The 458376-nt window shown below is 58.9% G+C and carries 402 protein-coding genes, 1 tRNA gene, 6 pseudogenes and 1 riboswitch; of the genes and pseudogenes, 209 read left to right on the top strand and 200 right to left on the bottom strand.

What is annotated here, in order from left to right:
- The 4 genes from IB265_RS15830 to IB265_RS15815 form a co-directional block, all read right to left on the bottom strand.
- On the bottom strand, nt 1-896 hold an 896-nt coding region (locus IB265_RS15830; protein ID WP_192494909.1), incomplete at its 3' end, for an amidohydrolase family protein.
- Nucleotides 897-1443: 547 nt separating this feature from the next.
- Nucleotides 1444-2322 (bottom strand): AraC family transcriptional regulator, encoded by an 879-nt coding sequence (locus tag IB265_RS15825; RefSeq protein ID WP_246805952.1) that lies wholly within the window; start codon nt 2320-2322, stop codon nt 1444-1446.
- Nucleotides 2323-2385: 63 nt separating this feature from the next.
- Nucleotides 2386-3171 (bottom strand): AraC family transcriptional regulator, encoded by a 786-nt coding sequence (locus tag IB265_RS15820; RefSeq protein ID WP_156414605.1) that lies wholly within the window; start codon nt 3169-3171, stop codon nt 2386-2388.
- A gap of 139 nt (nt 3172-3310) precedes the next feature.
- Nucleotides 3311-4204, bottom strand: a complete 894-nt coding sequence (locus tag IB265_RS15815; protein WP_112996901.1) for a LysR family transcriptional regulator — start codon at nt 4202-4204, stop codon at nt 3311-3313.
- A gap of 99 nt (nt 4205-4303) precedes the next feature.
- Here IB265_RS15815 and IB265_RS15810 point away from each other — a divergent pair, with 99 nt between their 5' ends.
- Both IB265_RS15810 and IB265_RS15805 read left to right on the top strand, forming a co-directional pair.
- On the top strand, nt 4304-4765 hold the full coding sequence (locus IB265_RS15810) for a cupin domain-containing protein (protein WP_057249264.1): 462 nt from the start codon (nt 4304-4306) through the stop codon (nt 4763-4765).
- A 101-nt stretch (nt 4766-4866) separates the two neighbouring features.
- Nucleotides 4867-5682, top strand: a complete 816-nt coding sequence (locus IB265_RS15805) for an arylamine N-acetyltransferase (protein ID WP_244495564.1) — start codon at nt 4867-4869, stop codon at nt 5680-5682.
- 108 nt (nt 5683-5790) lie between these two features.
- On the opposite strand, the gene alkB is transcribed toward IB265_RS15805, so the two are convergent.
- The 5 genes and pseudogenes from alkB to IB265_RS15780 form a co-directional block, all read right to left on the bottom strand.
- The gene (gene alkB, locus IB265_RS15800) at nt 5791-6441 is read right to left on the bottom strand and encodes a DNA oxidative demethylase AlkB (protein WP_192494908.1); all 651 of its coding nucleotides are present in this window, start codon (nt 6439-6441) and stop codon (nt 5791-5793) included.
- Between the two features lie 8 nt (nt 6442-6449).
- Nucleotides 6450-7070 (bottom strand): hypothetical protein, encoded by a 621-nt coding sequence (locus tag IB265_RS15795; RefSeq protein WP_192494907.1) that lies wholly within the window; start codon nt 7068-7070, stop codon nt 6450-6452.
- Between the two features lie 22 nt (nt 7071-7092).
- A complete protein-coding gene (locus IB265_RS15790) occupies nt 7093-7590 on the bottom strand; it encodes a DNA-3-methyladenine glycosylase (RefSeq protein ID WP_192494917.1) in 498 nt (165 codons plus the stop codon).
- Between the two features lie 210 nt (nt 7591-7800).
- A pseudogene (gene ada, locus IB265_RS15785) lies at nt 7801-8890 on the bottom strand (bifunctional DNA-binding transcriptional regulator/O6-methylguanine-DNA methyltransferase Ada).
- Nucleotides 8891-9147: 257 nt separating this feature from the next.
- On the bottom strand, nt 9148-9597 hold the full coding sequence (locus IB265_RS15780) for an ester cyclase (RefSeq protein ID WP_192494906.1): 450 nt from the start codon (nt 9595-9597) through the stop codon (nt 9148-9150).
- A 53-nt stretch (nt 9598-9650) separates the two neighbouring features.
- Here IB265_RS15780 and IB265_RS36510 point away from each other — a divergent pair, with 53 nt between their 5' ends.
- A complete protein-coding gene (locus tag IB265_RS36510; RefSeq protein ID WP_210334506.1) occupies nt 9651-9830 on the top strand; it encodes a hypothetical protein in 180 nt (59 codons plus the stop codon).
- 4 nt (nt 9831-9834) lie between these two features.
- On the opposite strand, the gene IB265_RS15775 is transcribed toward IB265_RS36510, so the two are convergent.
- Nucleotides 9835-10329, bottom strand: a complete 495-nt coding sequence (locus IB265_RS15775) for a DUF6428 family protein (protein ID WP_192494905.1) — start codon at nt 10327-10329, stop codon at nt 9835-9837.
- A 43-nt stretch (nt 10330-10372) separates the two neighbouring features.
- Here IB265_RS15775 and IB265_RS15770 point away from each other — a divergent pair, with 43 nt between their 5' ends.
- Nucleotides 10373-10714: a helix-turn-helix transcriptional regulator gene (locus IB265_RS15770; protein WP_192494904.1), complete on the top strand. Its 342-nt coding sequence runs from the start codon at nt 10373-10375 to the stop codon at nt 10712-10714.
- A gap of 19 nt (nt 10715-10733) precedes the next feature.
- Nucleotides 10734-11936, top strand: a complete 1203-nt coding sequence (gene arsK / locus IB265_RS15765; protein ID WP_192494903.1) for an arsenite efflux MFS transporter ArsK — start codon at nt 10734-10736, stop codon at nt 11934-11936.
- On the opposite strand, the gene arsH is transcribed toward arsK, so the two are convergent.
- The 16 genes from arsH to IB265_RS15685 all read right to left on the bottom strand — a co-directional run bounded on the left by arsH (nt 11937) and on the right by IB265_RS15685 (nt 26071).
- On the bottom strand, nt 11937-12665 hold the full coding sequence (gene arsH / locus IB265_RS15760) for an arsenical resistance protein ArsH (RefSeq protein ID WP_309140357.1): 729 nt from the start codon (nt 12663-12665) through the stop codon (nt 11937-11939).
- Nucleotides 12640-13062 (bottom strand): arsenate reductase (glutaredoxin), encoded by a 423-nt coding sequence (arsC, locus tag IB265_RS15755; RefSeq protein WP_112948620.1) that lies wholly within the window; start codon nt 13060-13062, stop codon nt 12640-12642. The genes arsH and arsC overlap by 26 nt, the downstream gene beginning before the upstream one ends.
- Nucleotides 13063-13064: 2 nt before the next feature.
- Complete coding sequence (gene arsB, locus IB265_RS15750; protein ID WP_192494901.1) at nt 13065-14123, bottom strand: ACR3 family arsenite efflux transporter; 1059 nt, start codon at nt 14121-14123, stop codon at nt 13065-13067.
- Nucleotides 14110-14649 (bottom strand): arsenate reductase ArsC, encoded by a 540-nt coding sequence (locus IB265_RS15745; protein ID WP_192494900.1) that lies wholly within the window; start codon nt 14647-14649, stop codon nt 14110-14112. Before IB265_RS15745 ends, arsB begins: the two co-directional genes overlap by 14 nt.
- Nucleotides 14650-14664: 15 nt before the next feature.
- On the bottom strand, nt 14665-15105 hold the full coding sequence (arsN2, locus tag IB265_RS15740) for an arsenic resistance N-acetyltransferase ArsN2 (protein ID WP_057249247.1): 441 nt from the start codon (nt 15103-15105) through the stop codon (nt 14665-14667).
- A complete protein-coding gene (locus tag IB265_RS15735) occupies nt 15102-15455 on the bottom strand; it encodes a helix-turn-helix transcriptional regulator (RefSeq protein WP_110881662.1) in 354 nt (117 codons plus the stop codon). Before IB265_RS15735 ends, arsN2 begins: the two co-directional genes overlap by 4 nt.
- 203 nt (nt 15456-15658) lie before the next feature.
- Entirely contained in the window at nt 15659-16501 is an 843-nt protein-coding gene (gene nadE, locus IB265_RS15730) for an ammonia-dependent NAD(+) synthetase (RefSeq protein WP_192494899.1), read from the bottom strand.
- Between the two features lie 250 nt (nt 16502-16751).
- The gene (locus IB265_RS15725) at nt 16752-17642 is read right to left on the bottom strand and encodes an intradiol ring-cleavage dioxygenase (protein ID WP_192494898.1); all 891 of its coding nucleotides are present in this window, start codon (nt 17640-17642) and stop codon (nt 16752-16754) included.
- A 3-nt stretch (nt 17643-17645) separates the two neighbouring features.
- Nucleotides 17646-19400, bottom strand: coding sequence for an FAD-dependent monooxygenase (locus IB265_RS15720; RefSeq protein ID WP_192494897.1), 1755 nt, complete (start codon nt 19398-19400; stop codon nt 17646-17648).
- Entirely contained in the window at nt 19393-20478 is a 1086-nt protein-coding gene (locus tag IB265_RS15715) for a branched-chain amino acid ABC transporter permease (RefSeq protein WP_192494896.1), read from the bottom strand. Before IB265_RS15715 ends, IB265_RS15720 begins: the two co-directional genes overlap by 8 nt.
- Before the next feature lie 10 nt (nt 20479-20488).
- Nucleotides 20489-21352 carry a branched-chain amino acid ABC transporter permease gene (locus IB265_RS15710; protein WP_057249241.1) on the bottom strand — a complete coding sequence of 288 codons (864 nt, stop codon included), beginning with the start codon at nt 21350-21352 and terminating at the stop codon, nt 20489-20491.
- Nucleotides 21339-22061: an ABC transporter ATP-binding protein gene (locus IB265_RS15705; RefSeq protein ID WP_192494895.1), complete on the bottom strand. Its 723-nt coding sequence runs from the start codon at nt 22059-22061 to the stop codon at nt 21339-21341. The genes IB265_RS15710 and IB265_RS15705 overlap by 14 nt, the downstream gene beginning before the upstream one ends.
- Nucleotides 22058-22777 (bottom strand): ABC transporter ATP-binding protein, encoded by a 720-nt coding sequence (locus tag IB265_RS15700; RefSeq protein ID WP_192494894.1) that lies wholly within the window; start codon nt 22775-22777, stop codon nt 22058-22060. The genes IB265_RS15705 and IB265_RS15700 overlap by 4 nt, the downstream gene beginning before the upstream one ends.
- Before the next feature lie 40 nt (nt 22778-22817).
- On the bottom strand, nt 22818-24098 hold the full coding sequence (locus IB265_RS15695; RefSeq protein ID WP_192494893.1) for an ABC transporter substrate-binding protein: 1281 nt from the start codon (nt 24096-24098) through the stop codon (nt 22818-22820).
- A 39-nt stretch (nt 24099-24137) separates the two neighbouring features.
- The gene (locus IB265_RS15690; protein ID WP_192494892.1) at nt 24138-25199 is read right to left on the bottom strand and encodes a maleylacetate reductase; all 1062 of its coding nucleotides are present in this window, start codon (nt 25197-25199) and stop codon (nt 24138-24140) included.
- The gene (locus tag IB265_RS15685; RefSeq protein WP_375293068.1) at nt 25196-26071 is read right to left on the bottom strand and encodes a dioxygenase; all 876 of its coding nucleotides are present in this window, start codon (nt 26069-26071) and stop codon (nt 25196-25198) included. Before IB265_RS15685 ends, IB265_RS15690 begins: the two co-directional genes overlap by 4 nt.
- Nucleotides 26072-26160: 89 nt before the next feature.
- Here IB265_RS15685 and IB265_RS15680 point away from each other — a divergent pair, with 89 nt between their 5' ends.
- The 4 genes from IB265_RS15680 (at nt 26161) to IB265_RS15665 (ending at nt 31995) form a co-directional block, all read left to right on the top strand.
- Nucleotides 26161-27111 carry a LysR family transcriptional regulator gene (locus IB265_RS15680; RefSeq protein ID WP_058322548.1) on the top strand — a complete coding sequence of 317 codons (951 nt, stop codon included), beginning with the start codon at nt 26161-26163 and terminating at the stop codon, nt 27109-27111.
- Between the two features lie 489 nt (nt 27112-27600).
- Nucleotides 27601-28695, top strand: a complete 1095-nt coding sequence (locus tag IB265_RS15675; protein ID WP_192494890.1) for an HlyD family secretion protein — start codon at nt 27601-27603, stop codon at nt 28693-28695.
- The gene (locus tag IB265_RS15670) at nt 28695-31034 is read left to right on the top strand and encodes an ABC transporter permease (RefSeq protein ID WP_192494889.1); all 2340 of its coding nucleotides are present in this window, start codon (nt 28695-28697) and stop codon (nt 31032-31034) included. Before IB265_RS15675 ends, IB265_RS15670 begins: the two co-directional genes overlap by 1 nt.
- Entirely contained in the window at nt 31024-31995 is a 972-nt protein-coding gene (locus tag IB265_RS15665; RefSeq protein ID WP_192494888.1) for an HlyD family secretion protein, read from the top strand. The genes IB265_RS15670 and IB265_RS15665 overlap by 11 nt, the downstream gene beginning before the upstream one ends.
- A gap of 283 nt (nt 31996-32278) precedes the next feature.
- Here IB265_RS15665 and IB265_RS15660 read toward each other — a convergent pair whose 3' ends face one another.
- Nucleotides 32279-32719: an alpha/beta hydrolase gene (locus tag IB265_RS15660; protein ID WP_246805951.1), complete on the bottom strand. Its 441-nt coding sequence runs from the start codon at nt 32717-32719 to the stop codon at nt 32279-32281.
- A gap of 122 nt (nt 32720-32841) precedes the next feature.
- On the bottom strand, nt 32842-33039 hold the full coding sequence (locus tag IB265_RS15655; protein WP_058322545.1) for a heavy-metal-associated domain-containing protein: 198 nt from the start codon (nt 33037-33039) through the stop codon (nt 32842-32844).
- Between the two features lie 422 nt (nt 33040-33461).
- Between IB265_RS15655 and IB265_RS15650 the strand changes: the two genes are divergently transcribed.
- Entirely contained in the window at nt 33462-34754 is a 1293-nt protein-coding gene (locus IB265_RS15650) for an NCS2 family permease (protein WP_057249228.1), read from the top strand.
- A 161-nt stretch (nt 34755-34915) separates the two neighbouring features.
- On the opposite strand, the gene IB265_RS15645 is transcribed toward IB265_RS15650, so the two are convergent.
- Complete coding sequence (locus IB265_RS15645; RefSeq protein ID WP_192494887.1) at nt 34916-35236, bottom strand: 2Fe-2S iron-sulfur cluster-binding protein; 321 nt, start codon at nt 35234-35236, stop codon at nt 34916-34918.
- A gap of 40 nt (nt 35237-35276) precedes the next feature.
- Complete coding sequence (locus IB265_RS15640; protein ID WP_192494886.1) at nt 35277-36530, bottom strand: cytochrome P450; 1254 nt, start codon at nt 36528-36530, stop codon at nt 35277-35279.
- 111 nt (nt 36531-36641) lie between these two features.
- Here IB265_RS15640 and IB265_RS15635 point away from each other — a divergent pair, with 111 nt between their 5' ends.
- Complete coding sequence (locus IB265_RS15635; protein WP_192494885.1) at nt 36642-37490, top strand: AraC family transcriptional regulator; 849 nt, start codon at nt 36642-36644, stop codon at nt 37488-37490.
- A 98-nt stretch (nt 37491-37588) separates the two neighbouring features.
- Here the strand turns inward: IB265_RS15635 and IB265_RS15630 are convergent, their stop codons facing one another.
- From IB265_RS15630 to puuE, 3 genes are all read right to left on the bottom strand, one after another.
- A complete protein-coding gene (locus IB265_RS15630; RefSeq protein WP_057249225.1) occupies nt 37589-38074 on the bottom strand; it encodes an ureidoglycolate lyase in 486 nt (161 codons plus the stop codon).
- A gap of 107 nt (nt 38075-38181) precedes the next feature.
- Nucleotides 38182-39201, bottom strand: a complete 1020-nt coding sequence (gene alc, locus IB265_RS15625) for an allantoicase (RefSeq protein ID WP_192494884.1) — start codon at nt 39199-39201, stop codon at nt 38182-38184.
- Nucleotides 39202-39211: 10 nt separating this feature from the next.
- A complete protein-coding gene (puuE, locus tag IB265_RS15620; RefSeq protein WP_192494883.1) occupies nt 39212-40627 on the bottom strand; it encodes an allantoinase PuuE in 1416 nt (471 codons plus the stop codon).
- Nucleotides 40628-40799: 172 nt separating this feature from the next.
- Between puuE and uraH the strand changes: the two genes are divergently transcribed.
- From uraH to xdhC, 4 genes are read left to right on the top strand one after another with little or no spacing between them, the layout of a single operon-like run.
- On the top strand, nt 40800-41171 hold the full coding sequence (uraH, locus tag IB265_RS15615; RefSeq protein ID WP_192494882.1) for a hydroxyisourate hydrolase: 372 nt from the start codon (nt 40800-40802) through the stop codon (nt 41169-41171).
- 3 nt (nt 41172-41174) lie between these two features.
- A complete protein-coding gene (xdhA, locus tag IB265_RS15610; protein WP_192494881.1) occupies nt 41175-42653 on the top strand; it encodes a xanthine dehydrogenase small subunit in 1479 nt (492 codons plus the stop codon).
- Nucleotides 42654-42664: 11 nt separating this feature from the next.
- Nucleotides 42665-45004: a xanthine dehydrogenase molybdopterin binding subunit gene (xdhB, locus tag IB265_RS15605; RefSeq protein WP_192494880.1), complete on the top strand. Its 2340-nt coding sequence runs from the start codon at nt 42665-42667 to the stop codon at nt 45002-45004.
- A gap of 18 nt (nt 45005-45022) precedes the next feature.
- Nucleotides 45023-45889 (top strand): xanthine dehydrogenase accessory protein XdhC, encoded by an 867-nt coding sequence (xdhC, locus tag IB265_RS15600; protein ID WP_057249279.1) that lies wholly within the window; start codon nt 45023-45025, stop codon nt 45887-45889.
- Nucleotides 45890-45893: 4 nt separating this feature from the next.
- Here the strand turns inward: xdhC and IB265_RS15595 are convergent, their stop codons facing one another.
- On the bottom strand, nt 45894-46700 hold the full coding sequence (locus IB265_RS15595; protein ID WP_112996918.1) for an NAD(P)H-dependent oxidoreductase: 807 nt from the start codon (nt 46698-46700) through the stop codon (nt 45894-45896).
- 94 nt (nt 46701-46794) lie between these two features.
- Between IB265_RS15595 and IB265_RS15590 the strand changes: the two genes are divergently transcribed.
- A complete protein-coding gene (locus IB265_RS15590; RefSeq protein WP_057249218.1) occupies nt 46795-47721 on the top strand; it encodes a LysR family transcriptional regulator in 927 nt (308 codons plus the stop codon).
- A gap of 105 nt (nt 47722-47826) precedes the next feature.
- On the opposite strand, the gene IB265_RS15585 is transcribed toward IB265_RS15590, so the two are convergent.
- Nucleotides 47827-48741, bottom strand: a complete 915-nt coding sequence (locus tag IB265_RS15585; protein ID WP_192494879.1) for a LysR family transcriptional regulator — start codon at nt 48739-48741, stop codon at nt 47827-47829.
- A 147-nt stretch (nt 48742-48888) separates the two neighbouring features.
- Between IB265_RS15585 and IB265_RS15580 the strand changes: the two genes are divergently transcribed.
- Nucleotides 48889-50127, top strand: coding sequence for a urate hydroxylase PuuD (locus IB265_RS15580; RefSeq protein ID WP_058322534.1), 1239 nt, complete (start codon nt 48889-48891; stop codon nt 50125-50127).
- A complete protein-coding gene (gene guaD, locus IB265_RS15575; RefSeq protein WP_057249215.1) occupies nt 50124-51476 on the top strand; it encodes a guanine deaminase in 1353 nt (450 codons plus the stop codon). The genes IB265_RS15580 and guaD overlap by 4 nt, the downstream gene beginning before the upstream one ends.
- A 101-nt stretch (nt 51477-51577) precedes the next feature.
- Here the strand turns inward: guaD and IB265_RS15570 are convergent, their stop codons facing one another.
- Nucleotides 51578-52399 (bottom strand): IclR family transcriptional regulator, encoded by an 822-nt coding sequence (locus IB265_RS15570; protein WP_057249214.1) that lies wholly within the window; start codon nt 52397-52399, stop codon nt 51578-51580.
- Between the two features lie 170 nt (nt 52400-52569).
- Between IB265_RS15570 and gcl the strand changes: the two genes are divergently transcribed.
- From gcl to IB265_RS15550, 4 genes are all read left to right on the top strand, one after another.
- Complete coding sequence (gene gcl / locus IB265_RS15565; protein ID WP_057249213.1) at nt 52570-54357, top strand: glyoxylate carboligase; 1788 nt, start codon at nt 52570-52572, stop codon at nt 54355-54357.
- Nucleotides 54358-54422: 65 nt separating this feature from the next.
- Nucleotides 54423-55238 (top strand): hydroxypyruvate isomerase, encoded by an 816-nt coding sequence (hyi, locus tag IB265_RS15560; RefSeq protein ID WP_113132683.1) that lies wholly within the window; start codon nt 54423-54425, stop codon nt 55236-55238.
- Between the two features lie 5 nt (nt 55239-55243).
- Nucleotides 55244-56128 (top strand): 2-hydroxy-3-oxopropionate reductase, encoded by an 885-nt coding sequence (gene glxR / locus IB265_RS15555; protein WP_057249211.1) that lies wholly within the window; start codon nt 55244-55246, stop codon nt 56126-56128.
- Between the two features lie 229 nt (nt 56129-56357).
- Nucleotides 56358-57626 carry a glycerate kinase gene (locus tag IB265_RS15550; RefSeq protein WP_113132682.1) on the top strand — a complete coding sequence of 423 codons (1269 nt, stop codon included), beginning with the start codon at nt 56358-56360 and terminating at the stop codon, nt 57624-57626.
- 32 nt (nt 57627-57658) lie between these two features.
- Here the strand turns inward: IB265_RS15550 and hpaH are convergent, their stop codons facing one another.
- The 11 genes from hpaH to IB265_RS15495 all read right to left on the bottom strand — a co-directional run bounded on the left by hpaH (nt 57659) and on the right by IB265_RS15495 (nt 74103).
- Complete coding sequence (gene hpaH / locus IB265_RS15545) at nt 57659-58462, bottom strand: 2-oxo-hept-4-ene-1,7-dioate hydratase (RefSeq protein ID WP_057249209.1); 804 nt, start codon at nt 58460-58462, stop codon at nt 57659-57661.
- A gap of 75 nt (nt 58463-58537) precedes the next feature.
- Complete coding sequence (locus IB265_RS15540; protein ID WP_244495562.1) at nt 58538-58675, bottom strand: hypothetical protein; 138 nt, start codon at nt 58673-58675, stop codon at nt 58538-58540.
- 53 nt (nt 58676-58728) lie between these two features.
- Nucleotides 58729-60810: a penicillin-binding protein 1C gene (gene pbpC / locus IB265_RS15535; protein WP_192494878.1), complete on the bottom strand. Its 2082-nt coding sequence runs from the start codon at nt 60808-60810 to the stop codon at nt 58729-58731.
- A gap of 8 nt (nt 60811-60818) precedes the next feature.
- The gene (locus IB265_RS15530; protein WP_210334503.1) at nt 60819-66275 is read right to left on the bottom strand and encodes an alpha-2-macroglobulin family protein; all 5457 of its coding nucleotides are present in this window, start codon (nt 66273-66275) and stop codon (nt 60819-60821) included.
- A 212-nt stretch (nt 66276-66487) separates the two neighbouring features.
- Entirely contained in the window at nt 66488-67153 is a 666-nt protein-coding gene (locus IB265_RS15525) for a GntR family transcriptional regulator (RefSeq protein ID WP_192494877.1), read from the bottom strand.
- A 259-nt stretch (nt 67154-67412) separates the two neighbouring features.
- On the bottom strand, nt 67413-68969 hold the full coding sequence (locus tag IB265_RS15520) for a TniQ family protein (protein WP_192371037.1): 1557 nt from the start codon (nt 68967-68969) through the stop codon (nt 67413-67415).
- Nucleotides 68966-70060 (bottom strand): ATP-binding protein, encoded by a 1095-nt coding sequence (locus tag IB265_RS15515; RefSeq protein ID WP_192494876.1) that lies wholly within the window; start codon nt 70058-70060, stop codon nt 68966-68968. Before IB265_RS15515 ends, IB265_RS15520 begins: the two co-directional genes overlap by 4 nt.
- Before the next feature lie 2 nt (nt 70061-70062).
- Nucleotides 70063-72270 (bottom strand): Mu transposase C-terminal domain-containing protein, encoded by a 2208-nt coding sequence (locus IB265_RS15510; protein ID WP_192371039.1) that lies wholly within the window; start codon nt 72268-72270, stop codon nt 70063-70065.
- 65 nt (nt 72271-72335) lie between these two features.
- Entirely contained in the window at nt 72336-72599 is a 264-nt protein-coding gene (locus tag IB265_RS15505) for a hypothetical protein (protein ID WP_192371040.1), read from the bottom strand.
- A 41-nt stretch (nt 72600-72640) separates the two neighbouring features.
- Complete coding sequence (locus IB265_RS15500; protein WP_192371041.1) at nt 72641-73222, bottom strand: hypothetical protein; 582 nt, start codon at nt 73220-73222, stop codon at nt 72641-72643.
- Between the two features lie 56 nt (nt 73223-73278).
- A complete protein-coding gene (locus tag IB265_RS15495) occupies nt 73279-74103 on the bottom strand; it encodes a hypothetical protein (RefSeq protein WP_192371042.1) in 825 nt (274 codons plus the stop codon).
- A 1216-nt stretch (nt 74104-75319) separates the two neighbouring features.
- Between IB265_RS15495 and IB265_RS15490 the strand changes: the two genes are divergently transcribed.
- A complete protein-coding gene (locus IB265_RS15490; protein WP_192371043.1) occupies nt 75320-75994 on the top strand; it encodes a hypothetical protein in 675 nt (224 codons plus the stop codon).
- A 12-nt stretch (nt 75995-76006) separates the two neighbouring features.
- Here the strand turns inward: IB265_RS15490 and IB265_RS15485 are convergent, their stop codons facing one another.
- Nucleotides 76007-76480 carry a hypothetical protein gene (locus IB265_RS15485; RefSeq protein WP_192371044.1) on the bottom strand — a complete coding sequence of 158 codons (474 nt, stop codon included), beginning with the start codon at nt 76478-76480 and terminating at the stop codon, nt 76007-76009.
- Nucleotides 76481-76504: 24 nt separating this feature from the next.
- Between IB265_RS15485 and IB265_RS15480 the strand changes: the two genes are divergently transcribed.
- From IB265_RS15480 to IB265_RS15470, 3 genes are all read left to right on the top strand, one after another.
- Nucleotides 76505-76771 (top strand): hypothetical protein, encoded by a 267-nt coding sequence (locus IB265_RS15480; protein WP_192371045.1) that lies wholly within the window; start codon nt 76505-76507, stop codon nt 76769-76771.
- A 644-nt stretch (nt 76772-77415) separates the two neighbouring features.
- Nucleotides 77416-78150 (top strand): hypothetical protein, encoded by a 735-nt coding sequence (locus IB265_RS15475; RefSeq protein WP_192371046.1) that lies wholly within the window; start codon nt 77416-77418, stop codon nt 78148-78150.
- 199 nt (nt 78151-78349) lie between these two features.
- Nucleotides 78350-78757 carry a hypothetical protein gene (locus IB265_RS15470; RefSeq protein ID WP_192371047.1) on the top strand — a complete coding sequence of 136 codons (408 nt, stop codon included), beginning with the start codon at nt 78350-78352 and terminating at the stop codon, nt 78755-78757.
- 709 nt (nt 78758-79466) lie between these two features.
- Here IB265_RS15470 and IB265_RS15465 read toward each other — a convergent pair.
- The 9 genes from IB265_RS15465 to IB265_RS15425 all read right to left on the bottom strand — a co-directional run bounded on the left by IB265_RS15465 (nt 79467) and on the right by IB265_RS15425 (nt 88214).
- Complete coding sequence (locus IB265_RS15465; RefSeq protein ID WP_192371048.1) at nt 79467-79718, bottom strand: hypothetical protein; 252 nt, start codon at nt 79716-79718, stop codon at nt 79467-79469.
- 78 nt (nt 79719-79796) lie between these two features.
- Nucleotides 79797-80324, bottom strand: coding sequence for a hypothetical protein (locus IB265_RS15460; protein ID WP_192371049.1), 528 nt, complete (start codon nt 80322-80324; stop codon nt 79797-79799).
- Between the two features lie 694 nt (nt 80325-81018).
- A complete protein-coding gene (locus IB265_RS15455; RefSeq protein WP_192371050.1) occupies nt 81019-81564 on the bottom strand; it encodes a papain-like cysteine protease family protein in 546 nt (181 codons plus the stop codon).
- Nucleotides 81565-81656: 92 nt separating this feature from the next.
- The gene (locus tag IB265_RS15450; RefSeq protein ID WP_192371051.1) at nt 81657-82607 is read right to left on the bottom strand and encodes a hypothetical protein; all 951 of its coding nucleotides are present in this window, start codon (nt 82605-82607) and stop codon (nt 81657-81659) included.
- 26 nt (nt 82608-82633) lie between these two features.
- The gene (locus IB265_RS15445; protein ID WP_192371052.1) at nt 82634-84424 is read right to left on the bottom strand and encodes a hypothetical protein; all 1791 of its coding nucleotides are present in this window, start codon (nt 84422-84424) and stop codon (nt 82634-82636) included.
- Nucleotides 84425-84527: 103 nt separating this feature from the next.
- Complete coding sequence (locus IB265_RS15440; RefSeq protein ID WP_192371053.1) at nt 84528-85100, bottom strand: hypothetical protein; 573 nt, start codon at nt 85098-85100, stop codon at nt 84528-84530.
- A 957-nt stretch (nt 85101-86057) separates the two neighbouring features.
- Nucleotides 86058-86459 carry a hypothetical protein gene (locus tag IB265_RS15435; protein ID WP_192371054.1) on the bottom strand — a complete coding sequence of 134 codons (402 nt, stop codon included), beginning with the start codon at nt 86457-86459 and terminating at the stop codon, nt 86058-86060.
- 398 nt (nt 86460-86857) lie between these two features.
- Complete coding sequence (locus IB265_RS15430; protein ID WP_192371055.1) at nt 86858-87661, bottom strand: hypothetical protein; 804 nt, start codon at nt 87659-87661, stop codon at nt 86858-86860.
- 112 nt (nt 87662-87773) lie between these two features.
- A complete protein-coding gene (locus IB265_RS15425) occupies nt 87774-88214 on the bottom strand; it encodes a hypothetical protein (RefSeq protein WP_192371056.1) in 441 nt (146 codons plus the stop codon).
- A gap of 271 nt (nt 88215-88485) precedes the next feature.
- Here IB265_RS15425 and IB265_RS15420 point away from each other — a divergent pair, with 271 nt between their 5' ends.
- The 6 genes from IB265_RS15420 (at nt 88486) to IB265_RS15395 (ending at nt 97257) form a co-directional block, all read left to right on the top strand.
- The gene (locus IB265_RS15420; RefSeq protein ID WP_192371057.1) at nt 88486-89316 is read left to right on the top strand and encodes a hypothetical protein; all 831 of its coding nucleotides are present in this window, start codon (nt 88486-88488) and stop codon (nt 89314-89316) included.
- Between the two features lie 210 nt (nt 89317-89526).
- A complete protein-coding gene (locus tag IB265_RS15415; protein WP_192371058.1) occupies nt 89527-89931 on the top strand; it encodes a hypothetical protein in 405 nt (134 codons plus the stop codon).
- 433 nt (nt 89932-90364) lie between these two features.
- Nucleotides 90365-91801, top strand: coding sequence for a methyl-accepting chemotaxis protein (locus IB265_RS15410; protein ID WP_246805968.1), 1437 nt, complete (start codon nt 90365-90367; stop codon nt 91799-91801).
- Nucleotides 91802-91857: 56 nt separating this feature from the next.
- Nucleotides 91858-92727 (top strand): OmpA family protein, encoded by an 870-nt coding sequence (locus IB265_RS15405; protein WP_246805950.1) that lies wholly within the window; start codon nt 91858-91860, stop codon nt 92725-92727.
- A gap of 1 nt (nt 92728) precedes the next feature.
- Nucleotides 92729-94042, top strand: a complete 1314-nt coding sequence (locus tag IB265_RS15400; RefSeq protein WP_192371061.1) for an EH signature domain-containing protein — start codon at nt 92729-92731, stop codon at nt 94040-94042.
- Nucleotides 94039-97257: a DEAD/DEAH box helicase gene (locus IB265_RS15395; RefSeq protein WP_192371062.1), complete on the top strand. Its 3219-nt coding sequence runs from the start codon at nt 94039-94041 to the stop codon at nt 97255-97257. Before IB265_RS15400 ends, IB265_RS15395 begins: the two co-directional genes overlap by 4 nt.
- 487 nt (nt 97258-97744) lie before the next feature.
- On the opposite strand, the gene IB265_RS15390 is transcribed toward IB265_RS15395, so the two are convergent.
- From IB265_RS15390 to IB265_RS15380, 3 genes are all read right to left on the bottom strand, one after another.
- On the bottom strand, nt 97745-98185 hold the full coding sequence (locus IB265_RS15390) for a DsrE family protein (protein ID WP_192371063.1): 441 nt from the start codon (nt 98183-98185) through the stop codon (nt 97745-97747).
- A gap of 117 nt (nt 98186-98302) precedes the next feature.
- Nucleotides 98303-99145, bottom strand: coding sequence for an NAD(P)-dependent oxidoreductase (locus IB265_RS15385; RefSeq protein WP_192371064.1), 843 nt, complete (start codon nt 99143-99145; stop codon nt 98303-98305).
- Nucleotides 99142-100065 (bottom strand): SDR family NAD(P)-dependent oxidoreductase, encoded by a 924-nt coding sequence (locus IB265_RS15380; RefSeq protein WP_192371065.1) that lies wholly within the window; start codon nt 100063-100065, stop codon nt 99142-99144. The genes IB265_RS15385 and IB265_RS15380 overlap by 4 nt, the downstream gene beginning before the upstream one ends.
- Nucleotides 100066-100166: 101 nt before the next feature.
- Between IB265_RS15380 and IB265_RS15375 the strand changes: the two genes are divergently transcribed.
- On the top strand, nt 100167-101075 hold the full coding sequence (locus IB265_RS15375; protein ID WP_309140351.1) for a LysR family transcriptional regulator: 909 nt from the start codon (nt 100167-100169) through the stop codon (nt 101073-101075).
- A 38-nt stretch (nt 101076-101113) separates the two neighbouring features.
- Here IB265_RS15375 and IB265_RS15370 read toward each other — a convergent pair whose 3' ends face one another.
- From IB265_RS15370 to IB265_RS15355, 4 genes are read right to left on the bottom strand one after another with little or no spacing between them, the layout of a single operon-like run.
- Nucleotides 101114-102106, bottom strand: a complete 993-nt coding sequence (locus IB265_RS15370; protein ID WP_246805949.1) for an NAD(P)-dependent alcohol dehydrogenase — start codon at nt 102104-102106, stop codon at nt 101114-101116.
- A 4-nt stretch (nt 102107-102110) separates the two neighbouring features.
- Complete coding sequence (locus IB265_RS15365; RefSeq protein ID WP_192371068.1) at nt 102111-103145, bottom strand: zinc-binding dehydrogenase; 1035 nt, start codon at nt 103143-103145, stop codon at nt 102111-102113.
- Nucleotides 103138-104229 (bottom strand): Gfo/Idh/MocA family protein, encoded by a 1092-nt coding sequence (locus IB265_RS15360; protein WP_192371069.1) that lies wholly within the window; start codon nt 104227-104229, stop codon nt 103138-103140. Before IB265_RS15360 ends, IB265_RS15365 begins: the two co-directional genes overlap by 8 nt.
- Nucleotides 104226-104678: a nuclear transport factor 2 family protein gene (locus tag IB265_RS15355; RefSeq protein WP_192371070.1), complete on the bottom strand. Its 453-nt coding sequence runs from the start codon at nt 104676-104678 to the stop codon at nt 104226-104228. Before IB265_RS15355 ends, IB265_RS15360 begins: the two co-directional genes overlap by 4 nt.
- 103 nt (nt 104679-104781) lie before the next feature.
- Between IB265_RS15355 and IB265_RS15350 the strand changes: the two genes are divergently transcribed.
- Entirely contained in the window at nt 104782-105747 is a 966-nt protein-coding gene (locus IB265_RS15350) for an AraC family transcriptional regulator (protein ID WP_192371071.1), read from the top strand.
- Here the strand turns inward: IB265_RS15350 and IB265_RS15345 are convergent.
- The 3 genes from IB265_RS15345 to IB265_RS15335 are packed head-to-tail and all read right to left on the bottom strand — an operon-like array spanning nt 105719 to nt 108791.
- Nucleotides 105719-106099 (bottom strand): response regulator transcription factor, encoded by a 381-nt coding sequence (locus IB265_RS15345; protein WP_192371072.1) that lies wholly within the window; start codon nt 106097-106099, stop codon nt 105719-105721. The two genes, IB265_RS15350 and IB265_RS15345, sit on opposite strands and share 29 nt — an antisense overlap.
- Before the next feature lie 3 nt (nt 106100-106102).
- Nucleotides 106103-106738 carry a response regulator transcription factor gene (locus tag IB265_RS15340; protein ID WP_192371073.1) on the bottom strand — a complete coding sequence of 212 codons (636 nt, stop codon included), beginning with the start codon at nt 106736-106738 and terminating at the stop codon, nt 106103-106105.
- A 4-nt stretch (nt 106739-106742) separates the two neighbouring features.
- Nucleotides 106743-108791 carry a PAS domain-containing protein gene (locus tag IB265_RS15335; protein ID WP_192494915.1) on the bottom strand — a complete coding sequence of 683 codons (2049 nt, stop codon included), beginning with the start codon at nt 108789-108791 and terminating at the stop codon, nt 106743-106745.
- 506 nt (nt 108792-109297) lie between these two features.
- Between IB265_RS15335 and IB265_RS15330 the strand changes: the two genes are divergently transcribed.
- The 3 genes from IB265_RS15330 (at nt 109298) to IB265_RS15320 (ending at nt 111533) form a co-directional block, all read left to right on the top strand.
- Nucleotides 109298-110122, top strand: coding sequence for an alpha/beta fold hydrolase (locus IB265_RS15330; RefSeq protein ID WP_192494875.1), 825 nt, complete (start codon nt 109298-109300; stop codon nt 110120-110122).
- Nucleotides 110123-110204: 82 nt separating this feature from the next.
- Nucleotides 110205-111179 (top strand): MBL fold metallo-hydrolase, encoded by a 975-nt coding sequence (locus tag IB265_RS15325; protein ID WP_375293067.1) that lies wholly within the window; start codon nt 110205-110207, stop codon nt 111177-111179.
- A gap of 9 nt (nt 111180-111188) precedes the next feature.
- The gene (locus IB265_RS15320) at nt 111189-111533 is read left to right on the top strand and encodes a carboxymuconolactone decarboxylase family protein (protein ID WP_192494874.1); all 345 of its coding nucleotides are present in this window, start codon (nt 111189-111191) and stop codon (nt 111531-111533) included.
- Between the two features lie 756 nt (nt 111534-112289).
- On the opposite strand, the gene IB265_RS15315 is transcribed toward IB265_RS15320, so the two are convergent.
- Nucleotides 112290-113006 (bottom strand): hypothetical protein, encoded by a 717-nt coding sequence (locus IB265_RS15315; protein ID WP_192494873.1) that lies wholly within the window; start codon nt 113004-113006, stop codon nt 112290-112292.
- Nucleotides 113007-113255: 249 nt separating this feature from the next.
- Between IB265_RS15315 and IB265_RS15310 the strand changes: the two genes are divergently transcribed.
- The 3 genes from IB265_RS15310 to IB265_RS15300 are packed head-to-tail and all read left to right on the top strand — an operon-like array spanning nt 113256 to nt 115036.
- A complete protein-coding gene (locus IB265_RS15310; protein WP_192494872.1) occupies nt 113256-114245 on the top strand; it encodes a zinc-dependent alcohol dehydrogenase family protein in 990 nt (329 codons plus the stop codon).
- A 49-nt stretch (nt 114246-114294) separates the two neighbouring features.
- Nucleotides 114295-114603: a 4-oxalocrotonate tautomerase family protein gene (locus tag IB265_RS15305; protein WP_192371075.1), complete on the top strand. Its 309-nt coding sequence runs from the start codon at nt 114295-114297 to the stop codon at nt 114601-114603.
- Between the two features lie 46 nt (nt 114604-114649).
- On the top strand, nt 114650-115036 hold the full coding sequence (locus IB265_RS15300; protein ID WP_192371076.1) for a DUF983 domain-containing protein: 387 nt from the start codon (nt 114650-114652) through the stop codon (nt 115034-115036).
- Nucleotides 115037-115239: 203 nt separating this feature from the next.
- On the opposite strand, the gene IB265_RS15295 is transcribed toward IB265_RS15300, so the two are convergent.
- A complete protein-coding gene (locus IB265_RS15295) occupies nt 115240-116229 on the bottom strand; it encodes a zinc-dependent alcohol dehydrogenase family protein (RefSeq protein ID WP_192371077.1) in 990 nt (329 codons plus the stop codon).
- Nucleotides 116230-116336: 107 nt separating this feature from the next.
- On the opposite strand from IB265_RS15295, the gene IB265_RS15290 reads away from it, so the two are divergent.
- Entirely contained in the window at nt 116337-117206 is an 870-nt protein-coding gene (locus IB265_RS15290) for a LysR family transcriptional regulator (RefSeq protein ID WP_192371290.1), read from the top strand.
- A gap of 675 nt (nt 117207-117881) precedes the next feature.
- Here the strand turns inward: IB265_RS15290 and IB265_RS15285 are convergent.
- The 4 genes from IB265_RS15285 to IB265_RS15270 form a co-directional block, all read right to left on the bottom strand.
- Nucleotides 117882-118949, bottom strand: coding sequence for an ABC transporter ATP-binding protein (locus tag IB265_RS15285; protein WP_192371291.1), 1068 nt, complete (start codon nt 118947-118949; stop codon nt 117882-117884).
- A gap of 607 nt (nt 118950-119556) precedes the next feature.
- The gene (locus IB265_RS15280; protein WP_192371078.1) at nt 119557-120270 is read right to left on the bottom strand and encodes an NYN domain-containing protein; all 714 of its coding nucleotides are present in this window, start codon (nt 120268-120270) and stop codon (nt 119557-119559) included.
- A 407-nt stretch (nt 120271-120677) separates the two neighbouring features.
- Nucleotides 120678-120753 (bottom strand) — tRNA-Ile (locus IB265_RS15275).
- A gap of 149 nt (nt 120754-120902) precedes the next feature.
- Nucleotides 120903-121397 (bottom strand): thermonuclease family protein, encoded by a 495-nt coding sequence (locus tag IB265_RS15270; RefSeq protein WP_371813606.1) that lies wholly within the window; start codon nt 121395-121397, stop codon nt 120903-120905.
- Nucleotides 121398-121534: 137 nt separating this feature from the next.
- Here IB265_RS15270 and IB265_RS15265 point away from each other — a divergent pair, with 137 nt between their 5' ends.
- Nucleotides 121535-121801, top strand: coding sequence for a BBE domain-containing protein (locus IB265_RS15265; protein WP_192371080.1), 267 nt, complete (start codon nt 121535-121537; stop codon nt 121799-121801).
- A 4-nt stretch (nt 121802-121805) separates the two neighbouring features.
- On the opposite strand, the gene IB265_RS15260 is transcribed toward IB265_RS15265, so the two are convergent.
- The 3 genes from IB265_RS15260 to IB265_RS15250 form a co-directional block, all read right to left on the bottom strand.
- Nucleotides 121806-122084, bottom strand: a complete 279-nt coding sequence (locus IB265_RS15260; RefSeq protein WP_192371081.1) for an HU family DNA-binding protein — start codon at nt 122082-122084, stop codon at nt 121806-121808.
- Between the two features lie 362 nt (nt 122085-122446).
- Nucleotides 122447-123376 carry an MBL fold metallo-hydrolase gene (locus IB265_RS15255; RefSeq protein WP_192371082.1) on the bottom strand — a complete coding sequence of 310 codons (930 nt, stop codon included), beginning with the start codon at nt 123374-123376 and terminating at the stop codon, nt 122447-122449.
- 159 nt (nt 123377-123535) lie between these two features.
- A complete protein-coding gene (locus tag IB265_RS15250) occupies nt 123536-124480 on the bottom strand; it encodes a LysR family transcriptional regulator (protein WP_192371083.1) in 945 nt (314 codons plus the stop codon).
- Between the two features lie 217 nt (nt 124481-124697).
- Between IB265_RS15250 and IB265_RS15245 the strand changes: the two genes are divergently transcribed.
- The 6 genes from IB265_RS15245 (at nt 124698) to IB265_RS15220 (ending at nt 130678) form a co-directional block, all read left to right on the top strand.
- On the top strand, nt 124698-125288 hold the full coding sequence (locus IB265_RS15245) for a flavin reductase family protein (RefSeq protein WP_192371084.1): 591 nt from the start codon (nt 124698-124700) through the stop codon (nt 125286-125288).
- The gene (locus IB265_RS15240) at nt 125288-125719 is read left to right on the top strand and encodes a nuclear transport factor 2 family protein (protein ID WP_246805965.1); all 432 of its coding nucleotides are present in this window, start codon (nt 125288-125290) and stop codon (nt 125717-125719) included. The genes IB265_RS15245 and IB265_RS15240 overlap by 1 nt, the downstream gene beginning before the upstream one ends.
- A complete protein-coding gene (locus tag IB265_RS15235; RefSeq protein WP_192371086.1) occupies nt 125716-127317 on the top strand; it encodes a 4-hydroxyphenylacetate 3-hydroxylase N-terminal domain-containing protein in 1602 nt (533 codons plus the stop codon). The genes IB265_RS15240 and IB265_RS15235 overlap by 4 nt, the downstream gene beginning before the upstream one ends.
- A 70-nt stretch (nt 127318-127387) precedes the next feature.
- Nucleotides 127388-128452, top strand: coding sequence for a maleylacetate reductase (locus IB265_RS15230; RefSeq protein WP_192371087.1), 1065 nt, complete (start codon nt 127388-127390; stop codon nt 128450-128452).
- A 24-nt stretch (nt 128453-128476) separates the two neighbouring features.
- Complete coding sequence (locus tag IB265_RS15225; RefSeq protein ID WP_192371292.1) at nt 128477-129388, top strand: intradiol ring-cleavage dioxygenase; 912 nt, start codon at nt 128477-128479, stop codon at nt 129386-129388.
- Nucleotides 129389-129772: 384 nt separating this feature from the next.
- The gene (locus IB265_RS15220; protein ID WP_192371088.1) at nt 129773-130678 is read left to right on the top strand and encodes an MBL fold metallo-hydrolase; all 906 of its coding nucleotides are present in this window, start codon (nt 129773-129775) and stop codon (nt 130676-130678) included.
- An 87-nt stretch (nt 130679-130765) separates the two neighbouring features.
- Here IB265_RS15220 and wrbA read toward each other — a convergent pair whose 3' ends face one another.
- Complete coding sequence (gene wrbA, locus IB265_RS15215) at nt 130766-131386, bottom strand: NAD(P)H:quinone oxidoreductase (protein ID WP_192371089.1); 621 nt, start codon at nt 131384-131386, stop codon at nt 130766-130768.
- A 360-nt stretch (nt 131387-131746) separates the two neighbouring features.
- On the opposite strand from wrbA, the gene IB265_RS15210 reads away from it, so the two are divergent.
- From IB265_RS15210 to IB265_RS15170, 9 genes are all read left to right on the top strand, one after another.
- On the top strand, nt 131747-132856 hold the full coding sequence (locus IB265_RS15210; protein ID WP_192371090.1) for a VOC family protein: 1110 nt from the start codon (nt 131747-131749) through the stop codon (nt 132854-132856).
- Nucleotides 132857-132897: 41 nt separating this feature from the next.
- Nucleotides 132898-134016, top strand: coding sequence for an iron-containing alcohol dehydrogenase (locus IB265_RS15205; protein WP_192371091.1), 1119 nt, complete (start codon nt 132898-132900; stop codon nt 134014-134016).
- A complete protein-coding gene (locus tag IB265_RS15200) occupies nt 134017-135417 on the top strand; it encodes an amidase (protein WP_192371092.1) in 1401 nt (466 codons plus the stop codon).
- Between the two features lie 12 nt (nt 135418-135429).
- Nucleotides 135430-135858: a CBS domain-containing protein gene (locus IB265_RS15195; RefSeq protein ID WP_192371093.1), complete on the top strand. Its 429-nt coding sequence runs from the start codon at nt 135430-135432 to the stop codon at nt 135856-135858.
- A 97-nt stretch (nt 135859-135955) separates the two neighbouring features.
- Nucleotides 135956-136576, top strand: a complete 621-nt coding sequence (locus IB265_RS15190; protein WP_192371094.1) for a glutathione S-transferase family protein — start codon at nt 135956-135958, stop codon at nt 136574-136576.
- A 483-nt stretch (nt 136577-137059) separates the two neighbouring features.
- Nucleotides 137060-137773, top strand: a complete 714-nt coding sequence (locus IB265_RS15185) for a nitroreductase (RefSeq protein ID WP_192371095.1) — start codon at nt 137060-137062, stop codon at nt 137771-137773.
- Nucleotides 137774-137877: 104 nt separating this feature from the next.
- Nucleotides 137878-138801, top strand: a complete 924-nt coding sequence (locus IB265_RS15180) for a LysR substrate-binding domain-containing protein (RefSeq protein ID WP_309140348.1) — start codon at nt 137878-137880, stop codon at nt 138799-138801.
- Between the two features lie 414 nt (nt 138802-139215).
- Nucleotides 139216-140055 (top strand): tryptophan 2,3-dioxygenase family protein, encoded by an 840-nt coding sequence (locus tag IB265_RS15175; RefSeq protein WP_192371096.1) that lies wholly within the window; start codon nt 139216-139218, stop codon nt 140053-140055.
- Nucleotides 140056-140151: 96 nt separating this feature from the next.
- Nucleotides 140152-141180, top strand: a complete 1029-nt coding sequence (locus tag IB265_RS15170) for a glutathione S-transferase family protein (protein ID WP_192371097.1) — start codon at nt 140152-140154, stop codon at nt 141178-141180.
- Between the two features lie 509 nt (nt 141181-141689).
- Here the strand turns inward: IB265_RS15170 and IB265_RS15165 are convergent.
- From IB265_RS15165 to IB265_RS15140, 6 genes and pseudogenes are all read right to left on the bottom strand, one after another.
- Nucleotides 141690-142598 carry an MBL fold metallo-hydrolase gene (locus IB265_RS15165; protein ID WP_192371098.1) on the bottom strand — a complete coding sequence of 303 codons (909 nt, stop codon included), beginning with the start codon at nt 142596-142598 and terminating at the stop codon, nt 141690-141692.
- An 845-nt stretch (nt 142599-143443) separates the two neighbouring features.
- Nucleotides 143444-144887 (bottom strand): annotated as a pseudogene (locus IB265_RS15160) (catalase).
- Between the two features lie 188 nt (nt 144888-145075).
- Nucleotides 145076-145726: a hypothetical protein gene (locus IB265_RS15155; protein ID WP_192371099.1), complete on the bottom strand. Its 651-nt coding sequence runs from the start codon at nt 145724-145726 to the stop codon at nt 145076-145078.
- 240 nt (nt 145727-145966) lie between these two features.
- Nucleotides 145967-146497 carry a helix-turn-helix domain-containing protein gene (locus IB265_RS15150; protein ID WP_192371100.1) on the bottom strand — a complete coding sequence of 177 codons (531 nt, stop codon included), beginning with the start codon at nt 146495-146497 and terminating at the stop codon, nt 145967-145969.
- Nucleotides 146498-146910: 413 nt separating this feature from the next.
- The gene (locus tag IB265_RS15145; RefSeq protein WP_192371101.1) at nt 146911-147465 is read right to left on the bottom strand and encodes a DoxX family protein; all 555 of its coding nucleotides are present in this window, start codon (nt 147463-147465) and stop codon (nt 146911-146913) included.
- A gap of 127 nt (nt 147466-147592) precedes the next feature.
- Nucleotides 147593-148249: an isochorismatase family protein gene (locus IB265_RS15140; RefSeq protein ID WP_192371102.1), complete on the bottom strand. Its 657-nt coding sequence runs from the start codon at nt 148247-148249 to the stop codon at nt 147593-147595.
- A 413-nt stretch (nt 148250-148662) separates the two neighbouring features.
- Here IB265_RS15140 and IB265_RS15135 point away from each other — a divergent pair, with 413 nt between their 5' ends.
- The 4 genes and pseudogenes from IB265_RS15135 to IB265_RS15125 all read left to right on the top strand — a co-directional run bounded on the left by IB265_RS15135 (nt 148663) and on the right by IB265_RS15125 (nt 153369).
- Nucleotides 148663-151686 carry a PAS domain-containing protein gene (locus IB265_RS15135; RefSeq protein WP_192371103.1) on the top strand — a complete coding sequence of 1008 codons (3024 nt, stop codon included), beginning with the start codon at nt 148663-148665 and terminating at the stop codon, nt 151684-151686.
- Nucleotides 151683-152315: pseudogene (locus tag IB265_RS36755) on the top strand (response regulator transcription factor); the annotation flags it as partial. The gene IB265_RS15135 and the pseudogene IB265_RS36755, both read left to right, overlap by 4 nt.
- Before the next feature lie 33 nt (nt 152316-152348).
- Nucleotides 152349-152705 (top strand): response regulator, encoded by a 357-nt coding sequence (locus IB265_RS36750; RefSeq protein ID WP_309140355.1) that lies wholly within the window; start codon nt 152349-152351, stop codon nt 152703-152705.
- Nucleotides 152695-153369: a response regulator transcription factor gene (locus IB265_RS15125; RefSeq protein WP_192371105.1), complete on the top strand. Its 675-nt coding sequence runs from the start codon at nt 152695-152697 to the stop codon at nt 153367-153369. The genes IB265_RS36750 and IB265_RS15125 overlap by 11 nt, the downstream gene beginning before the upstream one ends.
- Before the next feature lie 331 nt (nt 153370-153700).
- Here IB265_RS15125 and IB265_RS15120 read toward each other — a convergent pair whose 3' ends face one another.
- The 10 genes from IB265_RS15120 to IB265_RS15075 form a co-directional block, all read right to left on the bottom strand.
- The gene (locus IB265_RS15120; protein WP_192371106.1) at nt 153701-154933 is read right to left on the bottom strand and encodes an AGE family epimerase/isomerase; all 1233 of its coding nucleotides are present in this window, start codon (nt 154931-154933) and stop codon (nt 153701-153703) included.
- Nucleotides 154934-155121: 188 nt separating this feature from the next.
- Nucleotides 155122-156393, bottom strand: a complete 1272-nt coding sequence (locus tag IB265_RS15115; protein ID WP_192371107.1) for a glycerate kinase — start codon at nt 156391-156393, stop codon at nt 155122-155124.
- Nucleotides 156393-157667 carry a neutral trehalase gene (locus IB265_RS15110; RefSeq protein ID WP_192371108.1) on the bottom strand — a complete coding sequence of 425 codons (1275 nt, stop codon included), beginning with the start codon at nt 157665-157667 and terminating at the stop codon, nt 156393-156395. The genes IB265_RS15115 and IB265_RS15110 overlap by 1 nt, the downstream gene beginning before the upstream one ends.
- A gap of 26 nt (nt 157668-157693) precedes the next feature.
- Entirely contained in the window at nt 157694-158752 is a 1059-nt protein-coding gene (locus IB265_RS15105; protein WP_192371109.1) for an ABC transporter ATP-binding protein, read from the bottom strand.
- A gap of 11 nt (nt 158753-158763) precedes the next feature.
- Entirely contained in the window at nt 158764-159594 is an 831-nt protein-coding gene (locus IB265_RS15100; protein ID WP_192371110.1) for a carbohydrate ABC transporter permease, read from the bottom strand.
- Entirely contained in the window at nt 159591-160442 is an 852-nt protein-coding gene (locus IB265_RS15095; RefSeq protein WP_192494871.1) for a carbohydrate ABC transporter permease, read from the bottom strand. Before IB265_RS15095 ends, IB265_RS15100 begins: the two co-directional genes overlap by 4 nt.
- Before the next feature lie 69 nt (nt 160443-160511).
- The gene (locus tag IB265_RS15090; protein WP_192371112.1) at nt 160512-161789 is read right to left on the bottom strand and encodes an ABC transporter substrate-binding protein; all 1278 of its coding nucleotides are present in this window, start codon (nt 161787-161789) and stop codon (nt 160512-160514) included.
- A 58-nt stretch (nt 161790-161847) separates the two neighbouring features.
- On the bottom strand, nt 161848-162846 hold the full coding sequence (locus IB265_RS15085; protein ID WP_192371113.1) for a LacI family DNA-binding transcriptional regulator: 999 nt from the start codon (nt 162844-162846) through the stop codon (nt 161848-161850).
- Nucleotides 162847-163337: 491 nt separating this feature from the next.
- Complete coding sequence (hmpA, locus tag IB265_RS15080) at nt 163338-164552, bottom strand: NO-inducible flavohemoprotein (protein WP_192371114.1); 1215 nt, start codon at nt 164550-164552, stop codon at nt 163338-163340.
- Complete coding sequence (locus IB265_RS15075) at nt 164545-165243, bottom strand: DUF1971 domain-containing protein (RefSeq protein ID WP_192371115.1); 699 nt, start codon at nt 165241-165243, stop codon at nt 164545-164547. The genes hmpA and IB265_RS15075 overlap by 8 nt, the downstream gene beginning before the upstream one ends.
- Before the next feature lie 66 nt (nt 165244-165309).
- Here IB265_RS15075 and IB265_RS15070 point away from each other — a divergent pair, with 66 nt between their 5' ends.
- The 5 genes from IB265_RS15070 (at nt 165310) to IB265_RS15050 (ending at nt 170089) form a co-directional block, all read left to right on the top strand.
- Nucleotides 165310-165801 (top strand): Rrf2 family transcriptional regulator, encoded by a 492-nt coding sequence (locus IB265_RS15070; protein ID WP_309140347.1) that lies wholly within the window; start codon nt 165310-165312, stop codon nt 165799-165801.
- Between the two features lie 277 nt (nt 165802-166078).
- Nucleotides 166079-166510 carry a hypothetical protein gene (locus IB265_RS15065; protein ID WP_192371117.1) on the top strand — a complete coding sequence of 144 codons (432 nt, stop codon included), beginning with the start codon at nt 166079-166081 and terminating at the stop codon, nt 166508-166510.
- Between the two features lie 681 nt (nt 166511-167191).
- A complete protein-coding gene (locus IB265_RS15060; protein WP_309140346.1) occupies nt 167192-167791 on the top strand; it encodes a response regulator in 600 nt (199 codons plus the stop codon).
- A 518-nt stretch (nt 167792-168309) separates the two neighbouring features.
- Nucleotides 168310-169281, top strand: coding sequence for an alpha/beta fold hydrolase (locus IB265_RS15055; protein WP_192371119.1), 972 nt, complete (start codon nt 168310-168312; stop codon nt 169279-169281).
- A 328-nt stretch (nt 169282-169609) separates the two neighbouring features.
- The gene (locus tag IB265_RS15050) at nt 169610-170089 is read left to right on the top strand and encodes a carboxymuconolactone decarboxylase family protein (protein WP_192371120.1); all 480 of its coding nucleotides are present in this window, start codon (nt 169610-169612) and stop codon (nt 170087-170089) included.
- A 484-nt stretch (nt 170090-170573) separates the two neighbouring features.
- On the opposite strand, the gene IB265_RS15045 is transcribed toward IB265_RS15050, so the two are convergent.
- The gene (locus tag IB265_RS15045) at nt 170574-170738 is read right to left on the bottom strand and encodes a hypothetical protein (protein ID WP_192494870.1); all 165 of its coding nucleotides are present in this window, start codon (nt 170736-170738) and stop codon (nt 170574-170576) included.
- Nucleotides 170739-171151: 413 nt separating this feature from the next.
- Here IB265_RS15045 and IB265_RS15040 point away from each other — a divergent pair, with 413 nt between their 5' ends.
- The 4 genes from IB265_RS15040 (at nt 171152) to IB265_RS15025 (ending at nt 176634) form a co-directional block, all read left to right on the top strand.
- Nucleotides 171152-171490, top strand: a complete 339-nt coding sequence (locus IB265_RS15040) for a nuclear transport factor 2 family protein (protein WP_192371122.1) — start codon at nt 171152-171154, stop codon at nt 171488-171490.
- Nucleotides 171491-171654: 164 nt separating this feature from the next.
- Complete coding sequence (locus IB265_RS15035) at nt 171655-172314, top strand: response regulator transcription factor (RefSeq protein ID WP_192371123.1); 660 nt, start codon at nt 171655-171657, stop codon at nt 172312-172314.
- A 202-nt stretch (nt 172315-172516) separates the two neighbouring features.
- Complete coding sequence (locus IB265_RS15030; RefSeq protein WP_192371124.1) at nt 172517-175336, top strand: winged helix-turn-helix domain-containing protein; 2820 nt, start codon at nt 172517-172519, stop codon at nt 175334-175336.
- A 26-nt stretch (nt 175337-175362) separates the two neighbouring features.
- The gene (locus IB265_RS15025; protein WP_192371125.1) at nt 175363-176634 is read left to right on the top strand and encodes an MFS transporter; all 1272 of its coding nucleotides are present in this window, start codon (nt 175363-175365) and stop codon (nt 176632-176634) included.
- A 230-nt stretch (nt 176635-176864) separates the two neighbouring features.
- Here IB265_RS15025 and IB265_RS15020 read toward each other — a convergent pair whose 3' ends face one another.
- The 5 genes from IB265_RS15020 to IB265_RS15000 all read right to left on the bottom strand — a co-directional run bounded on the left by IB265_RS15020 (nt 176865) and on the right by IB265_RS15000 (nt 181452).
- On the bottom strand, nt 176865-177767 hold the full coding sequence (locus IB265_RS15020; RefSeq protein ID WP_192371294.1) for a Pnap_2097 family protein: 903 nt from the start codon (nt 177765-177767) through the stop codon (nt 176865-176867).
- A 71-nt stretch (nt 177768-177838) separates the two neighbouring features.
- Nucleotides 177839-178807: a sll0787 family AIR synthase-like protein gene (locus tag IB265_RS15015; RefSeq protein ID WP_192371126.1), complete on the bottom strand. Its 969-nt coding sequence runs from the start codon at nt 178805-178807 to the stop codon at nt 177839-177841.
- A gap of 2 nt (nt 178808-178809) precedes the next feature.
- Complete coding sequence (locus tag IB265_RS15010) at nt 178810-179352, bottom strand: MSMEG_0567/Sll0786 family nitrogen starvation N-acetyltransferase (RefSeq protein ID WP_192371127.1); 543 nt, start codon at nt 179350-179352, stop codon at nt 178810-178812.
- Nucleotides 179349-180449: an MSMEG_0568 family radical SAM protein gene (locus tag IB265_RS15005; RefSeq protein ID WP_192371128.1), complete on the bottom strand. Its 1101-nt coding sequence runs from the start codon at nt 180447-180449 to the stop codon at nt 179349-179351. The genes IB265_RS15010 and IB265_RS15005 overlap by 4 nt, the downstream gene beginning before the upstream one ends.
- Nucleotides 180439-181452, bottom strand: a complete 1014-nt coding sequence (locus IB265_RS15000; RefSeq protein WP_192371129.1) for a Nit6803 family nitrilase — start codon at nt 181450-181452, stop codon at nt 180439-180441. The genes IB265_RS15005 and IB265_RS15000 overlap by 11 nt, the downstream gene beginning before the upstream one ends.
- A 680-nt stretch (nt 181453-182132) precedes the next feature.
- Here IB265_RS15000 and IB265_RS14995 point away from each other — a divergent pair.
- From IB265_RS14995 to IB265_RS14970, 6 genes are all read left to right on the top strand, one after another.
- A complete protein-coding gene (locus IB265_RS14995; RefSeq protein ID WP_192371130.1) occupies nt 182133-183524 on the top strand; it encodes a PLP-dependent aminotransferase family protein in 1392 nt (463 codons plus the stop codon).
- Between the two features lie 881 nt (nt 183525-184405).
- Nucleotides 184406-185221: a phosphosulfolactate synthase gene (locus IB265_RS14990; RefSeq protein ID WP_192371131.1), complete on the top strand. Its 816-nt coding sequence runs from the start codon at nt 184406-184408 to the stop codon at nt 185219-185221.
- Nucleotides 185190-186122: a hypothetical protein gene (locus IB265_RS14985; protein ID WP_192494869.1), complete on the top strand. Its 933-nt coding sequence runs from the start codon at nt 185190-185192 to the stop codon at nt 186120-186122. The genes IB265_RS14990 and IB265_RS14985 overlap by 32 nt, the downstream gene beginning before the upstream one ends.
- Complete coding sequence (locus tag IB265_RS14980) at nt 186119-187450, top strand: adenylosuccinate lyase family protein (RefSeq protein WP_210334501.1); 1332 nt, start codon at nt 186119-186121, stop codon at nt 187448-187450. Before IB265_RS14985 ends, IB265_RS14980 begins: the two co-directional genes overlap by 4 nt.
- Entirely contained in the window at nt 187447-188457 is a 1011-nt protein-coding gene (locus IB265_RS37770) for a pyridoxal-phosphate dependent enzyme (RefSeq protein WP_192371134.1), read from the top strand. The genes IB265_RS14980 and IB265_RS37770 overlap by 4 nt, the downstream gene beginning before the upstream one ends.
- An 82-nt stretch (nt 188458-188539) precedes the next feature.
- Nucleotides 188540-189991, top strand: a complete 1452-nt coding sequence (locus tag IB265_RS14970) for an argininosuccinate lyase (protein WP_210334500.1) — start codon at nt 188540-188542, stop codon at nt 189989-189991.
- A gap of 57 nt (nt 189992-190048) precedes the next feature.
- On the opposite strand, the gene IB265_RS14965 is transcribed toward IB265_RS14970, so the two are convergent.
- Nucleotides 190049-190693, bottom strand: a complete 645-nt coding sequence (locus IB265_RS14965; protein ID WP_192371135.1) for a cupin domain-containing protein — start codon at nt 190691-190693, stop codon at nt 190049-190051.
- Between the two features lie 174 nt (nt 190694-190867).
- The gene (locus IB265_RS14960; protein WP_192371136.1) at nt 190868-191551 is read right to left on the bottom strand and encodes a hypothetical protein; all 684 of its coding nucleotides are present in this window, start codon (nt 191549-191551) and stop codon (nt 190868-190870) included.
- A 365-nt stretch (nt 191552-191916) separates the two neighbouring features.
- On the opposite strand from IB265_RS14960, the gene IB265_RS14955 reads away from it, so the two are divergent.
- The 7 genes from IB265_RS14955 to IB265_RS14925 all read left to right on the top strand — a co-directional run bounded on the left by IB265_RS14955 (nt 191917) and on the right by IB265_RS14925 (nt 199709).
- Nucleotides 191917-193506 carry a protein FdrA gene (locus tag IB265_RS14955; RefSeq protein ID WP_192371137.1) on the top strand — a complete coding sequence of 530 codons (1590 nt, stop codon included), beginning with the start codon at nt 191917-191919 and terminating at the stop codon, nt 193504-193506.
- A 17-nt stretch (nt 193507-193523) separates the two neighbouring features.
- Nucleotides 193524-194699: an MSMEG_0565 family glycosyltransferase gene (locus tag IB265_RS14950; RefSeq protein WP_192494868.1), complete on the top strand. Its 1176-nt coding sequence runs from the start codon at nt 193524-193526 to the stop codon at nt 194697-194699.
- A 343-nt stretch (nt 194700-195042) separates the two neighbouring features.
- Nucleotides 195043-196374 (top strand): FAD-dependent oxidoreductase, encoded by a 1332-nt coding sequence (locus IB265_RS37575; protein WP_192371139.1) that lies wholly within the window; start codon nt 195043-195045, stop codon nt 196372-196374.
- A gap of 1 nt (nt 196375) precedes the next feature.
- A complete protein-coding gene (locus IB265_RS14940; protein WP_192371140.1) occupies nt 196376-196654 on the top strand; it encodes a hypothetical protein in 279 nt (92 codons plus the stop codon).
- Nucleotides 196655-196719: 65 nt separating this feature from the next.
- Nucleotides 196720-197208: an MSMEG_0572/Sll0783 family nitrogen starvation response protein gene (locus IB265_RS14935; protein ID WP_192371141.1), complete on the top strand. Its 489-nt coding sequence runs from the start codon at nt 196720-196722 to the stop codon at nt 197206-197208.
- Nucleotides 197209-197406: 198 nt separating this feature from the next.
- The gene (locus IB265_RS14930) at nt 197407-198834 is read left to right on the top strand and encodes a DUF1116 domain-containing protein (RefSeq protein ID WP_192371142.1); all 1428 of its coding nucleotides are present in this window, start codon (nt 197407-197409) and stop codon (nt 198832-198834) included.
- 332 nt (nt 198835-199166) lie between these two features.
- Nucleotides 199167-199709, top strand: coding sequence for a DUF2877 domain-containing protein (locus IB265_RS14925; protein ID WP_192371143.1), 543 nt, complete (start codon nt 199167-199169; stop codon nt 199707-199709).
- A gap of 754 nt (nt 199710-200463) precedes the next feature.
- Here IB265_RS14925 and IB265_RS14920 read toward each other — a convergent pair.
- The 13 genes from IB265_RS14920 to IB265_RS14860 all read right to left on the bottom strand — a co-directional run bounded on the left by IB265_RS14920 (nt 200464) and on the right by IB265_RS14860 (nt 214133).
- Nucleotides 200464-200799 (bottom strand): hypothetical protein, encoded by a 336-nt coding sequence (locus IB265_RS14920; RefSeq protein ID WP_192371144.1) that lies wholly within the window; start codon nt 200797-200799, stop codon nt 200464-200466.
- 794 nt (nt 200800-201593) lie between these two features.
- Complete coding sequence (cysE, locus tag IB265_RS14915) at nt 201594-202481, bottom strand: serine O-acetyltransferase (RefSeq protein ID WP_192371145.1); 888 nt, start codon at nt 202479-202481, stop codon at nt 201594-201596.
- A 403-nt stretch (nt 202482-202884) separates the two neighbouring features.
- Nucleotides 202885-203610, bottom strand: coding sequence for an HAD-IA family hydrolase (locus tag IB265_RS14910; protein WP_210334499.1), 726 nt, complete (start codon nt 203608-203610; stop codon nt 202885-202887).
- Nucleotides 203585-204319, bottom strand: coding sequence for an HAD-IA family hydrolase (locus IB265_RS14905; protein WP_192371146.1), 735 nt, complete (start codon nt 204317-204319; stop codon nt 203585-203587). The genes IB265_RS14910 and IB265_RS14905 overlap by 26 nt, the downstream gene beginning before the upstream one ends.
- Before the next feature lie 4 nt (nt 204320-204323).
- The gene (gene rpe, locus IB265_RS14900; protein WP_192371147.1) at nt 204324-205019 is read right to left on the bottom strand and encodes a ribulose-phosphate 3-epimerase; all 696 of its coding nucleotides are present in this window, start codon (nt 205017-205019) and stop codon (nt 204324-204326) included.
- Nucleotides 205016-205951: a CbbX protein gene (cbbX, locus tag IB265_RS14895; protein ID WP_192371148.1), complete on the bottom strand. Its 936-nt coding sequence runs from the start codon at nt 205949-205951 to the stop codon at nt 205016-205018. The genes rpe and cbbX overlap by 4 nt, the downstream gene beginning before the upstream one ends.
- Before the next feature lie 29 nt (nt 205952-205980).
- Entirely contained in the window at nt 205981-206370 is a 390-nt protein-coding gene (locus IB265_RS14890; protein ID WP_192371149.1) for a ribulose bisphosphate carboxylase small subunit, read from the bottom strand.
- Between the two features lie 15 nt (nt 206371-206385).
- Nucleotides 206386-207849, bottom strand: coding sequence for a form I ribulose bisphosphate carboxylase large subunit (locus IB265_RS14885; protein WP_192371150.1), 1464 nt, complete (start codon nt 207847-207849; stop codon nt 206386-206388).
- Nucleotides 207850-207871: 22 nt separating this feature from the next.
- On the bottom strand, nt 207872-208951 hold the full coding sequence (gene fba, locus IB265_RS14880) for a class II fructose-bisphosphate aldolase (protein ID WP_192371151.1): 1080 nt from the start codon (nt 208949-208951) through the stop codon (nt 207872-207874).
- On the bottom strand, nt 208939-210186 hold the full coding sequence (locus IB265_RS14875) for a phosphoglycerate kinase (RefSeq protein ID WP_192371152.1): 1248 nt from the start codon (nt 210184-210186) through the stop codon (nt 208939-208941). Before IB265_RS14875 ends, fba begins: the two co-directional genes overlap by 13 nt.
- Nucleotides 210170-212197, bottom strand: coding sequence for a transketolase (gene tkt / locus IB265_RS14870; protein ID WP_192371153.1), 2028 nt, complete (start codon nt 212195-212197; stop codon nt 210170-210172). Before tkt ends, IB265_RS14875 begins: the two co-directional genes overlap by 17 nt.
- Before the next feature lie 13 nt (nt 212198-212210).
- Entirely contained in the window at nt 212211-213083 is an 873-nt protein-coding gene (locus tag IB265_RS14865) for a phosphoribulokinase (RefSeq protein WP_192371154.1), read from the bottom strand.
- A 9-nt stretch (nt 213084-213092) separates the two neighbouring features.
- Nucleotides 213093-214133, bottom strand: coding sequence for a class 1 fructose-bisphosphatase (locus tag IB265_RS14860; protein ID WP_192371155.1), 1041 nt, complete (start codon nt 214131-214133; stop codon nt 213093-213095).
- 109 nt (nt 214134-214242) lie between these two features.
- Between IB265_RS14860 and IB265_RS14855 the strand changes: the two genes are divergently transcribed.
- The gene (locus IB265_RS14855; protein ID WP_192371156.1) at nt 214243-215190 is read left to right on the top strand and encodes a LysR family transcriptional regulator; all 948 of its coding nucleotides are present in this window, start codon (nt 214243-214245) and stop codon (nt 215188-215190) included.
- A gap of 499 nt (nt 215191-215689) precedes the next feature.
- Here IB265_RS14855 and IB265_RS14850 read toward each other — a convergent pair whose 3' ends face one another.
- Entirely contained in the window at nt 215690-216490 is an 801-nt protein-coding gene (locus tag IB265_RS14850) for an isochorismatase family cysteine hydrolase (protein WP_309140342.1), read from the bottom strand.
- A gap of 314 nt (nt 216491-216804) precedes the next feature.
- Between IB265_RS14850 and IB265_RS14845 the strand changes: the two genes are divergently transcribed.
- Nucleotides 216805-223029: a PAS domain S-box protein gene (locus IB265_RS14845; protein ID WP_309140341.1), complete on the top strand. Its 6225-nt coding sequence runs from the start codon at nt 216805-216807 to the stop codon at nt 223027-223029.
- Between the two features lie 173 nt (nt 223030-223202).
- Nucleotides 223203-223832 (top strand): TetR/AcrR family transcriptional regulator, encoded by a 630-nt coding sequence (locus tag IB265_RS14840; RefSeq protein WP_246805948.1) that lies wholly within the window; start codon nt 223203-223205, stop codon nt 223830-223832.
- A 32-nt stretch (nt 223833-223864) separates the two neighbouring features.
- Here the strand turns inward: IB265_RS14840 and IB265_RS37765 are convergent, their stop codons facing one another.
- The 5 genes from IB265_RS37765 to IB265_RS14815 form a co-directional block, all read right to left on the bottom strand.
- Nucleotides 223865-224182 (bottom strand): helix-turn-helix domain-containing protein, encoded by a 318-nt coding sequence (locus IB265_RS37765; RefSeq protein WP_375293069.1) that lies wholly within the window; start codon nt 224180-224182, stop codon nt 223865-223867.
- Nucleotides 224183-224454: 272 nt separating this feature from the next.
- Nucleotides 224455-225453 carry an ABC transporter permease gene (locus tag IB265_RS14830; protein ID WP_246805947.1) on the bottom strand — a complete coding sequence of 333 codons (999 nt, stop codon included), beginning with the start codon at nt 225451-225453 and terminating at the stop codon, nt 224455-224457.
- A 3-nt stretch (nt 225454-225456) separates the two neighbouring features.
- Complete coding sequence (locus IB265_RS14825) at nt 225457-226314, bottom strand: ABC transporter permease (protein WP_309140340.1); 858 nt, start codon at nt 226312-226314, stop codon at nt 225457-225459.
- Complete coding sequence (locus IB265_RS14820; protein WP_192494866.1) at nt 226311-228056, bottom strand: ABC transporter ATP-binding protein; 1746 nt, start codon at nt 228054-228056, stop codon at nt 226311-226313. The genes IB265_RS14825 and IB265_RS14820 overlap by 4 nt, the downstream gene beginning before the upstream one ends.
- Nucleotides 228057-228084: 28 nt before the next feature.
- Complete coding sequence (locus IB265_RS14815; RefSeq protein ID WP_192371159.1) at nt 228085-229623, bottom strand: ABC transporter substrate-binding protein; 1539 nt, start codon at nt 229621-229623, stop codon at nt 228085-228087.
- A gap of 387 nt (nt 229624-230010) precedes the next feature.
- On the opposite strand from IB265_RS14815, the gene IB265_RS14810 reads away from it, so the two are divergent.
- Both IB265_RS14810 and IB265_RS14805 read left to right on the top strand, forming a co-directional pair.
- Nucleotides 230011-230661, top strand: coding sequence for a response regulator transcription factor (locus IB265_RS14810; protein WP_192371160.1), 651 nt, complete (start codon nt 230011-230013; stop codon nt 230659-230661).
- 62 nt (nt 230662-230723) lie between these two features.
- Nucleotides 230724-233342: a PAS domain-containing protein gene (locus IB265_RS14805; RefSeq protein ID WP_192371161.1), complete on the top strand. Its 2619-nt coding sequence runs from the start codon at nt 230724-230726 to the stop codon at nt 233340-233342.
- A gap of 857 nt (nt 233343-234199) precedes the next feature.
- On the opposite strand, the gene IB265_RS14800 is transcribed toward IB265_RS14805, so the two are convergent.
- The 6 genes from IB265_RS14800 to IB265_RS14775 all read right to left on the bottom strand — a co-directional run bounded on the left by IB265_RS14800 (nt 234200) and on the right by IB265_RS14775 (nt 240530).
- Nucleotides 234200-234835 carry a response regulator transcription factor gene (locus IB265_RS14800; protein ID WP_192371162.1) on the bottom strand — a complete coding sequence of 212 codons (636 nt, stop codon included), beginning with the start codon at nt 234833-234835 and terminating at the stop codon, nt 234200-234202.
- A gap of 312 nt (nt 234836-235147) precedes the next feature.
- Entirely contained in the window at nt 235148-235561 is a 414-nt protein-coding gene (locus tag IB265_RS14795; RefSeq protein WP_192371163.1) for a cupin domain-containing protein, read from the bottom strand.
- A 386-nt stretch (nt 235562-235947) separates the two neighbouring features.
- Nucleotides 235948-237156, bottom strand: a complete 1209-nt coding sequence (locus IB265_RS14790; protein WP_192371164.1) for an NAD(P)/FAD-dependent oxidoreductase — start codon at nt 237154-237156, stop codon at nt 235948-235950.
- Between the two features lie 108 nt (nt 237157-237264).
- Nucleotides 237265-238488, bottom strand: a complete 1224-nt coding sequence (gene hemA, locus IB265_RS14785) for a 5-aminolevulinate synthase (protein WP_192371165.1) — start codon at nt 238486-238488, stop codon at nt 237265-237267.
- A gap of 258 nt (nt 238489-238746) precedes the next feature.
- A complete protein-coding gene (dapA, locus tag IB265_RS14780; RefSeq protein ID WP_192371166.1) occupies nt 238747-239709 on the bottom strand; it encodes a 4-hydroxy-tetrahydrodipicolinate synthase in 963 nt (320 codons plus the stop codon).
- Nucleotides 239710-239864: 155 nt separating this feature from the next.
- A complete protein-coding gene (locus IB265_RS14775) occupies nt 239865-240530 on the bottom strand; it encodes a 2-dehydro-3-deoxy-6-phosphogalactonate aldolase (protein WP_192371167.1) in 666 nt (221 codons plus the stop codon).
- Between the two features lie 211 nt (nt 240531-240741).
- Between IB265_RS14775 and ccoN the strand changes: the two genes are divergently transcribed.
- The 12 genes from ccoN (at nt 240742) to IB265_RS14715 (ending at nt 251902) form a co-directional block, all read left to right on the top strand.
- Entirely contained in the window at nt 240742-242184 is a 1443-nt protein-coding gene (gene ccoN, locus IB265_RS14770; RefSeq protein ID WP_192371168.1) for a cytochrome-c oxidase, cbb3-type subunit I, read from the top strand.
- Nucleotides 242185-242281: 97 nt separating this feature from the next.
- Nucleotides 242282-243022 (top strand): cytochrome-c oxidase, cbb3-type subunit II, encoded by a 741-nt coding sequence (ccoO, locus tag IB265_RS14765; protein WP_192371169.1) that lies wholly within the window; start codon nt 242282-242284, stop codon nt 243020-243022.
- Between the two features lie 3 nt (nt 243023-243025).
- Nucleotides 243026-243184, top strand: coding sequence for a cbb3-type cytochrome c oxidase subunit 3 (locus IB265_RS37350; RefSeq protein WP_192371170.1), 159 nt, complete (start codon nt 243026-243028; stop codon nt 243182-243184).
- Entirely contained in the window at nt 243181-244050 is an 870-nt protein-coding gene (ccoP, locus tag IB265_RS14755) for a cytochrome-c oxidase, cbb3-type subunit III (protein WP_192371171.1), read from the top strand. The genes IB265_RS37350 and ccoP overlap by 4 nt, the downstream gene beginning before the upstream one ends.
- A complete protein-coding gene (gene ccoG, locus IB265_RS14750; protein ID WP_192371172.1) occupies nt 244050-245495 on the top strand; it encodes a cytochrome c oxidase accessory protein CcoG in 1446 nt (481 codons plus the stop codon). The genes ccoP and ccoG overlap by 1 nt, the downstream gene beginning before the upstream one ends.
- A complete protein-coding gene (locus IB265_RS14745; protein ID WP_192371173.1) occupies nt 245492-245989 on the top strand; it encodes a FixH family protein in 498 nt (165 codons plus the stop codon). Before ccoG ends, IB265_RS14745 begins: the two co-directional genes overlap by 4 nt.
- Nucleotides 245986-248190: a cation-translocating P-type ATPase gene (locus tag IB265_RS14740; RefSeq protein WP_192371174.1), complete on the top strand. Its 2205-nt coding sequence runs from the start codon at nt 245986-245988 to the stop codon at nt 248188-248190. Before IB265_RS14745 ends, IB265_RS14740 begins: the two co-directional genes overlap by 4 nt.
- Before the next feature lies 1 nt (nt 248191).
- Entirely contained in the window at nt 248192-248356 is a 165-nt protein-coding gene (ccoS, locus tag IB265_RS14735; protein ID WP_192371175.1) for a cbb3-type cytochrome oxidase assembly protein CcoS, read from the top strand.
- Nucleotides 248346-248753 carry a hypothetical protein gene (locus tag IB265_RS14730; RefSeq protein WP_192371176.1) on the top strand — a complete coding sequence of 136 codons (408 nt, stop codon included), beginning with the start codon at nt 248346-248348 and terminating at the stop codon, nt 248751-248753. Before ccoS ends, IB265_RS14730 begins: the two co-directional genes overlap by 11 nt.
- Nucleotides 248754-248854: 101 nt before the next feature.
- Entirely contained in the window at nt 248855-249514 is a 660-nt protein-coding gene (gene deoC, locus IB265_RS14725) for a deoxyribose-phosphate aldolase (protein ID WP_192371177.1), read from the top strand.
- A gap of 13 nt (nt 249515-249527) precedes the next feature.
- Nucleotides 249528-250697: a phosphoserine transaminase gene (locus IB265_RS14720; RefSeq protein ID WP_192371178.1), complete on the top strand. Its 1170-nt coding sequence runs from the start codon at nt 249528-249530 to the stop codon at nt 250695-250697.
- Nucleotides 250694-251902, top strand: a complete 1209-nt coding sequence (locus IB265_RS14715) for an aspartate aminotransferase family protein (protein ID WP_246805946.1) — start codon at nt 250694-250696, stop codon at nt 251900-251902. The genes IB265_RS14720 and IB265_RS14715 overlap by 4 nt, the downstream gene beginning before the upstream one ends.
- A gap of 116 nt (nt 251903-252018) precedes the next feature.
- On the opposite strand, the gene IB265_RS14710 is transcribed toward IB265_RS14715, so the two are convergent.
- Entirely contained in the window at nt 252019-252897 is an 879-nt protein-coding gene (locus IB265_RS14710; protein WP_192371179.1) for a methylenetetrahydrofolate reductase, read from the bottom strand.
- A 382-nt stretch (nt 252898-253279) separates the two neighbouring features.
- On the opposite strand from IB265_RS14710, the gene IB265_RS14705 reads away from it, so the two are divergent.
- Nucleotides 253280-254623, top strand: a complete 1344-nt coding sequence (locus IB265_RS14705) for a PLP-dependent aminotransferase family protein (protein ID WP_210334497.1) — start codon at nt 253280-253282, stop codon at nt 254621-254623.
- Nucleotides 254624-254865: 242 nt separating this feature from the next.
- On the opposite strand, the gene IB265_RS14700 is transcribed toward IB265_RS14705, so the two are convergent.
- Together IB265_RS14700 and IB265_RS14695 are read right to left on the bottom strand one after the other, a co-directional pair.
- Nucleotides 254866-255354 carry a DUF934 domain-containing protein gene (locus tag IB265_RS14700; protein ID WP_192371181.1) on the bottom strand — a complete coding sequence of 163 codons (489 nt, stop codon included), beginning with the start codon at nt 255352-255354 and terminating at the stop codon, nt 254866-254868.
- Nucleotides 255341-257350, bottom strand: a complete 2010-nt coding sequence (locus tag IB265_RS14695; RefSeq protein WP_192371182.1) for a DUF2849 domain-containing protein — start codon at nt 257348-257350, stop codon at nt 255341-255343. Before IB265_RS14695 ends, IB265_RS14700 begins: the two co-directional genes overlap by 14 nt.
- Nucleotides 257351-257856: 506 nt before the next feature.
- On the opposite strand from IB265_RS14695, the gene IB265_RS14690 reads away from it, so the two are divergent.
- The 5 genes from IB265_RS14690 (at nt 257857) to IB265_RS14670 (ending at nt 264248) form a co-directional block, all read left to right on the top strand.
- Nucleotides 257857-259272 (top strand): cytochrome ubiquinol oxidase subunit I, encoded by a 1416-nt coding sequence (locus IB265_RS14690; protein WP_192371183.1) that lies wholly within the window; start codon nt 257857-257859, stop codon nt 259270-259272.
- Nucleotides 259273-259283: 11 nt separating this feature from the next.
- Nucleotides 259284-260291, top strand: coding sequence for a cytochrome d ubiquinol oxidase subunit II (cydB, locus tag IB265_RS14685; protein WP_192371184.1), 1008 nt, complete (start codon nt 259284-259286; stop codon nt 260289-260291).
- Nucleotides 260291-260431, top strand: coding sequence for a DUF2474 family protein (locus tag IB265_RS37345; RefSeq protein WP_192371185.1), 141 nt, complete (start codon nt 260291-260293; stop codon nt 260429-260431). The genes cydB and IB265_RS37345 overlap by 1 nt, the downstream gene beginning before the upstream one ends.
- Nucleotides 260432-260524: 93 nt before the next feature.
- Entirely contained in the window at nt 260525-262828 is a 2304-nt protein-coding gene (locus IB265_RS14675; RefSeq protein ID WP_192371186.1) for an NADP-dependent malic enzyme, read from the top strand.
- A 169-nt stretch (nt 262829-262997) separates the two neighbouring features.
- Complete coding sequence (locus IB265_RS14670) at nt 262998-264248, top strand: TCR/Tet family MFS transporter (RefSeq protein ID WP_192371187.1); 1251 nt, start codon at nt 262998-263000, stop codon at nt 264246-264248.
- A gap of 217 nt (nt 264249-264465) precedes the next feature.
- On the opposite strand, the gene IB265_RS14665 is transcribed toward IB265_RS14670, so the two are convergent.
- The 4 genes from IB265_RS14665 to IB265_RS14650 form a co-directional block, all read right to left on the bottom strand.
- Nucleotides 264466-265194 (bottom strand): sensor histidine kinase KdpD, encoded by a 729-nt coding sequence (locus tag IB265_RS14665; RefSeq protein ID WP_192371188.1) that lies wholly within the window; start codon nt 265192-265194, stop codon nt 264466-264468.
- 408 nt (nt 265195-265602) lie between these two features.
- Nucleotides 265603-265956, bottom strand: a complete 354-nt coding sequence (locus IB265_RS14660; protein WP_192371189.1) for a hypothetical protein — start codon at nt 265954-265956, stop codon at nt 265603-265605.
- A 249-nt stretch (nt 265957-266205) separates the two neighbouring features.
- Complete coding sequence (locus IB265_RS14655) at nt 266206-267828, bottom strand: MFS transporter (RefSeq protein ID WP_192494865.1); 1623 nt, start codon at nt 267826-267828, stop codon at nt 266206-266208.
- Entirely contained in the window at nt 267825-268859 is a 1035-nt protein-coding gene (locus IB265_RS14650) for an HlyD family secretion protein (protein WP_192371191.1), read from the bottom strand. The genes IB265_RS14655 and IB265_RS14650 overlap by 4 nt, the downstream gene beginning before the upstream one ends.
- 287 nt (nt 268860-269146) lie before the next feature.
- Here IB265_RS14650 and IB265_RS14645 point away from each other — a divergent pair, with 287 nt between their 5' ends.
- The gene (locus tag IB265_RS14645; protein ID WP_192371192.1) at nt 269147-270433 is read left to right on the top strand and encodes a dicarboxylate/amino acid:cation symporter; all 1287 of its coding nucleotides are present in this window, start codon (nt 269147-269149) and stop codon (nt 270431-270433) included.
- A 388-nt stretch (nt 270434-270821) separates the two neighbouring features.
- On the opposite strand, the gene IB265_RS14640 is transcribed toward IB265_RS14645, so the two are convergent.
- Nucleotides 270822-271682 (bottom strand): LysR family transcriptional regulator, encoded by an 861-nt coding sequence (locus IB265_RS14640; RefSeq protein ID WP_192371193.1) that lies wholly within the window; start codon nt 271680-271682, stop codon nt 270822-270824.
- A 318-nt stretch (nt 271683-272000) separates the two neighbouring features.
- Nucleotides 272001-272195: riboswitch (cobalamin riboswitch) on the top strand.
- 185 nt (nt 272196-272380) lie between these two features.
- Between IB265_RS14640 and IB265_RS14635 the strand changes: the two genes are divergently transcribed.
- Nucleotides 272381-274276 (top strand): TonB-dependent siderophore receptor, encoded by a 1896-nt coding sequence (locus tag IB265_RS14635; RefSeq protein ID WP_192494864.1) that lies wholly within the window; start codon nt 272381-272383, stop codon nt 274274-274276.
- A gap of 70 nt (nt 274277-274346) precedes the next feature.
- Here the strand turns inward: IB265_RS14635 and IB265_RS36730 are convergent, their stop codons facing one another.
- Nucleotides 274347-275969, bottom strand: coding sequence for a hypothetical protein (locus tag IB265_RS36730; protein ID WP_246805945.1), 1623 nt, complete (start codon nt 275967-275969; stop codon nt 274347-274349).
- Between the two features lie 69 nt (nt 275970-276038).
- Here IB265_RS36730 and IB265_RS36505 point away from each other — a divergent pair, with 69 nt between their 5' ends.
- Nucleotides 276039-276311 (top strand): hypothetical protein, encoded by a 273-nt coding sequence (locus IB265_RS36505; RefSeq protein WP_210334514.1) that lies wholly within the window; start codon nt 276039-276041, stop codon nt 276309-276311.
- A gap of 422 nt (nt 276312-276733) precedes the next feature.
- On the opposite strand, the pseudogene IB265_RS36725 reads toward IB265_RS36505, so the two are convergent.
- The 3 genes and pseudogenes from IB265_RS36725 to IB265_RS14620 form a co-directional block, all read right to left on the bottom strand.
- Nucleotides 276734-276991 (bottom strand): annotated as a pseudogene (locus tag IB265_RS36725) (type I restriction enzyme HsdR N-terminal domain-containing protein); the annotation flags it as partial.
- Nucleotides 276992-277199: 208 nt separating this feature from the next.
- Nucleotides 277200-278231, bottom strand: coding sequence for a DEAD/DEAH box helicase (locus tag IB265_RS36720; protein ID WP_246805944.1), 1032 nt, complete (start codon nt 278229-278231; stop codon nt 277200-277202).
- Between the two features lie 56 nt (nt 278232-278287).
- Nucleotides 278288-280564, bottom strand: a complete 2277-nt coding sequence (locus tag IB265_RS14620) for a TM0106 family RecB-like putative nuclease (RefSeq protein ID WP_246805943.1) — start codon at nt 280562-280564, stop codon at nt 278288-278290.
- A 637-nt stretch (nt 280565-281201) separates the two neighbouring features.
- Between IB265_RS14620 and IB265_RS14615 the strand changes: the two genes are divergently transcribed.
- From IB265_RS14615 to IB265_RS37760, 6 genes are all read left to right on the top strand, one after another.
- Nucleotides 281202-282644 (top strand): N-6 DNA methylase, encoded by a 1443-nt coding sequence (locus IB265_RS14615; RefSeq protein WP_246805942.1) that lies wholly within the window; start codon nt 281202-281204, stop codon nt 282642-282644.
- The gene (locus tag IB265_RS14610) at nt 282641-285400 is read left to right on the top strand and encodes a hypothetical protein (protein ID WP_192371196.1); all 2760 of its coding nucleotides are present in this window, start codon (nt 282641-282643) and stop codon (nt 285398-285400) included. Before IB265_RS14615 ends, IB265_RS14610 begins: the two co-directional genes overlap by 4 nt.
- Nucleotides 285397-289716, top strand: coding sequence for a DEAD/DEAH box helicase family protein (locus IB265_RS14605; RefSeq protein WP_192494863.1), 4320 nt, complete (start codon nt 285397-285399; stop codon nt 289714-289716). The genes IB265_RS14610 and IB265_RS14605 overlap by 4 nt, the downstream gene beginning before the upstream one ends.
- 1 nt (nt 289717) lies before the next feature.
- Complete coding sequence (locus IB265_RS14600; protein WP_210334496.1) at nt 289718-291934, top strand: hypothetical protein; 2217 nt, start codon at nt 289718-289720, stop codon at nt 291932-291934.
- A complete protein-coding gene (locus IB265_RS14595) occupies nt 291931-292488 on the top strand; it encodes a phospholipase D-like domain-containing protein (protein WP_309140336.1) in 558 nt (185 codons plus the stop codon). Before IB265_RS14600 ends, IB265_RS14595 begins: the two co-directional genes overlap by 4 nt.
- A 254-nt stretch (nt 292489-292742) precedes the next feature.
- Entirely contained in the window at nt 292743-293828 is a 1086-nt protein-coding gene (locus IB265_RS37760) for an MFS transporter (protein WP_375293066.1), read from the top strand.
- A 378-nt stretch (nt 293829-294206) separates the two neighbouring features.
- On the opposite strand, the gene IB265_RS14585 is transcribed toward IB265_RS37760, so the two are convergent.
- From IB265_RS14585 to IB265_RS14575, 3 genes are all read right to left on the bottom strand, one after another.
- On the bottom strand, nt 294207-295637 hold the full coding sequence (locus IB265_RS14585) for an aldehyde dehydrogenase family protein (RefSeq protein WP_192371199.1): 1431 nt from the start codon (nt 295635-295637) through the stop codon (nt 294207-294209).
- A 58-nt stretch (nt 295638-295695) separates the two neighbouring features.
- Nucleotides 295696-296154, bottom strand: a complete 459-nt coding sequence (locus IB265_RS14580; RefSeq protein ID WP_192371200.1) for an NUDIX hydrolase — start codon at nt 296152-296154, stop codon at nt 295696-295698.
- A gap of 232 nt (nt 296155-296386) precedes the next feature.
- Nucleotides 296387-297571 carry an adenylate/guanylate cyclase domain-containing protein gene (locus IB265_RS14575; RefSeq protein ID WP_192371201.1) on the bottom strand — a complete coding sequence of 395 codons (1185 nt, stop codon included), beginning with the start codon at nt 297569-297571 and terminating at the stop codon, nt 296387-296389.
- Between the two features lie 883 nt (nt 297572-298454).
- Between IB265_RS14575 and IB265_RS14570 the strand changes: the two genes are divergently transcribed.
- The 3 genes from IB265_RS14570 to IB265_RS14560 all read left to right on the top strand — a co-directional run bounded on the left by IB265_RS14570 (nt 298455) and on the right by IB265_RS14560 (nt 301096).
- Nucleotides 298455-299663, top strand: a complete 1209-nt coding sequence (locus IB265_RS14570) for a trypsin-like peptidase domain-containing protein (protein WP_192371202.1) — start codon at nt 298455-298457, stop codon at nt 299661-299663.
- 33 nt (nt 299664-299696) lie between these two features.
- Entirely contained in the window at nt 299697-300425 is a 729-nt protein-coding gene (locus IB265_RS14565; protein WP_192371203.1) for a hypothetical protein, read from the top strand.
- Between the two features lie 311 nt (nt 300426-300736).
- Nucleotides 300737-301096 carry a hypothetical protein gene (locus IB265_RS14560; protein WP_192371204.1) on the top strand — a complete coding sequence of 120 codons (360 nt, stop codon included), beginning with the start codon at nt 300737-300739 and terminating at the stop codon, nt 301094-301096.
- An 89-nt stretch (nt 301097-301185) separates the two neighbouring features.
- Here the strand turns inward: IB265_RS14560 and IB265_RS14555 are convergent, their stop codons facing one another.
- Nucleotides 301186-301809: a hypothetical protein gene (locus tag IB265_RS14555; protein WP_192371205.1), complete on the bottom strand. Its 624-nt coding sequence runs from the start codon at nt 301807-301809 to the stop codon at nt 301186-301188.
- Between the two features lie 200 nt (nt 301810-302009).
- Here IB265_RS14555 and IB265_RS14550 point away from each other — a divergent pair, with 200 nt between their 5' ends.
- Nucleotides 302010-302408 (top strand): SyrB-like regulator, encoded by a 399-nt coding sequence (locus IB265_RS14550; protein WP_192371206.1) that lies wholly within the window; start codon nt 302010-302012, stop codon nt 302406-302408.
- 171 nt (nt 302409-302579) lie between these two features.
- On the opposite strand, the gene IB265_RS14545 is transcribed toward IB265_RS14550, so the two are convergent.
- On the bottom strand, nt 302580-303113 hold the full coding sequence (locus IB265_RS14545; protein WP_192371207.1) for a PIN domain-containing protein: 534 nt from the start codon (nt 303111-303113) through the stop codon (nt 302580-302582).
- Between the two features lie 501 nt (nt 303114-303614).
- Here IB265_RS14545 and IB265_RS14540 point away from each other — a divergent pair.
- From IB265_RS14540 to cynR, 4 genes are all read left to right on the top strand, one after another.
- On the top strand, nt 303615-304001 hold the full coding sequence (locus IB265_RS14540; protein WP_192371208.1) for a hypothetical protein: 387 nt from the start codon (nt 303615-303617) through the stop codon (nt 303999-304001).
- 42 nt (nt 304002-304043) lie between these two features.
- A complete protein-coding gene (locus IB265_RS14535; protein WP_192494861.1) occupies nt 304044-305948 on the top strand; it encodes an AAA family ATPase in 1905 nt (634 codons plus the stop codon).
- Nucleotides 305945-306709: a metallophosphoesterase gene (locus tag IB265_RS14530; RefSeq protein WP_192371210.1), complete on the top strand. Its 765-nt coding sequence runs from the start codon at nt 305945-305947 to the stop codon at nt 306707-306709. The genes IB265_RS14535 and IB265_RS14530 overlap by 4 nt, the downstream gene beginning before the upstream one ends.
- 987 nt (nt 306710-307696) lie before the next feature.
- Nucleotides 307697-308584, top strand: coding sequence for a transcriptional regulator CynR (cynR, locus tag IB265_RS14525; RefSeq protein WP_192371211.1), 888 nt, complete (start codon nt 307697-307699; stop codon nt 308582-308584).
- A 461-nt stretch (nt 308585-309045) separates the two neighbouring features.
- Here cynR and cynS read toward each other — a convergent pair whose 3' ends face one another.
- Both cynS and IB265_RS14515 read right to left on the bottom strand, forming a co-directional pair.
- A complete protein-coding gene (gene cynS / locus IB265_RS14520; protein WP_246805941.1) occupies nt 309046-309477 on the bottom strand; it encodes a cyanase in 432 nt (143 codons plus the stop codon).
- 60 nt (nt 309478-309537) lie between these two features.
- Nucleotides 309538-310197, bottom strand: a complete 660-nt coding sequence (locus tag IB265_RS14515) for a carbonic anhydrase (RefSeq protein ID WP_192371213.1) — start codon at nt 310195-310197, stop codon at nt 309538-309540.
- Nucleotides 310198-310666: 469 nt separating this feature from the next.
- Here IB265_RS14515 and IB265_RS37755 point away from each other — a divergent pair, with 469 nt between their 5' ends.
- Nucleotides 310667-310783 (top strand): hypothetical protein, encoded by a 117-nt coding sequence (locus IB265_RS37755; RefSeq protein ID WP_192371214.1) that lies wholly within the window; start codon nt 310667-310669, stop codon nt 310781-310783.
- Nucleotides 310784-310884: 101 nt separating this feature from the next.
- Here IB265_RS37755 and IB265_RS14505 read toward each other — a convergent pair whose 3' ends face one another.
- Both IB265_RS14505 and IB265_RS14500 read right to left on the bottom strand, forming a co-directional pair.
- The gene (locus IB265_RS14505) at nt 310885-311286 is read right to left on the bottom strand and encodes a cupin domain-containing protein (protein WP_192371215.1); all 402 of its coding nucleotides are present in this window, start codon (nt 311284-311286) and stop codon (nt 310885-310887) included.
- A gap of 83 nt (nt 311287-311369) precedes the next feature.
- Nucleotides 311370-311720 carry a hypothetical protein gene (locus tag IB265_RS14500; RefSeq protein WP_192371216.1) on the bottom strand — a complete coding sequence of 117 codons (351 nt, stop codon included), beginning with the start codon at nt 311718-311720 and terminating at the stop codon, nt 311370-311372.
- A gap of 414 nt (nt 311721-312134) precedes the next feature.
- Between IB265_RS14500 and IB265_RS36500 the strand changes: the two genes are divergently transcribed.
- From IB265_RS36500 to IB265_RS14450, 10 genes are all read left to right on the top strand, one after another.
- Nucleotides 312135-314009 (top strand): amidohydrolase family protein, encoded by a 1875-nt coding sequence (locus IB265_RS36500; RefSeq protein ID WP_210334495.1) that lies wholly within the window; start codon nt 312135-312137, stop codon nt 314007-314009.
- Between the two features lie 58 nt (nt 314010-314067).
- Entirely contained in the window at nt 314068-317079 is a 3012-nt protein-coding gene (locus IB265_RS14490; protein ID WP_192371306.1) for an FAD-binding and (Fe-S)-binding domain-containing protein, read from the top strand.
- Nucleotides 317080-317257: 178 nt separating this feature from the next.
- Nucleotides 317258-318169 (top strand): GlxA family transcriptional regulator, encoded by a 912-nt coding sequence (locus tag IB265_RS14485; protein WP_210334494.1) that lies wholly within the window; start codon nt 317258-317260, stop codon nt 318167-318169.
- Between the two features lie 153 nt (nt 318170-318322).
- A complete protein-coding gene (locus tag IB265_RS14480; RefSeq protein WP_192371217.1) occupies nt 318323-318976 on the top strand; it encodes an ABC transporter permease in 654 nt (217 codons plus the stop codon).
- Nucleotides 318976-320079, top strand: coding sequence for an ABC transporter ATP-binding protein (locus tag IB265_RS14475; RefSeq protein ID WP_192371218.1), 1104 nt, complete (start codon nt 318976-318978; stop codon nt 320077-320079). Before IB265_RS14480 ends, IB265_RS14475 begins: the two co-directional genes overlap by 1 nt.
- Nucleotides 320076-320813, top strand: a complete 738-nt coding sequence (locus IB265_RS14470) for an ABC transporter permease (RefSeq protein ID WP_192371219.1) — start codon at nt 320076-320078, stop codon at nt 320811-320813. Before IB265_RS14475 ends, IB265_RS14470 begins: the two co-directional genes overlap by 4 nt.
- 31 nt (nt 320814-320844) lie before the next feature.
- Nucleotides 320845-321735: a glycine betaine ABC transporter substrate-binding protein gene (locus IB265_RS14465; RefSeq protein WP_192371220.1), complete on the top strand. Its 891-nt coding sequence runs from the start codon at nt 320845-320847 to the stop codon at nt 321733-321735.
- A gap of 64 nt (nt 321736-321799) precedes the next feature.
- Nucleotides 321800-322657, top strand: coding sequence for a nitrilase-related carbon-nitrogen hydrolase (locus tag IB265_RS14460; protein ID WP_192371221.1), 858 nt, complete (start codon nt 321800-321802; stop codon nt 322655-322657).
- A 406-nt stretch (nt 322658-323063) separates the two neighbouring features.
- Nucleotides 323064-324326, top strand: a complete 1263-nt coding sequence (locus IB265_RS14455) for a DNA repair exonuclease (RefSeq protein WP_192371222.1) — start codon at nt 323064-323066, stop codon at nt 324324-324326.
- The gene (locus tag IB265_RS14450) at nt 324326-327826 is read left to right on the top strand and encodes an AAA family ATPase (protein WP_192371223.1); all 3501 of its coding nucleotides are present in this window, start codon (nt 324326-324328) and stop codon (nt 327824-327826) included. The genes IB265_RS14455 and IB265_RS14450 overlap by 1 nt, the downstream gene beginning before the upstream one ends.
- Before the next feature lie 207 nt (nt 327827-328033).
- Here the strand turns inward: IB265_RS14450 and IB265_RS14445 are convergent, their stop codons facing one another.
- The 8 genes from IB265_RS14445 to IB265_RS36705 form a co-directional block, all read right to left on the bottom strand.
- Nucleotides 328034-329965: a UvrD-helicase domain-containing protein gene (locus IB265_RS14445; protein ID WP_309140353.1), complete on the bottom strand. Its 1932-nt coding sequence runs from the start codon at nt 329963-329965 to the stop codon at nt 328034-328036.
- Between the two features lie 230 nt (nt 329966-330195).
- Nucleotides 330196-330465 (bottom strand): hypothetical protein, encoded by a 270-nt coding sequence (locus IB265_RS14440; RefSeq protein WP_192371225.1) that lies wholly within the window; start codon nt 330463-330465, stop codon nt 330196-330198.
- A gap of 20 nt (nt 330466-330485) precedes the next feature.
- Nucleotides 330486-330788: a DUF982 domain-containing protein gene (locus tag IB265_RS14435; RefSeq protein WP_192371226.1), complete on the bottom strand. Its 303-nt coding sequence runs from the start codon at nt 330786-330788 to the stop codon at nt 330486-330488.
- A gap of 110 nt (nt 330789-330898) precedes the next feature.
- Nucleotides 330899-331825, bottom strand: a complete 927-nt coding sequence (locus IB265_RS14430) for a DUF3616 domain-containing protein (RefSeq protein ID WP_192371227.1) — start codon at nt 331823-331825, stop codon at nt 330899-330901.
- 67 nt (nt 331826-331892) lie between these two features.
- The gene (locus IB265_RS14425) at nt 331893-332645 is read right to left on the bottom strand and encodes a murein L,D-transpeptidase catalytic domain-containing protein (protein WP_192494859.1); all 753 of its coding nucleotides are present in this window, start codon (nt 332643-332645) and stop codon (nt 331893-331895) included.
- A gap of 37 nt (nt 332646-332682) precedes the next feature.
- The gene (locus IB265_RS14420) at nt 332683-333630 is read right to left on the bottom strand and encodes a chitosanase (RefSeq protein ID WP_192371230.1); all 948 of its coding nucleotides are present in this window, start codon (nt 333628-333630) and stop codon (nt 332683-332685) included.
- Nucleotides 333631-333676: 46 nt separating this feature from the next.
- On the bottom strand, nt 333677-335251 hold the full coding sequence (locus IB265_RS37570; protein WP_309140333.1) for a caspase family protein: 1575 nt from the start codon (nt 335249-335251) through the stop codon (nt 333677-333679).
- On the bottom strand, nt 335248-335583 hold the full coding sequence (locus IB265_RS36705) for a hypothetical protein (RefSeq protein WP_192494858.1): 336 nt from the start codon (nt 335581-335583) through the stop codon (nt 335248-335250). The genes IB265_RS37570 and IB265_RS36705 overlap by 4 nt, the downstream gene beginning before the upstream one ends.
- An 82-nt stretch (nt 335584-335665) precedes the next feature.
- On the opposite strand from IB265_RS36705, the gene IB265_RS37750 reads away from it, so the two are divergent.
- Both IB265_RS37750 and IB265_RS14400 read left to right on the top strand, forming a co-directional pair.
- The gene (locus IB265_RS37750; protein WP_375293065.1) at nt 335666-336304 is read left to right on the top strand and encodes a hypothetical protein; all 639 of its coding nucleotides are present in this window, start codon (nt 335666-335668) and stop codon (nt 336302-336304) included.
- The gene (locus tag IB265_RS14400; protein WP_192371232.1) at nt 336204-336611 is read left to right on the top strand and encodes a hypothetical protein; all 408 of its coding nucleotides are present in this window, start codon (nt 336204-336206) and stop codon (nt 336609-336611) included. The genes IB265_RS37750 and IB265_RS14400 overlap by 101 nt, the downstream gene beginning before the upstream one ends.
- 287 nt (nt 336612-336898) lie before the next feature.
- On the opposite strand, the gene IB265_RS14395 is transcribed toward IB265_RS14400, so the two are convergent.
- Nucleotides 336899-337291 (bottom strand): helix-turn-helix domain-containing protein, encoded by a 393-nt coding sequence (locus tag IB265_RS14395; protein ID WP_192371233.1) that lies wholly within the window; start codon nt 337289-337291, stop codon nt 336899-336901.
- A gap of 1737 nt (nt 337292-339028) precedes the next feature.
- Here IB265_RS14395 and IB265_RS14390 point away from each other — a divergent pair.
- The 10 genes from IB265_RS14390 to IB265_RS37745 all read left to right on the top strand — a co-directional run bounded on the left by IB265_RS14390 (nt 339029) and on the right by IB265_RS37745 (nt 349023).
- Entirely contained in the window at nt 339029-339292 is a 264-nt protein-coding gene (locus tag IB265_RS14390) for a hypothetical protein (protein ID WP_192494857.1), read from the top strand.
- A 14-nt stretch (nt 339293-339306) separates the two neighbouring features.
- Nucleotides 339307-339681, top strand: a complete 375-nt coding sequence (locus IB265_RS14385; protein WP_192371235.1) for a helix-turn-helix domain-containing protein — start codon at nt 339307-339309, stop codon at nt 339679-339681.
- 1274 nt (nt 339682-340955) lie between these two features.
- Nucleotides 340956-341471, top strand: coding sequence for a hypothetical protein (locus IB265_RS14380; RefSeq protein WP_192371236.1), 516 nt, complete (start codon nt 340956-340958; stop codon nt 341469-341471).
- A gap of 32 nt (nt 341472-341503) precedes the next feature.
- Nucleotides 341504-343231 (top strand): hypothetical protein, encoded by a 1728-nt coding sequence (locus IB265_RS14375; RefSeq protein ID WP_192371237.1) that lies wholly within the window; start codon nt 341504-341506, stop codon nt 343229-343231.
- A gap of 551 nt (nt 343232-343782) precedes the next feature.
- Nucleotides 343783-343971 (top strand): hypothetical protein, encoded by a 189-nt coding sequence (locus tag IB265_RS14370; protein WP_192371238.1) that lies wholly within the window; start codon nt 343783-343785, stop codon nt 343969-343971.
- A gap of 179 nt (nt 343972-344150) precedes the next feature.
- The gene (locus IB265_RS14365) at nt 344151-344723 is read left to right on the top strand and encodes a flavin reductase family protein (RefSeq protein ID WP_192494856.1); all 573 of its coding nucleotides are present in this window, start codon (nt 344151-344153) and stop codon (nt 344721-344723) included.
- Nucleotides 344724-344755: 32 nt separating this feature from the next.
- Nucleotides 344756-346330: a 4-hydroxyphenylacetate 3-hydroxylase N-terminal domain-containing protein gene (locus tag IB265_RS14360; RefSeq protein WP_192371240.1), complete on the top strand. Its 1575-nt coding sequence runs from the start codon at nt 344756-344758 to the stop codon at nt 346328-346330.
- Between the two features lie 60 nt (nt 346331-346390).
- Complete coding sequence (locus IB265_RS14355) at nt 346391-347266, top strand: dioxygenase (protein ID WP_192371241.1); 876 nt, start codon at nt 346391-346393, stop codon at nt 347264-347266.
- 79 nt (nt 347267-347345) lie between these two features.
- A complete protein-coding gene (locus tag IB265_RS14350) occupies nt 347346-347921 on the top strand; it encodes an NADPH-dependent FMN reductase (protein WP_210334493.1) in 576 nt (191 codons plus the stop codon).
- Nucleotides 347922-348123: 202 nt separating this feature from the next.
- Nucleotides 348124-349023, top strand: coding sequence for a hypothetical protein (locus tag IB265_RS37745; RefSeq protein WP_246812739.1), 900 nt, complete (start codon nt 348124-348126; stop codon nt 349021-349023).
- Between the two features lie 291 nt (nt 349024-349314).
- Here the strand turns inward: IB265_RS37745 and IB265_RS14340 are convergent, their stop codons facing one another.
- Complete coding sequence (locus IB265_RS14340; RefSeq protein WP_192371244.1) at nt 349315-350370, bottom strand: LysR family transcriptional regulator; 1056 nt, start codon at nt 350368-350370, stop codon at nt 349315-349317.
- Here IB265_RS14340 and IB265_RS14335 point away from each other — a divergent pair.
- Nucleotides 350363-351421, top strand: a complete 1059-nt coding sequence (locus tag IB265_RS14335; RefSeq protein ID WP_192371245.1) for a maleylacetate reductase — start codon at nt 350363-350365, stop codon at nt 351419-351421. The two genes, IB265_RS14340 and IB265_RS14335, sit on opposite strands and share 8 nt — an antisense overlap.
- Before the next feature lie 145 nt (nt 351422-351566).
- Nucleotides 351567-352060, top strand: a pseudogene (locus tag IB265_RS14330) (ABC transporter permease subunit); the annotation flags it as partial.
- Between the two features lie 158 nt (nt 352061-352218).
- Here the strand turns inward: IB265_RS14330 and IB265_RS14325 are convergent.
- The 6 genes from IB265_RS14325 to IB265_RS14300 all read right to left on the bottom strand — a co-directional run bounded on the left by IB265_RS14325 (nt 352219) and on the right by IB265_RS14300 (nt 358166).
- Nucleotides 352219-352452: a hypothetical protein gene (locus tag IB265_RS14325; protein ID WP_192494855.1), complete on the bottom strand. Its 234-nt coding sequence runs from the start codon at nt 352450-352452 to the stop codon at nt 352219-352221.
- A gap of 444 nt (nt 352453-352896) precedes the next feature.
- Nucleotides 352897-353658, bottom strand: coding sequence for an amino acid ABC transporter ATP-binding protein (locus tag IB265_RS14320; RefSeq protein ID WP_192371247.1), 762 nt, complete (start codon nt 353656-353658; stop codon nt 352897-352899).
- Entirely contained in the window at nt 353658-354686 is a 1029-nt protein-coding gene (locus IB265_RS14315; RefSeq protein WP_246805938.1) for an amino acid ABC transporter permease, read from the bottom strand. Before IB265_RS14315 ends, IB265_RS14320 begins: the two co-directional genes overlap by 1 nt.
- A gap of 77 nt (nt 354687-354763) precedes the next feature.
- Nucleotides 354764-355885: an amino acid ABC transporter permease gene (locus IB265_RS14310; RefSeq protein WP_192371249.1), complete on the bottom strand. Its 1122-nt coding sequence runs from the start codon at nt 355883-355885 to the stop codon at nt 354764-354766.
- A 14-nt stretch (nt 355886-355899) separates the two neighbouring features.
- On the bottom strand, nt 355900-356925 hold the full coding sequence (locus IB265_RS14305; protein WP_192371250.1) for an amino acid ABC transporter substrate-binding protein: 1026 nt from the start codon (nt 356923-356925) through the stop codon (nt 355900-355902).
- Between the two features lie 44 nt (nt 356926-356969).
- Nucleotides 356970-358166, bottom strand: a complete 1197-nt coding sequence (locus IB265_RS14300) for a PLP-dependent aspartate aminotransferase family protein (protein WP_192371308.1) — start codon at nt 358164-358166, stop codon at nt 356970-356972.
- Nucleotides 358167-358275: 109 nt separating this feature from the next.
- Here IB265_RS14300 and IB265_RS14295 point away from each other — a divergent pair, with 109 nt between their 5' ends.
- Entirely contained in the window at nt 358276-359163 is an 888-nt protein-coding gene (locus IB265_RS14295; protein ID WP_192371251.1) for a LysR substrate-binding domain-containing protein, read from the top strand.
- A 111-nt stretch (nt 359164-359274) separates the two neighbouring features.
- Here IB265_RS14295 and IB265_RS14290 read toward each other — a convergent pair whose 3' ends face one another.
- A complete protein-coding gene (locus tag IB265_RS14290) occupies nt 359275-360543 on the bottom strand; it encodes an RDD family protein (RefSeq protein ID WP_192371252.1) in 1269 nt (422 codons plus the stop codon).
- Between the two features lie 412 nt (nt 360544-360955).
- On the opposite strand from IB265_RS14290, the gene IB265_RS14285 reads away from it, so the two are divergent.
- Entirely contained in the window at nt 360956-361987 is a 1032-nt protein-coding gene (locus tag IB265_RS14285; protein ID WP_192371253.1) for a hypothetical protein, read from the top strand.
- Here IB265_RS14285 and IB265_RS14280 read toward each other — a convergent pair.
- Nucleotides 361984-362340, bottom strand: a complete 357-nt coding sequence (locus IB265_RS14280) for a helix-turn-helix domain-containing protein (RefSeq protein ID WP_256436650.1) — start codon at nt 362338-362340, stop codon at nt 361984-361986. The genes IB265_RS14285 and IB265_RS14280 overlap by 4 nt on opposite strands.
- A 438-nt stretch (nt 362341-362778) precedes the next feature.
- Here IB265_RS14280 and IB265_RS14275 point away from each other — a divergent pair, with 438 nt between their 5' ends.
- Entirely contained in the window at nt 362779-363078 is a 300-nt protein-coding gene (locus IB265_RS14275) for a hypothetical protein (protein WP_192371255.1), read from the top strand.
- Between the two features lie 168 nt (nt 363079-363246).
- Here the strand turns inward: IB265_RS14275 and IB265_RS14270 are convergent, their stop codons facing one another.
- The gene (locus IB265_RS14270) at nt 363247-365025 is read right to left on the bottom strand and encodes a retron Ec67 family RNA-directed DNA polymerase/endonuclease (protein WP_192494853.1); all 1779 of its coding nucleotides are present in this window, start codon (nt 365023-365025) and stop codon (nt 363247-363249) included.
- A 413-nt stretch (nt 365026-365438) separates the two neighbouring features.
- Here IB265_RS14270 and IB265_RS14265 point away from each other — a divergent pair, with 413 nt between their 5' ends.
- The gene (locus IB265_RS14265; protein ID WP_192371257.1) at nt 365439-365966 is read left to right on the top strand and encodes a hypothetical protein; all 528 of its coding nucleotides are present in this window, start codon (nt 365439-365441) and stop codon (nt 365964-365966) included.
- A gap of 321 nt (nt 365967-366287) precedes the next feature.
- Here the strand turns inward: IB265_RS14265 and IB265_RS36490 are convergent, their stop codons facing one another.
- On the bottom strand, nt 366288-366524 hold the full coding sequence (locus IB265_RS36490) for a hypothetical protein (protein ID WP_210334491.1): 237 nt from the start codon (nt 366522-366524) through the stop codon (nt 366288-366290).
- Nucleotides 366525-367192: 668 nt separating this feature from the next.
- On the opposite strand from IB265_RS36490, the gene IB265_RS14260 reads away from it, so the two are divergent.
- Genes IB265_RS14260 through IB265_RS14240 form a run of 5 tightly spaced genes read left to right on the top strand, consistent with a single transcriptional unit; the run spans nt 367193 to nt 373638 of the window.
- Nucleotides 367193-367954: an ImuA family protein gene (locus IB265_RS14260; RefSeq protein WP_192371258.1), complete on the top strand. Its 762-nt coding sequence runs from the start codon at nt 367193-367195 to the stop codon at nt 367952-367954.
- On the top strand, nt 367872-369386 hold the full coding sequence (locus tag IB265_RS14255; RefSeq protein ID WP_192371259.1) for a DNA polymerase Y family protein: 1515 nt from the start codon (nt 367872-367874) through the stop codon (nt 369384-369386). Before IB265_RS14260 ends, IB265_RS14255 begins: the two co-directional genes overlap by 83 nt.
- Nucleotides 369383-372643 (top strand): error-prone DNA polymerase, encoded by a 3261-nt coding sequence (locus IB265_RS14250; RefSeq protein WP_192371260.1) that lies wholly within the window; start codon nt 369383-369385, stop codon nt 372641-372643. The genes IB265_RS14255 and IB265_RS14250 overlap by 4 nt, the downstream gene beginning before the upstream one ends.
- 16 nt (nt 372644-372659) lie before the next feature.
- The gene (gene xth, locus IB265_RS14245) at nt 372660-373442 is read left to right on the top strand and encodes an exodeoxyribonuclease III (protein WP_192371261.1); all 783 of its coding nucleotides are present in this window, start codon (nt 372660-372662) and stop codon (nt 373440-373442) included.
- Nucleotides 373420-373638, top strand: coding sequence for a hypothetical protein (locus IB265_RS14240; protein WP_192371262.1), 219 nt, complete (start codon nt 373420-373422; stop codon nt 373636-373638). Before xth ends, IB265_RS14240 begins: the two co-directional genes overlap by 23 nt.
- A gap of 58 nt (nt 373639-373696) precedes the next feature.
- Here IB265_RS14240 and IB265_RS14235 read toward each other — a convergent pair whose 3' ends face one another.
- Nucleotides 373697-373888, bottom strand: coding sequence for a hypothetical protein (locus IB265_RS14235; protein WP_192494852.1), 192 nt, complete (start codon nt 373886-373888; stop codon nt 373697-373699).
- 387 nt (nt 373889-374275) lie between these two features.
- Between IB265_RS14235 and IB265_RS14230 the strand changes: the two genes are divergently transcribed.
- A complete protein-coding gene (locus IB265_RS14230; protein ID WP_192494851.1) occupies nt 374276-374911 on the top strand; it encodes a DUF3987 domain-containing protein in 636 nt (211 codons plus the stop codon).
- Between the two features lie 253 nt (nt 374912-375164).
- On the opposite strand, the gene IB265_RS14225 is transcribed toward IB265_RS14230, so the two are convergent.
- From IB265_RS14225 to IB265_RS14210, 4 genes are all read right to left on the bottom strand, one after another.
- Nucleotides 375165-375539: a hypothetical protein gene (locus IB265_RS14225; protein ID WP_192494850.1), complete on the bottom strand. Its 375-nt coding sequence runs from the start codon at nt 375537-375539 to the stop codon at nt 375165-375167.
- Nucleotides 375540-375544: 5 nt separating this feature from the next.
- A complete protein-coding gene (locus IB265_RS14220) occupies nt 375545-375766 on the bottom strand; it encodes a hypothetical protein (protein ID WP_192371266.1) in 222 nt (73 codons plus the stop codon).
- 277 nt (nt 375767-376043) lie between these two features.
- Nucleotides 376044-376481, bottom strand: coding sequence for a hypothetical protein (locus IB265_RS14215; RefSeq protein ID WP_192494849.1), 438 nt, complete (start codon nt 376479-376481; stop codon nt 376044-376046).
- Nucleotides 376478-377182: a DUF433 domain-containing protein gene (locus IB265_RS14210; RefSeq protein WP_192371268.1), complete on the bottom strand. Its 705-nt coding sequence runs from the start codon at nt 377180-377182 to the stop codon at nt 376478-376480. Before IB265_RS14210 ends, IB265_RS14215 begins: the two co-directional genes overlap by 4 nt.
- Nucleotides 377183-377437: 255 nt before the next feature.
- On the opposite strand from IB265_RS14210, the gene IB265_RS14205 reads away from it, so the two are divergent.
- Genes IB265_RS14205 through IB265_RS14190 form a run of 4 tightly spaced genes read left to right on the top strand, consistent with a single transcriptional unit; the run spans nt 377438 to nt 379691 of the window.
- On the top strand, nt 377438-378595 hold the full coding sequence (locus IB265_RS14205) for a phage major capsid protein (RefSeq protein WP_192494848.1): 1158 nt from the start codon (nt 377438-377440) through the stop codon (nt 378593-378595).
- On the top strand, nt 378589-378939 hold the full coding sequence (locus tag IB265_RS14200; protein ID WP_192371270.1) for a hypothetical protein: 351 nt from the start codon (nt 378589-378591) through the stop codon (nt 378937-378939). Before IB265_RS14205 ends, IB265_RS14200 begins: the two co-directional genes overlap by 7 nt.
- Complete coding sequence (locus IB265_RS14195; RefSeq protein WP_192371271.1) at nt 378936-379172, top strand: hypothetical protein; 237 nt, start codon at nt 378936-378938, stop codon at nt 379170-379172. Before IB265_RS14200 ends, IB265_RS14195 begins: the two co-directional genes overlap by 4 nt.
- A gap of 6 nt (nt 379173-379178) precedes the next feature.
- The gene (locus IB265_RS14190; RefSeq protein ID WP_192371272.1) at nt 379179-379691 is read left to right on the top strand and encodes a phage tail length tape measure family protein; all 513 of its coding nucleotides are present in this window, start codon (nt 379179-379181) and stop codon (nt 379689-379691) included.
- A gap of 701 nt (nt 379692-380392) precedes the next feature.
- Here IB265_RS14190 and IB265_RS14185 read toward each other — a convergent pair.
- Nucleotides 380393-381202 (bottom strand): Ku protein, encoded by an 810-nt coding sequence (locus IB265_RS14185; protein ID WP_192371273.1) that lies wholly within the window; start codon nt 381200-381202, stop codon nt 380393-380395.
- A gap of 11 nt (nt 381203-381213) precedes the next feature.
- Nucleotides 381214-382116, bottom strand: coding sequence for a Ku protein (locus IB265_RS14180; protein WP_192494847.1), 903 nt, complete (start codon nt 382114-382116; stop codon nt 381214-381216).
- Nucleotides 382117-382398: 282 nt separating this feature from the next.
- Here IB265_RS14180 and IB265_RS14175 point away from each other — a divergent pair, with 282 nt between their 5' ends.
- The gene (locus IB265_RS14175) at nt 382399-383904 is read left to right on the top strand and encodes an amidase (protein WP_192371275.1); all 1506 of its coding nucleotides are present in this window, start codon (nt 382399-382401) and stop codon (nt 383902-383904) included.
- Between the two features lie 520 nt (nt 383905-384424).
- Here IB265_RS14175 and IB265_RS14170 read toward each other — a convergent pair.
- From IB265_RS14170 to IB265_RS14150, 5 genes are all read right to left on the bottom strand, one after another.
- Nucleotides 384425-385138 carry a hypothetical protein gene (locus IB265_RS14170; RefSeq protein WP_192494846.1) on the bottom strand — a complete coding sequence of 238 codons (714 nt, stop codon included), beginning with the start codon at nt 385136-385138 and terminating at the stop codon, nt 384425-384427.
- Nucleotides 385135-386049: a hypothetical protein gene (locus IB265_RS14165; protein ID WP_192371277.1), complete on the bottom strand. Its 915-nt coding sequence runs from the start codon at nt 386047-386049 to the stop codon at nt 385135-385137. The genes IB265_RS14170 and IB265_RS14165 overlap by 4 nt, the downstream gene beginning before the upstream one ends.
- A gap of 154 nt (nt 386050-386203) precedes the next feature.
- On the bottom strand, nt 386204-386701 hold the full coding sequence (locus tag IB265_RS14160; protein WP_192371278.1) for a hypothetical protein: 498 nt from the start codon (nt 386699-386701) through the stop codon (nt 386204-386206).
- Nucleotides 386702-386781: 80 nt separating this feature from the next.
- Entirely contained in the window at nt 386782-387558 is a 777-nt protein-coding gene (locus IB265_RS14155) for a metallophosphoesterase (RefSeq protein WP_192371279.1), read from the bottom strand.
- 85 nt (nt 387559-387643) lie between these two features.
- A complete protein-coding gene (locus IB265_RS14150; protein WP_192371280.1) occupies nt 387644-388348 on the bottom strand; it encodes a hypothetical protein in 705 nt (234 codons plus the stop codon).
- A gap of 222 nt (nt 388349-388570) precedes the next feature.
- Between IB265_RS14150 and IB265_RS14145 the strand changes: the two genes are divergently transcribed.
- On the top strand, nt 388571-389452 hold the full coding sequence (locus tag IB265_RS14145) for a hypothetical protein (RefSeq protein ID WP_192371281.1): 882 nt from the start codon (nt 388571-388573) through the stop codon (nt 389450-389452).
- An 821-nt stretch (nt 389453-390273) separates the two neighbouring features.
- Nucleotides 390274-391980, top strand: coding sequence for a hypothetical protein (locus IB265_RS14140; RefSeq protein WP_246805936.1), 1707 nt, complete (start codon nt 390274-390276; stop codon nt 391978-391980).
- Between the two features lie 15 nt (nt 391981-391995).
- Here IB265_RS14140 and IB265_RS14135 read toward each other — a convergent pair whose 3' ends face one another.
- The 5 genes from IB265_RS14135 to IB265_RS14120 form a co-directional block, all read right to left on the bottom strand.
- Entirely contained in the window at nt 391996-393546 is a 1551-nt protein-coding gene (locus IB265_RS14135) for an E2 ligase fold family C protein (RefSeq protein WP_192371282.1), read from the bottom strand.
- A 3-nt stretch (nt 393547-393549) separates the two neighbouring features.
- Entirely contained in the window at nt 393550-394038 is a 489-nt protein-coding gene (locus tag IB265_RS14130; protein ID WP_309140331.1) for a Mov34/MPN/PAD-1 family protein, read from the bottom strand.
- The gene (locus IB265_RS36695) at nt 394035-394658 is read right to left on the bottom strand and encodes a putative metal-binding protein (protein ID WP_246805935.1); all 624 of its coding nucleotides are present in this window, start codon (nt 394656-394658) and stop codon (nt 394035-394037) included. Before IB265_RS36695 ends, IB265_RS14130 begins: the two co-directional genes overlap by 4 nt.
- Complete coding sequence (locus tag IB265_RS14125) at nt 394655-394960, bottom strand: DUF2604 domain-containing protein (RefSeq protein ID WP_192371284.1); 306 nt, start codon at nt 394958-394960, stop codon at nt 394655-394657. Before IB265_RS14125 ends, IB265_RS36695 begins: the two co-directional genes overlap by 4 nt.
- Before the next feature lie 1595 nt (nt 394961-396555).
- Nucleotides 396556-396927, bottom strand: a complete 372-nt coding sequence (locus IB265_RS14120) for a hypothetical protein (protein ID WP_192371285.1) — start codon at nt 396925-396927, stop codon at nt 396556-396558.
- 431 nt (nt 396928-397358) lie between these two features.
- Here IB265_RS14120 and IB265_RS14115 point away from each other — a divergent pair, with 431 nt between their 5' ends.
- From IB265_RS14115 to IB265_RS14090, 6 genes are all read left to right on the top strand, one after another.
- Nucleotides 397359-397892 (top strand): maturase, encoded by a 534-nt coding sequence (locus IB265_RS14115; RefSeq protein ID WP_375293064.1) that lies wholly within the window; start codon nt 397359-397361, stop codon nt 397890-397892.
- A gap of 89 nt (nt 397893-397981) precedes the next feature.
- The gene (gene istA / locus IB265_RS14110) at nt 397982-399244 is read left to right on the top strand and encodes an IS21 family transposase (RefSeq protein WP_192494845.1); all 1263 of its coding nucleotides are present in this window, start codon (nt 397982-397984) and stop codon (nt 399242-399244) included.
- Entirely contained in the window at nt 399241-400122 is an 882-nt protein-coding gene (istB, locus tag IB265_RS14105; RefSeq protein WP_112995001.1) for an IS21-like element helper ATPase IstB, read from the top strand. The genes istA and istB overlap by 4 nt, the downstream gene beginning before the upstream one ends.
- Nucleotides 400123-400186: 64 nt before the next feature.
- Nucleotides 400187-401179 carry a reverse transcriptase domain-containing protein gene (locus IB265_RS14100; protein ID WP_246805934.1) on the top strand — a complete coding sequence of 331 codons (993 nt, stop codon included), beginning with the start codon at nt 400187-400189 and terminating at the stop codon, nt 401177-401179.
- A 487-nt stretch (nt 401180-401666) separates the two neighbouring features.
- The gene (locus tag IB265_RS14095; protein WP_192372770.1) at nt 401667-402074 is read left to right on the top strand and encodes a hypothetical protein; all 408 of its coding nucleotides are present in this window, start codon (nt 401667-401669) and stop codon (nt 402072-402074) included.
- Nucleotides 402075-402411: 337 nt separating this feature from the next.
- A complete protein-coding gene (locus tag IB265_RS14090) occupies nt 402412-402618 on the top strand; it encodes a hypothetical protein (protein ID WP_192372772.1) in 207 nt (68 codons plus the stop codon).
- Between the two features lie 69 nt (nt 402619-402687).
- Here IB265_RS14090 and IB265_RS14085 read toward each other — a convergent pair whose 3' ends face one another.
- Entirely contained in the window at nt 402688-403608 is a 921-nt protein-coding gene (locus IB265_RS14085; RefSeq protein WP_192494844.1) for a hypothetical protein, read from the bottom strand.
- A 504-nt stretch (nt 403609-404112) separates the two neighbouring features.
- Between IB265_RS14085 and IB265_RS14080 the strand changes: the two genes are divergently transcribed.
- The gene (locus IB265_RS14080; protein WP_192372776.1) at nt 404113-404538 is read left to right on the top strand and encodes a hypothetical protein; all 426 of its coding nucleotides are present in this window, start codon (nt 404113-404115) and stop codon (nt 404536-404538) included.
- A 297-nt stretch (nt 404539-404835) separates the two neighbouring features.
- Here the strand turns inward: IB265_RS14080 and IB265_RS14075 are convergent, their stop codons facing one another.
- Complete coding sequence (locus IB265_RS14075; protein WP_192372778.1) at nt 404836-405504, bottom strand: NUDIX hydrolase; 669 nt, start codon at nt 405502-405504, stop codon at nt 404836-404838.
- A 601-nt stretch (nt 405505-406105) separates the two neighbouring features.
- Here IB265_RS14075 and IB265_RS14070 point away from each other — a divergent pair.
- The gene (locus IB265_RS14070) at nt 406106-407137 is read left to right on the top strand and encodes a proline racemase family protein (protein WP_192494843.1); all 1032 of its coding nucleotides are present in this window, start codon (nt 406106-406108) and stop codon (nt 407135-407137) included.
- Nucleotides 407138-407193: 56 nt separating this feature from the next.
- On the opposite strand, the gene IB265_RS14065 is transcribed toward IB265_RS14070, so the two are convergent.
- The gene (locus IB265_RS14065) at nt 407194-407814 is read right to left on the bottom strand and encodes a helix-turn-helix domain-containing protein (protein WP_192494842.1); all 621 of its coding nucleotides are present in this window, start codon (nt 407812-407814) and stop codon (nt 407194-407196) included.
- Nucleotides 407815-408042: 228 nt separating this feature from the next.
- On the opposite strand from IB265_RS14065, the gene IB265_RS14060 reads away from it, so the two are divergent.
- The 15 genes from IB265_RS14060 (at nt 408043) to IB265_RS13990 (ending at nt 426146) form a co-directional block, all read left to right on the top strand.
- A complete protein-coding gene (locus tag IB265_RS14060; RefSeq protein ID WP_192494841.1) occupies nt 408043-409620 on the top strand; it encodes an ABC transporter substrate-binding protein in 1578 nt (525 codons plus the stop codon).
- A gap of 63 nt (nt 409621-409683) precedes the next feature.
- A complete protein-coding gene (locus IB265_RS14055) occupies nt 409684-410625 on the top strand; it encodes an ABC transporter permease (RefSeq protein ID WP_192494840.1) in 942 nt (313 codons plus the stop codon).
- Nucleotides 410622-411491 (top strand): ABC transporter permease, encoded by an 870-nt coding sequence (locus IB265_RS14050; protein WP_192494839.1) that lies wholly within the window; start codon nt 410622-410624, stop codon nt 411489-411491. The genes IB265_RS14055 and IB265_RS14050 overlap by 4 nt, the downstream gene beginning before the upstream one ends.
- 1 nt (nt 411492) lies before the next feature.
- A complete protein-coding gene (locus IB265_RS14045; protein WP_192494838.1) occupies nt 411493-412506 on the top strand; it encodes an ABC transporter ATP-binding protein in 1014 nt (337 codons plus the stop codon).
- Complete coding sequence (locus IB265_RS14040; RefSeq protein WP_192494837.1) at nt 412503-413519, top strand: ABC transporter ATP-binding protein; 1017 nt, start codon at nt 412503-412505, stop codon at nt 413517-413519. The genes IB265_RS14045 and IB265_RS14040 overlap by 4 nt, the downstream gene beginning before the upstream one ends.
- Before the next feature lie 25 nt (nt 413520-413544).
- Nucleotides 413545-415347 (top strand): aminopeptidase P family protein, encoded by a 1803-nt coding sequence (locus IB265_RS14035; RefSeq protein WP_057249199.1) that lies wholly within the window; start codon nt 413545-413547, stop codon nt 415345-415347.
- 244 nt (nt 415348-415591) lie between these two features.
- Entirely contained in the window at nt 415592-416323 is a 732-nt protein-coding gene (locus IB265_RS14030; RefSeq protein ID WP_057249198.1) for a DeoR family transcriptional regulator, read from the top strand.
- Between the two features lie 178 nt (nt 416324-416501).
- A complete protein-coding gene (gene deoC / locus IB265_RS14025; RefSeq protein ID WP_112996928.1) occupies nt 416502-417515 on the top strand; it encodes a deoxyribose-phosphate aldolase in 1014 nt (337 codons plus the stop codon).
- A 5-nt stretch (nt 417516-417520) separates the two neighbouring features.
- Entirely contained in the window at nt 417521-419905 is a 2385-nt protein-coding gene (locus IB265_RS14020) for an aldehyde dehydrogenase family protein (protein ID WP_113132674.1), read from the top strand.
- Nucleotides 419906-420040: 135 nt separating this feature from the next.
- Complete coding sequence (locus IB265_RS14015) at nt 420041-420493, top strand: RbsD/FucU family protein (protein ID WP_057249195.1); 453 nt, start codon at nt 420041-420043, stop codon at nt 420491-420493.
- 105 nt (nt 420494-420598) lie between these two features.
- Nucleotides 420599-421531 (top strand): ribokinase, encoded by a 933-nt coding sequence (rbsK, locus tag IB265_RS14010; protein WP_112996930.1) that lies wholly within the window; start codon nt 420599-420601, stop codon nt 421529-421531.
- Nucleotides 421528-422403: a carbohydrate ABC transporter permease gene (locus IB265_RS14005; protein WP_057249193.1), complete on the top strand. Its 876-nt coding sequence runs from the start codon at nt 421528-421530 to the stop codon at nt 422401-422403. The genes rbsK and IB265_RS14005 overlap by 4 nt, the downstream gene beginning before the upstream one ends.
- Complete coding sequence (locus tag IB265_RS14000; protein WP_057249192.1) at nt 422400-423428, top strand: carbohydrate ABC transporter permease; 1029 nt, start codon at nt 422400-422402, stop codon at nt 423426-423428. Before IB265_RS14005 ends, IB265_RS14000 begins: the two co-directional genes overlap by 4 nt.
- Before the next feature lie 41 nt (nt 423429-423469).
- Nucleotides 423470-424924 (top strand): ABC transporter substrate-binding protein, encoded by a 1455-nt coding sequence (locus tag IB265_RS13995; RefSeq protein WP_112996932.1) that lies wholly within the window; start codon nt 423470-423472, stop codon nt 424922-424924.
- A 130-nt stretch (nt 424925-425054) separates the two neighbouring features.
- Nucleotides 425055-426146 (top strand): ABC transporter ATP-binding protein, encoded by a 1092-nt coding sequence (locus IB265_RS13990; RefSeq protein WP_192494836.1) that lies wholly within the window; start codon nt 425055-425057, stop codon nt 426144-426146.
- 44 nt (nt 426147-426190) lie between these two features.
- Here IB265_RS13990 and IB265_RS13985 read toward each other — a convergent pair whose 3' ends face one another.
- The 5 genes from IB265_RS13985 to IB265_RS13965 all read right to left on the bottom strand — a co-directional run bounded on the left by IB265_RS13985 (nt 426191) and on the right by IB265_RS13965 (nt 430254).
- Nucleotides 426191-426697, bottom strand: a complete 507-nt coding sequence (locus IB265_RS13985; protein ID WP_057249190.1) for a GAF domain-containing protein — start codon at nt 426695-426697, stop codon at nt 426191-426193.
- Nucleotides 426698-426773: 76 nt separating this feature from the next.
- Nucleotides 426774-427514: an ABC transporter ATP-binding protein gene (locus IB265_RS13980; RefSeq protein ID WP_057249276.1), complete on the bottom strand. Its 741-nt coding sequence runs from the start codon at nt 427512-427514 to the stop codon at nt 426774-426776.
- Nucleotides 427511-428344 (bottom strand): ABC transporter ATP-binding protein, encoded by an 834-nt coding sequence (locus IB265_RS13975; RefSeq protein WP_057249189.1) that lies wholly within the window; start codon nt 428342-428344, stop codon nt 427511-427513. Before IB265_RS13975 ends, IB265_RS13980 begins: the two co-directional genes overlap by 4 nt.
- On the bottom strand, nt 428344-429249 hold the full coding sequence (locus IB265_RS13970; protein ID WP_057249188.1) for an ABC transporter permease: 906 nt from the start codon (nt 429247-429249) through the stop codon (nt 428344-428346). The genes IB265_RS13975 and IB265_RS13970 overlap by 1 nt, the downstream gene beginning before the upstream one ends.
- Before the next feature lie 12 nt (nt 429250-429261).
- Nucleotides 429262-430254 (bottom strand): ABC transporter permease, encoded by a 993-nt coding sequence (locus IB265_RS13965; protein ID WP_210334511.1) that lies wholly within the window; start codon nt 430252-430254, stop codon nt 429262-429264.
- Between the two features lie 196 nt (nt 430255-430450).
- Between IB265_RS13965 and IB265_RS13960 the strand changes: the two genes are divergently transcribed.
- From IB265_RS13960 to IB265_RS13950, 3 genes are all read left to right on the top strand, one after another.
- On the top strand, nt 430451-431131 hold the full coding sequence (locus IB265_RS13960; protein WP_057249186.1) for a helix-turn-helix domain-containing protein: 681 nt from the start codon (nt 430451-430453) through the stop codon (nt 431129-431131).
- A 10-nt stretch (nt 431132-431141) separates the two neighbouring features.
- Nucleotides 431142-432731 carry an ABC transporter substrate-binding protein gene (locus tag IB265_RS13955; RefSeq protein ID WP_192494835.1) on the top strand — a complete coding sequence of 530 codons (1590 nt, stop codon included), beginning with the start codon at nt 431142-431144 and terminating at the stop codon, nt 432729-432731.
- Nucleotides 432732-432859: 128 nt separating this feature from the next.
- Nucleotides 432860-433288, top strand: coding sequence for an OsmC family protein (locus tag IB265_RS13950; RefSeq protein ID WP_057249185.1), 429 nt, complete (start codon nt 432860-432862; stop codon nt 433286-433288).
- An 83-nt stretch (nt 433289-433371) separates the two neighbouring features.
- Here IB265_RS13950 and IB265_RS13945 read toward each other — a convergent pair whose 3' ends face one another.
- From IB265_RS13945 to IB265_RS13930, 4 genes are all read right to left on the bottom strand, one after another.
- Nucleotides 433372-434667 (bottom strand): MFS transporter, encoded by a 1296-nt coding sequence (locus IB265_RS13945; protein ID WP_192494834.1) that lies wholly within the window; start codon nt 434665-434667, stop codon nt 433372-433374.
- A 125-nt stretch (nt 434668-434792) separates the two neighbouring features.
- Complete coding sequence (locus IB265_RS13940) at nt 434793-435188, bottom strand: MarR family winged helix-turn-helix transcriptional regulator (protein WP_057249273.1); 396 nt, start codon at nt 435186-435188, stop codon at nt 434793-434795.
- Nucleotides 435189-435287: 99 nt separating this feature from the next.
- Nucleotides 435288-435809: a hypothetical protein gene (locus tag IB265_RS13935; protein WP_057249184.1), complete on the bottom strand. Its 522-nt coding sequence runs from the start codon at nt 435807-435809 to the stop codon at nt 435288-435290.
- A 54-nt stretch (nt 435810-435863) separates the two neighbouring features.
- A complete protein-coding gene (locus IB265_RS13930) occupies nt 435864-436289 on the bottom strand; it encodes an Lrp/AsnC family transcriptional regulator (protein ID WP_057249183.1) in 426 nt (141 codons plus the stop codon).
- A gap of 92 nt (nt 436290-436381) precedes the next feature.
- Between IB265_RS13930 and IB265_RS13925 the strand changes: the two genes are divergently transcribed.
- The 8 genes from IB265_RS13925 (at nt 436382) to IB265_RS13890 (ending at nt 443641) form a co-directional block, all read left to right on the top strand.
- Nucleotides 436382-437464: an ornithine cyclodeaminase gene (locus IB265_RS13925; protein WP_057249182.1), complete on the top strand. Its 1083-nt coding sequence runs from the start codon at nt 436382-436384 to the stop codon at nt 437462-437464.
- A gap of 1 nt (nt 437465) precedes the next feature.
- On the top strand, nt 437466-438437 hold the full coding sequence (ctlX, locus tag IB265_RS13920; protein ID WP_057249181.1) for a citrulline utilization hydrolase CtlX: 972 nt from the start codon (nt 437466-437468) through the stop codon (nt 438435-438437).
- Nucleotides 438438-438468: 31 nt separating this feature from the next.
- Complete coding sequence (locus tag IB265_RS13915; protein ID WP_057249180.1) at nt 438469-439272, top strand: dimethylarginine dimethylaminohydrolase family protein; 804 nt, start codon at nt 438469-438471, stop codon at nt 439270-439272.
- 29 nt (nt 439273-439301) lie between these two features.
- Entirely contained in the window at nt 439302-440102 is an 801-nt protein-coding gene (locus tag IB265_RS13910; protein ID WP_057249179.1) for a transporter substrate-binding domain-containing protein, read from the top strand.
- 160 nt (nt 440103-440262) lie between these two features.
- Nucleotides 440263-440976, top strand: coding sequence for an ABC transporter permease (locus tag IB265_RS13905; RefSeq protein WP_057249178.1), 714 nt, complete (start codon nt 440263-440265; stop codon nt 440974-440976).
- Nucleotides 440976-441677, top strand: coding sequence for an ABC transporter permease (locus tag IB265_RS13900; protein WP_057249177.1), 702 nt, complete (start codon nt 440976-440978; stop codon nt 441675-441677). The genes IB265_RS13905 and IB265_RS13900 overlap by 1 nt, the downstream gene beginning before the upstream one ends.
- A 37-nt stretch (nt 441678-441714) precedes the next feature.
- Nucleotides 441715-442479 (top strand): ABC transporter ATP-binding protein, encoded by a 765-nt coding sequence (locus IB265_RS13895; protein ID WP_057249176.1) that lies wholly within the window; start codon nt 441715-441717, stop codon nt 442477-442479.
- A 10-nt stretch (nt 442480-442489) separates the two neighbouring features.
- A complete protein-coding gene (locus tag IB265_RS13890; RefSeq protein WP_057249175.1) occupies nt 442490-443641 on the top strand; it encodes a M20 aminoacylase family protein in 1152 nt (383 codons plus the stop codon).
- A gap of 26 nt (nt 443642-443667) precedes the next feature.
- Here IB265_RS13890 and IB265_RS13885 read toward each other — a convergent pair whose 3' ends face one another.
- On the bottom strand, nt 443668-445044 hold the full coding sequence (locus tag IB265_RS13885; protein WP_057249174.1) for an FAD-containing oxidoreductase: 1377 nt from the start codon (nt 445042-445044) through the stop codon (nt 443668-443670).
- Nucleotides 445041-445508 carry a hypothetical protein gene (locus tag IB265_RS13880; RefSeq protein ID WP_057249173.1) on the bottom strand — a complete coding sequence of 156 codons (468 nt, stop codon included), beginning with the start codon at nt 445506-445508 and terminating at the stop codon, nt 445041-445043. The genes IB265_RS13885 and IB265_RS13880 overlap by 4 nt, the downstream gene beginning before the upstream one ends.
- Nucleotides 445509-445843: 335 nt before the next feature.
- On the opposite strand from IB265_RS13880, the gene IB265_RS13875 reads away from it, so the two are divergent.
- The 10 genes and pseudogenes from IB265_RS13875 (at nt 445844) to IB265_RS13830 (ending at nt 456230) form a co-directional block, all read left to right on the top strand.
- Nucleotides 445844-446755, top strand: a complete 912-nt coding sequence (locus IB265_RS13875; protein ID WP_057249172.1) for an ABC transporter substrate-binding protein — start codon at nt 445844-445846, stop codon at nt 446753-446755.
- A 97-nt stretch (nt 446756-446852) separates the two neighbouring features.
- On the top strand, nt 446853-448022 hold the full coding sequence (locus IB265_RS13870) for an ABC transporter permease (protein ID WP_113132669.1): 1170 nt from the start codon (nt 446853-446855) through the stop codon (nt 448020-448022).
- Nucleotides 448019-448957, top strand: coding sequence for an ABC transporter ATP-binding protein (locus IB265_RS13865; RefSeq protein ID WP_192494833.1), 939 nt, complete (start codon nt 448019-448021; stop codon nt 448955-448957). The genes IB265_RS13870 and IB265_RS13865 overlap by 4 nt, the downstream gene beginning before the upstream one ends.
- The gene (locus IB265_RS13860) at nt 448957-449694 is read left to right on the top strand and encodes an ABC transporter permease (protein ID WP_192494832.1); all 738 of its coding nucleotides are present in this window, start codon (nt 448957-448959) and stop codon (nt 449692-449694) included. Before IB265_RS13865 ends, IB265_RS13860 begins: the two co-directional genes overlap by 1 nt.
- A 78-nt stretch (nt 449695-449772) precedes the next feature.
- A pseudogene (locus tag IB265_RS13855) lies at nt 449773-450644 on the top strand (pirin family protein).
- Between the two features lie 181 nt (nt 450645-450825).
- Complete coding sequence (locus IB265_RS13850; protein ID WP_112996952.1) at nt 450826-451983, top strand: Gfo/Idh/MocA family protein; 1158 nt, start codon at nt 450826-450828, stop codon at nt 451981-451983.
- 12 nt (nt 451984-451995) lie between these two features.
- Nucleotides 451996-452880 carry a carbohydrate ABC transporter permease gene (locus tag IB265_RS13845; protein WP_112996953.1) on the top strand — a complete coding sequence of 295 codons (885 nt, stop codon included), beginning with the start codon at nt 451996-451998 and terminating at the stop codon, nt 452878-452880.
- Entirely contained in the window at nt 452877-453734 is an 858-nt protein-coding gene (locus tag IB265_RS13840; protein WP_112996954.1) for a carbohydrate ABC transporter permease, read from the top strand. The genes IB265_RS13845 and IB265_RS13840 overlap by 4 nt, the downstream gene beginning before the upstream one ends.
- A 37-nt stretch (nt 453735-453771) precedes the next feature.
- Nucleotides 453772-455001 carry an ABC transporter substrate-binding protein gene (locus IB265_RS13835; RefSeq protein WP_057249165.1) on the top strand — a complete coding sequence of 410 codons (1230 nt, stop codon included), beginning with the start codon at nt 453772-453774 and terminating at the stop codon, nt 454999-455001.
- Between the two features lie 95 nt (nt 455002-455096).
- Nucleotides 455097-456230 (top strand): ABC transporter ATP-binding protein, encoded by a 1134-nt coding sequence (locus tag IB265_RS13830; protein WP_112996955.1) that lies wholly within the window; start codon nt 455097-455099, stop codon nt 456228-456230.
- A 106-nt stretch (nt 456231-456336) separates the two neighbouring features.
- Here the strand turns inward: IB265_RS13830 and IB265_RS13825 are convergent, their stop codons facing one another.
- The gene (locus IB265_RS13825) at nt 456337-457818 is read right to left on the bottom strand and encodes a M81 family metallopeptidase (RefSeq protein ID WP_192494830.1); all 1482 of its coding nucleotides are present in this window, start codon (nt 457816-457818) and stop codon (nt 456337-456339) included.
- Nucleotides 457819-457844: 26 nt separating this feature from the next.
- Entirely contained in the window at nt 457845-458336 is a 492-nt protein-coding gene (locus IB265_RS13820) for a hypothetical protein (protein ID WP_113132695.1), read from the bottom strand.
- Between the last annotated feature and the right edge of the window lie 40 nt (nt 458337-458376).

Below are 458376 nucleotides of genomic sequence, written 5' to 3'. Positions count from 1 at the left end.
GGCTTCTGGGTGAAGAGATTGTAGGCCAGGCGAACGGTCAGCTGATCGTCGTCCGACAGCTTCTGGATGACGGCATAGTCGTCCGGATAGTTCTGGAAGCCGCCGCCGGCGTCGATGACGCTGGTGACGCCGAGCCGGTTGAGCTCGCGCATGAAGTGGCGGGTGGAGTTGACCTGGTAGTCGAAGGGCAGTTTCGGTCCCTTGGCCAAGGTCGAATAGAGGATGCCGGCATTGGGCTTGGCCAGGAGCAGCCCGGTCGGGTTGCCGTTGGCATCACGGGTGATCTCGCCGCCCGGCGGGTTGGGCGTGTCCTTGCCATAGCCGACCGCCCTGAGGGCGGCGCCGTTCAAGAGCGCCCGGTCATAGAGATGCAGCAGGAACACCGGCGTATCCGGGGCGACCGCATTGATCTCGTCGATCGTCGGCAGCCGCTTTTCGGCAAACTGGTGTTCGGTAAAGCCGCCGACGACCCGCACCCATTGCGGCGCCGGGGTGATCGCCACCTGGCGCTTCAGCATCGCCATCGCATCGGCGAGCGACCGCACGCCGTCCCAGCGCAGTTCCATGTTGAAGTTGAGGCCGCCGCGCACGACGTGGGTATGGTTGTCGTTGAGGCCCGGCAGCACGCGTTTGCCCTTGAGGTCGATCACCCGGGTGCCCGGGCCGGCCAGCGCCATGATCGTCCGGTCGTCGCCGACGGCCAGGAACTTTCCGTCCTTGATGGCAACCGCGCTTGCCGTCGGGTTGCTGCGGTCGAGCGTGGTGACAAGGCCGTTGTGCAGGATCAGGTCGGGCGTCATCGAGGTGTCTCCAGTCTGTTGGGCGTGTGTCGCGGTTGCCCTGCCCAAGGCTAGGGCGGCGGCGGTTGCACCGAGAAAATTGCGCCGTGTAGGCATTATACGGGTTTCCTATCTATGGAGTTGCTGCCCGGCGTCCAATACCTGCGCTTGACGTGGTCGCGGAGCCCAGAAGGAAAATGGCAGGATCGACATGCCGCCGCGCAGCAGATGACGGCGCCAATGTCAGGGGAAAGGAGCGGGTAAAAACCTGCGAAGGGGGGCGCCAAGCTGCCGGCAAGGTCACTCGATCAACGAACTGGCTGTCGAGTGGGCGGACGGCGCTAAGATAGGTGAGATCAGAAGGCTGCGGGACGGCGGCGTGGCTGCCAGGATCATCGGCTTCTCCCAGATCAGTTGCCGGTTGCGGGGCTGTTTCTCCAATATTGCGTTTATTCCACTGCAGTTTCTTGTCGGGAATGTCTGCCTTTTGAAGATTCTCACGTTTAAGCAGCGAAATCTAACTCTGTGGACGTCCGGACGTTTTTCCCTGAACTTATCGCCGGTTGCGCCGCCAAGGTTGAGCCGGGGGCGGAGGCTTGTTCGTCGTGTTTATCTTACAAGGCGTCCGTTCCATGCAGCCAACGGTCGCTCCCGTTTGGCCGATTCAGGTGCGCCGGTCACGCCGGAAACGAGCGGGCGTGATGCCCGCTATCAGGGAAAAGCTTCTGGTCAGATGGCTTTGGTCGGCGAAGCCACAGCGAATGGCGATTTCGGCGATTGGCATATCCTGGAGCAGCAATTCCTTGGCGCGGGCGATGCGGTATTCGGTGAGCCAGCGTAGTGGTGTGCGGCCGAAGCTCGCCTTGAAGGCTTGTATAAAGTAGCTCCGAGACAGCTCGCAGCTTTTTGCGAGCTCCATCATCGATAGGTTTCCGTCGAGCTGCGCGGCCAGGTACTCCAGCGCGCGCTTTTCCTGCCAGGGAGCCAGCGTGCCCTTGCGCTCGCCCGGAAAATACAGCCCGCCGTATTTCTGCACGAGATGTGTCATGATGGCGAGCGTGACTTGATCGATGAATAGCCGACTGGCCTGTTTTGGCCGCTCCAGCGCGGGCAGCAGCGCGTGGGCGAGGCCGAGAATGACGGTGTCGACTGTACCAGGAGGGCATTCGAAGCCCATGAGGTCGGGCCGCCCGATTTCGGTGGCGAAGTCGCGCACATGCCGAAAGGGAATCCGGAAGCGCACGTTGTCGAAGGGCGATAGATGATGGCAGCGCCATTCCTCGCGCAGGTCCGTGATGGCAAGCGCCCCCTCGGGGTGGCCGCCTTCGAAAATCAGCGACTTACCACGCCAAAGCCGATGTAACCGAAAGTCGCGCAATTGCGTGATAATGCTAAAGGCGTCCTCGCGCACGTTGGCCGGGCTTGGTGCCAAGTCTTCCCGATCGGACTTCAATCGCATTATGGAGATGGGAGACGCATCGACGATCGATCGGCGTATGGCGTCCGGCTCCTGGGTCTTTTCTGGGGCGGACTCCCTGTACATCGTGCACTCCCAACTAACTGGCGAACGAAAGATTGCCCAACTCTCTTCGTTGAAGCAATTGGACTAATGGAGGCCTCGTCGCCGCCAAACTGAAGGCGTAACGCCAGTTTCACTGACAAATACCCTCTCAAAATGTCCGAGGTCGTCGAAATCGCACGCATGCGCAATGTCCTCCAGCGAGAGGGCATGGTCGGCAAGGTGTGATTTCGCCCTGCCGATCTGCGCGGCGATTGGCCGTAGCGTGGTTCCGGGTTCTTCCCGCATAAGAGCCCCTTGCGCCTTGCCAACGCTTTCCTCGATCGGCTCGCCATACCGGTGCAGGAGGTGGGCGCAGATGGCGACCGCTACGGGTCGCAGAGGCGCCGGCGCCGTTCCGGTGCCGGCAAAAAATGCAAGCAGCGCGGTACCGAGATTGCGAAGCACTGAATCCGGTTCGCCGCGACGGCAGATCAGGCGTCGTCGCCCGATTTCCGGCGATAGTTCCGCAGTCTCGTTGAAAAGGGCCTTGGGCAGCACAAAGGCGAGCGAGCGCAGCCGACTGTTGAGGCGAATGCCCGCCCCGTCCGCGAGATCCACGAGGCAGATCGTACCGCGCGCGAAGTGGCGAACCTCAGTACAGGAGCCATCCGCCCGAATGTCGGCGTGTTCGGCGTCCTCCAGGTAGAGCATGAGGAAATAGGACTGGGAGGCAGGGAGCCGAACGTCGTTTGCCTCATCGGCCCTGGGTTCGCGGCAAATGCTGGTCACGGAAAAGGTCGCGGCGCGGATTGGAACAGTGCTCAAGCATGGGGCCTCTGGCGTCCCGAAGCAGACGCCTACGCATGCCATGTCTTTGCTATCGAAGTTCAACGACAATCCCTGGGCGATATCTGAGGAATGACCTTGTAAATGCAGGTTCTGCCCCTCGACTGTATTCCAGGCTGTGCCAAGGTGCAACGCGAAGACCCATCGAACTCGCGTTCAACGGGAATTGTCGAGATCACCTCTTCTACGTCCGCAGTTTGCCTGCCAGGAACGAGACGAAGCGTCGGACCTTGACCGCGATATGGCGGTTGGCCGGATAGACCGCCTGCAGCTGTAACGTACTGATATGCCAATCGGGGAGAAGCTGTACCAACCGGCCCTGCCTGAGGTCTTCGCCAACGATAAAGTCGGGCAGGAGGACGATACCGACTCCCAGCAAGGCGGCGTCACGAAGACCAAGGCTGTGATTTAGTTCCAGCCGCGGCACGATCGGAATGCGGAACTCCTCATCGTTCCTCCTGAACGGCCAGATCCGCCCCCACCGCAATTCGGCGAAGTGGAGGCAGAAGTGGTTTGCCAGGTCGTGCGGCGTCTTCGGTGCGCCGTGTTCGGCCAGATAGGCGGGTGACGCGGAAATCACGAGGGACGATGTCGCCAGCTGCCGAGTGATGAGATTGATGTCGACTTCGAGGCGCCCTCGAATTGCAAGGTCGAAGCCATCCTCGACCAGGTTTACGGCCCGATGCGACAGGTCCAGTTCGATGGACACGGCCGGGTTGAGCTTCAGGAACTCCGAAACTGCCGGCACGATCACCAGATGCCCGAGATCGGGCGGCGCCGACACCCGCAATCGTCCGACGGCTTCCTTCTGGAACGAGGTCGCCGTCCGCTCCGCCTCCCTTATCTGCGGAAGGATACCCGAAAGGGCTTCGCGGTAAGCGGCGCCCGCCTCGGTAAGAACGACCTTGCGTGTCGATCTCTGAAAGAGGCGGATGCCGAGGCGATCCTCGAGCTGCCTGACCTGGGCTCCCACCGTCGCGCGCGACATGCCCAGTTCGTCCGCAGCCTTGGTAAAGCTGAGATGGGTGGAAACCGTCAGAAAGGCGGCAATCCCGTCAAGCGGATCGAGCGATTTCATGAGCGCGATTATCCGTTCAATGATGTCAAGTCATCGCTCTTATCATGAGACGAAGCACAAAGTAATCGATGGGTGTCCTCAAGCAGAAGGAGACCCGACATGAAGACATTCACTTACGCGGCGGTATCACCGCCGGGACATGGAATGCCGGCAGCGGCGTTCGGCAAACACGTGATACGGATGATGGCCGACAATACAGGCGGTGCGCTGGGCATGCTCGAGGCCATCGTGCCGCCCGGGGAGGGCCCGCCGCTTCATGTGCACGAGCGCGAGGATGAGTTCTTCCGTGTCCTGTCCGGTTGCTTCGGTTTCTGGTGTGGTAGCGATTATGTCGAGCTCGCCGAGGGAGGCTGCATCGCGCTGCCGCGCGGCGTGCCGCATCGCTTCCGGAACATCGGGGAGACGGAAGGCTGCCTCATGGTCGTCGTGACGCCGGGCGGGTTCGAGAACTTCTTTCCGATCATCGACCTCTGCAAGCCCGAAACGCCCGAGGAGATCGCCTCCATCGCAGCGGATTTCGGCCTGACTTTCCTGCCTGAAGGCAGGCGCAAGGTCGCCTGATCCGGCGGCAGACCGCCCCAAACACAGTGCCGAGAAAACTCGACAACGGTCCATCGAAAGGAGACCGAAGGATGACACACGCGCCTTCACACGAAATCGGAATGAGCCTGACCGCCGGCCAGTTGGACGCCTATCTCGCAAGGATCCGGGTCGACCGGCCAATTTCTCTCGACCTTCAAGGCCTGTCGAAACTTCACCGCGCTCACCTCATGACCTTCACCTGGGAGGCGCTGGATGCCTTCATGGGATGGCCGTGCTCGATCTCCCCGGCATCCGCCTTCGCGAAGATGGTGGAGGGCAGGCGCGGCGGCTGGTGTTACGAGATGAACGGTCTCTTCGGCGCAGCACTTGACGCGCTCGGTTTCCGGGTAACCCGTCTTTGCGGCGCCGTCGACCGCAAAAAACTGGGCAATATCGCCATCGGCAATCATCTGACCCTGCGGGTTAATCTCGACCGCCCCTATCTTGCCGAGGTCGGCGTGGCCGACGCCATCGTCGAACCCGTGCCGATTGCTGTCGGACCGTTCAGCCAGCGCGGTTTCGATTTTTCGATCATGCCGGCGGAGGACGGCTGGTTGCGCTTCAACAACCATGTACACGGCATCGCACACAGCTTCGATTTCCGTGCCGATTACAGCTGCGAGGCCGCCATGGCCGCCACGCATTCGTGGCTGATGCGGGACCCCGGGTCGCCATTCACAAACGCGCTTGCAGTGCTGCGTCATACCGCGGACGGTTATGTCGCCCTACAGAATGATCGCTTGCGCACGGTCACGCCGGGCAGCGTTCGCGAACATCGCATCACAAGCGCGGACCATCTCGCGGACACGTTTGAGACCGTTTTCGACCTTGAGATTCCCAGGCCCGAGCGGATCTGGGACAAGGTCCAGGCGATTGGCCGCGACAAGGCGGCCTAAAGGCGCGGCAACCCGGCCGACGCCGCTGCTGCTGCAATATGTTGCCGGCGACTTCAACTGCCTTCACCAGGAACTCCGATTGTTGTCATCAAACTGAAGAAAGATGAGCTATAGCGCTGCCCGGAAAGTGAGATTGATGCGCATCCGTCCGACAGTCTCATGGACGCCATCCTTCAATTCGGCCACGCCGTGATAGAAGAGCCGCGACGGGCCGCCCCAGACCGCCACGTCGCCATGCCGCAGCGCATACTTCTTCACAGGATCATTCCGCTTCAGGCCTCCGAACTGGAAAGTCGCCGGCAGGCCGAGCGAGACCGACACGATCGGATTGGCGAAGTCGCGTTCGTTTCTGTCCTGGTGCAGCGAGAGGCGGGCGCCCGGCTGGTAGCGGTTGATCAGGCAGGCGTCAGGGCGGAAGTCCGGATAGCCCGCCCGTGTCGCCGCCTCCACAGCCAGATCGAGGAAGCATTCCGGCATGGCCGGCCAGGGACGGCCTGTTTCCGGATCGTTGCGATCGTATCGATAGCCGGTGCGATCCGTGACCCAGCCGGCCGTGCCGCAATTCGTCATCGCCACCGACATGGTGAAGCCGCCCGGTGTGACCATATGTCGGAATGGCGACTTGCTGGTGATGTGGCCGAGCGCGGCGAGCAGATCCTTTTCAAAGGGAAGTGCTACGCCGCGAAGCAGCATGGCACCCTCCGCCATGATCTCGGTTGCGGGATCGGCAGGGGCAAGCATATCAAACAGATCGGGCATCTTCGGGCCTATTGCGTGTTGATCGACGCGTGAAAGACGGGCGAGTAGCCCGCAAGGAGCGCCATGACCGTCGATGGTGGTGTCAGGAGCCAATCGGCGTCGTTGAGGATTTCGGGCCTGTCGTAGCCGTCATTGGTCCAGCGATGCGCCCGGCCGGCGCGCAGCGTGTAAGCCTCATCCTTGGCCACGACGACCGCGCCGTCGGGCAGGTCGGTCACCGGAAGGGCGATCGGATGCAAGCGCTTGCGGCCGCGATCGAGGCGCTCGGCATGCAGGACGGAATCCATATGCGTAGCCGAAGGAGGCGCCTCTTTCTTCGCCGACGCCCAGCAGGCCCGGAAGCGTTCCGCGGCTTCGCGCCGGCAGAGGAAGCAGGGACGATGGCCGGCGGCGAACGCCACGGCCTCGTCGAGGAAAAACAGCTCCGTCCAGCTCCGGCGCGCCATCACGTCCCGGCGCCAACCCTTGAATTCGCAGGCGCAGACGAGCCAGGTCTTTGTTGCCCAGCGCCTGGCCAGCAATGTCTTCGTTGCCGGATCGTGGATGATGCCGCGATTGCCGGTAAACAGCCCGCGCTGAGTAACGGCGACGATATCACCGAAGGGCGTGACGCGGTTTTGAAGGGGCATGATGTACTTTCCGGAGCCGTATTTACTTCAATGCGTTTCCGCGCTCACGCGGGATGCGCCACAGATACCAGGCCGCGACCGTGCGATGGGGCGACCAGGCCTTCGAGAGCTCGCGCAACTGTTTCGGTTTCGGTTGTTCGGGCAGCGATTTGAGGACGCGGTAGCCTTCGCGGACACCGAAGTCGTCGACGGGCAGGATATCCATCCGCTCCAGAGAATACATCAGCAGCATCTCGACCGTCCAACGGCCGATTCCCTTGATGCCGACCATGCGGTCGATCACCGCCTCGTCCTCCATCGTGGCGGCGATGTCGCGGGTGGGGATCAGGCCATCCGAGGTTCCCTGGGCGATCGCCTTGATGGTGGCGATCTTGCTGGCTGAGAAGCCGCAGGTCCGAAGCTGGTTGAACTCGGCCTCGATGAGGTCTTCCGGACTTGGAAAATCGCGGTCATCGAAGAGCCCCTTGAGGCGTCCAATGATGGCATCGCCAGCTTTGGCCGTCAGCTGCTGGTAGGCAATCGCGCGAACGAGCGCCTCGTATGGTTCGCGGGCGGCCTTGGGATCGTGCCGGCACGGTCGTCGTCATGGCTGGAGAGGAAGGCGACAGATTCATCGTAGCGAGAGGGTAAATTCATAAGGACGCCTTGCATTCGTCGGCGACCGCGAAGCGCGGCCGGTTCCAGATGGTCAGGATGTGGCCGCGGCGGAGCGGCGGTTGCGGCCGTGACGTCATGCGGTCTGAGACGCTTCCCGATCGAGCAGCGCGCGCTTGCGGTCGACACCCCAGGCATAACCGGAGAGCGCGCCGTCGTTGCGAACGACACGATGGCAGGGAATGGCGACCGCGATATTGTTTGCGGCGCATGCTCCGGCGACCGCGCGCGTGGCGCTCGGCGAGCCGATACGTCGGGCGATTTCCGAATAGGACACACGCGCGCCGACAGGGATCTCCTGCAGGGCCTGCCATACCCGGCGCTGGAACGCCGTGCCGCGGACGTCGAGCGGCAGATCGAGGCCGACGCTGGGGTTTTCGACGAAGCCACAAACGCGGGCGATCAGAGCCTCGTATTCGCGGTCCATGCCGATCAGGCATGCCTTCGGAAAACGATCCTGAAGATCGCGAACCAGCTCGTCCGGATCGTCGCCGAGCAGAATCGAGGCGACGCCCTTGGTGCTGGACGCCACGAGGATTGCGCCGAGATAGGATTGGCCGACCGCAAACTTGATCTCCTCGTTGGCGCCACCCGCACGGTACTGTGTCGGCGTCATGCCGAGCATACCGGTCGACTTTTCGTAGAAGCGGCCGCTGGAATTGAAGCCGGCGTCATACATCGCCTCGGTGACGCTCGTGCCGGTTTCGAGGCCCGCTCGCACTTTCTTCGCGCGGTGGCCGGTGGCATAGGCCTTCGGGCAGCCCCGTCGACGTCTTGAACATTCGATGGAAATAGCTCGGACTGCGGTCGACAATAGCCGCCAACTCTTCCAGCGACGGTTCCTCCTCGCTCTCTTCGATGATGCGGCAGGCCTTGGCAATTAGCGCGGCATTCTCGCATTCGAGCGAAGGGCCATCGGGGTTGCAACGTCGGCACGGACGAAAACCGGTTGCCCGTGCGCTTTCGAGCGTATCGTGCAGCGCGACGTTCTTCGGATTTGCCGCGCGTGACGGGCAGGAGGGCCGGCAATAGATGCCGGTCGTCGAAACGGCATACCAAAACTGACCGTCGGCAGACTTGTCGCGCGCTACGATCCGCGCCCAGCGGGGGTCGTCCCCCACGAAAGGTGGTGAGGTGTGAAGGGTTGGTGCGGGCCGGATGTTCATGTCCATGATCTTCTACTCGAATTTGTTCTGGCTCGATCGTGCCTCCGATCCGCGCTTGTCACACTCCGATCCTTGCTCTCGAATCGAACAAAACCCACCCGAAACTTGCGCGGGCGATCGATAGGGCGTCGGGCTTCAGGCGCACCCTCTGGTGCAGATATGAAAAGAAAATGAGGCTCGCACAGGGAGCTGTGCGAGCCTCATTTCTCTTGGCCAAGATGCGCAGCTCAAGCCAACTGACGCTATGTGGTTTTCGATCAGGCCTTCTGGATCAGCCCGAGCTGCATCATTGCGGTCAGGCCGTCGTCGAGACCATGCTCTTCGACGATCATGCCGTCGACCAGCTTCAGCACGGTCTTGCCGGTAAAGTGCATCTTGCGGCCGGTCGCCGCCGGTACGCCGCCGAGCAGGAAGTCGTCGAAAGCCGGACCCGTGTGGGTGCCGCCGCCTTCCCACTGGCCGACCACATAGTCGCCCTCGGCAATCAGATCGGCCGTGCCCCAGAAGTTGAGATCGGGGAACGCGGCGCGGAAGTCGGTCATGAACGCCTTGATGTCTTCGCGGCCGCGGCGCGGTTCGTGCAGGGAATATTGCAGGAGCATATCGGGCGCCGCGATCTCATCGATAACAGCAAGATTGACGTCCTTGCCCCAGAATTCGGTGAACCAGCGAACGACGACGGCCTTGTTGTCTTCTTCTTTGCTCATGGAAATATCCTCTTTTCAAAATCGGGCGACCATCGAAACCGCTCGATGACCTGATGAAGGGGATATTTGAGCTTGCCGGGCGCCAAACTCCGGTTCTTATCTTCGAATTGGAAACGGCACGCGAGGTGAGCGCTGGCGGTTACCGCATGGGGGAATCGGCCGTGCAGGTGATGGCCGGCGCCTCCATCAAGAGCAGAGATTGGATCATCCGACCCTTCGCGAATATGCCTTGATCCACTAGGCGCAGCACCGCTTTTCATTGGACGCGTGTTCAGCCAGCCACCGGTCTCGAGGCTTGCAGCTCGCGGGGCGGGGTGTCAACGTAACGTGGAGAGCACCGTCTTCCGCGACAGGATCGTTTGCGCAGAACAACTGCATCGGGCGGACTCCATCGCTCACTTCGAAGGTCAGCTTGGCGGAACCGTCAAGACGGACGTGCTCGGAAACCTTGCGGACAATGGCCGAAAATTTGCCGGCCGTCATATGGGTCCGCTCGCCCTCTTCGATGTCCCACAACTGCACGAAGATTTCAGACCAGGCCTCCGGGTTAGCGCCGCAATCAAGCGCGGAGAACTGGCCAGCCTTGACCTCCGTCACATGGTAGCCGGGCTTTACGGGCTTTCCGTCGCAGGCGAACACCAGTGGGAGGTCTGCGGCGTCAGCGATCCTTTCAAGCAACTCTCCGAGCGAGATGTCAGTTTTGTTGGAATGGCTATTGTCGATCCTGCTCATTTGCGTCTATCCTCGATTTCAATGGTTCAAGGATTATTGAAATATGGATGATCGTCAAGCCCTCGCGTCCTTTGCGGCACTTTCCCAGGAGACCCGGCTCGCCATCGTAAGAACGCTGGTCGTCGCCGGCCCTGAGGGCCTGGCCGCAGGCGCGATTGCGGAGCGCATGGGCGTTTCTCCATCGAACGTCTCGTTTCACCTCAAGGAACTCGAACGCTCCGGCCTCATCTCCCAGCGCCGCGAGTCGCGTTCGATCGTCTACAGCGCAAGTTATGACACGCTGGCTGACCTGGTGACGTTCCTGATGGAGGACTGCTGCGCAGGACATCCCGAAATCCGCGGCTCGGTCGAGCGATCCGCTCGTTGCTGCCCAAGAGAAGCGTAGAGCGCCGAGGAATACGTCATTGCATACGAACAAGGTTCCTGCGGGCATCGTCTCCGCTCTCGGTGTCACGCAGATTATTGGCTACGGCACTCTCTATTATGCCTTCAGCATCCTGGCGCCAGGAATGGCCAAGGACCTGGGCATCAGCCTGGAACGGGTCTTCGCCGTCTTCTCGGTCTCCCTGTTCATTGGAGGTCTTTCCGCTCCGTTCATCGGCAGACATATGGACAAGGTCGGCGCGGCGACGGTGATGACGGTTGGTTCGACCCTTGCGGCGTTCACCCTGGCGCTTTGCGCGTGGTCGCCGTCCGTAGCGCTCTTTGCCCTTGCAATCATCCTGCTGGAGGTGTCCTCCGGCATGGTCCAGTACCAGGCAGCCTTCGCGACGCTGGTCGAGAGCGAACCCCGTTCAGCCTCCCGCAGCATCACCTATCTCACACTGATCGGCGGCTTTGCTTCGACCATCTTCTGGCCGATCGCCGCGACACTGATCAGGTACCTGTCCTGGCGGGAAATCTATCTGGTGTTCGCGGCGCTCAATCTTCTCATCTGCATGCCACTTCACTACTGGATCATGCGTGCCGGAAGGGTCGGTTCCAAACTGGATGAGACAAGAACCCGCGAAGTCCTCGTCGGCGCACTTCAGCCGCAAGCGCGCCGCCGCGGGATGTTGCTGGTCTCCATTGCCTTCTCGCTTTCGGGGTTCACTCTCGCGGCAATACTCGCCCACATGGTGCCGATGCTGGGCGCGATCGGACTCGGCAGTGCGGCGGTCGTGATCGGATCGCTGTTCGGCCCGGCACAGGTCATGAGCCGCCTGATCAACATGGCCTTCGGAAAGTGCCTGTCGCCGCCCGCGCTTGCGATCGTCTCTGCGGCGCTCATGGTCCTCGGTGCGGTATTACTCGGGGTGTCGGGTGATTGGTTGCCAGGCGCGGTGGCTTTCGCCGTCTGTCTTGGCCTTGGGTCCGGAATCAACAGCATCGCTCAGGGGAGCCTGCCACTCTATCTGTTCGGGTCCGCGGGCTACGGAGCGATTACAGGAAAGATGGCTGCGGCCAGACTGGCGGTGGGTGCCGCCGCCCCCTTCGCGTTCGCCACGGCGATGGAGAATCTCGGTATCGCCGCGGCGCTGTTCGTCAATGCCATGCTTGGTACGCTCGGGATTGCTGCATTCGTCGCATTGGCTGTCTCTACGCGCAGCCCCACGAAGGCTGAGTGACTAAATCGACCTCAACGACACCCGTTTTTCAAGTTCGGCAGCGTTTTCCTTCCGCTCGCTGTAGCGGTCGGTCAGGTAGGCGGAGGCGTCCCTCGTCAGCAGCGTGAACTTGACCAGTTCCTCGCACACGTCCACGACGCGGTCGTAGTAGGAGGACGGCTTCATCCGGCCGTCGGCGTCAAACCGCTGGTAGGCCTTGGCGACGGACGACTGGTTCGGGATCGTGATCATCCGCATCCAACGGCCGAGCACGCGCATCTGGTTCAGAGCGTTGAAGGACTGGCTGCCACCAGAGACTTCCATGATCGCCAGTGTCTTTCCCTGCGTCGGTCGAATTGATCCGAGCGACAGGGGAATCCAGTCGATCTGGGCCTTCATGATGCCCGTCATCGCGCCATGGCGCTCGGGGCTGACCCAGACCTGGCCTTCCGACCATTGCGACAGCTCGCGCAGTTCCTGCACTTTCGGATGGCTGGCCGGAGCCGCGTCGGGAAGCGGTAACCCTCTTGGATCGAACATGCGCACCTCGCACCCCAAACGCTCGAGAAGTCGTCTGGCTTCGTGCGCGAGCAGCCGGCTGTACGATACCTCCCTGAGCGAGCCGTAGAGGATCAGGATGCGCGGCTTGTGCATCGAAAAGGCGGGACGCAACGCGTCGAGGTCAGGCTGGCGAAGATGCGGCGACTGCAATGCGGGAAAGGTCTCAGACAATGCGCTTTCCCTCCTGATCGAGGACCTGTTCGCCGTCTTCCTTGAAGAAGGCTCCCTTGAAGGCATCCGGCAGGATGTCGAGAACGACCTCGGAGGGGCGCGCGAGCCTTGTGCCGAGCGGCGAGACGACGAACGGCCGGTTAATGAGGATCGGGTCCTTGAGCATGGCATCGAGCAACTGGTCGTCCGTCAGCTTCGGATCGTCGAGACCCAGCTCGACGTAAGGCGTACCTTTCTCGCGGATCGCCTGCCGGACGGTCAGCCCGGCGTCGGAGATCATCCTTGCCAGTTCCTCGCGCGAAGGCGGAGACTGGAGATAATCGATGACCGTCGGTTCGATCCCGGCTGCGCGGATCATCTCCAGTGTGTTGCGGGACGTGCCGCAGGCCGGGTTATGATAGATGGTGACGTCCATTGTCATGTCCTTTCGGTAATGGTGTTCCGGGAGACGGCGGGTGCTGCCTCGTACCAGCCCTTGGTGCGGTTCACGGCCCAGACGACCGTGAGCATCACGGGAACCTCGATGAGCACGCCGACGACCGTCGCCAGCGCTGCGCCGGACTGGAAGCCGAACAGGCTGATTGCGGCCGCAACCGCGAGTTCGAAGAAATTGCTGGCCCCGATCAGTGCCGAAGGTCCGGCGACGCAATGGCGCTCGCCCGAGATCCGGTTCAAGACGTAGGCCAGCCCCGAGTTGAAATAGACCTGGATGAGGATGGGGACGGCCAGCAGGGCGATGATCGTCGGCTGCGCGATGATCTGCTCGCCCTGGAAGCCGAAGAGGAGGACGAGCGTTGCCAGCAGCGCGACAAGCGAAAGCGGCTGCAGCTTCGCCAGCATGACGTCCAGCGCCCTGGTCGTGCCGTCAGCGGTCAGACGGCCTCTCAGGACCTGCGCGATGATGACCGGGACCACGATATAGAGCACGACCGATAGAACGAGCGTGTCCCACGGTACGGTGATGGCCGACAGCCCGAGCAGGAGACCGACGATCGGCGCGAAGGCGACAACCATGATCGCATCGTTGAGCGCGACCTGGGAAAGCGTGAACAGCGGCTCGCCGCGCGTCAGATTGCTCCAGACGAACACCATCGCGGTACAGGGCGCGGCCGCAAGGATGATCAGACCTGCGATGTAGGAGTCGATCTGGTCGGCGGGCAGATAGGGACGGAACAGCCATCCGATAAACAGCCATCCCAGCAGCGCCATGGAGAACGGCTTTACCGCCCAGTTGATGAACAGGGTCACGCCGATTCCGCGCCAATAGGTGCTCACCTGCGCCAGCGAGCGGAAGTCGATCTTGATGAGCATCGGGATGATCATCAGCCAGATCAGGATGGCGACGGGCAAATTCACCTTGGCGATCTCCGCCGCGCCAATGGCCTGGAAAACACCGGGCATCAGATGGCCGAGGGCGACGCCGACGACGATGCAGAGAAAGACCCAGATGGTCAGGTAGCGTTCAAACGTCGACATTGGCGGACTTTCCCTGGCTTGCCGCCGAACCTTCCATCGCGCCGATCTGGCCGAGCTTCGTTTCGAGCGCCAGGTGATCGAAGGATGCCAGCGGGAGGCTGACGAACACCATGATCCGGTTCTTCAGGAAGCGGGCGGCTTGCGCGAAGGCGCGCTGGATTTCGACCTCCGTGCCAACAACGGCGGCCGGGTCTTTTACACCCCAATGCGCGGTCATCGGATGTCCGATCCATACCGGACAGGCTTCGCCGTGTGCGCTGTCGCAGACGGTGAAGATAAAGTCCATTTCGGGCGCACCAGGCTCGGCAAAGACGTCCCAACTCTTGGAGGAGAAGCCAGTCGCCGGATAACCAAGTGCTTGCAGTTCCTTCAGCGCATGCGGATTGATCTCGCCTTTGGGCTGGCTGCCCGCGGAGAATGCCCTGAACCGTCCGCCGCCCTCTTTGTTGAGGATGGATTCGGCGAGAATGGAACGTGCGGAATTGCCCGTGCACAGGAAAAGCACGTTGTAGGTCTTGTCGGTCATGGTCGTTGTCCGTGGTTAGGTCGGAGGATTGCTGAGTTTCATGATCGTGGCCGATGCCGGGCAAATGCCCGAAAGCTGACGGGTTGCGAGAACGGCGGGCGGCGCATCGGCTCGCTCGACCGCAACGAAACCGAGGCTTTCGAAGAACGGCGCGGCGGTCGTCGTAGCCAGGAAGACTGCCGAGCTTTCTTTGACGGCTTTCAGGGTTTCCCTGGCCAGCGATTTGCCGAATGACTTGCCACGATGCTCGGGCAAGATGACCATTGACCTGAGGAGGACCGCATCGCCGCACGTCTCAATGCCAGCGTAGCCAATTGTGCCGCCATCGGAGGAAACCGCCCTGAAGAACGAGCGTCCCGGCTCTCCGAGGTCCTCGATCGGAAGACCGGAGGCCGATAGCGCCAGCTTCAGTCCGGGATCGCTTCCCGGGATTGGCTCTAGTCTGATGTCGCTCATGACAGCTTCACCTCGGGTCCGCAGCAGGGCGTAAGTTCGGCGATCAGCGGCGCACAGAGTTCGGTCGAGCCGCCACAGCAGTCTTTCAACAGGAAGAGGGTCAGGTTTCGCAGGCCGTGCAGGTCGGCTCGATAGATGATCGAGCGGCTCTGCCGTTCGCTTGTCACGAGGCCCGCGCGCGACAGCGTTGCGAGGTGCGCCGACATGGTATTCTGCGGGACGTCGAGAAGGCGGGCAAGTTCGCCGGCAGGCACGCCATCCGGTTCGTGTCGGACGAGAAGCCGGAATGTCTCGAGCCTGGTAGACTGGGCCAGTGCGGCAAGCGCCGCTATTGCGGTGATATTATCCATTAATCCAGAATAATAGATATATTGGATATGTCAATTGCTGCCAACGTTCCTCCTCTCCACTATTGGCGCGAAGCCGGAGCAGCCCCGAATGCATAATCCACCCGGCAACAGCGCTCACAGCTGTGATGATACCTTCTCGCTGGTGTCGCTTGTCTGCGCGGGCCTCACACCGGAATGGACCAGGATTTGCCGAACCGCAGATATCATGCAGTCGTGGCGTGCAAGACCTGGTGATGGTCCGTGGGAACGACGGGAAGGGCGCGCTTATGTGCGCTGGCGCGATAGGTTGAGAGTATGCGTTCAGCCGCAGCCGGCTCGACAGTTCTGCCTTCGAGAAAGTCGTCGATCTGGTCGTATGTCACGCCGTAAGCATCCTCGTCCGGCCGCAGAGGCGCGTCCGATTCAAGGTCAGCGGTGGGAGTTTTCCAGACGAGCTGTTCCGGCGCCCCGAGTTTCGAGGCGACGGCGCGGACGCGGCGCTTGTTCAGACCGGCGAGAGGGAGAATGTCCGCTGCGCCATCACCGAACTTCGTGTAGAAGCCCATGAGCGCCTCCGCAGCGTGGTCCGTGCCGATGACGAGACCCGACGATGCCCCGGCGATCGCATATTGGGCGACCATCCTCTGCCGTGCCTTCACGTTCCCGAGGATGAAATGATGACGTGGGGCCGGGTCAACGCCGCCGGCAAGGATTGCGTCCATGAGGCTATCGGCCGCCGGTTTTATATCCACGGTGATGACACGGTCCGGGCGGATCGCAGCGACGGCTGCGGCCGCATCGTGTTCGTCCGCCTGCACACCGTAGGGAAGCCGGACGGCAATGAACGTCGCCGAATGGCCGCTTTCGCGTAACTCCTGAACGGCGCGCTGGGCGAGAAGCCCGGCCGTCAGGGAATCGACCCCGCCGCTGATCCCGAGCACGTAGGCGCGCTGTCCGCCTTGCACGAGATATGCCTTCAGGAATTCAATCCGCGTGCGGATTTCGCTCAGCGCATCGAACTCCGATCGAACGCCAAGCGCCTGAATGATGGCAAGTTGCTCTTTCACTGAATGTCTCCTGCTGCCTTCGCCTCGTCGCTCCTGGCGGTCCGTCCCTTCGGGGTGACCGCACCAGATATTTCATCTGAGGATCCGAAGGAGGCAAGGGAATAACCTTCCTGCCTCCTCCTTCTTCCACGTCGAAGGCACGCGCGCCAGCAATGCTGGACGTGATCCTGCAGCAGAATGGCGAGCCTGCGGCCTGAGCGACGATTGCTTTTTTGGCGTGCCGCTGCCAGGCAATGACCTCTGAACCGGGTCAGTTGGCGCCCTTTGACCGCGCCAGCACGAAGTCGTGGTTCACTTCCCAGAAGCGACCCGAAAACCCGTAATCCGCGGCGCGGCCCGGGTCCTCAACGCACCGGAACGTCGCAAGCAGGCTTTGCTTCACGCCGAACACCGCATCCGAATGGATATACGGATCATCCGGATCGAAGATGTGGGTGATGAGCGTCTCGTACCCGTCGGCCTTGATGATGTAGTGGAGATGGGCCGGGCGGTTGGGGTGACGCCCGAGATGGTCCAGCATCCGGCCGACCGGACCGTCGTTCGGGATCGGGTAGTATTTCGGCTTTACCGCCCGGAACCAATATCCGCCGTCTGGCCCGGTGCGGAAGACGCCGCGCAAGTTGAACTCCGGCTGGATGCCCTTCTGCTGAACGTCATAGAAACCTTCGTCATTGGCCTGCCAGACATCGATCACGGCGTCAGCAATGGGCCTGCCCTCGGTATCGAGGATGCGACCGCCGACCACCATGTCCTCGCCCTTCTGGTCGAGACAGATGTTTGCGCCCATCTCGAGCTCCGGCGCGTCCTGGACATGAAACGGGCCCAGCACGGTGCTTTCGGAGGCACCCGACGGCTTGCGATTGTTGATTGCGTCGACCAGCATCGAGACGCCGAGCGTGTCGGACAAAAGGATGAACTCTTGCCGCCATTCGTTACACATCTGTCCGGTGCGTGTGAGGAAGAGGATCGCCTCCATCCACTCCTCCTGCGTCGGCTCGATTTCCCTCACCGCTTCGTGCAGCTTGCGCGTCACGACGTCCATGATCTGTTTCAGTCGTTCGTCCTTGGCATTTTTGTTGCGGCCCGTGACGACCTCAATCGAGTTTTCTTCGGTGAAGAAGCCTTTCTCATGCGCTTCCATGGATCACCTCCCAAGCACTGATGTCATGACCCGACGAAGGTCTGCAACGGGATCTGCCGACTGCGCCTCCGAGCGCCAGCAGACGTGATGGTCAGGACGCACGAGAACGATGCCGCTGTCACGCACTTCGCTCAGCCCGGCCCAGTCGCCGGTGAAATCATCCCAATGCTGCCGCGCGCCGATGGCGTGGGCCGCTATATCGACACCAAGCTCATGGCCGACAACCTTCGCCGCTTCGATCCAACCCTGTCCGCCGATCCCGGTCAGGACGGTGAACCGGCCGTGGCCGGAGAGATCGAGCGTCGAGGCCTTCTTCCCATCGCCAGAGAAAACCCATGCATGCGGCAGTCGGGCCCCCGGCCAGGTGGTCTGCTGGAAATGCAGTTCCGGGTCCTTGGCAAAGGCCGGTTCGGGTTGACCGTCGGTGACGATCGCGTCCGAACGATAGCGCTGGTTCATCTCGACGCCGTGGGCGTCGAACTCGTAGACCTTGGCGGCGATCGCCTTGCGGATGGCGGCGCGCTGTTCTTCCGCCGCCGGCGTATCGCGGCAGCGCCCATCCATGTTCTGCTGCATCTTCACCGGATCGATGGAATCGAGCAGGCCGAGCGCCTTGAAGATCGGGCCGAACTCTTCAATCGACTTGTTGGCGCGGGTGACGATCTGCTTGGCGACCGGCGCTCGCTCCGTTGTGTAGGTATCAAGCAGCTTTTCGCTCGCTTGGCCCTTCAGCACAAAGGCGAGTTTCCAGGCAAGGTTGAAGGCATCCTGGATCGATGTGTTGGAGCCGAGCCCGTTCGATGGCGGATGGCGGTGCGTGGCGTCGCCCATGCAGAAGACGCGTCCGTTCGACATCGTCGTCGCATACATGTTGTTGACCGTCCAGGTCGAGACCTGCTTGACCGTCACGTCCAGATCCTGCACGCCGACCAGGTCGCGCACCACCTTCTTCGCATGGGCTTCGTCAACGGCCGGTGCCGGCTGGTTGATGTCGTATCCCCAGACGATCAGCCATTCGTTCCAGGGGCGGACCATGCGCACGAGGCCCATGCCGATACCGCCGACGTCGGCCCCCGGCTGCAGCACCCAGTAGAGTACCGAAGGACGATGGGCGACATAACGCGACAGGTCGGCCTCAAACAGGATGTTCATTGAGCCGGCAACGCCCATCCGGCCCTCGAAGGTGAGCCCGGCATGCTCCGCGACCTTCGAATTGCCGCCGTCAGCACCGATCAGATACTTCGAGCGAACGGTGATTTCCTTGCCGGTCAACCGGTCGAGACACGTCGTGGTAACGCCTTCGCCGTCCTGCACATGGCTGACATATTCCGTCGACATCCGCGCCTGGGTACCGCGCGAGCAAGCCGTCTTGAACAGGAGCGGCTCCATGAAAGTCTGGGGCAGATCGTTCATCTGGCTCGGCGAGGATAGCTGGTGTTCGGCGCGCGAGGCCGGGTGCTTGCCCCAGCTTTTCATGCGCCCGATCTCTTCGCCCGCAAGCGAGGTACAAAAGACGTTCTCGCCCATCAGGTCCTGTTCGGCGGCGAACATATAGACCTCGTCTTCCACGTCCCGGCCGAGATCGCGCAGGACCTCCATCGTGCGCTGGTTTGTAATATGCGCGCGTGGCGTGTTCGCCAGCCAGCGATAGCGGTTGATCACCATGTTTTCGATGCCGTAGCTCGAAAGCAGGGCGGCCGTGGCGGAACCGGCTGGCCCCGTGCCGATGATGAGTACGTCGGTTGTGATATCAGCCATTTGGTCCTCCCTTTGGCATGTGTGCGAGTGGTCCGCCGATCAATTTGCGACGGACCGGAAAGAGCTGGATACCGGTGCGATCGGAGAACAGGCCCCAGAGACCGCGCGGCGAAAAGAGCATGACGAGGATGCCGATGAGGCCAAGGACCAGCAGGTACCAGGAGCCAAAATCGGCGAAGAGCTTTTGCAGCAGGAAGAAAAGCACCACGCCGACGATCGGCCCTTCGATGGTGCCGATCCCGCCGATCACCACGATGAAGATGACATAGGCCGTCCAGTCGGTGACGGAGAAAGCCGCGTCCGGCGAAATACGCGCTTTCTGCACGTAGATCAGCGCACCGGCCAGTCCAGTGACGTAGGCCGTCGCTACGTAGACCAGAGCCTTCATGCGGCGGGCGTCGACGCCGACGGCACGGGCGGCCTGCTCGTTGTCGCGCACGGCCGCAAGACCGAGCCCCTGCTTGCTTCGCAGCAGGCGGTAGATGAAGCCGATCGTCGCGAGCGCCAGCAGGAGCGCGATCCAATAGGTGAGGGCATCGCTGGCTGCGGCGGCCTTCATGCGGAAGAGGTCGCGCACGATATCGACGCCTGCCATGTCCTTCGTCGCCTCGCGCGGCAGCGACGTGCCGGTACCCCCGCCGAGCGCCTTCCACTGTGCCAGTAGCAGCCGCACCACCTCGGCCACCACCCAGGTGCCGATGGCGAAATAGGGCCCCTGCAGCCGGAAGGTGAAAAAGGCAGTCGGAATGGAGAGAAGCGCCGAAAGAGCGCCGGCAATCAGGATCGCAACGATGGGATCGATACCCGCCAGAATGACCGCACCGAACATCGTATAGGCGCCGAAGCCAACGAAAATCTGCTGGCCGACCGAGATCAGCCCGGCATAACCGGCAAGCAGGTTCCAGTTCTGTGCCAGCACCAGCATGGTCAGGATGAAGAAGAGATCCTGCACGACGCCGCGGGACACGATGAGGGGAGCTGCAATCGCAAGCGCGAGGCCGGCGACTGCCGCCAAAGCTGCCAGCGATGAGGTTCCGCTCCGGGTTTCGACCTTGAAGGACGGAATGGCGATGGACATCGGCTTGACCTCAATCGACGGCGCGGGGGAAAAGCCCGCGTGGCTTGATGACGAGAACGGTGAGGAAGGCGAGATGTCCGGCAAGGATCTGCCATTCCGGATTGACGGCCGCCCCAAGCGTCTGCGCAACGCCGAGGATGACCCCGCCGGCAAGCGTTCCCCAGAGCGAGCCGAGGCCGCCGATGATCACGGCTTCGAAGGCGTAGATCAGGCGGGACGGTCCCGATGTCGGATCGAAGTTGGCGCGCGTGCCAAGATAGAGGGCGGCGATCGTCACCACGACCATGGCAAGCCCGGTTGCCATGGCGAAGACGCGTTGCGGGCGAATACCCATCAGCCCGGCCGTCACGATGTCGTCGGAGGTTGCCCGGAAGGCGCGCCCGAGCGCCGTTCGATAGATCAGCTGGTTGAGGCCGAAGATCACGGCGAGCGCCGACAGGAAGGTCATCAACGGCATCAGGCCGATGTTGAGCGAGCCGACGCCGATCGAAGCACTTTCCAGCGCCCCGATGGACACGCGGCGGCTGTCGGCGGAAAACGCTTCGAGCAGGCCATTCTGGAGGACGATGGAGATGCCGAACGTGACGAGCAGCGGCGGCAACACGTCCTTGCCGAGCGTGCGATTGAGCACGAAGTATTGCAGGCCCCAACCTGTCAGGAACATCAGTGGCGCGGCAATGAGCGCTGCCAGGAATGGATTGAGGCCGAGCGCCGAGGTCAGCAAAAGGATCAGGAATGCGGCAAGCACGATCAGGTCGCCATGGGCGAGATTGACGAGCCGCATGATGCCGAAGACCAGGCTCAGGCCGGCGGCAAACAGGGCGTAGAGCCCGCCGAGCAGAACGCCCTGCACGATCGTGTCAATGAAGCTCATGGCGCGGCGCTCCGAAATAGGCCTGGTGGATCTGTTCGCGGGTCAGCACCTCCGGACGCCCCGAAAGCGTCACCCGCCCTTCCATCAGGCAATAGACCTGGGTTGCGACCTTCAGTGCCTGGGCGATGTCTTGCTCGACGATGACCATCGAGGCGCCCGTTGCGCGGATACGCGGGAAAGCCGCATAGATGTCGCGAACGACGACCGGTGCCAGGCCGAGGCTGATCTCGTCGCAGAGCAGCACATCCGGGTTGGACATCAGCGCCCGGCCGATCGCCACCATCTGCTGCTGGCCGCCGGAAAGGGCCGTCGCCGGGTTGTTTCGACGCTCGCGCAGGATCGGGAAGAGCTCATAGACGCTCTCGAGCGTCCATGGTCCCTGTCCCTTGCGGCCATAGGCGCCGATCAACAGGTTCTCCTCGACGGTCAGCGACGGGAACAGCCGGCGGCCTTCCGGTACCATGGCGATGCCGCGGGCAAGCACGTCGGGTGCTGCCAGCGCGCCGATCGGTTCATCGCGATAGACGACCATGCCCGGCTCGCTTGTGAGCACGCCGGAGATCGCGCGCATCAGGCTGGTCTTGCCCGCGCCATTGGCGCCGATGATCGCAACGGTTTCCCCCTTGGCAACGGCGATATCGACACCGAAAAGGGCCTGGAAGTCGCCGTAGAAGGCCTTGAGCCCTCTGGTTTCAAGCCTAGCCGTCATAGCTCGATCCCCAGATAGATCTCCTGGACGGCACGCGACGCCATGAGCTCGTCGGGTTTTCCAATACCGATCACCTTGCCGAAGTTGAGAACCAGAAGCCGTTCGACCACCGAGGTCAGCGCATGAAGCACATGTTCGATCCAGATGACGGCAACGCCCTTCTGCTGGATGGCGCTGATGGTCGCGACCAGCTGGTGGCATTCGGCTTCCGTCAGGCCGCCGGCGATCTCGTCCAGCAGCAGCAGCCGGGGTTCGGTGGCAAGCGCCCTTGCCAGTTCCAGCCGCTTGCGCTGCAGAAGGGTAAGGCCGCCGGCCAGGACATTCGCCTTTTCGAAAAGGCCCGTGTCCACCAGGATTTCGGCGCAGCGGTCACAGGCTTCCGCCTCGCGCCGCCGCGTGCCAAAACTGCCCGCGACGAGCAGGTTCTCAAAGACTGTCAGCTTTTCGAAGGGCTGCGGGATCTGGAAGGTCCGCCCCATGCCCGAAAGACAGCGCGCCATCGGCGGCGTTCGGGTGACATCCACGCCGCCGAAGCGGACCGTGCCGCTGTCGGCGGCGATGTTGCCGGTAATCAGATTGAACAGCGTCGACTTGCCGGCGCCGTTTGGCCCGATGATGCCCAGCGCCTCACCCTCGCCGACCGAAAAGCTGACCTCGTCGGCGACGGTCAGCGCGCCGAAGCGCTTCGAGACCCGCTCGAGCTCTAACAGAGACATGCCTGACCCTCCTCGGTCACAGTCCCACGCCATCAGGCGCTTAAACGATCGCTTCCATTTTTCCACCGGCGGGAATGTTCGGCGCCGTCTTGTTGTCGGTAATGACGAGGTCATAACCGCCGGCGTCCTTCAGCCGCCATTGACCGCCGACGAGCGGCGTCTTGGCGACGTTGCGGGCAGCAAACGGCGGCAATCCCTTGCCGTCCCATGCAACCGGACCGACGAGCGTATCGAGTTTTGTGGCGGCGATTGCCAGGGCCACCGCATCGCCGTCCGTCGGGTCGTCGGCCCGCGTAACGGCGTCGACGGCCAATTCGAAGAGGGCGTGGGCAAAGCCGATCGGCTGGGTCCAGGGCCGGCCGGTCGCCTTGGTGAAGGCATCGGCCACTTGGGCGGATGTCTCGCCGGTCAGCGATGAGGCGAAGGGGTGGCTCGGCGACCACCAGACTTCGGACGAGAGATTGTGGCCTGCCTTGCCCAGCGCTTCGACCGCGTGCGGGAACAGCAATGCCTTCCCGATCGAGGCGACCTTCGGCACGAAACCCTGCTGCTTTGCCTGGTTCCAGAAGGTCGTGAAGTCAGGAGGGATGACCACGCCGGTAACGATCTCGCATCCAGCCGATTTGAACGCATTGATCTGGGCAGAGAAATCGTCCGTCATGTTCTGGTAACGGCCGGGGTCGGTGAGCCCGTAGCCAAGCTTTTCGAGGACCGGCGGGAAACCCACGGTCCCGTCGCCCCAGGCATTGCCGTCACCGTCATTGGGGAAGAGGCCGCCGACTTTGTGGTTCGTCTCGACCTGGGCCCACATATTGGTGAAGACGGCGATCACATCCTCGAGGCCCCAGAAGAAGTGATAGGCATAGTCGAACGGTTTCCACGAAGCGGGATCGCTTGGGTTACCCTGTTGGCCGATGAACCAGGGCTGCCACGGCGCAACCGTCGAAATGCAGGGCATCTGTTCGGCTTCGCAGGTGGTTGCAACAGGGTTCGTGGTTTCGGGTGTCGAGGCAACCAGAACCAGATTGACCTCGTCATCGACGATCAACTGCTTGGCGACTTCCGCCGCCCGGTTCGGGTTCGACTGGCTGTCCTTGACCACAACCTCGAAGTTCTGGCCCTTTGCCCTGGTCGCCGCCAGAAACGCGTCGATCACGAATTTGTCGGCCTCGCCGAAGGCGGCGAGCGGCCCGGTTTGGGGGCTCACATAACCAAGCTTGATCGCCGTGTCCTTGGCAATCGCCGGCATCGCAAGTCCGGATGAAAAGGCGACTGCGCCACCTGCGGCTGTCGTCTTCAGAAAATCGCGTCTCGTCAGCATGGTTCCTCCTCCCAATGCCCTTCCTCCCGAAGGGTGTCGTCAGTTCGTCGGCCGGTTGCCCTCCCAGGCATCCTGCAGCAGCGCCCGAATGGACTGCCGATCGATCGGGCGCGGGTTCCAATAGGGGTTTTCGGTCGCAATCGCGGCGGTCCGATCGAGATCGGCCTCGGTAAGGCCGAGGTCCTTCAAGGCGAGCGGCGCACCGAGCGACTTTGCGAAATCCCACAAGCCGCCGCCAACCGAACCGCCGAAGGTCCGGGCCACGGGCTCAAGCAGGTCAGGCACGGCCGCGGCGTTATAGGCGGCCGTATGCGGCAGCATGATCGCGTGGGTTTCCGCGTGCGGTGTGTCGAAGGTGCCGCCGAGCGTGTGGCAAATCTTGTGATGCAGCGCCATGCCGACCGCGCCGAGCACGGTGCCCGAGAGCCAGGCGCCGTAAAGCGCTTCGGCCCGCGCCTCGCGATCGCGCGGCGTCCCGATGATCGTCGGCAGGCTCGTCTTGAAGGCTGACAAGCCCTCTTTCGCCATCAGCGAAGAGATCGGGTTACGATCCTGCGCATAGAGCGCTTCGACCGCATGGGCCATGGCGTTGAGCGCGCTGGTGACGCTCATGCCGACCGGCAGGCCGAGAGTCAGCTCGGGATCGTAAATCACCACCTCCGGCAGGATCGAAGGATGCCTGACGGTCGTCTTTCGGCCGCCTTCTGTCTGTCCGAGGATCGGTGTTACTTCCGAACCGGCGTAGGTGGTCGGGATAACGACTTGAGGCAGATCGGTGCGATAGGCGATCGCCTTGCCGAGCCCGGTGGTGGATCCGCCGCCAAGGGAGACGACACAGTCGGCGCCGCTTTGGTTGACCGCTTCCATCGCCTTTGCCGTGACCTCGACTGGCGTATGCATCACGGCCCCGGCAAAAACGCCTGCGGCAAGTGGCCCGAGCCGCTCCGCCAATGCTTCCGCGTCTGCCCGTTGCTGCGGTGTTGAGAGCACCAAAGCTCGGCTGCGCCCAAGCTTTTCGACCCAGGCTCCGGCCTCGCGGCTCCTGCCTTCGCCAAAGACGATGTGCGCCGCACTGCCCTGGTAGGTGAAATTGTTCCTCACGACCCAGATCCTTCCCTTGCCCTCGCCATCAGGAACTTGAAGTCCAGCCGCCAGCCGGGCTTGCCGCCGATGTCGGAGCATTTGTATTCGTGCACCAGTTCCGGCTTGACGCCGAAGATCGCGTCCTCGTCGATATGGGGATCGCTGCCGTCGTAGATATGCGTCGTAATCGTCTGGAATCCTGGAGCAGTGACGATGAAATGTAGATGGGCTGGGCGCCGGAGCGAACAACCCGCCTGGCCAAGGAGCTTGCCCACCGGCCCGTCTTCCGGGACGCTGTAGCCGGCGGGGCGCACCGTCAGGTAGTCGAACCGCCCTTCGCGATCGGTCTTGAAGACGCCGCGCAAATTAAACTCCGGTTGCAGGTCCGGTTGCTGGTTCTCGTAGAAACCTGCGGCGTTCGCCTGCCAGGTCGTGACCTCCGCGCCCTCGATCGGGTGGCCGTCGAGATCGAGCAATTGCCCGAAGACCGCCAGCCGCTCGCCGACGCCATCGAGCGAGATGTTGCTGCCGGATATGCGTTTCGGCGTGTCGGCGCGAAAGAACGGCCCACGGACCGTATTGGGTGTCGCCTGTTTCGGGCGACGGGAGTTGATCTCATCGACCAGCGCCGAAGCGCCAAGCAGGTCGAACAGCAGACCCCACTCCTGCCGCCGCTCGTCCGTGGTGTGACCAACCTCGGTCAGAAACTCGATCATTTTGCGCCAGTCGGCTGCGCTGGGACGCAATTCCCTGATGAGCCCGTGAAGGTGGGTGACGACCGTGCGCAGCACCAGCGGCAGCGAGCCGTCGTCGGCTTTCGATATTCGCTGTGCGAAAGCCTCGGTGAAGGCTGCTTCATTGGGATTCGAAACCGTCGCGCCCCGCATCACACTCCTCCAGACACTTGGCTGAAATGAAAGCTAACACGGGCATCTGGCGCGATTGATGATTTTACTCTGAGTTAATATAATCAATTGTTATGAAGATAGACGAACGCCATCTTGTTCAGCTCGCTGCGGTCGTGAAAGCCGGCGGTGTCACCGAAGGGGCAGCGCTGCTCGGACTGTCGCAGCCGGCGATCTCGCGCACCATTGCCATGCTCGAAAAGCGCCTGGGCGAACCGCTTTTCGTCAAAGGGCGGCGGCCGCTGCAACCGACGCCGCTCGGGCGCGCGCTCGCCGATCATGGCCAGGTCATGCTGTCGGCCTCACGCAAGGCGTCCGATACGATCGAGAGCTTTCGCCTCGGCAAAAGCGGTCTGGTGCGCGTGGGCGGCACGCCATTTTTCATGGACGCCTTGATCGCGCCGATGATCGCAGACTTCCAGGCACAAAACCCTGACGTCAGGATTGACCAGAGCTACGGCTACATGGCCGACCTGCGCGCTGCCCTGAAGGGTGATCAGATCGATCTTGCCATCTGCCCGCTCGATATTCTTGAGGAGGGATCGGGCTTGGCGTTCCAGAAGGTGCTTCCCGGCCGAAACGTCGTCGCCTGCCGGGTCACGCATCCGCTTCTGTTGAAGAGACGGCCGCAGCCGTCGCAGCTTCTCGAATATCCCTGGGTGGCGCCGCCGCCGGGAAGCCCGCTGCTTGCGGATCTTCATAGCCTGCTGCTCTCCTTCGGGGCGACCGAGATCAAGATACGCTACACAGGCGGCTCGCTGATGAGCCTCGTCAACTATCTGAAGGGTATCGACGCCTTGACTGTGCTTCCGCACAGTGTCGTCTTTGCGCTACGCAACGAAAAATCGATCACGGCACTTCCGGTTTCCGTCCCGCACCCGGAACGTGCTCTTGGGCTTCTGAGGCGCGCGACCTCGGCGCATACCCCGGCCATCGAAAAATTCTCGCAACATATCCGCCACAGCTTCGAGCAACTTCAGCACCTCATCCATCGACATGAACAGGCCGTGGTTTGGGGTGTTTAGCCGGATATCTGCCCATGCCAACTCGCAACCGCATTCCGGATCTGTGACGGGACGACCTCGATCGCGACCACGGCGTAGGTTCGTTCGCGCGAATTCAAGTTCAATCCGTGGATCGAATGCAGGTCGGTATCCGCTCGATGCCGCGGGAGTCGTGAAACCGCTTAGGAGTTCAAGAAAGAGAGTTCCGGCGAGTCCGACGCGGCAGAAATCAGCGCCTTCTTCATTTCTGCCGTGCAAGCACGTGATCGGCGCTTCACCGGTTTTTCCTGTTGACGTCTCCGACATCACGCGGGCACCATTTGCTCCTCGGGCGAAGGTCTCGGCGGCCAGTTTGTTCAAGACGCGGGCCAGATCGGACGAAGCACGGCTTTGCCCTGCTTGGAGCTGTGGGCAAGCCGAAGTGGAGACGGTGCAGTGGTAGATACGTCACGCAGCGCAGGCAACGGTGTTTCAGAAACTGACCGCAGTTCCGATGGCGCGGCAAGCGCGATGGAAAAGACGACGGACCGAAACGAGGCGGTGGACCCGAACGTCCAGCTTCGTGGGCCCGACGATCCAGAAAATGTTCCTTCCGACGCGACCGAAGCGGGCCTGCGCGGGAAGCCGCCGATCGCTGCCGCGCTCATCGTCGCGGTGTTCACGCTGGCGATCGTCGGATTGTCCCTCTGGTACCTCGTCCAGCCACAGCCGCTGCTGGTCCAGGGAGAGGCGGACGCGACCCGCATCGATATCGCCGCCCGTGTGGACGGGCGCATCGGCGAGCGACCGGTCTCACGCGGCGAGGATATCAAGGCTGGACAGACGCTCGCCTCGATCAGCAATCCCGAGCTGCTGATGAAGCTGCGGGAGGCCGAGGCCGCTCGCGCCGTCGCGGTGGCCGACCTCAATCGGATCGAAGTCGGCACAAGGGCAGAGGTGGTGGCGGAACGCAAGGCTGCGGTCGCCGCCAGCGAGGCAAGCCTGACTCTGGCACAGCAGACCTATGATCGCACGCTGCAGTTGACCCAGGGCGAACACGCGTCGGTCCAGAACCTCGACCAGGCAACGGCAAATCTCGATGTCGCCAAACGGTCGAGCGAGCAGGCCAAACTCGCCTACGACGAGGCCGTGGCCGGTTACACGCCAGAGGAGCGCGGTGTCGCGAAGGCGGCCGTGGCGAAGGCGGAGGCCGCAATCGCGACCTTGAAAGCACAGGTCGCGGAGTTGACAGTGACCGCGCCTATCGCCGGGCAGGTCTATCAGATTGCCACCGAATCGGGGGAGTATGTCTCGCCTGGCGTGCCTATGCTCTCGCTCGTCGATCTTTCCGATATCTGGGTACGCTTCGACCTTCGAGAGGATCTCGTGAAGGGCCTGAAGGTGGGTGACCATTTCCAGGTGAAAATTCCAGCTCTCGGTGACAGCCCCGTGGAAGTCGAGGTCCGCACGATTGCGACGCGCGGCGAATATGCGGGCTGGCGCGCAACGCGGGCGACCGGTGACTTCGACCTCAGGACCTTCGAAGTTCGGGCCTATCCGGTCGAAAAGATCGCCACGCTGAGGCCGGGCATGAGCGCCTATGCCGACTGGGCGGACGCACGGTGATGACGGCCGCTCAGCCTCGCGGGCTCGTTGCGGTTGCCGCCCGGGAAGTCCTGTGGATGTGGCGGGACAAGGTGGCCCTGCTTCTGGTGGTGGGCATCCCGCTTCTGGCTTTCTCGCTGCTTGCCGCAACTTTCGGAAATGCGGTCATCCGCAATCTTCACGTCGACGTGGTCGATCAGGATCGGTCGAGAACCTCGATGACCTTCGTGCAGGCAATCAGCGCCGCTCCCGGGGTCAATGTCGACAGGCGGTCCTTTGATCTTAGCGGCGCCATGCACGCGGTGCGGTCGGGTGAGGCGATCGCTGCCGTCTATATCCCCAAGGATCTCGAGCGTGACATCATGGCCGGGCGGCGGCCGCAGATCGTGGTGTTCTTCAACAAACAGTATTTCACACCCGGGAACGTCGCTTCGACCTCCCTGCAGTCGGCGGTTTCGGCGGCGATCGCCGACCTGCCGCGCGGCGCGGCAAGCCCGGGTTTCAGGCCGGGCCCGCTCGTCGTCGAGCAATATGTCCTGACCAATCCGGCCCTGAACTATGCGCAGTTTCTGCTTCGCGCCATATTGCCGACGGTGCTTCATGTCGTTGTCGCGATCGCGGGCGGTTATGCTGTCGGGTCGGAATTCGGATCGCGCAGCATGAGCGAATGGCTTGCCACGGCCGGAGGCAGCAGCCTCACGGCTCTCGTCGGCAAGTTGCTGCCGTATTTGGCGATCTTCCTGCTGATGATGGCCGTGGTGCTCGGCATCATTCACGGCCTCTACGAGATCCCGTTCCGCGGCAATCCGGTCCTGGTCGCGGCCGCAGCATCCCTTCTCATCATAGCCTATCTCTCGGTCGGCGCTCTCTTTCAACTGCTCGTCAGAAACCTCGCTTCCGGCCTCAGCCTGACCGGTATCTTTTGCTCCCCCGCTTTCGGTTATGCCGGCGTGGGCTTCCCGATCCTGGCGATGAATACCTTCGCCCAAAGCTGGGGGATGCTGCTGCCGCTGCGTTGGTACATTCAGGTTCTGTTCGACCAGGCGGCCCGCGGTGTACCTGAGCAGGACTCGATTACGCCCTTCATGGCACTTGGCGCTCTCGCAGCACTCTATTTCCTGCTCTCATGGCTTCGGTTGCGCGCGATCGCGAATAAACCTGTCCCCACCGCGGAGGAGGCTGTCGAACCACGGCGATCAGGCAGGATCAGTGTCGCCCGCGCGCTCGCGGACGAATATGGCCGCGTCCTGCGAGACCGCGGCGCTTTCGGCCTCATCGTTCTGGGCCCGATCATCTACGGTCTGTTTTACCCCCAGCCCTATGTCGGGCAACTCATCCGGAACATTCCGATCGCTGTCGTCGACGACGACCACTCGGACATCAGCCTCACGATCGTCCAGGCCCTGGATGGACACGAAGCGGTCGAAGTTGCAGCCCGCCCAACGACCCTTGCCGAAGCGCAGATGGCCCTCGCCCGGCGGCAGGTGTTCGGTATCCTGAGCATTCCTGCCGGTACCGAGCGCGAGGTCATGAAGGGGGCCACGGCGCGTCTGCCCGCCTTTGTCGATTCCACATACTTCCTGCTTTACAGTCGGACGCTTCAGGGCATCCAGGAGTCTGTGGGTTCGGTTCGCTCCGACCTCTCCACGCAAAGCGCGCGCGCCGAAGGAAGCCGCTATCGGGCAGCTTTGTCCGTCAGTTCGCCGGTCGAGATTCTCAACCAGCCGCTGTTCAATCCGACGGGTGGCTACGGCAGTTATGTCGTGCCGGCTGCCTTCGTCCTGATCTTGCAGCAGACCTTGCTGATGGGCACGGCGACGATTGGCGGGGTAGCGTTCGAACGCGGCGGGCATGAGGCGCGGCGAAGCCGTAGCGCCGTAAAATCGGTTCTCGGCCAGGCGCTTGCGCATCTTCTGCTGGCATTGCCAGCCTACGTATTCTTTCTCGTCGTCCTGCCGAGAGTCTACGGATTTTCCGCCACGAACCGGGTGCTGGACCTTTTCGTTCTCGCTGTTCCCTTTGTTCTCTCGGTCAGCTTCCTGGGTCAGTTTGCAGGGAGCTGGTTCAAGCGCCGAGAGACCGCCGTCCTGCTGTTCATAGCGATCAGCCTGCCGCTGTTCTTCCTTGTGGGCGTCGCCTGGCCACCGGAGGCGATCCCGCCGGGGTTGCGGGCCGCGAGCTACGCCCTTCCAAGCACGTCCGGGATTGATGCGCTGGTTCGAGCAAACCAGATGGGGGCCGCCTTCGGCGACGTCTTCAAGGACTGGGCGCGGCTCTGGATTCTGGCATTCATCTATGCCGCCCTGGCCATGATCTCCGCTCGGTTCGTCACTTCACGGAGGGGCGTCAATGAACGCTAGATCCTTGCGCCTACCGATCATTACCGCGGCCGCATTGGCCCTCTCGGCATCCGCCGCGTCGTTTGCAGCGGCGGCGGACAGGGAGGCTATCGCCGGCATGGTCAGGCGAACGGAAATCCGCATCGCTCCCGAGACATCCGGCCGCCTCGCCAGCGTTGCCGTAAAACCCGGACAGAAGGTGCGCAAAGGCGACATAATCGCGGTGTTGGACAATCCAGATCTGTCAGCGCTTGTCGGAGAGGCGAGGGCGGCGGCCGCGAGCGCGAAGGCGGAGCGCGACCGGATCTATTCCGGCGTCAGGCGCGAACAGGTTGATATTGCAGTGGAGGCCGTGCGCACGGCCGAGGCAAACCTGGTCCTTGCGCAACAGGAGAACGACCGGGCGACCGCACTTGCGGCCAAAAACTTCGCAAGTCGGCAAACGGCCGACGAAGCCGCTGCCTTTCTCGCCAAGGGCGAGGCAGATCTGGAGGTAAAACGCGCCCAGGCAGAGGCAGCGAATACGGGTCCTACTGTTGAAGAGAGGGCACTCGCAGATGCCAGGGTCGCACTTGCCGAGGCGACGGTGGCCAGTATTCAAGCCAAGCTCGACAAGACAAGGCTCGTTGCGCCAGCCGATGGCACGATCAACATCCGCGTCGCCGAACTTGGGGAGATCATCGGGCCGGGAAAACCTGTCGTAACGATGGACGTCGACGACCGGTCGTGGTTTGCCTTCACCGTGCGTGAGGATGATCTCCGCGGCATGACGGTCGGCACCCCCGTAACGCTTTCGACGCCGAACGGGCTGTCCGTCCCCGCACATGTGACGGAACTTCGGCCGTTGGGCGAGTTCGCGACATGGCGAGCGGCGCGGGCTGTCGGAGACCATGACCTCAATAGCTTCCGTGTTCGCTTGGAGGCAGATATGCCCACGAGCGATCTCGAGCCTGGCATGACCGTGGTGCTCGCTCGCCCCTAGAGTTCGGCGGCTACGCGGGTGCCGTTGGATCGGAAAGGCTCCTTGGACCTGCCGAGACAGGCTTGAGAGCCGGGGACAATGGACGCTGGACGTTGCAGACAACTTTGCGGGGACCGGCGACTTGCCTTCGGGTCGATGCCCGCAGGCAAGGAAAGCAGCAAAAGTGCCGTCTGCACCTTTGCCCATCTGAAGGCGGTACTCTGCGGTTTTCGCTGTCGAACGAACGCGCGGCCCTCGAACGGCGCCGCGTTCGAGGGCTGGATTTGTTTCTCCTGCGATGAGGTCAATCGACGCCGTTGGCCGCGTCCTCGATGATCTTGGCGACGGCTGCGGGCTTGGAAACGCAGATGGCATGGCTGCCTGCCTCGTCGACGGTTGTCGCGCCGGCGCGCTTGGCCATCATGCGCTGGGCGCCGACCGGGATCATGTGGTCCTCGGTGGCGACGAGATACCAGCTCGGCTTTTCCTTCCAGGCGGGCCTGCTCACCTCGCCCTGAAGCGCCTCGACGCCCCAGGGAACCTGGCTGTCGGCCATGAAGGCGGCGAGACCGGGCTCGACGTCTGCGGCAAAGGCGGGAGCGAACTTCTGCTTGTCGAGGAAGAGGAAACCGTCCTGTGGCGGCAGGATCGGCGGAACGGGTGCGCCTTCCGGCGGGTTGGCGATGAGCTTGGCGATCGATTCGCCCTGGTCGGGTGCAAACGCGGTGATGTAGACGACTATCAAGCCGGGTCCGCACCAAAGCGCTTCGCGCAGCGTCTATTCGGATCCATCCGGTCGGGGCCGTGGATGGTCCACGACCCATGACTGATGCCTCAAGGAAGGTCGTTTCCTGCGCGGTCCATCGCCTAGAGCGCACGGCTTTCGTAGCCGGCGGCCCTCAAGGCGTCGGCGATCGGGCCAGCAGCAGCGGCGGTTTCGACGCTGACTTCCCGGTTGCCGAGATCGACCTTGATCGTCGCCTGCGGATCGACGCTTAGGATTGCCTTCTGCACGGCGCCGGCGCAGTGGCCGCAGGTCATGTTGTCGATCTTGTAGGTCTGCATGCTTGTCTCCTTCGTTTCGGTGTGAGAGAAACATGGGGTTTCCCACCGTTGGAAGGTCAAGACGGCCTTTCAACATATTTTTTCGAGGGTTGTCCGTGCCCTTCGGATGGTGGTGAACACGCGAAAGACGCCGTTTCGGCGCCGCCAAATGCTCCGAAAAATTTGAAAGTCTTTCATTGCCGATCCCGGGAATGGACGGCTAGCGGTGCGGCTCCGGAAGTCGCACAATCCCAAGGCTGTGCAAAAGGCATTCGCGTCGTCCGAAAGAGGGCGGACGATCGCCAGCCGGCACGAAGCCTTAAGCGAAGCGATCGCTCCGGAACGTCCGGGCGTTCGAAATGCACTGGTCGGGAACTGGAGGAGACGGTTTCCCGGTCACTGTCGTTCGGCTGCGTCGTGGTGACGCCGCCAAGGGAGGAAAGATGTTTGAACGACTATTCAAGCTGAAAGAGCATCAGACGACGGCGCGCACCGAGGTGATCGCCGGTATCACGACATTCCTGACGATGTCCTACATCATCTTCGTCAACCCCGACATCCTGTCGAGCACGGGCATGGATAGGGATGCCGTCTTCGTCGCAACCTGTATCGCCGCCGCACTCGGCTCCGCCGTCATGGCGCTCGTCGCCAACTGGCCGATCGGCATGGCGCCCGGCATGGGCCTCAACGCCTTCTTCGCCTTCACCGTCGTCGCTGCCCTCGGCTTCACCTGGCAACAGGCGCTGGGCGCGGTCTTCATCTCGGGTGTGATCTTCCTGATCCTCACCGTAACCGGGGTGCGAAGCTGGCTGATTGCGGGCATTCCGCATTCGCTGAGAAGCGCGATTGCCACCGGTATCGGCCTCTTCCTCGGCATCATCGCCTTGAAGAACGCCGGTATCGTCGTCGACAATCCGGCAACGCTCGTCGGCCTCGGCGATCTCAAACAGACCGGTCCGCTTCTCGCCATCCTCGGCTTCTTCGTGATAGCCGTGCTCGATGCGCTGAAGGTTCGCGGCTCGATCCTGATCGGCATCCTGGTCGTCACGGTTCTGTCGATGATCCTTGGCGTCAGTGAGTTCAAGGGCATCGTCTCGGCGCCGCCGAGCATTGCTCCGACCTTCCTGCAGCTCGACATCATGGGCGCTCTGCATGGCGGCCTGCTGCACGTCATCCTCGTCTTCGTGCTCGTGGAAGTCTTCGACGCCACCGGCACGCTGATCGGTGTCGCCAAGCGCGCCAAGCTGGTCGAAGAGGGCAAGCCGAACCGTCTCGGCCGCGCGCTTCTCGCCGACAGCACCGCGATCGTCGCCGGCTCGCTGATCGGCACCAGCAGCACCACCGCCTATGTCGAAAGCGCCTCGGGCGTTCAGGCCGGCGGCCGCACGGGTCTGACCGCGCTTACCGTCTGCGTGCTGTTCCTGGCAGCGCTGTTCTTCTCGCCGCTGGCAGCGGCCGTCCCGTCCTATGCGACGGCTCCGGCTCTGCTCTATGTCGCCGGCCTGATGATGCGCGAACTGACCGAAGTCGACTGGGACGACCTGACGGAAGCGGCACCGGCTGCGCTCACCGCGCTTGCCATGCCCTTCACCTATTCGATCGCCAACGGCCTCGCCTTCGGCTTCGTGAGCTACGTCGTGTTGAAGGTCTGCACCGGAAAGTGGAGCGTCATCCACCCGGCCACCCAGATCGTCGCCGCCCTGTTCATCGTGCGCTTCGCGTTCTTCGCCGAGTAACGAAATTTGGCCGGGCCATCGTCGCCTCGGCCAATCAGAACTTCCCCGTAAGTGCTGGCCGGAGCAACGAAAATGTTGCCCCGGCCTTTTTCTGCCTGGTCTGGTTTTTTAGGGTTCGCAAATCCGGACGGAAAACCGTTTCACACTTTTCCTGGACCTGCTCAGTATTGCCCGGCCGGCAGATGCACCACCAGGCCATCCAGATCGGCCGAGACCGTAATCTGACAGCTCAGGCGGCTGCGCTCGTTGGGATTGACCACGCACTCGATCATGTCCTGCTCCTGGAAATCGGGTGCCGGCAATCGTTCGGCCCAGTCACCGTCGATGTAACAGTGACAGGTGCCGCAGGCGCAGGACCCGCCGCATTCGGCGGCAATAGCGTCGACGCCGTTCTGCACCGCCGCGGACATGAGCGATTGGCCGACCTCCGCCTGCACTTCTTTGGTCGTGCCGTCCGCGTCGATGAAGACGATCTTGGGCATGGGTATTCTCCGGTTCTTAGAATGTCGGTTTCAGTGCGGGTCAGGCTGGCCGGATGGCGATCTTCAGCCGCTTGGGGCCGCGCACCGAAAGGCCGCGCTTGTATTCCGGTTCCCGCTCGGCGAGTTCGATGGTCGGGAAGCGGCGAAGCAGGGTGCTGAAGATGATATCCATGTCGAGCCGCGCGAGGTGGTTGCCGAGACAGAAGTGTACGCCGCCGCCGAAGGCGAGGTGGCGGTTGGGCGTGCGGCCGATATCGAAGGTGTCGGCGTTCTCGAATTGCTTGGGGTCGCGGTTGGCCGCACCGTAGAGCAGGCCGAACTTGGTGCCGCGCTCGAAGCGCCGGCCGCAGATCTCGACGTCCTCGACGCAATGGCGGTGGAAGAAGGGAAGCGGAGACTCGTAGCGGAACATCTCCTGTACGCCGGTCTGGATCAGGCCGGGCTCATTCCTCAGCCGCGCCATCTGCTCGGGAAAGCGCAAGAGCGCATGCATGCCGCTGCCGAGCACGTCGATCGTCGAGCCGTGGCCGGCCATCAGGATCAGCATGCAGGTCGAGATGAACTCGTCGAAGTTCATCGCGCCCGAACGTTCGGCCTCGATCAGCACCGAGATGAGATCATCCTTCGGCGCCCGTTCGCGTTCGCGCTTCAGCGCCGTCAGATACTCGTAGAACTCGGTGGTGTTGTCTTCGGCGATCTTCTTGCGCGCGTCGGAACGGTCGACGTCGAAGAACTGCACGATGTTTTCCGACCAGATGCGCAGTTGCGGACAGTCTTCGTCCGGCACGCCGAGCAGGCGGCCGATGATATGGCCGGGAACGTGGGCGGCGAGGTCGTCGACGAAATCGATCTCGCCGCGATCGGCAAGGCTGTCGATCAGGCGGTCGACATAGGCCTGGATCTGGTCGCGCAGCTTGGCGATCATGGCCGGCGTGAACAGCTTGAACACCTGCTTGCGCAGCCGGTCGTGCACGGCGCCATCGCTGTCGAGCAGGCTGAACTGCACGAAGCGCTCGTGGTGCGGCATGTCATGCCAGTTGGCCGCACGCTGCAGGTTTGCAAGCTCCTCGGCGGTCGCGATGTCGTCGAGCGAGCGCACCATGCGCTTGTCCATGACGATTGCCGAGACATCCTCGAAGCGCGAAGCCAGCCAGATGTCGAAGTCTGCAAAATAATGCAGCCCTTCCTTCTCACGCAAGGCGCGGTAGGTCGGATAGGGATCGCGGGCAAAATCCGGGGATAGCGGCGCGAAGGTCAGCTTCGCGGCTTCGCCGTTCGGCGTGGCTTCGGTCATGGGCAACACTCCGTGCATGAAGCTGCATGATAGCGTCGCCACAGTCTCGTTGGGAATGGTACACTGTCGCAAGATGATGGACAAAACTCGCATTGGCTGACAAAAACGCGGATGCTGTCTGAAAACGAAGAGATCCATTTCCATACGCCGGCGAAATTTGCCGATGCGTTTCCCTATCTGGCGCTGGTCGCCGGAAGCCGGACCGCCCATCCTGAGGAAGCGCCGATCCGCAAGCGGTTCCACCAGCATGTCTTTGTCTACACCACCGGCGGCTGCGGGCTGATCGAGGTGCGCGGTCAAGGGTTCCTGGCCGAAACGGGCAGCGTCGCCTGGCTCGATACCGCGCAGGCCTATGCGCACAGCTGCGCGCCCGACAGCGAAAACTGGCGCTATCTCTGGATGGGGATCGAGGGGCACGGTCTCGATGCGCTCTACCAGTTCCTGGGTGTCCAGCAGTCGCCATTGTTCGCGCCGAGGGATCCGCGGACTGTGCAAGCGGCCTTTGAGGGCGTGAGCGGATTTTTGGCAGAACGCTCGCCTGCGACCGATGCCTTGGCGAGTGCGGCTATCTCCGGGCTGATCGTGGACATGATCGGTCCGCGTCTGACCGGCAGTGAGCCGGGCGAGGATGCACCGGGCGAGGATCGTTTGTTGGCTGTTCTTTCAGCGATGCGTGACGATCTCGCCCGCGCCTGGACGATCGATGATCTCGCGGCCCTAGCGCGGCTTAGCCAGTCGCAACTCTTTCGCCGCTTTCGCGATATGGTGGGCACGACGCCGATGGACTGGCTGCGCCACGAGCGCATCAACCAGGCGAAGCGCCTGCTGGTCGGCCGCGACGCGAAGGTTTCCGCGGTGGCGGCGATATGCGGCTATCCCGATCCCTATCATTTCTCGCGCGATTTCCGCCGGGTGACGGGATACACGCCGACGAAGTTCCGTCGGGATGGCGGCTACTGATGTCGATTGATGGGCATCAGGAAAACAGTTGAGCCCCACGGTACGCCCCGTGACCCACGCACCGATGACCCGGTCAGTTGACCGGGCCATTCGTTCATTCATACAATCAGGAACGGCTCCTTGAAGAAGTGTTCCTCCAGATTGACGCCTTCGCCGCCGCGGTCGACAACCGCGAAATCCGAGACATCTTCGAGTGGTGTCAGGATGCCGTGCCAGACATTGCGGGCGATGTTCACGCCTTGGCCCGGTGTGGTCTTGAAGGCGATCGGTTCACTCGGGCCTTCGTCGGTTTCCCGGGAGACGACGACGAGGAACGGATTGTCGCTCAAGGGAATGAAAGCCTGGCTGCCGAGCGGATGTCGCTCGACCATGGTGAGCTTGAGTGGCAGCGGATAGGGTTCGCCGCGCACCAGGCTGATCATCGGCCGGGCCTTCTCGCCCGTCGTTTCGATCTTGGCGAGATCGTGATAGCGGGTGCATTTGCCGCCGTTGATGGGGAAGTTGTGGGCGTTCTCCGTTTCGATCACGTCGCCGTAGGGCGCAAAGGCCTCCCGGGTCAGTGGCTGTATGACGATCTCCTTCATGCGACGCTCCTCCGTGCAATGTTGATCGATGGCAGCAATTCCGGGGAAAGCGCTTCCCTGGAACTTGCGGTTCGGGTTCGATCATTTCGTTTCCTCTGCGAAACGATCTAGGGGCTGCCGGCTTTCGCAATACGCCCGAAGACACGCAGCCGGCTGATGCCGCCGTCGGGGAAGATGTTGAAACGCACATGGGTCACCGGACCAGCGGCCCATTCGTGTGCTTCATAGGTGTGCAGGCTGTCGGCCGAGAGCTTCTGCTGCGGCAGAACCTCGCGCCAGAACATCGACGATGCGGTGATCGAGGCAGCCAGCTCGCACGTGGCTGCGCTGAGGTCGGCTGCCTGCAGCGAGCAGGCATCCGGGTAGTTTCCCTTGAAGTGGGCGGTATCGACCACGATCCGCTCGACCGCACCGCGCGCCGCAAGTTTCACCACGATCCAGTCGTTTCCGGGCTCGCGTCGGCGGCGTGTCTCCCAGCCATCGCCCATGTTGATGCCGCGTCCGGGCGCAAGCAGCCGCTGGTGGCCGTAGTGCCCGTTCGAGTAGGCGATGATGCGGCCGCCGAGCAGCGACGAGGCGAGATCGACTGCCGTGTCGCCGATCGCCGCCCGGTCCAGGGCGGGCGTGCCGTAAACCTTGAGGCGGGCGATGCCGCCATCGGGATAGATGCGCAGGCGGACATGGCTCCAGACCGCTTCCGACCTGGCCTCGAAATGATGAAGCGCACTCGGCCCGAGCGGCCGCGCGCAGACAAGTTCCGTCCAGGCCGTCCGCTCATCCGGTCCATCGGGCGCCAGACAGGCGTCGATGGCGCAGGCGCTCGGATAGTTGCCGGTGAAATGCGCCGTATCGACCTCGAAGCCGCGGATACGACCGTTTGCGGCAAGCGCGATGATGGCATGATCGTTGCCGGGGCCGCGGCGACGCCGCGTCTCCCAGCCGTCCATCCACTTGCCGTTCTCGTCATAGACACCGGGATGATAGACCGGCGGCGCGTCCTGAAGCATGCGCTCGACCGGCGCGAAGAACTCGTCGGTTGCGAAGACCGGCCTCGCGCCGAGAGCGGCGGAGGCGAGGTTGATCGCGTTTAGCGCGAATTCGGGCGGGCTCACGCCGTCGGTCGTCATCGCGAGGCCCTCAGCTCGGCAACATGTCCTTGAGGCGCAGAAAGGCGATCCGCTCCACCTGCCGGCACGCCGTCTCGAATTCCGTCTCGCAGTCGTTTTCGACCCGGCTTTCGAAGGCGGCGAGGATCTCGTCCTTGGTGCGTCCCTTCACGGCCATGATGAACGGGAACTTGAACTTGTCGACATAGGCGGCGTTGAGCGTGGTGAAGCGCTCGCGCTCTGCGTCGGTCAGCGCATCGAGCCCGGCGGATGCCTGTTCGTTGGTCGAGCTTTCGGTGAGGCGCTTCGCCTGCGCCAGCTTACCGGCGAGATCGGGGTGGGCGATCAGAACGGCAAGCCGCTCCTCCGCGGAGGCTTCGCGGAAGACGGCGGAGAGTGCGGCTGTAAGACCTAGCGCCGTGTCGTTGGCGGGTGAAAGCTCGCCCTGGAAGGCGCGCTTAGCGATCCACTTCGAATGTTCGAAGACGCCGCCGAATTTGGTGACAAAGGCCTCTTCGCTAAGCCGCGACGGGCGATCGTCCCAGGCCTTGAACGGATAGGTCTCTGTCCAGTAGCGAGCGATGTCGACGCGCTTTGCAAGCCAGACCTTTTCATGGCTCTGCACATAGTCGAGGAAACGGGCCAGAGCTGCGGCGCGGCCGGGACGGCCGACGAGGCGGCAGTGCAGCCCGATGCTCAGCATCTTCGGCGCACCGGCGGTGCCTTCGGCATAGAGCACGTCGAAGCTATCCTTGAGGTAGCTGAAGAACTGGTCGCCGCTGTTGAAGCCTTGTGGCGTCGCGAAACGCATATCGTTGCTGTCGAGCGTATAGGGGATGACGAGTTGATGGCGGCCGGCATGCTCATGCCAGTAGGGTAGATCGTCCGCGTAGGCGTCCGACACATAGTCAAATCCGCCAGCTTCGGTGACGAGATCGAGCGTGTTGTCGGAGCAGCGGCCCGTGTACCAGCCGCGCGGTCGCTCGCCGGTAACGATCGTGTGCAGCCGGATCGCCTCGGCGATCTCCTGGCGCTCGCGCTCCGGCGAAAAGTCCTTGTGCTCGATCCACTTGAGGCCGTGCGAGGCGATTTCCCAGCCGGCATCCTGCATGGCGGCGACCTGCTCGGGCGAGCGCTTCAACGCGGTGGCGACGCCATAGACCGTCGCCGGCACGCCGCGTTCGGTGAACATGCGGTGCAGCCGCCAGAAGCCTGCGCGCGCGCCATACTCGTAGATCGATTCCATGTTCCAGTGGCGCTGGCCCTGCCAGGCCTGCGCACCGACGATTTCCGACAGAAACGCTTCGGAGGCCGCGTCGCCATGCAGCACGCAGTTCTCTCCGCCTTCCTCATAATTGATGACGAATTGCACGGCGATGCGCGCGCCGTCTGGCCATGTAATCTTGAAGTTCGGGCCGTGGCCGTGAAGATCGCGGGGGTATCTCATCAAAGCAGCTCCTCCAGACATTTTCGTCTCTGCAGCAAATTTCTAGCGGCATTTGTTTCGAGCCATTCCCCCCAAAAATTTTGAAAGTCTCGAATGATCCGCTCGCTACCAAGCGGGCCGGAATGCCGGAATACTGCGAGGTGGAAAGCTGACTTCGGGAGGAGCGAAAAGAATGCAATCTCATGGTGGAAACGCCGGTCGCCTGACGACGCACGTGTTGGATACGGCAAGCGGCAAGCCGGCCGAGGGGCTGCGCATCGAGCTCTACCGGGTCGATGGCGAGCGCCAGACCCACATCAAGTCCGTCAGGACCAATGACGACGGCCGCTGCGACGAGCCGCTGCTCAGCGGCGAGCGCATGCAGACCGGCACCTACGAGCTGCATTTCCACGCCGGTGATTATCTCGGCGGTCAGAGCAAGCGCGGCGAGAACCCGTTCCTCGATGTGATCCCGATCCGCTTCGGCATCGACAACCAGGGTGCGCACTATCATGTGCCGCTGCTTCTCTCGCCCTATGGCTACTCCACCTATCGCGGGAGCTAAGCGATGACGATCCAGATCCGCAACACCATTCGTTTCCTCTTGAACCACCGCCTGGTCGAGCTCGCCGACGTCTCACCGGTCGAGACCCTGCTCGATTTCCTGCGCATCGACCGCAATCTGAAGGGCACCAAGGAAGGCTGCGCCGAGGGCGACTGCGGCGCCTGCACGGTGCTTATCGGCCGCCTGCTCGACGGCAAGCTCAAATACGAGTCGGTCAATGCCTGCATCCGCTTCGTCGGCTCGCTCGATGGCTGTCATATCGTCACGGTGGATTCTTTGGCACAGCCAGCCGGTCCGCTGCACCCGGTGCAGCAGGCGATGCTCGACACGCACGCTTCGCAGTGCGGCTTCTGCACGCCCGGTTTCGTGATGTCGCTCTATGGCCTTTGGATGGAAAACCCGAAGCCGTCCATCGCCGATATCGAAAAGGCGCTTCAGGGCAATCTTTGTCGGTGCACCGGCTATGCCGCGATCATTCGCGCAGCCGAAGCGATCTCGACGATCGGCGATGTCTGCAAGGATCCGCTGGTCGCCGAACGCGATCGGATCGCCAAAGAACTGGCTGCCCTGCAGGATGGCCGTCGCGTCGAGATCGGCACTGAGTTGGAGCGCTTCATCCTGCCGGGTTCGGTCGATGATTTCGCCGCCGTGTTCGAAGCCAACCCCAAGGCGACGATCGTTGCCGGCTCGACCGATGTCGGCCTCTGGGTAACGAAGTTCATGCGCGACATCTCTCCGGTCATTCACCTGACTCATCTCGAAGAGTTGCGGCGGATCACGGTCGATGCGGATGGCGTCACGCTTGGCGCCGGTGTGAGCTATGCCGAGGCCTATCCTGTTATCGTCGCGCATTTCCCCGAACTGACGGAGCTCTGGGACCGCATCGGCGGCCAGCAGGTCCGCAACATGGGCACCGTCGGTGGCAACATCGCCAACGGCTCGCCGATTGGCGACACGCCGCCGGCCCTGATCGCGCTTGGCGCTTCGATCACGCTGCGCAAGGGCGCTCGCCGTCGCACGGTCGTGCTTGAGGATTTCTTCATCGCCTATGGCAAGCAGGATCGCGAGCCAGGCGAGTTCGTGGAATCCGTGCGCATCCCGTTCGTCTCGGATAATGCCCGTGTCGCTGTCTACAAAGTGACGAAGCGTCTGGACGAGGACATCACCGCCGTCTGCGGCGCCTTCCGCATCGCCTTCAATGCCGATCGGGTGACCGACGTAGTGATTGCCTTCGGTGGCATGGCCGGCACGCCGAAGCGAGCCTCCAATGTCGAGGCCGCACTCAAGGGCGCGGAGTGGAACGAGGACACGATCGAGCGCGCCGTAGCGGCATTTGACGAGGATTTCACGCCGCTCACCGACTGGCGCGCCTCGGCCGAGTACCGCCAGTTGGTGGCGAAGAACCTGCTTCGCCGCTTCTATCTTGAGACGCAGTCGAGCGGACAGATCCGCCTCGACCGCACCATTGCTGTCGCGGTTTAAGGGAGGAAGCCATGAACGTGATGCAGCCCATCGACCGCATCCGCGGCGGCGTACACGAAAACGAACGGCACGAATCCGGCCACAAGCACGTGTCGGGAACCGCCGAATACATCGACGACATTCCGGAACCACAGGGCACACTGCACGGCTATCTCGGCCTGTCGCAGCGAGCACATGCCGACATCCTGTCGATCGACTTCGAGGCCGTGTCGAGCAGCGATGGCGTGATCGGCGTGCTGACGGCGGCCGACATTCCCGGCGAAAACGACATCAGCCCGGCCCACAAGCACGATGAGCCGATCTTCGTCACCGACAAGGTGGAGTTCCACGGCCAGCCGATCTTTGCCGTCATCGCCACCTCGCGTGAGGCGGCCCGCCGCGCGGCGGCCAAGGTCAAGATCGAGTACCGCGACCTGCCGCATGTGACCGACGTGCTGGAAGCGGCGGCCGCCAACTATCCGCTGGTCATCGATCCGCTCAAGCTCGAGCGGGGCGACATCGAAGGCGGCTTCGCCAAGGCGAAGAACATCCTCGAAGGCGAGATGCGCATCGGCGGCCAGGATCACTTCTATCTGGAAGGCCAGATCTCTTTCGCCATCCCCGGCGAGGACGACGAAGTGCTCGTCTACTCCTCGACGCAGCATCCGGCTGAGACGCAGCACATGGTTGCGACCGTTCTCGGCGTGCCGTCGAATGCGGTGACCGTCAACGTGCGCCGCATGGGCGGTGGCTTCGGCGGCAAGGAAACCCAGGCCAACATTTTCGCAGCGGTTGCAGCGGTTGCTGCCAAGAAATACCACTGCCCGGTCAAGGTCAGGCCTGATCGCGACGACGACATGAGCGCGACCGGCAAGCGCCACGACTTCCATGTCGACTACAAGCTCGGCTACGACGATGAAGGTCGTATTGAGGCGGTGGACGCGGTCTTTTCGGCGCGCTGCGGCTATTCGGCCGATCTCTCCGGTCCGGTCACCGACCGCGCGCTGTTCCACGCCGACAATTGCTACTTCTATCCGAACGTGCGCCTGCGCTCGCGTCCGCTGAAGACCAACACGGTCTCCAACACCGCATTCCGCGGTTTCGGCGGTCCGCAGGGCATGGTCGGCGGCGAACGCATGATCGAGGAGATCGCCTATGCCGTCGGCAAGGATCCGCTCGAAATCCGCAAGCTGAACTTCTACGGCGGCGAGGGCCGCAACCTCACGCCCTATCACCAGACGGTTGAAGACAACATCATCGGCCGCATCATCGAGGAACTGGAAACCTCGGCCGACTATGCCAAGCGTCGTGAGGCGGTGATCGCCTTCAACCGCGAAAACCATGTGGTCAAGCGCGGCATCGCGCTGTCACCGGTGAAGTTCGGCATCTCCTTCACCAAGACCGAATACAACCAGGCCGGCGCGCTGGTGCACGTCTATACGGATGGCTCGATCCATCTGAACCACGGCGGCACCGAGATGGGGCAGGGGCTCTACACCAAGGTCGCCCAGGTGGTTGCCGATGAGTTCCAGGTCAACCTCGACCGGATCAAGGTGACGGCGACGACGACCGGCAAAGTGCCGAACACGTCGGCGACGGCTGCTTCGTCGGGCTCCGATCTCAACGGCATGGCGGCCGCCAACGCCGCCCAGCAGATCAAGGAGAGGCTCGTGCGCTTTGCCGCCGAGCGCTGGAACGTTGCTGAGGCCGACGTCGCTTTCGAGCCGAACACGGTTCGCATCGGCGCCGAACGCCTTGGTTTCAACGAGTTCATCAAGATCGCCTATGGCGCCCGCATCCAGCTTTCGGCTGCCGGTTTCTACAAGACGCCGAAGATCCACTGGAACCGCGCGGAAGGCCGGGGCCGGCCGTTCTTCTACTATGCCTATGGCGCCTCTTGCTCCGAAGTCAGCGTCGACACATTGACTGGCGAATACCAGGTGGATCGCACCGACATCCTGCACGACGTCGGCCGGTCGCTGAACCCGGCGCTCGACCTCGGCCAGGTGGAAGGCGCCTTCGTCCAGGGCATGGGCTGGCTGACGACGGAAGAACTCTGGTGGGATGCCAAGGGTCGGCTGCGCACCCACGCGCCTTCGACCTACAAGATCCCGCTTGCGTCCGATCGGCCGCGCGTCTTCAACACCCGGCTTGCCGAATGGTCGGTCAACCGCGAAGAAACGATCCGCCGTTCGAAGGCGGTCGGGGAACCGCCGTTCATGCTCGGCATTTCCGTTCTGGAGGCCTTGTCGATGGCGGCGGCCAGTGTTGCGGAGTATCGTATAGCACCGCGCCTTGATGCGCCGGCGACGCCGGAACGGGTGCTGATGGCGATCGAGCGGCTGCGGGCGGCCGCGAGGCAGAAAGGGTAACAGGGGCTGATTGTCATGGTGGCGAGCCGCGAAGATATCAGGGACTTTCTCCGACGCGAGCCGGATTGTGTGCTTGTGGAAGTGACGGGTGCAGCCGGCTCGACGCCGCGCGACACCGATGCCTGGATGCTCGTCGCCACCGATAGCCTCTTCGGCACGATCGGCGGCGGCCAGCTCGAATATATGGCGATCGACCATGGCCGGCGGGCGCTGAAGCGCGGCGACGCGCTGGAGGCAATGACCATCCCGCTCGGTCCGGAGATCGGCCAGTGTTGCGGCGGGCGCGTGGCGCTCGCCTTCACACGCATCGATCGGGAGAAAGCCGCCATGCTGATTGAACGCAGCGACCTGGAAATCGCCAGCCGGCCGCATGTCTATGTCTTCGGCGCCGGCCATGTCGGCGATGCGCTGGCCATGGCGCTGTCCCTGGTTCCGGTCCGCACCGTTCTCGTCGATACCCGCGAGAACGAGCTTTCGGCTGTCGCCGATATACCGGGCATTGAAACCTGCCTGACGGCGATGCCTGAGGCGGTCGTGCGCGACGCCCCGCCCGGCAGCGCCTTCGTGATCCTGACGCACGACCACGCGCTCGACTTCCTGATCGCCGCCGAGGCGCTTCGCCGCGACGACGCATCCTATGTCGGCATGATCGGCTCGAAGACGAAACGCGGGACCTTCAAGAATTGGTTGTCGCGTGAGATCGGCCGCCCGGATCTTTTCGACCGGCTCGTCTGCCCGATCGGCGGCACGTCGGTTAAGGACAAGCGGCCGGCCGTCATCGCAGCGCTTGCCGCCGCGGAAGTCATGGCGGCGGCGCTGAATTTCCGGCAGCCGGCCCAACCCGATAGCCCGCGTCGTCCGGCTGTCGCGAAGTTTGCACGCTAACGGCTCAGGCGCTATTGCCCTGGTGTATCGCACCGTTCAGGTGAAGCGCAAAGCCGCGCGCGTCTGCGGCTTCGATATCCGGACGCAGTTCAAGGGTCGGGATCAGGTAGTCGCCGCCATTCTGCCGGCGATAGGGAATAGGCGGCGTGGTTGTTAGCGTGCGCATCCTTTGCCTCAGCCGCTCGGCCGTCGCTTCGAAACCGGCTTCGTCAAGACCGTCGACCCGGTAGGCGACAAAAGGCGGAAGTACGTCGTAGCCGGGATAATAGAGAACGCCGTGATTGATCGGGAAAAGCAGATCGTCGATCGGTCCGTTGACCCCGCGCGGCGAGTAGTGTTCTTCCCAGCCACCTGTTGTCACCACCAACATGGCACGTTTTCCTGCGAGCGTTCCCTCGCCGAACCGCTTGCCCCAGTATTTGTCGCTGTGTTCGCCAACGCCATAGGCGAAGCCATAGGCATAGACGCGATCGACCCAGCCTTTCAGGATCGCCGGCATCGAGTACCACCACAGCGGAAACTGCAGGATCAGGGTATCGGCCCATAGCAGATTTTCCTGCTCGGCCCTGACATCAGCGGTCAGGGTATTGGTCGCGAAGGCTTCCTTCGAGGCACGGCTTGGCTTGAACCGGGCATCCGGAAGGAGCGCGGGGAAGTCGGCGCGGTCGATCTCGGATTTCCATCCTTCGGCATAGAGGTCGGTGACGCGCACCTCGTGTCCCTCGGCTTCCAGCGCCTTGACAGCGACATCGCGCAGTGTCCCGTTCAGCGAACGCGGTTCGGGATGGGCATAGACAAGCAGAACTTTCATGGTCGGCAATCCTTCAGTCGTGAACTGAGACTTTAGGTAGACCGCCGTTTGTCCATGCGGTAGATATCCAATATGGATAGGATTATACCGAAAAATGGATAAATCGGACGTGACGCTGGAACGGATGCGAAGCTTCGTACGGGTCGCCGAGCGCGGCAGCCTGTCGGCCGTTGCCCGCGAACTCGGCATCGGCCAGTCGAGCGTTACGCGGCATCTGAGGGAGCTGGAGGAAGCCGTCGGCGTGCCCCTGCTTAGCCGCACCACCCGGCGCGTCACGTTGACCGACGAAGGCAGTCGTTACTATGCCAACAGCATCCAGATCCTACGCTTAGTCGACCAGGCAGGCGACGAGGCGCGCAGCACCCGCGGCGCCTCGGCCGGGACCATCCGGGTATCCTGCACCGCCGCCTTCGGGGTCCTGCACGCAACCCGCTTGATCTTCGCCTTTCAGGATCGTTATCCTGATATCGAGGTCGATCTCAGCCTGACCGACGAGCGGATCGATCTGGTGCGGGAAGGGGTCGATATCGCGCTGCGTCTCGGGCCGCTCACCGACAGCTCCATGAAGCTCCGGGTGCTTGGCGAAAGCCGCCGTCTGTTCGTCGCCGCGCCCGCCTATCTGGCGGCACGTGGGTGCCCGGCTGCCCCGCGCGACCTCGCTGCCCATGAGGGAATCCGCATGTCGAACGTCGCAGGCAGTGACCTGATCTCGCTGGAAGGAGCAGACGGCCGCAGCCACGCGGTACCCTTTGGCGGGCGGTTCCTCGTCGACCATGGGCTTGCCGCCCGCGAGGCGCTGGTCGCCGGGCGCGGCATCGCACCAACACACCAATGGCTCGTCGACGATCTCCTGGCGAGTGGTCGGCTGTTGCCGATCCTGCCGGACTACAGGCTGCCTTCGGTGCCGCTCAGCCTGCTGATCGTGCCCGAGCGCGCAGGCATCGCCCGGGTTCGCCTGCTGGTCGACTTTCTCGTCGAGCAGGTCAGCGGTATTGCCGGTATTGAGAAGACGAGAGGCTAGAGCATCCCGCTTTCAGTGGAATCACTGAAAGCGGACAAGATGCTCTAGAATCAAAGTGCCAGAGCGTCCTTAGTGCGTTCGTCTGAACGCACGGCGCTCTAGACGCTACTCCAGCGCCTTGCCGATCAAGCGCTGACAGCGCTCGGCCATGTAGTCGATCATCAGCCTGACTTTCGGATCCTGGAAGCGCTTGTGTGGATAGATCGCCGCAAGCTGTACGCTGAGCGGCGGCGTGTCGGTCAGAATCGGCACGAGCGCGCCGGAGTTGATGTGGCTTTTCACCTCGAAGAGAGGCTTGTTGATGATGCCGCGGCCGTCGAGCGCCCATTGGGTAAGCACGTCGCCGTCGTCGGAATCATAGGGGCCGGTCACCTCGAGTTTGCGCATGCCTTCTATGGTCTGGAGCGTCCAGAAATACTCCTTCGAACCCGGGTAGCGCAGCAGCAGACAGTCGTGTTTGTCGGCGATCAGCGCGTCAGGGGTTTGGGGCACGCCGCGCTTCTCGAAATAGTCGGGCGACCCGCAGACCACGCGCTCGCAGTTCATGATGCCACGCATGCGCAGGTTCGAATCTTCGAGGATGCCGAGCTTGAACGCGACGTCGACGCCTTCCGAGAGGATATCGACATTGTGGTCCGACAGACGAAGCCGCACTTCGATGTCGGGATACTTGTCATGGAATTCGGGAATGCCCGATGCAATCAGGCGCCGACCTATCCCCAAGGGAGCGGTAATCTTCAGCGCCCCCTTCGGATTGCGCGATAGATCGGCGATCGCGTTTTCGGCCTCGTTGACCGCTTCGAGGATCTTCACCGCGCCATCGTAAAAGACGCGGCCATGCTCCGTCGGGGTCAGCTTGCGCGTCGTTCGGTTGAACAGGCGAACGCCCATATGGCGTTCCAACTCTTTGATTCTATTGCTTGCAACCGCCGGCGTCACGCGCTGGTCGCGACCGGCCGCCGATAGGGTTCCAAGCTCTACGACGCGCACGAAGACGCGCACATTGTCCAGATAAGACATGCCTCCGTCCCACTCCTCCGGCTTCTCTCTAGCCTATCCATTGCGTCGCTATTTTATAGATTTTTTTGAAAGTGTTGGTGAAGCAGCGACGTTCCCGCGACCTCCAGCAATGACACATAATGGTCCGAGGAGAAATGGGAGAATTCCATGTACGAGTATGCCATAGCCTGGGATTGGCTCACCTTTGCCATGAGATGGCTGCACGTCATCACGGGTATCGCGTGGATCGGTTCGTCATTTTATTTCGTTGCACTTGACCTTGGCCTGAAGAAGCGACCGGATCTGCCGGTCGGTGCCTATGGCGAAGAGTGGCAGGTGCACGGCGGCGGCTTTTACCACATCCAGAAGTATCTGGTGGCGCCGGCCAACATGCCGGAGCACCTGATCTGGTTCAAATGGGAATCCTACGTCACCTGGCTTTCAGGCTTCGGCATGCTGTGCATGGTCTACTATGCCGGTGCCGACCTCTACCTGATCGATCCGAACGTGCTCGATGTTTCTAAGCCGGTGGCGATCGCCATCTCACTGGGCTCGATCGCCTTCGGCTGGCTCGCCTATGACACGATCTGCAAGTCGCCCTTCGGCCGCGACAACACCAGGCTGATGGTGCTTCTGTACTTCATCCTCGTCGGCATGGCCTGGGGTTACACGCAGCTCTTCACCGGCCGCGCCGCCTTCCTGCATCTCGGCGCATTTACCGCGACGATCATGTCGGCCAACGTGTTCTTCATCATCATTCCGAACCAGAAGGTTGTCGTCGGCGACCTGATCGCGGGCCGCACGCCGGATCCCAAGTACGGCGTGATCGCCAAGCAGCGCTCAACCCACAACAACTACCTGACGCTGCCAGTTTTGTTCCTGATGCTGTCGAACCACTACCCGCTGGCCTTTGGCACCCAGTTCAACTGGATCATCGCCTCGCTGGTGTTTCTGATGGGCGTCACCATCCGCCACTGGTTCAACACCCGCCACGCCGACAAGGGCAATCCGACCTGGACCTGGCTCGTCACCGCGCTGCTCTTCGTCGCGATCATGTGGCTGTCGACCGTGCCGAAGGTGCTTGCCGGCGGTGGCGAGGAAAAGATCTCCGCCGCGCAGCAGCCCTTCGTGACGGCGGAAGCCTTTCCGAAGGTCCGCGACACCGTGCTTGGCCGCTGTTCCATGTGCCATGCCAAGGAACCGGGCTGGGAAGGATTGGTCGTGCCGCCGAAGGGCGTGACGCTCGAAACCGACACCGAGATCGCAAACCACGCGCGTGAAATCTATCTGCAGGCCGGCCGTTCGCATGCGATGCCGCCCGCCAACGTCACCGGCGTATCGGACGAGGAGCGGCAGTTGCTCGTCGCCTGGTACGAATCCGTCGTGAATGGAGGAAAGACCCAATGACCGATTTGCTGATCCGCGGCCGCGTTCTGACCTTTGTCGACGAGCCCAAGGGCATCGACGATACCGCCTCCTATCGCTACTTCGAGGACGGCGCCGTGCTGGTGCGGGGCGGCAAGGTTGCCGATATCGGCGAGCATGCCGAAGTCGCCCGCCGCGCCGGCGCCGGCGTCAAGGTCGCGGACCACCGCCCCAATCTGGTGTTGCCTGGCCTGATCGACACGCACCTGCATTTCCCGCAGACGCAGGCGATCGCCTCCTACGGCGCGCAGCTTCTCGAATGGCTGAATACCTACATCTTCGTCGAGGAGCAGAAGTTCCGGAAGCCGGAACATGCCGACTACATCGCCGGCCGTTTCATGGACGAGCTTCTGTCCAACGGCACGACGACGGCCGTCGCCTATTGCTCGGTGCACCCGGAAAGCGTCGACGCCTATTTCAGCGCCGCGGAAGCCCGCGGCATGCTGATGATCGGCGGCAAGGTGATGATGGACCGCAATGCGCCCGACGCGCTGCGCGATACGCCGCAACTGGGCTATGACGAGACCAAGGCGCTGATCGCCAAGTGGCACGGCCGCGGCCGTGCGCATTACGCCATCAGCCCGCGCTTTGCCATCACTTCGACCCCGGAACAGATGGAGATGAGCCGCACGCTCGTGGCCGAGCACCCGGAGTGCTACGTCCAGACGCATCTTTCCGAGAACAAGGACGAGATCGCCTTCGCGACCTCGCTCTATCCGGAGGCCAAGGACTACACCGATATCTACGCGCGCTACGACCTTCTGACACGCAAGACCTTGCTCGGCCACTGCATTTATTTGAGCGATCGCGAGATCTCGGTTCTCGCCGAGACAGGCGCGGTCGGCACCTTCTGCCCGACCTCGAACCTGTTCCTCGGCTCCGGTCTCTTTGACAGGGATCGCTTCGACAAGCTCGGCGCGCGCTGGTCGGTCGCGACCGACGTCGGCGCCGGAACGAGCTTCTCGATGCTGGAGACGATGGACGAGGCCTATAAGGTGTTGCACCTGCAGGGCCAGCGGCTGACACCGTTCAACTCGTTCTATCGCCTAACGCTCGGCAATGCTCGCGCGCTTGATCTCGAAGATCGTATCGGCTCGCTGCATGTGGGCGCCGATGCCGACATCGTCGTGCTCGACAGCCGTGCCAAGCCGTCGATGGAGCTGCGCATGCGGGTTACCGGTTCGCTTGCAGAGGAGCTGTTCATTCTGCAGACGATGGGTGACGACCGCTGCGTGGCGGAGACCTACGTCGCTGGCAAGCCGATGAAACGCGCTGCAAACGGCGCGAAGGATGGGGCAACGGCAGCGGTCAGAAGCCTCGAAACGGCCTGACCGGGCTTTGAACGCCTTTTGGGGTTCGCGAAGCCGAAAAAGGGTTGAGCCCACCATTCAAAACGCCGCGTTTCGTTTGGATACGCGGCGTTTTCTCGTGCTTACAGGTCTTCCGGTCGTTTGCCACCCATTGCCCTCGTCAGGGCGTCGGCGCGTTCGCGCACGATGGGGCCGAAGGTCGAAAGCTTCTGGTCGCTGACGCGGACGGACGGGCCGGAGATCGAGATGCCGGCGATGGTTTCGCCATATTCGTTGAAGATTGGTGCTGCGACACAGCGCATGCCGAGCGTGTGCTCCTCATCGTCGACGGACCAGCCGCGGTGACGGATTTCCTGGATGTCCTTCAAGAGCGCCGACAGCGTGTCGCGGGTCTTGTCGGTGAAATGCGCGAGTTCACGGCCACCGAGCAGCTGAGCGATCTCCTTGTCCGACCAGGTCGAAAGGATCGCCTTGCCGATGCCGGAGGCATGAACCGGACCACGGCGGCCGGGGCGGAAGAAGGCGCGCATCGGCGCGTGGCTTTCGACCTGCGAGATGAAAACGACATCGCCGCCTTCCTCGATGCCGATATTCGCCGTTTCGCCGCTTTCCTCCATGAGGCCCTTGAGGAAGGGGCGGCTGATCGTTCCGAGCTTGCGGAAGCGCAGATAGGCGTTGCCGATCTCGAAGGCCTTGAGGCCGACGGTCCAGGCGCCGGTGTCCGGGTCGTTCATTACCATGCCGTGGCCGGCCAGTGTCGTCAGCAGACGATGCACTGTGGATGGCGGCATGCCGGTCTGGTCGGCAAGCTGGGTCAGGGTCGAGCCGTCCTCCTCGGCGACCACCGTCAGAAGAGCAAGGCTGCGATCGAGCACCTGTACGGATGACGGTGCTGCATTCTCGCCCGCCTTGCGTCCGCGTTTTCCCCTGCCGTTGCCATCCATCGAAGCCTCTCTGCAAATCACGTCTCTCGCCATCATCCTCTATCAGGCCACGGAGGGATTTTCTCCGAATTGTTGAAAATCTTTATTTCCACATGATGGAAATGATTTCCATTTATGTGTTGCGTATCGAAAATTATGGATTATGTTTTCAGGAAATAGGAGGAAATCCCATGGCTAAGATGCGTGCCGTTGACGCGGCTGTTTATGTTCTGGAGAAGGAAGGCATCGACTGTGCCTTCGGCGTACCTGGCGCCGCCATCAACCCGTTCTATTCGGCTCTGAAGGCCCGCGGTTCCGTCCGCCACATTCTCGCCCGCCACGTCGAGGGTGCCTCGCATATGGCCGAAGGTTATACCCGCGCCAAGCATGGCAATATCGGCGTCTGCATCGGCACGTCGGGCCCGGCCGGCACAGACATGATCACCGGCCTCTATTCGGCTTCAGCGGATTCGATCCCGATCCTCTGCATCACTGGGCAGGCGCCGCGCGCCCGGCTCGACAAGGAAGACTTCCAGGCTGTCGATATTGCGAAGATCGCCGCACCCGTCACCAAGTGGGCGGTTACCGTCATGGAGCCGGCGCTGGTTCCCTTCGTCTTCCAGAAGGCTTTCCACATCATGCGCTCCGGCCGTCCCGGCCCGGTGCTGATCGACCTGCCGGTCGACGTCCAGCTCGCCGAGATCGAGTTCGATCCGGACACCTATCAGCCGCTTGAGCCCTATAAGCCGAAAGCGACGCGTGCCCAGGCCGAGAAGGCCCTGGCCATGCTGAACGAGGCGGAGCGTCCGCTGATCGTCGCCGGCGGCGGCATCGTCAACGCCGACGCCTCGGACCTCTTGACCGAATTCGCCGAGATCACCGGCATTCCTGTCATCCCGACGCTGATGGGCTGGGGCACGATCCCCGACGACCATCCGCTGATGGCCGGCATGTGCGGCCTGCAGACCTCGCACCGCTATGGCAACGCCAACATGCTCGCTTCCGACTTCGTTCTCGGTGTCGGCAACCGTTGGGCCAATCGCCACACCGGCAACGTTCCGACCTATACGGAAGGCCGCAAGTTCGTTCACGTCGATATCGAGCCGACCCAGATCGGTCGTGTCTTCGCCCCTGATTTCGGTATCGTCTCGGATGCCGGCGCTGCGCTGAAACTCTTCCTCGACGTCGCGACGGAGTGGAAGACGGCCGGCAAGCTGCGCGATTGGTCCGCCTGGGCGGAAGAGTGCCGCGAGCGCAAGCGCACCATGCTGCGCAAGACGCACTTCGACCAGACGCCGCTCAAGCCCCAGCGCGTTTACGAGGAGATGAACAAGGCCTTCGGCCGCGACACCTGCTACGTCTCGACCATCGGTCTCAGCCAGATCGCCGGTGCGCAGTTCCTGCACGTCTACAAGCCGCGCAACTGGATCAACTGCGGCCAGGCTGGCCCGCTCGGTTGGACTTTGCCAGCGGCTCTCGGCGTTCGCGCCGCTGATCCGGACCGGCCGATCGTTGCGCTTTCCGGCGACTACGACTTCCAGTTCCTGATCGAGGAACTGGCGGTCGGCGCCCAGCACAAGCTGCCTTACCTGCATGTGGTCGTGAACAATTCCTATCTCGGCCTCATCCGCCAGGCGCAGCGCGGCTTCAACATGGACTTCGAGGTCAGCCTTGCCTTCGACAACATCAATGCCTCGGGCGATGCAGAGAAGGGGTACGGCGTCGACCACGTCGCGGTTGCCGAGGGCCTCGGCTGCAAGGCGATCCGGGTGCGCAGCCCGAACGAGTTCCAGGAGGCCTTTGATCGGGCACGGGCGCTGATGGACGAGCACCAGGTTCCCGTCGTCATCGAGTTCATCCTCGAGCGCGTCACCAACATCTCCATGGGCGCAGACATCAATGCCGTCGTCGAGTTCGAGGAATTGGCGATCCGCGGCGAAGACGTGCCGACCGCAATCACGGCCGCCCTGCTCGACTGAGCAAAATGCGGGCGGTTTTCCGCCCGCATCCCGATCCAAAGACAAACACAAGGAGGAGACATCGCATGGCGAAGTTCGCTGCGAACCTGACAATGCTGTTCAACGAGGTGCCGTTCCTCGATCGTTTCGCCCTTGCTGCCAAGGCCGGCTTCGAAGGCGTGGAATATCTGTTTCCCTACGAATTTGAGAAGGTGAGCCTGCGCGCCGAGCTTCAGCGCCACGGCCTGACCCAGGTTCTGCACAACCTGCCGGCCGGCGATTGGGCCCGCGGCGAACGCGGCATCGCCATCCTGCCCGACCGGGTTGACGAATTCCGCAAGGGTGTCGCAAGCGCCATCGATTACGCGACGGCGCTCGATTGCAAGCAGGTGAATTGCCTAGTCGGCATCGCGCCGGATGGCGTGTCCGACAGCATCCTGCGCACGACGCTGGTTGCGAACCTGAAGCTCGCCGCGGCTGAACTCGGCAAGCATGGCATTCGCCTGCTGATCGAGCCGATCAACCGCTTCGACATTCCGGGCTTCCACCTGAACACGGTGGGCCAGGCCGCTTCGATCATCGAGGAAGTCGGCAGCGACAACCTCTTCATCCAGTACGACCTCTACCACCAGCAGCGCACCGAGGGTGAACTGGTCGGCACCTACAAGCGCTTTGCCAACCGCATCGCCCATGTTCAGCTTGCCGATAGTCCCGGCCGCAACGAACCCGGCACCGGCGAGATCAACTATCCCTTCGTCTTCGACGCACTGGAAGAGGCCGGCTACGACGGCTGGATCGGCTGCGAATACAAGCCGCGCACCACCACGGCCGATGGCCTTAGCTGGCTCGGCACCGAGCGCCAGCGCACCCAATCTGCAGACATCATCAAGATCAGGAGCTAAGCACCATGGCAACAATCGGTTTCATTGGACTGGGTATCATGGGCACGCCGATGGCGCGCCACTTGCAGGATGCCGGCCACACCATCGTCACCTCGAAGTTCGTCATTCCGCCGCGCCAGGAACTGCTCGACAACGGTTTGAAATTCGTCGAAACGCCGAAGGCGCTCGCCGAGACCGTCGACACGATCATCCTGATGCTGCCGGACACGCCTGAGGTCAAGGACGTCCTCTTCGGCGAAAACGGCGTTGCTTACGGCCTTTCCAAGGGCAAGCTCGTCATCGACATGAGCTCGATCTCGCCGATCGAGACGAAGGAATTCGCCAAGAAGGTTCGCGAAACCGGCGCCGAATATATCGACGCTCCGGTCTCCGGCGGCGAAGTCGGCGCCAAGAACGCCTCGCTCTCGATCATGGCCGGCGGCGCCCAGGAAAGCTTCGACCGCGCCCTGCCGCTCCTGCAGCTGATGGGCAAGAACATCACCCTCGTTGGTGACTGCGGCGACGGCCAGGTCACCAAGGTTGCCAACCAGATCATCGTCGCGCTGACGATCGAAGCGGTTTCGGAAGCGCTTGTCTTCGCGTCCAAGGCCGGCGCCGACCCGGCACGTGTTCGCGAGGCGCTGATGGGCGGCTTTGCTTCCTCGCGTATTCTCGAGGTACACGGCGAGCGCATGATCAAGCGCACCTTCGACCCGGGCTTCCGCATCTCGCTGCACCAGAAGGACCTGAACCTGGCTCTCCAGGGCGCAAAGTCGCTCGGCATCTCGCTGCCAAACACGGCAGCAACGCAGGAGCTCTTCAACAACTGCGCCGCCAACGGCGACAGCGGTCTCGATCACTCGGGTCTCGTGCGCGCGCTGGAGCGCATGGCGAACCACCAGGTCGCCTAGCGCAATTCCCGGAAAAGTGTGAAGCGGTTTTCCGTTCGGAATTGCGCCGCTTCAAAAGCGCAAGGCATGAAATGCACATGATCCGTCTGGCGTCCCATTGTGCCGGGCCGGTCATGTGTCCGGGCGGCGGTTGGAGGAACCGCCGCCCGAGACATCATCAAGCAATTCCAGGAAAAGTGTGAAGCGGTTTTCCGCCCGGAAATTGCGTAAGTGCTCTAAGGGGAGACAAATGCCAGCCATCACCGACCCACGCCGCTTCCTGGAAACGCTGTTCACCTCGGCCGTTGCCGCGGCTGACCCGGAAAAGGTGATTGCGGCCAATCTGCCGGAGCGGCCGAAGGGGCGCACGGTGGTCGTCGGCGCCGGCAAGGGCGCGGCGCAGATGGCGGCCGCCTTCGAGCGCCATTGGGATGGCCCGCTTTCTGGCGTGGTCGTCACCCGCTATGGCTACGCTGCCCCTTGCGAGAAGATCGAGGTGCTTGAAGCATCGCATCCACTCCCCGATGAAAACGGTTTACTTGCCTCGAAGCGTTTGCTCATCGAAGTCAGCGGGCTGACGGAGGACGACCTCGTCGTGGCGCTCGTCTGCGGCGGTGGCTCGGCGCTTCTGCCTTCGCCTCCGCCCGGCCTGGCGCTGGAAGACGAGATTGCCGTCAACCGGGCACTGCTTGCCTCCGGTGCGCCGATCAGCGCCATGAACGCCGTGCGCAAGCACGTCTCGATGATCAAGGGCGGCAGGCTTGCCGCCGCCGCCTATCCGGCAAAGGTCGTCTCGCTGATCGTCTCCGATATTCCAGGCGACGATCCGGCGCTGGTCGCTTCCGGCCCCACGCTTGCCGATGCGAGCACTCGCGAGGATGCGCTGACGCTGATCGAGCGCTACAGCCTGGATTTGCCCGCCAATGTCATGGCTTGGATAAAAAGCCCGAATAGCGCCGCGCCGTCGCCTGACGATCTGCGCTTTGCCCGAAACGAAGTCCGGCTCATCGCGTCCGCGTCGGTCTCGCTCGAGGCTGCGGCTACCGAGGCGCGTGCCGCGGGCATTGAAGCGATCATTCTTTCCGATGCGATCGAGGGCGAGGCGCGCGATGTTGGCGGCGTGCACGCGGCGATCGCCCGTGAGGTTGCCGGTCGCGGCCGGCCGTTTACCAAGCCTGTCGTCGTTCTCTCGGGTGGAGAGACGACGGTGACGATCCGCGGGAAGGGCAAGGGTGGCCGCAACAGCGAGTTTCTGCTGGCGCTGGCGCTCGGCATCGATGGCGCCAACGGTGTCTCGGCGCTTGCCGCCGATACCGACGGCATTGACGGCTCTGAGGACAATGCCGGCGCCTTTGCCGATGATACGACCATCGCCCGGCTCGTCGCCCAACGGCTCGATGCGGCAGCGCTGCTGCAGAAGAACGACAGCTGGACGGCGTTTAATGCGCTCGGCGATCTCTTCAAGCCGGGGCCGACCGGCACCAATGTGAATGATTTCCGCGCCATCCTGGTGCAGTGAAACGGGCGTGTGCGTAGCCAGCCACGTTCGCGCTACGCGAAGTGGCAGCTCACCGAGCCATAGGCACCGAAATCGGCGACGATCGTGTCGCCGCTCTTGGCCTCGAGCGTGCGGATGAAAGAGCCTGAGAGGACGATCTGACCGGGCTCGATTGCATCGCCGCATTGCGCAAGCCGGTTGGCAAGCCAGGCGATGCCGCGGGCCGGATGGTTGAGGACGCCGGCCGCAAGCCCCGTCTCCTCGATCACCGCATTGCGCGAGACGATAGCGCCCATCCAGCGCATGTCGACCCTATCCGGACGTACGGCGCGACCGCCGAGGATGAGGCCGCCATTGGCGGCATTGTCAGAGATCGCATCGACGAGGGTTCGCGCCTTCTTGCTTTTCGGATCCGTGCGGACGATGCGGCTGTCGAGGATTTCCAGCGCCGGCATCACATAGTCCGTGGCGTTCAGCACCTGGACGATATTGACGCGCGGACCCTTCAGCCCGGCCTTCATCACGAAGGCGATCTCGGCTTCGACCCGTGGTTGAATGAAGCGGTCGGCCGGAATGCTTGCGCCATCATCGAACAGCATGTTGTCGAAGAGTACGCCGGAATCCGGCGTGTCGATGCCGAGTGCCTGCTGCATGGCGTTGGACGTCAGGCCGATTTTCCAGCCGATGATGCGGTGGCCGTCGTCGCGCTTGCGCCTGACCAAGGCCGCCTGGATCGCATAGGCGTCGTCGACAGTCATGTCGGGATGTTTGAGCGACAGAAGCCCGATCTGTTTTCGATCCTGCTCTGCCTGATGCAGGCTTTCGGCAGCCTTGGCGATCTCGGTTGCATTCAGCATGGTCCGGCCCCTCCACTCCAGCGTGTCTCACGATACACCAAGGTAGCCACGCGGGCACCGGTCGTCTTGTGATAGTCAGATCGGCTGGCTCGCCAGCATCAGGCCAAGGCCGATGAGGATCGAGCCGCAAGCGCGGGGCACCAGGTGGCCGGCGCCACCAGCCAGCCGCCCGAGCGTGAAGGAAGCGAGGAACACGGCGGCGACATCGGCCACCGCGGCAGTACTGGCTGCAAATCCCGAGGATGGCGTGCGTGAACGGAGCGCCGCTACTCGATAAAGACGCGCACGCTGGCGGCGCGGCCGACCGCGTCGATGACGGTGAGTGTCGAATAGCCGACCCCATCCGGCTGCCATTGTGTCACGCGGCGCCGGGTCAGCTCAGGGAGAGGCCGGCCATTGGCGAGCCAGCGGAATGGCGCTCGTCCGCCTTGCAGTTTGAGCGTCAGCGGCGAAATTGCCTGATGATCCATCCCAAGTTCGACGCGCGCGCCTTCGGGCGGGAAGACGATCTGCGGCGCCGGTTCGCGCGCTGAAGCGTTGACGAGGCCGCTAGCGGTCAGCGAGAAGCGGCGCTGGCTGATCGGCAGTTCCGCTTGCGAAATGCGGATCGCGCCGGCAGGAGCATCCGGTAGCGGGGTTATGCCGAAGCCTGACTTGGCGAAGCCTTCGAAGAGAATGGGGGCGGCACTGCCATAGCCGGTGAGGCCCGGTACGGCACCGTTGTCGGGACGGCCGACCCAGACACCGAGCACGTGGCGGCCGTCATAGCCGACCGACCAGGCGTCGCGGTAGCCGTAGCTGGTGCCGGTCTTGTAGGCGATGCCGCGCTGGCGGCTGCCCGTCGGCGGCAACACGCCCGAGAGCGCATCGGAAACATTCCAGACGGCGACGGGGGAAAGTAAGGGTTCGGCCTCGATCAGGCCGGCCTTGCCATCGATGCCGTCGCCAAGACGAAGGGGGAAGCCGCGATTGGCAAGTGCTGCATAAAGCTGGACGATATCGCGCAGCGAAAGTCCGACGCCGCCAAGGCCAATGGCAAGTCCGGGCGCTTCGCCTGCCGGCAGCCCCGGTTTAACCTCGGCGCGGCGGAAGCGCATCATCAGCTCAGCCGGGCCGACCGCATCGAGAAGGCGGATCGCCGGCACGTTCAAGGAGAGTTGCAGCGCCTCGCGCACGCTGACATCGCCCTGATAGCTCATGTCGAAGTTGCGCGGCCGATAGCCGAAGAAGTCCGCCGGCCGATCCTCGATGATCGTTTCCTGGCTGACGAGCCCCTCTTCGAAGGCGAGGCCGTAGATGAACGGCTTGAGGGTGGAACCCGGCGAGCGCGTGATGCGGGTCATGTCGATCCAACCGGAGCGGCTCGCATCGAAATAGTCGGCCGATCCGACCGAAGCGACGATCTCGCCGGTTTTGGCATCGGCCATCATCATGGCGACCGAAACCTTCGGCCCCAGCTTGGCAGCGCCCTCCCTTGCCACGGTTTCGAGGTTGCGCTGGACGGCGAGGCGCAAAGTCGTCTGATGCCGGGCCGCGTGCGGGTCCTTGCGCAACGCGCGCTCGGCGAGATGGGCGGCATAGGACGGCAGCTGTAGGCGGCGCGAGGGGACAGATGTCGCGATTGCGCGCTCGGCTTCGCCGTCCCCGATGACGTCAGCGACGGCGAGACGCGTCAGCACCCGCTCGCGGGCAGCGACTGCCGCGGCATGATTGCGATCCGGCCGGCGCTTTTCCGGCAATTGCGGCAGGGCGACGAGCAGCGCTGCCTCGCCGGCCGTCAGCCGCTTCGGCTCCTTGCCGAGCCAGGCGAGGCTTGCGGCGCGCACACCCTCGATGTTGCCGCCATAGGGCGCGTGGGTGAGGTAGAGGTTGAGGATCTGGTCCTTCGATAGGCGCCTTTCGATCTGGATAGCGCGGGCGATCTGCAGGAGCTTGGCGGTGACTGAGCGCTGCGCGCGCGGCTCGATCAGGCGTGCGACTTGCATCGAGAGTGTCGAGGCGCCTGAGACGATCCGGCCGTTGCTGACGAATTGCAGAGCAGCGCGGCCGAGCGCGAGGAAATCGACGCCCGAATGCTCCTGGAAGCGCTGGTCCTCATAGGCGATCAGCATCTCAAGAAACTGCGGATCGACATCGTCGACCGTCGTCTTCAACCGCCAGAGACCTTCCGGTGTTGCGAAGGCGCGCAGCAACTGCCCGTTGGCATCGTCCACCTCACGTGAGACGACGCCAGCCTCCGCAAGTGGGGGCGGAAAGGCCTCGTCGGCCTTCTCGATCGCAAAGCCCGTCAGCCCCGTCAGCAGCAGGCAGACGGGCAAGGCGATCAGCAGTTTGCGCCCAATCGACATGGTCGTGCCTATTGTGCCGCCTGAACCTCCATGCGCCCGGTGGCAGTGCGGGCCGAAAGCTGCGGCCGGTACATATCCTCGACGGAGGCAGCCGGATGGTCGTAAACGCCTGGGGTCACGGCACGCACCACATAGGCGAGCGTGACTTCGCGCCCCGCACCCGTGCTTCGGTCCAGCGCCGCGACGAAGCGGTCGTTGCGGAACTCCGTATGCGTCGCGGTGATTTCGCCGAGCCACTCGAAGTTGCTGAGCTGGGCGCTGTCGACGAGGCTCGGATTGTCGATCTGGAAGCCGGCCGGCAACAGGTCGGTGACGAGCACGCGCGACGGCCAGTCGTTGGCTTCCGTCACTTTCAGTACGACGACATAGCGCTGGTTCTGTCGCGCTTCCATGACGTTCGCCTCGGCGCCATCGAGCGTGTAGTAGGTACGCTCGATGGTGAAACCGTCGCCGCCGGCCGAAAGCGGCTGGGCAGGTGCGGCGACCGTGGTGACGACGGCCGAGACCGGATCGGCGCCCTGGTTGCGGATCACGATCGGATGGGTCGTAAGCGCGTCGCCGGTCATCTGGGCGGCATAGCTGCCAGTCTTCGATGCGCCATTGACCTCCAGTGCCATATCCTCGTCGCCGTTCTGGATGGCGCGGGCGGCAAGCAGCATCCAGGCCTGTTCCTGGGTGCTGGTGTAAGTCTTCTGCTCCCATTCGCGCGCGACGATCTTCGACAGCTCGGGAACGATCGGCGGCACCGGACGGCTTTCGGCGGCGAGCGCCAGCACCGCCGCGTTGTCACGCAGCGACGAGCCGTAATCGGAGCGCGACAGGCTGACATTGATGAGGCCGGTCGACATGTTCGCCGCCTTGGCAAAGGTATCCTGCGACCCCTGGGCGTCGCCATAGAGTGCCAGCGCCGCGGCGATATGCGCCTTGGCGAGCGGCGTCGGGAAGTCGTCGATCAGCGTGTTGGCGTAGTAGCGCAGGTCGTTGATCGCCGCCTTGCGATTGCGGGCGAGCACGTAGAGCGCATAGGCGATCTCGTTGCCGCGATCCTTGGCATTGGTGTCGTAGCTGACGCCGTTCTGCAGGTTTTCGAGCGCCTGGACCATCGCGGCCTCCGGCACGTCGTATTTCTGTTCGCGGGCGCGGGTCAGGAAGTCGGTGACATAAGCATCGAGCCAGAGGTCGCCATAACCCGGCCCCCAGAGGCCGAAGCTGCCCGACGACGATTGATAGGAAAGGACGCGATAGATCGCCTCCTGCACCCGTTTCGTCACGCCTTCGTCGTCGGTGAGACCGGACTGCTTGGCGAGCTCGCTGAGATAGAGCAGCGGCAGTGCGCGGCTCGTCGTCTGCTCGGCGCAGCCATAGGGGTAGCGATCGAGCGTCATCAGCAGCGCCGGCATATCGAAGGCGGCCGAACGCGTGACGCTGAGGTTGACCGAGGCGCCCTGCAGAATGCTGTCGGCGAGCAACTGCCCGTCGACGGTCAGGCTGCTTCCCGGCGCGATCGCGACGACCTGTCGCTGGGTCACCGGCAGGGTGGCCGGACGCACGAGCAGATCGAGCGACTGTTCCAGCGAAAGGCCGTTCGCACCGGTCAGTGCCACCGTGACGACGCCGTTGCCGGGGTATTGCCCGACCACCGGCAAGGTGATGGAGGAACGGCCGCCCTGTTCCAGGGTCACCGTGTTGCCGGTGCCCGGTTGTTCGACCGTGGCGGGACCGCTGGTCGTGACATGGATCTGGTAGTCGCCGGCCGGTGCATCGGTGTTGGCGATGTCGAGCCTCAGTTCCGACCGGTCTCCCGGCGCCAGGAACCGCGGCAGGCTGGCGGTGACGACGACCGGATCGCGGATCACCACGTCGCGCGTGGCGTGGCCGACGCCGGATTTCGTCCAGGCAACGGCCATCAGCCGCGCCGTTCCGTTGAACTGCGGGATGTCGAAGCTGACGGTCGCCTTGCCGTCGCCGTCGAGCTGCATCGGACCTTCGAAGAAAGCGACCAGCTTTTCCGTGGGCGGGCTGCCCTGAAGAGCGACCTGTCCGCCGTCACCGCCGGTGCGCAACCGCCCGGTGGCGCCAAGCGAGCCGTCGATCAGGCGGCCGTAGAGGTCGCGGATCTCGAGGCCTAGCTGCCGCTGGCCGAAGTACCAGGCTTCCGGATCTGGCGCCTCGTAACGCGTGAGATTGAGGATGCCGACGTCGACCGCGGCGATCGTCACATAGGCTTCCTCGTTGGCACCGGCACCGGCAACCTGAAGGCTGATGTCGAGTGCCTTACGCGGTTCCATTTTTTCCGGTGCATCGAGTGTGACCGCGAGCTTGCGCTCGGCCGGATCGACCGAGAGCCATTTGATGCCGATCGAGCGCATCGGCATGCGGCTTTCCTGCGCATCGCCCGGCCGGTAGAGCGTCGCCGTCACATAGGCGCCGGCGCCCCAGGCTTCGGTAACCGGCAGCTCGACTTCGCCGCCTTCCGCGGCAATCGATGCGGTCTGGGTGGTGATCAGGTTCTCCGTGCCGACAGTGACCAGCAGTTCACCGGCAAAGCGCGGCGAGACCTTGAGCTTGGCCGTGTCTCCGACCGCGTATTTCTCCTTGTCGAGCGCGATCTCCAGGCCGTCGGGCGTTTCGGTCGAGGTGGCAGCGACATACCAGCCGGCGTCGAACTCGACGCTCGACGTCGGACCGTCGATCGAGGCTGTCTCGACCTCCAGGCGATAGCGCCCCCAACCAACCGGCACGGCGATTTCGCCGCCGTCTTCCGTCAGGTCGACGCTGCCGTTTGCCACCTGCTTGGTGGTGACGACAGGCTCGTATTTCCAGGCGCTGCCGTCACGGTACCAGTGATAATTGCGCTCGACGCTGATGAGTTTCCACAAGGCCCCGGGCATGGCGATCTTGCTGCCGCTCGGATCGACGGCGATGACACGGAACTTGCCGACGGAATTTTCGGCGAGTTCGCCTTCGAATTCCGGCTTGATCCCGAGCATCGGGCCTTCGGCGCGCACGGGCAGTTTCAGCGAACGTTCGACGGCGCGGCCGCCGGCCTCGCGCATGCGGACGGTGACGGTCGCGTCGAGCAGTTGCGTGGTCGAGGGCACTTCATCGATGAGGACGTCGAAGCTGGATTTACCTTCCTCGTCGAGCGGTGAAAGTTCCTCAAGCGGCAGGCGCGTGTCTTCGCTCGCCTCTTCGTCGGCGAGGCCGAAGGAATAGCCCTTGAAGGCGGCACTTTCGCGCGTCGGCTTGATCGTCACTTCGCCTTCGAGCTCGAGGCCGGCCGCGGGCGCGCCGTAGAGATAGCGTCCGTCGACAGCGACGCTTGCCGTCTCGCCGACAGCGATTTCCTTTGCGTCGCTCGTCAGGTCGAATTCGGTACGATCGGGCACGAAGTCGTCGACCAGGAATTGCTTTTCGCCGATCGCCGGGGATTTCGGATCGGTGAAGATCTGCATCGTCCAGGTGCCGCGCATGGCGTTGGCCTGGGTGTCGAGATCGAGCGTATGGCCGCCGAGCTTACCGCCGGAACTCGTCATGCGGCGATATTCGACGCCGTCGGGACGGAGGAAGACGAAGGTCAGCGGCAGGTTCTCGATCGCCATGCCGTCGACGTCGCGGGCAAGCGCTGCGGCATGCACCGTCTCGCCGGCGCGGTAGATGCCGCGCTCGGTCCAGGCGAGAATGTCGATGGCGCCGGGCGCGGCGCGGCCGGTAACGCCGCGATCGGAAAGGTCGAAGCCGGCGCGGCTCATGTCGAGGAAGACGTAATCGTCTTCGCCGTTCTTGGCGGTGATGACAGCAGGGGTCAGCCCGGCCGTGCCGCGGATCAGACCCGCCGTGAAGGTAACGCGGCCATCGCTATCGCTGGTCGCCGTGCCAAGAATCTCGTTGTTCTTGGCGACGAGCTGCAGCTCAACGCCTTCGATCGGTTCTGCCGAGGCGAGCGAGCGAACGAAGACGTTCAGCCCGTCGGTGCCGGCATAGGTGGAAACGCCGATATCGGAAACGACGAACCATTGCGTCGCGCGCGCATCCCATTCCTGGCTGACGCCGGTGGTCGGGGCTGCGGTTAGAACGTAGACGCCGGGCTTGCGCTCAGGCAGCGCCTCGTCGACCGGGAAGCTGGTGACAACCTCCTTGTTGACGTCACGCGCGATGTCGATCGTGCCCTGCCATACGAGTTCGCCGCTTTCGTCCTCAATGCGCTGGGCGCTGTAGCCGTCGAGCTGGGTCAGGAACTGCGAGCTCTGCAGCACCTGGGCGATGCTGCGATCGCCGACGCGGTAGAGCTTGAGTTTGGCGCTGTCGGTATTGACTGATACGAGGGGGATGCCGCGGCGTGCGGTCGAGGGCAGCACGAAGCTGTCGCCGGTGAAGCGCACCATCTGGGCGCGGTCAGCGACATAGATGTCGAGGGTGATGGGCGCTTCCAGCACCTCGTCGACCGTGGATGGCAGGCCGGTCCTGAGCGTCAGTTTGTAACGCTCGCCATGCGAAAGTCCCTCGACGCAGATCTGGTCGCCCTTGGCTTCGAGCGCTTTTGGCGCCGCACCGTTGACGGTGACGAAGGAGGCATAGTCGGCGCCGCTCTTCAGAAGCTGTTCGGAGAACTGCACGCAGGCGCGGGGCGTTGCTGCGTCCGAGTCGATCGTATGCTCGACCACGCGGAAGCCCTTGCGCTGCTTGAGATCGAGATAGGCCGCCTCGACCGATTTCGCCTTCACCAGCTCCAGGCTCGCCTTGTAGGCGTCCAGTGCGGCGCGGAAGTTTTCAGCGCCTTCGAGCGATTTCGCCATGACGGCGAGCGCATGGGCGCGGCTCTCGGTCGTGCGCGTGAGTTCATAACCGTTGATTGCGGCGATCGCCGCTTGCATCGAGACGGCCGAATTGTTGGTGATGCGGTTGGCCGTGCGGGCTGTCTCAAGCCAAAGCTCGGCGTCGTCGGGCGTGATCGCCAGCGCACCCTGGAACGCCTTCAGGGCGTTCTCGATATTGCCCATGCCGGCCTGGCCGCGCGCCATGTCGAGGAGCGTATTGACGCCCATCCCCTGCTGGTCGTCGGCAAGGGTGAGGTTGGCCTTGGTGTTGCGGGCGTCCTGCAGGATCTGATCCGACAGGAATTTCAGCCGCGGCGGTGCGCCGATATCGGCTTCGGCGGCCTGCGGCTGCACGATCTTGCCGGCGATCGCGCCCGGGAAGGAATTCAGCTGATTGTAATCGGACTTGAGGAAGCACCACTTCACCTTGGGATTGTAGGTGAAGGCGCGGCAGGACTGATCGGCGATACAGGTCTGCTGGCACTCATCGAGCGAGACGTTTTGCTCGGTCCTAAGATCGAAACCGAAATAGTCGCCATCCTGCGTGATCTCGACTTGGCGACCGGTCTCCTGCGCAGCGGCGGGACTTCCGATGGTCAAAAGAGACAAAAGTAGGGTGGAAAGGCCGAAAAACGCGCGCACAGACATCAAGTCCTCCCAACGCTGCCGGTCTCGATAGGGGCTTCACTTTTCAGGCTTCCGCGTCGCTTGTCAACCGAGGAGAGATCAAGCTCCGGTGCAATTTCAGCGGGAGTCCTGGTGTGAAGAGTCAAGAATCGATCCGGAATGAAACAAGATAAAACGATATGTAAATCAAACTATTATGACGGTTGGCCAGAGTGGCGGGAAAGCTAGCGCCGCTAGCCTCTTTGTTCTCTGAGGAAGATGGTCAACGAGCGACCGGCATCAAGGATATGGTCGCGCGTCAACGCACAAGCCCGCTCGGCGTCGCGTGCCATACAGGCATCCAGGATCGCCTTGTGCTCGCGACGCGCCCGGGCAACGCCTGACGTCAGCGTCAACTGCGCTCGAAGGTATCGATCGATACGGTCGAGCGAGGCGCGGACGATCTGGAGGTAATAGGGCCGCCGCGCCGCCTCGTAGAGACTGTAGTGGAAGTTGCGGTTGATCTCGCCCCAGCGCTCCGCATTCTCTTCGCGCTCGAACTCCTCGCAATGCTGGCGTGCAAGCTCGAGCGTGCGGCGGTCGAGATTGGGCACGGCCAGACGAATGACTTCAGCCTCGATGTGCGCGCGGAACTCGAAAATCTCTTCGATTTCTTCGATCGAAAGCCCGGCGACGACCGCGCCCTTGTAGCGCTCCGTGGTGATCAGGCCATGCTGCTCAAGACGTGAAAGCGCCTCGCGCACCGGAATGCGGCTGGTGTTGAACATCTGGGCGATGTGGTCCTGGCGCAGGTTCTCGCCCTCGGCGAGGTCACCTTCGATGATCGCCTTGCGCAAGGCTTCATAGACGATATCGGCGGCTGAGGCGGCTTGCCTGACATCGACGGCATCGAGTTTCATCGTGTTCAAACCCTGCTGGCCAAGCCTTCCGGCTCGGCGAATTCGGAAGCGTTTTTGCGTTGTTGGTCAATGGTCATAGGTCCAATCCGGACGCCGGGCAACTGTCAAAAGTAAGCTCAAGTTGCCCAGGCCCTTTGCAACCCATTGATATCGTTGGCCCGGAAAATTCCAAGAGTAAACCCCTGATTCCCAAAAGGAACCCTCAAGTTTCCCACGGAAAATGAACAAAAAAGAAGCCGGGGAATCCCCGGCTCGCTTTTCAGGACCTCGCCGACCTGGCGCGCGATGCTTTCGCGTAAGAGTCCATGGAGTAAATGTTCATTCCCATTCGGTATTCAGGTAGCGCTGGAGCTATCCCTAGAGAGTTGAGCCAGGCACTTGGTTCGAGGCTGGTCTTCCGGGAAACCCATTTATGGAATGACGGCTCCAGTACGTATTTTCGGCAGAACTCCTCTATGTCGGCTTTTCGTATTCGCGGCGGTGCGTCCTGAGTGGGAGCCTCGATTTCCGTCAGATAGCCATCGTCAACCAAGGCAGCCATCAGCTCTCTATTCAAGGTGCCGAGCTTCCTGGTTGCCTGCTCCAAGGTCAGCCAATCGGCCGGCTCGAAGTTGGTTTTGTCAGTCGCTGCGGCCAAACGTGCCGAGAGTGAAAACCGCTTATGGGCTTCCGATCCGGCAAAGCCGCTTTCAAGCAGGGCGCGCGCGACGTCGGCAACCGACTCGGCTTCGAAGGTCATCCGGGCAACGGTCCAAGGGCTGAGACCCGTGGGCACCAACTTCTTCTCTTCGAGCGCTGCCCAGAGGATTGTGAAGGGAATCTCGAACTCCTTGGAAGCGCTGTGGATCGAGTGAAGATGCCGCTGGCCGACGGCCTCCAGGAAGCCTTCATTCGAGCCCAAAGGAAGCATGTCCCGAGCGACGCTTTGCATGATAGCCAAGATGTCACGGTAGCCAGGCTCGTCCCGATGGAAAGACATCTCCGTGGCCAGTTCTCGGTAGATGATCAAGGCGGAGAGCTTTCTCCTTGGTGTGTAGTTGCGGGCGATAACGGAGGAGAGAAACTCCCGAAAGGCGTTCTCCCCGGATGCAAGGATGGCAAAGCCGTCAGGCGCGCAGTCGCGGATTACCTTTTCGTCTTCGCGTGGCGAGACAGCGGTCTCTCCCCTCGTGGTCATGCCTACGACGGTTGCCAGATGGCCCAAGGCTTGCAACGGGATGCTGTCCAGCCACTGGCCCGAGGCAGCACCAGCGAGACGACCGAGCACGAATTGCTGAAAGGCGGTGTTCGCCGCGGGACGCGCCCGTCTTTGATACTCAGCCAGCGACGTTCGGGACGACCGGAGATACAGCGTGAAGTCGGGTCCAAAATGCCAGGCCAGCGGATCGAACTCGACGAGTGTCGTTTCATGCACAGGGCATCCCTGGACGAAGCGAGGAAGCCAGGAGAGTCTGCCGTAGGCACGAAGGCCGGGGCGGCCCATTCCTTGCTCTTCGTCTTCAATCAGGCACGATGGGCAGAAGCGCCTCTGGCGCGCGCACGCGAAATCGCGGGTGAAGAGATGGCCCCGAATACCAAGACGCCTCTTTTGGTACCGGGTGAGGGACGCATCGACGCTGTCGGGCGTGTCGCCCAGCGCGGCCGCCGCCTTGTAGACATCCGGGCTCACTCCGGCTGCCAGTTTTCGGAAGCTGATACCGAACACGCCGGCAAACGCGGATGCGGTAGGCTGACCGTGCAGGGCCGCGACCCGCGAGAAGTGGCTCGCCAGGGATTCGTCCTGACTGCGGGGCAACGTGAGGGTTAGCTGTCTCATGGGCGGTCTCCGAAGGCGACGGTCTTCTTTTTGGATCTCGGCTTTGCAGCTCCGCTGAAGGAACTGCGCCAGTCATGGTCTTCCGGTCGGGCATATGCGCGGAGTGGTTTAAGATTGACCCAATCGTCTCCCTTGAAACTGAAGACATTGTTGTCCGGCGTGCAGCCAGTGAAGGACTCGTAAGTCGCAGCGAAGTCTGCTCGCTCCACGGCCGGGCGATCCGTTGTGATCACGATTTCCGCTGCGTCTCGCATCATTTGGATGACGGAGCCAAAGTCTCCATCGCTTGCATGACTGAGACGCGCAGCGAAATCGCCGGCAAGATCTTCGCTCAACTGAAGCCCCGCGTGCTCCTTGATTACCTTTCCGAGGACTTCGCGAATGCTATCGAGCCCACGTTTGCCATGGAGCTTCTCGAACCTGATGAGAGTCCTCCGATTGAACAGCTGCTTTTCGGTCGACAAGAATTCGTCGAGGGGCGGCACTCCCGCAAGGATGAGCCGCACAGGCCAGTCGGGCATCTGGACGAGGTTCTTTAGCGCATCCGCGATTTTTTGGGCTTCGATACGGTTTGCCGTATTGACCGCATGCTGCGCCTCGTCGATGAGCACGAAGAGCACCCGGTGGGCTTTGAGCTCGTTGCGAAAGAGGTCCCATGCCGCGTTCTCCTTGATCGTCGATTTCACGTCGACGCCCAACGCCCTCAACCCTTCTTGAGCAAGGAGGTTCGGCGTACATGGGGAGGGTGCCTCGTACGCAAGAAAGGGCGAGTACGTGGCTCCTTGGAACTCGTACGGCTGCAGGGCAGGAATTCTGCTCGTATGCTCCAGCAGCGCTCGGGTCTTTCCCGAGCCTGAATCCCCGCAGACCGCAAGAATTCGTCTTTTGTTGGGGTGCTTACGACCACCGGGGCGCTGTCCGGCGATGTTCAGCACCATCCGTTTCAAGGCGAGCGCGACCCCCGGATCGCGTCCAAGGCCGATGTAGGGAATGTGGAACTTATGGACGCGGTCCGCCATCTCGAGTTCCACGGGAGACAACGTGGAACGCAGTTGCGCGATGGCTTCGGCGAAATTTTCCGACCAGTCCATCATTACTCTCCCATGCTGTCATAGTTGTTGTCGAGCGTGAGCCCGCTGCCGCTCGCGGCAGGAGTCGGATCGTCATTGGTGGGCAGCTCGCGCGGGTCGAGCCAGCCATCGGCTTCGTCTTTTTCCGCCGTCTTCTTCACCTTGCCCAGGTCTTTGACCGCAGGCAGCCCGGTGATGCCGACCGCCTCGTAGAATTCCTCGGACAGCACCATCTCCTGCACGAAGTCCTCGGGCAGGGAGCTTGCCTTGTTGGTGATCTTGATGGGGAAGTCGATCTTCTTCTCCCAGGCCAAGTAGACGTCCTCGGTAAGGCCCTCGTGGGAGAGGCCGGCTTCGATCTTCATCATTTCCCCGTGGGCGGCCAGGTCCGCCTTGGCCTTGCGCAGCGTGGGACGGGAAAGTTCCGCCTTCTCAAGGTTCTTCTTGCGCAACTCGCTGCACGCGGCCGACCAGGCCCAGTAGCTCATGCCTTGGAATTCCTCGTGGACCGCCGGGACCGACACCCAGCCGTCTCCGTCCCAGACGGATACTGCTCCGAGGTTTTGCCGATCGATGCGGACCAACACTTCCGGGTTACGGCGGCGACGACGGATGTGCTGCAGCTCCCGCGACTGGTAGTGGATGCCGAGGTAGCGAATGCCGTTAGGCGCGATCATGCGCATCACGTTGATGCCGAAGATGTGGCGGCGGCGCTCACCCGTCGGTGGCGCAGTGATGCCGAGCTTCCGAAGGCGCTTCCAGGCATTGCGAGGCGTCTCGCCATTCAGGCCTGCGTGGGGCGTGTTGTGATAGACGTCCACGAAGAACCGGGTGAGGTGAGGCGCAACCTCGTCAAAGGTCACGCTGACCTCTTCGTCGGGATTGCGGTCACCCTTGGCTTCGATCGAACCCCAGGTACGGCCGGTGAGTTCCTCGAGCGCCTGGGTCGAGCAGGTGCGGAAGAAGCGCTCGATCGTACCGCGCGCGGAAGCCTTTCCAGCCGGCGGCAGGAACAAGGTCGCACCAAGGTCCGCGACCGTTACGCGGAACGCCGTCGCCGTGTACCAAGTCGCCGAGTCCACCGCGATGGACGAAGGCGTGAGAGCGAATTCCCAGGGATCGATGCAGCCGTAGGCTTTGGCGATGGCGGTCTTGTCGATCGTCGCCATTTCGAGAGTACCGATCGCAGTCGTGCGGGAGGGCGCTTTCCGATGCACCCGGAACCCCAGCAAACAACGCGAAGCCACGTCGATGATGGCGGTCATCCAGAGCGTGATCTTAGGCACCCGCTCCTTCTGTTCTGGGGTCAGCGTTTTCCAGAAAGGGGAAAGCGACAGCAAAGTGCGAAGGTCGATGCGCCATTCGTCCATTTCCGTGCGCTGCCCGAGGCGAACGACTTCCTGCCCACGGTGGATGGCGTTGAACTTCCGGTTTGCCGCTTCCTCACCGTTGCGCCCAAGTTCGATGAACGCGGGAGGGAGGTCGTTGACCCGGTTCTGGAACGTCTTGAGCGACGGAACCTTGAGCTGCTTGTCCGCCGGTCGCTTGGCGTTGAGAAGGTCGATGGCGTCCTTCATTTTGCTGTGAAGGCGATACATCGGAAGGCGTTCGTCGGTCGCATACTGCAACGTGTAATCACGAAGCAGCGCTTCGATTTCGGCGTCGAAGTACGTGTTCTTCTGGCAGCGGCCGCGTCGGGACATGAGCGAGTACGGGTTCGGATCGCGTTCGTAGGTCCGGATCCAGTTGCGCAGAGTGCGCCAGCTGGGGGTAGCGTGCTTGTTCTTCCACGTCTTGCCGCTCTGGATCTCCTTAAAGATCTTGGGCACGTAGATGCTCATGCTGTCATCCGAGCGCGTGACTTTGGGGTTTTCCGCTTCCCAGCGAACGAAAGTTTCCGCGAACTGAGTCTTGAACAGTACTTCTTCCTGGTCGTTGACGTCGTTGAGGTCGCCAACGAAGGTCTGCGGGTGCATTGCAGCCCGTGCGCCTTCGGGAAGGTGACGGCCCGGATAGTAGACCAAGGGATTGATCGGATCATCGAACATCTCCTTCATCTGCTCGTCCGTGAAACCAACGTGGATGTCGTTGGTCAGGTTCAACAGCAGGTGGCCGCCGCGTTCAGCGGAGACGTACTTGAACTCATGTCCGAAGCGGGTGAAACCATCTCCGTCATTGAAAACGAAGATCGGAACGATGGGCTTGTTCGGTTCGAAGAAGGGAAGGGTCATTTCAGGCTCCTTAGGAGTTTGGAATTGGATATGGCAAGGAATGGGCAGGCGAACCGTGGAAGAGATCAGCAGTCGTCTGCTGCATGGGTGGCGGAATGGCCGGCACCCAGCCTTCCAGTCGTGCGCGCCGCTGCGGGGCGGCTACGGCCCGCGAACATCTTCGCCATTTGATCGGGCGCGAGCGCGACTTGGATACCGTTGGCGAGGTTCTGAAGAACGAACCCGCCGGGTCCCTGGGAGACGAACGTGAAGTCCTGTCCGAAGCGGGTGAAGCGGTCTTCATCATTGAAGACGATCAAGGGGATGCTGGCATTGCTCGGTTGCGTCATTTCGGTCTCCTTGGGAGTTTGAGATTGGGACTGGGCAGGCGTCAGGAGCGGCCCGGGCGGGCCACGCGGAAGCCTTCAGCCTCGGCGATGTCCAGGATGCGGCCGATGAAGTCCGATGCTTGCGGCATGCGAGCACGCTCCCTTTCAAGAGCTCGCATGCGTTTGGCTTGGCGGTTCCGAAGGCGCTGCATGATGCTGAGCAGCCGGCGCTCCATGCGCACTCGGCGCTGGAACGTGCGCAGGGAAGGCGCGGGGGCTCGGGATGAACGTTCGCAGTCGTCCTTGAAGCTGCTGAAAGCCAGCTCGGCGGTGGGAAGAGGGGGCTCGAAGACGGCGCCGATCGAGCGCTGCTGCCGGGCCTCGATGCTGTGCTCGTCGCGATAGGCGGCAAGCCACTCACGAACGACGACAGCGGGCGTGGCACGTCCAAGCTCGAAAGCGCCCTCCCACGCGTCCTCCAACGAGCACCCCTGCCAGAGCAGGGCAAGCCGGAAGGCGTCTTCGAGGATGTCGCGGTTCGTGCCGTTGGGCGCGGCGGTGTCATGGCCGAGGTTGTGCAACTGATAGCAGACGTCGAACTTGAGGCGAAGAAGTGCTTGGTAGGTTTTCATGGTCATGCGCATGGGAGGTCCCTTGTGGTTCCGGAGAGATTGCTGGCAGAACTGGAACGATGACTGGGTCAGTTCCGGAGATGCACGACGTACGCGTAAGGCGCGTCGCGAAGGGTCCGGTCCGGATACGTGAGCTTGAGAAAGCCGTCGTAGATCAGGCACCACATCGCGTTCATGGCTGCGGCGAAGTCGGGGAAGCGGTTCACGACTTCGTAGATGCGGAAGACGCCCGGAACGTTCTCCAGGAACGCCTGGAGTTCTTCGCAGTCGGCCTCGTTGCGATAGCGGCGGGCATGCACGATGTGCTCGGCATTGTCGCCGCGAGCGATCGTGAGGTTTCGTTCGGTGAGGATGAGGGCCTGATCGGCAAATCCATCCAGGTACGGCTTCACCCGCGCCACGACCTCGCGGATTTCGCTCGACTCGACGAGATGGCTCGGCTTGACGGCGATGGCCACGCGACGACCGTCTGCAAAGGTCGCCCGATAGTCGAAGGTGTGCTTACGGCAGACGCCTTCGGCATCCGGGTAGTGGACAGCGGGAGGCTGGTCTTCCAGATGCACGACGCTCTTGTTTGCCAGGAGCATCATCGCGCAGCGCATTTCGTGCGTGCTTTCGAAGCCGATCGCGCGCTTGCTCGCCGGATCGGTGACGTAGCCGCGGGAGTGTCCTTTGGTACGCTCGGCGGGCTTTCGGCTTCCGGTGGATTTCTTGGTCGGAACCCACTTCTTGTAGAGGAGCGGCTGCCCGTCTTCGTCGACACCCTCGACGACTACTTCGCGTCCGGACGAAACCTCGTCAGCTTCGAGATGCTCACGGACAGTCTTGATGTTGTCACGGTCGATGCCGGCTTCGCGGTCTTTCATGAAGCGGAGGACTTGTTTCGCGTTCATGGATTTTTCCCTTTCCCATACGCCTGTTGATCACGAGGAGCTGGCGCTCCTCGACGGCCCGGTTGGACCGCCGTATGGGTTGGGGTGAGGGGGGGAGACTGGCATTAAAGCCAGAAGCCACAGGCGTTCCGGCGTGGAAGCGCGCGGATGATCCGAAGCTCGTATTAGGCATTCCATTCATTTCTGCGTTCCTTGAGCATAGCCAAGTCAAAGGGATGGCTGTCCGGGGAAGAGACCCGGGCAGCAAGGGCGTCCGAGACGACGCCGATCCGTCAGGCGAGATGGGGCTATGCGGTTGGAGGAGCTTCTGAGTGTACGGTCATGGCGCGCAGCCAGCGACGAACCGAATGGGGCGACGGCAGTTTATTCCCGTGCCACTGCATTTCCCTGCTAATGAACGCCAGGACCGGATACATGTGCGTGTCTGACCGCGGAATTTTGCCGAGGCGCTCTTCATGCTTCAGGAATCTGGAGCAGATTTCGGCTCGAAAGTCGGCGAGGGATCCCGTCCAGCCGTTAGAAATGCGATTGAGCATGCTTCATTCCTCCAACAATCCAATCTCGGGACCGAAATCCCGAGGTGAAGCCAACCGCAGCCGTTCCGGTGTCGGAATGGCTCGAGTTACGCCGGATGGCGTATAGGATTGTCGAAGGAAGTGCGGATGTCAGCCGCGCAGCGGTGCGCGCGTGCCGCGGAAATCGAGGTACGTGGAGCTTCGGGGTTCGCCCGGCGGCAGAAATCAGACAATGTGGTAGTGATAGTCTTCAACCGATTTCCCTCAGCGTTAGCATGCGCATTCGAGGGATGGCCGCGATCTCAAGTCGCGGCAGAGCATACCGGACTAGAGAGTCGTATTGCGGCCAGCCCGCTTCTCTATCGTTATGCTCGTAGGTCTCATAAGAGTGCCTCTCGGTTTCGGTCTCGTCTCTTTATATTTTGGAACTCGGAGCCGCAAGAATAACCGGAGATGATTCATCCGGATTTGGCACACATTCGTCGTGCGTGGTTAATGCTTCGTATCAGGATCAAGCGGTCTTCTGACGGCCGTTAACCACAGAATGCTCGCCATTTGGAGCAGCCCGGGACGGTAACGAACGATTGTTGTCTTGTCGCTAGTTATTCGCCTGATCGTTCGATGGCCAGGGGCTCGCCCAACGGCTGTCGAGAAATCGATGGTTTGTTCAAACTCGATGCTAAAGAAGCCTCCCGGATTCAATGTCTGACCTCCTAAAAGAAGTGCGTAGTTTCGCCGATCATAGCGGCCTTCCCGCGACGCGTATTTTCGACGACCTCTTTGTCCTGCTGTACAACTACATCTGCACAGGGAGCCAAGAATACAAGCAACTCTATCCCTCTGTGACCCATGCGCCCGAAACTGTGCAATCGGTTGAAGGCTATAATGATGCCGACCTAGACCAGTTGATGAGGCTTCTCTTGATGCTGCGGGAGGAGCTTGAGCAGGCAGCACCGTTTGAAGACGTTGTCACAGACAAGTATGGGGCCTTGCTTCATGGCGATATCGGGCAGTTCATGACGCCAACTGTTCTTGCCTCCTCAGTCAGCGACTTCCTGAGTGCAACCGGAGCGAAGGACAACAAAAGAGCCGAGCCGACATGCGGGACCGGCGCTCTGGTGATGGGTGACTTGCGCCAATGCTATGCGGCGGGGGGAAAGGATGGCCTTTCGCGCGTCGAGTATTCGATCAACGATTTGGACCTAAGGCTCGTGCGCATCGCGACGGTCCAAGTCATGTACCACTCTATTCGGCATGAGGCTCCGCTGAAGCGTTTGGTGGCTTACAATGCAGATTTGATCAGGGACTACGACTCCTCAGCTCCATTTTTCGCGGCCACCTCTTGGAGAGGGGTGCTTCCGGGGAAGATAATGTAGTTAACGCTGTCGTCAGGCAGCCTGATGCCGCCACTGGCTTGTCATCCTCAGGCTCCGTTCGATCCTTGTTTTGGTCGTGAACAAGTCCTCTTCGATGCTCATGATGTCCCGGTCCTCCTGGGCGATCTTGAATTCTATCATCCCGAGCAGGCAGTCCCTGAGTTCGACGAAGACCTTGTCGCAACGGCTCCAGTGGTTGTGGCTTTCATGCTTGGCCCATTCGATCGCGCATGACAGCAGATGAATCTCTTCAATCAATCCCAGAGCGCCATAGTCGAACTGAGTCGACGCCGCACGAAGTTGCCGCAGTTTCCATTCCGCTGTCCGCTCGAAATACATAGGTGTGCACTCGAAGGTCGTGTCTTCCTCCTCCAGCGTTTCCAATGCTTCCCGCGCTTCTTCGCTATCATCGATCCATGGATTGAATCGGGGAGTGTGGAATGCCTCGAGCACGTCGCCTTCGTCGTAAGTAGGGGCCTCCAGCACGGGGCCGTTGTCGTGGAGCCAAACATGGCGGTATCCGCCCTCGACGGCCCGCGTCCAAAGTTTCAACTGTTCCCGATTGATCTCGTCAACAAGGTGCTCCCCAAGATCACGAAACACTTTGGTCCGTTCGTGCGTCTCGAGGAGCCGATCTATGTCGAATGTGTCGTCTATAATGTTCCCACTCGGTCCCGATCCGATGCGGCAATGGTAGAAACAAGCTCTGCAAGAGGGAAATACGCGCGTCTGACCGCGCCGCCGTCGATGTCGATCGAAACTGGGGGCTACAATTGAGCAAAAATCGGAAATGCCGAATGAAACGGCTCACTTAGGTTAACCTAACCAGTAGAAGGTTAACCTAAGTCGACGAGGACGATATCGCCGCCATCGCTACTGAATCGACGCGTGCCGGGTCACCGTGCGTACGAGGCGATAAGGCACTAAAAATCGAAAATGCCCAAATCAAATCCCGCGAAGCGCCCAAATCAGTCAGCGCAGGGACAAACGTTTTCGGCAAAATCACCGATCGAGAATGTTGCGAGGGGCGAACGCGAGATCACGGGCGGTATTCGCCTGAAACAGGAACCCCGTGCCGAACGACGTCACTCCAATCCCTTGTCGGTGCCCATCGTATCGATGAAGGTCGCTGACACCGTCTGCAGATAGATGAAAAAGACTAGCTTCTAATATTCTCGTCGACATTTTGCTGCCTTCGGCCCCTTATGAGGTAAATATTGAGATAAAGTGTTCGGTCATTACGTCGTGACGTCAATAGAAAACCCAATGGCGGTGAGAAATTTAAGATGGTTCTGAAATTAACGCGGTGTGATTGATTGAGGTTTCTAAAAAAGGAATTGCGGGAGTGATTTTTCTATTGCATGCCCGAAATTTCCGGAGAACCATAAATGTAGACAACCTCACTTAGGCTCTCGGAATTCATGACACAGACAGACATTGCTACCTGCCAAAAAATGCTCGTGACCACCACCCGGCACATTTCCGAACGCACCATTTCGCTGCTCCGGGCAACGGACCCCTACAAGTGGCCATATGGGGGAGGGCCGATCGGCAAATGCGGCTTTTTCTACCGGACAATGGAACGCAACGGTTGTTCCGGCACTTTTTTGCCAACGGATCTTTTCGAGGTACTCTCTTGGGCAGCGGACAATGAATACGACTGTGTGACCTTCTCAGACATCGGCCCTGTCATTGAACAGTTTGCGGTGTATCGAGAGCCCGGGCCGTATGGAGACGCCCTGATGTGGGCCCAGCCCCCACAGCATCTCGAGTACGAGCATAGCCAGCGCGACGCCGCGCTCAATGCGCTGAGCGTGGGAGAGCGTCCGTTTGAAGTCTCACCGCCGAACATGGCGTCCGCACTGACTGCAGCTCTGGAAACGGTCGATCGGTATCTCAAGCCGCGCGAGAAGGAAGGTCTGTGGAACTTCCCACTGGCGGGCATGCAATGGATAGCCGATGTCGCCACCGTCTATCGCGATGAGCGTGACTATAAAACGGGGAGGTGGGACGAAAGCATCGCAGCTGCCGCTAGGCTCCATCGGTTGCTGAACTTCGAGCTCGAACGTTCAAAAAACGTGTCGCTCGACCTGCAGCAGCGGCTGGTTCATGGGCTCGCCGGGCAAATCCGATATTTGCTGCAAGAGCCTCTGTAGCCGGAATACCGAGACCGACACTTTGACCGGGTTCGATTGAGCGCTTGCGGTCTGCCGGCGCCCTTCTCGATCTCAACTTGGAAACTGTTATTTCGTTAAGGAGGTTTTCGCGATTATCACCGGATAACGAGATTTCCGCTTGCGGCCGATAAAAGCCCAGCTGACGATAAAGGTAATAAGCCAGCTTTAGGAATGCCTCGTGAAGAAGTCTCGTACAGTTCGTCTTGGTAAATTTACACTTCAGTTCGCGCCGCCTCCTCCGCCGCTCCCGCAGCCTGTTTCAAGCCCCGAAGCGCGGGCCGCCGTAGAGGCGTTTTGCACGCACGTAAACGAGCTGTCTGAGCGAAGCGTGGAGATGATCGAAGTGTCAGAAGCTGGGATCAGGTTCCGTAGTCGCAGAGGTAAGTTCAAGCCAGGCGTAGTGTGTGCCGACCTGGGCCTTCTCGACACAAAGGCGACTTCAAACAACGTCGCGGCTGTTTTTGCGAAAGGCCGTTCGCGGGCGGATCTCGAGCACATGTTCGACGCGGTAAGAGCCGGTGATCTGTTCGAGGCAAAGTTTAGGGCGAATATGATCTCCGGTGCCGTCTACGAAGAGGTTAGGTAGATCGCGAACCCGGCGCGTTTCCAGACTAAGGGGTTGAGTAAAATCGGATCGCCGCGGCAAGGCAGGAGTACGGCGGCAACGGGACTGTAACTGCTCGCTCCTTCGTTTCGCTACCGTCGACGGCCCAGGTTTGATCGTGCAGCGTGAGATGCGCACTTTCGGATTGAAGCCAGAGCATGATCGCCGCCGGTGGGGAAGGGCCGTCGATGCCTCGTCTGGATGTTGGGACCGCGGCGTGACGAGGTTACGCTCCACGCAAGCGAGCGAACAAGGTTGGATGATCTGCGCGAGCCCAAGATCGGTGCCGGATCGTTGATTTTGGCGGCACCCTCGTGTTCAGCCCGAACCCCCGCGAATGTCTGTGCGCCGGCATCGTGGACACGCTACCGCGGAAACGGGCCTCGTCAGAACTTCGACTTCGAACCGATGCGTTGGTGCATTAGAAACGCTTGAGTTCAGTCTCATTAGATTCCCGCATGACCAATGAATTCTGACCAGAGGGCCTCCGCGGCCTGCTGCGCGTCATACTTGGAATCGCCGCGCGCCATTAGGCCGCCAAAACCCAGCGTGAGATACATGTTGTAATCATCGGCGGATATCTACGTCGCTTGCGGCTTGATCTTCTCCGCTCGCAACACTCCCGACCACCCAGGACGCGACTACCGCTTCACCGAAAGAGTCGGCGCATCGCCTTGGTGCGCTCACGCGATCACGGCTTGGGAGTTATAGCGACCTGTAGTCGTTCCGCATCGTTGTACGCGTCCCACAGAGGAGTCCCACGCCGTACTTCATCAAAGACGTACTTGGCTTGAAAGGCCGTAAGCCTCTCAAGATGATTTTGAAGGGCCGGAATTTCCGTGTGATAATCTTCGACCAAGGTCGAAATCCAGACGTCACGTCTGCCCGCATCATAAATTTGTCGACCAAGAGTGGTGTGCTTAATATTCAGTTCCAGGGCCAAACTTTCAATCTCCTCCACGACGTTAACGAGGAATTCTTGTCCGCGTAAGCCGGCGAGAGATTCCAGTTTCAGCAGGTATCATGATCTCAGTGTTTCATCTGGCAAGAAACAAGCTTGGGATATCAGGCTCTGCCAGTTTCTCAATCTCGGAGTAGCTTCCCCCAACAGCGTCATTAAGTTTACGTTGAAAGCATGGTTATGGATGTCAAACTGCGGATGGGGCAATTCTCGAATGTCATACACTTCGTAGCCGAACGAAAGTCTATGTTCTGAAATTTTTCGGCTCATTCGCAAGGGATCATTGCCAAAATAGATCGCGACTTGCCGAAGATCGAACGGTTTCCTCCAGCCGACTTTTTTGAATGCCATCGCCGCGCGATAGTTGGCCATTCGCCAACCCATTGTGTAATCATTTGTCGATTGAAATTCCAGATGGAGGAAGCGATTGTCTCCTTCCAGTTGGTACCAATCATCTGCAAATCTCGGAACACCGAGCAGCAGGTCCGTGTTTTCCTGCTTAGTTACCTCTTCTCCGAACAGGTTGCGGATGATCTCCTCGCCGTCGTCGTCAAAAAGATTTTTCAGGTAAAGGTCGTAGGTGCCCATAACACACTCCTTGCGCGGGTTGGTTAGTGGGGAAGAGTTAAAAAATATGTCTGTTTGTCTGCGGCACCACTGAGCGAATTTGAGTGAATTACGTCAGGAAACGCTTGGATGCGGCCCGCCATTCTCTTCTTTTCTTGAAGCCTACCAGGGGGCGGGAAGGGTGGCTGAGATCATCGGTTCGTGACCGATTAGCAAGTCGGAAGGGCATTCGTGGTCTGGGGACCCTATGGGGTGCAGCCTTCGGTTTCCCCCTCTTTGGCTGCAGCTTCGAAAGCGGCATGGGATGACTGGAGCGCGAACAATCCTCCGCCGCGTTTCTCACGTTCAAGACGCCCGTCTCGATGAGTTGGGGTTCAAAGGGTGGTCTAGTTTGAGCAAGCTTCCACTGCCGTGGCGCGCTTCGTACGCAAGTGAAACTTCGGCCCGTTCTTTGAGTGCCCGGTAGATTGCAAGCTGAGCACGACTCGCCGTCGCCGTCAAATGGTCTCGTTAGCCTCAAACTGTTGCGCGAGTACGCCGTAGGAGCCACATTCTTCAGCAACATTGTGGCGAGTATCGTAGTGGCCGGGTTTATCGAGGCCGTGGGGATATCGTCTTTTTCTTCCATTTCACTGAGTCCTTGCTAACGCTTATAGATTCGCCCCCAGCCTTAGCCGCCGCAACCCGTGTATCATCGCATGAGGCTTCACTTTCATCAGCCGCCAAACACAATGCACGCATGGCCATCGGTGGCTTTTAGTACCGCGAAGGAAAGAGCCGATTTCTCACCTCCCTTGCCCGCCGGCCAGGGGTCCAGCACATAAAGCCACTTCCCGCCGCTCTCCTCGGTGTAGCCAAAGACTACGTAGTAGTGAATATCGCTTCCAACCACGAACACCCGATCATTGTCGATTTCTTCTTGAACGTTAGCCCAACTGACGTTGGCGATGAAGCGTCCGCCAATGGCTTCGTGGTTGAAGGAGTGCCATTGCCCACGCACCAAATTCGCGATGTGGCTGTTGGGATTTTCACCACCGTCTTCGGTTGCTCCCAAGGACCTGTCGAGCGCCATTGCCAACTCCCAACGTTCCCCAAGGCCGAACTGGACCTTCGACAGTGCTTCGGTGCTAGCCCGCGCGATCTCGTACTGTGTCAACTTGGGCAAACCGTAGTACGCTCGAACCATTACCTCGGCTGCCGCGAAGCACCAACTGGAGGTCTTCTGGGCGACCAGGGTCGGAGGATCGCTAACTGTCCGCATCTCGAGGTTCCTTCATTTGAGGGCCGGGCCGACGTTTGTGGCTCTCAGCCGGGAGAGGGAGGTGGAAGGGGCGGAGGCCGCCCCTTCACGCGTCAAAAAAGAGCGAGAACTGGTTCATCGCCGAGCATGGCGTCGAACTTGAACAACGCGGCTTTCAGCGGGATCAGCTCTGAACCCGAGGCGTCAATGTCGACAATTCTCGGGCTGGCATCGTTCAACTCGTCCAAGACATCGGCGACTGAGGCTAGGTTGTTTCCGATGCCATCGCAGACAGCCTGCAGCTTTCCGTAGAAGAGCGAGATGTCGGTGAAGAACGCAAGCTTGCGGCGCGCTGCTTTCTCGTTCTGGTGAAGCGTGTCTTCCGTTGATTCCAGCTGTTTGATCGTTCGGGTGTACTCATCCCGCTGGTTCTGCAAACTTGAGAGCAGATCGCGGGTGGCGCTGAGGCGTCCCTCATCCATGTCACGCTCTTGGCGATATCTCTCCCGCTCGTCCGTGAGAGATCGGATCTTAGCCTGGTCCTGATCGACAAGGGTGATGATGCCCATGATCGCCCGATCGAGCCCAAGGCAAAAGATCGATCTGACGATGCTGGCTGCCGATTTGTCGTTTAGCTCGTCGAGTTTCCGGCGGTGGTGCGCGAGCTCGTTTTCAGCTGCGCTCATCTGATTGATGAGCTGACCGATCCGCTGGTTGAGCAATTCGACATCCTGCTCATCCTTGTGGATCTCGATACTGACGGAAGCGATTTCCTGCTGGATTCCGGTGATCTTCTGGTTGAGAAGGCCGAGGTCAGCGATGATCGATTTCACCAGTTCCGATGTGACCTGCTGCTCTTTGGCGTACATGCGCTCGCCGAGTTCTGCCTGAGAGTGCAGGTAGTCCACGGCATCCGACATTGCCGAGATAGTCGCGGCAGCCTCTTCGTGTTTCTGGCTCTTCAAAAGCTCAGTGGCTTCAGTAAGCTTCGCAAGGATTGTCTTGAACTCGACAACCTGCGAGCCCGCTGATTGATCCGTATCTGCGATGGCGACATTGTTCATCGTAAGTCTCCTTGTGCCTCGGGTTGTCAGGCGGCCCGCGCCTGCTCGATCAAGGCGCGCTGCTGTTCAAGTTCGATGGTGGCGCGGCGGGATTCGGACAGATCGTGCTCAACGATGACGCTGAGGTTTTTGGCGAGTTCCGGAGCTCGGCGGATTGCCTCTTCGATGGTTGGGGAGTCCTGCAGATATTTGACTGCTTTCGCCTGGGCGACGCCGGCAGACTTCAGGTAGTCGCCGGACAAGCCGTTCAGAGCGACCCACTGGCACATATACCGCAGGAAGGTTTCCATGAAATACGGGGCCTGATATTCGGCGAGGCGTTCATCTGGGTCGAGGCCCTTGAGATCCTGGATGTCCCTTTGAAAACCCTGGTCGGTGATGCGGCTGCAGTAGTTCGACATCTGGTCCCAGAAGAGAGAGGCGTTCGTCAACGTTCCGATGATTTTGCCGAGGGCGTCGATTGCGCTGTGAAGAGAGTCCACTGACAAGGTCGCGTTGCCCTCTTCGATTTTGATGTTCTTCAGGGACTCGGCGTACCCCGCCAAGGCGACGAGGGAGGCTCGCTTCTGGTTTTCGAGCTCGATCTTCTGGTTGAGGAACTTCATCTTCTCTTCGTGGATCGAGTCCTCGGCGCTGGCAGCGTTGCTGGCCATTTGATTAGTGGCGGCCGCGAGGTCCTTCAGAGCCGTGCCTGCAGCGGCATAGGCCTTGTTCGCGGCATCCGCGGTCTTTTCCAGTGAAACCACCTTCGTGGACATCTTCTCAAGTTCCGCGGCGAGGTTCGCTAGCTCCTCCTTCTTCGCATCACGCTTCTTCTTCAGTGCGGCGATGTCGATCTCTTTGGCTTTGCCGTCCTGCTCCATCTTGGCCAAAGCCTCGTTCAGGGCGTCTAGCTCGGTCTTGATCTTGTCATGTGCGAGCTTTTTGCCGGCCTGCTGATCTTGCGCCTCGATGAACTTCTTCTGCGCGTCATCGGACTGCTTCTTGGCCTCGTCCGTGCCCGCCTTCGCCGAGGCGATGCGGTCGTTCTTCTCGATGGCGCTACCTGCCTTGTTCAAAACCGTGCCAACTGGGTTCTGCGCCGCGGTGAACGCGCCAAGTCCAGCGCCGATGGCGCCGGTGATCGCTCCGACGACGCCCATCACCAACGCTTTCGTGGCTTCCTTTTCCTCTCGACTCTTGGCTTCCTCGTAGAGGGTCTGCGCGTTTGAGATTTGGCCGACCAGTTCCTCCTGGTTCACCTTCTCAGCATTCTGCTTGGCGATTGTTTCCCGCTCGGCTTTTTGAGCGGCCAGGAGGCGATCCCGCTCGCTCGCCTCCTCGAGAATGGTATTCGACTTCGCCTTACTGGATTCCACCTGCAGGGCTTTGAACTTGTCTGCAAGGTCGCCCGCCTTTTTGGACATGCTGCTTGAGGAGTCCTTGCAATGCGCCAGCTTCGTGATGGCAAGGGACTCCCGGCCTTTGATGAGCCAACGATAGGTTTGCTCCAGGAGTTCGATAATGTTCTTCGTTTCGGTCTCGAACGTCGTCATGGTCACAACGCAGTCATTGCAAAGCATCGCGAGGCGGCTCTGTAAGCCAGCGATATCGGCCTGCAAGGTACCGCCTCTGGCACCTGCCACGCCATTGTACGCCACATGGAAGAGCTCGACAGAAAGATCCAGATTCTGCGTAATGTCCTTGAGGCTAAGCTGCCCAAGGACAGCCTTTGCCTCTTGTTGGACGAGGGGATCGTCGAACACCGGTGCTTTCTGAAGGCTATACTGGCGATGATCGACGGTGACGATGGAATTTGATTCCTCGATGTCAGGCATGGAAGTTCTCCGGTTCTAAGAGTAGAGCAAGGCAAGCGGGGTTGTGCCGTGTGGAGGGGAAACTCGACACGTAGATTGGTGGTGAGGCCTTGGGGGCCGCGACCTACATCTTCAGCTTTGCGAACGTTCTGTGCAGTTCCTGCAGTGCTTCGAGCTGATCTGAGATCGCCTGGTAAAGCGCATTGAACGCCTCGATCTCCGTCGCGCTTTCGGGCATCGGCGCATCCTCCGAAAGATCGGCGTCGTCATCCCAGGGTACGAGAGCACGGGACAACAAATTGTCGGCCGTGTTTTGGGCGAAATCGAAGGTTTCCAGGAAAACGGTCTCCATCGCCCGGGCCATGGGAGTAGGGAGTTCCAGCGCCAGGATGCCTACCCCATTTGCGGTGGACGCGCCGTCCGGCATGCCGGTGTAAAGCTCGCGGATCTTTCCAAACCGCGCATGCTCGAGGAGCCTTGTGTTGATCCCTCGAGACGTGCACCCAACGTAGGTCGGAACGTAGTGATCCTCGTGGGCGCGCGTCTTTATCCAGAGCGTGTAAATGCCTGGTCCGGTCAACCTCAACCGTGAAACCTGTTGCGATGCCTCTTCCAGGTTCCCATGCACCTGAAATGGACGTACGCCCAGGTATTCCAGCGCGAATTGTATAGCTCGTGCGTAATGTTCGGCGTTCATTTGGCACTCCCACAATTTGAACTTTCGTCATCCTTGATCGCTGCGAGGCGGTTAAACCGACTCGGTGCTCATTTGGCGCCTCAAGGGTTGCGGAAGCAATAACTAATGCAAGCTATAGTTGATGATGCGTATTTATCGCTTCAAAATAGTACGATTCTAGTTAAACTACCCTAGATTGATATGGGTATTTTTTTTGGGGGACTTGGACATCCCCGCCGGATGCTTCGCCGTTATGCGCGGGTGTGGATTGAGTTCGATGCGGGGGAAGGCGCCCTTGCACGGCGGCGGGTTAGCCGGATCGTGACGCTGACGTAGGCGTCGCTTGCTCACGATCATGCGGTCCTGGGAGACCGTTTTCGCGAAGATGCCGGGCAGTGAAAACGCAGATGGCCCGACATCCTGTAACAGGGGCTATCATGTCCAACGTATATGAACGCCCCATGGCGAAAGAAGCAGACGACGTTCTCAGGGGCCGGATTGCGACACGCTCGTAGAGGCGCGTGGAAAGGGCCGCAAGGCTTGGGATGACCGCGATATCTGTCGCATCAAGTTTCCGGCATAATCGCCGTAGCCATCGAGAACCGGCGTAGAGTTGGCCGATGAACTACGCGGTTTCAGTCCACGAATGCAAAAGGCCCGTGAAGATTTCACCGGACGAGCTGGTCAGTGACCGTCCGGATCAAGTTCTTTTCGTAGGCGTACCTGGGAGTTAGCGCTCCCCGATAGCCGCGGCGGGTATACGGGCAGGCATGATCAAGCGCGTTAGACGCACGACTGGCGAGATTCACGCCTCGCCAGTCATTCGCTTTGGGGATCATTGGCATGAATATCGCGCCATGTTCATGTGTCCACCGTCAAAACTCGCGCGTCTTTTTGCCGGCGGGATTCACTGTTGATGAGCTCGACTAGTCGGATGCCGCATCCAAGTCGCCTTGAGCGCGGTTTTGTGTGCAGCCTCTAAAGGTTCTTCAAGTTTTCGAGTTCAGGGAACGGATGATACTTAATCCCCTCCAGATAACAGCCCGGCGCGTCTTGCCGGACGCCTACAGGCTTGTCATTGACCACTCGGACAGACCATGCGGAGCGCCCAACGTAACCACCCATTCGGTTCTTGGAGTTAAACTTAACACATACTGCCTGAACTTTTTTGTCCGGCGAGGCATCGACAACGCTAGAAATTTCAGCATCGCGGATTGAGTAAGGATCAACGAGTTGATCGCGGGCAGCACTTACGATAGCCGACCTAAGCGCCGTCGAAGGTGCCCGTTGGGAGGCTTCTACGCGTGCAATTTCTTGGCTGGAAACGCAACCAGGCAAAAACAGTCCAGCGATGGCGAGCATGAGCAGTTTGTTTTTCATGAGATTCTTCGTGTGCGGGTTACTGACCTACAAACCGTAGTTGCGAGTGAGGCTCACTGCAAGCATACTGCGGGCATCACCCACAACCACGATGACCGGTTTCAGGCTGCGACAAGACCTCGCCTGAGAATCGGTATCAGATTTTTCGGCCAACGAAAGCGCTAGGTCGTTCAACGTTGCGTGCGAATTGGACTCTTGGGGAACAATCAGGGGTTCGAAAAGGCCGATGCTTTCGCCGTCGTCGCGTGATGTCATTTAGGTGCCATTTTGGCCGTTTTCTTGATCATATCGGGGAGCCCAATTTCTCCCTATATATCAGCAGCTAAGAGCAGAATTATGGGGTAACTTGTCCCGAATTTTGGCAAGACCGTCGGCGTCGTCTAGTCGGCGCGTCAGCTTCACGGAGCACCGAACAGCCCGTTCGACCTCGACGCGTTCTGTGCGGAATCCCCGCCTCTGTTGATGGGCGCTCCCCGTGTGGCGGCCATTTCCTCAGCAATACGAGCATATCGCGTTTCCGAGAAAGCTCGTTTCCCAATTGCGTAGTATGCCAAGCAAGCTTCGCCATCGCCCGAAAACCAGAAAAGCCCAATTGGCCATCCCCTTGAACCCAGGTGGGCCATTTTGTCGAACAGGAGTTTGTCCTCGGTCATCGACATCAGTACGGACATGATCTGCTCGCCGTCCTCGTCGGTAAACGATGTCTCACATCCGGTCATGAGATTGTCGTCGTGCTGGAAAATCCGGAGATCGTAGCTCCGGACCTTAGTTTTTCCCGATGCGTCGATTAGTTCGACGGCATAAGGCTCGATGAAACCTCGTCCATTGTGAACTATCCATCGGCCCAAAATAGTCGCGCTCGTGAAACCGTCCAGGAGCGGCGTAACCGCAGCCCTAATCTTTTCCTGATGGTCCGCAACGAATGTCCATTGCTCGCCCTCCGTCACCGGGGCGGTGTCCAAGAATACTTCCATTCCATCGCGTGTGACCGAGATTGCAATATCAGGGTCAGTCGTCAGGATTTGGGCCTGGTAAACCGTTGCACGAGCGCCGGCAGCGGCGAGAAATGTTGAAGTCGCGGCGGCACTTCTAATCGCATGATGCATTGAAAATTCCCTGTCTGTAATTCGATGGTCACCCGGATTCGACAGGCTCGCAACACCAAATGCGAGGGATAGCCCGAAAATGTTCAGGGCACGCATCTTCCTTAAAGTTCGTTGAGGAACGCTGGGGGCTTGTCGCGCGAGTATGCGATCTCACAAATCGACTTGCTTCAACGGCCCCGACGTCTGCAGACGCCGGGGCCGAATTTGTTCAGTGGGAAGCTTCGGGCAAAGGGCCCTCGTAGGTCCGTGCAGACTTCACGAAGTCACGCACAGCCTGCTCGACTTGGCGGTGATGGCGCGAGGGCATGCGAGTGTCGCCGTAGGTCTTGATCACGAAGTAGGCGAACTCAAGCGCGTCGCAGTCGAAGGGGAGGCCGATCACCCCGATTGCGTTCGCCGCGGGCAGGCCAGGGGCCAACGGCACCACGACAGCGTTGCGAGAGTAGTTGCGAGCCGGCAGGGGAGCGAGATGGAGGCCATCGCGGTCGACCACGAAGGCCTTTCCGTCGAGCTTTCCGCCGGGCGCGCTGAGATGCTCGTGGTACAGGGCAAGAGTGAACGCCTGGTACGAAGGCGCGAGTTCGCAGTTGATTACCGCGTGAGAACCCGCCCACAGAGCGTTGAGTTCAGAGGTGGAGTGGCTGGCCATGTTGGTCCCTTCATCCTAGACGCTGTTGAACGGCAGCGTGATACCGAGGCGCGAGTGCAGTGCTCGCGACGTATCAGCTGCCGTTGGTGAGTCTGGTGACGGGGCATTCGCAGACATTCTCCTTTGCTCGAGTGCTGTACCGATCAAAAGTTCGATTGCATAGCCAACAGCAGGTCGCGCCACGGCGAATTCAGACCTCCGAAATAGCGAGTCCTCAACCACCCAAGCCAAGTATTGCGGAGGGCGTTAAAATTTTAATCATCTAGGAGTGATGACATTTCTGCCTTGCTTCAAGCAAAAAAACAAAGACGCAGTAATACATCTGCATATTGACGCGCAGATATTCGCCGGTGATCATGTAACTAGACGAAAAAATTTGTGGCTCTTGGGTAAAGGTAAGAATATGGGCGGCTCTGCGATCAATACATCGGCGATCGAATCGGAATATGACGACGAACGCATACGCTTTCATCAAGCGGAAGTGTTTCGGTTCTCGAGGGAAGGAGCGGCGGAGGAACTGCTGCTCGGTGCCCGTAGCGCACTCAGCCACGAGAACCTGCCTTCATCCGAAGTCAGGTTTAGACCGTGCGTCGCATCTCGCAAACGTTGGTGGCCGAAAGCTTGCTCAGCTGACCTCTACCAGATGTATGTGGATGGTCTTAATTCGTTTGATGGAATGGTCCGGAAGGCTCGACAACCAGAGGATTTGGCAGAGCTGACGCGCGGCCTACTAGTACTTATCGAAGCTGCAAATGCGGTTGGCTTTCGAGGCTGGGAGGTGAACTGGAGGCAAAACGTCCAATGGGCGCTCCGCGGTTCACGATACGGGCTTTCCGGTTATTCGCTCGTCGAGCGTTACGAAAACCTGGCGGACCGTATCACGCTGTCGGAACGTCTTGAGATCATTGGCGGTCCCATATTTTACACGCAGAAACGGAGAGCTGGAAAGGCTGGCGAAATCACACCGGACCTATTCGCCGGTGAGACGGAGCAGGCCTACGGTGCGATATTCTTGTCGCTCAATAGGAGCGTAGGTCGTCGCTATAGGAGCGATTGGATTGTTGACGGCCGCGGCGGGTACCGCAGGCTGCTTTCGGACTGATCGTGCCGCGACCGGCGCAAGCGCGCATTGAACGCGGCGTTAGCGTGAAAGGGACGGTCTAGGGTCTCTCAAGTTGCTTATGCCTGCGCCTGAGCGCCGACGCCGGCCACCTCGTAACTGCCATTCTCTCTCAGCGTTGTGTGGGCTCAGCGCCTTGCGCCGATCCGCCGGTCGCCAAACACTTCAATTATAAACCACGGAGCATGCGGCATGCAGTGCATAGATGGAATTCAGCAGGAATTGGATCGAGAAGAGGACCTTTTGTGGGAAAGCCGCCTGGGCAAAAGGCTTGATCTGGCCATTGAAGCCGTTGAGGTCGCCTGGGAGATCCTTGCTGTGGAAATCCAGCGTTTTGGGTACGAGGCAGAGCGGCCAGTTCCGGACAACGAAACTCGCTACTGCTACTTCCACGCAATGAAGTGGGACGCTCTTGAGATGTCCGACTCGATATACTGGTCCCTTCAGGCCGACGAAAGAGCGAGGGACGACCGGGACCTAGAGGAATTTGAGAATACCTCCGTCCCCCGCAAACATTATTCCACCCGGATCAAAGCGCTCGCGCTTTTGACGGCCGGCAGGGCTTTTGTTGAATCGGATGGCAATCCGCTGGCCTGAGTGATTTCGAATGTTGATCCCCCGCGACTGGTTATCGGCGGCCGTCGTACCGTCCTGAGGCAGCGGCAAAGGCGCGGCGGCATCCCTTTATCCGGTCAACGCCTCATAACAGTGTGCCTTCGCTCAGGGCACTGCCGGGTCAATTCCTTGCTCAAGTGAAAAATACCACACTGTCGCCGAGCGTTCATATTGCCCCTCGTTGCGCGACATTTCGGTAATACGATCGCGAATGCCGGAGTCGAGGACTGGGCACAACTGCGAGCGACGTGCGGCGCGAGCTTGCTCCTGGACCTTGGCCTGCGCAGGGTCACATAGTGGGGAAATCCCGACCTGCAGTGCAAAGATTGCTCGGAATGGATGTGCAATCTTTACACGAATTTCAGGTTCCGCTAACTCAAGATGGGCGGAAACCGGGGCGGTAAAATTGGATATCATGTTTAAGGCGGGCATCTTTGCGCGCGATCTTGTTTTGGCGCTAGCCTCGTTGCTGAAGCAACCGCCGGCGCCGGGGCTGTTCAGTCTCTTTCTAGTGGTATTGTTGGGGATAGCGACCCTCTGGTTCTGGGCTGTAGTCCGGAGAAGAGTGAGTTTGCTTCGACGGGCGACGAAGCTCGTAAAAAAGAGCCGTGGGCCAGAGGAATTCCGGGAGCGCTTTCAGGAAACCTACGACGAATTGAAGTCGTGGTCGGGAATGGATGCCGGCCGGTTGGCCGACACCTGGGACGAATTTAGAGAGACCACCATCGAGTCCCAGGGGCAGACGGGCATTCGAAATGCCATCCGTCCGTCCGTCTTCTTCAATCTCGAGGAGATGGGGTTCAGCGTTTCGGGCTGGCGGGTCGTGCCGAGCCTCTTTGTATCGATCGGACTCGCGGCGACGTTCCTCGGTCTTATCGCCGCCCTCCAGGAAACGGGCAACAGCCTCAGTGCAGGCGGCGACCAAGCTGCGGTGATGAAGGCGCTTACGCAGCTTCTGACCGTTGCATCCGCCAAATTCATCATGTCGCTCACCGGGCTACTCTGTTCGATCGTCTTCACCGTCGTCATGCGCGTGCAAAGTAGCGGGCTCGAACAGGCAATGCGGACCCTCACGCACGAGATAGAGACCCGGATGAACTTCGTCAGTCTCGAGGACCTCGCGGAGAAGCAATTGAAGGCGATCGTCGAGCAGCGCGACCATATGCAGAAGCTCAATCACGAGCTAATCGCTGCTATCTCAGAACCGCTGCAAAAAGCCGCGGCCTCAGGCGTCAATCATGTTGACGAGATGGTGCAATCGCTGGCGGGGTCTTTGACGCAGGGCTTGGTCGGTGCGATGTCTGCCACGAGTGAGCGGCTAGAAGCGGCATCCGGTCGCCTGGAGGGGCTTGCGGCCACGCTCAGCGGGGCAGCGCAAGAATTCTCCCAAGCCGCCGAACGCACAGCCGTTGGTCTGGATGGCGCGGCCAGGCGGCTTGAGCTGGTTTCAGACAACCTGGCGCGAGCCGGCAATGGACTTGCACAGGCCGCGGTGCCCGTCGCGGAGTCCGCGAACAAAACTGCCGAAGCTACCCAGCAGATCGCCTCCTCGAGCATCGACATGGTGGAAAGCGCACGCCAGACTATGTCGTCTGAGCGCGAGATGGTGGTAGCCGCAGCCAATTCCATTCGAGATCACATCAAGAGCTTCGAAACGCGGGCCGCGGCCTACGACGGGCAGTTGGCCACTGCCTTTAGGACGTTCACGGAGCAGATTTCGCGCTCGATCGGCGAAGTCGAAAATCACGCGAACAATGTCCATGGTCAGTATACGGAAGCTCTTACGACCCTTCAGGGAGTGATCGAGAATGCGAAGGCGTTCACACCTGAAAGCGCGAGGCCCTCGGCATGAGGGGCAGGGGAGGTACGCGTCGTCAGGAAGAAGAGGAAGAGTCGGTCTTCATCTCGATGGCCGACATGACGATCAGCTTTCTGTTTATTCTGATGATCCTACTGGCTTTCTTCGCGAGCCAGTTCAACGTCTCCGATACGGTCCCCCGTCCTCTGTACGACAGCCTGAAAGAAGAGAAAGACAGCCTCCAACGTGACATTGATGCTATCGCTGAGATTGTCGAGGCCGACGGTCGTCCGGTGGTGACGGCGACCCAGGAGATGAAGGACGAGCTCGAACGTCTGCGCGAGCTTCTCAATACTCCCGAGAAGGCAAACAAAATGGAAGTCTACAACTCGGCAGTCGCAGACGCCAGGAAGAAGCTGCTGACGAGCCTGAAAAGCGAGATCAACAGTCGCATACCAGGGGTTAATGTGGAGGTCAGTGCGAACTACGATGCGCTTCAGTTCGCAGGAGATGGGTTGTTCGATTCCGGAAAAGAGGTGCCGACTGCTGTGGGGACGGTTCGTATGCGGCAGATTGCGGAAGTCTTGGACCAAAACCTTGGCTGCTATTCGCTCGGCTCGAGGAGAGCCTTCACCGAAGACTGCAATCCGGCTTTTGCCCTGATTGACTCGTTACAAGTAGAAGGACACACGGACAGCGTCGGTACCGAGGTACTGAACATGGACCTCAGTGCCAAACGAGCTGCGTCTATCTACGCGCTCATGATTCAGCAAAAGCCAGATCTCGTGCTTTATGAGAACCGGGACGAGCAGCCGGTCTTGTCGGTCGCCGGCTTTGGCAAGGGACGGCCGATACAGCAGAACGAGACGGAGAGCGGCAGAGACGCTAACCGACGAATCGACCTTCGCTTCATCATGGTCGTCCCGTCCAAGGAGGCAGATATCGCCGAGATACGACGGGCGCTGTCGGGGGAGCCTTGACGTGTCACTCCTGGAAACGCTTCGTGCGATGCCTCATCGCAAAAAGTTCGAAGGCAAGAGCATCGACGGCTTGAGCCAAGCGGTCCAAGCCGTTTTCAAGGCCTTTCCGGAAGTCAGTCGCACCTCGCCCGCTACGCTCGATCAAGTGAAAGCGAAAATTGCAGCAGCCCTTCGCGACTGGGAATGGGAGAGCGTCACGGTCGGGGAAGTGGGGATGCTGGCGAGCGCCGCCTTTGGGCGTGCCGAGGAACTCGACACGCCGACACTCGGTTTCGTGCGACGGGAAGTGCAGGCCACCACCAATCCCGTGCTTCTCGACGCGGCTGCTGAAGGGTATTTCGCCGGGTGGTCACGCGGCGGTCAACTGACGCGATGGCTGGCCGGCATCATGCAGGAGCGATCGTCACATCTATCCAAACGGTGGCAGAACGTTTTTGTATCCATCCCGCAGGCGCTTGATGCAAGTCATGCTCCGGAACATCTTGCCGAGCGGATGGTCATGGAGCCTGACCCGTATCGATGGCTGGCGGGGGCAGGCGTCTCCTCTCCCCACTCGGGCAACCTGATGCAGGAACTACATGAGGCCTGGTTGCGGGCACTGCCCGAGATCAAGACGGATGCGCAAGTCGCGCAGGTATTCCGATGGATACTGCCCGACGGTCGATCGAGGGCAAGCGACAAAATGGCCGCCGGCGCCGTCGAGAAGTTGCTGAGCCCGTGGCTCCACAAGATGCCCGACCAAGAATACCGTAAGGGACTCCTGGATCGTATAACGGACGCATACGGAGATCCTCGAAATAAGCGGCCGGAGTTTTGGTCGCTTGTCAGCCCGCCGTGTCGAGGCGTGTTGGTACGATGGCTTGCCGGGGCGAGCATGGACGCCCTCTTGTCGGTCATCACGAGGTCGACGGCCAATCACATGTGGCCGCCTCGGCACGATTTCTGGAAGGGGCTCTTCAACCGCGGCCTTGTAGACGAGGCATGGGTGGCGTTGTCGCCCTTTGCGGCGGCCATTGCTGAAAGCATGTTTGCCAAATCGGCCAACGCCGCAAGCGTGGTGGCAGGTAGGCAGACATCGAAAGCTCGCAAAGACACCTGTCTGCTCGTAATGCGCATAGGTCGATACATCGTGGTCGAAGGCTCGCATGACTATCGTGTCCACGTGTTCTCGGACACCGACAGTCGTGCGCCGAAATTGTATCAGGCGAGCTACGACGCCGAGGCCCTTATCCTTGGGGCCGGCCATCCCGACACAAGAATCCATGACCAACCCGGACATTGGAAGAGATGGGTGGAGGAGCGGGTGGTCCGATGATCCAGTTTGATTTTCGAGTGGATAACGAGGCTGCATACGTCACCGTTGCGCCGGAGAAAAGAGGATGGTTTTCGGCGTTCCGGCGACGGGAGGCGGTCGACCTGCGGGCTCTGACCAAGTCGGAGCGCGCAACGGCATTGGCGGTGGCGCGACTGAGACATCTGGATCCGTTGGGTGAACTGCATCAGATAGCCGAAAATGGTCTCGTGATCCGCCATCCACTTGCAGCGCAGCTGGACTCCAACACCGCTTCCGCACTGGGACTTCCGCGCTTGATGACAGGCTATGTCTTCAAGGCGAAACTTGCCGGGACCGTTGGAAGCCCTGACTTCGGCATTGACTGGTGGTGGGAAAAGAACGGTAGGACGGTTACCTTGCCGCTTCAGGGAGCCTTTCTCGGCTCCGCGGCGCAAATGATGCGGTTGCCAAGTCAGATCTATTCCGCCATCCAGCAGGCTAATGCCCTCAAGGAGGGGACATCGGTTACGGACCATTGGCTGGAATTGGGGAAGTTCCGCCGCCTGTTCGAGGCGTCGGACGAACCGGCATCGCAGGAGAACCTGGAAGGGTTCCTGCGCAATCTTTCGGTGGTAACCTGTGACTCGGTCGGCATCGCGTTCGATTCCGGCGATGATACGAAGTTCTTCCCGCTCCCTTTCGTCGGTGCTCCTGAACCAGATCCAGAGAGAGACACCGCCGATGTTGCCGCCCTCAAAGGGCGTGAGCTGGATGAATTTCGCAACGGAGCCATGCGTCGCGGTGCTCAACCCGCATACCGGGTTGCCGACGGGAAGTTTTTGATCGTTGATCGCTCGGCCGCTCCTGTTCTTGATGCTATCGCAAGGTATGCAACGGCCGATGAAGCGGGGCGACGCGCGTTTATCGCAGACGCTGGCCGGATAATTCAATCGGCGATCGAACGTCAAATGGAGGATGACGGACGCATAACCGCTCTTATGAGCCCGGCCGCCAGGGCAGAAAGAGTCGAGCAAGAAACCTCTCGAGCGTGGGTCGAGACCACCGAATGGGTGTCTCGGGTACTCGGTGTCGCCAAATGGCAGACGAAAGAAATCGAAGGGATCGAGAGTTCGGGGACGAAATGGCTGAACTCCTCCATAGATGCTGAACTGGCCGATCGCCTTTCTCAGATCGAGGATGAACAGCTAGCGGAAGTCGTCGAGGCTCTACGCACTGCAATCGCCGAATACGTGCCTTCTATTACCCACGCGGTTGGCGAAATACCTGCGATCGCCGAAGTACTTGAAGCGGTCTCGAGGCGGTTGGCTGAGTACCTGAGGCAGAAGCCGATCGATGCACCCTCTGTTTCGCTGGATGCCTACCTGCCGGTGACCCACGACAACTTCTGGGAGGTCGACTTCAAGGCCGTGGTGCGCCCGCGGGGAAACGAGGCAGAATTCAGGGTTCCCGATGCCGTCAGAACCGCGCTGCAGCCCCATCAGTCGACATCGCTCAAATGGCAGGTGGCGGCTTGGCAGGCGGGCATTCCCGGCGTTCTGAACGCTGACGAGCAAGGGTTGGGCAAAACGCTCCAGACGCTGTCATTCATGGCATGGCTTAGGGCCGAGATGGACGCCGGCGCCGTTCCGCACCGACCTTTCCTCGTCGTGGCTCCAACGTCGCTGCTTCTGAACTGGGAAGCGGAGATAGATCGACATCTCGCCGCAGGCGCTCTTGGAACTCCGGTACGCTTGTATGGCTCCCATTTGGCCGAATTCAAAAAGGAAGGTCTCTCGGGCCAAGACATCCGCGAGGGCGAAGCCTTGCTCGATCTGGATAAAATCCGATCTCTCGAGAATGGCGCGCCCGTTGTGATAACCACCTACCAGACGCTCGCGAACTTCGCGATCAGCCTAATGGAGCTTCAATGCGCGGTGGCCATTTTCGACGAAATCCAGTTCGTTAAAAACCCAGTGACAATGCGCGCTAAGGCGGCGAAATCGCTGAATGCGGACTTCCGGATCGGACTGACCGGGACACCCATCGAGAACGCGACCAAAGACCTTTGGGCGCTGATGGACCAACTCTTCCCCGGGGCGCTCGGTGCGTTGACGCAATTCAAACGGGTCTTCGGTATTCCCACGGAAGAGAACATGTCGGCCCTGCACCATGCATTGTTCTCAGGGCAGCATGAGCGTCCGCCCTTAGCGATGAGACGGCTGAAGACCGATGCCGCACCTGGGCTGCCCACCAAGGTGCGGATCCTCCACCCCAGGGAGATGTCCGAGCCTCAGATGCTGAGATATGACGAGGCGCGCCGTAAGGGCGGCATGATGCTCGCGCTCCTTCATCACATCCGGCGGATATCGCTGCATCCCGGCCTACTGGAAGGCGAAACCACCGAGGAGTTCAGCGCGTCGGCGGCACGGGTCGAGGCGGCGATGGACATCCTGCGTCACATCAAATCAAAGGGCGAACGCGCTCTGGTGTTCGTAGAGAACCGGGACGTTCAAGCTTGGTTTGCGGAAGTTGTCCGATTGGAGTTCAATCTCGAGACTGTGATGATTATCAACGGCGACACGACGATTGATGCCCGGAAGGAAATTACGGACCGGTTCCAACGACACCTAACGAACGACGGTGGGTTCGACGTCCTGGTGCTTGGGCCGAGAGCCGCAGGCACGGGCCTGACACTCACCGCAGCCAATCATGTGATTCATCTGAGCCGTTGGTGGAACCCCGCCGTCGAAGAGCAATGCAATGACCGCACCCATCGTATCGGTCAAACGATGCCCGTCACGGTCCATATCCCGCTTGCGGTTCACACTCGGCTGGGCGCGGGCTCTTTCGACTGTCTTCTACAGCGCCTTATGAAGCGGAAACGTTCGATCGCCGAACGGGTTCTCTGGCCGGCCGAGGCCACCGAAGGCGAGACAAGGATGCTCTATGACGCGGTTGTCGAAGCTTCAGATGTCGAGATCGAGAACCAAGCACTGGAATTGGATGGCATACTCGAGGGCAGAGCTGATCTAACCGCCGAAATGCTGGACGAGAATGCAATACGCATACGCCCTCGACGCGGCGGCGCGTCAATCGTCGTCTCGAGTGGCCGGACTATCCCATCGAACTCCATCCGTTCTGACTTGGATGCCGCCGTTGTTTCGATGCAGACGGATCACGTTGGAAAAGAGATGCCAGTTCCGCATTCCAGACTTACGACCAGTGCGCTTTGGCCAGAGTTCGTCCTACCCGAGTGAACGGACAATAGGATGCCACCACCCCGCTCAGCTAAGCAAACAAGTGGGCAGCCTGGAACAGTCTTCCTGTCTAACGAGACAGCGCTCGCGCCAGGATTCCCTCATGTACGAGCTCTGGTCCGCGGCCTGCTGCTCGCAGGTCAGCGCATGGAGACAATCGTTTCGACCATTTCGTAGATTTCGTTTGGCTCGTTCTGCCATATGCGGAGGTCTTCAATGGGCTCTAGCGCATCGGGATCTTGAAGGAGATGGAGCGAAGTTCTGAGCTTCGACTGCGAGTGGGGCATACTCGGCGGTCTCGACCTTATTGCTTGCAAGAATTCCCTTCAGGAAGCTTAGCCAGTACTCGAAACGTCGAGCGTATTTTCGAAGCTGCTAACGAGCCGTGCTCGCGTCTCGGATTTTCCCGGGCTCGGTTTTTGGATTGCTGGGGAATCTAGGCGACATATCGGTTTTACTTCGAGAAGGACGCGTAGAGCCGACGCGACTACGCCTCCGTAATCTTTACGAATCCTTCTTGCACAAGCTGGATGGTTCGCGCCATCGCGTCCGTGTTGATTTTCACGTTTGGAAGAAGGTCCGCATTGCCCCAGCCGTTTGCCTCTGCGGTGGCCCCGCAGAGCTCTATCTTGACACCTCGCTTCACCAAATCGGCTATCAGGTTCTTGTTGGGGTTTCCGGCTGCGATCTTCCGTGTCTGGTTGTACGCCTCGTCATGCAGCGTGAGGTGTCCCGCGTTCGTGTGGAATACCACGATGACTTCGGAGTCAGCGCCCCAGTTCGCTATGTCGTCGGTAATGAGTTGAAGGTGGAAAATCGCGGCAGGCAGATCGCCTTCGAACTGGAGCGAGCCGATGCTGTGCACGGATTTTACAGACTTCAGCTCAACCGGGACATCGATAGTGATTGCATGACTGGCGTCTGACATGGCGTCATTCCCTTGTTAGCGGGTTTGGCGCGAGCGTCTTACGTTTCACATTGTGGAAAGATGCCCGCTTCAACAAAGCTACACATCGGGTCAGCCCCTACCAATCATGGGTTCATATTAGCTGCCCGACTGCTGCAATCGACGAACCAGATCTTCTAAGCCGTCTGGGCCTCTGATTCCCCATTGCAGCAGAGCCGTGGGATCGATGTGCTTTCGACGCATGGCGTCCGCGAACTCAAGCAGGTCCGTTCGGTTGAGCTCGGCGATGTGAGGCGCGTTCGTCATCGTTACCTTGGTTCCGAGAGCCTGGAGGATAAAGCTACCTCCACTGCTGTGCGCGAACGCCTCGCGTAGGCCGACCAGCGACAGCCCCAGCTTGTCCGCCATCGCGAACACTTCGACCAAATTGCGGAGGTTGGAAATCGTGAGAGCATTGTTGCAGAGCTTCGCCGTCTGTCCGGAACCTGCCGGACCCATGGCTATGATGCTGGAGCTATGGCACTCGATGATGGCGCGGCTTTCGTCGAGTGCGTCAGGTCTTCCGCCGACGAAACAGGTGAGCGAGCGAGCTTCCGCACCTGGGCGTCCGCCGCTAACCGGCGCATCGAGAAACCGGACGCCCCACTCGGCCGCAAGTCGTTCAAATCCTTCCGATTCGATCGGATCGCCTGTGGCATGGTTGATGATGACCCTATCCCTGCCAAGTTCGCGAAACAGGCTGCGATCCGCGAACAGCTCATGCAGATCTGCGTCGTTTCGAAGACAAAGGCACAAGACGTCCACGCTAGCCGCTAGGTGGACCGCGCTGCAGGCCCGTTTATGCGGGGAGTGTCCAAGGGCCTCGTAGGAGGATTCACGCCTTGCCCACACATGAAGGTCATGTTTCTCGGCAATCCCTGTTGCCATTGGCGCACCTTGATCACCCAGTCCGATAAATCCCACACGTCGCACCTCGTTCATTTCAGTTCTCCGGCAAGATTTAAAGACATCTCCCAAAGGCGATCGGCATTTGCACTATCGAGTGCGTAAGACGCTACGCCTTCAAGCTTGCCCTCAGGTCTTTCTGGAGCGAACGGGGCCTCTTGGCAGTTGTCAAAATACCGTCCGTTTATTCCTTCCACGACTGGAGACGCGGCCAACAACACGGATGTGGAAGCCCCTTGTTCAGGTGTTTTACGGAGGTGTTCGGGCGTTCTCAATCCTCCGGTGTGACGTTGAAGATTGGTGGCGATTGCACCGGGATTAAGTGCGTTCGAGACAATTCCATCGGAAGCCCAGCGATCTCTGATGCCGATCGAGAGCAGAATGCAGGCAGTCTTGGATTGAGCGTATGCGAGCAGGGGATTGTAGGGCATGAACCGGAAATGTGGATCGTCCCAGAACACCGGACCAAAGAGACTGCCTGTCGAGCTGACCGAGACGACACGTGCGCCTTGGGCCTTCGCCAAGTGTCGACGCAGGCCAAGCGTCAGAGCGAAGTGACCGAGGAAGTTCGTCGCGAACTGCATCTCACAACCTTCGGCAGAGCGCTCCAACTCGGGCAACATCATTATCCCGGCATTGTTGACGAGAGCGTGGACAGGCTGGTCCCAGTCGCTGACGAAAGCACGGACAGACTTCAGGTCGGACAGGTCGAGCGCACGCACTTCGATTTTCAGGTTGCCCGTTTCGGCTCTGAGCGATTGGGCAACCTCTTCGGCAGCATCTGGGCGGCGCGCAGCGATGGTGACCGACGCTCCTGCCGCAGCGAGGCTCTTCACCGTCTCGATACCGATGCCGCTGGCTCCACCTGTGACGATCATCGTTTTGCCAGTTAAATCTATCCCAGAGAGCACTTCTGATGCAGTAGTCGAGAATCCAAAAGGAGGCTGGTCAGTCATTGCTTCGACCTTTCAATGTTGTGGTTGCAACTCAGATAACCCTGATGCATTGTTCTGTTTAGATGGACACAACTGAACAGTATGATGAGATATTTCGGACAGTGAGTGCGCTTTCGCCTGCCGAGCTGGCGGCCTTCGTTGCCGTTGCTCAGTCTGGCGGATTTCGCGCTGCCGCTCGCAGATGTGACCTCAGTCCATCTGCCCTCAGCCACAGCGTTGCCAACCTTGAGAACCGTCTGAACGTCCAGCTCTTTCACCGCTCCACGCGCAATGTCTCTCTGACGGATGCCGGGCAGCGGTTTTTTGCCCGGCTGGGACCCGCGCTGGATGAGATCGCCAAGGCAGCCGACGAATTGAGTGACTTTAGTTCCCGGCCGTCGGGGACCCTACGGATCAACGCCGATGCTACGGCTGCCGAACAGGTTCTCGGTCCGCTCGTGCTCAAATTCATGGCGTCGTTTCCCGACGTGCAGGTTGAGGTGGTGAGCGAGAGACGGCTGGTCGACATCGCGGAGAACGGTTTCGACTGCGGCATCCGCTCCAGTGAAATTGTGTCCGACGACATGATCGCCGTTCCCATTGGGCTGATGCAACAGCATGTCGTGGTAGCCGCTCCCTCCTATCTAGCAAACGCGCCTGCATTGCGTTCGCCGGCCAATCTGGTCGATCACCGATGCATTCAACTTCGGATGCCCAGCGGGCGTCTTTACCGTTGGGAATTCGAACGGCGGGGGGAGGCTATGGCTATCGAGACAAGGGGTGGGCTGGTCCTTGATAATTCCCGCCTCATTCTGGCAGCCGCCATCGACGGCTACGGGCTTGCTTACGTGACCAAGTGGATGGCTGGTTCTGCCCTGGATGCCGGAATCCTTGAACAGGTCCTGGAAGAATGGACGCCACCGTATCCCGGGCTATCACTGTATTATCCTCGACATCGCCATTTGAGCGCCTCTATGCGCGCCTTCGTTTCGTTCCTTCGTGAACAGGGTCTTCAACAGCCGCCAGCTTAACCGAGACCCGCAGCCCTTGGCACCGGGTCCCGAATTCTTCACATGGACACGACAACCTTCCCAAACGGACCGCGCCGGAGATGAGCAATCGCCTCCGGAGTTTGTGCAAATGTATAGGTCCTGTCGATCACCGGTCGCAGGGATAGCCGGTCGATCGCCGCGACCATGTCCTCCTGCGCCCGGCGATGTCCCACACCGATGCCGACGATTTGTGCCCGCTTGAAGAGGATTGGTCCGATCGGCGCACGGATTTCCGAGCTCCCTAGCAACCCGACCAGAGATATCCGCCCACCTAGAGCCAGCGCAACAACGGAGAGTCCAAGGTTCTCGCCGCCCGACATCTCCAGTACGTGATGTGCGCCAAAGCCATCGGTGAGTTCCAACACACGCTCGTGCCAGGCAGGATGGATTTGGCGATTTATGCCATCGGAAGCACCGACCGCGCGCGCACGTTCAACCTTCTCGTCACTACTCGTCACCACGATAACGCGCGCGCCGTGCGCCGCGGCAAACTGTACGGCGAATAACGCGACACCTCCCGTACCCTGAACCACAACAGTCTGTCCGGCTCTTACGTGGCCAAGTTCAACCAGCGCAAACCATGCCGTCAGTCCCGCGACGGGGAGGGTGCTTGCTTCGACATTCGTGAGACTCTTCGGCGGAGCGACGAGGCGGTCTTCTGGCACGCACACATATTCGGCGAGCCTTCCAAGAAGCGGGACGCTATTGGTCTCGTATGGCGGAGCCGGACCATCGATCCAGTTCATGGTATCCGCCGAGATGACACGGTCTCCGATCGAGAAGCGTTTTGCATCCGGTCCCAGTCGCACAACCTCTCCCGACATATCTGACCCCGGCACCAGGACTCCGTCTGGGCCAGAATCCATCGCTCCGTCGATCAGGGCGGCATCCCGATAGTTGAGAGACACCGCTTTCACCTTGACGAGAGCTTCCCTCGGTCCGGGCTCCGGGATCGGAACGTCACATAGTGTGAGACCGCGTTCCTGCGGCCGATATTCCCAACGTTGCATCGCTTCATTCACCTGAGATCAAAAGGACCGGGCGGCCCAGAGTTTCGCCTGCTTCAAGCGCCCTTTGCGCTTCGCCGACGCCGGTGAAAGACACCACCCTGTCAATGCGTGCCCGCAAACTGCCCCGATCAACGAGTTCGGCAATCTGTGAGAGTGCAGCGGTTTGGCGTAGGCGATGTGCATGATGGCGGCTGATCTGCGGCAGGCCTATGTTGACGAAGCTGATGTCCAGGTTCTTCCACTCGGCCGGGCCGTTTCCCTCGGCGGGCCAATCCGATACAACAGTGTTTATCAGGCGTCCGTAGGGCGCCGTATGGGCGAAGCTTGCCGCGAAGTTTCGGTGGCCCACGAAGTCGAATACGACTTTCGCGCCGGGCTCGCCTCGCCAAGCCTGAAGGGCTTCCTCGACGCTCTCTTCCCGGTAGTTAATTGCTATGTCGGCACCCAGCTCCCTCACAAATGCGGCCTTAGCCTCGTTTGAAACGGTGGTGGCGATCCTGGCTCCAAGAGAAGTCAGATACTGGATTGCGATATGCCCGAGGCCGCCAGCGCCACCGTGGACCAGTACATGATCACCTCGGCTAACCATCGCCTTTTCGAACACGGCCTCCCATGCGGTAAGGGCCACAACTGGCAGGGCGGCGGCTTCCACGAAGGTCAGTTTCTTCGGCTTTGCAGTGACGTAATCGGCACGGACGACCTTGTATTCTGCATAGCTCCCGGGGTTTCCGGCGTAGCCGCCGTCCACGTACCAGACCTCGTCGCCAACCCTGACGTTCACCGCGTCTCGTCCGGCTTCGACCACAACGCCGACACCGTCGATGCCGAGGATTGTAGGATCTTTCTGTGAACTTCCTTCGCTGTCGTAGACGGCCCCATTCTTCCTGTTCTGCCAATCCGCAGGATTAATGCCGGCCGCCTTCACCTCAACCAGAACATCAAGCTCGTCCCGTAGTCGAGGGCGGTCAACTTCGCGCACCTGAAGGACTTCAGGCCCGCCGGGTCTGGTGACAACAAGTGCCTGCATTTTCTCAGACATCGCGTCGTTCCCCGTTGCCTGAGACGATTGCATCCAAAACGCGGTGCAGGTTCACCGCGTCTTCGAATGAAGGAGACAGCCTGGTTTGATTTCTCATGTCGGACGCGATGCGGGAATAGGCAAGCCCGACGCTTTGACTGAAACCTTCCTCGATGCCGAGGGTCTCGTAGCGACGCGGTACTGGCAATTCCTGCATCTGCTCGGGCCCCTGTGCGCCCTTTACAGTGAAACCGCCCAGCCCGATATAACCGACGGGGCTCGTCAGGATGAGATCGCCTTTGGTGCCGTTGATCTCGATGTGAAAGTTCGTGCCACGCGAGAGACCGCCGCGGAAGTGGGCGCTGAGGGCTGCGCCGTTCGCGAGCAAGCCAGCGACAATGATTTGATCTGGCGCTGTCAATGGAACCTCTTTCCCTGTCTCCGCTATACGGGTCATCGCGCGACTGTTCGACAGCGCGCCACCGACGGACTTCAGTCTCGAGCCGATGGCGTAGAGGGTTGCGTCAAGCGTGTGGGCGAACGGCACATGGAACATTGAAGCTCCATTTGCCATATCCAGTGTGTACAGGTAGCTCTCGTTGATCTCCTCGCCCCAGATGATACCAGACCCGATGACGGAAACAGACAGTACGTCGCCGACATAGCCGTCCTTGATTAGATCCTTGATAAAGTTGATGGCCGGAGCGGAACGGCTTTGAAGGCCTATCGCTGTAAATGCATTCCGGCTCTTGGCCAGCGCTAGCATTTTTTCGGCGTCGCGCAGGTTCATCCCCAAGGGCCACTCCGAGAAAACGGCTTTACCTGCTTCCAGGGCCATCGTGACGAGCTCAAGGTGATGTGGAACCTTGACCGTCACGACGACCAGGTCAACGTTCGGATCCGTCACAAGTTCATGCGTCGTTCCGTAGCTGCGATCCGCGCCAAACTTCTCGGCGGACGCTCGAGCTATTTCCGGTCTGTTGTGGCTCACAGCCGCGATCTGGAACTCAGGCAATGCTTTCAGTGCGGGGATATGTGCGGTGGTAGCCCAGCCCTTTTCCGGATGAACGCCGATGATGCCGACTTTGATGGGATTGAGGGTCATGCCGCATTCTCCTTCGGCTTGATTTCTAGGATCGTGCGGCGAAGCTCCAGGTGCGCCAGGCGCCACTGTCCGTCTTCGAGCAGCCATGTTTCGTGATAATGGCCGTAACCGTGCATCGACGCCGGACGGTTGTCATTGACATCGGGAAAAATCAGATAGTCTTCCATGGACCAGATGGCGTGGACTTCGGTCTCCGAAATGACATCAATCTCGTCATTGTGTACCTGATGTATTGTCCGTGCCCCAGCAAGATAGCCCTTGGTGACGGCCAGGAATTCGTCGAGGGAGCCAAACTCGGCCAGCACGACGCCGTCTTCGCCGATAAAGCGGAGCGACGGGTGCCGTGCGAACATCGCAGCAAATTCCGACCAGTTCTGGGTATCCACGTATCGGCAGTAGCGAGCTTTCAACGTGCGTATGGTTTCGACCACGGCGTGATGGTTTTGCAATTGGAATCTCCTTTTCGAGCCTCCATATAGCGATGACACGCAAGAGCCTTCAGTCTCGATCGTCCCAAGTTTTGGCGTGATCGTCCATAATAGGAACATTTAGTTGGATCCTTTGAGCGACATCTTTTCTTCGATGCGAATTAGGAAAGCGAAGTTCACGACGCTGGACGCGACTGCCCCATGGGGCGTCGCCTCCGATGGTGACCCGGCGATTAAATTTGTTCTCGTGGTCCGCGGATCGGGAGTTCTGACCACAAGGGAAAATCCCAAGCCAGTGCCGTTGCTCGCAGGCGATGTCTTCATCATGTTCGGAAACGAGCCTTACCAAGTTTACGATCACGCGGACTCGCGCACCGCGGACTGTCTTGATGTCGAGACCCTTCGTGTAGGCAATAGGATTCAGTTCGGTGGAGGCGGGGCGACGACCACGTTCATAAGCGGCTTCTTCGAGCTTGACGGACTTGACGCTCGGCCCTTGCTCAATGTTCTGCCTAAATTGCTTCACCTCAAATCGGAGCAGCGCCGGAGCCGGCAATTCCAGTCCGTGCTTGAGTTGCTCGCGGCAGAAGCAGATGCTCCGGGCCTCGGTTCGGATGCCGTGGTGCGTCGCCTGTTCGAATTGCTTTTCGTTCATGCGATCCGTGCTTTCGCTCAGCAAGGATCGGCGCAAAAGACGGGATGGCTCGCGGCAGTCTCCGACAGGAATCTGGTCTTGGCGGTCTATGCCATGCACTCAGAGCTCCAAATGCCGTGGACGGTGGATCAACTCGCAAAGAAGGCTGGTATGTCGCGCTCAGCGTTCGCCGCCCGCTTCAAGGATGTCGTGGGACAACCCCCGCTGGAATATCTGACAGAATGGCGGATCTACCAGGCTGCCAGAATGATTGAAAACAACGCAGACAAGCTCTCCATGATCTCGCGAAGCGTGGGGTATCGGTCGGAGGCAGCTTTCACCAAGGCCTTCAGGAGGGTGATGGGAAGCGCGCCCAGCCAATATAGAAAAAACCTCGCGAGGGCAAAGGAAGGCCGGGTGACCCCGATCATTGCGGAAATGCAAGAAGCCGCGTAATCGCCTGGAGAAGCACCTGGCTGTTCAGTGGTTTTCGCATGAAGACCCTTCGCCTATCCGCTCCTGCGAAACCACGATCCTCGATGTCGCTGCGGCCTGTCATCAGTATCATTGGCATTTCCGGTAGACGGCCTCTGACCGCCTGTTCCAACTCGAATCCGTCCATCGAGCCCATGCTGATGTCAGTGATAATACAGTCATACGCGGAGAGGTCTCCATTGGAGAGAAATGCCTTCGGCGACCTATAGGTACGGGCAAGGTAACCTGCGGACTCGAGAAGCTCACGCAGCCCGTCAAGAACACGCTTGTCATCATCTACAATTGCAAGGGTATGACCCGCCTGCGCGACCATTCGTCAGTTTCCATGTCGGGAGCGGGTAATCGGTATGCTTAGTTTGGAGGCAATTCGCACTAGATCGGGAAGGGAGTCAGCATGCATCTTGCGCATCATGTTGCCTCGATGGATCTGGAAGGTGATCTCGCTTATTCCAAGCTCCGCTGCACCTTGTTTGTTCATTAGCCCACTTACAACGAGTGGAAGGACATCGCGTTCCCTGGCGGAAAGGCATTTTAGCCTGGATTGTAGCTCACTAAGGGAGGCCCGATCGCGTCGAGCCTCGCAATCGCGAGCGAGTGCCAATTCGATCGCAGCGCGCAGCTCGTGTTCCCTGAACGGCTTCGGAAGGAAATCAACTGCGCCCAGCTTCATCGCGCGGACAGTCATTGGTATGTCGCCGTGGCCCGTTATGAAAATGATAGGCGGATGCGGTTCATCCGCCAACCGAGCCTGGAGTTCGAAACCGTCGATATCTGGCAGCTGTATGTCGAGTACGAGACACGAAGGATTCTGGGGCCTTGGTGAATCCAGATATTCCTGCGCGGTTGCGAACGTCGCAACCTTGATCTGCCACGATTCCAGGAGCTCTGAAAGCCCGTCTCGGACGCGCTTGTCGTCGTCTACCACGAAGACCGCGTTCTCCTGACTGTGCATCGGGTTATCCTCCGGACAAGGGAAGTGCAAAGCTGAATACCGTGCCGCTGGGCTCAGCGGGCGAAGCCCACAACTTTCCCGCGTGTGCGCCGACGATGCTTCGGCAGATCGACAACCCGATCCCCATGCCGTTATGCTTCGTGGTGTAGAATGGCTCGAATATCTTCTCGTTGTCATGTAGTCCGACACCGCTGTCGCGCACATCCACGAGGATTTTGCCGTCGTCGAACCGCGATCTGATTTCCAGCAGTCTTATTGCTCCATTCAAGGTCGCCATTGCGTCCATGGCGTTTTGAATAAGGTTTACAAGTACTTGGAGGATGAGGCCCCTGTCGAAGTTTGCGGCAGGCAGGTCCGGCTCCAGGTGAGTTCGCAGATCGCATTTCGAACCCGAAATCCTTTCGCGCAGCAGCGTGCAGGCCTCCTCAATGACATCGTTGATGTTTCCCGGGCTTTTCGCCCCGCCTGATTGCCTGAAGAGAGCCTTTATCCTGCTGATCACTTCGGCCGCGTCGTTCGCGGCATCTGCAGCCTTCCTGGCACTGGTCTTCGCCCGTTCGATGTTTGGAGGAGTCGCACGAAGCCAGCTTTCGGTAGCGCTGCTGTTGGTCACGACAGCGACCAAAGGTTGGTTCAGCTCGTGGGCAATCGAGGCTGACAATTCAGACAGACTGGCAGCACGTGTCGCGAGTTCGAGCTGATGCTGGGCCTTCTGAAGCTGCGACTGCGCCTGCCTCTCCTCCTCGACGTCGACAATGACACCGTACCACTGAAAGAGCCTGCTTTGGCAGTCCCGCAGGACACGTGCCCTGCAATCGACGAGGTGATAGCGGCCGTCGGCCAGACGATGGCGGTATTTCAGTGCAATGGGTTCGCCGGACTTGAAGCTTTGCTCAAAGCGATGCCGCAGACAAGCCGCGTCCGCAGGGTGGACGAGGCTGCTTATCATCGGCGCGAAACCCGAGCCCTTTATCCCACGAAGTTCCTCGAGCGTGACGCCGGAATATTCCATCAAGGGCTTGTTGAAATAGGTGGGCTGCCCCTCCGGGCTCGCGCACCACACAAAGGCAGGAAGCGTGTCGAGCATCAATCTCAGCTGGTCGGCGTTCGCCCGGAGTTCCTCCTGGGTCCGATGAAGCTCCTCGATGTCGACGTTGGTCCCATACCACTCGATGATTTCACCCTCCTCGCTGAGCAGCGGGGCGGCATCGATCCTGTTCCAACGGTAGGTGCCGTCCTTGTATCGCAACCGGCAGACCAATGAGAGTGATGCCTTTCGTTCGACACAGACCGCCCACGCCGACTGGAAACCTTCAACATCATCCTGATGAACAACACCGAAATTGTTCCCCCTGATCTCTTCGAATGTCGCTCCGAGGTAGTCGAGGGTCTTGGGGTTCTGGTAGATCGGCACGCCCGCCGGGGAGGCGCACCATATCATCACCGGCATCGTATCGATCAGAGTTTGAAGCTGACGTTCCCTATCCTCCAACCGCTGCTCGGCGCGCTTCTTCTCATCGATGTCGATTGTTGTTCCGAACCACCCGAGAATGTTGCCGCGCTTATCAAAATGGGGGCGGCCGTATGCGTGAAACCAGCGATACTCGCCGTCTGACCGCCTAATGCGATGGATTGACTCGAAAGAGGATCCAGTCCGCATGCTCGTAACCCAAGCGTCAGTTACGCGCTCGGCCTCGTCCGGGTGAACGGCCTCCAGTCCGGTTCGCCCTGTGGTATTGAATTCGTCGGCTCGCTTGCCGACGTAATCGACTACGCTCGGGTTCACGTAGACGAAGTTTCCCTTGGCGTCGGTAGCCCAACCTAGCCCCGGCATGCTTTCAACGATCAGTTTCGCTTCGTAGAGGTGTTGTTCGGCATCAGCACGCGATCGCCATATGCTTACAAGCCAAAAGGCGGCCAGTGCACACGAAACGAAGGCCGCCGAACGGGCGACGGAGGCCAACCCATCGGACGATAGGAATGCGATCAGTGCGCCGACGACAATTAAGAGCAACGCAATTGCCACTGCGACCTGCCTGCGTTTGACAAGCATGAGTGCCGCAATGGCTAGGAACAACACACCATACGGCTCCTGTTCCATTATCCCCAGAGCAGTTCCGGCGCATCCCGTAGCAAGTGCAGGTGCGTATTGCCTTACTTGATGCACCCTCACGGCATTCTCCCCAGGTTGCACCATTGGAGTGCGTTGAAACTATACTTCGATCGATACGAACAGGCTAGTTCCGCTTCCACGACTAACGGAAACATATGATTGGCCGAGCAGGGCCTCCTGTCTAACATTGAAGGCACCGAAAGCGATCGACGCACCGAGAGTGAAATCCTGTCGAGCTCGCCGTCCCAGCCGTCGTCCAAGCGATGGTCCACCGAAGGATGTAGGTCATGGCAGAACGAAAATCAGGGCTTCCTCCGATCTCACGTCGCGCCGTGTTGGGCAGCGCCGCAGGAGCTGTCGGAGCGTCCCTCCTTGGGTTCTCACCAATTGCTCCGGTATCGACCGCGAGTGGACAGACACAGCAACGATCAGCCGAGGAAAAGACAATGGGCACGATCACCACCAAGGATGGGACTCAGATATTCTACAAGGACTGGGGAAAGGGCCAACCCATCGTCTTCCACCACGGTTGGCCGCTCAGCGCCGATGACTGGGACAATCAGATGCTGTTCTTCCTCAGTAAGGGCTACCGGGTAATCGCCCACGACAGGCGTGGCCACGGTCGCTCAACACAGACGTCGACAGGCAACGACATGGACACCTACGCGGCCGACGTCGCCGAGCTTGCAAGCGCGCTCGACCTGCGGGATGCGATTCACGTTGGCCATTCAACCGGAGGCGGCGAGGTCACCCGATATGTCGCGCAACATGGGAAAGGCCGAGTGGCCAAGGCAGTGATCATCTCGGCCATCCCACCCGTAATGTTGAAATCCGACAGCAACCCCGGAGGTCTGCCCATTGCTGTATTCGACGACCTCCGCGCTCAGCTAGCCGCGAACCGCGCCCAGTTCTATCTCGATGTCCCAACCGGTCCGTTTTACGGGTTCAATCGTAAGGACGCCAAGGTCTCGCCAGGACTTATCCAGAACTGGTGGAGGCAGGGAATGATCGGGGGAGCGAAAGCGCATTACGAATGCATCAAGGTCTTCTCGGAGACCGACTTTACCGAAGACCTGAAGAAGATCGACGTTCCCGTTCTGGTGATGCACGGGGACGATGACCAAATTGTTCCGATTGCCGACGCCGCCCTCCTGTCGATCAAGCTGCTCAAGCATGGCACGCTCAAGGTCTACAAGGGACTTCCACACGGCATGTGCAGCACGCATCCCGAGATCATCAACCCCGATCTTCTGGCTTTCTTCCAGGCATGATCGCCTGGCGGCAACGCGGCTTCAGGCGACCTGAACTCCCAAGCTCCCTGAAGCCGCTCCGCCATTCCCGAAAGGAGTTGCCATGACCCAAGAACTTACGCTCTCCCGCCGCGGCTTTTGCCTATGCTGCATGGCCGCCTCGACTTTCGCTGCCACAGGAGGCTGGCTCAGTCCGCGTCAGGTCTTCGCGAAGTCCCAGAGTATTGTCGACATGATCCGGGACGCGGCGGCAAAAACGCCCATCAATGTTCACAAGATGAGGGCGGGTGTCTCGATCCTCGAGGGGTCCGGCGGCAACATTGCCGTTCTCACAGGCGCAGACGGAAAAGTCCTCATCGACGGAGGTATTACCGCATCGCGGCCTCGGTTGCTGGAGGCGTTGGCGGGGCTCGGCAAGGAGCCGATCCGGCATCTCATCAATACCCACTGGCATTTCGATCATACCGACGGAAATGAATGGCTGAACGGTGAAGGGGCGGCGATCCTAGCGCACGAAAACACCAGAAAACATTTGATGGAGGTGGTGAAGGTAGAGGACTGGGATTTCGAGTTTCCTCGGCCACCGCTGGCCGCCGTTCCTTCCGAAACCGTCGGCGACGAGATGTCTCTCAAACTCGACAAGTCGACTTTGATGCTGAAGCATCATCCGAACGCGCATACGGACGGTGATATCTCCGTAAGCTTTGGCGAGGCGGACATTGTCCACACCGGAGACCTCTACTGGAACGGGATTTACCCGTTCATAGACTATTCGACCGGAGGAGGCATCGACGGCACGATCAAAGCGGTCGAAGACATTCTCTCCAAAGTCACCGCCGAGACAATCGTTATCCCGGGGCATGGTCAGCCCCTGAGCAAAAAATCCGAACTCGACGATTATAGGACGATGCTCGTCGATATCCGCGGAAACGTTGCCAAGCTCAAGGCGGAGGGAAAGCCGATCGACGAAGTCATCGCCGCGAAACCGACCGCAGCGTTCGACGCGAAATGGGGGCAGTTTGTCATCAGCCCCGAGTTCTTCACCCGCCTTGTCTACCACGGCGTCACTCAAACGTGAGGTGAACCAATGTCAATGATCGACTGGAATGCCTACCATGAACAAGTGCTTGCCGGGGTAGGTGAACTGGCAACGCTTAATCCGGACGTCATCCGCGGCTATCAGGCAATCGGCGGCGCGGCGCGGAAGACAAATCTGCTCGGCGCGAAGGTCAACGAATTGATTGCCCTTGCCGCTGCGGTATCCCTGCGCTGCGACGGCTGCATCGTTGTCCACACTGACGCAGCGCTCAAAGCCGGGGCAACACGAGAGGAAATCGCCGAGGCGCTAGGGACGGCGATCGGCGTCAACGCTGGGGCAGGACTCGTTTACTCGACACGCGTGATGGATGCTGTCAAATCGAAGGGTGCATGAACCCGGGCGGATACACAATCCACGCTCAGGACACTGCTGAAATCTACCTTTAGACCATCGTGAGCGACGAAAACCACCGATGATGATGTGAGGAGACTGGAATACGATCTGCAGTGAGATTGAGGCGAACATGATCGCGTTCTGTCTGCGGGCGATCCGGAGCTTGAGCCACGGTGCCCAAGCGCTCTGGGGTGGCTTCGTCCGAAATCTCAGGGAGAACCGCTTCAATCATCGGCACGGTCCCGATGATCTTCAGACTCGACACTTATGCGCAGGACAATGTCGCCTGCGCCGCACCTCCGCATGCCTTGACGCGCATAGGATGTCGGCATTGATTTTTGGCCTCGAGATCAGATGGGGCGAGGGGATCGCAGTAGGCTCCGATGCCGAAGCGCACGAGTCAGGTATTGGCGAAATCGAGCGCCGGGGACACACGCAATTTGCTGTGAGGATCCGGTCATCCGGGAACCGGAAGCAGCGCAGTTGCGTTCGCCGCGGGCTCGCCGGCGGACTGTTCTCACGCCCTTCTCAAGAGCTGTCGGTTTGGCCTCTAGTGTTCTGCTGGTCGGCGTCCCGTAAAAGCAGTAGCCGTACTCTGTCTGGCAGGCATTTATTCAAGCACGGTGCACTCCAACGCCGAGATGTGCGTTTCACGACCAATTGCGGGGTCCTTCATTCTATTTTCTTTTCACCCGGTGAAACCTGCCGCATGCACCATGCTCTGGCCCCCGCACGTGTGTTTGTCCGGTGTGAACCCTAATCGAGCGAAAACTCCAGACCGCTAATATCAATGGAAATCATCGAGCGAGACAAATCCGGCGTTAGGTCTGCCCGGCGAGGGTACCCGCGTAATCTCGTTGGCATATTGATACCATGACAATCTTCGTAGTGAGAAAGCAATTCGGTTATCGTTATGCCAGCGTCACCATCAACGTGGTAGTCATGCCTGCGCAGAAGAAAGTCGGCATCGAAAAAGTAGTCATGGATCCGGGCGGCGGTGGCAAGATCGGGCGGCAACTCGGCCCTGAGAACCCGCCATTGCCTTCCATCTTCCTTCCAGGGAACGAGTTCGCTTACCTCGACACCGTCCAACATCAAGTGGAAGGGTGCGGTCAAAAACGATCGAACGGTGGAGCACGCCAGCAAAACTCCAATTAATGGATCGATCGGAAGCGTGAAGTCGTATTGCAATTGCGCGGAACGCACGTCCTCGACCCCAGTAACAAGGGAGCCGTCGCTACCGAGGATGGATAAACGGTTGCGCTCGAGGTCGCTTTGGCAGTCGACGCAACCAAGAGGTTCGATAACCGCTCGTTGACGATGCGGGAAGACAGTAATCTGCCGCGGTGTGAGATCGCCGAACTTCGCACAGAAATCGCCGCCCAGTGAAGCCGTTGCCTTCGCAACGTTGTAAACGCTCCAGCTTGCCGGGCCCCCATGAGCAACGATGGCCTTGTCGAGCAGCTTGTTCAATCTTCGCTCCCGGTTCCGAGTGGCAACGACCTGCTCGATCATGCCTGATCAGCAGTTCCTATAAGGTACACTTCTCCGGAAAATCGGAAATCATATCTTCCATTAGGACGTGAGATCGAACCCGATTTTGCAACCGCCTGGACTCGGTTTCCACTTCGCCGAAAGCGCGCTTCTAAAGGTATATATGATTTCCGCCGCCATGAAGTTGGCGCACAGTCGTCCCCGACACACGCCACAGGGAGACGCGAGATGCCGACGATGCGAGCAGCGGTGATCGAAGTCGCGAATGGTCCTTTCCGAGTTTCTGAAATTGAGCATCCGGTGCCCCAGCCTGGTGAGGTATTGGTTCGTATCAAGGCTAGCGGTGTGAACCCCCTGGACACCAAAATCCGTGCCGGAGCCGCGGCGCACGCTCGACATGGATTACCTGCGATACTTGGAATCGATCTTGCCGGGGTCGTGGAGGAGGTAGGTGACAGCGTGACCAGGTTTTCTCGAGGCGACGAGGTCTACGGGATGACCGGAGGCGTGGGCGGTAACCAAGGATCGCTTGCGGAGTATGCGGCGGTTGACCAGCGACTTCTGGCAATCAAGCCGTCGAACTTCTCGATGCGCGAAGCGGCGGCACTGCCACTGATCTTCATCACCGCGTGGGAGGGGCTCGTCGATCGAGTGAACGTTCAGGCGGGACAATCAGTTTTGGTGATTGGTGCCGGCGGTGGCGTTGGGCATATCGCCGTCCAAATCGCTGTGGCGCTGGGAGCTGACGTCAGTGCCGTCGATTCCGGGAGCAAGGCAGACTATCTGCGCGGTTTGGGCGCGAAACCGATCGACTATTCATCCGAGGACGTAGAGGCTTACGTTGCAAAGTACTCCGGCGGCAAAGGATTCGACGTCGTCTACGACACCGTCGGCGGCGGGGGATTGGACACTGCATTCAAGGCCGTCGCCCGGTTCGGACACGTAGTGAGTTGCCTTGGCTGGGGAACTCATGCCTTGGCGCCCCTTTCGTTCAAGTCTGCTACGTATTCTGGTGTCTTCACTCTGATCCCTCTTTTGACCGGTGAGGGGCGTGAGCACCATGGCGACATCATGCGGGAGGCTACGAAACTTGTGGAGGCAGGGAAGGTGTCACCACGTCTCGATCCGAGGAAATTCACTCTCGAGACCGCTGCAAACGCCCACGAGCTAATCGAGACCCGAAAGGCCAACGGCAAGCTAGTTGTCGAGCTCGATTGATTGCGGTCGGCCCGTCAAATCCCCAACTAAAGAAACAAAGGAGAATACGATGCCCTTTGTGAATATCAAACTCGTGGATGGTGTATTTACAAGCACCCAAAAACACGCGCTGGCGAAGGCGATCACGGATGTAATGGTCAAGTTCGAAGGCTCGGAGGCGTTCCGCTCCGTTACCTGGGTGCTGATAGAAGAGCTTCACACCGATGGCTGGCACATTGGCGGGCAACCCTTCGCCGGACCATCCTCCCTAATGGAAACCCTTGGCCGTTCTAAGGCCGTCTACGAGATGATTGACGGCCACCCCACGTCTCGTGACGAGTTCGCAGCGGCGCTGCCGCCCACGACCCAGGTCAGCTAGCCTTCAACGGCATTCATCTCGATTTCGATGGTGAGGGAACAGATACATGACCATCGACTATAACGAGACTACCAATCCTGCACTCACCGGATTCAAGGGGCGATGTCCGCGTTGCCAACGGGGACATCTGTTTAACGGGCTCCTGTCCTTGGCTACCTCTTGTGAGGTTTGTGGTCTCGACTATTCGTTCGCTGATCCTGCGGACGGGCCCGCATTCTTCGCCATGACTGTTGTCGCCGTTCCGGCGCTTGCTTTCGCTCTGTGGTTCCAATTGACAGTCGAGCCGCCGCTCTGGGTACATCTGGTTTCCACTCTACCTTTAACCACGGCAGCCTGTGTTATGCTGCTGAGGCCCTTGAAAGGCTGGCTCGTATGCTCTCAATACTTTCACAAGGCCGAAGAGGGCAGAATTGATCGGGACTGGCGAGGTTGAATGAAGACTTAGCGGCCGCGCAGAGGCTTGTTCACCAACGGGATTAGCCCCGCCTGGGAAGGGCAACGCCGCAAGAAAGGTGGACTCTACCGCGAGATCACTTGCGGTAACACAGCGCGGGGCCTTCTTGCGTCGGAGCACGTAAAATATGAAGGAGTTGCAGAGAAAGGGGCCCCGCGCATGAACACGCGGGACCCTGGCCGTTACGCGATGTCGACGACGAGCTTTCCGTCAACCTTGCCACCTTCAATCAGCTCGTGAGCCGTCATCACACTTTCGAGGGTGAAGGACCGACCATCGAGACGCGGCATCAACTGGCCTTTTTCCGCAAGTCGCGTCGCTTCCCTCATGATGTCCCCGTGATGTTCACGGCCTTCGCCAGTGAGCAGCGGTAGCAGTGTGAATACTCCGGAATATGTCGCGGCCTTGAATGAGAGCGGGGCGAGTGCGTGCGTGCCCCAGCCGAGGCAGCTAACCACATGCCCGAAGCGGGCGACCGCCTTGAACGCAGTGTCCAGGCCAGCGCCGCCAATGGTGTCGTAGACGACGTCGAAACCTTGTCCTTGTGTGTACTTGGCGACGTATTCCTCGACGGTCTCTGTGGCGTAGTCGATCGGCGTCGCATTGAGGCCCTTGATGTAGTTAGCCTTGCGGGCTCCATCGACTGCATAGACTTCCGCGCCAAACGATTTGGCAATCTGAACTGCTACGTGTCCCACGCCACCAGCGCCACCAAGGACCAGCACCTTCTGGCCAGCCCGGATGCCGACGCGATCCACCAGGCCTTCCCACGCCGTGATGAAAATGAGGGGTAGAGCGGCCGCTTCACGCATGGAAAGGTGAGATGGCTTGATGGCCAGCAAACGTGCATCGACGGCCGCAAATTCTGCCAGCGAACCTTGAACTCCGGCGACACCGCCTGTCATGCCGTAGACTTCGTCTCCGCGGCGAAATTTGGTCACGCCTGCGCCGACTTCTTCGACGATCCCAGCAAGGTCGATACCCAGGATTGCGGGAAGCGGATGTCTGGCATGAGCGGCTGCTCCTGCGCGGATTTTCGTGTCCAACGGATTGACGCCGCTGGCCTTTATTCGGACGAGCACCTGGCCTTCGGCCGCTGCCGGTCGCGCGATCTGCGTCACCCGGAATTCGGTACCATGATTTTCAAGAACTAATGCTTTCATCGTGCCCATAGGAATGCTCCCTTTCAGTTGATGTCAGCACTTTGAATTGGAATTTTCCGAATGAAAATCATATAGATTGTATGTTCATCATGCATTTTTGAATGAGCCACAAGATGATGGAATGGAGCGATATCCGACTTTTCCTTGCGATCGCGAGGGAGGGAACGCTGGGTGCGGCCGCGAGGAAGTTGGGCCTGACGCAGCCGACAATGGGAAGACGATTAAAGACTCTTGAGGCCGCAGTCGGCCACTCACTGTTCCAGCGCACACCGGACGGGTTTGTCCTGACAGATGAGGGCACCGTCGTGATGGGGCACGCGGAACGAATGGAGGAGGAGGCGCTGGCACTCCAGCGCCAGCTTGCGGGCACCGAGAACACGTTGTCCGGAACCCTGCGGATCTCGTGCTCTGACTGGTTCGGCATTCATATTCTTGCCCCCATCCTTGCAGATTTCAGACGTGTGCATCCCAACGTAATCATCGAGGTTCTCACCGACTCCAGACTTTTGAACCTTACGCGTCGCGAAGCGGATCTGGTCTTCCGCATCAAGCCGTTCACAGAGCCGGAAGTCATCTCGCGAAAGCTGCTGCATATTCCCTATGGCCTGTATGTCGCCAAAGGATCGGACGACCCTTCGCCCGGCACAGGAACGGGATTCAGTATGGTCATTATGGACGAGGCATTTGGAAGCATGCCAGACGTAGGTTGGCTTAAGGGCCGGTTCCCCAATGCGAACGTTTCGATGCGAAGCAATAACCGCGATGTTCAGGCAAGGTTATGCGCGGGTGGTGCAGGCATGGCGGTTCTTCCCAGGCCGTTGGGGGATTCGATGGACGTCTTGAAACGTATCGATGTCTCGCAGTCTCCTCCTGGAAGGGATACTTGGCTCGGATATCATCAAGATCTCCGCCGGCTTCCAAGGCTACGAGCTCTTATTCAGTTTGTTGGTGAGCAAGCACAAATAAAACAGCGAGAATTTCGCTAAGCCGTGATTGGAGGTGGGCATCAAGCCCAGCCGTCAACTTAACCTCATCCGGGCTACGCGGAAGGGTCGCTTTCGAAGGTCTCGTTTGACCGGTGACTGACCGCCGCAGCGCTGGCACACATGGACGCTGAGCATGTTGGCGGATTCCTCGTCGAAGGCGTCAAAAAACGGATGCGTCTCGACCGCGCTCGCGTTTGCGCGCAATCGAGATAACCCGATCGTAGACGGCGCCAAGGTCTCACGCACAAGCTGCGCGGCGATAGTCACGGTGAGATTGTCTCATCCTGTTCGTCGCCGGGGCCAGTACGCGCTTGTAGAACCTTTAGATGTCGAGAGTTCGTCCTACCGGAGTGAACGAACAATAGGATGCCACCACCCCGCTCAACTAAGCAAACAAGTGGGCAGCCTGGAACAGTCCTCCTGTCTAACGAGACAGCGCTCGCGCAAGGATTCCTTCATGTACGAGTTCTGGTCCCCGACCTTCTGCTCGCAAATCCATAGCCGGCATTATCTTCAAGCCCTCATGGCTATGACGCCAATCTTGGGATGCTTCTGCCGCCACGCACACATAGTGCGTGTTCTTACAGACAATACTTTTGGAATCTCCGCCCCGATCGGCAATCATCCCATGTATGGCCTTCCTGGGTCCAAGTGTGAAAATCGTGAACGAATCCTTCAGTTCAGTCTCCTGCCGTCCGCATCAAACAAATGAACATCGCTGAGTTTAATGCCGAGCGGCACGACTGCACCGTGCTCAATCTTGGTGTGTGGTGGTAGGGATGCAGATATTTTGCCTCTATCTCCAAACCTGCCGGTTACAATCAGCTCAGGCCCGGTCAACTCCGTAACCTCCGCCACTGCTTTCAAGGTGACTTCCGCGGCGCTGGCACGGAAAGCCTCCGCGCGAATGCCCACCGTTACTTCTTCATCGGCGGCGGCACCGAGTGCCGCGCGGTTGAACGGCAGTACGAAATCGCTTCCGTTGAGCTTGATGCCGTTGGGCACCCAGCGCGCCGTCAGCAAGTTAATTGGTGGAGCACCGACGAAACTCGCCACGTACACGGTCGCAGGCCGATAGTAGATTTCCTCTGGGGTTCCCAGCTGCTCGACTTTGCCATTCCGCATGACCGCTATTCGGGTGGCCAAGGTCATAGCCTCGATTTGATCATGGGTCACATAGACCACGGTCGTCTTTAGTATCTGGTGCAATCGTTTGAGTTCGGTGCGTAGCTCCATCCGCAGCTTCGCATCGAGGTTTGACAGCGGTTCGTCAAAAAGGAAGATTTTTGGGTTCCTAACAAGCGCGCGGCCGATCGCGACGCGCTGCCGCTGGCCTCCGGACAACTCGCTCGGCTTGCGATCGAGGAGGGCTTCGATCTGCAGCATTTGCGCAGTCTCTTCGATCGCCCGATCGCGCTCCACTTTAGGAACTTTCCGCATCTCTAAGGCAAATCCGATGTTACGCCGCACCGAGAGGTTCGGGTAAAGCGCGTACGATTGGAAGACCATTGCAATGTCACGGTCCTTAGGGTGCACCCTTGTCACGGCTTGGTCGGCTATTCGGATTTCGCCACTCGTGGGTTCGGAAAGGCCGGCGATAATGTTCAGAAGTGTGGATTTGCCACAACCCGACGAACCAAGAAGGACGAGGAACTCGCCACTCTCCAGCTCGATATTGATCCCGCTGAGAGTTGCGATTTCGCCGTAGCTCTTATGTATATTTTCAATCGTCAGCCTGCTCATAGCTATGGCATCGTGAAATTTGGCGATCATTCGGTTGATCGGGCGTGGCCAGGAAAGTCGAAGTCACGGAATAAAAGCCTGAGTTTATTTCGTCTAGCAAAATTTGAAGTTTCGACTCATGGAGTTAGCCGACGGGCGCTAGGCGTCTCACGGCTCACAACAGAGGTAACGGGGCACATTTGGTGGAGCGCGACAACCAAGATCAGACGGGATCTCAGCCAGATTGTCCCTCTACAGCCCGCGTCACCGAATCTGCCCCGGTTACCAACAGAACGCGTGGACCAATTCGCTAACCGGCGAGGCTTCGTACAGCGCACCCTGGCATGCCGGTTGAAGTGTTCCTTCCGGCAGGTGAGCGGGCGGCGTTTTCGCTCGATCGCAAGGCGTTCATCATCGCTTTGTCCAGCTTCGCACCCGGGACGATTTGGTGATCGCTCCAGGTTTCGATTGAGCCTTCACGCTGAAGAAGCGACACATGCTTATGCAGCCTGTCGAGATACTTCACATCGGCATGAGAATAGGGGATGAAGCTTAATGCCAAGATACGCCTCAGTCATATTCGTTGCGCTTCAGATCGTGGATCGCAACCTGCACGAGATATCGTGAGCTATTTCGCATCGATGTGTGAGTGCTCCGACGCCTCCTCGTTATCCCTTTCGCTTGCCTTCTTCTTTTGCGGTCTGTTATCAGGATGAACCCATTCAACCGGCGGCTCGTATTCGTTCGGTCTACGCGCCGCTCTGTCGCCCATGACAATGGCTTGGAGTACAGAGCTATCCAGATGGTCTTTGTTCAGAGCTATTTTTCCGCTCGCAATACTCGCGATATGGCTGGAAAAATTTCGGCCAGGCGGCGCGACAGAGATGAGTTCCTTCTTAGGGAACGCTCTCTTAAAGAACTTTGCCGTCGCTGCCTGATCCGAGTCTGCGGTAACAAGGTATGCCTTGTCGTAGACATCGTTCGCACCATCCTCATATAGGCTGAGCGCCAAGTTGATGTCGGTTTCCTTTTCCGTTGGCTTTTTCCATGTTGCATCGCAGGTTCTGCACGACCAGTCTTCCTTGACGTAATGTCCCATCACAACCGTCACGCCTGAATTTTGGAGAGCCAGAAGGTACTGCTCGTGCCTCCATTTCTTTTTTTCATCCCCAGGGTAATATGCGGTGCAAAATGTAACCTTTGCGAGAGTTTCCGACCTTGAAGGGATTACTATCTGGGCAAGCTTCCAGAGGTTACACCATTTGAGATACGGCTGATTCAGGTCCGCAATTGCGTGATACAAATTGAAACCGTCGATATAAAATGCGGACCTTTTGGCCATCTGATTTCCTTGACAAACTCGCCTGCATGATTCATATACAACTTATCAACGCGATGCGGTACGCCGCTAGCACACCCTCGGCTCCGGCCGGGGGTTTATTTTTTGTAGCATAGCCTGCATTAAACATTCTCTATCTATCTGAAATGCCGATAGATACTGACGCCACCAAATTGATGTCATCCGACGTGCTGGACACGAAGGACAATCTCGTCGATGCCGTCCTCTGATTGCCCCCAGTCCATAAACACCAGAGCATTTTCCTGACGTCGGACTCGTTCTCTACCAAAAGCTTCCTGTCGTCGTATGCGTTCCAACACATGAAGCCCAGAGCGTCCTTGATGGCCGAACTTATGTGGAATCCAGACTTGTGTGACGACGGTCCGGGTTTATCTGGCGATGAACAGGTATGGTGGGCCCGGCAGGACTCGAACCTGCAACCAATCGGTTATGAGCCGACGGCTCTAACCATTGAGCTACAGGCCCCACGGAAACGGTTGTAGGAGATTCCACGGTAATTGATCAAGCCCGACGCGATGAATTTCGGCTTTCCGAATTCAGCGTGAACCTGTCGGCCATAGACAACGCCGAAGCTCATTCGCGATTGGAGGTCCTTTCAGCATGTCGAGTTTTGCTCAACACGCAAGTGTATGCCCAAAGCGTTCCGCTCGCGCCTCACAGGGGCGTTGGAAGTGGCCGCGCCATATACCAATGTTAGATGATCGCGCTGTCTTCTCGGCGGCCCCATAGGCTCCACGGCTGTACCGAACCCAATCCAGCGCATTACCACTTTCGACCAACCAGCGATTAACTTCTTTGCCGTCGGCGCGAAAGCAGACGCCGACCAACCTGTGATATCGATCGCGGTCGATCACGTCGCAGTGGATTGGTCGAGAGGCCGCAAGGAATTGATCCAGAGCGCTTGCTGCGGCCTTGCCGCACCGATAAGTGCCGCCATCGCCGTCAAAGCATTTCTGCCAGCTTTCCGGCGCATCTACGCCGTGAAGCCGTACACGTTTCCCTCCGATCTCGATGGTGTCCCCGTCGACTACGGAGGCACGCCCCGTTATCGTGTCCGCACTTGAGGCCGAGGCAGGCAACAACAGCAGGGCTGCGAAAATGGGTGCAATTCGCTTAAACAACGTAAGTGGCTCCTATGCGTGGCAAGCGGAACGGTTTGTAAGCCTATGTGCACTGCGATCGGTTTAGAAAACGTGCAGCTGGTGACGATACCAATATTGGCTGGGTCCGCGACGCCTGGCGCGATATGCAACTCTATTCCACCGGCCGGCTGTATTTGAACTCTCCCGGCTTCGGAGAGGGTGAAAACTTGTTCGTGACGCTTTCCAATGCTGAAACCTACGCGAGGCTTCAAACGGTCAAACGCGCTTATGATCCAAACAATTTTTTCCGCATGAACCAGAACGTTATCCCGCTGTTGATGCCAAGCGCAGCAGGCTCGTGGTTTGGTGGGTTCTACCTTGTTGCTGAGAACTCCAGGCGTGAGGCTCCGGCGTCGCCGGAGCCTCTTTAGTCCACTACTTGTTGAGAGCATCCTTGAGCGCTTTGGCGGGCGCAAAGTTGAGTTTCTTCGCTGCCGCCACTTTGATGGTCTGTCCGGTTGCCGGATTGCGAGCTTCCCGCTCCGGAGTGTCTTTCACTTTAAACTTACCGAAGCCGGGGATCGAAGTTTCTGCTCCCTCGGTCGCTGCCGCGGTAATCGCCGCGAAAACTCCTTCAACGATGGCTTTACCTTGAGATTTCGTCAGCCCGTGGGCGGTAGCAATCTTCTCCGCAATTTCGTTTGTCGTTGTCATGAGATCCCCCTCGTTTGTTAACGCGCCGAATTTGGCAGGCTGGAGATTCCCAGTCATCCGGATAGTGGAGTGCCGTGACCTGATTTCCACAATTGATTGTCGGTTTATCTCAGTGTTGGATCCAAGCTGCTCCGCAGGTGTCAAGTGCATGAACCTCTCTCAGGTCATCCGGAAGGCTTTGCTCTTGCGGCCGGGCCTTCATCGACTGGCTCATTCGGGCGCTTAGCAGCATTCTTCCGATAAGCGTCTCCGCCGCGATGGCATTTCGGAGCACCCCAGTGCAAGCGCGTTGCACAACCGCTGAACACGGAAACAGGTCGATCGCAGCGTACCTCGCTACGACCGACTGACAGGGCCCCGGTTCAGTAGTCCCACCAAGCCGGAACCCAACGATAGTGTTCACCGGAGGCTGCCACTCGCCCCACTGAGGGGAACGGCATGTGTGTGGATACCAGCCACGAGCCGGTGTCCGCCAGTTCCCGCATCAGACGCAGCCGAACGCGGGTCGCTTCCTCCGGGTCGTGTTCGAAGCCGTTGTGCCACTCGGGGTGATCGAACGAAACAGGAAACAGCGCGTCGCCGCCAAACATCAAGCCTTCGCCTCCTGAAGCGATCCGAACCACGCTGTGTCCTGGAGTGTGACCGCCCGTGCGGCAGACAACCACTCCCGGCGCTACCTCGGCCTGCTCGTCGAAGGTCCGCAGGTGCTCACGATACTTGTCCATGAACTCAACGGACGCCCGGCGGGCCAATTCAGCCAGCGCAGGCGGCATGGCCGTCCGGGAGAAGTCGGGCGATTCCCAGAACTTCGCTTCCGCAGCGGAAACGTGGACGCGAAGGTCCGGACGCATCCGTTCCTTGACGCCTTCGACGAGGAGACCGCCAACATGATCAAAGTGCATGTGCGTCAGCACTACGTCGGCCACGGACGATAGGTCGACGCCGGCGGCTTCAAGTCGATGAACAAACTGCCCAGCCCGTGGAAAGTCCGGATACTCCTCTCCGATTCCGCTGTCGATGAGAATTGTCTGGCTACCGCTGCGCACCACTACGGCGTTCAGTGCCCAATCAAAAGCGACCTTCGAAAGGAATCGTTCGTCCAGCCAAGCCCCCATGGCTGCAGGATCGGCGTTGGTGGCCATCGATTCGGCTGGCGGCGTCAGAACGCCATCGCTGATTATGATGACTTCAATCTCGCCCACCCGCACCGCGTAGCGGGACGGAACCAACTCGTCGGGCTGCCGCCTGTCCTGCTGGATCATCGTAAGAGGGGTTGTTTCTACCTTCGACATTATGTCGCTCCAATTCTCGTGAGAGGTGCCGATCAGGGCTACATCACGATGTCTAGGTTGGAGTGTTTGGGCGGTCGAGCTACACCTGAGTATGTGGCGTACGCACCACACAGCGACGATTCCCCTTGCAACCGCTGTTCACGCACGCCCGTTACGAACTCAAACCTGCGGCCTTTTGAGCGCGGAGACGGTTTGGATTTCGGCCGCAGTTCTTCGCAAGCAGTCGCGTAGCCAGCAGTGCGCGAGATTACTCGTGTGCCGGGGATGCCAGAACATGCGTTCATGGATATCCGGCAAGGACATTGGTGGTTCCGCGCCGATAATGCCTGGCGCGCCAAGTTCACGGATCGCCCTCTCCAAGACCAAGCTTATAAGATTCGATCCGCGCAAGAGGAATGGAACCATAACAAAACTTTCGAGCGTTACGGCAATCCGACGGCGGACACCTTCGCGCGCCAGATGCTGATCGGCAAGGTTCAGCTGCCGATCAGGGCCGATGCCATAAACAAGGTGGGGTGCATGGAGAAATGCATCAAGTGATATCTGGTCCGACCCCCGAACTGCCCGGTTTTGAGAATCGGCAGCGCATAGCCATCGGTCGCTCAACAAAGGTTCCGACGGAAAGTCGCTATCCGGAAGCAATTCGCTCGGCTCGATCACGACGTCGACAAGATCGTCGTGGAGCATCTTTTCGGTGTCTCGCGAACGTGGGACGAGATGGAGCGTGACGTGGGGCGCTTCTGCCTCCAGGCGTTTGACGAGGGGGGCGAGCAAGATCAAAACAGCGTAGTCCGATGCGCTTATCGTGAAGCTTCGAGCGTCTTGCAGTGGATTGAAGCTGCCTTGCTGCGTAAGGGTTTTTTGGACCTTGTTCAGGGCGTCTCTTAGCGGTTCCACTAGGTCTTCGGCGTTTTGCGTCAGCTCTAACTTTCGACCCACGCGAACGAGCAACGGATCATGAAACATGTCTCTCAAACGACCGAGGGCCGCGCTTGTCGCCGATTGGCTTAGTCCGACGATCTCCCCCGCACGGCTGACGCTCTTCTCTCGCAACAAAGCGTCGAGAACGACCAGCAGGTTAAGATCCACTCCCCGAAGGTTCATAAGTACTCCTCCCATGTATCGACTGGCTGGATAATTAACTTCCGAATAATCGATTGGACACATTACGGTAGCCACGTAAGATCTGTGTCAACAAAAAAATATAAGTATCTGGGGTTCAAAAGTAGAGATTAAGTAAGCCGTCTGTTGGTCTGAGCATCGGCATGCAAATCTCGTTGTTTCTGTGGAAGCTGAAAATAGCTTGCGCAATGGAGGAGCTATGCGCAGTTTGGATGAGATCACTTCGCCCGCCTCGTCTTTCAAAGATATTCAGGAAACGGTGAATCAGTGGGAGCTTAATGCTGGTCCGGAGGCATTGGCATTTCGAACGGCTATGCGGAAATTCGTTGGCGGCGTCACCGTTATCACGACGCGTCACGATGACCGCCCGTGGGGCATGACCGTCAGCGCCTTTAGCCCGGTGTGCATGGATCCGCCCATGCTGATCGCTTGTGTAAATCGCGAGACGGTGACCGCCAGCAATATCACTCGTCACCCGCATTTTGCCGTGAACATCCTCAGCGATGAGCAGGTGGCAATCTCGCAATTTTGCTCAAGACCTCGTGAGGACAAATTCATCGAGGACTTCGTGATCCCGCCGGAGGATGTTCCTGACAGGATCCAGATGCCCGTCCTCAAGAATTCGCTGATCACTTTCGATTGCAGGGCAAACACGACGTTCGTTGTGAACAGCCACCTCGTGCTTCTGGCACAGGTCCGGGCGGTTCTCGCTCCTGCTGCCAAAAAGCCGCTCCTCTATGGAGAAGGGCAGTACATGCAGGGTGTTTCGATGCAGAGGGTATTGTCGTGATGGACGCCGCGGCCACCACAGCCGTCGTCGAGGCCCTCTACACGGCTTACAACAGTCATCGCACAAGCGACGTCGCTGCGCTTTATACCGACGAAGGCATCCACGAGGACATCGCGCACGGTCGTCCGAAAGTAGGCGCGCAGACAATAGCGGCTGGTCTTGAAAAATTTCTCGGTTGGTTCCCCGACGCCGAATGGAAGCCCGGCTCGATCATCGCAGACAATGAGGGAAGAGCCGCTGTCCAGTACACATTGACTGCGACCTTGTGCGCCGCGTTGGGACCAGTTCCCCCTCGCGGCCAAAAAATCTTCCTGCGCGGCCTGATGGTTCTCACTCTCGAGAACGGCAAAATCGTGCGCAGCGAAGACTACTGGGATGCAACGACGTTCCAGAAACAGCTTGATTCAAACGCTCCAGAGGAAAGACCATGAGAACAGGCAAAGAATACCTTGAATCGCTGCGCGACAACCGGCGTGTCTATGTCGGCGGCGAGCTTATCGACGATGTTACCACCCATCCCAAGACGCGTGGCTACGCCCAGGCTATCGCTGAATACTACGATCTGCATCTCGATCCCGCCAATCAAGACATCGCGACATTTATCGACGAGAAAGGCAATCGCCAGTCGATGCATTGGTTTCTGCCCCGAACCAAGGAAGACGCAGTTCGCCGGCGCAAATACGCGGATTTCGTGTTCCGTCACTTCAAGGGCGGCATCTTCACCCGTCCCCCGATGGGGATGAACTGCGTGATGTTCACGCAGGTGGATGATCAGCAGCCGTGGGCCGATAACTCCCGCTTCAAAAACGGCCAACGCGATCTGTCGGGCAATATTCAACGTCAATGGGACGAGGTGACAAGCAAGGATTTGGCCATCTCTCCGATGTTCGTCGATGTTCAGTTTGACCGGGGTCGGGTCGACGCACTGAGCGAGACGCCGATGTTGAGCATCGTTGAAGAGCGCGACGACGGCATTCTCGTGCGAGGTTGGAAGGCTATCGGAACGTCCGTTCCCTTCGTCAATCACATCCTCATCGGAAATCTATGGCGGCCCGGCCAGACACCTGAGCAGACGATCTACGCCCTGGTTCCAATCGCCACCAAAGGCATCTCGGTCGTCGCACGCGAATCCCGCGTTCAAACGGACGCAGACCCCTACGATCGTCCTCTTGCTACGATCGGCGACGAACTCGACGCCATGGTTTACTTCGACGACGTTCTGATCCCGTGGTCGCAGGTGCAGCATATCGGCAATCCCGAGCATGCCAAATGGTATCCTCAGCGCCAGTTCGACTGGGTCCATCTGGAAACACAGATCCGCCATTGCGTCCATGCCGAGTTGATGGTGGGCCTCGCGCTTCTGCTTACACAATCCCTGGGGACGAGCAACAATCCGGTTGTTCAGTCTCAGCTTGCCGAAATGATCAGATTCCGTGAGACTTGCACGGCCTTCATGCTGGCTGCCGAAGAGACGGGATTTGCCACTCCGGGCGGTCTTTTCAAGCCGAACAACATCTACATCGACTTCGGTCGTGCCCACTATCTCGAGCATCAGCCGAGAATGGTGAACATGCTCATCGAGTTCTGCGGCCGCGGGATCGTGATTCAGCCGACGAAGCGAGAGCTCGACGATCCTTACATCGGTCCGAAGCTTGCCGATGCGCTCCGTGGCGCGGAAATCAGTGCGCATGACCGGATCAAGATTTTCCGCCAGATCAGCGAACGCTTCCTGACGGAATGGGGCACGCGCCACGAGATGTTCGAGAAGTTCAACGGAACGCCGCTCTATCTTATCAACCTTCTTACGCTTCAGCGTACCGAGTATCACGTGGACGGTCCGCTGACCGCCCTCGCACGCGAGGTGCTCGGCTTCGGCGATACCGCCGAACTTGGTAAGCGCGCGCAGGAAGCCGAGAAGAACTCGCACTACGCCAACGTACGCTTCCAGCCTGAATACGCCCGCGCTCAGGACGTTCACGAGGGCTATATCGGTTCTTCTGCGGAGCGTGGCAACGTCAACGCTGCTTAATGAAAATCGCGCCGGCGCCCGTTGTGTGCCGGCGCGTTCTCCTTGTGGAACGGCCAGCCCGGAGCATCCAATGTATTCGTTCACCTACAGCGGTGTATCCGCCCGAGTCATTTTCGGATCTGGAACGGTGAGAACACTCCGTGGCGAATTGGAGCGGCTTGGTTTAGAGCGCGCGCTCTTTCTCTCAACGCCTGGACACGAAGATTTCGTGAGAGAGTGCGCCCAATCGGTCGGCCCCGTCGCCGCCGATGTGTTCTCGAAAGCTTCGATGCACACGCCCGTGTCGATCACGGAAATGGCGATGCGGATGGTGCGTGACCTGCGTGTTGATGGCATCGTTGCTATTGGTGGCGGTTCTACCATTGGGTTAGGCAAGGCGATTGCCTGGCGAACGGACCTTCCGCAAGTAGTCGTTCCCACGACCTACTCCGGATCCGAAATGACGCCGATCCTCGGCGAGACGGAAAACGGCCAGAAAGTAACCCGCTCTCATCCAAGGATTCAGCCGGAGACCGTTATTTACGACGCCGACCTGACCGAGACTCTCCCGAGAGACGTCGCCGTAGCCAGCGGGATGAACGCGATGGCGCATGCGGTCGAGGCGCTCTACGCCGAAAACAGAAATCCGGTCGTGAGCCTGGTTGCCGTTGAGGCGATCGGCTCCCTGTATGACGCCTTATCACTATTGTCGGACACTCGAAACGACGAGGTGGCAAGGAAGAGAGCTCTTTACGGAGCGTGGCTGAGCGGAATGTGTCTCGGGTCAGTTGAAATGTCTCTTCACCACAAGCTCTGCCACACCCTCGGCGGCTTGTTTAATTTGCCGCACGCCGAGACGCACGCGGCGCTGCTACCTCACGTGTTGGCGTACAACGCTCCGGCAATTCCCGAAGTCATCGATAAGCTAAGCGAAATTTTCAGGCGACCCGATCCAGCGCAGTGTCTGTACGAGCTCAACCACACGCTTCGGGTCAAACCAGCGCTAAGGGAGCTGGGGATGCCCCCGGCTGGCATCGAGCAAGCGGTCACTGCGGCTCTCGACAAACCCTACAAAAATCCGCGGTCATTGGACCGTCAAGGTCTGACGGAGCTGCTAAGGCGTGCACATTGCGGATTGCGCCCTGCAAGCACTTGAAGAGTTGGAGGACAAAGAATGGACATGAAACCCGCTTCGACCAGTGAGGAAACTCGCTTCCTTACCGAGGAAAACTCCGTTGAAACAGTCAACGCACGGATGGGATCCGGAGCAAGTCCGCGGATGAGGCTGGTCATGTCAGCAGTCGTGAAGCATCTGCACGCGCTGACAAAAGAGATAGAACCGACACATCAAGAGTGGCAGCAGGCGATCGATTTCCTTACAGCGGTTGGCCATAAATGCACCGACTGGCGGCAGGAGTTCATACTCCTTTCCGATGTTCTCGGAGTTTCGATGCTGGTCGAAACCATTAATAATCGCCGACCCTCGGGGGCAACGGAAAACACGGTGCTCGGCCCATTTTATGTTCCCGAAGCACCTCGCTACCGAAACGGAGCCAACATATGCCTGGACGGCAAAGGCGAACCGCTCGTCGTTAGAGGCAGGGTGACGGATTTGGATGGTAATCCTATTCCAGGTGCTCTGGTTGATGTCTGGCAGACGAATAATGACGGATTCTACGACGTCCAACAAAAGGATATCCAACCCGATTGGAACCTGCGCGGCGTATTCACGGCCGACGATGACGGTACCTATTGGTACCGCTCAGCGAAACCCCGATACTATCCGATTCCAGACGATGGGCCGGTCGGCAGGCTATTGGGTCAGCTTGACCGCCACCCGAACCGAGCGGCCCACATCCACTTCATCGTTAGCGCGCCAGGCTACGATCCCGTGGTCACGCATATCTTTCCAGATGACTGCAGCTATTTGAGCGAAGACGCTGTTTTCGGAGTCAGGGAGTCCCTGATTGCTCATTTCAAAGAAGTTCACACTGCGGACGAGGCCGAACGGCTAGGATTGAAAGACGTTGACCAATCGTGTCCTTATTTCTTCGTCAACTGGGACTTCGTTCTGACGCCCGCGGCGAAATAAAGGAGGGCGCCGGTCGCATTGACGCCTGCTATGCCGGCCTGTGCCGGCTGAGAGTGGATCGAAGGTGGCTTCCGAGGAGTGGTCGACTTGTCGTGGATTGCTGAGCACATATTCGCGCAGCAAAGCTTTCTGCAAATTTGTGGAAAGGCTTCGGGGGAACTTCACGTACGTCTGTCTTCACACGAAAATCGAAAGCGCGGTCGGCTAGAAGGACAGGCTTGCCTATGCTTATGTGTAGGCTCCCCTGTGCGCCGGATCAATCGACCGCTGCCAAGCCTCGCCGTAGACTCTGGATCGTGGCTGAGAACGATATTCTTGGGCACCAACTAGCGTTAATCACAGGCAGAAACACGTCCGCGGACGATCGGTCAGCAGGAGGCAGATATGGGCTTGGACAAAACTTCATCCACCGGACGATCAGACGAACTGGTTCCCTCGCGCTACGCGCTGCAGGTCGGCGATATCGACGTGCTCGTTTTAAGTGATGGCGTCATATCGATACCGGCGGAAGTCATGGCGACCAACGCCGATCCCGCAGTCCGGACGGCCTGGCTGCATGACCGGCTTCAGCCCGAGGTGATGGATTGGGCCTTGAATGAAGTTGTCGTTCGCAGCGGCGATAGGACTATTCTCATCGACTCCGGCCTCGGGATGGAATTTCCTGGTTTTCCCAGAACAGGCCGGTGGGGCTATCGACTTGAGTCCGCCGGAATCGATCTGGCATCGGTTACGGACGTCGTTCTCACGCACATGCATTTCGACCACATCGGTGGGTTGTTGGTAGACGGCGTTAAGGACCAACTCCGTCCGGACCTGCGCATCCACGTCGCGGCTGCGGAGGCCGAGTTCTGGGAGTCGCCCGACTTCTCGCGGACTACCATGCCGGGTCCACTGCCCGACTTGATCAGGTCAGCCGCCAAGCGCTTCCTGGCGCAGTACGGCAGCAAGCTTCAGACCTTCGAAAACGATTGCGAGGTCGTCCCGGGAATGGTCGTTACTCGAACAGGTGGGCACACCCCTGGGCACAGTATAGTCCGCCTGGCTTCCGGCGACGACAGACTCACCTTTGCGGGAGATGCGGTATTCCCGCACGGTTTTGATCACCTTGAATGGCACAACGGCTTCGAGCACGATCCCGAGGAGGCGGTCCGCGTCCGTACCCGCCTCCTTCGTGAGCTAGCGGCAACCGGGGAGCCGCTGTTGGCTACTCATCTATCTTTCCCATCAGTGTGCCGGGTTGCGATCGCAGGCGAAGGCTACCGGTGGGTACCCGCGTTTTGGGAACATTGAAAGTTTGCACAAGGCGAAACGTCAGTTCTCCTCGTCATACAGTCACCTGTGACGGCACGCTGGGCAGTACCAGCGTGCCGTCACTTCTCAGTTCGCAGCGCCGGCGTTGAGGAGGCCGCGGGCTACGGAGGTGACACGACGTCCCTGGAACCGGCCAACAGCCAGGTGATCCTCGTCGGGCTTGAGGCTGTCGAGAGCCGAGACGTGCGTTGCTCCGTACGGAGTTCCCGCCTTGAACATAGCAGGATCGGCGTAGCCGAGGGGCACGATGATCAAGCCGAGGTGGGCCATCGGCGTGTAAATGGACAGCAGGGTCGATTCGTTTCCGCCGTGCTTTGACGATGTCGAACCGAATACGGATCCGACCTTTCCATTAAGCTTGCCCTGGAACCAAATCCCACCCAGACTATCAATGTATGCCTTGAGCTCGGATGAGATTGAACCGAACCTGGTCGGCGTGCCGAATATGATAGCATCCGCCCATTCGGCGTCCGCCTCGGTCGGAGCCTCGTATTTCTCATTCATGGCACGCGCGTTTTCGCGCCAGCCTGGGACCTGGGACATCACGTCCTCGCTGATGAGCTCCCTGGCACGCCGCAGACGCACTTCGGCTCCTTCCTGGACCGCACCCTCGGCGATCGCGTTCGCGAGTATGTCGGTCGAGCCATTGCGTGAATAAAACGCGATCAGCACTTTCGGTTTCGTCATTTCCTGTCTCCAGCAAGTGTTAGCGCTGAAGCAATCGCCGCAGCGTTTGCGCAGAAATGGCCGAAGCGCGGCCAGCTCAAAAGCGGGTGAATGATGGAACGTGTGTCCAAGATTTTGGACGCTGACCTTCAATAGCCTGCAGGTGCGACGGAACCGCAGGGCTCGACCGTGTGACGACAAACCGTCCATGGATTTGGACGCTCCGTCTCTCGAGCAGCAGCTTCTCATCAGTCTGTGCCACGAACTAGCCTTCTGTCGATCGAGCTCACGCGGCCGATGCAGAATGATAAATCGCAAAGGTGGAACATGAACCAGATGGTAATAAGAGGCGTCAGCAGCCAAACCTTCGTCGCTTCGAACATGAAGCGCATCGAGGAATTCTACGGAAGGGTCTTGGGACTTCCCGTGGTGAAGAGAACCGTTCATCACCACGATGCCAGACTGCCGGTCGTTACCTTTGGTTTCCATCAGTACGGAGACGAGCACCGGAGGACCGAGACCATCACCTATATCGAATGGAATCCCATCTTCTACATGATGCCGGAGACGGGTTTCATCGAGCAGGACGCGACCCAGGACGGCGTCGCTAACCCGCGCGTTGGCGACCCGAAAGGGCGCTGGGGCGCAGGAACCAATCATCATCTAGCACTTCATGTCCCGAACCGCGACGGGTTGTTGAAATGGAAGCGCCGTCTTGCCGACCACGGCGTGATGGTGACCGGCCCTTACAATCGGCACTACTTCCACGCCATCTATCTGCGCGATCCCGACGGGGCGATCATCGAGATTGCGACCACCGAGCCCGGATTTGGGCATGACGAAGCAGTGCTCGGCTCCGGATACCGTCCGCAGCCGAAGGAGAACCTCATCGGCGGACGCGACGAACTTCAAGTCGCAGCGGAAACCTGGCCTCAACCGGTCCCTGACGTGACCGCGGACTTCGCGCTTCGGGGATTTCACCACATTACGTCGATTTCCAGCAACGCCGAGCGAACAGAGAATTTTTTCGTCGAAAAGGTGGGGTTGCGGCTGATCAAGAAGACCGATTATCTCGACGAGCGCGGCGGAACGCACTTCTACTACGCATGCGACGAGGATCTCTCGCCCGGTTCGGTTCTGACGTTCTTCGGCCTGCCAGAATACAAGCCGGGGCGGCTTGGCACGGGTCTCTCCCATCACTTCTCGCTCGAAGTAGAGAATGATGCCGCATTAGGCGAGGAGCATGCGAGATTCCGCCGGCTGGGCATTGAGGTGTCCACGATCCAGGATACCGTTTACGCGAAGCAGTTCCATTTCCGCGACCCGGACGGTCACATCTGCGCACTCTCAACGCCGAATCGCTTCACGGTCGATGAGGACCCCGCCAGCCTCGGCCAGAAGCTCTGCCTCCCGGAAACCTTGGAAAAGGACCGCCGAACCATCGAGCGCAATTTGGCGTATCGGCCGGCCCCTGTGCCCGTGCTTCGTTGAGATTGGCCTCACGGCCCCACCAAGCTGGAGCAATTTCAGAGATGGAAAAGATTGAATTTCTTCCGCAAGACAATGTCATCTGGGGCCGTGGGATTCTCGCTGATGCTTTAGCTCGGCTCGGCCAATCCGGCATCGAGAAGCCCATCGTCTTCACAGTCGATCCGCTTGACGCGCTTAGAAGGTCCTTCGTGGTCCCCAACCTGCCAGATAACGTGGGGACCTTTTTGGATCTTCCTCCCCATGTTCCCGATTTCGCGGTGAGCCAGGGACTAGGCGCCTGCGAAGCCAGCGGTGCGAAGTCGATTGTCGCAGTAGGTGGTGGCTCGGTTCTCGACGCTGCCAAGGCTGTTTCACATTTCCACCATACCAAGCATGGGACGTATCTCCCCATTGCGGCGTTGCCTACTACGTTGTCGGGCTCCGAGTTTTCGCACTATTTCGGGATCACCGAGACAGCCAGCGAGACAAAGTTCAAGCGTAGCTATGCTGTCAAGGCCACGGTGCCTAGAGTCGTGATAGTGGACCCCGAACTGATCAGAGGGACGCCGAGGGCGCTTCTGCTTTCATCCGCAATAAAGGGCATTGACCATGCCGTGGAAGGGATGCGGCTGATTGGGTCAGATCATCCGCACGCAATATTGGCGGCCAGCGGCGTCCGCCGGTTTCTTGGCGTTCTGAGTCGATGGCCAGCGAACGTCGAAACGGAAGAGGCGCTCCAGCGACACCAAGTCGATCTGAACGACCTCCTCCAGCTCCAGCTCGCGGCCTGGCAGTGCTACTTCTTCCCCGCTTCGGTGATATATGGCCTGAGCCACCGCATAGGTCACATATTGGGTGGCACCTACGGAGTTCCCCACAGCGTGACGTCGTGCGTCACCCTTGCGCCGGTGATACGTGCGTGCTCGGCATTTTACGGCGAGAAGCTCTGCATATTCAATGATGCGGTCTCCGGGATAGACGCTGCTTCGAAGCTTTCGGCAGACATCGAAGACGTTGTCACGCGCCTCGGCCTTCCCGCCCGTCTACGAGATCTAAATTTCGATCGTAACAAGCTGTTGTCGGTGGCCTCGCTCCTGGCCGAGAACTATCCGCGGGAGGTCGCGGATCTCGGGGAGGGGGCCGCGCAGAGGCTTACGGACTTGCTGGAAAGGCTCTGGTAAATGCTCACGCGCACACAAGCAGACCGAGGCAGATCGTCGATCGGGAGACTGCTGACTGAACTCGCCGGCGGCGGCATATCTCCCTTGGACGTCATCGACGACGCGATATGCTATGCCCGCAATTGCCAAGCGGAAGTCAATGCGTTTGCGGAGATAGACGAGGGCGGCGCGCGCCTTGCGGCGTCCGACGCCGAACGCCGCTACCGTGAGCGCCGAGCTCGTCCGCTTGAGGGGATCGCCATCGCCGTCAAGGATATGATCGATACCGGTGGCCTTTCGACAAGATATGGCTCCATCGTCCATGTGGACCATGTGCCCAGAAACGACGCCGAGGTAGTTCGAGTACTAAAAGAAAATGGTGCTATCGTCGTCGGAAAAACGACGACTCATGAGTTCGCCTGGGGTGTTACGACGTCGAGCAGGGCTTTCGGCGACACGCTCAACCCCCATGACCATAATCGAATACCAGGCGGATCGAGTGGCGGTATGGCGGCCGCTGTGGCCTACGGCGCGGTCCGCGCGGGGTTGGGAACCGATACCGGAGGATCGGTAAGAATTCCGGCCGCTCTATGTGGCGTGGTCGGGTTCAAGCCAACCTACGGACGTTTGCCGCTGGCGGGGGTGTTCCCCCTGGCGATCTCGCTCGACCACGTCGGGGTCTTGGGCCAGGCCGTTGACGATGTAGCCCGCGTTTGCAGGCCGCTTGGGATCGACAGCGAGGCCGGCGCTTCACCGCGAAGGAAGCGCATCGGAGTGTTTCGGCAGATCGGCAAGGTTCCGCTCGCCTCTCGAGTGGCTGAATCCTTTGACGCGGCATGCGCGAACTTGCGATCGAAGCATGACGCGGTTGAATTGGACGGAGCAGGCCTCTTCGACGAATGCTTCGCATCATTCGCGGGAATAGTGCTTTCCGAGGGCGGCGCCGAGCATTTTCGCCGACATGATCTCGCATTCATCACAAAGAATTACGAACAGGAAACCGCGTCCCGCCTCAAGCTCGCCGCCTCGGTGGAGCTGTCCCAATACGCGAACTGCCAGGAGAGCCGGCGTCGGTTCACAGGGGATATCGAACGGGTCATCGCGGACTTTGATGTCTTGATCACGCCCACATGCCCCTGCGTCGCTCCCCGCATTGGAGCGGAAGAAGTCATCATCGGTCAATGGAAGGGGTCAATCCGAGAGGCTCTCATGACTTACACAGCGCCCTTCAACCTCGCGGGGCTTCCGGCCATTTCGCTTCCCATACAGGTTTGCGGGAATGACGGTCTGCCGGTCGGCCTGCAGATCGTAGCGAAGCGTGGCTGCGACGAGGACCTTCTGGTAGCCGCGACCGAGATTGAAGGCCTTGTAACGTCGGCCCTGCGACTGTCGCCGGGGAGCGGCTCAAAGGTAGGTTCGTAGAGGAAAAAGGATATGTCAGTACAAGGAATTCTGAAAGAGAAGGGATGCGTGGTCGTCACCGCGCCGCCTAAGGCTACGGTGGCGGACGCCTGCCGTGTCCTTCACGATAATCACATTGGGGCAATCGTCGTGGTCGACGAACGGAATACCATCAAAGGCATTTTCACGGAACGGGACGTCGTGTCTGTCATCGCAAGGAACGGCTCGCAGGCGTTGACCGCGGATCTCCAGCAGGTGATGTGGAAAAACGTCTACTGCTGCACCATGGAGACGAGCATCAACGGCTTGATGGAGACGATGAATCGCCACAAGGCGCGTCACCTGCCGGTGCAGGACAACGGTCGCCTTGCTGGCATCGTCTCGATCGGAGACGTTTTGCGTCATCACATCAGAGCGATCGAATACGAAGCGGAGTACATTCGCTCGTACATCGCAGGTTGATGAACGTAGCTGGGATAAAGCGTTGTTCTGATTGCCAAACCGCAAAGCGCGAGTCTAAGGTGGGAGTCGTTCATCAAAATCGGTGAGGGGCCAGCCTATGCTTAAACTCTATGATAGCCGCTTTTCAGGCAATTCATGGAAGATAAGGATTTTGCTGAACCAATTGCGGAAGCCGTTCGAACGACACACTCTCGATCTGGAATCGGGAGAAACCAAAACCGACGAGTTCTACAAGCTCAATCGCTTCAGTCGGATCCCCGTTCTTCAGCTAGATGATGGACGTACGATCGTCGAGTCCGCTGCAATTCTGTTGTACCTGGCGGAAGGAACGGCACTCTTGCCCCCAGATCCATATACACGATCCCAGATCGTCGGATGGATGTTCTTTGAGCAGGGAGACCTGCAGCGTTCGATACCATTGGCGCGCGTGTATCATATCCGCGGCATCGCCGACAAAATGTCCCAGCAGATCGAACGGCTTCATGCCGACGGGTATATCGGGCTCGAGAAGCTGGATCGCTGGCTCGCCAGGAATGATTGGCTGGTTGGTGACGAATACACAGTCGCCGATCTTGCCCTCTTCCCGTACGTCTCACTAGCGCACGAGGGGAAATTCGACATGGGTCGTTTTCCCCACATCCATTTGTGGCTCGATCAAGTGAGATCCCAACCCGGCTTCTTGGGGATTTTCGAAAAAAGTCAGTACCAAGTCGCTTAGCACCACGCGAGGTCTCGACGCGAGTACACGGCAGACCCACCTGTTTCGCACCCGAGCAGGACCAGGGCGAGCACGGCGAATACCTGCCTGTCGGTCACTTCACTCCCTTCTGGCCGGGTCGGTGGCTGAAGAAATTCGCCCCACGAGGTCGTTTCTTAGCGAGGCGGCTGCATTCGACCGGAAGATCGCGACTACGAATCGGCTCGGCCCCAACGAAAATTCGGGAGCGCATCGAGCCGGCGTTTGTCGACGTCAGCACCATGATTGCTGGGAGCCATGACGCGTGTCCCGTCTACAGAGCCTGTACGAAATGTCGATTTTTTCCATGGAGAGGTCGGGCAGAAACAAAGCCTCCAGCACTGCTATGAAGAACGATCGAGATCGTTCGATTCTTTCGGACCATGCGTACAAGCGGACAAACTTCTAAAAACGAGGAGACGGAATAGTCTTCTTTCAGCTCAGAAAAACGAAAGGGGAGCTGTCATGCATGCTAACGCGAAATGGGAAGAAAGTGCTGTCGTCAGGTCGGCGGTCGTCGACCAGGTCATGACTGAAAGAAGGGCCAAGAGAGGCTTTCTGAAGGACCCCGTTTCTCTCGACACCGTCTGCGACATCCTCAATGCGGCGCGTTACGCGCCCAGTTCAAGTAACACCCAGCCTTGGAAGTGCCATGTTCTCACTGGGGATGCCCGCGACCGCATCACCACCAAGGCGGTGGATATCTTCCGCGCTGGTCCCGACAAGCTCGCCCCTGAATACCCCTTCTTTCCGCAGCCGCTTCCTGACCCGTTCATCTCTCGCTTCAATCTTTTTCGCGGGCAGCTCGGCGATGCAGTCGGCGTCCTGAGAAGCGACAAGTACGGAAGGCTGAAGGATGTGGAACGGCAATTCCGCTTCTTCGAGGCGCCGGTCGGCATGATCTTTACGATGGATCGCAAGCTCGAGTGGGCTAGTTTCATTTGCTATGGCTGCTTTTTGCAGAATCTGATGCTTGCCGCGAGGGCTCGCGGGCTGGATACCTGCGCGCAGCAGATCTGGTCCCTACAGCACAACATGTTGCGCGAGGAACTGGGTTTCGCAGATAGCGATATGGTGGTCGCAGGCCTCTCCCTGGGCTACGCGGACAACAGCTTGGCCGAGAACAACATGACCAATCACAAGCTCGGCATCGAAGAGTTCGTTACCTTCGTGAGTTGAGCCCTGGGATCTTGACCGCTCTCGTATAGGACGTGGATAGTGAAAGCCATCACGCTCCCGTGATGGCTTTCATGCGCTTCCGCTCTCTCGGCTCTGGATGGTAGGTGTCGGTGCTCGAACTCAAAGACGTTTATTTCTTCGTTCAGGTCGTCGACCGGGGTGGTTTCACGTCGGCAGGCGAGAGCTTGAGAGTTCCGAAATCGACGCTGAGCCACAGAGTGCGCGAATTGGAACGCTCGCTGGGCGTACGTCTCATAAATCGGACGTCAAGACAGTTTGGCATGACTGACGTAGGTGCCGAATTTTATCAGTATGCACTGCAGATGTTGCATAGTGCAGACTTGGCGGAGGAGTTCGTCCGGCAACGGCTTAACGAACCCAGTGGGACGATCAGGATCACGACAGCCGTAGAGATTGCGCAGTTTGCGCTACGGGACCTTATTCCTATATTCCTGAACAAATATCCGAAGGTAAAAATTGTCGAGATCGCCACCGACCGACTTGTCGACATGGTGGCGGAGGGTTTTGACTTGGCGTTGCGCGGGCATGTTGCGTCACTCCAGAACTCAACGCTGGTTCAGCGCGGCATTGCGAGCGTGCCGTGGTACCTCTTCGCCAGTCCGCGGTACCTTAGGACCGCAGGCGAAATCACTGATCCGTCTTGCTTGAGCGAGCACTCGACACTGGCGATGGATCGCCACGGTGCAGAGACGTGGAAACTGAAGGGGCCGAGCGGTCAGGAGGCCGAGGTACCGATCGATCCGAGATTTCTCAGCAACAACATGATCGCGCTGAAAGAGGCGGCTTGTGCGAATCTGGGCGTGGCAGCGCTTCCGGGATACATGTGTCGTGAAGAGATTGCGGCGGGCAGGCTGCGCCAGATATTGCCCGGCTGGATGGCTGCCGACGCGCGCATGAGCGCCTTGATCCCTTACCGAAACGGGCTGCTCCCCGCAGTACGGTCGCTCGTAGACTTTCTGGCCGCAGAGATCCCCAAGGTGACCGCCTTCACTCCGAGAACCGAATAGGCCGGCTGCCGGTCACTCACCCGGGACATGTGTTCGGTTTCCGTCCCCGAGCACGTTTCCAAGCAAGCGTTTCGAGCGCAACGGCGCCGGCCCAAAGCTCTTTCAATGAAGCTCGCCCAGAGAGCCCGGTGCTCCAGCTTTGCCCGGTCACATGCCATGGCAGGCGTCACCGACCGGGACTGCTGTTCCGGATGTCCCCTGCTGGCCGCACGCAGGAGTTCGGACTTTTGTTCAATGTAGACGTGTCACTCGGAGACGCGATTCCACACGAAAGTCCGAATAGCCGAAGTGCATACATCGTCCAACCTTTTGGACGCAGAGTCGAAGAACACCCGCCTGTCCGAGTACCAGGATTGCTCTTACGCTCCCTGCCGACCGGATCAAAAGACCGGCGCCAATAACGAGGATGGAACGATGAATGAGAACGTTATGAACCACCAGGCGGTCGGCGATGGCCACACTCCTTACAGCAGATACGTTCAGACGGAGGTACTCCACACGCTCCAAGATCTCGTAAGCGATAGTCCGGCTGAGCCGGCGTTTCTGGCGAACGTCCAGATCAGCGAGATCTATTGGGCGTTGATCACCCGTGAGCTTCTCACGGCCCAGGCCGAACTGCGCAGAGACAACGTTCCGGCGACCAATCGCGTACTTCGCCGCATCGTTAGCCACATGGAGGCCTTCAATGCCAACTGGCGCTCGCTTTCCTGGTTGACCCCCGCCGAGTTGATGCCGATTCTCAAGGGCCTCAGCGCGAAACATGGGAAGGATACGGCTCTCCAGGGTTGGACGTTCCGCGAAATGGTCTTCCTGTTGGGGGTGAAGGACAGGCCCTCGCTCGAACACTTCGAGCCCCAGCCGCATCGCCACAAGCAACTCACCGAGCGTCTTAATTCGCCTAGCCTCTACGACGACATTCTCGCAGCATTGGCCCGTGACGGCAAACCGGTCCCTTCCCAATATCTGACACCGAACTACGCAGCGGCTTACGTTCCCAGCAAAGACATTGAGGAAATATGGGCTGACATCTATCGCAAGGACGATCCGGCGGACGCTTGGCGGACACTTGCCGAGTTGCTGGCGGACATCGCGGTCGAGTTCACCAACTGGAAATATCTGCATCTGATGGCTACTCGGCGCAGCTTCGGTTCGCGTCCGGCCTACCATGGCGTCGACGCGATCCAGTGGCTGCTTCCGACCATGGAAGAGATCCCGTTCCCGGAAGTTTGGACGGCGCGCGGGATGGTTGTCTGACTGGGCTGAGGCCGCCGACGGAGACTGGTCGATATCGCTATGACCGGCAGGACTCAGCCTCTTAGCCTGTCCGGTTGGAACTCGGAGAGCGTGAGAATGGACAGACGCAAATTGGAAGTAATGATCGAACTGGCTCAGAGAGGCATCGTGGAGAAATCACGGGTCGGAATCATTCGGAATCCGGACTGTGACCACAAAGGCAGGTTCGTCCTGTTTCATGCTGCGATGTCGTTCTGCTCACAGAAGGTGCGGGCGACTCTGACCCAACGAGGGACAGCTTACAAGTCGAACGAAATGCTCATCCTCGGTCACAGGTTGCCCGATGGCGTTTTAGTTCCCGCGGAGAACTACTCCCCTGATTATGTACGCCTGAGGCTGCAGGGGAGGGAAGCCATGAAGGTCCCGTTGGTCAAAGCCTATTCCGGCATTTCCTCGGTCACCGCCGCAGGATTGGACCCGTGCGCGGTCCCCACGCTTGTCGACCTGGATACGGGAGAAGTTATCGTCGACTCTTTGCGCATATGCTTCCACATAGACTCCGTTCTACCAGGATCGGATCGGCTTACTCCGGTCGATCCCGCCCAGCTACAAAATATGCAGAAGCAGCTCAACGCAGTCGACCTAACCCCGCATCCTGGTCTCCTCTACGGCTTCCATCCCGAAGATGACAGACGGCCCGAACCTATCAAACAGGCAATGTCATCTGTCTACGAAGAAAAGATCGAGGCATTGAACTCGTTGATCATCGCAAATGAAGAAGACTGGGAGCTCGCGGCTGCTTATCGGGCGAAGATCGCGAAGGAAGCCGGCGGGAGTCATCTCCGCCGCGATCGTCGCTTTCAGTTGATGCTTCGGGACACCACCCGCAACATCCTGCTCCGCTTAGACGCTGATCTACGTCAAAACCACTACGATTGGCTTTGCGCACCTGAATTGACGCTCGCGGACCTGTTCTGGGCGGTTAGCCTGGTCCGTTTGAAGTATTTGGGACTTGCGAAACTTTGGAGCGATCTGCCGACGGTTGATGCATATCTCGAGCGCCTCCTCGATCTGCCGTCGATTCAGTCCGAAGTGCTCGCTTCGACCATATCGTCTATGCCACGGTCAGAATATCTGGCCGCCTGAAGTCTCGATCTCTTGATCGTCGCGATCGCTGACCAAGGCGACCTGACCCGCAATCGCGATACGCTCTTCGTGCCCAGCATGGAAGCAGTGCGGCTCGATACCTCGACGATAGCGCGCAGCCGACCCGGTTGCACGCAACCGGCTGCGGCCTGCGCGGCGGCCAACGAACACCCCTCGAAGCGGCACCCGCCGCGGACGGTTAGCAGAATTTCTGAGCGAACATCCCTGCAACTTCGTCCGCTCGGAAATGTGAGCAGGCTGCTTTAAGCCGCCTGCTCTACTATTTCGTGCTCACCAAATGCTTCGTGGAGAGTGTGAAAGCGACTTGTTCTAAGATCGTTCACCTAATCAGCGATTCCCCGCCGCATTGCGGTTGTTCCGCCGCCTTGGGTCCGAAGACATTGGAGATTTCGTCCTTGCCGTGGTGTTCGAGGCAGGAAATTCAGTGGGCGGAAAGCCGTGGGCCGACTTTCCGCAGAATTGCCGTAGGGCGCCCTAAGCCATCAAGCCTAGTAATCCCAGAAGACCGGCACCCAACGGAAAGCGTCGCCGTCAACCGCCACCCGGCCTACAGACGGAAATGGTAGATGGGTGGCCACAAGTTGTTCGCCCGTTGCCGCCAACTCGGTCAAAAGGCGAACGCGAACGCGGGCAGCCTCCTCCGGGTCATGTTCAAAGCCGTTATACCAGTCGGGGTGGTCGAAGCCGACCGCAAATACGGCGTCACCCGCAAACGTCAGACGGTCGCCGTTCGATGCTACGCGAACGACGCTGTGGCCGGGCGTATGGCCGCCGGTGCGCTGTACCACGACCCCCGGGGCGACTTCATGTTCATCATCGAATAGATGAAGGTAATCGCGGTACTCTTTTGCGAACCTCTTGGCGGTCGCCCGAAGCGCGTCAGGGAACCCCGCTGGCATGGCGACCTGGGAGAAATCGGGTGATTCCCAGAATTTAACTTCGGAGGCCGCCACGTGGATTCGAAGATCGGGGCGCAGCCGTTCCTTCACCCCTTCGACGAGCAGCCCACCGATGTGATCCATGTGCATATGGGTAAGCACAACATCCGTCACGGAGGAAAGATCGATGCCGGCCGCCTCGAGCCGCCTGACCAACTGCCCGGCTCTCGGCAAGTTCAGGTCCGGGTCCAATCCCAGCCCGGCGTCGATGAGGATGGTCTGCTCGCCGCTGCGAACCAAGACCACATTCAGTGACCAGTCGAAGGCTTCTTGCGGCAGAAACATATCGTTCAGCCAGGCGGTCCGATCGGAGGGGGCTGCATTGTGCCCCAACATTTTGGTGGGAAGCGGTAATACCCCATCGCTGATGACGATCACGTCGATCTCGCCGATCCGGACAGCATAGCGCGACGGAACCATCTCTTCGGGTTTATCCTGTTTTGTGTTTTCCAAGCTCATCTTTGTGTCCTGTTTACCAGCTATAGGGGGGATTGATGCTATCTACGAGCCCGTGCACCTTGATTGCGTGCGCGATAGGCGTCGCATACGAGAATGCCCGGACGATAGATTGAGGTGCGCAGGTAGTCGACCCAAACAAAAGGATGTCTAGCCAAGGTTCTTGGGGCATGTGGAGCCGATTGGGCGTGGTCCGACTGATGGCAAGAGTGTCGCAGAAACTGGTCAGCGGGCACTTCCAAGATCGAAAGCGACGCGGGCCTTTGCGTACAGCGTGAACGTCGCGCTACCGCGGACCTCGTTTACATCTGAATTTAGTCTTCACGGAGATCGATTCAAAATTTCGAGTGCTTCAGCCAGACCGGCGGATCAAACTCTGGGAAGCCGAGCCTTTCCACTCTTCTCGGTGCAAAGCCCCTTCGATCGCTTGTTTTCCGAGCACGTCCTGTGCCTCGAGCGGCACCGGCGTCAAACCAGTGTACCGTCCTTCGTGTCTGCATTTACTCCGCAGGGGCGCTGCGCGTCATCCCTCAAGTCCTGGACGCCCCGCAATGCGCTGCATGCGACGATGTCGGTCGCAATGTGTATACTCGTTCTCAGATACGGCACTTTCGGTTGGATGGTAAATCCGGGCAGCACATAAATGATCCGCTACGGCGCATTCTCGTTCAGCTCAAGTGTAAACCCTCACAACAAGCTTGCCTCTTCGATTAGAAGACGGGCGCCGACGGCGCCCGTGCCCTTTTTCGAGCGGTATGGAGCTAACTAACTGGAGCGGTCAAGCAGCGGTGGCCGCCAACAGATTGACGCACTGATCTCCGCCTCGCGCTCCCGATACTCGAGGTCGATCAGCACTGCAGACCCAGAGCGGACGCGACGCCCGCCCCATATGCCGGATCCGCCTTCGTGCAGTGTGCGACGTGACGCTCTTTGATGTGAAGGGAAACGCCCGCCATTGCACGTGCCGTATTGTCGAACAGGGTCTGTTGCTGTTCAGTAGACATCATGCGGAACAGGTTGCCGGGCTGCTCATAGTGATCGTCGTCGACACGATGATCCCAATGCGCGCCGGCACCATCGAGCCGCAAGGGTGGCTCATGGAAATCAGGCTGTTCGTCCCATTCGCCTTTACCGTTTGGAACGTACGAAAGAGTGCCTCCGTGGTTGCCGTCGATCCGCATCGCACCGTCGCGATGGAAGCTATGGACTGGGCAGCGCGGAGTGTTGACCGGGATCTGATGATGGTTGACCCCCAATCGATAACGCGCGGCGTCGCCATAAGAGAATAGGCGAGCTTGAAGCATGCGATCCGGTGAGAAACCGATGCCTGGGACGATTGTCGAGGGCGCGAAGGATGATTGCTCAACTTCCGCAAACACGTTGTCCGGATTGCGGTTAAGCTCCATCACGCCGACCTCGATCAGGGGAAACTCGCCATGGGGCCAGACCTTGGTCAAATCGAAAGGATTGACCCTGTGGGAGAGTGCCTGCTCCTCTGTCATCACTTGGATCAACATTGTCCATCGCGGGTAGTCTTCGCGCTCGATACTTTCGTACAGATCGCGGTGGTGGCTCTCACGATCGCGGCCAATCAGGGACGAGGCATCCGAGTCCGTAAGGTTTCTGATCCCCTGCTGCGTCTTGAACGTGAACTTGACCCAATGGCGTTCATTGTCGGCGTTGATCATGCTGTAGGTGTGACTGCCGAAGCCATGCATATGGCGGAAAGTAGCTGGGATACCGCGTTCACTCATCACAATCGTGACCTGGTGCAGCGCCTCCGGTAGCAAAGTCCAAAAGTCCCAATTGCTCTCCGCACTTCGCAGGCCCGTCCGAGGGTCTCGCTTGACAGCATGGTTGAGATCGGGGAACCGCAGCGGATCGCGAAAGAAGAAGACCGGGGTATTGTTGCCGACGAGGTCCCAGTTTCCCTGCTCGGTATAGAACTTCAGTGCAAATCCACGGATGGTCGCGCTCTGCGTCTGCGGCTCCGCGCTCGCCAGCGACGCTGGAGAAGCGGACGAACATTGGGGTCTTCTTTCCGACTTCAGAAAAAAGACTTGCCTTGGTGAAGCGGGTAATATCGTGGGTGGTCGTAAAGGTGCCATAGGCCCCCGCCCCCTTAGCATGCATCCGCCGCTCCGGGATAACTTCGCGATCGAAATGCGCCAGCTTTTCAATCAACCAGATATCCTGCAACAGTGCAGGTCCGCGAGGCCCCGCCGTCTCGATGTTGAAATTGTCCGGCACCGGAGCTCCGGTAGCCGTGGTAAGCTTTCTCTTCTCATCCATGAGCATTCAATCCATGACAATCGATTTTAGGATCAGTGTTTCGCGCCCGGTCGCCGGCGCATGAAGCTAAGAACAAAACGAGGCGGGCACCCGGATGATTGTGCGCTTTCGCAACGAGTGGATACCTATTCGTTGGTTTGCCCCCATCATCGGGTGAGGGGGGCGAAAGCGGCTCCTGTGCCACCATCCTATAGGCTGCCCCGCTGCTGTCTGGCCCCGAAACCAGCTCTCCACCATTTGCTCCACAATGGGGACCAGCGGCGTTCGGACTTTGCAGTCGCCGTATTCAGATTCGCATCTGCAGCTGCCACGGTCGATGATTGACCATTGTTGTCCGTCCATTCGAAGAACTGGGAACCAGTTCGGTGGTCATGGACAAGCAAGGCCTGATCGACTTGGAGTGCGAATTCAGCGTGGACTGGATCGGTAAAGCCGATGAAAAGCATTCTCTGTCGCACGGGAGCGCCGCCGATCGATATTATGTCCGCATCCACAAGGCCGATGGTCGCGTCCCAATGCGCGTTCATGAGTGGACTGCGGTCGAATGTGAGGACGAGGTCGGAGTATGCGTAGATCTCCGGCAACCGGAAGAAGTTCTCTATCTCCTCCCGGCCGACAGTGCCGTCATCGGGGTTGAGCGCCTCGCTGTGAACCGGGCCAATGCGGTATTCACTTACCAAGGAACGCTGCTGAAGTCGATCCGTGCTCCGGTACGCATATCCGTTACGGCAGATCGCAACCTTTATGGTTGCGCGCTCGAACAGTGCAGGTTTGTCTCGAACCTGGTCAATGGTCGTCTTGAGATTTCTGACATAGTGGGTGTAGGGAGTTATCGTCATGGGACTTGCCCGATCAAGGTTGTGTGGCGAGCGAGCACCGTTGGCCGTATGTTTCGCAGGATGCTCGTCGGGATATGATAGCTTTTCCAGCTGCGTATATTAGCTATACGCACGTTTGGCTCGGAGATTCCCGCTCACGGCCACGGGCCGATTAGGGCGCTTATCTTCCTACGGTAGGATGCAACCAGTTCGGTTTGGCTCTATGTGGCCACAGTCGCTCAACATGGCTACCAGCCGAAGTTAACAGCCGAAGCGAGAGCATTTGCGGCGCCAAGCGCGCGGTGTTTCACCAGTTTGGTGGCGGAAGCTGCGCGAAAAATGGGACTGGTCGGATAGACCGCAAGCGAGGGCAATCAGTGCGAGAGGCTCGTCCGTTTCCATCAGCAGGCGTTTGGCGTGCTCGATCCGCATCTCCAGTACGTAAGCATGGGGGGAGGTGTCGAAAGTTTGGCGGAAGACCTTCGAAAAGTGACTGACGCTTAGACGACACAGGTTGGCGAGATCTTCGCAGCGAATAGTCGTGTCAATATTCTCTCTTACATGGTCAACCACCCGTTTGACTTGCCAACGGGCCATCCGGCTATCCGCCAATTTTCGGTGGCTTACGTCAGGGGCGCGAAGCATTGCGCGCGCACGATCAAGGCAGCTGCGGACTGCGTCGGGGTCGCCGATATGCTTATCCGCCTCGTCGAGCAGCTGTACGATGCCCAGCGCCAAGATATCGGGGAACTGATGGACTTGGGCTGGAGTGTTTGCTTCGTAGGAAGACAACAGTTGGCTCCCCTTTCTTTCAGTGTGAGGAGGCCCAAGGCTTCCATCGGGGAATAGCGGGGGGGGGAGGTGTAGGACTGGACAGAGATGCCGCGGGAGGGTCGCCAGTCGCTGGGGAGCGGCCATCCCAACGCTCCAAAGAGCTTTGGATCCCCCTTGTTGAGGCCGCCCTGGCGGGCGGCCTCAATCGACCTTGATCCAGACCTCGGCGAGGGGAACCGCCGAAGCGAGCTTGGGCCCGGTTGTTTGGAACAGTGTTGCGAGCCCAGATCTTACCGATAGCGACCGCGACGCCTGAGGACGAGATATACATAGGTGTAGGAGCCTAAATGGCGTTTCGGTTGCGTGTCAGCCGGTCTGTCCTCGTTGCGTGAGGCAGAACGTCATTCCTCGGCAGCGAACCCAAAAGGGATTTAGTTGTCGTTGGATGTTAGGCGACGAAGCTGGCTAGTGTGCCCAACACGCCTCTGTTCAAATCGGGCCGCATACGTCAGGGCGTCCAACGCATCAATTGCGGGACAGCGCCTTGCTTTGGAAAGGGCGGAAGCTTCGGTCAGGCCGAACATTGCGTCTAAGGAATATTTGCCTGGCCCCGTAGCGCAGAGAAGCAACAGACCTCCGATGAGACCAACGTCTTTGTAAAAATGGATGAAGTTAGTTGCAGCCTCTGTCCCCTCAAACCGCCAATATGGGTGGCCGATGAGCGCGGCCATCAAGCTGAAGAGGGCTAGTGTAAGGGCCACCGGTCGCGTAGCGACACCGAGGATCAACCCTACTGACAAGTATTCGATGCAAATCGCCACGATCGCTGCGACAGTGGGCACCGGCACGCCGACTTGCGTCATGTAAGCCACTGTTGCGGAGAAACTGAAGGCCTTGCTGCCGCCTGAAATCAAAAACAGAAATACGAACACAATGCGGGCAACTAAGATCAATTCGTTGGAGAATTTCGTGCTGACCTTGTCCATAACTGTCTCCGTCGTCGTATCGTTGTACGATTGAGGACCCGCGGCATGAATTGGTCTGCCACAGGTCTTTGAGTTTGGTTTCGGGTTATTCCCCGAAGCTCTAGGGGACGCAGGTTTTCACGCGCCCCTAATCCTGCCGAGCGGCGTCCTGAGCTCGTTGAAAGCTCTCCATAACTGCTTTGTAGTTTGGTGCTACGAGACCGTATATCTCAGCGATTTTCACAGCGTCGGGTCGCTTCCACGTGCGGTGAAGCTCTGAAACCACCGCATTCGTGCTTGTCGGCACCACACCTGCTTGGGCAAACCGCGCGAGGGTTGTTCGCGAGACCATTTCGCTGGGATCGCCAGAGGCGTCCATGACGGCGTAGACTTTGAAGCCGGCAGCATGCGCATCGAGTGCGGGAAACATCACGCATACGCTTGTCCAGACGCCAGCCATGATGAGCGTCTTCTTACCGGTTTGCCTGACGGTCTCCACGAACTGCTCATTGTCCCAGGCATTCACCTCGCCCTGACGAGGCACGTAGATCGCGCTCGGCGCGGCTTCTGCTAGTTCCGACATCAGGGGGCCATTGGGGCCATCGGGAACAGATGCGGTTGTAATAATCGGTATATCCAAGAGGGTAGCGATCCTTGCCAGGGCAACTACCTTAGCGCGAAGTTCATCGACGGAAATGTCCTTCACGGTCTGAAAGAGACCGGTTTGATGATCAAGCAGCAGCAACGCCGCGTCGGATTTATTCAAAAGAGCCGTACCGCCGCCGGTGGAAAGAATGTGTTCCATATTTTAAGTCCGTCTTTTTCCTAGTTTCACGCATAGGCGAGCAACTTGATCGCCGTTAGATTGCGTCGGGCCGTCCTCAAGGGGAATCTCGTTCGCGAACCGACGCTCACGTGGACATTATGTCCTCTCGGCGAAGGGCCGGCATCTAAACAGAAGTTCACGTATACTTTAGGTGGGGCAGTCTGAGCGCATGCAAGGTGCTATCAACAACCGTCTTCTTGGCAGCGGGTTAATACCAGGCATCCGCTTCCTGGATGCGAACACTATCCCGAGGTATAGGTTAGAGTTCGCCTCTCGTTGGCATAGATAGCCGTCGGATGTGGCGGGCAAGCAGTTGGAAACGCTTAGGCGTCCAAAACCGATGACAGGGCTAGAGCGCTGACAAGGCTTTCCTCATCCCGCAGGAGAAGGCAATGACGAAGGCGTTCAAATTACCGGGAAAAATAGAGCCCGAACTGTTGCATGCGGTGCGTATCATTGAGCGCATTGTCGGGAACGCTTGGGCCACCAATGCCAACGGCGACTTCCTATGCGTAAAAGGTGCATTGCTGTCGCGACTCGCAAGTGCTCTTGAGGGATTTGATCCGGAGGCCAAGAGCGGACCGCTAGGATGGAAGCAGATCATCCATCCGGACGATTATGATCGGTTCATCGCCGAGTGGTGCCAGTGCGTCGAGCACGGGCGGCATTTCGAAGGTGAATACCGCATGTTGAGGGCAAGCGGAGCCTATGGATGGAGTCGGAGTTCGGCGGAACCTATCCAGGACAACAGGGGGCGTACCCTGGGTTGGTATGGTGCGGTGATCGACTGCGACACGACGGCCGCAACGCTTTATTCGGGAGACTCCGTTGTCAGCACCGAGGAGGTTGGCAGGAACGAGCCGTCGAATGCGCTACGCAGCATACATCCAGACGATCTTTCGGCCGCCACCCACGCTGCCGCCCGCGCATTCTGGACCGGAGTTCCCCAAGTCACACGACATCGGCAGTTGCAGGGCGATGGTAGCTACAGATGGGCAGAGACCCGCTCGGAACCTGGCTATAGCGTTAGCGTCCCGATTGACGATCTGGTGATTGACAATAAGCCGCACGCAAGGTCAGCCGACGATCTCCTTCGCAGCTACGGAGCCGAACTGGTTCTTGGGTTGAAAGCGGTTGAGAGCATATTTGGCAACGGTTGGGCGTTCGACGCGAGCGGGAGATGGATATATTTGCATTCCTTCGCCCAAAGTTCCCTTGGCGTAACGCCCGAGATGCTCAACACTTCCGTGGACGAAGGATACTGCGCCTGGAAACGGTTACTCCATCCTGACGACTACGAACGTGTCGCCGCGACCTGGCAACTTTGCTTGAATAGCGGGGACGATTTCAACGTCGAGTTCCGGTTCCGTCGCGCGAGCGGAGCTTATGTCTGGGCCAGAACTGCTGCGCGGGCGGCGCGCGACAGCAATCACCAAATTACCGGATGGTTTGGTATCGCGCTCGATATCGACGTGTACAAAAAGACCGTGGAGGCATTGCGCGGGCGAGAGCGCGAGCTCTCACAGCTTATCGATATGGTGCCAGTCCAGATCAGGCGCCTGACGCCCGACGGACAGCCGACCTTCTTTAATAAGCGTCTCCTCGACTTCTTTGGGATGAGCGATATCCGCCAGCTCGATGAGGCCGGAGTCAGCCGATTGGAGGCGGCAATGCAGAAACTCATCCATCCCGCGGATGCCGGACATCTCCTCGACACTGTTCGTCATGCGATGGTGACGGGGTCACCATACTTCATGAAGTACCGTATCCGTCGCGCGGACGGTGATTTCCGCTGGGTTGATGGCCGTGGAGAACCGCTGATCGGAGAAGACGGGGACATCGCGCATTGGTACGTGATCTCCATCGACATTGACGACGAGATGCGGACCCAGGAAGCTCTTCGTGAAAGGGAGCGCGAGCTGTCGCAACTCGTTGACATGGTACCTAGTTTGCTTTGGCGCCTCGACCAACACGGCGTACCGACGTTCTTCAACAAACGTCTGGTCAGCTTCCTCGGTTTGGATGAACCTGGTGCGGGCGAACTGGATACGGCTCGGCTGACTGAGAGTCTAAATGCGGCGGTTCACCCCGAAGACGCTTCCAGTCTCGCGGCGGCGCTCCGCTACTCAGTCGCAAGCGGTGAGCGTTTCTCCAAGAGGTTCCGACTGCGCCGTGCCGATGGCGCTTATCGCTGGGTCGAAGGCACCGCAGAGCCGCTGCGCGATGATGACGGTCAGATACTGCAGTGGTATGGCCTGACCCACGACATCGACGACCAGCTACGAGTAGAGGAAGCGCTACGCGAACGTGAACGTTCTCTCCGGCAACTCGTCGAGACGCTGCCGGCGATGATCGACTGCGCCGCCCCGGACGGTGAACCAGTATACCGAAGCGAACAGCTTCGCGAGTTTTTGGGTTACAACCCGGAAGAGTTGGGTGGGGCTGGCAAGTCTCGTCTCGATGCGACGCTCGAAGCCGGGGTTCATCCCGATGATCTCGTGGATGTTAGAGAGAGATATGCTAACTCTCTGAAAACGGGCGAGCCCTTCGCGCGCAAGCACCGTCTCCGTCGCGCTGACGGTGAATACCGATGGGTCGAAACCCGTGCCACCGCAATGCGAAATTCGGACGGTCAGATCGTTCAATGGAACATGATATGCCTCGACATCGACGGAGAGGTACGGATGCAAGAGGAACTGCGGCTATCGCAAGAAAAACTGGCCCGTGCAACCCAGGCAGCAAGCTTAGCAGAGCTCTCCGCGTCGATCGCTCACGAGGTAAACCAACCTCTTGCTGCGATAGTCGCAAACTCGAACGCCTGTCACAGATGGCTGTCCGTCGTCCCGCCGAACCTTGAACGAGCGAAGATCACTGCGGAACGGATTATTCGCGACGCAAACTCAGCGGCTGAAGTCGTCAGCCGAATCCGCGCCCTTTTCAAGCAGCCCGTCGAGGTGAGAACCGACACCGATTTTTCGGCTCTCATCGCCGAAGCGCGGAATCTCATCGCAGAAGAGGCGCTTCGCCGCCGGGTTCGTATCGACGTCCACATCGATCGCGAGCTTCCAAACGTCGAAGTTGACCCGATTCACATACAGCAGGTCCTCGTCAACCTCATCCGAAACGGTATGGATGCTATGGAAACAGTCGCCGGTGAGCGTGTCGTCGCAGTGAGGGCTAGCCGGGTGAGCGATACCGTTCGGACTGAAATCAGTGACCGAGGGACTGGAGTAAAATACCCAGACAGGATCTTCGAATCTTTTTTCACGACGAAGACAAACGGGATGGGAATGGGCCTTGCTATCTGCCGTTCCATTATCGATGCCCACGGTGGACGACTATGGGCGCAGAATAACGAGCCTACAGGCGCGACATTCGTCTTCACTCTTCCTCTCAAAACGGAATCGGCGGGATGATAAGCGAGCAGCCGATAGTCTACGTCGTCGACGACGATACGCGAATTCGAGAAGCGCTTTGCGAGCTCCTTGCCGCTCACGGTATGCGGGCGATGGCGTTTGCGTCTCTGCGAGAGTATATCAATTCCGACAAGCCTGACGCCCCGGCTTGCATGGTACTCGACATTGAATTGTCGGACGCAAAAGCGCTGGGGCTACAGTGTGAAACGATGGATGGACTTCATCCCCCCATCGTCTTTCTGTCCGGCCGTGCAAATGTCAGTTTGTCATCGCGGGCAACGCCGTACGGTGCGGTCCATTTCCTTACGAAGCCTTTCAATGACCGCGACTTGATGAACGCTATACGCGCTGGCATCTCAGAACACCGAAAAAAGCGGGTGGGATGTCCGGAGGTGGAGGCGTTGAAGCGACGCTATCTGCGGCTCACGCAGCGTGAGCGCGAGGTGTTTGACATCCTAATTAGTGGCCTTTCGAGCAAGCAGGGGGCCCAGCTGCTGGGAAATAGCGAGGTCACGTTCGCTAACCACATGCGAAAAGTAATGCAAAAAATGGAAGCGTCATCAATCGCCAACCTGATACAAACCGCAGAGCGTCTCGAGATTCCTTATGCTCACTCCCGCAGACCGGGACTGCACGCCAGTGGACCTCTCCAAAAGGGGGTTGTGGCTGTTGTTGACAATGATCAACGGTTGCTTGAATCGCTGCAGGACCTCCTCGAGTCAGAAGGATACGCGGTACGTACATTTCCATCAGCAGAGCGTCTTCTTGCAAATGGCGTATTCGCGCTGGACCTTTTGATAACGGACATCAGCATGCCGCAGATGGATGGCGTCACTCTCCGCGACGTCGTGTACAAGCTGCGTCCAGAGCTTCCGGTATTTCTCATGAGCGGCCGCCATGAATACAGTGCGCAAGGTATACCTAACTGTTTCCGCAAACCTTTTGACGCCAAGGCGTTGTTGGCCGCGATCGACCGGGCGCTCAACGTCGGAGTAGTGGAGGTTCGCTATGAAGAATGAGCAGCCAACGCAGACCCCACCTTCGACGAACACCCGAAGCCCGGACCCGATCGTCGTCATCGTCGACGATGAAGCTTCCGTGCGAGACGCGCTCGCCGAGTTAATTGAACTTGCTGGTCTTCGATGCGCTACTTTCGAATCAACCAAGCAATTGCTCGATTCCGAGACTTTGCACAGTCCCGGTTGTTTGATTTTAGACGTTCGAATGCCGGGCTCCAGTGGCCTGGATCTGCAGCAGTATCTCGCGCAGACTGGAAACACTAAGCCCATTATTTTCTTGACGGGACACGGCGACATCCCGATGAGCGTTCAGGCGATGAAAGCTGGGGCTGTCGACTTTCTGACGAAGCCTGTGCGAGATCAGACGCTCTTAGATGCCGTTACAAAGGCTCTCTCCCTGGATGCAATGAGGCGGGAAGATGCGGCCGTAATCAAAGGAATTGTTCAGAGGCATGAGACGCTCACCCCTCGGGAACGTGAAGTTCTCCAAGGTGTGACCGATGGGAAGCTCAACAAACAGATAGCGTTTGAGCTCGGCATTCGGGAGGTCACCGTAAAGCTTCACCGCGGCAATGTGATGAAGAAAATGGAGGTCGGATCCGTCAGTGAACTCGTGAGAATTTGCGACAGACTTCCAACCGCCGCTCGCCAGGAATCCAAATGAACGTGGCTTGCGCCAGCCCCCCTCGCGGCGACAGCATCTGTAATCCTGGGGAAGCGATCGGTCCGCAATTATGGGGAGGCCGTTCGCGTCCTGCTTAAATGCGGGGGGGGGGAAGGTGCTCACGGCTGGCACGTGCAAGGCATTCTTCTTTTTTAAAGACGTTTCCGGCGACGTTATGTTCTACTGCCGCCGCCTCTGCTTTGCTGGATCCACAGAGCCGGGCACGGCGCTGGAGAGGCATGGAACCCGGGCCTACCGTGGGCATTGCGACCCCGTCTGGTCACCGGCGGAAACCCACAGGTTTAACTCTCGTTATCTTGGCGCGGCCGGGTCAGGATTTCTCTCCGCTAGCAATGACCTGCGTAAGACTTCCGTTAGCCGGGTGGAGAGGGATCAAACAGGCTTGGAGCGCGTGATAAATGTCGCCCTTGCCCGCAAATAGAGTCTGACTTGGCCGTAGGTCCTCAGTTAACTCCTCGTGCCAGCCTCCGCGCTGGCGATCGATGAAATTCACGTCGATTACGTCCCAGATTCGACGGTACCAGGCCTCATGATAGTCGCTGCCTAAATGAGAGCAGAGAAACGCCGCGGCGCCCGCCGCTTCGCACATTGGCCACCACAGTTTGTTGCGCCTGGTGGGTTTGTTATCCCAGTCGAGGGTATAGTAAAGTGCACCGTTCACTTCGTCCCAACCTAGATCGACCGTCTGCGAGAAAAGTCGTCGAGCTGCCTCTGGCATCCATCCGTGGGTTCGGCCGCCAAGCACATACAGCTGGAGAAGCAAACGTGACCATTCTGCCCAGTGTCCCGGTGTGATCCCCGAGGGACGAAACATCTCATGTCCGCTGTAGCTTTTGTCGACGCCCCATCGGTGGTCGAAATGTTCTGCTACCCGAAACTCGTGCTCGCCGGCCCGGCGACGGACGATCAGATCCGCGATCCTCTCCGCTTTGTGTAGGTAAGAGTTATCACGCGTGGCCTCGTAAGCCGCCATAAGCGCTTCCGTCATGTGCATGTTGGAGTTCTGGCCATGATAGCCGGGCTTTGGCGTCCAGTCCGTCTCGAACTCCTCCGCGATCGCGCCCCACTTTTCCTCCCAAAAACGGGCCTCGATCACTTCCGAGACGTCAGCTATCAGGCGGTCGGCATCGGGATGACCTGCGACCTTGGCGCTGGAAGCCGCTAGAAGGACAAAGGCGTGTCCATAACCTTGTTTGCTCGCGTCGCGTACGCCTTCATCGTCGAGAGCCCAATAATAGCCTCCGTGGTTGCCGTCGCGGTGTCGCTCCCATAGATAGCGCATACCGTGGTCCACCAGCTCGTCGGCTTGCTCCCTTCCAAGAAGGCTACCGATCGAGAAGCAGTGTACCATGCGGGCTGTGGAATGAAGGCCCCGCGTGGTGTTCGCCCGGAGTGGATGCCCATCCAAGTCAAGCTCGTAGAACCCGCCCTTCGCATTGATTGCATGGGCCTGGAAGAAAGCAAAAAGCTCTTCTGCCTGCTGCTGCAGCCATGCACGGTGACCCGAACTCAACCGCCAAGGTGTGACAGATTGTTGTTTCATTGTTCAATTCCTTTCAGCTGAACGGAGCGGCGCCCTCAGCGATACGAAGCTTAGGCTGAACTCCGTGGGATGCTCGCGCGAATTCCCGGCTCACAAATTATTTACAGTCTTCGTCTGACCTGTGTTCGATGGGATCGCTCCGCCGGCTGACTAGCGGTGTCACCGGAATTTCACCCGAAGCATGACGCTCACCACAAAAGGATCGCTCGGAAGTCGTTGATGTTGGTTCCGGTGGGACCGGGTTCGAACAGATCTCCCGTCGCATTGAAAGCCGTCCATGAATCGTTGTCGTCAAGGAGCTTTGTGGCGTCCAACCCGGCGGCGTTCAATCGTGATATAGTATCGCCACCCGCAAATGCGCCAGCATTGGTTTCGCTACCGTCAACGCCATCAGTGTCGGCTGCCAGCGCGAATACATTAGGGAAACCGTCGATATCGCGCGCGAGTGCAAGCAAGAACTCGCTGTTGCGACCACCCTTACCGTTTCCTTTCAGCGTCACGGTCGTTTCCCCGCCGGACAGAACGACCACGGGCCTCGGGAGTGGGCGCTTCGTCTCGGCTATGGCCCTCGCGATCGCGGCATGCAAGCTGCCCACCTCGCGTGCTTCTCCTTCCATGTTATCAGACAAAATCACAGCTTCGACACCCGCAGCATGGGCAGCCTGAGCGGCCGCCTTGAGGGAGACGGACGCGGAAGCAATCACGCGGTGCGTGTTCCGGGAAAATCGAGGGTCGGAGGGATGCGGCGCTCTTTCCGAACTGCTGCGGAAATGCTGGATGATAGATTCTGGCAGAGCGATTTGATATTGCCGGACCGCATCGAGCGCTTCAATCCGCCCGGCCGTGTCCGGGATCGTCGGGCCGGATGCCACCAAGGCGGGATTATCTCCCGGCACATCAGAAACAACCAATGTCGCGACCCGCGCGGGCCAAGCTGCACGGGCGAGGCGCCCGCCCTTTATCCGAGAGAGCTGTTTTCGGATGGTGTTCATCGCTGAAATCGGCGCTCCGGAGGCGAGCAAAACCTCGTTTAAGGCGATCTCATCGGCAAGTTCGAGGCCTGCAGGCGGAGCAGGCAGTAGGGCAGACCCCCCGCCTGTGAACAAGGCGATCACCAAATCATCGGGGCTCAGCTTCCCGACAGCGCTCAGCAATCTGTTAGACGCCAAAAGCCCCGGGCGGTCAGGCACTGGATGTCCCGCTTCCAGCACCTCGATCCGCTCGCAAGAAACGCCGAATCCATAGCGGGTGACAACTATCCCTTCGAGCGGACCGTCCCAGGCCCGTTCGAGCGCTTGCGCAAGCTGCGCTGCACCCTTTCCTGCACCGACCACGATTGTCCGTCCGCTTGGCCTTTCCGGCAAATGAGCGCGGATCGCGGCACTCGGTTCGGCCGCGGTTACCGCTGCCTCGAACAAGGAAGTCAGAAAGCGCCGCGGTTGAACATCGAATGCCGACATTACGCGCCCCTGCTAAGAAGTTCCATGTAGGCGGCGGCAGTCCAGGAAAATTCGCTTCCGCCGCAACCTTCGCCGGTCAAGGGGTCAAAATACTCGGCAAAGCCGTTGCTCTCGATAGCATTGATCGTCGACTTGCGAAGCCCTTCCGCCATTTCGCGTCGACCATTCCGCTCAAGTCCGTCTATCAATAGCCAGTTGATTACAGCCCAGACCGGACCTCGCCAATAGCGCTTGGCTTCAAAGCCGGGAAAGTCGGTGGGGGCGGATGGAAAGGCGACCGCAAGGCCCTCAGACCAGCGCTGCATCTCGTTGCAGGACGCATCCAACACACCCCTTTCGAGATCCAGCGCCAATAGTGGCATAAAGCCGGCTTGCGTTGGAGCTTGGACATCCTCACCCGAAACAAGGTCGCGAGAGACAAAGCGCCGCAAATCCGGTCGCCATTGCGCCAGGAGAGCCGCGCGAGAACGTGCGTTCATCGAACCGACTTCGTCAGCCTCGCGCTCTCTTCCGAATAGCCTTGCCAGTGCTTCTATCGCCTCACCGGACCGGAGAAGAATTGCGGTCGTTTGCACATCCGCGATCTTGAATGGAGCGGCTTCCCACTGTTTTTCCGGGTCCCAGGCGCATGCGGCGTAAGCGTCCACCAGATGGATAAACCGCCTGTAGTCTTCTTCGCGCGGACGCATGCCAGCGTCGACGTGTCCGAGGTCCTTGCGGACCACCGCAGTATCCGTCGTGGTCGGGACTCTGGCTAATGCTACGTCCCACGCGGGAGAGTTGTCGCTTCCGCTTTCCCATGGATGCAGCAGAGCAACCAGCCCAGTGTTGTCGGGGTCGCGCGCAGCATACCACCAGCGGTGCCAGCGGAGCGCCGCTTCGTAAAGCGGCAGTGTCCGGTCCGATGCGTAGTTCACTTCCTCGGACGTCGCGACGTCGTGGAGCCGCTTCAACGCCATCCCGAAGATCGGTGGCTGAGTGATGCCCGATGTGGGGATCGTATGGTTTGTCCGCCATACATCTGGCCCGGGAAAATAGGTGTCGCTTGGCTCATGAAAGATGATGTGAGGGATCATCCCGTCCGCCCATTGTCCTTCGGCGAGCCGCTCTAATTCGTGATAGGCCCTGGATAGGTCGTAGTGGGCAAAACCCATCGAAACAAATGCTGAGTCCCAATTCCACTGAAAAGGATAGAGCCGGTCCGTCGGAACGGTGTAGCCGCCGCGATCGTTTGCCTGCAAGATGCGCCGCGCTTTGTTAATGAGGTCGGTCATAGTCGGTCCTGTCGATAATCTTGAGTTCAGGCGGCTCGGCGGGGCAGCGCCCGTCCGGTCTCCGCAGAGAGCCAATTCAGTCTTTCGAGGTCGGGTTTGAGCCAGATCCGGTCGCCGGATTTCACCGTCTCATTGGACGGGAGAATGAAACGGACCGATTGGCCTTCGGCGGTGCCAGTCAAGAGCAGATGCGAACCCATAGGCTCGGCGACCCGAACATCGATACATAGACCTCCATCGGTCGAGGTGAGCGTGACGTCTTCTCCGCGAATGCCGAGCACAATTTTGCCGCCGGTCACATGAGGGACCGCCTGTTTCAGTGCGCCAAGCGCCACCGAACCGTCTCGCACCGGTAGTTCGATGAAGTTCATTGGCGGGTTACCCATGAAACCACCGACGAAGCGTGTAGCCGGTCGGCTGTAGATTTCCACCGGTGAGCCTGCCTGTTCGATGCGGCCGTTGTACATCAAGGCGATCCGGTCGGAGAGACCCATCGCTTCAGTCTGATCGTGGGTAACGTAGACAGTCGTCGTGCCCGAAGCTTGCAGCACAGCTTTGAGTTCTGTGCGCATCTCGAGCCGCAGAAGAGCATCGAGGTTCGACAGTGGTTCGTCCATGAGAAGAACCTGCGGCTCAACCGCGAGCGCACGGGCGACGGCGACGCGTTGACGCTGGCCGCCTGAGAGCTTGTTCGGGTAACGGTCGAGGTATGGCTCGATATGCAGAAGCGCCGCGGCTTTCTCGACCTGTTTCTTTACCCGGCTCGCGTCGGCTTTCTGCATTCTCAGGCCGAAGGCTACGTTCTCGTAAACGGTCATGTGAGGAAACACTGCGTAGTTTTGGAAAACCATCGCCAGGCCGCGGTCCTTTGGCGGAAGCCCAATTACGGACTTTCCTCCGATGCGGACGTCACCCGAAGTGGCTGTCTCAAGCCCGGCGATGATGCGCAAAAGTGTCGTTTTGCCACAGCCGGAGGGCCCGAGGAGCGATACGAACTCACCATCTCGTATGGTGAGTGACACCTCTTTGAGGGCGTCGACGGCGCCGAAGCTTTTCTTGATGCGGTCGATGACGATGGTCGCCATTGAAATCTCCGTTATTTGCTCGAAATGCCCCATATCGCGAACAGGTAGCGCCGGACCGCGAATATGAAGACGACGGATGGGAGGATGAGCATAAGCCCCCCGGCGAAGCGGTAGTGCAGGGGGCTCTCCGAAAGAACGGTGAGCAAGTACGCCGTCAGCGTGCGGTTGTTGACCGTTAGTACTGAGGCGGCGAAAACCTCGTTCCAGGAGATCACGAACGCGAAGACGGCGGTTGCGACAACTCCAGGCAGTGCGAGCGGTGCCACAATCCGGAAGAAGGCCTCGACCCGGGAGCAACCGAATACCCAAGCGGCCTCCTCGAGTTCGCGCGGCACGCCCAGGAATACTCCCTGCGTTACCAGCGCCGCGAAAGGCAACGCCAGAACCGTGTGGACGAGGCCCACACCGAGAACGGTATCGTAGAGACCCACCCGAATGAACGAAACGGTGAGCGGCAAAGCAAGGATCGCCAGCGGAAAGGCGCGCGTAAGCAAGACAAGCAGACGGTAGGTGTCCTTGCCGTAGAAGGTATAGCGCGCGAGCGCGTACCCGGCTGGTGCGCCGAGGCACAGCGATAAAATCACCGTAATCAGAGCCGCGCCGAGTGAATTCAAAAAAGCTGCTGCGACCCCTTCCGTCTTAAGAAAGAGGATGAAGGGTTCGACGGAAACGTCAGTCGGCAGGAGTGACTTGGGCCATCTATAGACACCGCTCCGGCCACCGAAGGCGCCAAGGGCGACCAGATAAATCGGGACGATCACCCATGCGCACAGGACCGAGATGCCGCTCCACAGCAGGATTTTGCGGGCCGAGGCGAAATTGGCAGGCTGGGCAGTACTCATGGCAACCGCTCCGGATCGACTTTGATGATTTTGAGGTAGGCGAGGGTAGCGGTCAGCGAGATCACCATGATCAAAACAGCGAAGGCAGCCGCGACGCCATAGTTCTGGTTTTGGTTCTGCCACGTGTACGCCTCGCCGACGAGGACGCGGAGGTTGTTTCCACCAAGGGAGTAGACCACGGCGAAAACTTCAAAGGCCAGCACGGTGCGCAGTATCAATGCGGACTGCAGCGCTGGCTTAATGAGCGGCAGCGTAATGCGGAAGAAGCGGGTCCACCGCCCGGCGCCAAAGATTTCCGCGGCTTCACGAAACTCTTTTGGTACTTGGTTGAGACCGGCCACGATTATGATCATTACGATCGCGGTGCCTCGCCAGATTTCCGCTACGGCGATGGCGAAGAAGAGCGTGAGCGGGGTCTGGTAGGAAAGCCAATTCGCCTGCTTGTTGATTGCCCCAAGCGAGAACAGGACGCTGTTCAGGTAGCCGCTGTTTTGCAGGATCGAAAGCCATACAAGCCCTGCGGCCAAGTCCGAGATGCCAAGGGGAATCGTCCAAATCCAAAGAATTGTCTCCCGGCCTGAATTGACTTTGCCGACCATCGAACCCATCGCGAGCGCCAAGGCTACCTGCACGGGAACCACCGCGAGGGAAAGAAGGAATGTGTTGCGGAGCGAGGCGGAGAAGTTGAGGTCTCCAGCCATGGTACTGAAGTTGGACAGTGACGGAACACCATCTGCGGACATTGCAAGCCACAACGTCTGGGCAAGCGGCACGAGGAAAAGCGCGGCCAGGAAGATGACGGACGGCGCCACCAATAGGTAGGGTACCCACGGGCGATTGTTCGACATGGAAAAGGGCTCTCAACTATCTTGATGATTGCCCCCGGCGGCGTGCCGGGGGCGGAGGTGACGGAAAGCCTATTCGACTGGGCAGGCGCCCGCGCTCGCCTTGTCGGGTGCCCAGCACGGCGCGCCGGTATCTTTCATGAGTTTCGAAAGAGAGGTTGCGCTCTCGTTGAGGACGGCCTCGATAGGTTCGTCGCGCAAAACGATTCTTTGGAACGTATCCATGTAGACTTTGTTGAACTCGCCGCCCCTGTCGCCGAGTCCGACCGGGAGGAGCGAAATCAACGCGTCTTTTGCCGTCTGTGTGGTCTCCACCACTTGAGCAAGCAGCTTGATGCCCGGATCGGTGTCTTCCGGCAAGGCCGCCTGCACTACCGGGAAGAAACCGACGTTCTGGGCAGTCAGGATTTGCGTCTCCGGTTTAGCCAGATGTTCAATGACAGCTATGGCGCCGGCTTGATCGGGAGCCCCTTTAGGCACGGCAAGTCCTGCCACCACTGGCATGTAGCCGCGACCCTTCGGCCCAGCCGGGGCCGGGAAGATGACGTATTGGTCGGGCTGGAGTGAAACTGCTTCCTTCAAGCGAGCGATGTGATCCCACGCAACCCAAACCTCGTCGGCGAGCAGGGGCTCTTGCATGAAGTTGTAATTTGTGGAGTTCGGGTTCACGACGGACCAGAGCTCCTTGAAGCGTTCCCAGCCTTTCGCTGCATCGGGCGACTTGAAAGGGCGCACAACGCCGGCCGTGAACGATGGATAGAAGTAGCCCTGGAAGAAGCGCGGCATCAGTCCTTTGGGTCCGGCGGGAAACCCGATCCGCGCCTGTCCGGTCTCCTTTTGCATCTTCTTGCCCCACTCGATCAGCTGATCGTAAGTGAGCGCGTTGATTTCGGCACCTTCCGGGAGATAGGCAAGCGCTTCCTTGTTCGCGGCCATCGCGTATGTTGCCTGCATCCAAGGAATGTACTGCTGGTGGGCTGTTCCGAGCTTGCCAAGATCGAGGATAGTTTTGGACATGCCGGCGGACGACAGCCTGGCCGCCAACTCGTCAAGTTCGACCAAACCATCCTTGGCGGCAATCGGTGAAAGCTCGCCATGTAGTGCGCCGACCAGGCTAATGGTATGCGTACCCGCCTGCCGTTCGGCTTCGAGCCTAACTGCAAACTGCGGTGGTTCTTCGACGACATAATCGACCGAGGCCTGCGCTCCGTCTAGGATGCGTTCGCGAACTATGGTCGCTTCCTCGATCGGCCTCAGCTGCGTCGACAAAAATATTGTGTCGGCACTGGCTGACGTGGCAACTAGGAGACCGGTCGCAGCAAGCAATCCCGACAAAATTGATGACTTCATAGTTCAAAACCTTTTCATACGTTCAGGAGTGTTGGCAGTCGGTCGGCGACCTGCGTTGCTAAGCCCTGCGATGGCTCGACCTTTGGACGAAAGCCACTGGATATACTTCCTGCAGGTTCTCAGGCGGCTCTCCGCCAATGGCGCGAAGCAACAATGAGGCGAGCCGTTCACCGAAGTCGGCCCCTGTCATCTGCATGGTGGATAGCGGCGGTACGCTATAGGCTCCCATAGGCAGGTTGTCGTGGCCGATGACGCTGACGCGCCCTTCGCCTCCAACCTCGCGCAGTGCTCGCAACGCACCTATTGCCATTTCGTCGGTTGCACAAAGAATCGCCGTGGGCTTTAAATGGCCAGACATCAGAGCTTGCGCGGCCACGTACCCGCCGTGTTCCGTTGGGTCACCCACCTCGATCAATTCAGTGCTGAGTCCCTGTGCGAGGAGGCCCGCTTCCCAACCCATTCGCCGAAGATGCGCGAAGGTGTAGTTTTGCGGAGCAGCCACGTGGCCGATGCGTACGTGGCCGTCTCCTGTAAATCTGAGTACGGCGTCGCGAAATGCCGTGAACCCGTCGCCGTCGATAAATGCATGGGGAATTTCGGATTCCGTGCGCCCATGGCTTACAAAAGGTATCCCCCGAGATTGAAGGAAAGAAACCCGTTCATCCTGTCGCTTTGTGCGCACCAGCACCATTGCGTCGACGCGTTCTCCGTCTACGAAGCGGCGGCACATCTCAATTTCGCTCTGTCCGCGCGGCACCGGAGCTATTACGAGATTGATATTGGCCTTCGCCAGATGCTCGGCGCAGTCGGAAAGCATATCGATGAAATGCGCTGGACCGATTTGGCCAGGGGCACTCGGGACAGGCACGGCGACGAGTTCGGCACGTTGCCTACGCAAACGTCGGGCCGCCGCGTTTGGTCGGTAGCCGGTCTTCTCCGCAGCGCGCCTGACGCGCTCTTTGGTTGCTTCCGAGACGTCCGAATAGCCGTCCAGCGCGCGCGACACCGTCGTTATAGAGAGGCCGAGAGACTTAGCCAGTTGTTTCAGGTTTGACATCTAGGATTCCAAAACGTTTTGGGGATTTCTCCCAAAACGTTTTGGTGATCAATCTATACCAAGGACTAGGGGGGCTGATCCGCGCTGCGATCAGGTGGCTCAGGCATTGCACGGATCATTTGGACCTACGCTGATGATGAGGCTCTGTCTGGCCAACAGAGCCAAGCCAAGCCGCGCTGCACACGATCGAATATCCAAAACCTGTGTATAGCTTCCCTTGTTGCGGAGGGATTTGCATAGTCCATCGTGCACTCTCCGGAAAACAGTCGAGCGTTTTCGGAGGAAGGCATGCGGCGGTTTAGCTCTCTCCCGCTGCGCGCGGACTTCGTCCGGCAGAAGGCCGTCCCATCCGCCCTTGGGGACGGCCTTCCATCCCTTTTCGTCGGACTAACTGTGCCGAGTATCCGTTTAGGTATCGCGGATTTTCGGCTCAGATAGCAGACGATCACGATCGGTTTTCGCCAACCGTGATCGCTGTGGGAACGCTTCGTTTATGCGGCCAGGAGTTCGTCTGAGGGCCCGAAGAATTCATAGTGGACGCGGTCGCTCGAAACACCCTCCTTGGCCAATGCCGGAACTAGGGAGCGAAGGAACGGTTTGGGGCCGCAAAGATAAAATTCGGCTTGGCCGATGGGCGTATTCTTGCGGAGCCATTCTCCGGTGATGTACCCGTCGAAGTCGTGAGACAGGCCTACGGCGTCCTTGCTTCCCGGCGCGCTGTAGAAGCTGCTGATCTTCGTTTTGCCATGCGTGCTGGCGAGCTTGCGAACATGCCGATCCATCGCATGGGTCGAGCTGTTCAACGCTCCATGAACGAAGTGCGCTTCGAGGTTCGGATGTTCCTCGGCGATCGTCTCCAACATGCTGACCATCGGGGTCAGGCCAACGCCTCCTGAGAGCAATACGACAGGAGCAGCAGGGGCTGCGGGTAGATAGAAATCGCCGGCCGGGGGCGTCACTTTGAGGACCGTTCCAATTACAGCAGTGTCGTGTAGGTAACGCGACCCGCCCTGACCCTGCGCTTCTCGCTTTACGGAGATTCGGTAGAATTCGTCGTTTGGTCCGCTGGAGATCGAGTAATTGCGTTTGATCTCGATATCTTTCTCGATGGGGAGGCGGAAAGTGAGATACTGGCCGGGTTTGTGACGCAGTACGAGGCCGCCGTCCTTTGGTTTCAAAATGAATGATGTGACGACTTCACTTTCCTGGATTTTGTCGGCGATCGTGAAATCCCTCCATCCGTTCCAGCCGCCAGATCGCCTTTCAAGATCGTCCCTCAATTCCGCTTCGCGTCCCTTCAGGATATCGGCCAAGAACCAGTAGGCCTCATCCCAAGCTTTCAAAAGTTCAGGCGTTGCGGCACTTCCGAGTACATTCTCAATTGCAGCGAGGAGCGCGCGACCGACGTAAGGGTAGTGCTCCGGGACGATATGAAAGCCGATGTGTTTGTGGGCAATGCGTTCCACCGAGGGGCCCATTACCCCGAGATTTTCGATGTTCCGGGCGTACGCCAGAATGGCCGCCGCGAGTGCGTTGACTTGGGAACCGCCATCGCCTTGGTTCGCATGGTTGAAGAGGTCACGAATATGGTCGTCGCGAAAGAGGACGTCATACATGCTCAGGGTAATCGCTGTGCCGTGCGCTGTGATGGCGGGTACACTCGCCTTGACGAGTTGGATGGTTTCCGGTGAAAGCGATTTAGGCATTTTCTTTCCTTTCGATTACGATGCTGCCGTCTAGGATGGGTTTGTGATCGTAGAAGTGCAGCTGGCATTTCACCGGGCTTATAATTTCCAGGTGATGGGGTACCTCCGGCGGCACGATGACGCTGGAGTGAATCTCGACGCTTGAGCGCGGGCGAGTATGTTGGTGGTATCTCAAGCTCCCTGCGAGCACCGTAAGCTTTACCCAAGTGCCCGGGCTGAGTTCGTACGACCGAAGCAGGGGCTCAGGTATGGAGCTCTCGTCAAAAATTGGGGTGCTTTTGTAAGGCAGTGCAGGTTTGCTCGAGCGGATACTGAAAAGATTGGCCCCCTCCGATCCGAACAACGCACCCGATAAACGGGCCGCAACCCTTGTTGCTTTCAGCTGGAGTTCGGCGGCGACATCGGCCGGGAGACTGTCCATGGTCACCCTTTGCCAGAGCGCCAACCAGCGCTTGAACATCTCGGGTTGGATGCGTGGGGCATGGATCAAATGGAGAGCTATCGGATTTCCCTTGTAGCGTCCGGAGGCGAGCAACATTGAACTCCAGAAATCTCTCATTCGCTGAAGGTGATCGTCCCAATCGACAATAGGGGCGAACCCTTCGCTGAGAAGCGGATCCTTACGAACTTCTCCATAGAAGCGGTCCACAACCAGCCTGATCTGCGTTTCGGTAATCGGTGCTGCGCTCATCCCCGGAAGCCTTTAAAGATGTATATAAGATGCATCTATCTCTAGGCGAAAATTGATGCTAGTCAAATGCATGATTTTGGGAGTGGACGTTTTGACGCAGAGTTGCCAATGAGGCTTACGAAATATACGGACTACGCGATGCGCCTGATGATCTATTTAGGCTCGCAACAGTCTGGGCTCAGCTCGATCCGCGAAATATCGAATACGTTTTCGGTCTCGCAAAACCATATGATGAAGGTTGTTCAGGACCTTTCGAACGGAGGTTTTTTAGAGTCAGTCCGCGGGCGCAATGGAGGTATACGTCTCGCAAGACCGCCAAGCGAGATCAACCTTGGAGCCCTGCTTAGGCACACCGAAGAGCTTACGGATCTCATAAACTGCGAAGGTTGCCGAATAGCGTCTGCCTGCACTCTCCCGGTCGTTCTTTCAGAGGCAACTGCTGCGTTCGTCGCCGTCTTCGACAAATACTCGCTCGCAGATCTCGTTGACAGACGGGCCGCGCTAGGTACGCTCCTGGGATTTTACGACTCTAGTTCAGGAGAAAGCAGATCTCCGTAGAACTGCGATCCAAGCTTCACGGGGAAGACTGCCTACTTGAATTTCCGGCCATTCGGATTTTCGTGTGGAATTCCATTGTTGCGGCTCGCCCAAGTCTGAGTAGTGTTCGCCGCTTGATTGTGCTCAAGAAATTCCGCCGGCGTTTGACGGCGTGGACGTTCCGCGGTCGCCAAAATTAGGCCCTGACTTTCGGAGCGTGCGGAGCGTAAACTTTCGTTTGGGAAGTCGCTTCACTGCGTCGATGCTATCTTGCTCTGACAGAGAACAGGAGGCAGCAATGCAAAACGTCCGATACCCGATCTTTGCCATGGTTTGGTTTAACGTCATCCTTGGCGCTTGGTTGTCCATCCACATGCTCTACGACCCCGAGGGATGGTACTATTTTGTGCCGGGTGTCACCGATACGGGTTTCTACAATCAGCATTTCGTTCGTGACATTGGAATCATCCAGGGCTTTATTGCCCTGGCATTCGCGATAGGTACATTTAAGCTAGACAGGCGCGTCGAACTCTGGGGAGCAGCAACTCTTTGGTTGGTGGCGCATGCCGTGTTTCACTTGTGGGAAGTGGCCGTGGGTATATGTTCGGCTTCTGTGATCCTGCGCGACTTCCCGGCCGTCAGTTTACCCGCACTGTTTGGAATATCCGCGACTGCGTGGGCCTGCAGCCGCGGCTCCCGCCGGGTCTCATTGGAGCGCGCGTCAATCTGATGAGCACGCCCGCTCGAGGCGGCGACTTGTCTACCTTCGATCGTTGTCTCTGTTACCGACCGGCGTGCGAAGCCACTGATGCCGTCGTCGGCCTGTCAGTACCTATCCGGCAACGCAGGTCGCGTTGAAACGGCGTTGGGCGCTGCCGGATGGCCGTGCGACATTTAGTCTGTCTAGCCTTTGGTATGGGGTGCACGCACTTGGACTCCCACGTATGAAAACGCGTGGGATGGCTTGACCGGATGCGATGGACCGAATGAGCGCAGGGTTTTTCCTGGCCTATCTCTGCGACATAAGAATGGTACCACACACGGCCTAAAGCGGCCCAAACTCCGAGGGGAGACGGGGACCGGGGTATTCCCACCGGTCCCCGTTTGGGCGGTTCGTCTGTATTTGCGCTGTTACCGTGGGGGATGTCGGATGTCGTCGGGGTGCCAGGCGTCAACCAGCCTTAAGCCGCATACCCGAGAGTATAGGTCCACATAGACCCATGTGTACCGTCAAGATCTTCGCACGTTGTGTTAGTTAGTCCCCGCTAATAGGGCACCATAGGGTCAGCGTTGTTGAACCGATGCGCTGCGCAGCGCTCGCTGGAGCTTGCCCGGCAATACGTAGCTAGCGGAATTCGAGGCTGAATTGGCGCAACATACTCAAATAGCGAAAAATTCCGCGGACGCGGTAGTGTACGTCGTAGACGACGACGAGGGAATTCGGGAGGCCTTGCTAGAACTGTTTTGCGCGTCGCAAAAGAAGGCGGCTGCATTTTCAAGCTGCCAGGATTTCTTGCAAGCTGCCGATATCTTGGCACCAGGGTGTCTCGTCCTTGACCTCAGAATGCCGGGGGAGACTGGTCTTGATCTGCAAGAGCAGCTCACGTTGGCGGGAAGTCGGTTGCCCGTAATTTTCCTAACCGGTCACGCAGACATCCCGACTAGTGTAAGGGCTATCAAGGCGGGGGCCACCGACTTCATCACGAAGCCATTCGTAAGCGAGGATCTCCTTGAGGCGGTCGAGAGGGCGATCAAGTTGGATTCTGAACGCCGAGTGGCAGACGCGGAGCGAGACCGAATTAAAGCGCTTGCGGACAGCCTGACACCGCGTGAAACCCAAGTGATGGATGCGGTTGTCACAGGTCTAATGAACAAGCAGGTGGCGTATCAATTGGGCATCAGCGAAATGACTGTGAAGCTACATCGGATGAGTTTGATGCGTAAAATGGAGTGTCGTTCCCTCGTGGAACTCGTTCGCAAGGTTGAGCAACTGCGCGACAGTGAGATGTAGGTTCGCATCATAATCGGAACAGCGCTACCCAAGCTCTGGTTCTAACGCCGGTTTGATTCCGCGGAAAACCCGCAGCTCAGCGAGCAGAGGCAGATCCTCCTATCAATTCGCCAACCACCCTTCTGAGACCGGGAAGGGTGTTAGTGATACCGGACGGTCGATGCCGCGGCCCGATCTCTCCGGTGCCCAGCCCAGTTGCCGGGCGCATTTTACTTCGCCGCTCTCCCATGTGCGGACTCCGTGTGTCGTCCGCGCCTCTCCCATCACCCTTGTTCTCGCTCTCGGCGACGCCGAGAAAAACGCGTCCGCGATGGCGTCGATAGTATCTGCATGTGCCTAAACTAGCGACCTTCCTTCCCGTCATCCACGGAGAGCTGATGCCGCCGATCGAAACGAATGTATAGCTATAAACAATCCAGTCGATTGGTACCTTAGGACCGTCCGGATTTAAAAAGCGATATCTTCGATGCTGGGACCGGGCAGTTTAGTTCTTATATTTCTTCGACTAGGAGACGAGTATGACCCTGAGTTCCATGAAGCCAACGCGGCGAGACATGATGTCGGGAACATTGGCGCTGGCTGCGGCTGCGGCGACGACCGCCGCAGCGACGTCCGCACAGGCCAAGCAGCACACCAAGGATGCAGCCGCAAAGAACACGGGTGCATTCGCCACCTCGAAGGACGGCACCACCATTTTCTACAAGGACTGGGGTCCGAAAGATGCACAGCCGATAGTTTTCCATCATGGTTGGCCTTTGAGCTCGGACGACTGGGACGCTCAGATGCTCTTTTTCCTCGGTAAGGGCTTTCGCGTAATTGCACATGATCGCCGCGGTCACGGGCGTTCCGCCCAAGTGAGCGACGGGCATGACATGGACCATTACGCTGCCGATGTCGCAGCTGTCGTGGAGCAACTTGATCTGAAGAATGCGATCCATATCGGACATTCGACCGGTGGTGGCGAAGCAACACGGTACGTCGCTCGTCACGGCAAGGGGCGCGTCGCCAAGCTGGTTCTCATCGGAGCCGTCCCGCCGATTATGGTCAAGACATCGGCGAACCCAGGCGGCCTCCCGGTTGAGGTCTTCGATGGCTTCCGCTCAGCCCTCGCGGCGAATAGGTCGCAGTTCTATATGGACGTGGCCGGCGGTCCCTTCTATGGCTACAATCGGGACGGAGCAAAGCGGTCCGATGCAGTAGTTCTTAATTGGTGGCGACAAGGCATGACTGGGGCCGCGAACGCCCACTATCTGGGCATCAAGGCGTTCTCTGAAACCGACTTTACTGACGACCTCAAGTCAATCGACGTTCCGGCTCTTGTCCTCCACGGAGATGACGACCAGGTGGTCCCGGTCGCAGATTCCGCGGTTCTTTCGGCGAAGCTTTTGAAGAATGCAACGTTGAAGATTTACAAGGGCCTCCCGCACGGGATGGCGACCACGCACGCTGACACGATCAATCAAGATCTTTTAACATTCATTTCTGAATGATCGTAATGGAGGGTGCCTCAATGCACCCTCTTTTTTTTTGAACTGGCTCCGGGCTGTGACGATGATCCAATGTCCGTCGAGCCCTATTGCCTGCCGCCGCACCTGTGGGTTTCTCCCGCACGCGTATCTACGCATCCCTTTCGAGTCATTTCTGTGTGGAACTTATCGCAGCGAAGCCTAGATGCGACGCCGTGCGCTGGGTAAGTCCCATCCAAGTCCAAACCGAAGTATATCTAGTTGTCTCAGCGTTCCTCGGACACCATGATGTGCACGCTAAGCGCAACGCGTTTTGCGTGTTAACGTCAATTCTCAGTAGTGGATCAACACAATGACGCAGCGACTGAACTACGCGCAGCTCTCGCCGGAACTCTTCAAAGCCCTTATGGGCTTCAGCAACGAAATCAAAAAAGGGTCCATCGAGCAATCTATTCTGGACCTGGTCGACATCCGAGCATCGCAGATCAACGGCTGCACTTTTTGCTTGGACATGCACTCCAAGGAGGCGACTATCCATGGGGAACGCCCGCTGCGGCTTTACCATATCGCCGCGTGGCGCGAATCGACGCTCTTTTCGCCGCGGGAGAGAGCAGCACTCGCGTGGACCGAAGCAGTAACGAAGCTTTCTGAGGGCGGTGTTTCCGACGAACTCTACGAAAGAGTGCGTGGCCACTTGTCAGAGAAAGAGCTTTCGGACCTTACCTTCCAAATCATGGCGATTAATGCTTGGAACCGCATAAGCGTCGCTGTGAAGGCAGTACCAGGGTCTGCAGACAAGGCCTTTGGCCTTGATAAGGCCGGCCTCGAATAGGCCCCAAAAGAGCGACGATGGCGGTGGATCGCGCCGCCATCTCTCATTTTTGGAACCGATAGGGCGGCATTACACGGCAACGAGCTGCTCTAAAGGAATGTCGCTAAACGATGCCCTGCGACCAGTGCTGCGCCAAGCGCGCCCGAGCCGTTGCTTCAGCCGATAAAATCTTCGCCCGAACTGCCTTTTCTGCCGCGAGCTGCTTCCGACGGCGTCATCGAGCAGCGGACTATCTCTATTTTCTTGCGCTGCAAGTACAAAAACGCGCAATCTCTCGCGTCCAGCACACCGATAAGCTCACTCCGACGGCTAGCGAAAACGTCCCCACGCTTGAAGAAGAGCAATCTGTGGAGCAAACTGAAAACTCAGTTCGCGAAAACGCATCCAAAATGCACTGCGGCGATTTGCGAAGAGTCCTCCCTCCGCTTAGGGGCGGGAAACCCCGACGAAAGGTGGCTCGGGGTGTCCCTTTTTGCGGGTCCTATTAGGAATTCTGAACGCGCTTGGCGGTGTGGGCGTTGCGTTTCCGCCCACATGTTGAACGCCGCGCAACGTCATCGAGCAACTGTGCGAAGACATGCTGCTTGACGCCGTCGGCGCGGTTCAGCAGCGCGATCAGGTCGTCATGCTTCACGTCGGCAAGGGTCATTTCTTGACCGAAGGAAGCGCTGCGCCGTGTTGCCTTGCTTGGCATCGAGAAGGACTTTTTGAGGACGCGGAGCGCCGCTTTGCTATGCGGGCGTCGCCGAAGGCGCTGCCGGCTTAATCGTCGAACGGGTTGTTTCCTCTCTGGGGAACCGACCATAAGTGTCTCCATCAAAATATGATGGCGCAACATACCGTCGGGGCGACGGGGATCCCATTAAACTTGTGTACACCCGTTGTGAATCACTGCGTCGTTGCCCTCTTTTGGTGAATTCGCTCACATGCGGTGCCAACAAAACTGAACTTGTCTTAACGCGAGTTCCTAGCCGAAATCGGTTAGAACTGCGCCAGACTTGTTTTTGACGGTTAAGCACGATGAATACTTCACATTTGACTGACGGATTGGATCACACAGGAATGGTCGCCGTGGTTGAACAGTTTTTCGCTGCGATAAATGACAGGCGCATTCACGATGTGCTCAAGGCCTTCCTCTGTGGCGCCGTCGTCAACGATCAGCTTACAGAATATGAGGGGTATGACGCCATCGCAGCTTGGCTTCGGAGGGATCTTTTCGACCAGCACGCATCGATTGTCGCTGTTCAGCACACGGTCCGTGCCACCGGTGTGGTGTCGATGGTTGAAATGACCGGAGATTTCGCCGGTTTGGGTCTGCCGGAACCGCTCGTTCTTTCCTGGTACTTCTCAATAGCCAACGGGAGTATCGACCAATTGGTTATACTTCGGACAGCCCTTTAGACCCTCCACAGTCGCAGCATAGCGATGATCGTCTGACTCATCCCGATCAAATCAAAGCTCGGAACGACATTTATCGTTTGCAAACGTTTTAGAACACCAGACAGCAGGATTTTAGGTCATGTCTCCTCGAAACATTAAGCCATCCGAACTCGAAGGACGTTTTGATGAATGCACGAAGTGTTGAAAGAGAGGGGCGGTCGTTAGCGGCGACCAATCCCACAGTGCTCCTTGTCGACGATGACGACCTGACTGTTCGTTCACTGTCGGACCTTGTCTTGGACAAAGGTCTGGGAGTGCTGTCGTGTTCAGGTGCTAGGGACATGCTGGAAAGACTGGAGCGCCACGAGCCGGAGATCGTTATTTTGAACAGTCAGTTGCCGGATGGCGCGGGACTAGAAGTGCAGCAGTACCTCCGCTCCCGTGACCGAGACATGCCGATCATCTTCGTCAGTCAAGACCACGATGTCCAAACCTGTGTGCAGGCCATGAAAGCTGGCGCGATAGACTTCTTGCTGAAACCACTCGACAGGCGCGCACTTAGCAGCGCGATGGAAGCGGCGCTCGCGAAGGCCGGCTCACGCAACGGCCGGGCTGAAGTGCGTCGAAAGGTTCTGAAATGTGCTGACACGCTCACAAAGCGCGAACGCGAGGTGTTCGAACTTGTCACGGCAGGGCTGATGAACAAGCAGATCGCCTTCGAATTGGGCATCAGCGAAATAATGGTGAAGATACATCGCGGTAAGGTAATGCGAAAAATGGAAGCGCGTTCGTTGGCAGATCTGGTTCGAGCGTCGAAGGTGCTGTCCTCTTTGGCGGACTCCTGAAGCCACTGCCTGCGATCGATCGATCCGCCTGAGCAAACCCTGCCCATAGTGGGAATCGCCGCGCCATACTACCTAGACCATCGTTTGATCGTCTATGAAATCATTAGGCACTAATGTCCGGCCGGTGCGCCCAAAGGGGCGGAGCGAGTTCCCATTGCCGCCTTGGTCGGCGGCATGACGAACACGGACATCGGAGTCGCAGATGCCTGTTACTTTCGGATCGTTTCGCATCATTCCCGCGGAACGAATCCTCGAAAAAGATGGCGGACGCATTCAAATCGGAAGCCGTGCATTCGATCTGTTGCTTGCGCTGGCCGAAAACGCCGGCGAAGTCGTCAGCAAACAGCAACTTACTTCTCGCGCGTGGCCGGGGATCAGCGTCGATGAAGTGAGTCTGCGCGTCCACATTTCGGGCCTGAGAAAGCTGCTTGGGAACAGACCCAATGGCACCCCCTACATAACAAACATATCCGGCCGCGGTTACATGCTCGCCGGCCCGACCGACTGTGATGATGCTGTCACTGAGCCCGTCGCTTTAGGCACGGCACAGTCGACGGTCCACTTGCCCCCGCGCCTGACGCGCATGGTTGGGCGTGACCGATGTTTGCGCGCGGTCGCAGATTTGCTTCTGGAGACACGCTTCGTCAGTATCGTGGGAGTCGGGGGAATTGGAAAGACCACGGTCGCAATCGCTGCTGCTCAGGACCTGAGCGCACGTTTCGTCGATGGCGCTTTCTTTGCCGACCTTGCGCCGGTGCAAGATGGAGGCCTTGTGCCTTCAACCATCGCCTCGCTCGTCGGAGTGACACTTCCCGTCAACAATGAAGTCCCAGGGCTCCTAGCGTTTCTTCGGGACAAGCGAGTGCTGCTCGTCCTGGACAATGCGGAGCACCTCATCGCTGATGTGGCTGCCCTAGCGGAAACGATATTCGCCGATTGCGACGGTGTTCATATCCTCACTACCACGCGCGAAGCTTTGCGCGTGGAAGGGGAGCATGTTTATAACCTCGATGGGCTCGAAATACCGCCTGCTCGGGCCGCTCGCGACGGACGCGACATCGCGGAGTACCCATCGATCCAATTGTTCCTGGACCGGGCGTTTGCGAGCGGCGGACGACGGGATCTGGGGCCCGACGAACTGGAGATCGCCGCAGAGATATGCCGTCGCTTGGACGGAGTTGCGCTGGCGATCGAGCTGGCGGCTGGCAGAGCCGCGATGCACGGCGTCGCCGGGCTGAGAGACTTGTTGGATCGGAGATTTGGCCTCCATTGGCAGGGACGACGAACAGCTCTGCCGCGCCATCAAACACTGACCGCGCTCCACGATTGGAGCTACAATTTGCTCAACGCCGATGAAAAGCTGGTCCTTCGCACACTAGGCTGTTTTGCCGGGCCGTTCACGATCGAAGCCGCCCTCGCGGTTGTGGGCGATCAGTTGCCGGTTCATGAAATAATCGACGCGCTAACACAGAAGTCTCTAGTTGCACAGACGTTTGCGCCGGATGGAAGAGTAGCGTGTCGCCTTGCAGAAACCACGAGGGCCTATTGCGCCGCAAAGCTGCGCGCCTCCAGCGAAGAGCGGGCCCAACTCTCAATGTCGCATGCCGCCTACTACACCCAGCTCTTGGAAACACTCATTGCCGAGCGCGACTACTTCCGCGTCTCGGGCCTAAGCACGGTCACGCCGGATTTGCTCGGGAATGTTCGGCAGGCACTTGAGTCATCGTTCGCGTCCGGCAACACAAATGTAGGTGTTCGGCTGGTCGCTAGCTCCACCGCGCTTTTCCTGGAGCGCTCGCTCCTGGTCGAATGTCATACGTGGGCATCGCGTGCCCTCGACGTCATGCCGTCAGAGCTCCGCGGATCACTTAGTGACGCACTGATAAACCAAGCGCTTGCGATTTCCGGCATCATTGTACGGGACGCCTATCCGAAGGTAAAACAGGCGTTCGCCAGAGCTTTGGAGATTGCTCGTGCACACGGGCAAGCCCACTTGGAACTCGACATACTCGCTGGCATGCACATTTTCTACATGAGGGTGGGAGAATGTTATGCCGGAGCGGAGATAACTTCCGTGGCAGAACTAGCCGTAAGCGGGATCAATGAAGGTACATCCAAAGCACTTGTGGATTGGCTGCGGGGAATCTCGCTCAGCTATGCAGGTGATTGCCGCGCAGCCATTCCGTGGTTTGAGCGCAGTCTAGCCGAAGATGCGCCGCGTGGGCTCGATCTGAACCTGGTCGCTTTCACCCAGCGGATACGTGCGCTGGTACAGTACGCCAGATGTGAGCTGATGCAGGGTTCTGCATCGCAAGCAAAAAAGATCGCGGCGCGGGCCGTCACGGATGCGAACATCTATGGTCATCCCATCCCTCGCTGCATCGCCTTGGCTTATGCAGCTTCCGCGTACATTTGGAAAGGTGACTGGTCTGATGCGGCCTGTCTGGCCGATGAACTCGGACTCGTATCCCTACAACATTCATTGACCGCATTTCACGCAGTCAGTGAAGGCTTGAAGGGCGAGCTGGAAATCATCAATGGTGCACCTTTGCTGGGCATCCAGCGTCTTCGGGACGCCTTAGCGGTCATGACGGATCAAAACCATCAGCATATGGTCGTTAGCTTTAGCGCTGCTCTCGCCGAAGGTTTGGCCAAGACGAAGCAATATCCTGAAGCTTCACTCATCCTAACCCGGGCTATAGCTAGGGCGGAAGAGAGCGGCGAAATGTTTCACACGACGGAGATGTTGGGCCTGAAAGCATCAATCGCTCTTGCGGAAAACTGCCGCAACGATGCGCCAATTGCCGAAATAAAGAACGCGATGGCGCGAGCCAGAGAAGTCGGCGCATTGGCGCTGGAACTCCGTATTGCGTTAAGGGCGACAAGGATGCTGAACAACGAATCCGCATGCTCGAAGGAGCTAGTGAGCGAAATCGCAGAAAAACTCACGGGGTTTAGCGTCATCGAGGACACGGATGATCTTCGCGCTGCACGAGCGGTCGTCGCACATTGCGCGCAATGAAATCAATTCAGTTAAGGGATTGCCACTTGGACAGTTGCGAACGCTTGCGATCACGCGGGCCCAAAACCAGATTGCTAGCGGCTGCGGTACTTGGGAACGTCTGTGAGTTTTTCGATTTCACCAGCTACGCGTTTTTCGCAGTTATGATCGGTAGGGCTTTTTTTCCGTCTGAAAGTCCTCATGGCTCCCTATTGCTTTCGCTCGCGGTCTTTGGCGTAGGGTTCATCACGCGCCCGCTCGGAAGCGTGCTGATTGGAAGATACGCCGACCGGGCCGGCCGCCGTCCGGCGCTTTTGCTAACCATTGTCCTGATGGCCGCTGGAACACTGATGATCGCGGTTACGCCGACCTACCAGACGATCGGAGTGGTTGCGCCTTTGGTCATCATCACCGCTCGCCTTCTTCAGGGCGCGGCGCTAGGCGGAGAATTCGGCCCTGCGACGGTGTACCTCTTCGAGGTGGCGACCGAGGGAAAACGCGGGCTCTGGACCAGCTGGCAACCCGCCAGCCAAGGTTTGGCGACAGTGCTCGCGGGAACCCTCGGAGTAATTCTAGCCCGTTCGTTGTCAAACCAGCAATTGATGGATTGGGGCTGGAGAGTACCTTTTTTCCTTGGCTTGGCGATCGTTCCGATAGGTCTCTATTTACGGCACAACCTGCCGGAGACTTTGGTCCGCTCCAAGGGTGAAAATCGTGCGTTGCCTGGCGATGCCGGGAGTTTGCGGCTTGGATTAAAGCTACAAGTCTCGATTTTTGCCCAGATCGGTTTTGGTACGATCGCGATCTACCTCAGTAGCTACTTGGCGACGTTTTCAATGCAGTCGCTCGGCCTTGCACCGACCGTGGCGTTTTATAGTGCGATCGCCGCTGGAGGCTCGGTTTTCGTCGGTTGTCTGTTAGGAGGCTGGGCGTCGGACAAGGTCTCTCCGCATCTAGTGATAGCCATCCCCAGATGGATCATAATTTTCACGGCGATTCCAATGTTTTCAATAGTGGCCGAGAGCCGAGACCTGCGGGCGCTCATGTGCCTGAGCATAGCGCTGCCGTTCTTGGCAATGGTGAGCGGAGGCGCGAGTTTTGCAGCTATGATTGGGGCTTTACCCCGTGACGGTCGGAGCGCCGGGTTAGGAACACCTTACGCGCTGGTAGTTGCGCTCCTTGGCGGTACAGCACAATTCGTCGTCACCACGCTGGTTGTGATGACCGGGGACAACAGCGCACCTGCATATTACTTGATCGCAATTTGCATGCTGAGCCTGGTAACGCTGCCGTGGCTAAAAAGGCGCATCGCCGAGTAGCGATCGCGAATACAAAAAAAGGGCCGTTGTGGAGTGAACAACGGCCCTCAGTTGCCGATCAAGGCATTGGTGCCTTGGGGGAGGGGAACCTTGGCACCGCGATCATCACATCATGAGGAAACGATAATGAGTGATGATGTAAACAAGACTAATGCTTCTGGTGATGATGCGTCAGTATACATGGGTTTAGTTCAAAGCTTTCGAGAGCGGCGGTCGATGCGCTCTGAGTTTCACCGCGCATGACGTACGGTGAACACATGCGCAAGAGTGTTGCCGTCGTGTTCTCGTACCAATTTGGTGTGGTGAGAGAAGCCACCCGGGCAGCGCCGTAGATCCATCAATTCCGCGCACAACGTTTCTCCGGGGTCGATATTCCCTGAAAAGAACACATCCCGCCGAAAAGTTGTGGCGTTAGCCGAAAGCTGTCGTGCGAATTGCCATTCCGCGCGGTCGACGAACGAGACAAAGCTGCTGAAGTAGAGAAAACCCGCACCGTTGAAATCTTGGCTAGGACAGGGATCAAATTTCAAAGTCCAATGGGCGGGCCGATCATCGATCGGAAACCCCATGTGCTTAGCTGCCCGACCGGAACGAATGGCAGCGGCATAACTCGCGAGTTCTGCCGTTGAGGATTTGTCAAAAGCTGGCGGGAATCCGGGCACGCCAAAGCGTGATACGGAATGATTGCCGCCACCAGCAGTACGCCGCACGAATGTGGAGATCATTTCGACAGTACCTACTGCTCGATCAGACAAATGCAGTCGGTGCTGGCTCATCATTTGGGTACGCGATATACGGCGTAGCTTTGTCGTGATCCGGAGGTTTTCGTTTTCGCGCGCATCGCCGAAGTCCGCCTCGCGGACCGATAGCGCGCAGAATGCAGCGTAGACAGGGGCGCCTTGCTCATCCGCAAAACTCGGGCCGCTTTGACCAGCAAGTCTCGCAAGCGTCATCCAATGGCGATGGCCGAGTTCTTTGAGGAGCCAAGATTCAGATAGGCCTCTAAGGCACAACTGAGGCATTCCGAGTAGGTAAGTGTTGGTCTCGCTGGAAAGCCACGGCACGTCATCCTGTGCGTCCTCCCAGAGAGGGACGGCTGACGTGTAATTATCGGCCTGTTCCGTGACCGGCATGACGGAGAGCGTAGAATGGGGCATGAAAACCTACGTTTATGCGGGCGACTTGGCTTTTGTCTGGAGCGTTTCTACCGCCGACCTGTGCCGCAGCCGATAAGCGGTTGGCGTGCGAAGTCCCAGATCGTGTCTCGTTTTCCGTATTCTTCGATGCAGACAGTGCTTCCGTGCGCGATGTCGCCGACCACCGCGCACGCGATGCCGCGTTCTGCAAACAAGGCCGAGATCTTCTCGGTTCTGTCTGGCGTAGCGCTGAAGATGTAGCCGTAGCTAGGGAAGGTCATCAGCCAGCGCTCCAGCGAAACGCCCTCTGGTTTTGGAATTGACCCCAAGTCTATGTTGATCGCTACATTCGAACACTCCGCGAGCATGGCCGCGGTGCCGACAATTCCCGCCTGACTGATATCCTTAGCAGCCTTTGACAACCTTGCCTCCGCGATCGATGGAAGCAATTCCAGGTCGCCGCGGAGACGCTCAGAGGGAGCATCCGTCGCCGCCTCCCAGTTCGAAAACGGTTCGCGATAACGCCCACGCAAGTCGATCGCGGCCATAAGCCGCTCGCCGGGCTTGGCATCGAAACTTGTAAGTAGTGCCTTGGCTCGGCCGAGGATGGCGACGGCTAGCTGGCTCCGGTCTGTCCGGAGATTTGTGTGGCCTCCAACCACCGGCACAGAGAACCTACGCGATGCATCGCGAATACCTTCGAGTACAGGGTTTGCGCCGTCGGGCCCGTCGGACCACAAGGCGTTCACGATTGCCATCGGTCGCCCACCCATGGCAGCGATGTCAGAGATATTGACCATCACGCCACACCAACCCGCGAACCAGGGGTCCCTTGCTACGAACTCGTTGATGAAGCCTTCGATCGCAAAAAGCAGGTACCCATCTCCGTCGGCGATCGCGGCACAATCGTCTCCAACCGCGATTGCCTCCTCTGTCGCAATACCGAGCGAATTGACGACCGTAGCGATATCAGCCTTTGCTGCGATACCTTTGCTTTCACGAAGGATACGAGCGATTTCGTCACCGATGACTGACATTTTCAGGCCGCACCTTTGAATGAAGAGAAGAAGCCAACATTAGGGTCCGCGCAGGGTGGATAGAATGCGAGGTCAGCTTCCATGCGATGATGCGCTACGCCATGCCACTCGAACTCGTTGATTGAGTGCCAGTGCAAGCGTCGAAACAATAGAAGGTTTTGCTTCTGAACGTTTGCTAGGAAACGTGTACATCCGCGGGCGTGGGCAGAAGACACCGCTAGTCTGATCAAACCCTTCCCGATTCCGACGCCTCCGACGCTGCGATAACGCTGCTCAACTGCGAGACGCGACCCCCACCAGGTTCCGCGCTCGGTCCTGTCCTCGTTGATGCGGACCGTGCCGACAACCTCGTTCGGCACGCCGTCACTCAAAGTGACGGCGACAAGCGGGATCGCGTTCTCGTCTAAGTCGTCACGATCGTCTGCCTCAAACAATTGCTGCTCGTCGCAGAAGACGCGACGGCGCAGTGCGAAGGCCGCCAGATTTTCCCAATCGTCGGTCGCCCATTTTATCTGGAGTGACGCGGTATTGGGGACCTGTCTCATAATCCTGAACTCCGTTCGTACACCGACAGGGCGGAACACGCGCCGCATTTTCCGCACCCGGCCTTGATATCGCTCGATTTAAGCCCCCCTTCTCGGAGCATCGCCCCAAGGGGTTGAAGAACCGAATGCATGAAGGCCGGAGGTGGTGCGCGATGACTTTCCAAAGGAGTGCCGGCGATTGGTACAAACGGCACTACGAACGGATAGACCCCAATGGAAATCAGCCGTCGACAGATGTCCAGGATGTCATCCGCGGTGTCGCCCAGCCCGGCGAGAATATAGGTCGAGATCTGACCGTGACCGAACACCGCTAGCGCCGCTTCAAAGGCCGAAAAGTAGCGCTCGACAGACACTTGTGCCTTCCCCGGCATGATGCGCGCGCGCACTTCCGGCGTGACCGCCTCCAGGTGCATGCCGAGGGAATCGACGCCCGCCTCTTTCAGACGCGTGAACCACATATCATCGTCTGGCGGTTCGCACTGCGCCTGAATTGGGAGATTTACGGCCGCCTTCACCGCCCGGGCGCTTTCGGCCAGGATTGCGGCACCACGGTCAGTCCCGGGTGGCGTGCCCGTGGTCATCACCATATGCTTCACGCCATCAAGTTCAACGGCGGCTTTGGCAACTTCGGCCAGTTGAGCAGGTGTCTTCCGTTCGATTGTTCGGCCAGCCGCCAAAGACTGGCCGATTGCGCAGAACTGGCATGTCTTCGTACGGCTCTGGTAGCGGATACATGTCTGAAGCACCGTGGTTGCCAGCACATCGCGACCGTGCAGAGTCGCGATGTGGGAGTAGGGAACGCCTTCGGCCGTTTGACGATCATAGAACTTTGGGCGCAGCTGGAAGGACAGCTTCGCGAGTTCAACACCGTCGCGGCTGAGACGGCTCTTTCCTTCGCTGTCTGGCTTGTCGGCTTGGTACGGACTTTCAAACGCAGGTGCATTGTGCACGGGCACCATCACTGTGACGCCATCGACGGTCACAGGCATATGATCCGACGGGCCGGCCCCGCCGCGCCGGCTAACGCCGGCGCTCTTGGGGTCGGTAAGCCTAATGCCGAACGATTGCAACTCGTTGATTAACTGCTCAGTCGGCATTCTCGACCTCTCCACGAACGGAGTCAGTGGTCTCCCCCGGGACATCGCGAAGCATGGGTCCACGGCCGGAATTGATGCTTTGCATTGGAGTGGTCGCCCGATCATCGATCAGGAGCGACAGCAATTCGGGTCGCGCGTAATGACCGACAGAGTCCATCATGCGCTTCCGCTTGACGATAACGGACATATCGAGGTCCGCGACAAGCAGCCCCTCGCCGGTAGTCAGAGGAGGCACCACGTGATTTCCCTCAGGCGAAACAATGGCAGTCATGCAGCCGCCGCGGAGCCCACGACGCAGGTTCTCTTCCGGCGAAATAGAGGCGATTTGTTCTTCAGTTAGCCAACCCGTTGCGTTGACGACAAAGCAACCGCTCTCGAGGGCGTGATGACGGATCGTGACCTCGATCTGATCGGCGAACAATTGGCCTACGAGGGAACCCGGGAATTGTGCTGCATGGATTTCCTCATGCTGCGCCATCAAAGCGTATCGCGCGAGAGGGTTGTAATGCTCCCAACAGGCCAGCGCGCCGACGCGACCAACGGCGGTATCGACGACCTTCAGCCCAGCGCCATCCCCCTGACCCCAAATCATCCTTTCGTGGAAAGTCGGCGTAAGCTTGCGTCGTTTGAGCAGAATACGTCCGTCTGCGTCGAAGATGAGCTGAGCGTTATAGAGAGAGCCGTGATCGCGCTCATTGATACCAAGTGCGATCACCATGCCGTGCCGTCGCGCGGCCTGCGCGATGGCTTCCGTCACTGGGCCCGGCACAACAACGGCGTCTTCGTAAAGACGCATATGCTCTGCACCGCTCGTCATCGGCGGGCGAATGAAGGAGAAGTAGGGATACCAAGGAAGAAAGGTCTCCGGAAATACAGCGAACTTGACGCCTTTTCCTCCGGCCTCATCGATTGCGGCTAGGACCCTATCGAGGGTTCCGAGCGGCGTTTCCAGATCCGGCGCAATTTGAACCGCTGCCACTCGGACGATGCGTTTTTCAGCCATATATTTTCCTCCCAATAGATTGCGCTTCCATCTCTGCAGCCTCCTTGTTGGCTGAGAACGGATGCCTCGTTAAACTCACAGCGCCCCACCAGGGAACCCGATGAGGGCTCTGGCGGCGTAGGGTATGGCCCGGGGCTATTGACGCACCGAGTTGCTGTCTGCATTGCACAGTTCATCGATGACACCGCCCGAAAAGCCGGTGCCGCACGTGAACCGTTTTGCTCCCGGCACGCCGATTGAGCGCCAGTGAGTGCGTAAGGTCCGCAATCCCGGCGTTTAAGATCGTCGTTTCGGCAAGCGAGCTGATGTTGTTTCGGCAAAGGGAAAGGACACTACCCCTTCAGATTGTGAGCGCCGAAGTTGTCTCGATGCATCCATTCCCCTTTTTCGCGCAGGAAAGCATGCATTCAAGATACCGTCAATATGTTTTTTGAAAGACTCAATCAGCGGATATGACTGCAGTCATTAATCCATTCAATATTGAGGGGTGTACTGTCTAGCGTCGCTTGCACCCGCGCACGCAAAGTATAGCGCTGCGAAATTACGCCAAGCAGGAAGCGCGCCCCTTTCTTCTGTATGAGCCGCGTAAAGGCGGAGGCCACTTTTCTTTGCGGATGACTAGCCGCTGAGGCTGCAGCATTGTACGGTCAATTTACAATCAACGGCTGAAGCGCAATGTGATGCAAGACTGGATCCCTGACCTCTCGACTTCTGGAAAGCCCCGCTATCTCGCGATCGCAGACTGTGTCGCGGCAGACATCAAAACGGGTACGCTCGCTGCTGGCGATCGCCTTCCTCCTCAGCGCAAGCTGGCCGAACGAATGGGCATAGACTTCACGACGGTGGCGCGTGGCTATGCCGAAGCTCAGCGGCGCGGACTCATCGAATCGCGAACGGGCCAGGGTACGTTTGTTGCGCCGGCTTCACGAGGGCACTCAAGCGTGACGCAGGTTTCGGTCTTCCGCGTGGATGATATCGATCTCTCAATGAACCTTCCACCGGAGCCTGACGAGCCTGAACTGATCGCGCGAATGCGAGCCGGATGGGAGGCCGCCGCCTCGGACATGGTGCCGTCTTTACGCTACCGGTCATTCGGCGGTAGCGTTACTGACAAAGAAGCCGCCACATTATGGCTCGGCCGACGTGGGCTATCCCCCGCGTCGGAAGACCTGTACATCACGCCTGGTGCCCATTCGGCGCTCCACGGGATTCTGAGCGCCTTGGCGAAGCCAGGTCAGACCGTCTTGTGTGAGGCATTGACTTTTCCCGGCCTCCGATCGATCGCCGCGCAACTCGGTGTCTGTCTGCAGGGCCTTCCTATGGACGCTGAAGGGATTGATCCAGAAGCCCTCTCCGAGGTCTGCTCGAAATTGTCTCCTCCGGCGCTTTACCTAAATCCGACGCTGCAAAACCCGACGGGCTTGACGATTTCGCGCCGCCGCCGCGAGGAGATAGTCGCCATCGCGCGGCGGTGGGAGGTCGCAATCATTGAGGACGATGCCTATGGCTTCATTCCCATAGAGTCGCCCCCCCCAATTGCTTCGATGGCGCCGGATCTTACTTGGTATGTTGCGTCGCTTTCAAAAAGCCTGGGGGCGGGTCTCCGCGTGGCGTTTGTAATCGCCCCGCAGAGTAGGTCTTCATGGGCCTTCGCGTCCGTGGTGCGTTCAACTTCCGTAATGGCATCGCCAGTGACTGTGGCGCTTGCGAACCGCTGGATCGCGGACGGAACGGCGGATGCGATTCTCGGATTCGTTCGCGAGGAGTCCCGCGAACGACAAAAGATCGCATCTACAATCCTGGCGCCATACTCGGTTAATGCAGATCCGGCCGGTTTCAATATCTGGCTGTCGATGCCAGAAGGCTGGACCCGATCGGCGTTCGCCGCTCATATGCGCTCGTCCGGAATTGGTGTCGTCGCCAGTGACGCATTCATCGTGGCAGGAACGGCTCCCGAGGCGGTCCGGATCTGCCTCGGAGGTCCAGCCTCTCGACCTACCGTTCGCCGTGCCCTCGAGTACGCGGCGCATGCCCTTGAGGGTCTCCCGGCATCGGCATCGTCATTCCTCTAAGAATTTCGGTACGGGAAACTGAAGGTTCGTTGAGCAATACAAGCAAATAGGGATGGGTCGCGGATGTCGTCCGAAAGAAAATCACGGTCTGTCGAGAGTGTCTGGCAAGGGGGCTTCCGTTGCGAGGTCAAATCTGGCGATTTCGTGTTCGCGGTTGATGAGCCGGTAGATGTAGGGGCACCGGAACGGGCCCCATGCCCACGAGCTCCTGCTCGCCTCTGTGGCATCATGCTTGGCTATTCGGATTTTCGTGTGGAGAGCCGGGAGGGCACACGTCCACATTGAGCGAAAGTCCGAACCGCTGCGTCCGGCCTGGCCGTCGCCAACCGGAACAGAAGTCCCGGACGCTGACGCCTGCCAAGGCGGACGACCGCATGCCCACAGAACATGTGCGTCCCGTGGACATCGGAACCCCGAGCGCCGAGCGGCACGTCGGGGTGCGGGCGGCGGTAGCCAATCTTCGCCGCTTTGATTGTCCGATGAACCTCCTGCCATGAACCGAGTTCGGCGGGCACCTTCCCATTCTTCCATAGACGGGAAACGCACCCTTCCTCGAGAGCCGGCAGGACGTCCTTTATTCCAGCCAGACGAGCAATGCCACGTCTGGCTATCTCTGCGGCCGACGCGCAGGCGTCGGGGGCTTCGTATGCGAGGTTCCGATGGTCGAGGAATACCCCGCCCAGACCTCAAGCACGTCGATCCCGGCAAGACGGGCGCGACGCTGCAGCACACGGTCGTCCGAGTCGCGCTGTTGCGTCGGCGGCGCGGGGCTGCCAATGCAAGCCAACCTTCGCCGCTTTGTCGTTGACAGCGTGTCGTATAGTAATTACGTTTCACACTATAGTGGGAAATCGAGTTGCGGAGGTACGAGAGTCCAACTCATGTCAAGCGGCGAATTACCAACCTTTCTGGACCTGCCCCATCGCACGGCGAAACCGCGAAAGAGCGGGATTACCCATGTTCTCGACAAGGGCTGCACGCTTCAAATGACGGAGGGCGTTCTGTCGTCCGCCGCCGATATTATCGATGTATGGAAGTTCGGTTTTGGAACGTCCTATGTGGATCCCTCGGCGCGTGCGAAAATTGCTGCTCTTCAGGCCGCACGGGTGAAATGCTGCACCGGTGGCACATTGCTGGAGGTCGCGTGGCTGCAGCAACGCACTGAGGAATTCTTTCACTTTGCACGAGACATGGGTTTCGACTGTGTGGAAGTTTCGGATGGCGTCACGGACATGCTTCCCTCAGCCAAGCAGGATCTGATTTCGCGTGCCCGTCGCTTTGGGTTTGAAGTGATGTCAGAAGTCGGAAGCAAGGATCCTGACAAGCTAATGCTTCCCACCGAATGGATATCGCAAATCGACGCCGATGTGGCTGCCGGGGCAGAATGGATCGTCGTCGAGGGAAGAGAAAGTGGAACCGTCGGCCTCTATGACGATGACGGGAAAGTCCGCCACCACTTGCTGAGCGTACTAACGCGAAGTCCGCATGCCGATCGGTTGATTTACGAAACGCCACAGCGGGCTCAACAGGCCTTCCTCATACGCCTATTCGGTGCCGAAGTTAGTCTTGGCAACATCTTGATCGACGAGGTTATGAGCCTCGAAACCCTCCGGAGGGGGCTCCGTGCCGACACCATCGCAATCCTCCCAGAAACAATCGCCACCAATGGCGAACTCGGCTTCAATTTTCAAATTTGATCCGTCCGCTGCCAATATCATGCCGACCCGCTACCGGCAGGTGGCGATCAGCACGGATGTTGAAAGCCTGGATACCTCCTGGCTCGAACAGCACTTTGCGGGCCGCGAAGCATATATGCGGACCCGATTTATCGTTGCACGACGCGGGCAAGATACCGCACTGGTGGAGGTCGCCCGTCCGGATAGCTCAGCGTTGTTTTCTGACGTTGAACGGGTTCGTGTCCTAGCTACACCTGACATGTGCCGATACGTAGTCGCTCCAGAGGTCGATACGGCAGTGCCCTCCCAGATGGCGCTAGTGGCCATGGAACAGCCCGAGACGCCCTGCACAATCGTCGAGGGGGCCTACTCGCATGTCAGCTTCCTTTTGAATCCGCAACCGCTTCAGCTTCACGTCTTCGATATCGTGCCTCCATTTCCCTCGAAGTTGCTGGACCAGGTGCAGCGTGTGCTTGCTGTGGCTGAAGACCTCCCTCCCATCGTGCCGGTGCCAACCTTCGTCGACAGTCGAGGGGAGCTTGAACGCGCGTGCGCTTCCTTGCCGTCGGATGTGCTTGTTCCGTGCCGAGGTTCGGGAATCGAGTTCGCCGACACGAAGGTCTCCTATCTGGACGAAAGGCCGCCGGAGGCCGATTGGATATTACTAGGCTGTGAACGCTCGCAGCAAATTCACCGCTGGTTCTACGGCTCTCGAGCTAACGTGGTGGACATCTGCCCGACAAATTTCCTGAGCACGTCGCGTGACGGCTCCCAGACCATTACACGCTGCTGTCTTATTCAGGAGGGCGTGGAGACGCGCCCACAAGGGATTTACGTCCCGTGGGGTGCCTCACTTGCAGAGGTTCGCCAGGGTATCGAAAGGGTGGTGGAGAGCGTTGGCGTACCATGGACGCGCACATGATCAGTTCGAGAATTTTTGGGCACCTCTGGTCGACTCCCGAGAGCCAGGCAATTTTCGGCGAACAAGCTCGCGTCGAACGTTGGCTTGATGTCATCATTGCCCTCGCGGAGGCCCAGGCGGAATGCGGAATCATCCCGCGGGCGGCAGCCGCGGATATCTCCGCGCTTCGCGGCACGGAACTGCCGATCGAAAAGATTGCAGAGCGAACCCGCAGCACCGGTCATTCGACCCTCGGCTTAATTCTGACCTTGCGTGAACTCCTGCCACCGACTGCCGCGGAATATGTCTACTACGGTGCGACCGTACAGGACATCACAGACACTTCCCAGTCATTGGAAGTCCGTTCCGTAGGCTCATTGTTGTGGCGAGATCTACGTCATATCGAGGAGATGCTGCTCGCGCTGGCCAGTGAGCATCGGGAAACTCCGATGGCCGGGCGGACGCATGGCCAGATTGGATCTCCGATCTCCTTTGGCTTCAAAGCTGCTTCGTGGGCGGACGAGATCGGACGCCATATTGAACGCCTTAGCGAGGGGCGCGACCGCTGGCTTGTTGGTCAACTCGCGGGCGCTGTGGGGACGCTCGGCTTCTTCGATGAGTTGGGGCTGGCGTTGAGATCGGCCTTTTTCCAGCGACTATCATTGGGCGAGCCTGCAATTTCCTGGCTCTCGGCCCGCGATCGCATCGTGGAGTTCGCGCATGTCATTGCGACCGCGGCGACGAGCCTCGCGCGGATCGGGAACGAGGTTTACACATTGCAGCGTCAAGAGATCGGCGAGTTACGCGAGCGTGCATCTCCGTCTACCGTCGGCAGCATCACAATGCCGCATAAACGAAATCCTGAACGTAGCGAGCAGATCGTGACTCTCGCGCAGGCCGCCCGCGCGCAGGCGGGTGTCCTTGCTGACGCCATGGTCCACGAACACGAGCGCGACGGGCGAACATGGAAAGTGGAGTGGGCTGCATTTCCGGCACTCGGTCACTATGTGTTGTCGGCGGCCTCGTTGTCCAAGGCCCTGCTGTCCGGTCTTGAAGTGGATGCTGCCGCCATGGCGCGGAATCTCGCGATGGTTTCGGCCTCTGAACATCTGCTCAGCGTGATGGCAACCCGCATAGGAAAGCATCAGGCCCAGGAGTTGTTGCAGCGGGCTTTTCTCGCAGCAAAAGAAAATGGCGTCTCGCTTCACTCCGTGCTTGCGGAGAAAGCGAGCAAAGAAGAGCTCGCTCTGCTTTCCAGCGTAAAACTCGGATCGTCAGCAAAAATGGTTGATACGGTCGTTGAGTGTGCCCGGCGTAGAAGATCATTCGAGCCGGAGACTTGGCAATGATTGGAGCTGCTCGACTCGAGCTTGGGACATTCCCAACGCCATTTACGCCGTGCCCTGTTTTGGGTTCGCAGCTCGGGGTGGCGGACTTGTGGATCAAGCGGGACGACCTCACAGGCTTCTCGTGGAGCGGGAACAAGGTCCGTACCATAGAATATCTCCTTGGAGATGCCATCGTCCAGGCTGCGGATACGGTTATAGTATCTGGCGGACCCACCTCCAATTTTGCCGCGCTTATGGCTGTCGCCTGCGCGAAGCATGATATCCAGATGCACCAGGTGAGCTACGGTACGCCGCCGGAAACAGATCCGACAGCTTTGGCCGTTGGACGAGCCGCCGGTGCCACACTCCACTTTACTGGTTCGCTGGAGCGCGCCAGCATGGAGGAAGTCGCAGAAAAGCACGCCCAAGCGCTTAGAGGGGCGCGGCGTAGGCCGTACCTTGTGCCTCGCGGGGGAGCTACGACTGTAGGTGCCCTTGGCTACGCGCACGCGGCCGGGGAATTTCTCTGCCAACTCGATCAGGTCGGTTGCGACGCCGTTACGATCGTAATTCCAGTCGGTTCGGGAGGTAGCATCGCGGGGTTGTTGGCTGGATTGACTTATCAGTTCGCGCCAATTCATCTCACTCGCGCGATCGATGTCGAGGTAGTCGGCGTTAGCGTATCACGGTCGCCAGAGAATCTCCGAGATTCAATAGCTGCGAAAGCCGAGGCGTGCGGCGCAGGGCTGCCTAAACTGCGGTCCGTATCATGCCGCTGGAGTTTAACTGATGGCCGGGGAGTGGGGTTCGCCTGCCACGACGAGCACGAGGCAACCCAGATGGATGCTCTGATGCTGCGCACCGGACTTCTTGTAGACCCGACCTATAACGGCAAAGCCATGCTTTGGCTCCGGCGGTCGCCCGTAAAGCCGGATGGTCCGGTTGTTTACTGGCACACAGGCGGAGCCTTGGGCGTAGCCGATCAACTGCGAAAAGCTGCGGCCAAACAACGGCGTCTGCAGCCTTGAAAAGGAAGTGACTTTGACATTGCACCGTTCCGACCTTCACCGTCGCCACGAGGGCCCTTCGGCCGACAGTCCGGCGCGGGAATTGATCGATGCCGGCTTTGGTTGGGAAATCGCCGACGCCGATATCCTTCACCATGGCTTGAACTTGGCCGACGTGGGTCATGTTCTCGATCTCCATTATCGCAAGATTATATCCGACGATGTCGCTGGCCAGCTGCTTGGTGTGCTCGCCGATATGCATTGGACCGACCCGGCCGACTTTCCCTACGATCCGGAGTTCGGAGAAGCATACAATTCGAGAGAGCGGTATTTCGCCGCGCGGATCGGCGACGCTGCTGGCTGGCTTCATGCCGGGCGGCCGCGCCGGGAGGCTGCAAGAGTCGCGTTTCGCATAGTTTTGAGGCGGTTGATCGCCGAATTGCTTGCATCGGCGGCGGGTTTCGCCAGCAAAACATGTAATATGGCCGTTAAACACCGCGAAACGTTCATGGCCGACCAGACCTATCTTCAACAAGCTCAACCTTCAACACTAGGTCACTACCTCCTCGGTTTCGTCCCGTCGGCGTTGCGTGATGCCGAGCGACTGAAAGTAGCTCTCGCCCAGGTGAACCAGAGTCCAGGCGGCGCCGGTTGCGTTAACGGGAGCCGTCTCCTACAGGATCGCAATTACATTTCTGACTTGTTAGGTTTCGAAGGAGTCATAGAGCACACACGCGACGCGATGTGGCAGGTCGATACGTTCGTTGATGCGCTATCGACAGGCGTGAGCCTGATCTCCAATCAGTCCAAACTCGCTGAAGACCTCGAGATTTGGTCGAGCCAGGAGTTCAACTACGTTGACCTCGCGGGCCCGTTTACGCGATCATCGGTACTTATGCCGCAGAAACGGAATCCCTATGCCTTGACCATCCTACGCGGTGGCAATGGGGTTCTCGTGGGTAGACTGACTGGACTTTTGGCGGTCGTGAAAACTCCGTCGGCGCGGAGCGACAATCTGATATTCGCGTACGGAGAAGTCCCCCGTGCTTTGAGCTATGCTCGAAAGCTCAGCGATCTTGCCGCTGGCGTCGTAGAAACGCTCGCGGTCAACGAAGGCCGCTTGTGGACGATGCTGGAAAGCGGATTCAGCCAGGCGACCGACCTAGCGGAACACATTATGCTGGAATGCGGTATCGATTATCGGACCGCCTACAGGATCGTCGGCGACGTGGTGAAAACTGCGAGTAAGAATGGCCAACGAGGTGTCGACATAGATCCTGCCGCGATTTCAACGTCCGCCCAGAGAGTAGCGGGATTGAACCTTTCACTTGACGCGAACAAACTTGCTGACGCGCTTAATCCCAGGAACATTGTGGCGAGCCGCTCGTCCGCAGGGGGGGCCGCACCCTCCGTCGTGACCGCGATGGCCGAACGTTACGGCGAAGAAGCCACAATTTTGGCCTCTCATGCCGCTCGTGAATTGGCGCGCTTCGATGACGCCGAACACAAACTGTGGGAGAGAGCGGAAGGGGTACGCGCGGCTAAGCGACGTTAAAAACATCCTAGCGTGTGGGACGCCATCCAGGAGCGTGGTCGAACTCTGCCACGTTCCTTAATCGCTGTCGCGGAACGCTACCCAAATGAGTTCGGCGGCAGTGTCGGTCCGATTTTCCCAATGGTGGGGCAGTGTGCCGCTAAACTGCAGAGTATCGCCGGCCGCCAATATGTATTCCCGGCCGTTCACGCGGAATAGAACTTCGCCGACCGTGACGTATACCAGTTCTTCGCCCGTGTGTTTTAGAACTTTTTCTCCACTCGTGGCTCCCGGCGCCATGCGGGCGACCGCCGCTGCTGTGCGAAACTGCTTATATGAGCCGGTGATAGCCGACAGGCTGAGCCCCTTATGAGGTGTGTATACGGGGCGCCCCTTCTCCGCGGCAGTGTAATGGACTGGTTCGGGTGCGCCCTCGTCCTCCTCGACGAAGTACCCAACGGACACGCCAAACGCCGTTGCAAGCTTGAGCAACGTCGTGATCGTGGGCGCCATGCCGCTACGCTCAATTTTATGGATGGCTCCCGCAGAGACATCGCTGATCTCTGCCAGTTGCTGTAGAGACATCCCTCTCGCCCGCCGGAGGTTTGCAACTTTCTCGCCGACCAAGCTGACGATCGCCTCTACACGCTGCGGAGCGCCCCTGCCGGTTGAAGCAACCATGTCTGGTTTCAGCTCCGGTGCCTTCTTCGTCTGCTTAGCCAACCCTTACTCCCCTGCGTGACGTCGATTGTCCATTCAAGAACACTTCGAATGGTGGCTCTTTGCGAACTGATTTACGTGAAAAGGACACGCAAAGAAAGACGAGCGAAAAATTGGAACGGCTGCAGAGCATTAGACGCGAGAACTGCATGAAATTCTTTCGACCGCGTGGCTAAGTTAAGAACTAGCCGAGTCTGACAACGCCTCAATGCGCTTGCGCATCTCCAGCTTACAAGCAAGAAATTCTTCTTGTGAGTGAAATTCCTTCCACTCGTCAACTTCGGGCAGGTCCTCTATCTCGCCTGTTGTGGCATCGACTTTCACGATAGTAACGACGTAAATCGGTGTCCCGTTCAGCCCGTCGGGCTGAGTCATCGAAACAACCGCCCATCCACTAACAAGGTGCATTTCGGTGCTTCGATATGGCGAATTAAGGCCCGAAGTTGGATCGCCAGCCTCATCAAGTATGACCCACGTGCACTGAGTTTTTCGTGCTTGCAGGACTCGTTGGCGTACCAAGCGGCCGGCTTCGAGACGATTGATCTCGCGGGCGCGGATGGAAAAAGCAGCGCCAAGCACTTTCTCCTCACGGTAGGAGGGGTCCTGATTTGCCGTGGGCATACCGACTCCGTCGCGGAGTGCTTCGGGCCATGCAGCCGCAAGTCCTTCAAGCGATTCTATCTTCCCCAAGTTAGCCGCGAAGCCACGAACCGTCGTCAAAAGGTGTTCGTAGCGAGCAGCATCCGAAAGCGCTCCTTCGTAGAGTTGGCGTTCCAGTTCCGCCCACCGGGCGCACAATGGGACCAGGGGCTTTTGCCGTTCGACAGCCGAGTTTTTAATTCCATCTGTCGATGTTTGCATTTGCGCGCTTTCCATTGATTGACAAGCGGATCATTTGCCGCATAAGAAATTTACAATCACTATACGACACGGCATTTCGGCGGGTCAAGGGATGTGCGGGGGCAAGCTACGGCCTGGTTCATTCGATCTGGCGGCGACGGCCCACAGATGAATCTCGGCCGAACTCGGGAATGCCGCTGCAGGTATCAGTGATCGAAGCAGATCACAGCTTAGGGTGAGCCGATGCACGTGAACTTGATTGTCATTTCTGGGGGAGCGTGTTGGGAAAGGTCTCCCTGCAGGTCCTTTGCGACAGAAGTTCGGTATTTTCAGCGCACAAGCCACGCTGACGCACCAGTAACGCTGCGCACAGGTCAGGATCTGGGATGATCCGCCGCCACGTCCTTCGTAGTGATGTATACAAGGATAGCGTCCGCCTCCTTGAGGCAGCCCGAGCGATGCGGGAACATGAGGGGGTTTCTTGGGCCACCGCGATCATGGCGACGGCGGCCAACACGGCGTCATTAACCACCCGCGGGTTTCTCATTGAAGTCTCTCGTTCGACTGCAAACGACCTCATCCTCGCGGTTTGCGCGCATAGCGAGGCGGCCGCGGACGAAGCTTTGGAAAAGGCCACAGCTCTCCTGTTCAGCGCAAGCGACCAACAGGACTGCGTAAATTCCGAGCTGCCGACCGATATTCTTTCAGCGCGAGCAGCGCGCCCCACAGCCAACCTTGCGGTGATCTCTGTGCCCGGGGAGTACGCGACGCTTGAGGCCGAGAAGGCCTTGAGCGCAGGCCTTCATGTATTCCTGTTTAGCGACAACGTTCCTGTCGCCGATGAGATCGCATTAAAGCGCCGTGCGGCAGAAGTGGGGCGCCTTATGATGGGACCAGGAGCGGGTACCGCGCTGCTTGCGGGAGCCGGCCTCGGATTTGCCAATCGCCTATCACAAGGGCCTGTCGGGATTGTCGCGGCATCCGGTACGGGCGCTCAAGAGGTGGCGACCCTCCTTGATCGGTGCGGCGTCGGCATCTCTCACATCATCGGCGTTGGGGGACGAGATATGTCCACCGAAGTTGGTGGGCTGGGAACAGAGGCTGCTCTTCGCGCTCTTGACGCCGATGATGGCACTCGGGCGATTCTGCTTGTGTCGAAACCTGGTGCCAGGGAAGTCGCCCAGCGGCTTTTGCAGATACCGGGAAAGCCGATGGTAGCCGCCTTGATAGGCTCGGAGCGCCCAGTAGCGCCGCACAGGCAGGGTGTCACCATATGTGATACCTTGGAAGCGGGCGCGGTGGAAATGTTGCGCATCCTGGGTAAAGCGCGCCCGGATGCTGAAGCGTCGTTTCTTGACGCCCTTGTCGCGGCAGTCGCGAAACTCACGGCAACCCGAACCCGGCTTGTCGGGCTCTTCAGCGGCGGTACTCTGTGCTACGAGGCCATGATCGTAGCCTCCCGGCTCCTCGGTCCCATCCATTCGAATATCCCAATCGATACGCGCTGGTCCTTGAAAGAAGCAGGTCTCGGCTCACATGTCTGCATCGATCTCGGCGAAGAGGAATATACGAAGGGGAGTCCTCATCCGGTGATAGATGCAGCAGCTCGGTTGGATCTTCTTGAGCGTCAGGCCAGCGATCCTACTGTCGCAGTAATATTGCTTGATGTCATACTGGGCGATGGCGCGCACCCCGATCCCGCGGGGGTGCTAGCGCCTGCCGCCGATCGGGTAGTGCGCTCCGGCGCTGCAATTGTCGTCCATCTGGTTGGGACTGCGAGGGATCCCCAGGATCTCCTGACGCAACGCCAGCGCTTTCAAGATGTCGGCTGCATCGTCGCGGTAAGCGCCGCGCACGCAGCGCTTGCCGGAGCGGCCATCGTGCTGCGGGACCCGACGGTTGTCCTACCTCAAATGCGTCTACCTTCCGACATCGTTTCGCAGCAGACCGGCGCCACATTACTTCCCTCCCTCTAACTCGGTTGAATACCATGATGTCAAATCCTTCCTTATCCGGCCGTTCGCCTCGTATCGCGCTCACGACCTACTCCACCAAACCCCGGGGTGGGGTGGTTCATACGCTGGAGTTGGCGGAGGCACTGCAATCCGCAGGCATGGCGGTGACGGTGATAGCTATGGGTGAACCAGGGGCGCTGTTCAGAGAAGTCAGCGTTCCCGTGAGGATGATTGCTCCGCCGGGTCAGTTCGAGACATTGGAAGAGCGGGTATTCAATTGGATCGACGCGATGACCTCCGGTCTGCATGAAATGCGAGATGAATTTGACATCGTTCACAGCCAAGATTGCATTTCGGCTCGTGCCGCGGCCCGAGTCAGGGACGCGGGAGCGCCCTTTAAACTCGTACGGACCGTCCACCATGTGGACGATTTTACCACCCAAGCGCTGATAGATTGTCAGCGAAACGCGATTTTGGAACCGGATCGTGCACTCGTAGTTAGCAAGTCTTGGCAGGACCGCCTGCTCGACGAGTACGGCGTTACGGCGTCGATCGTCTACAACGGGGTCAAGCCCGAGCGCTTCAGGACGACGCTGACAGCTGAGCGCCGTGCCGAGTTGCGCCGCAGCATTGGCTCGGAAAACCGCTTTCTGTATCTCACTATCGGCGGTATCGAGCCACGCAAAGGCAGCGAATATCTGATGAAGGCCATGGCCAAACTCAAAGCCGAAAGACCGAAGCCGCCCCTCCTTGCGGTAATCGGCGGGCACTCCTTCCAAGATTATCGCGATTATCGTGATCGGGTTTTGGGGTCGCTCCCCGAGATGGGACTGGAGTTGGGTAAGGATGTCGTCCTTCTAAACACTGTTTCGCAAACGGAATTGGTTGACTGGCTTGCGGCTGCCGACGGCTTTGTCTTTCCATCAACGAAGGAAGGCTGGGGCTTGGTGATTATGGAGGCTGCCGCGGCCGGCTTGCCGGTCGTAGCGTCGGACATCGACGTCTTTCGCGAGTTCCTGGTTGCCGACCAGCACGCCATTCTGACATCGACCGGAAACGTAGACTCGCTTGCCTCGGGAATGGCTCGCCTGCTGGATGAACCGGAGACCGCGATCCGTCTTGCGCAGAACGGACACCACCTGGTGGCCGATTTCAGCTGGAAGGCTACTGCCGACGAGCATATCCGTATCTACAACGAAGTTATCCGCGTGTAATTCGCCACACCGCGACGACGGGGAATTGTGGGTTCGCTCCTCTGCTGGATGCCCACTCTTCCCCGCCCGCGAAATGGCGATGCCGTAATTCGCACGGCGCTGCGGCGCGGTGCGAAAGCTCATTCCCATCCCATTAGTGCCGCACCGCCGCCGGTCGCAGCCCTTCTTGGCTTGCGCTGCAAATAAGCGGAATGCGTCCAGGATTCACTCGACTTCGGAGCCACGCCTACTTCCCGCGATGGTCGCAGAAACACAGCTTCACACGCCTTGACGGGATGAAGAAAGCCATCTACTTTCCGATAAATTCATTTCCTATACGATATGCAACAGGGAGGGTGACGGTGTGAAAATTGTTGTCATTGGAGGAGGCGCAGCTGGCTTAGGAGCAGCCGGTGCCGCGCAGGGCGTGGATCCCTTGGCGAAAATCGTCAGCTATACGAAATTCGAAGATGTCGCTTACAGCCCCTGCGGAATTCCATTCGTTCACGGAAAGGAAATCGAGTCCTTCGACCGACTGTTCCTTGCGACAAAGCAGCAATACGCGGACCAAGGCATCGATATCCACTACACAACTACGGTGGACAGTGTTGACGTAAAGCGCCGTATCCTCAAGGTGGCGGGCGAAGGTGAGGTCAAATACGATCGCCTGATTTTTGCGACTGGCTGGAACTATGAGGATCCCGGTCTACCTGGCGGCGACCTCCGCGGCATCTACCGCGTTAAGAATATTCGCGAGGCCGCCGAGTGGGACAAGTATATCGACGGCGTCAAATCCGCTGTCGTCGTGGAGTGCGGACCAATAGCCGTAGAGATGGTGTCCGCCCTCACGCATCGCGGCATTAAGGTGACCGTCGTCGATCCGGCGCCGTGGCCAATGGCGAACGTTGTCGACCCTGACATTATCGAGCCCGTTCGGAAATCGTGGGAGGATAGCGGCGTCACGACGATGTGGGGCGACCGCGTAACCTCGTTCGGCGGCAACGGAACGCTTACGCATGTCGAAACTACCGCGGGTAGGATCGAGGCGCAGCTCGCCATTATCGGCACGAGGAAGGTGCCGAACACTTCTCTCGCTAAGGCTGCAGGTTTGGCGCTTGGCGCTACCGGCGGCATCGCGGTCGACGCGCGCATGCGCACCTCGGTTCCGGACGTTTTCGCCGCCGGAGACTGCATCGAGATACCACACGGCGTGACGCAGGTTCCACTGCAGGGCCTTTCGGGAAGTCATGCGTACGCACAGGGCAAGACCGCAGGCATCAATGCGGCCGGAGGTCATCGCGAGTATCACCCCGTGTACGTACCATGGGCGATGCTCGCGGGAGACTGGATGATTGGAGGCATTTCCTTTGGTGAAACGACTGCGACAGCCCTCGGGGTAAAGTTCGTGAGCGGCACGTCAAAGGGTATCACACGAGCGCGCTACTACCCCGGCGTAAGACCAATCACAGTCAAGCTACTCGCTGACCCGACCTCTCGTTGCCTCATTGGGGCGCAAATCGTCGGAGGAGAGGGTGTGAAAGAGCGTGCAGATTTCCTCGGCGTGGCTATCCGCTCGGGGATCTCGATCGATGATCTCGCCTCGATGGAGAACGTGTATTCGCCTGCGATCGGCGCCTTGAACGAACCTATTGCGATGGCTGCCCAGGCAGTTCAGCAGAATTTCCGGAGGTACTGACATGTCCTTCGTGCAATGGCTCCGTTCCAACTCGGAACGTTATCTCCTCGCCGCTGCGCAGGAGAGAGTGGCAAAAAAACAGGGTATGAAGCTGCGCGTAAAGCCGCGAGGCCTCAAAGATTATTTTTGGCGCTATGTTTTCGTGCCGATTTACTTCGTCATGCCCGACGGTCTCCGGCGTGCCGTTTTCCGCGCTCTGCCCGGAAGCCATCGTCGCGTTTGGCCGAAACAGGCCGACCGCCCACGTCGAGCCCACGACTTCCCTATTTCCAACTCGTAATCCCAGCCTTCCGAGCGTGATGCGATCATTGCGCTGGATGCAAGACATATAACGGAGGAGAAGTAATGCCAAAAACAGTAACGATTCCCGCGCCTCAGGCCGGTGACATCCTTTTCAACACGGAAGAGAAGGTGTTCCCGGATCACAAGGCGAATCCGGGAGACAAGGCATACATTTTTATGCACACCGTGCCGTTCGAAGGGTCTGTTGGCCTCGTGAACATGCTGACTGCAACTCGACTGCAGCGAAAGGGCTTTGATCTGTCCTTCGTTCTCTATGGTCCTGGCGTTCTCATGGCGTCTGCGGCGCGCGGTTACCCGGCGGTCGGCGCAGAGGGGTTCCCAGGGAATCTCGCGTACAATCGACAGCTCAAAACGCTCATGGACGAGGGTGCTAAGATTTACTCGTGCCGTTTCGCCATGGGGGCGCTCTACGGCATGCGTGAGGATGACCTTATTCCGGGAGTCATTCCAGTGAATCCGCTCGATATCCTGGATCTGACGATCCAAGCATGGCGGGATCGTGCGCTCGTCATGACGACTTGGACAATATAAGAATTGGACTGAACCTGCCCTTTCGGAGAAATGCAGCAATTCTTGATAGGTTGCTGCATTTCTGTTTGGCGGGAATATTCAGACGATGCTCGTGATGAAGTCTCGTGTGTCGCTCCCTCGGGGTAGCTGCTAGATGGTTCGACGGGCACGTGGGACAAGTAGTAAAGGGTGCAGCTTGGCACATAGGAGATCGGAACAATGACGCCCGTTGGAGCTGGTGTATTCGTTCAGCTTCCTAAGCGCGCGGACGTCATCAATGTGGGCCTACCCCTGTTCGAAGACTCCCTAAAAGCCCAGTCGGTAGCTGTCGTAGGAACTGAATGGCGGATCCCGGGCCGCGGGAAAGAGTCCGTCGTTGCGGCACTCGCACGGTTGTGGGGGCCTAAGTCCAAACTGATCGAAACCGCGAACGCGGAGGTTTTATCGAGGCTCAACCGTGGCCGACCGATGCTTCGGGCTATAGAGCGAGCCGGCGCGGTGATTCCTGAGATGAGCGAACGGACGCTCCTTCACTGCGGTCCGGCGATTAGGTGGTCGGAGATGTGCGATCCTCTTCGCCGGTCTTTGACGGCGGCTGTGGTGGTTGAGGGGTGGGCGCAAAATGCCGAAGACGCGGCTTGCCTGCTGGCAGCCGACTCAGTGGAATTGAAACCAGCAAACGAGCATTCCGTTGTTTTGCCGATGGCGACCGTGATCGGTCCCTCCACGCCCGTCTACGTGGTTGAAAATGATATCGGCAGCACCCGAGCCTACTCGAGCATCAACCAGGGCGCTGGGGCGGTCCAATGGTTCGGAGTCAACAGCGCAGCGGCGGTCGAGCGCCTTGCGTTCATTCGTGACACGATCGGTCCAATACTTGCGGAGACACTGCGGCGAAGCGGACCCATCGACATTCTCTCGCTCGTTGCGCAAGGGGTGTTGATGGGAGACGACGTCCATCTGCGGGTGCAAGCCACGACCAATTTGCTTCTCAAGGAGCTTCTGCCGTTTCTTGTGCAGAGTCAGCATGGCCGGCTAGCAGACGTCGCGGAGTTTTTAAGCCGAAACCATATGATGTTTCTTAACGTCGCGATGGCGGCCGCGAAGTCGCTCGTCGATGCTGCGGCCACGGTGCAAAACGCTAGTATCGTGACGACAATGGCAAGGAACGGCACATCGTACGGCATCCGCTTGGCAGGTGTAAGCGATCGGTGGTTTCTCGCCAGTGCGCCGTCGGTCCAAGATGCCCTCTACTATCCGGGCTTCGGTCCGGAAGTCAGTGCTCGAGACATAGGCGACAGCGCGGTTCTCGAGCTTGTTGGGCTAGGTGGCGCAGCCGCGGCGAACTCTCCGGCGGTCGCAGCCATTCTCGGTGGGCGAATGGCTGACGCAAGAAGCGCAACGGAACGCATGCGCCGCATCTGCGCTGGCGAAAGCACACGATTCCGGATGCCATTTCTCGAAAATGCGGGAACCCCGGTTGGTGTCGATGTCCGCCGGGTCGTCGAATTCTCGATCACGCCTGGCGTCAGTACCGGCATCATTCATGCGACTGACGGCGTTGGACAGATCGGAGCGGGCGTCGCCTGGGCACCCTTGAAATGCTTTACCGACGCCTTGCTCGAACTCGACGCGAGGATCGTGTGACCCAACGACCGGTCTTGTCCGCTATAAGCATTGGTGAAGGGCTAACCGAGGTTTTTACAGTTGCTTGGGGGGAGAGCCGCAAGGGAATAGTCGCAGGAAATTTCTCTTGCGGCTTCTATGTCCGCCTCGGAAAACTTTTCCTCGCATTTGGAGGACCGCAGCTACCCCCGGGGCCCATCCATGTAGTTGTTGAGGAGGCTCCACCGGCGCCCCCGGAGCGGTCTAGCGTGCATTTCTCACGCGATCTCATCGTGACCGCAACATCCGCCTTCCGATTGTCAGACGCCGAAGCATACCGGCCCACCCGGTACACGAGATCGGATTTTGTCGCGATGGCCCGGACACTCGCCGAAGCCGATAGCCTGGATGTTCCCCCGCACGATCTTACTCATATCTGGCACGACGTGGTCGAAGCGGTTATTTCCTCGAACCTTCATAAAGCAAGAATACTGCTGCAAGGCCTTGGAGCGGGACTTACACCATCAGGCGACGACGTACTGGCCGGAATTCTGCTCTTCTGGCACTGGGCAGACCCTCGCAGCGAAATGCCTGCGCAGGTGGCGGCAATAGCCGATACATGCGACCTGAGCCGCAGCTTTCTGTCCTGGGCGGCCCGGGGGCAGAGCATTAAGCCGATCCATGCACTCGTTGAATGCGCCGCCGGCCTTTCAAGTGCTAATACGCCCGCAGGATCAAGCCGCGCTGATTTCGAGCGACTTACGTCAGTCGTTCGATCCATCGGGAGCTCCTCGGGGGGAGCGATGTTGACCGGTCTTCGCTTGGCGGCCGTCGCGTGGCTACGTATAAATGGCTCGCCTTTGCCTTTCCCGACGATCTCACAGCCCGATCTCACCATCCTGGAGTTCGCAAGGTAAAAGGGGAACCGAGATGCCACGGTACGACGAGCGCCCTTTGACATCGAGGGATTTTGCAAATTTCGTAGCAGAGATTATGGCGGCCGGGTGTGATATCAGCGCCCTCGGCTACGACATAAGTCCTCCGACCGGTCTGGAGGGCGCGCGGCGTGCCATCACAAGGGAGACAGATGGACTACGTCTTCGGTTTCCGGGCGGTCCCCCGATTGAGTGAACACACCCGGCCTTGGAGGACCGTGCCTCCTCGTGGCACTTGATGAAACGTGTGTTTCCGACCCGCCCGAACCTCCATTATGATCTATGGCCATTCGGATTTTCGTATGGAATCCCATTCTTGCGGCTCGCCCAAGTCTGAATAGTGTTCGCGGCCTGATTCTGCTGGAATAATTTCACCGGCGTTTGACGGCGTGGAAGCTCTCGCGGTCTCATAGAAGCGTTGGTGGCTCGATTATGTTTCCGTGCACACCAACTCCATCCCATACCGTTGTTCCGACGAGGATTTGTTCCTCGATTGCCTCCGCCGAGTGCAATCGGCGGCGATCAGAACGGCCTATGCCAATGCGGTGAGGGCCGACGGCACGCGCGGGTCTTCTCGACAGCTGGGGGATCCACTGAGCCACGAAGCTCGGCATCTGGAAACGCAAGCTGACGCCGAACGGAACGGCCATCTTCGGCGGAAGAAGCGAGCTCGAACGCTGGCGGAATGGGCTGGTCTCGCCGGAAGAATGGAAGCGCAAGCGGCTGCATCCGTTCGTCAGTTTCGGTGATCGCCACCCGCGGCAACCAGAACGTCCACTTGCTCGACGAGACGACGATCGTCGTCAAGATCGGCCGCAAAGAAATCGGCGGCCGATCGGGAAAGACGGTGACGCACCGCGGTGCTCCATCTGGCGCGCATGACCGGAAACCGCGGGATCATCATGCGGCAGCTGGCCGACATCCGCGCCAACGCGGCGGAGCGGGACCGCATCAACGTCAGCTTTTCCATCAGCGACACCCATGTCAGCGTCACCTTCGACCCGACCGATCTGCCGCACCATCCGCAACGGCGTCGTCCCGTGGTGCCGATCAAGGGACGCTGCCTCGGCATCGATCTCAATCCGAACTGGGATCGGCATCGCCGCGGCGGCAAACACCAAAGGTCCAGGCTCCGTGAAAAGCACAAAGCTGCTGGACCACGCGTTGGTGAAGCTCGACCTGGACAAGGATGCATCGGCGGAGCTGGTGCGCGAGACGCTGGCGGCCGTCTGCGGCCGGGCGATCTCGATGGCGCGCAAACATCGCTGCGGCACCATCGTCTTGAAAAAGGGACTGGGCAAGTTGCAGTCGTGCGGCAGGGGCCGCTCCCTCAACCGGCTCCTGAACTACTGGGCAAGGACGGTGTTCGTGCAGATGCTGACACGTCGCGCCCGTCTTGCCGGCATAGACGTGCTCGAGGTCTCGGCGGGCTATAGCTCGGCCATCGGCAACCTCGCCTTCGATGCGCCCGATGCCTGCGCGTCGGCAACCGAGATCGCCAGACGGACCATTGCCCGTCTGGCCGGAATAAAGGGCGTCCTGCTGGCTCTCGAGGAAGGGTGCGTTTCCCGTCTATGGAAGAATGGGACGGTGCCCGCCGAACTCGGTTCATGGCAGGAGGTATCAAAGCGGCGAAGATTGGCTACCGCCGCCCGCACCCCGACGTGCCGGTTGGCGCGCGGGGTTCCGATGTCCACGCGACGGAGATGTTCTGTGGGCATGCGGTCGTCCGCCTTGGCGGGCGTCACCGACCGGGACTTCTGTCCCGGGTGTCTGCTGCCAAGCGGGACGCAACAGTTCGGGCTTTTGTTCAACGTGGAGGTGTCTCTCAGAGACAGGATTCCACGCGAAAATCCGAATAGCGATCTATACTCCGAAATCGTAGAAGGGGGGGCCACTCTCAAAGACGTGTTCCAGAGATTGTGCGGGCGGGTTGAGATTAGAACCCAGGGCGCGTGCCGGGATTCCAGCAACTGTCTCACCTTCGCGGACGGGTTTAACGACCACTGAACCTGCTCCAATACGTGCATTGGCCGCGATCTCGATGTTGCCGAGGATTGTTGCTCCAGCACCAATGAGCACGCCACGGCGGACCTTTGGGTGGCGGTCGCCGGTTTCCTTTCCTGTTCCGCCGAGTGTGACGTTCTGGAGTATGGAAACGTCATCTTCAACGACGCAGGTTTCGCCAATGACGATGCCGGCCGCGTGGTCGAGAAATATCCCGGCGCCGAGGCGAGCCGCCGGATGCACGTCAACCTGAAGCGCTCGGGAAGTGCAACCTTGCAGATAGAGTGCCAAATCGCGACGACCTGCAAGCCACAAGGCGTGTGAGATGCGGTGTGCCTGCAGCGCTAAAAAGCCTTTGAGGTGTAGGAAAACGTGCAAGGCTTTGGTCGTCGCCGGGTCTCGATCCAGAACCGCCATGATGTCAGTGTGGGCGCGAGCTAGAATAGAGGAATTTCCGTCCGTGAGTGGAGTGATCGCGGTCAAAAGCAGTTGCTCTTCTTTCCGGGGGACCAATAAGCTCGCCACTCGATAGCAGATCGCTTCTGTTAGGTTGGGTCGCTCAGTGACGCTCTCACCAATCACCGCCGCAAGGAAAGGCTCACTTTCGATTGCCTCTTCCGCTTCCGCGAGAATTCGGCACCATACTGAGTGGTTGTCATCGTGATCGGTCACGCGCGTGCTACACTTGAAGGGTCGCGAATTCGCCGAAATTGCGCAGTCTTTCCCAAGGCTTGGCGGCAACGGCATCTAAAGGGAAGCGGGTGGTTCTTGGGGTTGGAAGTAGTTCGCTGCTCATTTTGTGTATGCAGAATCTGCTATGCTTACGTTGGTGCGCGCATCCGGTGAAAATTGAGAGCGGTATACGGATTGCCTGCCCGACTGGTGGTCCGCTCGCGTTTTCCACTGGATAGGTTCGGGAATGTATGGATCGAAGCCATACTGTATCGCGCTAATGTATGCAAGTGCGAATGACGCGAAGGCTATGGACGCGCACATTTTCCGTCGCTGTCGCCACGCCTTCCGAGCAGAGTATGCAATACAAGCGAAAGGGTGGACGTTGTAGGCGGGCTGGTAATACCGCGGAACGTATTACCGCGCGTAGCGCCGTCCTGTGCGGGCGTCCTGAACTTGGATGTTGCACGAGGGGCTGTCAGTGCCCGAAGAGAGGGATCAAAGCGGAAGGCACGGCATGCAGCTGCGCATGCCCACGGTAAATCAAAGCCGAGTAGGGAGTCGCTAGATCGCTCAGCATCAGTGTCGCTCCTGAAAAATCGTCTGTTTGCGTGTACAAGCTAGGCGTCACGACGGTCGGCATTCCCGCTGCGAGCGCCGCTTCAAGGCCTACTCGCGAATCCTCGAACGCCCAGCATTGGTGAGCCGAGACCCTCAAGTCGTGAAGGACGCGTTCGTAGACTTCGGGATGAGGCTTCTTATGAACGACGTCTTCACCGCATCGGACCGACATAAACCAGTTTTCGACGCGTCCGCCAAGTGTAGCGGCAATTAATGCGTCGACATTGCTTCGGGTCGTGGTCGTGGCGATGGCCATCGGAATCGACTGCTTGTAGGCGATGTCTATCAGGCGTTTCACCCCCGGGCGCAACTCGAGCGAGGTGGAAGTGACCATCTTCCGATAGATTTCCGTTTTCCGCCGGTGAAGCGTAGGAACGTCGATTGCTTTCTCTCCGATCAGGTTGGCGTAAACTGTAATCCTCTCTTTTCCACCGGTGGTTCTCAGGAGTTCCCCGTACACGCTACAATCCCAAATCCAATTGAGACCGGCTTCTTTAAACGCGGCATTGAAAGCCTTCCGGTGCAGTTCCTCGGTCTCTGCGAGAGTACCGTCAACATCAAAAATTAGCGCTGCGGGCTTCATTGATCGCATCTCTTTCGCGGAGCCAAATGGGGAAATGTTCAAGGCTATTCATGCGGTAGGATGGAGCCGGACCCCTCCCTGATACGTTGTAGCCAGTCCCAACCAGCAGGGATGGCATTCCCGCCGAGCACGCGGCGGCAATGTCAGCCTCTCCATCCCCGACCATCAAGGAAACATCACGTGTCACGCCTAGCTTTCGAGCCGCAAGTAGCAACATATCGGGTTCGGGCTTGCGGGGCAGGCCCGTGTCGCCACCGATAACGACCTCAAAGCGCGCGAGCAAACGAAAGTGCTCGAGTATCTGCCGCGCAAAGTGCTCAGGTTTGTTCGTGACAAGCGCCAAGGGAATGCCAAGGGATTCTGCTGCATCGATCGATGTTGTAGCACCTGGCATTAACGACGTCTGCTGGACGAGCCGGCTTGCGTATGCCTCCTGCATGGACGATGTCGCCTGGTCCAACTGGTCTTCCGTAAGCGGCATATTGCACGCGTGATGCGCACGTTCGACGAGTGCGCGGATTCCATGCCCGACCATCCGCCGAACAGAAGGAATAGGCAGTGGACCCAGCGATCGGATTGCGAGAACCTCGTTGATCGAGACGGCAAGGTCTGCCGCGGAATCCACCAAAGTTCCGTCAAGGTCGAAAAGCACCGCCTTCGGCATGCCTCGAACGATCACAAGTGAGGACGGGAACGGACCAACTGCCATCGCGTCACCTCGCTTCGCGCAGGTCCGCAGGATCGGCTAGGTCGGCCGCCCGGCGGATTGCAAGTATGTTGGCCTCGTACTCCGCCTCGGAGTTGCCCTTAAAGACAGCCGAACCAGCCACGAGGACGTTGGCGCCGGCGGCGCGTACGAGCGGGGCCGTTTCCGGCGTGACGCCGCCGTCGACCTGAAGGTCGATCTGCCGATTACCGATCATCTGTCGCACCCGTTTTATCTTCTCGATTACTGCTGGGAGGAAGGACTGCCCGCCAAACCCGGGATTGACCGTCATTATCAGGACAAGATCCACGCGGTCCATTACGTACTCGATCGCTTGTTCCGGCGTTGACGGATTGAGCGAAACCCCTGCCTTCAGTCCAAGATTTCGGATCATCTGGAGCGAGCGATCGAGATGGGGTCCCGCCTCGACATGAACGGTGATGATGTCACAGCCCGCATCGGCGAAGGCGGTGACATAGGCGTCCGCAGGCGCGATCATCAGATGGCAGTCGAAGACCCGGTTCGTGCGTGGTCGCAATGCCTTCACAATTGCTGGGCCAAATGTGATGTTGGGCACGAAGTGTCCATCCATTACATCCAAATGGATCCAGTCTGCGCCGGCGCGTACGACAGACTCGACTTCGTCTCCGAGACGGGAGAAATCAGCGGCAAGGATCGAGGGCGCGATAATAGTGCTGCTCATGGTGTGACAATGTCCTGGAAAACGCGGCTGGCGAGGATGTCCTCAGCCGATATAGTTGACAGCGTTTCACCGGAAACCGGACCAACCGAATTTGTGAAAAGCCGATTGGCTTGGCGAAGCCGTGCTCGATCAAGGGCATTGCGGATGGATCGGGCGTTTGCAAAATGCGGCTGGCTCCGTCGCCGTACGATGTAATTCGCCATTTGGGTACGGGCTTCCTCGTCAAACCGGTAGTTCTGGTCCGCCAGTAGAGTGTCAGCGATCTGAAGGAGCTCTTCATCCCCGTAATCGGGGAAATCGATATGGTGAGCGATGCGCGATCTAAATCCGGGGTTACTCTGGTAAAACAGGTCCATTCGGTCGGCGTAGCCGGCAAGGATTACGACGAGATCCTCTCTGTTGTTCTCCATGACCTGCAGCAAGATCTCTATTGCCTCCTGACCGTAGTCTCGCTCATTGTCTGGGCGATAGAGATAATACGCCTCATCGATGAAGAGGACGCCTCCCATGGCGCGCTTTAGTACCTCTTTCGTCTTGGGCGCGGTGTGGCCGATATACTGTCCGACAAGGTCGTCCCGGGTGACGGAGACAAGATGGCCTTTGCGCACGTAGCCGAGCCGATGAAGGATGTTTGCCATCCGCATCGCCACCGTCGTCTTTCCCGTGCCCGGGTTGCCCGTGAAGCTCATATGCAGCGTCGGCGTAGTATGCGACAGTCCGAGCGATCGACGTGCACGATCGACGACGAGAAGGGCAGCGATTTCACGGATGCGTTGCTTCACGGGTTTAAGCCCGACCAGTTCCCGGTCAAGTTCGTCAAGGACCTCTCCGACGCCCGAGGATCTGAACTCTTCCGTCAGGTCGATCCGGCGAGACGACGGATCGACAGTCGGCCCGCCGAAGGCGGCGGGCCCATTCTGTTGTGACAACATCCTTCTCTTCCTCACCTTCTTGAGATTGGCTAGCGGGCTGTTTGCAGGCCATAGACCTGCGAGCGGCTGTGAGCATCGGTTCTCGCCATGACAAGTTTCGTTTCGACAGGCGGGCGGTTCACGAGGAAAGACATCCGCACCGTCTCCCATCCGCGTGTGTTGTCGAACGCGTTTATTCGAATGTAGGCGTTCGGATGAGCCTTGCGGCAATCGGCAAGCTCCAACATGACCCCCTTGGCGTCACGCAAATCAAACATCGGATTACCCCACATACCCCAGTAGGTGTTGCGGGGATGCGGGTCATCGGTGAACTCGATGCCGATTGCCCACTCGTTGCGCAGACAATATTCAACTTGGGAAGTGATCTGCTCGTCCGTGAGGTCCGGCAGGAACGAAAAACATCCTTGGGTGATACGCATTGCGTTTCCTTCGGTTTACAGGCCAACGGATGGGGTCGGAACAAAATCCGAGGTGTCGGTTGAAGTGTAGTTGAAGCTGACGTCGCCCCAGACATCGAGCGCCGCTTCGAGTGGCTTGCACCATTTGGCGGCTGCGCGCAGAACCTCGGGACCTTCTGCTGTGATGTCCCGGCCTTCGTTGCGGGCGAGTACCATTGCCTCGAGAGCAACACGGTTCGCCGTTGCGCCTGCTTGTATTCCCATCGGGTGACCGATCGTCCCGCCGCCGAACTGGAGCACGACATCGTCACCGAACAACTCAAGCAGTTGATGCATTTGCCCGGCATGAATGCCGCCAGAAGCCACCGGCATGACCTTTAGCGTGTCGGCCCAATCCTGTTCGAAGAAGATGCCACGCTGCAGATCGACCTCGTTCTTCAGTTCGCGACAGACATTGTAATACCCTTGAACGGTTAGCGGATCGCCCTCCAGTTTACCGACGGCCGTACCCGCGTGGATATGGTCGACGCCAGCAAGGCGCATCCACTTGGCAATGACTCGAAATGAGATGCCGTGATTCTTCTGCCGGGTGTAGGTGCCGTGTCCGGCCCGGTGGAGGTGGAGGATCATGTCGTTGGCTCGGCACCATTCCGAAATCGATTGGATCGCGGTGTAGCCGATAATCAAGTCGATCATCACGATCACTGAGCCGAGTTGCTTGGCGAACTCTGCGCGGCGATACATTTCCTCCATCGTTCCGGCGGTGATATTGAGGTAATGCCCCTTGATTTCGCCAGTTTCTGCTGAGGCTTTGTTGACCGCCTCCATGCAGTAGAGGAAGCGGTCGCGCCAGTTCATAAAGGGCTGCGAGTTGATGTTCTCATCGTCTTTCATGAAGTCCAGGCCGCCCTTCAGCCCTTCATAGACGACCCGACCGTAGTTCTTGCCGGACAGCCCGAGCTTTGGCTTGGTGGTCGCACCAAGCAGGGGCCTGCCAAATTTGTCCAAACGCTCGCGTTCGACAACGATGCCGGTCGGTGGTCCTTTGTAGGTTTTCACATAGGCGACTGGGAAGCGGATGTCCTCAAGCCGGGCGGCTTTGAGAGGCTTGAAAGAAAAGACATTGCCAATAATCGATGCCGTAAGATTTGCAATCGACCCGGGTTCGAACAGAATAAGGTCGTAAGCGACGTAGCAGAAGTACTGGCCATCCTGACCTGGGACAGGGTCGACGCGGTACGCCTTGGCTCGATACTGGTCAGCCGCTGTAAGCCGGTCGGTCCAGACAACGGTCCAGGTCGCCGTGGAGCTTTCTCCGGCAACGGCGGCCGCGGCCTCTATAGGATCGACACCAACCTGCGGCGTGATGCGAAAGAGCGCGATGATATCGGTGTCCTTCGGAACATAATCGCCGTCCCAATACCCCATCTGCGCGTATTTTAGCACGCCTGCGCGGTACCGTTCTTTGCCGCGGATTTCTGTCTTTGCATCGGTGTTCATGTTTGTTCCTTTCAACGTTATGTCAGGCTGCCCAGGCCGCGCTCGAGGTGTCGCCGAGCTCGCCACTTTGGTAGCGGCGAGCCATTTCTTTCATTGGAAGAGGTTTGATCTTCGAAGCATTTCCTGCAGTGCCGAATGCTTCGAAGCGCTCGATGCAGACCTTTCGCATCGCATCCATCGCGGGCCTCAGGAACATTCGGGGATCGAACTGTGAGGGCGCGGAGGTCGCGGTTCGCCGGAACTCCGACGTAGCCGCCAAACGCAGGTCCGTGTCGATATTGATCTTGCGAACACCGTGGCGGATCCCGCGGACGATCTCGTCGAGAGGTACGCCGTATGTCTCGCGCATCTCACCCCCATGAGCGTTGAAGACCGCCTGCAGCTCCACAGGCACACAGGATGACCCGTGCATGACGATGTGCGTGTTCGGAAGCCGGGCGTGGATGCGCTCGATCACGTCCATTGCCAGAACCTCTTGGGTGGGTTTCCGCGTGAATTTGTAAGCACCGTGCGATGTGCCGATCGCAACGGCGAGCGCATCCACCCCCGTTTCCGCGACGAACGCGGCGGCTTGATCGGGGTCGGTCAGCAGCATAGAGCGATCGAGGGCGCCCTCGAAGCCGTGCCCGTCTTCTGCTTCGCCATGGCCGGACTCTAGCGAGCCCAGGCAGCCGAGCTCACCTTCAACCGATGCGCCGACCATGTGCGCCAACTGGCTAGCCTCGCGTGTCACGCGCACATTGTAGTCATAGTCAGCCGGTGTCTTGGCATCCGCCAAAAGCGATCCGTCCATCATCACGGACGTGAAACCGGCTTGAATAGCCGAGAGGCACGTTGCGAGATTATTTCCATGGTCCTGATGAATGCAGAGCGGAATCCCGGGAAACATCTGCTCGAGCGCTTCCATCATCTTCGAGAGCATAATGTCGCCCGCATAGCTACGCGCACCGCGAGAGGCCTGGAGGATAACCGGCGCGTCGCAGCGCACAGCCGCCTCCATGATCGCAAGGCCCTGTTCCATGTTGTTGATGTTAAAGGCGGGTACGCCGTAGTCCGCCTCAGCGGCGTGATCGAGCAACTGGCGCAGAGTTATCCTAGCCATGTCAGGACTCCTTTCGGTTCGTGTCGGGTGGATTTGAGTGCCTCGATACCGGGGAGGGGGCGCCCTTCTAACCAGTCCAGGAAAGCCCCGCCGGCGGTCGAGACATAGGTGAGGTCTTGGTCGACGCCCGCCGCGGTGAGCGCGGCCACGGTATCTCCGCCTCCAGCGACCGAGCGAAGTGCGCCACGACGAGTGAGTTCGGCGATTATCCGTGCGATGAAAAAGGTTCCAATGCCGTACGGTGTGAGTTCGAACGCACCGAGGGGACCGTTCCAAAGGACGGTACCGGATTGGCGCAATGCCTCACCGATCTCGTGCCGCGAGGCTTCGCCGATATCCAGAGCCATGACGTCGTCACTAATCGCGTCGACTTGCACCATCTCGCAAGTGTCGTTTGCAACAAATCGTCGGCTGACGACCACGTCTCGCGGCAGAAGGATGCGACACCCGGATTTGCGAGCGGCCGCCTCTATTTCGCGTACGGTCCCCACCGCATCCCTTTCGCAAAGCGAGATGCCTACTGATATCCCGCGTGCATAGAGAAAGGTGTTCGCCATGCCGCCCCCGATCACAAGCGTGTCAACTTTGTCTACGAGGTTTTTGAGGACTTCGATTTTCGTCGACACCTTCGAGCCGCCGACGATCGCTGTGACGGGGCGACGGGCGGTATCCAAGGCCTTCTCCAGCGCTTCGATTTCAGCCAGAAGCGAAGGTCCGGCATAGGCCGGCATCAAGCCGGCAATGGCATGTACCGAGGCATGCGCACGATGCGAGCAGGAAAATGCGTCGTTGACATATAGATCTCCCAGGACCGAGAGCCTGCGGGCGAAAGCGAGACTGTTGTCTTCCTCGCCTTTGTGAAAACGAAGGTTCTCGAGGAGCGCGACCCCGCCGGCAGGTAGACTTCCGACAGCCCGTTCTGCAGAATTCCCCACGCAGTCCGGTACGAACCGCACGTCGCGCTGCACCAGCGAGGACAGGGCTTCGGCCAAGGGCCGTGTCGAAAACACTGGATTGTACTCGGCTGCTGGACGGCCGAGATGTGTCATCACGACGACACGGGCTCCACGCGATAAAAGTGCAGCGACGGCCGGCGCGAAACGGCTGATACGCGTGGCGTCGGTGATGCTCCCACTCTGCATTGGTACATTGAGATCAGCCCGCACCAATACGATCCGGTCGGCAACATCGGCATGCGCCACGTCAGGCACGAAATTTTCACGCGTCGCCAACATGGCATGCTCCGTTCGAAAGGAGAGCGTCCGCGGCCTTGACGACGGCTTCGACGGTGATCCCGAAATGTTCGTAGAGGGCTTCAGCCGGCGCGCTCGCGCCGAAACCGGTCATGCCGATGAACCGGCCGGTCTCCCCGAGCCAGCGGTCCCAGCCGAGGCGTGCTGCGGCCTCAATCGCAATGCGGGGGGCGGTGCCGAGTACGGAACGCTTGTATGCGTCGTCTTGTGCCTCGAAACGATCCCAGGATGGCATGGAGATGACGGCAACGTTGAGCGCTCGTTCCGCGGATAAGCGTTCAGCAGCGGCGACAGCGATCTGTAGTTCGGAACCGGTGGCCAGAAGCGTCAGCTGCCGGGGCTCCACAGTGTCCCGCAATACGTAGGCGCCTCTGGCGGATTGGTTTTGGCGTGTGTGAAGATTCCGCAGCATGGGAAGGGCCTGGCGCGACAGCACAAGGACGGTCGGCCGATCCCTCGAAGTCAGCGCCAGCTCCCAGGCTTCCACGGTCTCGACGGCGTCTGCCGGTCGAAATACCTGCAAATCCGGTGTTGCACGAAGCATCGCGAGATGTTCAACCGGTTGGTGCGTCGGGCCGTCCTCCCCAAGTCCTATCGAGTCGTGGGTCATCACGTATATGACGCGCTGGCGCATCAGGGCCGACAGACGGATTGCACCCCGCGCGTAGTCCGCGAAGCAGAGGAATGTTCCTCCGTAAGGGATGAAACCGCCATGCAGCGCCATTCCGTTCATCGCAGCGGCCATGGCGTGCTCGCGAATGCCAAAATGAATGTAGCGGCCCTGGAAATCACCCGGCCGGATGGGGAGCAGACCCGGTGTAAGTGTCAGATTGGAGTGTGTAAGATCGGCCGATCCACCGACAGTAAGAGTTGTTTTGGCGTTGATGATAGCCAGAGTATTTTCGGAGGCCTTGCGCGACGCGAGCTTCACTTTTTTTTCGACCTGTTCCCTGCGAAAAGCAGACAGCGCTCTTGTCACGCCGGGTGGCACGTTGCCCTTCATGTCCGCCAGGAAGCGATCTTTTCGGGAAGACAGCTCCAGCCGGCGCTCCCAGTCTTCCCGCGCTTGTCTGCCTCGCTGTGCCACGCCTTGCCACGCGAGATAGACGGATTCCGGCACATGGAACGCTTCGAAGGGCCAAGAGAGACAGACGCGTGCGGCGGCGATTTCCGCGTCACCCAATGGCGCGCCATGGACCTTCTCTGAGCCCTGTAGGTTCGGCGCACCTTTGCCGATGACTGTTCGACAGGCGATCATTGTCGGTCGGCGGTTCTTTTGAGCGCGGGTTAGCGCCGCGGCAATAGCTCCGTGATCATGGCCATCAACCTGATCCGTCGCCCATCCCGCCGCCGCGAAACGCATACGCTGCCGCATGGATGTCGACAGGCTTAGGTCTCCATCGATCGAGATCCGGTTGTCGTCCCACAACACAATGAGCTGCGAAAGCTTGAGATGGCCGGCAAGGTCGATCGCTTCGTGGCTGATTCCCTCCTGCAGGCAGCCGTCTCCGGCGATGACATAGGTCTTGTGATTGACTAGCCGCTTGCCGTAACGCGACGTCAGCATGCGCTCAGCCAGCGCCATGCCCACGGCCGTTGCAAGTCCCTGGCCAAGCGGGCCAGTTGTCGTTTCGACGCCGAAAGTGTGCCCATACTCGGGGTGGCCCGCGGTGACGGAGCCGAGCTGGCGGAACTGGGCCAACGCCGCAATGGGCATGTCCGCGTAGCCAACCAAATGATGGATCGCGTACTGCAACATAGAACCATGCCCGGCCGAAAGGATGAAGCGGTCGCGGTCCGGCCAGTTTGGTGTCGTGGGATCGATCCGAATGAACCTGTTGAAAAGCACCGTGGCAACGTCGGCCATGCCCAACGGCATACCTGGATGACCGGAATTGGCTCGCTGGACGGCGTCCATCGTCAGAGCGCGGATGGCGTTTGCCATCTCGTGTTCAGAAGCCTGGATATCTACCGAGGTGTGGTGGACGTTCATGTCTTCCTCCTGATCAGGACGACCGATGCTTCTCGTCGAGAAGCTTGTGTATGAGGGGGGTGAAGATGAGCTGCATCGCGAGGTCCAGCTTTTCGCCGGAAACGACGATCGAATTGGCGCGCGACATGAAACTGTCGCCCAGCATTGAGAGCAGGTAAGGGAAGTCGATGCCGCGGGGGTTGGCAAAACGAATAACCAACATGGATTCGGCGGGTGTCGGAATCCACCGCGCGATAAAGGGATTCGACGTATCGACGGTCGGCACGCGCTGGAAATTGATATTTGTCTGCGAGAACTGTGGGCAGATGTATCGCATGTAGTCCGGCATGCGCCGAAGGATGGTGTCCGTTACCGCCTCGGTCGTATAACCACGGGCGGACTTGTCCCGGTGGATCTTCTGAATCCATTCCAGGTTGATCACTGGCACGACACCGATCTTCAGGTCGACATGACGCGGGAGGTTTACTTTCTCCGTCACGGCGCAACCGTGGAGACCCTCGTAAAACAGGAGATCACTCGAGGGTAGGTCAACCCAATCAGTGAAGGTGCCGGGAGGCGCGCCATGGAATCTGGCTTCCGCATCGTCGTGGACATAGTGACGTCGCTTGCCCGTGCCGCGTCGTCCGTATTCCTCGAACAGCGCTTCCAGACGCTCGAGTTCATTGGCTTCGGGACTGAAATGGGAAAAGTGTCGGTTACCGCGAGCATCTTCCTCGGCGACCTTTTCCTTCATCTCGGTGCGATTGTAGCGGTGGAACGCGTCACCTTCGATGAAAGCTGCTGATATTTTCTCTCGTGCGAAGATCTTCTCAAATGTGGTTTTAACAGTCGTCGTACCCGCGCCCGACGACCCAGTGATTGCGATGACGGGAAACCGTTTTGACATAGCTGCGCCTCAAGCTCGAAACAGGCCACGATGGCCAAAGAGGGGATGTCGTGCGCCGATGGCACTCGGCTCGATGTGGTATCTGGCGACTATCGCGACTTCTTCTCGGGAGCCGAAAATCAAGGGAACGCGCTCGTGCAAGTCGGACGGGGTAATGTCGAGTATGCGCGATGTTCCATCAGTCGATGCACCTCCAGCCTGTTCGATCAGCATGGAAATAGGGTTCGCTTCGTATGAAATCCGCAGCCGGCCGTTCTTGTATCCCCGACGCTCATCTCGGGGATAGAGAAAGACGCCGCCATGAATCAGGATCCGATACGCTTCGGCGACGAGCGACGCGTTCCAGCGCATGTTGAAATTCTTGCTTCGAACTCCACTCTGGCCCTGCAGGCAATCGTCGACGTAGCTTCGGACTGCTGTGTCCCAGTGACGGTAGTTGGAGGCATTTATGGAAAAGACCGCCGTTTCCTGCGGAATGACCGCTGATGGGACGCTTTCGACGAAGGTCCCCATCTTTTGGCTGAATGTGAAAATAGAGGTGCCCCGCCCCGTAGTCAGAACTAGCGAAAGCTGCGGCCCATAGATGAAGAAGCCGGCGGCGAATTGGCGGGATCCCTGCTGGCGAAATGTGGCGACGGGATCGCCGAGGTTCGGCAGGATCGAGAAGATGGTGCCGATCGACAGATTTGCCTTTATGTTGCTCGATCCGTCTAGCGGATCGATCGCAATCGCCAACGGAGACGAGGGGTCGATGACTATCTCGGCGGTCTGCTCTTCGCTTGCGTAGTATGCCAGGCCCGCCTTCCTCGCGGCGTTTAGAAAGAGATCATCGGCGTAAAGATCGAGTTCGTGCTGAATGTCGCCGTCACTGTTTTCAGTGTGGGGAATGCCCGCGTTTTCCGACTGGTAGAGACCATCGGAAATGGCATGCCGAAGAAAGACGGCGGCGATAGCCAGGCAGCGAACCGTTCCCGCGATGTGCGGAGCGTGCGCTGTGCGCCCATTTTCTAAAGATGCCAGATACGCGTCGAGCGTGGCTGCTGGTTTCACGAAATCACCTCCCCGTGTCTTCAACCTCGGCGAGAACAATTCCGTGAAACCGCAGCTTAGGAAATTTTATTATTGTTACAACCGGAGTAAATTTTTCTAATATGGACGCATGAGAAACATCACGCTTCGCCATCTCCGGTCAGTTCTGGCCGTGCATGAAACCGGGAAAATATCGCGGGCGGCCAATAGCTTAGGGCTAACAGGGCCGGCAGTGACCTTGCAGCTTCAGCAAATGGAGCAAGAGCTCGGCGTCGCTTTATTCGAGCGCCTTTCGGAAGGGATGCGTCCAACCGCCGCAGGTCAAGCAGTGATTGATGCGGCAGGCTCGATCGAGGAGAGATTGCGAATTCTCGGTGAAGAGATCTCAATGATTGCCAAGGGTCGAAAGGGGGCACTCAAATTAGGCGTTGTTTCGACCGCGAAGTATTTCGCGCCACGCCTTATGGCGGCGTTTCAGACGCAAAACCCTGACATCAGCATGGATCTCATAGTCGGCAATCGAGGCGAGACCATACGTTCTCTGCAGGAGCGTAATGTCGACATCGCACTGATGGGGCGGCCGCCCCGAGGTTTACCAGTTGATGCTCAAGTCTTCGGAGACCACCCTCTGGTAATAGTCGCGAATGAGAGTCATCGCCTTGTCGGGCGACGGGATATCACCAAGGAAGAGCTTGCGGCAGAGCATTTTCTAATCCGGGAACCCGGATCGGGAACACGGATCTCGCTCGAAATATTCTTCTCGGGCGTGCCCGGCCGTTTCGAGCACGCCGGTTCCGAAATGGCATCGAATGAGACCATCAAGCAAGCAGCGATCGCCGGTCTCGGCATCGCCTTCATTTCCGCGCATACTATCGAACTCGAGGTCGCGGCAGGGCGACTATTCATTCTTGACGTTGTCGGACTGCCCATCCGACGCGAGTGGTACTCAGTATGGAGAAACGACCGGATTTTCACCCCGACGATGGCGGCTTTCAACCGCTTCTTAGCCAAGGAGGGGGCGAAGTACCTTCCCGTCGCGACCAAGCCCTATTCCCTCACTTCGCTCGGGATGACCTGAAGGTAGCTGGATACCTATTTTCCGGTTCAATGCTGAGCGGTGCGCGGCGCGACGGCTCCAAATGAAATCGGACTAGCTGAAAAAAGAGGGCCGCTGCTGTGAACAAACGGCCCGTGAAGTTTGTCTTGAAGGTTGATGCCGCGGGGAAAAGGAGCCGTGGCAGCATGATCACCACTACAGAGGAAATGAGACAGTGATGACTTTAGAACCCTACGCTGTATAGCGCATCTGCAACACTATACATGAGTGTAGCTGTGGCGCTCTGCCGCATCCACGTGTTTGAAACCGGGGGACGACGCCTCATTGCGGTGGCGGGCTTTCTGTTCGGAGGGGGCGTAACGAGCCGCATCTTCGCGAGCGGCGCACTCACGTGGGTCAACGACAACGGTGGATGTCGTGGGAGAGGAGGGGAATCCGATCTCGGCAGCTGCCGACTAAACGTGCGATGGAAACGAAACGGGGCAGACTGAATGCCTGCCCCGTTTCCTTTATTGATGACTTAATGCGTCGTCATCATTTGGACGACTTCATCGGTAGTCCAAAGTCCGTTCGCCATGTATCGGAAGTTGACGAGGGCGGCCCCGTAGCCGTCACCCTCAGGCAGTTTAGTCGAGGCGACTGCATCTCGCACGACGGCTACTTCGAACCCTTCCTCGAGGAATTCGCGAAGATGGGATTCGACGCACATGTTCGCGAGCATTCCTGCGAGGATAATCTGTGTCACCCCTTGCTTGCGGAGCTGGAACGTGAGGTCATTCACCTGTGGGCCGTACAACTTGTGGGGAGAGGCGATGATGGTCTTGTCGTCCTCGATGTACTTCTTGAAATCTGACAGGAAGTCGGCGCCGGATCCTTCGAAGCCGTCCAGCGTGTAAGGTCCCTTGCGGTCGAAGACACCAGCGTCATGCTGGAAGATTTCGAGGGGCCCCTGCACCTTCCAGGTATGATCCCAGTGGTAATAGTGGTGGGGCGAAATCGCGACAACCATTCCGGCCTGTTTGGCGGCGGCGAAGAGCTGGTCAAGATGGGGAACGACCTTGTGCTCGGTGACACTTTCGCCAACGACTGGCCATGCGAGGCCTTTAGGGCTCATGAAGTCGTTCTGGGGATCGATCACCACGAGAGCCGCTTTTGATACGTCGAGTTTCATGTTGCCCTTCGTCAGAGCAGGTTTCTCGGGATCTTTATACGGATCGTTGGCAGTTTGCGCGTTGGCGGCCGCGCTGGCTCCAAGAAGAGCTGCGCCAGCGAGGACGGCTGCGGCAAATTTCCTGAGTGATTTGGTTTTCGGGCTAAACACGTAACTGCCTCCATCTAGGGTTACTAAGCAAGCAACAGTAACGCTATGCAGAATTATCCGAATTCTACACAAGTGCTGCGTATCAATTCTTGCCTATGTTTTCAATGTACGGACCGTACCGCTCGGACACAAGTAAACCTTAGTTTGGGTATGGCGCTCTTATCCGAGCCTGGGTCCAGTTTTAAGCCGATCCCCGGGGCGGGCGTCGTCCGGAATGGACTGTACGAGACGATTAACGAGGAGTAGCTTCCATTAGAAAGTTGTCATGAGGTGAGGGCAGCGTGGGGCGGTAAACGCGCCGGCTGGAGTTCCGAGTGGAAGAACTGGCGACACTTTGGGAAGATGAGGAATTCGTCCTGACCCGCCGAAGGTCACAGGATCGCCGCTTGTTGTTAGTACGAGCGACGGCATCGGCGCGACCGAGGGCGACAACTATAGCGCGGCTAGATCACGCTTACGCTCTTCGGGCCGAGTTGGAGCCATTGTGGGCTGCTCGGCCCGTCGCGCTTGAGCGGCGTGGCGGAAGGTCCGAGCTTTTGATGGAGGACCCGGGCGGCGAAGTTCTTGCGCGCTTGATCGGGGAACCGTGGGAACTCCAGCCATTTCTTCGGGTTGCCATCGACTTGGCCGGGGCGCTAACCCGCCTGCACCGCCGCGGCCTCATACACAAGGATATTAAACCATCAAACGTTTTGGTCGACGTCGACCGGGGCGGGCTTTGGTTGATGGGCTTTGAAATAACCTCTCGTGTACCGCGCGAAAGAAGGTCACCTGAGCCGCCCGAGATAATTGCGGGCACGCTGGCCTACATGGCACCTGAGCAAACGGGCCGGATGAACCGGTCGATCGATGCTCGAAGCGATCTATACTCCCTTGGAATCACTCTGTACGAAATGCTTACCGGAGCGCTGCCGTTCACGGCTAGCGATCCCATGGAGTGGGTTCATTGCCACATTGCGCGTCAGCCCACGCGCCCAGATGAGCGCGTCGCAGGTATCCCCAAGCCGGTGGCGGACATCATAATGAAGCTGCTCGCGAAGACTGCTGAGGAGCGTTACCAGACCGCGGCAGGCGCGGCCAGCGATCTGGAACACTGCCTAAAGTGTTGGGAGACGGATCACCGGATCGAGCCTTTCCGGCTGGGTTCTCGCGATATTCCAGACCAGTTGCTGGTCCCCGAAAAGCTTTATGGGCGCGAAGCTGAAGTTGGGATGCTGGTCTCAGCGTTCGACAGAGTGGTAAGAGAGGGCTCATCGGAAATCGTGCTAGTGTCCGGCTACTCCGGGATAGGCAAATCCTCCGTTGTTAATGAGCTCCAAAAAGTCCTGGTTCCGCAGCGCGCTCTCTTTGCCTCCGGGAAATTCGATCAGTATAAGCGCGACATTCCTTACGCGACCTTGTCGCAGGCGCTCCAAGGTCTCGTACGTCAACTGTTGAGCAAGGACGACGCCGAACTCTCGCGGTGGCGTTTCGAGCTGCGGGAGGCGTTGGGGGCGAGCGGATCACTGATGGTCACCCTCATTCCGGAGCTCGCTCTCATTGTGGGTAATCAACCGTCTGTCGTTGAGCTGCCTCCACTCGAAGCTAAGACGCGGTTCCAACAGGTATTTCGGCGCTTTCTAGCGGTGTTCGCGAGCGACGAGCACCCGTTGACATTATTCCTCGACGATCTGCAGTGGTTGGACAGGGCAACTCTCGATCTATTCGAGCATCTCGGCAGTCATTCGGAGGTGCGTCATCTCTTGCTGATTGGGGCATATCGAGACAACGAAATTGATCCGTCGCATCACCTGGCTCGAACCCTGGATGCAATCCGACACGCCGGGGGCAGAATTCAGGAGATCATGCTTACACCTCTTACTAGGGCCGATATCGGGCATCTGATCGTTGACGCGCTGCACTGCACCCCTGCGACGGCTAAGCCGCTCGTTCAACTCCTTCACGAGAAAACGGGCGGGAATCCATTTTTCGCGATCCAGTTCTTAACTGGCCTCGTCGAAGAAGGGTTAGTCGCGTTTGACAACGACAAGGCAGCCTGGACCTGGGATTTGGCGAGCATTGGAGCTAAAGCCTATACCGAGAACGTCGTCGATTTCATGGCTGCAAAGCTGCGCCGCCTACCCGAAAGGACACGTGACGCCTTAGGGAAGCTCGCATGCGTAGGCAACAGCGCGCAGATCGGTACACTGAGCACCGTCTTGGAAATTTCTGAGGCCGAGGTCGACAGCATGCTCTGGGGCGGGGTGCGCGCAGGCATGGTCTCGCGTGTGGAGGGGACCTACACCTTTATCCACGACCGTGTTCACGAGGCGGCCTACACTCTAATTCCCCTGAACGAAAGAGTTTCGCTTCACGTGCGAATCGGGAGAACACTCGTATCCCGCACCCCGCCTGAGGAGTGCAACGCTAAAATCTTCGAAATGGTCAATCACCTCGATCGCGGTCTGGAGCACATTCAAGCTGCCGAAGAGCGGGAGCAGGTGGCGGAGCTTAATCTGCGCGCAGGCAAGCGAGCGAGGACATCGACTGCCTATGCGTCCGCCTTAAAGTATTTCGCGGCCGGCCGCTCCCTCTTGCGGGACGACTGCTGGAACAGTCAGTACTCGCTTGCGTTCGAGCTGGAGTTACACCTGGCCGAATGCGAATTTCTGACAGGCGACCTACCTACAGCCGAACGGCGGCTGACCGAGCTCCTTCCTTACGCAAAAACCATAGTAGACAAAGCTGGTGTAACCCATCTGCAGACCGCACTCTACCTGACCCTTGACCGACCGGATCGCGCAATCGACGTGGGGCTCGCGTACCTCCGACACGTCGATATCGATTGGTCGGCTGACCCAGCCGACGGATTGGTAAGTGCTGAGCTCGAGAGAATTTGGGGACTTCTCGACCTCCGTCCTATTGAACAGCTTATCGATCTTCCGCCAATGGTCGATCCCAGTTGGCGGGCGACAATGGACGTGCTTTCGGGTATGTTTGCGCCAACCCTGCTCACTCAAAGCAATCTTTACGATCTCATCGTGCTTCGAATGACGACACTCAGTCTGGAGCACGGGAACTGTGATGCCTCTTGCTATTCCTACGCACACATCAATCGAGTCTTGGGCTTCCGTTTCGGAGAATACCAGTCTGCTTTCCGTTTTGGAAAGCTGGCCTGTGACCTCATCGAGAAACGCGGCCTGCGTCGTTTCGAGGCGCGCGTCTATGCTTCCGTTGGTGCTTTCGCTCTTCCCTGGGCCGGAGATCTGCTCGTCAGCCGCGAGTTCATAAAGCGCGGTTTCGATCTCGCAGATGCCGCGGGCGATTTGACGTACGCAGTCTTTGGATTCAAAAATCTGATCACGAACTTGCTGGTCTCGGGATTGCCGTTGGACGAGGTGCAACGTGAAGCGGAACGAGGGCTCGAATATGCTCGCAAAGCGCGGTTTGGTTTTGCAGTCGATTGGTTTTCGGGGCAGCTCATGTTGCTACGGGCGCTCCGTGGCGCGTCATTGGATCTCAATTCGTTGGACAACGAAGGTTATGGTGACAAAACATACGAGCGTCATTTAAGAGACCAGCCTCCTCTTGCACTTTGCGCCTGCACCTACTGGCTTCATAAGCTGCAGGCCTGTGTGCTGTCCCGAGACATCGCGGCTGGCATAGATGCAATAGCCAATGCCACCCCGTTGTTGTGGTCGACCAGGGCCTTCCTGGAAGCCGCCGATTTTCATTTCTACGCCGCACTTGTGCACGCGTCGGCTTGCGACCTCACGACGGGCGAGGAGCGAGGTCAGCACCTGGCCTCCCTCCTCGATCACCGGAGGCAAATATTGGAGTGGGCAGAAAATTGTGCGGAGAGCTTCGACAACCGGGCCGCGTTGCTTAATGCCGAGATCTCGCGTTTACAAGGACGAGATCTCGACGCTATGCGATTTTACGAGACCGCAATCCGATCGGCACACGACAACCGATTCATCCAAAACGAGGGACTGGCGCACGAACTTGCGTCAAGATATTACCAATCACGCGACTTCGCCACGATCGCCGACACCTATCTCCGCAACGCGCGGTCCTGCTACCTCCGTTGGGGTGCAATAGCCAAGGTCCGGCAACTGGATCATCAATATGCGCACCTGCGACTGGAGACTGGCCAGTCGGTAGGAGTTTCCACCATCGCCGCCCCGGTCGAGCAATTGGATCTCGCCACTATATTAAAAGTCTCCCAAACCGTAGGAGGTGAAAACGACCTGGAGAAATTGATCGAGACGCTCATGCGAGCCGCTCTCGAGCATGCCGGCGCTGAAAGAGCGCTGTTGATCCTGCCGTTGGGTGACGAACTGCGAATAGCAGCAGAGGCGTGTGGAAGCGACGACGTTGTCCTCGTGGAAACTCGGGTCGAGAAACTCCTGAATGTTTCCCTACCGAATGCAATTGTCCAGTATGTTATGCGTACTCATGAAAGTTTGATCCTGGGGGACGCTTCGGCGGAAAGCTCGCTTTTCTCGGATGACTACGTTCGCCGGCAGAAAATTCGCTCCGCCCTCTGTCTGCCGCTCCTCAACGGGGGAAAGTTAACGGGGCTACTTTATCTTGAGAACAACCTCCTTCCCCACGTGTTTACTCCCGCCCGAATGTCGGTCTTGAAACTCCTGGTGCTCCAGGCGGCGATATCTTTGGAAAATACGCGCCTCTACAGTGAACTTCAGGAACGAGAGGCGAGGATCCGGCGCTTGGTGGACGCAAATATCATGGGTGTTTGCATCTGGACTCTTGATGGCGAGATCACCGAAGCTAACGACGCCTTTCTTCACATGTTGAGATGCAGTCGCGACGATCTCCTTTCGGGGCGCGTGCGCTGGAGAGACTTGACGCCTTCCGAATGGCGAGAGGGTGACGAACGTGCCCTTGCTGAAATCCGAGAGAAGGGCTCGGTGCAACCTTATGAAAAAGAGTTCTATCGCATGGACGGTAGCCGCATTCCGGTGCTTCTGGGTGCCGCGTTGTTCGAGAAGGAGTCGACTGAAGGGGTTGCGTTCATTCTGGACTTAACCGATCGCAAAACTGCTGAAGTTGCTCTGATTGAGAGCCAGGAAAATTTAGCGCGCACCGAGCAATTTTCGCTCGTGATGGCGACGCACACGGATCTCGAAGGGCGTTGGCTAAAGGTCCCGCCCACTCTGTGCGAGTTGCTTGGTTATTCGGAAGCCGAATTACTAGGACGCCGTTTCCACGATTTCACTCACCCGGACGACGTTGATTTCGAGTGGTCTCAATGCGAGCGCCTAATCCGGGGCGAGATAAAGTCATTCGATCTCGAGAAACGGTACTTAGCGAAGGGCGGGTCTACCGTCTGGGCCTACCTAAATGCATCCGTTGTCTTGGATGCGAATGGCGCGGCGGTCCATCTTTGCACTTATATTAAGGACATCAGCGAGCAAAAGATACAGGAGTACGCCTTGCGTCAAAGCGAGGAGCGGTACCGGACCCTAACCGAAACCGCGACGGACGTTATACTGGCGATCGACCAACACAGCACGGTGCTCTTTGTCAACAGCGCCGTGGAGAAGGCGTTCGGCTACACCCGAGAAGAGATAATCGGCAAGAAAATCACGTTGCTCATGCCTGAGCGCATGCGGCACCGCCATGCGGAAGCCATTGGTCGCTATCTAAAGACACGCGAGAAACGAATATCGTGGAATGCCGTGTCATTGCCAGGACTTCGCAAGGACGGGAGCGAAATTGATCTGGACGTTTCGTTCGCGGAAGTCGGGGAGGGTAACGACCTCTTCTTCAGCGGTATTTTGCGCGACGTAACTGCTCGCAAGCGCACCGAAGACCGGCTGAGGAAGGCGCAGGACGAACTGGCACACGTTACCCGGATAGCAACGCTCGGGGAAATGAGCGCGTCTATTGCTCACGAGGTGGCGCAACCACTTGACGCTATAGTCACTAATGCCGGCGCGTGTTTGCGCTGGCTCGAAGCGGGAAAATATAAGGAGGCGAGCCGATCCGCCACACGTGTAATTGAGGGAGGCCACCGTGCAAGCGACATCATCGGCCAGATACGAGCGTTGGCCAAAAAAGAACCGCCGAAACGAGAATGGGTCGACGTCAACGAGTCTATCCAGCAAGTTATCGCGTTGGCCCGTGGAGAACTGCAAAGAAGCGGGATAGCGCTTGAGACCCATCTATCTAAGACTTTGCCGATCATCCTAGCAGATCGTATTCAGCTGCAGCAGGTCATATTGAATCTCCTGATGAATGCGATCGAGGCTCTCGCTGGCGTAGAAAAGAATGCGCGCGAACTTCAGGTCCGGTCGGCCCTGAGTGGCACGACTCATATACTTGTAGAGATCCAGGACACCGGGCCAGGGTTTGATCAAGGAACGCTGGACTATTTGTTTGACGCCTTCTTCACCACAAAGACCCAGGGATTGGGCATGGGGTTGGCGATTAGCCGCTCGCTTGTGGAGGCACATGGCGGACGGCTGTGGGCGACCGCAAATATCCCCCGCGGCGCCGTATTTCAGTTTACCCTACCGATTGAACGAGAGTAAGGCTACTAGCGAGACGTCGGCTTGCCACGCTCGCTTCTAATCCACACCGCTCCGTCATAAATTGGGCTACCAACGCTCAGCGAGCCAATATCGCGCTCGGTCCGCTGCGGTTGACAATTACGGTAATGTGAATTACCAAATGTGGCCTTTCTGAATCCTGCAGAGGAAAAAACTTGGTTCCAGCAATGTCGGCCCGTCTGAAACAGCGCCGTGAAGCCATTCTTCGAGCAGCCGCCGAGGTCTTCTTCGAGCAAGGTTATGCCGCCACGAGCATAGACGCGATTATCGAACGGGCGGGCGGGTCAAAGCGCAACATTTACAATGAGTTCGGGAACAAGGAGGGATTGTTCCTGGCGATTGTCACTGAAAATGCAAATACGCTTTTGTCCAGCCTGGTGATCGAGCAACGAGAAAGCCAAGACCTTCATGAGACCCTTAATGCCTTTGGGCAGCGCCTCATGAGCGCTTACATGTCTCCTGCGTTGATAGGAATCTACCGAATAGCTGTTACCGAGTTCAGCCGATTCCCCGACCTTGTGTCGTCATTCTACGACCAAGGGCCCGGCCGGGCAACATTGCGGCTGGCCGAGGTCTTGCAGGACGCACGCGAACGAGGCGAGATTCACGCCGATGACTGCCTCAGGATTGCGGGCCACTTTGTCGGCATGATTCGTGATAACCTTCACTTACAGGTTGTACTGGGACTTCGCCCCCCGCCCTCGGCCAAGGAAACGCGCGAAGCAGTCAAGTCTGCGGTGACTGTGTTTTTGAACGGTGTACGCCCACGAAATACGACAGAATAGGCGACGCGATCACAAACAGATGCAACGCCTTATCACCAAAGATGAGGCCCATCTTTTCTCGCGCCACCCGCCAACTGTTCCCGCCGCCATCGGCTAGGGGTTGTTCCGAAAAACCGCCGAAAGAGGCGGCTAAAATGTGCCTGGTCGGCGAGGCCGCAGTTGAAGGCAATTTCGGCCAACGATTTGTCGGACGCAAGGAGAAGCTCGCTAGCCCGCTCTATCCGCAGTTTCATGATGAAGGTATACGGTGAAAGCCCAAGACGAATGGTGAATGCGCGGGCGAAATGGCTAGGACTGAGGTTCACTTCTGCCGCAAGGTCGCTTACGCGCACGGACGAGTCTATTCGCATTGCCAGAAAGCTCACAACACGCTTCATCTGCCAATCGCAAAGGCCGGTCCTGTCCTGATAGGATGCCCTCGGGTTTGATGGGGCCGGGGAACTTACCCCCCCTTGGATCGAGCCGGTCGCCGGTTGCATCACGTCCTCCCACCTTGCCGCCAACCCATCCAGTAAAGCTGCAAGCAACAATCCCTTCTATCGGACTGTAGTATCTATTACCTATCCTAAGGGCGTAGATTGTCTATTCCAGCGGGGAGGTTTGGAGTGGCAGAATGGTGCCATCAGGTGATGCGGGGGTCTGCTATGGACTGGGCGACCTCTATGGCGATATTGACGACGATGTAGAGAGCGCCGAAGACCATCGAAACGCCGAGTACGGCCGGTAGATCTGAGCTTGTCAGCGACTCCACCATATAGTGTCCGGCTCCGGGCCACGCGAATATCCGCTCAACTATTAACAGGTTCCCAAAAAGAAGGCGGATCTGGAGGCCGAGCATGGCGAGGGGCGCTGACGCTGAATTCCTGAGGCCATGCAAGAGTACCAGCCGAGTTTCGCTAATTCCTTTCCCGCGTGCGGTCCGGATGTAGGGTTGTTGCATGACATCATGAAGCGCTCCCCCCAAGGTCCGCCCAACTGCAACGGCTATCGGGAAAGCCAACGCGAGCGAAGGTAGGAGGATATGGCAAAGCGCATCGAGGGTAATGAATGGATGGCCTGTCAGCAAACCGTCGACGATATGCAGCCCGGTCGGGCCCGAGAACTCCGATTGAGTGAGGCGCCCGCTTCCCGGAAACATCTGCAACTTGAACCAAAAAATGAAAGTTAGTAGCAGGGCGGACAAAAAAATCGGGAAGGAACCGATCGCGATAAGGGCCACCCGTACCGCGCCCGAGCGAGGAAAGACGAGCTGGAGCGAGGCTAATCCAACTGCAAGCACAATCCCCAGGAAGATCGACATGGCCATCAGTTCAAGCGTTGCGGGTAAGTGCCTCGAGATGTCGGCGGTGATCGGTTGGCGGGTTCGGAACGATGTTCCCAAATCTCCTCTTGCCAGACGAAGCAGGAAGCGCCCGTATTGAACCATGATAGGTTCGTCCAGACCCAGTTGCTTCCGAACCAATTCCACGGTTTCTTTCGGGGCGGACGGCCCGGCGACGGCTCTGGCCGGATCCGCGGGAATAACGCTCTGCAAGCAGAACGCGAAAAAGCTCATTACCAGCAAAACGGCTAAGAGTCCGCATAGGTGCCTGCAGGAAGAAGCAAGCAAAGAACCGCCCATGACTTAGCGCCCCCGCAGAGCGGCTCGGAGGCCATCGCCCGCAAGGTTTGCGCACAAACACAGAACGAAGATGACTGACCCAGGAAGCAGGGGCAGCCACCAAAAAACGGTAAGGCTGTCGAGCGAGCGCGCTGTCATGGCGCCAAGCTCCGGCGCCGGGGCGGCTTGACCAAGTCCGAGGAATGACAATAGCGAAATCGTAATCACGATGTTAGCAACGTCGAGGGTTGCTCCCACAATCAAGGCCGGCGTGACCCCGGGCAAAAGGTACCGGAAGACCAGACGCATGCTGCTGACCCCGACCGTGCGAGCCGCCTCGAAATGCGGTCGAACTATTAGTCGCCGGACTTCATCACGGCAGAGGCGAGCGTACCATGGCCACCAAATGATGGCGATCGCAATCATCGTGTTCGTGAGACCGGGGCCAAGCACCGCAATTGTGGCGAGCGCGACGAGCGTCGACGGAAAAATCAGGAAGAAGTCGACCATTCGTTGAAGGAATATGTCCGCCTTTCCGCCAAGAAATCCAGAAAGGACGCCGATCGCCGAGCCCAGAACCGCGCTGAAGAGAATGACGGTCAAGCCGGGGAGCCAGGTGAATTGCACTCCCAGCAAGACCCTAGAAAACAGGTCGCGCCCGATTTCGTCTGTTCCAAACCAGTATTCCGACGAGGGCGGTAGATATCCGTTTGCAACTCGCAGCTGCGGATCGTATGGAGCGAGCCAATCGGCGAAAACGGCAACAAACGTTATGAGCACCATGCCGAATATGCTGACCTTTTCGAGGCGGCCTATGCGTCGAAGGGTGGTGCGCCAGTCCGCGCCAATCCACCTCGGCCCCGGTCTCTTGTCTTCGATCACCGTTTAGCACCTCCGACGAGATTGGTTGCTAACCCCGGCGAGGAAACCAGAGTTGCTAGGGAGCGCGTGTCGGGCTCTACGTCGATGACTATTTCACCCTCTCTTAAGACGGCTATTCGGTCAGCTACGATTCTTGCTGCAGCCAAATCGTGGGTCACGAAGAGCGTGGCCATATCAAGTCGACGTCGAAGGCGACCGAAAAGGTTCAGCATTGCTGCGGAAAGCGATGCGTCCATGGCGCTGATAGGTTCGTCGCATAGCAAGAGCTTGGGCGGAACGACCACAGCTCGCGCAACAACGGCGCGCTGACATTGACCGACTGATAAGTCTGCAGGGAGGACATTCAGCAGCGCCGGCTCCAGCTCCACCATCTCCATAGCCTCTTCAACGCGACGAGTAAGCTCGCGCGGCCGCATCCCGGAGCGACGCAGTCGCTCGCCGATTTGCTCTCCAACGGTTAGCCAAGGTGTCAGGGACGACACGGCATCCTGAAATACAACCTGAGGCCGATCGTCGGTACGGAAGACATAACCACCATCGGGTTGCAGCAAACCGGCGGCGATTTTTAGAAGCGTTGATTTCCCAGCCCCGCTATTTCCGAGCAGAGCAACGCATTCGCCGCGACTGATCGACAGATCGACGGATTTTAAGACGAGCCGAAACTGTGAAGACCAGAAACTCCGTCCGCCGACGGGGAACGATTTCGCGATTTTGAAGAATTTCAGGGCGACGTCGTCCCGGTCGATGTATCTGGCTGGCCACGGTTCGAGCGGCTGTGGTTTCGCAAGATTGTTCGCCCGCCCCGGAAAAAGACATGCGACCAGACCTGGGTGATGTGGGTGTCCCCGAAGGGCAGGGACGCAACTCGCGCATTCGAGCTTGGCGATCGGGCAGCGTGGTACGTAATTACACCCCTGGGAGAACTCAGCAGAGCTGCCGTTCGGGGCAGGCAGAGTTGGCAGGGGATGACGCCGCTCCGTCCTAAGATCGAACCGAGCTGCGAGAAGTCCCGCGGTGTAAGGATGACCGGGATCTTTGATCACATCGCGGATCGGCCCGACTTCGACAACCCGCCCCCCATGAAGAACGACGAGACGGTCCGCTAAGCCGGCCGCCACCCCGAGGTCATGGGTTATGAACAATATTGCGACATTCTGTTCTCTCGCTGCTCGTCGAAGAAGGTCGAGGATTTCGGCTTGAATGGAGGCGTCGAGTGCCGTCGTTGGTTCGTCGGCAATCAGCAATTTCGGTCCAGCCATCATAGCCATCGCGATGAGGACCCTTTGTCGCTGTCCTCCAGACAGGCGATGGGGGAAGGAGGCGGCAATCCCTTTCGCGTCCGGAAGTCCAGTCCGTTGCAACCAGTCCAGGATATCGGGTTCCTTTGTCGATTCGCGCAACTGGTCGCCGATGGTCATCGTGGGATTGAGTGCGCTCAGGGGATCTTGGGGGATCGCTCGCACGATAGTTCGGCGGACTCCACGCAGCCGAACAGGCGACGCGCCCGCAATCTCCTCCCCCGCCAGAAGGATCGATCCGCTCAGGCCCGGCTGGGAGCCCTGGGGCAGCAGCCCTTGGACGGCGTGGCCAATAGTGGACTTGCCAGAGCCGCTCTCGCCGACGATCCCCACGATCTCTCCGGCACCTACCGTCAAGCTAACGTTCTCCAGCACCAACTTCGCAATGCCGTCTCGGTGGAGGGTCACTGAGAGATGTCTGATTGCCAGAACTTCCTCGGACATCGCGGTGCTTCTCAAATTGAGCTTCGGTTCATTTTCGGACACTTGCAAAGTCAATATTGCCAGGCGGAAACACGGGCCGGAGGCCCAGATCGCGCAATCCTTTTATATGGACAACAATGTCGTAGGCGTCGATGAGCGGAATGACGAATCCGGCATCGAAGTACATGTGCCCGGATTGCTCATACAGGGAGTTACGAGCCTTCGGGTCTGCCAGGACGCTGGCTCGGTTAACTAATGCGTCGGCTTCCCGAATCTGGCGACCGTAGAAATTACCCGGCGCGTCTTTCGTGAAGAAAGCTGTGGCTTGGTTTTCCGGATCAGCGGCGTCAGGAGACGAAATCGTCAGCAGCAAATCGGGCGCATCCGGCTTTCCCTTCATGGCGTAAGCTGCTCCCGGCGGCAGAATGTGGGCGTTCGCGTTCACTCCAATCAACGCGAGTTGAGCCATCATCAAATCGGATATACGGCCATAGCTGGGAGCAGCACTGTACAGGCCAAATGTGAGGTTGACGGGCGCATGTTTGGCGATTGTTCTTTTTGCGGCCTCCAAATCGGTAGGGAATACGATCGGTTGTTCCGGTGTGAGCATCATATTCTGGTAGGGTGACTGGGAAACGCTGGCGTATTTGCCAAATGCTTCTCTCACCCATAGATTGGGGTTGATCGCAGTTAATACCGCTCGACGGACCTCTGGATTCTCTAGCGCGGTACCAGGCTTAATGAATAGGCTGAATTGCGTCATACTTGGCTTTGCCGTTATCTCGAGATTGGGAGGCAATCTATCGAGCTGTGCGATCGGATAGTTTTTGGGGACAACATCGATCTCGCCCGCCTGCAGCTTCAAAATCTGCTGAGCTAGATCCGGTATAACCGGCAGCTCAATTCTGTCGAAGAATGGACGCTTACCCCAATAGTCTTTGGACCGCTCCAAAGAATACCGTTCCGCTCGCTTGAACTCCACGAGCGTGTACGGACCTGTACCAGCAGCATGCTCGTTAAGCCATTTTGTGGAGGAGTCGCCGACGTCGTGTTTGTCTAGCGCCTGCGGACTGATCACTTTCGGGCCCCATGGGCTGGCCAGCGAATCCAGCAAGGAAGGTTGAGGCGAATGAAGCCTGAGCACAACGGTATCTTCGTTCTGTGCGCTGATCTCCTTCACGTTCTTGAGAAAATAGCTAAGGACGAGACCCCGATCTCGGCGGCGCTTGAGAGACTTTACGACTGCGTCTGCGTTCATTGGGGCTCCATCATGGAACCGTACCCCTCCCACAAGATGAAAGGTGTAAGTCATTCCGTCTTCCGAAATATCCCACGCTTTGGCAAGCGACCCTGTTACTTTGGTGGAGCCGGACTCGTACTTGACCAAGCCTTCGTAGACATCGTTGACCGCACTTATCGCTGCGATTTCAAAGCCGTTATCCGGGTCGAAAGTCCCGATATCGGAAGAGAGTGGCACCCGTAGGACCTCTCGTTGCTGCGCGTGCGTCGCGAGCCCCAAAAAAACAATAAACACCGCTGATGCACACGCAACGAGAAAAGAAATGAGACGCTTAGGCCTGCTCCGCATGTGGTTGTCCTGTCGGGTTTCTTGCTGGGGCGGATGTTTGCTGCGTTGCAACCTCTGTCTGCATAGCCACTTCCAAAGAAACTAATCCTCAAAGACCATAAATCTTGAAGATTCCTCGCCAGAAATTTGTAGTGGCCCTTGACCGAGCTATGATGAAAGAGAGAGATGAGCTACGGCGTTATGAAATTAAGTCACTGTAGAAAAAGGAAAAATCCAGCCTGGCGTTCGATCTCGTCCTCTGGACATGGCCTGAGTCGTGATTGGAGAACAGAAGCATCTGCGATACAAGGCCTTCACCGCGAACAGAGTGTGATCTAGTATCTGCTTGACGCACTGTCGCCCTACTCGCAGCCACAAGGCGACACGCAGTCAGACTGGGAGGCTCAGATGAAGGCGTCAGTAGCAGAAAGTAAAAAAGCTCCTATCGTGACGCTCGTGGACGACGATTGCGATGTCCGCGAGGCAATGGGCAACTTGCTGGACTCGGTCGGGATAGAGTCTTTGTCATTCGCGTCTGCGCAAGAATTTCTCGCCGCGAAGTTGCCGGACCGACCCGGTTGTTTCGTGCTGGACGTTCGGATGCCGGGGCTGAGTGGCCTAGATCTCCAGCATCATCTGGCGAACAAAGGGATAAATACACCCATCCTGTTCCTCACCGCTCACGGCGACATCGCTATGAGTGTGGAAGCGATGAAGGCCGGAGCGCTCGACTTCCTTACAAAGCCGGTTCGAGATCAAACGTTCTTGGACGCGGTCGTTAAAGCAATATCCACCGACGTTGTGCGGCGGGAGCAGGCTGCTATGTCACGCCTTCATATCGACCGTTATAGGGCGCTGACCGCTCGCGAGCGACAGGTGATGAAGCTAGTGGTGGAAGGGGCGCTTAACAAACAGATCGCCTTCGACCTCGGGATAAGCGAAGTCACCGTTAAGCTCCATCGCAGTAGCATGATGAAGAAAATGCAGGTTAGCTCGGTTCCTCATCTGGTCGGTGCCTGGCAAGCGCTACCCGATGAGTTGAAGACGCGTGATGGCTGAATACCTTCCTACCTGTCGCGCGCGGCGCCATTAGGCTGACGCTTCAATATACGGAGGCCGCGATGGAGGCGATTTCAAGACGCAGCCGCAATCTGCTTGCGATCGCTACGAGCGTCGCCGGGGCGGTGCTCGCCGGCATTTCGCACGAGCCTGCTGGGTTGATGATCGCTATCTCAGCCTCTTGGATTTGTCTCGGTTGGAGGGCCGCGCTGTTGGCTGTTCCCATTGCAACCCTGTTTTTCTCGCTAATTCTCTTCTATCCTGGGCTCTTGCCATTCCCTGCATTATTTGCCGTCGGAGACTGGTACCTGCGCTTGGGAGCCTTTGCGATTTCGGCCCTCGGACTTTGGCTACTTCTGCAGACATTTCGAACGGTCAGCTTTTTTGAGGAGGTCCACCGGCTGGGTCAGCCAACCGCTGAGGACATTCCAGGGCTAGGTTGGTCAGCCTATCCTGACGGGCGCATGCGCTTCGTGAATCCCGCCGGGTTGGATTTCATCGGCATAAGTGCAGAAGAAATGCGTCGGATCATGGATGAGGACCCGCATGCCTGGTGGAAGCTTTTCGTGCATCCAGATGATGCCGAGCGAAACATGGCGCGTTGGGAATATAGCCTGAAAACGGGGGAACCACTTGTGGACGAACAGCGAGTTCGTCGTCATGACGGAACCTATCGGTGGTTCCGCGACTCAGCGGTAGCCTCACGCGACGAGCGCGGGAATATCACGGGTTGGTTCGGGACGACCGTCGATATTGACGATCAAAAGCGAGCAGAGGCGGCACTGCGTACGAGCGAACTTCAATTGCGCAGACTGATTGATACGGTGCCCGCGCTCATCTGGTGTGCGGATCCCGTGGGAAGGCCCTCCTACGTAAACAAGACTCTTGTCAGCTGGTCGGGCCTCTCTCTCGCCGACATAAATACTGGCAACGACCCGGCGTCGATCATTGTCGATACGGCACATCCTGATGATACAAGCCAGGTTGCCGAGGCGTTGATACATTCGTTTTCGACGGGCCAGCCATTTGCCAGCAAATACCGGCAGCGTCGTGCGGACGGGGCGTACAGGTGGATCGACGGAAAGGCAGAGCCGCTGCGCGACGCCGATGGTTCGATCCTACAGTGGTACGGAGTTTGTCTGGATATAACCGAGGAAGTCGAAGCGCACCTGGCGGTTCAAGAACGAGAGCAGGAACTCCGTGTTCTCATCGATACGGTCCCAGCCATGATCTGGTTGATCACCCCGACGGGGGAACCACAATACTTCAACGAACGATTTGTCGAATGGAGCGGCGTTTCTCTTGAGGGCCAGACTGCTTTCAACAGGCCGATCACGCACCTCGAGTTAATTCATCCCGAGGATCGGCAGAAAGTTGCCGGTGCATTCGAACAATCGTTCGCCGCTGGGGAACCGCTACACGTTAAGGCGCGGTTTCGGAGGAACGACGGCGAATATCGATGGGTCGATTCTCGCGTGGAACCACTTCGCGACCAAGCGGGTCAAATCATTAGATGGTACGGAGTTTCTTTCATCATAGAGAAAGAAGTACGGGCGCAAATGGCACTCCGGGAGAGCGAGCGCTACCTGCAGCATCTCATCGATACCGTGCCGGTCGGCATTTTCTTGTCCGATCCGAAGGGCGAACCGATCTATGTGAACAAGCGCCTGATGGAGTATCAGGGGCTCGGGCTGGCCGAGCGCCGTAATCAGAGGACGAAAGCAGTGCGAGACCTTGTACATCCAGACGACCGAGAGGCGGTAGCAAGCCGATTGGCGTATTGTCACAAGGCGGGTCAGTCATTCGCCATGCGCTACCGACAGCAGCGAGGGGATGGCGTGTATCGGTGGGTTGAAGGAAGAAGTGAACCATTTCGCGACGAAAATGGTGTGATAATTCAGTGGTACGGCGTGAACCTAGATGTGGACGACGAGGTCCGCGCGCAGGAAGCGCTGAGATTAGCAGATGAGAGACTGGCGCGCGCCTCCCGAGCTGCCAGCTTGAGCGAGCTTTCAGTATCAATTGCACACGAGCTCAACCAGCCACTCCAGGCGATGGTTTCCAATGCCAATGCCTTTCAGCGTTGGCTTACCGCTGATCCTCCGAACTTTGAGCGTGCTAATCGCAGTGCGTCGTCTGTCATTAGGAACGCCGATGCAGCGGCGCAGGTCGTGGCTCGTATCCGAGCGCTTTTCAAACAAACTGGATCGCGTCGTCAACCCGTCGATTTGAACACCCTCATTGAGGAAGTTTGTGAACTCGCGGGCGACAAACTGATGGGGAACCACATAAAGCTCCAACTCCATCTCGAGCCGAACCTGCCTGAAGCGACTGCGGACCGAGTGCAAATCGAACAGGTAATCCTCAATCTCCTGCGCAACGCGATCGAGTCGATTCAGAAGGCCGGTGCGCGATCCGGCACGCTGACTATAGTCTCGGGGCAGGCGGAAAATGGCATGCTGAGGATCGAATTCCGGGATCAAGGAACGGGCATTGATGATGTGGAACGCATCTTCGATCCCTTCTTCACGACGAAGAATGAAGGTATTGGAATGGGGTTGTCGATTTGTCGCACGATATTAGAGGCGCACGGTGGAAGTATATGGGCTGAAAACTTGAGTTCAAATGGTGCTGCAATTTGCTTCTTGCTTCCGATTTCATCCCGTCGACCGACCGAGTAGATAATCGGCCGACCGAATTTCAGTGTGGAAGCGTGACCTTGAGAAACACGCCCACATTTTGCTGAAGTCCAAAGTATTGCGTCCGGCTTGACAGATGCCAGGTGGAACAACCGTCCCCGCCGATGACGTCTGCCAAGGCGGACGACAGCATGCCCGCAGCACATTCGCTTTCCGTGGATGTCCGGAATCCTGAGTGTCGATCGACACGTTGGGATGCGGGCGGCGGCAGCCAATCTTCGCCGCTTTAATTGTCCGATGGACCTCCTGGTGCGCACCGAGTTCGATGGGCGCCTTCACATTCTTTCCATAAACGGGAAAGCACCACCACGAAAATCCGAGTAGCCAGATAATCAGCCGCCAGATACTGGGTATCGACGTTCTCGCCGGAGTTGGGATTCGAGAGGCCGCCCTTTGTTTTGCAAAGGACGGCCATGGCTGCGCTGCGGCGGTGGTGGGGGGGCCGCCTGGGACGGGGAGGAGAACCGTCCTTGGGAGGTAGATGCGAGCCGTATTTGCTACGATATATGCAAGCGTCCGACCGGGGAACTATACATGTGTTTGTATCGGGGCTGCTTCCATCGAACCCGCCAGAAACTTGGTCGCTCATGGGAGGCAGAGCGGAATGCGTGGCCTGAAGCAGAGCAGACAGTTGATGGCCGCAGCAATCTGGCACTCCGACGCGCGTGCTCCGATGCCACGCCGCAAAGACATCGATGCTCGTCATGTTAAAGGTGCGATCTTGTTCTGAAGAAGAACTCGTAAACCGCGTCAGACGCGACATTCGCGCCTCTGACGGGGACTTGCGTGCAGAGGTGATCCCAGCCTCTTTTTGCCGAAACAGCGAAAAGCAAACCTGATCAACACAGTAGTTCGGACTTTTTCACCAGGTCCGCGAGCGAACTCGCCTCCATTTTGTGCATCACATTCGCCCGGTGTATTTTCACCATGATCTCACTTATGCCAAGTGCATATGCTATCTGCTTGTTCATCAGGCCGTTTGTAACATGATGCATTACCTGTTTTTCCCTCGGAGTCAGGGTGGATGCGTTCTCCTTGATGGCATTTCTCTGGAGGGCAGATTGCCGGCTGCACCTATTTGTCTCGAAGGCTTTCATCACGGCCTCAAGCAATTGCCTGTTGCTGAAAGGCTTCAAGAGAAAGTCAATCGCACCAGCTTTCATTGCCGTGACGCTCATAGGCACATCCGCATGCCCTGTCACAAAGACTATGGGCAGATCGCAGCCGAGCTCTGCCAGGCGGCATTGGAATTCCATTCCACTGATACGAGGAAGGTTCACATCCAAAACGATACAGCCGGGAGCTTCGAGGCAGCCATTCTCAACGAAATCCAAAGCGTCGCCGAAGGCAGTCGACCTGATCCCGGAAGATTCAAGGAGCTCAACCATCGAAAGACGGATATCAAGGTCGTCGTCAATTACAACAACGACTTGTTCTTCAGTCGATGGGGCTTGTTGCTTTAGTTCGGTGGACATCCAGCACTCCTCCACACCACGAACGATGGCTGCGCTACGAATTGTCTCAGGAGGGGCGGCAATTCAGAACTATACGATGGTGTAGTTCCCATCACCAATTGTGGCAGCTTCCTACATACAGTAAATTAGCTGCGTCAGTGACTGGCTGGAAACCAAACAAAAACGCCGGTGCCAACGATTTTCATTATGATGCATCCAGTAATTTCCGTCGTCGTTGGAGGGACGCGCGCCACGCGAAGCAATGGCGCGCTAAACTGGCTGAACTCCGCGTCCATCACCCGCGGAGTGATCCTGCAGACGGCAAGTCAGGCCTTAGTGGTCAGGAGTCGTGAGTTCGGCATCGTTTGTGTCAACAACGAACACTGCGAGAATTTTGGCATCCTCTGTATCACTGGCATTCGCGCTCACCAGGTGGTGATCCCCGGGGACTTCAATCCAGTTTTCCCCAGTCTCGTAAATCTTCAACTTGCCATCGTTGACCTGACTTTTAATGCGTCCCTGTATCACCGTCGCCGAGATGAACGCGCTCTTCGCATGGGTATGCGATGGGTTAGATCCGCCGGGTCCATACTCCACTAAAACCCCGCGCATGCTCTTGCCAGGAACGTTTGGTAGCTTGTGATCGAATATCACAGTGATTTTTGCGTTATGGGGCTTTCCCCCCGCGTAAACGGGCGTCCCAACAATCAATGCAACCGAAAATGCCGCGACGATTGACTTCAACATCAAGTGTCTCCTTAAGAAAAAGCTTTGCAAATTGGATGCTATCCGTCGCTCATCCCCAGGCTAGTTATACGTTCGTTTCACAAGAACTTCGCTCAAAGAAGATCACCGGAGGGACTCAAAACGGTGCTCGAGCTAGAACGCTCTGGGCCGGCTCGAACCCCGCCAAGTCAAATCTGGAGCGATCCCTGGAGCAGTCCCTGTCTAAACGGCGCGTCCCGAAAACGAATAGCTGATCATTTATGCCAAGGATTCGGGCAACGACTTCGATGACAAAAAGGACCCGCTCACCGCAATGCCGCGGGAGCGGGGCCGGAGCCTTTAAACAGCGGTAAAAAACGACCGCGCCGACGTCGCTTCCATCTATTCTGAACCTGGAACTTGGCTGTTCAAGGGACGATAACGAAGTCTGGATTTGCGATGGCGAACGCTGCGTCCCGATCGGCCGCAGGAGGATATATGCACAGCTTGTTGATGTGCTTTTTCAGCTTCTTGGCATCTTGGTGTGTGACTTGGACTTCGCGCTCCCGCCCTTCGGTGTAAAGCGCTCCCCAATCGCCCAGATCGAGACAGGTCACATATCTCGGCTGGCGATACGGATGAAGGTTCAGACCAATCAATTCGGCGGCGGCGTTATACCCCGCCACCCGGCCCAGGCTCAGTGCGTGCTGACACGACATCACGCTGGAATTTCCACGGTCGTCCGTGGCGGCATTGGCAGCGTCTCCGGTCACGAAAATTCCCTTTCCGGCGGGTGCGCGGAGAAATGCGTCGCAAATTACTCGACCTAGCCGGTCGTGCTTTCCAGGTATCTGCGCCGTGATCGGACTGGCACGCATTCCGGCCGTCCAGATCACAGTGTTCGTGCCGATACATTCGCCCGAGGACAAGGTGACTAGATTGGCTTCGATCGCTGTGACATGGACTCCGGGCCGGGTTTCTATTCCGCCTAGAGCCAATGCCTCTTGAATGAAGGGCAGGGCCTCTTCGCCCATTGATAAACCCACCGCGTCGGCAGCATCCACGAGGACGATGCGAAAGTCAGCGTTTTCGCCGAGCGCGGAACGCAGCCGAAGAGGCATTTCAGTCGCGGTCTCCAGACCGGTCAACCCGCCTCCAGCGATCACGACCGTATCTCGCGCTATGCCAGCTGGTCGTTGGCGAAGCCCTTTCAGATGCCCGTCAAGCCTCTCCGCTGCCTCAAGCTGGTCAATGTCAAACGCGTATTCCTCAAGACCCGGGACGGCCGGCTTAAACACCTCGCTTCCCGTCGCGAGTACGAACCGGTTGTAAGCCAGCGTCTCTCGGCTACCATCGTTTCTCGCAACGATGAGGGTCTTTGCTTTGGCGTTGATGGTCTCCACTACACCGCCTACGTGGCGGACCCCGACGACCTCCAGCAGATCGCCAACTGCGGGGTTCATGTTATCGATCCCAGCTTCGTAGAGCCGCGGACGAATGGTTAGGTGGGGGGTTGGCGAGACAATGCTGATGTCTACGTTATCTTCGTCGCCGGTGAGCGAAACGGCGCGCGCAGCGGATATGGCCGCCCACAATCCGGCAAAACCGCAACCACCGATTATGATCTTCTTCGTCATTAATTTTCCTTACGTGGGCTCTCTGACCGGGTGCGACGATCCCGATCACTCCAAAAGCGTTCGAACCCACCTGCAATCTCATCGCGCGACGAGAGGCAGTGGGCCTGGTCAGGCGACCTGCTGCGCGGTGACCCAGCCAATATTCCGGCCGATCTCGACGAGGGCGCTCACCAGTGCGCGCATGTCCTCTTCCGTGTGAAATGGAGTAGGAGTGATGCGCAATCGTTCCTGGCCTCGTGCCACGGTCGGATAATTGATGGGTTGAACGTAGATGCTATACTCTTCCAGCAGCTGTTGGCTGATCGTGCGGCATAGATGCGCATTGCCGACGATGACGGGTAGAATGTGGCTCGGGGTATCGAGAACCGGCAGTCCAGCGTCGGCAAGCATGGCTTTCAACCTCGCGGCGTTGGCTGCCTGGCGGCCTCGTTCCTCCGGATGCTGCCTGACATGTTGGACGGCGGCCAGAGCGCCGGCTGCCAAGTGCGGGCAGAGAGAGGTGGTGAAGATGAAACTATCCGCCATACTGCGGATGACGTCGATCAGTGCTGCCGGTCCCGCGACATAGCCGCCAATAACACCAAAGGCCTTCGCAAGAGTGCCTTCGATCACTGTGAGGCGCTCCGCGAGGCCGTCGCGTTCAGCAATGCCTCCACCCCGAGGTCCGTACAATCCAACCGCATGCACTTCGTCCAAATAGGTTATCGCACCGTGCTTCTCGGCCACATCGCAGATAGCCGCGATCGGAGCTATGTCGCCGTCCATGCTGTAAACGCTTTCGAAGGCAACGATCTTCGGTCGCGTGGGATCGACAGCGCTCATGAGTTCGTCAAGATGCGCGGCATCATTGTGACGGAAGATAAATCGCTCGGCACCGGACCTCCGGATGCCCTCGATCATGGAGTTGTGGTTTAAAGCGTCCGAAAATATGGCGCAGTCCGGAAGGACGCGCCCAAGCGTACCGAGGGCTGCCAAGTTCGAGATCCAGCCGGATGTAAAAATCAGTGCGGCTTCCTTGCCATGCAAATCGGCAAGTTCGGTTTCCAGGGCGACATGGTGCCGATTGGTCCCAGAGATGTTTCGCGTACCGCCCGTGCCGGCACCGGATCGATCAATCGACTTGTGCATCGCGTCGAGCACATCGGGGTGCTGGCCCATTCCTAAATAGTCATTGCTGCACCAAACGGTAACGCGCCTGGTGCCGCCTTCCGGCCTATGCCACAGCGCAGTCGGGAATTCGCCCGCAATGCGCTCGAGTTCGGCGAAGGTACGATAGCGCCCGTCAAGCTTCATTTCCGAGAGGAGGGCTTGGAACCGCTTATTATAGTCCATGATACACCTGTCCTGTTCGTGGAACCGCGATTGCGTCCATTTAACGAAGTAGCCATACACAACTTTCAAAAAGTGTACGCGTTATAGCCGTACATTTCAAGGAGTGGACTTTCCCTTGCGCTACTACGACGCAGACGGGATCTCAGTAGAACCCCGTCAGAAGCACCTGAACCGAAAACGCCCGAAAGCTCCTGCGCGTGCTAGCCGAAAAGGCCGTGAAAGCGTTCGACCAGAACTTTTCGATGACGCGCAATCTTTCTAGGTGCTTGCTCGGAGATTTGCCGCCTGTGGGTCGGGATCCGCCACAATCTCAGTCGCCTGCAGGAATGTCTCCCAGAGAAAGTCGTGCCAGCTTGCATCAAGAGGCGTGAGCGGGGACCGGCAATGCGCTTGAATCATCCCCCGTTTCGCGAGCATCCATTTCACGGGGATCGGGTTCGATTCTACGAACATCGCCTCATGCAGTGGGGCTATCCTATTGCTGATGCGCCTGACTGTATCAACGTCGCCCGATCGTGCCGCTGCGCACAAGCACGACATCGCGACCGGGATAACATTGGCCGAGACCGATATCGTCCCCTGGGCGCCCAGAAGAAGAAGAGCCGCCGCGGTCGGATCGTCCCCGCTGTAGACGATAAAGTCTGTCGGTAGTACGCGCATTAGCATAACGCCGCGGGCAATGTCGCCTGTCGCGTCCTTCAACCCTTTGATATTGGGTATCTCTGCCAAGCGCAGTACCGTCTCGTTGCTCATGTCGGCGACAGTTCGTCCGGGCACGTTGTAGAGTATCAACGGAAGTTCGACGGCGTCGGCAACGGCTTTGAAGTGCTGGAAAATTCCGTTCTGGGTCGGCTTGTTATAGTAAGGCACCACCGAAAGCGCGGCCGTGGCGCCAGCGGTTCGGGCGAAGGCAGCGAGTTCGATCGCTTCACTTGTGGCGTTTGCACCGGTGCCGGCAATAACCGGAATTCTGCCATCAGAGTGCCGAACTGCTTCAAGTATCACGTCACAGTGCTCTTGCAAGGACACCGTCGCACTCTCGCCGGTCGAACCCATAACGACGATGCCGCCGCTTCCTGCGAGGATATGCCAATCAATCAGGTTGCGAAAACTCTCCCAATCGATTTCGCCGTCCTCGAGCATCGGCGTAACCAACGCCGGAATACTGCCGACGGGAAGGCCCCTTTCTTGCTGGTGTCTCTTTTGAGGGGGATGAATCATGACTGTCACCGAATATTGTAAGAAAATACGGAACACGATGGAGGGCGCCAAGTGTTGAGCTTATGCGCACCTCGTCTATCGCGGCGTTCTCGACACCATCTGGTCGTAGCGGCCCTCGAGCGATCTACTCGCTCCGCCAATACGCCAGTTCTCCTTCAGTGGCTTGTTGAGAGTGAGTTCCAGGCGCGGACGAAGGCGTTCGCACTGCGCCGGATCTCGTCAAGTGTTCGTCCGGGTTTGTAGAGGTTTCCCCCTATACCGAACCCGCTTGCACCCGCTTCGACCCAGCCGGCCATAGACTCAGGTGTGATGGCTCCAGTCGGCAAAAGCGGAATCTCGCTCGCGAAAACTGCGCGCCAAGCTTTCAAAACTGAGGGCGAGATCGATTCCGCAGGGAATACCTTTAATCCCACCGCGCCCGCCTCGAGCGCCGCAAATCCTTCTGTCGGTGTCGCCACCCCGGGGAAGCAAGCCATGCCTTGTTCCTTTGCGGCGCGTACTACTCCCGTATCTGCGTGCGGCATTACGATCAGGCGCCCTCCGACATCGCCCACTCGTGCGACATCAGCAGGCTTCATCACGGTGCCTGCGCCAATGACGGCATGCGTTCCAAATCGCCGCGCGATGAGTTCGATGCTTTTAAATGGATCGGGTGAATTGAGCGGTACCTCGATTAGACGGAAACCGCTTTCCACCAAGACTTCTGTCACGCCTTCCACCTCGTCGGGCGAAATCCAACGCAGCACGGCGATGAGCGGGCAAGTTTTAAGGGTCGCGCCCACTGCAATTGGCGCGCTCGATGAGATCTGGTCGTTTTTCATGTATGGCTCCACTGACAACAGCCATACACGTGGTGTTCGGTTCGGCGAGTTGGGCTCGGTAAATGCGGCGCACATTGTCGCAGTTCTGTCGAGAGCCAAGGATGCCGTCTATTTCGACTGGATTCCCAAAATCGAATTGTGTATGGCTACAAACCATACATTAAGAGACGATTATGTCTTTGTCTAGGGATTAAGGGAAGCGAGTTCGAGTATGGAAAAGGCGATAACGTGGGACGACCGCCGAACGATTGCGATACCTGGTTACAATGAGCAGATCGTCCGCTGGTTCACGCTCACAACCATTATATGGGCAATCGTCGGTCTTTCAGCCGGTCTGTTCGTTGCGCTGCAGCTGACCTTTCCCTCGTTGAATTTTTCCGAATACGCGACTTTTGGCCGACTTCGCTCAGTTCATGTCTCCGGAGTCGTTCTTGCGTTCGCGGGTAACGCGCTCCTCGGAACTTCTTTGTACGTCGTGCAGAGGACTTGTCAGGTCGGGCTATGGGGCGGCCGTTCCATGGCTATCATGGTGTTCTTTGGTTACCAACTGTTCTTGATATTGGCGCTGACGGGTTATCCGTTAGGCATCACGCAAAGCAAAGAGTACGCAGAGCCCGAGTGGTATGCCGATCTACTGCTGCTTGTGACTTGGCTTGCGTATCTCGCGATCTTCGTCGGTACGCTCGCGCGGCGTCGCGAGCCGCACATATATGTGGCGAACTGGTTCTACCTCGCCTTCATCATCACCGTCGCGGTGCTTCACATCGTCAACAATCTGGCGAGTCCAGTTTCGTTCGTTGGTACGAAGAGTTACTCGCGCTTTGCCGGCGTGCAGGATGCTCTGGTTCAGTGGTGGTATGGTCACAACATGATCGGCTTCTTCTTGACGGCTGGCTTCATCGGAATGATGTATTACTTCGTTCCGAAGCAAGCCGAGCGGCCTATCTATTCCTATCGGCTTTCCATCGTCCACTTTTGGGCGCTAATCTTCCTCTACATCTGGGCCGGTCCTCATCACCTCCACTACAGCGCGCTTCCTGACTGGGCGCAAACGCTGGGTGTGGCCTTTTCCATCATGCTTTGGATCCCCTCGTGGGGTGGGATGATCAATGGCATCATGACCTTGTCTGGCGCGTGGGGGAAGCTGCGTACCGACCCGATACTGCGCTTCTTGGTGGTCGCAGTGGCTTTTTACGGCATGGCGACGTTCGAAGGTCCGTTGATGTCCATCAAAGCGGTCAACGCCCTCAGCCACTACACCGACTGGACTGTTGGCCATGTTCACTCCGGGGCGCTCGGCTGGGTGGCCTTTATGACGTTCGGTTCGATTTACTATCTCGTTCCGCGACTTTGGCGATCCCAACTTTGGTCTCACCGATTGATCGAGTGGCATTTCTGGCTCGCGACAATCGGAATCGTCCTCTACATCTCCGCGATGTGGGTTGCCGGTATCGCCCAGGGGCTTATGTGGCGAGCCTACGACCAGTTCGGCTTCCTTCAGTACTCCTTCGCCGACAGCGTAGCGATGCTGCATCCGTATTACGTCATTCGGGCGCTGGGCGGTTCAATGTACCTACTTGGCGCGCTGCTGATGGTGATCAACACCTGCATGACCATCCACGGCTCGAGATTTCGACGGAGGATGCCACGTTAATCCGAGACCCTCTCGATTTGCACCCGGTACGCTAGGTCGCCTTCTCACTCGAAGACTGACCAGTCCCTCCAGCTCAAGCTGAAAGACGTTGCTTCGCATGGCAAAAGCACCTGAAAAGAAAGTCTCGCACGAAACCATCGAGCGCTCGACGACCCTGCTATTCGTCCTGAGTTTCCTTGTTGTTGCGATAGGAGGCCTCGTCGAGGTCGTTCCGCTGTTTCGTCTTGATGAAACTATCAAACCGGTGCAGGGGGTCAGACCCTACACCCCGCTCGAGCAACTCGGGCGAAACATCTATACGCGTGAGGGATGTTACACTTGCCATAGCCAGCAAGTCCGACCATTCCGCGATGAAGTCGAGCGATATGGGCATTATTCTATCGCTGCGGAGAGTATGTTCGATCATCCGTTCTTGTGGGGCTCAAAGCGCACAGGGCCAGACCTTGCACGAGTAGGCGGAAAATACTCGAATGCCTGGCACATCGCGCACATGATCAATCCACGCGATGTGGTCCCGGTGTCCGTGATGCCTGGCTACCCCTTCCTTCAAAGCCGCGAGTTGCAGTACTCCGATATATCGGATCACCTGCGCGCGTTGCGAGGCGTTGGCGTTCCGTACACGGGTGAGGCGGTTCTGAAGGCAGCGGCAGACGTCCGCGCCCAAGCCTCGGGCGACGATACGGACGCGTTGCTCGCCCGTTACCCCGGGGCGAAGATCGGCGATTTCGACGGCCAGCCTCACCTCATCACAGAAATGGATGCGTTGATCGCCTATCTGCAGGTGCTCGGCACCATGGTCGACTTTTCAAACGTCCGGCTGGACGAGCCGAAAGACTGAGCCATGCTGCAATCCATCATCAGTTCATTCCTAAACGTTTGGCTCGTCATCGCCGTCACGTTGTTTGGCGGGATCCTCTGGCACGTGTTCCGCCCGTCGGCACGTAGAGTCATGGAGCTTCACGCGCTGATCCCATTCGAGGAAGAAAGACGCAACCGATGAGCATTCACGAGCGCAACCAACTGACCGGTCAGGTTACCACCGGGCATGAATGGGACGGCATTCGAGAACTAAGGACGCCGATCCCTAACTGGTGGCTGATTACCTTCATCATCACTTGGATATTCGCGATCGGCTACCTGGTCCTCTATCCGTCCTTCGCGACTACGAAGAGCTACGCGCGGGGTGTTTTGGATTGGTCGAGCAAAAAGGAATTGGCCGACGCCACCCAACAGGCGCGTGAGTTGCAGGCCTCCTGGAGAAAGCAGATAGTCGCGACCGCCCTTGAGGAAATTGAGGGTAACGATGACCTGCGAAGGTTTGCTATCGCTGGCGGCCAGGCGGCCTTCAACGAAAACTGCGCGGCATGTCATGGGGTCGGCGCCGGTGGGCAGATCGGTCAGTTCCCTTCGCTGACCGATGACGACTGGCTCTGGGGGGGCAAGATCTCCGATATCCATACCACGATCCGTCACGGTATCCGAGGCTCCGGGGACGATACGCGGGTGAGTGAAATGCCGGCTTTCGGTGGTGTTCTTAGTCCCGACGAAATCACAGCCGCTGCGAACTACGTACTCAGCCTTTCTGATCGTGGACGCGACACCACCAGGGCCTCCATGCCTGGAGCTACGATCTTCGCGGATAACTGCTCCAGCTGCCACGGCCCCAACGGGGAGGGCGGCCGCGAATTTGGTGCGCCCCGACTGAACGACGCGATTTGGCTTTATGGCGGGACAGTGGACGCAATCGTCCGACAAATCACGCAGCCGAAAATGGGCCAGATGCCGACTTGGGAAGGACGTCTGGACGAGGTGACCATCCGAATGCTTGCTGTTTACGTCCATACGCTCGGTGGCGGGGAAATGTGATGGCGACCACCACGATCCACGACGCTGTTTCGCGTCGCAATCCAACGCGTCTGCCGATTCCCCAAACTGTACGCGGGCGCTATCGCACCATCAAGACGGGTCTGGCCGTTGCGCTTCTGACCTTCTACTTCGCAGTTCCGTGGCTCCGCTGGGACCGCGGACCGCTGCTGCCCGATCAGGCAGTGCTCTTCGACCTTCCAGGCAGGAGATTGTTCATCTTCGGTCTCGAGTTCTGGCCGCAAGACTTGCCAATAGCGGTCGGCGCGCTGATATTGGCCGCATTCGGATTGTTCGGTGCCACGACCCTCGCGGGGCGCGTTTGGTGTGGGTTCGCATGCCCGCAGACCGTTTGGACTGACTTGTTCTTTACGGTCGAACGCTACTCTGAAAGGGTGTTCGGCAAGGGCAGCGTCTCTTCGCAGATCGCCAAGCCGGTCGTTCAGATTGCGCTTGCAGTTCTGACCGCGTTCGGATTTGCAGCCTTCTTCAACGACGCACCGAGCCTGCCTTTGGAGCTGGCCGGAGGGACCGCGCCTGCGGGCGCGTACATTTCGATCGGCGTGCTGACACTTACCACTTGGTTGTTCGCGGCCTACGCGAAGGAACGCGTATGCCTGCATATGTGCCCGTGGCCCCGTTTCCAGGCCGCTCTTCTGGACAAGGACAGTCTGGTTGTCACCTATCAGCAGTGGCGTGGAGAGCCGCGCGGCAAGAAAAAGGTCCCGCTACGATCTGGATTGACCGATCTTACCGCGCTCGCACGCCAGGCAAGTGAATTTGAATCCACTCGCGGAGACTGCATCGATTGCCTGCGGTGCGTAAATGTTTGTCCGACGGGAGTCGATATCCGGGAAGGACTGCAGATGGGCTGCATCGGATGTGGTCTTTGCATTGACGCATGCGATGAAGTCATGACCAAGATAGAACGTCCGACCGGTCTCATCCGCTTCGATGTCGAAGGATCGGAGACGGCCGGCTCATTCCACGGTCCAAAGATCAGGGTTGTTCGACCCAAAATCGTTGCTTATGCCGTGCTTTGTCTTGGCGCATTTGCGGCGATTGTCTTCGGGACGCTGAATATGAAAAGCGTGTTGGTGGACATCGAACCGCAACGTGGTCAACCTTTTGTTCAGTTGTCCGATGGTTCGGTTCGCAACGACTTCAGCTTCCGCCTTGCCCATCGGTTAGGCTCGCTCCACGGTGTTTCGATCCATGTAGAAGGTCTACCCGGAGCAACGCTGAGATTTGCCGAGTCCACAAAATCTGCGGAAACGGTGGCGATCGCGATGCCTGAAAGCCGTAGGGTAACAGACCGGCTGTTTGTCACAGCAGTACCCGGGAAAGCGCCGGCTGGGCGGGAGAGCGTACGTCTTGTCGTCAGTGATTCCGAGAGCGGGGAGACACTTGGAGAGGTGGAGACCTATTTCTGGGGGCCGGCGCGATGACACCCGACCATCCGCCCGCAATTTCAAAAGACCTCTGGATTCCTGGTTGCTTTGTTGCGTTCTTCGCCCTTCTCTTCATTCTCGAGGCGGCGTTCATCGCTCTGGCTAGCCAGAGCTTTCCCGGACTCGTCACAGACAACGCCTATTCCGTTGGCCTGAACTACAACGAGGTTCTCGCACAGCGCCAGGTGGAAAAGAAGGTAGGCTGGAGGACGGATGTCTCCTTCGAGCAAGGTGAAAAGCTTGAAGGCCGGCTGTCGCTTCGCATTCACGATGGCAATGGACAGCCGGTCGTCGCGGACAAACTGCGCGCGACCGCGGAGCGCATGAGCCGTTTCCCTCAGATACAGGCGGTGAACTACGAGCGACAGTCAGACGGGAGCTATCTTGCTCATTTTTCAGTGCCACTCGCTGGCCGGTGGTTCATCCGAGCGCGGATACAACGCGCCGAGCAGGTTGTTCATATCATCGACGAGATCGAGGTACTGCCATGAAGAGCGGATCAACTCGTTCCCCAGCTCCGCCGGTTACGCTTCTTGCAGCCTTTGCTTCGGCTAATGATCACGGAGCACAGCAAATCGATCTCTTGGTTGAAGGGGTACATTGCGTAAATTGTATCCGCAAGATCGAGGCTGGTCTTGCCGGCGATCCTTCGATCACGAAGGCCCGAGTGAATCTCACCCTTCGCCGGTTGTCGGTCGAATGGACCGGAAGCGCTGACCATGCTGAAGCTATTGGTGCGACTGTCCGCGACCTCGGCTACGCGATCGCACCCTATGACGCGGGCTCACTGAGTGTTTCGTACCGTCGAACTGGCCGCGAGTTGCTCCGTTGCCTGGCGATCGCAGCATTCGCTTCTTCCAACGTCATGATGCTGGCATGGGCCGTCTGGGCGGGCGAGGCGCAGGGCATGTCGGCTGGGACGCAGGCGTTTTTCAATTGGTTGTCGGCGTTGGTCACGGTGCCGGCCCTCGCTATCGCTGGCCGACCCTTCTTCCGGTCAGCGTTCACCGCGCTTAAAGCCGGCCGCACAAACATCGACGTACCTATCGTCGCCGCTCTCGTGCTGGCTGCCGCAATCAGCTTCATGGAACTCTTTCGCAGCAACGGGCACGTGTATTTCGATAGTGTGTCGACACTGCTCTTCGTTCTCCTCGTTGGTCGCTATCTCGACTTCCGGGTTCGCGCCAAATCCCGTGAGGCTATAGAGCGCCTGGCGATGATGCGAACCGAGCACGCAACGATTGTCAGCGATGATCTTGAGACGACAGTCATCCCAGCCTCGGCGGTGCTGCCGGGGATGCTCGTCTTGGTCGCTGGCGGCGAGACGCTGCCGGTCGATGGTCATGTGGTGAGCGGGGAATCTACTCTCGACCGCTCGGCGGTTACCGGAGAGACCCTTCCCGACTTGGTACGCCCTGGCGACGAAGTCCTGGCGGGCTGTGTCAATGGGCCGATCGAGTTACGCATAAGGGCTAGTAAACCCGTAGCCGAAAGCCACCTATCAGAAATACTTCGACTGGTTGAACAGGCTCAACTCAATAAGGGCCGGGCGGCCACAATGGCCGATCGGCTAGCTGCCATTTGGACGCCTCTCATACACGCCGTCGGGCTTCTCACATTCGTCGGATGGTGGCTCATAGTCGGTTCCGACATTCCCACCGCGCTTTTGCATGCCATCACTGTCCTAATCATCGCATGCCCCTGCGCGATCGGTCTCGCCATTCCAGCAGTTCAGGTGGCGGCAATCGGCGGTCTGCTCCGGAGAGGTATACTCGTACGTTCCGGTGATGCTTTGGACAGATTGGCGGCGATCGACAGCGTAGCGTTCGACAAGACGGGGACGTTGACCGACGGCCGACCGGAACTGGTCTCGATGCCGTCGGATCCCGCTGCCCTCCGAATCGCGGCAGCGCTAGCAAGGGTCAGCCGGCATCCCTATGCACGTGCAATGGCGCGCCGCCTCGGAGGTGAGGACCCTGTCGAAGAGCTATTCGAGACACCCGGTGCGGGAATTTCGGGTCTCGTAAACGGCGAACGGGCGCGCCTCGGAAGCGCGGTCTTCTGCGACGTGCGTCAAGAGACGATCGATGTAGCCGGTGAACTTTGGATGGTGTCGCATTCGGTGGGGCCGGTGAGGTTCCTCGTCAGTGAAAATGTGCGCAAGGATGCGCCAGAGGCAGTTGCTTACTTCCGAAGGCGAGGGGCGAAAGTGGCCCTCCTCTCCGGCGACCGTCGCGCTACGGTCGACCGATGTGCGGATGACCTCGCGATCGAAGAGTGCCATGGGGGGCTGAAGCCAACGGAGAAAGCCGATTTCCTACGGCAATGGGGCGCGAGCGGGAAGAAACCGCTGATGATCGGGGATGGACTGAACGATGCTCCCGCTCTAGCCGCCGCCTTTGTGTCGGCGAGCTTCGGACACGGTGTTCCGGCTGCGCAGGTGGCCGCGGACTTCGTCCTCCCCTCGGAAACGCTTTCATCGATAACCGTTGCCCACCGGACCGCGCTAAAGTCGGCCGGGATCGTCCGGCAGAACCTTACGTTTGCAGCTGTCTACAACGTCGCCCTAATCCCAATTGCCGTTATGGGGTGGGCGTCTCCTTTGATCGCGGCAGCGGCGATGTCGGCAAGCTCGATAATCGTCACATTAAACGCGCTTCGCGCACAGCCCCCGGGGGCGGAGGCGCCTTGAAATGAGCCCGCTGCTATTCCTCATACCTCTAGCTCTCACGCTTGGATCATTCGGAGTAATCGCCTTCCTGTGGTCCCTGCGCAATGGTCAGTACGACGATCTCGACGGTGCTGCTGAGCGAATATTCCTCGACGACGACAAAGTGGAGACATTCCATGACGCATGAAGAATTCATTAAATCCACCAAAAGACGAAAGGCGTTCGCCTTGGTTCTGACCTCCGGGCTGGCACCGGTTTTTGGGGGCCTTTATGCCGGCCCTGCTGGGGCTTTCTGGGCCTGCACTGCTTGGATTGTGTTCGTCGTTTTGCCTCGGACGACGGGGACACGTCTTTTGGGATTCGCGTACCGCAGCTTTTTTGCCGCAGACCAGTTGCCCTGGACTATGGTCAATCTTGTTCTCGCGATCATGATTGGCTGTATGCAATTCGGCATGGACGTTGCGTTTTATGGAGCTCTAGTTGGTGTTCCTATCGTGGTTCTGACGTTGATCCTCGCAGTGATGGAACCTGACTTGGAAGCGGAGCAGGTCCCAGTAGCTCCGCCGGCCAAAGTCCAGGAGTAGATGTCACCTCCAACTCACAAACCAGGCGTCCTCAGGTAGCCTGGGAAGGCAGTCGGCATAGTCCACCGCGAACGCAAATCAACATCACAGAAAGAAACGTCATGCAAAATGACAATAGCCGGAAAATCGCCTCCCTGATCGATCACACGATCCTAAAGCCAAACGCCAGTGTTGAGGAAATCGGGCGCTTTTGCGCCGAGGGCATCGAATTCGGTTTCTGCTCGGTTGTGGTGAATCCCATCCATGTCAGTCGCGTCTCTCAAACCCTGAAAGGCTCGGGTGTCAAAACGACATGCGTCGTGGGATTTCCACTCGGCGCGGAATTGACCCTTGTAAAACTCAAACAGACAGAGATGGCAATCCAACAAGGCGCGGACGAGATTGATGTTGTGATTGACCTCGGCGCTTTTGTCGACGGTCGCTACCGCGACATCGAAACCGAACTGGCTGCGATCAGAAGAGCTTCCACGGGAAAGATTCTGAAAGTGATTATCGAAACCGCATTGCTTTCTGACGAGGGAAAAATCACGACTTCCAGCATCTCAGCCACCGCCGGAGCCGACTTCGTGAAAACATCGACGGGCTTCTCGACGGGCGGCGCTACGGTGCATGACATCGCACTCATCCGGAAGACGGTCGGTACGGAAATCGGCGTCAAGGCGTCGGGCGGAATCCGGACCCGCGCTGACGCGTTACAGATGCTCAATGCCGGTGCAAACCGCATCGGAACAAGCGTCGGACCGCTGGTGCTAAAGTCATAGGTGGGTTGAACCGATGCCGTTTTCGCCTGAGAAGCCGCTTGAAAAGCCGCAGAGCCCGAACTTTTCGTCCGGTCCCTGCAAGAAGCGTCCGGGTTGGTCACTGTCCGCCCTTGAAGGAGCGGTCTTGGGCCGCTCCCATCGGTCCGAACCGGGTAAAGCCAAACTGCGTGAGGTGATCGATCTCACGCGTGGCGTGCTGAAGATACCTGAAGACTATCGTATCGCCGTCGTCCCTGCGTCCGACACTGGAGCAATTGAGATGGCGCTGTGGGGCCTTCTCGGCCCACGTGGTGTGGACGTGTTCGCGTGGGAGAGCTTCGGCTCGGATTGGGTGACAGACGTCGCGAAGGAGCTCGAGATCGAGGACCGAAGGATTTTCGAGGCTTCCTATGGTGAACTTCCTGACCTCTCGCAGGCGTCACCAGATCGTGACGTCGTTTTTGCCTGGAATGGGACAACGTCCGGGGTGCGCGTGCCAAACGGGGACTGGATAGCGGCCCAGCGAACGGGGTTAACGATCTGCGATGCAACATCGGCCGCTTTCGCCATGGATCTTCCTTGGTCCAAACTCGATGTCACAACTTGGTCATGGCAGAAGGTTCTCGGTGGAGAGGGCGCCCATGGCATGATTGTGCTCAGCCCGCGGGCAATTGAGCGACTGATCGATCACGTGCCGACTTGGCCGGTGCCCAAGGTCTTTCGCATGGTTGCCCGCGGATTGGTCACAGAGGGTCTTTTCGCCGGTGAGACCATAAATACTCCATCGCTCCTGGCAGTTGAGGATGCAATCGACGGGTTGCTTTGGGCGCGTGATATCGGTGGGCTGCCTGCTCTCGAGGCCCGGTGCCAGGCGAATTTCGCTCGTGCGAACGAATGGGTGCAACGAACCAATTGGTGCGACTTCTTAGCAAGCCGTGAGGAAATTCGTTCGCAAACGTCGATCTGCCTAAAAATTGTAGATCCCCGATTCGCGGGCGATGCAGAGCTGCAAGCGAAAATCGCTACGGGAGTCGTCCGGCTGCTTCAGGAGGAAAACGTGGCTTTTGATGTCGGTGCCTACCGCGTCGCTCCACCGGGGTTTCGATTCTGGTGCGGAGCAACGGTTGAGACGTCGGACCTCGAGTTGGCGCTGGAATGGCTGAATTGGGCATACTATCAGACGAGGGACTCGGTGATCGCATGAAGGAGATGAGCATCGACGATACCGATGGCCTTGTGCACCTCTTTCCGTGCTTCAGTCGCGCGGATATCTCGTTCACGCATGGTGAAGGTTCGTGGCTGTTCAACGCCGATGGTGACCGGTACCTAGACTATGCAACGGGTATCGCCGTAACCGGTCTTGGGCATTCCCACCCGGAGCTACTCAACGTCCTCGTCCGGCAGGCGGCGAAGGTATGGCACGTTTCGAACGCAGTGCGCATCCCAGAGCAAGAGGCGCTAGCGGGGTTGCTTTGTCAGAAGACGTTCGCAGACAGGGTCTTCTTCTGCAATTCGGGTGCGGAAGCGATCGAGGCATGCATTAAGGCCGCACGCCGACACCACTTTGCGAACGGCCATCCCGAACGCCAAAGAATTGTGACTTTCGAGGGAGCTTTCCACGGCCGCACTTTGGCCACGATCGCCGCAGGCGGGCGTGAGAAGTACCTTGAGGGATTCGGCCCCGCTGTTCCGGGATTCGAGGCCGTTCCGTTTGGTGATCTGTGCGCTCTTGAGGCCGCGTGCGGAGCCGACACAGCGGCAGTTCTCGTCGAACCCATACAGGGAGAGAGTGGCGTGCGAGCGTTGGATCCTAGCGATCTCGAGCGGATCCGGACTCTATGCGATCGCCAAGGTGCCTTACTCATCTTCGACGAAGTACAAACGGGTGTCGGTCGGACCGGCCACCTGTTCGCTTATGAGAACTCGCCAGTGACGCCGGATATACTCGCTGCGGCAAAGGGTCTGGGTAATGGTTTTCCGGTCGCAGCGTGTCTTGCTACCGAACAAGTAGCGGCGAGTATGAAGCCCGGGACGCACGGCAGTACCTTCGGTGGCAACCCGTTGGCGATGGCTGTAGCGAAAAGGGTCGTCGAAATAATTGCCGATGAGGCATTTCTTCACGAAGTGCGGCGCAAAGGGAGGCGGCTATATTCAGCGCTTTCGAGGCTCGCAGAGGAATACTCCGATGTATTCACCGAGGTTCGTGGTGAAGGGTTGCTCTTGGGATTGCGGTGTGTTGTACCTATGGAACTCGCGGTCTCTACCGCACGTGCGCGCGGCCTGCTCTGCGTTGCCGCCGGTGACAACGTAATGCGGCTGTTGCCGCCGCTTAACCTGGCGGACGAGGAAATAGAAGAGGGGCTGGAACGGCTGCAAAGCGTCGCCAGATCGCTGAGAGAGAGGCCGTAATTTGGCGACAGAGCGAGGCTGTTACGCTAGGTTAAAAGCCGGCGGCAGCAGCCGCGTTCGAGGGGCGCCTTTTGTAACAACGACGTACCATCAAGGGGCGGAAACCCGCGTCGCTTTTAATCTGTGGTTGAGGGCTGCTCCAGAGCGTGACTCAGCCACTTTACCCCATCTTCGATCCCTCCGAAGGGGTAGAGGTGATAATGTACAGGGCCAAGATCGCGCCCGATCAGACCGGCGCCAAGGCGTCTCCAAAAGCGCTCCGGTCCCACTCGATGGAAGTTGTTGGCCAAAGAAAGGCCATACCTGCGAGCGATCGAAGCGGACGTGATTACCCCGAACTGCTTCGCGTACCTTAGAAGCTTCCCGACAGCCGCCGGTCCGGGCACTCCGATCCGGACCGGCGAATTGATACCTTCCTTACGCAGGCGCTCCAGCCACTGTACGATCGCGTCGGCGTCGAATCCGAATTGAGTGGTGATTTCGACCGAACACCCGGCGTCAGCGAGGAACCCGACCTTCCATTTAAGCGACTCCCAGAGTTTTTCCGCGGCGATTTTAGGGTGCCCCTCTGGGTATGCGACGATGCCCGCATGACGGATGGAATGCCGTCTAATCACGTCGCTCCGCAACAGCGCCAGCGAGTCTTCGAATGGGCCCGCCGGGTAAGCAGGATCGCCGCCCACGAAGATAAAGCGTTCAGGAGCAGCTTCGCGGATTAGCCCCCCTATCAGGGTGTCCCGATCCGCCTCAGAGTGAAGACGACGTGAAGAAATTATAGGAACCGGCTCGAAACCGCAGACCCTGATCACGCGAGCCGCGTTAACACGCTGGGAATGATCCTCATTGCCCAAGAAAGCGATGTTGATGGGCGTTCCCGAAGCAATGCTGCTCTTGGCAGCTTCTATCTGCCCGATGTCCTTTCCGGTAACTTCGAGTGCAAAGGACGGACCATCTGCGTGGATTTTTATATCGAATGGGGCATTTTCGTTCCGCATATCCAACCTCGTGTTCACTGCCCGACAACCGGCGTGGGACGAACGGATGGTTCCTGCCGCACGCCAACCGGCCCCGTGTGAAGCAAAGGCTGGCCATGGGGAGCGCAGGGAGATTCACAAGCAACCGCCGAAGCGGCAATTGCGCTCAACCGAATCCTCAACCCAGCGGGATTTGCCCTCGTCGCCAGACTCGTCCTGTATGGCGTTGGTGAATTGCCGCCAAACCTGATATGAGGTCGGAAGTGGCTAGAGGACACACATTCCAACATACGCGTTCGTGACTTCCTTCTCAAAGCCATACATGCTAGTCGAATTGTATGTCAACAGGGCATACGGATTGAGGGCAGATATGTGGAAGCCGAGATTAGTCGAGACCGCGCGGATGAAGTACCTCGGTATCGTCGAAGCATTGGAAGCGGACGTCCGTTCGGGCCGCGTAGCGCGGGGAGATCGACTTCCTGCTCAAAGAGCTATAGCTGAGGCTCTCGGCGTCGACCTCACCACCGTGACGCGCGCATTCAACGAAGCGCGCCGTCGGGGGCTCGTGTCGGCGCAGGCTGGTCGCGGGACGTTCATCAGCGAAACGCTTGATGGCGAAGCAGGCGAACAGAGCCCGTCCTTGATCGATCTCAGCATGAACATTCCTTCTCAGCCTTCGGAACTCGATCTCAGGAAATTAGTATCGAGCGGCGTTGCGGGTATTCTAGGAAGCCCGAAGGGTCTGCTGCACCTTCACTATCAGGAAAGCACCGGCTCGGAGCCTGATCGGGTGGCCGCGGCGAGGTGGCTCGGGAGCAGGATCGAAGGAGTGACCTCCGAGCGGATTGTCGTGACCGGTGGAGCGCAAAGCGCGCTGTTTGCACTTTGCGAATTGCTCCTCAACCGAGGCGACCTCGTTGCGGCGGGTTCGATGACATACCCAGGTCTCAAGGCCGTGGCCATTCAGAAGGGCCTATACATTGAGTCGCTCGAAATGGATGAGCGCGGCATTGTGCCGGAAGCGTTCGAAAAAGCTTGCCGCCAGCGCAACCTGAAGATGCTCTACGTGGTCCCAAGTATTGACAATCCCACGACAGCGACACTCCCGGAAGATCGTCGCCGAGAACTGGCGGCTATCGCAAGGAAGCATGGCGTACTGATCGTGGAGGATGACCCTTACTCGCCGCTGAGGACCGAGCGAACCGTTTCATTGGCAGAACTCGCGCCCGACATAACCTGGCACATCGCAACGCTATCGAAGTGCGCGACGCCAGCTCTCCGGGTTGCTTACGTCGTTGCGCCGAGTGCCACGAAGGCGCTGCGCCTGGCTGGCGTCCTGCGCGCAACGCTCCTGATGGCGCCCCCTTTAATGTCGGCGTTGGCTAGCCGGTGGATTTCGGAGGGGGTACTGCAAGATCTTACGGACTCGATCCGTTGCGAAAATGCGGAACGACAAAAAATCGCGTCTTCGATCCTGGGGCATCTCTCGTTTGCGGCCGACCCACAGGGGCATCATCTTTGGTTGCGCTTGCCGGATCACTGGCGTGCCGTCGACTTTGCGGAACACGCGGACCGGGCAGGAGTTTCCATTGTCCCGAGTTCGGCCTTCGCAACAGCGGCCCATCCGATGGAAGCGGTCCGTATATCCTTGGGCGTCGCTCCGGACCGGGGCGATCTCGAAGATGGTTTGACTTCGCTTGCGACGCTCATATCCCAACCCTCGATCGCAGCACGGGCGGTGGTCTGAGCGATAGCGTGGCGATATAGTTCCGCGTGATCAGCGCATCATAGGCTATTCGGCTGTTCGGGAATTTGAGTCCCCCAGAAACACGTCCACGTTGAACAACGGCCAGAACTGCTGCGTCCGTCTTGGCGGTCGGCATCCGGAAAGAGGCCGCGGAAGCAAACGCCTGCCAAGGCGGACGGCCGCATGCCCACGGGACACCTCCGTGCCATGGTTGGCGGCCGTCAATCTTCGGTAACCAAACATCACGCTCCGGGAGATCGCACGAGCAACCGTCGTAACAGCGGGCTGCTACTGTCTGTGGCGGAGTGCGGGCCAACGCGATGCTGCCACTGGGATGGAGGGTGTTCTTGAGGGGTCACTATACTCGAGAAGCCGCACATCCTCAGGGCGTTTAGCTGGTCGGGCAGTACATGCCCGATCGCGCGGATGTCCCCTTTGAACTGGTGTCTCTCCCGCAGGGTGCGGGCGACCGTAAAGCCACGTCCGTCACGGAATTTCGGGAACTCGACAACGATTAGCTCAAGGTCCTTCAAAAACGGTACGATCCTTTCTGCCGTCATGCCGGCCGAGACGTAGACCCCCAGCGGGCGCTTGAAAATTCCGTCGCCGCGCATTTGTTCCAAGACTTCGCAGGGTACGGCGTACGGCCCTTGGCTGTGGGGAACGGCATCTGTCTCCGGATAGGTCCAGTAGTCGACAATCACCTCAGCATCGCCATTAATGACGGCCATAAACGGCCTCCTTGAAGGGTGACGCTCCAATACGCCTGTAAGTCTCAAGGAAACTCTCGCTCTCCGACCGGTTCGCGACATAAGTTTCCGTAATCGCCTCTATCGCGTCGGGCACATGGTCGGCGTCAACCGCGGGACCCAGGATGCTGCCGATGGTTGCTTTTTCATCTGCAGATCCACCAAGAGTGATCTGGTAAACTTCATCGCCATTTTTGTCGACGCCCAGCAACCCGATCCCGGCCACATGATGATGCCCGCACGCATTGATGCAGCCTGAGATATTGAGATCAAGCGGACCGATGTTTCTCTCCTTCTCCCCATCTGCGAAACGTTCCGCGATACGCTGCGCGACGGGGATCGAGCGCGCAGTCGCCAAACTGCAATAGTCCATCCCGGGGCAGGAGATGATGTTCGTGAGCAAGCCGATGTTTGAAGAGGCCAATCCACCTTCTTTCAGCATATGCCAGAGTTCGTATAGACGGTCCTCGCGCACGTGCGGCAGCACGACGTTCTGTTCGTGGGACACCCGGATCTCCCCAAAGGAGAAGACGTCGGACGCTCGGGCGATCAGATCCATTTCGTCCGCACTGACATCGCCGGGAATTCCACCAACCGGCTTCAAGGAGATGACCGCCGAGACGTATCCTGACCGCCGATGACGATGGGTATTACTATTAAACCACGCCAAGAAAGCCGGCTCGCTTCGTTTGGCTTTTTCAAGCGCGATGGTGACTGCCGGCAGATCTTCGAAGGGAGGATCGACAAACCGTGCGGCCATCGCCGCGATCAGGCGTTCATCAAGGGCGTTGGCATCCGGGGGCATTGCGGCGAATTCGTCCTCGATCATCTCGATGAAATGTTCCGGTTTCATGTCGCGAAGCAGTATCTTGATCCGCGCCTTGTAGATGTTGTCTCGACGTCCGAGCGAATTGTACACCCGCAAGATTGCCTCGACGTAGCGTAGCAAGTCGCGGACCGGAAGCCATTCACGCACCTTCGTGCCCACTATAGGCGTCCGCCCAAGACCACCTCCGGCGAATACCTGAAAACCGGGTAGACCATCCTCGTTCAGATGGGCCAAAATGCCGATGTCGTGGACGCGGACAGCCGCCCGATCTCGGGGGCTACCGGTGATCGCAATCTTAAATTTGCGAGGTAGGTAGGTGAATTCGGGATGGTCGGTGGACCATTGCCGCAATATCTCCGCATAGAGCCGAGGGTCAACGATTTCTTCGGCCGCCGCTCCTGCAAAATGGTCCGTCGTCACGTTGCGGACGCAGTTCCCACTGGTTTGGATGGCATGCAAATCCGCTTCCGCGAGGACGGCAAGAATGTCCGGCGCGTCGGAAAGCCTGGGCCAGTTGAATTGGATATTTTGGCGGGTTGTAAAATGTCCATACCCGCGATCGTAGTAGCGGGCAACATGGGCAAGTTGGCGCATCTGGAAAGAACTCAGGACCCCATATGGGAGTGCCACTCTAAGCATGTAGCCATGCAATTGAAGATAGAGCCCGTTCATTAGTCGGAGCGGTTTGAATTCCTCTTCGCTCAATTCGCCTTCGATGCGGCGCAGTACTTGGCCACGAAATTGCTCGGCGCGATCCCGCAGGAACTGCCGATCGTACTCGTCGTACCGGTAGATCCCCGCAAAGGGTGACGTCGAAATTGCTGATGGCGGAGCCGGGGGTCTCTGTGTCGTCCAACGGTTTCCAGGTGACGTTACGCTGAGATCGGGTCTGACGCTGGGGCCAACACTTCGTAGTCGCTCACGGCGAGCGACCGGGACCGGAGTACCTTGGGAGGTCTCGACAGAAATGGCCCGGATATCGATCGCCACGTTACTGTCGCGCATCTGCAATTTCTCGACAACGGCCGCGGTATCTTCCGTACCGAGCACAGCAGCTCCCTCAATCCGGTCGACCCAAGCTTCTGCTTTATCCATCCAAACAACCACGCCGTCGTCCAGCCGGTTTCCGGTAATTACACTGTGCGACATCCCCGCTCTCCGCTTGACATACTGTTAATTCCCAACGGCACGTCCGTTTCCCGCACTTCTGTGCGGCACTTGAAAGTACGGCAATAAAACATACAATATGAAGCTAGTGTCTTTTATATTTTGGCCGAAATTGACATAATTTGCTCATGCGAGCTTGTTTTCTGATAAAAATTGTCGCCAGTCGCTGACTGGAGGTTTCTCTTGCTTCGGGCTATGTATGGCTGTATTCGCTCCAGTGTATGGACGTCATCTCTTCTGAGACACGTATATCTATGTCTAGCTCCTAATCTGGGGACGCTCGGTTTAGGCTGAACATGGCAAGCTCGGCCTTGGTCGTTCTTCGATCAAGGACGAGTCCCCCATAAGTACGGTGAGCACATGATCGACGCATTCTTGGCAATGGTTGAAAAACGGACCGACCAATCGCGCGGATTCAGTGCGTTCGGATCCTCGCCATCGAACTTGTGGAATCCTACGAGCGAACCTGGAGCGCGGGAGGGAAGTCAATGTTTGGATTGACCGCTCTCGAACTGGCGCGGATGCAATTCGGCTTCACCATCTCCTTCCACATAGTCTTTCCTGCAATCACCATAGGTCTGGCGAGCTATCTCGCCGTTCTCGAAGGCATGTGGTTATGGAAGAAGGAGATCGTCTATCGAGATCTGTACCATTTTTGGTCGGCGATATTCGCGGTGAATTTTGCCATGGGTGTGGTCTCTGGATTGGTGATGGCATACGAGTTCGGCACCAATTGGAGCTATTACTCTGCCTTCGCCGGCTCGATCACCGGGCCGCTGCTTGCTTATGAAGTCCTGACCGCATTTTTCCTCGAAGCCGGGTTTCTCGGCGTCATGTTGTTCGGGTGGAACAAGGTCGGGCCTGGACTCCACTTCTTTGCGACTATCATGGTTGCCATCGGCACCTTAATTTCCGCAACTTGGATTCTTGCTTCAAACAGCTGGATGCAAACCCCGCAGGGATACGAAATCGTCGATAACGTGGTTGTGCCCGTCGACTGGCTAAAGGTGATTTTCAATCCCTCCTTCCCCTTCCGTCTTGCGCATATGACGGTGGCAGCTTTCCTCGCGACCGCGCTTTTCGTGGGGGCGTCTGGAGCCTGGCATCTTTTGCGAGGAAACGATCATCTCGCCGTGCAAACGATGTTTTCCATGGCGATGTGGATGGTTCTGCTCGTTGCCCCCTTACAGATCGCGATTGGCGACCTGCACGGGCTTAATACTTTAAAACACCAGCCTGCAAAGATCGCCGCGATTGAAGGCCATTGGCGAAACGAGCCAGGCGCAGGCATGCCGCTTGTTCTGTTCGGATTGCCAGACATGGCAGCTGAGGAAACTCGGTACGCAATTGAAGTTCCGCGGCTTGGCAGCGTCGTACTTACGCATACCTTGGATGGCCAGGTTCCCGGCCTCACTGAATATGCGCCACGCGACCGGCCCAACTCCGCGATCGTGTTTTGGTCTTTTCGTATTATGGCCGGCCTCGGCATGTTTATGATGGTTCTTGGTCTCTGGGGTGCCTGGTGCCGTTGGCGAGGCCAGCTCTATACGTCGCCTCTACTGCTCCGCTTTGCGATGTTGATGGGACCTTCCGGTCTCATTGCAATTCTCGCCGGCTGGTACACGACGGAAATTGGCCGTCAGCCTTGGATCGTTTACGGCGTGATGCGGACCGAAGAAGCGGTATCGAACCATTCTGCCGTAGCGCTCTCCTCGACTTTGCTCGTCTTCATCGTCATGTATTTCTCCGTCTTCGGCACGGGGGTCAGCTATATGCTGAAACTCATGGCAAAAGGCCCGATAGCATCCGCGGAACAGCCCTCAAAGGATGACGGGAGCAGATCTCATCGACCGGCGAGGCCGCTGTCTGCGGCACCCGACGATGTCGATCCTTCTCTGGATTGAGGAGAAAAATCTTGGGTATCGATCTACCTCTCCTTTGGGCAATCATCATCGCGTTCGGCTTGATGATGTACGTGATCATGGACGGCTTCGATCTAGGAATCGGAATCTTGTTTCCATTTGTTCATGATCGGGATGATAGGGACGTGATGGTCAACAGTGTCGCACCGGTCTGGGATGGTAACGAGACATGGCTGGTACTAGGCGGGGCGTCCCTTCTGGCTGTGTTCCCCTTGGCGTACTCGGTGATCCTGAGCGCGTTGTACCTGCCTTTGGTACTCATGCTGGCGGGGCTGATCTGGCGCGGTGTGGCTTTCGAATTTCGCTTCAAGGCTGACGAGGCTCACAAGGCTTTTTGGGACAAGGCCTTCGCTTGGGGCTCTTACGTCGCAACCGTTTCGCAAGGTGTCGCGCTCGGCGCCTTTATAAACGGCTTTAAGGTGAGGGACGGCGCGTATGCGGGTGGACCTCTTGACTGGCTCTCGCCTTTCGCGCTTTTCGCGGGCATCGGCCTTCTGTTTGCCTATGCGCTTCTAGGCGCGACTTGGCTCGTAATGAAAACCGAAGGCGAGCTTCAACGGCGGATGCGCGAACTTGGTCGCCCGATCACGATCGGGCTGTTGGGCGTCATCGCGATCGTCAGTCTTTGGACGCCGCTCGCCCACCCGAATATCGCGCAGAGGTGGTTCTCGTTGCCGAATTTGCTCTTCTTCGCGCCAGTGCCGGTTCTCGTAACCGTGGCGACATGGACTTTGCTACGGACGCTCAGGGGACAAAGCGATGCCGCGCCATTTCTCCTATCCCTTTTGCTCCTCTTCCTTGGCTACACAGGTCTGGCAATCAGCCTCTGGCCTAACATAATCCCGCCCGCTGTCTCTATCTGGGAGTCCGCCGCGCCTGTCCAAAGCATGGCGTTTACGCTGGTCGGCGCGTTGTTCATCATCCCCTTTATTCTCGCCTACACGGCCTGGTCCTACTACGTCTTCCGCGGAAAGGTGAGGGCCGGGGAAGGATATCACTGATGTCGACTGCTCCCACTCAACGCCTGTGGCTCCGCCGCATCGGTTGGCTCGCTATCATTTGGAGCTCGAGCGTTGCTGCTTTGGCGGTGGCGGCAGGGTTCTTTCGGCTTTTGATGAGCGCGGCCGGGATGACCGCCTAAAGAATACTCCAACACAGCAGGATCTTTCCCCAACGGGCGAGACCAAAACAAAGGGGCGCACCGCGGAAAGCGGTGGCATCCAGAGGAATGCAGATGAGCGAAAAGAATGCCTCCCAATCCCCGTTTTCAGGATACGAGGAAGCGGCCCTCACCTTTCACCGGCATCCAAAGCCGGGAAAACTCGAGATACGACCAACTAAGCCACTGGGTAACCAACTCGATCTGGCTCTCGCCTACTCGCCAGGGGTTGCGGCCCCCTGCATCGCCATTCATCAAGACCCTGCGGCAGCGACGGAATACACCGCGCGCGGCAATCTTGTCGCGGTAGTCTCCAATGGCACAGCAGTCCTTGGCCTTGGCAGTATTGGCCCGCTCGCCTCCAAACCGGTTATGGAAGGAAAAGCTGTCCTCTTCAAAAAATTCGCGGACATAGACGCCTTCGATATCGAGGTGGACGCGAGCGAAGTAGAGCGCATGGTCGACGTCGTGGCTGCGCTTGAACCAACGTTCGGCGGAATCAATCTCGAAGACATCAAGGCACCTGAATGTTTCGAAATAGAAGAGAAACTGCGTGAGCGGATGAGAATTCCGGTCTTCCATGACGACCAGCACGGGACTGCAATAATTGTCGCGGCAGCGGTTCTCAACGGCCTGGAGCTTACGGGCAAGTCAATAGAGAGCGCCAAGATCGTCACCTCGGGGGCGGGTGCCGCCGCGATCGCCTGTCTCAACTTGCTCGTCACGCTCGGTGCTAAAGTCGAGAACATATGGGTTAGCGACAAAGACGGCGTCGTCTACGAAGGGCGAAACACCCTTATGGATCGCTGGAAGCAAGTGTATGCGCAGGCTACCGAGGCGCGCACGCTGACGGACGTCATCAAAGGTGCCGATGTTTTCCTTGGGGTCTCCGCAGGCGGCGTATTGAAACCCGAGCATGTTGCATCGATGGCCGTGTCACCGTTGATCCTAGCATTAGCCAACCCTACGCCAGAGATCATGCCAGATGAAGCGAGAGCCGTTCGGCCGGACGCAATCATTTGCACTGGACGCTCTGACCAAATCAACCAAGTCAACAACGTGTTGTGCTTTCCCCACATCTTCCGTGGGGCTTTAGATGTGGGTGCAACCACCATCAACGAAGAGATGAAGATGGCCGCGGTGCGGGCTATTGCCGCGCTCGCGCGGGAAGAGCCTTCAGAAACCGTTGCCAGGGCGTATTCCGGCGACACGCCGACCTTCGGTCCGGATCATATCATACCCTCGCCCTTCGATCCGCGGTTGATACTATGGATTGCGCCCGCCGTGGCAAAGGCGGCGATGGAATCAGGGGTAGCCCGCCGCCCGATCGATGATATGGAGGGCTATGTTGACCGCCTTAACCGGTTCGTTTTCCGCTCAGGCATGATAATGAAGCCGGTATTCGCCGCAGCGCGCGCGCTGAGCGAACCCAAGCGTGTGATTTATTCCGATGGCGAAGACGAGCGCGTTCTACGTGCCACGCAGGTGATAATAGAAGAAGGCCTTGCCCGACCGATACTGGTCGGACGACCACAGGTCGTGGATGCGCGATTGAGGCGCTTTGGTCTGAAAGTTCGTCCTGGGGTCGATTTCGAATTGATTAATCCAGAAGACGATCCTCGCTATCGCGAGTATGTCGACCTTTATCTTTCCCTCGCGGGTCGAGCCGGCGTAACTCCGGAAAGCGCGCGTACGATCGTACGCACCGACACCACTGTGATCGCAGCGCTGGCGGTCATGCTGAATCAAGCCGACGCTTTGATTTGCGGTCTCGTGGGAAGGTACGAGCATCACCTTGATGTCGTCCGTCAAATCATTGGAAAGGTGCCCGGAATCCATGACTTCTCGGCCCTGAGCTTATTGATCTCGCAGAGAGGCGCGCTCTTCCTTACCGACACTTATGTCAATTATGACCCGACTGCGGGTGAGATAGCCGATATGACCAAGATGGCAGCAGAGATGGTGGCGCGTTTCGGCTTGGAGCCGAAGGTGGCGCTACTATCGCATTCGAATTTCGGATCCAGAGATTCGGCGAATGCCCGAAAAATGAGGGATGCAGCAGCGATTGTTGGCAAGAAGGTTCCGCATCTCCAGTACGACGGCGAGATGCACGGGGACGCCGCACTCTCTCAAACGTTCCGGGATCGTGTGTTTCCCGGTTCGGCGCTAACGGGGGAGGCTAACCTTCTGGTGTTCCCGAACTTGGACGCTGCCAATATCACTCTCAACGTCGTGAAGGAACTTACCGACGCTCTACATGTCGGGCCGCTCTTGCTTGGCGCGGCCCGAACCGCGCATATCCTGAGCACGTCAGTGACGTCGCGCGGCGTCGTCAACATGACAGCGCTCGCAGCCATCGAAGCCCAGCACGCTCGATAACCGCCAAACCTTCCAGGCGGTCGTTAGACGACCGCCTGGGAAACCCTTTCAAGCACCTTGAAAGGGTTGCTGTTCCCGGCGCCCCCGCATTGTCTGATTTTTGACAATGGGATACATCTAATGGTGAGGTTGTTTTAGTTTTTCGTACCGCGAACCCATCGGGGGCGTCATGCTTGACGAAAAGCGCGTGCGGCGCGGCCTGTTTCTGGTTTTCGTTACCCTCTTCCTCAACGTGGCGGGCGTCGCCATCATCATGCCGGTGCTACCGGCCTACCTCGAAGATTTAACGGGTGCCGAGATCGGCGAAGCAGCGATCCAAGGGGGCTGGCTCGTGTTCGTGTATTCGGGAATGCAATTCCTCTTTGCACCGCTGGTTGGGAATTTAAGCGACCGCTTTGGTCGACGGCCCATTCTACTGTTAACCGTTTTCACTTTCGCAGTCGACAACGCCATCTGCGCGCTCGCGACGAGCTATTGGATGCTCTTTGTGGGCCGCGTTCTCGCGGGAATCAGCGGAGCGAGCTACGCGACAGCGTCTGCGTATATCGCCGATGTCAGCAACGATAGCGATCGGTCCAAGAACTTCGGACTGATCGGCATCGCGGCAGGAATGGGTTTTGCGTTGGGGCCTGTGATAGGTGGCGTTCTGGGGGAGTTTGGCCCCAGGGTGCCTTTCTATGGCGCGGCGATACTCTCGTTCCTCAACTTTGTGATAGGCTTGTTCTTCCTGCCAGAAACGTTGCGTTCCGAAAATAGGCGCCACTTTGAGTGGAAACGCGCCAACCCTATCGGCACTCTTCGCCATATGCAAAGATATCCAGGCATACGTTGGCTTGGTCTCGTGTTCTTTCTCTACTGGCTGGCGCACACCGTTTACTCTTCGGTCTGGTCTTTTGTGTTGGCATATCGTCACGATTGGACTGAAGGACAAATCGGATTGTCTCTCGGAATATACGGAATAGGGGGCGCGTTCGTTATGATTTTCATACTCCCGCGCGCCGTGGCGCGATTTGGAGAACGGCGCACGGCGGTGGCCGGAATGGCGTTCGCCGCGTTGGGCATGGCAGGATACGCCGCTGCGTGGCAGGGATGGATGGTTTACGCGGTGATCATAAGTACGGCGCTCGAAGGGCTCGCGGACCCTCCATTGCGCAGTATTGCCTCTGCGCAGGTTCCCCCGTCTGTTCAAGGGGAACTACAGGGCGCGCTTGCCAGCGTTTCAAGCCTGACGACCATCCTTGGACCATTCATCTTCACGCACGTGTTTGGCTACTTCACGCGACCGCCGGTCGGATATTCCCTCTCAGGCGCGCCTTATATTCTTGCCTTCTCTCTTGTCGTCATTTCTCTCTTCATTTTCCAACAGCGCGTCCGCACCGGCCCCGACGGCCGGTCCCAAGACCTGGCGAGGGACGCCTGAATTGCCTGGAAAGCTCCGGCGCGCCCTATTGGGCGTGTTGTGTGAAGTTTGTCTGCGGCAAAGCCTCCGACGGTCCACCGCCCATACCATGAGTTAGCTTTGCGAACGCCCCCGAACAGTCCATCGTTACCAAAGCGAGCAGAAGTCGGACGGCGAGGAAATGTCAGGGGAACCAGCGCCTGAAAAGCTCGGCAAATGCGATTGAGATCTATGAGGGTCAGCTGGTTTGCGCAAAGACTGAAAAACGAGACCCACGGCCGACCTCGGAACGAACCTCGACCCGGTGGCCCAGCAGGTCGACGGCGCGACGCACGACAAACAATCCTATTCCGAGGCCGTCCACGTGCGTCGTATCGAGCCTTTCGAACGCATCGAAGATCTTTGGTAGCTGATGGGGCGCTATACCGATCCCAGTATCGTAAACGTCGAGCCGCATCTCATGTCCGGCAGACCTACATCCGATCAAAACAGATCCCCCTCGGCCCGTGTATTTGACGGCATTGCGAACGAGATTTCGCATGATGCCTTCCAGCAGCACCGGATTGCTCATCACGTTGCAATGCGTGGCGCAGACTCGGATATCGACGCCTTTTTCACGCGCGAATAGCTCGTTTTCCGCGGCTATTCGTTGAAACAAGGGGCAGAGCGGCACGCGGGAAATTTCTATGGTATCGATTTGTTCGACGAGCCGTAAAGCACCGACCAAGCGGTCAAGCTGCTCGGCTAATCTACCGATCGCACGTTCTCCGCGTTCCCATTGCGCTTTGTCCGAATTACTTGCGATACGGTCGCCGAGCCATTCGTAGGCACTCTGAATGACCTGCAGTGGTTGTCGCAGGTCGTGACCGGCCATCGCCAGAAGGGTGGCTTGGAAATCGCTGGTGCGCCGCAGGTTAAATGAAGCGTGATTGTTGCCGGTCGTTATAGCAGTCAGTAAGCCGCTCATGTGCGTTACCTCTAAATGTGGCTGCATTGATTGATGTACGAGCCCAATTCATCGCGCGAACAGCGATCTTTCAGGCCACTATACTGGGCTGGCTGGCAACCTTCTCGCGCTCGTTTGACTGTGTTTGTTGCGCAGGTGTTTTCGATCGTCTGGATGGCGCGACGAACGCCGGGCATTCTCGCAGATTGTGGGGCGGCGACCTGCATCACAAAGCAGGTGCACAGTGCGAAGATGTGTATGATTGCCGGGACGGTCTTCATAGTGAATCTCCAGCCGAAGATTGCCGCCTGAGGCGTATAACGCTCCAGGAGATGGAGTCTTCACGACTGATCTAAGCGCTAGTTTAGAAAGGAGCGACGCGAAAAAGGCGCTCCAATGTATTCGACATCGGCCCGCGTCCGAGATTTCCTAAAAACTCTTCGACGGAACGAACAGGCAAATCGTCTTGCTGTGCTCCGCGCCCGCGACAGAACACCAGTGGTATACGCCGTCGGGTGAATACTTGACCCGATGGTCTTTGTAAGTGACGACCTCGCCGGTACCGTTGATAACGTAGCCTTCAGGGCGTTCGCTGATCGCCTCTTCGCTCACTTGGCGGCAGTCGATCCCGGAACAGCACGAGTATGGATAGCTCCATCCCTGCGGTTTAGCGTTGGTGGGAACGGCGTCATGGGGATGAGCCGGGCAGGGGGCTAGGACCGAGGCGATAAACACCGTGGCTAGGAAAGTCGCGGGCGGCGTGGTTCCGAGGACATTGCGCATTCTTTCCTCCACGGATACTTGCGTTTTGTAAGGAACAGGATGCGCTTATTGGTTCGGGGAGCCTATTCTACAGGTGCATCATGGCACTGTACTAAGGTGTGGGTCGGTTCCTCCCGATAGGTGGTGGTCCATCGGATAGTTGGATCGGCATCGCCGGACAGTCTCTCCGCCACGCTCCGCCGCTCTCGTGGCGGGGAGGTTGGCCGGCCGGCTATTGTCGAAACCGCGACTGGGGCATGTCTGACGGTGCTACGGGGTGGGGCGCTCTGTCTGTATCGAAGGGGTGCTTTTTGCCGCGCGTGCCTTGGCGAGGCGTGTGAGCCCGATCTTCGCGGCGATCAGGAAAGGGGCGGCGACGACAAATAACAGAGCCACCGCGTTGAATGCGGTGTCGAACGCGATCACTGCCGACTGCCCCGATACGGACCTGCCGAGGAGGCCTACGGCGGCGCGGCCCGCCTGTGCGGCATCCATCCCCTTAGAAATCAACATCGCCGTCGTGGTCGTCATTCGTTGAATGACCGCTGTCCCGCCCCCCGTGACGTTTGCAGCGAGAACCGAGAAGTTCCAGGCCACATTGTGGTCGATGAGTGTCTGAAGAGCAGCGACTCCGATCAATCCGCCGAACTGCCTTCCGGCATTGAACAAACCGATGCCCGACACGAGGTTTTTCTCGTTGAGCTTGCCAAACGCAATCAACGTGATCGAAAGGAATAGAAACCCGAGACCAAGACCTCGAAGCAGGATCGCCGGCATCATCGTATCCGTACCGCTTTCGGCGGTGGACCCGGATAGCATCCACATTGAGCCCATGATCAACAAGATGCCGAAGGGAACCGTCGCAAAAGGAGGAACCCGGCGGACTTGCATAAGGAAAGCGGCGAAAAGCAGCGCGCAGACGAAAAGTCCGCCACTCGGCAAGAGCAGTAGTCCTGCGTCAGTAGGCGTGAATGCAAGGATTGAAACGGCAAACGACGGGATCAAATAGGCGCTTCCAAACAACGCGGCGCCTGCGACAAAGCTCACGATGAACGCGAAGCAAAAGTCCTCTGATCGAAATACCGTGTAGTCCAACAAGCCCCTGTCCTTTACCAGCACCTGTTGTCCCAAGAACATCAAAAGTGCGGCGATCCCGATGACAGCCAGACAAAGGATGCGGGGTTCTTCGAACCAGTCCCAGCGGGTTCCTTGGCTAAGCACATAGGTCAGGCAGCAAACAGACAGGGAGATCAGCAGAAACCCGACCCCATCGAATGGACGCAGCGGGCGCCTTTCAGCCATCGGAGTCTCTTCTACCAGCATCAGACCCGCCGACGCGAGCGCTATTGGTACCACGCTGAAAAATATCCAGGTCCATGACTCGCTGTCGAGCAACCAACCCTGAAGGGCAGGCGCGATTGTTGCTGGCGCGACAACGGACCCGACAGCGAAGAGCGCTTGAAGAAGCGGCTGGTTAGAGCGCGAGTAGCTTAGAAAAATCAACGCTTGTCCGCCGGCGAGCAGGGTGCCTCCGGCGAAGCCCTGCACTATGCGGAGCGTGATCAAGACATCTAGCCGAGTGGTAAGGGCCGCTATCCCGCATGCGACGCCCATCGCCAACGCGGCGCCAATGACCAGACCGCGTGGATTGAGGCGGTTCATAAGGAAGGGTGCGGCAAGGAACCCGATTAGCTTGAGAGCCGTGTATCCGACATCCAGCCACGCGAATTCGTCGGGAGTTGCGTATACGTCACCGATGATGTCGCCGCGCCCGAGCGACAGGACAGTGCTGGCGATCGCTTCCGTCAAAGCAGCCAGCATTATGCCCGCTATTAGCGCCGCACCAGACGACGTTTTATCGAGAGCTGGGGGCGCTTGTGTGACCGCTGTCATGAACCGCTTTCTTGGTCAACGAAGACCCGGGCAGACAGTCCGGGTAGCAAACGACCCGGTAACGGATTGTTGGTAAACCGAATTTTGACGGGAACGCGCTGCACCACGCGGACGAAGTTGCCCGTGGCGTTGTCGGTGGGCAGCAGGCTAAACGCGGATCCGCTGCCGGGTGCGAAGCTGTCTACCACGCCTTCAATGCGTTCGTTTGGATAACCATCGACCGTAATTTGTACCTTCTGGCCGGGCTGGATGTATTCCAATTGGGTTTCCTTGAAATTTGCAACCACCCAGACATCGTTTACAGGAACGATATCCAGGAGAGGCGTACCGGGAGACACAAATCGGCCAACGCGGACCTGGCGGTTGCCGATGACGCCATCCACCGGCGCACGTACAACAGTGCTTTCAAGATCGATTTGTGCAAGATCACGAGCCGCCTCTGCCTGAGAAACGGCCGCAACGGCCGCTTCCCGTTGGGCCGCGAGTACTGCGATCCGTTGCTGCTGAGCCTCGATGGTTGCTGAGGCCGCCGAAACGCCCGCCTCAGCTCTCGTCCGCGCTGCGTCGCTCTCATCCACGTGGGCTTGACTGATTGTATTGCTTCGGATGAGTTCGCGACGACGCTCGTATGCTTTTGTTGCAAGGTCCAACTCAGCCTCTGCCGAGCGTTTCTGAGCTTCTGCCTGTTTGATAAGAGCGTGCTGGAGCTCGGTCTCTGCATCGACGTTCGTCAAGCGCGCCTGAGCTGCGTCCACGTTGGCGACCGCCTGGGCAAGACGGGCGCGATAGTCGCGCTCATCGATCCGAAACAGAACGTCGCCAGCGTGGACGGTTTCGTTGTCCTTGACTTGTACCGCGGTGATGTAGCCCGAGACCTTCGGTGCAAGCGAGGTGAGGTCTCCGCGAAGATAAGCGTTGTCAGTCGATGTTGCGCCCGACGAGCGAGCCCAGGCCCACCCTCCAGCTCCGACTGCCGCTGAGCCGAGGCAAAGTAGGAGGCCGATCACTTGTCTCTTTTTGAGTTGCGCCACGACGCCCTCCGGTAATGTTTGTTACCAAGGCCTCTTACGGTAACTTGCGTTACCAGTCAAGGCGATCAGATGGGCACTGAAGGACGCAGAAGACGCGCCAACTAGCCCAACCGCACGGGTTCAAAAAATGTGAGCAACGAGCCGGTTTAAGATCGTAGCGGGAGGTCAACGGGCGGTCGACTATACAAAAGATTGGTATCATCGGCGGGGGTTTCACGCTTTGATGAAAGCCCCTTAAAAGTCATGCAGATCGCTAAAGGTCTCCATGATACCGAGAGCTGACACTGATGATGATGCCTACTGTAGATATCGCCGCGGACCAGCGGCCTCGTGTTTTTGGCCACCTCTATACACAGGTTTTAATCGCGATAGTGGCGGGTATATTGCTCGGGTACCTCGATGCCGAGCTCGGCAGTAGTTTGAAATTCCTTGGGGACCTCTTTATCAAACTCGTCAAGCTGGTTATCACGCCGGTCATTTTCTTGACTGTCACCACAGGCATCGCTGACATGTCGGACACGCAGAAGCTTGGCCGTGTGGCAGTCAAAGCATTCGTCTATTTTTTGACTTTCTCCATCCTGGCTCTTGTGATGGGGCTATTGATTGCGAACGTGTTGCAGCCGGGAGGTGGCATGCACATCGACCCAAGCTCGCTCGATGAGCGGTCGATCGCGGCTTACACCGTCAAAACCCACGAGATGACAATCGTTGGTTTCTTGATGAACATCGTTCCTGACACGATTGTCGCAGCTTTCGCTCAAGGTGATATCCTCCAGGTATTGTTCATCTCCATCTTGTTTGGACTTGCGCTCGGAGCCGTAGGACAAAAGGGGCATGCTGTTCTTGATCTGCTGCACGCCCTGACGGCGCCGATCTTTCGGATGACGTCAATGTTGATGAGGCTCGCCCCAATCGGTGCCTTCGGCGCTATGGCGTTCACCATTGGGAAGTATGGGATCTCCGCCCTTGGGAATCTGGCCTTTCTGGTGGGAACCTTCTATTTAGCCGCATTGCTTTTCGTTGTTCTCGTCCTTGGCGCCGTCGCGCATTTCAACCGATTCTCCATCTTCAAGCTTATTGTTTATCTCAAAGAAGAGTTGCTTCTCGTTCTCGGAACATCATCGTCCGAAGCCGCCTTGCCCGGCTTGATGGCCAAGTTGGAGAAGGCTGGTTGTGCGCGCCCGATCGTCGGTCTCGTGGTGCCCACAGGTTATTCCTTCAACTTGGATGGGACCAATATCTACATGACACTTGCGGCGCTGTTCATCGCGCAAGCGACTGATACTCCACTGAGCCTGGGGGATCAGATCATGCTTTTCCTGGTGGCCATGTTGAGTTCGAAAGGTGCCGCCGGGGTGAGCGGTGCGGGGTTCATCACTCTGGCTGCAACGCTCTCCGTAGTTCCCTCAGTCCCCGTGGCCGGCATGGCATTGATACTGGGAGTAGACCGTTTTATGTCGGAATGCCGCGCGCTGACAAATCTCATCGGCAATGCGGTGGCGACTATTGTCATCGCCCGTTGGGAGCGGGAGCTGGATGCCGTTGAATTGCAAGCTGCGCTTTCGGGTCAATAAGACGCGGTGTTACGCAGCGTACCCGGCTACACCTGCTGGCCCTTTTGCGAAAGGCGTAAGAACAGCGTGCGCAATCTTCCGTAAATTCCTGTCGATGCAAACTGATGTATAGATTATGAAACTTCGCAGCTGAGTTATCATTTAGTCTTAGTAAGACTAGGTGATGACAATGCGCAGATATCCAAAAGAAAATAAAGCCGGATCGTCTGCGGGTTTTGTCGTTGTAATAATAATTGCTCAGCTTCTCATCGTAGGTGCTTTGGCTTTTACCGATGCGGTCGACCAGCCCCACTCCGCCCGGATCTTCCTGCCAGGAACGCAGTCGAATGGTATAACCGGCCATCCCATGACGCGACGGATGGGAGAGTTGGCCTTCAGCAGGACCGGCTCATAAGCCTTCTCTCGGCGTAACGCTTTTGAGCGCATCGACAGCTGTGTCAATAAGTGACTCGTGTCTGCGGTGTCTCTGCGTCACGACGTAAACCGGCTGCTTAATCTCCGGCGCGCCTTCTACAAGACGCACTGACATGCCGGACCCGGACAAGGTTTCGACGGTCTGGTGCGGGAGATACGTAGTTCCACCACGCCGTTTCAGAATGCCGATTGCATGGTCCTCGTGATCCACGGCGATAGCAGATCGAGTGAGCCCCGGTAGCAGCTCGGTGTGCATCCGCTCGAAATATGTCGTGTATCTAGCGCGGATATAACTTCTCGAAGTCACATCGGAAAGCCTGTCGAACTCCGTCGACACCATCTGAAATTTTTCGACGCCGGTCTCCTCGATGCTAAGGTCCGGCAAGCATTTGGGCGAAAATACAATGCCGATATCAATCCTGCCACCGGAGAGATCCGCCATGACGGTGGACGAGTGGCCAGAATGCAGTACCAATTCCAGTCGTTCGTTGATGATGTGCAACTCCTCGATCCAGTCCAGAACGAGCGTCCCTATCGAGCTTAGCGGCCCTGAGATGCGTAGAGGGCCATCATAGTGTTCCAGGCCTCCGATATCGTGCTGCGCATGCGCCCAGCCCGCTTTGATGGCGCGAGCGTGTTTCTCGAACCTGATACCGGCCGAAGTCGGAACTGCACCCGCTCGCCCGCGGTGAAATAGTTGGGCGCCCACGGCTCGCTCTAGTGTCTTAATGCGGCCACTTACGGCCGGCTGCGTTGTTTCAAGTCGCTCTGATGTGCGCCGGAAATTGCCTGTCTCAAGCAAGTCCAGGAAGGTATCGAGAAGGTCGAGGTTCATGGTGTGATCGCAATTGTGGTTGATCCGTTGCCCGTCGGCCAAGCAGATTTCGCCGGTTTCTGGTTTTCCAACCGGTCAGTATCTAGCGACACGGTTAACGACGGCGCCCAGCCTACGCAGGAGAGGAATATCGTGCCTCGTCGCGTGAGGGTGTTGGTCCGCGTTCTCGCAAGGAGCAACAAACTTTCCGGGCGCAGCCGATCCTATATCGAAGACGCGGCAAATTGCAAGATGTATGCGCAGGAATGTATGCTTAAAGAGCGTGCACGTATGGAAAAACTAGCCATACACTCTTGTCGCGACTCGTCGCCGACTTTATTGGTCGGCTACGGCACAGGTTCCGCATGACGGATGAAAAGGGAACGTGGTGAGGCATAGTCGATGTCAATCCCACGGCTGCCCCCGCAACTGTAACCGCCGAGCTTGTCTCATCAGCCCACTGCGTCAAGCGGGAAGGGCGAGACTGGCGGGGACGCGGAAGTCAGGAGACCTGCCTGTGTTGGTCACCCATGCAAGGATACGGGGAGTGTCCGAGCGCGGCCGCCCGTAGCGGTGACATTGTCGAAGATGTTGCCGTGTTGAAGGACGGTCGATGGGAACGGTTGTTACCATTGTCACTTCTTTTCTGCGGAGGAAAGCCGTGCAGGTCAGGCCCTGCCTGAAGGGAGATTATGAGGATTTTTCTGACCGGAGCTGCGATGCTCCTCATCGCCGCATGGGAGCCGAGCTTTGCTCGGGATGCTAACCAGGCGGACGAGCCGACAGAGCTCGAAGCGATTGTCGTTACGGACGGATTGACTCCCGTGGAGCTCGAGAAATCCGGGCGTGCCGTCACCGTGATCTCGGGGGAGGAGATGGAGAAGCATCAGGTCCGCTATGTCGCGGATGCGCTACGCCTTGTGCCGGGATTTGCAGTATCTCGCACGGGCTCCTCAGGTGGCTTAACGCAGGTACGTGTGCGCGGCGCGGAGGGCAATCAACTGCTGGTGATCATTGATGGCGTGGTCGCCAACGACGTTGGGCAGGGTGAATTCGACTTCGGAGGCCTGGTTACCGACGACATAAAACGCATCGAAATTCTGCGCGGGCCGCAAAGCGCGTTCTGGGGGGCTAATGCCATGTCAGGCGTGATCAACATCGTCACCAAGCGCGGCGAGCGCGATTCCGTTCGGTCTACTGCGCGCACGGAAATCGGCAGCAACGCTTCGGTCACATCGACAATCTCCGCCGGCGGGGGCCGTGACACCTATGACTATTGGCTATCCGGCACCGTTATGCACACGGACGGCTTCAACATTTCGGGTGCGGGTGACGAAGAGGACGGCGGCAGGAATGGTACGTTAAACGGCAAGTTCACAATCGATCTCTCGCCGGATACGACTATGGAGGGCACGGTTCGGGGCGTAAATCGTCGCAGCGAGAGTGACCCGCAAGACTGGGACACCGCGATGACCTACGACGCGGACGACTACACCAAGAACCAGGAACTCTTCGGGTCGGTTGGGATCACCAATTCGTCCCTGGACGACGCGCTGGCACAGAAGATCCTTTTCTCGGGCACCGATATCTATCAATCCAGGCACTCCGACGAATACGGAAACAGTTCGGACGACGGAAACCGTTATAGGGGCAGCTATCAAGCGTCCTATCGTTTCGACGATACGGACCAGGTGATCCAACAAGTGACCGGCGGTTACGCATGGCAATTCGAAAGGTTTTCACCCTCCCATTTGGAGGAGACTTTTCGACGGGACGCGCAATCCCTTATTGGCGAGTATCGGGTAGAGTTCTTTGATCAAGTCCACCTAAACTTCGGTGCGAGGCAGGACTGGAACAGCGGTTTCAGTGATACGGGAACCTGGACTGCAAGCGCGGCGTGGCAAATCCCGAGCAGCGACATGCGGCTTCATGCCTCAGTCGGAACCGGCGTTACCAACCCGACGTTCTATGAACAGTTCGGCTATTTTCCCGGAGGATTCATCGGTAATCCAAATTTGCAGCCGGAACGGAGCCTCGGATACGACATCGGGGTTGAGAAAAGCTTCAATGAGGGGGGCCTCGTAGTAGACCTTACCTACTTCAACCAAAATCTGGAGAACGAGATCGCCACTGTCTACGACGCGGATTTCATCGCGCGGCCGATCAACCGCGACGGCGAAAGCCTCCGCCAAGGCATGGAGGTTTCGGCGACCTTCGATTTCTTCAACGGCGTCACGATGACCGCATCTTATACGTACACCGACGCGACCGAACAGACAGCCGCCACCGGGCCGCGTCTCGCTGAAGCCCGTCGCCCCCGCCACATCGGTTCGGTCAAAGCGGACTACGTTTTTTATGACGACCGCGCGAGGGTCTTCGCCGAGGCAGTATTCAATGGCAGGACTGTCGACACGGTTTTTGCGACCGCTGTACCCCCGCGGGTGACGATGGCTGGCTATTCGCTTTTGAACGTCGGCGGCAGCCTGAAAATCAACGACACCTTGGAAATGTTTGGTCGCGTCGACAATCTGTTCGACCGAGACTACCGGGAAGTCTATGGCTTCAAGTCGTCGCCCGGTCTGACTGCTTTCGCCGGATTGTCGGCTTCATTCTGACTTACGAAAAGGCAAAGGGCAAAGAGGCGGCGGACAGACTGCCTCCTATGTCGACACGTGCGGTGGCAGACTATTCTGCGAAATACTTTTTCGCCGTAACCCGCAAGCGGTCGCTGTGATCGTAAATTTGGTCAAGCGAGTCGATAATCAACCGTTCCTCGGACTCACCGTCAAAGAGCCCGATGTATTTGACCGAGCGGTTGAAATGTAGCCTCGCGAGCGGCTTTCGATTGTTATTGTCGATAAGAATGCCACAATAGGATTTCTGGTCGCGCATCACCACTCGTTTCGACGAGATCGTATCGCGCACGATCGCCTTCACAATCATGTATCCCTCGCGCTCCTCCTCTGTCGTCACGACTTCGGGTTCCTCCTCAACGGGCTCGTCAATTTTTTCGATGACTTCCTCCGTGTCCGCGAGTGCGCTCGAAAGGCGGTTCTTGACCGGGACCATGATCACATCTCGGAATGCGGTTCGCACGACTCCCGTCAACATCTTTTTAACCTGCGCGGTAATCCGGCCCTCGTAGACAGAACCAGCAACAAGGCGTACGAAGTCCTCGGAAGGCTCTTCTATCAGTTTTGAAATGACTTGTTTGACGCCAGAGGTGTATTTCAGGCGCTCGGCGGTCGCCAGGATGGCGGATACGTCAAACGAAGCTTTTTCGGCTATTCGGATTTTCGTGTGGAGAGCCGGGGAGGGCACACGTCCACATTGAGCGAAAATCCGAACTGCTGCGTCCGGCCTGGCAGGTGTCAGCCGGAACAGAAGTCCCGGACGCTGACGTCTGGCAAGGCGGACGACCGCATGCCCACAGAACATGTGCGTCCCGTGGACATCGGAACCCCGTGCGCCGAGCGGCACGTCGGGGTGCGGGCGGCGGTAGCCAATCTTCGCCGCTTTGATTGTCCGATGAACGTCTTGCCATGAGCCGAGTTCGGCGGGCACCTTCCCATTCTTCCATAGACGGGAAACGCACCCTTCCTCAAGCGCTGGCAGGACGTCCTTCATTCCAGCCAGACGGACAATGCCCCGTCTGGCGATCTCTGTTGCCGACGCGCAGGCGTCGGGGGCTTCGTATGCGAGGTTTCCGATGGTCGAGGAATACCCCGCCCAGACCTCAAGGACATCGATCCCGGCAAGCCGGGCGCGACGCTGCAGCATCTGCACGAACACCGTTCTTGCCCAGCAATTCAACAGCCTGTTGAGGGTGCGGTTCTTGCCGCTCGACCGCAACGTGCCGAGCCCTTTTTCCAGCACGATCGTGCCGCAGCGGTGCTTGCGCGCCATCGAGATGGCGCGGTCGCAGACCGCCGCCAGCGTCTCGCGCACCAGTTCGGCGGAAGCATTCTTCGGCATATCGAGCTTCACCAGGGCATGCTCGAGCAGCCTGGTTTTACCCACCGATCCCTGATCTTCGGTGTTCGATGCCGCGGCCAGGCCGATCCAGTTGGGATTGAGGTCGATGCCGAGGCAGCGGCCTTTGATCGGCACCACCGGACGCCGCCGCTGCGGGTGGTTCGGCAGATCCGTCGGATCGAAGGTCACGCTGACATGCGTGTCGGAGATCGAGAAGGTGACGTTGATGCGGTCGGCTTCGTCCTTCTGAGCACATATCGCGGTCAGTTGCCGCATGATGATGCCGCGGTTTCCGGTCATGCGTGCGAGATGAAGAGCGGCCGTGCGCGTCACCGTCTTTCCCGAGCGGCCGCCGCTCTCCTTGCGGCCGATTTTGACGACAACCGCCGTCTCGTCGATCAGATGGATATTCTGGTTTCCGCGCGCTTTCTGCCGATCGCCGAAGCTGACGAACGGGTGCAGTCTCTTGCGCTTCCATTCGTCCGGCGAAATCAGACCCTTGCGTCGGCGCTCAAGTTCGGTTCGCCCGCCGAAGACCGCCGTACCACCAGGCGTCAGCTTGCGTTTCCAAATGCCAAGCTTCGTCGCACAGTGGATCGCCCAGCTGTCGAGCAGACCTTCGTGGGCGAAGCGCGTCTTAACCAGGTTGCGCAAGTCCATTTCCTTCGGCGTTGAACCATCGGCGTGCAAACCATTCGCATAGGCCGTTCGGATCGCAGCCGACTGCACCCGACGAAGGTCGCCGAGAAACGCGCGGTCCTCGTCTGAGCAGCGATATGGAATGGAGATGGTCTGCAAGGAAACATGATCGAGCCAATGCTTCTATGAGACCGCGGAAACTTGGTCGCCGTCAAACGCCGGCGAAAATCAATTAAACAATCAGGGCGCGAACACGCTGTCTGGTTTTCGTGAGCCGACGAATCGGGATTCCACACGAAAATCCGAATAGCCGCTTTTTCAAACTTTCGAAGTTCGGCGACGATTCCGGAGTTGAAGTCAGACACATCGAAGACAAAGAACGGCCGGGCATCGAGTTTGTTGGGGGCCTCCAGGTCGGTATAGAAGTTGAAGGTTCGGCCGTTCGTCAGAATGGCGAACCTCGCGTTAGTCACGCTGAAGTACCGATAGAGTTGATCCAGGTGTTTTTTCTCCAGCGTAACCGATATCGGTTTGCACTCGATCAAGATCCGGATTTCGCCGTCGATCTTGATCGCGTAGTCGACCTTTTCCCCCTTTTTGCCAACAGCGTCTGCGGTGAATTCGGGGATGACCTCGGTTGGATCGAAAACCTCATAGCCTAGCGACCGAAGGAAGGGCAGGACTACAGCGGTTTTCACCGCCTCTTCAGTCGCCATTGTGCTGGAATGCGATTTGACGCGCTCAGATATGGCGCAGACTCTCTTCGATTGTAGACATCAGTCCCCAACGGTTGTCTTCTAGTTAAAGTTGCCGATTGCCTTCCTTACGTCAAGCCGACGCTAAAGCGCTTAAGCTTGACCAAGAATAGCCCCCGAGGAGGCTTCTAGGACTACCCTCTTTTCGCTCCTTGAAGCGCCGGCCTCGCTATAGCGTCACGGTCTTCGCCATTTCCAAATATCTGCAGAAAGCATTCGCGAGTTGCATTTGGCGGGGCGTTTTGCATTCGGCTTCGAACAACTCCGGTGAAGCGACAAGGATGGCCATACACTTCGCGCGGCTGATGGCCACGTTGAGTCGGTTGGAGCTGTAGAGGAACTCCATACCGCGTGGTGCGTCCGCGTGACTGGATGTGGCCATCGAGTAGATGGCGATCGGCGCCTCTTGCCCTTGAAATTTGTCGACGGTTCCGACGTGGGCATCGGGAATGCGTTTCTGAATCTCGAAGACGTGAGCGTTGTAGGGCGCGATTATAATAATGTCATCGAGGGCCAGCGGCCTGGATACGCCCTTTCGGTCGGTCCAGCGCATCCCGGAATTCAGCAGCACTTTCACGATGCGCTCGACCGCGGCGGCCTCTTCGAGGGAGCGCGACTGGTTACCGAGATGAGGAACCGGCACGTAATGCAAACCCGTCCCCGTAAAAGGCCCAGTCGACGCCGTTGCTTGGGCGCGGCAGCCGACTTCGGACTGAAGCTTGTCCTCGTAAAACAGTTCCGAGTTGAACGCGGTAATGTCTGGGTGGAGCCGCCACGTCTCTTCAAGGAACAACCCTTGCTCCGGCAAGATCGTCTTCTGCCCGCCCAAGAGGTGGTCGAGTGCGGAAACATCCGTTCCGTCCGGGTGGGAGCCCTGGGCAGGTTGCTCCAGTTGCCGTGGGTCGCCGAGAAGGACGAGGGCGGGCCCGGCTTGGGAGACAGCCAACACATTGGCTAGCGAAATCTGCGCTGCCTCGTCCACGATTAGCACGTCGACGCTATCCGCCACGTCCTCGCGGGCCCAGAAGAATGCCGTTCCTCCGAGCAACTGCACTTGTCCACATTTGATCGCCGACACGGCCTCGGCGTTGTCGAGGTAGATTTCGATATCTTCCGTGTCTTCCACTTTCGTGGAGAGCTTCTGGCCAGCGGAAATCTTGGTGCCGCTCTCCTTAGCCACCCCAATTGTCTTGTCGATCAAATTCCGGATGACCTTGTGGCTATTGGCCGTGATTCCAACCTTCTTTCCCGCTCTCATCAGGTGCCGGGCGGCCCCTGGATGGGAAGGACACCGCTTTGTAGCAGCGGAGCAATCCTGATTGCGCTGGCCAATGTGTTTTCGCCACCCAAACGAAGTGGCTCTGCAACGCGTGGCGGTACCCGCATTAGGAGATCACGGGCTGCCTGATATTGACCGTCTCCCGCGATGCCGTTCTCGTTTACGTATTCCCCAAGGCGGAACAGGGAGTTCTCTTGCTCTGGAGTGGCGATGTGCGTGTGGGAAAATACGCCCTCCGGGTGAAGGGCCGCCGTCCTCCTGGTCTTCTTGATCTCGACCTGCTGGCCGTCGTGCGAGATCGTCACGACCTTGCCGAACGCTTCGCCACCGGCAGCGCGGAGATCGTCGTCCTCGCGGATGTCGGTGTCCTGAATGTCGAATTCATATCGGTCCGTCGGAATGCCGGTCTTTGTCTGTGCTACCGTCTCCAGGAACCGCAGCCCGCCCAAGCCTGCCTTCTCGTCGAGGAGTTCTTCGGCCGGCAGATCGCAGAGCCGAAAATACTCCCACCAACTCGTCTTGGCTTCGCGTCGGTGCCAGTCAAGACTGTGGGCAAGTATCCATTTTGCTTGCTCGGCCGCGTCCCTTTCCGCCGGCTCAACCGGGACATTGTATGTGAGTTTTTCGATGAGAGCTTCGACGCGTGCCTGCCGCTCCGAGATGTCCTCGCTCGGTTCCTCTCCTTCAGGCGCGGGGCGACTGATTAACGCACCCGACGCGATGGCATCTGCGCGCAGCTGCTCAAGCCAGGTGCGCAGCGCTTCGGTTGATCGGCAATCGTCATCGTTGTAGGCCGATACGACCGCCTTTATCTCGTCGGATACCGAGACAACGTCATTGACTTGTAACGCAACCTGGAGCGCGGATAGCGCGACGTTCGCTTTCCTTAAAGGCATGTTGCGGGCGAAACCGTAGAAAGCTTCGAGCCTCTTTATTGAGTAACTCTCAACGCTTGCTCGCACTGCGTTGCGGACGACGGCATAGAGATCGACCAGAATATTGCCTCGGAGCAGTTTGTCTACTTCGCCTTCACGCGTAGCATATCGCCCCATCAATCGCTTCAATGTCCCCGGTTCGTAGGGCGCATAGTGGTAGATGTGCAAATCCGGAAACAGCGTGCGGCGCGCGGTCACGAAATCCATGAACCGCTCGAAGACTGCTTTTTCCGTGCCTCGGTCAAACGCCCAGTCGGCGATCCGGACAATGTCGCCCTCTTCGTTGCGGTAATGGTATCCGAACAGATATTCGAGTCCATGCTCGCCAACGAACGGATCGCCTTCGATATCGAAGAAGATATCCCCGGCTGACGGTTCGGGGAGACGACAGAGACCCGTATCCGCCACCACCTCCAGAATTTCGCATCTCAGTTCACCCGCTTCACGCGCGCTCACTTGGATATGCGCCTGTGCCCTGGCCTTCTCGAAGCTCGCGGCCGAACCGCGGACCGGCTTCCATGGAAATGGCGAGGGGAGGGCTGCAAAAGCCGCGGCCGTAGACACGCCATGCGCGCGCAACTCCGCAATTTGCGTTTTGGAAATGTTCGCGACAAGCGAGAGGTGATCGTCCTTCCGCCAGCGAGCGTCGCACGCATCGGCCCACCGACATACGTCGCAGTGCCCATTCGGTTCAGGGTCGTGTTTATCCGGAGTTGCGCTGGTAGCCTTCTCGGCCGCCTGTCGTGCCTTCCTGAAGTACGCGGCATAGTCCGCAACACGGAAGGTTTGAGGCACGAAGTCAGACCAAGGCGCTACGACGTATACGTTCTCCGGCGCGATACCTTGCATGGCGCGAAGTAACTCGGCGTAAAGACTGAGCTGGAGCACCGTCCCGGCTTTGGTTTCGCGGGCCAGCTTCGTGTCGACGACCTCATACGACCATGATCCGAGATCGCTCGGCTGTTCCACTCTCCGCAGAACATCGGCGCGTCCAATCCAACGGCCGTCCCGGAGCGCCGCCTGGACAATGATCGATCGGCCGGACCGCATCGCTTGCAACGTTGCACCAACGGTATCGTCGCTGACTTCGATGCCGGGGATCGAGGTTACTTCCAGTCCCTGCTGCTTCAGGTGCTCAAGGAACTCATCTTCATGTTGCAACCCGCGCTGCTGCAGGATCTCAAGCAAAGGGTCCCATCGAGCAGGCTTTGCGAGTGTACCCGCAGCGACCTGCAAATCCAGTTCTGTTAGATGGCGGCAGTTAAGATGGCCGATCAGGTCATGCGCGCTAAGGATGAGTTGGGTGCCGATTCGCTGCATGTTTCAACCATAAGAGTTATCGTGCGCGATGTCTAATGTTCGAGTTCGCCTTGCGAACCCGCTGCAGTGGAGGCGTACTGGTTCCAGCTGTGGCAAGCGGCCATTGCCGCTTCGTAAAGTTGAGATTGAGACTTCAATGCGGGAAAATGGCTGAGTGCGCAGTTTGTTGCACCCCGGGGCTTCCATTGAAACCTATACCAACGTCTAGTTGAAAACGTTCAGGGCCTGCATTAGCGCTAGGTTGAGGGCTTTGGGGGAAGCGAAGAAATTCCGAAATTTTTGATTGTACCCGCGTGGGCACTAAGCTCCGAGGTGGACGACGAGCGACCCGCTTGGGTCCTCGCGGCGCTTCGCGTGCACACGTTAAGCTCTTGTTTGAGATGCCTGCGCTATATTTGTAGTTGAGCAGCGCATCGCGGATAGGCAGCGTTGTGTCCGTCGGCAGCTCGTTGAGCTGATGGCGTCGCAAGGGGGGAGAATTTTGATTGTTGAGCATGGGCGGTTACCGCTGCTGACACTAGCCAAGGCAGCAGCGCGCACGTTACGGGAGATCGTTCCGGCAGACCTCGACTTAGCCGGGGTATGCCTCGACCTCCAGCCATACGAGAGTAAGTCGGTTAGGGAGTTTAGCCAGCGGTTGGACGCTCTCTCGCGCAACGATCGCAACTACTGGGTCGGAACTCTCTATACCCTTATGATTTCCCCGGAGGCTCGCAAGGCGCAGGCGGCCTACTTCACCCCCCCCTACCTAGCGGATGCCGTCATAGATATGGCGGTTGAACACGGCTTCGACCTGAGGCGCGACGACGTCCTCGATCCCGCCGCCGGAGGAGCCGCTTTCCTTTCCCTCATTGCGGAAAGGATGCGCGCCGCTGGCGCTCGACCACGAGATATCGCTTACCGGCTCAATGGTATCGAAATTGACCCGTGCTTGGCGCAGATATCCGAGTCTTTGATCGGCACCCATACCGACGGGTTCGGCGAGCGGAAGATTGTCCGTGTCGCCGACGCCCTGCACACCGATCCGCTGGCCTCGTACAAGTTGGTGATCGCGAATCCTCCTTACGGCCGGATCACGCCACAAGTCCTGGGAGGAGACGATTGGCGGAAGGTTTCGCATCCGGGTCACGTCAACAAGTATGCGGTGTTCACGGAATGGTGTCTCCGCGTAGCTAAACCGGGAGGACTTGTTGCGCTGGTCATTCCCTCAAGTTTCAGAAGCGGTCCTCTCTATGACAAGATGCGGGCGCACATCGCGAGCCAAGGGCAAATCCTGACCCTCGGAAAGCTGATCAGTCGTGATGACGTTTTCGTGGACGTTGCCCAGGACGTCAGCGTGCTGTTGGTCCGGAAAGGGGAGCCACACCGCCCGGTGCTTGCGGCGAAGTTTCCTTCGTTCACGGAAAGTGGCATCGTTCAACCGGTACCAACCGGATGCCTGCCTGCCGACCCGTCGAAGCCATGGCTCGCGCCCTCGGATCTCGCTGATAAAATTGGAGGGGCCACGCTCGCAGAGTATGGAGCGTCCGCGAAGGCGGGTTACTTCGTTTGGAACCGAGAGCGAGATAAATTCTGTTGTGCGGACGAGCCCGGTGCGGTCCCGCTGATATGGGCGAAGAACGTACGTCCCGGACAACCCTGCGTGCCAACGAACCGAAGAGGAAACGGCGTGGATTTCGTCCGCGTACCCGAAGGCAGCGCGGCGCTTGTCAAGGACCACGCGCTTGTCGTTCAGAGAACTACCAACAGCAGCCAGAACCGGCGCATCGTCGCGGCGGCGGTGGACAAGGCGTCGGTCGACCCTTGGAAAGGCTTCGTCTCAGAAAACCATACGATCGTGGTGTCGGGCACGGATGAGCGACAGCTCAATCTTCTACTAATGCTTCTTAACACGAAGGCGGTTGATGACCGTTACCGCGCCGTCTCTGGAACTGCGACGATATCGGTCAAGCTGCTCAGGCAACTCGATCTGCCGCGCCCGATTGCATTCGCGGCCGCACTTAAGCGCGTTTCTGACCCCGAACGGGCCGCACTGATAGCTTATGAGCAGGGCGCGGGCGCAATTTCGGAGGCATCATGAGCCAAAGAGAAAGACCGGGATACGGCCGAGCCCCAGGCTCGGATCTTGCTGACCGGCTGAAACAGCAAAGCGACCAGCTCAGGCGAAGGGGAGAGCTTGTGGCTGCACGCGCGGCCAAGCTTGTCGCCGGGTCGCACAGCGGGCAGACCGAGGAGCTCGAGGGCGCCCGAGACGAAGGCGCCTGGATTTCCGCTTTGGAGAAGATCCCGTTCAGACTCATCGGCGAAGACGAACTGCCGATTTCGGCTGTCTACATGCAAATCTTGCGCGCCGTGATCGGCACGATGAACAGCGGGGAACCTACCGTCCTCCTCACGTGGCCCGCACGCGACCTCTGTCTTTCAGCGATCACTTCCCTATTGGCGCTGGCAGATGTAGCGGTTGCGCCGGAGACTTCGATCGAGAAATATGATAGCCGGGTTCGAACCTTTGAGCGTCCCAGTGGATTCAAGGCCCTAATTTATCCATACGCCAGGACAACCCACGAGCTGGCGAGAGAGGTGCAGATCGCCCGCGACTACCTGCGCCGGACCCATGTCGATCATCTTGCAAGACATACCAACGGGCATGGCGGCGACCGAGCGCTCAAGGATTACCATCAAATTCTCAGCCGCGTGGGAACGCTCTCTGGCAGGGGAAGGGATGGGACATGCCGTCCCGAGTTCGAACACCCGACCTTGGATGAGATCCTGCCGCACGGAAACTGCGAAGGCATCGCACATCCCAATGGAACCCTGCTTTGGCGAACGAGTTCCCGGACCGACCTCAAAGAACACAACACGGTCAGTCGTCACGCGGACAACGGACGCGAGGCGAGTTATTTCCTCTTTGGTCTCAGAAAGGGCGATGAGGCATCTCTGCACAAAGTCCATGGCCCGCTCGACCTGATCGTTTTCGATCTGACCCGGACTGGCCGCGGCCGCCTGGGAGACGAATGGGTCGAGCGTGCGACGCGCACCTTCAAGTCGATGCGTAAAGCGTTCCCCAAGGCGGGCATCATAGCAATAACTGAAGATCCCTGGGCGTTTGACAAGGCACGGTTTGAAATATTCAGGAGTGCGCCGGAGCTCGGCAAAGGGAAGCCGCGTCCAGCGAAGTCTAAGACGATTACCGCAATGTCGTCCTCTATCCTCCAGACAGAGACGGCTCCGCCCTCGTGGTCGGGGTGCGAGCGGGTCGAGGTCAAGGGGTTCAACGGCCCCGGCGCGAAAGTCGGGGACGATCTTCGCGCCATAGCGCGCATGGTATCTCGTTCCGGCGACGTAGCCGCAGCCGCCGCTATTGACGACATCGTTTTCAAGCTTCGCCGCAATGCGTCGCTTCCCGGATCGCTAGCTTCCCTCAGCAACTACACCGTCGCGAAGCAGGGTAACGCCGATGCGGCGGACCTGATGGCGAGCTACAGGATCACCCAAGCGGTTCAGTTCCTCAGAGACCCTTCCAATCCAGCGTACCAGATTGGAGGAGCAGAACTTGCGACAGCGCTCCGCGAAGCGGAAGAAGCGGCCGCGAGACTGGTCCGCGCAACTCCTATGTCGCATCTCCTGGAGGCGATCGTTACGAGCATACTTGGGGCCTCTTCCAAGGCTCTTTTCATGTTCCGGTCGCAGCCGCTCGCTGAGTTCGCAATGGCAGATCTGGTCTGCAGAATTCAGGGCCTGCAGACCAGGTTGGACAACGAAATGATCGTCTTCTCAGGTCCCGGCGGCCTCACCGAGATCGCAGCATTGCCCGTGAACGAGAGGAACAAGTTCAAACGTATTTATCTGGTGGCCCCGCCGCGGGATGGCGTTCTGACGTTTTTCGCAAGATCATGGCTTCCCAGTCAGGTCTTCGTGGTGGCCGACGGCGACACCTTACGGTTCTCCTCAAGAGACGCGTTACGCCTCGCAGATCAGGTTGAGGAGCAAGAGATTGCGTCGCGCCTGAGAAAGTACGGTAGCGGGTCGTCCGAGGAGCTCGGAGGACTGGGCACTTTCCAAATCAAAGTGACGGAGACTCCGCCTCCACCACAAGAACTCCAGTTTCCAACGGAAAGTGTCATTGATCTTTCCGGCGCTTTGGGAAGCTCGGGGGTCGAACTGATCGAGTTTGCGATGGAGGGAGGTCAGCGAATGATCGCCAGACCGGGAACCGGTCTCGTGCGGCTGGACAGATCCAGATCGCTGGAATCCTTTAGACAGGTCGACGCGCGGGAGGTGAAGGAACACGACGAACTCTGCGTCATCAGTTCCGGCTTTATTGACCGTGCCCGAGTGCTCCTGAGCGTACCTGCAAACGCCACAGAGGCGATCAGGGAATACCACGTCGATGTAGTCAGCCGTTTCCAGAAAATCTCCGGCTTCAATGACACAGACAAGCTCCGGACACTGGTCGAGCGAATCGGCGTTCCGGACCTCGAATTGCAGCGCGTCCGTTACTGGGTTCACCTGGACAAACAGTTGCAGGCCCCCCTCCACGAAGTGGTGACCCAGGCACCACGCGATCATGACACGTTTATCAAGTTCACAAACGCGCTGGGCATCGGAGCGAATCTGGCGAACCGCTTCTGGCACCTCGGGGTGAAAGCCCAGAGAAATAACCGGATGCGCGCAGGCATGGCTTTCCACGATGCCTATCGCAACATTCTTACAGATCCACACGCGGCGGCGGCGTTCGCGGGCGACGCAAAGCGTGCCTCCGAGATCAAGAGGCTCCAGCATCTCGCGGAAGAGCATGTTTTGGCCGTTCGTTCCATCAGAAGGTTCAAGTCATGATCCAGCCAAAGACTTCCGCTGAACTTGCGAACATCGACGTGGAGCTAAAGGAAGCCGTCTGCGACGCGCTCGTGAACATGGTGACGAAGCGCGCGAGCGGAACCGATGAAATCGGCCGCTATGCATACGGTAAGTCGCCGCGGCGCGCAGTCTTCTCAGGACAGCTCCTTCCACGCATGTCACGTGCCAACGTGGACGACACTTCCGACATCAAGATCGCCGCTTTCGGCATGGACTTCAATGTGGCCAACGACGCGCAGTCCCCTATTAGGGCGATGCCGCGCTGCTCGGTTTATGTTCGCGTCCTGCCGACGTGGGAGGAAATATCCAGCGGTCGGTACGGAATTGAGATCGACTTCAAGATCTCCAAGGATAAAAAGCAGGAAATCGACGACAAGATAAAAGAACGACGGAAGGCGCTATACGAAAAGGAAAACCTCGCGCCCGCCGAATTGGATACGCTTGACCCCGAACAGAAGACTGAACTCTTCCGCCGCAGACGGGAGATACAGGACGAACTTCGGCGCAGCGTGTATGGCGAATACGGCATTGAGTTGAAGAAATCGGATATCGCAAGCTTCGGAAAGGAGGAGCCACCGTCCGCTACGGCCACCGACGGCGATGCCGGAGAAGGTGAAGAGACTGCCGCTTCGCCCGAGCTTGGAAAGCTCGTCACAGAGGGCCGGTCAATTCCTGACCAGCATCTTTCGCCGGCGCCCATACCCGCGAAATGGAAGAGGATCGACTTAGACCTGCCAAGGCTGGACTGGCCTTCATCGCTTTCCGGCGAGGCGCTGAAGAAGCGCTGTGAAGAGTATTCGTCCGAGCTGCGCGCGGCGATAGCGGCCCAGCTGAGCGAGTGGTTGAACGGTAAAGACGCTGAGCAGTGGGCTTGGCGCAACCGCATGGTCCATCCCGCCGAAGCTCGTAGTGCGGGCACCTGGGACATTTTCTTGGAGTCGTTGCGCAAGGAAGATCCGGACAAGAAGATACTTCCGGATTTCACCGGGCTCGCGTTCAAGGTCGAACGGCAGCGCGATTTCATGGATCCCTCGCGTGCATCGATTAGGGTGAGCCTGGACAACTCGTGCCAGGAGCTCACACCGCAAGACGCTGCCATCAAGTGCAACGTCCTGTTTGGGACAGAGTTGAAAGTCCAGGTCTCGAAGGCCGACCATCGCCCGGTAAACCTCGATCGTGTGGAGCCCTCATACCGCTTCCGCGACTTTCTCACTTATCCCGCCATCGGGCTCAACTGCGGGGTCGAGTGCGGCGATGCGGGTGAGAACTTCGAACTCTCAACGACCTGGGCGCCGCGGTTCACACAGCCCCGCATCGTGCCGCGCGACATACCCGACGTCGAGTGCCGTTTCAGTGCATTGTCCACAGACCATGATGTTTCAAAACTGCTGGCTCTACCGGAACAATACCGGCTCTGGATCGACGAGCAGGTTGCGACGCTTAGCGAGAAGGTGGTCGCTAATCTGCCGGCGGACGAAGCGGCCCGCGAACGAAAGCGTTTCGAGGAAGATATCGCCGGTCAGCGCAGCGAGGCTAGCCATATCGAACGCGGTGTCAGGATACTGATCCAAGCGCGGGCAGCTTCATTATCCCTACCCAGTGCTTCGATATCGGAGCGGGCGCGTCTGCAAAGAGCGGCCGCGCCCTGGGACGCCTGGCTCCTGACGAACGCAGCATTTGCGCGGCGTGATCGCGATCCGAAACGCAAATGGCGACTGTTTCAGCTTGCCTTCATCCTTGCTCATGTGCCGACCTTCGCCTCGCGCATGGAGGAGTACTCGCACGAATTTGACTCCGAGCGGGACGAGATGAGCGCGAGTCTTCTCTACTTTCCGACCGGTGGCGGCAAGTCGGAGGCATTCTACGGCGCACTAGCTTTCGCCATTTTTTTGGATCGTCTCCGCGGGAAGGACCGTGGGATCACCGCCATGATCCGCTATCCGCTTCGGCTTTTGACCTTGCAGCAGGCCCAGCGGCTTCTCCGCCTCATCGTGTGGGCAGAGATCGTGCGCAAAGAAAAGAAGGCGGGCAAGTGGCCCATCGAAATCGGGTTCTGGGTGGGCTCCTCTAATACTCCGAACCGATACAATGAGTTGAAGCCGGATCTGCCTTACCTAAGCGAGCATCCTGACGACAGCGCGTTCGATCCCGATACCGGCAAAGACAAACGTGCCAATCGCTATCGGGAAACCCTGTCGGCTTATAACAAGGTTGCGCAATGTCCCTGTTGCGGCAATGCGACCGGGCTTCGACGTTACACGCCCGCGGCGGCCAATGCCGAGCGCGCCGCAATCATCTGTTTCAATGCGCAATGCGAATGGAACGTCGCCCACGGCGAGATCACACCCCTTCCGTTCCTGCTGACCGACGACACGATCTACCAGCGCGCGCCGGCGATCATCCTCGGCACTGTCGATAAGCTGGCGATGCTGGGACAGAGCACCTCCACGATCACCGAAATCCTCGGGATGTTCGGTCTCGCGCGATGGGTCGATGCTACTGGGCATCTTAGAAGCCCGCGCAAACTGGAAGATATTCAGAAGGGACCGCTTGCGTTCGGCATGCGGGGTGTCTCTCCCTCGTACGCTGAAGGGCAGAAGGTATTTTTCGATCCGTTCCCGTCCCTTATCATCCAGGACGAAGCCCATCTACTGGAAGACAGCCTCGGGACCTTTAGCGGCCTCTTTGACACGCTCCTGGAAAAGACTTTCAGCACGATCGACGGGATGGCTGGAGCAGCGATCCACGCCAGCCGGTATAAAGACGCCCACGGGGCTGAAATGCCCCGGCTTCCCAAGATCATCGCGGCAACCGCGACGATCAGCGATCCCGATCGTCAGCTGAAGGTGCTCTATCAGCGCAAACCACTGCGTTTTCCGTATCCAGGACCTGACATCTACCATTCGTTCTTTGCCGATCCCGCGCTGCCGCCGAAAGCGAATGCGGAGCGGGTTCGTAGAGCCGCGGAACTCGAGCGGTCGCGCGCACCGGAAGCGACGTCACCCTGGATGAGACTTTACGTATCCTTGATGACGAACGACGCAACTCATACCGTGACGACCGTAGGCGTCCTGAGCTCGTTCCACACGATTGTCTCGCGCCTTTGGGCCTCACTGCTCAACCCAACCACCTCCGGTGGAGCAGTCGCTGAAATCAAGGCCGCCGTGACGCGAGCGGATGGCGGCGATTGGCGTCAAGCGGCGATCGACCGAGCGGTCGCCGAGAGAAGGCTGGACGAAATAATGGCGCTGGTCGACCTTCATCGCATCTCCTTGACCTATGTCACGAACAAAAAGGGCGGAGACCAGGTTATCGACGCATTGCATTCGGCGGTCGCAGAAAAGCATCGGACGGCGGGACTTCCCCACGGCAAGTTCATCAGCCGGTTGATCTCCGGTGGAGTCGATATGCAGGAGATCCAGCGAGTGATGACAGAAGCCGAAACCCCGTTCGGGGCCACCGGTTATCCTGACATCGGGGAAACGTTGCGAAGTATCGTCGCCACTTCGGCGATCAGCCATGGTGTCGACGTCGACCGTTTCAATTCGATGTTTTTCGCCGGCCTGCCGTCGGACGTTGCAGAGTACATCCAGGCGTCCAGTCGTGTCGGACGGACGCACGTCGGCTTTGTGATGCTTTTACCAACGCCCCAGAGCCGACGAGATCGATATGTCATAGAGACGCACGACATTTTCCACCGGTTCCTGGAGCGGATGATTTCGCCGCCTGCCGTGGAGCGCTGGGCGGAAACGGCGATCGATCGCGTCACCGCTTCCTACGTCCAGACGTGGGCGATGCTGAAGGACGGGCAAAACTTCTTACGGCTCCCCGACGAGCGGAAGTTCGATCTCCAATCCTACGAATTCACGACACGGCTAGGTTACCTCGCGAAACGCGATCTTCTCGCATTCGCGAACGATCTTGGAGGCTTCATGCTCGACGCGATGGGCGCTGATGGGCGCGGCGACGATGCCTTTGGCAGCCCTCCTTATCGAAATTTCTATAAGAGCATGACGGACAAGTCCGCCCAGGAATTCGGGATTAGCATGCGAAACCTGGAAATCGAAATCAGGCTGCGGAACTATTGGGACCAGGCCGCTCGTCTAAAAAAACCTATGACGTCGTTGAGGGACGTCGACGAGGCCGGCTTCATTACCGCGGCGGACTATTTCCGAGGCTCGCGAGATCGAACGCTGAGCGTCGATATGTCTGACGTCGCCAAGGTCATGAAATCTATTCGTCACCAGAGAGGTGATAGCGCCGAAACCGACGCTGATGACCGCGGGGAGGTCTGATATGGCATTTGGAACAACGAAGTTCGAGCGTGGCGGATATGGCCGTCGTGGAGCGGCCGATAACGACGGCGAAGATAAAAGGCCAGAGCCGCCCAAGATGCAGCGTTCGCGTTCGCAGATAGCGACGGCGTACGCACCTGGCGTCTTGATGACTTGGGAGGGCGGCAAAGGCATCTGCAAGGCCGTTCCAATCCCCCGCGAATTCCCGAACGGACTTCCGGCGAACGTCACTCAGACGATTTTTGAAGGGATCAAGGAGTTTGCCCAGAGCTGGCGACAGCGAGCTCTCGATGCATGTCCCGACGCGCCAGAGGAGTTCATACTAGACGATCCCTTCTACGACCATCGCACCGGCGACGTTACGATAGATCCGACCCGCTTCGCCATGAACCAGCCTACGGTCGTCGGATACGTGCCCTACCCATTGCTTTACCAATGCGGGGTCTGCCAGAGTCTGCGCGAGTTCAAGAGCGTTGCCGATCAAGCGAAGCGTGGACTGCCCCAAAAGTGCAACGGTCACGACGCCCGATGGTCCCAGGTGGACGTCGTGTATGCTCATTGGTACGGCACTGTCGAGCCGCTGAATCCTTTCAACTATACGTTCGACGACAAGACACAGGACGTTAAGCTGATCCAGAACTGTACCTGTGGCTGGACCCAGTTCAAGCTGAAGAACAAGCCGCCGGTCTTCTCCGAATGGCGGTTTCAGTGCGAAGAATGCGAGACCACGCGCGACCTTAAAAAAGCGGAACCCAACGTACTCAGAAAACTTAGACTTGATCAGGAGAAGCCTGGCGGCCGTAAGTTCGAGTGGATAGAAGTCGACATGCTCCCGGTTTCCTACCGGGCAAGCAGCGCGTTTTATCCTCAGAGGGCGAGTTTCATCGAGTTGCGTGAAGCGACCGTCGTCGAGCTGATGGCCCCGGGGCGCCGAGAGGACCTACTTAAACGCCTGGCTGAGATCCATTCTATTCCATACAGGGAGCCGTCCGACCTCGAAATAGAAGCCGCGCTCGCCGCGGTTGGCAGATCCGCGGAATGGGACGATTTCGTCACGTACAGGAACTGGTATCTCAAACGAGTAGCACAGGGACAGGACGCCAGCGGACTCAAGTCGGACATGGACAAAATGCGTGAAAGCTGGTTCGCCGAGGGTCTAATTGCCCGTGGAGAGCTGTCCAGTCCCGCCATCGACGCTGCGGTCCGTTCGCGCGGGGCTTGGGCCCGAAAGTTCGATCCCATCCGCCTCACTGTAGAGCATGCGGCGTTCGTCGAAGAACATATCAACGCCGGAATGCAGGGGCCTCGCCACACGGCGGTTGATGTCGTCAATCCGGACCTACCCTTGTTCGAAAATGCGGGCATCGCTGCCGATTTGGAAAAGTATAAGAGGGGCGTCCAGAAAGTGCTTCAATGCACTGGTATCGGGAAGATGGTCCTGGTACGCGGTCTTCCGATCTGCGAGTACAGCTTCGGCTTCTCGCGTGTGTCGGCGACGCCCGTCTACCACAGGGAGACGCAGAACCGGAAAGTCGCGATGCCGGTGAGGCTCGTCGCATTCGACGAGATGAAGAACCACCAGCGCCCGATCTACGTTACTCAGCAGAAAAACGAGGCGCTCTACATCAAGCTCGAGGAGGGCAGGGTGAGGCGGTGGCTAAAAAGGAACGGCATCACTGACATGCCGCCGGACGAAGTCGGCCTCTCCCAAGCATACCTTGAGCGGTACCAGGACTTCGGACAGTTTCTCGACGACTACAAGGATAAAGAGCGACAGGGAATGCCCCGGAACCTGGCGCCTTTCATCTATATGCTGTTGCATTCGTTATCGCACCAGCTCATCCATTCGCTCGCTGATGCTTCCGGCCTGGATCGCGACGGCATCGGCGAATACATTTTTCCCGCCGACCTTGCTTTCACCATCTACCGGAAAGGCATGACACCCGATCTGGGGAACATCTCCGCGATGTGGAGAAATCACGCGATGGAGTTCCTACGCCGATCGATTGACCAGCGAACGCTGCGCTGCGGTTCGGGAAGTTTGTGCGATAGTCGCGGGGGAGCGTGCCCTGCATGCATCATGGTCGGCGAGGTGTCGTGCGCGGCGTCAAACCTTCTGTTGTCCCGCTCTGTGCTCAAGGGCGGACCGGCTCCAGAGTGGGAACTCCGCGACTCCGCGGATATCGTCGGGTACTTCGAGCGGGAGCTCGACGCGTGAAGCCGATATCAATGGCGCAAGAAGGAAGAGCGCGATTCGTCGTCACAATGCCGCCAGCCCCGAGCCGCATCGGGAGCGTTCTTGACGCGACACCGGCGGCACGTCTTTTCGCTCAGACCGAAACCGCCGATGCCTTTCGCCATCTTGCGCGCAAAGCCCAGCACAGGCTGGTCGTCATGACCCCGTATATCGACGCCGTGGGCTGCGCTTGGGCTCTCGACATGTTCGAAAACGCGGTTGCCACAGAGCGTATCCTCATTCTCCAGTCGGTAGATCAATTGTCAAAGCCAGGCGTGGACGAGGTAGCTTTGCGAAAGGCGGCAACGCGCGTACTGATCTACGGTGACGGCGACACAGATGAGACCTTCCATTCCAAAATAGTTCTGGCCGACGGAAGCGATGCATACGTGGGTTCGGCCAACCTTTTGAACCGCTCAAAGGGACTAAACCTCGAATGTGGCCTCATGGTAGAAGGTCCGGTTGTCGCGTCGATATCGACGTTGGTAAATGCGGTGCTCGCTACGTTCGACTTGGACGGTGCGATCCCGAGGTAGCCGTACTCGCTCGGCGGCCGATCCCGACGACCTTGACGACCCTTGGCCATCGGGGACTCGCAAAGGATGCATTAAGCTTGGCCTAACCTCATATCAGTCAGGGTCGCTTACGGCGCGCACTGAACGACAGGGTAACCATTGTTACCGAAGTCGTGCGCGGCGCCGTTGACACGGGCCGATTTGTAACGAACTAGAAGCTTCAAACGGAAATCCTGCTGCGCTCTTCCATCATTGATGTAATTGAACGGTCCCCGATGGGACACGCGTCTTCAGTGCACATGCCGATGCTCGTCCTCGCTCGGGCATGCACCACCGCGGTATTCATGACTTATCCCGCCTGCCTGCGGTCGCTTATGGACGCTTGGCAAATGACAGCGGCTCGAGCCGGGACGGTTCAAGGAGCATTTACAGCCTCTTTTGTTATCTCCTTATTGGTCGTCTCTTTTCTGTGCGACCGGTTCGGTGAAAAGCGAGTGTTCGTCTGGTCGGCGATTGCATGCGCGGTTTCGGCTGTCTTTTTTGCCGTGAGCGCGCGCTCTTTCGAAAGCGCACTGGTATGCATGGCGCTTTTGGGAGCTACTCAAGGGGCCAGTTACACGCCGGCCATTATTCTCGCTTCGACGAACGCACAGCCCCATCGAAAGGCTTCGGCAGTGGGGTGGATCCTCGCCGGTATGTCAGCTGGCTACGTAATTTCCATTCTTGTTGCAAACGTCATGCTCGCCGTCGCGGACTATCGGCTGTCGTTCGCGGTCACATCGGCAATAGCAGTCGTCGGCTCAGCACTGAGCGTCGTCGCAACTAGGCACGCTGTTGATCCTGCCACGCCAGCGGACCGAGTGAAGACACACGATGATCGGCGCTGGAAGCGACAGGCGCGTTTCCTTACTCTCGGGCACATAGGTCATACGTGGGAGTCGTTCGGGGCATGGGCATGGATTCCCGCGTTTCTAACGGCGTCGCTGCTGTCTCAACATCACATGACAGGCATCGAAATAGGCCTTTGGACGGCGGTTACGCTCCATGTCTCCGGCTTTTTGGGCTCTTTCCTTTCGGGGTACGCAGCGGACCGATTTGGCGCCAAACCGGTTCTCGTGGGCTTTTCAGTCATCGGAACCATTTGTTCGCTCGTCATAGGTTGGCTTGGTGAGCTTAACGTCGCACTTCTGCTTCCTGTAGTCGCGGTCTACGGGTTTGCGATCATTGGCGACTCCGCGGTTCTGTCCTCGGCCATGACCGAAGTCGTGCCCCCATCGCAGCTTGGCCGGGCGCTGGGAGTGCGATCTATTTTTGGGTTGGCGCGGGTTCGGTGTCGCCTATTGTCTTTGGCTTGGCCGTAGACTTCGCTCCAGCTTCCTTGTCGTGGGGACTTGCCTTCAGCACTCTAGCTGCGGGCGGGATGTTGGCGGTCATCTCCGCAGCGGCACTGCGAAGATGAATGTTGCGTCGATATTCTACCCTATCGTCTAGCTGGGCGAGATCACCGCAGCGCGACCTGGCCTCAAAGCTGAGACGTGCCGTAAGATCGCTTTTGCCGCCAGTTTAATAACCGATCGAATCTCACGACGGGGACGGCCGGGCGAACGCAAGTTTCGGGGGATCAGGTGCTGGATCGGTGCCACTTTTGGCAGGTCTATGCTGCGGCTGCGCCGTCAAGTAGTTTTCCGGGGAGGGGGGTATCGCCGACAGTTGTCTCGACGATACCGCATATTCCTGAGCTACGCCAATGTGTAAGCCGTTTTCACCGTGGTGTAAAACTCGGCGGCATAGCGGCCCTGCTCGCGCGAGCCGTGCGACGAGCCCTTGCGGCCGCCGAAGGGCACATGGAAATCGACGCCCGCGGTCGGCAGATTGACCATCACCATGCCGGCCTCGGCATTGCGCTTGAAATGGGTCGCGTGCTTGAGGCTTGTTGTTGCAATGCCCGACGACAGGCCGAACGGCGTGTCGTTGGCCACAGTGAGTGCCTCGTCGTAGTCCTTCACCCGGATCACGGAAGCAACCGGACCGAAGATCTCCTCTCGAGAAATCCGCATCTCGTTCGTAGCCTCGGTGAACAGTGCCGGCTGCATGTAGAAGCCGGGCGTGTCGCGTTTCAGCAGTTCGCCGCCGAAGGCAAGCTTTGCGCCCTCCTGCTGGCCGATCGCGATATAGTCGGTGTTCTGATTGAGCTGGCGCTCATCGACCACCGGGCCGATATGGGTGCCAAACTTCAGAGCATCATCGACGACGAGCGCGCTGATACGTTCACCCATGGCGGCGACGAAACGGTCGTGAATGCCCTCGGTGACGATGAGGCGCGAAGACGCGGTGCAGCGCTGGCCGGTCGAGAAGAAGGCGGAATTGACCGCCGCCTCGACCGCGACCGCAAGATCGGCGTCGTCAAGCACGACGAAGGGGTTCTTGCCGCCCATTTCCAGCTGGTATTTGCGATTGTGTTCGACCGAGGCCAGCGCCACGCGTTTTCCCGTGCCGGTCGAGCCGGTGAAGGTGATGGCGTGAATGTCCGGACTGTCGAGCATCGCCTGGCCGACGACCGAGCCCTTGCCCATGACGAGGTTCAAGACACCCTTCGGCAGGCCGGCGCGGTGAAGAATGTCGACGATCGCCCAGGAACTGCCGGGCACCAGTTCGGCCGGCTTGAAGACGACGGTGTTGCCGTAGCAGAGCGCCGGCGCGATCTTCCAGGCGGGAATGGCGATCGGAAAGTTCCAGGGCGTGATGATGCCGACGACACCGACCGGCTCGCGGGTGATCTCGACGCCGATATTGGGTCTTGCCGACGGCAGCACCTCGCCCGCCAACCGCAGGCACTCGCCGGCGAAGAAGTCGAAGATCTGGCCGGCGCGCACCGTCTCGCCAATGCCCTCGACAAGTGTTTTGCCTTCCTCGCGCGACAGCAGCCTTCCGAGCTCGTCTTTACGGGCGAGAATCTCGTCGGCGGCCTTTCTCAAGATCGCGTGGCGCTCGAGAATGCCGGAACGCGACCAGGCCGGAAAGGCTGCCTTAGCGGCGGCGATCGCGGCATGCGCATCGTCGGCAGAGGCAAGGGCATATTCCCCCACCACGTCGTTGGTGTTCGAAGGGTTGATGTTGGCAACCCCGTTGCCACCGATCCATTCGCCGGCAATCAGGTTTTGGTGCAGCATGTGCGTCCTTGTAAGTTTGAAGTGCGTGGAGGGTGATGTTGATGCTCGCCGCACGCAATCACGCGTTCAATGAGTTGTCCGCGAAGTTACGGATGATAGTTGCGAGCTGCGGCTCGTCGACGAGCAGCGCTGCGTCCTCAGCAGAAAGCCACGACACCTTGCGCTGCCCCTTCTCGGGCCAGTCTAAGCGCTGCTTCGTCACACGGAGCGGGTACACGAGCACCTGGAGTTGTTCGAACTCGCGTTCATTGCGCTTCCAGTATTTATAGGTTCCGAGCGGCTTTCGGTGCACTTCCCCAAGGACGCCTGCCTCCTCAAAGGCTTCTGTTGCAGCGGCCTCCGGCTTCTTGTGGCCCTTCTTCTTCCAGCCCTTCGGGATAATAATACGGCCGGTGTCCCGCGACGTTATAACGAGCACCTGCAGCTCACCGTCTTGTGAAAAGCGAAAGGGAAGTGCTGCGACTTGTTGCCTAATGTCTGGATCGATTGCTGAAGCTGTGTTGTCGTGTTTTTTCATTTCTGTTCACTTTAGCGCAGTGGCGCTGCAGCCGTGCTCTCTCCGGAACACTGGCGGACACCCACCTGGGCGCAGAGGCGAGAGGGCCTCGTTGACAGGCCCCATTCACGTTAAACACGCGGATGCTCGCAGATTATCACTCGGTTTTCCGATACGAGGCAACTCAAACGATGGTATAGATTGAGATCTGCTCGTGTCGCCAACCCGTGATGCTGCGTCGATTCAATTCATGCTAGCCTGGTACACCAGCGCCGTCGAAGCGCAGGGCGTGCACTTCGATCGCATTGGCGATGCCATCGATTGTGTGAAGCCCGAGGATGTCCGTCTGACCGTGGCAACCCGATGCCTTCACAAAATCCCCCGAGAGCAAAACGGGACGACCCAGACGTTTGGTGAGCGCCTCGAGCCTGAAGGCCTGATTAACCGCAGAGCCGATCACGGTGAAGTCGAGACGTTTCTTGGATCCGATATTGCCATACATTACTTCGCCGACATGAATGGCGGTGCCGAAGCGTAGCGGCTCGGCCGCGAGCGGGAGCCGCGACACTGCGTCATATGCTTCGCGGACAGCCGTGAGAAGCTGGAGGCACGCATTTGCGCGGTCCATTGGGAAAACCGCCAGCAGGCCGTCACCGATGAACTTCAGAATTTCTCCGCCGTGCTTTTCGATGGGTTCTCCGACAACATCGAAGAACTGGTTCAAAATCCCAATGAGTTCGTCGCGCTGAAGGCGGTCAGACAAGCGCGTGAAGTTACGCATGTCGCAGATGAGGATGGCCGCTTCTATCGTCGCACCCGCGCCACGCGTCGTAGCACCGTGCAAAATTTCCTCAGAAGGATGCACTCCGACGTATGTTTGCAGCAGCGTTCGAGCCAATTGATCTTTCAGGCGAATCTCCGTGACAAGCGAATACCACGGCAGGAGCGCATTAAGGATCGCCAGTTCGCGGGCCGAAAAGCCTCCCGCTCGATCTGTTGCGAACGTGAGAAGATGGCGGCGACCCTGCGTATGGTCCAATGGCCAAGCGACGTAGTCCGAATGACCGGCCTGCTTCAGTTCCTCGAAAACCGCGAAGCGATGCGGGCCCATGATTTGAAGCTTTTGTCGGACGCTCTTCCCAGTCGCGATGACCATCTGGAACGGGCTTCGCCGGAAAACGTCGGTTGCCTCAACGTCGTAGGACACTGTCTGAACGCGTATCTCGGACTGGTCTCGCATCCAGACCATTCGCGTGCCGAGCCATTGCGGATGATGGACACGGAGATGCAGCGTCGCTCTGCTTAGAGGGATGCCAAACAGAACGAGGCGCGTGCAAAGCTCGGCAAAGATCCTCTCTGCCTGCATTTGATCCCGAACTCCCGCCGAGAGCCAGTCAATGATCTGAACGGGGAAATCTATAGTTTGATCAAGTCCCATTTTCGCCAGCTTCCATTGGTTTCATCACAGGAATGGAAGTAACGAACCTCAGGCCTATGACCGATTATGTTCCGCCGAACTATTTTGCTGGGTGCGTTACCGCTACGGCTGTTCCGAGGAGCAAACTCTCAATAGATAACAACACTTAGACCGCTGTTGGTAGATGTACCAAGGTATGCCCGGAGATTGCGGAGTTCGTGGGGAGGGCTGCTTTACACCGTACGGGGCTGCCGCATGTTGCGGTTCGAAGGAACAAGGTTATCGGACCTTCGCGTGAACACTCCGAGCCCTGAAGGCCCTGGTGTCCTTGTTACTTTTGCGCGCAGGCGAGTGGTCAAAACCCTCATCTACTTCCTCAAGTAGCTTTTCGAGCCGGTGTCCGTAATACAGAAGTGCCCGCCACGAGGACCGATGCAATAGGTTCCGCTGTTGCAGGAACAGCTTCCGGTCGCGCTAGGGGCCATCTCGGAAGCAGCCGATCCCATCAGCGAAGCGCCTCCCATGTAAGATTGGCAATCTTTTTTGCTGCCGCTCACCGAACCATCGTTGCATATAAACGTCGAGCCTTGGCAGTGATTGATGCCGCCCTTCCTTCCACTGCAAGGCTCGTTCGCCGTCGGGGCGCCATGGAAGAAGAGCGCGGCGGCTATAAGAGCGGCAACGTAGACGGTCGTGGCGTTGAATCGAAGGAAAGTCATATTTTTTCTGAAGAACGAAACGCATTCCCGGACGGCGGCGAGACCTCGACATCCCCTTCCTGACGGGTGTCCATTCTGCACGGATCTTTGTTAAGAGGCCATAAAACAACTCCGCCATCCACTGCAGATTACGGTTGAAGACAGTGAGCTGTTTCCTCTACGGTCCCCGAGGCTGAGGGATCGAAATGAAGACCAAATTCCGCTTTATGGCGGCAAAATTCGTCGCGCTGGCGATAAGCACGAGTGCATTCGCGGACAACCCCACGTCATCGGGCACCGGTTTTGCCGTAACATCCGACGGCTGGATCATGACCAACGCGCATGTGGTCGAGAAATGCAGCCGCATCGAGATAAAGGGGAAAGGTGCGGCCTTCGACCCGCGGATCGATGCGACCAACGACCTGGCTTTGGTCAAGGTATCAGTCGGACTACCGCTCAAGCCTTTGACTTTCAGGCGTACGCCCACCAGGCTTGGAGAAGACATCGTCTCGATCGGTTACCCGCTCGCCGACCTGCTTTCGGATTCCGTTAAGATCACCACGGGCAACGTGAACGCTTTGGCAGGGCTGAAAAACGATACGAGATACATCCAGATATCGACGCCCATACAGCCGGGAAACTCCGGCGGCCCTGTGGTTGATCGTGACGGGTTTCTTTTAGGGGTCACAAGCGCGACCTTCTCGAAGCAAGCAGCCGACGAAATCGGGATTACGGCGCAGAACATTAACTTCGCCATCCGGGGCTCGGTCGGCGATCTATTCATGCAATCACAAAACATCCAGAGTCACTCCGGCGACAAAGTGCCGGCACAGCCCGTTATGACGACTGCGGATCTCGCCGACATAATTGCCCCTTCGGTTTTCCAAATCCTATGTTACGGATCGCCGGTGCAGCAATCGTCGGTGCAAACTCAGGATACTGTAACCAACATTCCCAGAGCCACAGCAAACGTCCCGTTACTCGACGCCAGCGGCTACGACGCGATTGGATTCGACTACGGGACCCTCAAAAACGTCAGCTACCAGGATTGCCGGACTGCATGCGAGACTGACCGTCAATGCAAGGCTATAACCTACAACGCCAAGCATCGGTTCTGTTTCCTGAAGGACAACGTGGTGGCCCTGATACGCAACAGCGACGCCATGGCGGCGTACTCGTCGGCAAAGGCGGCCGACGTTATCGTATCTGATTTCACAAGCTACTCCGGAGTCGATATTCCCGGCGGCGATTACAAACGGCTTACTCGCACGAATTACCTTGAATGCTTTGTGGCCTGCGTCGGTGACAATGCCTGCCGGGCCTTCGCCTATGTTGCGAAGAAGAATGAGTGCTGGTTGAAAGACACGCTGGGGCGACCTAAGGCGACAAAGGGCGTCGATCTGGGCGTAAAATAGCTGTCGCGGGTCTAAAAGGGGAGGTGTGTATCGATGCTGGTCGCCTTGACCAATGGTAAAGCCGGGAGGCTCAAGTCGGAGATTCAGTCAGGCGCGAGCTGGCGACAAGTGTTTCGCGCATCGGAAGATTTGTTGACGGCTTCGGTGTTCGGACGCCTGACCTACCTCGACGGGCCAGTATTGTGGACGATCCTTCGGGGCGCCTTTCCTGAGCTTCCCGATTATCGCATGGTCGAACTCCTGGATGTCGAATTCTGGCCGAGATGGCTGGAAGAGGGTGAAGCGTCGACCGTGGAGCCCGATGTGTTTCTCCAGTTCCAGGTTGGAGACCCTGCAGTTCGCATCGACGTGATTGTGGAGGCAAAGTTCGGCACTGCTCCTGCCCAATATGCCGACCAGTGGCGGCGACAGTGGACCGCCTATCACAGCGCCAGGGAAGAGGAAGGGGAGGACGTTCCCCGAAGCGTTTACCTGATGGCCATTGGTGGAATAGGGGCGCGAGCTGACCTTCTTGTAGAAAGACTGCTCAGGGAACTCGAACAGCACGATATCGAGATACGCCCACTCGCAGCCCACTGGAGTGATCTACTGCGTTCGCTCGTGGAATTTCACGAAAAGTCGATCGTAGGACGTGACCGGCGCATTGTCGAAGACATCATCGAGGCTTTAGGGCTGGCGAATTATCGACACGCAGAGACTCTGAACACGCCCCCGGCCCCAGAGCAAAAATTGGCGCATGGAATCGATCGAAGCTTTAACTGACTACGACTTTAGGAACATCCGATGAATGCCAATAAGACTGCCGAACTGAGCGGGCTCCTAGCAAACGTACGAGACGCCTACCGGCTGATCTGGGCATACCAAAGACGCTGCCTCGACACCGTCCAAGTCATTGCGGATCAATTTCCCGAACTGAGCTTCTATCAGTGGTCCAGCCTCCTTAGCAATCATCCCCCCAGCGAGGTACGTCCCCCTTCAACAGGTGGACGTGGGACTACATTCCCTTGCATTCGACGTCGTTCCTGTCGATCAGGAGCGGTGATAATCGACATGCACCCAGGGCAGGGGAATGGATGTTGGAGATTCGTTTGAGGACCGATACTGCTGTGGTGCCGCCTGATAAGGTCGAACCCGACCCGACACGTCTCGAACCTTCGGCCTCGTCCCAGACCACGATGGGACTGATCGGGTGGAAATGTGTGAAATCCTTCCGCAAGGACGATTCGTGGTACCACAGCGTGTGGAACGTCAGTCACTATCCCGATGAGGATGAGCGCGAGCAAAACAAGGCGGGAACCCGTTGCGATGGCCGTGCTCTCGTATACGAGGTCGACAGCCCGGTGGAGAAACTGGCCACGCGTAGCGAAATCATTTCGTTCGTTGACCGCGCAAAAAGTGAATTCGCGACAGTGCTAGACATGAAGTTTTCGTGAGACGGGGCGCGAGTCGCAACTGATGCGATCGCCGCCGATCCGAAAAAGTTGGCGGCGCGGACGTCTGGAGAAGCCCGTTTAAAGCCACACTAAGTCATGCATCGAATAACGATGACATTAACACCCCATTTCCCACCTGACGTGTCGGACTTCATGTAGCCGGCGGGGATTGCGGGCCGAAGTCCCTTCTGCGCGCATCGCGCCTCCGCGATCTGAACAATATCTTCGTGGCTCGCCGAGTGTCCAATTCTCTCAAGGAAGTCGTTTGGGGGGCATTTATGACTATTATCGAGATCTACGTTGCAGACGGTATATTCTCGGACTGCGGAGCCGGCAGCGATCCCTGGTTCCTCTTTCAAGAGAGCAATAATTGTCACCGCAGCTAGCAATGCCGCAACGACAAGGATTACAATCGTCGTTTGCCGCTGGCGCTGCTCTTTTAGCTGCAATTGCTGCCTAATAATCTCCATTCTCTTCGCCTGGGAGAAGCCATCGGTATCAATCCGGAAGTATTGTTCCGCTATTTGCATGGCTTCCAAACGGTCACGCTCGGGAACTTTTGACAGGTTCTCCCTGGCGCTCCGGAGTTTGAGGCCATAGGCCTGGACTAGCGCTGCCACAACAAATGCGACAAGCGTCAGCCCGCCGCCGATATACGGGATTGCGTCCCACACGTGCGCCCCCAACGGTAATTTGCCTTCCGCAGATTGCATCAACCTCCAAAGAGTGTCGAGGGAATATCAGCGGTTGTTAAAATTCTGAACTTCAGATTTGCGTTCAAGGCGCATTTCTCAAGTGACTTCCCGCCCTCGCAAGATCAGCCGCGCGACGGAGACAAGGGGCACACGTGGATTATTGACTCTACGACGCACCCATATGAAATGTGCGTATAGTTTCAGAGGGAAAACAAAGCATGGCAGACGAAAAACATATCGAAGGCAATCCCGAAGTAGCGGCAGCGGTCGCGCCGACAGAAGTATCTCCAGCTAAAAAGCGTGGTCCGCGGCAGAAGAAGACCACGTCCGATGCTGCTTCCGAGGCGACAGAAGCAAGTTCTGCGGCCCCGGCAAAGAGGGGCAGGAAGCCGAAGGAAAATACGCAGGCGAGGGCCCCCAAAGCGCGAGCGAAAGATCCCGCTAAGTCTCCGAAGACCAGTGTGCGGAAGCAGCCGATAAAGGCCACGGTACCGGTGCTAGACGAGATCGCCGACCTCGTTCAGTTAGAAGAGGAGAATGTGCGCCTCCGTAAGACGTTGGCCGAAAAGCTACGGGCTGAGAATGCCGATCTTCGCAAACGGCTCGGACTTGCGTGATCGTTACCGGGCCGATCGTTGTACGATCGGCCTTCATCGCCCCTTCGCTGAGTGCTCCTGGCCTGGAAGGTTTTGGTGCGATCCCTAAGGTGACGAAGCCCTGTCCGGGTTGGGCTTGCAAACATAAAGGACATTCGAGGCTACGGAACGAAGACTGACCAGCAAATCGCATCACGCAACCATAGTCGCGCTCTCATCGCAAACTGCAACGGACGACCCGCGTCGTGGGACCGCCCAAACATCGAAGGCCGGGTTATAGACGCCGGGGAGCGGAAAATACTTGTCTATGTCTTCGAAGTCCCTGACATTCAGTGTGGCGACGGGCATGTCGTACACGATCGAAGTCGCGGCGATGAAGAGATCCTGGCCAGGTTTCCTCTTGTCCGCCAGCGGGTTTGCGAACCAGAGATGGGTGAGCGGCCTACAGCACGTCAACTCTCCGAGTAGCCGCGCTACCTGAGGGGTTGGCACCGGGTACTCGAACTCGGCGTCGAGGACACCATCCAGCCAGTCCCAAAGTTGTTTTGCCCTGATGGGATCGGACCGATGCTTCTCCGCAATGCCTGTTTCAATCTCCAGGATTGCCGCAAACGGTATCGCCACTCGGGTTTGTGCCAGCAACCATTCTGCGATGGCGGGGTGGGGTTTCGGCTTGCTCGCATTGCTGATGATGTTCGTATCGAGCAGAAAGATGTTGTCGGCCATGCTTGCGGTCTCGCGTCAGCCAATACATTTCTACCAAGGTCGCCGGATATAGTTAACTTCCCGTAAAACAGCCACTAGAGGCAGACGCTGCCACAGAGTGCCTCGTTAAGCTGAGGTGCGTTCGCCCGGCGAAGCCGCGGGAAGCCTCTTGACGCAATGTTGAATGTTCTTTATATGTTCCAGGCATGATCAAGCTCGTCCTGCTCACGATACGAATACGTTGAACGCTGCCGCGCAAGCGGAGAGGTGTCAATTCGGTTTGTATCGAGGTCTTAGATGACATCCCCAGATCATATTCAGCAGACCGCACTCGAAGCCGGTCAAGCTATGCAGTTCTCCACCAGTCGCCCTTCTGTAAAAGGCCCGGCATTCGCAAAGCACCGATCTAAGGTCGCTCGAGACCTCGCATACGTCCTCGACGTGAATCCAGACGTGATTGCCTGGGGCTGTAGTCCATCACCATTGGAGACTTGGCGAGGAGAGCACGTTCCGGACTTCAGAATGCAGGACACGCAAGGTGTCTGGTGGCTACTGGACGCGCCCGACCGCAAAGTTGTTAGCCCGGAGGAGCTCGCTGACGCGGCCGAAGCACAATCCCACCGTTACCGCCAGGTTAGCAGTTCCGAAGTGTACGACGGCTTCCGTTTGAGGAACGCCAAGGACCTGTTGCGATATGCGGGCCACAGCGTCCCGCTGGGCGACCGCATGAGGTTGCTTTCAGTTCTTGACGAACAGGGGCCGCTCTCGTTCGCTGACTGCCTCCGGGCTGTTCGCGAGACTCAGCCCGTAGCCGCGCTAGCGTCTCTGATCCTCCAAGGATTTCTCGAAGTGGAGTTGGATGACGCGATTATCGGGCCCGAGACGATGGTGAGACGAATACGCGGGTGAGCCTTCCCCACGTCGTCCCTGTCATCACCATCGAGGCTCACCATGACTCTCAAATTGAAAGGGCGGGATACGCTCCCGCAAAACCTTGCCACCGTTGTCGCGTCCTTCGGCATTCGGAATGCTATTCGGCACCTGTTGCGTCGGCCGGATTCCAGTTTTGTAGCTCTAATCGTCGTTCCGAACCAGAACGATTTGGACATCTATCAGTTCGCCGCCCGCCGACTCCTAAACGTCGTCAATGCACTTGACGACGACGGGATGCGCACCGCTTTGGTCGACGTGGCATCAGAATTTACACGGTCCAGCACGGACTTACTCTCGACGTTCTACTTCGTCCGACGGGCGATCCTATTTTGCACCGAGGAAACCGAGATCTCTTCCGAGCTCGCTCTTCTAATTGACTTCCGCGCCGTCATGCGGCCGCCCTCGCCAAGCGATTTCAGAGTGGCCGCTCGACAACTCGACTTGCGTATGACCGACGCAGACTCGGATTTTCTGGCAACCAAGAGCCTGCACGAGCTTAGACTGGCCATCCGACCGGGGCGGTCAGTCGGACGTATTGTCTGCCAGCTGAAGGCGCTGTCGACCGATCCCGATAGCCCGCCTGTGCGGCGTCGCGACAAAGGCGATGTCCGGCTAGAGGATCTGGCAGGCTACGGACAAGCGAAGGATTGGGGCCTGCAACTTGCCCAGGATATCGGGGACTGGAAGCGAGGTGCGATCGACTGGGCTGACGTCGACCGGGGAATCCTTTTGAGCGGCCCGCCAGGAAGTGGAAAGACGACTTTCGCACGCGCTTTGGCGAGTACCTGTAACATTCCGCTCGTTCATGCCTCATATGCGTCTTGGCAGGCCCGCGGACATCAGGGAGACATGCTTAAAGCCATGCGAAAGTCGTTTTCGGACGCCTTTGCGAAACGGCCATCAATCCTATTTATCGATGAGTTCGATTCGTTTGGGGATCGGGGGAGCATTTTCGATCAGCACCACGACTACAAGCGCCAGGTCATCAACGGGCTGTTGGAATGCCTCGATCCGATCGACGGACGCGAGGGTGTGATCGTCATCGGCGCAACGAATAACGCTGATGCGATCGATCCCGCGCTGCTGAGGCCGGGCCGGATCGACAAGCTGGTCTCCATTTCCCTGCCGGATGATGAAAGCCGGCAAGCGATCCTGCGATTTCACCTGCCGGATGCCTCGCTGCGTGATCTCGGCGCGTTTCTCAAGGCGTCGGAGGGATGGTCAGGCGCGGACATCGAAAAACTTGCCCGCGAAGCCAGGCGTACCGCGCGAGCGACCGGCAGCAAAGTGACGGAGGCGGAGGTGAATGCTGCGCTCCCCCCAATGCTATCTTTCACTGAAGAAGAGCGGTATCGCCTCGCCGTGCACGAGGCGGGCCACGCGATTGTCGGGCACGAGGTTCGCCCGGAAACGCTCGTCCGGGTATCGATCAACAGCGAAAGGCCCTCAGCGGCTGGTTGGAGGCGGATTGGTCTAACCGAGTTTCGGAACAGCGACCCATCTATGGCAACGGCGAAATACTATTCGGATAACATCACGATCTTCCTTGCCGGAATGGCTGCTGAGCGGATCGTCTTCGGGGACCACTCGGCCGCTGCCGGCGGCGATCCACAGTCCGACCTCTTCATCGCGACAGACTTCGCTACGATGATGGAGCGGAGATTCGGTTTTGGCGACGAGTTGCTGAGCGAGACGGGATCGGGACGGCTACCATTGGAAAACTTGCGCCGCGGCGACCCGAACTTGCGGTCTGCGGTACAAAGACGCCTAAAAGCTGGGCTCGACCATGCAACCGAAATTTTGTCGGCGAAACAAAGCGCCCTTGAAGCGCTCGCCTCGCTCCTGTCGGAGCAACTGGAACTGACCGCGGAGGATGTCAGGGCCGCTTGTTCGTTACCTCCGACAGAAGGCAGCACACCATGAAGGCCTGGGTCATTTCCGACTTGCATCTCGAGTTCGGCCAGCCCTTCCCGGTTGCTCCGCCACGCGATGCCGACGTTCTGATCTGCGCGGGCGACCTCCTTACGAAAGGAATCGTCCCGAGTATCGAATGGCTCGGGGCAAACATCGCTCCTTCGATGCCGGTGATTTTCGTTGCTGGCAATCACGAGTGCTATCAGAGCTCCATACAGGAGAGCATTAAGGCTGCGCGAGCTCTCGGTGATCGCCATTCCAATGTCCACTTTCTTGAAAGCGATGCTGTGGACATCGATGACGTCCGGTTCGTAGGCGGAACACTCTGGACCGATTTCCATCTGCTCGGAGGAGATCCCGCCCTTGCCATGGCGGCAGCCGAGGCGGGCATGAATGACTACCGCAAGATCAAGTTCTCAAAGCAGCCATACAGGAGGTTCAAGCCGATCCACGCCTATCGAATGCATCGGCAAACGCGCGAATTTCTCGGAACGGAGCTGACCAGCACGGGGCGGAAGACAGTAGTTGTTACCCATCATGCTCCGTCGTTCCAAGCCATTCCAACGGAGTTCCGCGGAGATCTACTATCGGCGTCTTACGCCTCGAACCTTGAGGAGCTCATCGAAGGAAAAGCGCCGAGATTGTGGGTCCACGGCCACGTGCACCGCAGGGCGGATTACGTCGTGGGCCAGACAAGAGTCGTTTCAAATCCACGGGGGTATCCCGGAGAGCATACCGGTTTCGATGCATCGCTAGTCGTCGAAATTTGACATCGATCACCACCTGCCAGCACGGAGAAACGCGCCCTCTGCTCCATGTTATCGGAGCGCGCTCACTGGACAGGCATCGACGAAAAGGGAGCTTCACATGTCAGACGGAGACAAGCCCCGGAAGCGCCGCGCTGCCAGACGCGACTCCTTCGGGTCTGGCCTGGGGCCGGACTTCGTCCCACTAGGTCGGCGCATCGTTATCAAATCCGGCAAGGACCACGTTAGACCCAAGCGGCGACCAAAGAAGTCCCGCAATACTGCGTCTGAGCCGGAGACCTAGAGATTTGTCATGAGTGGCTGAAGCTCCCCGGGTTTTCGGAGACTTCGTGTATTCGAGAGCCCATCGAAAGGGCGTGGTTGGTTGAGAACGAACTTGGAGCTCATGCCAAAATTCAAGACCCTGACCTTCGCGTAGGATCAGAACGAAACCGCCGATGGGGAAGCCCTCGTTTGTTTCGCAGTCGGATCGAAGGCCTTTAATTCATTCAGAAGTTTTTTTATCGCCCGGAATCGGGTATCTGTCAGCTAGAACAAATAAATTGAGGTACTCACGTTGTTGGAACCAGCTCGTGTTTGGGAAAGAGCGGAAGCGGAAAAACACGTTGCCGACGTTCTCGACGGAGCTAAGGCCGGACGCCTGCAGCGTGTGACTGACTCAGACGGCGTCTTCGAAATCAAGTACACGGCAAATAGACCGAAAGAGTCTGCCGGCCGGGTTCTGGCTCGAGGTGGCCCTCGCGAAAAGTAATAGGTCGTCAGCAGGTCGCTGCTTGACGAAAATTCCGAGAACTTTGAGTGGCGGGGTCATCTCTAGTTCTCTGGTTGTGAGATGGCGGCGCGACTGCAGAGCTTTAGCTGCCTGCGCTCGTGCCAAAGTCCGTTCCGGAATGTAAGCGTACGGGTGTACCTGGATAAAACCCGAGCTCCACTTAGACGGTCGACGCCGCGCGCGAACGAAGCTGGCAGTCCACAAAATAGTGAGGCCGTATGCTGCTGCGCCACATCCGCTACTTGATAGCTGTCGCCGACCATCAAAACTTCACCCGCGCGGCAGAGGCCCTGCACGTCTCTCAACCAACGTTGTCACAACAGATCAGACAACTGGAAGAGCGGCTTGGAACGCCGCTACTTGACCGCTCCGGGCGCCTTGTGAGGTTGACCGACGCGGGCAAGGCCTACGTAGATTATGCTCGCCGGGCTCTGATCGATCTTGATGCCGGGAAACGGGCCATCGACGATGTTCAGGACCTGAGCCGAGGTTCGCTGCGCCTCGCGGTGACGCCGACCTTCATCGCCTACCTTATCGGCCCGCTTGTGGAACGGTTCCATGCGAAGCATCCGAGAATCAACCTTACCGTCGAAGAGATGACGCAGGACAGAATTGAAGCCAAACTGAGCGGCGATTTGCTCGATCTCGGGATTGCGTTCGACGACGTTCACTCTCCCGAGATCGATAGCACCCCGCTGTTTTCCGAGCAGCTAAGCGTCGTCGTGGGCCGCGAACACCCCTGGGCGTTGGACGAGCACATTCTGACTTCGAGGGCGCTTGAGGAGGGGCCGCTGGTGCTTCTCACCGCGGATTTCGCCACTCGACAATTTATCGATGCTTATTGCAAGCGTTACGCTGTCTCCGCGCGCACGACTATCGAGGCGAACTCCATCAGCGCGATTGTCGAGATCGTGCGTCGCAACCAGCTCGCCACCATTCTACCGCAAAAGATCGCCCTGCGGCAGAATGGCTTGGTCGCTGTCCCCCTCCAACCGGCTGTCGAACCGAGAACGGCGTCCCTCCTGCGTCGCCGTGACGCGTATCAGAGCGCAGCAAGCCGAGCATTCAGCGAAGTGGCTTGCCAGTTCGCGGAATTGGACCTTTAGAACGATGCCGTAACTGGCCGGTCGGGGAAGCCGCCGCATAGGACCTTGGTCCGGCTCACCCTCGCAAAGGTCTTAGTCGCATTGCCCGAATCCGCCATATCATGAAATTGCTGCACCAGCGCCAACGGAGCGGAGGCCCCGCTGTTGGCGCCCCCCAATCCCAGAGCGCGCCCCAGCCCCAAGCGAAAGCGCTCTGGGACCCCTTAGTCCGGCGTCAAGCCGAGAAAAAGTACCACACGGGAACCAAATCGTGATGTCGCAGTCACGCGGCGTGACGACGACGCGAATGCGAGAACCGTAAACGGAAAAGAGAAGCCCCTACCAACGGCAGAGGCTTGTAAGGGGAGAGGGCGGCCGAATACAAACGGCACACCAGAGGGGAGGCTGATGTGTCTCCCGCGGCTTTTCATTGGGATGTGAGAGCGCGGGGGCGGCGGCAGGTCAGTACGGCTTCGACATCATCAGAACGGCTTGTATGGGAGAAACTTGCCATCGAGCGTGATGATGGCGCGCGAGCCGCCTTCCGGGTCTTCAACCTTCTTGATATCCATTTTGAAGTTGATGGCACTGATGATGCCGTCGCCGAATTGCTCATGGACAAGCGCCTTGAGCGTGGTCCCGTAAACCTGCACCATTTCATAGAAGCGGTAGATCGTCGGGTCGGAAGGCACGCCGCCGGGGATGCTCCCGCGCACAGGTATCGTTTGAAGCGCGGAGATGTTTTCGGCGCTAAGTCCGAGCCGTTCGCCTACAACCGTCGCCGCCTCTTTCGGGAGGGGATGCTGCCCGAGAAGGGCGGCGGTAACGTAGGGCAGGCTAAGGCCAGTGCCCTCGGCGAGTTGCTCCCAAGATAAGTCTCTCTGAGCTTTGCTGTCGAGAATCTCGGCGGTCAAAGCGATGCTCCGATCCTGATATGCATGTGACTGGGTCATGTGAAGTCTCCTTTCGGGAGGTTAGGCGGCCGCGGCTTCGTACTGTGCGACTGAGCGGCTGCCGGGAAAGTTGGTGATACGTGCGAATTGTTTGGAGGTGTCGTCGAAAGCTTCGACTGCGCCGGACTCGATATCGAAGACCCAGCCGTGAAGACGCACGCGTCCTTGCTGCAGGGCCAGCCGCACACTTGGGTGGGTACTGATGTTCGCGATTTGAGCGACAACGTTCTCGCGCACCATTGCGTCGAGCTTTGCTTTGCTCGAGGCGTGCTCCCGCGCTTCGTTGACGACCTTCGCGCTGTCCGCGTAGCGCAACCAATTGGCCACCGCGGGAAGGTGGTTTAGGCATTTGCATTCTGAGATCGCCGTCATTGCGCCGCAGTCTGAATGACCGCAGATAACGATATCAGTAACGCCGAGTACTGCGAGGGCGTACTCCACTGTTGCGGAAACTCCGCCCGGTTCCGGACCGTAGGACGGAACAATGTTTCCTGCGTTGCGGATGACGAACAGTTCGCCCGGTTCCGTCTGGGTCAAAAATTCGGGCGCCACTCGGCTATCCGAGCAGGCTACGAACAATGTAGTGGGATGCTGTTGGGTTGCTAATTGCTTGAACAGATCCGAGCGCTTCGGAAAGGCTTCGAGTTGGAATTTCCGGAGACCTTCGATCAAGTGCTGCATGGCTAATCACCTCGTCCTTTTGGTCGGGCTCAGAAGTACCGCCGATGTTTCATAGGGTCCAAGACTATGTTGCTATCAGGATGATAGGCATTACCTATAGCTCGGGATGGTCAGCACTCCGCCGCGGTGTTCCGGAAATAATCTTCCGGGCCGAGCGCCGTGAAGCGCGGATCGGCGTCGTCACTCGCCGATTGGGCACGGAGTAGTTGACGATATTGACCTATCCGAAGGGGGCCGTTCAACGGCGCTGTCGACCATATGTCCCGACGGTTCGATCCGAGAAAGGCTCAGGGCAACTGCTAAGACAGTCTCAATGCCGACACCCAGCGATACAAGATCGGCTTATATAAAACGCGATGGCGTTCACCCGCACAGCGCTTTCTTGGCAATGATCAGCCGGGTCCTGAAGATCGTGATCCGGTTGCGCTGGGGGCCACTTCGGTAGCCCCTGTGCCGGTCGCGATAGCAAATGCATTCAATAATCAGGAAGCAGTCGCGCCACTTCTGGTTCTTCTGGGAAAAGAAGAAGACCAGCATCAAGATGACCTACACCTACGCGATTCTCTTCGCGTTACAGGAGAGTTGAAATCGAGGGGACGTCAGTCCGATGGCGGTCCCTTAATCACCGTGGGAGACAAGGAAACCTACTCAGTCAGGCTCGATTACCGTGAAAGTCGAGCGATGAGTTCACTTCACAGGAATAACCGCCGGCAGGTCCTTTTTTTTCAGCAGCACCACAACGAATTTGGCCGGGTTGGTGGTGCTGGCGTTGCGACTAATCAGGTGAATGTCGGAGGGACTTTCGTAATAAGTTTCCCCTGGTGCAACCGTGACCTCTTCGCCACCCTTCACCTGCATCACGATCGACCCTTCTAGTACGTAGACGAAAGCGTGTGCGTCGTGGCGGTGAATAGGAGTCGAGCCTCCTGGCTCGTACTCGACCTTCAGCATCAGCCCTTCTTTCCCGGGGTAATCCTGCAAATCTTTCGTCATCAACGGAGTTACCTTTGCCTCGCCCCCTGCGGCGACTGGCGTGGCTCCTAAAACGGCGACGGCCGAACAAAGCGTAGCGAGCAGAATCGACTTCATCTTGATCTCCTTTTAAGATTTCTGCGATCTGGACAGTTGCAGAATAGGGCTGAACAATGCAGCTCTACTTACGGTCCACAGCGCTATTTCGTGCAGAATGTCGCCAATCCGTCCAATCCCCGGTCTTTGACCGCCTGGATTGCTGTCTGCCCGGGCAGCAGTGCCAAGTCACGGATACGAACGCCGAGGTAGCTCGCTTCGGGATCGGCGAGCAGGTCGTCGGTCAGGAAGAATGCAAGGCCTGTGATTTCCAAGGCTTCGGCGGCTGAGCATGAAGGGCAGTTCGCGCACCTATTGCCACTGCATTCCAGACCGGAATCCAGCGTCCAGGACGGACCGTTCGAGGTTCTGCTAATGGTGTCAATTCGAGTGTTCTGCTGCTCGATAGCGACCATCTGTGCGCTTGGTCGGCCCGTTCTGCCCACGCTTTTCACGGCTGGATCCTTTCAACGCGCTATTCGACTTGCCGAAATCCCGATCTGTCGGTGGTAATTGAGGTTCGGCTAGACTGTATAGTGATGCAATGAAGGGGTTTGCCGCTATCATCCGAACCGATGCTTGCCGTCGACAAGACGATAGGTTGCCCTAGACCTTCCGGTAGCCTTTCCTATCCACGCGACCGGTCGGTGCGGACGACCGACGTGTGCGATGCGAGCGGTGTGCGAGCCGCCGTACCGCTACGAATTCCATCGACCGGCCATGTCCGCGCTGGGTTATCAGCCGGGAGTGAGCCCCAGATCCCGACTGAGTCGTTTCTGAAGATGGCGAACTTTTGATATACGCCGTCGTGTACTCAGGCCGCTAGAATACGGCGCGGAGATATCTTGTTTCCAACAGGGAGCAAGACAATGAGTACTGATTACGCATCTGTGGATGCCCACGTCCACTTCTACACTTCAGAGGATTTGGCGAACGTAGAGGGCCAGCTTCCCTACTCGCCCCCCGCGCCCCATTCGCTCTCTGACTACCTTGAACGGCTCGAGCAAGCTGGTGTAGTGCCGGAGCTTCTAAACAATGTGCATTTAAGCATCCTTCCAGATTCCTCAAACGTTTTTGCGTCGTTTGTGGAAATGGACCATCTCAAGAAGTGCGCGCCGGATAAGTTCGGCGGTGTCCGTCTCGTCGGGACGATCAAAGCCGATCCGGCATATGCCACTGTGGAGCGTCTGCAGCACCCGCAAGTTGTCGGGATACGGATAGTTTTGCACGACACGCCGCCAGACCAAATTTTGGATGGCTTATACGCTGGAAACGATTGGCGCGCTCTTTTCGGCAGGTTGGCCTCGCATCAACACATCCATATCTACGCGATGCAGGCGGAGACCAACCTTCGTGTACTGCGGCAGCTCCCAGATCATATTCCCGTCCTGATCGATCATCTGGGAAGTTGCCACGCGGAGCGCGGCGCAGATGAGCCGAGCTATTGCGCTCTGCTTGAAGAGGCAAGGCGTCGTGGAAACGTGTGGTTCAAGGGCCCCGGCTACCGGACATCCACGACGATCGCAAACGTTTTGCCCTTTGTCCTGGCGATTATAGACAGAGTGGGTCCAGATCGGATCCTTCTGTCGGCCAGCGATGCCCCTCATGTGGGCACTGATGGCGAAGGAAGTAGCTTTGCCGCCCGTTTTGATGCCGCAGCAGCCCTCGAATTTTCTGGGTCTCTCGCTAGCGCGGCAAGCGCGGTCACCTCGGTGCCAGTCCATCAGATGCTGACCGGCGCAGCCGATAAGATTTTCCCTCGTCCAGAAGAAAGAGAAGTCATGACGGACATCATTGTAGAAGACATCGAGTTTCCGGTCGCCTACGGCGACGCGAACATCAATCTGGCGGGCCGAGTGTTCCGGCCCGCGACGGCTGACGCAAGCCTCCCCCCGGTGGTATTTAACTCAGGTTTCACGGGTGGCGTTTCCATGTACGGCCAACTCTTTGGCCGCGCGTTCGCCGCACGGGGCTACCGAGTCATGACATATGACGTCGCAGGCTTTTTCACCAACAGGGAGGTCCGCAACACCGCGAAAAAGAACGGCATTACGGTCACAAACGTCAGCCTCGCCGATCAGACCGCTGAAGTGCTGGCGGCGGTTCGTTGGGTAAAGGAACATTTCGGGGCAATGCCTGTGGTCGCGTCCTGGGCGATGGGATCGGTCGCAAGCCTCGCCGCAGTCGCCGAGCTAGCGAAGCAGGGCAAGGACCAGATCGCGTTCTGGGTGCCGATGAGCTACACGAGTATCCCCGCTCTTCAAGACCTGCGTGCAGATGCGGCTGCTGCCGATGCAGCTATCAAACAGCTGGCAGATGACGATGCAATTCCTCCGTTCGACACCGGCACCGAGGCCACGAAGGTAGGCTACTATCCATTGGACCCCGACACTCAGGAATACGTCGACGGTCAGCTGGGTGCCTACACGGAAGCGGGAGGGGTCGATCCTTGGCCGGGTTGTAGCCACGTTACCGCGAAGTCGTACAAGGAATACGTTGCATTCAACCCGGAAAATGGACTGAAGGGAGCGAGCGGCTTCCCTCCGGCCCTGATCGTGCATGGCGCGCAGAATACGCTCCACATGCCCGAAGAATCGATCCGACTTCACGGCATCTATCCGGGCAACGCCGGAGACAAACCGCTCATAATTGACGGGATGATGCACGGTCAGCAGAACCAGGCCGACCACCCGATCTTCCACCAGCTGATCAAGGAAATTGATCAGGCTATCCGTTCAGCTTAAAGATAGAAGGCCCTGCGTGGTTGCGCTGCATCAACTGCGCAGGGCCGAGCACATGACCATGATCCCGGCCCTACACTCTCAACCAGACACGCTGCCGCTCTACATTGCCTTTTGCACCGAACTTCAAGCGAGAGGGTTCGGGGGCGATATGTCGTTCAGCGCCGCGGATCGGACCGTCCTCGCGACTGACAACTCCATCTATCAGGTCGCACCTCAGGCGGTGGTTTTTCCGAAGGACAATGACGATCTCGTCCGGATCGCCAAACTCCTGTCAGAACCGCGCTTTATCGACATCGTCATCGTGCCGCGAGGCGGAGGAACCGGAACAAACGGTCAATCGTTGAATTCGGGCTTGATTGTCGATCTTTCGAGACACATGAACCGCATCCTCGACATCGATCCTGTCAGGCGCACCGTCCGCGTGCAAACAGGTGTAGTCAAGGATCAGCTCAACGCAGCCCTGAGACCCTACGGGTTGTTTTTTGCTCCGGAACTATCGACGTCAAACCGCGCTACTATCGGCGGTATGATATCTACGGATGCGTGCGGTCAAGGTTCGTGTCTTTACGGTAAAACCCGCGATCATGTTCTCGAGCTGGTGACGGTACTATCGGATGGTACTATCTGGCATTCGGCGCCTCTGGACGATGCATCGCTGAACGCAGTCATGGCTAGAGATGACCTCGTCGGCACGATCCACCGGTGCATTGCACAACTCCATGCGGCGAATGCTCATGAAATCAGACGAAGCTTTCCGAGGTTGAACCGGAGCCTCACCGGCTACGATCTGGCCCACATCCGCACTCAAGACGGCAAGTTTGATCTGAACGCTCTTCTTTGCGGATCGGAGGGGACGCTCGGCTTCCTGGCGGAAGCAGTGCTTAACCTCATACCGATCCCCACACACGAGGCGCTTGTCGCGCAGCGCTATGACAGCTTCGATGCGGCGTTGCGAGACGCTCAGGCCCTCATGCGCCTGTCGCCTGCCTCGATCGAAACCGTCGATTCTAAAGTGCTCGCGCTTGCTCAGGAGGATCCCATTTGGGATGCCGTGAGGCAATACTTCCCTGACGACGGTGCCGGGCCGATCAAAGGCATCAATCTCATTGAAGTCGTGGGAATGAGCCAGGAAGAGATCGACAACGCTCTCGCACCGCTGGTTGCCGAGCTCCGCGACGATACCTCGGGGACGGGAAGGCGAGGCTATTCAATCGCCCGCGGCGGGCCGCAAGTTCAGAAAATTTGGGATATGCGAAAGAAGGCCGTGGGACTTCTCGGCAATATGAAGGGCGACAGCCGGCCTATCGCGTTTGTGGAAGATACCGCCGTACCTCCCGAGAATCTCGCCGACTACATACTGGAGTTCCGGGCAGCGCTTGATCGGCGGGGTCTGAAGTACGGGATGTTCGGGCATGTCGATGCGGGGGTGCTGCATGTTCGCCCGGCGATCGATATGAAGATGGATGGTGCCGAACGTCTGATACGGGAAATAACCGAGGAAGTCGTGGAGCTCACGCTGCGTTTCGGCGGTCTTCTGTGGGGAGAGCATGGAAAGGGTCTGAGATCCGAGTTCTCGCCGAGGGTTTTTGGAAAGCTTTACCCTTTACTGCAGGCAGTGAAGATTGCCTTCGACCCGCGAAATCAGTTCAATCCGGGCAAAATCGCAGTGCCCCCCGGGAAGGAACTTATCCGGATAGACGATGTGCCGACGAAAGGCTCATTCGATCGACAACTCACGCCCTCCATGAGGGCGAACTTCGACGAAGCACTTCATTGCAACGGAAACGGCGCTTGCTTTTCGTGGAACCCAGACGAGCCTATGTGCCCTTCGTGGAAGGGTACCAGGGAGCGGCGGCACTCTCCAAAGGGGCGGGCGCAGTTGATGCGGGAATGGCTTCGGCGCATGGCGTCCGCAGGGATCGATCCCGCGTCGGAGGCTGATCGGATACGAAAGTCACCGCCATGGCGCAACCTCGGCCGTCGGACGCTGGCCACGCTACGCCGCGATCCGGAAGACTTCTCGCATCAGGTTTACGAAGCGATGTCCGGTTGTCTCGCTTGCAAGTCATGTTCCGGACAGTGCCCGATCAAGGTCGACGTTCCGACATTCAGGTCGAAGTTTCTCGAACTCTACTATGGTCGATATCTCCGGCCCCTTCGGCATCACGTCCTGGCCAGCCTCGAGGATTTGCTTCCGTTCATGGCTCTATTCCCGCGGCTGACTAATTTCGTCACCGACACGGGCGTGGTAAAGCTCCTCGGCCTGGTTCACACGCCAAGGCTCCCACCCATTCGGCTCGGAAGAGAACTCCGAGCGCGTTCCATCAAGACCGCAACGCCCGCGGCATTGTCCGCCCTTACCGCAGAGGAGCGTCATTTCAGCGTGGTCATCGTGTCCGACGTATTCACCACGTATTACGACCCCCGCGTCCTGCTGGCGGTGATCGACTTTTTGAGGCTTATGGGTATCCAGCCATGGCTTGCTCCCCTTTGGCCAAATGGCAAGCCTCTGCATGTCCACGGGTTACTCGGCAAGTTCGGACGGGTAGCGAGAAAGAACTCGGCTTGCCTGAGGGCGCTCGAGGACACAGGGGTGCGATTGGTAGGCATCGACCCGTCCATGACGCTGACTTACCGTTCGGAATACAAAGCCGCCTTACCGCACCAAAAGCTTCCGAAAGTTACGCTCATACAGGAGTGGCTGTGCGGGCGGACTGATTTCCTGCCCCGCGCACTTCATAGGCGACCGTTTCGCTTTATTCCCCATTGTACTGAGCGCAGCACAGCTCAAGGAGCCGTTTCCGCATGGAAGACGGTGTTTGACGCTTGCGGCCTGGATTTGACAATCGAGGCTGCGGGCTGCTGTGGAATGGCTGGCACCTTTGGCCACGAAGCAGAGCACAGGGAGTTGTCGGAGCGTATATATTCCCAGAGCTGGGCGGGCCACGTAGCCCAGGCCGAGTCAGGCCCGCTTCTAGCGGATGGGTTTTCCTGTAGGTCACAGGCCGCTGACATCGACGCTGTGTCCTTGCGGCATCCAATTGAAGCTCTGCTCGCTGAATTGCGATAGTCGTTTGTAGATATCGAGCCTGTGACTGATCGCTAATTCCGGTTTTCTTTTCGTGCCGCCGCTATATACGTGTGCCGAAGCGGCCCGAGAGTTGAGGAGGCGGCGTTCGTCCGGAACGATGCAAGTTAGAAATGAAGCTCCAATCCGTGTCGGTTTGCTGCTCCTGCCGCAATTCTCCATGATGGCGCTCGCATCTGCGAGCGAGCCCCTGCGGGCGGCAAACAGACTTAAGAACGACAGCCTCTATGAATGGTTCCTTCTTTCGGAAGAAGGCGGGATCATCACATCCAGCAGCGGGTTCGAAACGAGAACCGTCTCGATCAGCGATGCTCCTCAACTGGACCGCTTGTTTGTCGTCGCAAGCCTGGACATCGAGAGCAAGCGCCCGAAGCGAATCCTGCAATACCTGCAGAAGTTGGCCGTTACAGGCATGCCCTTGGGAGCCTTGAGCACGGGTACCTTCATTCTGGCGCGTGCCGGACTACTGCTGGGCAAACGGTGCACCCTTCACTGGGAAGCATTCGCGCAGTTTGCCGAAGAATTCCCGGACATCGAGGTAACTCGCGACCTGTACGTCCGCGATGGGAACCGCTGGACGTGTGGTGGTGGAACAGCCGCGATCGACCTAATGTTGGCTCAGATATCCGGTGACTACGGCGCTAAGCTCGCAGCGGACACGGCCGAGCAGTTTCTCCACACTCGCATAAGAGGGCCGGAGGAGCATCAAAGGATGGCCATCCAATGGCGTTATGACATACATGACGCGCGCCTCGCGTCCGCTATTGCGATCATGGAGCAGAACCTCGAATACGTTGTTCCGATTGATGCGTTGGCAAAACAGAGCGGCCTTTCGACTCGGCAGCTGGAGCGGTTGTGGCACCAGCATTTCAAGATGACACCGCAGCGGTTCTATTTGAACGCAAGGTTGAATGAAGCCCGGCGACTGGTGAGAGAAAGCAGCGATGCCATAGCGACTATCGCGCTACGCTGCGGCTTTGTTTCTGCATCGCACCTTGGAAGTGCCTATCGACGGTTGTTCGGCAACACTCCAAGCGACGAACGTCGGAAATCCGACAGGTCTCAGTTCTGAAAAGCCTTACATAACAGGAATCGTAGCGACGAACCACTGACCGCTGTCCGATCTATGGCGGGTATTTGATACTTACCGTCGGACATTCGGTTCAGGCCCCCGTGTGTTTCGCCTACGATCCCCAAATCCTCTTTGGAGGATGGGAGGATACCAATGGATACCATTCACTTTATCGGTGAGAATCTACCCCTTATCTGGCTACGAATGATCGAGCACATATGGCTCGTCGGCGTGTCTATCGTCATCGCCATTTGCACTGGTGTGCCCATCGGAATATTCATCACGCGTAGCCGAGCGGTGGCCGACAAGGTTCTATATGTCGCCGCCGCCGTCATGACGATTCCGTCGATAGCATTGTTCGGTTTGCTCATTCCTATCCTGTCGACGATAGGTCAGGGGATTGGCTTTCTACCAGCGGCGATTGCTCTGGTTCTGTACGCCCAACTTCCAATCATCCGAAATACCTACACTGCGATAATGAACGTCGATACGGCGCTACGCGAGGCGGCGGTGGGCATGGGCATGACATTCTCTCAACGGTTGAAGCATGTCGAGCTGCCGATCGCCTTGCCTGTGATCATAAACGGGGTCCGAAACGCGGTCGTCCTCAACATCGCCGTTGCTGCGATCGCTACGTATATCGGAGCAGGCGGTCTTGGCACCTTCATATCGCGCGGCATCACCCAGACGGATCCGCGTCAATTGCTGACCGGAGCGATCGCCGTGAGCATTCTCGCCATCCTTGCAGACTTCGGTCTTCTGGCACTGCGCCGGTTCCTTACATCTCCAGGCCTTCGGACAAACTGATGATTAGACTTGATCGCCTCACCAAAGTTTTTGGTTCTGTAACTGCCGTCGACGGCGTGACCATGGAAGTCCCGTCAGGAGCAGTGTGTGTCCTGCTCGGTCCGTCGGGATGCGGCAAAACCACCACGATGAAAATGGTCAACCGCTTGATCATGCCCTCGTCAGGGAAGGTCTTCATCGACGGTAGAGACACCTCAACGTTGGACGCCGTGACGCTCCGTCGCTCTATCGGCTACGTTATCCAGCAGATCGGTCTCTTTCCCAACAAGACGATCGAAGACAACATCTGTGTCGTTCCTGACCTGCTTGGTTGGGATCGCAAGAAGTCCCGTAAGAAGGCCGCGGAGCTTCTCGAGCTTGTGAACCTCGATCCCGCGACCTTCCTGCGCCGCTATCCAAAGGAGCTTTCGGGTGGACAGCAACAGCGGGTGGGTGTCGTCCGCGCACTCGCCGCCGACCCTCCGGTGCTACTCATGGACGAGCCATTCGGCGCGATCGACCCGATCAATCGCGAGGTCATTCAAGACGAGTTCATGAAGCTCCAGGCGGAGTTGAAAAAGACCGTTGTCTTCGTCAGCCACGACATCGATGAAGCGGTGAAGATGGCCAGCCATATTGCGATCTTCCGCGATGGGAAGCTCGTCCAATTCGACCATCCGGATGCAATCCTTGCCAATCCGATCGACAACTTCGTCGCGGATTTCGTTGGCGGCGACCGAACATTGAAGCGGCTTCGTCTTGTGAAGGTGGCGGACGCCATGCAAGCCGCGCCGGTCAGCGTAGTCGCAGAGGACAGTTTAGAAACGGCGGTAGCGAAAATGGAGGCCAACGACCACACGTCGATTGTGATGGTCGGGACAGGAGGGCGGGCCCGTGGCTTCCTTCAGTTGAGCGAGGTCCGCGGCAAAAAGGGCGCTGTGGGAGATCATGCCGAGGCGCTGCCCGGGTTTATTAATGTCAACGATGATCTCAGGAACGCCGTATCGGCCATGTTCTCCCATGGCGTCACCTGGCTTGCATGTGTGGACAGCGACGGGTTCTACAAGGGGTATGTAACTCAGCGCGGTATCAGCCAGCTTCTCGGTGCGGGATACCGCGAATGACGACAGAGGCACGCTCTCCTTCCGCGTCCTACGCGGGCATCCTTTCTGCTGCTGCACTATTCGCGCTCGGTGCTTGGGCGGCTTATTCTGGGTTGCTCGATACGATCGTGAGCTATCGATCGGATATCGTCTATCTAGCGGGGCAACATCTCGTTCTTGTGGCCTATTCATGCGCGATCGCGGTTGCCATAGGTCTACCGCTCGGCATTGCCCTTACGAGGAAGCCGCTCGCGTTACACGCTGACGTGATTACGCAGTTCATCAATCTTGGAACTACGATCCCGACGCTTGCGGTTCTTGCGCTCGCAATGTCGTTTCTCGGCATTGGCGCTCCGTCCGCTGTGTTCGGTCTAACCGTGCTCACGCTTTTGCCAATCGTGTTGAACACGATTTCGGGCCTGAGCATGGTGCCGCGCCACTTGGTTGAGGCTGCTACCGGAATGGGTATGACCGATACCCAGATTCTTTTGCGGGTCGAACTGCCGAACGCATTGTTCGTGATCCTTGCCGGGCTGCGGACAGCCATCGCCATCAACGTCGGTACCGCGCCCTTGGCTTTCCTGGTCGGAGGAGGAGGGTTGGGCGAGCTTATTTTCACGGGCATCGATCTCATGGACTCCTCGATGCTTCTCGCGGGGGCGATTCCAACAGCAATACTAGCGATCACCGCTGACTTCGTGGTCGGTCAATGCCAATTTTGGTTGATCCCAAGGGGCGTTAACCCACTTCGTTAAACTGAAAACTCCAAAAATGGGATGGAACAGCATGCAAAGATTTGGCTTGAAGTGCATCATTGCGGGCGTCGCATTCGCGTTCGCAGCGGGGCTCGCAAACGCAAAGGAGATTGTTGTCGGTGGCAAGAACTTTACCGAACAACAGATTATGGCCGAGATGACCAGCCAGTTGCTCCGGTCAAAGGGCTTCACCGTCGACAAGCGGGACGGCCTTGGCACTGCACCGCTCCGCCAAGCCCAAGAAGCCGGGCAGATCGACCTGTATTGGGAATACACGGGAACGTCGCTCATCACCTTCAACAAGGTGACTGAAAAGCTGGACGCTGCCGCTACATACGCCAAGATCAAGGAACTCGATGCCGAGAAAGGACTCGTCTGGCTGACACCGTCGCGGGCCAACAACACCTACGGCATCGCGATGCGGAAAGATGACGCTGCTGCCAAGGGCATCTCGACGCTTTCCGAACTTGCTGCCAAGATCAACGCAGGCGAAGCCCTTTCGTTCGGGTGCAATGCGGAGTTCTACGCCCGTGTCGACGGACTGAAGCCGCTGCAGGAAGCCTTTGACTTCGAGTTCGGCCGAGCCAATGTGAAACGGATGGATACCGGACTGGTGTATCAGGCCTTGAGGGATGCCCAGATCGACACCGGGTTGGTGTTCGTGACCGACGGTCGGATTCCGGCCTTTGATTTCGTCGTCCTCAAGGACGATAAGGGCTACTTCCCGAACTACGCCCTCACTCCGGTCATCCGAAAGGAAGTTCTGGACGCGTCTCCCGAACTGGAAGCGATCCTCAACGGCCTGTCGGCCAAGCTGGACGAGACTGTCATGGCGAAGCTCAATGCGTCGGTCGATGTGGAGAAGCGGTCGGTCGAGGAGGTCTCGAAGGAGTTCCTCGCATCGCAAGGCCTCGCGAATTGAGATGACGCTCGGCTCGCTCCGTCACCAAGAGGCCGAGCGAGCCTCCGGAATAGGGCAAGTGACAATGTCGATACTTACCGTAGCCGCCGCACAGATCCGATGTGTTCCTGGCGACATCAACGCGAACCTTGAGCTCCATGCTGAAGCTATCGAAAGCGCCCGGGAAAAAGGTGCTAGTCTCGTGGCGTTCCCCGAGCTTTCTCTGACAGACTATCTCTCGGCCCCGGACGTGGACGTTCTTGCACGAACCATCGATGCGGGGGAAATCGGCGAGATCGCAGCTCTTTCCGAGGCAATCGACGTTTCCTTCGGCTTCATCGAACGCGCCCCGGATGGGAAGACGTACAATACACAGGCGCTCTTTTCGAGTGGGCAACTCCTGCATCGACACCGTAAGATCAATATTCCCACCTATGGTCTGCTGCAGGAGGGAAAGTTTTACAGACAGGGAGCTGAGCTCGCTCTACCCGCCGCCCTGCAGGATGGCTGGAAGGCGGCGACACTGATCTGCGCCGACAGTTGGTCGCCTGCATTGCCTTGGCTGGTCGCACTAAACGGCGCCAATCTTCTTATCCAGCCCATTGGATCTGCAAGAGGTGTCGTTGACGGTGACTACGACAATCCGACCGGATGGGAGGTCAACCTCCGCCACACCGCGATGACGTATAGTTTGCCGATAGTCATGGTCAATCACTGCGGCAAGCGGGGAGGTCTCGACTTCTGGGGTGGCTCTCGTATCCTCGATCAGAACGGCTTCGAATTGGCGCGCGCCGGAGAAGACCCGACGCTGCTCGTCGCCAGTATCGATTTGGAAAAGGTCGAGGCGGCTCGCCGGAATCTGCCGACGATAAGGGACTCCGCTCCCGCTTTCATCCAGGCACAGCTATCGAAGTATTTGGCTACTCGGGGTGAAAGTCAGTGACCTACTCCCGTGGTTGGTTCCGCCGGTAATGCCGATAGCCAGTCAGAGGACCGAAAACTGATGGTCGTGCTTCCCCGGTTGAGGGCGCAGGGAATAGGACCTTAGCCCGAACCGTCCGAGCAATGGTCTGAACTGTGCTTCCGAATCTGCACCGTCCACTCACTGCTGCTTGAGTACCAACTGTATCGGCCCCCGCCGTTGGTGCCCTGCGATCCCAGGGCGCGCCTCACTGGGATCTGGGCCTCGGTTTCAAGGAGCGCGTCGCGCAGCAGGTCGGATTCAAGTTTCCGTGCAATTGGAACAGTCCGTCGATTAACATTGGGGAGAATAGAACAAAACAAGAATTCTTTATCGCTCCGAATCACCCAATCATGTATGAAGGCAGGTCAATGCTCGAGGGACCCAATTGGCTTATCGCTTTCTGCATACCGCTGACGTTCATCTTGATTCACCTCTAAAGACGCTTGCATTGCGGAATCCCGAACTGTCCGATCTCATCGGTTTGGCGACCAGGCGTGCTTTCGTCCGAATAATCGATCTCTGCCTCGTAGAGCATGTGGACGCGCTCGTTCTCGCCGGCGACCTCTATGACGGCGATCAGACGTCTATGAAGACAGCGCGCTTTTTTGCCGAGCAACTCCATCGGCTCCATCTTGCGGGCATCCGGACATTCATCATACGGGGCAACCACGACGCCTTATCCAGGATCACGTCCGAGCTTGTCATGCCGGAGACCGTAAAGGTGTTCGGCGCGACCGCCGAGGCGGTGAGCGTCGATCTCGGTGTTGGCCAATTCCCGGTTGCGATCCACGGGCTGAGCTTTGCGAAGCCGCACGCTCCTCAGAGCCTACTTCGACACTACGCGCTGCCGATCGCGGATGCGGTCAACATCGGCATCATGCACACGAGCCTTGGAGGATCGGAGAAGCACGATCTGTACGCTCCTTGCAGCGTCTCGGACCTGCAGCAAAGCGGTTTTCAGTATTGGGCCCTCGGGCATATCCACAAACGGTCGGTTGTCGCGGACGGATCGTCTGCCATCGTCATGTCCGGCATGCCCCAAGGGCGCGATATCAACGAAGACGGCTCCAAGTCCGTCTCCCTTGTGACGATCGAAGACGATCGCACGGTGGTCATCGAGGAGCGGCACACGAGTGTGGCGCAGTTCGAAAGACTTTCCGTCGACGTCTCGGACGCGAGCGATTGGACGGAATTGATCGGCCGAGTATCGCGGGAACTCGAAACACTTCGATCAACGGTCGGCGCCGATCATCTCGTAGCTCGCATCCAGCTTCACGGGGCCAATCCGCTGGCGTGGCGTATCCGGCGCGATCTGGATCTCTTGCGAACTGAGATGGAGACGCGCGGGGCGATGATCGGGGACGTCTGGATCGACAAGATACAGACCGCGTGCGTCGAGCCAGGAATGGAACGCGGGGGCGGAGCGCTTGGAGAGCTGTCTTCCATCATCGACAGCGACGTTCTGCCCTCGGCAGCCTACAAACAGGAACTCTCCGCGATCGTCGAAGAGCTTCGCGGCCAGCTCCCGGCCGAACTGAGGGACATGTTCGGGGCCGATGAGGCCTCGTTCCAGAATCTCCTGGGCGAGTACGCCCGCGAGGGATCAGCAGAAGTGGTGGCACGGCTGCGCGGAGGGCAGGGGGAATAATGCGGATCAACCGACTGGACCTTACTCGCTACGGCAGATTCACGGACAGCGTTCTGGATTTCGGACAACCGACGAACGGCTCACCTGACCTGCACATCGTCTACGGTCCGAACGAGGCCGGCAAGTCGACAACGTTCGACGCGATCCTCGACCTCGTCTTCAGTATCGGTTCGACCAGCAGATACAACTTTCTGCATCCGTACCCGACGATGCGTATCGGCGCGAGCATCAACGTCGGCGGGGAAGATCAAGAGTTCGTTCGGATCAAGCGCCCCCAGAACAGCCTTCTCGACGACATGGAGCGCGCGGTGCCGGACGCGGACATCCGCGCGGATCTCGGAGGCATCGATCGCGATGCCTTCAAAACCATGTTTTCCCTCGACAATGAAAGCCTCGTAAAAGGCGGCGAGGCGATCCTGGCGAGTAAGGGCAACCTCGGGGAACTGCTTTTCGCAGCTAGCGCGGGCTTAGCGGATCTCAGCAGGCAGTTGACTTCGATCCGAGCGGACGCCGACGGCTTCTACAAGTACCGCGCGAAAAGCGGGTTACTCGGAGATTTGAAAGCACGGCTCGTCGAGTTGAAGCAGCAACGCGATGCCCTGGATCTCCAAGCGAGCGAGTACCAGCGCCTCGTACTCGATCGTGATCGGCTGACACGCCTCTACAATGACGCCATCGAGGAAAGGGCGGGGACGCAACGCAGGGTCGATGAGATCAAGCGTATTTTGAACGCCCTTCCCGTCATGACCAGACTCAGAGCGCTCAGGAGCCGACTCGGCGAGTTGGAAGTCGTCCGCGAACCGTCGGCTGTTTGGCGGCGGGAAGTCCCCGAGCTCAGGCGCAAGGAAATCGAGCTACGCGTAAAGTTGCAGGACGTTTCCAACTCGGTACAAGCTGTCGAAGATGAGATTTCGCGGATTGTGGTGGACGCCGCAGCCTTGGAGGCTTCATCGCAGATAGATGAACTCACGGAGCTTCGTGCCCGGTATCAGACTGCGGATAAAGACATACCCAAGCTCGCGGGTAGGGCCGCCGATTTATCCATCGAGGGTCTGTTGCTTCAATTGGGCAGGCCAGAAGAGACCACCCCGGAGCGCCTTCTTCTCGACGCCGCGACAGTCGGGACCTTGCGGTCTTTGATCGGTGCCAAATCCGGCGTCGATGAGAGGCTTGTCGCTGCCCAAGGCGAGCTGGAAAAGGTGCAGCGCTTGCTTGCTCGCGAAAGCGAGGGCGTCGATGCCAACCTCTATTCGTCACCAGTGCTAAGAAAGGCGTTCGACGCGCTTCAGGCCATCGTCAAAGCAGCGCCAAAGTCCGATCAGGACATCGCACTCCGCTCGCTGTCACGTCGCCGCGACAGCACTCTGTCGGAGCTTTCCGAGGCACTTGCTGCACTTCGTCCGTGGCAGGGGACGGCAGACGATCTGGGATCTTTGCCGCAGCCTGCCGGCGCTCGATTGGACGGGTGGAAGTCCCGTTTCTCAGCGCTGGAAGAACAGTACAGGGCCTCGCAGTCGGAGCTCGAGCGACTGGAGCCAGAGGCGCGGCGTCTCGAAGCTGAGATCGAAAGTCTGCGTGGGCAAACTGGAAGCATCGACGAAAGCCAGGCAGCCGCAGCCAGATCGACGCGCGAAATGGCGTGGGCGGCCCATCGTCAATCTCTGAGCGCAGTAACAGCCGAGGCCTTCGTCGACGCGATGCGGGCTGATGACCAAGTGGTTGCGCAGCGTCTAATCCACTTCGCCGAGATCGGCAGGCTAAATCAGCTTCTTCTACGTCGGGCGTCAGTCGGAGCAGATATTACGAGCCAACAGAAGATTCTGGAACGCGCGGCCGCGGGTCGGGAAGCCATTCTTTCGGAGATCCAGCAGTCTCTGGGCTCTCCAACGTTCGGAAGTGGTGCCGTGTATGATCCTTGGGAGCTCGAGGAATGGTTTCGCAAGCGGAGCGTCGCGCTCAAGGCGAGAGGCGAGCTCGCGGCCATAGACGCGGAGGTCGCCGACGTCCGTGACCATGCTGAGCAAGCGAAGCGGTCGTTGATCGCCGCGCTGGGCGATGTCGACCTGAGCTTCAGTCCGTCGGCCCAGTACAATGAGCTGGTCGCCGCTGCCGAGGAGGCATTGGACGGCTATCATGCGTCAGCCAATGCAGCCGAGCGTGTACAGCGGCTTATGGATGACGCTATCGAGCGCACGCAACTCCTGGAGAAAGCCCGCGGCGCCGCTGAAGCGTGGCGGCTGCAATGGCAGTCGGTCTGCGCTGGGTGCTGGCTGCACGAGCTCGCCGACGTCCCGGATGTGGGCGCAGTGACCGAAATCCTGTCCGTCCTAGAGCAACTAGGGTCGGCGGTGACGACCAGGGAGGGCTTGGTCGATCGCGTAGAGAAGATGAAGCAGGACCAGGAGCTTTTCGAGGCGAAAATACAGCGGTTGGCAGCAAGGCTCGCTCTGTCGACGGATGCGGCGGTTCTGACGATATTCCAGGCCATCCAAGACAAAATCAAAACTGCTGGCCTAAATGCCGAGAGGCGTGACAAGCTCTTGGTTGATCTCAAGGATGCTCAGCAGAAAGAGCACGAAATGAAGATCGAGCGAGAACTCCTCGAGGCGCGCGTTGCTGAAATGACGGACTTCTTTGATGTCACCACGCTTGGCGAGGTCGAGACCCGCATGGAGGTAGCGTTACAACGTGGCGAGTTAGAGAGTTCGATTTCCCAAGCGGAGCTTGAACTCGTTCAAATCGCCGGCGCAAAGGCGATATCTGAAGTCGAAGAACTCATTGATGGGGTCGATCGGGCGACATTGGAAGACGAACTCGCGAAACTTTCTCCCATGTTCGAAGATCAGGACGTCCGGTATCGGGATCACTTCCACGCCCTTTCGAAAGCGAAAGATGCCTTGGATGCGATCGGCGGCGACGAGAAGGTGGCGGCTTTGGACGAGCAGCGGCGGACCACCCTGCTGGAAATCGAAGAAAGCGCCCGTCGTTACATGGAGCTACGCGCCGGCGTCGCGGCGGCCGAACACGGCCTCAAGCTTTACCGGGACCGCCACCGGAGCGGTATGATGGCTCGTGCCTCCGATGCCTTCAGGACCATAAGCCGAGGTGCCTATCAAGGAGTCGCCGCCCAACCGGGAAAAGACGGCGACGTACTTATCGCAGTTTCCGCCGGAGGTGGCTCGAAGGCAGCGAACGAGTTGTCCGATGGCACCCGTTCACAGCTGTATCTGGCGCTCCGTGTCGCCGGATACCACGAGTTCGTTGCAAGGAGGACGCCCGTCCCATTTATCGCCGACGACATCATGGAAACTTTCGACGATTTCAGGGCGGAAGAAGCGTTCCGCCTCTTCGGCGAAATGGGGATGCATGGACAGGTAATCTACTTCACCCATCACAAGCACCTGACATCGATCGCGAAGAAGGTCTGCCCGGGTGTTCGGTTGCATGATCTGGAGGAGGTCGGCAGGGCAGGTGGGTTGCGAGTGGTTGCTGCTGAGTGAGGGCTTGTGCGCAACATCGAACAAAACGTGTGCGAGCATCAAGAAGTAATCACACCACGCGGCCTTCGCAAGGATTGACGTCGCTACGAAAAACGACCAGAAACCAAGCCCGCGCGACAAAACGGGCCCCAGCAAAACGAGGTTTTCGCCAAGTTAACGCTTGACCGTTCGGCTAAAATCCATCGATAGCCCGTCGTAAAATTTCTTCTATCTACGGAACAACCAACTAAGGAGGCCCTTCTTTGCCGATGGGTTCAATTGGTTTGGCTCTGTCTTACTATCTGCGGGAGCCGCCGACTTGGTTGATCCAACTGGCGGCGGCGTTGCCGCCGGTTGGGTTTGCGATCCCTTTGATCGCCTACCAGGTGGAGGCGATGCCTGATGTGCAACCGTAATTAGCCGCTCAGCCTTCGGTACGACACCCTGCTCAATGAAATCCTTTATCGGCGAGGGAACCTCGAGTGCCTCCTTCGCTCGGGTCAGCGCCACATACAGAAGTCGCAGCTCAGCAGGGTCGGGCCCTGGCTTGGCTGCTTCACCCGGACTGCTGCGCAGGAAATCGTCCATAAGCCGCACGGTCTTCCATTCTCGGCCCTTGGATTTGTGCGCCGTCGATATGACCAGATCCGCCTTTTCCGCCTCAACAGTTCGGTTGAGCGCCCACATCAGTTGCCGCTCGCCACGCTTCTCAACCAAATTCACGAAGGTGACCAGATGCGCACCTTCGTCGCTACGCGCGAGTTCCAATACCTCGTCCCAGGACCTAAACCCGAAAAAAGTCGGGCAGCTGGTAGGCTCCCCTTCCTTGAGCGATTGGACCGCTCTGAGCATATCCATCAGCTCGTTCTTGTCGCCGACGAGGTGGGGTCGGCGACCTGCGTCGAGCGCTTCTATGACCGCAGTGATCGTCGTCGCGTTTGTCCGGGCAAGAACCGCCCCCGGCTCCACGTTGCCGATGCGGCTACGCAGGGCAGGGTTGCCCTGAACGGGTCTCCGCTCGCCCAGTCGCAGGAGCATTTTTGTAGCGAGGTCGGCGATGGCATTCCCGAAACGGAAGGATGTCGTCAGGTAGGTGCTCGCCTCCGTGACGATGGTTTCCATGGCGTTCACGGCACCACGCCATTCGTAGATCTGCTGATACTTATCGCCGACATAAACCAATTGAGCTCGCTGCCGTTTAAGCACGTCGAGCACCACAGGGTTGGTATCCTGCGCCTCGTCGAGCATGATGTAATCTGCGGCGATGATCGGTCGGGTAAGCCCCCACAGTTTTAAATAACCGTCATGACCGAGGGGCAGAGGATCGCGCTCCGAAAGCATCCGACTCCAGACCTTCCGAGCACCCTCCATAGCGAACTGTGACACCTCGTCGACGACATCCTCGGGAGCAACACGCAACGCGCCCAATCTCGGTACATGCTGGGCTCCAATTTCTTCGTCAGCGCTCTGTGCATAGCGACGAAGGGTTTCGAGATAGAGGTAACCCTGTGAGTCCGGCGTAACCATGTATTTATCGCCGAAGCGGCGACGCGTCAGTTCGAAGGCGTCGACGAGGTGCTTCGCCGTACACTTCGTGGTCAGCTTGCTGATATCCTGCTTGTAGCCGGCGGGAGTCGCACGGAACGCCAGACTATGCGAGGTCGAGCAGTCGACCGTCTCTGGAAACTTTTCGCGGGCGTCGCCGACGATGTTCCGGTTAAATGCCAGATACTGTCCCCGCAGACCTGTTGCATTCGCAAGCATCTGTAGGGTTGACGTCTTGCCGCTGCCCGCGAAGGCATTGATCTTGAGTGACTTCGCCTGGAGAAACGCGTCTAGCGCCTCCGACTGCTCTTCTGTGGGCTTGAACTTCGGCCTCTTACGAGTGTTCGGCTTTGTGTGTGCTCTTCGGCTGCTTCTCGCAGGGACAGTCGCCCTAAGAACTGGTTTCGACCCTTCGAAGAGATGTGCCTGGCGAGCCGGAGACTTTGACAGCGCCTTAGCCACCTCCTTTCGGAGCGCCGGCGTCTTCTGGTTCTTTTGTCTGAAGGTCAGTTCATGATCGAGAAGCTTTAGATACTCAGTATCCTTGTCACGCTCAGCCTTCCGGAAGATTTCTTCCAGCTCCTTGAACGACATCGAAAGGAAAGGGCGCTGCACGATCTGCAAAACTCGGGATAACGTTGTTTCCCGCACTATCAATCATCGGATGTGTTCTCGCAAGTACTCCACCACGACCAACTGCGCACTCGATCATGCAGTCAAGCTGCTGAACTCACAGGCTCCTCGCGCTCAGAGCGAGTGAAGCGAAGGCACGGGCCCGTCAAATGTCGCGAGGCGTCAACTACACAGGTGGGCGCGCCGGGCTGCGGCGCGCCTCGGACGTATATTCAATTGATAGTGGTGTCACCAAGACCTAGCCCATGCTCATGAGTCGGCTGCTCCTCGCAGCGAGCCGCTTCACGCCACATCGCTGCTTCGAACAGGGCTGCTTCGTCGCGAAGACCTGCCCGAAACTCGTGCATCAGGTAGCTCGCGAGGCGGTCTGCTCGCTCGCTCGGTCGTTCGATTTGGCACCACATGCAAACCCGCTCGAAGATTTCCTGCAAAAAGTTCAAGTCGGACGGGCTTATCCAGGCACTCTCCAAAGGAGCGAACATCTGGACCTCCTCCCTTGAGATTATGCCGCGGGACGCAATACCCTGCCTGTTTGTTCGGATGTGAAACGAGCGACGCCACTCACGGGCAGTTCCGCCTCCAGGCATGCGGCAACGAAGGCTTCACGTGCGATGGCGACCGGAGCCATTCGATTGAGCGCGCGTCGACAGGTTTCGACGGCTCGCTCGTAGCGCTGTCCCCGGCGACGGGGCCACTCGTGCTCCAGAAAATCCAGAGCTTCGAAAACCGATGTAAAGGTGCGATTAGTGCCGTTCTGGAATGTCACCTGCAACGGCACAGACCATGGCATCTCCGGAAGATACATTGTTTTCCTCCTTCCTATCTAACCGGATGAAAGAAGACGAAGATCATCTGGTAATGCAGGGAACGCTTGTCAAGACCCAACAAGCGTAACCCGGCGGCCAAGGCGTATGACTAAATTCCCTTGAACCAATCAGCTTCGAACGTCGCCCCGCGGATACGCGCCTGTGGGCTGTCGTACAGGACGAGCAGTCCATCTTTTCCTTCGATTGAAGTGATGCACATGCCCTCGGGTTTCTCAGCGACCACTCCCCACGCAAATACCTTTGTCGGAGCAGCATCCATCTCCGGGTTCCAGCGGTAGAGGGCGAAGGGGCCTTGGCTCTCTCCAACGGGGCCTGCAATCACGAGAAGGCTTGCGTTCACCCGCGCCAGCTCCCTTACCGCAAGACCGTCCAACTTCAAGAAATGCCGCTTGAGCGAAGCGATGCGGAATCGGTCATCCAAATACAATTCGAAGACGACGGCAAAACCGCCAACCAAGGGGCCCCTCAAACCAACGAAGATCCGGTCGTCAATCACCGCCATTCCTTCGATGTCGATACCGTTTTCCTTGGTGGGCAACTCCCTATAGGGAGACAGAAATAGATCCTCCTCCAACACCTTGCGAAGGTCGACCCTGGTAGGTGTGCGCCCGTCGCTTTCGAACGCAATGCGAGCAAGCAATCTCCTGCTCTTGCGTTCGCGGATTTCCGAATTGAGAAGCTCGTCGGTTTGCGGCTTCCGGCGCACCTTGCAATGAGCGCCGCAGACCCACAGAAAGCCCGATGCAAAATCGAGGGATTCGAGATCGAGCTCATCGCCTTTCTCGCCGGGTATCTCGCTAACCCAATGGTCAATTTTGATACTTCCGGTCAGACTGTAATTGCTATCATGACGTTCCAGGCACGCAATCGTGTGCCCCTCGTCGGAGACGGTCCACAGAAGCGGACCGTTCGCTGCGCATCCCGAAAGGTTCTCGAGAAGCTCAGATGAATGCTCGAGGTAGTCGAGTTCAACTCGGTCTGCCGCATGCAGACCAGCCTTGTTCGCAACTCTCATTGCTACCTCCATTACGGTTCGTCAACGCACGATGGGCACGTCCCACTTTCTCATCCTCAAGCTCTCCTCAGGGCGCTTTCCAGTGCATCAATAGCGACCCGAGTTTTAGTTGATCGATCACCGTCTTCGCGACGCTGTGGTCTAGCGCCGGGCACCCTTCGCTTCTGCCGATACGTCCGTAGCGCTGAGCGAACTGCGGAGAGACATAGTCCGCTCCATGGATCACGATCGAGCGCGACCGAGCCCGGGAATTGGTGTCCTCCAAGCCGTCAAGCGTTAAGGAATATCCGTTTCCCCCTGGTAGGTTTCGGCACAGCGGTAAATTCTTAGCGAAGTGGCTTTGGAGCCCTCGACGTTCGGAGAAGATGTCGGCAATTCCATCATCCGGGGAACCCTCCGAACCGCGGCCATGAGCGCAGAGGTAAGACGATGTCTCACCCGAGCGAACGTCGAAGACGAACATGCGTGGCTTGCTCGAATGCAGGTCGAAATTCACGATACCCCAGTATCTTGGTCTGCTGGCCGCATATCGCTCATTACGCAACGCGATAAGCCGATCCATGGGGACTTCGAGATCGTGCGCGACTGCCATCTGCCGGAGCACTGCTTCATCTTGCCCCGTTTCAAGCAAGCCTTCTCTTGGAAGGAACCGGGCGTCGTGGGAGGGCGGGGCGCTCCTCGAGACTCCTCTGAGCCCGCCGCCGTCCCTATCACGACCAAGCTCTCTCATGATTTTGTTGGCCGCATCCAAAGTATTCTGCAGTTGCGCCAATACCTCCTGAAGGAGATTTGAATCGGTCGTTTGGGCCAGCTTTGCCATGTCCGTTTCCTCATATGTGCTGCGGGCGCCTTAGTCTTCAGGCTACGCTGACGTCGGGATCCGCACGGCCGCCATCGGGAGGAAACGCGACAACCGATCCAGTTTCGACGTCGAGGGGAGTGCCACGGGTGCTTTCACGTCCGTAAACCGGGGTGCCATTCGCCATGAACGGCAACACGGCGAGGTCCCAGTTTGCTTTGGCGATTTCCCGGGCGAGATCCCGGGTCCGGTAGTTACTCGCGCGAATGGCCGGGTTGCTGTGACTCGAGAGCCAGGCGTGTCGAACGTCGACGTATTGCCTGATCCATATTTCTTCGTTGCCCCCTGAAGCAGGCGTGCGTTCCGGGAACCTTTCTCGCAGAAATCCGAGAATGCTCCCGCTATGGATGAAGGAGTCGTATATTCCCAGCAGCGAGAGAGGGCGCCTAAAACCGTTGTCCGCAGCCCAGCGAAGCGCGGGCTGCAGATAGCGCCGGTCGAAAAATAAATCCTGGGTATCGCGCATGACAGGATCTTCGTTCCCAGCGGCCTTCAAGAGGTCCTTGAAAGCCTGATTGTCGACGAGGGCGACGTTTCCGATCTTAACGACATATGGTCTAAGATCATCGGAGTAGCGTCCATTGGCATTCGCGTACATTGCAACCAGTTCACGCAGGTTTCCGTATTCGGTCGTTTGAGACCGGCCGTAAGTGATCTGGCGGATACCGCCGGGGCCGTCGCGATAGATACTGATCGCACCGTATTTTCCAGCCATCGTCCCGGTCTCGTAAACATTGATAACCTGCTCGCAAATCCGGCGTTGCTCACCCGTCAAAACGGTGCCAGCGGTTGCCCGCGGCCGATGCTCCGCACCCTCATGCGCCTCGTCGGGCGGGCCGGAGCGGGTTGCAGGCCCTTTGAGCTGTTCGATCGCCGATTGAAGCGAGAGCGTGACGTCCAAAATTGACTGCAGCAGCCGTGCTGTCTGATCTCCGTCTATCCTCATGGTCTTTTCCTCGGTTGGTTTTCTCCGGGAGGGCATCTTGGCGCTCCTAGATCGCAAATGGTGTCTGGGCGTCGAACACGGGATTCCTGGGGCCGATCGTGAAATGGTTGGGAGATTGCGTGTCAGGCATCCGCTTTAGAATGGCGTCGTGGAAGTCTTTGTAGTTGCGATCGAAGCGCCCATGGTTCCAGACGGTGAGCAGAGCGGCCGTGAACGCTCCGTTGCCAATTCCATCCAACGATTCCTGGTTGTCCTGGCAACCTGATATGAGTCGCACGCTGCACGAGATCGGCGAGTTGGTGGCGCTCCTGACACTCTGCGCTTCCTTGGTAGACAGAGAGCTACCCATACTTGTGTAGAATTCTCGGTTCTGCCGGAACGTCTTGTTGGCGAACGCAGGCGGCATCACTCGCGCAAGGGGAAGCGTCACCTTCGCAATCGCGTCGCTCGCACCGGGCTGAATTGCTTTCACAACGGAGCCGCTGTGGCAGCTATCGGAAAGGACCAGGACCCGAACACCCTCCTTGAATTTCGACCACAGCTCGTAGAGTTCATCGTCGATGAGTTGCGCATCGTAGAGACACCAGGTCTCGTCGTTGGCGTCATCCTCGTCTCCGTTGAAATCGGGAAGCTGAGAGCCATGGCCGGAATAGCTTACAAACAGGATATCGCCGGGAACGAGGTCGTTAGCGGCGCTTTGTATTTCGGCGATCACGTTTTCTCTGGTGGCATCGCGCGTAAGCAGCAGTTTGGCTTGGTATCCGAGACCAGTCGCGATACCATGCATGTCCTCGGCATCGAACTCACACGCACCAAGCTCACCCGACCAGCCCGCATAATGATCCGGATCGACGGCATTGAGACCGATGTGAATCGACCGACCTGTCGGGCCCCCCTTCGCCTTCGCGCTCGGGATTGCGACCTTTCCAACGCTTGCAGGAATTGCAGCGCGGGCTCGTTCGCTGGACTGCTTGGATCGAGCTGCCTTGACCTGATAGTCGACGTCTCTCGTCTTTGCGGAAATCTCATCGATCACTTCAGCGAACTTGACGGCGACCTTTTGGTAGCCGCTGTTCGTAGGATGGAGTTCGTCAAACCACTCGTCGGGGGAAACAGTGTTGCGGCAATCGATGTAATGCAGCCGTGCGGACGTTTGCTGAAGAAGGAAGAGCTTCTCGTTGAAGCGGTCAATCATCACGCGGGCTATCGCGCGTTGAAGCTCTCGGTCCTCAATACCCTTTGATTCCATTGGCTTCCCGAGCCAAGGCCCTTTAGCAGGGCGGGTGTAATCGTAACCATGACAGACAATGTGCACCGACGGGAATTTCTGCGCGATCTGGCGCACGAGCTTTGCGTAGATCCCGATCGCCTCGTCAAGGATCAGGTTGAACGAGGGCCTCAGATGTTGCGCAGGTGACTTGGCAGGGTCATAGTCGAAGAGGTGGGCCGCGAGGTTGCCTCCTGCGACGACGTCATTGCCTCCGCCGCTGAACAGAAAGATCGTGGCTCCCGTGCTCGCGATCGCCTCCATGTACTCGCCTTGTTTGTACATATTGGAAAGCGTGTCCCCCGCCGCGTCCAAGCTGAAGACAGCGTATTTCTGCATCAGGTCGTCGATCACGTCGACATGTTTAAAGGGATACTGGAACCAGCTGTCGCCTTCGGAAACCAGGATGGGGCCATTGTAAGCGCTGCCGACGCGGCTATTGAAGCAACATGCCGTCGCAGGTGCGCGAGGAAATTGGCACTGTTGAGCAAAGCCGCACCCCTTGCTCTCCCCTCTAATGTCGGCGGGACATCGACCGTTTCCGGGTTGAAAGCGAGCACGGGGTTGAAGGGTCCCGAAAGTTCGCGATCCACTTCGAAGTAACGCGCCAATTCCTCGCCACCGACGCCCGGATCGGCCAGCCGCCGGTTTAGATCCTCCAATGAAATCTTGCCTACAACTGTCATCTCGATCCCTCCAATAGGACGACAGGCGCACGTCGGACATCGAAGTCACTGTCGCCAGGACTTCGCTTTGCGTTCACCTCGTATGACCGCGGCACAGCCCCGAGGATCGACTGACCCTCGATTCAAGCGCGAGCGCTTTTTGTCCCTAAACGGACCCTGTCGCCTGGATTCCAACAATTCCGGTGGGCTGGACAAGGGCGCCCTATTGCCATACGTCGCACGGGCGAAACGGCTGGCACGCATGTGCCTAGCCGCCGCGGGCTCATCGCCAGCGGCGTTGCGACTGAATTCCCTTGAACAGCCCAATCCATTTGTCGAGGTACAGTTCACCCCGACATCGCAGCGAAAATGTTCTTATAGAATATGGGGGCTCCCCGGCAATGATGAGCTCGACGGTGGAGGAGGTAATGACCTGCTCGACGGTGGTGCCGGCGATGACCTCCTGAGGAGTGCGCGCGGCTATGATAGGCTGGATGGCGGTGAGGGCGACGACAGGATCGTCCTTCTCGGCACTGGTGGGGCAGTGACCGGCGGCGCCGGTTTCGACACGTTCGTAGTCGACCTTTCGATGAAAACCGTGCCGGTGCGGTTCAACGGTGTTTCCGGCCACGCCCTGATCGATGACGGCAACGACTTCGCCGATCATATCTTCTTCAACAACATCGAGCGGCTGGGATCTTCTCGACGGCCGGGCGGGCGACGACGAACTGTGGGGCGGTAGCGGCGCCGACCGGCTGATCGGCGGTGCAGGCGCCGACATCTTCATCTGGGATCGCGACGCCTCGACAGGGAACGGCATCGACCACGTCGTCGATTTCGATCCGGAGAGCGGCGACGTGCTGCGGTTTAACTGGGCCGCCCAGCGTGAAATGGACGTTCATAACTTCGCGGACTTTCTTTCGGTTGCGTCAGATACCGAAAGCGGCGTCTTCATCTCTTTCGGCGGCCTCGGGAGTAGCGACGGCATCCTGCTTGAGGAAGTGGCTCTCTCCGATCTCACCGCCAGTAACGTCGACTTTTTCGTCTGATCGTAGGTCGAGCGGACTGCGTCCGTGGGCGTCGCTGCTTTCCGAAGAAAGAACTGCTTGACGCGGACTGGTTTGCTGTCTTCGTCAGCTTTCGCTGTCATCTACATCCTGATGTCGCTGACCGCCGCCAATACGTCGAGTTTCGATACGCCAAAGAATCGAGCGTGATTGTTACGACGTTTGCATACGCGCCAGCGAACGCCGCTGCAACTCGTTCGGCGTCCCATCCGGCTAATCTCAGGTCGGGCGAACTGACAATTTGATCTGTAACGCCCGCCAAGCCGCGATCACTCCTCTGCAGGCGCTGCGCGCACGGACGGGCGTGCCAACGACTCGACCAGCTTGGCGACCGCGCCGCGCTGAGTATCAGATGAGATCTTGTCGAACTCGCTTGCCAGCTTCAGCGCTGCAGCACTGACTTTAGGAAGGGGCACGGTGTTCGTGCTCGCATCAATGTCGGCGAAAAATTGCCCGATGCTGCAGTCGAGAGCCTGGGACATGGCGACCAGCTTGCTCGCCGATATCCTGTTTGTACCCTTCTCGTATTTCTGAACTTGCTGGAAAGTTAGCCCGAGTTTCGCGGCTAGTGTCTCTTGGGACATGCCGATCATGTTTCGGATGCGCCTGACGTTGCGGCCAACCGTTACGTCAACTTCGTTTGGGGACTTGGGATTGGTCACAATGGTCTCCTGCGGTATGAGTCGCGATGGGGGGCGGAACTTGAGGCCAGCGCATCTCAGTGTCTACTCCCACAAATGATAGATTGACGCGAAAAAGCTCTGGCAGCGCCGGAGACAGCATTGATGATGGCAGCAACTGCCCGGTGTAGAGTGAGGTCGCCCGCAGACGCGATATATGCTAAACGGTGGCCCTTCGGACGTCGATCACCATGCTGCGATCGCTGTCAGCAGGGTAGCACGCGATCAATACCTTTGTCCCGAGAAGTCCGTGGAAATCTGAGGGCAGCTTTGCCCCAGCAGCGGTAGTGGAACCGACCGCTCAGTAAGTAGGCTGAGAGGACACACTTCAACATTCCGAACGTGGTTCGTCAGGAATGCCCAACGTAGGTTTCGAACAGCCTGCGAAAGAACCTGTCGTAGGCAGGGGTCCTCGGTTTTGCGTCGCACGAGGGCTCGCAGGAATAGCACCCTGTTCCCTTCGACCCGGTTGCGACCGCGGCCATAGCCGCTCGACCAAGCTTCACCCCGAACCTCTCCGATGACTGTCCACCTCTTGGCCTGAGATGCTGTCTGAAGCTGCGCGTAGCACCAAAGCTGTGCCCACACGTTGAGCCACAAATTCCTCAGTATGGGCTGCCTCGAGAATTTTGTCTCGACAATTAGCACTTCGGATGCATCGTGACTCGAATACATCAAGTCCGGCGAGGCCCTAAGTGCTTCACCGCCGACGCGAAGGTGGAGGATCACAAAATGGTTAGTCATGCCGTCGTCGCGCAAATGGAGGCCGTTGTGCGTTAGTGACCAACCCAATCCCGTGTGACGCAGAAAGCTATTGTCGTTGCAGCTCGCGGCAGCCTTCCTCCTCTCCCATAATTCCTTCTCGGCATCTTTCCCATCGGCGATATCTTGTTCGTTGCCTTTGAGACCGAGCTCCCGCGTACAAGCGAAGCTAAATGGACCACGGAGCAGTCTTATGACTTCGACAGCGACACGAATAGGCAAACGGGAAACCCGGTAGATCGTTCGCTGAGCCCGCTCGGCAACGATCGCCGAGGTCACCCCCCGTTATTTTGGGCTCAAAGGTGGCGCACCATGGATCGCAACATTTCAAACTTTCATTCTCATGACGCATTCGACGCAGCGGCTCTCATAACGGCAGCGCGGTAGCGCGCCGGTCGGTATCACGATCCGGCAACGACCACCTCCTGAACATTTTTTGAACCGTGTTTCACCGCTGCCCAATGGCATGCGAAGGAAGAAGTCTGCCATGCGTATTCCCTCATTCGCGTTCACAGCGCCCTTCATTTCCCTGTCTACCGACGTAATGGCGATGCTCGGCGCACCTGTCGATTTTTGCAGACGCTGTCTGCAGAATTGGAAGCCGGCAGCCTTCTTTCTACCCGCAGCATTCTGAACAATGGAGCTAGGTCCGTCCAAATTCTCGACGTCGCGATCCTTTTGGGGTGGGCTTGGAATTCCAAGCCCCTGGCATGCCGGGGACATACCCGAAGGCCGGCATTCTGATTGACGAAATAGCGGTTCCACTATAAAACAGGTGAAGAGTGACGACAGACGGTGCGGTAGACGTAAAAGAGGTGATCCATCTCGGGCAGGCGCTGAAAGCGTACCGAGCGATGCCAAGAACGGTGCGGGAAGGCTCCGACAAGCTGATCACGGCAGTCCAGAACGGAAAGGTCCTCCGCAAGGAAGACAAGACCGAACTCAACGGCCAAGTTGGTGGGGATTTCCGAGCTTCGGTTCGCGTTCCCGAACATTACTTACCTCACGTGCTATGCGGCCGAGTTCGAGGAGGTGATCTTCATCCTCCACGCCGGAAGCAAGCAGTCGCATAAGGGCGGCGAAATTCCGGGCGAGGAGATCGAAAGCCTCTTAAAATGGAAGAGTGCCGAGGAATACTACAGCCTCCATCGGACCGAGCTAAAGGAGAGGTTTCAGGCAAGGCGTCTCAACAGAGCCAGACAGCCAAAGGATGTCTGCTGATTGGAGCGAAGGAAATGGCGAAACGCGCGAAGCCCCAAATTGCCGACGATGAATTTGTCATCGGCGGCGGCGACTATCTCAAGGACCGCGGGTATGCCGATCCCGCCGAGACCCGCGCCAAGTTCTTCATGGCAAACCAGATTGCGGTCGCGCTTGAACAACGAGGTCTGTCACAGGCCGCGGCCGCAAAGGTCGCGGGGCTGAAGCAACCCGACGTCTCCCGCATCGTCAATGGCAATGTAAAAGACTACTCGGTTTGGCGTCTTCTGACCGTGTTGAGGGCTCTCGGTTACGACATCTCCATTGAAGTTCAGCGTTTGGAGCAGGGGGGTGGGCACATCTCAGTCCGCAACAGAGCCGATGAGGGGCAGTCAATCACGTTGGCGTAAGCGCGGGGCGTCGCTCCCAGGGGACCCTGTTCCGCGGGGGGGGCGTCGAGTTATATCTGATTGGACTTTAACAGGTGGGGACGCTGACGAGTGGTGGAGAACGGAAGTCTTTCCGAAGGCAATGGAGCCGTCAACTGGACTCGGGGCTGGTTGCGACTTTGGATCGCCGCTACGCTCTTGTGGATCATTGCGTTTGCAGCCGTCCTCATCGCAGCGCCGGACGTGGCGTGGCGTCTACGCGACCCAGGCACGGAAACCGTTGCCCTCCCGCCTTGCGGGTCGGGTCAGCTTGCCTGCGACCCGTGGGAGCGGAAATGGGAAGAGGGCGACATACCCGCAGGAGCGATATTCGGACCCGATAACATCACGTTGCCGGGTCCGTTCTCGCCGGGACCCGTGGCAGCAGTTGCGTTGGGACCGCCTGCCGCCGTCCTTGTTCTAGGCTGGCTGCTGGGATGGGTGGCCGCGGGATTTGCGAGGACGCCTGCACGGAAATGATCGGTGGCTGGTTTCTGTTCCTGAAACCTTGGCCTTGATGCCCTTCAGCTCCCAGTTCTCCACACATGATAGCGACGCGCGTATCTATGACGCTGAAGCTCCGCGACGGACGCTGTGGTGCAAGCCCAAACCTCGGATGACACTACGTCAGCGGCATAATGATGCCGCGATATCCTTATTGCTTGAACGTCTTAAATGGCGACATCCACGATGGGCAGATCTTGCCACCGAGTGAGAAATCGTCCATAGGTTGCGCGGGCTTGCGGTATTCCATGCTGCGCACCCAAGTTCTAGTCTATCGTCTTTCTACGAGTGTCACATGACAGTCCGCAAGGTCGCCCTCATCGGCAGCTTTCGAGTGGAGAATTATCCTAGCGTTCAGAGCGCGCTTCGGATTTTTACGTCTCATGGCTTGGAAGTGCTATCGCCATCAGGAGCGGAAATAGTTTCCGGTCGAGAGTTCGTACGCTTTTCCAGCGACAGACCCGATGCGTCCGATGCTGCGATACAGACGGAAACTCTCGAGAAAATATTCTCCGCAGACGCCGTATACGTTGTCACGGGCAAGTGTGGATATGTGGGAAAGACCACCTGCTACGAAATCGGTCGTATTGTCCAACGTGGACAGCCACTCTATTTTTCCGAGATGCCCGACGATCTACCTATTCACGTGCCGCCGGCGCATGTAACCTCTCCAGAGGACTTCGTGCTACGGTTCTTTGTAAAAGGCGAGTCTGCATGTGGACTTTTTCAAGCAGGGGTTGGAGAGATATTTGATGGAGAACGTCGTCTCACAGGGCTCTCACCCGTCGTTGAAGGAGCAACGGCCGTTCCAGCGTAGGTTTGTCATCTGCGGAAGTATGGCCTTTGCGCCGCAGATGGAGCGCATTGCTCAGCACTTTGCTGAGCGGGACATCCTCGCAATCCCGCCCGACGATGTAGATCTTACCGCGGAATATGGAACTCAGGCGGAATACAACCGATTTAAGCGCGGGGCTTCGATAGCCCATATCAGGAAAATACGAGACCCACGGACGATCGGGATTTTAGTTGCGAACTTCGAAAAACACGGACGACGCAGCTATATCGGACCAAATAGTTTCGCTGAAATAGCGATAGCCTTCGCCGGAAGAAAGCGGGTGTTCGTCCTGGATGGAATTCCGCGGGACTACGCTGATGAACTCAACGCCTGGGGCGTTGTGGACCTCAAAGGCAATCTGGACACTGCGTGCGACCTTTATAGAGAAATATGCCTCAAGGACCGAAAACAACTCAAGCTTCCCTGGTCCTGAAACCCGGTTCTATACGGCACCGCAAGTTATTCTTGCATTTCTTCGACATACATTTTCTTGAGGAGCGCGGAACCTTCGCCTTCTCGGAAAAAGCCGTGGCCGAAATGGACCTTGCCGTCCGGTTCGCCGTCATGCTCGGTTCAAGAATCTTCTTACCTGCCGCGTCATACTACGAGAACGCTCTGGCGGCCAAAATACTCCGCCCTTTTTTGGATTCCGAGGTCTCCGATCTTTTCACGTTCGTGGGTGGCGGCAGTTCGCTCGACGAGTTTCGGTTGGGTAAAATAGAGCAGTATCGGCAAGGCTCCGCGCAATACGATGCATACTCCCGTGAGACGGAACAGTTGATCGGCTGGACAAAGCGACAGCGTAGCGCGACCAAGGACATCGCCCGATCCTGGCTGGATACGCCACCGCATGACGATGCATACGACTTCCTTCGTCCCCACCTTGGGAGCGAGACCACTAGCGCGCACTTGGAACGACTATGGCAGGAAGTGCCGGAGAAACTGGGAAGAGAAGCCTTTATTGTCGAGCACGTCATTCCGATGCTCCCGGTCGATGGACGCAATCTGGCAGTCAAGAACTTCTTTCATGGACGTATCAACGCGTTCTACTTCGAAAGCTACACCAAGGATTTCAGTGCCGCGGTCTTTCAGAATATGAACTTGTCCGGGGGTATTAGCATCCCTTCCGGCGCGCCTTCTGACGACATAGATTTCTTGGCCCTGCTCAAGATGTCTCGGACAAGCGGGCTACTGCAAAGAATACGCGACTGCGATATCTCGCGACTTGAATCCATCACCTTCGATCCAGCATTCCAAGAGGTTTTTGCCATGTCTCAGACGGACGGCGCAGCAGAACGCATTATAAAAGACGCCGAAGTGTGTGATCTTGCGATCCTCACGGCCCTTCCTAAAGAACGGGAGGCCGTGGAAGTGGTTTTTGGAAAGGGAAAAACTCTTGAGGTCGATGGCGACCCCCAGTTGTATAAAGAAATATTTGTTCAGATCGCCGGCAAGCGCAAACGCGTCATTCTCGCTGTATTACCGACGATGGGCAACGCCAGGGCAGGCGTGACGGCTGCGAATTTCTTCCGCTCCTTCAAGACCAAACATGCATTCATGGTCGGCATTGCAGGCGGCGCACCACTACCAGGAACGCCCCTTGAACATGTTAGGCTCGGCGACGTGGTAATTGGCCAATCTGTCTTCGAATGGGACCACGTCAAGCGAACCGCAGGAGGAGAAGTCACTTACCGCGATTCGGATCAGCGACTTTCTCAAAAGATCTTTCAGCTTGTTGCCAACTTCAAGTCAGAGAAGACGAGCTTCGACTCGGATTGGCTCGCGTTTCGTGAGAGAGCGCTCACGGAGTTCGGATTGGATCTTTCGAATCTGCCTCCAGACATCCTCCACGCAGCGGACGATTCCCTCCTGCAACATCCAGATGACGCACGGAGGAAGCTTGTTCCATCCATCGTGCACTTCGGCAAGATCGGTTCCGGAGATACCTTGCTAAAAGACCCGGTCATACGAGACGAACTCCGCGAGAAGCATGGCGTCCTGGCGGTTGAAATGGAAAGCGTCGGGCTTCGGGACGCGGGGTGGGCCCACGGGGCCGAGGTAGCGGTAGTGAGGGGCATCGTAGATTATTGCGACGCCCACAAGGATGACAGGTGGCACATGATTGGAGCCTTGTCGGCCGCAGCTATGACGCGCTTCCTTTACGAAAAGATCGTGGAGGCGGAACCTCGCTGATCGTGTTTGGCCGCTTCGTTGGTCATCCGGGTAAGCGCAGGATCGCCGTCCGCGTTCTCAACGTTTCGCTTTGCCAATCGGACGTCGTAGTCGACTTCGCGAACGGCCGCCCTCGCGACAGGCGGGAAAATGAATGGCCGCGGAGGTTGCGAGCGCTTCCTCACTGGCCTGATTGTCTCGGTCGATTGAGGAGGCGGTTTTGCCAACTCCTTTGTCGTCTCTAGTCCAGACACAATCGCGGTCTACGGAGGCCTGGTCGGTTACGTCGTGGAACACGCCAGCGATGACTGGCGTGCCGTCAGTTGGGAAAGATCTGATCGAGCCGAAGAAGCGAGATCTAAGCTCCCGTGGCCGTACGTTGAGCTTGTTGGATAATCGATTGCGTTCACGGGGTTACCTACACGACCTAATCTAAAAAGCGAGCGAATCGGCACTTCCACGACCGGCCCCGGAGTTTTCGTCGCCACCCGCTGCGCAATAGCATCGTTCCTTGCCTGCGTGTGAGAAGCTGCTGGCGAAGGCGCAGAAGCGATGGGACGATCGAGGGGCAAATGCCCGCCATTTCCGGCGTTGCCGATGTCGAGATTTTCGTGCTGCCGACCCTCCATAATCGCTCTGACGAGGAGACTCGCCTTTCCAACAAAGCTCCAGATGACGATCTCGCTATTTCAGGAAAGCCTCGTGCGGGCCGATGCCATCCCTCCGGTGAAGGCGGCCTAAATACACTCGGTGACGACTAGGAGCCCGGGCGAAGCGAACGCGACGGCGGCACGCGGTCCATCTCTTCTGGGCAATAATGCCCATAACCAGCCGCATGATTGTCAGGAAAAGGCAACTGCGGGAACCTCAACCTCAGGCCAGGAAACACGCGCTTGAGGAAGCTCGGTCTATCAGCGGCCCATAGCTTGGGGAGGAAACCATGCATACTCACACGGACATTGGTCGACCGGCCACGTTGGCAAACAAGCCAGCGGCGGGCGACGTCGAAGGAGCGTCGGTGTATGTCGCCGCCGAGGAATTCCGCGAAGCCCTGTCGAAGATCGCCTCGACGGTCTCAATCGTCGCTACCGACGGACCGTACGGACTGGCCGGCTTTACCTGTTCGGCCGTGTGTGCGGTGACTGACGACCCGCCGACGGTAATGATCTGCGTCAACCGCAAGAGTGCCGCCAACGCGGTCATCAAGGCGAACGGAGTGCTCTGCGTGAGCAGCCTCGGCGCTGATCAGGTCGAGCTTTCACAGATGTTCGCTGGCGTCGGCCGGGTCCCGATGCACGACCGCTTCGAGGGGGCGCACTGGGGCGTGCTGACAACGGGTTCTCCCTACTACACCCGCTCGCGCGTGGCCCTGGATTGCCGCGTCGCAGACATCCGCGAGGTCGGCACCCACAGCCTCATCCTCGGTGAAGTGCTCTCCACCGCGCACAGCGCCGACGAAGAGCCGCTAATCTACCACCGTCGCGCCTATGCAACGGTTCGCAACATCGCCTGACCAATCTCAGCAGACTAGAGGAGGAGAAGACAATGCTACGCACCGGTACGCAATATCTCGAAGCTCTCAACGACGGCCGCGACGTCTGGGTCGGCAACGAGAGGATAGACAACGTAGCCACGCATCCGAAGACGCGCGATTACGCCCGCCGGATCGCCGATTTCTACGACCTGCATCACCGCGAGGACTTGCAGGACATCATGACTTTCGTCGATGAGGGCGGCGTCCGCCGCTCGATGCAGTGGTTCGGCCACCACAACAAAGACGAAGTCCGTCGAAAGCGCATATACCATGAGACCGTCATGCGCGAAGTCGGCGGCACTTCGTTTCCGCGTTTGCCCGACGCGAACAACTACCCGTTGCTTACTTACGTCGACGATCCGCAGCCTTGGGAGACCTCGGCGATTGGCGCGGAAGGCCGCGATCTGGCGCAGAACATCACCGACTTCTTCCGGTTCGCGCGAGACAACGACCTGAACTGCACGCCGCAGTTCGTCGATCCACAAGCTGACCGGTCGACTCCGGATGCTCAGGCGCGCTCCCCGGCGTTGCGGGTGGTGGAGATCAACGACCAGGGGATCGTTGTCGATGGCGTCAAGGCAATCGGCACGGGCACCGCGTTCGGAGATTGGATCCATATTGGCGTCTTTTTCCGCCCCGGGATTCCGGCCGAGCAGGTAATCTTCGCCATGACGCCGGTGAACACCAAAGGCGTGACGGTGGTCTGCCGCGAGAGCGCGGTGAAGGATGACGTCGTCGAACATCCGCTCGCCTCCTCCGGCGACGAGCTCGACAACATGACGATATTCGACCACGTCTTCATCCCTTGGAAATACGTGTTCCACATCGGCAACCCGGATCACGCCAAGCTCTACCCACAGCGCGTTTTCGACTGGCTGCACTACCACGCAATCATCCGGCAAATGGTGCGCGCCGAGCTGATGGCTGGCCTAGCCATCCTCATAACCGAGCATATCGGTACGGCGAAGATCCCCGCCGTGCAGACGCGGGTCGCTAAGTTCGTTGGCTTCCACCAAGCTATGATCGCGCATGTGGTGGCATCCGAGGAGCTTGGGTTTCTCACCCCCGGTGGGCACTACAAGCCGAACATTCTCCTCTACGATTTCGGCCGGGCATACTATCTCGAGAACTTCTCCTCGATGATGTATGAGCTCCTCGACCTGTGCGGCCGCAGCGCGCTTCTCTTCGCGACCGAGGGCCAGTGGCAGGACGGCAAGCTGGGGCCATGGCTGAAGCGCCTCAACACCGGGCCGAATGGCCAGCCGCACGACCGACTGCAGATCGGCCGGGTAATCCGCGACCTCTATCTCTCCGATTGGGGTGGGCGGCTCTTCATGTTCGAGAACTTTAACGGTACGCCCCTCATGGCTATCCGGTCGCTGACCATGCAGCGCGCGGAATTTTCCGGCGCTGGCTACTACGCGCAGTTGGCGCGCAAGGTCTGCGGCATCGAGTTGAAGCCCGAAGAGGCGACCGAATACTCCGCCTCGGCCTCCTATGCGCGGGCACAGGACGCCGGAGCCCCGGTCGGTTTCGGGTTCACGCCCCCGGGGCGTCCCAACGGCGCGATGGCGGAACACGCCTGACGCTCGCACGTATCAAGACCCCGGCGCGTGTCGCCGGGGCAACCGATCAAGGATGCTGCAATGTCTTACGTCACCGAAACGAACATAACTGATGTCGTGCTTGAGCGCTGGAGCGCGATACCCCACCCACGACTGCGAACTATCATGCAAGCCATGATCACGCATTTACACGCCTTCGTCCGTGAAGTTGAGCCGAGCGAGGAAGAGTGGCTGACCGCGATCCAGTGGCTCACCCGCACGGGCCAACTTTCGAACGAGAAGCGGCAGGAGTTCATCCTTGCCTCCGACGTGTTCGGTATCAGCATGCTCGTCGACTGCATCAACCACCGGCTTGACAGCGGCGCGACACCTACCACCGTGGAGGGTCCGTTTCATGTCCACGGCTCACCCCCGTTCGAGAACGGTGCCGACATTGCCAACGGGGCGCGGGGTGAACTCTGCTTTATCACCGGTACGGTTCGTGACCTCGAAGGCCGGCCGGTCACCGGGGCGACCCTCGATATATGGCAGGCGGACGGCGACGGTCTCTATGAGGCCCAGCGCGCCAGTGCCGAACCGTGGATGCGCGGAGTGTTCCAATCTCAGGAGGATGGTTCTTTCGTAATGCAGACCGTGCTGCCGGTCGCGTATTCGATCCCGCTGGATGGGAGCGTCGGCGAACTGATGGGGCGCACCGAGATCAGTCCGATGCGGCCCTCGCATGTGCATTTCGCCATCGAGGCCCGCGGCTTCCGGCGGCTCGTTACGCACATATTCAAGAAAAGCTGCCCGTATATCGAGACTGACGTCGTCTATGGCGTGAAGGCGCCGCTGATCGCGGAATTTTGCCAGATCCCGGCCGGCACCCGGACCCCTGCCGGGCGGCTCGCCGACCAGCCATTTTGGCTGCTCGAATACGACTTCGTGCTCCAACCGACCTCGGCCACTAGAGCCTAAAGCCCCGTGCCGGCGCGTAGGCCTGATCTGGCAAAGCCCGGCTGCAGCAAAGTTGACCATACAACCGAAAGGATAAATGATGAAAATTCTCACTATCAGCGGCAGCCTGCGCGAGCGCTCGTTCAATACCGCGCTGATGCGTGCGTTGCCGAGCCTAGCGCCTGATGAGTTGCGCTTTGTAGTGGCACCGCCCTTCGACCGAATCCCGCTCTACGACGCCGACTTGCAGGCGAAGGCGATACCCACTGAAGTTCTCTCTCTTGGCGAGGCGATCCGCAGTGCCGACGGCGTGATTATCGTCTCGCCGGAATACAATTGGACGATCCCCGGCGGCCTGAAGAACGCTCTGGATTGGTTGTCTCGGCTCGAGACGCAGCCATTCAAGGACAAGCCTGTCGCTATTCAATCGGCAACCGGCGGTCCGCTCGGAGGCGCGCGCATGCAATATCACCTGCGCATGGCGTTGACCTTCCTTAACGCAGCGACATTCGGCACGCCCGAGGTCTTTGTCGGTCTCGCGCAGACCAAGTTCGACCCAGAGACGCTGGAACTCAAGGACGAAGCGACGAAAAAGATCGTATCCGATCAACTGTCCGCCTTCGCCAAGTTCGTTGCGCGCCGGGGGACGGAGCGGGGAATTCCGTCCGCCGCTTAGCTGGATGCCCGTTCGCGTTCCCCCGGCCTCCCGTCCGGTTGCCAAGAGAGTTTCGGCCTCTGGTTCGAGAAAATGATGAGGGTCAAGGGACACCACGCGCAACCCTCCGGGATCGGCCAAGGTCTGGCCAGTCGAACGTCGCAACAGGCGGCTGGCCGGGCCGGGGCGGGGAGCGGGACATTACGTGGATCAAGGGGGGAGCATGCTAATAAGTGGAGCGGAAAGTCCGGCAGTGTTTCCGGGCACGGTGGTATCTGTTGGCTCGTTTGACGGCGTTCATCGTGGTCACCGGCAGCTTCTGCAAAACCTTCGCCGCATAGGCGAGCGGATGGGACTTCCGACCACAGTAGTTACTTTCGACCCCCTGCCACGCAGCGTGGTTCATCCCGACCGAGAGCTGCCGCTTCTGTGTAGCCTGCCCACGCGCCTACGACTAATCGCCGAGACCGGCGACGTTGACCAATGCTGCGTTCTATCGTTTGACGAGCGGATGATGCGCTGTCCCGTTGAGGAGTTCGTTCTCGATCTGTTGGTAAATCGGTTCAGTATGCGTGTCCTTGTAGTGGGGGAGAACTTCGCCTGCGGCCGCAACAGGCAGGGGGACATTGCGTTTCTAACGGAACTCGGCAAGCGCCACGCCTTTTCAGTCGCGCCACAACCGCTCTACACCCCGCCGGGCGTCAGTCGCTGCTCATCGACCGAAGCTCGCCGACTGGTAGAGAAAGGCGAGCTTGCCGAGGCCGCGCGCCTACTAGGTCGGGCCCACGAGATCAGCGGCGTAGTCATTGAACGGAAGGAGAAGCGTGGTCGCACGATCCTCCAGGCCGCGATTGACTGTAACCTGCACGCGCCACCGCCGGCGGACTATTTCGGCGCGATCAGCGTTGGGAACGGAAGCGCGCCCTGGCGGCAGACGCTAATCACAATCTCGGCTCCCTTGGTCTCGGGGCGGCAGCATCGAGCGCGGCTCGTGGTTGACGAAAGGGACGAGCTTGACGTTGGTGCTCCATTAGACATCCGCTTCCTCCACTGCGTAACACGAGATCGTTCCAGCCGAAAAAGAGGACAGGCCATTATGCAGCTGGAAGCAAGTTGCGAATGACCCTTCAACTTTTCGCAGCCTCGTGTCTGCAGCGTTAATCGGCATGCGCATTGCGGCTCCTAATCATGAGTAGCAGTAGTAGTAAGTCGATGATTGAGCGCCCGGTTACGCCGTCGTCCGGACGAACGCACTCGGATTCTTGATCCAATACAGCGATAAACAAGGACGCCAAAATAGCGCGGCTCTACGCAAGGCACCGCTACCGAAGCGTATCGCATCAGGCCGGCCTTTCGTGAACTCTCTCTCCCCACAGCGATGGATGGCCGGAGCCTCAACCGGCACCGCTATGAGCTAATCATGGCCTTGCTGCTTCTTGCCCGAGCCAAACTGGGCGTTGAAGACCAGCCGTAGCCATTGGTTTCCGGGATCACGGTCGAAGCGTTCGTGCCAGTACTGCGAAATCTCGAAAGCCGGCAGCTCGATTGGCGTGCTCACGGACTGCATGTTGAGATCGTTGGCAAGTACGACCGCAATCGGGCCCGGCATTGTCGCGACCGCATCCGTATGCTTGGCGAGGATAGCAGCCGCTGTGAAGCTTGGTACATGAGCAATCACGTTATTGGGTGGTAGCTGCTCCTCGAGCAAACGCTCGGCGACCTGGTGGGGGTGTCCGGTCCCGGACACGGTGATGAAGATATGTTGCTCCGCGACGAAATCGCTTCTCTCAGGATCGACGCCCAGCCGGGGGTGATCCTTCCGGAGGATGCTCATATGGCGGCCGGAAAAGAGCTTCTGCCGCCGGATGCCTCGCACAAGCTGCGGGAACTCGCCGATCGCCAGGTCGATGTCTCCTGTCTCAAGGGCAGCGTGGAGATCGCTCAGACCAACCTGCGCAGCTCTCAGCCGAACTCCCGGCGCCTCGCTAATTAAGCGCTCGATTATCTCAGGCAGAAGCACGATAACTCCGGCGTCCGTTGTGAAGACGTTGAACGTCCTTTTCGACTCCGCCGCGTTGAAACGGGACCGCTCGTTTCCCAGCTGACGCATACCCTCCAAAAGGACGCGCACCGGCTCCTCCAGTTGCAGCGCTTTTGCGGTTGGCTCCATATGCAGTGACACCCTCACGAACAGCGCGTCGTCGAAATAGCGGCGTAGCCGGGCAAGTGTCTTGCTCAGCGCGGGTTGCTGGGTGTTCAGCACCTCCGCCGCTCGGGTCAGGCTCCGTTCGCGGAACAGGGTATCGAAGACACGCAGTGCGTGCAAATCGAGCTCTTCGCTGTTCTTCCTCGGAATAGACTTCATAGCCGTCCAAGCAGTGGTGCGTTGCTGGCGGATACCATATTGCAAGAGGTGAGGCAGCACAACCAGCGTTGCTACTTCAGATGGCGAGGAGACCGCGATGGACACGTTCGTTTTTAACTCACTTCCGACCCGTGTTCTATTCGGTCCGAACACGCTCGACCGCCTGCCCGAGGAGATCGAGCGGCTGGGTGCGCGGCGTGCATTGGTACTCTCGACGCCACATCAGCTGGCGCTGGCCGAGGATATCGCCGAACGGCTCGGCGATCGCAGCGTCGGCGTCTATCCACACGCGGTGATGCACGTACCGGTCGAAATCGCCGAGAGGGCGCGGAACGAGGCCTACCGGCTCGGAGCCGATTGCGTGATTGCGGCCGGCGGTGGGTCGACGGTTGGACTCGGCAAGGCGATCGCGCTGCACTCTTCCCTGCCGATCCTGGCCGTGCCGACAACCTATGCCGGTTCGGAGATGACCCCGATCTACGGCATGACCGAACTGGGACTGAAGCGGACCGGCCATGACGCGCGGGTCTTGCCTAAGACGGTGATCTACCAGCCTTCTTTGACACTCGATCTTCCGGTGTCGATTTCGGTCGCGAGCGGATTCAACGCGATCGCTCACGCGGCCGAGGCGCTCTACGCCAAAGAGCGCAATCCGGTGACCTCCATGATCGCTGAGGATGGCATCCGCGCCCTCTCGCGGGGGATGCCGGTGGTCGCAAGCGATCCGCACCACCTGGACGGCCGCAGTGAGTGCCTCTATGGGGCTTGGCTCTGCGGCACCGTGCTTGGCACGACCGGGATGGCACTGCACCACAAGCTCTGCCACGTGCTCGGTGGCACTTGGAACTTGCCGCATGCCGAGACCCATTGCGTCATCCTGTCCCATGTGCTCGCTTTCAATTATACGGCCGCGCCCGAAGCAATGCAGCGGATAGAGCGGGCAATGGGCACCACCCACGCAGCTAGCGGCATCTACGACATGATGAAGCGGCTGAACGCGCCGACCTCCCTGCGGGAAGTCGGGATGCGACGCGATGACCTCGCGCGCGCCGCATCCCTCGTCACCGAGACGCCCTACTACAATCCCCGCGCGACTACGCCGGAGGAAATCGTCCGCCTGCTCGAGGATGCCTTTGAGGGGCGGCGACCCGGTTGACCGAGCGTATTCACTCAGTGACCGTACGACAGTGCGGCGCAAGTCGCGCCTTCGCCCGTGTCTGGGGACGCGCCGCAAAGGATGACCCTTAGCGGTGACATCGCTGGAGCCGTGGAAGGACGACGACCCGACAACGTAAAAAAAGCTCGTCCTGAAGGCGACTATCGTCTCGGTCGTGATCGGCGTACCGATCGGCTTCCTCGTCGCCAAGATAGCGTTGTCCGCAACGTCACACTACCGGTTCTCGACGTGATGCTGACCATGCCGAGTTTCGTCTATCTGATCCCGGCGGTGATGCTCTTCGGCCTCGGCAAGGTGCCGGCGTTCCTCGCCATCATCATATATGCGGTCCCGCCGTTGATCCGTCTGACCGATGTGGGCATCCGCCAGGTCGACGGCGAGGTCGTAGAGGCGGCGACTGCATTCAACGGCAGTCCAGCGCAATTCTTTTCGGCGTCGAACTGCCGCTGGCGACTGCGACGATCATGGCTGGCCTCAACCAGACGATCATGATGGCGCTGTATTCGTTGTCCCCTCGAGGCCGGTATCGGCATTGTCGTTCTCGCATCCGTACTCAATCGCACGACGCGAGAGGGTCAGGTCACGTCGGTGCCCGCCATAACTGGTTCTGGAGTGTGAACGGCTGGTCTGGACGCAATTGGCTGTCTTCGTGAGCTGATTCGATGGGAGACTGCAATCCATCCGATTTGGGCCCACCTTAACTTTCAAGGGTTTATTGAGCCCGGGGAGGTTGCCCAGCTCGCCCTTACGCTGGCACTAACTTTGTGAATTGTCATTTATTCGATGATTTCTTTCTTGATGATGCGGGCAGTGAAGTTCTCAAGAGAAACCCGTTTCAGCCTGTCAACGGCATGTCTCGCCGTATCGAGCGAGCCGTATTCGTTCCAGAACGTCCAGTATTTCCCGTAGCTATAACTGGTCTCTACAACGTAGATCAGCACAGGGCCCCCGAATGCCTCGGGTATGGTTGACACGCGATCGGCGTCGCTTTGGCTAATAACATGCATCATCTGTGTGCTCCCGGATGAAGTAACTCATAGTAGCTTTCCGGACGGCAGGATCACGTTATCCTCAGGGTTCGCTTGGATAGACCTTGGCCGGGCGATACCCAGTCGCTCGGCTAGGAATTCACGCCATCTGGTCGATTGCTGGGTCGAGGTGGCTGCTTGCGCGCGCATTCGACACGTCGCGAGTCCCGAAAGATGCAGCACTCAAGCCACGCCACGGGTCCACCATGCGGGTTCCGGCACTCGCCAGGCGGCCATCCTCAGTGTCGCCGTGGTCGGCAGCGCCCAGGATTTGACCAACTTCGGATGCTCTTTCTTTGCTTTCGTCATAATAGCCGTAGATGGTGTCGCATCGTTCGGCCTCTGGAGGGCGCAACCCAGACGGCGTAAGTCATTTGGTTCGGGGCTCGGCCGATACCTGGCTTGCCGTCGACAATGGCCCGGCGCTCAGTGGACGATCTGTTTGAGGAAGTTCCTCGTCCGTTCGTTCGCGGGAGCGTCGAAGAACAGATCCGGTACGTTGCTTTCGACGATTGCGCCCTGATCCATGAATACGACCCGATCCGCTACCCGACGGGCAAAGCCCATTTCATGGGTGACGACGATCATCGTCATGCCTTCCTCGGCAAGCGACACCATCGTATCGAGCACCTCCTTGACCATCTCGGGATCAAGCGCCGAGGTCGGCTCGTCGAACAGCATCACCTTGGGTGACATGCAGAGCGCACGGGCGATCGCAACCCGTTGCTGCTGCCCCCCCGAGAGTTGCCCCGGGAACTTGCGCGCCTGCTCCGGAATGCGGACACGTTCCAGAAACTGCATGCCGCGCTCTTCCGCAAGCTTGCGCGCTGTTCCGCGGGCCAGGATCTGTGGCAGTGCGCAGTTTTCAAGCACAGACAGATGCGGAAACAGATTGAAGTGCTGAAACACCATTCCGACGTCGCGCCGTATCGTGTCGATGTTCTTGAGGCTCTCGTTGAGCGTCACGCCATTGACAATGATCTCGCCCTTCTGATGCTCTTCGAGATGATTGACGCAACGGATGAGCGTCGATTTTCCGGACCCCGAGGGGCCGCAGATGACGATACGCTCGCCGGTCTCGACGGATAGGCTCACATCCCGAAGAACATGATAGTTGCCGTACCATTTGTCCATGTGGCGGATGACGATCGCCGGCTCTTCGACGCGCAGATTTTCCTCGATAGACATCAACGATTGTCCTTTGCTTTCACGCGTGTTTCCAGCCAGTGCGCGTAGTAGGAGATGCCGACACATATAGCGAAGTAGATCAGGCCGACGAATAGGTAGGCTTCGGTATAGGGGCCCGGCCAAACCGGATCCATCGCAGCCGAGCGCCCCGCGCTCAGCATGTCGAAAACACCGACAATCATTACCAGGCTGGTGTTTTTCACCATGACGATCGCGGTGTTGGTCAACGGAGGGATGACCTTCTGGATCGCCTGAGGCAGGACTATGTGCTGGACCGCTTTCCACGCCGGTATCCCGAGCGCCTTGGCGGCCTCTGTCTGACCAGGAGGGATTGCCTGGAGACCGCCACGAAGAACTTCCGCAAGGTAGGCAGCAGAGAAAACCGTTAGCGCGGCAAGCGTACGGCCGAGCTTGTCGATATCAAGCCCGGGGGGCAGCAGCAACGGCAGCAGAATGGAGGCAACGAACAGAAGGCCAACCAACGGCAACCCCCTGACCGTTTCAATCAAACCGACCGAAAGGATGCGCAAGATCGGCATTTTCGATCGCCGTCCTAGTGCGAGGAATATCGCAAAGGGGAAGCCAAGTCCAAGCGAGAGAAGCGCCAATAGAAGCGTCACCGGCAGACCGCCCCATTTGGCGGTCGACACATGGGGAAGACCGGCAAAACCGCCCCACATCAGTGCCAGCATGGCACAGGCGGCTGCGATCCAGGTGCAAAGGAGCTTCCTTCCCCATAGTGCGGGAGACAGCGATATCAGGACCATGCCGAGCACGAGCGCGACGACGATCGCCGGTCGCCACTGTTCCTCCGGCGGATAGAGGCCAAACATGATGAAGCGGAACTTGGCTCCTATGAATGCCCAGCAGGCTCCAGCCGCGCTGCAGGCGGAAGGATTGCTTGCTGACCAAACGGCGTCGGTCACGGCCCAGCGGAATGCAGGAAGCAGCGAAAAGATCACCGCCACGGAGCCGAGCGTGAGAACGGCGCTCAGCACGTCGCCGAACAGGACCTTGAGGAGGGGCATACGCTTTAGAGTTGGCGCTTTGCGAGGCGTTGCCAACTCGGTAGCTATCATGGCGGAATTTGTCGTCGCAATGCTTGTCATCGGGTCACCAATGCCACGTGTGCGTTATACCAATTCATGAAGAGCGAGACCGCGATACTGATCGTCAGAAAGACGGCCAACAGGATGGCGATGCTCTCGATGGCCTGTCCGGTTTGGTTGATTACGGTTCCGACGACGAGGCCGAGCTCGGGATACCCGACCGCCAGCGCCAATGTGGTGTTCTTCACGGTCGACAGATATTGCGACGTCATCGGGGGAATAATGACTCGGAGCGCCTGGGGTATGATGATGCGGAACATCGTTTGCCGCTCGGACAAGCCCAAGGCGCGGCCGGCTTCCCATTGGCCCCGCGACACCGCTTCGATCCCGCCCCGGATGACTTCGCTGATGAAGACTGAGGTGTAGAGGATCAGGCCCAGCATCAATGCTGCGAACTCCGGTGACAGTCTCAAGCCGCCGGAAAAATTCAAACCTCTAAGCTCGGGCGAACTGATCGAGGGCTCAAGGGCGATCAACCCGGAGATGGCGGTAAACACGATCGCCATGCCGCTCAATGTTCTGGGAACCTTCTGGGCGCGCCGCCCGAACCGCCAGAAAGCAAGTGCCAGTATTGCGATCGCTACAATGAACGCAACGCCGTAGGGTCCGAGAGACAGGGAAGGGATGTAAAGCCCCCGAAGCGACAAGTAGACGCCAGGCAACGGGTTGAACGCCAATCGGGGAGCCGGCAGAAGCGTCGTGGCGAGCGCATACCAAAACAGCAGCTGGACGATGAGCGGCATATTGCGCACGACGCCGACAAAAGTCCTTGCCATCGTAGAGGCGAGCGGGTTACGCGCCAAACGTATTAGGGCTATGAAGAGGCCGAGAAGCGTCGAAGCGACGATCGCCAGCAAGGAAATCGCGGCGGTATTGGTCAACCCAACGAGATAGGCCCAACCGAAGGTGTCGGATGGATCATAGGGTAGGACGCTTTCCGAGATCGGGAAATTCGCTTGCCGGCCTAAATATTCAAAGCCCACGCGAATGCCGCGCGCGGCCAGGTTTTCAACGGTGTTCGACCAGAGCCAGTAAAGAAGGCTGGCAAATCCCACGAGCAACAGGACTTGGACAGCGGCGCTTCGAACATGGCGATTGTCCAGAAGTGTCGAGAACATGCCAGCCTCCGAGGCTATTGGAACGCCAAGGGGAACATCAGTCCGCCATTGCTGAAAAGCCGATTTGCCCCGCGATCAAGCTTCAACGGGCTATCCTTGCCGAGATTACGATCGAACATCTCCCCATAGTTGCCCAGCTTCGCTACGATGTTGGCAGCGAACTTTTCATCAAGACCGATCGCGGCACCATTTCCAGGCTCGACCCCAAGGAAGCGCTTCACGCGTGGATCCTCGGACTTTTCCATGTCCGCAATATTGGCTTGCGTAATCCCGAGCTGTTCGCCCGCGATCAACGCCTGGATCGACCAGTTGACGATATCGAGCCACTGGTCGTCGCCGTGGCGGACCGCTGGCGTAAGCGCATCCATGAATTTTGTCGCCGGGAAGATCACGTAGTCATCGACGTTCTCTGCTTTGGTGGCTCTCAACGAGGCTAGCGCTGCAGCATCAGTGATAAGCGCGTCGCAACGTCCGGAGAAGAACGCTTGGCTCAACGCCGAACTGTTCTCAAACACCACCGGCGTCAGGTCGAGATTGTGCTCCTTCGACACGTCGTTTGCGACCACCTCCGTCGTGGATCCCGTTTGGACGCAGACCGATGCCCCCTTCATGTCCTCAACCTTTGTCACGCCAAGGGCCTTCGGCATCATGAAGCCGGTGAACTCATAGTAGTTCGGCGTCGTAAAATTGAGTCCGTTGGCATCTCGGCGCAGGGTCCAGGTGAATGTCCTCGGGAGGATATCGATTTCACCTGTCTGCAACGCCGGAACACGCTGCTGGCCGCTCAGCGGGACAAACTCCACCTTGTCCTTGTCGTTGAAGACGGCAACCGCCACAGCCCTGCACGTCTCAACGTCGAGGCCACGCCAATAGCCCTTGTCGTCCGGGGCCCCGAAGCCAACCGTACCCTGGCTCGCGGCACATTTCAGAAAGCCGCGCGCTTTGACCGCGTCTAGCGTTGCGCCTGCAAACGCCGGAGCGGATCCGGCGGCCAGACCCAAAGTGAGCGCGGCCCATATACCAACTCGTTTCAAACTCATTTCATTCCCCTTTTTGTTGGTTGTGAGAATTCGGAAACCTGCCTTCAACTCGCCCTGGCGACTCTCGCCGCCGCAGTCCGCTCAGTAACGTCGGCGAGGAATGCCTCGATGTCCGCTTTCAGGTCGTCGAGGTCTTCAAGGCCGATGCTGATCCTCAAGACCAGGTCATCTCCGCGCCACTGACTGGCGGTGCGGTTCTGCTTTACCGGCATCGGAGCGATGAGACTGCGGGTCCCGCCCCACGAAGCGCCGATGGCAAAGGTGCGAAGGACGTCGAGGGCCACCGCCGCGTGAGCCGTCGCTTCGGGCTTCAGTACAACGCTGAAAACGCCGCTAATCCCGAGGAAGTCGCGCTTCCAGATGTCATGTCCCGGGAAATCCGGCAGTGAGGGGTACAGCACTCTATCGACCAAGGGATGTTGCTGCATCAGGGCGATGATGTCGGCAGCTCCGGCGGCAGCATGCCTAAGGCGCACACCGAGTGTTTCCATTCCGCGAAGCACAAGTGTCGCGTCGTCACTGGAAACGCCGATGCCGAGGCGACCGAGGGTCGCTCGGAGGGGGACGATGTGCTCTTCGGAGCGCACGGTAATCGAGCCCATCAAGACATCGGAGTGACCTGAGACGTATTTGGTCAGAGCTTCCGTGACAATATCAGCGCCGAGCGTAAGCGGCTTGTAGTTGAGCGGCGTCGCCCAAGTGTTATCGCACCCGACCAGTGCGCCGTGCCGATGGGCAAGTTCCGCGATCCGCGGCAGATCCTGGATTTCCATCGTCGTCGAACCTGGGGATTCGCACCAAACAAGCTTGGTGCGGCTGTCGATTCGCCGCTCGAGATCGCCGATTGACACCGGATCGTAGTAGCCGACTTCAATTCCAAATCGTGTGAGGTCGCGGTTGGCGAAATCGCGAACAGGAGGATAGGAGGTGTCGGCGATAAGGACCTTATCGCCGGAGCTCAGGAACGACAGCATGGCGACGGAGTTCGACGCCTGGCCGGATGGAACCAGAAAAGTTCTCACACCTTGCTCGAGCGCCGTCAGCTTTGCTTCGAGGGTCCGCGTCGTCGGCGTTCCATAGAGGCCATAGGTGTAGCCCTGGTGGCCCCGCTCGCCACGCGTCCGGTAGGCTTCAGCGTTCTTGAATACGATCGTGGAACCGCGATAGGTCGCCGCACCGAGCGTCGCAAAACCTTCCATGTCCACGTCCGGCGTGAGCACGCACTGGGTGAGATCTTTCATCTTCCATTCTTCCCAAGAGATTTCGTTGGCCGGATTAAACATGGGCGTATCCATTCCGTCCAATATCAATATTATGAAACCCTATTCGCGGTAGTTATAAGGTGCGTCCATGAACATCCGGCAGATCGAGGTCTTTCACGCTGTCATGACCAACGGCACGGCTTCACGCGCTGCTGAAGTGCTTCGCATCTCCCAGCCCGCGGTGAGCAAGGCGATCCAGGAGCTTGAGCGTGATATCGGCTTCGCACTTTTCCGCAGAGAAAAAGGCAGGATGTTTCCGACCTCTGAGGGACAGATGTTTTTCCGTGAAGTCGAAGACTCGTTTTCCGGCTTGGTCCACCTCAAAAGCGCCGCTGCCCGCATTCGTGATTTCGGGTCCGGTGAGATCAAGGTTGCCAGCCTTTCCGCCCTGAGCACCAACGTGTTGCCACGCGCGCTACGTGGCTTTCAAACAAAGCACCCGAACGTCGCTATAACCTTCCAGGCACAGATGTCTTCCGTCGTGAAAGACCTGATAGCGAGCGGCCAATTCGATGTCGGGATCGCCGCCGATGAGATCGACGTCGCGGGCGTCGACGTCCGTCCCTTCGCTCGATACCGCGTGGCGATCGCCGTGCCTGCTGGGCATCGGTTGGAGGCACATAAAGTCATCCGACCGCAAGATATCGACGGAGAGGCGTTCATTGCCCTGTCGCCCGAAGACACGACACGCCGGTCGGCGGAAACGATCTTCTTCAACGAGAACGTGAAGCCCAAGGTGGTCCTCGAGACCCCGTACTCAACGACCATCTGCGCGATGGTCCAGGCAGGCATGGGAATTGGAATGGTCAATCCGATGACCGCAGAGCCTTACGTGGGGCGCGGCCTTTCCCTGCGGCCATTCGAGCCGGCGGTCTATTTCAAAAGTCTGCTGCTTTTACCGCCCAACCGGCATCCCTCCCGCATTGTCTCCGATTTTGTCGACGAAGTGATGCGCCATTCGGAGTTTCAGGATTAAGCTTGGTGTATTTGCGAGGCCTCGGAGAGCAAGGCGGGCCTCCCTGTCGGCTCCTCAATGTGAGTAAACGAAGAATCCGCCGCCAAGGACGAACGATCCCCGCGCGTTCAATCATTCAACAGTCATGAAGAGCCCGCGTACCAGGCTGTCCCTACCCGGCAGATCATTTGTCGGCCGCCCAGCCGCAAAGACAAGGACTCGCCATGCATTGCGGCCACTCACTCGGACAAGAACTTCAACGTGTGTTTCAGGGTATGTCACGGACTTGGCCGTTGCTCTTAGCGCCCGTTGCCCGTTGATCAATGTGGGTATCCAGCCCGACGTCAGTTTGACGTCGGTCGCAATCGCTTTCCCCAGAACATCAGCATAGGTTTGGTCATCCAGCCCGTCAAAGTTCATCACCTCGTGACCGAACAGGGCTTCCGCGGATAGGGTGTTCGAGGCGAAGTAGAATAATCGACCACTGTTCGTCTTCATCTCCTCGTCTGTCCATGTCCTGGCGATCTGCGTGTTCTTCTGCGTGATCGGGTTCCGCCAAACCCTCGTCGTCTCGATTTCGGTCTGGGCGTTTCTGTCGATCGCGTTGAGGACGATAATGCCGAAGAACAGTGCAGCCGCGCACGCAGCCCCCACACTCACGCGGGTTCCCGAGGGCTTCCCCTCGACTATTGCGAAGCCTTCGTCGTAGCTGGCGGCGTTGCCTGCTCCGACGCGGCGGCACTGATAAATCTGCGTGACGAGCGCGACGATCGGTATGCCTAGTCCCAGACCGAACACCCATACTTTCATTTCTCGGATCAGATGGAAGAAGAACTTGTTCCCGTCGGTGATTGAAGTGACTCGTATGCCGAGGATCGCCTTTCCCGGCGTTGTTCCCATCACGGCCATCATCATCGCGAGGATGACCCCCACGATAGGCAGCAAGGCAAGTCCGAGCAGTGTATTGTTTATCGACATAAGCTTGACGTAGGATGTCGGCGCATAGATGGCCGTGACTATGCCGATTGCAAAGGCTAGCGTGGGGCCCAAAAGCCAACAATCAATGGCACGCGCCCAGAAACGAGGCCATGGTCCGCTCGCTTCCGGACTTGACCACGAGTTCACCCGAATGCTCGTCGTCGGCGCATCATCCGTTGGAGGTGACGCATCATCCTTTCTTAAATGAACCGAAGCGGGAACAGACGGGGGGGTCGGTATCGGGGGCGGTGTCTCGGTGAACAACGACGCAAGGGCATCTCCTGCCGCCCGCCATCCATCAAACCCCGGTTTCCAGACAAGCGTTTCCCTTGAAATACCGCCGTTTCGAATAAGCTCCCCGATCTCCGGATCACTGACCGGGCCGAGCCGTTCCTGCCCCACGACGTAGTGCCACACAGTCATTCCATGCCCCCGAATAAAGTACACGCTCCACGTTGTAGCGGCTGCTAATGTAGATTTCAAATTGCGGCAACAAGTTTCAGCTAAAAGTTTAGTCGGGAGCGCCTTGGCTCTCTGAACGTCCCTTGATGGGGGGGTAATCCCCCTTCCAATAACGGGCTTCAAAAGTGCGAATCGATTGTTACGGAGCCGATTCGTTCCACGCAGCAACCACTTTGCTTTCAGAGGGTTGCTTAAATCCCAGGCGATCGAGAAGCCAGTGATCGCAATTCCGATGGATCGTCAACCTTAACCGCTTGCGTCTGCGGCAAACTAATTGCTCCGCGCGAAAGGCAACGGCGCAGCACGTCTGGCCGCCCTCTCCTATACTCGCTTTGGCTGCAATGCGGCAGTCGTGAGACAAGGAGAAGCTGCAATGAATGAAGTACTCGGAAACATTGGGCAAAATCCTCAGGTATCCAAGCGGGCCCTGCGTTCGCGAAGGTCGCCCGTCGTATTCATCAACGCCACACCGGAAGAAGCCGAGCAGTTCCAGGAAATCGTCGCGATTGATGACATCGACTACCTGACCCAGGCCGTCGCGTTGACCGCGTTATTCAACGGCGCGATCGACAATACGACCGGTCGCTTCATCCCTGGAAAGGCGAGAGAGTTGATCGCCAACTACAATGAAAGCCTCGACTCCGACAGCCAGCGGTATAAGATCGGCATCTTCAATACGCACCAGACGACGCTCACTCAGCAAAACAGTGCGGTGTCGGCGATGATCAACCAGATCCTCGAAACGCTGAAGAACGTCTTGGGTGTCGCGCTGGGCACGACTTCAGTGGCTCAGATGACCGCCGCAATTACGGACGCCTTCACAAACCTCGATGAGCAGTCAGGGGACGCGTGGATATTCTGGGAGAAGAAAACCAGCAACAAGACGACCTACAGCTACGCGATCCTTTTCGCTTTCCAGGATAGCTCGACCGGGAAGCTGATGTTCGCACTTCCCATGTCGTTGGAAATTGAAGTCGACGTCAGTTACGAACGCGTCCTCTTCATTACGGTCGAAGATAAGGAGACCTATTCTGTAAAGCTCGACACCATGAAAGTCGGACAGCTTCTCTTTCCCAAGTCTCCCGGCGCGAATGCCCTGCAGACGGCGCGTCGGCTCGGTGTTCGATCGGCTAAAGCCGATCTGCTTGCGGCGCCGGCTCCTATTTCGAACATCGTCGTCACGAACTGGGCAAAAACGACGACCTACGCGACGGCCGCAACGGGCGTTTACACGGAAAGCCACCCGCTCGTGCAGGTCATGGCTGTTCACCCCAATGTCTCCAACCCGCTACAGGACGGGAACAATTATCTGGTCTCCTTCACCATAAACGGCGTCCAGCAAACGCGCGGGCTCTTGCTGAACGGCATCATGCCTGACGGTGAGTTGTGGTTCGTGTCGATCTAGCTGCGATCCGAGCGTCGATCCGGGTCGAACTCGGCCCGGATCGCGTCGGCAACCATAAGCAGCGCTGCTGCTATCGGCCCGGGCAGATCGTCGGTGGAGCCCGGCAACCACGCAGGGTTTGCTGCCCGGTAAATTTTGTGCTGGTCCATCGTTCCTCGACCCAGGACAAGCCAGTCCAGAGAGATATCCAAAACTTCGCAAATCCGAACGGCATGCTGCAATGTCAGGCGGTGTCCGCGCTTCCAACGACTGACAACACTGTCGTCGACGCCGATTTGGACCGCGAAAGCCATTTGTTTCTTCACACCTCTGGCTTCCAACGCGACCTTTAATCGATCCCCCGCGGACAACATTGAGGCTTCAAGTCTCCACGGTCGGTGAAATGGTTTCGAAACTGAGTCGGTCGCCGATGGTGGCGGTGTCCTGCTCGGACCGTCGTGACGCCGCACCCCCCCCCAATAAGAGATGCTTTATGTTCGTCCAAGATGAATGCTTGGCAATATCACAACCTATCGGGGTGTATGCTTAACGATGGGAACATCGGCGTCTGAAATGCGACAGGAGATCGACCTTTACTTCGCTGAGAAAATCGTCGCGGGCTCAAGGCCGGCTATCCGGTGCCGAGTGTGAGGACCGCGCGACGTGCGCACCACCGCCAAGGGAGGACCCGTCTGCGGCGTTTTCGGAGGTTGTGACGCAAGCGGAATCGTCCCCTCGCGGATGGGACGACCGATCCCCTTGCAAGTCCGTCAACGCAATGTTCAATAGCGATGAACAACCTGGGGTGACAAATGCGCTATGTTCTTGCTGGCCTGTTGGCCATCGGTCTTGCTGGTCCTGCTGCGGCGGTCGAAATCATCCGGGAAGCGGGAGCCGACGGTATCGACTTCACCGTCACTGGCGTTCTCAACGAAGGCGACGACGCCGTCTTCAGGAAGGTCGCGGCTGCCTCGGAAAAAGCAATCGTCGTTCTCAACAGCGAAGGCGGAAGCGTCACAGCCGGGATCGAGATCGGCCGTGCCATCAAACTAAGGGGTTTCGCTACCGCCGTTGGCGGCCGTTCAGGTCCGGCGGAGCCAACGAGGGCTTGAAACTCGCAACTTCGAAGCCATAATCCGACCGTCTGTGAAGTCGAACGCTCAGACGGAAAGCCCTGGATTCTCACCCGTTGAATCCGGGGCTTTCTTTTAGGTGGCGGATAGTCGTCAGCGGGAAGGGCTAAACGGTAATTGCGACCTGCGACGAGTTTGCATTGCAGGCTAAGGTGTAAGCGAAAGCTTCACCTCGTAATCCGAGATAGCACCTTGGACCGCTTCCAGGAGCGGCACGAAGCCGCTCCAGTCAATCGTCGCTCGTTGCGGTCGCACAATCTGCCCGACCAAGTCGGCCTTGCCAAAGTAGGTCGCGCTATCGAAGTCATTTTTCTTGGTGAACTTCCGTGCTCCGATATTCTGAGCAGCTAACCAGGTCTGATCAAACAGGTCCTCTATGCACACGTCGGTCGCCCCGGGCTTGGGAAGCGGAATGATATAAAGATTGGAAACGAGATGGTAGAAGGGGCTGGGGACGCTAGTGTCCTTTTGCCAGCGGCTCCCGGCGGCTTTTAAGACGTCCCGACCCTCTTTATCGTTGTCAACGATCAGGATCACTGGCTGCTTCGGCTTCGTCTTGAAGCGGCCCATCAGCTTGGGGTATTCCGCGATGAACGATCTGAGTGGTGCGGCTCCCTCTCCGATCTGGTAAAACTTACGCTTGTCGGTGTGTTTATAGAAGTTTACGAGAACTTCCCCATCCCCAGATGGATGATACAGCTTTGGGTAAGCTGGACCGACCGTCTTTATCGCTGCTCGGATGTATAGGCCGTCGGTTATACCCTCTCCGACAATCATCGGCTTCTCGATGCCGTGAAAGGTCATGTAATTCATCATATTTTTGTACAGCGTGCTGAACGCTTTCTGTTGGTCGCAGAACAGCGCTTCGCGTTTCATGTACTCTATCGGAAATTGCTTCTTCGCCACGTGATCAAGCGGGATTTTAAGGCGACTTCGACGAACTGAGTAGATGAAGTCCAATCTACCTTGCAGCCGGTGAGGTGGGAGCACGGTCCACTTCCCTCCCTTCATCTCGTGGCAAGTACCCCCGGTAAAAAGGTGGTCACACATCGCACGAGCTAGCTTGTAGTATGTGGCGGAGACGTTGACGGTTCGGTTTACCGTCAGTCCCGTGGCATCCTGTCTCGACGAGGCTACCTGCATGCGGCTCTTGTCATGGTTGACACGGAAGCCGGAGGCATACACTCGCGCCAGGAGGCCGTCTCCGGCGACCCATTCGTCCGTAGTTCCAGCAACCAACCTCGCTATTGCGGGCGGAAAACTTTCCTCGTTGGTCGAAAAGGTGAGGTCATCAGCGTACCGAGTGTAGCTGCAGTTTCCCTTCCTCGCCATCTTGTTGAGCTTGATGTCGAGCATGTGGCCGATGAAGTTCGAGATGATTGGCGAGGTTGGTGCGCCTTGAGGCAACTGGTTACGGAAGCACGTCAGTTGAGCGATCATGGTGGCGACCGCCGGATCCAGCCTGAAGTCAGTATCGAGCCGGAAGAAAGACCGGACCCTTCCGAAGCTGATTGAAGGGAAAAAGTCCTCGAGGTCTGTGTTGAACACAAACCTCTTGCCGACGTGCATCTGAGCGTTCGTGATAATGCTGTACTTGTCTTTGAAGCCGTGAGCCAAGACGTAAGGAGATGTTCGCGAGCCGTCGAACGACCCATTCACCCGGCGCTGTTCACGATCATTGTATATCTCTGCGAGCAGTCTGGATAATTTACCCTGGATCCTTTTCAAGCCATCGCGAGGAGCGCTGATATGACGCCAGCCTCCGCTCTTCTTGGGGATGCTGTATTGCTCGTACTTCCTAGCTGGTTCCGCCTTGTAAAGCCAATAGCTGAGGACTTTGGTCTGCTCACCAAGAACTGCGGCGAGTTGATCTAGCGATTTAACGTTGCTGAGGCGGGAAGAGGACTGGGTTACGATGGGAGGCAAGAAAAGCTCGCGGATACTCGTTGGCGATTGTCAGATAACGATAGAATTCGAACCGTGTCGGGTCATACTCTCGGAAAGCATTCACCGCCACAGCGCACTCAACCGTCGCGAAACACGACGGAAAAATCTATCCGCGAGCTCGAAGAGATTTACTGACTCGCGGAAGCTCGTCAACCTGAACGGCGTGGGAAACTGATTTTGCAACCGTCAGACAGTTTGGAAATTTACCTGGTCCGTGGATTGGGGCTCGGTGACTTATCGAGAGAAGGTTGCGGTCCGCCAAAGCCTCCTGGGGGCGGTCTGCGGGATGGCCAACATCGATTTCCTTCCTATATGAAACCAACCAATGCGAGGGGACGTTTGGTGGGCAGCCCCGCGCACACTGGCCTTCAAGACTGAATTTGGTGGTTGTCATGGAAGCTCTGGCAAGGCTCGACCAAGCACTCATCGACGCCGCGGAGAAGGCCCTCTTCGCTGGCAGGACCAAGCTTGGCTTATCCTTCCCGCGGGCGGTCAGCCTATGTGCTTCGATGACGGTCGTGATGTTGGCATTTTCAGCCTTCCTTTCGTCCGGCGATCTTCTCACAGTGAAAATTCCGCTTTTGGCACTGTACGCGGTTCTCGCGCTCGCCATGGGGAAGACGCTCTTTCGACAACTCGCATATTTCGACGCGAACTGGACCTCCGAGATCGAAAGAGGCTTCGCGAAGAGCGCCATGGAAAACAGAGTGAAGCTCCGACCCGTGCGGACCATATTCGGCGTTTTTGCCTTGATCTCAGTCCTGTTCACGTTGACCTTCTCGCTGAGGCTTCTTGAAGTGGGTGCGATTTCCACGATGAATGCCGGTCGCGACGTTCTTAGTAGTCTTCTCGGGATGCCGGTTCTTCTGACCTATCAGTACATAATGTGCGCCCGACCTTCCGGCAGGGTCACGGTTTAAATCGTCACGGACTTGCTCATCCAGTACGGTGACCGTGCAGCTCCATCCCGGACGCCAGCACAGGCAGCAGCGGCTTCAGCCGCGGACGCGGTTCATATCAGCGGAAAAGCTCCGCTCGCTAGCCACGGACGTAGCCGCGACGTGTTGGACTGACATCGCGACAATGGGAGCTATCGGTGGCGAATCAAAGGTTCGATGGCATCGAGGCGATCATCGATGCCGCCGCGATGACGCCGCCTGCGTTCGACGAGGCCGTGTACGTGATCGGGGCTCGATGGTTCATGCCTCCCTGCGCTGAGCACCCGATGGCCGCCGAGGCTTTCAGAACTCCATCGGAGACAGGACGGCACGAGTGGGTGGTCCTCTCCAGGCCGCCGACGCTGAAAAGGCGGCCGCGACGGATATCGCATACTTGAAAGCGGGAGAGTCGATCAGTACCGGGTCACCCTCGAACGCCTGGATGAGCGATGCGGGGCTGGTCTCTTCGCCCAAGGGAACGATACCGAAGCGAGTGCGCGCGCCAACCGCCATGGCGTCTGCGTAGGTGCAACTGCCCATCCTTTTCCATTCCGGATCGGCGTCACTCCTCTGCGCGTGATGATTTGAGCTTATTTTGGGGTGCCAAGAAGAATTGCGAGGTTAGGCACGGCTGCCGTACACGTTCCCTATTTGGCGAGAACAAGTTCGTCGGTGGCCTTCTCAATCATCGGGGTCTTTCGACGTCAGACGGGCGTCACATCGATCCAGACCGTCGGCGCACATTCGCTCACAACCGCCGACAACAAAACGCCGAAGTCTCGAAAGCGGGAAGCTTGTCGTGAATCTGGTCACCAGGACCTTGCGTTCCATTTCCTCGTGGAGTCGGCATGATTTGCATTCGACAACGACGATCTCGCCCTTGAGGGACCGCAGGGTGGCGACCTCTGGCACCGCGTGCGCCGCGCCGGACAATCCCAACGACACTCCTCGATACCGAGAACGCGAATTCAACACTCTTCGGTTTAGGGCCAAGTTTCTGTTCTCCGAAAAAATCCTGTGGGACCCCAGCGCCCCGGCGGACCCTTACGTCCTGATTCGTTTAGCGAATTCTCCGTACATCCTGAACGGTGCCTCGACACTGCTGATTTACCCCGCTTGACTCCGTCTTTCTAAGGGAACAGAAAGGGAACATCAACCGTTTTGGACCTGACGTCCGCTTTGCAACGCTAACAAAAGGAGGTTCGCGAATGATGACGCATGCGCGCGCCTCAAAACTAATCGACGACCTGCGAGAGAGGATCGCGCATCTTGAAGGCGGTTCTGGACGGAAGGCCGTCGTGTTGCCGTTCGGCGTTCGCGAGATAGACATGCGGTTACCCGGTGGCGGCCTGGCCTTCGGCGCACTGCATGAAGTGGCAGGCGGCGGCGCGGGCACGGTGGATGGCGGGGCCGCAGCCTTATTCGCGGCAGGGATCGCCGCGCGCTCCAAAGGGAAGGTTCTGTGGTGTTTGACGCGCCCCGACTTGTTCGCGCCAGCCGTCTCTCAAGCCGGACTGCATCCAGACCGCGTCATCTATTGCGAAGGCGACAGGGACGAGGATGTCCTGGCTTCGATGGAAGAAGGCCTGTCATTCGGCGGCTTCGCGGCCGTCGTGGGGGAGCTGGTTCGGTTACCGATGAACGCTTCCCGCCGTCTTCACCTTGCGGCCGAGAAGACCGGCAGTCTCGGACTGGTCGTCAGGAGGTGGCGACGGCAGACGGAAGCTTCCGACTACGGAAATCCAACGGCCTCGTCGACGAGGTGGCGTATCAGCGTCTTGCCGTCGGAGCCGTTGCCAGTGGCGGGCGTGGGGAGGGCCCGATGGCTGGCGGAACTGATGAGAGTGAAAGCAGGCGAGTGTGCTGAGTTCGAAATAGGAGCCTGTGATGCCAAGGGTCGTATCTGTATACTTCCCGTATCTTCCGACGGATCGTATTCGTCGGCATGGCGAGGGAGCCGTGCCAGCTGACAAGCCGTTGGTGGTTATCTCGAGATCGGGAGCAAAACGGTGGGTCTCTGCCGCCGACGTGGCCGCTCGCAAGTCGGGGCTGCGTGTCGAAATGCCAGCGAGCAAAGCCCAGGCAGTGGTTGCCGATCTAGTGATGATCGATGCCGACCCGGCTGCGGATGCCGCGGCTCTCGAACGATTGGCTCTCTGGGCGCTGAGGCAATACAGCCCTGTTGTCGCTGTCGACAATAACGACGGCATCGTGATGGACACGGAAGGCGCAGACCATCTTCGTGGCGGCGAGGAGCTTCTGATCTCAGGCCTTGTCAACTTGCTCAGAGGGCGCGGGCTTACAGCTCGGGCAGCAGTAGCCGACACTTGGGGTGCCGCACACGCGATAGCCAGATTGACGTCCGCAGAAACGACAGTAGTTCCTGTCGGCCAGGTCGCCAAGGCGGTCCTCGGTCTTCCCATACATTGTCTACGACTGGCGTCAGAGACCATTCAGAGTTTGCGAGTCCTTGGAGTCGAAACCGTTGGGGAATTGTCGGCGATGCCCCGCGCTCCCCTGACACTACGTTTTGGGCCGGAACCTGGACGACGGCTGGACCAGTTGTTCGGGCGTGTGGCTGAGCCGATCGAACCTCTCCGAACACCCGAGCTTGTCGAAGTCTCTCGCAACTTCCAGGAGCCGATCGGCGCGCCGGAGACGATCGAGAAGTACATCCGACGCTTGGTCGAGCAGCTGACGGCGGAACTCGAGAAGCGTGGGCTGGGGGTCCGCAGGTCGGACCTCGTCATCCATCGCGTGGATAACACACGTCAATGCCTAAGGGCAGGTCTCGCCAAGCCTGTGCGCGACCCGTCTCGTCTCTCGAAACTGTTGTGCGATCGCATCGAGAAAATCGACCCCGGTTTCGGGATCGAGAAGTTGGTCCTCGTGGCGATCGTGGCCGAGCCTCTCGAAGAGAAGCAAGTGGCGTCCTCGCTGATCGAAGAGGAGGTGGTCGACGTCACCCCGCTGGTGGACATCCTCGGCAATCGTGGTCAGCGACTCTATCGCCTGACGCCTGTTGCCTCAGATGTCCCCGAACGCTCCACAGTCCGCATCCCTGCGACGGCGGAGGAGACGGGAGCTGACTGGGCAGCGAAGTGGAGACGTCCTACACGGTTGCTTCCCCACCCGGAACGTATCGAGGTGGTCGCGTTGCTGCCCGATCAGCCGCCCGCCATGTTTACCTGGCGTGGCAAACGCCGTCGCGTCAAACGCGCCGACGGCCCCGAACGCATTTTTGGCGAATGGTGGCAGCGTCCCCGCGAAATGCAGGCCGTGCGTGACTACTTCGTCGTCGAAGACGAGGTGGGCGAACGCTATTGGGTCTATCGCGCCGGCGACGGGGTCGACATCGAAACAGGATCACACCGGTGGTTCATGCACGGAGTCTTCGCATGAACTATTCCGAACTCCAGGTCACAACCCACTTCAGTTTCCTTCGCGGCGCGTCGAGTGCCGAAGAGCTGTTCTCTCGGGCTGCCGAACTGGGCATCGAGGCCCTCGGTGTTGTCGACCGCAACTCGCTGGCTGGGATCGTGCGGGCATGGGAGGCTGCCAAGACGACCGGCGTTCGCCTGGTCGTCGGTTGCCGCCTCGACCTCGTGGATGGCATGTCGATCCTCGTTTACCCAACCGACCGGCCAGCCTATTCGCGCCTGACACGCCTGTTGTCGCTGGGGAAGAGCAGGGGCGGCAAGGGCAAGTGCATTCTCGATGTCGCGGACGTGGAAGCCTACAGCGAAGGGCTGATCGCAGTCCTCGTTCCCGACGAAGCCGACGATGTCTATGCGCAGCAACTCCGCAAGGTGGGCGCTATCTTTGGCGACAGGTCATACGTCAGCCTGTGCCTGCGCCGCCGACCGAACGACAGGCTTCGGCTCCACAATCTCTCGAACATCGCCTTTCGACACAAAGTGAAGACCGTCGTCACAAACGACGTCCTCTTTCACGATCCGTGCCGACGACAGCTGCAGGACATCGTGACCTGCATTCGAAACCGGACAACGATCGACGATGTCGGCTATGACCGCGAACGCCATGCCGACCGCTTCCTCAAGCCTCCGGAGGAAATGCACCGGCTGTTTCCGGAATACCCCGAAGCGCTGGCTCGGACGCGGGAGATCGTAAGCCGATGCAAGTTCGACATGTCCGAACTTCAGTATCAGTATCCGGAAGAGGCCATTGTCCCCGGGCTAGACGCTCAGCAGTCGTTGACCAAATTCACCTGGGAGGGGGCGGCGGATCGCTATCCCGAGGGCATTCCCTACAAGGTTCGCAAGGCTATCCTCCACGAACTCGAACTCATCCGGATCATGAAGTACGCGCCGTACTTCCTGACGGTCTACAGCATCGTCAGGTTCGCCCGTTCGAAGGATATCCTGTGTCAGGGGCGAGGCTCGGCCGCGAACTCGGCGGTGTGCTATTGCCTGGGCATCACCTCCATCAATCCCGAAACAGGCGATCTTCTGTTTGAGCGTTTCGTCTCCATGGAACGAAACGAACCGCCCGATATCGACGTCGACTTCGAGCATGCCCGTCGCGAGGAGGTCATTCAGTGGATTTACGAGACCTACGGGCGATCGCGATCGGCTCTCTGTTCCACGGTCACGCGGTACCGAGCCAAAGGCGCGCTCCGCGATGTCGGTAAAGCCCTCGGATTGCCGGAGGACCTCATTGGGCAGTTGTCGTCCGGCATTTGGGGATGGTCCCAGGAAGGGGTAGGCGAGAAGCAGCTCCGCGAAAACAACATGAACGCCTCGGACTACCGCCTCCGGCTCGCGCTCGAGCTGGCTGGCCAGTTGATGGGCGCGCCGCGGCACCTCGGTCAGCATCCGGGAGGCTTCGTGCTGACACAGGATCGCCTGGACGATCTCGTGCCGATCGAGCCGGCGGCCATGGACGACCGCCAGGTTGTCGAATGGGATAAAGACGACATCGAAGCTTTGAAATTCATGAAGGTCGACGTGCTCGCCTTGGGCATGCTCTCGTGTATGGCGAGGTCTTTCGAACTCTTGGCCGACCACAAGGCGCTGCCCATGGGACTGGCGGATATCCCCCAAGAAGACCAGCGCACGTACGCGATGATCAGGCGGGCAGATACCCTCGGCACCTTCCAGATCGAAAGCCGCGCCCAGATGGCCATGCTGCCCCGTCTGAAACCGAGGACGTTCTATGACCTGGTCGTGCAGGTGGCGATCGTCCGTCCCGGGCCGATCCAGGGCGACATGGTCCATCCATACCTTCGTCGCCGCGAAGGAAAGGAGAAGGTCGAGTACCCGACACCCGAACTTGAAGCTGTCCTCGGAAAGACGCTGGGCGTCCCGCTTTTCCAAGAGAGCGCCATGAAGGTCGCGATGACCTGCGCGGGTTTCACAGCTGGCGAGGCCGACCAGCTCAGACGCGCCATGGCCACCTTCAAATTTACGGGCGGCGTCAGCAAGTTCAAGGACAAGCTCGTCCACGGGATGGTCGCCAATGGTTACGCCCCGGACTTCGCGGAGAGGACGTTCGCGCAGTTGGAGGGGTTCGGGAGTTACGGTTTCCCCGAGAGCCATGCGGCATCGTTCGCGCTTATCGCGTATGCGAGCTCCTGGGTTAAGTGCCATCATCCTGATGTCTTCTGTACGGCGTTGATCAATAGCCAGCCGATGGGGTTCTACTCGGTCGCTCAGATCGTGACCGATGCACGCAACCACGGCGTCGAAGTAAGGCCCGTCTGCATCAACGCTTCTCGGTGGGATTGCACGATGGAAAAGATCGGAAACACCGATCGTTTCGCCGTCCGGCTTGGTATGCGCATCGTCAAGGGGCTGCCGCAGAATGAGGCGGCACGAATTGTCCTCGCCCGCGCGGATCAACCGTTTGAAAGCGCGGACGACATGTGGCGACGCTCCGGCGTCCCGACCGCATCGCTGGTGAAGCTCGCCGAGGCCGACGCTTTCCTGCCGTCGTTGAACTTGGAACGGCGTCAGGCCCTCTGGGACATCAAGGCGTTGCGCGACGAGCCTTTGGAACTATGGGCGGCGGCGGCCGAGCGGGAAGCTCGCACCGTCTCCGAAATACAGGAACCCGAGGTCACGCTGAAATCCATGGCGGAGGGCAGGGAGGTTGTCGAAGACTATTCCCATACCGGGCTTACCCTGCGGGCGCATCCGATGTCGTTCCTCCGTCAGGACCTCCAGGCAAAGCGGATCGTTACCTGCGCCGAGGCCATGGGTGAGCGGGATGGTCGATGGCTTTGGACGGCTGGATTGGTGCTCGTTCGTCAGCGCCCCGGGTCTGCCAAAGGCGTCATGTTCCTAACCCTTGAAGACGAGACCGGGATTGTAAACGCGGTAGTCTGGCCCTCTCTGTTCGAGCGCCAGAGGCGGATACTGATGACGGCATCTATGCTGGGAATTCACGGGAAGATTCAGCGCGAAGGCGAGGTTGTCCACCTTGTCGCCCAACGGCTCTTCGACTTCTCCGGGGACCTGGCAAGCCTGGGTGAACGGGATGGCGCATTCCCGCTGCCGCATGGGCGTGGCGATCAGGTCAGGCACGCAGGCGGACCCGATCCGCGCGAGAATCCCAAGCCCGCCGTGCGCGCGAGGGATATCTACATTCCGGACTTGCACATTGACACTTTGAAGGTGAAATCCAGAAACTTCCACTAGGACCGCCTCGGGGAACTTGAAGCACGATGTGTTGCTTCGGTATTTGACTGAAGCCTCGCCCGACGTCGTTTGCCTCCAGGAACTCAAAGCTCCTGACGCCAAGTTCCCGGCAAAAGCGATTGAAGCAGCAGGTTACGGTGCAATCTGGCACGGCCAGAAAAGCTGGAACGGTGTTGCTATTCTGGCGAAGGGAGAGCAGCCCCTGCTCACCCGCCAGGGTCTGCCTGGAGATTCTGAGGACCTCCACAGCCGGTACATCGAAGCGGCGATTGGCGGCATGGTGATCGGTTGCTTGTATTTACCGAACGGCAATCCCTATCCCGGCCCAAAGTTTGACTACAAGCTCCATTGGTTCGAGCGCCTAGCGGCCTATGCCGCCGAACTGCTTGAATTGGATGTCCCTGTTATCCTTGCCGGCGATTACAACGTGATGCCAACGGAGCTGGACGTGTACAAGCCGGAGCGATGGACCAACGACGCCCTTTTCCGCGTCGAAGTCCGGGACGCCTATCGCAAGCTCGTCGACCAAGGTTGGACGGATGCTCTGAGGCACCTCCATCCTGGCGAGCGAATCTACACGTTTTGGGACTACTTCAGGAATGCTTTCAGCAGGGACGCAGGCCTGCGTATCGATCACTTCCTTCTAAGCCCCCAGGTGGCTGCGCGGCTCCGTAGAGCAGGGGTCGACAAAGAAGTCCGGGGCTGGCAACACACGAGTGATCACGCGCCCACGTGGATCGAGTTATCCGACAAGAAGAGCAAACGGAGAAAGCACGATGGCCGAAGACTGGAAAGCTGAAGTTCGTCTAGGTTTGGAGGAACTGGTTGACAAAGCCGTGGTGCTTGGCGCGCGGCAAGCAGACGTCTTCGCCGCTATCGAAGAAGAGCTGGCCCGTCTCCGCGTAGCGATGGAATACGACCCCGACCCGGCAGACGACAGCTCGACACGAATTCTTGGTGAGCCAGCGAACGACTGGCCAGGTGCCCAAAGGTAACCCACGCAACACGCACGACAATCGCTATCAGCTCTTAGCGCGCTGGACGTCCATGTCGCTACGATGTCGCGGTCATCGCTACCGGGCTGGTGACGAGCGAAAGGTTGTGCGGGCGTTTCACCCAGATGATGGAGGGGACGATCTCGCGCTGCTCTGCCGCTTGGCCGACAAATGGGAGAGCCGGCTCCTCGATATCCACCGGCTTGGGTCTCACCTTGATTGACGCAGCCAGATCAGCTTTCGCGCTCACAAATGGCGTTGTCCGCGGCTTCTCCTGTCACAAATCCGCATGCTTCCATGAAGACCCACGCCTGTAACCAATTGTTGATATCATCTACCTGGAGCCGCTCTACGTCGATCTTCGGGAAAGGTGGTGTTGTAACGACGCGTCGCCGCCAAATGTTCGACATAAGCATCTCGGAACATTCCCGTTGGTCGGAAGCCAATATGGTCCGCGAGTACTGTCTCGACCATCTCTCGCACCATCGCCCCCCAGTTAGGGAACTCCAATCTGCTTGGATAGGCGGCTTCGATGCCGTCTTCAATTGCTCGCTTCGCTATGCACGAGAGGCGTCCGTCAAATCCCAGTTTGGGAAATTCCGAAAACCCGGCACGATCGTCGTCAGCCAATTGATCGGTGAGGTCTTTCCTTGCCGACGATCTGCACGAGCTAATGCGGCGTCCGTGGCCGCTAAGGGAGCGATCCTTGAACGAGCTGCAACCGCGTGAGCTTGGCTTGGATTCGGATGCCGTGGCGCTCTGGATCGAGTTCTACAACGAGGTGGAAAGCCAATGCGGCAAGGATGGCCAGTTCGCCGATCTGTGCGGCTTTGGCGAAAAGGCTGGCGAAATTGCTTGCCGCCTGGCTGGAATCTTCGCGCTGATCGGCAATCCACTCGCTCAAGTGATCGGCGCTGACGTCATGCTTTCGGCCATCCGGCTGATGGAATGGTATCTCGCGGAAAACGTCCGCGTCCGTGGCTGGGCAGCGTCGGCGCGCATCATTGCCGACAAGCCGGGAAAGGCGGACGCTGCATACCGGTTCGATCAGGCGGCGCAAAAGCTTCTGGACTGGGCAAGGAAGCAGACAAGCGGGGCCGAATTCGAAACCACCCGCAAATTCCTCATGAAGTATGGACCTGTCGAGACGCGGCAAGCGGCGAACCTCGGCATCGCGCTGAACTGTCTCAGGGATGCCGGATACATCATCGATCCACCGGAACCGCCACCGGGACAGACGCGATCAAGGCGAATCAAATTCAACCTCCGGTAGGGCCGCAAGTGAAACTGCGGTTGCGGCCCCTGTTTTAGGCCTAAGTGATTGAAAATACGAGATAGACGCAAAGGGCCGCAAGGGCCGCAGACACTCATGCTAAAAATCGAATATCCCTAGTAATCTACTTCGGGATTCTTTCAATAAACTCAATATGTTACGTGAATATCTTCATGTACTGCATGAGGAAAAAGTGAGATCGAGAGAGAAGGACGCTTGCGGCCCTTTTTTCGGCGGCCCTACTCAATTCTCGTCATGTTCTAATGCCAAAGGATGGCCATAGGTCTGCGGATATGAGCAGCCGCACAAGACGCTCATACTCGGCGTCTAGCGTTTCGTGGCGGAAGCCTTGCTTGTGCCGGGCGCGCATTCCCTCGATCCATCCGAAATCGTAATCCGTGTTGCCGAACTTTGAGGACAGTGTTCGCCCTGCTTGAGCGTCACGATGGCCTTCCTCGTACCAGCGCTGCCCATGACCACGATCATATGCCTTGTCCTTCAACCGCTCATTCTGTTGCTCGGCTGCTTGTTCCTTCGTGAAGTAGCCGATTGAGAGAAGCTTGATCTCGTGGGCTGCTTGCGAGCGGCCCGCTCTTTCAGCAAGCCATTCCCGAATCGCGGCGATCATTCTGGTTACCAAGGCTTCTGATCGGAACTATCTTCCGTGATGGTCACACGATAGACATTCGACGTCCGGTCGACCTTGTCCATGATTTCGCCAATGGTCATTGTTGGATCGACAGACCAAGTCTTTCGAGATGGCAGCATCCTGTAAACCTGCGAACCGTCTTCCGGGTTTAGGCCGTCCGGCTCGCGGTCGGCGATTTCCGCTGTGATGATGTAGCGTCGCGTCATAGCGATTCGTTCCCTAGTTGAGTCGCCTCAACCTACAAGAGCCTCCACCCCACGGCGAGGCCCCAAAGGGGAATCCACAACCGTTTCACGGCGGCATGGCCGGGGGGATGATCGAACGATTGCGACGGCAACCATCTGATCGGCGGCCCACTCAAACGACCACGTCCGCGTTTTTAATTTTGGCCCTTTACGCATTATTCCGCGCAAAAATCAGGTCTCTGCAACCGGCTTTGAACCTACACGAACCTCGCCTCACACGAGATGATCCAAGGTCAGTCTACGCCGTCACCTGCTTCGAGCCAGACTTCTCGATATGCTGGCGCAAATCCGACGTCGCAGCGAAACCTTTCGGCACGATCCAAGCCGCCCCAGGCTCGCTCGCCTCAATCACCGCTTCGATCCTTGGCCACCAATAAAGAATATGGGCTGCTTGGTATTGGCGGCGCGCGTTCCCCCATTCCGCAGGCAGGTAGATGCCTACAATGCCGAGGTCGGATATCTTCTCTATAAGCGTGGGTCGTTTCAGCATTGCACGGTCCGCAGACACAATTGCATTGCCGCCGACTTTGGCGAACGATTCGATCCAATCCTCGTCTTCAAGACTGCACAAATCGCTGCCGGTAACGTTGTCGAAGCGCCATCCTTTCCGAAGGGCGACCTCGCTGACCGCTCGAACTATCCTCGGGGAAAGGTGCTCGTCTCCGATGATGATCATGCGGCGAGGTCGAGCTCGTATTCGACCGCCTGTTCAACGGCTTCGCGCGGAATTTCGTACCAGTCAGCTACCGCGTCGTAATCCTGCTCCTCAGCCCGCCACAACCCAAACAATGCTGATGTAGGCACGCCATGCTGAGCGAGGATTGGGAGACCATGCGCGCGATGCGGATCCAATATGACATCCGGAAACGTCTCCGGATCGGGTCGCCAAGATTCTGGAAGATTGCTGGCCGGGTGAAATTCAATCCCCTTAGCAAGGAACTGTTCGATCACGTCGTACATGGCGTACTGGCCGGTGACGATGTCCCTTAGCTTGGTATCCTTGGTTTCCTCGGCAGTCAGATGAAAGATTCGCTTCCGATCCGTTACGAACTTAATGTTGGACAACGCAAATGGGTGTTGGTGGCCCAATTCGCTCCGTGCGGCAGCGGCGGCTTTCCTGATGCTTTGCAGACTGATCTTCTGTCGACGAAAATACTCAATGAACCGTATTTCCATCAAATCATAGAAACCGATTTCGTCCGTTCCGTTACGCAGCGGATATTGCCGCTCGATCACCGGCCCAGCGTCGCCGCCGTAACCGCGCAACCAGCCTCGTATTTTGAGTTCGTTGTCAATTTTCAATAGACGTGCGGCCTCGCTGACGGTGTAAAAGCCGCCTGCAAGTGGGCGCGTTCGGGAGAATGCGACGACGCTCATCTATTGATTCCACAGTTCACGATTGCAGCACAGCACTCTGCCTACCGATGCCACCTTGCGTCAATGGCAAAGGAAGCCAACTCCTGAGCCTTCGGAGACTGTAAGCCCGATGTGTGACTTTTGCGTCAACGCCCCGCGTAAATCATTTCGCATCCGAAACGAAAACGTTTATGATGGTCGTGCCGTTGAAGACGCGCCGGCCGCGAAGCGATGATCCCGCCGCCCTTCCACCGAACTGGAAGGGTTTTTCGATTCATGGACACGTTCGCGCGCCTAGAAAACGAAGTCGTCAACCAAAAAGCGCTGCAGATCGGCATCGAAAGGCGCTTGAGAAAACTCTCGCCTGCCTCGCCAATCCCTGCCGCCGAACCGCCACAGATGGCCATCGTACGCGCGATCCTCGCGAGAGTTCACCGGGCCGCGAGCGGCAATCGCGAACGCCTCGATCAGGTGATTGAGCGGCTGTTTCCCGTAGATGTCGGTCGCGACATTCACCGTTCCTTGGAAAGTCCGGGCGAGTTCCTTCGCACCCGCGCCGCCGTCGATCCGGCAATGACGACGGTTCCCGGCTGGGCTGCTGAACTCGTTCCCGGCGCAACTCTCTATAGCGGCGCGTTGCCGCTGCTCGCGGGCCGCTCTGTCTTCTCCCGGATAGCGGCTCGCGGGCTTGCCATCGAGCTTCCGCCTGGCGGCTCAATCCGGTTGCCGAACGCCGCGCCGACCGATCCGCCGCCGTCGCCATGGGTTGGCGTAGGCCAGCCAATCCCGGTCCGCTCCGGGCTGCTGTCGCTGACGACTCTCAGGTCGCATAAGGCGGCGGTGTTGAGCACCTTCAGCGAGGAAATCGCGGCGCACAGTGTCCCGACTGCCGAGTCGATCATCGCCGATATCCTGCAATCCGACATCGCCCGCTCGATCGATGCAACCCTGCTTGACGCGAACGCGGGTTCTCCGATCCGCCCGGCAGGTCTCTTGAACGGCGTTGCGCCACTCACGGCAGGTGCCGACGCGGCAGCTGATATCAAAGCCCTCGTTGCGGCGATCAGCGATCCCGCGCCGGTTGATTTCGTGATCATCGCGGCGACGCAACAGGCGGTCGCGCTGTCGCTGGCTTATCCGCAGCTCACGATTCCGGTTCTCGCCAGCGACGTGCTGCCGCCCGGCACCGTCATCGGCCTTGATGCGGCGGACTTCGTCTCATCGGTGGACCGCGACAGTTTCACCATTGCCGCCTCTACGGAAGCGGTTCTGCATGAGGAGTCCGCACCTGATCCGATTGTTGACGCTGGCACCACGGCAAGCCCGGTTCGCAGCCTTTGGCAAACCGACGTCGGCGTGAAGCTCCGGGAAATGCTCGGCTGGCTGATGCGCCGTCCGGGCCGTGTCGCAGTCATGGAGTCGGTCTCATGGTAGCGGGCGAATTTCGTGACGACGACGGCCTGACGCACGATGAATGGCTTGCGCGCAAGCAAGCCCAGAAGGCGGCGCAGCAACCGAAGCCGAAGCCAGCCGCGCCGCGCCTCGACCAGAACCACATCCTGCGGGCGGTTGGTCTCGCCATCGGTGAAGCCGAGCGCGAACTGCTCGAAAAGATCGATCAACTTCGCGACGGCATGAAACTCGATGCGAGGCGCGAATTCCGCCGCGCGCTCGCCGAGGAACGTGCCGTCGCCGACGCTCGACAGGCTGCGATGCGTAAAGAAATCGATGCCCTCAAAGACGAGATCGCGGCGCTGAAGAAGGGGAAGACGAAATGAAGGTATACGCTCCGAACGGCTTCGTTCATGAACCCCTTCCCGAAGCCATTGCGAGGCACCGGCACGCTTTCGAGGGTGGCAACGCCTTTGCGCTCTTGATCATGCCGGACGGCTCGAGCTTTTTCTGCCGGGAGGCTGGCGGCGAGGACATGAACGCTGAACATCTCGACTATCAGCAGACGATTGCCCGGCTCATCGAGATTTACGGTCTATCGGCCTTCAAAGGATCGTAACCAGCCATGGCGACACCGGAGGAAACACGTCTAGTCCTTCAGATCGAGGCGAACGTAAAAAGCCTCGAAAGGGCGATGAAGCAATCCGGCATCCTCGTCAAACAGGCAACGGATGCGGTGAATGACAATTTCCGCAAGGCCGGTGTAACGGTCGACAGGACCGCGAAGCAGATCGAAGGTTCTATGCGCAACGCCACGCGCAACCTGGGTTTTCAATTTCAGGACGTGGCAACTCAGCTCTTGAGCGGGCAAAGCCCCTTTACCGTCGCGGCGCAGCAGTCGTCACAGGCGGCCGCCGCAATGCAGGACTTGGGCCGCTCTGGCGGGCTGCTGAAGGGCGTTTTCGGCGCGCTGGGTTCCGTGATCAGCCCGCAGGCGCTTGGCATCTCAGCAGCGATCTTGGGCTTCGGCTACCTCACTCAGGCGGCGCGGGAATATTTCGAAGGCGCGTATGAAGGCTCTGCGGCTGATTCGGCATTCGCGGGCGATCTCGGCAAGGGAGTGACCGGAGGCGCGTAAGGCCTCGATCTCGGCGGCAAGGCGGACTTCTATAGAAGGTTCGCGCGGCATGCGGGGAATAATAGCAGATCCCTTTCGTATACCCTACCCTGACCACTTTTTCACATTTCGACCGCAATCGAAGTAACGTCATTTTTGCTAATTACATCAATATCGTGCGGACGACGGGGGTCGAACCCGTAAGCCTGGCAGACTGCCCAGACTTCATTTCACCTCGATGGCCAACGCCATCATTCAGGTATATGTCGTTTATGAAATCTTCGGTTTGAGTCCCGATGACGATCTCCGAGGCCTTGCGCGACCCCTCGGCGACACCGAACGCCAACGGAACCGTCAACCAGGTTGAAGCGCGCGCTTCGTACTTTGCACCTCCGCGGCCCCTTCCGCCCCCGCTGAGCTTTTGCGCAAGATAGGTGGCCTTATCTTTGTCAGTTGGTTGGGCAGGTATAATCGACCTCGGTCCGGGTTCCGGGCGGCTCTAAGGTGATTATGTAAAGACGACGTTAGCGGCTCAGGTCATCACACGGCTTGTGGGGCGAACCGAGGCAAAATTCGCGCTGTAGGCTACTGTTTTGAGACAGAGGCACGACGGGCTTTCCATCGCGCGGCGCTACGGAGAATTGATTTTAAACGCGTCCGCAGTGCCAGAAACTCCACTAGGTTCATCGTCTATCGGGGCAGGTCAGAGCGAGGGCCGCATTTCACCCGGTCTTGCGGCCTTTGAGTTCGCCAGCAAGTGATTTCCGCAAGGCATCCATGATGTTCACCACGTTGGAGGGGGCAGCCTCCTGCTTGCCCTTTGCCGACTTCTTCGCGGGCTTCATCGCCTTCTTCTTTTCGGCGATAAGCTGCAGAAGGCTCTCCTGGATCGGGTCGCTCACCATATCCGGGGACCAGCGCTTCGTTTTCTGCTTGATCAGCTTCTGGACCAGAGGAACCAACTCAGGATCGGCCTCGTCATCGATACCTTCGAAGTACTCTTCCTCCGGACGAACCTCGTCCCCGAAACGCAAGGACCAGAGGACGATGCCTTCATCACGCGGCTCGAGAATGACGGCTCGCTCGCGGCGACCGATCACGAGCTTCGACACGCCGACCACCTTGTCGGATTTCATGGCATCCCGTATGACCGCGAAGGCCTCGTTTCCGACGGCGTCGTCGGGCATGAGATAGTGAGGCTTCTCGAGGTAAACCCACTCGATGCTGTCAGCCGGAACGAACTTTTCGATGTCGATCGTCTTCACGGTGTCGAGCGCGACGGCGTCGAGGTCCTTATCGGTCAAGAGAACGTAGTCGTTTTCACCGCGCGGATAACCCTTCACGTCGTCGTCGTCCTTCACCGGCTTTCCGGTGACAGAGTCAATGTACTGGGAGACGACGCGGTTGCCGGTTTCCTTGTTCAACGTATGGAAGCGCACCTTTTCGGCTTCGGAAGTCGCCGGCGTCATGGCTACCGGGCAGGTGACGAGTGAAAGCTTGAGATATCCTTTCCAGTAGGAACGGGGGGCCATTTCAACCTCCTTCAGCCTGCTTTGCGTTGCGGGCTCGCTCGCGAGGACGTTGCCTTATTGGCGGCTCCGCGCGCTGCGGTCTTTCGTCCCGTGCCCTTGTTGGCATTGGCGGCCGTGCGCCTGGGCTTGTCAGAGCCCTTCGTCATCTTGGCGCTTTCCCTGAGAGCCGCCAGAAGATCGTTCGGCTTGGAGACCTCCACCTTCTTGCGCTTCGGGAGCGCCTTTCCTTCGAGCTTCGCCTTCACGAGGTCAGCAAGGGCTGCCTCATATCTGTCATCGAAAGACGCGGGATCGAACTCGCCTTTCTTTGTGGAAATGATGTGTTTTGCCAGATCGAGCATTTCGCCCTCGATCTTGATCCTGGGCATATCCTCGAACGCTTTCTTGGAAGACCGAACCTCATAGTCATAGTTCAGCGTGGTCGCGATCAGGCCTTTCCCATGTGAACGGATCAAAACTGTGCGCATGCGCCTGAAAAGCACAGTCCGCGCGATGGCGGCGACCTTGGACTTCTGCATCGCTTCCCTTAGGGCAACAAAGGCATCTGAACCCATCTTGTCCGGGGTCAAATAGTATGGCTTGTCGAAATAGACGTCGTCGACATCGGAGCAGGGGATGAAAGCCTCGACCTCTAGCGTCTTGTTGCTCTCAGGGATGGCCGCGGCCACCTCCTCGGGATCGATAAGAATGTACTGCCCGTTCTCGATCTCGAAGCCCTTTGTCTGGGCTTCCTTCGGGACCGTCTTCTCGGTCTCGCTGTCTACAAACACGCGGTTGACCCGGTTTCCCGTCGCCTTATTGACGGTGTTGAAGGTGATCCGATCTGAGGTCGAGGCGGCGGTATAAAGCGCTACACCGAATGTGACTTCGCCGAATTTCACGAACCCTTTCCACTGGGCGCGGTGGGTTGCCATGACGAGTACTCCTTACCGAAAACGTTTCGCGAATCAATCGTTACGCACCTGATTCGTTCCATTCGAAAAGAACTTAGTTTTCAGCGCTTTGAATCAGTTGCATAAATTACTTCCGCAAGGTGAGGACGCCGTAAGACGCTATAAGAACGTCGGCTCGCGAGCATTGAAAAAGGCCCCCGGCATTCGCTTACGCGAGGCCGAACAGGAGGACGGATTGACGCTACTCTAGCGCGACGCGACAATCACGCTACACTCTGAAGCTACAGGCTTGGAGGGGAACTCATGCTGGCCGAGTATGACCATCTGGATGGCATCGCATTGGCAGAGCTCGTGAAGGAAGGGGAAGTTTCAGCCCTCGAGCTGGTCGAGGCCGCAATCGCACGGATTGAGACCCGAAATCCGGTACTCAACGCCGTCGTCCTGAACATATATGATCAGGCCCGCAGCGCGGCGCTCGACGTGGATTTCAGTGCTCCCTTCGCAGGCGTACCGTTTCTCATGAAGGACCTGCTCTCGACGGTAGCGGGTGTACCCACGTCCCACGGCAATCGCCTTTGGGCAAAGCTGCCCGCCAGCGGCGATTCTGAAATCGTAAAGCGCTGGAAGAGGGCGGGGCTCATCATTCTCGGCAAGACGAACACGCCTGAGTTCGGTTTGACCCCATACACAGAATCCGAAACCTTCGGCCCCGCTCGGAATCCGTGGGACCTGGAGCGTACACCGGGCGGCTCTAGCGGCGGCTCGGCAGCGGCCGTTGCCGCCTGCATGGTGCCACTCGCCTCCGGCGGGGACGGAGGCGGTTCTATCCGTATACCCGCATCTGCTTGCGGGGTGTTCGGCTTGAAACCGACCCGCGGCCGCACGCCGTTCGGGCCATACATTGGAGAACCTTGGGCTGGTTTTGCGGTCGAGCATGTGCTCTCTCGCTCCGTGCGCGACTCCGCCGCGCTGCTCGACGTCGTGCAGGGGGCCGATGTCGGCGCACCGCATTTTCTGCCACGTTCCTCGGGCTCATTCCTGGACGTCGTCAGTGCCCCGGGCAGGAAACTGCGCGTCGCGGTTTCCGCTGCGCCGATGCTCGGAGGAACAGTGGAGCCACAGGTCCTGGCTGCCTTCACTGACGCGGCCAAACTGTTGGCAGACCTCGGTCACGAGGTCGTCGAGGCAGCGCCGAAAATAGACGCGGAGCAGTTCTCCTTGTCGTTTCTCACGGTGCTCGCAGCGGAAATGCGGGTGGACATGGAAGACGCGGCGCAGGCGGCCGGTGTTTCGATAAAGGTCGAGGATTTCGACGCTTCAACGATCGGAATGGGCCTTCTTGGGCAAACGTTCTCCGCAGGCGAACTTGCCGCGGCTCTGCGCTACCTCAAGCTGGCGGCCCGCGGTGTCATGTCCTTCTTCGAATCCCACGATGTCCTTATGACGCCAGTGCTTTCGAGGGTTCCCCCGCCGATCGGCGCACTGCAGCCATCCTCCCAGGAGAAGTCCATCATCCGCGCGATCGGTCGCGCCAGGGTGGGGTGGTTGTTAAGAAAGCTTGGAATCGCGGAGCGCCTTGCCGCGGAGACATTCAGCTTCATGCCCTGGACGCCGGTTTTCAACGTGACCGGACAGCCCGCCATGTCCGTGCCACTGTTCTGGACGGACAATGGATTGCCCATCGGCACCCACTTTGTCGGCCGCTTCGGCGACGAGGTGACCCTGTTCGAACTCGCTGGTGAACTTGAAAGGGCGCGGCCCTGGTTGCACCGCAAGCCGCCTCTGTGTCTTCCGGTAAGGCGGCGTTGAGAGTGAGGCACTCAGCATAAGAGGAACCTTTGGTGCTGCCCGCAAGGCTCTGTCGCGGTGAAGACCTCACCCCGACGTTCAGCCTGATGCTTCCGCCGGTGGGAGCAAGCAGTCTCAGCGTCGCGACGCCACCGTGATCGTCGGGGGCGGTTGTCTTCTCGGCCTAGCCGAATGCAGGGTCTCAAAAGTGGCGATGGCGCGTGAAGCCCCAGAAGAGCCAGCGCCGATATTGGAAAGGGTTAGACAAGGCGTAATCCTCCTGCGCCACAAATTTCACTAGCCTCTCCACCCATTCCTCGTTCTGCACGGAAGTTGGGTTTTTCAAGCCTTTGAATCCGTTCCATAAATTAATTACGTACCGTGAGAACTCCGGAAGACGCTATAAGCACGCAGGTACGGATTGAAAAGGGCCCCGGCATTCGCGTAGGCGGGGCCTAGCCGGAGGACAATCGACAATACTCTGGCGCGACGCGACATTAACGCGACGCTCTGAGCCTACGGGCGGCCAATGTGCGCCGTTTCACTTGAAAGGTTTAGGCGGTGCAGGGCCAGTGGCGGAGCCAGGCTTCGGCTTTCTTGCAAAGTCGTAGCTGCTCCTGAATATGGCCGGCACGAACGATCGAGTTTCACTCTGCGAGCTGAATCCGGCCCGGCTGAAAGACGGCCCCCCGATGCCTGGAACCAACGTTCCGTCAAGGGAAAGTTGGTGGTCCGTTCGGTGGCTTAAAAAGATCAAGCCTTCGCGATATCTTTCGGGCAGGATGCCTCTCAAATGAGGTGCAGCGTTAATATGAGAGACGAGGGAAAGCACCACGATCTTTTTGTAGTCGTTGGGACCCATGTCAAAGAAAATATGGGCAAGAATTGACTGCAGTTCAGTGACCGTACCGACCGACTGCGCCATCACCAAGAGTAGAGGCATATCTGCCGCCCCTTTCTCGGATAACGCCATTGAGATCATGGTGTTATCTACAGATCCTTCGACCAAAACCTTCGAAATCGGCCAGAGGCAGGAGAGGGCAATGACATGTTCTCTCCGGAGAAGCTCGACCGAAGGTTCCAAGAGCAATTGGTAATCCGCGGCGGTGGAAACCGCATGAATGCCATTGTAAGGGAATGCACCACCATCAAGTGCCCTTTCGACCAGATTTTCTCCCAACTGTTTCACGGCCTCGGCATAGATGTCGAAAGGGGTGTTCGGGTCCGAAAGGTTTTTCAGAGCCTCGGCAATCATTCCCCCTTCTCCACTTCCTCGTAGTTTTCGAACCACATCATTATCTCGCCCGTCGAGACCAAATCCCGACCTGTAAACCAGCTATCGAATTCATCCAGCATTCTTACCGTGCAAGGAACAACGCAGAACCAGTCGCTAGTGTGAATGTCGCGCCTGAGGGTTACCCCATGTTGGTCTGCGAGGTCTGGGAAGATTTCGTAGTACTCGAGGCACGAGAAAAAAGAGTGGAGACGGATATCGTCATTGACCATCCCGGAAGAGCAAAAGCGTGTCTGATTCACGAGCTCCATGAACAGCTCGTGGACGGAATAATCCCGTTTCACTAACCACTTTGCGATGATGTGGTCATATAGAGTAAGCCAAACGTCACTTCTGTGACTTCCGGTGAGCCATTTCATTGCATCCTGTAGCTCTTTATCGTCTGGCAACATCGCCAGCAGACCCGTGGCGAACGGAAAGACCCACAACTCGCACCTGACTTCGTGTTCGTCGATCCATGTCCTCGTAGATTTCGCAAATTCGGGCGTTACAACGAGAAAATAAGAGGCTTCGGCATTGTGCAGTTCGTCAAGCGTTTGTTGGATGTCGAAGTCATCTTTCACCAGCGGCTTTTCGCTGACGGAACCGGACTTAAACTGAAAATAAGATATGTTTTCACCTCTCCGCGTCATCGCGTCGTCAACGAGACATTCGAGACCTTCGGATACATCGTAGGGATCAGTGCCCTCCGCGTCTAAGGCAAACCACTCGTAGGCCATATCGATGATCATGCGGCTGATGAACATGATCTCGTACGTCCGACCGTTGGCGAAATTATTGCCGCCTATCCACTTCGCACGGAAGCGCTCCAAGAGCGAGTGGCCGCCCAGTTCGAAAACTAGATTCCTGTCGTAGAGATTCGTGCGGGGCATATTGTCCAATCGCTTTTTAAACGAGTCGTGCCACGATCTTTGTCACGCGATTGGTTGGGAACCTCTTAAACTCTAAGGCGAGGCCCAGCCAACGCTCGGCGGCTGGAAAAGGCGGAGGTCCAGCTGCATGGAACAACCCGTGCTGCTTGACCGACTAAGCTGCCCGCAGTGTGACTGCAGCTCCCCTGATGACTGATTCCAAATCAACGGGGTCGCGATGCCGCCGCCGAAGAAGATTCAAGTTCACCAAGATCCCTGCATTTTGGCCGTTCTTAACCAATTGCTCGCACACAAAGTCCCGCTTAAATGCTATCCCAAAATAGGCGTGATCGCGCGTATCTTTCCAGGTGGGATCGATCACTTGGCCGTCGCGATCGACAAGCCATGCATGCTGCACGGGGAAAAGGAGTTCAGGCTCGAGTGCGTACCCCTCCGCATACCATACGTCGTCCCGCACAGCCGCGTAAGCCGTCGCGTTATTGAAACAATCGCGAGCTTGGCCGATGCGCAACCATGTCGGACTCTTGGCAGTCGGTCGAAACGCTCTTCCATATCTAATGACCGCGATCGACGGACCGAAACTTCGCTCGAGTTCTGCAAGCTCCTCGACGTGACGCTTGATCTCTTCGACAAGTTCTTCATGCATATCCATTAGCTGTTTCCAATGCATTGGGTGTTTATTCGACGCTTACGACCCGCGCCGCACTCGCGAGCACCGCATTGCCTTGCGGCTCACTCGACCGATGCCGCCGCGGCCTGCACGTCGATAGATTCAACTAGCAGCACGGCGCCGCGGTGGTCGGTGCATGTTTCGAGGAAATCCGTGCTGCCATTCGGGTGGATGTGCACGGCGGACAGTCGCCCGGTAACATATGCCCCGGTATCTATTCCAATCCGGTGTCTAGCTCTTTCACAGTGCCTAGATGGCGTTACGGTGTGGCCGTGAACCACGGTCTTTTCGAAGTTTTCTGTCGATGAAAGGAAAGGCTCGCCGATCCACATCATGTCACGTCTCGATTGCTCTGCTAACGGGACGCCGGGAGCGAGGCCAGCATGGACCAAAATATGATGCTCGAGCTCAACATAACTGGCGGCACTCCGTAGAAGGGTTAGATGCTGGGCAGGAAAATCTCTCTCCAGACCGGATACGGAAAAGTCGTCCGGATCGAAGCCATAAGACAGCAAGGTCGCCCCGCCGCCCATGTTATCAATCCAGTGATCTAGCGCCATGCTGGCTTGGTCGCCCGAGAGCTCGTCCAAAATCCGGATGGGAAACCAGTCGTGGTTTCCTAGAACAAGTGAAGAGCCGGGTTTAGACGACATGGTCTCCCGGACGATCTCCAAGGCCCGCTTGCTGGCGGGGCCGCGGTCGATCACGTCACCCAAAAAGACTACCGCATGGTCGATCTGCATGTCGTCTGCACGTTGGTCGATAGCTTTCAGAAGCGTCTCGAGCAGATCCGCGCGTCCGTGGATGTCGCCGATCGCGAATACGTGTTGCGAATTCAAAGTGGTTCTCCTGTCGACCGGCTGGTCGGAAAGGGACCTATACGCAAAAGCCTTAGCGATCGGTTGAGATGCCCCGGCGGCATCGTCAATGACGCGGGCCCGCCTGTATCCTTCGGCCAACATGGACTTCCTTTTGGAGATCCGGGACCGCGTTCGGATCGGCGGCGTAGGCTAAGCTCAACTCTAGCCGATCCAAAATCTGCCCAACCAGGTCATCCTCACAAACCGCAGGATCGCCCGACAACTTGTCTATGCCAGCGCGAAACGGCCGGGCAGCGGATGCAAAGCCAGACGCAAGGCGTGTCTGAGCTTTGAGCAGGTCGCCGGCGGTGGCCGTTCCTAGATCTCGTTCGGCTTGGCCGCAGACCACGGTAAACCGATAGCCCGGTTCACCTTTTTCTTCGGTATGGATGAAGTAGGCCCCGTCGACATAAGTGTCCTCGCCGAACAGCATGATGTCGGCGTCTTTGCCAAAGTGAACGTAAAAGACGTCCGGCAGCCTCAAGGCGGGCAGTGCTGACAGCCGAATGTCCTCCGCGCCGGCCAGCGGAGCCATAATCGATGACATGTCAAAAATCTGGCGGCCCCCGGAGACCCATTTGGCGTGGGTGTCGATCAACCGACGGTACTCGTGCATCCTCGCTTCGAGTTCATTGTCGTCAATGCCTGCGTACTCAGTTGCGATGACGGCCGCTGCGTCAGGAAGAGCGGTGATCCGCGCCACGCGTCTAGTAAGAGCGTCGGCGACTGCAGAAAACCGATACGGATGATAGTGGTAGTACGACGACATGGATTGATCCCTTGATAAGTACCGTTGTTATCCGGCGGATCGACGCAAGTCACCAGAACGGGAGGCTTGGCGGGGGCAACTGCAGGTCAAGTATGGCGACGAGTGACGGCGGCCAGCCAGACATGGCCCGCCGATGGCCGTTAGTCTATCGATTGGATCTGCCGTTAGGACAATGATCAGATCTGCGTTGTAGATCGGATGCGTTCATCAAGGACGGATAGCGTGATCAGTCACTACGATACCATTTTTAAACTCATAATGAATGATCCTCGCAGTCGGTTCGTGTCGCTCTTGACTGGGATGGAACAAGGTAAAAGCCTCTCAAACGATGCCGGGTGGTATACGGCTCGCACAGTCGACTATATATCCAGGATATCCGAAACGAATTTTGTCCACATCGAAATCCAGACGAACGTCGACAAAACAATGCATTGGAGAATGGCCAATTACTTTACACTCCTGAACCATAAACTTCATAGATGGGAGGATGACAATGTTCACATAAGCCAGTTTTTGGTTTATATCGGGGCGGACTCGAACTCCATGTTGAAAACCCATCCCAAGTTTGGTTTTCCCTACCAGTACAAAACAATCGAGTTGTCGAAGTGCAAGGTCGGCCAGCTAGCAACTTCGAGCTTTTATGGCGACCGAATTCTTGGTTTGCTTATGGCCGACGTGACGCAAGGCGATTGGCAAAATACGTTCGATGAAATTTGCACCTTGCGTAGCGAGCCGCATAAGCTTGAAGCGCTATTTTTTATCCTTCATCTATCGGCTTTGAGGGGAATGCAAGAGATGATCGAAGATGCGATCCTGGAAATGGGGATGTATGAGGCGCTGAAATCCACGCCCCTCACCGCGCGTGCATCGGAGGAAAACTCGATCGGCACAATCATTGAGTTGCTTTCGGACTTTTTCGTCGAGGCGGGGCACCATCCGCTCAACGATGAAGAGTGCGATGTACTGCGAGGGCTCGACCTTCCAAGGGTCAAGAATGTCTACAAGGCCATCACCAGAACCGGCGCCCGTCGCTCGGCAATCTTCGCAGCCACAATGATCGAACAGGAAAAAAACAGCGACCGGGAAAACAAGAACGGAATGTAGGGCTTTAGTTGAGTAACTTATTGCACCTTGCAGTGCATACGGGGCGAAAGCGTAGGAAAGGCTTCTCGCAACAATGACGCGCCAGGAGGCCGGTCGTTGCGAACCAGTGAACACATTCGCGGCCGACGAGCTAGACTGTGGTGGCTGGGCCCGCTTCGGCGCAGCCTCTTGTCACATAGCCCTTGTTCCGGAAGCGGAGATGCAAATTCACGATTGCAGCGCTTTGAATTGCATAGTCGCGAATCCGCTGTCTCGATTATCCAATTGTGGTCGAACGGCAAGGCAGGAACTTCGTCAACCGGAACCAGCGTCAGCCCGTTCTTCCTCCCTTGTCGCCAACTTGAATAGGGGATCCGCACAAAATACCCGACGCTAATTGACGCGCCCGCGCGAGCCGACCCGATTTTGCCCCTCGCCGGAAAACGTGAACAGCTGCTTCGAAGTAGATATCCTCAATCCCCGTGCTGCCGCACAGGGTACGGTCAACGACCACGTCTAAGGCAAAATCTCGGCTGCCGTCCAGGAGAGTCAGAGTGGTGTCTTCGTTTGCACCGGCGCCAGCGCCAGCGCTGCATTCAAACGTTCGTCTTCGAAAGTCAGGAGGACCGTGTCTACACTTTCACTTCGCCGGACGAGGTCATCCAATTTTCAGACGGTTGCACACAAAATGAACCGGACGGGACGTCGGGCCCCCCTGTGGCCATGCGCGGATATATTCTACTCTCTCGGGAAGCGCAGGGCCGCGTTCGGTTTCTCCGCGTCATTGCGCTCGCTTACGAAAGCGATAACATGCGACACGTATGGGGTAGGGAGTATCGGGTTTGCGTTCGCTCATCTTGGGATTGGCCCTCGTCGCGCTGTCCGTCGCTGGCGCGCGGGCCGATATCTCACTGTCGCGCATCAACTCACAGAACGGACCGCCCATCATCTTGGTGGAAGGGACTTTCGCCTACTCGGACGATCCCGCCGCACTTGCCCGCGAAGTCGCGGCGACGGGCGCTCGCCTGATCTCCTTCAACAGCAGTGGCGGAAACATTGTCGCGGCCATGGCATATGGTCGGATGATCCGGTCGTTGGGGCTGAGCACGATTCAGCCGAGAGCGACGGAATGCGCATCTGCCTGCGCCTTGGCGTTCGTTGGCGGAGTGGCAAGGGTGGCGGACCCCGGAGCCATTGGTGTCCATCAATCGTCGTTCGCTCCAGACAGCACATTGAGCGGACACGAGGCAGTCGCCGCCGTCCAGCAGCTCACTGCGCAGATCATCGCCTACCTCATTGAGATGGGCGTCGACCCGGCTCTCTTACAACTCAGCCTGTCCATTCCCGCCAACGATATGCGCTATCTCACCTCTAGCGAGATGGCTGTCTACAAGATTACGTATGGCCCGGCAGCCGTGGTTCCGTCTGTCTCGGTGGCCGAAAACCCGGCCGAAACACCCTCGGATCGGGAGACGGCAAAGTCCCTGGAAGGAAGGGCGCTCTCCGTCATGGCGAAGTATCATGACGCATGGTCACGCTCGAATAACGAAGCTTTGGCCGCCATGGAAGAACTCTACGATGGCACCGTCGTGTTCTATGGGAAGCCGACATCCAGGGAGGACGTTCTAGCCGAAAAGCGGAAGTTCGCCGAGCGTTGGCCGTTACGCGCCTACAGCGTGCTGCAGGGTTCCGAACTTGTCGAGTGCACTGCCCAATGTACCGTCAGCGGCGTCGTCGAGTGGTTTGCCGAAAGCCCTGCCCGCAGCCGCATGTCGTCCGGGTCTGCAGAGTTCACCCTCGTTTGGGACCCGTCGTCGAACAAGATCGTCTCTGAAAGCGGAAAGGTTATCGCTACGGACCGGGGAGTGTCAGAACCAGTACGGATACTCGCCCAATGGCGGGGCCAGGCCGCAAAGTGCCGTGACGAGCTGTCCAACCCGGCTATCACTTCCGGCGCTTGCGACCGAAGCGGGGCGATCGCGTCGAAACTTACGATGGTTCACTGGTGCCAAGATTTGTCGGCGGCGATGAGATGGCGACGCTGCCGCAGCACCGAGATGGCAAGCATTGACCCCGCTGTCGTCGAACCGGTTATGCCGAAAGGAGTGCTGCAACTCGATCCGTCCGCCTATCCGGCTGCCTCGAAGTACTCCGGCAAGACAAAGCTTCCCGATTTCAAAGGGCGGGACAGGGACTTCAACCAGTTCAGAACGCGCATTCGCGAGGGAATGCGCGAGGGGCCGAATTTCGCGGGTCGATACTCCCTCATTCAGATTGGGTGCGGGACAGGCTGTTCGTTCGCCATCGTCGGCGATAACAAGACGGGAAAACCGTCGAGGTTCCCCCGGGGTGACGACCCCATCTCCATGCTCACGCTGAAGTTCCGTCTGGACAGCCGCCTCCTGGTAGCCCAGTGGGGACTATACGACCAAAACCGATGCTTCATGGAGTATTTTGACTTCGACGGGACGACATGGACGACGCTCAAGAAGCAGGAGATCGGGACGATGGATGTCTGCTACAAGGAAATTTCGGACAATCTGCGTTGACCAATGGAAGGCTTTTCAGGAGCCTTGGGAAGCTGGTCCGCCTCGCGAAGTGTACTTCTCTCGGTATACCTCCATGTAATCGCTGTCCTGACAAATGCATCGAGCCAGGTGATCCTTCTTGCGGCGCTCTGTGATTAAACCACTCGGCATTTTGCGCAGAAGATTAAGCTTGGCAGTAATCCAATCCGGCGAATTGGCTGTCGCCGCCCGCTTAACGATTTCTCCGGCCAGCATGACGCCCGCCATCGCCGACTGGAAGGCCATCGGCACCTCGACGAGTACCCGCTTGCTCCCAGCCGTGAGCTCGAAGACTACGCCGCCGCAGATTGCACCCTGGTAAAGGTCTCGCAATGGCTTGCCGACAAAGGGGAGCAACGGCTCAACGGGAACCGTCAGCCGGTTGGCGATTTCGCCCATCAACTCCGCTGTAACGGGGGCGCCGTTGTGAAGCATGGGCCGCACAATATCCATCTTTCGGTCCTCAAGGCCCAGCGCTTCTGCAATGACTTGGTCCTCGTCGGGCACCGCTCCGTTCGGCAAATAGAGGCACGCAAGGCACGCCATCTCCCCCTGGAAGCCGTGATGCGAAACCCCAAGATCTCCGCGCTGGGTCCAGGAGTTAATAGTCCAGCGAGGCAGCGCGCCCTGGACGGCGACACGATCCGCCGCCGTATCGAGTGCGATAGCGACGTGCTCCATAGAGCGTATTGCTGGTATCGTTTGCCACCTGACATTATGCCCGGTAACGACAAGGTCGGTTTGAGAATTCAAGTATCTCAGGGCAAGTTTCACCTTGCTGCGACTGATATCCTTTTCAAGTGCCAGCACGTATCGCTGAAGGTTACCCTGATCGACCGGCTCCGCGTCAACCACCTCCAAACGCCCTCGCAAGTTGGGAACGCGAGAAAGCGCCCACACTGCCCCGTTGCCGATCGCCCCCAAGCCAAGAAGGAACAAATCGTCGAGCGTCACCGTGTCGGCAAGCGGTGGGTTCGCGCGTGAGCCGGGCGCATAGTCAAACAAGGAGAATATGACGTCCTTGTCCACCGCGGCGCCATTAATCTGCGCACTGAATATGTGCCTAAATAAGTTCGCCGCGGCAATGCAAGCGGCACCACCCGCGCCGAGTGTATTGCTACTGCCACCTGTCCCTACGGGACGCTCGGCGGAGAACATCGCTAGCCAACCGTCAGACCCCAGGAAGAACGTGGGGCAGGACACGTCGGGAGTCGTCGAGCCGACAACGAGACAATGTGAAAGGACCGTTGCCCTTCGGCGCGCGATTGAGATGTTTTTATTTATGCACCGAGCCAGTGAGCCCAAACTCTTCGCGAGCTCTCTTGCTTCATCTCCGGTAGGCAAGAAGCAGATGGTGGGGTAGAGACGCGCAAGCAACCTGATTAGGAGATCGAGTGACGCTCTGCCCTCTGTCGAGCATGCCTGCTGATCGAATGCGATCCCGATAACAAGGCCGTTAAGCAGTCCCTCAAAATGTTTGGCGTCGAAGCCTTGGAGGACTTGCGATGCCGCCGTAGCTGCACGACTGAAGTAGTTCGCTAGTGCCATTTTTTAGTCCACGATTTCGATGAGACGACCGACAGCTTGCCGGGGGATCTCTACCCACTTGCCCGCTCTGTTGAGTCGATAGACAGCGGTCTGCAAAAGGTCGGCGGGGCCTCGGGCAAAATCCGGTACGACCAGCGAAAGCGAGCCGACAGTCGTTGCCAGCGCGTTTTCGTCGTCCGTATCGGAGTGATAAGCGTCGGTGGGGTGACTGTGGATTTGCGCGAGGATTCGTAGGCCGTTTTCGAAAAGCCACATGTTCAGGCGGTGCAATTCGGTGCCGTCAACATAGACGCCGACACCTGCGGCGGACCTAATGAGACGCTGTTGCGGGATGAGTGCTCGCTGGACGTTCGCGGTTTCGTCGGCTACGTGCCCGACCCATAGTCCTAGCCCTTCATATCCCGAACGGCCCACGTCTGCCAGATGCGCATGCACCTGGTCGACTGCCGCCCGCGGTACGATGAAGCGCTGAACGGCAGCGAGTCCGCTCACCTTGGAAGGGCTGCTGCGTTCAGTTGAAAGCCCTGGAAGCTCATCTGCTGTATCTGGTAACTCATCGTCTGAATGGGCTTGATGCCGCTGGCCCAGATGTGTTCGAGAATAAAGTTTAAGGAACCCTCGCCAAAGGGACGATGCAAAAGCCATGAGTCACCTGTATGCGCTGGGTGGTTGTGATATTCTCTGACTCCCGGCAAACACAGAAAAGGGATCTCGTCGGGGCCGTGAGACTGGAGTAGCGGTTGAACAGGTAGGCTCTGTTGTTGTTTCAGAAGCTCAGCGATGGTCTCGTCCGATGCACCTTCGAAGCCAATCAGCCGCATCAAATGGAAGCCGAGGCTCTTCATCGGTAGCGCTTCGCTGGTTGCGGGATCAACGAATGTTACGGACGGCGGCACCAGGTCATAGTTGGTGAAGTCAAGGCGCGCCGCGCACACTAGCGGTTTGGGCGGCACCTTCAAGGCGGCAAACAGTACCAGGACCGTGGGAAACGTGGCTTCCAGGAGGAACCAACCGCGCTTGCGGTACGTGCTTTCAAGCGCTCGGTACTGTGCCACTTCCCGGTCAAATTTGCGTCGAGAAACCGCCTCGTCGACGAACTGACCTTCGCTCAACCTGCAGCACCAGCCTTGAGACTAAGAAACAGGGTCTGTCCTCCTGTAATTCCAAGGTCCTCTATCTTTTTGCTCGGGTCGAAAACCGTCCCGTCCTCATTCTTGAGTTCCCAGTTTTCAGCGGGCTGCCCGACATTGCCTGAAACTTCCAGCGCTTTGGCGATGGCAGTTTGAAGCGGCGCATTTACGTTGGCTTCGACAGAGACCGGTTCGCCATTCACAACGAAGGTCAGGGAAATCTTGTTCTTTGATCCGGTTGCTTTGCCGGCGGTTTCTGAAGCAGCCTTGGGAGTCTTTGTCATGCAGAGATCCATCAATTAGGTGATTCGCATCTATCTACAGTTTTAAGTTTAGCTAGAACAAGGGCGAGGTAAACCGCTAGTGCTCTAGTTTCCATTTTTTAGAGCAATTTGTAGGGCGCGCAACTGGGTGGCCGGTCCCATAGCAGTCCGCCGTAATTTATCCGGTGTCCTTTTCCGGACGAGCGGTGCGGCCGTTTCGCGCGCTGCCGAACCAGTATCGCGACGCCAACGACCGTGGAAGAGCGCAATGTCATCTCCACCGACGACTTTGCCACCAAACGGTTGCTTTTTGTCATGGTGTGCGGGCCGGGGTTCGTGACGAAACGCGGCCGTGACGAAGTTCTAACCGTAGTCGCCGATGCTGAGCATCGGATTAGAAAGGAGCGAACAACCCAGCGGGTTGTTCCGAAGTTGCCTCGGGCCTGACATACAAGCGGGAATACAATTCTCGCAGGTTGATCGTCAGCGGGTGATCCAGTTTGAGCAGGCTGCCCTTGCCGTGCTCTTTTTCATACTCGCGGCCCGGAGCAATGCGGGCTTTGATGGCTAGATGCAGCCTTTAGCGCATTGTCCCCTCGCTCCAAATCAGCTCCTCGTGCAGCTGAATGTGAATTGCCAACTGGGCTATTCGAGTATGCCGAACCCATCGTTCACAAAGAGTAGGGCACCCGGGGATGCCGCCCTAAAGAACGCGGAAATCGAGAAATGCGCTGCGACTTTGCTGGATTGTAGGGGAAACAAAAGGCAGCGCAAGGTCGCTTGGGTTCCGTCGATCGGCAGTGTCCCCGATCTCAGTAACTTCCCGAGATTGACAAGATAGAAGGATAACCTCACCTAGATTTGGATATCCTTCTGACGTGGACACACCTTGTGAATGTTGAGATTGAGCAGTTGGTCTGGTCGAAGGATGCGCAGCAAACGGCACTCGTCACGAAATTCCGAAATTATGTGGCAAATGCCACAACTGTCGTCATTTGCCATGGAGGGCCTCCTTCGTCCCCCTACTGGCAAATAAGCGTTATTTTCCAATAACGTTCCTATGCGGGCATCGAAGAGACTGACGACAATGCTCATTAGTCTCGCACGAAGGTCTCGCATTTCATGTCTACTACAAATCGGCGGGCCAATGATAAGAGGCTGATCGAGGAGTTTGACAAGCAAAACCCGTATCGCCCTTGTTGCATTGTCCGCCAAGGCTGCTGGTAGATTTGAGAAGAGCTCCTGAACGGAGTGTGGAGCGACGTTACTCCCCAAAGCGCTGGCGACCAGCATTTCTCGCATGTCCTCGGCGCACTTTATGTCCTCTGGTGCACACCCGTTGGGTTGCAGAGCGTCATGCAATATTCTCACAATCAATCTCGACAGCAGGGGCGAGGTAAATGGGTGATCACGTGGACCCTGACAGATCACTGGTCTTCTCCGATAACGCATAATTATATGCTGGGAGCACTATCGACCGGCGCAAGGGGACTTTTCAAAATGCCCCCGCCCGCGCCGTTCAGATGAATTGGCGGTCGCAGTCGCGGCCAAGTTCCCAGGCTTGGCGAAGTTTCTTAGAACGGCGTGAATGCACCCCCATTCGCAAACGATGAAGCTTAATGGAGAGCCGACCCGGTGGGCGCACGGTTAAGGTCAGGGAAAGGCCCAATTACATGGGCGATCGAGAACAATATTCGAGCTAGCATGGCATACTTAGGCGCTGATGCCGTGAGGGCAGGATCGCCCTGGAAATCAACAAATTCTTCGGTTTCGCGGTTCAGGTGGGCGACAATGATTTCGGATTGCGCAGTAAGAGCGTTGCCAACGGTTCCGCTTCGGGAAACCTCGTTGCATACAAAGCGAACCACGACCGCGCTAAAATCCGAACCAGTTTCAAGATATGCGCCTTCGATTACGCGGTTGTTCTCGGAAAGGGCGAGGGCGGCTTCGGAACCGAAATGTACGTACAGGGGGCTCAGAGCGGCCAAGGGTGAAATCCTGGGCAACTCGATCACCTTGGAAATCGCAGGGCAAAGTCACTATAGCGCGGCGATCAGGATGAGGTGCGCCAGGACAAGCTGGCGCGTTCCAGCCGGTGAAAGTCCGGCTCGGGTAAGGGGTAGCTCCCGCCCGATAGTGAGTGTTGCGGCGTGGGCGGTGACGACCACGGCGAAGCGTACACAGCAATCATGTGGGGCATGGGAGTGAGCCACGATAATGATCAGATCGCAGGGGCCGAGACTTTCTCATCCGTCGAAGGCAACATGTGCGGAGCCGATATGCGAGGCGCCGTCGCCCTGCCGGGGTCTAGGGCCATGTCACGCATGAAAGGAACGCGTCGGAACCTGGGAGATCTCCTGTCTGGCCGGGTAGCGTCAGCCACGCCGGTCCGCATCGGAAAGGCGAGGAGCCGTAGCCGATGATGGACGGACAGGAGAAGTCAGACTCCGGCATAGTAGCTGCGAAGCCAACGAACAAAGCCGGACAACCGGCGGCGGAGCTGGTGGAGCCAAGGCCGGAGACCAAGGGGAGCGCGGAACAGCAACGCATGCACCGGACACAGAGCCGGGATCGCATGTTCCAGTCGCTGGACCGCGTACGGAAGGCTGCAAGGCTAAGGAAAAAGGATCAGTTCACCGCGCTCTTCCACCATATCAACGTCGATACACTTCGGACGGCTTTCTACGCGCTGAAGCGCAAGGCCGCTCCCGGGGTGGATGGCATGACGTGGCGGGACTACGAGGCAGACCTCGAGCCCCGGCTTGAGGATCTGCACAGACGGGTCCAACGGGGAGCGTATCGCCCGCAACCGTCACGCCGAACGTATATACCGAAGGCGGATGGGAAGCAGCGGCCGCTGGCGATTGCAGCTCTGGAAGACAAGATCGTCCAAGGAGTGTCGATACCGGATGAATACTCCTCAGAAGTGCCGTTTGAATTTTCCCCAGTTTAGCGACGCCGCCGGTCTTCCGGGGCGCGCCCCGGAAGACCGGCGGCACGCGTTCACCGATACTACTCTCGATGGTCGAGAGGGGACTGGCGGTGATCAAACTCGGGGAGATAGTCATGATCTTAGATTTGCATCGACAAGGCTTGTCGGTGTCTGCGATCGCCAGGCAGACCGGCGTCGATCGAAAGACAATCCGCAAATATATCGAACGGGGCCTTGAGGCACCGGCCTATGGACCAAGGAAGCCTCGGGCGACGGTCATTGACCCGTTCACGGCGTATTTGCGTGAACGAGTGGCGGCCTATCCCGGTCTTAGCGGACGACGGCTCCTGCGAGAGCTCAAGGAACGCGGATATTCCGGTGGCTACACTGCAGTCACGGACTTTCTCAGAGACGTCCGCCCGTCCTCCGAACACGGGTTTGAAGTTCGGTTCGAAACGGCTCCCGGCGAACAAGCTCAGGTGGATTTCGCCCAATTCCATGTTGTCTTCACCGATGAGCCGGCTACCCCCAGGATTGTCTGGCTGTTTTCCATGGTGCTGGGCCATAGCCGTCTCATCTGGGCGCGTTTTGTTATGCATCAGGATCTGCCAACGGTGCTGCGATGCCACGTGGCGGCGTTCGATGCGATCGGTGGCGTCCCGCGCGAGATCCTTTACGACCGAATGAAGACTGCGGTCATCGGCGAAGGCGAAACGGGTGGCATTGTTTATAATCGCGCTCTGCTCGATCTCGCCCGCCATTACGGCTTTCACCCAAAGGCCTGCAAAGCATATCGCGCCAAAACGAAGGGAAAGGTCGAGCGGCCATTCCGCTATATTCGCGAAGACTTCTTCCTGGCGCGGTCGTTTCGCAACCTGGATGATCTCAACGCCCAACTCCGGTATTGGCTTGATACGGTTGCCAATCCGCGTGTGCACGCCACAACGCAGCGGGTCGTCATGGAAGCCTTCGTTGACGAGCGCTTTCATCTGCGTCCATTGCCTCTGGCTCCGTTCCGGTCGGTTTTGCGGCTTGAGCGCAGGATATCCCGAGAGGGCATGGTGAGCGTCGGTGGAAACGCCTACAGCGTGCCCGACGCCACCAGACGGCGGCTCGTCGAAGTTCACACCTTGGCAAATGAGGTTCGAATCTTCGAAGACGGTGCGTTGATCGCTGTCCATCCGGTGTTGGAAGGACGCCACCAGCGCTGTGTCGAACCAGGGCACAGAACCCTTCGCTCCGCGCCGCGATCGCGACCACACGTCAACAACGACGAGATCATTCTTCATGGATCCGGAGACAGGGTCACACAGCGGCCGCTGGCCTTCTACGACGCCGTCGCCAGAGCTATGGCACAGGAGAATCGCCCATGAGCGCCGCTCTCGATGCTGTGCCGTCGATGATCGACCGCATTCGTCATGACCTTGTTGGCTTGAAGATGCCACGTGCTCTTGAGGCACTCGATCATATTGTCCGCCGCCTGGAGCAGGGCGAGCTCTCGGCACTGGAAGCAATTGATATCCTGCTTTCCGAAGAGCTGACCCTGCGCGAGAACAGCCGCATAAAAACGGCACTGCGAATGGGCCGCCTGGCAACCATCAAAACGCTCGCCGGCTTTGATTTCTCCTTCCAGCCCTCCCTCGATCGAGATCGGATCTTCACGCTTGCGCAACTGGGGTTCATCGACCGGCATGAAGCCGTGCATTTCCTCGGGCCACCGGGAACCGGCAAAAGCCATCTCGCCGTGGCGCTCGGCGTCGAAGCCGTAAAAGCTGGCAAGAGCGTCTACTTCTGCACGCTGGCCGATCTCATTGCAGCGCTGTCCAGGGCCGAGCGCGAGGGACGGCTGCAAGAACGCATCCGCTTCTTCTGCAGGCCAAGTCTGCTGATCGTCGATGAGATCGGGTATCTCCCGGTCATCGCCGGTGGCGGCAATTTGTTCTTCCAGCTCGTCAACGCCCGCTACGAGAGAGGTGCAATGATCCTGACGTCCAATCGCGGCTTTGCAGAATGGGGCGATGTCTTTGGAGACGCGGTCGTCGCTACCGCGCTGCTCGACAGGCTTCTGCATCACGCCGTAGTCGTTCAGATCGAAGGATCAAGTTACAGGTTGCGCCAACATGCCGAACTGATGCCTGAACACGTCCGTTCGAAAGCTTTGATTACGCCACCCTCCTTCGCGCCGCCGCCACGTCCACGCGGTCGGCCGCCGAAAAATACCCAATTCTCCATGCCGTCGACGTCGGCATAATTGGGGAATTTTACTTCGGCACTTTTGGGGAGATTTCAGTCGGCATTGACAAGGAGCAACGGTCATGGTGCTCAATGCCATCTACGAAGGCGACTTCTGTGGTTTCTCCTACGGGTTTCGGCCCGGTCGAGGACCGCATGATGCATTGGATGCACTATGCGTGGCGATCGACCAGCGGAGGATGAGCTGGATAATTGACGCTGACATCCAGAACTTCTTTGGGGCGGTCAGCCAGGAATGGCTGGTTCGCTTCTTGGAGCACAGGATCGGCGACAAGCGCATCATCCGCCTGATCCGCAAATGGCTAAAGGCGGGCATCCTCGAAGACGGGATCGTGACCGTAGACGACAAGGGAACGGGACAGGGCTCGGTGATCTCACCGCTGCTCGGGAACATCTACCTGCACTACGTGCTCGACCTGTGGGCCAAGCGCTGGCGACAGCGCGAAGCCACCGGCGACATGATCATCGTGCGTTATGCCGATGACCTGATCGTCGGTTTCGAGCGCGAGGGCGACGCTCGTCGCTTCCTCGCTGCGATGCGCGCGAGGCTTGAGGGGTTCATGCTGTCGCTCCATCCGGACAAGACCCGCCTGATTGAGTTTGGCCGCTTCGCTGCAGTCAACCGCAAGCAACGCGGGCTCGGCAAACCGGAGACCTTCGCCTTCCTGGGGTTCACGTTCATCTGCGGGAAAACACGCAAAGGGCACTTCCAGCTTTTGCGGAAGACCCGAGGCGACCGCATGCGGGCGAAGCTCAAGGACATCAAGGCGGACCTGCGACGGCGGATGCACTGGCCGATCTCCCACCAGGGAAAATGGCTGAGGCAGATCGTCGGCGGGCATTTTGCCTACTTCGCGGTTCCAACGAACATCCGGGCGCTCACCGCGCTCCGGTATCGGGTGATTGGTCTCTGGCGGCGATGCCTACAGCGGCGCAGTCAGAGGGCCGACGTCACGTGGGAACGGATCGTGCAGTTAGCCAACGACTACCTACCCAAGCCTTCCATCCTTCATCCATGGCCGAATGTACGCTTCGCCGTCAAACACCCGAGGTAAGAGCCACGTGCGGGAAACCCGCCCGCGTGGATCTGTGCGGGGGGCGCTCAGTAATGGGCGTCCCTACCGCAATACGCGCTCACCGTGATTGCCGCCGCGCAAAAGTCACGCTCAACCTCGTCCAGGTCGTCGAACTGAAGAGTGAAAGAGGATGCAAGGATAGTCGCTAGAGCAGCTCCGCGTATATACGGTCCTGAAGCCAACGTGGAAGTGCGGCTCGTCGACGCTTCGCGATCGACCAAGGGTGACGCGCACCTCAATGTGACAATGGCTAACCAGGAAGAGATCTTTCCTTCTTGGCGAGGATTGGGGCTCGGTGACTGATCGAGAGAAGGTTGCAGCCAGGAGGTCCGCCAAAGCCTCCTGGAGTCGGTCTGCGGGATGGCCAACATCGATTTCCTTCCTATATGAAACCAACCAATGCGAGGGGACGTTTGGTGGGCAGCCCCGCGCACACTGGCCTTCAAGGCTGAATTTGGTGGTTGTCATGGAAGCTCTGGCAAGGCTCGACCAAGCACTCATCGACGCCGCGGAGAAGGCCCTCTTCGCAGGCAGGACCAAGCTTGGTTTATCCTTCCCGCGGGCGGTCAGCCTATGTGCTTCGATGACGGTCGTGATGTTGGCATTTTCAACCTTCCTTTCGTCCGGCGATTTTCTCACAGTGAAAATTCCGCTTTTGGCACAGTACGCGGTTCTCGCGCTCGCCATGGGGAAGACGCTCTTTCGACAACTCGCATATTTCGACGCGAACTGGACCTCCGAGATCGAAAGAGGCTTCGCGAAGAGCGCCATGGAAAACAGAGTGAAGCTCCGACCCGTGCGCACCGTATTAGCTAGGAGTTCTTGCCTTGATGTCGGTCCTTTTCTCGTTGACCTTCTCGCTGAGGCTTCTTGAAGTGGGTGCGATTTCCACGATGCCGGTCGCGACGTTCTTAGTAGTCTTCTCGGGATGCCGGTTCTTCTGACCTATCAGTACATAATGTGCGCCCGACCTTCCGGCAGGGTCACGTTTTAGACCCGGGTTTCCGGATGCGGCATGAATTATCGATGTCAGCGTGCGAATCACCAATGAGACACGCGTCCGCGAGCCAACAGAGAAATATTGCCCCAGTATAAGCCTATCAGTCGCTGCCGAGCCCGCGGCAGATGGCTTGATCTCGGTGTCAGTAGACGAACGCTCAGAAGGCCAGACGTGATCTGCTGAAGTTCGGGCACACTGAACTCCGGCGGCCATGGACGAAGGGTTCGCCTCAAAAGCATGGGGCCGCCGCCGGACGCCAGTTGATTGGTTTTTCGCCAATACGTTCTTCGAGGAGTGCTGCTTCGAGTTCCTCCTCCACACGCTTGTCTCCAACATCGGGATTTCGGTCGACGAAGCGATCGTGCGATATGACCTCCACCTGCTCGCCGTGATGCGCCAGTGCCTGCGCCACATGTAACCGCGCACGTCGGCGAACCGTCATGATGGATGAAAGCAGTCATAGCGGTCAGATCCGCCGTTGATGGATCTACCGCGCTTCTCGCAGCCAGGCTTCAAGTCGTTTTCCGATTCTTTTGCGAAGATCGTCTTTCAACGCATCGTTTCGCTCACTTTGAGGAACATTGGCAGGAAAATGAAAATCATGCTCGACATGGCCAATCCCACCAAGTGCCGCTCTCATTTTCGGAATTATCGTCGCTTTTTCGGTCCGATAGGTCCGCCAAGAGAAACCCATGGTTTCCACGATAATATCGGCGCGCCACCTCACCGGCAGGTCAGGGAAACGAACGATGAAGTCAGGGATAAGCACCGGGTGAGAGCCATTCTGCTCGACATGCCGACGGTCCTGCTCAAGCGTGGAATGATCGCTGTGCGGGGTCAGGCTCATGTCGAAAAGAGGCTTCTCGATATCAATCCGAATTCGATCTCGAAACTCCAGTTGAAGAATACGCAGCTCTCTGAAAGTCTCGCGCTCATAGTTGCTGTCCACCAGCATGAGGTCAGCCGTGGAACGGCAAGGATGGAGATAGGTTTCAAGTATCGTGGGCTTATCTCCAGGATGGGGTTTGCCGATAATCGCTATCGCTAAGTACGTACTGGATCGAGTGACGGGAGCGTTGGATCGACCAAAAATTGATATGCTTCCCGATAATTCAATGGGGTCACCTTTCCGCAAGATGAGTTTATTATCGTCAATGCCGGCCGCCACCGCTAGAGCGATGGCATGTGGGCGGGTTCCATTAGGCCAAGCAAACCCGGCCGCCTTGTTGTCGAACTCAGTGATGAATTGCTTATAGTCAGCCGCGTATCGACACAACATCGATGATACGGGAACATTTTTCACTAAGAAGAAGTCCTCGGCCTGTTTTGCAATGGAGCGAAACTGGTCGCTTACATTGAAATCGCCGGAGGCACGTTTTTGGACCCCAGATTTTTCCAAGAGAGACATCAGCAGTTTCGCGAGCCTTGGCCGTCGTGTGTTAGGTGTAACGCTGCTGTAGTTACGATCACCGGTCGTTGCCCTCGGGGCGTCACGGTCTTCAGCGAACGCCCGCAAAAGGTTGAATGGCTGATTCCTCGGCTGCGGCTGCATGCTTCGTGATATGGCAAACTGTTCTACCGGCTCGACGGAAAACGGGCAATTATCATCGTGTGCCGGTGATTTGTGATGCCTCCGATGCACGAATTCATGCTCGTATGGAATCAGAAGCGCACCTTTCCGACATGAGCAGAAAATCCATCTGCCGGAGTTTTGCGTCTCTCTTATGAACGGGACCGCTGCCTCCCTGCTGCTCTTCGCCCCGCCGAATCTTCCGAAAGCAGCGACCAGCGTCTTGGTTTGTGTTTCCGAAATCGGTGAGCGTTCAACACCGTTGTGTTGGGCTGTCCACAGATTTAGTTCGTTTGTCATATGCAGACCAAGAAGAGAGCCTCCTCGGCAGGGGAGAAAAATATGGACATCGTAGCCGCAAAACTACTGCTCGACTCGGTTGCGGAAGTTGAGAACGGAACTAGGCTTGAACTTCTAAGGAAACGTGAAGATTGCTCGGTAGTTCTCTTCATGGTGGTTTCTGATGAGTATGTGGCGTCGGGCGTTTGGCTAGACATTTCGTGGGAAGAGGAGGGGCGTAGGGAGGGGATTAGCCGCGGCGCCTATCCATCTCCATCAGCAGCTACCGACGATCTCCGAAAGATCGGGAGCGACCTTATGTTAGGCGACTTTACGCTTGTTCATCCGACCTTGCCCTTTTTGGAGCGCGCGTGGGACCAAGCGAATTCCCAAGCGTATTATGACGCATTCGACGTTTTGATGCGACACATCTCCAGCGAGCTAGAGGAGGAGGCGAATCAACGGCTAGCCTTAGCCTATATCCAATGAATGCATAGGTTTCGCGAAGTTGGCGCGGGCGGCGATTATAATCGACACTTTGTGGCTGCCGTGGAACAGGATTCGATGCCTCCGCGTGAACTGGTGGTTGAAGCCAGTTGTTGGCACAAGAGCCTGATCCGGCGTGATGTCTACCAACTACTGGGATCCGCACGTTGAGGGTAAACGAAAGTCACGCGTGGCAGCTCAGAGGGGGAACGCGCTTCCACGAAAATCCCGATGGGCGAGTGGGTGGCCCAGCCCACCCTGGCAAAGCCTCACGGTACCCGGCAGCTGGCCGGGAACGTCTCAGATCTTGATATCGATCGTGCTCACGCCTGGTCGAATTCGGAAGTGCTCCGTCCTCTTTGTAGCGCCTGGTGCGCTTTTAAAACCGGCCGATGAAAGCATCCCGTGTTCAATGACCTTCCTCCGGAAATTTTGGCCAATAGAGCAGCTGGAAGTCACCGCGGAATACACCCGGTTCAACTGCGAGATCGTAAATTCTTCATCTAAAAAGTGAGCTGGAATGATTGACCAAGCGCCCTTGCTGCGGAGGCGCGATACGGCGACCTCGATTATCCGGCTATGATCGAATGGCAGAACTGGAAGGTCATCCACGGGAACCGTTATCAGGCCATTTCCCGTTTGCTCAGCCCGGGCCAGTTTGGACGGGGGAGCCAGCGCCAGGTACGCTACGCTGATGGACAGGGAACGCGGTTCGCGCTTGTCGATATCGCGATGGGAAAATGTGAAAAGTTGCTCGAAGTACACGTCGCTGAGACCGGTGTAGTCAAACAGCGTGCGCTTGACGACAGTTTCTAGCTCGATGTCCCCTCCGCCGGTTAAAGGCCTCCCGAGCAGACACGGGGCGCCGGCTATTCCCTCTAACGGTGCCAGCGCGACGTGCAGCCGATCTTCCTTTAAAGTCAGGAGGACAGTGTCCACACTCACTTTGACTTCGTCGCGAGCCGTCATCAATTCACTTCCAGATAGGTGAGGGCGCAAAGCTGCCAGCCTGATTCCACCTCGGCCAATGCGTGCATGCAGGACGGGTGCGCGATGGGACTCCATTGTGCGAGATGATCGCCGGTCACGAGTGGAATTAGGTGTTAACTTCTAAGGAAGCGTGAATGCCACGGCAGACACGCGCCGCTGTGCCAAATGTCAGTAGCAAGCGGTGTTTGCGTTCACCCGCGGCGGCCGTAGATCGATCAAAACCCGGATCTGATGAGCCTAAATCCGGCCCACTACCCGCTTATTTTGATAGCGGCGCTGAGCCGCGCTAACCTGATGGAAATGGGCGTTTTTTCGCCCTGGGAAGAATGAGGCTTCTTTTTGAGGAAGCTTCAGCTTGCCGTGGGCAATAACAGCTTACTTTTAACAGCAACAGAGCCTTGTGGCCCAAGAGGCGATTTCGAATATTTCAGATTGTATATTGGATCCAATATTTCTATGAGTCTTTTCGTCGGGCTCAGCGCTGTCGCGTATCATCCCGGCAAAATGCGGGAGCACGGCCGATGCACAGGGTATCGGTCGCCCAGGTGGCGCCCGTCCACCGCTTGGAAGGAGAAGAGGCATGCGCAGCAACAAGGTCGTCCATATCGTATCCTGCCACGCGGAAGGGGAAGTCGGCGACGTCATCGTCGGCGGCGTCGCACCCCCGCCCGGAAATACGCTATGGGAACAGCGCCGCTTCATCGCCGAAGACCAGACACTGCGCAACTTCGTGCTCAACGAGCCACGCGGCGGCGTCTTCCGCCACATCAACCTGCTCGTGCCGCCGAAGGATCCGCGCGCGACGATGGGCTTCATCATCATGGAGCCCGAGGATACGCCGCCGATGTCCGGCTCCAACTCCATCTGCGTTTCCACCGTGCTGCTCGACAGCGGCATCGTGCCGATGCAGGAGCCGGAGACCCGCATGGTGCTGGAAGCGCCGGGCGGGCTGGTGAACGTCGTGGCCCAGTGCCGCAACGGCAAGGCCGAGCGCATCACCGTCACCAACGTTCCGTCCTTTGCCGACAAGCTCGATGCCAAGCTCGAGGTCGAGGGCCTGGGCACGCTGATGGTGGACACGGCCTATGGCGGCGACAGCTTCGTCATCACCGACGCCCGCGCGCTTGGCTTTTCCGTCACGCCGGACGAGGCGCGCGAGCTTGCCGAAACCGGCATCAAGATCACCCGCGCGGCCAATGAACAGCTCGGTTTCACCCATCCGGAGAACCCGGAATGGGCACACATCTCCTTCTGCCAGCTCACGCTGCCGGTCGAGGAAAAGGACGGTGTCCTGCACGGCCGAAACACTGTGGTGATCCAGCCGGCCAAGCTCGACCGTTCGCCGACCGGCACCGGTTGTTCGGCACGCATGGCGGTATTGCATGCCCGCGGCATAATGAAGGTCGGCCAGCGGTTCAGCGGCCATTCCATTATCGATTCGACGTTCGATTGCCGCATCGCCGGCGAAACCACGGTCGGAGGACGCCCGGCGATCGTGCCGGAAATCTCCGGCCGCGCCTGGATCACCGGCACGCACCAGGTGATGCTCGACCCGGCCGATCCGTGGCCGGCCGGCTATCGGCTTGCCGATACCTGGCCGCGCAAGCAGTAAGCGATATCGGAGCGGGCCGCGTTATGCGGCCCGCCTTTCGGTTTGGCGTTGCCGCCCTAGTCTTCCTTGATGATCCGCGTCGTGCCGACCCAAAGTTCGCGGGCCGGCCCTGCGCCTACATTGCGGGCGCGATGCGGCAGCGAGGCAGGGAAGTGCAGCGTGTCGCCGGCCTTCAACAGATATTCCTTGCCGTCGATCTCGTAGAGCATCTCGCCCTCGATCAGGTAGAGGAAGTCCTCGCCTTCGTGGCTCGTCAGTTCGGAGGCGTAGCCCTTGGGCATATGGGTGATGCAGCCATTGAGGGCGGCGCCCGGAAAGCCGCGCTCGATCAGTTCGTAGACGCGCTCCTTGGTTTCGACATTGTAGCCGGGCCGTTCGCCGGCATGCGACACCATGGAATGCCCGTGCTGCGGCGGCTGCGACAGGAAGGTGTCGACGCTGGTGCCAAGCGCATTGGCGACATTGTAGAGCGAGATCAGCGACGGGGTGGAGATGCCGCGCTCGATCTGGCTGATAAAGCCCTCCGTCAGACCGGCCTCGCGTGCCACGTCCTTCATGGTCTTGCCGATTTCCTTGCGGCGGGCGCGCAGCATCTGGCCGAGCGACGTGGGCGCCGAGGTTGCGGGGAGGGAGGCGCCACTGGCTGCTTCTGGCGCCTCTTCGATCTTCAGGGGCATGATTTTCTTTCCGCTTGACTCACGTCTATCGATGTACTTTAGTCCAGCTAAAGTTGGTTCGGCAAGCGATCAGATCGCATGCCGGCCTTCTTGAAAAGGGGAACTACAAGAACGTCTTCGCGGCAATCCGTCGAAGTCTAAAAACATTAAGAAAAATTGGATCCAATATCCAATTGAACGTGTTGAGGCGCGCGATCGATGCTGGCTGCGGTCAAAAGGAGGAGTGAGATGAAACGTATATTGCCAATCATGCTCGGTGCGACGCTTGGGCTGCTTTCGGCCACCTCGGTATTTGCAATCGAACGCGGCGGCGCGATGACATTCGCACGCTATGACGACTCGACCGTCATCGATCCTGTTTATGCGGACCGCAATCCGGATCTCTGGATGGTGAACGGTCTCTATGAGACGCTGCTGCGCAACGGGCCCGACGGCTCGATCGTGCCGGGGCTCGCCGAAACCCATGAGGTCTCCGCCGACGGCAAGACCATCACACTGACGCTCCGAAGTGGTCTCAAGTTCTCCGACGGTTCGGACCTGACCGGTGCCGACGTCGTCTTTTCGCTCGACAGGGCCCGCAATGCCGAACTCGGTCCATGGGCCGGACTGCTCGGTGCCGTCGACAAGGTCGCAGCCGACGGCAACAAGATCACCGTGTCGCTGAAAAATCCCGACCCGACGATCATTTCGATCCTCGCAACCTTCAACACCGGTATCATGCCGAAGGCGGCCTTCGAGAAGGCGGCTGGTGCAACGGACCAGGAAAAGGCACGCGCTTTCTTCGCAGCCGGACCGGTAACCTCGGGGCCTTTCGTCATGAAGAGCCACGTGCAGGGCTCAAGCATGAGCTTCGAGCGCAATCCGAACTACTGGCGCCAGGGAGAAGATGGCAAGCCGCTGCCCTATCTCGACCGGGTCGAATTCCTCGTCATTCCCGATGACGCCACCCGCATCCTCAAGCTTCAGGCCGGCGAAGTCGATGCGGCCGAGTTCATTCCCTTTGCCCGCGTCGGCGAGTTGGGCGCCGATCCGAACCTGAAGATGGAGCTCTTCCCGTCGACCCGTATCGTCTACGCGCCGATCAACACGCGCGAGGCGAAGACGGACGGCTCGAAGAACCCGCTTGCCGATATCAAGGTGCGTCAGGCGCTGAACTATGCGACCGACAAGAACGTGCTGATCAAGCTCGTCACCTTCGACACCGGCAAGCCGATGACCTCACTGATGTCGGCGGCAACCCAGCTTCACTATGGGCCCGAGCCGCTCTACCCCTACGATCCGGAAAAGGCCAAGCAGTTGCTGTCGGAAGCCGGCCTCAGTGGCGGCTTCGAGTTGAAATTCACCACGCTTGCCGGCAGCGCCGACGATGCGACGCTGTTTACCGCGCTTCAGCAGATGTGGGCGCCGCTCGGCGTCAACCTCAAAGTGGAGCAGGTCGACAACCCGACACGCGGCGAGAAGAACCGCTCCGGCGACTTCGACATCCACACCTATGGCTGGGCCAACGACGTCAACGACCCGGCGCAGGTGACCGGCTGGCTCGGCTACTACAAGCAGCGCCAGGCCGTCGGAACGGGCTGGAATAACCAGGAATTCAACACGTTGTTTGAAGCCTCCAACGTTGAGACCGACCCGGCCAAGCGCAAGGACGAATACAAGCGCATGCAGGAGATCTACGCCACCGAAGCGCCGCTGCTCTTCCTGTTCGAGACGCCGTTTGCCGTCGCCGTCTCGAAGTCGATCGAAGGCTACGTGCAGACGCCGCTCGGCGCCAACGACTTCTCCGAAGCCTGGCGCGCCGACTGATAGCGGAACGATCTGCGAAGGCCGGGTGGAAATCCGCCCGGTCTTCCGTTGAAGGTTGGAACCATGCCCTCACTTTCCTATCTCGTGGCGCGGCTGTTGCAGATCATCCCGACGTTTCTGTTGGTGATGATCTTCATTTTCTTGCTCGTGCGCCTCTTGCCGGGCGACCCGGCGATCGCCATGGCCGAAGCCAAGGCGACCGATGCCCAACTTGAGCAGATCCGGCACAATCTCGGTCTCGACCAGCCGCTGCCGGTGCAATTCCTCGTCTTCGTCAAGAACACGCTGACCGGCGATCTCGGCCGTTCGATCATGCTGAAGGCGCCGGTGATGGAGATCATTCTTAGTCGCCTGCCGACAACGATCTTCCTGGCGCTCTATTCGGTCGTGCTTGCCATCTTCCTCGCCGGTCCGCTCGCGTTTCTCGCGGCGGCGCGGGTCAACACCTCCGTCGATGTCGCCATCCGCAGCGTCTTTCAGGTCGGGCTTTCGATGCCCGTGTTCTACATCGGGCTTCTGCTTTTGACGGTGCTGGCCGCGCAATTGCGCTGGTTTCCGGTCGGCGGCTACGGCAAGACCTTCCTCGCCAATCTCTACCATCTGATCCTGCCGGCGCTGAGCGTCGCGCTCTACACATCGGCGATCATCCTGCGCAATCTGCGCGCCTCGCTGATCGAGGTGCTCGACGCCGATTACGTCCAGTTCGCTCGCGCCAAGGGCCTTTCGCCGCGCATCATCATGACCCGCCATGTGCTGCGCAACGCTCTGGTCTCCACCGTGACCCTGCTGGGCCTGTCGATCGGCAACCTGATGAGCGGCACGCTGGTGACCGAGACGGTCTTTGCCATTCCCGGCGTCGGCCGGCTGATGCTGGAGGCGATCTTTGCCCGCGATTATCCGCTGATCCAGGGCCTGACGCTGACCTTCGCCGTGCTCGTCTCCGTCGTCTTCCTTTTGACGGACGTCGTGCAATCCTGGCTCGATCCGAGGCTTCGCCAATCATGAGCGCTATCACGCATTCCCATTCGCGGACGCGGGGACGGCTCGCCGCCTTTCTGGCGCGCGCCTTCGCCCGCCCGTCCTTCGTGATCGGCATCGCCATCCTCGGTCTGTCACTTGCGCTTGCTCTGTTCCCTCAGATCTTTGCGCCCTACGATCCGCTCGCCTTCGACCTCCAGGCGATCCAGCAGCGGCCGAGCCTTGCGCATCCGTTCGGCACCGACAATTTCGGCCGCGACGTGCTTTCACGGGTCATCTGGGCCTATCGCGTCGATATGCAGATGGCTTTCTTTGCGACGATCTTCGCGCTTTTGATCGGCCTCACGGTCGGGGCATTCGTCGGCTACTACGGCGGCATCGCCGACGTGATCTTCGGTCGCTGCGTCGATGCGATCATCACCTTTCCCTTCCTGGTTTTGGTGATCGCGATCGTCGCTGTGCTCGGGCCCGGCCTCGTCAACATGTATGTGGCGATAACCGCGGTGAACTGGGTCTATTACGCCCGGCTGACCCGCGCCGAAATCATGGCGCAGAAGGCCAACGACTATGCCGCGGCCGGTCGGGTGCTCGGTTACTCCGACCGGCGCATCATCTTCCGGCATCTGTTGCCGAATGCGATTTCGCCGATCCTCGTCTACTGGATGACCGACATGGCGCTCGCGATCCTGCTCGGGTCGTCGCTCGGCTATCTCGGCCTCGGCGCGCAGCCGCCGTCTGCCGAATGGGGCGTATTGATCGCCGAGGGGCGCAACTTCCTGATGACGGCCTGGTGGATGAGCCTGATGCCGGGCATTGCCATCGTGTTGACCGGCCTCGGCTTCAGCCTCGTCGGCGACGCACTTGCCGATCTGCTCCGGCCGAAGGGACGCTGAGATGGGAACACAAGAAGGAACGGTGGTGCTCGGCGTCAAGCATCTGCGCACCGAGTTCGGCACGCATGAACGGCCGCTGGTCGCTGTCGATGACGTTTCGTTCCAGGTAGGGCAGGGTGAAATCCTCGGCCTCGTCGGCGAATCCGGCTCGGGCAAAAGCATCACGCTGCGTTCGATCCTCGGCATTGTCCGCCCACGCGGACGTGTCGCTGGCGAGATCCTGTGGAACGGTCAGGATCTGGTCGCGCTTGACGAGGCTCGGCTCCGGCGTATCCGCGGCCGCGAGATCGCAATGATCTTTCAGGAGCCGATGTCGTCACTCAACCCGCTGCTGACGGTCGGCCTGCAGATTTCGGAGAACCTCGTCGCCCATACGGACCTCGACGCCAGGCAGAGAAGAGCGCGGGCGATCGAACTCCTCGATCTCGTCGGCATCCCCGCGGCGCGCAATCGTCTCGATGATTTCCCGCACGAGTTCTCCGGCGGCATGCGCCAGCGTGTGATGATCGCCATCGCGCTTGCCTCCAACCCGAAACTGCTGCTGGCCGACGAGCCGACGACAGCGCTTGATGTCACGATCCAGGACCAGATCCTGAGGCTGATCCAGTCGCTCAGCCGCGACCTCGGCATGGCGGTGATCCTCGTCACCCATGACATGGGGGTCGTTGCGGAGACCTGTGACCGCGTCGCCGTGATGTATGGCGGCAGGCTTTGCGAGATCGGGTCGACGGCGGATGTCATCGGCGATGCGCGCCATCCCTATTCGCTGGGGCTGTTGCGCTCGATCCCGCGCGATGTCGCGCCGCGAACGCCGCTCTATTCCATCCCCGGCGCACCGCCGGCGCTGAACGCGCTTCCGCCCGGCTGCGCCTTCAGCGCCCGCTGTCCGGTCGCAGGACGCGAATGTCCGGACCTTCGACCCAAACTCGAAGCGATCGGCACGTCGCGGCTGGTCGCCTGCCATCATCTTGAGGATGCGCAAGCGCATTTCGGACCGCGGGAGGCGGCGCAATGACGACCATTCCGACTTCGGCAGGCACGACGCCCTTGCTTTCGCTTCGCGCGCTGTCGATCCAGTTCGAGAAGCGACGCTCGCTTTCCGACACGCTTGCCCGACGTCCGCAACAGGTCGTCTCGGCGGTCAATGGCATCGATCTCGACGTGATGCCGGGCGAGACGCTTGGAATTGTCGGCGAATCCGGCTGTGGCAAGTCGACGCTCGCGCGGTTGATCGCCGGGCTGCACCGGCCGACATCAGGCGACATAGTGTTTGAGGGCGAAAGCGTCGTCGGCCTCAAGGGCGCGCGGCGGCGGGCCTATAACAGGCGCGTCCAGATGATGTTTCAGGACCCCTACACCTCGCTCAATCCGCGCATGACCGTGCGTGATACACTGCGGGAAGCGATATCCGTGCATCGCATGCGTGAAGGGGCTGCGATCGACCAGCGCGTCGACGAGCTGCTGGACCTTGTCCGGCTGCCCGAAGGGGCCTCCGAAAAATATCCGCATGAATTCTCGGGCGGCCAGCGCCAGCGCATCGGAATCGCCCGCGCGCTCTCGCTGGAGCCTATCTGCCTTGTGGCCGACGAACTGGTTTCGGCGCTCGACGTTTCGGTGCAGGCGCAGGTGGTCAACCTGTTGATCGAGCTTCAGGACAAGCTGGGCCTGACGGTGCTGTTCGTGGCGCATGATCTCCGGCTCGTGCGCCACGTCTCGCACCGCGTCGCCGTCATCTATCTTGGCGCGATCGTGGAGATCGGCCCGTCGGAGGCGCTGTTTTCGAGGCCGATGCATCCCTATTCCAAGGGGTTGCTTGCTGCCGCGCCTTCGCTCGATCCCGACGCAAGACGTCGCGCCCCCGCGCTATCAGGCGAGTTGCCGAGCCCGCTTGCCATCCCGCCGGGCTGCCCGTTCCACGTGCGCTGCCCGCACGCGACCGAGCTCTGCCGTCGCGAAAAGCCGGCGCTGCGTCCGGTCGGTGCCGGCATGACCGCCTGCCATTTCGCCGAGACGATCGGCGACGCCTGAAACTCAATTCGATAAGGAAGACATCATGGATACGAGAGCAAGGCCGGATATCTCCGGCCGGATCGGCGCCCTGCGGCGCAAGCTTGCGGAAACCGGGCTCGACGGCTACGTCGTACCGCGCTTCGATGAGCATCAGGGCGAATATTGCGCGCCGCACGACAATCGCCTGGCTTTCGTCACCGGGTTCACCGGTTCCGCCGGCGTGGCGATCGTCATGCGCGACCGCGCCGCCATCTTCGTCGATGGCCGCTACCAGGTGCAGGTGCGCGACGAAGTGGATCTCGACACCTTTGCGATCGAGCACTTTTACGATGCTCCGCTCAAGGATTGGCTGAGGAACAACCTGCGCAAGGGCGAGCGTGTCGGCTTCAACGCCATGCTGCTGCCATCGACCTGGGATGCGGACTGCGGCCGTTCGGTCGAGGCGGCAGGTGGCCTTTGGACGCCTGTCGACGACGACCTTGTCGACGCGATCTGGGCCGATCAGCCGGAAAAGCCGCTCGGCAAGATCATGGCCTTTCCGGTTGCCTATTCGGGCGAAAGCGTCGCCGAGAAAAAGCGCCGCATCGCCGCCATGCTCGCGGAGCAGGGGGCGGATCTCCTGGTCGAGGCGCAGCCCGACAATATCGCGTGGTTCCTCAACGTGCGTGGTCGCGACGTTGCCTTCAACCCGATGCCGCAATCTTTCCTGATCTTCGACCGCGCCGGGCAAACCGAATGGCTTGTCGATCACCGCAAGCTGCCGAACGACCTCTCGGATTTCGAACTTGACGATGTCGCGATTGCCGAACCCTCCCAGTTGCTTGAGCGCGTGCGAACGATCGCAGCCGGTCGCACCGCACTGATCGATCCGGGCTTTGCCCCGTCTGCGACGGCTCATGCCACGCGCGCCGCCGGCGGGACTGTACAGCTTGCCCGAAGCCCAATCACGCTTGCCAAGATGCACAAGAACGCGACCGAGCTTGCCGGCTTTCGCGATTGCCACCGTCTCGATGGCGCGGCCTGGATCCGCTTTTTCGTCTGGCTTGAACAAAATGCCGCCGATCGGGATGCGAGCGGCCGGCCGGTGAGCGAACTGGAGGCGGAGGAGCGCATCCTCGGTTACCGGCAAATGGAGGAAAGCTTCGTTGAACCGAGCTTCCGATCGATCTCGGCGGCCGACAGCCATGCGGCGATGTGCCATTACGCCGCGACGAGCGAGACCAGTGCGCCGATCGCGAGAGGCGGGATCTATCTGCTCGACAGCGGCGGTCAGTATCTGACGGGCACCACCGACGCGACCCGCACGACCGCGATAGGTCCGGTCAGCGACGAGATCAGGCGTGCCTACACCGCCGTGCTCAAGGGGCTGATCTCCATGGTAACGCTGAAGTTTCCCAAAGGAACCTACGGTCATCAGCTTGACGCCTTCGCCCGTCGTCCCCTGTGGGATCTCGGGCTCGACTATGACCACGGGACTGGTCACGGCGTTGGCCACTTCCTTTCGGTCCATGAACAGCCCCAGCGCTTCGATCGGCGGGTGAACGAGATCGAGCTCAAGCCGGGCATGGTGACGACGATCGAGCCTGGTTACTACAAGGCGGGTGCTTATGGCATCCGCATCGAGAACCAGGTCGAGGTGGTAGACGACGGCGACGGTTTCTTAAGCTTCCGCAGCCTGACTCTGGTTCCGATCGATATGCGGTTGGCCGATGTCGGTCTGTTGACGCAAGCTGAGCGGCAGTGGATCGACGCCTATCACCGGCGTGTTGTGCAGGAGGTGGACGAACTGCTCGACACCGAAACCTTGACCTGGCTGGCGGCGCGAACTGCACCTGTTGGAGGCTGATCTTTAACCGCCTCCCGATCCGTTGTGACCGAGACCATTTGGTGTGACCGAAACCATTCATTCATACGGCGGGCCAGGTGTCCGCCGTTTCGCTTTTTCGACAAGCCACGTACCGCTAAAACCCCTTGGCTGCTTCGCAAGCAATGTAAGTCCCCCTTGCTTGCACATGCCATTTTGTGATAATTTTCACAAATACTGTTCGAGGCCACAGGGCAGCGAAAACGATCCGGACACGGAAGTAACCATGGTCAGCCGCAAGACAGCCCGCATCATCCAGCTCGCCGACGCGCTTTCGGGGCGGAGAGTTCTGCATCTGCGTGACGCTGCGGCCTTGCTTGGCGTCTCGGAAATGACGATCCGCCGCGACGTTGCCGACAATCCCGGTCAGTTCGCCTTTCTCGGGGGGCATATTGTGCCGGCGGGAGAGATTGAGCCCGATACGCCCTATGAACTGGCGCGCGAGGCCGACAGCCATGCCGCGGCCAAGCGCGAGGCCTGCGTCCATGCTGCCCGCCACATTTGTCCTGACGAGACCATTTTCATCGATTGCGGCACCACGCTGGAATACCTCGTCGATCTCATTCCGGAAAATTATTCAATAACTGCAGTGTGTTATTCGCTGAACGTGGCGGAGAAGCTGACGCACAAGCCAAATGTGCGGATCGTCATGCTGGGCGGCGTCTATCACCCGTCATCGGCATCCTTCTCTGGCAATTCCGGGCTGGAGACGCTGGATTCGCTCGGTATCAATGTCGCCTTCCTGTCGGCGGCCGGTGTCGATCCGGGCCGTGGTGCCACCTGCGTCCATTTTCACGAAGTATCGGTGAAGCAGAAGGTCATTTCACTTGCCCGCGAGAGCCACCTCGTCATCGACCTCAGCAAGATCGGCAAGCTGAAGCCGGCGTTTTTCGCACCCCTTCATGTCTTTCGCTCTGTCATTACCGAAGAGGGCGAAACCCTGGTGCCGGCGCAGTAATCGCGACCGGATCAAAAATATTACGAATTCGTCAAAATCCGGACGCTTCGCTTGACACCCTCAATATTTGATGGAATAGTCACAAAAAATCGGTAGAAAAATAACAAAATTGACGATCTCCACGGCTGCGCCCTGGGTGTAGAGTTGTGCCGTGACAGGGAGTTCAAGGAGCCATCGCTTGGAAGACCTAGCTGTGAAGTCAGGCGCGTCGAAAGTCGTGCCATCGCCGGCGGCGGGCCATAACTGGCCGCGTAACAACGGCATCGATCTCGATCTTGGGTGGGTGCTGGACCAGCGCGTCAACCTGTCTGCCGCCGAGCGCCGCGTCGCGACGCTGCCGGGCCGCCGGACGGTGAAGAAGGACGCGCAGGCCGCCTGGCTGCTGAAGGCCGTCACCTGTATCGATCTCACCACGCTTAATGGCGACGATACGACGGAGCGCGTCAAGCGCCTCTGCGCCAAGGCGCGGCAGCCCGTGCGCCAGGATATCCTCGATGCGATTGGCATGGGCGGCCGCGGCATCACGACCGGTGCGGTCTGCGTCTATCATCGTTTCGTTTCGACCGCCGTCGAGGCGCTTGACGGTTCGGGCATTCCCGTCGCCGCGGTTTCCACCGGCTTTCCGGCCGGTCTCATTCCGCATGACGTCAAGCTGCGCGAAATCGAAGCGTCCGTCGCCGATGGCGCCAAGGAAATCGACATCGTCATCACCCGCGAGCATGTGCTCACCGGCAACTGGCAGGCGCTCTATGACGAGATGCGTGACTTCCGTGCCGCCTGCGGCGATGCCCATGTGAAGGCCATCCTCGCAACCGGCGATCTGAAGACGCTGCGCAATGTTGCGCGCGCTTCGCTCGTCTGCATGATGGCGGGTGCCGATTTCATCAAGACCTCGACCGGCAAGGAAGGCGTCAACGCCACGCTTCTGGTAACGCTCGTCATGCTGCGCATGATCCGCGCCTATCAGGAACAGACCGGCCTCAAGGTCGGCTACAAGCCGGCCGGCGGCATTTCCGCGGCCAAGGACATCCTGAACTACCAGTTCCTGATGAAGGACGAACTCGGCCGCGAATGGCTCGAGCCGGATCTCTTCCGCATCGGTGCGTCGAGCCTGCTTGCCGACATCGAGCGGCAGCTCGAACACCACGTGACCGGCGCCTACTCGGCCCTCAACCGACACCCGATTGGATGATCCCGATGACTGTCGCAAGGTTTTTTGACGAAATGTCCTATGGTCCAGCGCCCGAAGCCGACACGGAAGCCCGCCAGTGGCTGGCACGCCACAAGGGCGAATTCGGCCACTTCATCAACGGCGCCTTTGTCGCGTCTGCTTCCGGCAAGACCTTCGAGACGAACGAGCCGGCAACCGGCAAGCTTTTGGCGAAAATCGCGCTCGGCGGTTCCAAGGACGTCGACGACGCCGTTGCCGCCGCCCGCAAGGCGCAAGGGCCCTGGGCGAAGCTGCCGGGCCATGCCCGCGCCCGCCATCTCTATGCGCTCGCCCGCATGATCCAGCGCCATGCGCGTCTGATCGCGGTGGTTGAGGCGATCGACAACGGCAAGCCGATCCGCGAAACCCGCGACATCGATATCCCGCTTGCCGCCCGCCACTTTTATCATCACGCCGGCTGGGCGCAGCTGCAGGAAACCGAATTTGCCGACCAGGTGCCGGTCGGCGTCGTCGGCCAGGTCATCCCCTGGAACTTCCCGTTCCTGATGCTCGCCTGGAAGGTCGCGCCGGCTCTGGCGCTCGGCAATACCGTCATCCTGAAGCCGGCGGAATTCACGCCGCTAACGGCGTTGCTCTTCGCTGAACTTGCTGCCGCTGCCGGTCTGCCGGCCGGTGTGCTCAACGTCGTGACCGGCGAAGGCGAGACCGGCGCGCTGATCGTCGAGCATTCGGATATCGACAAGATCGCCTTTACCGGCTCGACCGAGGTCGGCCGCCTCATCCGCGAGCGTACGGCCGGCACCGGCAAGTCGCTGACGCTCGAACTCGGCGGCAAGTCGCCCTTCATCGTCTTTGACGATGCAGATATCGACGGTGCCGTCGAAGGGGTTGTCGATGCCATCTGGTTCAACCAGGGCCAGGTCTGCTGCGCCGGTTCGCGCATCCTCGTGCAGGAAGGCGTGGCACCGCTCTTTTACGAACGCCTGAAGCGCCGCATGCAGACGTTGCGCGTCGGTCACCCGCTCGACAAGGCGATCGACATGGCGGCAATCGTCGCGCCGGTGCAGTTGCAGCGCATTGAAAGCCTGGTCGCCAAGGGCGTCGCCGAAGGAGCAGCCCTGCACCAGCCGTCGATCGAACTGCCGAAGGGTGGCAGCTTCTATCCGCCGACCTTGCTGACCGGCGTGCAGCCGACCTCGATCGTCGCGACCGAAGAGATCTTCGGCCCCGTCGCCGTCTCGATGACCTTCCGCACGCCGGAAGAGGCGATCCAGCTGGCCAACCACACGCGCTACGGCCTTGCCGCCAGCGTCTGGAGCGAGACCATCGGTCTGGCGTTGCATGTTGCGGCGAAGCTTGCTGCCGGCGTCGTCTGGGTCAACGCCACCAATCTCTTCGACGCGTCCGCCGGTTTCGGCGGCAAGCGCGAGTCCGGCTTCGGCCGCGAGGGCGGTCGCGAAGGCTGCTATGAATATCTGAAGCCCAAGGCATGGCTCGGCCGCAAGCTCAGGGCGGCGGTTGCCGAACCGACGCTGAAGCCGGTCGCTGGCGAGTTTGCCATGCCGACCGTCGACCGCACTGCCAAACTCTACATCGGCGGCAAGCAGGCGCGGCCGGACGGCAATTACAATCGCAACGTTCTTTCGCCCAAGGGCAAGGTGCTCGGCGAGGTCGGCGAGGGCAATCGCAAGGATATCCGCAACGCCGTCGTCGCGGCGCAGGCGGCATCCGTCTGGTCCTCGGCAACGACGCACAACCGCGCCCAGATCCTCTATTACATCGCCGAAAACCTCAGCGGTCGCGCCGATGAGTTCGCCGACCGCATCGCTGACATGACCGGTGCCTCGGCCGCCAACGCCAAGGCGGAGGTCGAGGCCTCGATCGCGCGCCTCTTCACCTACGGCGCCTGGGCGGACAAGTACGAAGGTGCCATTCACCAGCCGCCGCTGCGCGGCGTCGCGCTCGCCATGCCCGAAGCCATCGGCGTCGTCGGCGTCATCTGCCCGCCGGAAGCGCCGCTTCTCGGCATGGTCAGCCTCGTAGCGCCGCTGATTGCCGTCGGCAACCGCGTCGTCGTCGTCCCGAGCGAGCCGCATCCCTTGGCTGCGACCGATTTCTACACGGTTCTGGAAACGTCTGACGTTCCGGCCGGCGTGGTCAACATCGTCACCGGTTCGGCGCTTGAGCTGGCAAAGACGCTCGCAAGCCACAACGACGTCGATGCCCTCTGGGCCTTCGGTACGCCGGAGCTATCGACGCAGGTCGAGATGCTTTCGGCCGGTAACCTGAAGCGTACCTTCGTCGACTACGGCAAGGCGACGAACTGGCTCGATCGCGATGCGGCGGAGGGCCCGGCCTATCTGCGTCGCGCGACCGACGTCAAGAACATCTGGATCCCCTACGGCGAGTAAGGGACCCGCCATGCGCGAGGCGGGGGGAGCCGGCTTGCGCGATGGACATTTGAACAGTTGGGGAGACGCGTTTCTCCCGAGAGCGGAAACGCATATGGCGCGGCTGCGACGGCATGGCGCCTGGAGGAGGACTGTATGCTGAAGAATATCGACCCGGCTCTGAACGCTGATGTGCTGCATGCACTCAGATCCATGGGGCACGGGGACACGCTGGTCATATCCGACACCAATTTCCCGTCCGACTCTATCGCCCGCAAGACGACGCTCGGCACGCTGCTGCGGATCGACAATGTCTCGGCGGCGCGTGCGGTCGAAGCGGTGCTTTCCGTGCTGCCGCTCGATACGCCGCTGCAGCCTTCCGCAGGCCGCATGGAGGTCATGGGTGCGCCCGACGAAGTCTTGCCGGTGCAGCAGGAGGTCCAGGCCGTGATCGATAGCGCCGAGGGAAGACCGGCGCCGATGTACGGCATCGAGCGCTTCAAGTTCTACGAGGAAGCAAAAAAGGCCTATTGCGTGATCACCACGGGTGAAACGCGGTTCTACGGCTGCTTCCTCTTCACCAAGGGCGTGATCCCGCCCAAGACCTAAGCGAACCGCCTGCGCGATCGCCGCGCAGTGTTAGACGACACATGAAATCGCGAGAGATTGCCTGGGCACGCCGTTCCTGCGGTGCGGTCGCAGGGGGAGGCTTGAATGAAGGTTGGTGTTTCGATCCTGGGTATCTTCGTGGCCGATACGGCCTATCTGGCGCGGCGCATGCCGGTTGTCGGTGAAACGATTACCGGCAGCGGCTTTTCCGTCGGACCAGGCGGCAAGGGCTCGAACCAGGCGGTTGCCTGCGCCCGAGCCGGCAGCCCGGTTTCCTTCATTTCGAAGCTAGGCCGCGACACCTTCGGCGAGATGGCGCTGCGCACCTATGCCGAAGCCGGCGTGACGCCGAAGATCGTGCAGATGGACGATCTGCCGACGGGGGCTGCCTTCATCTACGTCAACGACCAGAACGGCGAAAACGCCATTATCGTCTATCCGGGTGCTGCAGGCTCGATCGGAGTCGATGACGTCGAAGCCGCTCGGGAAACGATAGAGGCGTCGCGCATCTTCGTGACCCAATTGGAGCAGCCGGTCGCGGCAGCTCAGCGCGCGCTCGAGATCGCGCGCGCCGCCGGCGTCACCACCGTCTTCAATCCGGCTCCGGCCGAACCCTTCCCGGACGCAATCTATCCGCTCTGCGACTATCTCGTGCCGAACGAAACCGAGGCGGCAGCCATCGTCGGCTTTTCGTTGTCCTCCGAGGACGACATTCGTCGCGCTGGTGACGTGCTGCTGAAGAAGGGTGCCGGAACGGCGCTGATCACGCTCGGCGAACGCGGCGTGCTCTATCACAACCACGAGCAGTCGGTGCTGGTGCCGGCGATCGCCAGCGGGCCGGTGATCGACACGACCGGGGCAGGGGATGCTTTTGTCGGCGGCTTCTCTGCAGCGCTGGCGCGGGATCTCGCGCCGGTTGAGGCCGTGCGCTTCGGTTGCGCGACGGCCGGCATCGCGGTTACCCGCCGCGGCACGGCGCCCGCCATGCCGACGCTTGGCGAGATCGAGGCGCTTCTGGCGAGAGGGGCGGCCGCATGACGCGCAACGACCCGATCAAGCACTTCTTCATCTGGCCGGCGCTCCTCATCGTCCTTTTGATCTCGATCTTTCCGCTCGTCTATTCGCTGACGACCAGCTTCATGAGCATGCGGCTCGTGCCGCCGACGCCGGCGCGTTTCGTCGGCTTCGGCAACTACATCGACCTCCTGCAAAACCCGCGCTTCTGGCATGTGGCAGGCACGACGACGCTGATCGCCTTCATCTCCGTCGGGCTGCAATATGTGATCGGTCTCTCGGTGGCGCTGGCACTGAATTCGCGGGTTCCGGGCGAGGGGATCTTCCGCGTGAGTTTCCTGTTGCCGATGCTGGTGGCACCGGTTGCCGTCGCGCTGATTGCCCGCCAGGTGCTCAATCCGACGATGGGGCCGCTCAACGAGCTGATGACTGCGCTCGGATTTCCCAATCTGCCTTTCCTCACGCAGACGAGCTGGGCGCTCGGCTCGATCATCGCCGTCGAGGTCTGGCAGTGGACGCCGTTCGTCATCCTCATGCTGCTTGCCGGGTTGCAGACCCTGCCGGATGATGTCTACGAGGCAGCCGCGCTCGAAAACGCCACGCCCTGGCAGCAGTTTCGCGACATCACCTTTCCGATGCTGTTGCCGATCTCGGTCGCCGTCGTCTTCATCCGCCTGATCGAGAGCTACAAGATCATCGACACGGTCTTCGTCATGACCGGCGGCGGGCCGGGGATTTCGACCGAGACGCTGACGCTCTTTGCCTATCAGGAAGGCTTCAAGAAGTTCAATCTCGGCTACACGTCGGCGCTCTCCTTCCTGTTCCTGATCGTCATCACCGTGATCGGCCTCGTCTATCTCGCGATCCTCAAGCCCTATCTGGAGAAGCACAAATGAGCGTGCGCACTCTCAAGGGAAAACGGCGCTGGCTGGCGCTCGGCGGCTGCCTCGTCTGGCTCGCCATCACCTTCTTTCCGCTCTACTGGGTGCTGATCACCTCGTTCAAGACGCCGATCGCCGTCGTCGGCGGCCCGACCTATCTGCCTTTCGTCGACTTCGAGCCGAGCCTGACAGCCTGGAGCGAGCTACTGTCGGGCCAGCGCGGTCAGTTTTTCAACACCTTCCTGGCGTCGACGATCATCGGTCTTTCGGCATCGATCGCCGCGACATTCATTGGCGCCATGGCGGCCTATGCGCTGGTGCGCTTCACCTTCCGCTTCCGTCTGCTCTCGGCGCTAATCTTCGTGGCGATCGCCTTCGGCGGCTTCCTTGTCGGGCGCCATGTGCTTGGCTACGGCCAGGGGATTTCGCTAATCTACGCCTTTGTCGCAGCGCTTGCGCTTGCGGTGATCTCGAGCCGCTTTCGTCTGCCTGGGCCGGAACTCGGCAACAACGACATCGTTTTCTGGTTCGTCAGTCAGCGCATGTTCCCGCCGATCGTCGCCGCTTTCGCGCTCTACCTGATGTACACGGAGATGGGCAAACTCGGCTTCAAGCTGGTCGACAGCTACATCGGCCTGACCTTCGCCTACATCGCCTTCTCGCTGCCGATCGTCATCTGGCTGATGCGCGACTTCTTCGAGGCGCTGCCGGTCGAAGTCGAGGAAGCGGCGATGGTCGACAACGTGCCGTCCTGGCGGATCTTCTTCGGCATCGTGCTGCCGATGTCGAAGCCGGGGCTGATCGCCACCTTCATGATCACGCTCGCCTTCGTCTGGAACGAGTTTCTCTTCGCGCTGTTCCTGACCAATTCCAAATGGCAGACGCTGCCGATCCTCGTCGCCGGCCAGAATAGCCAGCGCGGCGATGAATGGTGGGCGATCTCCGCTGCCGCTCTCGTTGCCATCATCCCGATGATGGTCATGGCCGGGCTTTTGAGCCGGCTCATGCGCTCCGGCCTGCTACTCGGAGCGATCAAGTAAACCAACCACTTTGGCATGTATTCATTCACAGGGAGGATAGAATGAGGAAATTGCTACTGGCATCTGCATCTCTCGGCGCACTCGCGATGGGGAGCGCGGGAACGGCGCTTGCCTGCGAACCGGACTACACCGGCGTCGAGCTGACGGCAACGACACAGACCGGCCCCTATATCGCCTCGGCGCTGCAACTCGCGGCCAAAGGCTGGGAGGAAAAGACCTGCGGCAAGGTCAAGGTCGTCGAGTTTCCGTGGTCGGAACTCTACCCGAAGATCGTGACGTCGCTGACCTCTGGTGAAGACGCGTTCGACGTGATTGCCTTTGCGCCTGCCTGGGCGCCTGATTTCACCGACTTCCTGTCGGAAATGCCGGCCGACATGCGCAAGGGCGCCGATTGGGAGGATATCGCGCCTGTCTATCGCGAACAGCTGATGGTCTGGAACGGCAAGGTGCTGTCCCAGACGATGGACGGCGACGCCCACACCTACAGCTACCGCATCGATCTCTTTGAGAACGCCGACAACCAGAAGGCGTTCAAGGCGAAGTACGGCTACGACCTGGCGCCGCCGAAGACCTGGAAGCAATATCTCGACATCGCCGAATACTTCAACCAGCCGACCAACAACCTCTGGGGTACGGCCGAAGCCTTCCGTCGCGGCGGCCAGCAGTTCTGGTTCCTGTTCAGCCACGTTGCCGGATATACCAGCCACCCGGACAATCCCGGCGCCATGTTCTTCAATCCGGAGACGATGGACGCCCAGGTCAACAATCCCGGCTGGGTTCGTGGCCTCGAGGAGTACATACGCGCCTCGAAACTCGCGCCGCCGAACGCGCTGAACTTCTCCTTCGGTGAAGTGAACGCCGCCTTCGCCGGCGGGCAAGTGGCGGAATCGATCGGCTGGGGCGATACCGGCGTCATCGGCGCGGACCCGAAGCAGTCTAAGGTCGCGGGCAATGTCGGCTCGGCGCCATTGCCGGGATCGGACGAGATCTGGAATTACAAGACCAAGAAGTGGGACAAGTTCGACCATGTCGTCCAGACCTCGTTCATGGCCTTCGGCGGCTGGCAGGCGGCGGTTCCAGCGACATCGACGAAGCAGGAAGCGGCCTGGAACTATATCCAGTATCTGACGAGCCCGGCCGTCTCCGGCCAGGCGGCAATCACCGGCGGCACCGGGGTCAACCCCTATCGCATCTCGCACACGACGAACCTCGATCTCTGGTCGAAGATCTTCTCCGAGCGCGAAGCGAAGGAATATCTCGGCGCACAGAAGGACGCGGTGACCGCCAAGAACATCGCGCTCGACATGCGCCTGCCCGGCTACTTCTCCTACACGGAAGTGCTGGAGATCGAACTCTCCAAGGCGCTTGCCGGCGAAGTGACGCCGCAACAGGCGCTCGATAGCGTCGCCGAGCAGTGGAACAAGCTGACCGACGAATTCGGCCGTGACAAGCAGCTTGCCGCCTATCGCGCATCGATGGGGCTGCCCCAGGAATAAAGGCAACCGAGGGCCCGCCCCGAGGCAATCGGGGCGGGCCTTTTGATACCGGTGGTCGGTCTTGTTCGGATCGTCCACTCAATGTCCCGGACGCCACGCGCCGGGTACCGTCAGCAGCAAAGGCTTCCGCATGTCACAGGTCCGACTGGAGCAGATCACCAAGTCCTTCGGGAACGTCACCGTCATTCCACCGCTCGATCTTCAGATCGCCGATCGCGAATTCGTCGTGCTCGTCGGGCCGTCCGGTTGCGGCAAGACGACGACCCTTCGGATGATTGCCGGCCTCGAAACGGCGTCGTCGGGTTCGATCAATATCGGCGACCGCGACGTCACGGAGCTGCGGCCGGGCCTGCGCAATTGCTCGATGGTGTTTCAGAACTACGCGCTCTATCCGCACATGACGGTCGCCGAAAACATCGGCTACGGCATGAAGGTGCGGGGCACGCCCAAGGCCGAGATCGACAAGGCGGTCGCAGACGCGGCGCGAATTCTCAATCTCGGTGCATACCTTGCTCGCAAGCCGAGCGCACTTTCCGGCGGCCAGCGCCAGCGCGTGGCGATCGGCCGAGCGATCGTGCGCCAGCCCGATGTCTTCCTCTTCGACGAGCCGCTGTCAAATCTGGATGCCAAGCTGCGCATCGAAATGCGCACCGAAATCAAACTGTTGCATCGGCGTCTTCAGACAACGGCCGTTTACGTCACGCACGACCAGGTGGAAGCGATGACCATGGCCGACCGCGTCGTCGTCATGAACCAGGGCCGCATCGAACAGGCGGCCGATCCGATTACGCTTTACGAAGCGCCGGCCAATCTCTTCGTCGCCGCCTTCATCGGCGCGCCCAGCATGAATTTCATCGAGGGCCGGCTCGAGCGCGGCGATGGCGGGCTCACATTCAGGGCGGAAGGCGATGTTGCTATTGCGGTTCCGGAGAGCCGCGTGGAAAGGCTTGGTGCCTTTGTCGGCAAGGACGTCGTGCTTGGCATCCGCCCGGAACATACGATGGCCGCGGACGCTGGAGCGCCAACCGTGAAGCTGACGGTGCGCGACGTCGAGCCGCTTGGGCCTCACACGCTGGCGCTCGGCAAGGTGGGCCAAGCCGCCTTCACGGCGCAGGTTCACGCTGCGTCACGCATCGGCCCAGATGACCAGATCGAGGTGCCGATCGAGGCGGCGAAGATACACTTCTTTCTGAAGGAAACTGGCAAAGCGATCGGCCGCTGACCGGCAAGGGGGGCCGAAGGCGCTGACGCCTTCGGCCAGTCTTGTTACTTCTGCTCGGCGCGCGCGGCGGCGAGGAAGGCGAGTTTCGCCGGCATTTCCAGATGCTTGGAGAGCGCCACGCGTTCGGCCGTGTAGTGATGCTCGACGTCGAGGCAGTTGACGGTGCCGAGCAGCTCGCCGCCGACCACGACCGGGATGTTGGCGACCGAGCCGCAGCCAAGCGACCAGATGGTCTCGTGGTCGCCGAAAACCTTCGAGATGTCGACGATGGTGTTGGCGACAAAGGTCTGGTGCGCCTTGTGCACGATGTCGAACCAGCTGTCGTAGCGGATCGGTTTGGTGCCCGAGGTCGGGTATTCCTCGGGGTGCGAGGTGTAGGCGCGACGGGCGACTTCATTGACCATGTCGACGGTCATGATGGTGAAAAGCTTGGCGCCGATCACCTGGCGGCAAAGCGTCTGCAGCGCGGTCCATACCGCGTCGGCATCGGTGGTCTTGGCAATGGCCGCGTCGAATTCCGCCAGTGCGGCAGCGATCTGTTCACTGTTCATGCTATGTCCTTGGAGTTACGCGATTTTGTAGAGCGGAACATGGGCGAGAAACCACCCAAATTTTCCGTGTCCCGCTCTAGTTGGCATGCGCGGCGCTGATCTGCATCAGCTCGCGCGAATAGGGTTCCTTGAGATCTCCGCGCTTGAGATCGGCGACATCGGCCACTTCGACGATGCGACCCTGCCGCATGACGGCGAGGCGATCGCAGAGGAAGGAGACAACGGCCAGGTTGTGGGTGACCATCAGGAAGGTGAGGTTCTGCTCGCGCCGCAGGCGCTTCAACAGATTGAGGATTTCAGCCTGGACCGACACGTCGAGCGCCGAGGTCGGCTCGTCGAGCAGCAGCACCTTCGGCTTCAGCATCAGCGCACGAGCGATCGCCACACGCTGGCGCTGGCCGCCCGAAAGCTGATGCGGGAAGCGGAAGCGGAACTTGCGGTCGAGACCGACCGAGGCCATCACCTCCTCGATCCGCGCATTGCGGTCGCCGATGCCATGGATCGTCAGCGCTTCGCCGAGTGTGGCGTCGACCGTCTTGCGTGGGTGCAGCGAACCGTATGGATCCTGGAACACCATCTGGCACTGGCGCGAGAAGGCGCGGTCGATGCCGTGGCCGCGGGGCGAGCCGAGCACCGTGATTTCTCCTGACCATTCCGGCGCCAGACCGGCGATGGCCTTCAGCACGGTTGATTTACCCGAGCCGCTTTCGCCGACGAGGGCAAAGCTCTCGCCGTCGGCGATGTCGAGATTGACGTCGTGGGTGATCTGCACATCACCATAGGAGATGTCGAGGTTCTTGAGAGAGAGCGCGGTCATGCCTTGGCCCATGCGCTGCGGTCGAGCACCGGCAGCTCGTCCCGTGTTTCGTCGAGGCGCGGGATCGAGGCGATGAGCCCGCGCGTATAGGGGTGCTTGGCCGCCATCAGTTCGCCGGCCTTGCATTCCTCAACCACCTCGCCGGTGTTCATGACGAGGATGCGGTCGCAATAGCTGGAGACGAGGTTCAGGTCGTGGCTGATGAAGATCAGCCCCATGCCCTTGCGCTTCACCAGTTCGTCGATGATGTCGAGCACCTGGGCCTGGACAGAGACGTCGAGCGCTGAAGTCGGCTCGTCGGCAATCAAGAGGTCCGGCTCCGGGATCAGCATCATCGCGATCATCACCCGCTGGCCCATGCCGCCGGAGACTTCGTGCGGATAGAGCTTGGCGACGCGTTCCGGATCGGCGATGCGCACCGATTCCAGCATGGCGAGCATGCGGCTGTTGACCTCGCGGCGTGGCAGCTTCTGGTGCGTCAACAGTGCCTCGGCGATCTGCTCGCCGATGGTCATGACCGGATTCAGCGAGAACTTCGGGTCCTGCATCACCATGGAGATGCGGGCGCCGCGAATGGCGCGCATCTGCCGTTCGGATTGCTTCAGAAGGTCGATGCCGTCGAAGACGAGCTTGTCGGCGGTGACGCGACCCGGCGCCCGGATGAGCTGCAGGATCGAGCGGCCGGTCATCGACTTGCCCGAGCCGCTCTCGCCAACGATGCCGAGGCGCTCGCGGCCGAGCGTGAAGGAGATGCCGCGTACCACTTCGAGGTCGCCACGGGGGGTCGGGAAGGTGACGCGCAGGTTTTCGATTTCGAGAAGATTGCTCATCAACGCTGCTCCCCACTCTTCGGGTCCAGCACGTCGCGCAGACCATCGCCCAGGAAGCAGAAGCCGAGGCTGACGAGAATGATGGCAAAGCCCGGCATGGTTGCGACCCACCACTGGTCGAGAATGAACGAACGGCCACGCGAGATCATCGCGCCCCATTCGGGAAGCGGCGGCTGGGCGCCAAGACCGATGAAGCCGAGGCCGGCGGCCGTCAGGATGATGCCGGCCATGTCGAGCGTGACGCGGACAATCATCGACGAGGTGCAGAGCGGCAGCACGTGGCCGAGATTGACGCGCAGGCTCGAAGCGCCGAGTAGCCGCACCGCCGAAATGAACTCGGAGTTCTTGAAGGTCAGAGTTTCTGCCCGGGCGACACGGGCGTAGCCCGGCCAGGAGGTGATGGCGATGGCGATGATCGCATTTTCGATGCCGGGGCCGAGGGCCGCGACGAAGGCGAGCGCCAGAATGAGCTTCGGCAGCGACAGGAAGATGTCGGTGATGCCCATGAGGATGCGATCGACCCAGCCGCCGAAATAGCCGGCGGCAACGCCGATCACCAGGCCGGCGGGGGCTGCGAGCACGGCAACGAGCGTGACGATGGCGAGCGTGATGCGTGCACCGTAGACGACGCGGGACCAGATGTCGCGACCGAGCTCGTCGGTTCCCATCCAGTGGGCGGCACTCGGCGGCAGCAGGCGTTCGCCGAGCGATTGGCGCAGCGGATCATGGGTGGCGAGCCAAGGCGCGAACAGAGCGGTCAACACCAGGGCCAGGATGATGATAGCGCCGACGACGGCAAGCGGATTGCGCATCAGCGCGCCGAAGATGCGGTAGAAACGTCCGAGGCGGGCCTGCATCGGCGAGGCGGGGCTGTCGTCGATCAGCCAGTCGCGAAGTGTGGTCATGTCCGCCTCCTCTTAGCGTGCACGCGGATCGAGCACGCGATAGAGCACGTCCGAAATCTTGTTGATGCCGATGAAGACCGCACCGATGACGAGGGTCGAGCCGAGCACCGCCGACATGTCGGCGTTGAGCAGGGCGACGGTCAGGTAGTTGCCGATGCCCGGCCAGGAGAAGATCGTCTCGATCATGACGGAGCCTTCGAGCAGGCCGGCATAGGAAAGGCCGATGACGGTGATCAGCGGCACGCGGATCGGCCGGAAGGCGTGGCGCCAGATGACGAGGCGCTCCGGCACGCCCTTGACCCGCGCGGTGGTGACATATTCCTGGCTCAACTGGTCGAGCATGAAGGAGCGGGTCATGCGGGCGATATAGGCAAGCGAGAAAAAGCCGAGGCAGGAGGCCGGAAGGATCAGGTGCCACACGGCGTTGCGGAAGATCTCCCATTCGCCGACGATGATGCTGTCGATGAGGATCAGCCCTGTGATGGGAGAAACCATGCCGTCATAGAAGATATCGACGCGTCCCGGACCGCCGACCCAATTCAACCGTGCATAGAAGACGGCGAGACCGACAAGGCCGAGCCAGAAGGCGGGCACCGAATAGCCGAGCAGGCCGACGACGCGGATGCCCTGATCGAGCCACGAGCCGCGGCGGGCGGCTGCAAAAACGCCGAGTGGGACGCCGATCAGCACGCCGAGAATGATGCCGAGTGTCGCCATTTCGAGCGTCGCCGGAAAGACGCGGGCAAGGTCTTCGATAACCGGCTTGCCGGTGGAAACCGAGGTGCCAAAATTGCCGGTGGCGACATCGCCGACATAGCTGACGAACTGAGTGATCAGCGGCTGGTCGAGCCCCATTTCCTGGCGGACGCGCTCATAGACCGCAACGGGCGCGCGGTCGCCGACGACAGCGAGAACCGGGTCGATCGGCACGATGCGGCCGATGAAGAAGGTGATCGCGAGCAGGCCAAGGAAGGTTATCGCGAGCGTAACCAGGAAGCCCGCCAATGAGGTAAGGCGCTGCCGGCTCCGGCTAGGTCTGGAGGCGCGGCGTACCGGCGTTGCTGCTGTGGTGCTGTCATTTGCCACGTGGCGATTCCATCCCTCTTCGCTTGCGGTCTGTCCTGTCGATACCGCAAAAATTCGCTTGGAGTATATAAATAAGTTTGCTTAAATCAAAAAAATTTTACTGGGGGAGGAGAGCGTGAGCGTTCCGTCGGATGACGAAGCCACGTCCGGGAAAAGCACCGGGGCAGGGCAGCCGAAGGTGGGCGCGCTGGTGCGCGCGCGCCGGCGGCAGATGCATATGACGCTGCAGGCGCTGAGCGATGCGGCGGGCGTTTCCGTCGGTTATCTCAGCCAGATCGAGCGCGATCTCGCCATGCCCTCGCTTGGCACGCTGGCCCAGATTGCCCAGGGGCTCGGCGCCGAGCTCAACCACTTCATCCTCGCCCCGGCGATCGATACCGGCCTCTCGCGCGCCGAGGGGCGCATGGTGTTTTCGGTCGGCGGCTCGCCGGTTTCCTATGAGCGGATCGGCGCCGATTTTGCCGGCAACCAGCTTTCGAGCTTCGTCATCACCATTCCGCCGGGACACCGTTCCGAGGTCTTCAGTCATGAGGGCGAGGAGCTTGTCTACATGCTCGAAGGGGAGATCCTGTTCGGGCTCGACGGCGACGAGACCACGCTTTCCCCGGGCGACGGCCTGCATTTCCGCGGCATCCAGCCTCACTTTTGGTGGAACAAGACCGACAAGCCCGTGCGGCTGATCTGGACCGGCACGCTGCCGCTCTTCCGCTTGCGGGCATCGCAATCCAACGAGACCGGCGCGCCGCAAAAGGCGCTGAAGCCGGCGATGACAAAAACCAAGCCTCATCGAAAATAGGAGAATGATGATGAGAATGTTCAAGGCCGCGGTGTTCGCGGCGTCCCTGATGATGAGCGTATCGCCGGCGGCGCTCGCCGAAACGCCGGCGGAAGTGCTGGTCGTGGCGCAGAACATCGACGACATCGTCAGCATCGACCCGGCCGAAGCCTACGAGTTTTCTTCGGGCGAATACGTCACCCAGACCTATGACCGCCTGGTGCAGTACGATGCGCCCGACGTGAAGAAGCTGGCGCCGGGTCTCGCCTCCGAATGGACGGCCGACGATGCCGCCAAGACGATCAACTTCACGCTGCGTGATGGTGTCACCTTCACGTCCGGCAACCCGCTGCGCGGCGAAGACGTCGTCTATTCCTTCAAGCGCGTCGTCGTTCTCAACAAGGCCCCGGCCTTCATCCTGACGCAGCTCGGCTGGACGCCTGAGAACATCGACAAGATGGTGACCGCCGACGGCAACAAGGTCACGATCAAGTATGAAGGCGACTTCTCGTCGGCCTTCGTTCTGAACGTTCTTGCCGCCCGCCCGGCTTCGGTGGTCGACGCGGAAACCGTCAAGGCCAACGAAGCCGATGGCGACTTCGGCAATGCGTGGCTCAAGGCCAATTCGGCCGGCACCGGTCCCTTCGTGCTCAAGGCCTTCCGCGCCGGCGAGCTCCTGAACCTGCAGAGCAACCCGAACTATTTCGGTGGCGCTCCGGCAATCAAGGGCGTGATCATCCGTCACGTGGCCGAAGCTGCAACGCAGCAGCTGATGCTGCAGACCGGCGACGTCGACATGGCCAAGAACCTGACGCCGGACCAGGTTTCGGGTCTCGAAGGCAAGGACGGCATGAAGGTCGAATCCTACCCCCAGGCCGCCGTGCACTTCCTGTCCTTCAACCAGAAGAACACAGCCCTGCAGCCGGAAGCCGTCTGGGAAGCTGCCCGCTACCTCGTCGACTACAAGGGCATGACCGACAGCTTCCTCAAGGGCCAGATGGAAGTTCACCAGGCCTTCTGGCCGAAGGGCTTCCCTGGCTCGCTCGATGAAACGCCCCACAGCTACGATGTCGAAAAGGCGAAGAAGATCCTCGCCGACGCCGGAATCAAGACGCCGATCAAGGTAACCCTCGACGTCATCAACTCGACGCCGTTTACCGACATGGCACAGTCGCTGCAGGCTTCGTTCGCCGAAGCCGGCATCAACTTCGAGATCATCCCGGGCACCGGCAGCCAGGTGATCACCAAGTACCGTGCGCGCACCCACGAAGCCATGCTGCTCTATTGGGGGCCCGACTTCATGGACCCCCATTCGAACGCCAAGGCCTTCGCCTATAACGAAGACAATGCCGACGACAAGTATCAGTCGACGACCACCTGGCGTAACGGCTGGGCCGTGCCGGCGGAACTCAACGAAGCGACCAAGGCAGCGCTCAAGGAAGCCGATCCGGCCAAGCGCGATGCGCTCTATGTCGACCTGCAGCGCAAGGTGCAGGAAAAGTCGCCGATCGTGATCATGTTCCAGGCAGCGACCCAGGTCGCGATGAAGGACAAGGTCGAGGGCTACGTCAACGGCGCGACGTCGGACTTCGTGTTCTACCGCCTGGTGAAGAAGAACTGATCGAGCGTCGCTCTTGCGCCGTTCTTCAAAGGCGCACATATCAACGCCCTGGGCCTTGCGGCCCGGGGCGACGTGTTTCTGCCGACAACGATGGTGTCGGTTCCGAGAATTCTGGGAAGGTTTGCGAGATGGCGGATGTGAAAGTGAGAACGCGTGAAACCGGTGCGACGGCCGTGGTCGGCAGAACCGGCTTTCCGCATGTGACTTCGGTGACCGGCGGCGAACTCGATATCGTTACCGGCCCGTCGCAGGCGGGTTACGGCCCGCTCGATCTGCTTTACGCCTCGCTCGCAAGCTGCCTGGTCTTGAGCGCCCGCATCGCAGCCAGCCGCTACGGCGTGCTCGACCGGTTGACGGAGGTAAGTGCCAAGGTGACCGGCGAGAAGGCCCATGACGAACCCTCCCGCGTCGCCAAGTTCAACATCGTCTTCGACATCAAGGGCGATTTCGACGATGCGGTCCGTCATGCGATCGCGGAAGCCGCCGAAAATGAGATCTGCACTGTCAGCAACACCATTCGCGGCAATCCGGAGTTCGTGACTGAGTTCAGGCACTGACGGTCATCGACCTCAGGCCTAAACATCAAGGGCGGGCTGCCACCGGCAGCCCGCCCTTTTTGCGCACAACTATGGGGAAGAACTCAGGCTGGCTGCGGCACCAGCGCTTCCGGCTGGCGCCGACCGATTGTCAGGACCAGCATTGCCGCGACGATGCAGAGCATGCCGGCGGCGATCAGCGCCGGCGTGTAGGTTTCGAGCGACGTCCGGCTCGCCCCGGCAAGGAAGGTCGCACTGGCTGCCCCGAGCTGATGGCCGGTAAAAACCCAGCCGAAGACGAGGCTGGCCCGTTCCGGGCCGAAGCGTTCGGCTGAGAGCTTCACGGTCGGCGGAACCGTCGCGACCCAATCCAGGCCGTAGAAGATCGCGAAGATTGACAGCGTGTAGATGTTGAAGCCGCTGAGCGGCAGGAACATCAGCGAAAGGCCGCGCAGACCGTAGAACCAGAAGAGCAGCCAGCGGTTGTCGTAGCGATCCGACAGCCAGCCGGAGCCGACGGTCCCGATGAGATCGAACACGCCGATCAGCGCCAGGAGGCTGGCCGCGGCGACGGCGGCAATACCCACATCACCGCAGATCGAAACCCAATGGGTCTGGATCAGGCCGTTGGTGCTGAAACCGCAGACGAAGAAGGTGGCGAACAACACCCAGAAGGTGTTGGTCTTCGCGGCATCGGAAAGCGCCCTGATCGGTGCCATCAGCAGAGCCCCGAAGCTCTTTGCCTTCGGTGGTGCCGGCACCATCTGTTTCGAGCCGAAGGGCGCGAGGCCGAGATCACCAGGGCGATCCTGCATCAGCAACAGGACCAGTGTGAAGGCTGCCATGAGGATGACGATGATCAGCGTCAGTGCCGAGCGCCAGCCGATCGTTTCCGTGAGAGACGCGAGCAGCGGCAGGAACACCAGCTGCCCCGTGGCGTTGCTGGCAGTCATCAGCCCCACGACGAGCCCGCGTCGCTTGTCGAACCAGCGTGTCGCGACCGTCGCGCCGAGAACCAGCGCCGTCATGCCGGTGCCGACGCCCAGCACCACGCCCCAGATCGCGACCAGGTGCCAGAGCTCCGTCATGTAGAAGGAGGCGGCGATGCCGGCGATGATCAGGACCAGCGCCGCGGAAACGACCGGGCGTACCCCGAAGTGGTTCATGAACGATGCTGCGAACGGTCCGAGCAGACCGAACAGGCAAAGGCGGATCGCCAGCGCCAGCGAGATCTGGGCATTCGACCAGCCGAACTCGGTTTCAAGCGGCTTGATCAGCACGCCGGCCGAGCCCATCGCTCCCGCAGTCGACAGCATGACCAGGAAGGTGACGGCGGCCACAGCCCAGCCGTAATGGATATTGCGTTTGGCTAGATAACGCGCAAGCGCCGGACCGAGCATAGTCGACTTCCTTTCGTCCGTGTTTTCGGGGTGTGCGAAGGCGCTGCGCGGGCTTTCGGAGCGCATTTCGCAGGTTGAATGGTTGTTTGGCAGTTTGTTACCGGTTCATTGGCAAGCCAGTTTGCCTAGAGCGCCAGCAGCAATTCCTCTAGCTGGGCGGCCGCGTCCGTCCCCAATCGTACCTCGATCTTGTCCTGTGCGGCCTGCCAGAGCGGCGCGCCGTCAACGAGAATCCGGTGGCCGTTTTCCGTAAGTTCAACAATGGCCTCCCTCTGATCTTTCCCGCTTCCGGTTGCCGCCAGCCCCATGCCCTCCAGCACCTTGACGTTGCGGCTGACCGTCGAGCGTTCGAGTTCGATCTTGCGGCCAAGCTCGGTCATCGAGATCGGCTCATCGCGCGCGATGTGCCGAAGCAAACTGAACTGGGCGAGGTTGAGACCGATCGGTTGCAGCGCGTCGTCGTAGACCGACGTCACTCTCCGGGTGGCTTTGCGTAAAAGGGCACAGTAGCAACGAGACATGATACGTGTATATACACGCAAACTGGTCAAGTCAAGCGTCACGGCGAGCTATCTCGTGCCAGGCAGTGAGCGATCGCGGCGCCGTTCAGGTCCTGGATCTCAGTCGACGAACGGTTCCAGTTCCTTGTCGAATTCGACCTCGACGACGTTGTTGAAAAGCGCAGTCGCCACCATGATGCCCGAGAAGGCGACGAGATCGACCAGCGCCTTGGCATCGTAGCGCGCCTTGAGGCCTGTCCAGATCGCGTCCGGAACGGCATTGCTATCGGCGACGATGGCGCGGCCGAAGGCGATCAGCCGCTGCTCGTCTTCGGTGGGCGTAACGGTATGGAAGTCGATGCCGGCATTTGCGAAGGCGCGGCGAAAGAAGCCCATGGCGATCGGCGATCGCATGGCCTCGGAAATCGCGTGCGACAGAAACCAGATCTCACTGTCGTTCAACGCCGGGCGCAATTCCTCGCGCAGCGTGAACCATTCGGCGTAGATCCGGTGCGCTACCGGAGAATGCAAAAGCGTGCGTTTCATGTTGGTCATGCGTCCGCGCACGCGCACCTCTTCGTCATGGGCGGCGCGGATTTCGTCGGAAGCGCTGTCGTAGTCGATCTGGGGAATATGGCTCATGGGTCTTACCGGTCTTGAATGGCGCGCGGGCGGCGCGCTTGTGATGGTGGGGGATCAGACGGTGCTGAGCAGAATGCTCGTTTCGCTGTTCGATACGCCATCGACGTCGCGCACTTCGCGCAGGATGCGGTCGAAATCGCTGAGGCTGTTGGCGCGGATTTCGGCGACCAGATCCCAGCCGCCATTGGTCGTATGCAGCGCGTAAAGCTCGGGCAGGCCGCGCAGGTATTTGATCACCTTGGTGGTGTTGCGGCCGCTGACCTCGATCATCATAATCGCACGGATGGCGCGATCGTCGTAATCCTGCCGCACGCGCAGCGTGAAGCCGAGTACCGCACCGCTTTCCAGCAATCGGTCGATGCGTGTCTGCACCGTCGCCCGGGAGATGCCGAGCACCGTCGCGATCTTGGAGTAGGGGGCGCGCCCGTCTTCTCGCAATAGCGAGATGAGCTGGTGATCGAGGTCATCAAAGATATGCATGAAAACTGTATATTACGATTACGCAAATTGCTCAATATGTCCGCCAATTTTGCGCAAGTTTAAAATTTCAACTCACTTCTTGCAAGCCTAGGCTGACTTCATCGAATTTCTCCGATGGAGTTTTAAACGTGGTTCAGTATGTCGGTGTCGGCAACGTAATCGAGCTGGTCAAATCGATCGGCATTGAGACGTTCCTTGTGGGTCTTGCGGAATACATCGAGGATGATTTCCGCCGGTGGAACGCATTCGAGAAAACGCCGCGGCTCGCGAGCCACTCGAAGACCGGCGTCATCGAGCTGATGCCGACCTCGGACGGCGAGCATTACGGCTTCAAATATGTCAACGGCCACCCGAAGAATCCCAATGTCGGCCTGCAGACGGTGACAGCCTTCGGTGTTCTCTCCGATGTCAGCACCGGCTATCCCTGCCTCGTCTCCGAAATGACGATCATGACCGGTCTGCGCACGGCGGCCACCTCGGCGCTCGCCGCAAAGTACCTCGCTCGCCCCGACGCCCGCTCGATGGCAATCATCGGCCTCGGCGCCCAGTCTGAATTCCAGGCGCTTGCCTTCCGTGCCCTGCTCGGCGTCAAGCGGCTGCAGGTCTTCGACATCGACGCCGAAGCCGCCGAGAAGTTCTGCAACAACCTCGCCGACATGGATTTCGACATCGTCGTGGCCGCGACGGCGGAAGAGGCCGTTGCCGGCGCTGACATCATCACGACGGTCACGGCCGACAAGCGCAACGCCACGATCCTCTCCGACAATATGGTCGGCGCCGGCGTGCACATCAATGCGGTCGGCGGCGATTGCCCCGGCAAGACCGAACTGCAGGGCGATATCCTGCGCCGCGCCGACGTCTTCGTCGAATATCCGGAGCAGACCCGCATCGAAGGCGAGATCCAGCAGATGGCGCCGGATTTCCCAGTGACCGAACTCTGGCAGGTGATTGCCGGCGAGGCCGAAGGCCGCCGCAGCAACGGTCAGATCACCATCTTCGATTCCGTCGGTTTTGCCACCGAAGACTTCTCGGCACTGCGCTTCCTGCGCGACAAGATCCAGGGCACGGCGTTCTACACCGAACTCGACCTGACGACGCAGCCGGAGCACCCGCGCGATCTCTACGGCCTTTTCCGGCAGCAGCCGGCGGCCCCGTCCGAGCGGAGCGCTGCCTGAAATGAAGAGACTGTCCGTACAGGCGCCGAAGGGCGTCGTGATGATCCGTCCGCACCATTTCGGCCCGAACCCGATGACGGCCGAGGACAACGCCTTCCAGGCGACCGACGCGGCACGCCAGCCGTCGGCGATCGCCAAGGCCGCTTACGATGAAGTCAGCCGCATGGCTGACGGGCTCGCCGGTGCCGGCGTTGCCGTGCACCTCTTTGAGGATGAAACGACGACGCGTCCCGACTCCGTCTTCCCGAACAACTGGTTCTCGACCCATTCCGGCGGCCATGTGGCGATCTATCCGATGTATTCGGAAAGCCGCCAGAGCGAACGCCGCTCCGACATCATCGAGATGCTGAAGAACGAGTATCGCGTCCAGGACGTGATCGACTATTCCGGTCTCGAAAAGGACGGCGTCTATCTCGAAGGCACCGGCGCCATGGTGCTCGACCATATTGGTCGCGTCGCCTATGCCGCGCGCTCCAACCGCACCAATGAAGTGGCGCTGGAGCGTTTCTGCACCCACTTCAACTTCGAGCCGATGATCTTTGGCGCCGTCGACCGCCTGGGCAACTCGATCTATCACACCAACGTTTTGATGTGCATCGGCACCGAATTCGCCCTCATTGGTGCGAGCATGATCCCCGATGTTGCGCGCCGCCAGGAAATCTGCGCCCGGCTGGAGGAAACCGGACGCCAGGTGATCGACCTGACGCTTGAGCAGATTGAAAACTTCGCCGGCAACGCCATCGAGCTCGACGGTGCGGACGGTCGCGTCGTGGTCATGTCGGCCCGCGCGCTCGCCTCGCTCCGCCCCGATCAGATCAAGGCGCTCGAAGTCTCCGCCCGCGTGCTCGCCTTCGACGTGCCGACGATCGAGCTTGCCGGCGGTTCCGTGCGCTGCATGCTCGCCGGCGTTCATTTGTCACGAAGAGAACCGGCCGGTACGCAAAAGCTTTACGCCGCTACATCCGATCGATAGAAGCACCTCATCCAAGCCAAAGGTCCTACAAATGTCGCAGTCACGCCCCGTCTACCAGTTCAACAACATCATCGTCCGCACGCCGTCCAAATCGGTCGTCAATGGCCTGCGCGCCGACGATCGCGGCAACCCCACCTTCGAAGGTGTGAAGGCCGAGCACGACGCCTATATCGCGGCGATGAAGGACGCGGGCGTCAAAGTGACGGTGCTGCCGGCGCTCGAAGCCTTCCCGGATTCGATCTTCGTCGAGGATCCGGCGCTGGTCTTCACCGAAGGCGCGATCCTCCTGCGCCCGGGCGCCGAGACCCGCGTCAAGGAAACGCCCGAGATCGAGCCGACGCTCCGCGCCATGTTCGAGACCGTGCTTGACCTGCCGGGCAACGGCTTTGCCGATGGCGGCGACGTGCTGACGACCCGCGAAAGCGTGATGATCGGCCTTTCGGCCCGCACCAACAAGGTCGGCGCCGAAGCGTTGCAGGCCTGCCTTGCCAAGCTCGGCCGCAAGAGCGAGATCGTCGCGACCCCAGAAGGTGTTTTGCACTTCAAGACCGATTGCTCGCTGCTCGACGACGAGACCGTGCTTTCAACTGCGCGTCTTGCCAAATCCGGCGCCTTCCAGCGCTTCAAGCAGGTGATCATTCCCGAAGGTGAAGAGCCGGCGGCCAATGCGCTGCGCGTCAATGACGTCGTGATGGTCGGCTCCGATTTCCCGCGCACGATCGAGATGCTCGACAAGCTCGGCTACAAGGTCGTGCCCATGAAGACGACGGAGATCGGCAAGATCGACGCGGGCCTGTCCTGCATGTCGCTGCGCTGGTTCAGCAACACGCTCTGATCCGTCGCAATCCCCGAGGAGGAAACAAAATGAAGACGTTGAAGACCGCCCTGTTCGCAGGGATCGCCCTTTCCATGGCTGTTGGCAGCGCATTGGCCGAGGACACGCTGCGGCTCGGCATGACGCCGGAGCCCTACATGCCTTTCACCCAAGTGAACGCCGGCGGCCAATGGGAGGGTCTTGAAGCCGATCTCTCCCGCGCACTCTGCGAAAAGATGGCCGTCAAGTGCGACATCAACCAGATGGCCTGGGACGGCTTGATCCCGTCGATGAAGGAAAACAAGGTCGATTTCATCATCGGCGCCTTCTCGATCACCGACGAGCGTCGCCAGGTCGTCGACTTCTCGACGCCCTATTACACCGAAGGCACCTCCTTCGTCGGCGCCAAGGCTGACACGAGCGAGATCAAGACGATCGATGCGGCAGACGGTTCCGGCAAGATCATCGATCCGGCAAGCGTCGAGGGCAAGATCATCGGTGTGCAGACGTCCAGCGTACAGTCGGCCTATGTTGCCAAGTACCTGACTGGTGCTGAAGCCAAGAGTTATGACACGGCAGACAACTCGGTCGCTGACCTCATTGCCGGCCGCGTCGACTACGTGTTGATCCCCGACCTCTACATCCAGACCTTCCTGAAGTCGCCTGAGGGCGCCGACTACGAGGTCAAGGTCGAGGTCCCGAAGAATGCCGTTCTCGGTGAGGGTGTCGCCTATGCCGTTCGCAAGGGTGATGCGGCGACGCTTGAAAAGGTCAATGCCGGCCTTGCCGCTCTGGAGAAGGACGGCACGACCCAGAAGCTCGTCGACAAGTGGATCTTCGGCAAGAAGTAAATCGCTTTTCAAGGGCGGCGTGCGGCCTATGTTTCGCGCCGCCCTCGATCGCCAAACCGGCCGCAGCGCCGGGGCATCTTCGCAGCGACCGCTACAGCGATCCAGCCCGACAGAGGGCGGCGTGAGGGCTGACGAGACAATCGGGAACAGGTAACGACGGATGGACTATTACTGGCAATTGCTTGCCTGGGGCGGCGAGGGCTGGGGCGACGATTTCGCCTGGGGCCTGGTGATGACCTTGCAGGTGTCCGTGGTCGCCTATGCGGTTGCGGTTCTCTTCGGCTTCCTCGGTGCGGCCGGCAAACTGTCGAAGCACCGCGTCCCGCGCTTCCTTGCCGAGATCTATACGACCGTCGTTCGCTCGCTTCCCGAACTGCTCGTCATCCTGCTCCTCTATTTCTCCGTCGCGAGCGGTGCCGAGCGGCTGTTGAAGCACTTTGGCCTTGTGGCCGAGACCTTCCAGTTCAGCTCGTTCTGGGCAGCAATCATCGCACTCGCTTTCGTCTCCGGCGCCTTCATGACTGAAGTGCTGCGCTCCGCCTTCCTTTCCGTGCCCCCCGGCCAGGTCGAGGCGGCGGTTTCGATCGGCATGCCGAGACGCAAGGTCTTCACCCGCATTATCCTCCCGCAGATGATGCGCCACGCGGTTCCAGGCATGGGCAATCTCTGGCTGTCGATCACCAAGGAAAGCGCCATCATCAGCGTGCTCGGCTCATTCAGCGAATTGCTCTACACCGGCTACCGCGCTGCGGCCGGCACCAAACAGTACATCTTCTTCTACGGCCTCACGGCCATCCTGTTTCTGGCGATCACGCTCGTTTCCGTCCTGGTGATTGCTCAGATCGAGCGCCGCCTCAACCGGGGGCACCACTGATGGAAACAATCTCCAACGTCATCGGCTTCCTGCCGGCGCTGATCAAGGCCACCCCCCTGACGCTGCTTTTGACGGCGGTGGCGGGCGTCTTCGGTCTGGTCATCGGCACTCTCGTGGCGCTTGCCCGGCTTTCCGGCAGGCGCGTGCTCTCGGTCCCGGCCTATGTCTTCACCTTCGCATTCCGCGGCACGCCGCTCCTGGTACAGATCTACCTGATCTACTATGGCCTCGGGCAAATCCTGCCCGGCACCTGGGTACGCCACAGCTTCCTCTGGCCCTATCTTCGTGACGGCCTGTGGTACGCGATCTTTGCGCTCAGCCTCAACCAGGCCTCCTACAATGCCGAGGTTATCCGCGGCGCGATCAAGGCGATCCCGCGAGGCCAGATCGAAGCGGCAAAGTCGATCGGCATGCGCTCGTCGATGATCCTTCGCCGCATCACCCTGCCGCAGGCGTTCCGATCCTGCCTGCCGGTGCTGACGGGCGACCTGATCATCCTGTTGAAGACGACGTCGCTTGCCTCGACCATCACCATCCTCGAGGTCATGGGCACCGCCCGTATGTTGCAGCGCCAGTCGCTGTTGATCTTCGAACCGCTGATTGCCGCCGGCATCATCTATTTCACCGTCGTCTTCATCCTGACGCGCGTCATGGGCGTCGTCGAGAAGCGGCTCACCCGCTACCGCACGGCGAAAGCATAACGAGGAGGCGCGCCTGGGCGCGACGAGAGGAACGATCATGGTCGCAACAGCGCTATCGGTGAAGAACATTCACAAGAGCTTCGGGTCCGTCGAGGTGCTGAAAGGCGTCTCCTTCGAGGCGAAGTCCGGCGACGTCATCTCGCTGATCGGCAGCAGTGGTTCGGGCAAGAGCACTTTGCTGCGCTGCATCAACTATCTGGAGACGCCCGATGAGGGCGAGATCGCGGTCTCGGGCGAGGTGATCCGCACCGTCAAGGGCAAGGACGGCAAGTTCCATGCCACCGACAAGCGGCAGCTCGAACATATCCGTACGCGCCTTGGCATGGTGTTCCAGAGCTTCAATCTGTGGTCCCACAAGACCATCCTCGAAAACATCATCGAGGGCCCGATACATGTGCTCGGCATGACGCGCAAGGATGCGATCGGCGAGGCCGAATTGCTGATGGAAAAGGTCGGCATCACCCCAAAGCGCGACCACTATCCCAACCAGCTTTCGGGCGGCCAGCAGCAGCGCGCGGCGATCGCCCGTGCTCTCGCGATGAAGCCGGAAGTCATGCTCTTCGACGAGCCTACGTCGGCGCTCGACCCGGAACTCGTCAACGAAGTCCTGCTCGTCATCAAGAAGCTCGCCGAAGAAGGGCGCACCATGGTCATGGTCACGCACGAAATGTCACTCGCCCGTGATATCTCCAGTGAGGTGATCTTCCTGCACAAGGGCCTGGTCGAAGAACGCGGCGCGCCGTCGCAGGTGATGCGCGACCCGCAATCGGCGCGGCTGCGCCAGTTCTTGCAGATGGCTTGAGGAGGCCCCAATGCGCGACGCCAATTTTTCTGAGTTCCTGCCCGAACTCGTCGGGATCCGTCACAAGCTCCACGAGATGCCCGAGATCGGCCTATCCGAGGTGAAGACCTCCGAATTCGTCGCCGGATTGCTGCAATCCTGGGGCTTCGAAGTGACGCGCGGTCTGGCGACGACAGGCATCGTTGCGACGCTGAAGCGCGGCAACAGCAACCGCGCCGTCGGCTTTCGTGCCGATATGGACGCGCTGCCGATGCAGGAGGAAACCGGTCTTGCCTATCAGAGCAAACATCCGGGCGCGATGCATGCCTGCGGCCACGACGGTCACACCAGCATGCTGCTCGGCGCTGCCTGGGCTCTGTCGAAGGACGAGAGCTTCAACGGCACCGTGCACCTGATCTTCCAGCCGGCCGAAGAAAATTTCGGCGGCGGCAAGCTGATGATCGAGGACGGCCTGTTCGAACGCTTCCCCTGTGAGCGGGTCTATGCGCTCCACAACTGGCCGGGCCTGCCGGTCGGCCAGTTCTCCAGCCGCGCCGGTGCGATGGCTGCATCGATCGACGTACTGACGCTAACGATCAGGGGCAAGGGCGGTCACGGCGCCCAGCCGGAACTGACGGTTGACCCGGTCGTCGTCGGTTCCAGCGTGGTGATGGCGCTGCAGACGCTGGTCTCGCGCAATGTATCGCCGCACCAGCCGTCGGTGCTGACGGTCGGTTCGTTCTGGTCCGGCTCCGCCTCCAACATCATCCCGGATACAGCAGTGCTGGAAATCAGCATGCGTGCGATGGATCCGGCCGTGCGCAAGCAACTCCAGGAACGTGTCGAGCAGATTGCCCGCTTTCAGGCGCAGAGCTACAACGCTGAGGCGACTTTCGACTGGCAGGTCGGTTATCCCGCGACGATCAACGATGCCGATGCCGTCGAAGATGCGCGTGCGGTGATCGCGGAGACTTTTGGCACCGACGCCTATGTCGAATTGCCCGAGCCGCTGATGGGCAGTGAAGACTTCTCCTTCCTGCTGGAGAAGGTGCCGGGCGCCTATGTGCTGATCGGCAACGGCGACAGCAGTGGATTGCACACCACCCGCTACGATTTCAACGACGACATCCTCGAACGCGGCGCTACGTATTTTTACCATCTCGCGCGGGCAGCGCTCGTCTAACCGGGCGGTCGCTAACGTCCGGTCGCTCAGGTGGCCGGGTGCAGGTCACCAAACACCGTCGGGATAAGCTCCGACACCGTCGGGTGAATGTGCACCGCGTGGGTGATCGTCGTGTAGGGTTTGCCGGCATACATGACGTCGAGGATGCTCTGCACCGCTTCGTCGCCGCCCGTGCCGAGGATCGAGGCGCCGAGGATTTCCTTGCTGTCGGCGTCCACGATCACTTTCATGAAGCCCTCGGTCTCGCCCTTCTCGACGGCGCGGCCGACGCGGGTCATCGGTCGCGTGCCGATGAGCAACTTGCGTCCTGATTTGCGCGCTTCGGTTTCCGTCATCCCGGCGCGGCCAAGCGGCGGATCGATGAAGAGGCCGTAAGTCGCAATCCGGTCGCTGACCTTTCGTGCCTCGCCATCGATGAGATTCGCGGCGATGATCTCGAAGTCGTTATAGGCAGTGTGGGTGAAGGCGCCGCGGCCGTTGCAGTCGCCCATGGCGAAAATGTGCGGGACATTGGTCCTGAGCGTTTCGTCGACTTCGACATAGCCGCGCGCGTCGGTCTTCACGCCGGCTCGATCGAGGTCGAGATCATCCGTATTCGGCCGTCGCCCGGTGGCAAGCAACAGGTGGGAGCCGACGATCTCGGGTGCGCCGGCGGTGCAGTCGACGCCGGCGACGACTTCGTCGCCGCGCCTGGCGAAGCGGATGCATTCGGCGTTCAAGCGGAAGTTTATGCCCTCTTTCTCCAGAATCGCGAGAATGGCGTCGGAAACGTCCGCATCCTCGCGACCGATCAGGCGTGGGCCCTTCTCGATCACCGTGACCTCGGAGCCGAAGCGGCGGAACATCTGTGCGAACTCAAGCCCGATATAGCTGCCGCCGATGACGATCAGGTGGCGGGGCAGGGTGTCGAGATCCATGATCGAGACGTTGGTCAAATAGGGCACGTCCTCGACGCCAGGGAAGTCCGGCGTCGCCGCACGTCCGCCAACGTTCAGGAAGATCTGGTCGGCCGACAGCAACTCACCGCCGACGCGCACTTCGTGCGGGCCTTCGAAGCGCGCATGGCCTTCGATGACGGTGATGTTCGGCATGCCCTTCAGCCAGCCTTCGACCCCCTTGCGCGAATTGAACCGCACCGTGTCCTTGCGCGCCATGACGCGGGCGAAGTCGATCGTGATCGGCCCGGTCGTGACGCCATAGTCGGCGCCCCGGCGCGCCAGGTGCGCCGCATAGGCGCTCGCAACCATCGCCTTGGTCGGCATGCAGCCGGTGTTGACGCAGGTGCCGCCGAAGTGCTTGCGCTCGACGAAGGCGACGGTCTTTCTCGCTGATGTCAGCCGGCTGGCCAGCGAAGGGCCGGCCTGGCCGGCGCCGATGATGATTGCGTCGAAATGTTTCGTCATGACACCGAGGACACCACCCAGAGTGCGAGGAGAACGGCAACGACATCCTCAAGAAGCGCGATCGGCAGATCTTTGCCGCCGATGGCCGCGACGAGGCGCTTGCGGGCTTCGTAGCCGCCGAGCGTGCCGATGACGGCACCGATCACGCCGGCGACCAGTCCGCCCAGCATAGCACCTGCGGCCGTTCCGAGCACGGCGCCGCAGAAACCGCCCGAGACGATGCGGGCGCCGAATTGCTGCGGAACCTTCCGGCTCGGCGTGCTCGGCAGTTGGTCGGTCACAAACTCAACCAGGGCCAGCAGGCCAAAGATATAGGGCGTGAAGCGAAAGCCCATGAAGGCTGCCCAAGTGCCGTTGAGCGGCAGCCAGCCGGCTGCCGCGCCAATGCTGACGGCGGCAGGCGCGGTCATGGTGCGAAGGCCGGCGACCACGCCGATGAGTAGCGCGAGAAGATAGATCGACATGAATTCCCCGAACGTTCGCCGGGCGAACCCAATCCACCAGCCCCCAAGCGGTTCGGGTCGAGCGGCATCGCAACCAAGAGTGAAAACGGATGTTTCTGGCGGGCCTCTGTCAGAGTGGCCGACAACGCCCCTGATTGCAACGGCCAATCACGCACCGCCTTCCACGGTAGTCTAGTCTTTCGATCGCGTTAGTCGCGGACGAAATTTTTTGTCCGCCACAGTCTCTGCGTGCAACCCTATTTTTTGCCGGGGGCTGACATATATGGAATGGCTTGCCCCGACGCGGCGGACTTTCCGTGATCAAACTTGCGGAGCGAATTTCGAGGGAGAAACTCATGCGCTTGACCACACTACTTATCGGAACTGCCCTTGCTTTCACTTTGACCGCTGCCACGGCGAATGCCGACGTGGTCGTCTCCTCGAAGATCGACACGGAAGGCGGCGTGCTCGGCAACATCATCCTTGCCGTGCTCAATGCCAACAACATCAAGACGGTAGACCGCGTCCAGCTCGGTGCGACGCCGGTCGTGCGCAAGGCGATCACCGCCGGCGAGATCGACATCTACCCGGAATACACCGGCAACGCCGCCTTCTTCTTCGAAAAGGCCGACGACCCCGTGTGGAAGGATGCCGCCAAGGGCTACGAAACCGCCAAGAAGCTCGACTACGACGCCAACAAGATCGTCTGGCTGACGCCGTCGCCGGCCAACAACACCTGGGCGATCGGTCTTCGCAAGGAAGTGGCTGACGAAAACAAGCTGAAGACGCTCAGCGACTTCGGCAAATATGTCGCCGGTGGCGGCAAGGTCGTGCTGGCCGCTTCGTCTGAGTTCGTGAATTCGGCCGCCGCTCTCCCGGCCTTCCAGACGACCTATGGTTTCACCTTGAAGCAGGATCAGCTGATCACGCTTTCCGGCGGTGACACCGCGGCGACCATTGCGGCTGCTGCCAACCAGACGAACGGCGCCAATGCGGCGATGGTTTATGGCACCGACGGCGGCATCGCACCTTCTGGCCTCGTCGTGCTCGAAGATGACAAGGCGGTCCAGCCAGTCTACCAGCCGACCCCGATTATTCGCGAGGCTGTGCTCAAGGAAAACCCGCAAATCGAGGAACTGTTGAAGCCGGTGTTCGAGAAGCTCGATCTGGTGACGCTTCAGGACCTGAACGGCCGCGTGCAGGTCGGCGGCGAACCGGCCAAGGCGGTTGCCGAGGATTTTCTGAAGAAGAACGGCTTCCTGAAGTAGTTGACGGATAACCGGAACGCTGGTCCGATGGCTGGCGTTCCGGGGTGTGCCTGCAGGTGCCGAAGTCGCGCCGGCACAGGCGGGGAGGGAATGTGGTTTGAGACAACTCCGCTTTGACAAGCTCGGAGCGATCATCGCGGCCTTGGCGCTTGGCGGCGCCTTCATCGCGCCTTTTGCAACGTTTCGTGCCAATCGCATCGTCGCCGGCGAGGCGAAGACGATCGTCGAGTCCCTGCCGCAGCCCTGGAGCGCGGCAGTGCTGCTGGTGATTTTGGTGGGCGTGCTCGTCGCGGCCATGCGCTCGCCGGCGATTCTGCGCCTTGTCGCTGCCTTCGCAGCGCTGGCCGTGCTGGCGCTCGGCATTGGCGTCGCCGCCAGCCACCTGACGCCTGAGGGCAACACCTATGCCCGCGTATCGCCTGCCTCCGGCTTCTGGGTCATGCTCTTTGCTTTCGGGCTGCTGGCAGCCGATGCCCTGACGCGATTGCGCCCAGCCCCCTTCATGCGCATCGTGGTGCTTGTCGCCGTGCTCGCCTTTGTCGGGATGCTTTTGCTTTCCGGTACCTGGGACGGTCTCTCGATCCTTAGGGAATATGCGAGCCGGGTGGACACTTTCTGGGCGGAAGCCCGAAAGCATGTGACCTTGGCGCTCGGCTCGCTTGTGGCCGCGACCATCGTCGGCATTCCGCTCGGTATACTGTGTCACCGCGTCGCCCGATTGCGCGACGGTTTGCTGGGCGTCCTGAATGCGATCCAGACGATCCCGTCGATCGCGCTGTTCGGCATTCTCATCGCACCGCTCGGCTGGATCGCCGCGAACGTTCCGGGCGCTGCCACTATCGGCATTCGTGGCATCGGCGTGGCACCCGCCTTCGTTGCGCTGTTCCTCTATTCGCTGCTGCCAGTGGTTGCTAATACCGTCGTCGGCCTGGCCGGCGTTCCGAGGGATGCGAATGACGCAGCCCGCGGCATCGGCATGACCGATTGGCAACGGCTGGTCGGCATCGAATTTCCACTGGCCTTTCCGGTGATCCTGACCGGCATCCGCATCGTGCTCGTCCAGAACATCGGCCTGGCGACCATCGCTGCCCTCATCGGCGGCGGCGGGTTCGGCGTCTTCGTCTTTCAGGGCGTTGGCCAGACCGCGATGGATCTCGTGCTGCTCGGCGCCGTCCCGACCGTGGTGCTCGCCTTTGCGGCGGCGATCGTGCTCGACGCGGTGATCGAGATGGCCACACCCAACACCAGGCAGGCAGAGGCCTCATGATTGAGATCGAGAACATCACCAAGCGCTATGGTGAGACCGCCGTCGTCGACGACGTCCGCCTGACGATCGCACCGCGCACCGTCACCGTCGTGGTCGGCACCTCGGGTTCCGGCAAGACGACGCTCCTGCGCATGATCAACCGGCTGGTGGAGCCGACTTCGGGCACGATCCGCCTCGACGGTGAGGACAACCGTTCGCTGCCAGGCTATGAACTGCGCCGCCGCATCGGTTACGCGATCCAGGGCCACGGCCTGTTTCCGCACCGTACCGTCGCGCAGAACATCGCCACCGTGCCGACGCTGCTCGGTTGGGAGCGCGCGCGCATCGATGCCAAGGTGGACGAGCTTCTCCAACTGTTCCAGCTCGATCCGGGCGCCTTCGGGCCGCGCTTTCCGCACGAGCTTTCCGGCGGTCAGCAACAGCGTGTCGGCGTCGCCCGGGCGTTGGCTGCCGAACCGAAAGTCCTGCTGATGGACGAGCCCTTCGGCGCACTCGACCCGATCATCCGTGCCAAGGCTCAGGATGATCTGCTCGCCATTCAGAAGCACTTCGAGACGACGGTCATTCTCGTCACCCATGACATGGAGGAGGCCTTCCAGCTCGCGGACCGCATCGCCGTCATGGACAAGGGCAAGGTGGTGCAATATGCGACGCCCGCCGAAATGCTGATCAAGCCCGCGACCCCGTTCGTCGAGAGCCTGATCGGGGTCAGCGAACGACCTTATCGGTTGCTCGCGATCGAGCCGGTCTTGAGTGCCGTCGAACCAGGGTCAGCAGACGGCACAGCCATATCGAGCACGCTTAGCCAAAGGGAGGCGCTTGCCGAACTGCTCTGGTCCGGGCGGAGCGCGCTGCCGGTGGCTGACCCCGCGGGGGCAATCATTGGCAAGGTCAGTCTCGAAGGGCTGGCGAAACGGGCAGCCGGGCCAGTCTGATGCCGAAACTGTCGACGCTTTTTCGCTTGGGATTTTTCCTGGTTTTGCTCGCCTTCCTGCTGCAGCCGCAATGGTTCGAACCGTTGCTGCGGCCGCTGGTTCAGGCGAATGCGCCGGTGATCTACAATCAGGGCAGCCTATTGCAATTGACGCTGCTGCATCTACGCACCGTCGCCATCGCAGTGGCTGCTGCGGCTTTGGTTGCGCTTGCTTTGGCAATATTGGTGACGCGCGAATCCGGGGCCGAGTTCCTGCCGCTGTCGCGCAGCCTGGTCAACATCGGCCAAACCTTTCCGCCGGTGGCCGTTCTGGCGCTCGCCGTTCCCATCTTCGGTTTCGGTGAGAAGCCGACATTGATCGCGCTTTTTCTCTATGGCCTGCTACCAATCTTCGAGAACGCGCTGACGGGGCTGACGACATTGCCGCCATCTGTCATGGAGGCGGCGCGCGGTGCCGGCATGACAGGCGGCCAACGGCTGCTCAAGGTAGAGCTGCCGCTGGCGATGCCGGTGATCCTTGCAGGCATCCGGCTTTCGGTGGTCATCAGCCTGGCAACGGCCACGATCGGATCAACGGTCGCGGCGAAAACCCTCGGCGAAGTGATCATTGCCGGCCTGCAATCGAACAATCTGGCCTTTGTCGTTCAGGGTGGCCTGATCGTCGCGACACTTGCGGTGCTGCTGCACGACGGATTGCAGGCGGCCGAAAGGAAACTCGCTGCTCGAATGGGTCGGTGAGGTGCCGTCGGAAGGCGGGAAGCCCGGAAAGCGTTCGCCGGCCGTGCCAAATGCCGATGGCGCGTGATAGAGTGACCCATGCTCTACCGCGGCGCCAAAAGTCCTCTTGTCAGGGATATGGGCGGGTTCAAGGCCAGGCTCAACATGCCCGGTTGGCTGCTGCCACGACCGCGTGATCACGGCTACGGCCCTCTAGCAATGGTTGTTGAGTCGATCCTGGAGCCGGGCAGGCTGATCGCCATGCACGAGCACCAGAACGATGAAATCCTGTCATGGGTGCCGGAGGGTGTCATGCGCCACGATGACCGCGCTACCGGGAGACTGGTCACGGACAGCGGGCACCTTATGGTGATGAACGCGGGAAAGAGCTTCTGGCATTCGGAGGAGACCCTGCCGAGCGATCCACCGTTGCGGATGCTCCAGATCCTTGTGCGGCCTCACGGTTTAGATCTCCCACCGGCCATCCAGCACGGCCCCATTGCAGTGGCACCTGTCAATCAATGGAGGCATCTTGTCGGGCCGGAAGGTGGCACAGCACCGTTTTTCGTGCGCAACAGCGTCGACTTTTTCGATCTCCGGCTCGAGGCTGAGACAAAGACTGCGTTTCCGCGGGCGGAGGGGCGACACCTTTACTTTTATCTCTTTTCGGGCTCGATAAAGGTCGGAGATATCGCCTTCGGTGAGGGGGATCAGGGGATATTCCTGTCGGACGACACCCTGGAGCTTTTCGCCACTCGCAGTTCGTTGATCGTTGCGTTCCTGATCGAGCCGAGCGCGCGCACCGCACGGCAGGGGACGGTTGGCGACCATCCCAAGATACCGCGACCTTATCTGGCTCGACCTTTGCTGCTGCTGTTGCACTGGCGAAACCGCCTGGTCGGAAGGGTCTGAACTATCAGAAGTCGACCACGCAACGTGCAGTGGTCTGGACCGCTTTCTTCCTGCCGTAGAGTTGCGGGTTGCGCACCCTTTTTAGTTGTCCATGAAATGCCTGCTTTCTCGGCATTTGCCTGCCGTATGAAAATGAATTTCACAATTTTACAAAATATGCGGATTTGAGTTGACGGCCTGAAAAAACTGTCCCAGTCTGCGAAAATAAATTACGCCAAAAGGCAGGGGAACAGGACGAGCATGAAAGTCGGCATCATCGGACTCGGATTCCGTTTGGGTTATCTGGGCTATGTGTTCAAAGCCATGGACGAGAACTTCGAGATCGCCGGCTACGTCGATCCGAACCCGGCTGGTTTGTCCACGCTCACCGAAAAAGGCATCTCGGCCGGCAAGGCTTACGCGACCCCCGAAGAGCTGATCGCCAACGAGAAGCTCGATCTCTTGATGATCGGCTCGCCGAACCACATGCACCTCGATCATATCCGGATTGGTCTCGAGGCCGGTCTCAAGGTGTTCAGCGAGAAGCCGATCGTCACGACGGTCCAGGAGAGCCTCGAACTCGCAGGGCTGATGGCGAAGTTCGGCCATGAGCGCCTGATGGTCGGTCTGGTGTTGCGTTACGCGCCCATGTATCGCGACCTGCGCGCAGCGCTTGCCGAAGGCAAGCTCGGCCAGGTCGTCTCGATTGAAGCGTCCGAGCATATCGAACCCTATCACGGCGCCTTCTTCATGCGCGACTGGCGCCGCTACGAGCGCTATTCCGGCAGTTTCATGCTGGAAAAATGCTGCCATGACCTTGATCTCTACAATGGTGTCGTCGGCGCGCGGCCAGAACGGGTCGCGAGCTTCGGCGGCCGCAAGAGCTTCATTCCCGCCAACGATCCGGCCCGCGAAGGCATCAACGACCTGGAACTCTTCCATCGCAAACCGAGCGGCTGGATGGGCTCCGACAAGGTCTTCGACAGCGACGGCGACATCATCGACTACCAGGTGGCGATCGTCGAATACGCCAACGGCGTCGGCATGAACTTCCACACCAATCTCAACGTACCGGACCAATTCCGCCGCTTCTGCATCATGGGCTCGCGTGGCATGGCCGAGGGCGATTTCATCCGGGGCTATTTCGACGTTCACGAAATGCTGACCGGCAAGAAGGTCGTCGAAAACAAATACGCCGCCACGGAACTGTCGCAGCACTACGGTGCCGACGAGCAGATGGCGACCGATATCATCGGCCACGTTCGTGACGGCCGGCCGCTACCGGTTTCGACGCTCGATGCGCTTGAAGCGGGTATCCTGGCGCTTTCGATGGACGAGGCGCGGCGCAAGAAGAGCGTCATAGATCTCCGGCCCATCTGGGACCGTTTCGACGAAGCCCTGCATTCGCGCGCGGCGTAAGGAGAGGTGGGGATGAGTGTTCAACGCAGCACGGTCATCTTCGCCTGGATCCTGCTTCTTCCCGCTGTTCTCTACGTCACGGTGATCGTCGCCTATCCACTGGTCGACACCTTCATCCTGTCGTTCACGGACGCGTCGCTGAAGAAGACGACCAACTGGGTCGGCTGGGCCAACTACGACAAGATCTTCAACGAGACCTTCGCCGAGGTTATCTTCCGGACCTTCATCTGGACGTTCTTCTCGGTCTCGATCAAGATGATCATCGGCGTCTTCGGCGCCACGATGCTCAACGCCGCCGTTCCCGGCCGTGCGATCTTCCGCCTGCTCACCATGCCGCCATGGATCGTGCCGATGGCGATCGGCATCTTCATGTGGGGCTGGATGTACAATGGCCAGTTCGGCATGATCTCGGGCGTGCTGCAGAATCTGGGGCTGTCCAACGGGCCCATCGCCTTTCTCGCCCACGGTTCCACCGCCTTCTGGGCGACGATCATCACCGACGTATGGATCGGCGTGCCGCTGGTGACGCTCTATATGCTGGCGGCGATGCAGGCGATCCCGCAGGATCTCTATGAAGCCGCCTGGACGGACGGAGCAGGGCGCCTCTATCGGTTCCGCCGCATCACCCTGCCGCTTCTGGTCCCATCGCTGATCACCATGTCGATGCTGTCGCTGATCGCGACCTTCAATTCCTTCGATATCATCTGGATCCTCACCCAGGGTGGCCCCAACGGTGAGACCACCACGATGATCATCGATACCTACCGTACCGCCATCGGGTCGAAGAAATACGGTGAAGGCGCCGCGCGCGCCGTGCTGATCTGCATCTTCCTGTCGATCTTCTGCTTTGCCTATTTCCGGGTCACCAGCCGTCTTGCCGCGGGGGAACAGAAATGAGCCAGCCTGCCATGATCAACCGCTATCGCTGGTACGAGCTTGTTGGCATCTACGCCGGTATCTTCGTCTTCCTGTGCTTCATTCTGGCGCCCTTCGTCGAAGGGTTCCTGGTGTCGTTGAAGCCGCTCGGACTGTTGTTCTCCTCGCCCTATCGCTTCTGGCCGCAAAACGGATCTTTCGCCGCCTACTCGACCATGTGGGTCAGCGTGCCCGGCTTTGCCCGCTACATCTTCAACTCCTTCTTCATCTCCACCATCGTGACCGCCATCGTGCTGATACTGGTGATCCCCGCGGCCTATGCCTTTGCGCGCTTCAATTTTCGCGGCGCCGGGCTGCTGCTTGGTGCCTTCCTCGCCGTCAACATGTTCTCGGGCGCAGTGCTGCTCATCCCGCTGTTCCGCCTGATGCGCACTTTCGGCGTGCTCAACACCTATCTCGCGATGATCGTGCCGGGCGTTGCCTTCCTGATCCCTTCGGCGATCTGGCTCTTGCGCACCTACATGATGCGCATCCCGCGTGAACTGGACGAGGCCGCTTTCGTCGACGGCGCCAGCCACTTCTATACGCTGCGCCGGGTGATCCTGCCGATCGCCATGCCGGGTATCACCGTGGTGGCGATCACCACCTTCATCGGCGCCTATGCCCAACAGTTCATCTATGCCCTGACCTTCAACTCCAAGAGCGAGTACATGCCGCTGCCGGTCGGTCTCTTCGCCTATTTCGGTCGCCAGGAGGTGGTCTGGAACGAGCTCATGGCCGCGAGCTTCGTCGGCATCGCGCCGGCTGTCGTCGTGATCTTCCTCCTACAACGGTATCTCGTCAGCGGCCTGACCGCGGGCGCGGTGAAACAATAAGACTTAAGTCAACCACCAGAGAACGGGAGCATAAAACGTGTCTATTCATTTCAAGACGGGGGTACTCGCCCTGGCGCTGCTCGGTTCGACCGCGCTCGGCGCTGTCACCGCGAAGGCGGCCGACCAGGAGATCAGCTGGATCTACTGCGGCGACACCATGGACGCGGTACACGCCAAATACATCAAGCAGTGGGAAGAGAAGAATCCGGGCTGGAAAGTCACGCCTGAGGTCGTCGGCTGGGCCCAATGCCAGGACAAGGCCACGACGCTCGCCGCCGCCGGCACGCCCGTTGCCATGGCCTATGTCGGCTCGCGCACGCTGAAGGAGTTCGCGCAGAACGAGCTCATCGTTCCCGTTCCGATGACGGACGAGGAAAAGAAGAGCTACTATCCCAATATCGTCGACACCGTAACCTTCGACGACAACCAGTGGGGCGTTCCGATCGCGTTCTCGACCAAGGCGCTCTACTGGAACAAGGATCTATTTAAGCAGGCTGGTCTCGATCCGGAGAAGCCGCCGAAGACCTGGGCTGAAGAGATCGAATACGCCAAGGCGATCAAGGAGAAGACCGGCATCGCCGGCTACGGCCTTCCGGCCAAGACCTTCGACAACACGATGCACCAGTTCATGCACTGGGTGTACACCAACAATGGCAAGGTGATCGACGGCGACAAGGTCGTCATCGACAGCCCGCAAGTGCTGGCAGCACTCCAAGCCTACAAGGACATCACCCCCTATTCGGTCGAAGGTGCCACCGCCTACGAGCAGAACGAGGTTCGCGCCATCTTCCTCGACGGCAAGGTCGGCATGATCCAGGCGGGCTCCGGCGCCGCTACGCGCCTGAAGGAAACCAAGGTCAACTGGGGCGTCGCACCGCTGCCGCTCGGTCCTGAAGCCAAGGGCGAGGGCACGCTGCTCATCACCGACAGCCTGGCGATCTTCAAGGGCTCAGGCGTCGAGGAGAAGGCGATCGAATTCGCCAAGTTCATCACCTCGCCCGGTCCGCAAGGGGAGTATGAGCTGCAGGGCGGCGCCGGCCTGACGCCGCTGCGTCCGTCGCCGATGGTCGACGAGTTCGTCAAGAAGGATCCCTACTGGAAGCCGTTCATCGACGGCATCACCTATGGTGGTCCGGAACCGCTCTTTACCGATTACAAGGGCTTCCAGAACGTCATCATCGAGATGGTCCAGTCGGTCGTGACCGGCAAGGCCGAGCCGGCCGACGCCTTGAAGAAGGCGGCCGCAGACCTCGAAGAGTACAAGTAAGGCCACCGGGGCCGCGCGCCGACGGGATCGGTTCGCGACCCCACCTAACTCTGCTATAAATGAGCCGCTTCTCGCCGGTGGCCGGAGACAGTTTCTTGGGACAGCTCAATCTCAATCGGATTCAGAAATTCTACGGGACTTTCGAGGTGCTGAAAGGCATCGATCTCGAAGTCAAGAACGGTGAGTTCGTCGTTTTCGTCGGACCCTCCGGTTGCGGCAAGTCGACCTTGCTCAGGATGATAGCCGGTCTCGATGAGACCAGCTCGGGGGACATCCTGATCGAGGGCAAGCGCGTCAACGACCTGCCGCCGGTCAAGCGTGGTATCGCCATGGTCTTCCAGTCCTACGCGCTCTATCCGCACATGACCGTCTTCGAGAACATCGCCTTTCCGCTTCGCGTGGAAAAAATGGCCGAGGAGAAGCTGAAGGCGAAGGTGGAGCATGCAGCACGCATCCTGCACCTTGATCAGCGCCTGCAGCAGAAGCCCGGGATGCTTTCCGGAGGCCAGCGTCAGCGTGTCGCGATCGGGCGAGCGATCGTGCGCGAGCCGAAGATCTTCCTCTTCGACGAGCCACTTTCGAACCTCGATGCGGCGCTTCGGGCGGACATGCGCATCGAACTGGCGAAACTGCACCGGCAATTGCAGGCAACGATGATCTACGTCACGCACGACCAGGTCGAGGCGATGACGATGGCGGACCGGATCGTCGTCCTCAATGCCGGGCAGATCGCCCAGACGGGCGCCCCGCTCGAGCTCTATCATAAGCCAGCCAATACCTTCGTTGCCGGCTTCATCGGCAATCCGAAGATGAACTTCCTGCCGGTCACCTGCAAAGGTGTCAGCGACGCCGGTGTCGAGGTCGACTACAAGGGGCACACGGTGGTCATTCCCGTCAACCCGCAGAGCGGCCTTGCCGGGCGGACACTGACGCTTGGTGTTCGGCCGGAGCATCTCACGCTGGGCTCCGGAGACCTGACCCTCAAGGTCACGCCAACGGTCATCGAACGCCTCGGCGCCCATACGGTCGCCTATGCGGCGATCGGCGGCGAGGGCGAAAACTTCTGCGCCATGTTGCCGGGAACGGCCGCAATCCGACCGGAGGAGACGATCCAGACCGCTATCAGGGTTGCGGATTGCCACCTTTTCGACGAGGCGGGCCTTGCGCTCGAACGTCGCGTCGAACTGACCGACATCGACATGGGCGTGCTCGATCCGGCGGCTGCCTGATCGTTCAGGTCCAAGGAAAAGACCGCTGTCTTGCGAAAGACAGCGGTCTTTTTGTCTGCGTACTAGGCCCGTCGTACCGGTGTCGGCGAGACGCGATGACCGCACTCTAGGCGCGGTTCGGGCCGTTCCCTTCTGCGTGCGGATCGGCGACCTTCGGCCAGATGTTCTTCGGTGCCCGCTTGTAGTCGGTCTTCGCAGGGTTGTTCGGATAGGGCGTGCCGGCCGAGCAATAGAGGATCTCGGACGCGATCTTCGAGAACGAGGCGTAGAAGTGATTGGTCGACTTGATGACCAGGATTTTCTTGGCCTTCGGGTCGATGCCCATCACCGAGAAGAGGCTCGGATCGAAGCTCTGTGCGCGCGTCGAGTTGAGGATGATGTCGATGCCGTTGAAGACGATATGGGCGGCATCGCCGAACGGGGCAAAACTCTCGCCGAAGCGCATCTCTGCGTCGCGCACCAGCTTGACCACCTTGACCTTGCCATCGACCGGATGACCGGTTCCGGGAGCCGACTTGGCGCCGAAGCGCAGCGGAATCTCGGCACCTTCGCCGGCCGCCATACAGATCTGTACTGCCATCGGGTCCCAGATTGTCCCGACCGCAACGTCGGTTGCGCCGCGCGCCAGAAGCTCTTCGAGCAGCACCGTCGCGTCGCCGGCGGTGCCCCCGCCTGGATTGTCCCAGACATCGGCAATCACGACAGGCCCCTTCGATGCAGCGAGTGCCTCGGAAACGGCCTGCTTCTCGTCGATCTGCGGCATGATGAAGGTTCCGCGGTGGGAAAAGAGTTCGAGACCCAGTTCCCGCGCGAGGCTCGCGCCCTTCTCCGGTTTGCCGTTGGTGACGGCAAGCAACTTGGTGCCCATTTCCGGAACGTCGCCGGCCATGAAGCCGTGGATCACGGAGAGCGAAAGAACATCCGCGTCTTCTCTTTCAATCCGCATCAGCTTGTCGACGAAGGAGCGCATCGGATCGCGTGAGGTCGGGTATACGTCGATCATCCGACAGTCGAATATCGACATGACGGGGGTGACGCGACCTTCGAGTGTGTCGACGACGATGCGCCAGAGATCTTCGGCACGGTCGACGAAGTCGGTGTGCGGAAACTCCTTGAAGTAGACGAAGAAGTTCGAGGCTGCTGCGCGCTTGGCCGTCAGGTGGCTATGGGGGTCGAGCTCGGCGCAGACGAGGATGTCGGGGCCGACGATCTCCCGGATGCGCGTCAGTAGGTCACCCTCGGGATCGTCGTAGCCGTCAGCAACCATGGCGCCATGCAGGCCGAGCACCACCGCGTCGACGGGCATGGCAGCGCGAAGCTGGCTTAGGATTTCGTCACGTAGACTCTCATAGGTCTCGCGGTTGACGAGGCCAGCCGGGTCCGCCCAGGTCGCGGTGCCCTCGATCAGTTGCCAACCGTTCTTTGCGGCGACGCGGCGGCCGACGGTAATCGGCGCGGTGCAAAGCGTCGGTGTTTCCGGGTGTTCTCCCGGCGGCGCGTAGAGCGACGCTTCGAAGGCCCGGCGGTCGATGCAGATCGGGGAGAAGGTGTTGGTTTCGGTCGCAAGCGCCGCTGTGAAGATCCGCAATGCCTTTGCCTTTTCTATCGCGTCTTTCAGGCCGGGCCCATCGGGTTCGGCAAGTAGCCGGTAAAGCCGGCAATCTTCCAGCGTCCCTCGTGCAGGCGGCAATAATAGACGGTCTGCCATTTCAGGATGTCGACGCTGCCGTCCGACTTCTTGAGGCTGCCATCGAATTTCTTGCGCGCCAGCGCCTGGTCGCCGTTGATCTCGATGTCTTCGAGTGTCGTCGTCGTGAAGATCGCATTGCGCGGATCTTCGGCGAAGCTCTGCGTCGCAAAGTCGTTAGCCTGGCGCAGCCACTCCTCGCGATAGGCCGCAAGCGACGGGAAGGTCAGCCGCCAATTGTCGGGATTGGTTTCGCGGCGGCCGTCGATGCCGATGAAGCCGTCCTCGACGAAATCACCTGCGACCATCGACCAGTCTGCGGCCAGGAAGGCGGTAATGTCGCGAGAGACGAGCATCTCCCAGATCGAGTGGCGTGCCGTGTCGGAGGAGGGGAATGGATTGAGGAAAGGATCCCGCATATTCGCGCCCTGGATTGAAATTCTTTTCATGAATGGTGTT

The organism is Ensifer sp. ENS10 (assembly GCF_014852025.1).
Classification (GTDB): domain Bacteria; phylum Pseudomonadota; class Alphaproteobacteria; order Rhizobiales; family Rhizobiaceae; genus Ensifer.
This window is presented reverse-complemented; position numbering and strand designations above follow the sequence as displayed.

What these genes read in the sequence shown, in the direction of transcription:
- IB265_RS14820 (WP_192494866.1), bottom strand. Translation starts at nt 228,056, where the DNA reads ATGTCCGAGGAAGTTCTGGCAATCAGACATCTCTCAGTGACCCTCCAC.
- gcl (WP_057249213.1), top strand. Translation starts at nt 52,570, where the DNA reads ATGGCTAAGATGCGTGCCGTTGACGCGGCTGTTTATGTTCTGGAGAAG.
- IB265_RS13930 (WP_057249183.1), bottom strand. Translation starts at nt 436,289, where the DNA reads ATGCATATCTTTGATGACCTCGATCACCAGCTCATCTCGCTATTGCGA.
- IB265_RS14360 (WP_192371240.1), top strand. Translation starts at nt 344,756, where the DNA reads ATGCTACGCACCGGTACGCAATATCTCGAAGCTCTCAACGACGGCCGC.
- IB265_RS14955 (WP_192371137.1), top strand. Translation starts at nt 191,917, where the DNA reads ATGATCCGCCGCCACGTCCTTCGTAGTGATGTATACAAGGATAGCGTC.
- IB265_RS13885 (WP_057249174.1), bottom strand. Translation starts at nt 445,044, where the DNA reads ATGACGAAACATTTCGACGCAATCATCATCGGCGCCGGCCAGGCCGGC.
- IB265_RS37760 (WP_375293066.1), top strand. Translation starts at nt 292,743, where the DNA reads ATGGGACACGCGTCTTCAGTGCACATGCCGATGCTCGTCCTCGCTCGG.
- IB265_RS14550 (WP_192371206.1), top strand. Translation starts at nt 302,010, where the DNA reads ATGGCAGACGAAAAACATATCGAAGGCAATCCCGAAGTAGCGGCAGCG.
- IB265_RS15570 (WP_057249214.1), bottom strand. Translation starts at nt 52,399, where the DNA reads ATGGATGGCAACGGCAGGGGAAAACGCGGACGCAAGGCGGGCGAGAAT.
- IB265_RS14730 (WP_192371176.1), top strand. Translation starts at nt 248,346, where the DNA reads ATGACGCATGAAGAATTCATTAAATCCACCAAAAGACGAAAGGCGTTC.
- IB265_RS15595 (WP_112996918.1), bottom strand. Translation starts at nt 46,700, where the DNA reads ATGAAAGTTCTGCTTGTCTATGCCCATCCCGAACCGCGTTCGCTGAAC.
- IB265_RS14640 (WP_192371193.1), bottom strand. Translation starts at nt 271,682, where the DNA reads ATGAACCTCGACCTTCTCGATACCTTCCTGGACTTGCTTGAGACAGGC.
- arsC (WP_112948620.1), bottom strand. Translation starts at nt 13,062, where the DNA reads ATGGACGTCACCATCTATCATAACCCGGCCTGCGGCACGTCCCGCAAC.
- IB265_RS15165 (WP_192371098.1), bottom strand. Translation starts at nt 142,598, where the DNA reads ATGAGCTTGGAAAACACAAAACAGGATAAACCCGAAGAGATGGTTCCG.
- IB265_RS15780 (WP_192494906.1), bottom strand. Translation starts at nt 9,597, where the DNA reads ATGAGCAAAGAAGAAGACAACAAGGCCGTCGTCGTTCGCTGGTTCACC.
- IB265_RS14620 (WP_246805943.1), bottom strand. Translation starts at nt 280,564, where the DNA reads ATGCAGCGAATCGGCACCCAACTCATCCTTAGCGCGCATGACCTGATC.
- IB265_RS13865 (WP_192494833.1), top strand. Translation starts at nt 448,019, where the DNA reads ATGATTGAGATCGAGAACATCACCAAGCGCTATGGTGAGACCGCCGTC.
- IB265_RS15035 (WP_192371123.1), top strand. Translation starts at nt 171,655, where the DNA reads ATGAATGCACGAAGTGTTGAAAGAGAGGGGCGGTCGTTAGCGGCGACC.
- IB265_RS15360 (WP_192371069.1), bottom strand. Translation starts at nt 104,229, where the DNA reads ATGACCCTCAATCCCATCAAAGTCGGCATCATCGGCGTTCATCCGGAA.
- IB265_RS15320 (WP_192494874.1), top strand. Translation starts at nt 111,189, where the DNA reads ATGTCAATGATCGACTGGAATGCCTACCATGAACAAGTGCTTGCCGGG.
- IB265_RS13940 (WP_057249273.1), bottom strand. Translation starts at nt 435,188, where the DNA reads ATGTCTCGTTGCTACTGTGCCCTTTTACGCAAAGCCACCCGGAGAGTG.
- IB265_RS14535 (WP_192494861.1), top strand. Translation starts at nt 304,044, where the DNA reads ATGACTCTCAAATTGAAAGGGCGGGATACGCTCCCGCAAAACCTTGCC.
- IB265_RS15240 (WP_246805965.1), top strand. Translation starts at nt 125,288, where the DNA reads ATGGACGCCGCGGCCACCACAGCCGTCGTCGAGGCCCTCTACACGGCT.
- IB265_RS15495 (WP_192371042.1), bottom strand. Translation starts at nt 74,103, where the DNA reads ATGAACGCGAAACAAGTCCTCCGCTTCATGAAAGACCGCGAAGCCGGC.
- IB265_RS15135 (WP_192371103.1), top strand. Translation starts at nt 148,663, where the DNA reads ATGACGAAGGCGTTCAAATTACCGGGAAAAATAGAGCCCGAACTGTTG.
- IB265_RS37345 (WP_192371185.1), top strand. Translation starts at nt 260,291, where the DNA reads ATGTCGACTGCTCCCACTCAACGCCTGTGGCTCCGCCGCATCGGTTGG.
- ccoP (WP_192371171.1), top strand. Translation starts at nt 243,181, where the DNA reads ATGAGCATTCACGAGCGCAACCAACTGACCGGTCAGGTTACCACCGGG.
- IB265_RS15680 (WP_058322548.1), top strand. Translation starts at nt 26,161, where the DNA reads ATGAAGATAGACGAACGCCATCTTGTTCAGCTCGCTGCGGTCGTGAAA.
- ccoG (WP_192371172.1), top strand. Translation starts at nt 244,050, where the DNA reads ATGGCGACCACCACGATCCACGACGCTGTTTCGCGTCGCAATCCAACG.
- IB265_RS14990 (WP_192371131.1), top strand. Translation starts at nt 184,406, where the DNA reads ATGTCAAGCGGCGAATTACCAACCTTTCTGGACCTGCCCCATCGCACG.
- IB265_RS36510 (WP_210334506.1), top strand. Translation starts at nt 9,651, where the DNA reads ATGAAGGGGATATTTGAGCTTGCCGGGCGCCAAACTCCGGTTCTTATC.
- IB265_RS15300 (WP_192371076.1), top strand. Translation starts at nt 114,650, where the DNA reads ATGACCATCGACTATAACGAGACTACCAATCCTGCACTCACCGGATTC.
- IB265_RS15735 (WP_110881662.1), bottom strand. Translation starts at nt 15,455, where the DNA reads ATGGATAATATCACCGCAATAGCGGCGCTTGCCGCACTGGCCCAGTCT.
- IB265_RS14265 (WP_192371257.1), top strand. Translation starts at nt 365,439, where the DNA reads ATGGAAGCTCTGGCAAGGCTCGACCAAGCACTCATCGACGCCGCGGAG.
- IB265_RS15125 (WP_192371105.1), top strand. Translation starts at nt 152,695, where the DNA reads ATGAAGAATGAGCAGCCAACGCAGACCCCACCTTCGACGAACACCCGA.
- IB265_RS14175 (WP_192371275.1), top strand. Translation starts at nt 382,399, where the DNA reads ATGCTGGCCGAGTATGACCATCTGGATGGCATCGCATTGGCAGAGCTC.
- IB265_RS14690 (WP_192371183.1), top strand. Translation starts at nt 257,857, where the DNA reads ATGTTTGGATTGACCGCTCTCGAACTGGCGCGGATGCAATTCGGCTTC.
- IB265_RS14000 (WP_057249192.1), top strand. Translation starts at nt 422,400, where the DNA reads ATGAGCGTGCGCACTCTCAAGGGAAAACGGCGCTGGCTGGCGCTCGGC.
- IB265_RS15245 (WP_192371084.1), top strand. Translation starts at nt 124,698, where the DNA reads ATGCGCAGTTTGGATGAGATCACTTCGCCCGCCTCGTCTTTCAAAGAT.
- IB265_RS15105 (WP_192371109.1), bottom strand. Translation starts at nt 158,752, where the DNA reads ATGGCGACCATCGTCATCGACCGCATCAAGAAAAGCTTCGGCGCCGTC.
- IB265_RS13905 (WP_057249178.1), top strand. Translation starts at nt 440,263, where the DNA reads ATGGACTATTACTGGCAATTGCTTGCCTGGGGCGGCGAGGGCTGGGGC.
- IB265_RS14985 (WP_192494869.1), top strand. Translation starts at nt 185,190, where the DNA reads ATGGCGAACTCGGCTTCAATTTTCAAATTTGATCCGTCCGCTGCCAAT.
- IB265_RS14055 (WP_192494840.1), top strand. Translation starts at nt 409,684, where the DNA reads ATGCCCTCACTTTCCTATCTCGTGGCGCGGCTGTTGCAGATCATCCCG.
- cynR (WP_192371211.1), top strand. Translation starts at nt 307,697, where the DNA reads ATGCTGCTGCGCCACATCCGCTACTTGATAGCTGTCGCCGACCATCAA.
- IB265_RS14655 (WP_192494865.1), bottom strand. Translation starts at nt 267,828, where the DNA reads ATGACAGCGGTCACACAAGCGCCCCCAGCTCTCGATAAAACGTCGTCT.
- IB265_RS15805 (WP_244495564.1), top strand. Translation starts at nt 4,867, where the DNA reads ATGAGCCTGACCGCCGGCCAGTTGGACGCCTATCTCGCAAGGATCCGG.
- IB265_RS14425 (WP_192494859.1), bottom strand. Translation starts at nt 332,645, where the DNA reads ATGGCAAAGCTGGCCCAAACGACCGATTCAAATCTCCTTCAGGAGGTA.
- IB265_RS14135 (WP_192371282.1), bottom strand. Translation starts at nt 393,546, where the DNA reads ATGGCACTAGCGAACTACTTCAGTCGTGCAGCTACGGCGGCATCGCAA.
- IB265_RS14355 (WP_192371241.1), top strand. Translation starts at nt 346,391, where the DNA reads ATGTCTTACGTCACCGAAACGAACATAACTGATGTCGTGCTTGAGCGC.
- IB265_RS14290 (WP_192371252.1), bottom strand. Translation starts at nt 360,543, where the DNA reads ATGACTGTGTGGCACTACGTCGTGGGGCAGGAACGGCTCGGCCCGGTC.
- IB265_RS15505 (WP_192371040.1), bottom strand. Translation starts at nt 72,599, where the DNA reads ATGACGCAACCGAGCAATGCCAGCATCCCCTTGATCGTCTTCAATGAT.
- IB265_RS14675 (WP_192371186.1), top strand. Translation starts at nt 260,525, where the DNA reads ATGAGCGAAAAGAATGCCTCCCAATCCCCGTTTTCAGGATACGAGGAA.
- IB265_RS15090 (WP_192371112.1), bottom strand. Translation starts at nt 161,789, where the DNA reads ATGAAGTCATCAATTTTGTCGGGATTGCTTGCTGCGACCGGTCTCCTA.
- IB265_RS14225 (WP_192494850.1), bottom strand. Translation starts at nt 375,539, where the DNA reads ATGATCGCCGCGATTCGGGAATGGCTTGCTGAAAGAGCGGGCCGCTCG.
- IB265_RS14260 (WP_192371258.1), top strand. Translation starts at nt 367,193, where the DNA reads ATGATGACGCATGCGCGCGCCTCAAAACTAATCGACGACCTGCGAGAG.
- IB265_RS15745 (WP_192494900.1), bottom strand. Translation starts at nt 14,649, where the DNA reads ATGACCGACAAGACCTACAACGTGCTTTTCCTGTGCACGGGCAATTCC.
- IB265_RS13895 (WP_057249176.1), top strand. Translation starts at nt 441,715, where the DNA reads ATGGTCGCAACAGCGCTATCGGTGAAGAACATTCACAAGAGCTTCGGG.
- IB265_RS15700 (WP_192494894.1), bottom strand. Translation starts at nt 22,777, where the DNA reads ATGTCTCTGTTAGAGCTCGAGCGGGTCTCGAAGCGCTTCGGCGCGCTG.
- IB265_RS15155 (WP_192371099.1), bottom strand. Translation starts at nt 145,726, where the DNA reads ATGACGATAACTCCCTACACCCACTATGTCAGAAATCTCAAGACGACC.
- IB265_RS14665 (WP_192371188.1), bottom strand. Translation starts at nt 265,194, where the DNA reads ATGAGCGGCTTACTGACTGCTATAACGACCGGCAACAATCACGCTTCA.
- IB265_RS15460 (WP_192371049.1), bottom strand. Translation starts at nt 80,324, where the DNA reads ATGGGCACCTACGACCTTTACCTGAAAAATCTTTTTGACGACGACGGC.
- IB265_RS15200 (WP_192371092.1), top strand. Translation starts at nt 134,017, where the DNA reads ATGCTCACGCGCACACAAGCAGACCGAGGCAGATCGTCGATCGGGAGA.
- hmpA (WP_192371114.1), bottom strand. Translation starts at nt 164,552, where the DNA reads ATGCCTAAATCGCTTTCACCGGAAACCATCCAACTCGTCAAGGCGAGT.
- IB265_RS14295 (WP_192371251.1), top strand. Translation starts at nt 358,276, where the DNA reads ATGAACATCCGGCAGATCGAGGTCTTTCACGCTGTCATGACCAACGGC.
- IB265_RS13910 (WP_057249179.1), top strand. Translation starts at nt 439,302, where the DNA reads ATGAAGACGTTGAAGACCGCCCTGTTCGCAGGGATCGCCCTTTCCATG.
- IB265_RS14115 (WP_375293064.1), top strand. Translation starts at nt 397,359, where the DNA reads ATGATGGACGGACAGGAGAAGTCAGACTCCGGCATAGTAGCTGCGAAG.
- IB265_RS13900 (WP_057249177.1), top strand. Translation starts at nt 440,976, where the DNA reads ATGGAAACAATCTCCAACGTCATCGGCTTCCTGCCGGCGCTGATCAAG.
- IB265_RS15415 (WP_192371058.1), top strand. Translation starts at nt 89,527, where the DNA reads ATGCAGTGCATAGATGGAATTCAGCAGGAATTGGATCGAGAAGAGGAC.
- IB265_RS14710 (WP_192371179.1), bottom strand. Translation starts at nt 252,897, where the DNA reads ATGCGGAACGAAAATGCCCCATTCGATATAAAAATCCACGCAGATGGT.
- IB265_RS14505 (WP_192371215.1), bottom strand. Translation starts at nt 311,286, where the DNA reads ATGAAGTCGATTCTGCTCGCTACGCTTTGTTCGGCCGTCGCCGTTTTA.
- IB265_RS14285 (WP_192371253.1), top strand. Translation starts at nt 360,956, where the DNA reads ATGAATGAAGTACTCGGAAACATTGGGCAAAATCCTCAGGTATCCAAG.
- IB265_RS15040 (WP_192371122.1), top strand. Translation starts at nt 171,152, where the DNA reads ATGGTCGCCGTGGTTGAACAGTTTTTCGCTGCGATAAATGACAGGCGC.
- IB265_RS14670 (WP_192371187.1), top strand. Translation starts at nt 262,998, where the DNA reads ATGCTTGACGAAAAGCGCGTGCGGCGCGGCCTGTTTCTGGTTTTCGTT.
- IB265_RS14450 (WP_192371223.1), top strand. Translation starts at nt 324,326, where the DNA reads ATGCGGATCAACCGACTGGACCTTACTCGCTACGGCAGATTCACGGAC.
- IB265_RS14200 (WP_192371270.1), top strand. Translation starts at nt 378,589, where the DNA reads ATGGTAGCGGGCGAATTTCGTGACGACGACGGCCTGACGCACGATGAA.
- IB265_RS14635 (WP_192494864.1), top strand. Translation starts at nt 272,381, where the DNA reads ATGCTCCTCATCGCCGCATGGGAGCCGAGCTTTGCTCGGGATGCTAAC.
- IB265_RS14385 (WP_192371235.1), top strand. Translation starts at nt 339,307, where the DNA reads ATGGCGAAACGCGCGAAGCCCCAAATTGCCGACGATGAATTTGTCATC.
- IB265_RS15370 (WP_246805949.1), bottom strand. Translation starts at nt 102,106, where the DNA reads ATGCAACGTTGGGAATATCGGCCGCAGGAACGCGGTCTCACACTATGT.
- IB265_RS14815 (WP_192371159.1), bottom strand. Translation starts at nt 229,623, where the DNA reads ATGCGGAGCAGGCCTAAGCGTCTCATTTCTTTTCTCGTTGCGTGTGCA.
- IB265_RS15655 (WP_058322545.1), bottom strand. Translation starts at nt 33,039, where the DNA reads ATGCAGACCTACAAGATCGACAACATGACCTGCGGCCACTGCGCCGGC.
- IB265_RS14565 (WP_192371203.1), top strand. Translation starts at nt 299,697, where the DNA reads ATGCTGGTCGCCTTGACCAATGGTAAAGCCGGGAGGCTCAAGTCGGAG.
- IB265_RS14660 (WP_192371189.1), bottom strand. Translation starts at nt 265,956, where the DNA reads ATGCGCAATGTCCTCGGAACCACGCCGCCCGCGACTTTCCTAGCCACG.
- IB265_RS14810 (WP_192371160.1), top strand. Translation starts at nt 230,011, where the DNA reads ATGAAGGCGTCAGTAGCAGAAAGTAAAAAAGCTCCTATCGTGACGCTC.
- IB265_RS14490 (WP_192371306.1), top strand. Translation starts at nt 314,068, where the DNA reads ATGATCCCGGCCCTACACTCTCAACCAGACACGCTGCCGCTCTACATT.
- IB265_RS14800 (WP_192371162.1), bottom strand. Translation starts at nt 234,835, where the DNA reads ATGTCCACCGAACTAAAGCAACAAGCCCCATCGACTGAAGAACAAGTC.
- IB265_RS13915 (WP_057249180.1), top strand. Translation starts at nt 438,469, where the DNA reads ATGTCGCAGTCACGCCCCGTCTACCAGTTCAACAACATCATCGTCCGC.
- IB265_RS14035 (WP_057249199.1), top strand. Translation starts at nt 413,545, where the DNA reads ATGGATACGAGAGCAAGGCCGGATATCTCCGGCCGGATCGGCGCCCTG.
- ccoO (WP_192371169.1), top strand. Translation starts at nt 242,282, where the DNA reads ATGGCAAAAGCACCTGAAAAGAAAGTCTCGCACGAAACCATCGAGCGC.
- IB265_RS13875 (WP_057249172.1), top strand. Translation starts at nt 445,844, where the DNA reads ATGCGCTTGACCACACTACTTATCGGAACTGCCCTTGCTTTCACTTTG.
- IB265_RS15445 (WP_192371052.1), bottom strand. Translation starts at nt 84,424, where the DNA reads ATGCCTGACATCGAGGAATCAAATTCCATCGTCACCGTCGATCATCGC.
- IB265_RS15290 (WP_192371290.1), top strand. Translation starts at nt 116,337, where the DNA reads ATGGAATGGAGCGATATCCGACTTTTCCTTGCGATCGCGAGGGAGGGA.
- IB265_RS15225 (WP_192371292.1), top strand. Translation starts at nt 128,477, where the DNA reads ATGAAACCCGCTTCGACCAGTGAGGAAACTCGCTTCCTTACCGAGGAA.
- IB265_RS14475 (WP_192371218.1), top strand. Translation starts at nt 318,976, where the DNA reads ATGATTAGACTTGATCGCCTCACCAAAGTTTTTGGTTCTGTAACTGCC.
- IB265_RS15795 (WP_192494907.1), bottom strand. Translation starts at nt 7,070, where the DNA reads ATGCCCCTTCAAAACCGCGTCACGCCCTTCGGTGATATCGTCGCCGTT.
- IB265_RS13980 (WP_057249276.1), bottom strand. Translation starts at nt 427,514, where the DNA reads ATGACCGCGCTCTCTCTCAAGAACCTCGACATCTCCTATGGTGATGTG.
- IB265_RS14905 (WP_192371146.1), bottom strand. Translation starts at nt 204,319, where the DNA reads ATGGCAGTTGGTCCGTTCCCGTCCTCACTTGTGATCGTTCGAGGCATG.
- wrbA (WP_192371089.1), bottom strand. Translation starts at nt 131,386, where the DNA reads ATGACGAAACCGAAAGTGCTGATCGCGTTTTATTCACGCAATGGCTCG.
- IB265_RS15010 (WP_192371127.1), bottom strand. Translation starts at nt 179,352, where the DNA reads ATGAGACAGGTCCCCAATACCGCGTCACTCCAGATAAAATGGGCGACC.
- hemA (WP_192371165.1), bottom strand. Translation starts at nt 238,488, where the DNA reads ATGGACTATAATAAGCGGTTCCAAGCCCTCCTCTCGGAAATGAAGCTT.
- IB265_RS14890 (WP_192371149.1), bottom strand. Translation starts at nt 206,370, where the DNA reads ATGCGTATCACCCAAGGATGTTTTTCGTTCCTGCCGGACCTCACGGAC.
- IB265_RS14365 (WP_192494856.1), top strand. Translation starts at nt 344,151, where the DNA reads ATGCATACTCACACGGACATTGGTCGACCGGCCACGTTGGCAAACAAG.
- IB265_RS13935 (WP_057249184.1), bottom strand. Translation starts at nt 435,809, where the DNA reads ATGAGCCATATTCCCCAGATCGACTACGACAGCGCTTCCGACGAAATC.
- IB265_RS14470 (WP_192371219.1), top strand. Translation starts at nt 320,076, where the DNA reads ATGACGACAGAGGCACGCTCTCCTTCCGCGTCCTACGCGGGCATCCTT.
- IB265_RS14980 (WP_210334501.1), top strand. Translation starts at nt 186,119, where the DNA reads ATGATCAGTTCGAGAATTTTTGGGCACCTCTGGTCGACTCCCGAGAGC.
- IB265_RS15115 (WP_192371107.1), bottom strand. Translation starts at nt 156,393, where the DNA reads ATGTCGGCATTCGATGTTCAACCGCGGCGCTTTCTGACTTCCTTGTTC.
- IB265_RS15175 (WP_192371096.1), top strand. Translation starts at nt 139,216, where the DNA reads ATGAATGAGAACGTTATGAACCACCAGGCGGTCGGCGATGGCCACACT.
- ctlX (WP_057249181.1), top strand. Translation starts at nt 437,466, where the DNA reads ATGAAGAGACTGTCCGTACAGGCGCCGAAGGGCGTCGTGATGATCCGT.
- IB265_RS13840 (WP_112996954.1), top strand. Translation starts at nt 452,877, where the DNA reads ATGAGCCAGCCTGCCATGATCAACCGCTATCGCTGGTACGAGCTTGTT.
- IB265_RS14100 (WP_246805934.1), top strand. Translation starts at nt 400,187, where the DNA reads ATGGTGCTCAATGCCATCTACGAAGGCGACTTCTGTGGTTTCTCCTAC.
- IB265_RS15410 (WP_246805968.1), top strand. Translation starts at nt 90,365, where the DNA reads ATGTTTAAGGCGGGCATCTTTGCGCGCGATCTTGTTTTGGCGCTAGCC.
- IB265_RS14060 (WP_192494841.1), top strand. Translation starts at nt 408,043, where the DNA reads ATGAAACGTATATTGCCAATCATGCTCGGTGCGACGCTTGGGCTGCTT.
- IB265_RS15110 (WP_192371108.1), bottom strand. Translation starts at nt 157,667, where the DNA reads ATGACCGACCTCATTAACAAAGCGCGGCGCATCTTGCAGGCAAACGAT.
- IB265_RS14960 (WP_192371136.1), bottom strand. Translation starts at nt 191,551, where the DNA reads ATGCAAACATCGACAGATGGAATTAAAAACTCGGCTGTCGAACGGCAA.
- IB265_RS13845 (WP_112996953.1), top strand. Translation starts at nt 451,996, where the DNA reads ATGAGTGTTCAACGCAGCACGGTCATCTTCGCCTGGATCCTGCTTCTT.
- IB265_RS15100 (WP_192371110.1), bottom strand. Translation starts at nt 159,594, where the DNA reads ATGAGTACTGCCCAGCCTGCCAATTTCGCCTCGGCCCGCAAAATCCTG.
- IB265_RS14380 (WP_192371236.1), top strand. Translation starts at nt 340,956, where the DNA reads ATGGAGAACGTCGTCTCACAGGGCTCTCACCCGTCGTTGAAGGAGCAA.
- IB265_RS15675 (WP_192494890.1), top strand. Translation starts at nt 27,601, where the DNA reads ATGGAAAAGACGACGGACCGAAACGAGGCGGTGGACCCGAACGTCCAG.
- pbpC (WP_192494878.1), bottom strand. Translation starts at nt 60,810, where the DNA reads ATGTCGATTGGGCGCAAACTGCTGATCGCCTTGCCCGTCTGCCTGCTG.
- IB265_RS14530 (WP_192371210.1), top strand. Translation starts at nt 305,945, where the DNA reads ATGAAGGCCTGGGTCATTTCCGACTTGCATCTCGAGTTCGGCCAGCCC.
- IB265_RS15815 (WP_112996901.1), bottom strand. Translation starts at nt 4,204, where the DNA reads ATGAAATCGCTCGATCCGCTTGACGGGATTGCCGCCTTTCTGACGGTT.
- IB265_RS36705 (WP_192494858.1), bottom strand. Translation starts at nt 335,583, where the DNA reads ATGACAGTTGTAGGCAAGATTTCATTGGAGGATCTAAACCGGCGGCTG.
- xdhA (WP_192494881.1), top strand. Translation starts at nt 41,175, where the DNA reads ATGACGATCCAGATCCGCAACACCATTCGTTTCCTCTTGAACCACCGC.
- IB265_RS14540 (WP_192371208.1), top strand. Translation starts at nt 303,615, where the DNA reads ATGCAGGACACGCAAGGTGTCTGGTGGCTACTGGACGCGCCCGACCGC.
- IB265_RS15770 (WP_192494904.1), top strand. Translation starts at nt 10,373, where the DNA reads ATGGATGATCGTCAAGCCCTCGCGTCCTTTGCGGCACTTTCCCAGGAG.
- IB265_RS15635 (WP_192494885.1), top strand. Translation starts at nt 36,642, where the DNA reads ATGCTGTCTGAAAACGAAGAGATCCATTTCCATACGCCGGCGAAATTT.
- IB265_RS13880 (WP_057249173.1), bottom strand. Translation starts at nt 445,508, where the DNA reads ATGTCGATCTATCTTCTCGCGCTACTCATCGGCGTGGTCGCCGGCCTT.
- IB265_RS15515 (WP_192494876.1), bottom strand. Translation starts at nt 70,060, where the DNA reads ATGGACTGGTCGGAAAATTTCGCCGAAGCCATCGCGCAACTGCGTTCC.
- IB265_RS15425 (WP_192371056.1), bottom strand. Translation starts at nt 88,214, where the DNA reads ATGGCCAGCCACTCCACCTCTGAACTCAACGCTCTGTGGGCGGGTTCT.
- dapA (WP_192371166.1), bottom strand. Translation starts at nt 239,709, where the DNA reads ATGATTCATCCCCCTCAAAAGAGACACCAGCAAGAAAGGGGCCTTCCC.
- IB265_RS15665 (WP_192494888.1), top strand. Translation starts at nt 31,024, where the DNA reads ATGAACGCTAGATCCTTGCGCCTACCGATCATTACCGCGGCCGCATTG.
- IB265_RS15630 (WP_057249225.1), bottom strand. Translation starts at nt 38,074, where the DNA reads ATGAAGGAGATCGTCATACAGCCACTGACCCGGGAGGCCTTTGCGCCC.
- IB265_RS14240 (WP_192371262.1), top strand. Translation starts at nt 373,420, where the DNA reads ATGGCCGAAGACTGGAAAGCTGAAGTTCGTCTAGGTTTGGAGGAACTG.
- puuE (WP_192494883.1), bottom strand. Translation starts at nt 40,627, where the DNA reads ATGAGATACCCCCGCGATCTTCACGGCCACGGCCCGAACTTCAAGATT.
- IB265_RS15390 (WP_192371063.1), bottom strand. Translation starts at nt 98,185, where the DNA reads ATGTCAGACGCCAGTCATGCAATCACTATCGATGTCCCGGTTGAGCTG.
- IB265_RS14865 (WP_192371154.1), bottom strand. Translation starts at nt 213,083, where the DNA reads ATGTCAAAACGGTTTCCCGTCATCGCAATCACTGGGTCGTCGGGCGCG.
- IB265_RS14465 (WP_192371220.1), top strand. Translation starts at nt 320,845, where the DNA reads ATGCAAAGATTTGGCTTGAAGTGCATCATTGCGGGCGTCGCATTCGCG.
- IB265_RS14460 (WP_192371221.1), top strand. Translation starts at nt 321,800, where the DNA reads ATGTCGATACTTACCGTAGCCGCCGCACAGATCCGATGTGTTCCTGGC.
- arsN2 (WP_057249247.1), bottom strand. Translation starts at nt 15,105, where the DNA reads ATGAGCGACATCAGACTAGAGCCAATCCCGGGAAGCGATCCCGGACTG.
- hyi (WP_113132683.1), top strand. Translation starts at nt 54,423, where the DNA reads ATGGCGAAGTTCGCTGCGAACCTGACAATGCTGTTCAACGAGGTGCCG.
- IB265_RS15185 (WP_192371095.1), top strand. Translation starts at nt 137,060, where the DNA reads ATGCATGCTAACGCGAAATGGGAAGAAAGTGCTGTCGTCAGGTCGGCG.
- IB265_RS15525 (WP_192494877.1), bottom strand. Translation starts at nt 67,153, where the DNA reads ATGAAACTCGATGCCGTCGATGTCAGGCAAGCCGCCTCAGCCGCCGAT.
- IB265_RS15170 (WP_192371097.1), top strand. Translation starts at nt 140,152, where the DNA reads ATGGACAGACGCAAATTGGAAGTAATGATCGAACTGGCTCAGAGAGGC.
- IB265_RS14220 (WP_192371266.1), bottom strand. Translation starts at nt 375,766, where the DNA reads ATGACGCGACGCTACATCATCACAGCGGAAATCGCCGACCGCGAGCCG.
- IB265_RS14080 (WP_192372776.1), top strand. Translation starts at nt 404,113, where the DNA reads ATGGACATCGTAGCCGCAAAACTACTGCTCGACTCGGTTGCGGAAGTT.
- tkt (WP_192371153.1), bottom strand. Translation starts at nt 212,197, where the DNA reads ATGAACGTCCACCACACCTCGGTAGATATCCAGGCTTCTGAACACGAG.
- IB265_RS15070 (WP_309140347.1), top strand. Translation starts at nt 165,310, where the DNA reads ATGCATGATTTTGGGAGTGGACGTTTTGACGCAGAGTTGCCAATGAGG.
- IB265_RS14195 (WP_192371271.1), top strand. Translation starts at nt 378,936, where the DNA reads ATGAAGGTATACGCTCCGAACGGCTTCGTTCATGAACCCCTTCCCGAA.
- IB265_RS37745 (WP_246812739.1), top strand. Translation starts at nt 348,124, where the DNA reads ATGCTAATAAGTGGAGCGGAAAGTCCGGCAGTGTTTCCGGGCACGGTG.
- IB265_RS14095 (WP_192372770.1), top strand. Translation starts at nt 401,667, where the DNA reads ATGGAAGCTCTGGCAAGGCTCGACCAAGCACTCATCGACGCCGCGGAG.
- IB265_RS15045 (WP_192494870.1), bottom strand. Translation starts at nt 170,738, where the DNA reads ATGACCCTTGCCGACGTGAAGCATGACGACCTGATCGCGCTGCTGAAC.
- IB265_RS13990 (WP_192494836.1), top strand. Translation starts at nt 425,055, where the DNA reads ATGTCACAGGTCCGACTGGAGCAGATCACCAAGTCCTTCGGGAACGTC.
- IB265_RS37750 (WP_375293065.1), top strand. Translation starts at nt 335,666, where the DNA reads ATGACCGCGGCACAGCCCCGAGGATCGACTGACCCTCGATTCAAGCGC.
- IB265_RS15385 (WP_192371064.1), bottom strand. Translation starts at nt 99,145, where the DNA reads ATGAACGAGGTGCGACGTGTGGGATTTATCGGACTGGGTGATCAAGGT.
- IB265_RS15520 (WP_192371037.1), bottom strand. Translation starts at nt 68,969, where the DNA reads ATGAGACAGCTAACCCTCACGTTGCCCCGCAGTCAGGACGAATCCCTG.
- IB265_RS15440 (WP_192371053.1), bottom strand. Translation starts at nt 85,100, where the DNA reads ATGAACGCCGAACATTACGCACGAGCTATACAATTCGCGCTGGAATAC.
- IB265_RS13820 (WP_113132695.1), bottom strand. Translation starts at nt 458,336, where the DNA reads ATGCGGGATCCTTTCCTCAATCCATTCCCCTCCTCCGACACGGCACGC.
- IB265_RS15305 (WP_192371075.1), top strand. Translation starts at nt 114,295, where the DNA reads ATGCCCTTTGTGAATATCAAACTCGTGGATGGTGTATTTACAAGCACC.
- arsB (WP_192494901.1), bottom strand. Translation starts at nt 14,123, where the DNA reads ATGTCGACGTTTGAACGCTACCTGACCATCTGGGTCTTTCTCTGCATC.
- IB265_RS15550 (WP_113132682.1), top strand. Translation starts at nt 56,358, where the DNA reads ATGCCAGCCATCACCGACCCACGCCGCTTCCTGGAAACGCTGTTCACC.
- IB265_RS14740 (WP_192371174.1), top strand. Translation starts at nt 245,986, where the DNA reads ATGAAGAGCGGATCAACTCGTTCCCCAGCTCCGCCGGTTACGCTTCTT.
- IB265_RS14215 (WP_192494849.1), bottom strand. Translation starts at nt 376,481, where the DNA reads ATGATCATCATCGGAGACGAGCACCTTTCCCCGAGGATAGTTCGAGCG.
- IB265_RS14715 (WP_246805946.1), top strand. Translation starts at nt 250,694, where the DNA reads ATGAAGGAGATGAGCATCGACGATACCGATGGCCTTGTGCACCTCTTT.
- IB265_RS14255 (WP_192371259.1), top strand. Translation starts at nt 367,872, where the DNA reads ATGCCAAGGGTCGTATCTGTATACTTCCCGTATCTTCCGACGGATCGT.
- IB265_RS15650 (WP_057249228.1), top strand. Translation starts at nt 33,462, where the DNA reads ATGTTTGAACGACTATTCAAGCTGAAAGAGCATCAGACGACGGCGCGC.
- IB265_RS14885 (WP_192371150.1), bottom strand. Translation starts at nt 207,849, where the DNA reads ATGAACACCGATGCAAAGACAGAAATCCGCGGCAAAGAACGGTACCGC.
- IB265_RS15020 (WP_192371294.1), bottom strand. Translation starts at nt 177,767, where the DNA reads ATGCCGGTCACGGAACAGGCCGATAATTACACGTCAGCCGTCCCTCTC.
- IB265_RS14420 (WP_192371230.1), bottom strand. Translation starts at nt 333,630, where the DNA reads ATGAGGATAGACGGAGATCAGACAGCACGGCTGCTGCAGTCAATTTTG.
- IB265_RS13860 (WP_192494832.1), top strand. Translation starts at nt 448,957, where the DNA reads ATGCCGAAACTGTCGACGCTTTTTCGCTTGGGATTTTTCCTGGTTTTG.
- IB265_RS15230 (WP_192371087.1), top strand. Translation starts at nt 127,388, where the DNA reads ATGTATTCGTTCACCTACAGCGGTGTATCCGCCCGAGTCATTTTCGGA.
- IB265_RS14585 (WP_192371199.1), bottom strand. Translation starts at nt 295,637, where the DNA reads ATGCTGCACCAAAACCTGATTGCCGGCGAATGGATCGGTGGCAACGGG.
- IB265_RS15475 (WP_192371046.1), top strand. Translation starts at nt 77,416, where the DNA reads ATGACACAGACAGACATTGCTACCTGCCAAAAAATGCTCGTGACCACC.
- IB265_RS15490 (WP_192371043.1), top strand. Translation starts at nt 75,320, where the DNA reads ATGTCTGACCTCCTAAAAGAAGTGCGTAGTTTCGCCGATCATAGCGGC.
- IB265_RS15340 (WP_192371073.1), bottom strand. Translation starts at nt 106,738, where the DNA reads ATGCACAGTCAGGAGAACGCGGTCTTCGTGGTAGACGACGACAAGCGC.
- IB265_RS14695 (WP_192371182.1), bottom strand. Translation starts at nt 257,350, where the DNA reads ATGTCGCACAGTGTAATTACCGGAAACCGGCTGGACGACGGCGTGGTT.
- IB265_RS14790 (WP_192371164.1), bottom strand. Translation starts at nt 237,156, where the DNA reads ATGACGAAGAAGATCATAATCGGTGGTTGCGGTTTTGCCGGATTGTGG.
- IB265_RS14925 (WP_192371143.1), top strand. Translation starts at nt 199,167, where the DNA reads ATGGCCCGGACACTCGCCGAAGCCGATAGCCTGGATGTTCCCCCGCAC.
- IB265_RS37770 (WP_192371134.1), top strand. Translation starts at nt 187,447, where the DNA reads ATGATTGGAGCTGCTCGACTCGAGCTTGGGACATTCCCAACGCCATTT.
- IB265_RS14050 (WP_192494839.1), top strand. Translation starts at nt 410,622, where the DNA reads ATGAGCGCTATCACGCATTCCCATTCGCGGACGCGGGGACGGCTCGCC.
- IB265_RS36505 (WP_210334514.1), top strand. Translation starts at nt 276,039, where the DNA reads ATGGATATTCTGGTTTCCGCGCGCTTTCTGCCGATCGCCGAAGCTGAC.
- IB265_RS14280 (WP_256436650.1), bottom strand. Translation starts at nt 362,340, where the DNA reads ATGTTGTCCGCGGGGGATCGATTAAAGGTCGCGTTGGAAGCCAGAGGT.
- IB265_RS15335 (WP_192494915.1), bottom strand. Translation starts at nt 108,791, where the DNA reads ATGCTTGTCAAACGCAGGCAGGTCGCAGTGGCAATTGCGTTGCTCTTA.
- IB265_RS15380 (WP_192371065.1), bottom strand. Translation starts at nt 100,065, where the DNA reads ATGACTGACCAGCCTCCTTTTGGATTCTCGACTACTGCATCAGAAGTG.
- IB265_RS14370 (WP_192371238.1), top strand. Translation starts at nt 343,783, where the DNA reads ATGCCCGCCATTTCCGGCGTTGCCGATGTCGAGATTTTCGTGCTGCCG.
- ccoS (WP_192371175.1), top strand. Translation starts at nt 248,192, where the DNA reads ATGAGCCCGCTGCTATTCCTCATACCTCTAGCTCTCACGCTTGGATCA.
- IB265_RS15455 (WP_192371050.1), bottom strand. Translation starts at nt 81,564, where the DNA reads ATGCGGACAGTTAGCGATCCTCCGACCCTGGTCGCCCAGAAGACCTCC.
- IB265_RS15295 (WP_192371077.1), bottom strand. Translation starts at nt 116,229, where the DNA reads ATGGGCACGATGAAAGCATTAGTTCTTGAAAATCATGGTACCGAATTC.
- IB265_RS36490 (WP_210334491.1), bottom strand. Translation starts at nt 366,524, where the DNA reads ATGGGCAGTTGCACCTACGCAGACGCCATGGCGGTTGGCGCGCGCACT.
- ccoN (WP_192371168.1), top strand. Translation starts at nt 240,742, where the DNA reads ATGGAAAAGGCGATAACGTGGGACGACCGCCGAACGATTGCGATACCT.
- IB265_RS14070 (WP_192494843.1), top strand. Translation starts at nt 406,106, where the DNA reads ATGCGCAGCAACAAGGTCGTCCATATCGTATCCTGCCACGCGGAAGGG.
- IB265_RS14560 (WP_192371204.1), top strand. Translation starts at nt 300,737, where the DNA reads ATGTTGGAGATTCGTTTGAGGACCGATACTGCTGTGGTGCCGCCTGAT.
- IB265_RS15195 (WP_192371093.1), top strand. Translation starts at nt 135,430, where the DNA reads ATGTCAGTACAAGGAATTCTGAAAGAGAAGGGATGCGTGGTCGTCACC.
- IB265_RS14805 (WP_192371161.1), top strand. Translation starts at nt 230,724, where the DNA reads ATGGAGGCGATTTCAAGACGCAGCCGCAATCTGCTTGCGATCGCTACG.
- IB265_RS14040 (WP_192494837.1), top strand. Translation starts at nt 412,503, where the DNA reads ATGACGACCATTCCGACTTCGGCAGGCACGACGCCCTTGCTTTCGCTT.
- IB265_RS13970 (WP_057249188.1), bottom strand. Translation starts at nt 429,249, where the DNA reads ATGACCACACTTCGCGACTGGCTGATCGACGACAGCCCCGCCTCGCCG.
- IB265_RS15405 (WP_246805950.1), top strand. Translation starts at nt 91,858, where the DNA reads ATGGCCGACATGACGATCAGCTTTCTGTTTATTCTGATGATCCTACTG.
- IB265_RS15075 (WP_192371115.1), bottom strand. Translation starts at nt 165,243, where the DNA reads ATGAGCGCAGCACCGATTACCGAAACGCAGATCAGGCTGGTTGTGGAC.
- IB265_RS15030 (WP_192371124.1), top strand. Translation starts at nt 172,517, where the DNA reads ATGCCTGTTACTTTCGGATCGTTTCGCATCATTCCCGCGGAACGAATC.
- IB265_RS15050 (WP_192371120.1), top strand. Translation starts at nt 169,610, where the DNA reads ATGACGCAGCGACTGAACTACGCGCAGCTCTCGCCGGAACTCTTCAAA.
- IB265_RS15120 (WP_192371106.1), bottom strand. Translation starts at nt 154,933, where the DNA reads ATGAAACAACAATCTGTCACACCTTGGCGGTTGAGTTCGGGTCACCGT.
- IB265_RS15395 (WP_192371062.1), top strand. Translation starts at nt 94,039, where the DNA reads ATGATCCAGTTTGATTTTCGAGTGGATAACGAGGCTGCATACGTCACC.
- IB265_RS14005 (WP_057249193.1), top strand. Translation starts at nt 421,528, where the DNA reads ATGACGCGCAACGACCCGATCAAGCACTTCTTCATCTGGCCGGCGCTC.
- IB265_RS15015 (WP_192371126.1), bottom strand. Translation starts at nt 178,807, where the DNA reads ATGTCAGTCATCGGTGACGAAATCGCTCGTATCCTTCGTGAAAGCAAA.
- IB265_RS14085 (WP_192494844.1), bottom strand. Translation starts at nt 403,608, where the DNA reads ATGTCTCTCTTGGAAAAATCTGGGGTCCAAAAACGTGCCTCCGGCGAT.
- IB265_RS15065 (WP_192371117.1), top strand. Translation starts at nt 166,079, where the DNA reads ATGCAAAACGTCCGATACCCGATCTTTGCCATGGTTTGGTTTAACGTC.
- IB265_RS14555 (WP_192371205.1), bottom strand. Translation starts at nt 301,809, where the DNA reads ATGCAATCTGCGGAAGGCAAATTACCGTTGGGGGCGCACGTGTGGGAC.
- IB265_RS15530 (WP_210334503.1), bottom strand. Translation starts at nt 66,275, where the DNA reads ATGTCTGTGCGCGCGTTTTTCGGCCTTTCCACCCTACTTTTGTCTCTT.
- IB265_RS14185 (WP_192371273.1), bottom strand. Translation starts at nt 381,202, where the DNA reads ATGGCCCCCCGTTCCTACTGGAAAGGATATCTCAAGCTTTCACTCGTC.
- IB265_RS13945 (WP_192494834.1), bottom strand. Translation starts at nt 434,667, where the DNA reads ATGCTCGGTCCGGCGCTTGCGCGTTATCTAGCCAAACGCAATATCCAT.
- xdhB (WP_192494880.1), top strand. Translation starts at nt 42,665, where the DNA reads ATGAACGTGATGCAGCCCATCGACCGCATCCGCGGCGGCGTACACGAA.
- IB265_RS13985 (WP_057249190.1), bottom strand. Translation starts at nt 426,697, where the DNA reads ATGAACAGTGAACAGATCGCTGCCGCACTGGCGGAATTCGACGCGGCC.
- IB265_RS14575 (WP_192371201.1), bottom strand. Translation starts at nt 297,571, where the DNA reads ATGGGACTTGATCAAACTATAGATTTCCCCGTTCAGATCATTGACTGG.
- IB265_RS14320 (WP_192371247.1), bottom strand. Translation starts at nt 353,658, where the DNA reads ATGTCTATCGAGGAAAATCTGCGCGTCGAAGAGCCGGCGATCGTCATC.
- IB265_RS15255 (WP_192371082.1), bottom strand. Translation starts at nt 123,376, where the DNA reads ATGTCGAAGGTAGAAACAACCCCTCTTACGATGATCCAGCAGGACAGG.
- IB265_RS15285 (WP_192371291.1), bottom strand. Translation starts at nt 118,949, where the DNA reads ATGAGCAGGCTGACGATTGAAAATATACATAAGAGCTACGGCGAAATC.
- IB265_RS14605 (WP_192494863.1), top strand. Translation starts at nt 285,397, where the DNA reads ATGATCCAGCCAAAGACTTCCGCTGAACTTGCGAACATCGACGTGGAG.
- IB265_RS15430 (WP_192371055.1), bottom strand. Translation starts at nt 87,661, where the DNA reads ATGCGTGCCCTGAACATTTTCGGGCTATCCCTCGCATTTGGTGTTGCG.
- IB265_RS15330 (WP_192494875.1), top strand. Translation starts at nt 109,298, where the DNA reads ATGGGCACGATCACCACCAAGGATGGGACTCAGATATTCTACAAGGAC.
- IB265_RS15145 (WP_192371101.1), bottom strand. Translation starts at nt 147,465, where the DNA reads ATGGACAAGGTCAGCACGAAATTCTCCAACGAATTGATCTTAGTTGCC.
- fba (WP_192371151.1), bottom strand. Translation starts at nt 208,951, where the DNA reads ATGGCTAGGATAACTCTGCGCCAGTTGCTCGATCACGCCGCTGAGGCG.
- IB265_RS15220 (WP_192371088.1), top strand. Translation starts at nt 129,773, where the DNA reads ATGGGCTTGGACAAAACTTCATCCACCGGACGATCAGACGAACTGGTT.
- IB265_RS15085 (WP_192371113.1), bottom strand. Translation starts at nt 162,846, where the DNA reads ATGTCAAACCTGAAACAACTGGCTAAGTCTCTCGGCCTCTCTATAACG.
- IB265_RS14995 (WP_192371130.1), top strand. Translation starts at nt 182,133, where the DNA reads ATGCAAGACTGGATCCCTGACCTCTCGACTTCTGGAAAGCCCCGCTAT.
- IB265_RS15720 (WP_192494897.1), bottom strand. Translation starts at nt 19,400, where the DNA reads ATGGCTGATATCACAACCGACGTACTCATCATCGGCACGGGGCCAGCC.
- IB265_RS37765 (WP_375293069.1), bottom strand. Translation starts at nt 224,182, where the DNA reads ATGCGAATAGACTCGTCCGTGCGCGTAAGCGACCTTGCGGCAGAAGTG.
- IB265_RS14075 (WP_192372778.1), bottom strand. Translation starts at nt 405,504, where the DNA reads ATGACGGCTCGCGACGAAGTCAAAGTGAGTGTGGACACTGTCCTCCTG.
- IB265_RS14170 (WP_192494846.1), bottom strand. Translation starts at nt 385,138, where the DNA reads ATGATTGCCGAGGCTCTGAAAAACCTTTCGGACCCGAACACCCCTTTC.
- IB265_RS14275 (WP_192371255.1), top strand. Translation starts at nt 362,779, where the DNA reads ATGCGCTATGTTCTTGCTGGCCTGTTGGCCATCGGTCTTGCTGGTCCT.
- IB265_RS14250 (WP_192371260.1), top strand. Translation starts at nt 369,383, where the DNA reads ATGAACTATTCCGAACTCCAGGTCACAACCCACTTCAGTTTCCTTCGC.
- uraH (WP_192494882.1), top strand. Translation starts at nt 40,800, where the DNA reads ATGCAATCTCATGGTGGAAACGCCGGTCGCCTGACGACGCACGTGTTG.
- IB265_RS14300 (WP_192371308.1), bottom strand. Translation starts at nt 358,166, where the DNA reads ATGAAAGATCTCACCCAGTGCGTGCTCACGCCGGACGTGGACATGGAA.
- IB265_RS15580 (WP_058322534.1), top strand. Translation starts at nt 48,889, where the DNA reads ATGTACGAGTATGCCATAGCCTGGGATTGGCTCACCTTTGCCATGAGA.
- IB265_RS14570 (WP_192371202.1), top strand. Translation starts at nt 298,455, where the DNA reads ATGAAGACCAAATTCCGCTTTATGGCGGCAAAATTCGTCGCGCTGGCG.
- IB265_RS14480 (WP_192371217.1), top strand. Translation starts at nt 318,323, where the DNA reads ATGGATACCATTCACTTTATCGGTGAGAATCTACCCCTTATCTGGCTA.
- IB265_RS14920 (WP_192371144.1), bottom strand. Translation starts at nt 200,799, where the DNA reads ATGCCGAGGCAGCGTCCCTTGATCGGCACCACGGGACGACGCCGTTGC.
- IB265_RS14160 (WP_192371278.1), bottom strand. Translation starts at nt 386,701, where the DNA reads ATGGATATGCATGAAGAACTTGTCGAAGAGATCAAGCGTCACGTCGAG.
- IB265_RS37755 (WP_192371214.1), top strand. Translation starts at nt 310,667, where the DNA reads ATGCATTCAATAATCAGGAAGCAGTCGCGCCACTTCTGGTTCTTCTGG.
- IB265_RS13950 (WP_057249185.1), top strand. Translation starts at nt 432,860, where the DNA reads ATGGCGGATGTGAAAGTGAGAACGCGTGAAACCGGTGCGACGGCCGTG.
- IB265_RS15365 (WP_192371068.1), bottom strand. Translation starts at nt 103,145, where the DNA reads ATGTCTGAGAAAATGCAGGCACTTGTTGTCACCAGACCCGGCGGGCCT.
- IB265_RS15810 (WP_057249264.1), top strand. Translation starts at nt 4,304, where the DNA reads ATGAAGACATTCACTTACGCGGCGGTATCACCGCCGGGACATGGAATG.
- IB265_RS15260 (WP_192371081.1), bottom strand. Translation starts at nt 122,084, where the DNA reads ATGACAACGACAAACGAAATTGCGGAGAAGATTGCTACCGCCCACGGG.
- IB265_RS14190 (WP_192371272.1), top strand. Translation starts at nt 379,179, where the DNA reads ATGGCGACACCGGAGGAAACACGTCTAGTCCTTCAGATCGAGGCGAAC.
- IB265_RS14855 (WP_192371156.1), top strand. Translation starts at nt 214,243, where the DNA reads ATGAGAAACATCACGCTTCGCCATCTCCGGTCAGTTCTGGCCGTGCAT.
- IB265_RS15280 (WP_192371078.1), bottom strand. Translation starts at nt 120,270, where the DNA reads ATGGCCAAAAGGTCCGCATTTTATATCGACGGTTTCAATTTGTATCAC.
- IB265_RS15205 (WP_192371091.1), top strand. Translation starts at nt 132,898, where the DNA reads ATGGAAAAGATTGAATTTCTTCCGCAAGACAATGTCATCTGGGGCCGT.
- IB265_RS13850 (WP_112996952.1), top strand. Translation starts at nt 450,826, where the DNA reads ATGAAAGTCGGCATCATCGGACTCGGATTCCGTTTGGGTTATCTGGGC.
- IB265_RS14930 (WP_192371142.1), top strand. Translation starts at nt 197,407, where the DNA reads ATGACGCCCGTTGGAGCTGGTGTATTCGTTCAGCTTCCTAAGCGCGCG.
- IB265_RS14515 (WP_192371213.1), bottom strand. Translation starts at nt 310,197, where the DNA reads ATGCAGCACTTGATCGAAGGTCTCCGGAAATTCCAACTCGAAGCCTTT.
- IB265_RS14610 (WP_192371196.1), top strand. Translation starts at nt 282,641, where the DNA reads ATGAGCCAAAGAGAAAGACCGGGATACGGCCGAGCCCCAGGCTCGGAT.
- IB265_RS15775 (WP_192494905.1), bottom strand. Translation starts at nt 10,329, where the DNA reads ATGAGCAGGATCGACAATAGCCATTCCAACAAAACTGACATCTCGCTC.
- alc (WP_192494884.1), bottom strand. Translation starts at nt 39,201, where the DNA reads ATGACGACCGACGGCGTGAGCCCGCCCGAATTCGCGCTAAACGCGATC.
- IB265_RS14125 (WP_192371284.1), bottom strand. Translation starts at nt 394,960, where the DNA reads ATGACAAAGACTCCCAAGGCTGCTTCAGAAACCGCCGGCAAAGCAACC.
- IB265_RS15005 (WP_192371128.1), bottom strand. Translation starts at nt 180,449, where the DNA reads ATGCCGACTGAGCAGTTAATCAACGAGTTGCAATCGTTCGGCATTAGG.
- IB265_RS14400 (WP_192371232.1), top strand. Translation starts at nt 336,204, where the DNA reads ATGACGGCAACGACTTCGCCGATCATATCTTCTTCAACAACATCGAGC.
- IB265_RS15235 (WP_192371086.1), top strand. Translation starts at nt 125,716, where the DNA reads ATGAGAACAGGCAAAGAATACCTTGAATCGCTGCGCGACAACCGGCGT.
- IB265_RS15825 (WP_246805952.1), bottom strand. Translation starts at nt 2,322, where the DNA reads ATGTACAGGGAGTCCGCCCCAGAAAAGACCCAGGAGCCGGACGCCATA.
- hpaH (WP_057249209.1), bottom strand. Translation starts at nt 58,462, where the DNA reads ATGCTGAATGCAACCGAGATCGCCAAGGCTGCCGAAAGCCTGCATCAG.
- IB265_RS14830 (WP_246805947.1), bottom strand. Translation starts at nt 225,453, where the DNA reads ATGGGCGGTTCTTTGCTTGCTTCTTCCTGCAGGCACCTATGCGGACTC.
- IB265_RS14485 (WP_210334494.1), top strand. Translation starts at nt 317,258, where the DNA reads ATGATGGCGCTCGCATCTGCGAGCGAGCCCCTGCGGGCGGCAAACAGA.
- IB265_RS14350 (WP_210334493.1), top strand. Translation starts at nt 347,346, where the DNA reads ATGAAAATTCTCACTATCAGCGGCAGCCTGCGCGAGCGCTCGTTCAAT.
- IB265_RS15190 (WP_192371094.1), top strand. Translation starts at nt 135,956, where the DNA reads ATGCTTAAACTCTATGATAGCCGCTTTTCAGGCAATTCATGGAAGATA.
- IB265_RS14065 (WP_192494842.1), bottom strand. Translation starts at nt 407,814, where the DNA reads ATGCCCCTGAAGATCGAAGAGGCGCCAGAAGCAGCCAGTGGCGCCTCC.
- deoC (WP_192371177.1), top strand. Translation starts at nt 248,855, where the DNA reads ATGCAAAATGACAATAGCCGGAAAATCGCCTCCCTGATCGATCACACG.
- IB265_RS14580 (WP_192371200.1), bottom strand. Translation starts at nt 296,154, where the DNA reads ATGAAAAAACACGACAACACAGCTTCAGCAATCGATCCAGACATTAGG.
- IB265_RS15510 (WP_192371039.1), bottom strand. Translation starts at nt 72,270, where the DNA reads ATGACCCTTCCCTTCTTCGAACCGAACAAGCCCATCGTTCCGATCTTC.
- IB265_RS13995 (WP_112996932.1), top strand. Translation starts at nt 423,470, where the DNA reads ATGAGGAAATTGCTACTGGCATCTGCATCTCTCGGCGCACTCGCGATG.
- IB265_RS15345 (WP_192371072.1), bottom strand. Translation starts at nt 106,099, where the DNA reads ATGGTCGCGCAGGCGGGTCATACCCTTGCAATTGTAGATGATGACAAG.
- IB265_RS14910 (WP_210334499.1), bottom strand. Translation starts at nt 203,610, where the DNA reads ATGAAGCCCGCAGCGCTAATTTTTGATGTTGACGGTACTCTCGCAGAG.
- IB265_RS37350 (WP_192371170.1), top strand. Translation starts at nt 243,026, where the DNA reads ATGCTGCAATCCATCATCAGTTCATTCCTAAACGTTTGGCTCGTCATC.
- glxR (WP_057249211.1), top strand. Translation starts at nt 55,244, where the DNA reads ATGGCAACAATCGGTTTCATTGGACTGGGTATCATGGGCACGCCGATG.
- IB265_RS14720 (WP_192371178.1), top strand. Translation starts at nt 249,528, where the DNA reads ATGCCGTTTTCGCCTGAGAAGCCGCTTGAAAAGCCGCAGAGCCCGAAC.
- IB265_RS14935 (WP_192371141.1), top strand. Translation starts at nt 196,720, where the DNA reads ATGCCAAAAACAGTAACGATTCCCGCGCCTCAGGCCGGTGACATCCTT.
- IB265_RS14305 (WP_192371250.1), bottom strand. Translation starts at nt 356,925, where the DNA reads ATGAGTTTGAAACGAGTTGGTATATGGGCCGCGCTCACTTTGGGTCTG.
- IB265_RS14435 (WP_192371226.1), bottom strand. Translation starts at nt 330,788, where the DNA reads ATGTATCTTCCGGAGATGCCATGGTCTGTGCCGTTGCAGGTGACATTC.
- IB265_RS15645 (WP_192494887.1), bottom strand. Translation starts at nt 35,236, where the DNA reads ATGCCCAAGATCGTCTTCATCGACGCGGACGGCACGACCAAAGAAGTG.
- IB265_RS15210 (WP_192371090.1), top strand. Translation starts at nt 131,747, where the DNA reads ATGAAGCGCATCGAGGAATTCTACGGAAGGGTCTTGGGACTTCCCGTG.
- IB265_RS15670 (WP_192494889.1), top strand. Translation starts at nt 28,695, where the DNA reads ATGACGGCCGCTCAGCCTCGCGGGCTCGTTGCGGTTGCCGCCCGGGAA.
- IB265_RS14150 (WP_192371280.1), bottom strand. Translation starts at nt 388,348, where the DNA reads ATGTCGTCGTACTACCACTATCATCCGTATCGGTTTTCTGCAGTCGCC.
- IB265_RS14045 (WP_192494838.1), top strand. Translation starts at nt 411,493, where the DNA reads ATGGGAACACAAGAAGGAACGGTGGTGCTCGGCGTCAAGCATCTGCGC.
- IB265_RS14745 (WP_192371173.1), top strand. Translation starts at nt 245,492, where the DNA reads ATGACACCCGACCATCCGCCCGCAATTTCAAAAGACCTCTGGATTCCT.
- IB265_RS15000 (WP_192371129.1), bottom strand. Translation starts at nt 181,452, where the DNA reads ATGGCTGAAAAACGCATCGTCCGAGTGGCAGCGGTTCAAATTGCGCCG.
- IB265_RS15705 (WP_192494895.1), bottom strand. Translation starts at nt 22,061, where the DNA reads ATGACGGCTAGGCTTGAAACCAGAGGGCTCAAGGCCTTCTACGGCGAC.
- IB265_RS15140 (WP_192371102.1), bottom strand. Translation starts at nt 148,249, where the DNA reads ATGGAACACATTCTTTCCACCGGCGGCGGTACGGCTCTTTTGAATAAA.
- IB265_RS14030 (WP_057249198.1), top strand. Translation starts at nt 415,592, where the DNA reads ATGGTCAGCCGCAAGACAGCCCGCATCATCCAGCTCGCCGACGCGCTT.
- IB265_RS15715 (WP_192494896.1), bottom strand. Translation starts at nt 20,478, where the DNA reads ATGTCCATCGCCATTCCGTCCTTCAAGGTCGAAACCCGGAGCGGAACC.
- IB265_RS15695 (WP_192494893.1), bottom strand. Translation starts at nt 24,098, where the DNA reads ATGCTGACGAGACGCGATTTTCTGAAGACGACAGCCGCAGGTGGCGCA.
- IB265_RS14950 (WP_192494868.1), top strand. Translation starts at nt 193,524, where the DNA reads ATGTCAAATCCTTCCTTATCCGGCCGTTCGCCTCGTATCGCGCTCACG.
- IB265_RS15590 (WP_057249218.1), top strand. Translation starts at nt 46,795, where the DNA reads ATGGATAAATCGGACGTGACGCTGGAACGGATGCGAAGCTTCGTACGG.
- IB265_RS14210 (WP_192371268.1), bottom strand. Translation starts at nt 377,182, where the DNA reads ATGAGCGTCGTCGCATTCTCCCGAACGCGCCCACTTGCAGGCGGCTTT.
- IB265_RS14600 (WP_210334496.1), top strand. Translation starts at nt 289,718, where the DNA reads ATGGCATTTGGAACAACGAAGTTCGAGCGTGGCGGATATGGCCGTCGT.
- IB265_RS15480 (WP_192371045.1), top strand. Translation starts at nt 76,505, where the DNA reads ATGGCGGTATCCGCCCTCGACGGCCCGCGTCCAAAGTTTCAACTGTTC.
- IB265_RS15325 (WP_375293067.1), top strand. Translation starts at nt 110,205, where the DNA reads ATGACCCAAGAACTTACGCTCTCCCGCCGCGGCTTTTGCCTATGCTGC.
- IB265_RS15725 (WP_192494898.1), bottom strand. Translation starts at nt 17,642, where the DNA reads ATGGAAGCGCATGAGAAAGGCTTCTTCACCGAAGAAAACTCGATTGAG.
- IB265_RS14315 (WP_246805938.1), bottom strand. Translation starts at nt 354,686, where the DNA reads ATGCCCCTCCTCAAGGTCCTGTTCGGCGACGTGCTGAGCGCCGTTCTC.
- IB265_RS14205 (WP_192494848.1), top strand. Translation starts at nt 377,438, where the DNA reads ATGGACACGTTCGCGCGCCTAGAAAACGAAGTCGTCAACCAAAAAGCG.
- IB265_RS15450 (WP_192371051.1), bottom strand. Translation starts at nt 82,607, where the DNA reads ATGAACAATGTCGCCATCGCAGATACGGATCAATCAGCGGGCTCGCAG.
- rbsK (WP_112996930.1), top strand. Translation starts at nt 420,599, where the DNA reads ATGAAGGTTGGTGTTTCGATCCTGGGTATCTTCGTGGCCGATACGGCC.
- IB265_RS14090 (WP_192372772.1), top strand. Translation starts at nt 402,412, where the DNA reads ATGGACGAAGGGTTCGCCTCAAAAGCATGGGGCCGCCGCCGGACGCCA.
- IB265_RS14775 (WP_192371167.1), bottom strand. Translation starts at nt 240,530, where the DNA reads ATGAAAAACGACCAGATCTCATCGAGCGCGCCAATTGCAGTGGGCGCG.
- IB265_RS14940 (WP_192371140.1), top strand. Translation starts at nt 196,376, where the DNA reads ATGTCCTTCGTGCAATGGCTCCGTTCCAACTCGGAACGTTATCTCCTC.
- IB265_RS15420 (WP_192371057.1), top strand. Translation starts at nt 88,486, where the DNA reads ATGACATTTCTGCCTTGCTTCAAGCAAAAAAACAAAGACGCAGTAATA.
- IB265_RS14430 (WP_192371227.1), bottom strand. Translation starts at nt 331,825, where the DNA reads ATGAGAGTTGCGAACAAGGCTGGTCTGCATGCGGCAGACCGAGTTGAA.
- IB265_RS14335 (WP_192371245.1), top strand. Translation starts at nt 350,363, where the DNA reads ATGGACACGTTCGTTTTTAACTCACTTCCGACCCGTGTTCTATTCGGT.
- IB265_RS14020 (WP_113132674.1), top strand. Translation starts at nt 417,521, where the DNA reads ATGACTGTCGCAAGGTTTTTTGACGAAATGTCCTATGGTCCAGCGCCC.
- IB265_RS15095 (WP_192494871.1), bottom strand. Translation starts at nt 160,442, where the DNA reads ATGTCGAACAATCGCCCGTGGGTACCCTACCTATTGGTGGCGCCGTCC.
- rpe (WP_192371147.1), bottom strand. Translation starts at nt 205,019, where the DNA reads ATGAGCAGCACTATTATCGCGCCCTCGATCCTTGCCGCTGATTTCTCC.
- guaD (WP_057249215.1), top strand. Translation starts at nt 50,124, where the DNA reads ATGACCGATTTGCTGATCCGCGGCCGCGTTCTGACCTTTGTCGACGAG.
- IB265_RS15265 (WP_192371080.1), top strand. Translation starts at nt 121,535, where the DNA reads ATGCAACTCTATTCCACCGGCCGGCTGTATTTGAACTCTCCCGGCTTC.
- IB265_RS15710 (WP_057249241.1), bottom strand. Translation starts at nt 21,352, where the DNA reads ATGAGCTTCATTGACACGATCGTGCAGGGCGTTCTGCTCGGCGGGCTC.
- IB265_RS14875 (WP_192371152.1), bottom strand. Translation starts at nt 210,186, where the DNA reads ATGTTGGCGACGCGTGAAAATTTCGTGCCTGACGTGGCGCATGCCGAT.
- IB265_RS14440 (WP_192371225.1), bottom strand. Translation starts at nt 330,465, where the DNA reads ATGTTCGCTCCTTTGGAGAGTGCCTGGATAAGCCCGTCCGACTTGAAC.
- IB265_RS15055 (WP_192371119.1), top strand. Translation starts at nt 168,310, where the DNA reads ATGACCCTGAGTTCCATGAAGCCAACGCGGCGAGACATGATGTCGGGA.
- cysE (WP_192371145.1), bottom strand. Translation starts at nt 202,481, where the DNA reads ATGCCGTTGCCGCCAAGCCTTGGGAAAGACTGCGCAATTTCGGCGAAT.
- IB265_RS14700 (WP_192371181.1), bottom strand. Translation starts at nt 255,354, where the DNA reads ATGGCCGTCATTAATGGCGATGCTGAGGTGATTGTCGACTACTGGACC.
- IB265_RS14325 (WP_192494855.1), bottom strand. Translation starts at nt 352,452, where the DNA reads ATGATGCATGTTATTAGCCAAAGCGACGCCGATCGCGTGTCAACCATA.
- IB265_RS14545 (WP_192371207.1), bottom strand. Translation starts at nt 303,113, where the DNA reads ATGGCCGACAACATCTTTCTGCTCGATACGAACATCATCAGCAATGCG.
- IB265_RS14645 (WP_192371192.1), top strand. Translation starts at nt 269,147, where the DNA reads ATGATGATGCCTACTGTAGATATCGCCGCGGACCAGCGGCCTCGTGTT.
- IB265_RS14705 (WP_210334497.1), top strand. Translation starts at nt 253,280, where the DNA reads ATGAAGTACCTCGGTATCGTCGAAGCATTGGAAGCGGACGTCCGTTCG.
- IB265_RS14180 (WP_192494847.1), bottom strand. Translation starts at nt 382,116, where the DNA reads ATGGCAACCCACCGCGCCCAGTGGAAAGGGTTCGTGAAATTCGGCGAA.
- IB265_RS14310 (WP_192371249.1), bottom strand. Translation starts at nt 355,885, where the DNA reads ATGTTCTCGACACTTCTGGACAATCGCCATGTTCGAAGCGCCGCTGTC.
- IB265_RS36500 (WP_210334495.1), top strand. Translation starts at nt 312,135, where the DNA reads ATGAGTACTGATTACGCATCTGTGGATGCCCACGTCCACTTCTACACT.
- cbbX (WP_192371148.1), bottom strand. Translation starts at nt 205,951, where the DNA reads ATGTTGTCACAACAGAATGGGCCCGCCGCCTTCGGCGGGCCGACTGTC.
- IB265_RS15640 (WP_192494886.1), bottom strand. Translation starts at nt 36,530, where the DNA reads ATGACCGAAGCCACGCCGAACGGCGAAGCCGCGAAGCTGACCTTCGCG.
- IB265_RS15585 (WP_192494879.1), bottom strand. Translation starts at nt 48,741, where the DNA reads ATGTCTTATCTGGACAATGTGCGCGTCTTCGTGCGCGTCGTAGAGCTT.
- IB265_RS13890 (WP_057249175.1), top strand. Translation starts at nt 442,490, where the DNA reads ATGCGCGACGCCAATTTTTCTGAGTTCCTGCCCGAACTCGTCGGGATC.
- istB (WP_112995001.1), top strand. Translation starts at nt 399,241, where the DNA reads ATGAGCGCCGCTCTCGATGCTGTGCCGTCGATGATCGACCGCATTCGT.
- IB265_RS15310 (WP_192494872.1), top strand. Translation starts at nt 113,256, where the DNA reads ATGCCGACGATGCGAGCAGCGGTGATCGAAGTCGCGAATGGTCCTTTC.
- IB265_RS14015 (WP_057249195.1), top strand. Translation starts at nt 420,041, where the DNA reads ATGCTGAAGAATATCGACCCGGCTCTGAACGCTGATGTGCTGCATGCA.
- IB265_RS13955 (WP_192494835.1), top strand. Translation starts at nt 431,142, where the DNA reads ATGAGAATGTTCAAGGCCGCGGTGTTCGCGGCGTCCCTGATGATGAGC.
- IB265_RS15435 (WP_192371054.1), bottom strand. Translation starts at nt 86,459, where the DNA reads ATGAAAAACAAACTGCTCATGCTCGCCATCGCTGGACTGTTTTTGCCT.
- IB265_RS14795 (WP_192371163.1), bottom strand. Translation starts at nt 235,561, where the DNA reads ATGTTGAAGTCAATCGTCGCGGCATTTTCGGTTGCATTGATTGTTGGG.
- IB265_RS15250 (WP_192371083.1), bottom strand. Translation starts at nt 124,480, where the DNA reads ATGAACCTTCGGGGAGTGGATCTTAACCTGCTGGTCGTTCTCGACGCT.
- IB265_RS13975 (WP_057249189.1), bottom strand. Translation starts at nt 428,344, where the DNA reads ATGAGCAATCTTCTCGAAATCGAAAACCTGCGCGTCACCTTCCCGACC.
- IB265_RS15500 (WP_192371041.1), bottom strand. Translation starts at nt 73,222, where the DNA reads ATGCGCATGACCATGAAAACCTACCAAGCACTTCTTCGCCTCAAGTTC.
- IB265_RS14165 (WP_192371277.1), bottom strand. Translation starts at nt 386,049, where the DNA reads ATGCCCCGCACGAATCTCTACGACAGGAATCTAGTTTTCGAACTGGGC.
- alkB (WP_192494908.1), bottom strand. Translation starts at nt 6,441, where the DNA reads ATGCCCGATCTGTTTGATATGCTTGCCCCTGCCGATCCCGCAACCGAG.